We start from the raw sequence: 415,912 nt of genomic DNA, 5'->3' as shown, positions 1-415,912 counted from the left end.
TGGGACCCCCCCCCCCCCCCCCCGCCTCTGCGGGGGCCCCCCCCCCCGGGGGGCGGGGCCCCCCCCCCCCCCCCCGGGGGGGCCCCCCCCCGGGGGGGGGGGGCCCCCCGCTACTTGGTGGCTTTCAGTGCTGCACCCGACTTCGGGTTAGGCCGTCACCGGTGGGGTCGACCGAGCGTCTGGCGGCGCTGCACGTGGGGCAGGTTGACGGTCCGTCGCTGGTGGCGGAGTTGCGCGAGGCGTTGTTGCTGGCGCCGACCGGGAGCGGTGAGCTGCTGGCTGCGGATGCGGCCGGGGTGCGCTGGTTGTACGCGTTCACCGACGAGCCCGCGCTGGCGCGGTTCGCGTCCGCGCGCGGCCTGGATGGCGAGGTGGACTACCTGACGGTGTACGGCTCGCGGCTGCTGGGATGTGGCGGTGGTGGCCCGGTGACGTGGGTGTCAATGCGGGGCGGATTCGGGTCCTGGATCTGCGCGTGACCAAAGCACCCGCCGACGACGCACAGGCAACTCCGGCGCGCGTGCGCGAATTGCTCAGTTGGACCAGAACGGGTCGTCAGTGGTCGGCAGGATGTCCGGGTTGCCGTTGGCGAGGGTGGGCTGTGGGGGCTCGGGGCCGAAGGGGACGGGGGTGAGGGGGATGGGGGTGACGGCGGCGGTGATGGTGATGTTGCCGGGGTAGCCGACCCGAAGGTTGAGCGCGGCTCCGTCGGACGCCCTGGCGTAGATGGCAGGCATGCGCGCGTCCGCGTTCACGCTCTCGATCGTGTAGCCGCGCTCCTTCCAGTGGCGTTCCACCAGACCGAGCAGGGCGCCGTACTTCGCGGACGAGACCTTGGTCATGACGTAGCGATCGAGGGCTACGTTGGCCGTTCCGCTTGGCGCGTCGTTCTCAGTGGTGGTGGGCCAGCCCTCTCTGAACCGGAGAGGGGGAGCGACGGCGGCAAAGGTGTCATCAAGAAGTGCGTGCAGCCTGTTTCGGGCTTCGTCGGGGCTCATCATGGCGGTGGTCACCTTGGGGGAGGTCTGTCGGCAGGCCGTGACGGGCAGCACGGCCAGTACCGAGAGGAGCAGAGCGGCAGGCAGGCGGGACCTCATCGCGGAACCTGAGGCTGCGTTCGGTCCGGATGGCCGGAGATGATCTGCCCGATGTTGTACAACGAGTTCCCGCCGCTGGGGTCCAGGTAGTTCGAGTGGGCCCGGAAGCTCCCTGATGGTCCGTCAGCCACCTCGAATCGGTGAGCCCCGAACTCCGCGCTCGCCGGATCCCTGCCGAACCACCGCTGCTCGTGGTCGCCGACTGCCTCCTTCAGCGGATCGGGCAGGTAGGTCACCGGATCGTTGTCGGCCGCGCCGACCCAGACGTGACCGGCGCCAACGCCCAGCTGCGCCGCCTGCTGGGCACCGGTCCCCGGACTGCCGATCAGGATCATCTCGTCCGCGCCCGTGCCGCCGGAGCGTTGGCCGGCCAGACCGACGGTCAGTGAGCCGTAACTGTGGCCCAGCGCGGTCAAGTGGGCCGGCGGGCCTTCGTGACTGGCCCGCAGGCCGGCCATGAACCGGTCGTAGGTCTCGGCGCCGGCACTGGCACGAGACTTGCCCATGACCGCGAGGGTCTGCGGGTCGAACTTGTCGACCCCCGGAGGCGGGTCGTAGCCGAGCCAGACCATGGAGGCCGTGGTCCGCGTCGGATCCGCGGTGTGGGCGGCAGACCACACGTTGAACGCCCGGTCCCCGTCCTTCCCGCCCACGGACCGCAGCTCCGTCCCCAGCCCTGGGACGTACGCGCTCACGTTGCTCGCCGTGTCCGGGTTGCCGAAGGAGAGGATGCCGCGACCCTGGCCCTCGCCGGAGATGCCGTAGAGCAGCACGGGCGGGGTGGCCGGGCTGCGGTCGAGGCGGTCCTGGATGGCGCGGAAGCCGTCGAGCTTGAGTTGGTCGGTGACGGATCGCCAGCTGCGGGCGGCGAAGTCGGTGAGGTAGCGCTGGAGCAGCAGGCGGTTGGCCTGGTCGCGGGCGGTGGCGGGGAGGCCGTCGCGGTTGCCGATCAGGTCGGGGCGGGTGGTGATGAGGCGCTGCTGCTGGTCCGCAGGGAGGGAGCGCCACCAGGCGGCGACGGTGGCGGGGGAGGCGGACGGGGGTGGGACGGCGTTGCGTAGGAAGTCGGGGGCGGTGATCTGGGGGGAGAGTGGGGCAGGGGTGTACGGGTCGGGGGCGAAGCTGCGGTCGGTGAGGCCGGAGCCGTCGGTGGCGGCGCGGGTGAAGCCGGTGAGCTGGTCGGCCAGGGCCTGGTCGAGCGCGTCGGCCCGGTCGAGGACGGTACGGACGCGCTGGCTCAGTTCGCCGTGCCGGGCCCGGGCGTCGGGGTCGTGGCGTTCGGCGGTCGCCTCGGCGGGGTCCAGTGGGGCCGATCCGTCGGCGTCGACGGTCACTCCGGCGGCCCGGGCGTCGGCCAGCGCGGAGGTCAGCTCGGCCTGGGTGAGTTGCAGGGCGTCGGCGCCGGCCCGCAGGCAGGCGCCGATCCGCCGCAGTTCGGTGCGGGCGGCGATCAGGCGGTCGTCGGTCTGCTGGAGCGAGGCGCGGCAGGCATCGGCGGCGGTGCCGAGCCAGCCGGAGCGGGTGGTGCGGTCGTGGACGCCGGACTGCCATTCGTCGACGTGCTGTTGGAATGCGGCGGCCAACTGCTCGTAGGCCTCGGCGCAGTCCGGCAGCAGCAGCGGGTCGGCCTCCCGCAGGGCGGCGAGCTCCATCAGCGGCCGGCCGGGTGGGTGGCGAAGGGGGCGGCGGCGGCGTGCTGCGGGCCGGGCCGGCCGGGCAGGGGCGTCGGCGGTGCGCCGAGCGCGTCCACCGCGGTGACCTCGCCGTCGCGGTACTGCTGTGCGGTGGTGGCCAGGCGCTGCCCCTGGGCGTCCAACTCGCCCGCCAGGGAGGTCAGCAGGGCCCGCCAGGAGTCGCCGCAGGCCCGCAGCGCGGCGGCCGTGCGCCAGCCCACGAGCCGGGTGGCGGCCGCGGCGCCGGCGGGGGTGAGCTGCTCGCTCTGGCCGGGGATGCGCGTGGCGATCGCCTGCGCGCACTGGCCGGCGCCGGTCAACTCCTCGGGCCGGACCTGGAATCCACCCATGAGGCCTCCGAATCGGGAGCGATTCCCGCCGGTTTCCGGCGGGCACGGTGAGTGGTCGGAGCATAGCGTTCGGTGGCGGGTGGTGTACAAATCATCGCCGCGCACCACCCCGGGGCGTATACGAACGGCGTGCGCCCCCGTCACTCGACTGGCGGCTGCGCGGTGCCCGGTCCGCCCGGCATCGTCGACGTATGGCGATTGACATGGCGTCAGGTGCGTCGGATCAGGGCGCCCCGGACCTCGGCAGTGGCGAGGGCCTGGGGCGGGTGGCGGTTGCCGCCTTCGTCGGGACGGCGGTCGAGTTCTATGACTTCTTCTTGTACGGGATGGCGGCGGCCCTGGTCTTCGGGCGTGAGTTCTTCCCGGTGCTCACTCCGGTCAACGCGCTGCTCGCGGCCTTCTCGGTCTATGCGGTGGCGTTCGTGGCCAGGCCGGTCGGGGCGGTGGTGTTCGGTCACTTCGGGGATCGGGTGGGCCGCAAGGCCGTGCTGGTGGCGTCGCTGCTGATGATGGGGCTGTCGACGGCGGCGGTCGGGGTGCTGCCCGGGTACGGGCGGTTGGGCGTCTGGGCCCCGGTGATCCTGGTGCTGTTGAGGTTCTGCCAGGGGTTCGGGCTGGGGGGCGAGTGGGGCGGCGCGGCGCTGCTGCTCGCGGAGTACGCGCCGGTGCGCCGCCGTGGCCGGTACGCCGGATACCTGCAACTCGGGCCCTGTGCCGGCTCGGTGCTGGCGACCGCGGTCTTCCTGGTGCTCTCGGCCCGGCTCAGCGAAAGCCAGTTCGCGGGGTGGGGGTGGCGATTGCCGTTCCTCGGCTCGCTGCTGCTGGTCGGCGTCGGGCTCTTCGTCCGGCTGCGGATCGCGGAGACCCCGGTCTTCGCCGAGGTCGCGGCCGTGGCGACGGCCCGTGCCGCGGACTCCGCGGACTCCGCGGACGCCGCAGACTCCACGGGTGCCACGGATGCCACCGGAGGCGAGGGGGCCGACGGCGGGTCGGCGGCCCCGCACGCGGTGCCCGTGCTGGCGGTGCTGCGCGAGCACTGGCGGACCGTCCTGCTGGGTGGCGGCGCGCTCTCCTTCGGGTACGCGCTCTTCTATCTCACCAACACCTACGCCCTGGCCTACGCGACCGGTCAACTGGGTCTGGACCGGACGATGATGCTCACCCTGCAACTGCTCGCCGCCCCGGCCGGCGCGCTGGCGGTCTGGTTCAGCTCGGGCGGGTCCGACCGCTGGGGGCGGCGACGAACGGTCCTGGCGGCCACCACGGTGGCGGTCGCCTGGTCGCTGCTCTTCTTCCCGCTGCTGCAGAGCCTGCGGCCGGTCCTGGTGCTGTTCGCGCTGGTCGCCTCCGCCCTGCTGATCGGGTTGCTGCTCGGGCCGGTGGGGGCCTACCTGCCGGAGCTCTTCCCGACCCGGGTGCGCTACACCGGCGCCGCGCTCACCTACAACCTCGGTGGCGTGGTGGGCGGCGGGACGGCACCGCTGCTGGCGACCAGGCTCACGGCCACGTACGGGACGGCGACGCCGGTCGGCTGGTATCTGGCCGGGCTCGGGGTGGCCTCGGTGCTCTGCCTGCTGCTCCTGCCGGAGACCGGCGGACTCGACCTGACGGGTGATCAGCTCCCCGCCGGCCGCCGGGGCCGCCGGGCCGCCAGCCCGCTGAGCGGGGGCCCGGCCATGTGAGCGGAGGTCCTGCGAGGTGGGCCCGGGCGCGCCAGTAGGCCAGTCGACCGGGGTGGCCGGAGGCGCGGCAGCCCTCCGCAGCACAGGTCCGCCGCACAGGTCAGCAGCCCGGGTCCGCCGCCCGTGTCCGGCCGGCCGGCTCGGCGCGCCCCGCGCCGCAGGGCGCGTGAATCCGGGCAGGCACCGATTTCCCAATCCCGCCGATGACCATGTAATGTCTTCCTCGTTCGACCGGTTCGCCCCTATAGCTCAGTCGGTAGAGCGTCTCCATGGTAAGGAGAAGGTCTGCGGTTCGATTCCGCATGGGGGCTCCATCAGAGAAGGTCCTCGCCATCACGGCGGGGGCCTTTTTCGTTATCCTCCTGCCACTGCCTTGAGCGGTCATCATCCGACCCGCCGAGATCTGGCGAACAGGTCCGCGATGCGCTGTGATGGGGCGTCAACAGTGCTGTGGCGTACGGCCGGTACGCATCGCGCGGGTTCGGCTCCGCGCAGGGTACGGGGGAGGGCCCCTTTGGGCGTGCGGCTCGTCGTGGTCGACGATCACCGATTGCTGGCCGAGGCGCTGGCGGCGGCGCTGCAGGTGCGCGGTCACCGAGTGCTGGCGGTGGGCTGCCCGACGGCGGCCGGGCCCGAGCTGGCCGCCCAGCGCCGCCCGGAGGTCTGCCTGCTCGGTGTGGCCCGGCCGGGAGCCCCGGGGGCGTTCGCGCCGGTGCGCCGGCTGCGCCAGGAGCGGCCCGAGGTCGCGGTGGTGGTGCTCGGCCCGGTGGACGACCTGCGGGGGGTGGCCAACGCCTTCGCGGCGGGCGCGGCCGGCTACGTCCGCAGCGACGAGCGGATCGACGTGGTGGACCGCGCCATCATCCGGGCCAGGGCCGGCGAGGCGGCGGTCGCGGTGGAGGTGCTCCAGGCGGCCTTCGAGCGGTTGCTGCACCCGGTGCACGAGCCCGACGACGAGGCGCTGCGGCTGCTCGGCTCGCTGACCCGTCGGGAGGTCCAGGTGCTGGCCCGGATCGCCGAGGGCCAGGACACCCAGGAGATCGCGGCCGGCATGGGGATCGCCCCGAGCACGGCGCGCACGCATGTGCAGCGGGTGCTGATGAAGCTGGGCGCCCGCACCCGGCTGGAGGCGGCGGCCGTCGCGGACCGCACCGGACTGCTGGCCCGGTTGGGCGGCGAGTAGCCCCGCCCTGAGCGTCCGGCGCGTCCCCGGAGGGGTGCCCGACGGGGACCCGGGCGGGCTCGACACGGCCCCAGCGGTGTTCGGTGTGCCCCCGGCCGGTCCGCGAACAGCGCCCGCCCGCCGGGCCCTTCTCATCTTTCTTGGTCGCGCCGTGTCCTGGCACGCCGATCTGCGTCCCGATCTGTTGACTGCTGATGAGTAATGTTTGATTATGTGTGAAGCATTGAACGGCGAATAGCCACAGCGAGGGCGGAGACTGTGCGGAAGACCACGACCAAGCTGGCGGACGGCCGCGAGCTGATCTACTACGACCGGGACGAGTCGGCGCTGCGCGACGTCCGTGACCGGCGTCCGCTGGAGCCGACCGCGAGCCTCGCCGAGATCCGCCGCGACCCCGTGCTCGGCGACTGGGTCACCGTGGCCGCGCACCGCCAGGCCCGCACCTACCACCCGCCGGCCGACGAGTGCCCGCTCTGCCCCAGCCAGGGCGACCGCCTCAGCGAGATCCCCGCCGCCGACTACGACGTGGTGGTCTTCGAGAACCGCTTCCCCTCGCTCGCCGCCGACGCCGCCGCCTACGTCGAGGCGACGGGAGAGGCGGCGACCGGCCAGCCGCCGTCCGCCGACCCGTCCACCGTGCCGTCCGCCGACCCGTCCACCGAGTCGCCCGCCCTGCACCTGGCCCGACCCGGTGTCGGCCGCTGCGAGGTGGTCTGTTTCACCGCCGACCACCGCGCCTCGTTCGCGGGGCTCGACGAGGCCAAGGTCCGCCTGGTGCTGGACGCGTGGACCGACCGCACCGCCGAGCTGGGCTCGCTGCCCGACGTCGACCAGGTCTTCTGCTTCGAGAACCGCGGCGCCGAGATCGGGGTGACGCTGGCTCACCCGCACGGCCAGATCTACGCCTTCCCTTTCACCACCCCGCGCACCGTCAAGATGATCACCCAGGCGAACGAGCACCGCGCCCGCACCGGCCGCAACCTCTTCGAGGACCTGCTGGCGGCCGAGCTGGCCGACCCCGTCCGGGTGGTGCTGGCCGGCGAGCACTGGACGGCCTTCGTCCCGTTCGCCGCCCGCTGGCCGTACGAGGCGCACCTCTACCCGAACCGCCGGGTGCCCGCGCTGACCGCGCTGAACGAGGCCGAGCGGGCCGAGTTCCCGCGCCTCTACCTGGAGCTGCTGCGCCGCTTCGACCGGCTCTTCGGCACGGGCGCCGAGGCCCCGGACCAGCTGCCGCCCCCCACCCCCTACATCGCCGCCTGGCACCAGGCGCCCCGCAGGGGCGGTGCCGAGCTGGCACTGCATCTGGAGCTGTTCACGATCCGACGTACGGTAGGCAAGCTGAAGTTCCTCGCCGGCGTCGAATCCGGCATGGACGCGTTCGTCAACGATGTGTCGCCCGAGGCGGCGGCGCAGCGCCTGCGGGAGGTCGCAACATGAGCAAGTACCTGGTCACCGGCGGTGCCGGCTACGTCGGCAGCGTGGTCGCCGCACACCTGCTGGAGGCGGGACACCAGGTGACCGTGCTGGACGACCTGTCCACCGGCTTCCGCGAGGGTGTGCCGGCCGGCGCCGAGTTCGTCCAGGGCCGGGTCCAGGACGCCGCCGAGGTGCTGGACGGCGGCGCCTTCGAGGCCGTGCTGCACTTCGCCGCCTCCTCGCAGGTCGGCGAGTCGGTCGCGGACCCGGAGAAGTACTGGCGCAACAACGTGGCCGGCTCGCTGGAGCTGGTCAGCGCGATGCGCAAGACGGGCGTCCGCAAGCTGGTCTTCTCCTCCACCGCCGCCGTGTACGGCGAGCCGGAGGTCACCCCGATCGCCGAGACCGCCCGCACCTCGCCGACCAACTGCTACGGCGCCACCAAGCTCGCCGTCGACCACCTGATCACCAGTGAGGCGATCGCCCACGGCCTGGCCGCCGTCAGCCTGCGCTACTTCAACGTGGCCGGTGCCTACGGCGCCTACGGCGAGCGGCACGACCCCGAGTCGCACCTGATCCCGCTGGTCTTCCAGGCCGCGCTGGGCCAGCGCCCGCACATCTCGGTCTTCGGCGAGGACTACCCGACCCCGGACGGCACCTGCATCCGCGACTACATCCACGTCGCCGACCTGGCCGAGGCGCACCTGCTGGCGCTGACGGCCGCCAAGCCGGGCGAGCACCTGATCTGCAACCTGGGCAACGGCAGCGGCTTCTCGGTCCGCGAGGTGATCGAGTCGGTCAAGCGGGTCACCGGCCGGGAGATCCCGGTGGTCACCACCGAGCGCCGCCCCGGCGACCCGGCCGTCCTGGTCGCCTCCGCCGAGCGCGCCCACCAAGCCCTCGGTTGGACGCCCGAGCGCCCCGAGCTGGACGCCATCGTGGCCGACGCCTGGGCCTTCACGCTCGCCAAGTTCAACGCCAAGTAGCGGTAGCGACCCTGCGGGAGAGCAGAGAACGTGAGAGACGAGTTCGAGTCGATCTTCGGCGCCGCCCCCACCGGGGTGTGGGCGGCGCCCGGCCGGGTCAACCTGATCGGTGAACACACCGACTACAACGACGGGTTCGCCCTGCCGATCGCTCTCCCGCAGGCTGTGAAGGTGGCCGCCCGGCCGCGCTCCGACGGGCGGCTGCGGCTCTACAGCGCCCAGGGCGACGATGTGGTCACCGACCTGCCGGTGGCCGAGCTGGCGCCCGGCCTGGTGACCAGCTGGGTGAGCTACCCGGCCGGCGTGGTCTGGGCGTTGCGAGAGGCGGGGCACCGGATCGGCGGCGCCGACCTGTACTTCGACAGCGACGTGCCGACCGGTGCGGGCCTCTCCTCCTCCGCCGCGCTGGAGTGCGCCGTCGCGGTGGCCTACCGCGAGCTGTACGGACTCGGCCTCACCTCGGCCGAGTTGGCGCTGCTCGCGCAGAGCGCGGAGAACCGGTTCGCGGGGGTGCCGTGCGGGGTGATGGACCAGATGGCCTCCTGCTGCTGCACCGAGGGGTCCGCACTCTTCCTGGACAGTCGTGACCTGGCGCACCGTCAGGTCCCGTTCCGCCCAACCGAGCAGGGGCTGGAACTGCTGGTGATCGACACCCGGGTCAAGCACGACATCGGGGACGGCGGCTACGCCGCGCTGCGGGCCGGCTGCGAGCGGGCGGCCGAGCTGCTCGGGCTGGCGGCGCTGCGCGACCTGCCCGCCGAGCGGCTGTCCGGTGCGCTGGCCGCGCTGCCGGCCGAACTGGGCCCGCTGGTGCGCCATGTGGTGACCGAGAACGAACGAGTTCTGCGCGCGATCGCGCTGCTGGACCGAGGCGAGTTCGCCCGGCTCGGACCGATTCTGACCGAGGGCCATGCCTCGCTGCGGGACGACTTCCAGGTCTCCTGCCTGGAGACCGATCTGGCGGTCGACACGGCGCTGCTGGCAGGTGCGCTGGGCGCCCGGATGACCGGTGGCGGCTTCGGCGGTTCGGTGATCGCCCTGGCCCCGCAGCAGGCTGCGCAGGCGGTCGGAGCGGCCGTCACGGCGGCGTTCCTGGCGGCGGGGTACGCGGCTCCGCAGGTCTTCCCGGCGAGCGCGAGTGCGGGGGCCCGCCGACTGGTCTGATCCGCTGGTCCGACCTGCTGATCGAACCTGCTGTCGACTTCGCACAGGATGACCGGATCTGACGGAATTTCACCGAACCCCCACCGGCGCGCCCTGCACCCCGTACCCTGAGTCCGGTATCGGATGGGGGCCCGAGCCGAAGCAGGGGGAACAAGATGGGGCGGATCCGCGTCCTGGTGGTCGACGACCACCGGATCTTCGCCGAGGCGCTCGCCACCGCGCTCTCCGCCGAGCAGGAGATCGAGGTCGGCGCCGCGGGTAGCGCGGCCGCCGCCGAGCATGCCCTGGAACGGGCCGCTGCCGAGGGTCGGCCCTTCGACATCCTGCTGGTCGACGCCGACCTGGGCGCGACCGCCGCAGTGCTCGGCCCGCCGCGCCGCCCGCGGCCGGGGGCGGAGCCCGAGGGCGCGGGCCCGACGGCGTTGCGCCGCCCGACCGGCGTCGTGCCGGCCCCGCGCCGGGCCGGCAGCGCGCTGGTCCCGGCCCGGCTGGTCGGCCCGTCCGCCGTCCCGGTGGAGGCCCGCCCGTCCAGCACGGCGGCGCAGCGCCGCCCGGTGGACGGGATCACCCTGCTGGGCCGCTCCTGCCACACCTATCCGGGCCTGCGCGCGGTGGTGCTGGCCGCCGAGGAGGATCCGCGCCGGGCGGTGCGCGCGCTCTACGCGGGCGCGGCCGGCTGGGTGGCCAAGGAGAGCTCGCTGACCCGGCTGCTGACCGTGCTGCGCGGGGTGCTGCGCGGCGAGACCCATCTGCCGCCCTCCCTGCTCACCGGCGTGGTGCGGGAGTTGACCACGGCTCGGCGCGACCGCACGGAGAGCGAGCGGCTGGTCGAGTCGCTGACGCCCCGGGAGAAGCAGGTACTGCGCTGCATGGTGGCGGGCCTGGGCCGGCAGGCGGTGGCCGAGCGGCTCTACCTCTCCCCGCACACCGTGCGCACCCACATGCAGAACGTGCTGGGCAAGCTCGGGGTGCACTCCACCCTGGCCGCCGTCGCGCTGGCCCGCCGGGCCGGGGTCGGGCCGGCCGAGCCGGCGGGCGCGCCGACCTCCTGAGCCGGCCGCGCCCAGTGACTCCGGAGGCCCGTACCGGCTGAACTCGAAGGTCAGCCAGGGATGTTGTCGAACGGCGCGACCAGCTGCCGCAGCAGCGAGGCCAGTTCGGACTGCTGACCGCCCGACAGCTCGGCGAGCAGTTCGCGCTCGTGCGCGAGCAGCCCGGCCAGTGCCTGATCGGCCTTCTCCTGGCCGGTCTCGGTCAGCCGGACCAGCACTCCGCGCCGGTCGTCCGGGTCGGGCAGTCGCTGCACCAGGTCCTTGCCGGCCAGGCGGTCGATCCGGTTGGTCATGGTGCCGGAGGTCACCAGGGTCTGGGTGAGCAACTGCCCGGGGGAGAGCTGGTAGGGGCGCCCGGCCCGCCGAAGCGCCGTCAGCACGTCGAACTCCCAGGGCTCCAGGCCGTGCTCGGCGAAGGCCGTGCGCCGGGCCCGGTCCAGGTGGCGGGCGAGCCTGCTGACCCGGCTGAGCACCTGGAGCGGTTGCACGTCGAGGTCGGGGCGCTCTCGGCGCCATGCTGCGACCAGGCGGTCGACCTCGTCCTCCATGTGGATCAGTGTATCGGGGGTTCTGTCGATATGAAGCCTCTTGACATCGAGAAACCGTTCACCGCCCGTTGATCCGCCGGGAAACCACCCGTCGGCTTAGCGGGTCCGCCAGTTAGGGGGCCGGTCTCAGTTCTGCCGGTCGCCCACCAGCTTCGGGTGCCGCTCCATCCCCTCCAGGCCGTGCCAGGCCAGGTTCACCAGGTGCGCGGCGACCTCGGCCTTCTGCGGCTTGCGCACCTCCAGCCACCACTGCCCGGTCAGCGCGACCATGCCCACCAGCATCTGCGAGTACATCGGCGCGAGCCGGGCGTCGAAGCCGCGGGCCTTGAACTCCAGGCCGAGGATGTCCTCGACCTGGGTGGCGATGTCGCTGATCAGCGAGGCGAAGGTGCCGGTGGCCTGGGCGACCGGGGAGTCCCGGACCAGGATCTTGAAGCCGTCGGTGGAGGTGTCGATGTAGTCCATCAGCGCGAAGGCGGCCTGCTCCAGCAGCTCCCGCGAGTGACCCCCGGTCAGTGCCCCGGTGACCATGTCGAGCAGCAGCTGCATCTCACGGTCCACCACCACCGCGTAGAGCCCCTCCTTGCCCCCGAAGTGCTCGTAGACCACCGGCTTCGAGACGCCGGCCCGTTCGGCGATCTCCTCCACCGAGGTGCCGTCGTAGCCGCGCTCGGCGAAGACGGAGCGCCCGATGTCCAGCAGCTGCTCGCGCCGTTGCTTGCCCGTCATCCGAACCCGGCCCGCTCGCCCGCGGGCCGGGGCCGCCGAGGAGGAGGCCGGGCGATGGCCGTCTGCGCTGTCTCCGTTGCTCCCGTTCACCCCTCCATCATGCTGTAGCCGACGGGTCATGCGGTGCGCCGGGCGTCGATGCGCCCCGCGTCGGGCCAGCGGACGTCACGGGCCCAGCCGGCCTGCTCGAACCAGCGGATCAGCCGGGCGGAGGAGTCCACCTGGCCGCGCAGCACCCCGTGCCGGGCCGAGGTCGGGTCGGCGTGGTGCAGGTTGTGCCAGGACTCGCCGCACGAGAGCACCGCCAGCCACCAGACGTTGCCCGAGCGGTCGCGGGACTTGAACGGGCGCTCGCCGATCGCGTGGCAGATCGAGTTGATCGACCAGGTCACGTGGTGCAGCACCGCCACCCGGACCAGCGAACCCCAGAAGAAGGCGGTCAGCGCACCCTGCCAGGACCAGCTGAGCAGCCCGCCGGCCAGCGGCGGAAGCAGCATCGAGATGGTGGTCCAGAGCCAGAAGAGCCGGGAGACGGCCCGGATGTCGCGGTCCTTCACCAGGTCGGGCGCGTAGATGTGCTGCGGGGTCTGCTCGGAGTCGAAGAGCCACCCCATGTGCGCCCACCAGAGGCCCTTGAGCAGCGCCGGGACGCTCTCGCCGTAGCGCCAGGGCGAGTGCGGGTCGCCCTCCTTGTCGGAGAACTTGTGGTGCCTGCGGTGGTCGGCCACCCAGCGCACCAGCGGGCCCTCGACGGCGAGGCTGCCGGCCACCGCCATGGCGATCTTCAGGGCCCGGCCGGTCTTGAACGAGCGGTGGGTGAAGAAGCGGTGGTAGCCGACGGTGACGCCGTGGCAGGTGAGGAAGTACATGACCGTCGCGATCGCCAGGTCCCGCCAGCCCAGGCCCCAGCCCCAGGCCACCGGTGCGGCGGCCAGCAGGGCGAGGAACGGCACGGCGATGAAGAACCCGAGGGCCAGCCGTTCGGCCAGTCCCTGCTTCTCGCCGCCCAGGGTGGCGGAAACCTCGGAGGCGGGCCGGGCGGCTGGCGCCGGCGCTTGGTCGGCCTGGATCGTCATGGGCTGTCCCTTAGGGATAAGGAGCGGTGCCTACGGTTGCGTAACTTACGGCATCGTAAGTTGCCGGGCCCGCCAAGGGAAGCAGGGCGCGGCGGAGCGGGCCTCGGGTGTCACCCTGGGGATCGAAGGCGATACCCAGCCGGGGGAGGACTCCGGTATGGTCTGAGCAGCCATCCGCCGTGGGGTAATCGGCAGCCCGCAGGCCTTTGAAGCCTTGCAGTGTTGGTTCGAATCCAACCGGCGGAGCACTGCGCGTGGCCGGGGCGGTTCGCCCCGGCCACGCGTGCTGGTGTGCGAGTGTTATCACCTTGTGCGGTTATTCTCAGGACTGGTCATTCTCGGGCCCGGCCGACCGCGCGGTGCGCGGAGTCGCGTCGACGATCCCCGCCCGTCCTCCGGTCACCCCTCAAGGAGCCTCCCGCGTGAGTGCCAACCCCCTTGCCGCCGTCATCGTGCTCGCCGCCGGTGAGGGCTCCCGGATGAAGTCCAAGGCACTGCCCAAGGTGCTGCACCCGATCTGTGGCCGGAGCCTGCTGGGACACGTGGTGACCGCCGCCGAGGAGCTGGCGCCGGAGCACCTGGTGGTGGTGATCGGGCACATGAAGGAGCAGGTCGCGGCCCACCTGGCCGACGCCCATCCGCAGGTGCACTCGGTGGTGCAGGAGGAGCAGCGCGGCACCGGGCACGCCGCCCGGGTCGCCCTGGAGGCGCTGGCCGTCGACGGGATCACGCTGGACGGCACGGTGATCGTCACCTACGGGGACGCCCCGCTGCTGTCCGCCGCCACCCTGCGCGAGCTGGCCGGGCGGCACGCCGCCGAGGGCAACGGCGTCACCGTGCTGACCGCCGAGGTGCCCGACCCGCGCGGCTACGGGCGGATCCTGCGCGATCCGGCGGGCGGCGCGGTCACCGGCATCGTCGAGCACAAGGACGCCGACCCGGTCCAGCTCGCGATCACCGAGATCAACTCCGGTGTCTACGCCTTCGACGGCAAGCTGCTGGCCGAGGCGCTGACCCGGATCGGCACGGACAACACGCAGGGCGAGGAGTACCTGACCGACACCCTGGAGATCCTGCGCTCGGCCGGGCACCGGGTGGGCGCGCTGGTGGCCGCCGACCACCGCGAGATCGTCGGCATCAACGACCGGGTCCAGCTCGCCGAGGCCCGCCGGCTGCTCAACGACCGGCTGCTGGAGACGGCGATGCGGGCCGGGGTCACCGTGGTCGACCCGGCCAGCACCTGGATCGACGCGCAGGTGAGCTACGAGCCGGACGCCGTGGTGCTGCCCGGCACCCAGCTGCACGGCGCCACCCACCTCGGCGCGGGCTGCCAGGTGGGCCCGCACTGCACGCTGACCGACACCGTGGTCGGCGCCGGCGCGACGCTGACCAACGCGGTGGTCGAGCAGGCCGAGATCGGTGCCCGCGCCACCGTCGGCCCGTTCGCCTACCTGCGCGGCGGCGTGGTGCTCGGCGAGAAGGGCAAGGTCGGCACCTTCGTCGAGGTCAAGAAGTCGAGCATCGGGGCCGGCGCCAAGGTGCCGCACCTCTCCTACATGGGCGACGCCACCATCGGCGAGGGCGCCAACGTGGGCGCGGCCTGCGTGACCGCCAACTGGGACGGGGTGAACAAGAACCCCACCGTGATCGGTGCGCACGCCCGGGTCGGCACCGACAACATGCTCATCGCCCCGGTCACCATCGGTGACGGCGCGTACACCGGTGCCGGCTCGGTGATCACCAACGACGTGCCCCCGGGCGCGCTCGGCGTGAACCGCGCACAGCAGCGCAACATCGAGGGCTGGGTGGCGCGCAAGCGCCCCGGCACTGCTTCCGACGAGGCGGCGGCGGCCGCGCTGGCCAAGGCGGCGGCCGAGGCCCCGGAGGCCTGAGCCGCCTGGAGTGGCGAGCCGCACAGGTCCCGGGCCGGGTCCTTCGCGAGCGGGCGCGTAACCTGGTGTACATACGTGCGCCGTGGGGCTGTAGCCCGTGCCGAGGCGTACCCATTCCCTCGTCGACCACCGGCCCGGGCGGCTCCTGCCGTCCGGGTGCGGCGCGGCGACCATGCGGCAGCAACACGAGGAGACGGTGCAGTGAGCGGGATCACGACGTCGGGTGAGAAGAAACTGAAGCTCTTCTCCGGCCGTGCCCACCCTGAGCTGGCGAAGGAGGTGGCCGCGGCGCTGGGCACCGAGCTCGTCCCGACCAAGGCCTTCGAATTCGCCAATGGCGAGATCTACGTCCGCTTCCTGGACTCCGCCCGAGGGGCGGACTGCTTTGTGATGCAGAGCCACACGGCTCCCATCAACCAGTGGATCATGGAACAGCTGATCATGATCGACGCGCTGAAGCGGGCCTCGGCCAAGAGCATCACCGCGATCCTGCCGTTCTACGGCTACGCCCGCCAGGACAAGAAGCACCTGGGCCGCGAGCCGATCTCGGCCCGGCTGATCGCCGACCTGCTGGCGCAGGCCGGCGCCGACCGGATCATGGCGGTCGACCTGCACACCGCGCAGATCCAGGGCTTCTTCGACGGCCCGGTGGACCACCTGTTCGCGCTGCCGCTGCTGGCCGACTACGTGGGTCAGAAGGTCGCCAGCGACAAGCTCACCATCGTCTCGCCGGACGCCGGCCGGGTGAAGGTGGCCGACCAGTGGTGCGACCGGCTGGACGCCCCGCTGGCGATCATCCACAAGCGCCGCGACATGAGCCAGGCCAACACCATCCTCTCCGCCGAGGTGGTCGGTGACGTCAAGGGCCGGGTCTGCGTCCTGGTCGACGACATGATCGACACCGCCGGCACGATCTGCGCCGCCGCCGACGCGCTCTTCGACGCCGGCGCCGCCGACGTCATCGTGGCGGCCACCCACGGCGTGCTCTCCGGCCCGGCCGCCGACCGGCTGAAGAACTCGCGGGTCAGCGAGTTCGTCTTCACCAACACGCTGCCCTGCCCGGCCGAGCTCCAGCTGGACAAGGTCACCACCCTCTCGATCGCCCCGTCGATCGCCGCCGCGATCCGCGAGGTCTTCGAGCAGGGCTCGGTCACCTCGCTCTTCGAGGGCGTGCACTGAACCGTCGGGCGGTTCCCCGCTGACGCCGTGTCAAGTCCGAACGGCGCGGCCTGAACGGTACGGCCCGATCGGCCCCGTCGCTGCTGAGCGACGGGGCCGATTTCACGGTTGACGAGGGGTGCGGTTAGACTCGTGAGACTGCTCGGCGAGGGAAGCCGTGCGCCTTCGGGCGCTTGCTCCGTGATCGACGCGCTGGATCTATATCCGCCGAGCTGCCCCAATGTTCTTGAGGGTGTGGTCTCGGCGGTTTTTCGCTTTCTGCACCCGTTTCACTCCAGGAGTGCAGCATGTCCGAGATCCGCCTTGCCGCCGAGCCCCGCAACGAGTTCGGCAAGGGTGCCGCCCGTCGCGCCCGTCGCGCCGGCTTCGTCCCCGGTGTCGTCTACGGTCACGGCCTCACCCCGGTTCACCTGAACCTGCCGAGCCACGCGCTGATGATGGCCCTGAAGACCCCGAACGCCCTGCTCGTCGTCCCGATCGAGGGCAAGGACGAGTTCGTGCTGCCGAAGGCCGTCCAGCGCGAGGCCATCAAGCGCACCATCGAGCACGTCGACCTGCTGCTGGTCAAGCGCGGCGAGAAGGTCAACGTCGAGATCCCGGTGCTCGTCGAGGGCGAGCTGGCCCCCGGCGGCAACCTGGTCGAGCACGTGCTGAACTCGCTGCCGATCGAGGCCGAGGCCACCCACCTGCCCGAGTCGGTCACCGTCTCGGTCGAGGGCCTGGAGGCCGGCGCCTCCATCACCGCCGGCGACATCGCGCTGCCGAAGGGCACCACCCTGGCCGTCGAGGCCGACACCGTCGTGGTGCAGGTCATCGCCGCCCAGGCCGCTCCGGTCGAGGAGGAGGCCTCCGAGGAGGCCGCCGCCGAGGCCTGAGCCTTGCGGTAGTCCGTAGCTTCAGCGCTGCCCCGACTTCCCGTGTGGGAGTCGGGGCAGCGCTGCGTTCGCGCGATGATGTGGTCGTAACAGGAGGAGTGGGAGATGAGCGACGAGTACACCGGCCCCTGGCTGGTGGTGGGCCTGGGCAACCCCGGCGAGGGCTATGCCCGCAACCGGCACAACATCGGCTTCATGGTGGTCGACCTGCTGGCCCAGCGGATCGGCGCGAAGTTCAAGGCGCACAAGAGCCGGGCCCAGGTGGCCGAGGGGCGGCTGGTCGGGCAGCGGGTGGTGCTGGCCAAGCCGATGACCTTCATGAACCTCTCGGGCGGCCCGGTCACCGCGCTGCGCGACTTCTACAAGGCCCCCGCCTCGGCCGTGGTGGCGATCCACGACGAGCTGGACATCGACTACGCGACGCTGCGGCTCAAGCTCGGCGGCGGCGACAACGGCCACAACGGGCTCAAGTCGATCACCAAGTCGCTCGGCCCGGACTACTACCGGGTGCGCTGCGGGATCGGCCGCCCGCCGGGCCGGATGGAGGTCGCCGACTTCGTGCTCAAGGACTTCTCGTCCGCCGAACGCAAGGAGCTGGACTGGTTCGTGGACCGCTCGGCGGACGCGGTCGAGGCACTGCTGACGGAAGGTCTGGAGCGCGCCCAGGGCACCTACAACACCTGAGAGCCCGCTGGACGATTCCTGAGTGTCCGTCAATCACCGCTGCACGCATGACAGGCAGGGCAACAGTCGTACAACTCTTCCCCGCGGGCACCGTTCGGGGGCCGGAAGGCCGCAGCCGATCGGATACGGTTCACCGGAACTCGGGAAGATGGGGGCGCTGGTGGGCGCGGGCTTGGGTACGGCACGGGTGGCCGGTACGTGGATGGTGGCGGTTGCGGGGCTGCTGGGTGGCGCCGGGTTCGCCTTCGGCGCTGAGCCGAGCGGCTCGCCGGCCCCGTCGGTGAGCGCGTTCCCCTGGCCGATACCGGGCCCCGGCGCCGGCGCGTCGGCCTCGGCCCCCGGGGCACCGCAGACCGGCACGGCGACGCCCAGCGCGAGCCCCTCGCCCACCGCGACGTCCAGCCCCAGTCCCAGCTGCCCGCCGCTGCCGAGCGCGAGCGCCGACCCGTCGCCGAGCGCCACGGCCTCGCCGACGGCCACGCCGTCGCCGACCGTCGCCCCGCTGCCCAGCGGCTGCCCCACGCCGACGCCGACCCCCACGCCGACGGCCACCCGCACCAGGGTGTACTCCTACGGCGGTTCGCACGCCGGCGGCCGGGTCCGCCCGGCCCGGCCTGCCACCGACCCCACCGCGCTGGACGCCCAACTGGTCGACGTCCAGCCGCCGGCCCCCTCGCCCGTCCCGACCCCCATCGCGGTGCCGAACGCGCTCTCCGGGGCCTTCATCTCCACCCTCGGCAGCAACGCCGGCATACCGGCGGTGGCCGGCGGCGTGGCGGTCGCGGCCGGCGGCGGCGCCCTGTGGCTGCTCAAGCGCCGCCGGGGCGAGAAGCACTCCTGAGCGGTAGCCGAGCGGCGAGATACGGATACGGACGGGGCCCGCACGCCTGGACGGCGTGCGGGCCCCTTCCTCGTCCGGTCGTCAGCCGGTGTTGCGCAGGCCGGCGGCGATGCCGTTGACGGTCAGCAGCAGGGCCCGGGCCCGCAGCGGGTCCTCGGGGCGACCCGCGGAGACCTCCTCGCGCTGCCGGCGCAGCAGCGCGACCTGCAGGTAGGAGATCGGGTCGAGGTAGGCGTCGCGGACCGTGAAGGTCTGCTTGAGCACCGGGTTGTGCTCCAGCAGCTCGTTCTCGCCGGTCAGCCGCAGCACCTCGCGCAGGGTCAGGTCGTGCTCGGCGGTGATCTGGTCGAAGACGTGCTGCAGCTCGCCGGGGACCAGCTGCTCGACGTAGTGGCGGGCGATCCGCAGGTCGGTCTTGGCCAGCGTCATCGCGACGTTCGACAGGAAGTTGCGGAAGAAGTGCCACTTGCCGTACATCTCCGGCAGCACGTCGCCCAGGCCCGCCGCGCGGGCGGCGGCCAGGCCCGAGCCGACCCCGTACCAGCCGGGGACGATCTGCCGGGACTGGGTCCAGCCGAAGACCCACGGGATGGCCCGCAGACCGTCCAGGCCGGCCCCGGAGTCGGGGCGGCGGGACGGGCGCGAGCCCAGGTGCAGCGAGGCGAGCTGGTCGACCGGGGTGGCGGCGAAGAAGTACTTCGGCAGGTCCTCCTGCTCCACCAGGGTCCGGTAGGCGGTGTGCGCGGCCTCGGAGACGGTGTCCATCGCGGCGTCCCAGCGGGCCAGCTCCTCGGGGGCCTGGCGCGGGGAGGTGTGCATCGCCGAGGCGGCCAGCGTGGCGGAGAGGGTGAGCTCCAGGTTCTCCCGGGCCAGCGAGGGCAGCAGGTACTTGTCGGAGATCACCTCGCCCTGCTCGGTCACCTTGATCTCGCCCTCCAGGGTGCCCCAGGGCTGGGCCAGGATCGCCTCGTGCGAGGGGCCGCCGCCGCGGCCCACGGTGCCGCCGCGGCCGTGGAACAGGCGCAGCCGGATGCCGTAGCGGTGGGCCACGTCGCGCAGCCGGCGCTGGGCCCGGTGGATCTCCCACTGCGAGGTGGTGATGCCGCCGAACTTGGAGGAGTCGGAGTAGCCGAGCATGACCTCCTGGATGTCCCCGCGCAGCGAGACCAGCAGCCGGTAGGAGGGGTCGGAGAGCATCTCCTCCAGGATCCGGTCGGCCTGCTGCAGCTCGTCGGTGGTCTCCAGCAGCGGCACGATGCCGATCCTGGCCACCCCGGCGTGCAGGTCGATCAGGCCGGCCTCGCGAGCCAGCACGGCGGCGGCGAAGACGTCGTCGGCACCCTGGCACATCGAGATGATGTAGCTCTCGACGATCTCGTCGCCGAACCGCTCGAAGCCCTCGCGGATGGTGGTGAAGACGCCCAGCGTCTTGGTCCCCGCGGCGTCCAGCGGCGCCGGGGTGGGGGCCAGCGGGCGGCGCGAGCGCAGCTCCTTGGCGAGCAGCTTCTGGCGGTACTCGCGCGGCATGTCGTTGTAGCGCCAGGCCTCCTCACCGAGCCGGTCGAAGAGCTGGCCGAGCGCGTGGTGGTGCGCCTCGGCGTGCTCGCGCACGTCCATGGTGGCCAGCTGCAGGCCGAACGCCTCGACGGTGCGGATCGCCCGGGCCAGGCGCCCGTCGGCGATCAGCTCGCCGCGGTGCGAGCGCAGCGAGTCCTGGATCAGCTTGAGGTCGGTGATCAGCTCGCGGGTGCCGAGGTAGTCGCGGCCCGGCAGGTGCGGGGTGCCGGCGGCCAGCCGCTCGCGGGTGTTCTCCAGCTTGAGCCGCACGCAGGTGGCCTTGAGCCGGTAGGGCTCCTCGGCGTTCATCCGCTTGTAGCGCGGGCTCAGTTCGGGCAGCACCTTGAGGTCCGCCTCCAGCGAGGCGAGCAGGTCCTCCGAGGCGCCGGCCAGCCGGACCGAGGTGGAGAGCGTGTTGCGCAGGTCGTCGACGGTGTCCAGGGCGTCCTTGATGCCGTACTCGTGCTGCAGGTTGAGCACGTCCCAGGTGACCTGCGGGGTGACGTTCGGGTTGCCGTCCCGGTCGCCGCCGATCCAGGTGCCGAAGGTCAGCGGCCGCACCCCGTCGGGCAGCGCGACGCCGACCCTGGCCAGCTCCTCGTGCAGCTCCTCCAGCACCTCGGGGACGGCCTCGCGGTACAGCTCGTCCAGGTAGTAGACGGCGTTGCGGGCCTCGTCGGTGGGCTCGGGGCGGGCGATCCGCAGCTCGTCGGTCTGCCAGAGCAGGTCGATCACCTCGGCCAGGCGGCGGTCGGCCGAGCGCCTGGCCGAGGTCACCCGGGCCGAGTCGGTGGGCGAGATGCCGGCGGCCGCGTGCTCGCGGTGGATGCGCTCCAGCAGCTCGCCGATCCGGCGCAGCTTGTTCAGCACGCTGCGGCGGGCCGCCTCGGTGGGGTGCGCGGTGAAGACCGGCCGGACCGCCAGGTGGGCCAGGGTGTCGGCGAGGTGCTTGGGGTCGGCCTCGACCAGCTGGTCGGCGGTCTGCGCCAGCAGCGAGCCCTCGCGGGCCCGGCGGGCGGCGAACTCGCGGCCGCGGTGCACCTGTTCGGTGACGTTGGCCAGGTGGAAGTAGGTGGAGAAGGCCCGCACCAGCTTGGCCGCGGTCTCCAGGTCGATGTTGCCGAGCAGTTCCGCGGTGGCCTCGCCGTCGGTGCGGCTGAGCAGCCGGACCTGCTCGACCAGGCCGAGCACCTCCGCGCCCTCCTGGCGGACCAGGGTCTCGCCGAGCAGGTCGCCGAGGCGGCGGATGTCCGCGCGCAGGGCGGCGTTGTCGGCGGTCGGGTCGGGCGGCGGCAGTTCGTCGGCCGCACGATTGGTGGCCGCGCGATCAGTTGCTGTGGGATCGGTGGTGAGCGGGCTCGGCTGGTCGGCACTCGGGTGGTCGGCCGAGATGGGGACCGGAGCGGTCACGGCTGGCTCCCTGGGGTGGTGGGTGGGCGGCGGCGGACCGCGCTGTCCGACCGGATCAGCATATGTGTCGCCGCTCGCCGCTCGGTTGAGCCGGTCGCATGTCGGACAGCGCGGTGCGCGGCGGCGGTCGGCACGATGCGGAGGTGACCCGGGCGAACCCGTGACGAGAACTCGGTGGGGCGGCCGGGGGCACCTCGCTTAGGCTGTCGCCCATGAGCTTGTCGCCTGGGGCGGGCGCGCAGGACCGTGGCTTCTGGTGGTGGGAGCGGCGGCGCAGCGCGCTCTTGGACGCGCTGCTGGCCGCGCTGGCCGCGCTGGAGTGTGCGACGGGCGGCTACAGCCTGGTCCTGGACCGGATGCACCTGGGGACCGGGTTCGCGGTGGCGGCCGCGGTGATCGGCGCGCTCGCCGGGGCCAGCCTGCTGCTGCGGCGGCGGTGGCCGGCGCTGCCGGTGCTGGTCTCGATGGTCCTGGTGCCCGGGCTCTTCGGCATCGTGCTGCTGGTGGTCGCGCTCTACACGCTCAGCTCGACCTGGGCCTGGCCGGCGGGGCGGCGCCGGGTGATGGCGCTCTCCGCGGTGGTCTTCGTGGAGACGCTGGGCATGGTGCTGTTCGCGATGTTCACCACCAAACCGCAGCCGGGCGACCGGTTGCCGGCCAGCTGGGTCTTCGTGCTGCTCTCGGTGCTGGTGGCGGTCGGGCTGACCGTGCCGCCGGTGGTCACCGGCCTCTACATCGGCGCCAGGCGACGGCTGGTCGAGTCGCTCAAGGACCGCGCGCAGGGGCTGGAGGCCGAGCTGGACCTGCTGGCCGAGCGGGCCAGGGAGCGGGCCCGGCGGGCCCGGCTCGAGGAGCGCACCCGGATCGCCCGGGAGATGCACGACGTGGTCGCGCACCGGGTCAGCCTGATGGTGGTGCACGCCGGCGCGCTGGAGCGGATCGTGGCCAGGGACCCGCAGAAGGCGGCGCAGAGCGCCAAGCTGATGGCCGAGACCGGGCGGCAGGCGCTGAACGAGCTGCGCGAGATCCTCGGCGTGCTGCGGATGAACGAGGACACGGCGGCCGAGAACGTGTGCGGGCTCGCCGACCTGGAGCAGCTGGTGGGCCAGTCGAAGGCGGCCGGGATGCGGGTCACCCTCACGGTGAGCGGCGCCCGTCAGCCGTACCGGGGGGAGGCGGAGCAGACCGCCTACCGGGTGGTCCAGGAGGGGCTGACCAACGCGCACAAGCACGCCGGCGGTGCCCAGGTCTCGGTGCTGCTGGCCTACGTGCCCAACGGGGTGCGGGTGGCGGTGGTGAACGAGAGCCCGGTCGGCGGCGAGCAGGTCCGGCTGCCCAGCGGGGGCAACGGGCTGGTCGGCATGGAGGAGCGGGTCCGGGCGCTGGGCGGCAGCTTCCGGGCCGGTCCGGAGCAGGACGGCGGGTTCCGGGTCGAGGCGCTGCTGCCCTCCCGGCTGGCCGAGCGGGCCGACCGGCTGACCGGCTGAGCTGACGGTGGGTCAGTACTCGTCCGCGACCGTGCGCAGCCGTTCGGGGCGGATGCCGAGCAGCAGGGTGGTGACCGCGTGGTCCAGGTCGGCGCCGAGGAACCACTCACCGGTGTGGTCCAGGCTGTAGACCCGGCCGGCCTCGTCGATCGCCAGCACCGCCTGCCCGAAGCGCTCCTCGCCCAGCGGCGCCACCTGGCTGTCCAGCGCGCGCGAGAGGTCGGCCAGGGTGCGCGGCAGGTGCAGCCCGCAGAGCGGGTCGAGCAGGAACGGGGTGCGGGCCACCTCGCGGCCGGCGCCCGACAGGTCGAAGGAGAGCCCGCCGAACTCGGCCCAGGCCTCGATCGCGGCCGGGAAGACCACGTGCGGGACGCCGTCCGGGGCGGGCCGGCCGAGCAGCTGGTCGGCCCACTCCTCGGCGCGCCGGATCTCCCACCGGCCCGGGTGCCAGCCGGCCTGCTTGAGCGCGGCGGCGACCTCGGCGGGGAACCGGGGCTGGGAACGGACCGGGCTCGCGGTCGTTGAGCTGAGCGGGTTCAGGGGGTACTCCGGGCTCGGGGGACAGGGACCTGAGGCCGGGTCAGGCCTGGGCTCGGGGCCCGACCGCGACGCTCTGCACGGTGAAGTGCTCCAGCAGCGGTGCGCAGGAGCGGCACGGTGGCGCGTGGGTGCCGTGGGCCGGATCGTCGGGCTCGCGGATCCGCACCGTGGTCAGCTTGGCGCCCTTGAGCGCCTTGCGGGCCTCGTGCAGGCTGAGCGGCTTCTTCGCGGCGCGTTTGGAGCGGCCGCTCTCGACCGTGCCGAGGTAGTTGGAGAGCAGGACGGCCTCCGGGCAGCGCCCGGTGAAGCGCTCCCGGTGCTCCACCGGCAGGCGGGTCAGGAACTCGCCGACCAGCGGGTGCAACTCGGGCTCCTGGTCGGCCTTGCGCCCGGCCAGGGTGTGCACGTCGCCGCCGCGCAGCGAGAGGGCGGCGGCCACCGCGGGCAGCAGGCTGTCCCGGTGGTGGCGCAGCAGCGGCGCGGCCGGTGCGGTGTCGTCCACGGCTGCTCCTCTCCGGTCGACGGCGCGCCTGGTCCGGTCGACGGCGAGCCTGGGGCCAGCCTGCCAAACGTCTCGGACAGTGGATCACCCGGGGGGCGGGCAGGTGTCCTGATGGTCCATCAGGTTCACGGATCATTCACAAATCGCGCTGGAGGGTCCGGTTTTCCCGGGCGGCCGGGCCAGGGGACGGCCCGCAGCGTCGACCCCATACCCTGGTGCCTAGCTACATCGGCTTCAGCAGGGGGCACCCAGATGACGACAGGTCGGCCCGGCCTCGCTGCCGCGCCCAACGCGGCCTACGCGGGACAGGTGGTCCACTTTCCCGACCCGGTGCGAGCCGCCAGGTACCCCGAGGGGGTGCGGGTGGACGCCCAGGGCTACCCGGACTTCGGTCCGTACGCCAAGGCCGCCGCCGAGGTCGCCGACCCGCCCGCGGGTTTCGGCGTGGACGAGCTGCGGCTGACCGACTACGTCTCGGCCAACGCCGCGCTGTTCAGCCAGGGCCACGAGCTGTGGGCCGATCAGGAGGTCGCCGTGGCCACCCCGCCCGGCTGGACCTGGCACCACGCGGTGGGCCGCGCGGCGCCCGGCTGGCGGCGGATGGAGCTGGTGCCGGTCGAGGTCAAGGCACTGCTGCGGCACCACGGCGGCCTGGCCACCTCGGCTGCCGACCACTCCCGGCGCGGCACCCGGCCGCTGCAGGAGAGCAAGGCCGCGCACTTCTCGCTCTCCAAGGAGGGCGGCAGCCCGCTGAGCGTCGGCGAGGACCTGGTGCAGGCCGCCGAGGAGAAGCTCGGCTACCGGCTGCCCGGCCCGTACCGCGGCTTCCTCAAGCTGGCCGGCGGGCACGCCCCGGTCGGCGTGGCGCTGGACACCGAGCTCGGCCTGCTGCTCGACCAGCCCTTCCTGACCCTCGGTGAGGAGTACGGGATCGAGGACCTGGTCTATGCCAACAAGTGCCTGCGCGACCATCTGACCAAGGACTACCTGGGCATCGCTTACGCCCAGGGCGGCATCCTCGCGCTCAAGGTGCGCGGCGAGGAGCTCGGTTCGGTCTGGTTCTGCCTCTACGACGACGCCCGCGACAACGGCGCGCCGGAGGAGCCGACCGATCGGGTGCGACGGCTGCTGCTGCGCTGCGGCGACACCTTCGACGACTTCCTGCTCCGGCTGGCCGGCAGTCCGCCGGAGCTGGAGACGGTGGCGGAGCTGATGGTGGACGGCGGGTTCGCCCGCGCGGTGCCGGTGTCGTGAGGCATGCGGCGAGCGGTACCGGTATGGGTGTGACAGCGGTGGCGGACAGGGCGGAGGCGGTCCCGGCATGATGACGTACGCGCAGGCGCAGGACCTGGCGGCGGAGTGGATCAACGGCGGGGTGCCGCCCTTCCAGCAGCGCGAGGTGCGGGTGCGGGAGTTCGACCTCGGCTTCGTCTGCTGGGCGGAGGACCGGGACGGCGGGCCCTCCTCGGACGGCGGTGCGGTCAAGCTGGTGATCGCCCGGGACACCGGGGCGAGCACGCTCTGGCCCGCGCTGCCGGCCAACGAGGTGGTCCGGCGCTACGAGGAGGCCTACGGGCGCCCGGCCGGCGCGACCCCGTCCGGGCTGGCCAAGCCGATGCCCGGACCGGTCGAGGCGACCTCCTTCCTGCTCAGCCCGCCGCAGTGGGTGCTGGACGCCGGAGCGGCGGCGCTGGCGGCCGAGGCCGAGCAGCTGGGTGCGGCGCCGGTCGTTCCCGCGCCTGCCGCGCCTGTTGCGCCTGCCGCGCCGGCCGCGTCGCCGGTGACGCCCGAGCCCGCTCGGCTGACGGCTCCGCCGATCTCCGACCGCCCGGCCGGGGACGCGCCCAGCATGCTCGCCCCGCCGCCCAGTTGGGAGCTGGCGGAGCACGGCGAGGAGCAGGAGTCGGCCCCGCAGACCCCGCCGGACGCGCTGACCGTCCGGATGCCGCCGCCCGCGCGGCCCGTCGCCGACACACCGCAGGCGCCGGCCACGGCCACGCCGCCGCCGGCCCCCGCGCCGGTGGCGCCGCCCGCCCCCGCCGCGCCGGTGGGTGGGTACGCGCCGACCATGCTCGCCGCCGACGGCCCGCCCGGACTGATGGGTCTGCCCGGCGCGCCCGCTCCGGCTCCCGCCGCGCCGCCCGTCGCCCCGCCGCCGGCCACGCCGTCGCCCCAGAGCCAGGGGCAGGGCGTCGCGTACGCGCCGACCATGCTCTCCTCGGACGGCCCGCCCGGGTTGATGGGTCTGCCGGGCGCGCCCGGTGCCCCCGGCGGGCCGATGCCGCCGTCCGCCGGTGGTGGCCGTGGTGAGGGCAGCGCCCCGCCGCCGCCCGCGCCGCCCGGTCTGCGTGGCGGGCCCGCCCAGGGCGGTGCCCCCGTGCCGCCGCCCCCCGCGGCGGGTGGCCGTGGTGCGGGCAGTGCGCCGCCCCCGCCGCCGCCCGGCGGTCTGCTGCACCAGGGTGGCGGTGGCGAGCCGCACGCCGCACCGGCCGGCCGGGGCGCCGGCAGCGCGCCGCCGCCCCCGCCGCCGGTGGGTCTGCGCGGCGAGCCCGGCGCCGACGAGCTGGCCTCCGCCGCGACCAGCAAGGCGCCCGCGCCGCAGCGTGCGCCGCAGAGCGGCGGTGTCGCGCAGGCCGCGACCCAGCTGGCCTCTGCCCTCCCGGGCGCTCCGGGCGGTCCGGGGTTCCCCGCCGCGCCCGTGCCCGGTGCCGCCGCGCCGGTCCCGGGGCTGCCGCCGCAGGGCGCGCCGGTCCCGCCGGGCGTGCCCACCGTCGGGCCCGGCTACCTGGCCGTGCTCAGCTACCGCGCCCCCGACGGCTCCGAGCAGAAGGTGATGCAGCGCAGCGAGCCCGGCACGCCGCACCCGGAGTGGAAGATCCTGCAAGAGCTGCGCCGCCTGGGCGTGCCGGCCGAGCAGGTGCTGGAGCTGCACACCGAGCTGGAGTGCTGCGACCTGCCGGGCGGCTACTGCGCGCGGCTGGTCGCCTCCTCCTGGCCGAACGTCCGGATCACCCACACGGCCGGGTACGGTCGCGAGCACCAGGCCCGCCAGGCCGGCATGGCCCACCTGCTCAACCATCTGGACGAGCTGCACCAGCTGGCGGCGGGCCCGCGCCGCCCGCGCCCGGTCCGGGTGCCGCTGCCGGCACCCGGGAGCGTCCCGCCCCGGCCGCCGGTGCCGCCACAGCAGCTCGGCGCCGAGCTCGCGCAGTTCTTCGGCCAGGGCGTGTTCCGCTACGAGCAGCGGGCGGTCTCCCGTGCGGGCGTGCCCGAAGTGGTCGCGCAGACCCTGGTCTGGGCCGGTCTGCCGACCAGCTTCGGGCCGTTCTTCTGGGCGCACGCCCCCAAGGACCGGCCGATCCCGACCCTGGCCGAGCTGGCCGCCGAGCGCGGCCGGCCGGCCGCGGCCGACGCGGGCGGTTACCTGGTGCTCGGCAACGACTACGGACGCCAGCTCTGTGTGCAGTACGGCACAGCGGCCGTGGTCGCGGTGGACCTGGAAGGAACCGGAGAGGCCCCGCGCTTCGTCAACAGTGGTGTGCCGGAGTTCGTCCGGTCGCTCGCCCTGCTCGGTCGGATGTGGCCGTTGCGCTACGGCCTGACGCCGGATCAGGCCGGGCGCTGGACCGCCGACTTCCAGGCCGAGTTGGCCGCGCTCGACCCGGCGGCCCTCCAGGCGCCCGACACCTGGTGGGCGGTCCTCCTCGAGCAGTTCTGGGACGGCCTGCTCTAGCCGCTGTGCGGCTGGGGCCGGGGCAGCACGCGGGTGCCGCCCCGGCCGGCGGTGTCGCTTCCTTGGGCTTTACGAATGATCTGCGCAAAATAGGTCAAGAGGACCGCAGCTAGCGAGCACACGATCGAGCCCAGCCAGGCACCGCGCCCAGCCGGCCACTGAGGGGAAGACAGTAGATGAGCGACGCCATCCCGTCGTACGGCTTCACCGCTGCCCGGAAGGGATACGCGCCCGAGCAGGTCGACCGCTCGCTGGCGGCGCTGACCGCCCAGCGGGACCACGCCTGGCACCGGCTGAGCCGGCTCGGCGCCCAGATCCGCGAGCTGGAGGCCGCGCTGGCCGCCGCCCAGCAGGCCGCCGCCGAGGCGCCCGAGCCGGACTACGGCACGCTCAGCGAGCAGGCCGGCGACCTGATGGCGATCGCCGACAACGAGACCCGGCAGATCCGTGAGAAGGCCGAGCGGTTCGCCGTGCAGAGCCGTGACGCGGTCGCCGAGGCCGGCCGGACCCAGCACGCCGAGGCCACCGCCTACGCCACCGCCACCCGCGCCGAGGCCGACGAGGCCGCCCGTCGGACCGAGGTGAGCACCCGCGCCGAGGCCGAGAAGCAGCGCGCCGCCGCCGACCGGGACGCCCGCGCGATCCAGGACGCCGCCACCGCGGAGGCCGCCCGGATCCGGGTCGCCGCCGCCGAGGCGGGCGAGCAGGCCGAGGCCGAGCTGGCCGAGCGGCACCGCGCCGCCGACGAGCGGTTCGCCGCCGAGGAGGCCGCCGCGGCCGCCGCGGACGCCAAGATCTCGCTGGTCGCCGACAGCCGCCTCAAGGAGGCCGAGCAGCGCCGGGAGACCACGCTCGGCGTGATCAAGCAGATCGACACCGACGCCCAGGCCAAGGCCGACCAGCTGATCGAGGCGGCCCGCCGCGAGGCCGAGCAGATCAACGCGCGCACCGCGGCCGAGCGGGCCGAGTTCGAGAAGCGCCTGGAGACGGTGCAGACGCACCTGGACCACATCAAGGGCACGCTGGCCTCGCTCACCGGCAAGGCGGTCGGCATGATCGAGCCGGGCGAGGCGTCCGCCGCACCCGCGCCCGCCGCACCCGCGCCCGCTGCATTCGCGCCCGCCGGGCCCGCGCCCGCCGCACCCGCGCCGGACTCGGAGGCCGAGACCGGCGAGGTCCCGCTGCCGGCCGCCTCCGAGACGGTCCCCGCCGAGTCGGCCGGTGCCGACCAGCCGACCACCGTGCTGCGGATGCCGTCCGGGCCGCTCGAGGCGCCGGCCGCCGCGGCCCAGCCCCAGGCCGACCCGCGCACCGCCCTGCGCGCGGCGGGTGCCGCCCAGCCGCCGGTCCCGCCCCGCCCGGCCACCCCGCCCCCGGTGGCCGCCGCCACCGACCCGGCGGCGGAGACCACGCTGATGCCACGGATCGAGGACGCGCGGCCGACCGAGGGCGCACCGCGCGCCGAGGACGAGACCGCGATCATCCCGAAGATCGTCATCATCGACGACGAGGTCAGCCTGGACTCGCTGCCCAACACGGTGCGACGTCGGCGCACCTGAGGGCTTGGACCTGACGCGGCGTCAGGGTTCGGTGGCGTGCCCGTGGCGGGTGCCTGCGAAAGGGGCTCCGGGCGGCCCGAAGATCACCGGAAAGACCAGCCGGCCAGGACCCGTGGCGCCCTCCAGGAAAGGGCGCCACGACTCCCGACGGTCGGGCGGGTGCCCCCACCCAGGGTCACCCGGCCTCGCACCCCGACCCCCATCGGAGTGCGTGCGGCCCACCAGTCCATCCCCCACGGTTGGAGCGGCGGGCACGTGATCCATCCTGCGCGCTGTCCATGGACTTCCAGTGACAGGAGTATGTCCACTTCTTGACAATCGGCCACTGCGTCCGAACGCATGGTCATCGCCGCCCCTCCGACCGTCATGTGCATGGTCGTGGCTGGCCGCCGTCCGGTCGGCCGCTCGGCGTACTCTGGGAGCCTGACCCGGCCCCTGCGTACCCGCGTGCCGGGCCCATCAAGCTGCCCGGCGGCAGGAACAGGTTCCGCCACCGGGCGCTCCGCCTGGACGCAACGGGACGAAGAGACTCCATGAGCCTGATCGGTTTGCTCGATGTCGTGGTCCGCGACACCGCCCTCGCCGAGGCGATCGAGGCGGCGGCCGGCGGCCACCGCCCTCATCTCGACCTGGTCGGCCCGCCCGCCGCACGGCCGTTCGCCATCGCGGCGCTGGCCCGCTCGCTGGCCGCGGGGGCCGGCGAGCGGGGCCGGCCGGTGCTGGCGGTGACGGCGACCGGCCGGGAGGCCGAGGACCTGGCCGCCAGCCTGCGCTCGCTGCTGCCGCCGGACGCGGTGGCGGAGTTCCCGGCCTGGGAGACGCTGCCGCACGAGCGGCTCTCGCCGCGCTCGGACACGGTCGGCCGCCGGCTCGCGGTGCTGCGCCGGATCGTCCACCCGAGGGCGGACGATCCGGCCGCCGGTCCGGTGCAGGTGGTCGTGGCGCCGGTGCGTTCCGTGCTCCAGCCGCAGGTCAAGGGGCTGGCCGAGCTGGAGCCGGTGGCGCTGCGCGGCGGCGAGTCGGCGGACCTGGGCGAGATCGCGAAGCGGCTGTCCGCCGCCGCCTACGCCAGGGTCGAACTGGTCGAGAAGCGCGGCGAGTTCGCCGTGCGCGGCGGCATCCTGGACGTCTTCCCGCCGACCGAGGAACACCCGCTGCGGGTGGAGTTCTGGGGCGACGACGTCGAGGAGATCCGCTACTTCAAGGTGGCCGACCAGCGTTCGCTGGAGATCGCCGAGCACGGCCTGTGGGCGCCGCCCTGCCGGGAGTTGCTGTTGACCGATCAGGTGCGCGCCCGCGCCGCCGAGTTGGCCGTGGCGCACCCCGAGCTGGCCGAGATCCTGGACAAGATCGCCGAGGGGATCGCGGTCGAGGGCATGGAGTCGCTGGCCCCGGTGCTGGTGGACGACATGGAGCTGCTGCTGGACGTGCTGCCGTCCGGCTCGGTCGCGGTGGTCTGCGACCCGGAGCGGGTCCGCACCCGGGCCGCCGACCTGGTGGCGACCAGTCAGGAGTTCCTGCACGCCTCCTGGGCGGCCGCGGCCGCCGGTGGCGACCGGCCGATCGACGTCGAGCAGATCGACGTCTCGGCCGCCTCGCTGCGCTCGCTGGCCGAGGTGCGCGAGCACGCCGCCGAGATCGGACTGTCCTGGTGGTCGGTCAGCCCGTTCGCGACCAGTGACGCGGATGTCAGCTCCGTCCTGGAGTTCGACGTCAACACGCTGACCCTGGGCATGCACGCCGTCGAGGCCTACCGCGGTGACACCGCGCGGGCGATCGCCGACGCCAAGGAGCGGCTGGCCGCCGACTGGCGGGTCGTCATGGTGACCGAGGGCCAAGGGCCGGCCGCCCGGCTGGCCGAGGTGCTCGGCAACGAGGGCATCGCCGCCCGGCTGGTCCCCGACCTGACCGAGCCGCCCACCCGCGACGTCGTCTACGTCTGCTGCGGCTCGATCGAGCACGGTTTCGTGGACCAGGCGCTCAAGCTGACCGTGATCACCGAGACCGACCTGTCCGGCCAGCGCTCCTCCACCAAGGACATGCGCCGGATGCCGTCCCGGCGCCGCAACGCGATCGACCCGCTGGCGCTGGCCGCCGGCGACTACGTGGTGCACGAGGCGCACGGGGTGGGCCGCTACGTCGAGATGGTCCAGCGCACCGTGCAGGGCGCCACCCGGGAGTACCTGGTGCTGGAGTACGCGCCGGCCAAGCGCGGCCACCCCGGCGACCGGCTCTTCGTGCCGACCGACCAGCTCGACCAGGTGACCAAGTACGTCGGCGGCGAGGCCCCGACCCTGCACCGGCTCGGCGGCGCGGACTGGGCGAAGACCAAGCAGCGGGCCAAGAAGGCGGTGCGCGAGATCGCGGCCGACCTGATCAAGCTCTACTCGGCCCGGATGGCGGCCCCCGGCCACACCTTCGGCCCGGACACCCCGTGGCAGCGCGAGCTGGAGGACGCCTTCCCGTACGCGGAGACGCCCGACCAGCTGACCACCATCGCCGAGGTCAAGGCCGACATGGAGAAGTCGGTTCCGATGGACCGGCTGATCTGCGGCGACGTCGGATACGGGAAGACCGAGATCGCCGTGCGAGCCGCTTTCAAGGCGGTGCAGGACGGCAAGCAGGTGGCCGTGCTGGTGCCCACCACGTTGCTGGTGCAGCAGCACTTCTCCACCTTCGCCGAGCGGTACGCCAACTTCCCCGTGGTGGTCAAGGCGCTGTCGCGGTTCCAGAGCGACAGCGAGGCGAAGGCGGTCCTGGAGGGCCTGCGCGAGGGTTCGGTGGACGTGGTGATCGGCACCCACCGGCTCTTCTCCGCCGAGACGAGGTTCAAGGACCTCGGTCTGGTCATCGTGGACGAGGAGCAGCGGTTCGGCGTCGAGCACAAGGAGCAGTTGAAGAAGCTGCGGGCCAACGTCGACGTGCTGACCATGTCGGCGACCCCGATCCCGCGCACCCTGGAGATGGCGGTCACCGGCATCCGCGAGATGTCGACGATCACCACGCCGCCGGAGGAGCGCCACCCGGTGCTGACCTTCGTCGGACCGTACGACGAGAAGCAGATCTCGGCCGCGATCCGGCGTGAACTGCTGCGCGAGGGCCAGGTCTTCTACATCCACAACCGGGTCGAGTCGATCGACAAGGCGGCCGCCCGGCTGAAGGACCTGGTGCCCGAAGCCCGGATCGCCACCGCGCACGGGCAGATGGGGGAGACCCACCTGGAGAAGGTGGTGGTCGACTTCTGGGAGAAGGAGTTCGACGTGCTGGTCTCCACCACGATCGTGGAGTCGGGCATCGACATCTCCAACGCCAACACGCTGATCGTGGAGCGCGGCGACACCTTCGGCCTCTCCCAGCTCCACCAGCTGCGCGGGCGGGTCGGGCGTGGCCGGGAACGCGGGTACGCCTACATGCTCTACCCGCCGGAGAAGCCGCTCACCGAGACCGCGCACGAGCGACTGGCCACCATCGCCCAGCACACCGAGATGGGCGCGGGCATGTACGTCGCGATGAAGGACCTGGAGATCCGCGGCGCGGGCAACCTGCTCGGCGGCGAGCAGTCCGGGCACATCGCGGGCGTCGGCTTCGACCTCTACATGCGGATGGTCGGCGAGGCGGTGGCCGAGTTCCGCGAGTCGCTGGCGAGCGGCGGCGAGGTGGAGGAGGAGCCGCTGGAGGTGAAGATCGAGCTGCCGGTGGACGCCCACGTGCCGCACGACTACGCCCCCGGCGAGCGGCTGCGGCTGCAGGCCTACCGTTCGATCGCCGCGGTCAACGCGGAGGCCGACATCGACCAGGTGCGGGCCGAGTTGACGGACCGTTACGGCAAGCTGCCCGAGCCGGTGGAGAACCTGCTCCTGGTGGCGGCGCTGCGGCTGTACGCCCGGCGCTGCGGGGTCGCGGACATCACCCTGCAGGGCGCCAACGTGCGGTTCGGGCCGGTGGAGCTGCGCGAGTCGCAGACCTTGCGGCTGAACCGGCTCTACCCGCGCAGCCAGGTGAAGGCGGCCAGCTCGCAGGTGCTGGTGCCGCGGCCGACGACCGCGCGGATCGGTGGGAAGCCGGTGGTCGGGCGGGAGTTGCTGGCCTGGTGCGGGACCTTCCTGAGCACCATGTTCGAGGAGCTGGCGGCGGCGAAGAAGGCGTAGTTCCGGTAGCCCCGCTGGCTGCGGGGGGGGCGGGCGGCGGGTGGCTCGGTGCCATCCGCCGCTTCGTCGTTGCCGCCCCGGCGCACCGTGCCGGGAGGTCAGTTGAGCTTCCACTGGCCGGTCTGGTCCGCGAAGCCGCTGTCCAGGGTGAACTGGGCCTTGACGATCTTGGCGTCGGTGGGGACCTCGAAGGTGATGTAGCCGAGCGCGGTGTCGCCGGGGGCGATGTTCAGCGGGACGGGGAAGCTCTGGCCCGCGCCGGTGTCGGCGATCACCGAGTTGTAGGACTGGCCCTTGTCGTCCACCACGGTCGTGCCGTTCTCGGGGGAGTCGCTGTAGGCGGTGCTGCCGCTGTCCTTGATCTGGAACTGCACGGCGATCCAGCGCTTGCCGTCGGCGGGCTTGCTGATGCCGTCGGTGCTCTGCACGTTGTCGACCACCTTGACCACGCTCACGTCGTCCGAGGCGCCCTTGTCCATGCCCTTGAGCGCGATGGCGTCGCCGACCTTGGCGACCGTGGGGGTCTTGCCGGCCGCGGCGCTCGGGGCGCCCGGGGTGCCCACGCCGGTCGCGCCGGTCGCGGCCGTGGACCGCACGGGCTTGGTGGAGACCGAGGTGGTGGCGGTCGGCCCGCAGGCGGTGGTGGCGAGGGCGAGCAGGGCGCCACCGGCGAGCAGCGCGGTGGTGGTGGAGCGGCGGCGGGCGGTGGCGGAGCTGCGCATGGCGGATTCCCTTGCTTCGACTGGGTCTTGGGCGTGCTGGGTCTTGCTGGTTCTGGGTCTTGCTGTTCGCCCCGTTCGGCGATGGCTCCATCAGACCAGACTGCTGTGAACATCGTCAACAGGGAAATACGGAACTGATCTGTTCACGCGTGAACAGGGATCCCTGTCCCGTCTGGCTATGCTGAGTGGTCACAGCCGCCGTCCATGGAGGAGCCGCCCGATGCCGCCGACCCCCGAGGTGACCGCCGTCGAGATCGCCCGGCTGGCCGGGGTCGGGCGAGCGGCGGTGAGCAACTGGCGCAAGCGGCACGCCGACTTCCCGCAGCCCGTCGGCGGCAGCGAGAGCAGCCCCACCTTCGCGCTCCCCCAGATCGAGGAGTGGCTGCGCCGCCAGGGCAAGATCGCCGAGCTGCCGCTACTGGAGCGCTGCCGCCGGCAGTTGGACGCACTGCGCGACCCGGCCGGCCACCCGAACGCCCCGCTGCTGCCGGCCGGTGCCTTCCTGCTGCTGCTGCACCGGGCCCCCGAGACGTGGGTGGAGCTGGCCGCTGAATCCGACACCCGGCTGGCCCTCGCGCTGCCCCGGGCGGTGGCGCGACTGCTCGCCGAGACGCTCGACCCGGCGGCGGGCGCGCTGGCGGACCTGCCCACGCTCTACGGCAGCACGCAGCTCGAACTCTGCCGCCTGCTCGCCCGGCTGGCCGCCGAGCAGACGCCCGCCGCCGTGTTCGAGGCGCTGCTGGCCGGCGCCCGGCAGCCGGGTCAGCTGCCGCCCGAGGCGGCCGCCCTGCTGCTCGCGCTGGCGGGCGAGGCGGCCAGCGTCCTCGACCCCTGCTGCGGGCTCGGCTCGCTGTTGCTGGCCGCGCCCGCCGGCGCCGTCCGGCACGGCCAGGACCGCGACCCGGTGGCCGCCGGCATCGCCCTGCTCCGGCTGGCCCTGGCCGCGCCCGCCGCCGCGCCAGGACCGTTGCCGCTGCGGCTGCGCGCCGGTGACGCGCTACGGGCCGACGCCTGGCCCGAACTGCTCGCCGACGCCGTGCTCTGCCGCCCGCCCTACAACGAACGGGACTGGGGCTACGAGGAGTTGCGCTACGACCCGCGCTGGCTCTTCGACCAGGTGCCGCCCCGGGGCGAGTCCGAACTCGCCTGGCTGCTGCACTGCCTGGCGCACACCCGCCCCGGCGGCCTGACCGCCCTGCTGCTGCCGCCCACCGTCGCCTCCCGCCGTTCCGGGCGCCGGCTGCGCGCGGAACTCCTGCGCACCGGCGCGCTGCGCGCGGTCGTCGCGTTGCCGGCCGGCGCCGCGCCACCCTACGGAGTGCCGCTGCAGCTCTGGCTGCTGCGCCGCCCCGACCCCCAGGAGACCGCGCCCGCCCGCCGGTTGCTGCTGCTGGACGCCACCGCCACGCAGCCCGGGCAGTTCGACTGGCCGACCCTGCACCGCACCGTGCTGGAAGGATGGCAGGCCTTCGACGGCGGTGCCACCGTGGCGGATCGCCCAGGCGTCTACCGGGTGCTGGACTCGATCGAACTGCTCGACGACGACACCGATCTGGCCCCCGCCCGCCACCTGCCGCCGCCGGCCGCGGCAGGCGGCACCGACGCGCTCACCGGGCTGCGCGGCCGGCTCGGCGAACTCCTGTCCTCGCTGGCCGAGTTGGACCAGGCACTGCCCGCCGTCTCGGCGGCCGGCGAGCGTCCCGGCATGCCGGTGACCACGATCGGTGAACTCGCCCGCGGCGGCGCCCTGGAGGTCCTCTCCTCCGGCACCGGACCGGCCACCCGGCCCCTCGCCGAGGACCCGTCGGCCACCCCCGTGCTGACCGACCAGGACCTGGCGACCGGACGCGGCCCGAGCGCCGCGCTGGCCGACGCCACCGCGCTGTTCGCCCGCCCCGGCGACGTCCTGGTCCCGGCCCTCGGCAGTGGCGCCGCGCTGGTCGTGCACCCCGGCGACCCGGCCGACGGCGCCGCCCTCGGCGCCCGCCTGCACCTGCTGCGCCCCGACCCGGCCCTGCTCGACCCCGAGTTCCTGGCCGGCCGCCTGCGCTCCACCGCCGCCGCCCGCTCCGCCAGCACCCACGCCTCCACCACCTCCCGCCTCGACGTCCGGCGGGTCCAGGTGCCCAGGCTCCCGCTCGAAGCCCAGCGCGCGCTGGGCGAGGCCTTCGGGCGGACCGCCGCCTTCGCGGCCGGCCTGCGCCAGGCCGAGGAGCTGGGGCGGCAGTTGGCCCAGGGCCTGACGGACGGCCTGGCGGACGGCGGGCTGACGGTGGGCTGACCGGCGGGGTCGGGCTACTTGTCCTGCTGCAGCACCGAGAGGACGTTACCCGCCGGGTCGGTGAACCACGCGATGTGCGGGCCGCCGCCCCGGAAGATCCCCTTCTCGTCCGCCGCCAGCCCGGGATACCGCTCGAACCGCACGCCGCGCCCGGCCAACTCGTCGACGGCCTGCTCGACGTCCGCCACCGGGAAGTTGAGGACGGTGAACGACGCCGGGGTGTGGTCGTCCTTCGGGTAGACGAGCACCTCGCCGCCGCCGGACAGGTGCAGCCGCAGCAGCCGGTACTGCCGCTCCATGGTCAGGTCGGAGACCCGCAGTCCCAGGATCTCGCCGTAGAAGTGCTTGGCCTTGTCGAGGTCGTTCACGGAGAAGCTGCTGAAGGCCTTGCTGGTGTCGAACACGGCTGGTTCCTTGTCCTCGGTCGCCCGCCGGGACGGCGCGCGTCGCTGAGTCCGATGATCCGGAGGCGGCCGCCGTCCGACCCGCCAACACGCCGAGCGGCTCGGGAGGTGGGCCGGTGCTGGTCACGGAGCGGTCGCGGTTCCCGGTATGCCCGGCGGCGCGTGGGGCGTGGGCGGTACCGTTGGCGATGATCATCGAGGGCACTCATCGCGCGGGGACGGAGACGCATGGCTGGCCAGTTTCCCGGGCAGTTCGGGCCGGTGGTGCCGACAGCGGCGAAGGGGCCGTTCGGGGTGGGCGCGAAGGTGCTGCTCTGTCTGGTGGCGGTGCTGACGGCGGGGCTGCTCGGGTTCGTGCCCGCGGTGGCACTGGCGGCGCGGCGCAAGCGGCGGGTGGATGTGGTGGGAGCGGTGGTGTTCGCGGCGCTGTCGCTGCTGATGCTGGTGTGCGCGGTGATCGGGGGAGCGGACAAGCACGCGGCGGTGGTCAACGGGCTCGGTGAGGGCACCATGGCACTGCTGGTCTTCGCGGCGCCGACGCACTTCCTGCTGATGGACCGTCAGGTCCGAGTGTCGGTGGCGCCGCTCGTCGCCTGGCCGCTCGCGCCCCAGCCCCCGGCGTACCAGCCGCCGAGCGCCCAGGCCCCCGCCCCCGTTGACGAGTTGCGGCAACTCGGCGAACTGCTGCGCCGGCAGGCCGAGGACGGCGGGCGGTGAGTGCGCACAGCAGCCGGGTGATCGGCGGCCGCTACCGGTTGGCGGAGAAGATCGGGCACGGTGGCATGGGCCAGGTCTGGGCCGGCTACGACGAGCGGCTGGACCGCCGGGTGGCGGTGAAGCTGCTGCGCACCGAGGCGCTGCTCGCCGGGGACGGTCCCGAGGAGGTCGAGGAACGGCGGGCCGAGCTGCGACGGCGGTTCCTGCGGGAGTGCCGGATCACCGCTGGTCTCGACCACCCCGGACTGGTCACCGTCTTCGACGCGGGCGAGGACGCGGGCGAGCTCTACCTGGTGATGCAGCGGCTGCCCGGGGTCGGGCTGGGCGATCTGATCGCCGAGGAGGGCCGGTTCCCGATCGCCTGGGCGGTGGCGGTGGCCGCCCAGATCTGCGCGGCGCTCTCGGTGGTGCACGCCGTTCCGGTGGTGCACCGGGACCTGAAGCCGAGCAATGTGATGGTCCGTCCGGACGGCCGGGTGGTGGTCCTGGACCTGGGCATCGCCACCGCGCTGGACGGCGAGCACACCCGGCTCACCCTGACCGGCGTGCCGATCGGCAGCCCCTCCTACATGGCGCCCGAGCAGGCGCTCTCCGGGGCGGTGGACGCGCGCAGCGACCTGTACGCGCTCGGCTGCCTGCTGCACGAGATGCTCGCCGGCGAGGAGCCGTTCCGGGCGCCGACCGCGCTCGGGGTGCTGCGCCGCCAGGTGGACGACGCGCCGGTGCCACTGCGGCGGCTGCGGCCCGAAGTGCCTGCCGAGTTGGAGGCGCTGGTGCTGGAGCTGCTGGCCAAGCCGCCCGCCGCGCGGCCCGCCGACGCGCAGACGGTGTACCGGCGGCTGCGTCCACTGCTGCCGGCGCCGGAGGCGGGCGCCCACCCCGGGTACGGTCCGGCGCCCGACCCGACCGGGCCGTTCCGCTACCCGCACCAGCCGCTGCCCGGGGCCGCCACCACACTGCCCGCGCCGCCGCTGGTGTCCTCGTCGCCCCCGTCTCCCCCGGCCACGCAGCCGGCGCCCACCGACCTGGTCGCCGCCTGCGGCCAGGTCTCCGACCTGCTGGCCGCGCAGCGGTACGCCGAGGTGATCGACCTCGCCGCCCGGCTGCTCCCGCTGGCCCGGGCCGCGCACGGCGACGGGGCGCCGCTGGTCCGCACGTTGCGCACGATCTACGCCCGGACGCTGCTCCAGGAGGGGCAGTACCGCGCGGCGCTGCCCGAGTACCAGTTGCTGGCCGCCGCCGCGACGGCGCAGGACGGGCCACAGGCGGATCAGGCGCTGGAGCACCGCCGGAAGGCGGCTGCCTGCCTGGAGCAACTGGGCCGGGCGCCGGAGGCGTTGGCGGAGTACCGCGCACTGCTGGCGGACCACACCGCCAGACTGACCTCGGGTCAGGACGCCGACCCGGCCCGCTGCTTCGACCTGCGCGAGCGGATCGGCCTGCTGCTCGCGGGGTCGGGGGACACCGAGGGTGCCTGGGAGTGGCTGCTTGCGCTGCTCTTCGACCGCGAGCCGCGGCTCGGGCCGCACCACCCGGACGTCCAGCGGCTGCGCCAGCACCTGGACCAGCTGCAGCACCACCGCCGCACCGGCCCCCAGTCGGCGCTGCCCGCGGCTGCGGCGTCCCCGTCGTCGCTCCCGTCGCTCCTGCCGCTGGACCCGCGGACCGGTAGCTGGCCGACCCATCCGCCGGCGCCGCAGGCGTCGGCCTGGAACCCGTACCGCGCCTAAGAACTGATGATCCATCAGCTCGACCTGCCGACGCTCACTCATTCGGTGCAACATGTCCGCGCTGGCCGCCCCGGCTCTCTATTGTCGTGTCCCGTCAGGAGTCAGTCGCCACCGCAGCCCCGCCCGGGAGGCCCCGCGTGATCCGCAGCCACTGCCTTCGCCGTACCCCCGCCGCCCCCGCCCGCCCCGGGCCGCGCCGGGTGCTGCCCGCGGTCGGTGCGCTGCTCGCGGCCGCCCTGCTGACCGCCTGTGGGGGGCGGCCGCTGCAGGCCGGGGCGGCGGCGGTGGTCGGCCCCGACCGGATCACCGAGGCGGCGGTGCAGGCCCGGGTGGCCGAGTTCCGGGCGCAGGCGGCCAGGCTGCCGAGCGGGCAGTACCAGGAGCAGGCGGGGCTGGTGGGGGCGACCGTCTCCGGGATGATCTTCAGTGAGGTGGTCGCGCAGGCGCTGGCCGAGCACCGGCTGACCGTCAGCGACACCGAGGTCGCCCAGGCGCGGTCCGACCAGGCGCAGGCCTGGGGCGGCGAGGCGGGGCTGGAGCAGATGCTGCTGCTCAAGCACGCGGTGCCGGCCCGGGAGATCGACAACTTCCACCGCGAGCAGATCGGCCTGCAGAAGCTGGCCGCGCTGGGCGGGCGGCAGATCGGCACCACGGACGGCAACAAGACGGTGCACCAACTGCTGGCCGAGGCCGCCGCCCAGCTGAAGGTGACGGTCAACCCGCGTTACGGCAGCTGGGACGCGCAGCAGGCGGTGCTGGACAGCCCGAGCGAGGACTGGCTGCCGCAGTCGGGTGCCGCCGCCTGAGCGGTAGGTTCGAGGGGTGGAGACCAACACGGACACCCCGAACAGCGCCGACACCCCCAAGCTGACCCTGCTCACCACCACCCACCGGGTCGCCCCCGGCCTGCTCAGCTGGCCCGCCTGGGAGGCGCTGCGGGCAGCGCCCCTGGTGCTGGCCGCCGACCCGGCGCACCCCCAGCTGCCCGCGCTCGCCCAGGCGCGGGTGGCGGTCGAGCTGGTGGCCCGCGACAGTGCCCCGGCGCTGGCCCGCACCCTGGTCGAACGCGCCCCGGTGCTCTTCCTGGGCAGCCCGGACGGCGACCCCGGGCTGACCGACGCGCTGGCCCGGATCGCGGTCGAGGCGGCGGGCCGGGCGCCGGAGATCGAGCTGCTGCCCGGCTCCTACGACCTGCCCGGCGCCCGGCTGCTCGACCTGGTCGCGGTGATGGACCGGCTGCGCTCGCCCGGCGGCTGCCCGTGGGACGCCGAGCAGACCCACGCCAGCCTGGTGAAGTACCTGGTCGAGGAGGCCTACGAGCTGGTCGAGGCGATCGAGGAGGGCGACCGCGAGACGCTGCGCGAGGAGCTGGGCGACGTGCTGCTCCAGGTCTTCTTCCACTCCCGGATCGCCGAGGAGGACCCCGAGGACCCGTTCTCCATCGACGAGGTGGCCGGGGCGATCGTCGAGAAGCTGATGTACCGCCACCCGCACGTCTTCGGGGACTCCGACGCCGCCACCACCGACCAGGTGGAGGCCAACTGGGAGGAGCTGAAGGCCGCCGAGAAGCAGCACCGGGAGTCGGTGCTGGACGGCGTGCCGGCGGGGCTGCCGGCCCTGGCGTTGGCGGCGAAGCTGGTCTCCCGGGTCCGCCGGGCGGGCTTCACCGGCGTTCCCGACGCGCCGTACGCGCTGCCGGCCGAGCTGACCGAGGAGACGGCCGGCGCGCTGCTGCTCGCGGTGGTGCAGCGCGCGCACGACGCGAAGGTGGACCCGGACGCGGCGCTGCGGGCGGCCGCGCGCGGCTATCGGGCGGCGGTGCGGGCAGCCGAGGGGCTGGCCGCCGACTAGGAGCCGGGCCAGGGCGGGCCGTCAGGCGGGCTGCTGGTGGGCGTGCACCTGGCGCTGCGGCGGGACGACCGCGCCGATCGCCTCGCCCAGCGGGTCCAGCAGCTCGGCGAGGCGGTGCAGCTGGCCGGGCAGCTCGGCCATCGCGACGATCCGCTCGCCGTCGGGGCCGCTCACGCAGAACAGGTCGATCGGGCCCAGGTGCTTCTCGGTGGTGTCGACCAGGGCGGCGATGTCGCTGGGCTGGTGGATGTCGGAGCTGACCCCGATCACCGGGCAGCCGATCCGGTCCATGGCGGCGGCCAGGTCCTCGGCCACCCCGGTCCGCGGGTCGGCGATCAGCAGGCCGGCGGCGCCCGCCGCGGCGAAGCGGCGGGCCGGCCCGTCGCCGTCGCCGCCGCTGAGTACCGCGATGACCACCACTGCCCCGGCTACTCGCATGGCCTGCTCCTCCCTGGGGGCGCCGCCGCACTGCAACGCCCGCCAACCACGTATCGGAGGATCGTAGGCTTCTCCTGACCCTCCGCAACAGGGATTACCCGTCAGGTGACCAGGCTCACTCCTCCTGGGGACGGGATACCGTCAAGACATGCCGGACCAGCCCGATGCCATCCCGTTGCCGCCCGCACCACCCCTGTTCACCTGGGAGTTCGCCGCCGACCCGTACCCGGCGTACGCCTGGTTGCGGGAGCACGCCCCGGTGCATCGGACCACCCTGCCGAGCGGGGTTGACGCCTGGTTGGTGACCCGGTACGCGGACGCCCGGCAGGCACTGGCCGACGCCCGGCTCTCCAAGAACCCGGCCCACCACAGTGAGCAGGCACATCGCACCGGACGGGTCGGCATCCCGGGGGAGCGGCAGGCCGACCTGATGACCCACCTGCTGAACATCGACCCGCCCGACCACACCCGGCTGCGCCGCCTGGTCTCCAAGGCCTTCACCCCGCGCACTGTGGCCGAGTTCGAACCCCGGGTGCAGCAGCTGACGGACCGGTTGATCTCCGGCTTCGCGGCGCGCGGCTCGGCCGACCTGATCCACGAGTTCGCCTTCCCACTGCCGATCTACGCGATCTGCGACCTGCTCGGGGTGCCGGCCGAGGACCAGGACGACTTCCGCGACTGGGCCGGCATGATGATCCGACACGGCGGCGGCCCGCGCGGCGGGGTGGCCCGCGCGGTCAAGCGGATGCGGTCCTACCTGGCGGAGTTGATCCACCGCAAGCGGGCCGAGCCGGGCGAGGACCTGATCTCGGGGCTGATCAGGGCCAGCGACCACGGCGAGCACCTGAGCGAGAACGAGGCCGCCGCGATGGCCTTCATCCTGCTCTTCGCCGGCTTCGAGACCACCGTCAACCTCATCGGCAACGGCATGTACACGTTGATGAACCATCCCGAGCAGCGCGCCCGCCTGCAGGAGTCGCTGCGGCGCGGCGAGCGCGAGCTGCTGACCACCGCCGTCGAGGAACTGCTCCGCTACGACGGTCCGGTGGAGCTGGCGACCTGGCGGTTCGCCACCGCGCCGCTGAGCATCGGCGGGGTGGACATCCCGGTCGGCGATCCGGTGCTGGTGGTGCTGGCCGCGGCCGATCGCGACCCGGCCAGGTTCGGTCGACCCGACACCCTGGACCTGGCCCGCAAGGACAACCCGCACCTCGGCTTCGGGCACGGCATCCACTACTGCATCGGCGCTCCGCTGGCCCGGCTGGAGGGGCAGGCGGCGCTGGCCACCCTGCTGACCCGGCTGCCCGACATCGAGTTCGCCGGCGATCCGGCGGAACTGCGCTGGCGGGGCGGTCTGATCATGCGTGGGCTGCGCGAACTGCCGGTTTCTTTCACACCGGAATCCTCGGCCGGCAGCTCCTGACGGCGTGTCGGATGTCTGACGGCGTGTCGGAAGTGTTCCGGCAGGCACGATCTGAATACGCATCAATGCGGACAAACCTGATCGGTTAGTGGACGATCTGACGGCGTCGTAATTCTCGTGTGATGTATGCGATATGAGCTTGTGATTGGTCCGTCAATCTGCCTACCCTCCCAGGAGTTCGCAGCTGCGAACCCCGCGTGCGGTACGCCGAGTCCTGCCCACCGCGCCGTCGGGACGCCGACCTACCTCGGGGCAGGGGCGGGGGACCCAGGATTTTCTGCCGTCTCCCACGGCTAGGGGTGAAGCCGCGTCAGCGGCCGGGCCGACCTCACGGGCCCGAACCCGACAGCTCACCTCGCAGGCGTGCGGAGAGGGACAGTTCATGCTGCTCAAGGGCAATGGCCGTCATCGTCGTCGTACCCAGACCGAGCGGGCGATCGCCGTGGCCGGCGTGGCCGGTGCGGGTCTGGCGGTGCCGCTGCTCACCGCGACCGCCGCGCATGCCGCCCCGGTCACGGTCTGGGACAAGGTCGCCAACTGCGAGAGCACCAACAACTGGAGCATCAACACGGGCAACGGCTTCTACGGCGGTCTGCAGTTCACCTCCTCCACCTGGGCCGCGTACGGCGGCACCCAGTACGCGTCGCAGGCCAACCAGGCCACCAGGGCGCAGCAGATCTCGGTCGCCGAGAAGGTGCTGGCCGACCAGGGTCCCGGCGCCTGGCCGGTCTGTTCGGTCAAGGCGGGCCTGGCCCAGGGCGGCGCCGCAGCCGCGCTGGACGCCAGTGCGCCGGTCGCCCCGAGCCGGCAGCAGACGCGGCCTCAGACGCCGGCTCCGCAGGCCCAGCGGGCGCAGCCCCAGCAGGTGCCGCAGTCCACCGCCCCGGCCTTCCCCGGCAAGGCCGGCTGGGACGCGAAGGGTCAGGTCTACTGGTACCAGAGCGACGGCGGGTGGTACTGGACCAGCCACCAGAGCGTGTACGACCGGAACATGCCCGCCCCGGCGCCCGCTCAGGCCCCGGCCCAGGCACCGATCCAGGCCCCGATCCAGGTCCCGGCCCAGGCACCGGCCGCCGCGCCGAGCGGCTCCGGTCACGACTACACGGTGCGGGCCGGCGACACCCTCTCGATGATCGCCCAGGCCCAGCACCAGACCGGCGGCTGGCAGCAGCTCTACCAGGCCAACCAGCAGACGGTGGGCGGGAATCCGGACCTGATCATGCCCGGCCAGCTGCTGCACCTCGGCTGACCGGCCGACAGCCCGCGCGGGGCCGCGCCGATGCGGCCCCGCGCGAGCGGCTCGCGAAACGACCACCGACACGCATTCAGGTGAACTACCGGCAGGTAGCCGAGCCACACCGTGAGACGGGAGGCAGGTCCGGGTCGTCGCGGTGGCCGGTGCGGTTAGGCTCTGGTCGTAACGACTCCCTACCCACGTCCGCAGGACCGCTTCCGTCTAGGAGATGCCTCGTGCCGTCCATTGATGTCGTCGTAGCCCGTGAGATTCTCGACTCGCGCGGCAACCCCACGGTCGAGGTCGAGGTCGGCCTCGACGACGGCAGCACCGGTCGTGCCGCTGTCCCGTCCGGCGCCTCGACGGGTGCCTTCGAGGCGCTGGAGCTGCGTGACGGTGACAAGAACCGCTACTTCGGCAAGGGCGTCGAGAAGGCCGTCCTCGCCGTGATCGAGCAGATCGGCCCGGAGCTGGTCGGCTACGACGCCACCGAGCAGCGGCTGATCGACCAGGCGATGCTCGACCTGGACGCCACCCCGGACAAGTCCTCGCTCGGCGCCAACGCGATCCTCGGCGTCTCGCTGGCCGTCGCGCACGCCGCCTCCGAGGCCAGCGACCTGCCGCTGTTCCGCTACCTCGGCGGTCCGAACGCGCACGTGCTGCCGGTCCCGATGATGAACATCCTCAACGGTGGCTCGCACGCCGACTCCAACGTCGACATCCAGGAGTTCATGATCGCGCCGATCGGCGCGGAGTCCTTCTCCGAGGCCGTGCGCTGGGGCGTCGAGGTCTACCACACGCTCAAGGGCGTGCTGAAGGAGCGCGGCCTGTCCACCGGCCTGGGCGACGAGGGCGGCTTCGCGCCGAACCTGGACAGCAACCGCGAGGCGCTGGACCTGATCACCGAGGCGATCAAGAAGGCCGGCTACGTGCCCGGCAAGGACGTCGCGCTGGCCCTGGACGTGGCCGCCTCCGAGTTCTACAAGGACGGCGCCTACCAGTTCGAGGGCAAGGCGCTGACCGCCGCCGAGCTGATCGAGTACTACGCCGACCTGGTCGAGAACTACCCGCTGGTCTCCATCGAGGACCCGCTGGACGAGTCGGACTGGGACGGCTGGAAGGCCATGACGGACAAGCTGGGCGCCAAGGTCCAGCTGGTCGGTGACGACCTGTTCGTCACCAACCCGGAGCGCCTGGCCCGTGGCATCGAGACCGGCACCGCCAACGCGCTGCTGGTGAAGGTGAACCAGATCGGCTCGCTGACCGAGACCCTGGACGCCGTCGAGCTGGCCCAGCGCAACGGCTACCGCTGCATGATGTCGCACCGCTCCGGTGAGACCGAGGACGTCACCATCGCCGACCTGGCCGTCGCCACCAACTGCGGCCAGATCAAGACCGGTGCCCCGGCCCGCTCCGAGCGCGTCGCCAAGTACAACCAGCTGCTGCGCATCGAGGAGATCCTCGACGACGCCGCCGAGTACGCGGGCCGCGCCGCCTTCCCCCGGTTCCGCGTCGCGGACTGACCCCCGCGAGGGCCGACAGCCAGCCTGACCGATGCCCCGGTGTGCACCCCGTAGGGTGGATGCCGGGGTATCGGCGCGACTGGGAGGGGTCAGGAGATGGCAGGCTGGAAGATCCCGGGTCTGGGCGGCCGGCCGCGGTTCACCAGCCGGGCCACCGTGCTGGTCCTGGTGCTCTGCTCGCTGGTGGCGATCCTCGCCTATCCGACCCGGCAGTTCATCAACCAGCGCGACCAGATCAGCGCCCAGCGGGTCAAGGCCGAGCAGGCCCGCCGGCAGGTCGAGCAGTTGACCACCGAGCTGGCCCGCTGGCAGGACCCGGAGTTCGTGAAGGCCCAGGCCCGCGAGCGGTTGCACTACGCGATGCCCGGTGAGACCCCCTTCGTCTCGGTCGACCCCACCCCCTCGGCCGCCTCCTCCCAAGCCTCGGGCCGTGGCTCCGCGCAGGCCGCCGCGCAGGCGGCCAAGCCCTGGTACGCCACCGTCTGGGACTCGGTGGACGCGGCCGCCGCCACCCCCGCTCCCGCCCCCGCTCCGTGAGAAGCCCGCCCCGTGAAGAAGACCCGACATGACACTTGAGAACCAGCCGGTCGCCGACCGCGACCTGGCCGCCGTCGCGGCCCAGCTCGGCCGCGTCCCGCGCGGCACCCGGGCGGTGGCGCACCGCTGCCCGTGCGGCAACCCGGATGTGGTGGAGACCGCCCCGCGGTTGCCCGACGGCACCCCGTTCCCCACCCTGTACTACCTGACCTGCCCCAAGGCCGCCTCGCTGATCGGCACGCTGGAGGCGGACGGGGTGATGAAGGAGCAGACCGCCCGGCTCGCCGAGGACCCGGAGCTGGCCGCCGCGTACCAGAAGGCGCACGAGGACTACATCGCCCGCCGCGACGCCATCGAGGTGCTGGAAGGTTTCCCCTCGGCCGGCGGGATGCCGGACCGGGTGAAGTGCCTGCACGTGCTGGTCGGCCACTCGCTGGCGGCCGGGCCCGGCGTCAACCCGCTGGGTGACGAGGCGCTGGCGATGCTGCCCGAGTGGTGGCGCAAGGGCGCCTGCGTGAGCGAGCAGCAGGTCGCGGACGGGATCGAGGCGCTGGTCGCCCAGCGCGCCGAGGCCGAGGACCACGCGGCGGTGATCGCCGCCAAGGAGCGCAAGACCGCCGAGCGGGCGGCCAAGCGCCAGGCCGACCAGCAGGACGACCAGCACGAAGCGCAGCCGGACGAGCAGCGGGAAGAGGGCGCCAAGTGACCGCCACCCGGGTCGCCGCCGTCGACTGCGGCACCAACTCGATCCGCCTGCTGATCGCCGACCTCGACCCGACGACCGGCGAGATCAGCGACCTGGACCGCCGGATGCTGATCGTCCGGCTCGGCCAGGACGTGGACCGCACCGGGCGGCTGGCCCCCGAGGCGCTGGAGCGCACCTTCGCCGCCTGCCGCGAGTACGCCGCGGTGATCGCCTCGTACGGGGTGGGCCCCGAGCGGACCCGCTTCGTGGCCACCAGCGCCTCCCGGGATGCCGAGAACAGCGCGGAGTTCACCAAGGGCGTGCGGGAGATCCTGGGCGTCGAGCCCGAGGTGGTCAGCGGCGACGAGGAGGCCCAGCTCTCCTTCACCGGCGCCACCAAGGAGCTGACCGGCACCGCTGTGCCCGCCCCCTACCTGGTCTTCGACCTGGGCGGCGGCTCGACCGAGTTCGTGCTGGGCGGCGAGCGGGTGCAGGCGGCCCGCTCGGTGGACATCGGCTGCGTGCGGCTGACCGAGCGGCACTTCGCCGGCTCCGAGGTGCCGACGGCCGCGCAGATCGCGGCGGCCAGGGTGGACGTCGAGGCGGCGCTGGACCAGGCCGCCGAGGTGGTCCCGTTGTCCGAGGCGGCCTCGCTGGTCGGCCTGGCCGGCACGGTCACCACGGTGGCCGCCATCGCGCTCGGCCTGCCGGCGTACGACTCCACCGCCGTGCACCACTCCCGGCTCTCGCTGGCGCAGGTCCGCGAGGTGACCGAGCGGCTGCTCGCGGCCACCCACGCCGAACGGGCCGCGATCCCGGTGATGCACCCGGGCCGGGTCGACGTGATCGGGGCCGGCGCGCTGGTGCTGCTCGCGATCATGGAGCGGACCGGAGCCGGCGAGCTGGTGGTCAGCGAGCACGACATCCTGGACGGGATCGCCTGGAGCGTGGCGGTCTGAGGGTCCGTCGGCCGGCTCGCGGACGCCTCGCGTCCACCTGTCGGACCCCCTTGCGGACACCCGGCGGGCCGCCCGGAGCGGTGGCCGCGCCGGGTCCCGCGAGAAAGTTCGTGAATTTCTTCACATGGAGAATAGGACTTTCGGCTCGGTCCGCGGGGCACTTCGTCCGGATTGCGAGAGTGAAGGTCGCCGGTGGCGCCGGCCCGATGGATCCCAGGTGGAGCTCCGGGTCCGCCGGTGCAATCGAAACAGTGCTCGGGAACCTGGTGGGCAGCCGGATCGTTGCTGCTCAACCGGGCTTCCGGAGCCCAAACCTCCGCACGAGCCCGCCGGGCACCGCTTGACCGATCCTCAAGCCCCCAACTGTGGCCGGGCAGTGTAGCAGAGGCTGTCCAGACCCTTGTGACGGGCCTCACGCAGGGTGCTCCAAGGGGTGCTGGATACTTTCCGATATGAGCACCACGGAGCGTCCTCGCATCCTCATTGTCGGCGGTGGTTACGTCGGCCTGTATGCCGCGATGCGCATCCTCAAGAAGATGCGTTACGGGGAGGCGACCGTCACGGTCGTCGACCCGCGGTCGTACATGACGTACCTGCCCTTCCTTCCCGAGGCGGCCGGCGGCAACGTCGCGCCTCGCAACCTCGTCGCCCCGCTGCGCAGCGCCCTGAAGAAGGCTGAGGTGCTCACCGGTCACGTGACCGCTGTGGACCACGCCCGCAAGGTCGCCACCATCGCGCCGCTGGCCGGCGACAGCTACGAGCTGACCTTCGACTACCTGGTCGTGGCCACCGGCTCGGTCTCCCGCACCTTCCCGATCCCCGGCCTGGCCGAGCACGGCATCGGCATGAAGACGGTCGAGGAGGCGATCAGCCTCCGCAACCACGTCATGGCGCAGCTGGACAAGGCCGAGTCCACCACGGACCCGGAGATCCGCCGCAAGGCCCTCACCTTCGTGGTCATCGGCGGCGGCTTCGCCGGCGTCGAGACCATCGCCGAGGTCGAGGACATGGCCCGCGACGCGGCGAAGCTCTACAAGACCGTCAGCCGCGACGACATGCGCTTCATCCTGGTCGAGGCGGCCAACCGGATCCTCCCGGAGATGGGCCCGGACCTCGGTCTGTGGACCAAGGAGAAGCTCGAAGAGCGCGCCATCGAGATCTACATCGAGACCTCGATGGACTCCTGCGTCGACCAGCACGTGGTGCTGAAGAACGGCGTCGAGGCCGACGCCTCCACCATCGTGTGGACCGCGGGCGTCAAGCCCAACCCGGTGGTGGCCAACTTCGGCCTGCCGCTGGGCCCGCGCGGCCACGTCGACACCGCTCCCACGCTGCAGGTCCAGGGCTTCGACAACGTCTGGTCGGCCGGCGACAACTCGCAGGTGCCGGACCTGGCCGCCGGCGAGGGTGCCTGGTGCCCGCCGAACGCCCAGCACGCGGTGCGCCAGGCCGTGGCGCTCGGCGACAACGTGATCTCCGGCATGCGGGGCTTCCCGCAGAAGGAGTACAAGCACAAGAACCTCGGTGCGGTCGCCGGTCTGGGCCTGCACAAGGGTGTGGCGATCCTCTTCGGCAAGTACAAGCTGAAGGGCCGTCCGGCCTGGTGGTTCCACCGCCTGTACCACGGCAGCCGGGTGCCGACCATGAACCGCAAGGTCCGGGTCTTCACCGACTGGACCCTCGCGATGTTCCTCAAGCGCGAGACGGTCGGCCTCTCGGAGATGGAGAAGCCGTTCGGTGCCTTCCAGGAGGTCACCGTCGCCGTCCCCGCGCCGGCCGTGCCCGCCGAGGCCGAGAAGGCCGACAAGGCGCTCGCCAGCAAGTAGGCACAGCACGTAGGCGCGGTACGCAAGCGCAGCAGTAAGCGACTGACCCCGGCGGCAGGGAGCCGGGGTGTGAGTCGGAGGCCCTCCGCCCGGCAGTGTCGCCGGACCACGACCTCCGTGGTGCTCAGCCGGCCGTGCGACCGGGCGGGGTACGAAACGCAAGACGAGCAGGACAAGCAGGACCGCGAGAAGGCCCCGGCCGGTGGCGAGGACCACCGGCCGGGGCCTTCTTGCTGCCCGCCGCACTGACGGGCCGTCAGGCGGTCCCGCCGCCAAGCGGTCCTGCCTCCAGCCCCGGTCGTTCACGGCCGGGTCGGGATCACTTGGTGCGGCCCTTGGCGTCGAAACGACGCATCCGGTCCAGGACGGCGTCGGCGGTGGGGTCGGCCAGCTCGTCGACGATCCGGCCGTCGGCGAGGAAGACGACCCGCTCCGCGTAGGAGGCGGCCACCGGGTCGTGGGTCACCATCACCACGGTCTGGCCCAGTTCGCGCACCGAGTTGCGCAGGAAGGAGAGGATCTCCGCGCCGGAGCGGGAGTCGAGGTTGCCGGTGGGCTCGTCGGCGAAGACGATCTCCGGGCGGCTGGCCAGCGCGCGGGCGCAGGCCACCCGCTGCTGCTGGCCGCCGGAGAGCTGGGAGGGGCGGTGCGTCAGCCGGCCCGACAGGCCCACGGTCTCCACCACCGCGTCCAGCCAGGCCTCGTCGACCTTGCGGCCGGCGATGTCCATCGGCAGCGTGATGTTCTCCAGCGCGTTGAGCGTGGGGAGCAGGTTGAAGGCCTGGAAGATGAAGCCGATCTTGTCCCGGCGCAGCTGGGTCAACTGCTTGTCCCGCAGGCCGACCAGCTCGGTCTCGCCGATCGTGGCCGAGCCGGAGCTGACCGAGTCGAGCCCGGCCATGCAGTGCATCAGGGTGGACTTGCCGGAGCCCGAGGGGCCCATGATCGCGGTGAACTCGCCCTGCCGGAACTCGACATCGACCTCGTCCAGTGCCACCACGCGGGTTTCACCGGAGCCGTACACCTTGCTCAGTCGGACGGCTCGGGCGGCGGCCCGGCCGGTTCGCACGGCGGTCGTCGTGGTCACGGGTGCTCCTGGGGGTCGGCCGTCGGCCGGCTGGGGCACGGCGGTTCGGTGCGATATGTCCCTTCATGCTCGCCGGTGCCGGCGCCGGTTTCGTCGCCCCGGCGGACGGTTGACCGGGGGGCCCGCAGGCTTAGCCGGGGCGCTCCGCCTCCTCCTGCGGGATGACACGACCCCCGCTGGCCGGATCCTGTGGTTGCGCTGGCCGAATTGCGGACAGTTCGTCAGATGGCAAGGAAACATGACAACTTCCCCGCCAAGGAACATGCGCGAGGGGGATCGGGACGACTAGGCTCAGGGGTGGCTCGCACACGGGCTCAGCGGTCCCCCGCCCGGATGGTGGAACGCAGACACGGGCAGCTTAAAACTGCTTGGCCGCGAGGCCGTGCCGGTTCGAGTCCGGCTCCGGGCACCAGCATCAGCGCACGTCACAGCGCCCCACCTCTTCGGGAGGCGGGGCGCTGTCCGTTGTACGGGCCTCCCGCGTTTCCTTTACCAACGCATTACCATGGCCCCTGCGGGCGGCGCCGCGCCGCCCTGGGAGGAAGATCATGAGGAGCAGCAACCCGGTCTTCTCGCGGGAGGGGTCGTTCGGCCGCGACACCGGATACGCGGGGTTCGGCGGGCAGCAACAGCCCAGCACCGTCGAGGAACTGGAGCAGCTGTACCGGGCGCCGGCCGCCGGCCCGCGCAGCACCGGCCGGATGACCATGGACGACGTGGTCGCCCGCACCGCGCTGACCCTGCTCACGGTGGTGGCCGCCGGGGCGGTGGCCTGGTTCGCGCTGGGGACCGCGAGCTTCGCGATCGCCGGCCTGGCCGCGCTGGCGGCCTTCGTGGTGGGTCTGGTGGTCAGCTTCCGGCGGAGCGTCAATCCGGCGCTGGTGCTGCTCTACGCGGGCCTGGAGGGCTTCTTCCTGGGGGCGCTCACCAAGGCCTTCAACGCCATCTGGCCGGGCATCGCGATCCAGGCGGTGCTGGGCACGGCCGCCGTCTTCGCGGGCATGCTGATCGCCTACCGGAGCGGCTGGATCAAGGTCACCGCCCGGTACACCCGGGTCGGGCTGGCCATCGCGCTGGGCTTCGTGCTGCTGCTGGCGGTGAACCTGGTGGCCTCGCTCCTCGGCGCCTCGCTGGGGCTGGACTCCGGGCCGTTGGGCATCGTGGTCGGGCTGGTCGGGGTGGGCGTCGGTGCCTTCTTCCTGTCGCTGGACTTCGCGGCGGTGGAGCGGGCGATCGGCGCCGGTGCACCGCGCCGCGAGTCGTGGCGGGCGGCCTTCGGGCTGACCCTCTCGCTGGTCTGGATCTACCTGGAGCTGCTGCGGCTGATCGCGATCCTGCGGGGCGACGACTGACGACTGGCGGCAGGGGCCGGAGCGGGGCCGGGGGCCGGCGCCGGAGCGGCCGTCGGCGGGGCACTAGGCTCGCGGCATGGGTGAAGACGGGCTGCACGGGCCGGACGGCCTGGACGAGTTGGTGACGGTGCTGGACCAGCTGGCGGACCGTTTCCGCGCGATGCCGCAGAGCTACCTGCTCGGCAAGGTCGCGGGCCACCCCTCGCGGGCGACGGCGGGGCTGGCGCTGGCCCGGCAACTCGCGCACTGGGCGCAGCTGGTCGAGGAGGGCGAGGGCGCGGGCGCGCGGCCGCGCGAGATCCCGGACGCCGGGGTCTTCGCGGTCGGCGATCAGCTCTCGGTGGCCGGCCACGACCTGGTCACCGCGCTGGCACAGACGCCGACCGCCGCGCCCGGACTCCTGGCGGAGGCGGTCGCGGCGGTGCGGACGACGATGAAGGCGACGCTCTGACGGATGGTCAGCAGGCGGTCCATCCGGAGCCGGGCTGTCAGATGCTGGCCACCACGCGGTCGGCCAGGACGTAGACCGTCTCCTCGTCGGTCGAGAAGGTCAGCGAGTACGAGCCGGAGAAGCGCGAGCCGCCGAGCAGCCGGACGTCCTCGCCGGCCCGGACCGCGTCGATCAGGCGGTAGGCGGCCTCGCGGTCGCCGGGGGCCACGCAGAGCGTGGTGCCGTCGGCGAAGGCGTACACGTCCAGGGTGCCCAGCGGGCCCGGGCGCACGTCGGTGAGCCCGATCCGCTCCTCGGCGAGCGTGGTCAGCCGGGTGTCGGTCCACTCGCGGGACGGGGCCTGGCTGGGCACGAAGTCCGGGTGCGAGGGGTGCCGGCGCGGGTCGGGCGCGGGCGCCGGGGTGGCAGCGGCGGTCGGATCGGGGTCGAGCAGTCCGGCGTCGAGTCCGGTGGCCAGCAGGTCCGCCTCGCGGGCCGCCCGGGCCTCGTGGGCCTCGCCGCCCGGCGCACCACCGCCCACCGGGCCCGGCAGCGGGCCGCTGTCGCCGATCATGTCCTCCAGCGCCGAGCGCAGGGCCTCGCCGAACGAGGGGTCCATGGTGCCGGCGTTGTCCACGGCCTCCTCCGGGCCGGTCGGGCGGGGGAAGAAGACCGGCCAGCTCTCCACCGGGCCCAGACCGCCCAGCCCGGCCAGCGGCTCCCCGGCGGCGTCCCCGAACGGGGCGTCCAGCAGCGGGTCGTCCTCGGCCGCCCGGGCCTCCTGCTCGGCCCAGAATGCCCGGGCCTCGCTGATCTCCCGCTCGCGGTCGGCCGCCAGCGCCTCGGTGACGGCACGGCGTATCGCGTCCTCGTCCACCGCGCCCGACCCGGCGGGTCGGTCGGCGGCCAGCTTGCGCAGGGCGCGCACCTGGAGCAGCACGGCAGTGCAGACGGAGATCAGGACCAGCAGCAGGGCGACGTACACAGCGCTCACGGAACGTACTCCTCGCGCGGAGTGGAACAGGGGAACGGTTCCACACTGCCGTATGGGTGGGTGGTGCTGCAGTGGAAGATGTCCGAAATGTCAGTGACGTTCGTCATTGTCCAAAAATCTCTGGGGTGCCCTGGTGTACGCTGCGCGGTTGGGCGACTTCGCTGCGTTGAAATCGGGGGGCCTGGAGACGAGTTGAGGGCCGGATCGCACCTCGTGGTGTGATCCGGCCCTCAATTACCGTCAGTGACGCCAAACGGGTGGCGCCGCTTGGTACGGCCTCGGGTTAAGTCCTCGGCGCAGCCCAGGCCTCAGCTCAGTCGCTCGATCACCATCGCCATGCCCTGCCCCCCACCCACGCACATGGTCTCCAGGCCGAACTGCTTGTCGTGCCACTGCAGGGAGTTGATCAGCGTGGTGGTGATCCGGGCGCCGGTCATGCCGAAGGGGTGGCCGACCGCGATCGCGCCGCCGTTCACGTTCAGCTTGTCCAGGTCGATGCCCAAGTCCCGGTAGGAGGGGATCACCTGGGCCGCGAAGGCCTCGTTGATCTCCACCAGGTCGATGTCGTCGATGGTCAGCCCGGCCCGCTTCAGCGCCTGGCGGGAGGCCTCGACCGGGCCGTACCCCATGATCTCGGGGGAGAGCGCCGAGACGCCGGTGGAGACCACCCGGGCCAGCGGCGTGATGCCCAGCTCGCGCGCCTTGGTGTCGGACATGACGACCAGCGCGGCGGCGCCGTCGTTCAGCGGGCAGCAGTTGCCGGCCGTGACCGTGCCGTCGGGGCGGAAGACCGGCTTGAGGCCCTGCACGCCCTCCAGCGTGACGCCCGCGCGCGGGCCGTCGTCGGCCGAGACCACGGTGCCGTCCGGCGTGGTGACCGGGGTGATCTCGCGCTGCCAGAAGCCGGCCTTGATCGCGGCCTCGGCCAGGTTCTGCGAGCGCACGCCGAACTCGTCCTGGTCGGCGCGGGTGATGCCCTTGAGCGCGGCCAGGTTCTCGGCGGTCTGGCCCATCGCGATGTAGGCGTCCGGCAGCAGGCCGTCCTCGCGCGGGTCGTGCCACTGGCCGCCACCCTCCGCGGCGCGCTTGGCGGTGCGGGCGACGGCCTCGTCGAAGAGCGGGTTCTGGGTGTTCGGCATCCCGTCCGAGCTGCCGTTGATCGAGCGCGAGACGGTCTCCACGCCGGCCGAGATGAAGATGTCGCCCTCGCCCGCCTTGATCGCGTGCAGCGCCATCCGCGTGGTCTGCAGCGAGGAGGAGCAGTAGCGGGTGATGGTGGTGCCGGGCAGGTAGTCCATGCCCATCTGGACCGCGATGATCCGGGCCAGGTTGTGGCCCTGCTCGCCGCCGGGCAGACCGCAGCCGAGCATCAGGTCGTCGATCTGGCGCGGGTCCAGCTCGGGGACCTTGGCCAGCGCGGCGGCGATGATCTGGGCGGTGAGGTCGTCCGGCCGGACGTCCTTGAGCGAGCCCTTGAAGGCGCGGCCGATCGGCGAACGGGCGGCGCTGACGATGACGGCTTCGGGCATGACGGCTCCCTGGTGTGTGTCCGGCTGCTACGGAGAGGAAAGTTACTCTCAAGTAGCGCGTACGTCATCCGTGCCCGGCTGTGAGCTGGCCGACTCGCCGGACAGCGGCTGCGCGCCCTCCGGCAGGCCGAACCGCAGCCGGTGCTTGACCAGCGCCCAGCGCTTGCCGCCGGCGCCGGTCGCGGTGGCGGCCACCTCGGTGCCCGACTGCCCGGCCGCGGTCGCCGCGGCCACCGCCACCGGCAGCACCGCCTCGCGCCGGGCCGGCGGCTCCTGCTCGGCCGCCTCGGGCCACAGCCCCAGGGTGGCGCAGAGCGAGGGCAGCACGGCCATCGCGGCGGTGGCGTAACCCTGGGCGGAGGGGTGGAACCGGTCGGAGGCGAACATCTCGGGTCTGGCCGCGAACTCCGGCCCGAGCAGCGAGCCGAGCGAGACGGTCCGCCCACCGGCTTCCACCACCGCGATGGTCTGCGCCGCCGCCAGTTGCCGGCTGACCCGCCGGGCCAGCCAGCGCAGCGGCGGCCGCACCGGCTTGATGGTGCCCAGATCCGGGCAGGTGCCGACCACCACCTCGCAGCCGAGGGTGCGCAGATCCCGGACCGCCTCGCCGAGTTGTCGCACGGCCTGGGCGGCCGGGGTGTGCCGGGTGACGTCGTTGGCGCCGATGATGATCACCGCGACCTGCGGCCGGTGCACCAGTGCGAGCCGCACCTGGCGTGCCAGGTCGTCCGAACGCGCGCCCGAGGCCGCCACGTTGACCAGCCGCACCCGCTGCTCGGCGACCGCCGCCAGCCCGGTGGCGAGCAGCGCGCCCGGGGTCTCCCGGCTGCGCCGCACCCCCAGGCCCACCGCCGTGGAGTCGCCCAGGAAGGCCAGCACCAGCGGCTCCTGCCGCTCGGCGCTGTGGTCGGCCAGCCCCTCCCCGTAGACGCCGTCGGCCTTCGGCGGATCGCCCTCCAGCAGGCCGACCGCGCGCACCGCGAGCCGGCTCTCGGTGAACAGCACTCCGGCCAGTCCGGCCCCCAGCAGGCCGAGCCCGCCGCCGCCGTACGCCGCCGCGGTGGCGATCCGTCGGGCGACCCGCGCCCTCGAATGCTGCGCCCCAGGCATCCGGCTACCCCCTTCGCATCCGTCCGGTCACCCGCGGTACGCGGTGCCGGTCCTCTCTTAACGCGCGGCTCGCCGCTGGTGGGTACTTCACCCTTCTTACAGCGCGTGGACCCATCGCCTCCATACCCTTTGACACCTTCGCGCTATCGGGCGGCATCGGCCATCTGGAGCCATAGGCTTGAGGCACCGAAGAACTGCCAAGGCCAACGACCGGGAGGACCCCCGTGCGGTACCACAATTCGATCATCGAGCTGGTCGGAAACACCCCTCTGGTGAAGCTCACCAAGGTTACCGAGGGCATCTCCGCGACCGTGCTGGCGAAGGTCGAGTACTTCAATCCGGGTGGCTCGGTCAAGGACCGCATCGCGATGCGCATGATCGAGGCGGCGGAGGCCTCCGGCGCGCTCAAGCCCGGCGGCACCATCGTCGAGCCGACCAGCGGCAACACCGGGGTGGGCCTGGCGATCGTGGCCCAGCAGAAGGGCTACAAGTGCATCTTCGTCTGCCCGGACAAGGTGTCCACTGACAAGATCAACACGCTCCGGGCCTACGGCGCCGAGGTGGTGGTCTGCCCGACCGCGGTGGCCCCCGAGCACCCCGACTCGTACTACAACGTCTCCGACCGCCTGGTCCGCGAGACCCCCAACGCCTGGAAGCCGGACCAGTACTCCAACGCGGAGAACCCGGCCTCGCACTACCACTCCACCGGTCCCGAGCTGTGGGAGCAGACCGCCGGCAAGATCACCCACTTCGTCGCGGGCGTCGGCACCGGCGGCACCATCTCCGGCACCGGTCGCTACCTGAAGGACGCCTCGGGCGGCGCGGTCCAGGTGATCGGCGCCGACCCTGAGGGCTCGGTCTACTCCGGCGGCACCGGGCGCCCGTACCTGGTCGAGGGTGTCGGCGAGGACTTCTGGCCGACCGCCTACGACCGCACGGTGGCCGACGAGATCGTGGCGGTCTCCGACAAGGACTCCTTCCAGATGACCCGTCGCCTGGCCAAGGAGGAGGGCCTGCTGGTCGGCGGCTCCTGCGGGATGGCCGTGGTGGCCGCGCTGGAGGTCGCCAAGCGGCTGGGCCCGGACGACGTGGTCGTGGTGCTGCTGCCGGACGGCGGCCGCGGCTACCTGTCGAAGATCTTCAACGACGACTGGATGGCCGACTACGGCTTCCTGCCCACCGCCGAGGACGAGGCGCACATCGGCGAGGTGCTGGCCCGCAAGGACGCCATCGAGCACGAGGGCATCCCGCAGTTCGTCCACATGCACCCGGGCGAGACGGTCGGCGAGGCCGTGCAGGTGCTGCGCGACTTCGGCGTCTCGCAGATGCCGGTGGTCTCGCCGGGTGCTGGGCACCCGGACATCATGGCCGGCGAGGTGATCGGCTCGGTGGCCGAGCGCGACCTGCTGGCGGCGCTGTTCAGCGGTGGTGCGCAGCTGAGCGACCGGTTGGAGCAGCACATGTCGGCGCCGCTGCCGGTGGTCGGCTCGGGCGAGTCGGTGACCGGCCTGATGAGCGTGCTGGAGGCGAACGACGCGGCCGTGGTGCTGGTGGAGGGCAAGCCGCAGGGCATCGTGACCCGCCAGGACCTGCTCGCCTTCATGGCAGGGCGCTCCACGCACTGACGCACCGATGTATTGACGCACCGATGTATTGACGCACCGTCAGCCGAGCCGAGCCGAGGCGCGGTTTACCTGATGGTTCGTTGGCGATCGCGGTTGGTACACCCGCGACATCTGGACGCAGCAACCGGTTAACACCCGTGCGGCACTGTAGTGAGCACGGCAAGACGCCGAACGTGACGGCGGCGGCGACCGGGAGCGGCTCCCCGATCGCCGTGCCGTCGGACACACGGACCGGTCCTGACCCGGTGCACTGTGTCTCCCTCCCGACCCGTCCGCGGGTCGGAGGGGCTCCACGTGGGAGCCGTCGTCGTCCCGCCCCTGCTTCTGCCGCGTCTCGGTGGGGAGGCAGGGTGTGGCGGCTCCCACGGCACCTCGCGCCCTCGGTGGCGCGGCTCCGCGGCTCCCGGGTGGGGGAGCTGGGCGGGGCACCGGCAGGGCCGGTCCCGGGTTTCCCGGGGCCGGCCCTCGTCGTTCTTCCGCTGTCCGCGCCCTCATTGGGTTCCGGACCCGGTTCTCGCCTACGCTCGCCCCATGACCAGCACCGAAGGCACCAGCATCGAAGACACCGACGCCCCTCGCTACGTCCGGCTCAGCATCGAGCTGATCGCCGAGATCACCGACGAGGGCGCCCTCAAGGCCGCCGCGCTCGCCCAGGTCGAGGCCGACGAGTACCTCGACGACGAGGAGCGCGCCCAGTCCGTCGAGGCGATCGAGGTGGACCCGTCGGGTTCGCTCGCCCACTTCATCGACCCGGTCGCGCTGCTCGGCGACGTTCCCGGGATCGAACTGACCCAGGCCACCTGGGAGTCCGCGCAGACCGCGTTCGACCCGGAGGACGACAGCTACGAGTTCGAGGTCGAGTAGCCCACCGTCGCTTCCCGCATACCGCCCGCCGCTTGCCGGTTGGGCGGTATGTCCATTTTTGGCGCACTCTCGGGTCATCTCATACGATCTGATCCTCTTCGGGGGAACCGGTTCGCCCTGAAATGAGTCGTTAGATCCGAATTGGCCATCAGGGTAGGGAGACGGACGTGACGGCGAGCGACGGGACCTGGAGTCGACGCGGGGTGCTGGCCGGGCTGCTCGGGGCGCCGGTGATGCTGGTCGCGGCCTGCAACAGCAAGGGCAAGGTCGGGGGCACGGTGGGTGGGACCGGCGCGTCGGCCGGACCCACCGTGGGTGGCTCGGCGGCGCGGATCACCGTCTCGCCCGCCGACGGCACCGCCGACGCCCCGTTCACCGCCCCCGTCACCGTCACGGTCACCGACGGCACCCTCGGCCAGGTCACCGTCACCGACGCCGCGGGCGGGCGAATAGCCGGGCAGCTCGCGCCCGACGCGCGGAGCTGGACCAGCACCGCGCCGCTGAGCAGCGGCACCAAGTACAGCGTGGCGGCCGCCGCCACGGACGCGCGCAAGCTCGCGGCGGACAGCACCGCCTCGTTCAGCACCGCGAAGCCCGCCAGCACCTTCGCCGGCTCCTTCACCCCGGAGAACGGCGCCACCGTCGGCGTCGGCATGCCGATCTCGATCACCTTCAACAAGCCGGTGACCAACCGCAAGGCCGTCCAGCAGGCGATCACCGTGGCCGCCGACCCCGGCGTGCCGGTGGTCGGCCACTGGTACTCCAGCACCCGGCTCGACTTCCGCCCGCAGCAGTACTGGGCGAAGGGCACCAAGGTGACGCTCAAGCTGCGGCTCAAGGACGTCGAGGGCGCGAAGGGCGTGTTCGGCACCCAGTCCAAGGAGGTGGCCTTCACCGTCGGGCGGGCCCAGACCTCGGTCGTCGACCTCGCGGCCGGCACGCTCACGGTGACCACCGACGGCCGGGTCGGCGCCGTCTACCAGGTGATCGGCGGTGCTCCGGAACACCGCACCTGGGCCGGGAAGATGGTCATCTCGGAGCGTTTCGAGGCGACCAGGATGGACAGCGCCACGGTCGGCCTCGGCGACGAGTACGACATCCCCGACGTCCCGCACGCCCAGCGCCTGACCGCCTCCGGCACCTTCATCCACGGCAACTACTGGTCGCCCGCCTCGGCCTACGGCCACGCCAACCTCAGCCACGGCTGCATCGCGCTGCGCGACGTCAAGGGCGCCGGGAACCCGGGCACCGACGGCGCGAGGTTCTACGCCTCCTCGCTCGTCGGTGACGTGGTGGAGGTGGTCAACTCCGGTGACCGGACGGTGGATCCGGCCAACGGCCTGAGCGACTGGAACCTCTCCTGGGCCGACTGGACGGCCGGCAGCGCGGTGTGACGCCGCGATTAGTCTTGAGTCTCCAGTGACGGGAGACCCCAAGGTGGTGGCCATGGACGACGACACCCTGCGCACCATCGGTGAGCTGGCCCGGTTGACCGGTCTGCCGGTCAAGACCATCCGGTTCTGGTCCGATGTGGGCGTGGTGCCGCCGACCGACCGAACCCCCGCCGGCTACCGGCTCTACGGATCCGACGCGCTCGCGCGCCTGGACCTGGTGCGCACGCTGCGCGACCTCGGCGTCGACCTCACCACCATCCAGCGCCTGCTGGCCCGTGAGGTGACCGTCCCCGAGGTCGCCCACGCGCACGCCGAGGCGCTGGACGTGCAGATCCGCACGCTGCGGTTGCGCCGGTCCGTGCTGCGCGCGGTGGCCCGGCGGGGGGCCACACCGGAGGAGATGGAACTGATGCACAAGCTCGCCAAGCTCACCGATCAGGAGCGCCGCCGCCTGATCAACGACTTCATCGACGAGGCCTTCGAGGGGATCGAGGTGGGGCCCGAGTTCATGGCCAAGATGCGCGCCGCGATGCCCGAGCTGCCCGACGACCCGACGCCCGAGCAGACCGACGCCTGGATCGAGTTGGCCGAACTCGTCCAGGACCCGGGCTTCCGGGCCGGGGTCCGCAAGGCCGCCGAGTACCAGGCCAGGGACACGGCGACCGGGGCCGCCGACGACGTCGCGGCCAACCGGGCACTGGTGGACCTGGTGGTGGCCAGGGCCGGTGCCGCGCTGGACTCCGGGATCGCCCCCGGCGCCCCGATGGCCGTCCCGGTGCTCGCCGAACTGGCCGGCGCCTTCGCCGACTTCTTCGGACGCACCGATGACCCGGAGTTCCGGGCCTGGCTGCTGGACCGGATGGAGAACGGCAACGACCCGCGCTACGAGCGGTACTGGCAGCTGATCGCCACCATCAACGGCTGGCCGGTCAGCATCAGCCTGGGCCCGGCCTTCGGCTGGCTGACCGAGGCGTTGCGGGCCGAGATGCTGCGAGCCGACGTGCTGCGGGCCGGCTGACCCGCAGGCCGACCGCCGGCGCCGGCCCGCCCCGAGACGTCGGGGTGGGCCGTGGCCGCTGCGCGGGAGATCCCGCAGCAGCTCGTCCGTGCGTCGGCTCAGCCGTCGGTCCTGGCCACCCCGATCGGGCAGCTCGCCCCGGTGCCGCCCAGGCCGCAGTAGCCGCCCGGGTTCTTGGCGTCGGAGAGGTACTGCTGGTGGTAGGGCTCGGCGGGGTAGAACGGGCCGGCGGGGGCTATCTCGGTGGTGATCGGGCCCAGGCCGATCGCGGTGAGGGCGGGCTGGAAGGCGGTGGCGGAGGACTCGGCGATGGTCTGCTGGGTCGGGGAGTGGGTGTAGACGGCGGAGCGGTACTGGGTGCCGACGTCGTTGCCCTGGCGGTTGCCCTGGGTCGGGTCGTGCCCCTCCCAGAAGGTCTTCAGCAGCGTCTCGTAGGAGATCAGCGCCGGGTCGTAGACGACGCGGACGGCCTCGGTGTGCCCGGTCTGCCCGCTGCACACCTCCTCGTACGTCGGGTTGGGGGTGTGACCGCCCTGGTAGCCGACCAGGGTGGTCCAGACGCCGGGCAGGCGCCAGAACATCCGCTCGGCGCCCCAGAAGCAGCCGAGGCCGAAGTCCGCGACCTCAAGACCGGCCGGGTAGGGCCCGGTCAGTGGGTGGCCGAGCACGGTGTGCGGCTCGGCCAGGGTGAAGGCGGGCGCCGGGCGGCCTGGCAGGGCCTGATCGGCGGTGACGAGCGCGGTCTTGTGGCGGTTGAACAGCATGTCTGGTGAACGCGCGGCGGCCGCCGGGGATTCCTGGCTGGCACTACGCTCGGCTGCATGACCGATCATCAGCACCCTCAGGGCTTCGAGACCCTTGCCATCCACGCGGGTCAGGAAGCGGACCCCCGTACCGGGGCGGTCGTCCCTCCCATCTACCAGGTGTCCACCTACAAGCAGGACGGCGTGGGCGGCCTGCGCGGCGGCTACGAGTACAGCCGGTCGGCGAACCCGACCCGCACCGCGCTCGAGGAGTGCCTGGCGGCACTGGAGGGCGGGCAGCGCGGGCTGGCCTTCGCCTCCGGGCTGGCCGCCGAGGACACCCTGCTGCGCACGATCCTGGCGCCCGGTGACCACATCGTGATCCCCAACGACGCCTACGGCGGCACCTTCCGGCTCTTCCACAAGGTGCTGACCCGGTGGGGCGTGCAGTACGACGTCGCCGACACCCAGCACCCCGAGAAGGTCCGCGCGGCGCTCAAGCCGAACACCAAGGCGGTCTGGGTGGAGACGCCCAGCAACCCGATGCTCGGCATCACCGACATCGCCGCCGTCGCGCAGATCGCGCACCAGGCGGGCGCGCTGCTGGTGGTGGACAACACCTTCGCCAGCCCGTACCTGCAGCAGCCGCTGGCGCTCGGCGCGGACGTGGTGGTGCACTCCACCACCAAGTACATGGGCGGACACTCGGACGTGGTGGGCGGCTCGCTGGTCGCGGCGGACGCTGGTCTCGGCGACGAACTCGCCTACCACCAGAACGCGATGGGCGCGGTGGCCGGCCCGTTCGACTCCTGGCTGGTGCTGCGCGGGATCAAGACGCTGGGCGTGCGGATGGACCGGCACACCGCCAACGCCGAGCAGATCGTGGCGCTGCTGGCCCGGCACCCCAGGGTCACCCAGATCTACTACCCGGGCCTGGCCTCGCACCCCAACCACGAGGTGGCCGCCAAGCAGATGAAGGCCTTCGGCGGCATGGTCTCGTTCCGGGTCGAGGGCGGCGAGCAGGCGGCCGTCGAGGTCTGCAACCGGGCCAAGCTGTTCACGCTCGGTGAGTCGCTGGGCGGCGTGGAGTCGCTGATCGAGCACCCGGGCCGGATGACGCACGCCTCGGTGGCCGGTTCGCTGCTGGAGGTCCCGGCCGACCTGGTGCGGGTGTCGGTCGGCATCGAGTCCGCCGACGATCTGGTCGCCGACCTGGCCCAGGCACTGAACTGAGTCCAGCAGCTGGTCAATACCGCGTAGGGCGCCGGTCGGCGCCCTACGCTGGCCCCATGCAGAGCTGGCCGATCACCGTGGACGACGTGCGCGGTGCGCAGAAGATGCTCGCCGGGGTCGCCCGGGTCACCCCGATGGAGAGCAGTCGCCACCTCTCCGCGCTGATCGGCTCGCCGGTCCACCTCAAGTGCGAGAACCTGCAGCGCACCGGCTCGTTCAAGCTGCGCGGCGCCTACGTGCGGATCGCCGGCCTCTCCCCGGTGCAGCGGGCCGGCGGAGTGGTGGCGGCCAGCGCGGGCAACCACGCGCAGGGGGTGGCGCTGGCGGCCTCGCTGCTCGGCGTGCGCTCGACGGTCTTCATGCCGCGCGCCGCCCCGCTGCCCAAGGTGGCCGCGACCCGCGAGTACGGCGCCGAGGTACGGCTGCACGGCGCCACCGTGGACGAGGCGCTGGAGGCCGCGCAGCGCTACGCGGAGGCGAGCGGGGCGGTCTTCATCCACCCGTTCGACCACGTGGACATCGTCACCGGCCAGGCCACCGTGGGCCTGGAGATCCTGGAGCAGTGCCCGGAGGTGCGCACCATCCTGGTCGGAGTGGGCGGCGGCGGGCTGCTCGCCGGGATCGCGGTGGCGGTCAAGCCGCTGCGTCCGGACGTCCGGGTGATCGGCGTGCAGGCGGCCGGCGCGGCGGCCTACCCGCCCTCGCTGGCCGCCGGCCGCCCGGTGACGCTGCCCTCGTTCCACACCATGGCCGACGGGATCATGGTCGGCCGGCCCGGCGACATCCCGTTCGAGCTGGTCAGCACCCTGGCGGACGGGGTCCGCACGGTCAGCGAGGAGTCGCTGTCGCGGGCCCTGCTGCTCGGCCTGGAGCGGCTCAAGCTGGTGGTCGAGCCGGCCGGCGCCAGCCCGATCGCGGCCCTGATCGAACACCCCGAGGCCTTCGAGGGCCCGGTGGTCGCGGTGCTCTCCGGCGGCAACATCGACCCGCAGTTGATGCAGCGGGTGCTGCGGCACGGCCTGGCGGCGGCCGGGCGCTACCTGTCGCTGCGGGTGCGGCTGACCGACCGCCCGGGCGCGCTGGCCAACCTGCTGGGCGTGCTCTCCGAGGTGGACGCCAACGTGCTGGACGTCGCGCACGTGCGCACCGACCCGACGCTCGGGCTCTCGGAGGTCGAGGTGGACCTGCACCTGGAGACCAAGGGACCCGAGCACTGCCTGGCGGTGGTCGGGGAGTTGGGCGGCGCGGGGTACGTCGTCTCGCGCTGATGCGCCCGGTGTTCATGATATTCCGGTGGCCCGGCGGGGTCGGGCGCGGAAGAGTGGACCTGTACTGTGCCCGCGACCGTGAGGAGATGGGACAGGCCCATGCCGCCAGCCATCCAAGCCGAGAACCTGGTCAAGACCTTCGGCGACGTACGGGCCCTGGACGGGGTGAGCCTGGACGTGCCGGAGGGGACGGTGCTCGGGCTGCTCGGCCCCAACGGGGCGGGCAAGACCACCACCGTCAAGGTGCTGACCACGCTGCTGCGCCCCGACTCGGGCCGGGCCACGGTGGCCGGGGTGGACGTGCTCAAGCACCCCAACCAGGTGCGCAGTCTGATCGGCCTGTCCGGCCAGTACGCGGCGGTGGACGAGTACCTGACGGGCCGTGAGAATCTCCAGATGGTCGGCGAGCTCTACCAGATGAGCGCGCGGGACGCCAAGGCCCGGGCGCTGGAGCTGCTGGAGTGGTTCAGCCTCACCGAGGCCGCCGACCGCACCGCCAAGACCTACTCCGGCGGCATGCGCAGGCGCCTCGACCTGGCGGCCGCGCTGGTGGTCCGCCCGCCGGTGATGTTCCTGGACGAGCCGACCACCGGCCTCGACCCGCGCAACCGCCTCGCGCTCTGGGAGGTGATCGAGACCCTGGTCGAGCAGGGCACCACGCTCCTGCTCACCACCCAGTACCTGGAGGAGGCCGACCGCCTGGCGCACGACATCGCCGTGGTCGACCACGGCAAGGTGATCGCCCGCGGCACCGCCGACCAGCTCAAGGCGCAGATCGGCGGCGAGCGGGTGGCGGTGGTGGTGCACGAGGCCGAGCTGATCGCCACCGCCGTGGAAGCGCTGAAGAGTTACGCGGTGGGCGAGCCCAGCGTGGAGAAGAACACCCGCCGGATCACCATGCCGGTCAGCGGCGGTGCCAAGGTGCTCGCCGACGTGATCCGCGAGCTGGACTCGCGGGACATCGAGATCGACGACATCGGACTGCGCCGGCCCACCCTGGACGACGTCTTCCTGTCGCTCACCGGGCACGCCACCTTGGCCGAGAACGGCGAGTCGGGCGAGGAGGCCTGAGATGACCGTGAACACCGCCACCGAGCACGCGATCGGCGGAGCCGTCCCGCGTCAGCGGCGCGGCCTCGCCGCGATGATGCACGACTCCTGGGTGGTCGCCCGGCGCAACCTGCGCCGGATGTCCCGGATCCCCGAGATCGTGGTCTTCGGGCTGATGCAGCCGGTGATGTTCGTCCTGCTCTTCTCGTACGTGATGGGCGGGGCGATCAGGATCCCGGGCGCCGGGTCCAGCTCGTCGATCTACATCCAGTTCCTGATGGCCGGCATCTTCGCGCAGACCGTCACCTTCGCGGTGGCGGGCGCCTCGGCCGGCATCGCGGAGGACATGACCAAGGGCCTGGTCGACCGGTTCCGCTCGCTGCCGATGACCCGCTCGGCGGTGCTGGTCGGGCGCACCCTGGCCGACCTGTGCCAGACCGCCTTCACGCTGCTGGTGCTCGCGCTGGTGGCGTTCGCGGTCGGCTGGCGGATCCACAAGGGCGTCGCGGAGGCACTGGCCGCCTTCGCGTTGCTCCTGCTGCTCGGCTACGCGTTCTCCTGGATCGGCGCGCTGATCGGGCTCTCGGTGCGCAGCCCGGAGGCGGCCACCTCGGCGGGGCTGATCTGGCTCTTCCCGCTGACGTTCATCTCCAACGCTTTCGTGCCGGTCAGCAGCATGCCGGGCTGGCTGCAGCCGATCGCCTACTGGAACCCGTTCAGCGCGACCGTGCAGGCCTGCCGGGACCTGTTCGGCAACCAGATCGGGCCGGTGGCCGACGCCTGGCCGATGCAGCACGCGATCGGGGTGTCGATCGTCTCCTCGCTGCTGGTGATGGCGGTCTTCTCCTGGCTGTCGGTGCGCAAGTACCGCTCCGCGGTGGGATAGGCCCGCCCCCCGATCCGCCCGGATACGGCAGAGCGCCCCGGACCGCCTCACGGTCCGGGGCGCTCGCACGTTCGCGGCGCGGCTCGGGTCAGCCGACGTACGGCTTGACCTCGAGGATCTTCACGCCGGCCTTCTTGCCGTTGGGCAGCTCGTACTCGGCGCTGTCGCCGATCCGCTTGCCGTCGATGGCGCGGCCGAGCGGCGACTGCGGCGAGTAGACGTCCAGGTCGTCGCCGGCGACCTCGCGCGAGCCGAGCAGGAAGGCCATGGTGTCGTCCGGGTCGCCGTCGAAGGCCACGGTCACGACCATGCCGGGGGCGACCACGCCGGAGTCCTCGGGAGCCTCGCCCACCTTGGCCCGCTCCAGGAGCTGGGTGAGCTGGCGGATCCGCAGCTCCATCTTGCCCTGCTCCTCGCGGGCGGCGTGGTAACCGGCGTTCTCCTTGAGGTCACCCTCTTCGCGCGCGGCCTCGATCTTCTGCGTGATCTCGGCGCGCATGGGACCGGTCAGCTGGTGCAGCTCGTCCCTGAGCTTGTCGTAGCCGGACTGAGTGAGCCAGGTCACGTTCTCGCTGGTCTGGGTCACGGGTGCTCCTCGTCGGTGCTGGGAGGTGCTGAGGGTATTCGTCAGCAGTGGTACTGGTGCTCTCTACAAAGCAACGCCCACGTCCGAGCCGTGCGGCACGGAAGGGGCGAAACCACGAGCCTAACAATCTCCGGCCCCAGGTGGGAGTCCTGTAGTGGCGCGTTAACGGTCCGTTTGCGACCCCGGCGGCTCCGGACCGCCCGCCGGGCGGCCCGGCCAGGCCGCTGCGGGCTCCGCCGGACCTGCGGAAAGGCCCACCCGCACGGGTTACTTCGCGGGCGTACAGCCCATCAGCTCGGCGGTGGTGCCGCGCGCGGTGGTGCGGATGGTGACCGACTGCACGAAGGAGGTGCCCTGCTTGGGGACCGGCACGTCGAGCTGGCCGACCACCGAGCCGTCCGCGGCCTGCGAGCGGATCGTGCAGGTGCCGCCGGTGCCGGAGTCCTTGAGGACCGACAGCTCGGCCTGCACCTGGCTGTCGGAGACGATGTCGAAGGTCGGCACCGCTCCGTTGAGCTTGCTCGCGGTGACGATGTACGAGCTGCCGAGCCAGGCCACCAGGGCCACCAGCAGAACGGCCAGTGCGATGCCGATCACCTTGAGCGTGCGGTCCGCCTGCTGGTCGCTGCGCCGGCCGTAGCGTCCCTGGGGGAGCGGCCCTGGGGAGGTGCTGCTGGTGGCGGTCATGGCAGGTTCGGTCCCTTCGGTGGCGGCCGCTGGTGGGCGCATCGATTCGCGTACCGAGCGCGGGGAATGTGCCGGGCGTCCAGTCCGTCACTATAGGGGGACAAGCTGAGCCCGGACATTCCCGGAAGGAACCAGGCGTTGACTGAGCAGTTGCGGCTGATGGCGGTGCACGCGCACCCGGACGACGAGTCCAGCAAGGGTGCGGCCACCATGGCCATGTATGTCGCCCAGGGCGTTGAGGTGCTGGTGGCCACCTGCACCGGCGGGGAGCGCGGCTCTGTGCTCAACCCGAAGCTCCAGGGCGATCCGTACGTCGAGGAGAACATTCACGAGGTCCGGCGCAAGGAGATGGACGCGGCCCGGGAGATCCTGGGGGTCGAGCAGGCCTGGCTGGGCTTCGTCGACTCCGGGCTGCCCGAGGGCGACCCGCTCCCGCCGCTGCCCGAGGGCTGCTTCGCGCTGCAGGACGAGAAGGCGGCGGCCGAGCCGCTGGTGCGCCTGATCCGCGAGTTCAAGCCGCAGGTGATCACCACCTACGACGAGAACGGCGGCTACCCGCACCCCGACCACATCATGACCCACAAGATCACCATGCTGGCCTTCGACGCCGCCGGTGACCCGGACGCCTACCCCGAGGCCGGTGAGCCCTGGCAGCCGCTGAAGCTCTACTACAACCACGGTTTCCCGATGGGCCGGATCCGCGCCCTGCACGCCTACCTCACCGAGAACGGGCACGAGTCGCCCTACGGCGAGTGGATCGCCGGCTGGGAGAAGAGCGGCCGGGCGGAGCGCGAGATCACCACCCGGGTGCACTGCGCGGACTGGTTCGAGACCCGGGACCGGGCGCTGCTGGCGCACGCCACCCAGATCGATCCGGACGGCCCGTGGTTCCGGGTCCCGCTCTCGGTGCAGCGGGAGGTCTGGCCGACCGAGGACTACGAGCTGGCCCGCTCGCTGGTCGACACCGACCTGCCGGAGGACGACCTGTTCGCCGGTCTGCGCGCGGCCACCCTGGCCGGGGGCGCGGCGCAGTAGCCCGACACCGCTGGTGGGGCGGGTCGTTCGCGACACGCCCCACCCCGGTGGTCCGGGCGCCGGGCAGCCGGGTCACCATGGAGCCATGAGTACCTCCGTGAACCTCGCGCACGCCGCCACCGAGCTGGCCTACGACCCGAACTCGGTCACCCCCGGCCTGCTCGGTTTCGTCGTCTTCTGCGGCCTCGGCGTGGCCACCTGGTTCCTGCTGAAGTCGATGAATGGCCGGTTCAAGCGGATCGACTTCGTCGAGGACCCGGAGAGCCCCAAGGAGTAGCGGGCTTTCAGCCCCGCTGCTCGGCCAGCCACTGGTCGAAGGTCTGGGTACCGCGCGGCCCGGGGCCGGTGGGCAGCAGGCTGCCGCTCGCCATCGGCCGCCCGGCGGCGCCCGGCATCCGCAGCGGCAGGACCAGGCAGCGCCGCCCCCTGGCCCTGGCCAGTCGGCGGACCGCGTCGACCATCTGCTCCTCGCGCGGCCCGGCCAGCTCCGCCGCCATGCCCTGCGGCGGCCCGTCCACCAGCGCCGCCAGCGCCGCGGCCACCTCACGGACCGCGATCGGCTGGCTGAGCATCCGCGGTGCGACGGCCAGCGGTCCGGGCGCGGCCAGGAACCGTTCGGCGAACTCGTGGAACTGGGTGGTCCGCAGCACCGTCCACGGCACCTCGCCGGCCCGCACCAGCTCCTCCTGGCGCCGCTTGCCCGCGTAGTAGCCGAGGTCGACCCGGTCGATCCCGACGATCGACAGCGCCACGTGGTGCCGCACCCCCGCGCGCCGTTCCGCCGCCAGCAGGTGGCGCCCGGCGGATTCGAAGAAGGCCGTCGCGCCCGCCCGTCGCACGGTCTTGCGGTCGGTGACGTCGATCACGGTCTCGACGCCGTCCAGCGCCTGCTCGATCCCGGTGCCCGCGACCAGGTCGACCCCGCGCGAGCGGGCCAGCACCACCGGCTCGTGCCCGGCCGCCGCCAGCGCGGTGACCAGGTGTCGCCCCGTCAGACCCGTACCGCCCGCTACCGCTACTCGCATCGGTCCACCGCTTCCGTTCCCTGTGATCACTGCTTGCGGTGAAGGGACAAGGCGGCGGCCCGGGTTGTGACACGGCGCCGCCCGGCTGCCACGGGCGCCACCGCCCCTGCCGGTCGGCCGGCAGGAGTGGTCGCATAGCGTGTTCCTCCTCAGTTCGGCTTCAAAGGGTGGACAGCTATGCTGCGCGCCGGGGAACCGAGGCGCGACACGCCGACGTCCCGATAGTCACGACCAGGCACGAACGAAGGCGGCGGACGTGAGCGAGATGCAGGTGGACACCCCCGGTCCCGGGCCCCGTCGTCGTGCCCGCGGTGCCCAGCCCCCGGCTCCGGCGGCCGGCGGCCGGGCGGCGGCGCGCAAGAGCAAGAAGAAGCCCAAGCGCAGAGGCCTGCGGATCCTGGCCTACACCACGGCCGGTCTGGTGCTGGTGACCGCCGGGACCTTCGGCTACATATACGAGACGCTGAACGGCAACATCAAGCACTCGGCGCTCTTCGCCGGCACCTCGGGTGACGCGGGCCACGAGAAGCCCGACGCCTTCGGCCGCACGCCGATCAACATCATGGTGATCGGCTCCGACACCCGCGCCACCGCCGCCGACTGCGCGATCGGCGGCGACTGCGCGAACGGCGGGGCCGGTGCCAACGCCGACGTGGAGATGGTGCTGCACGTCTCGGCGGACCGCAGCAACGCGACCGTGATGAGCATCCCGCGCGACACCATGGCGCAGCTGCCCGGCTGCACGGACACCCAGAACCACACCTCGATGAAGCCGCACCGCGACATCATCAACAGCAGCCTGTCCTACGGCCCGGGTTGCACGGTGGCGGCAGTCCACCAGCTGACCGGTATACCCATCGACCACTTCATGATGGTCGACTTCTCCGGCGTGGTGCAGATGTCGGACGCGATCGGCGGCGTGCCGGTCTGCGTCGACAACAACGTCTACGACCCGTACTCACACCTGAAGTTGAAGAAGGGCAACCACACCCTGCAGGGGATGGCGGCCCTGCAGTTCGTCCGGACCCGGCACGGCTTCGGCGACGGCAGCGACCTGGGCCGCACGGTGGCCCAGCACATGTTCCTCAGCTCGATGGTCCGCCAGCTGAAGAGCGCGGGGACGCTGACCAACCCCGCCGCGGTGCTCTCGCTGGCCAACGCCGCCACCAAGGCGCTGACCGTCGACGACGGTCTGAGCGGCATCACCAACCTGGTGGGCCTGGCCGACGACCTGAACAAGGTGCCGGCGAACCGCATCACCATGACGACGATGCAGAACGACCCCGACACCGTCAAGGGCGAGGACGGTCGGGTGGTGGTCGACCCGGCGGCGAAGAACCTCTTCAGCGCGATCATCAACGACCAGTCGCTGACCGCCGGTGACGGCTCCAAGTCCTCGGCCGCCGCGCAGGCCACCTCGACGGTCGACCCCAACGCACCGTCCTCCTCCGCTCCGGCCGCTCCCGCCAGCCCGGCCGCCCCGGCCGCGGGCGCCGGCGCGCCGAAGAGCGAGATCGCGGTGCACGTGAAGAACGGCAGCGGGGTGACCGGGCGGGCCAGCGACCTGGCCGACGCCCTGAAGACGGCCGGCTACAGCTCGCTCACCGCCGGCACCACCCTGGTCGGCAACGCCGACACCAGCGAGGTCACCTACACCGCGGGCCGGGAGGCCGACGCCCAGGAGGTGGCGGCCTCGGTCGGGCTGCCCGCCACGGCGGTCAAGCCGGGCACGGGCCCCGGGATCACCCTGGTGATCGGCAAGGACTGGACCAGCGGCACCACCTTCGGTTCGGCCCCCGCCTCGGGCGCCGGCACCGCCGCGCAGGCGCCGCCGCCGGTCAACACGCAGGCGGCGCTGAGCAATGCCAACGGGCAGACCGCGGATGACTCCACCAAGTGCGGCCAGGTCAGCACCCAGGACACGGTGGCGATCAACGGCGTCGGGATGAACCCGACCAAGGCCTACGACAAGAGCCCCGGCGTGCCGGACTCCGCGCCCTGATCGGCGTGCCGGACTCCGCGCACCCTGATCGGCGTCCAGGCCTCGGCGCCCTGATCGAACGGCCCGTGTCACTCCGTGTCACGGGCCGTCGCGCACGGTAGAACCATGGCATGTCCAATCTCTCAATGGCCTCCCGCCGCCTGCCGGCCGCACTTGCCGTGCTGGCGCTGGTCGGTGGAACCGGGCCGGCCTGGTCGGCCCCGTCGACCACGCCCGGCGCCCGAGCTGCCCAGTCGCTGCAACGGCGGTTCGACGCAGCCGCACGGGAGTTCGGGGTGCCGCGAGGTCTGCTGCTGGCGCTGGCCTACCAGGAGAGCCGCTGGGAGTCCCACGGCGGGCAGCCGAGCACCACGGGGAACTACGGCGTTCTCGGCCTGACCGGCGTCGACGTCACCGCCGCGAACGCCGCTCGGCCCGCTCGGGCCGGTCGACCGAGCCCGGCAGCCGAGCCGGACGCTCGCGGCGACGGCGCGGTGGCCCGCTCCGCCCCTGCGGCCAGGCGGATCGTGGACTCCCCGGCGCTGCACACGCTCGACGCGGCCGCGGCGCTGATCCACCGTCCGGCGGCCCGGCTGCGCGCCGACACCGAGCAGAACATCCGCGGCGGTGCCGCGCTGCTCGCGCGCTACCAGCGGGAGGCCGGCGGGGCCGCCGTCACGGATCCGGCCCGGTGGTACGCGGCGGTGGCCAGGTTCGGCGGCGACGGCGTGGCGGTGGCCGGGGCGGGCGCGGGCCGGGCGTTCGCGGACCGGGTGCTGCGGACCGTGCGGACGGGAGCGGCCCGGACCACCTCCGAGGGCCAGCGGGTCGTCCTGCCGCCCGACCCCGACCTGCTGCGGCCCGAGCCGGGGGCCATGCCCCCACCGGCCGACCAGCCGGACGGGAGCGAGGAGCCGGCCGAGTGCCCGGCCGACCTCGGCTGCGACGTCACCCCCGCCGCGTACGCGCTGACCGACCCGAAGGACCCGACCTCGTACGGGAACTACAACCCGGCCAACCGCCCCGAGGACGGTCAGGCGATCCGCTACATCGTCATCCACGACACCGAGAGCGACTACGACGGGGCGATCGCCTCCTTCCAGAACCCGCGCGAGCAGGCCACCGCGCACTACCTGGTCCGCGGCTCCGACGGCCATGTCACCCAGCTGGTGCGCACCAAGGACATCGCCTGGCAGGCCGGCAACAAGACCATCAACATGCACAGCATCGGGATCGAGCACGAGGGCTTCGCCCTGCCCACCGACCGGCCGACCTGGTACTCCGAGCAGCTGTACCAGTCCTCCGCCGAGCTGGTGCGCTACCTCGCCGCCCGGTTCGGCGTGCCGCTGGACCGGCAGCACATCATCGGCCACGACGACGTGCCCGGGCCGACCCAGGACTCCGTCGCCGGGATGCACTGGGACCCGGGGACCTTCTGGGACTGGGCCCACTACCTGGAGTTGCTCGGCGCCCCGATCCGGCCCGGCACCGACGTCCCGCCACGGGTCGGCGACACAGTGACGATCGCCCCCGCCTTCGACGCCACCAACCAGCCCCCCGTCGCCGAAGTGGCGGCCCGCCCGGAGAACTTCGTCTATCTGCGGACCCGGCCGCAGGCCGGCGCACCGCTGATCAACAACGGCACCACCAGGGCCGACGACTGGAGCGACAAGGCGGTGACCGGCACCCGCTACGTCGTCGCCGACCGGCAGGGCGACTGGACGGCGATCTGGTACGACGGCCAGGAGTGCTGGTTCCTGGACCCGAACGGCCAGGCCGCCAGGACCGACCGGCGCGCCGAGCCGGTCGCGGTGACCCTGCTGACCCCGCGCCCGGGCCTCGCCACCATCCCGGTCTACGGCCGTGCCTATCCCGAAGCCGCCGCCTACGCCGGCTACCCCGCCATCCCGGTCCTCCCCGTGGAGCCGCTGAAGGCGACCATCCCGGCCGGCCAGCTGTACCTGGCCGCCGACGCCACGCCCCGGCCGGCCGACTACTTCTACGACAAGAACATCGACGGCGACGCCCCCGACGACCGGACCCTGGTGGTGGGCCAGGAGACGTACTACCCGATCCGCTACAACCACCGCCTGGCGTTCCTGAAGTCCTCCGACGTCCGAGCGGTCTCTGCTCCGGGGGACTGAGGTGCCCTGGCTCCGCAGGGAGTTGTCGCGGTTCAGCTGCTCCGGAGGTCGACGTCGACCTGGAAGGGTGCGGCGGCCCGCACGACGCCGGTGAACACCTCGCCGTCGCGGTAGCTCGCGCTCGCGGGGTCGAGGACGCAGGTGTACACGAGCGGAATGCCGTTCGCGGCCTGCTCGATCCGCCAGTAGAACGGGATCCCGGCCCTGGCGTACTGCTCGACCTTCACGATCCGGTCGGTGGTCTCCGACCCGGGCGACACCACCTCGACGACCAGCAGCACGTGTTCCGGCCGGGTGGGCGTGCTGTCGATGGTGTCGGCCCGGTAGACCACCACGTCAGGGCGGCGGTTGGTGAGCGGCACGTCGCGCAGTCGGACGTCGAAGTCCGTGTCGGCGTTCCAGTCGGGGCCCGAGGCGGCGTCCAGGGCGTTCGCCAGCAGCCGGGCCAGCCGGGCCAGCCGGTTGTGCCGCTTGGAGCCGCTCGGGCTCACCACGACCATCCCGTCCACGATCTCGATGCCCGCGCACTGCTCCTCGGACCAGGAGTCGTACTGCTCCGCGGTGATCTGGGAGTGCATCCACGCGGGAGCGACCATCTCGGTGGTCATGGCGAGCCTCCTCTGAGCGTGCTCGAGGGCTTGGTGCTGCTCGGCTCAGCGTACTGGCCCGGGCCTTCGGAATCCGGCGGTGTGCTGCCGTCGGCCATGGGGCGCCGCCGGCGGGGCTGTCGAGCGGATCAGCCCCGCCGGCGGCGCCGGGTGGGTCGAGGGTCAGCTGCCGAGGGTCATGGCGATGTCGTCGATGTAGCCGTCGTCGCCGCTGCCCGCCTGGCGGGTGAAGTTCACGGTGAACTTGACCGAGGCGGTGCCGGTGGGCACGGTGCCGGTGGCCGATTCGGCGAGCAGTTCGGTCTGGTTGCCGCGCTGGGCCGCGGTGACCGGGGCGAGGGTGGCGGTGCCGAGTGACGCGCCGGATGAGCTGAGGAACGTGGCGACGAGTCCGGCGTCGTCTCCCTGGCCGGCGTAGCCGCCGATCCAGGCGGACAGGGTGTAGGGGAGGTTTCCGGCGGCGATCTGGCCGGACTGGGCCGCGACGCTGTCGGTCTGGGTCATCGAGGCGGTGGCGGTGCTCCCGCCGTCGAAGAACGCGTTGCCCGGGGACGCCGGGGCGGTCGGTCCCTGGGCGGCGGTCGGGAAGCCGCCGGAGGCGCTATAGCAAACCTGCTGCGGCGAGTTGGTCAGCGTCCAGCCCTGGGCCGGGGTTCCGGTGCCGATGGAGGCCTGGCAACTCCCGCTCTCGGCACCCGGGTTGACGATCGGGACCGAGTACGCGGTGCCCGTGCCCCCGGAGTCGACGGTCCAGCTGACGGAGGCGCTGCCGGTCGCGCCGGTGGTGTCGGTGGCGGTGAGCGTCACGGTGGAGTTGCCCGCGGCGGTCGGGGTGCCGGTGATCTGGCCGGTGTTCGGGTCGATCGCGAGGCCGGCCGGCAGTCCGGTGGCGGCGTACGTCAGGGTCTGGCTGCCGTCCGTGTCCGAGGCCTGGATCTGCAGCGGGCTGATCGCGGTGCCGAGGGTGGAGGTCTGCGGGCCGGGGGCGGCGACGGTGACGCTGTTCCCGCCGGTGCCACCGGCGTTGGTGAACACCTCGTTGTACGGGGTGGCCCACTTGTCGTTGTCGGTCATCGTCGTGGTCAGCCCGAGCGCGCCCTCGATGACCCGGGCGGTGCTGTAGTGGTCGTACCGGTTCGGGTCCTGGTACCCGGCCTTGACGGTGCCCTGCGACCCGATCAGGACGGTGGCGACCTGGTTGGTCTGGCCGGGCCCGAAGCCGCCGGGGGAGTTGGCGCCGTCCTCGTCCCAGGTGAGGACGAGCAGCGACTTTTGCTGCGTCCACGCGGGGGAGTTGAAGAGCGTGGGAAGGGTCTGGCTCAGCCAGGTGTCGCCGGACGCGATGCCGCAGCCTTCCATGTCATTGCAGGAGTCCGCGTCGGCCCAGACGAACGCGGGGGTCGTCGTGGTGGACGCCAGGTCGTTGTTGAGCAGTTGGGGCAGCGGCTGCCAGTGCGCCTGGCAGTAGGCGTTGTCGCTCTGCATCTTGGGGTCGTAGTAGAACGGGACGTCGTCGTTCTCGTAGTTGCCGCTGCTGGTGGTCTGGCAGTTGCTGGTCTGGCTCTGCACGTACTGCTTCCAACTCCTGCCGGCCGCATCGAGGTTGTCGTTCAGCCCGGGGTTCGTCGCGGCGCAGGCCGGGTTGGTGATGCAGTCGGCTCCCGGAGTGCTCTTGCTGCTGCGGCCGAACGAGTTGCCGAACGCGATCGCCTCGTAGTTCGGGTCGGAACTGTGCGTGTTGGCGTGGTAGTTCGTCAGCAGCGAACCCATCGGGAGCAGGGTGTTGTTGACGTACGGGGCGGCGGAGTTGCCGATGATCCCGGCGCCGCCGTCGACGGTGTTCGAGCTCGCCGAGTAGTTGTTGTTCTCCATCATGACGACGAAGACGTGGTCGTACCCGGGCACCGTGGAGGCGGGGACGGTCAGGGCCGGGGCGGTGGCGGCGGTGTCCAGGGTCAGCGAGAGGTCGTCGGCCATGCCGTCGTTCTGCGTCCCGGTCATGGTGAAGTCGACCGCGGTCAGGATCGAGCGGGTGCCGACGGGAACCGCGGCGGTGGCGCTGCGCTGCAGGAACTCGGTGGTGTTCGAGCGATCGGCGGCCAGCACCGGGCCGATCGACGAGGTGCCCAGCGCGGCGCCGGACGCGTCGAGGTAGCTGATCTTCACCGCGGCGGCGTCGTTGTAGCTGCCGACACCGCCGAGCCAGCCGGAGACGGTGGAGTGCACGCCGCCGGCGTCGATCGCGGCGGCCGCCGAGGAGACGTCGGTGCTCTGCGTCATCTCCGAGGAGCCGCGCGAGCCGCCCTGGAAGTAGGCGGTGCCCTTGGTCGGCGAGCCGGGGGTGCTCGTGTTGGCGCCGTTCGTCGCGTTGTAGCAGTTGATCACCGGGTCGCCGGAGGTGAGCTGCCAGCCCGGCACGGTGGTCTCCTCCCAGCCGCCGGGGCTGCACCGCGAGGTCTCCGCACCGGAGTTGAGCAGCAGGTTCGCGCTGGTGGTCGCGGCGGCGGCCGGGGTGACGACCGGGCCGACGGCCGGGGCGGCGAGCGCCGCGCCCAGCAGCACGGCCGTCACCGCCCGGCTCGTCCATGGTTTGACTGGACTGGCTGTTCTGAGCTTGCCGTACATCGAGTTCCTCCGAGGGATACGGGATCCGAACCACAGGGCGTCCGTACGTACAATTGGGCTAGCCCAATCGCGATGAGGATCCCGGCGCCGGGCGGACGGCGCACGACCGGAAGCTGCCCGGCAGACGACGGCTCGGCGAACGGCGCGCCGCGCCACACCCCGGCTCGGCTACCGTTGACGAGGTGACCACACGCCGGGCCGAGGCCAGCGCCCCACCGTCCGCCGCGCTGCGGCCTGCCCGCGAGGGCCTGCCCGAGCGCGGCGAGGCTCCCAAGTACTTCCAGGTGAAGCACAAGATCTCAACCGTCCTGGACACCCTGAGCCAGGGCGCCGCGGTGCCCACCGAACGGGAGCTGGCCGAGCGCTTCGGCGTCTCGCGGATGACCGTGCGTCAAGCCATCAGGGAACTGCGCCTGGAGGGCAGGCTCCAGCGCCGCGGCCGCTCGACCGTCGTCGCGGGCCCCAAGTTCGTGCAGCCGCTCATCCTCGCCAGCTATGCCGAAGGCGTCCGCCGGCAGGGCCGACGCCCCGGGCGCCAGCTGCTCACCCTCGAACAGCTCCCCGCCGGAGCCGACCTCGCCGCACTCCTGCGGATCCCGGTCGCCGCCCCCGTGGTGCACCTCGAACGCCTGCTGCTCGCCGACGACGAGCGGATCGGCGTGGAGAGCACCTACCTCCCGGTCCAGCGATTCCCCACCCTCGCCACCGACTTCGACCCGGCCACCTCGCTCTACGCCTTCCTGCGCGCGGCCGGTGTGCAGTTCGCCGAAGCCGACGAACGCATCGAGACCGTCCTCGCCTCCCCCCGCGAGGTCCAACTGATCGGCACCAGCCCGGCCCTGCCCATGCTGCTGATCAACCGGGTCTCCCGCGACCGGGAGGGCCACCCCATCGAGTGCGTCCGCTCCCTCTACCGTGGCGACCGGTTCAGCTTCACGACCCGGCTGACGCCGGAACAGGCGTAGCGCCGCGCGCGGGCCTTCGCCGTTGCCGGCAACGGCGAAAGCGCTGGTGCGCGAGCAGGCAGAACGTCGAAGTCCTGCTGGAGTACTGGCGACTTCACGGCCTCACCGCTGGGCCAGTTCCCTGTCGTCCCACCACCAGGCGATGCCCGGAACCGCAGGTGCGGTCGGCCGGTCGTCCGTCGGCATCATGGCCCACAGCGATGACGGGGGCCGGCCGTCACCGTCGTGGTAGCGAGAAACGCGTCCGCTCCACTCCAGATTGCCCCGGATCAGATGGTCCAGCTGGTTCAGATGCCTGTGTACCCGATCACTCGCTGTCGGCCGAATTCTTTCGCACAGAACCAGGTAACGGCACATGATGCGGTCGTGCAGGGCTACCACCTGGTGCAGCGCCTCTTCTCGAGTGCAGGCGCGCTCGTGCTGCATGACACCGACGATGTTGGACTCCAGTACCTCCTGATCGCTCTCCCGGTTCAGGGAGAACAGATCGTTACCGATCGTCACCAGCATGTTCGCCGCCTGCGTCACTGCCCGAACCGGCGCCGACTCACGCTCGGCATCGGGCAGACAGGTACCCTCGGCGAGCTCGATGAGGGCACCGGTGAGCTTCATCGCCCGGTCTCTGGGGCCGAGGTTGACGTAGTCGGCGAGCGACGGCATCGCACCGGAGGTCCGGTACGCCGTCAGGCAGGCGACCGCGAAGAACCACTCCATGTTCCCCTCGACCCAGCGGCGCACCACTGCCGCAGGCGCACACTCACGGGCCCGGACGGACAGATCGCGCAGGCCTCTGGCGAACGGATCGTCGGGTACCGGTGCTTCGGGGTGGTCCAGGTGTGCCATCAACCGCATGGTCAGCGGAATCAGCACCTGCGGCTGCTGGGCCATGTCACCCGCGTCGAAGCGGCAGTCGTCGATGGCGAATCCCAGGTGCGTCCAGTCCGAGACGATCTGCAGATTGTGCCGGCTGCCGCGCGGCGCTATTCGGCAGGCCCACTCTGCCGCGCTCGTGCGAACCAGCGACTCGCGCAGGCCCGCCTGCGCGAAGAAGCCCAATCTCTCCAGCCATTCGAGGCTGTTCTCACCGATCTCCGCCGCATCCGGGTGGACGGCAGAAGGCAACGGGCAATACAGCGGAGGGACGATGACGCGAGAGCGCTGCTGTGTGGTCACTGGTCGCCGACCGCGGCGGAAGGGGCGTGCGGTGTCATGACGACCCGGTCTGGATGAATCGTGACCCTGGGCACCATACGCGGAACCACACCGGGATCGGCGGTCAGCGTCCAGTGTTTGGCCACCTCGGCCAGGATGATGATCATCTCGCTCCAAGCGAAGTTCTCGCCGATGCACTGCCTGGTGCCGCTGCCGAACGGCTGGTACGCGGTCCGGGGAATCGACCCGACCCGTTCCGGTGACCAGCGGTCCGGGTCGAACCGTCCGGGATGGGGATAGACGTTCGGATCGCGGTGAAGGATGTACGGGCTGAACACCGCTGTCGCGCCCTTCGGAATGGAGAAACCGCCGAGAACCGTCGCCTCGTTGACCGTTCGGGTGAGGAGCCAGGCCGGCCCGTACAGGCGCATGGTCTCCTGGACCACCTGCCGTGTGTAGACCAGCGACGGCAGGTCGGACCCACGTAGGGGCCGTCCCGGGGCGGCCTGCTCGACTTCGGCCCGCAGGCGCTCGTGGACGTCAGGTGACCGGCCGATCTCATGCAGGGCCCACAGGACCGTCGTGGTCGAGGCCTGACCGTTGGTGGTCACAAACGTGATCACCTCGTCCTCCAGCTGCGTTCGACTCATTCCGGCGCCGAGCAGTACGTCGAGGAGTCCGGCCGGTCCGTGGTCCCCGGCGGGACGGCGGCGCTCGTGCGCATCGACGAGATCGCTGATGGATGCGCGCAGTTCGACGAGGCCGCGTTGCTGACGCCGCTGAGTCGGGGTGGGGATTCTCCCCAGGTACGCGGGGAGAACGGTCTGTCGGATGGTGCCCGCCATCACGTCCGGGAGCACACGCTGGAAGCGGCGCCGCACTTCGGCCGGCGGCTCACTTCCCAGCAGCGCGGCCAGGAACACCGAAAGCGTCAACTCCTGCATGTCCTCGTCCAACTCGCGTGGCACGCCCTCGGCCCACGAAGCGACGGCAGCCCGTGCGACATCGAACATCACGTCACCGCGCGCGGCGATGAAGGGTCGGTTGAACATCGGCTGCATGAGCTTGCGCTGTGTCCGGTGCGCCTCGCCGTCGGGCACTGTGGCCAGGCCGTTTCCCGCGAAGCGGCTGAGCGCCTCGATGAGCCGACCGCCCTTGCCGAAACAGCGCGACTGCGATGTCAGCATCTCGTGGGTCAACTCGGCGTCGGTGACGACGTAGACGACCACGCGACCGAGGAGGACGCGCACGACCGGGCCCTGTCGGCGGAGGGAATCCATGAAGTCCAACGGACGGCGGAGCAAGGGAGCCACATGCCCGAGCAACAGACTCCCCCCGATCGCGCGGGGAGCGGTGATGGGGCCGACGGCGTTCAGCGTACGTGTCCGGAACGGTGACGACTGGCATCCGTAGCTGTGAGGATCATGCGATCTCCTCCTCGATTGCACGCGTAGTTCCGGACAGGGTGGCGCCAAGTAGCTGTTGTCGCACCGATCTTAGGGGTTGTCGGTCGAACAGGTGTCCCGATTGTGTGATTGCGGGTGCTTGAGCAACCTGCTCACCCTGATGTACGGCCTGCTCGCGATCGGCGCCGTCGCCGCGGCCGTCCCGGCCCGACGGGCCGCCGCCCTGAGCCCGCTGGAAGCCGCGGCGAGCGGACCGCGTCCGAGAGGGTGACAAGAGGATGACGACCCGTCAGGTCATGACGGTCCACCGTCAGCGCGCGCCCTAGCGTGACGGTATGGATACAGAATGTGCACCCTCCGTAGTCGGAGAACCGGGCAGACCGGGCAGGCCCGGCCACTCGCAGCGGACCGGGCTCTCCGCCGTACTGGTGATGGCCCTGGCCATGCTCACCTTCGCCGCCGTCATCTCGCCGGCCGCCGCCGCGCGGCGCGAGGGCGGCAGCGTGACGGTGAACTTCACCAACAGCAGCGACCGCGCCCTGACACTCGCGAGCTTCACCACGACCAGGGGCTGCCTGATCGGCAGTCAGCCGAGCGCGATCGCGGCGGGCGCCTCCGCCAGCTGGTCGTCCGGGCCCTGCCTCGGTTCGGACGGCAGCGCGGGCAACGCGTCCTTCCGGGTCGCCGGTGAGGAAACCGGCACGGTGCAGGTGAGCTGGAACAGCCCGACCACCGGCCCGAACACCTACACCCAGACGGCACCGGGCGGCTACGTGATCGGTCGCACCGGTGGCGAGGGCTCGAACCCGACCGTCCAGTTCACCTTCGACTGCAACTCCACCACCTGCGACGGGATCCCCGACGACTGGAAGCGCAACGGCGTGACCATCGATCCGGGCGACGGCAGCGGGCCGCAGTTCATCGACCTGCCCGCGATGGGCGCCACCGTGAACAAGCCGGACATCTTCGTCCAGCTCGACTGGATGGCCGACGCGACCCACAACCACGCGCTCGACCCGCAGGCCATCCGCCAAGTGGTCGAGGCGTTCAAGAACTCCCCGTACAGCAAGCACTCGCCGACCACTGGCATCAACCTGCACATCGACGCCGGCTCGGACAGCATCCTCAACTTCGACACCAACGCGACCTGGGGCACCCTCAGCAAGGCGCGGCAACTGCCCGAGCAGGCCAACCTCGGCACCCTGGACGACAACGGCGACTACCAGTGGGACGCCTTCAACACCCTCAAGACGGAGAAGGGCGGCTTCGTCAGCGCCGGCCGCGCCCCGATCTTCCACTACGCGATCTCGGCCGACCACCTGTGGCCCGACTCGACCACCCTCGGCATCGCCGCGCTCCCGGGCAGCGACTTCATCCTCAGCCTGGGCGCCCTCTCGGCCGACATCCCCCTGATCCCCGCACAGGCCGTCGACTTCATGCACGAACTGGGCCACAACCTGAGCCTGCGGCACGGCGGTGACGCGGACCTCCCGAACAACAAGCCGCAGTACTTCAGCGTCATGAACTACTCGTACTCGATCCGGGGCCTGACCGCCGGCACGACCACCGGCATCGCCGACTACTCCCGCGAGGCCCGCGGCCTGAACGAGGTGTTCCTGAACGAGGGCACCTACCCGTTCAGCAGCAAGAACTACGACGTCGTCCACTACTGCCAGAACGACCCGAAGGGCCCGTTCATCACCACCCCGCGGAGCAAGGGCTGGGTCGACTGGAACTGCAACGGCACCCAGCAGCAGGGCTTTGTCACCGCCGACGTCAACGGTGACGGGCAGAAGACCCGGCTCACCGGCCACGACGACTGGGCCGCCCTCCTGCTGCGCGCCGGCACCATCGGCCGAGTCGGCGCCCCCAACCTCCCCGACGCACCCACCCCGAACGACGAGCCGACCATGGAGCAGGAGGAAGGCGTCCTGCCGCTGGACACCACGCCGCCGGTCACCACCGCCGCCACCGACCCCGCCGGCCGGAAGGACCACGTCTTCACGACGGACGTGACCGTCACCCTCACTGCCACGGACGACATCTCGGGCGTGGACCGCACCGAGTACAACCTCGACGGCGCCGGCTGGACGGCCTACACCGGCCCGATCACGCTGACCACGGACGGCCGGCACGAGCTGCTGTACCGCTCGATCGACTTCGCGCAGAACCAGGAGGCCGACAACTCCCTGACCCTGCGCATCGACTGCGACCACGGCCACGACGACGGCCACGGCCACGGCCACGGCCACGGCCACCCGTCGGGCCAGACCTCGTGAGCGTGACGACGGCAGCCACCGGCTGAACCGCACCGCCCGGGTCCGTCCGGCCCCTCGACCAGCCCCCACTCCAGCCGCCCTCCCGCGGAACGGAGCGGATCGGGGCCCGGCGGGCCCGGGCGCCCGGGCACTGCGGTGTCCGGCACCGACTTGCCGGCGCCACCTCTCCGTACCTCTTGCAGCACGCCGACAACCCCGTGGACTGGTGGCCGTGGAGCCCCGAGTCGTTCGCGGAGGCGGCGCGGCGGGGTGTGCCGGTGCTGCTCTCGGTCGGGTATGCGGCGTGTCACTGGGAGGGGCAGGCAAGGGGCGATGTGTCACCCGAATCGGAGGATCAGCGGGCCTGCCGCGTTGTAGCGTGGTAGCGGCCTACACGCACGGAGCAGACGTGACCGCACAGCCGGAGCACCACGCCGAAGAGCTGATCCCGCGCCCGGAGCGGACCATCACCGCTCTCAAGGCTGCCCTTGCCGTTGTAGCCCCGGACCGCCTGCTGGAGATGCAGACCGAGCAGGCCGAAGCGATCACCAAGGCCATCGACTCCGACACCCTCGATCCTCTCCGAGGGTTCCTCCTGCGGTGGGCTGTCGTGGTCGAGATCGAACGGCATCCGGAAACAGCCGCCAAGCTCCGCCGAGCCGAGTACCTCGTGCAGGTGACGGAGGAGCCTGATGACTCTCGGCGTTATGCCCTCACCGCTGCCGAGATCATCCGGGCCGCCTACCGGGTGCTGGGCGCATGACGTGGTCCTGGGAGTACCTCCCCAGTGAGGAATACGTGATCAGCGAAGCACCGCCAGCCTTCGTCGCTGAAGTCGAGAAGAAGGCCGATGAGCTGGTCCGCGTTGCGGGAGGCCTCTATCTCGACGGGACCCGCGTATCGGGGTGAGAACCCCAAGAGCTCCTGCTTCGTGAGGAGGAGGTCGTGTCGTACGATCACCTTCGGGACGAGTAGGAGAGGTTTTCCGTCCGCTATGGGCAATCGCGTCGCGGAGGCATCCCAGTTCCGTCGCTTCGAGTCCCATGCCAGCCCGCAGTAGACATCGTCGACGAGCGGTATCCCGTACATTGCAGCCGTTGACTGCGTATAGGTGGTCAGCATTCCGCGAATCACGCAGGTCGTAATATCCGAGACTATGTCCTTCCCGATCTTGTCGATGAACTGGCAGTAGTTGCCCGATTTCCATTCACTTAACCGCGCCACTTTATCTACCCGCCGGTACGGGTCCATTACTGGCCATGATCGACGAGGTGCGGGCACCCTGCGGCGGAGAACAGCGGTTTATTCGGCCCGGACGCTCCGCGCGGCGAGGTAGATCACCGACCTGTGGACTTTCGTTCGAATAGTGAGGTCAGTTCCGCGGCGTGTTGGCGGGGCAGTCCGCGCAGCGGGCCAGTCGGCTGAGATACTCCGGCCATGGTGAACCGCCTGGCCGATGCCACCTCCCCGTACCTCCAGCAGCACGCCGACAACCCCGTCGACTGGTGGGAGTGGTCCCCCGAGGCGTTCGCGGAGGCGGAGCGGCGTGGGGTGCCGGTACTGCTCTCCGTCGGGTATGCGGCGTGCCACTGGTGTCACGTGATGGCGCACGAGTCGTTCGAGGACGAGGCGGTTGCGGCCTACCTGAACGAGCACTTCGTCGCGGTGAAGGTGGACCGCGAGGAGCGGCCGGACGTCGATGCCGTCTATATGGAGGCGGTGCAGGCGGCGACCGGGCAGGGTGGGTGGCCGATGACGGTGTTCCTCACTCCGGGCAAGGAGCCGTTCTACTTCGGGACGTACTTCCCGCCCGAGCCGCGGCATGGGATGCCGTCCTTCCGGCAGGTGTTGGAGGGCGTGGACGCGGCCTGGCGGGAGCGGCCGGACGAGGTGGCCGAGGTCGCGGGGCGGATCCGGGTGGAGTTGGCGCAGCGGGCTGGGGTGTACGGGGCGGGGGGTGGCAATCCGCCGGGGAAGGCGGAGTTGCACCAGGCGTTGACGGGGTTGAGCCGCAGCTTCGATCCGGTGCGGGGCGGGTTCGGTGGGGCGCCGAAGTTCCCGCCGTCGATGGTGTTGGAGTTCCTGTTGCGGCACCACGCGCGGACCGGGTCCGAGGTGGCGCTGGAGTTGGTGGAGCGGACGGCCGAGGCGATGGCGCGCGGCGGGATCTACGACCAGTTGGCCGGCGGGTTCGCGCGGTACTCGGTGGATGCGGGCTGGGTGGTGCCACACTTCGAGAAGATGCTGTATGACAACGCGCTGCTGATCCGGGTCTACCTGCACCTGTGGCGGGCCACCGGCCAGGAGCGGGCCCGGCGGGTGGCGCTGGAGACGGCGGACTTCCTGGTGCGTGAACTGGGCACGGCGCAGGGCGGGTTCGCCTCGGCGCTGGATGCCGACAGCGTGGACGCCCAGGGTGCGCACCGCGAGGGGGCGTACTACGTCTGGACGCCCGCCGAGCTGGCCGAGGCGCTGGGGGAGGCGGACGGGGCGCTGGCGGGCGAGCTGTTCGGCGTGACCGAGGCGGGCACCTTCGAAGAGGGTGCCTCGGTGCTGCAGTTGCTGCGGGATCCCGAGGACGCGGGCGCGCACCGCCGGGTGCGCGAGCGGCTGTTGGCGGCGCGGGCCGAGCGCCCGGCGCCGGCGCGGGACGACAAGGTGGTGGCCGCCTGGAACGGGCTGGCGATCGCCGCGCTCGCCGAGACCGGTGCGCTGCTGGACCGCCCGGACCTGGTGGCGGCCGCCGAGCGGGCCGCCGACCTGCTGCTGAGCGTCCATCTGACCGCACCGGGGCGGCTGTTGCGCACCTCGCGGGACGGGCACCCTGGGGCCAACGCGGGGGTCCTGGAGGACTACGCGGACGTGGCCGAGGGGTTCCTGGCGCTCTACGCGGTGACCGGGGAGGCCGAGTGGCTGGGGCTCGCGGGCGGGCTGCTCGACACGGTGCTCGAGCACTTCACCGACGATGCGTCAGGAAGCCTGTACGACACGGCGGATGACGCGGAGGAGCTGATCCGGCGCCCGCAGGACCCGACCGACAATGCCACCCCGTCCGGTTGGACCGCCGCCGCGCAGGCGCTGCTGAGCTACGCCGCGTACACCGGCTCCGAGCGCCACCGCACCGCCGCCGAGCGGGCGTTGGGCGTGGTCGGGGCCCTGGCGGGGCAGGCGCCGCGGTTCATCGGGTGGGGGCTGGCGGCGGCCGAGGCGCTGCTGGACGGACCGCGCGAGGTGGCGGTGGTCGGCCCGGCCGGCGATCCGCGGACCGTCGCGCTGCGCCGCACCGCGCTGCTGGCCACCGCGCCCGGCGCGGTGGTGGCCGTCGGCGAGGCGGGTGCGGGGGACGAGGTGCCGTTGCTGGCGGACCGGCCGCTGCTCGACGGCAGGCCGGCGGCGTACGTGTGCCGCCACTTCGCCTGCCAGGCGCCGACGGCGGACCCGGTGGTGCTGGGGGAGGAACTCGGCACGCGGGTCCGGTAATTCGGGTGCGTTCGGCGGGGGCATGGGCCAGCATCGGGAGATGACCTGGACCTTCACCGATTCGCTCGCCGAGTTCCGCGCAGCTGCCGGGGACTTCCTTCAGGCGCACCCGGCGCGGAACACCGTCCTGCTCACGCTGGTGAACCGGCTGGCGGCCGGCAGTGCGGTCGGCGGCGACCCGAACAAGCCCCCGCGCTTCGGCTGGTGGCGCCCGAGTGCCGAGTCGCCGGTGGCGGGGGCCTGGCTGCAGACCCCGCCGCAGCCGCTCCGGCTCGGTGAGATGCCGCCCGAGGCGGCCACCGAGCTTGCGGCCGCGCTGTTCGACGGGCCCGAGCTGACGGGTGTCTCGGGCGGCGTGCGCGAGGCACGGGCGTTCGCCGCGGCCTGGGCCGAGCGCTCGGGCGGCACGGTCACCGTGCAGGTGGAGGAGCGGCTGTACCGGCTGGGCGAGTTGACGGTGCCCACGGTCGCCGGCCGGTTCCGGCAGGCCGTCCCGGCGGACCACGCATTGCTGCTCGGCTGGTTCGAGGCCTTCTTCGTCGAGGTCAACATGACGTTCCACCAGCTGGAGGACCTGGTCGCCCGCCGCACCGCCAACGGTGAACTCCACCTCTGGGAGGTCGCGGGCCGCCCGGTCGCGCTGGCGGGGCTCTCCCCGGTGCTCGCGGGGATGACCCGGATCGGCCCGGTCTACACCCCGCCCGAGCTGCGCGGACACGGCTACGCCAGCGCGGCGACGGCCGCCGTCTCGGCGCTGGCGGGTGAGCGTGGGGCGGCGCAGGTGCTGCTCTACACCGACCTGGCCAACCCCACCAGCAACTCGATCTACCAGAAGCTCGGCTACCGGCCGGTGGAGGACTGCGTGGTCCTCGGCTTCACGCCCAGTCCCACCTGATCCCCAGCAGGCACGGCGCCAGCCCGGCGGCGACCAGGAGCACGCCGTGCTGGCCGTCCAGCGTGAGCTCCTCGCGCTCGTACGGCTCGGCTCCCGGCGTGCTGCTCGCGAAGCGGTGGCAGCGCACCGGGAGCGCGGCCGGGTGGAAGGTCACCTGTAGGACGTACTGCCCGGTGCCGGAGTTGAAGCCGCGCACGAACTCGCCGCTCGGGCCGGGCGCGGGGGCGTCGTCGAAGCCGTAGCCGAGCAGGTGCGTCTCGCCGGTGCGCAGCCGGCGGTCCAGCAGCAGCTCGGCGATCACGAGTCGGGAGGCCTGGTCGCGGCCGATCCGGCCCGGGCGGCAGTTCTCCTCGGCCCGCACCAGCACCCGGGAGACGTCGCAGCCCGGGTCGCCCTGGTAGATCGCCAGGTACCGGTCGATGCCGTCGCGGTGGGCGCGCACCGCGTGCTGCGAGTCGCGGCGCAGCAGTTGGCGGTCGGCGCCGACCCGGATCCGCTCGATGTGGGTGAGGGTGTGCAGGCCGGTGTCGCGCGGCCCGGGGAGTTCGGCGAGCAACTCGTCCACCGCGTCGCCGGGGGAGATCAGGTCGCGGTAGGGGCGGGTGGTCACGGTCGGCGGCGGCTCGGCCAAGGGTGCCCGGCGCGGGCCGAGCAGCCGGGTCAGCGAGTCCGCGGGCAGTCCCAGGACCTCCTCCAACGCCCGTACCGCACGCAGTGATTCGGCCCGCTCGGGGCGCCGCCGACCCTGCTGCCAGTAGCTGAGGCTGGTCACCCCGACGTGCACGCCGCGCTGCGCCAGGTGCTGCTGCACCCGGTGCAGGGCCAGCCCGCGCGCGGCCAGCGCGGTGCGCAGTGCGAGGTGGAAGGGGCCGGTGCGCAGCACCGTGGCCAGCTCGGGTTGGCCGCCGCGCGGTGCCGTGCGGGTTGATACGCGCCCCAAGGCGGCCTCCCAACTGCGGTGATGGTGGTGAATATTCACACGCCCGGCGCCCCTTGTCACCCCTGCGGAGAGCAGCGGCCGGTGGCGTTCACACTCGCGGGACGGCATTCACACCTGACGCGGTGGCGCCGGGAACGCCGTTGACCAGGGCCGGTCAACGGCCTGATGCTCTGTCACACCTCGCCGCCGCCCGCGAACGGCGTCGGGGTTCGCGTGTCCCCCACTTCCTTTCCCTGCTTGCCCGCAAGGAGGAAACGCCATGTCCGCTTCCAGACCATCCCGGGCCACCGGGCGCCTGCGCAAGGCGCTCGCCGTGGTCGCGCTGGCCGCGCTCGGCCCGGCGCTGACCGTGGCCGCCGGCTCCCCGGCCGGCGCCGCCGCCGAGCCCGCCACCGGGGCCGGCGCCACGGCGCAGCGCCCGCTCGCCCAGGCCCGCCCGGCCTTCGCCGCCGGCGCGCAGACGGCCGCCGACGGCAGCTCGAAGACCCTCAACATCGGTATGCAGCAACAGCAGAACTCCAACTGGTGCTGGGCGGCCAGCGGCGACACCATCGCCGCCTGGTACGGCTACAACTACAGCCAGAACCAGTTCTGCGACGCCGCGTTCGGCCGCTCCATCGACTCCTCCTGCCCCAACAGCCAGGCGGCGCTGGACGATGTGCAGAACGCGCTGAGCTGGATCGGCATCAACCCGGGCAGCTACGTGTCCGGGTCCCTCTACTACGGCACGGTGCAGAACGAGATCAACAACAACCGGCCGGTGGAGACCCGGATCCAGTGGTCCTCGGGCGGCGGCCACATGGAGGTGCTCTACGGCTACGACCTCAGCAACAACTGGGTCTACTGGGGCGACCCCTGGCCCTCGGACTACCGCTACAACTGGGCGGACTACAACTACTACGTGAGCAACGGCTCCTTCTCCTGGACCCACTCCCTGTACCAGATCGGCGCGTGAGGAGGCCATCATGACGAACCGTCAGAACATCCTGCGCGCGGTCACCGCGGCCGTGCTCGCCGCCGGTGCCGGGCTGCTCGCGACCCCCCTCGCGCAGGCCGACGCCCCGGGGACGGCCCCGGCCGCCGTGCCGCAGAGCGACCTGGCCGCTGCCCACGGCGCGGTCCAAGCCCCCGCCGTGCTCGACCAGTTGGGGCGCTTCTTCGCCCATGACACGGTGCCCCCGGCGCAGCGAGTGCAGCCGGCCCAGCACCTCGCCGCCGCCCCGGACGCGGCGGCGGCACCGCGGTTGGTCGGTGCCACCGTCCCGGTCTACACGCTGGACCCCGCTTTCGTGGCCGGTGCCAAGGGTGCGGCGGTGGCCAGGCCGGACTTCACCGCCACCAAAGTGGCCACGCCCGACGGCCGCACCGCCTCGGTCTGGACGGTGCGGCAGAACGGCGGCTGGCGGGTGGTGAACATCGCCTCCGGCAGCGACGAGACCGACTACGCGGCGCTCGGCGCGGCCGGCGGCGGTGGCACGGTCTTCCGCGAGCCGCAGGTCAACGCCTGGTACGTGCTGCGCGGCGGGCGGGTGCTGCCGCTGGACGCGGAGGCGCGCAGTTCCGTAGGCGCGGGCGGGGTGAGCCTGGCGGCGTACCAGAAGCTGGTGCACCAGCGGTACGGCGACAAGCTGCCCGGCTCGGCCTACGACAAGGCGGGTCTGGGCGGCGGGTTCTCGGCCACCGGTGCCACGGCCGCCGCCGGCGCCGGCAGTGCGACCGGCGCGGTCGACGTCCCCGCCGTCACCGCCGCCGCGGCCCTCGGGCTGACCGCGCTGACCGGGGTGGGCCTGGCCGTGCGCCGCCGCCGCGCGAGCGCGTAGGCGGCGGCACCCGGAACCGTGCGCGTCCCTGCGGACTCTCCCCCAGCCTTCGGCCGGGAGGCCCCAAGCCGCAGGGGCGCGCACGCCCCTGTTCACCTCCGACCGTCAAGATCTGCGCCAAGTGCCCGGTCGGGCGCGGCTCTTGGGCGCCCGTCGCGGCACCCGGAGTTGATGAAACATTGACGTGCTGTTCGCCCTACCTCGACTACTCCCTGTCACCGTCGGTAGATACGATGTACCACTGGGTCAGAGTGGGGAGAGGTGGCGAGGGCCGTGAAGGATGCGCGGGACCTGCAGTTCTGGGGCATGGTCGCCGTGGTCGGCGCCGCGCTGGCCGTCGTCGCGGCCTACCTGGCCGACGGGGCCGCACTGGTCTGGGTGGTCGCCTCGGTGGAGGCCCTGCTGGTGATGGTCCATGTCGCGCGCCGTTTCCGGCGCGCGGGGCATCCGCCGGTGCACGCCGAGCGCCATGAGGGGCGTGCGGACGCCGCGCACTGCGAGCGCTGCCGGCGGGCGCGCGAACTGGGCGCCGAAGCGGTGGCCCGCCGTGACCAGCAGGCCCGTCAGGCCGGCTGACCGGCGGGCGGGCCTACCTGGCCGTCGGGGCCGTGCACCCCGGTCCATGTGGACGATCTGGAGTGTCGAGTCGAGTCAGCCGGCCACGGTGTAGGCGATCAGCGAGACACCCACGTACTGCACGATGAACGCGCCGAGCGTGAAGGCGTGGAAGACCTCGTGGAACCCGAACCAGCGCGGTGACGGGTTCGGCCGCTTGAGCCCGTAGACCACGCCGCCGGCGCTGTAGAGCAGGCCGCCGATGATCAGCAGCACGACGACCGCGACGCCGCCGGTGCGCAGGAAGTCGGGTAGGAAGAACACCGCGGCCCAGCCGAGTGCGAGGTAGCAGGGCGTGTAGAGCCAGCGCGGCGCGCCGACCCAGAAGACCCGGAAGGCTATCCCCGCCAGCGCGCCGCCCCAGACCAGCCAGAGCAGCAGCTCACGCCGACCGCCGTGCAGCAGCAGGATGGTGAACGGCGTGTAGGACCCGGCGATGATCAGGAAGATGTTCGCGTGGTCGAGCCGGCGCAGGATCGCGTCGCCGCGCGGGCCCCAGGTGAACCGGTGGTAGACCGCGCTGATGCCGAAGAGCAGCCAGGCGCTCACCGAGTAGATCGCGCAGGCGAGCCGCGCCCGGGGCGAGTCGGCGAGGGAGATCAACACGATGCCCCCCGCGACGGCGGCCGGGAACATCCCGGCGTGCAGCCAACCGCGCCAGGCGGGCTTGGCGGGCAGCAGTGACGCCCCCGTGGTCTGGAGCGCGTCCGTGGCCCCGAGCGCACCCGCCTCCGTGGGCAGTGGCAGGCCCGCATCGGCAGCAGCAGCCGCCGAGTTCTGATCCGCAGTCATGCCGCTCATGCTACCTACGCACGCGTAGGTTACTTATAAGTAGGAAGTGGGCTCAGTCACTTTTGGACAATGTGGAGTAGTCGAGTGTGATCGAGGCGACTCCGGGCCCTGACGTAATCGCCCGCTGAACGCCCAGTTTTTGGCCAATGAGTAGCAAAAGTTGAGGCAAGGCTGCCACTGTGCCGTGTTGGGGCTTGAAGGGCGGAGCTACGGTGTAACCACCCTCAACCCCCCGGACGCCTGTCCATGATCGATCAGGCGTGAAACGGAGCGATCGTGTCGTACGAGAACTCTGCCGTCAGCGTCGCGGCACCCACCCGCCACCACCGCCTGCTGGCCTGGGTCAGCGAGATTGCTGAGCTCACCCAGCCCGAGCGCGTCGTGTGGTGCGACGGTTCGGAAGAGGAGTACCAGCGCCTCGCCGACCAGCTCGTCGAGCTCGGCACCTTCAAGAAGCTCAACCCCGAGAAGCGGCCCAACTCCTACTACGCCGCCTCCGACCCGAGCGACGTGGCCCGTGTCGAGGACCGCACCTTCATCTGCTCCGAGCAGGAGAAGGACGCCGGCCCGACCAACCACTGGAAGGCGCCCGCCGAGATGCGGGCCATCTTCTCGGGCGAGCAGGGCCTGTTCCGGGGCGCGATGAAGGGCCGCACGATGTACGTCGTGCCGTTCTCGATGGGCCCGGTCGGCTCCCCGCTGGCCGCGTACGGCGTCGAGATCACCGACTCCGCCTACGTCGCCGTCTCGATGCGCGTGATGACCCGGATGGGCCAGGCCGTGCTCGACCAGCTCGGCGAAGACGGGGACTTCGTCAAGGCCGTGCACACCGTCGGCGCCCCGCTGGCCGAGGGCGAAGCGGACGTGCCGTGGCCGTGCAACACCACGAAGTACATCTCGCACTTCCCGGAGACCAAGGAGATCTGGTCCTTCGGTTCGGGCTACGGCGGCAACGCCCTGCTCGGCAAGAAGTGCTACGCGCTGCGCATCGCCTCCACCATGGCCCGCGACGAGGGCTGGCTGGCCGAGCACATGCTCGTCCTGAAGCTCACCGCGCCCAATGGTGAGGTCAAGTACGTTACCGCCGCCTTCCCGAGCGCCTGCGGCAAGACCAACCTCGCCATGCTCCAGCCCACCATCCCGGGTTGGAAGGTCGAGACGATCGGCGACGACATCGCCTGGATGCGCTTCGGCGCCGACGGGCAGCTCTACGCGATCAACCCGGAGGCCGGCTTCTTCGGCGTCGCCCCCGGCACCGGCGTGGACACCAACGCGAACGCGATCGAGACCCTCTGGGGCAACACCGTCTTCACCAACGTCGCGCTGACCGACGACGGCGACGTCTGGTGGGAGGGCCTGACCGAGGAGCCGCCGGCCCACCTGACCGACTGGCGCGGCAACGACTGGACCCCGCAGAGCGGGACGCCGGCGGCCCACCCGAACGCGCGGTTCGCCGTCCCGGCCGCGCAGTGCCCGACCATCGCTCCCGAGTGGGAGGACCCGGCGGGTGTGCCGATCTCGGCCATCCTGTTCGGTGGCCGTCGCGCCACCGCCGTCCCGCTGGTCACCGAGTCCTTCGACTGGCAGCACGGCGTCTTCCTGGGCTCCAACATCGCCTCCGAGAAGACCGCCGCCGCCGAGGGCACCGTGGGCGAGCTGCGCCGCGACCCGTTCGCGATGCTGCCCTTCTGCGGCTACAACATGGGCGACTACTTCGCGCACTGGATCAAGCTCGGCGCCGCCGCCGACGCCAGCAAGCTGCCGAAGATCTACTACGTCAACTGGTTCCGCAAGAACGCCGCCGGCAAGTTCGTCTGGCCGGGCTACGGCGAGAACAGCCGCGTGCTGAAGTGGATCGTCGAGCGCCTGCAGGGCACCGGCGCGGGCGTCGAGACCCCGATCGGCGTGCTGCCGGCCAAGGACGCGCTCGACCTGGACGGCCTGGACCTGTCGGCCGAGGACCTGGAGCTGCTGCTCTCGGTCGACACCGACATCTGGCGCCAGGAGGCCGCGCTGATCCCGGCCCACCTGGAGCTGTTCGGCGAGCACACCCCCGCCGAGCTGTGGGACGAGTACCGGGCGCTGGTCAAGCGCCTCGGCTGAGCGACCGGCTGAGCCACCAAGACCAGGTCCGGCCGCCGCTGCCCAGTGGCGCGGCGGCCGGACCGCTGACCACCGCACCGGCAACGGTGCGCGAAACGGCCGCGGCCCCCGTGCAAGGGGGCCGCGGCCGTCGCCGTTCCGCGGCGTGCTACGGCTGCACGTACCCCGACAGGAAGTCGCCGATCCGGGTGACCGCGTCCTCGATCTCCTCCGGGCGGGGCAGCGTGACCAGCCGGAAGTGGTCCGGCTCGGGCCAGTTGAAGCCGCTGCCCTGGACGATCAGGATCCGCTGGGCGCGCAGCAGGTCGAGCACCATCTGCGCGTCGTCCTTGATCTTGTAGACCGACGGGTCGAGCCGCGGGAACGCGTACAGCGCGCCCTTCGGCTTCACGCAGCTGACCCCGGGGATGTCGTTGAGCAGCCGGTAGGCCGCGTCCCGGGACTCCAGCAGCCGCCCGCCCGGCAGGACCAGGTCCTTGATCGACTGCCGGCCGCCGAGCGCCGCCGCCACCGCGTGTTGTGCGGGCATGTTGGCGCACAGCCGCATGCTGGCCAGCACGGTCAGGCCCTCGATGTAGCTGCGGGCCCGGTGCCGGTCGCCGGAGAGCACCATCCAGCCGGACCGGAAGCCGGCCACCCGGTAGGCCTTGGACATCCCGTTGAAGGTGACGCAGAACAGGTCGGGGGCCAGCGTGGCCAGCGGCACGTGCACCGCGTCGTCGTAGAGGATCTTGTCGTAGATCTCGTCCGCGTAGACGACCAGCTTGTGCCGGCGGGCGATCTCGACGATCCCCTCCAGCACCTCCTGCGGATAGACCGCGCCGGTCGGGTTGTTGGGGTTGATCACCACGATCGCCCGGGTCCGGTCGGTGACCTTGGCCTCGATGTCCGCCAGGTCCGGGTACCACTCGGAGAGCTCGTCGCAGCGGTAGTGCACGGCCGTGCCGCCGGCCAGGCTGACCGAGGCCGTCCACAGCGGGTAGTCGGGGGCCGGGACCAGTACTTCGTCGCCGTCGTCCAGCAGCGCGGTCATCGCGAGCTGGATCAGCTCGGAGACGCCGTTGCCGAGGAAGACGTCATCCACGCTCAGCCCGTGCAGCCCGCGCTCCTCGTACTGCATGACCACCGCACGGCGCGCGGCGAGCAGGCCCTTGGAGTCGCCGTAGCCGTGCGCGGAGGCGAGGTTGCGCAGGATGTCCTGGAGGATCTCGGGCGGCGCCTCGAAACCGAACGCGGCCGGGTTGCCCGTGTTCAGCTTGAGGATGCGATGCCCCTGCTCCTCCAGTCGCATCGCCTCGTCGAGCACCGGGCCGCGGATGTCGTAACAGACATTGGCGAGCTTGCTGGACTGGATGACCTGCATGCGATCACTCTACGGCTCCGCCGCCGGGGCCCGGGGCGTGTTTTCGACCACGCGGGCGCTGCGGAGCTGTCGAGGGCGCGCGGCCGGCCCGCACACCGGCCGCCGCCCTCGACACCGAGCGGCCTCGTCACACCGGCGGCAGCGCGTAGATCGTCCCTCCGTAGGCGGCGAACAGGCGCTGGCCGTCGGTCGCCAGGTACCAGTCGGAGGTCGCGTTCTGGCCGTTGGTGAAGTTCCAGCGGATCTTGCCCTGCTTGGTGTCGACGGCGTAGATGCCGCCGCCGTCGTTGGACGGCACGAAGAGGGTCTGCTGCACCACCACCGGGGCCGAGACCCAGGAGGCCCGCTGCGGCAACGGGCAGGACCAGAGCTGGTTGCCGGTCTTGACGTCCCAGGCGCCCACCGTCAAGGTGCCGTCGCTGCCGTAGACCACCCCGTCCGCCACCGTGATCGGTTCGAACATCCGCTGCTCGCCCGCCGGGACCTTGATCTCCCACTGCTGGGTGCCGTCGGTCAACCGGACCGCCTGCAGGCCCCGGCCCTCGGCCAGGCAGTACGCCTGGGTCGCGTCGAAGGCGGCCGGGTAGGCGGCCTTGGCGCCGGTGGCGGCGAACCACATCTGGTGGCCGTCCTGGCCGCTGCGGGCGACCAGGTTCTCCTGGTCGTCGGTGTAGTAGAGGTTGCCGCCCCAGGCCTGGCTGTCGACCAGTGGGTCGGTGCCCTTCTTCCGCGGCTGGAACCAGAGCTGCTGCTTGGTCGCGATCGAGAAGGCGACCACGCCGTCGGTCCCGGTGGTGGTGATCTCGCCCTTCGGCAGGATCGCCGCGAACATGTAGACCGCTTTGTCGTCGGCGCCCAGCAGGTTGTCGGTGGAGATCAGGTTGCCGCTCGGGTCGGTGGTCGTGGACTGCCAGACCGGCTGCCCGCCGGCCGAGTCGTAGCCGGCCGCGCCGTTCCCGGCGCTGACGTAGACCTTGCCGCCGCTGGCCGCGGCGTTCGTGGCGTCCACGTCCGGACGGCTCCAGACCACCTTGCCGGTGGCGCCGTCCAGGCCGATCAGTGCCTCGCCCTGCGGGTGCACCATGCCGCCCGAGACCACCACGGGGGAGGAGGAGAGCCGGCCGGTGGCGTTGTAGGTCCACAGCGGCTGCGGCGGGACGCCGTCCGCGCGGCTCTGGGTGGCGGACGGCAACGGCTGGGCGCCGGCCGCGGAGTTGGCCGAGGAGTTGGCCGCGGCGCCGGTCGAGGAGGCCCCCGGCGAGCCGCCGGGGGCCGGCTTGGCCGGGCCGTCGGCGGTCTTCGAGCTGCCGCCGCTCTCGATCGCCCAGGCCGCGCCGCCCGCCGCCGCCAGCGCGAGCAGCCCGCCGCCGGCGAAGAGCAGCCGGCGCCGGGAGTTCGACGGAGCGTCAGACGTGGTGAGCGCTGCGGTGGTCGGCGCGGCGCCGAGCTTCATGGTGCCCTCGAACGGCACCGCCACCCCGTCGGTGCGGGTCGGGGAGTACGCGCTGCCGGTGCCGGCCGTGGCGCTCGGGCCCGCGGCGGTCCCGTGCGTCGGCGTCTCCAGGTCCATCACGGTGGCGGCGTGCCGCGCGATCGCGGAGGCGACCGGCACCGGCAGCCAGCCGTCGCGCAGGATCGCGTCCGCGCCCTCGGGCGCCAGCATCGCGCCGAGCTGCTCGGGGGTGGGGCGGCGGGCCGGGTCCTTGGCCAGGCAGGCGGCCACCGCCTGGCGCAGCCCGTCCGGCAGCGCGGCCAGCTCCGGCTGGTCGTGGATCACCCGGTAGAGCTGCGCGGCCGGGCCGGACTCGCTCTCGAACGGACCGTGCCCGGTGGCGGCGAAGAGCAGCACCGAGGCGAGCGAGAAGACGTCGCCGGCCGGGCCCATCGGCTGCCCGGCGGCCTGCTCGGGGCACATGTAGCCGGGCGAGCCGACCACGATGCCGGTGCGGGTCATCTGGTCGCCGTCCAGCGCACGCGCGATGCCGAAGTCGATCACCCGCGGGCCGTCGGCGGCCAACAGCACGTTGGACGGCTTGAGGTCGCGGTGCACCAGCCCGGCGGCGTGCACGGCGCGCAGCGCCTGCGCGAGCCCGGCGCCCAGCGCGCGGACCGACTGCTCGGGCAGCGGCCCGTGGTCGCGCACGGCGTCGGTGAGGCTCGGCCCCAGCACGTAGCTGGTCGCCAACCAGGGCAACGCCCCGTCAGGTTCGGCGTCCACCACGGGCGCCGTGTACGCGCCGTCGACGGCCCGGGCGGCGGCCACTTCGCGGGCGAAGCGCTCGCGGAACTCGCTGTCGCCGGCGAGTTCGGGGCGCACCACCTTGACGGCGACGGTGCGCCCGCCGGCCGAACGGGCCAGGTAGACCCGGCCCATCCCGCCCACGCCGAGCCGGGAGATCAGGCGGTAGGGACCGATCGCCTGTGGATCGGTGCTGTCCAACGGTTCCATGCTGAGCGTCCCCCTGCTTTGTACGGGCGTACGGGCTTGAGCGCCAAGAGCGTACGGGGGCATAGCCGCACCGCGCGAAGGGGAGGAGGACGAACGTGATCGGACTGATCTTCGGAGCGCTCGCCGGTGCCGCCGCCGCCCCCGTCCTGCGGGCCGCCGCCACCCGGTACGCGGTGCCGGCCGGTGCGCCGCTCGCCGTCTGCGCGCAGTGCGGGCGGGCCGCCTGGTGGCTGCCGCCGACCGGGCGTTGCCCGTCCTGCCGGGCGGGGCGGGGGCCGGCCCCGCTGCTGGTCGAACTGGCCGCCGTCGGCGCCGGGATGGCTGTCGGCGCGGCGGCGGCCTGGCCGGTCGGTCCTGCGCTCGGCTGGGTCGCGCTCTTCGCCGTGGTGCTCGCCTTCGTGGACGCCGCCGTGCACCGCCTGCCGGACGCGCTCACCCTGCCACTCGGCGTCGGCACGGCCCTGCTGCTCGCGCTCGGCGGCTTCGACCGCCCGGGCGTCCTGCTGCGCTGCCTGGCCGCCGGGGTGGTGCTGGGGCTGCTGTACGGCGTGCTGGCGGTGCTCGGCCCGATGGGGCTGGGGGATGCCAAACTCGCCCTGACGCTGGGCGCGTTGCTCGCCTGGTACGGCTGGCGCGCCGTCTTCGACGGCGCCTTCGCGGGCTTCCTGCTGGCGGCGCTGTGGGGCCTGCTGCTCCTGGTCACCGGGCGGGCGAAGGCGAAGGACCCGCTCCCGTTCGGGCCGTGCATGCTGCTGGGTGCGCTGGTGGCCGTGCTGGCGGTGCGTTAGCACGGCTGAACGAGCCCGTACCAGCCGCGAGTTGCCGACCCTCAGCCCTGGTGCTCGACGTCGGTCCGGACAGCGACCATGATCGGCCCGGCCACCTGGGCGGTGATGTCGACGGAGTGGAAGTTGATCTTGCCGTCCTGCTTGTTGTAGAAGGTGATCCCGCCGAAGGTCGTCCCGGTCATCCAGAAGCAACTGGTGTTCTCGGCCGCCATGGTGCCCTGGATCGACCGCGCCTCGTCCATCACCTCGTCGCAGGTGTCCGAGCCGCCGTGCGGACCGGGGTCGACGTTCTGGAAGTTGTTGGTGACCGCGTTGCCGTCGGTGTCCCTGGTCGCGGCCGGTGCGGTGGAGAGCGTGTTCACCCTTGAGGGGTCGAAGCCGCTGCCGCTGACGCCGGTGACGATCAGGTAGGCGTCCTCGGCCTGGTCGTCGTAGACGCCCACCTGCACCTGCCCGTTCGCGCCCACCTTGGCCCGGGTCTGGGCCCAGGAGTCGGTGATCTGCTTCAGCTGGGCCGCGCCGGGGGTGATCCTCGGGTGGCCGGCCACGGTGTCCGGCAGCGAGATCGTCCAGCGCGGGCCGTTCGCCGCGGTGGGGGCGGGCGGGCCGGGCGCGACCCCGCCGCCGGGGGCCGCGTGGCCGGGGCCGGGGCCGGTGGATTGGCAGCCGCCGAGGGCCAGGACGGCGGTGAGTGCCGCCGCGCAGGCGGTGACACGGTGCGGCAGGGACATGGGCCGGACTCCTCGGGGACAGCGGGAACGCGTACAGTCGACCACTGTGGCCCGGCGAGCCCCGCGTGCACAGTTAGCAGAACTGAAGGCCCTCGACAGCAGCGCTAACACGCCCGCCGCCTATATCGGTTGACGCGCGATCGGCGCCCCGCTTGCATCACCCCGTGAGCACCCGCAGACTGCACGCCGACGAGGCCGAGACCGACCCGACCCTGGTCCGGGCACTGCTGGCCGCCCAGTTCCCGCAGTGGGCCCGACTCCCGGTCAGGCCGGCCGACGCCACCGGCACCTCCAACACCATGTACCGGCTCGGCGAGGACCTGGTGGTACGCCTGCCCCGCACCCCGGGAGCGGCGCGCGACGTGCCGCTCGAGCACCGCTGGCTGCCCCGGCTCGCGCCGCTGCTCCCGGTCGCCGTCCCCGTCCCGCTCGGTCTCGGCGTCCCGGGCGAGGGCTACCCGTTCGCCTGGTCCGTCTACCGCTGGCTGCCGGGTGAACCGCCGGCCGTCGGCCGGACACCCGAACCAGCCCTTCTCGCGGCCGACTTGGCCGACTTCATCGCCGTGCTGCGCGGCCTCGACCCCACCGACGCACCGCCGTCCTGGCGCGCCGAGGCGCTGGCCTCCCGCGACGCCTCGACCCGTGCCGCCCTCGCCAAGGTGTCCGGCCTGATCGACACCGACGCGGCCACCGCCTGCTGGGACAGGGCGCTGCGGGCACCCGCCTGGGCCGAGCCACCGGTCTGGATCCACGCCGACCTGCAGCCCGGCAACGTCCTGCTGGCCGACGGCCGCCTCAGCGCCGTGATCGACTTCGGCTGCCTGGGTCTGGGCGACCCCGCCGTCGACCTGATCGCCGCCTGGTACCTGCTCCCCGCCGAGGCCCGCGCCCTCTTCCGGGCCGGGGCCGGGGCCGCCGCCGACGACGACGCGACCTGGGCCCGAGCCCAGGGCTGGACGCTGTCGATCGCGCTCAACGAGCTCTGGTACTACCTGGAGACCAGTCCGGCCAAGGCCGCCCTCGCCCGCCACGTGATCGGCGAACTCCTCGCCGAGGAGTGACCCGCCTCTGACGCACCGTCGACCACGGCGGCCCACCTGCCCGATCCGGGCGGTGGGCCGCCGTCGTTTCCTCATGCCCTTTCGCGCCCACGTCTTCGTCGCCGCCGGCGCGCTGGCCGTGGCCGCGATCCTGCTGCTGATCACCGGCAGCCGGCTGCGGCACTCCTACGACAGCACCCTGGCCGGCTGCCGGACCAGCGGCGGCGCCTGCGGCTCGGCGCTCTCCGCGCTGACCTCCCAGTACGACGTCCAGTACTACGTCGTCAGCGGCCTGGTGGTCGCCGTGCCCGGCCTGCTCGGCGCCTTCTGGGGCGCGCCGCTGATCGCCCGCGAGCTGGAGGCCGGCACCCACCGCCTGAGCTGGAACCAGAGCATCACCCGCACCCGCTGGCTCGCGGTCAAGCTCCTCTTCGTCGGCCTGGTCGCCGTCGCCACCAGCGGACTGCTCAGCCTGCTGGTCTCCTGGTGGGCCAGCCCGATCGGCGCACGGTGGATCGAGCTTCCCGGCATAGCCGGGGGTCCGTCTCTGTTACAGCCTGAGAAGCGAGTGCGACGGACGAGGGAGCACAGCATGCCGAAGGCAGTGCGGTTCAACGAGTACGGCGAGATCGACGTCCTGCAGGTGGTGGAGGTGCCCCGCCCGGTGCCGGGGGAGGGCGAGGTGCTGGTCCAGGTCAAGGCCGCGGGGATCAACCCCGGCGAGGCCATGATCCGCAGGGGAGCGCTGCACGACCGCTGGCCGGCCACCTTCCCCTCGGGCGAGGGCAGCGACCTGGCGGGCGTGGTGGCCGAGGTGGGCCCGGGGGCGGAGGGCTTCGCCGTCGGTGACGAGGTGATCGGCTTCACCTACCGGCGCGGCAGTCACGCGGAGTTCGCGATCGTCGAGGCGAAGGACCTGACCCCGCGGCCCGCGAACGTGCCCTGGGCGGTGGGCGGTTCGCTCTTCGTCGCCGGGTCGACGGCCTACGCCGCCGTCCGCGCCGTGGAGTTGAAGCCGGGCGACACCGTCGCCGTCTCCGGGGCGGCGGGCGGCGTCGGATCCCTGGTCGTGCAACTGGCCAAGCGCGCCGGGGTCGAGGTGATCGGCATCGCGGGGCCGGGCAACCACGACTGGCTGCGCGCGCACGGCATCACCCCGGTGGCGTACGGCGACGGCCTGGACGAGCGGCTGCGCGAGGCCGCAGGTGGCCGGATCGACGCGTTCGTCGACACCTACGGCGGCGGCTACGTGAAGCTCGCGGTCGAGCTGGGCGTCGACCCGACCCGGATCAACACGATCATCGACTTCGCCGCCGTCGAGGAGTACGGGGTGAAGGCGGACGGCAGCGCGATGGCCGACACCGTCGACGTGCTCGCGGAGCTGGTGGCGCTGATCGCCGACGGCGCCCTGGAGGTCCCGATCGCCGCCGAGTTCCCGCTGACCGAGGTGCGCGCCGCGTTCGAGGAACTGGAGCGGCGGCACACCCGGGGGAAGATCGTGCTGGTGCCCTGAAAGTCGGTGAAGGGGCTGGTCGGCCATTGGCACCGTGCTGATGGCCGACTGCCCCCGATCCATCGAACACATTTGCAAGTCTCGTTTCATTCACAGGCGTTGGTATCGGTGAAGGGGTGGTGAGAACCTTCGTCTTTCGCCAATCTGGTAACCCGGGGAAAGCATCTGGACTTATCGAGAAGAGGTCGCCGTGAACACCGAGGACCCTGAGGACCTCACCGCCTCCGACTCCTGCTGGCTGCCGCGCAGCAACCGGTCCCCGGGCAAGGCGCGCCGCTTCCTCACGCGGACGCTCAGTTCCGTCAAGGAGGGCGAACGTTTCCTCGACAAGGGCGAGTTGGTCCTGTCCGAGCTGGTCACCAACGCCCTCGTGCACGGCACCCGCACCGGCCAGCTGATCTGGATCGGCCTCAAGGTCGACGGCGAGCAGCTCTGGATCGCGGTCGAGGACCCGAGCAGCTCTGTCCCCGTGGTCTGCCAAGCCTCCGCTGCCGAGGGCGAATCGGGGCGCGGCATGCTCCTGGTGGAGAAACTCTCGCTCGCGTGGGGGTGCGGGCCGCGCGAGGGGATCGGGAAGCGGGTGTGGGTGCTTGTTGGACCTGATCAAAACTGAAAGAATGCAGGCAAACTGACTGACTATCAGTCACAATCGGGCGATCGGCCGAATCGCGATCAAGCCCGTGCTAGGTTTCTGACAATCTTTCAGAACATGCATGTGCCCCGGCGGTGCTCCAACACCCCGGGGCGCGGCACAAAGAGACTCAGGCCCTCTCCATGCACATCCATCGTAGCGCGCTCTCGCGCGCGTACGCTGCCCTTCCCAATCGCCTCCTCCAGGACCGCACGCTCAGCTACACTGCGCGCGGCCTGCTCGTCGACCTCCTCTCCCGCCCCGACGGCTGGCGCGAGGACGGTCGCCGGATGGCGGACTCCAGCCCCCAGGGCCGCGCGGCGATCCGCCGGGCGATCAAGGAGTTGATCGCTGCCGGCTACTACTGGGTGGTGACCACGCGGTTGTCCGACGGGACCATCCGGAGCGAGATCCACGTCTTCGACACTCCGCAGCTGGTGGCGCCGGGTGTCACCCGTTCGGGACCCGGTGCAGCGGGGCCCGGCCCCTGTGGCAGTGAAGAGAAAAAGGACCAGGTGGAAAAGCCCACCCTCCCCCTGCTCCCGGTCAACGCGGCCATCCGCGAAGCGGTGGCCACGCTCTACCGGGTGCTCCGCCCCGAGCCCCGACTGCGGCTGGGTGAGCGCGAGGCGCACGACCTCGCGCCGCTGGTGGCCCGGTGGTTGGAGCTGGGCAGCACCGCCGCAGACCTCGGCCGGGCGCTGCTGGGGTCGTTGCCCGCCAAGGTCATCGCCCCGGTCGAGTTGCTGCGCTACCGCCTTGAGCGGAAGATGCCGCCTGCTGCGGCGCAGGCGCCCACCCCGTTGCGCGAGTGCGACCGCTGCCACGACCCCGTCCCGCGCCCCGGCCGCTGCCGCGCCTGCGCCGCTGGCGGCGGCCGGGCCGACCCGAGTCGCACGCTCGCCATCGGCGGCGGGGCCGAGCACACGGCGGCGGGAGCGGCCCGGGCCCGCGCGGCGATGCGCGCGACAAGAGAACGCGTGCCCGCCCGCTTCTTGTAGCGACTTCTTGTGGCGACGAGAGCGGGGCCCGCCGCACCTGCTCGGTGCGGCGGACCCCGTCGGCTCGGGAATGCGCTACGGCATCGCGTGGACGTGGTTGCCCACGTTGGTGGAGAAGTCGTTGCCGTTCTTGGCGTCCCAGTTGGTCGACCAGGTCATCGCGCCGCGGATGGTGGGCCACTTGGCCGGCGGCACGAAGCTGCCGCAGTTGGTGCCGCTCGCCAGGCAGTCCAGCGCGTTGTCCACCACGGTCGAGTTGACGTAGCCGCCGCCCGCCGCCTGGCTGGAGGCGGGGACACCGATGCCGATCTGGGACGGGGCGAGGCCGCCCTGCACGTAGGTGCAGACCTGGCTGGTGATGAAGTCCTCGGTGCCCTGGTTGTAGACGGTGCCGTTGCAGCCGGGCATGCCACCGGAGTTGTAGAACTGGGTGTTGACGACGGTCAGGATGTCCTTGACGTTCAGCGAGAGCTGGAAGTAGGCGCTGCTGCTGGTGTACATGTCCAGCGTCTGCGGGGCCATGGTGAGGACGAAGCCGCTGCCGACCTTGCCCGCCAGGGTGTGCAGGCCTTGCGCCATGTAGGTCGGGTTGATCCCGTTCTCCAGGTCGATGTCGACCCCGTCGAACCCGTACTGCTGGACCAGCGAGTAGGCGCTGTTGGCGAAGTTGGCGGCGGAGGCGGCGTCGCCGACGGTGATCGCGCCGTTCTGGCCGCCGACCGAGAGGACGACCTTCTTGCCGGCCGCGTGCTTGGCCGCGATGTCCGCCTTGAACTGGGCGGCGGTGTAGCCGCCGAGGTTGGTGGCCAGCGTCGGGTCGATCGAGAAGGTGATGCCGCCAGGGGTGGACGGGTCGGCGTTGGCGAACGAGACCGCGATGATGTCGTAGTTGCTCTGGACGTCCGCGAGCTTCTGGTCCGTGGCGCCGTTGTCGAAGTCCTGCCAGTAGCCGGTGATGACGTGCTTGGGCAGCCCGCTCGACGGCGGCGTGGTGGTCGGCGTCGGCGTGGGGGTCGGCGTCGGAGTAGGTGTCGGCGTGGGAGTGGGCGTCGGCGTGGGAGTGGGCGTCGGGGTGGGAGTAGGCGTCGGGGTCGGCGTGGGAGTAGGCGTGGGCGTAGGCGTCCCACCCGCCCCCGTCAGCGTGATGTCGTCCGCCCCGTACGCGCTCTGCCCGTACCACCCGTGCACGTACACCGTCAGGCTCGTCGTGCTCGCACCCGTGGTGAACGTGCTGCTCAGCTGGTTCCAGCTGCTCTGGCTCGACCAGCTGCTCGGGTCCCCGCCCGAGGCACCCGTCCCGCTCGCACCCAGGTAGACGTACGGCCCCTGCACCCAATCGGCCAGCGTGTAGCTGGAGTTGGGCTGCACCGCGATGGTCTGGCTGCACTGCGCGGTGTCCGAGCCGCTGGGCGTTCCCAGCAGCGCCTGCGAACCGCTGTGCACGGGCGAGGAGACCGCGGCGGCGGTGCCGGTACAGGTCCAGCCGGCCAGGCCGGACTCGAAGCCGCTGTTGCTGACCAGGTTGCCGACCGCGGCGCTGGCGCCACCGGCGAAGACGGCCAGTCCGGCGCCGGCCAGGGCGAGCGCGGTGGTGCCGGCGGCCAGCGCGGGCAGCGTGCGGCGGCGTCGGCGGTGGGACGGGGGAACGGTACGGGACATGACGAACTCTCCTGTGGGGAGGAGGAGAGGGACCGCCGCGGTGGGGGCGCGGCGGCCCCGCGTGGGGGAGGGGGACCGCAGGAAGGAAGAAGAAGGGGAGAAGGAGGGGACGGCCGGCGGCTGAACCCGCAACTGCTTGCGAACAAGCTGGACTAGACCAATGGCATGCGTCAAGCATCTGGCCGTCGCCTTACGCATTCTTTAAGGAAGCGGGGCTCCGACCGTCTCCGTCACCGCGCCCGACCTGCGGCTTTCCTCCTCCTCACGGAGCCGGAGTACGCTGCTCCAGGACCCGTGGCAGCCAAGGCCACTCGGGACCACGGGGGTCAAGGGGTCAAGCTCAGAGGGGCAACGAATGGGTCTGCGCGATCTCGTCGACCGCACGCCGGGTCTGAGGACCGTTCTCGGCGGCATGTACCGCCTCTACGGACAGCGGGTCGAGGCCCACCTCGGCAGGACCCCGCACCACGTCGGCGTGATCATGGACGGCAACCGCCGCTGGGCCAAGGCGGCCGGCGGCACGGCGGCGTTCGGCCACCAGCGCGGTGCCGACAAGATCACCGAGTTCCTCGGCTGGTGCGACGAGACCAACATCGAGGTCGTCACCCTCTGGATGCTCTCGACCGACAACCTCAGCCGGCCGCCCGAGGAACTCGTCGCCCTGCTCGGCATCATCGAGGACGCGGTGACCGGGCTGGCCGAGGCCAAGCGGTACAAGGTCAACCCGATCGGCACCCTGGACCTGCTGCCGAGCCGGACCGCCGACATCCTGAAGACCGCGGCGGCCGACACCGCGCACCTCGAGGGCATCACGGTCAACGTGGCCGTCGGCTACGGCGGTCGGCACGAGATCGCCGACGCGGTCCGCTCGCTGCTCCAGGAGCACGCCGACCGGGGCACCTCGATCGAGGAGCTGGTCGAACTCCTGGACGTCGAGCACATCGCCGAGCGCCTCTACACCAAGGGCCAGCCGGACCCGGACCTGGTGATCCGGACCTCGGGCGAGCAGCGGCTGTCCGGCTTCCTGCTCTGGCAGAGCGCGCACAGCGAGTTCTACTTCTGCGAGGCGTACTGGCCGGCCTTCCGCAAGGTCGACTTCCTGCGGGCGCTGCGCGCGTACGAACAGCGGCACCGCCGCTACGGCGGCTGAAGAGTTCCTGACCGGCGGCTGAGAAGCTCGTCAAGACGGCCTGACCACCACTGAACGTTCATGAGAAGTGATCCAGGACTTCGCATGAGCAAGCATGCCCGACGCCTCGTCAGGGCATACACATGGCAGACCGGCACCCTGCCCATCGGGGTCGCGGGGGCCGGTGAGCCGCGGGCGACGCAGGGTCGCCCGCCCTGGAGGCCTAGTGGTCAGTACCAAAAGCCGCCGGACACCAGACCGGCGCACGTACGTCCTTGACACCAGCGTGCTTTTGGCCGACCCGCTCGCCATGACGCGGTTCGAGGAGCACGAGGTGGTGCTCCCGGTGGTCGTGGTCACGGAGCTGGAGGCCAAGCGGCACCACCCCGAACTGGGCTACTTCGCCCGCCAGGCCCTGCGCCTGCTCGACGACTTCCGAGTCCGCTACGGCCGACTCGACGAGCCCATCCCGGTCGGGGAGATCGGCGGTTCGATTCGCGTCGAGCTGAACCACTCGGACACCTCGGTGCTCCCGGCCGGCTACCGGCTCGGCGGCGGCGAGGCGGACACCCGGATCCTGGCGGTCGCCCGCAATCTGCAGGCCGAGGGGTACGACGTCACCGTCGTCTCCAAGGACCTCCCGATGCGGATCAAGGCCAGCGCGGTCGGCCTGCTCGCCGAGGAGTACCGGGCGGAGCTGGCGATCACGTCCGGTTGGACCGGAATGTCCGAACTGCCGGTCGCCGCCGACCAGGTGGACGACCTGTTCGGGGCCCCACACGACGCCGCGGTGGCGATCGATGGCGCCGAGGAGCTGCCGGTGCACACCGGGCTGGTGCTCACCTCCGAGCGCGGCCGGGCCCTCGGGCGGGTCACCCAGGACGGGCGGGTCAAGCTGGTGCGCGGCGACCGCGAGGCGTTCGGGCTGCGCGGGCGCAGCGCCGAGCAGCGGGTGGCGCTGGACGTGCTGCTCGACCCCGAGGTCGGCATCGTTTCGCTCGGCGGCCGTGCCGGCACCGGCAAGTCCGCGCTCGCCCTCTGCGCCGGCCTGGAGGCCGTGCTGGAGCGGCGCCAGCACCGCAAGGTGATGGTCTTCCGGCCGCTGTACGCGGTCGGCGGCCAGGAGTTGGGCTACCTGCCGGGCAGCGAGTCGGAGAAGATGAGCCCGTGGGCGCAGGCGGTCTTCGACACCCTGGGCGCGGTCACCACGCCCGCGGTGATCGAGGAGGTGATCTCCCGCGGGATGCTGGAGGTGCTGCCGCTCACCCACATCCGGGGGCGCTCGCTGCACGACGCGTTCGTGATCGTGGACGAGGCGCAGTCGCTGGAGCGCAACGTGCTGCTCACGGTGCTCTCCCGGATCGGCCAGGGCTCGCGGGTGGTGCTCACCCACGACGTGGCGCAGCGGGACAACCTCCGCGTGGGGCGCTACGACGGGGTCGTGGCGGTGGTGGAGAAGCTGAAGGGGCATCCGCTCTTTGCACACATCACCCTCACGCGCTCCGAGCGCTCCCCGATCGCCGCGCTGGTGACCGAGATGCTCGAGGACATCCAGCCCTGAGCGGCCGGTAGGTCTGCCGCATCGGCACACGAACGATCCGCCCGGTTCCCGGCGTTGGCCGCGAACCGGGCGGATCGTCTGCACATCGCACCGCACGGTGTCCGCCGAACGGCCAATTCCCGCTCCAGCGGATGATGTGAGCTTCGCCACGCAATCGGGAATTGCGCAGCCGTGTCCTCGTGCGGCATGGTGAGGTCTCTGTCAGGCCCCGCGTACGGCCCGCTGGTTGGGCGTCAACTGGATATGGATGGTCGTACGCCGCCCGAACTCCTTGCCCGCACCGGCTCGTCCGGCAACGGGCGCCGGGCCAGTGTCTCCCGTGACCAGTACCAGGTGGAGGCCAGCGACCAGGGGCATGTTGCGTTCCCACGGTCACGCGGGGGCGACGCTGGAAGGAAACCATGTGACTCGGATCTCGGTCCGGGGAGTTGCTGTGGCCTCCGCCACCGCAGTCACCGCAGTCGGTGCCGTCGTTGGTGTGGCCTCGGGCAGCGAAGCCGCGCCCGCCCAGTCGGTCGACGTCGCGGGGTCCACCCTGCTCGCGGACGTCCCGTCAGCCACCCAGGCACAGGCCATCAGTGACAACATCGCCAACCAGTCCGTCGCCCAGCAGCAGGCGGCCGACGCGGCGACGAAGAAGGCCGCCGAGGAGGCTGCCCGCCTGAAGGCGGCCGCCGACGCGCAGGCCAAGGCCGACGCGGACAAGGCGGCGGCGGACGCGGCGGCGAAGGCCGCGGCCCAGGCGAAGGCCCAGCAGCAGGCGCAGCAGGAGGCGGCCGCGCTCGCGAAGGCCAAGTCGCAGATGGCGGTCACCAACGCGGCGCCGCCCGTCTCGGTCAGTCCGGGCTCGGTGCAGGCGCTCGCGCAGGGGATCATAGGCGACAGCACCCAGTTCCAGTGCTTCAGCAACATCGTGACGCGCGAGAGCGGCTGGGACTACACCGCGACCAACGCGGGCTCCGGTGCCTACGGTCTGGTCCAGGCGCTGCCGGGCTCCAAGATGGCCTCGGTCGGCGCGGACTGGCGGACCAACCCGGAGACCCAGATCAAGTGGGGCCTGGGCTACATGAACGACCGCTACGGCAGCCCGTGCGGCGCCTGGTCGTTCTGGCAGGCCCACAGCTGGTACTAGATCCACCACAGCGTGCGACGCCCCTGGCCGTTCCGGCCGGGGGCGCGCGCGTTTTTCGAGCCCGGGCGCCGGAAGGCCGAACCGGGCGGGTAGCGTCGTACCGCACACCGTGGCAGCCGGCCCGCGGTGAACCGGAGGGCGGACCAGATGGCACGGGGTGGGCAGCGCGGCCGCACGACCGCCAAGGTCGTGGCCTGGAGCGCGTCGTTGGCGGGCCGACTGGCGGAGCGCCGTCGGGCCGCCGTCGAGGCGGAGCAGACCGGTTCGCTCGCCGTGCTGCCCGAAGCGGCGACCGAGCCGGCGGCGACGCCGCCGCCGGCCGCACCCGCGCCGCGGCCGGCCCCGACACCCCGCGAACTCCCGTACCGCGAGCAGCCGCGCCCGCGCGACCCGCACCCGGGCCGCCCGGCCAGCCCGGCCGAGGCGGTGCCCTGGGGGCTGCGGGTGGCCGCCGAGTCCACCTGGCGGCTGCTGCTGCTGGGCGCCGCGCTCTACGTCATCTTCTACGTGGTCGACATGCTGCGCCTGGTCGCCTTCGCGCTGCTGGCCGGTGTGCTGATCTCGGCGCTCCTCGAGCCCACCGTCTCCTGGCTCAAGCGGCACGGCGTGCCGCGCTCGCTGGCCGCGACCGGCACCTTCCTGACCGGGTTGGTCGGCATCGGTCTGGTCGGCTGGTTCGTCTTCTGGCAGGTCAGCACCAACATCGCCGAGGTCTCCAACCAGGCCAGCAACGGTGTGCAGACCCTGCACAACTGGCTGCTCAAGGGTCCGATGCACCTGACGGACAAGCAGCTGAACGACTTCACCACCCAGCTCAAGAACGCGATCGCCAGCAACACCAACCAGATCACCTCGCTCGGGTTCACCACCGTGGGCATCGTGATCGAGGTGGTGACCGGCGTGCTGCTGGGCGCCTTCACCACCTACTTCCTGCTCTACGACGGCGCCACGATCTGGAGTTGGCTGCTGCGCGGGCTGCCCCGCCAGTCCCGCTACGCGATGGCCGGCGCTGGGCCGAAGGCCTGGTCCACGCTGACCGCGTACGTGCGCGGCACCGTCTTCGTCGCCTTCATCGACGCGCTCTGCATCGGGATCGGGATCCAACTGCTCGGGGTGCCGCTGGCCATGCCGCTGGCCGTGATCATCTTCCTGGGCGCCTTCGTGCCGCTGGTCGGCGCGCTGGTCACCGGCACCCTGGCGGTGCTGATCGCGCTGGTCACCAAGGACGTCTACACGGCCGGCATGGTGCTGGCGGTGCTGGTGGCCGTCCAGCAGATCGAGGGTCACCTGCTGCAGCCGCTGATCCTGGGTCGCGCGGTGCGGGTCCATCCGCTGGGCGTGGTGCTCGGGGTGGCGTCCGGCTCGATCATCGGCGGGATCGGCGGCGCGATCGTCGCGGTGCCGCTGATCGCGGTCACCAACACGGTGGTCGGCCACCTGCGCCGCCGCAACGCCGCCGCCGACGAGGTCTTCATCGCGCTGGAGGCGGCCCAGGAGGCCGCCCACGAAGCCGCGCACGAGGCCGCGCACGAGGCCACTCAGGACGTGGCGGTGCAATCGGCCCCGAAGCTGTCCGACCTCTCCCCGGAGCAGCCCGTCACCTCCTAAAGTGGCGTCATGTATGTGACCAGGCTGGGCATCTCGGGCATTCGCGGGTTCACACCGGCTCGCGAGGTGCGGCAGCTGGAGCTTCCGCAGGCCGGTTGGACGGTGCTGGCCGGGCGCAACGGGGCCGGCAAGACCACGCTGCTGCGGGCGTTGGCGCTGGCCCTGGGCGGGCCCTCGGTGGCGCGCAGCCTGGTCAGTGACTTCTCCGGCTGGCTGACGGCCGGCGAGCGGGCCGGCTGGGTGCAGGCCTTCGTCCGCCCGGACTGGTCGGTGGACCGGCTGGCGGGCAGCGGCAAGGCGCCCAAGTACGACCTCAAGCTCGGCCTGCAGTGGACTCGCCCCGCCGGCGGCCCGCGTCCGGAGCTGGAGGCGTTCGGCTCGGCCAGCCCCGAGCGCGGCCCCTGGGCGGAGAACCCGCGCGGCTGGTTCTTCGCCGGCTACGGCCCGTTCCGCCGGCTGCTCGGCGGGGCCGGCGAGAGCCAGCGGCTGATGCTCTCGGCGGGCCCGGTCGGCCGGCTGGCCACCCTCTTCCACGAGGAGGCGTCGCTGGCCGAGGGCGTCTCCTGGCTGATCGACCAGCACGTGCGCCGTCTTGAGGGCCGCCCCGGTGCCCAGCAGGCCCTGGACGTGGTCAGCGCGCTGCTCTCGGACGGCCTGCTGCCGGACGGCTTCGCGGTCTCCCGGGTCGACTCCGACGGTCTCTGGGTGCACCGCACCGGGGACGGTGACCTGAACGTCGGCGGGCCCGACTTCCCGCTCCGGGAGCTCAGCGACGGCTACCGCACGGTGGCCGCCCTGGTGCTCGACCTGGTCCGCCAGTTCCAGAACTGCTACGGCAGCCTCCCGCAGGACGAGCACGGCGCGATCACCCTGCCGGGCATCGTGCTGATCGACGAGGTGGACGCCCACCTGCACGTCAGCTGGCAGCAGCGGATCGGGCCGTGGCTCAAGGCGCACTTCCCACGGGTGCAGTTCATCGTCTCCACGCACAGCCCGTACATCTGCCAGGCCGCCGACCCCGGCGGGCTGATCCGGATAGCGGGGCTGGACGAGGACGCCCCGCCGCAGCCGGTCAGCGAGGAGCTGTACCGCCGGATCGTCTACGGCAGCGGCGACGACGCGGTCCTCTCCGAACTGTTCGGCCTGGAGTCGCCCTACTCCGCGCGGGCCGAGGACGCCCGCCGACGGATCGGCGACCTGGAGGGCAAGGTGCTGGCCGGCGACTCCACCGACGAGGAACTGGCGGAGTACCAGGAGCTCACCGACCGGCTGATGAGCTCGCTGACCGCCCGGGTCGACGAGGTCGCCGCCCGGCTGGGACGCGCCAGATGATCCCGCTGCAGCGGCGGCCGTTACCCGAGGAGCTGGCCGACCGGATGGCGGCCCGCACCGAGCGGCTGCCGGAGTACCGGGGCGGCGCCCGGGAGTTGTGGCGCGACAGCCGCACCATCCGGCGCGATCTGAGCACCCAGCTGGTCGCGATGGCCGCCGGGCTCTCCCGCTGCATGTACTGCGGCGACAGCGAGGGCACCAGCATCGACCACTTCCAGCCGATCGCGATGGCCCCGCAGCGCGCCTTCGACTGGCTGAACCACCTGTGGGCCTGTGCCTTCTGCAACAGCAACCAGAAGCGCGACCTCTACCCGACCGACCGGCACGGCCGGGCACTGCTGATCGACCCCACCGCCGACGAGCCCGCCGACCACCTCGACCTGGTGCTCGCCACCGGCGCCTACCGCCCGCGCACCCCCAAGGGCCGCGAGACGATCCAGATCTTCGGCCTGGACCGCCCGGTGCTGGAGCGCGGCCGGGCCCAGGCCTACGTGCGCTGCCGCTCGATGCTGCGCGACCTGGCCCGGCTGGCGGATCACGACGAACGGGACGAAGCGGCGCTGGTCGCCCAGGCGCTCACCGTGCAGCCGTTCGCCGACGTGCTCTACGAGATGCTGCGGCTGCGCACCGCGCCCCGGGCCGCGCTGGTCTTCGGTCCGCAGACGGTGGCGGGCCTGAACACACTGGTGGGGCCCCACTTCGCGAAGTGGGGCCCCACCGGAAACTAGCGGCCTCAGGCCAGTTGCGCCTCGGCGTCCAGCACCGAGGCGACGGCCTGCACGACGGCGGCGATCCGGATCGCGACCTGGATCGTCTCGCGGTCCACGCCGGCCTTGCGCAGCACCTGCTCGTGCGAGTCCAGGCACTGGCCGCAGCCGTTGATCGCGGAGACCGCGAAGCACCAGAACTCGAAGTCGATCTTCTCGACGCCCGGGTTGCCGATGACGTTCATCCGCAGCCCGGTCCGCAGCTTCGCGTACTCCTCGTGGTCCGAGAGGAGGTGCGTGGTGCGGTAGTAGACGTTGTTCATCGCCATGATCGCGGCAGCGGCCTTGGCGGCGGTGTACGCCTGCTCGGAGAGCAACTCCTTGGCCTGCGGCTCCAGCTGGGCCAGCACCGGCTTGCTCGCCGTGGCCATGGCGCAGGAGAGCACGGTGCCCCAGAGCTGCTGCTGCGGGAGGTCCGAGTTGCCGATGACCGCGCTCAGGTTGAGCTTCAGGTCCTTGGCGTACTCGGGCAGTGCCGCCTTCAGTTCGTCGAGCGCCATGGGTCAGCCGGCCAGCAGGGTGGCGGCGTCCAGGGTGTCCTCGCCCTTGGTCCAGTTGCACGGGCACAGCTCGTCGGTCTGCAGGGCGTCCAGCACCCGCAGGACCTCCTTGGGGTTACGGCCGACCGAGCCGGCGGTCACCATGACGAACTGGATCTCGTTGTTGGGGTCCACGATGAAGACGGCGCGCTGGGCGGTGCCGTCCTCGCCCTCGACGCCACAGGCGCGCATCAGGTCGTGCTTGATGTCGGCCAGCATCGGGAACGGCAGGTCGCGCAGGTCCGCGTGGTCCTTGCGCCAGGCGTGGTGCACGAACTCCGAGTCGCCGGAGACGCCCAGGATCTGCGCGTCACGGTCGGCGAACTCCTCGTTCAGCTTGCCGAACGCGGCGATCTCGGTCGGGCAGACGAAGGTGAAGTCCATCGGCCAGAAGAAGACGATCTTCCACTTGCCCTCGTAGGTCTTGTGGTCGATATCGGCGAACGCGGTCGCGGCGTCCAGGTTGACGCAGGCCTTGAGGTCGAACTCGGGGAACTTGTCGCCGATCGTCAGCACGTTCGCTTCTCCTGGGTGTGGAAAATGAAGGGAGTGTGTCCGGATTGCCTATGATTCGACGGATCCCGACGTGATCCAACAGTGACACAGCCGTCAGTGATCAGTGAAATAGCTAGACTCGATCCATCTGATCGGAGTGAGTTATCAGTACCCAGCACGGATCGGGGTCGGCCCGCCCCAGGACGCCGACGCTCGCGCAGCTGCGCGCCTTCCTCGCCGTGGTCGAGCACCGGCACTTCCGGGACGCCGCCGCCGCCGTCGGCACCAGCCAGCCCGCGCTCTCCGGCGCGCTCGCCGCGCTGGAGGAGTCGCTCGGCGCCCAGCTGGTGGAGCGTACGACACGCAAGGTCATCATCACGCCCCTCGGTGAGCGGGTGGCCGTGCACGCGCGCCGGGTGCTGGCCGCCCTGCACGAGCTGACCCAGGAGGTCGAGGCGGCCCGCCGCCCGTTCACCGGGCCGCTGCACCTGGGCGTGATCCCCACCGTCGCGCCCTACCTGCTGCCGACCGTGCTGCGCCTGGTCCGCGACCAGTACCCCCACCTCGACCTGCACGTCCACGAGGAGCGCACCGCCGCGCTGCTCGACGGCCTGGCCGGCGGCCGGCTCGACCTGCTGCTGCTCGCGCTGCCCGCCGGCGGCAGCGCGCCGACCCGGGACATCCCGCTCTTCGACGAGGACTTCGTGCTGGTCACCGCGCCCGACCACCCGCTGGCCGGGCGCACCGACGTCCCCCGCGACGCGCTGCTCGACCTGGACGTGCTGCTGCTGGAGGAGGGCCACTGCCTGCGCGACCAGGCGCTCGACCTGTGCCGCGAGGTGGGCGCCGACCCGGCCGGGGGCTCCACCCGGGCCGCCGGGCTCTCCACCCTGGTCCAGCTGGTGGCCGGCGGACTCGGCGTCACCCTGCTGCCGGCCACCGCGCTGGCGGTGGAGTCCGGGCGCGCCGACCGGCTGGCCGCCGTCCACTTCGCAGACCCGGCACCAGGGCGCCGGATCGGCCTGGCCGCCCGCCCCGGCTCGGCCCGCGGCGCCGAGTACGACCGCTTCGCGGACTCGCTGCGCACCGTGCTGGCACAGCTGCCGGTGCGGATCGTCGGCCCGTAGGGATGCGCCCGACCGGGTGATGCCCGAGGACTCGGTCCACTGATCTGACGGCTCGTCACTTCACTTTCTCATGCCGCCCGGTGACGCCACGCCGGGTCCGCTGCCGGGGTGCGGCCCGGCGCCTGCGCCGCGTCGCCGGGCGGCCGGGGCCACGGTGAGCTGGAGCACGCCAGAGGAGTTCGCGGTCCGCCCCGCCGCACCGGGTTGCCCGCCCGCGACTGGGTGGTGCCGCCAGTGCAGGGAGAGAGTGGCGTGGCATCGTCGACCGAACCCGAAGCGGACCAGCAACCCCAGACCCAGCAATCCCCCACCCAGCAACCCCGGACCGTGGCCGAGGAAGGCGAGGCTCCCCGGGCCCCCGTCCCGCGCCGCCGCGGGTGGCTGCGCCGCCTGCTGCGCAAGCGCCCGGTGCAGGTGACGTTGGGCCTCTTCCTGGTCTTCCTGACCTGGCTCGGCTACTCCCTCGGCAGCGCGCTGCTCGCGCCCGGCAACGACGGCGCCGTCGCCCGGATCGCCGAGTGGGCGCGCGACCACCACCTCGGCCCGGTGGTGACCGGGCTGGAGACCGCCCAGTACAAGATGAACCCGCCCAAGGTCGGCGGCCGTCCCACCATCGCGCTCGCCCCCGGCGGCCTGTCCCCCACCACGCCGTCCGCCGTGGCGAGCGCCGAGAACAAGCACCCCGGCGCCCCGGCCATCGCGCCGATCAACCCGGCCCCGCTGGTCTCCCCGGCCGGCGACCCGATCGCCGGGGAGGGGGCCTGGCACGTGATCGGCAGCTCCCGGGGCGTCCCGTCGGTGCTCAGCGCGATGCTGCGCCCGGACAGCGAGCACACCTCCTACCTGGCCGCCGTGGTCTCGATGGACCAGCGCCTGACCCGCTTCCAGCTGCACCCCGGCACCGATGACCCGGGCCCCGACAACTGGGGCGTGCCGCCGAACATCCCGGCCGATGCCAGGGACGGCCTGCTGGCCAGCTTCAACGGCGGCTTCAAGGTGGCCGAGGCGCAGGGCGGCTTCTACCTCAACGGCGTCACCCACGGCACGCTGCGGGACGGCGCGGGCTCGCTGGTCTTCTACAAGGACGGCCACACCACCGTCGGCAGCTGGGGCGACGAGGTCTCGATGACCCCGGACGTGGTGGGCGTGCGGCAGAACCTGCGCCTGGTCGTCGACCACTCGACCGTGCCCGACGACGTGGACCGCAACGTGGAGAGCGGCTGGGGCCTGACCATCGGCGGCAAGTTCTTCGTCTGGCGCTCGGGCGTCGGCATCACCGAGGACGGCCGGCTGATCTACGTCTACGGGCCCGCGCTCTCCGTGCGCACCCTGGCCGACCTGCTGCACCAGGCCGGCTGCGTGCAGGCGATGCAGCTGGACATCAACCCGGCCTGGATGTCGTACAACTACTACCAGCCGGGCACCGACCCGGCGAACCCCACGTCGACCAAGCTGCTGCCCGACCAGGAGCGGCCCGCCGACCGGTACTTCGAGCCGACCAGCCGTGACTTCACGGCGGTGTACGCCCGATGACCGCGCAGCCGCCGGTGCTCCCGGCCCCCGAACTCCAACCCGCCCCCGACCCCGGGGCGGCCCGGATCGGCTTGCCGCGCGCGGTGCTGCGCACCTCGCGGCCCCGGCAGTGGCCGAAGAACCTGCTGGTCTTCGCGGCGCCGGTGGCCGCCGCCGACCGCGGCCGGATCGAGGGCCTGGGCGGCGCCCTGGTCGCCTTCGTGGTCTTCACCCTGGCCTCCTGCGCGGTGTACTTCGTCAACGACGTGGCCGACGCCGAGCGCGACCGGCACCACCCCGCCAAGTGCACCCGCCCGGTGGCCAGCGGCGACCTGGCCGAACGGCACGCCCTCGCGGTCGCGGTGGCCTGCGTGGCGCTGGCCGAGGCCGGCGCGCTGGTGATCTCCAGTGCGGGCCTGGCCGCCTGCCTGACCGGCTACCTGGCCATGTCCTTCCTGTACTCCGCCACCCTCAAGCACCTCCCGGTGCTCGAACTGACCATGCTGGCCTCCGGGTTCGTGCTGCGCGCGATAGGCGGCGCGGCCGCCGCGGCGGTCGCCCCGTCCGGTTGGTTCGTGCTGGTCTGCAGCCTCGGCGCGCTGCTGGTGGCGATCTCCAAGCGGTACACCGAGCTGGCGGCACTGGGCCCGGCGGCCGTCGGCCACCGGCCCTGCCTGCGCCGCTACACCCCGCGGGGGCTGCGCCTGGCGCAGCGGGCGGTGAGCATGGCGATGATCGGCGCCTACCTCGGCTGGGCCCTGCTCAACGGGTCCCGCTGGGCCGTGGACTGGCACCTGGTGACGGTGCTTCCGCTGGCCGCCGCGCTGCTGCGGTTCGACCGCTTGACCGGCCGGGCCACCATGGCGAAGGTCGAGGATCTGATCACCCGTGACGGACCGATGCTGGGATGCGAGTTGGTATGGCTGGTGCTCTTCGTGGCAGCGGGGACGACATGACGGAAGGTCAGGCGGATGTGCTGCTGCAGGGCTGGGGGCGCAGCACCGGAAGCCGCAGCGAGGTGCACGGCCCGCTGCCCACCGAGGCGCTGGGCGAGCTGATCGCGGGCTGCGCCGAGCGCGGACTGCTGGCCCGCGGGGCCGGCTGCAGCTACGGGGACGCCGCGCAGAACGCCGGGGGAGTGGTGCTCGCCCCGGCCACCGGCCGCACCGTCGAACTGGACGCGCTGGGCGGCACGGTGCGGGCGGCCGGCTCGGTCGGCTTCGGACAGCTACTGGCCCACACGGTCCCGGCGGGCTTGCTGCTCCCGGTGCTCCCGGGGACCAGCCGGCTGACCGTCGGCGGCGCCATCGCCGCCGACGTGCACGGGAAGAACCAGCGCAGCGACGGCAGCATCGGGCACTGGCTGGAGAGCATCGAGCTGCTGGACGGGACCGGGCGGCTGCGGGTGCTGACCCCGGATCAGGACGGCGAGGCCTTCGCGGCCACCATCGGCGGGATGGGCCTGACCGGCGTGATCCTGGCCGCCACCATCCGGCTGCTGCCGCTGGGCAGCGACCGGTTGCGGGTCACCTCGCGGCGGGTCGCCGACCTGGACGCGCTGCTCGACGAGCTGGACGCGGCCTCGCGCGGCAGCCGGTACGCGGTCGCCTGGATCGACACCACCGCGAGCGGGCGGGCGCTGGGGCGCGGGATCGTGGACCGCGGCGACCACCTGGCCTCGGGCGGTGAGCTGCGCTACACGCCGGGGCGTGCGCCGCGCGCGCCCCGGCTGCCGGTCGGTCCCTTCACCCCGTTGACCGCGCGGGCCTTCAACGAACTCTGGTACCGCCGGGCGCCGCGCGAGCGGCACAGCGTGCAGTGCCTGCCCGAGTTCTTCCACCGGCTGGACGCGGTCCGCGAGTGGAACCGGGCGCTGGGCCCGCGCGGCTTCCTGCAGTACCAGTTCGTGGTGCCGGAGCCGGCCGTCGGACTGCTCGGCGAGGCGCTGACCGCGCTGCGCCGGGCCGGGGCGGCGCCGTTCCTGGGCACCGTGAAGCGGTTCGGAACGGCGGGCGCCGGGCCGCTCTCCTTCCCGCTGCCCGGCTGGTCGCTGGCCGTCGACCTGCCGGTGGGCGGCACGCTGGCCCGGGGCCGGCTGCGGGCGACGCTGGACCGGCTGGACCGGCGCGTCGCCGAGGCGGGCGGGCGGGTCTACCTGGCGAAGGACGCCCGCCTCGGGCGCGCCGCCTTCGACGCGATGTACGGGTCGTTGGAGGATTGGCGCGCGGTGCGGGCCCGCCTCGACCCCGCCAACACCATGCGGTCCGACCTGGGACGGAGACTGGGACTGTGTCCTTGAACCACATGACGGATGCGAACCACCCGAGCGAAGCGGCCGAGCACCTGATGGCCGGGACCGGGATCGGCCCGGCGGGTGGTCACGGCCGCCCGCCGGGGCGGATCCTGCTGCTCGGCGGCGGCAGCGAGATCGGCCACGAGATCCTCAAGGCGCTGGACGCCCCGCCCGGCTCCGAGGTGATCCTGGCCGGGCGCGACGAGCAGCGGATGGCCGAGCTGGGTGCGCACCTGCCGTACGAGGTGCGCACCGTGCCGTACGACGCCACCGCGCTCGACAGCCACCAGCGGCTGGTGGACGACCTCTTCGCCACCGGCCCGATCGACCTGGTGGTCTCGGCCGCCGGGATCCTGACGCCGCAGCAGGTGCTGGACGGCGACCCGGTGGCCGCGGGGCGGCTGATCGAGACCAACCTCACCGGCCACGTCACCACGCTGCTCGCCGCCGTGCCGCACCTGCGCACCCAGGGCCGGGGCCTGATCGTGGTGCTCTCCTCGGTGGCGGCCGTGCGCCCGCGCAAGGCCAACTTCGTCTACGGCGCCGCCAAGGCGGGCCTGGACGCCTTCGCCCGCGGCCTCGCGGACTCCCTGCACGGCAGCGGCGTGCGGGTGTTGCTGGTCCGCCCCGGCTTCGTGATCGGCCGGATGACCGAGGGCATGCCGCCCGCCCCGGCCGCCACCACCGCCCCCGCGGTCGGCGCCGCCGTCGCGGCGGCCGTCGCGCGCGGCGCCGCCGTGGTCTGGATCCCCCGCAAGCTCGCGGTCCTCTCGCACGGCCTGCGCATCATCCCGCGCCCGCTCTGGCGCCGCCTGCGGCAGTGACCCGGCGGTTGTGATTCGGCGGGCCCGGCTACGTCGGCCTGCACATCAGGCATCGCCCGCTCTGCGGGCCCCGCGGCCGCCGAAGGCCCGGGGCGGCAGTTTCTGCTCGAACCAGACCATCTTGCCGCCGCCGAGCCGGGTCGAGCCCCAGTCGTCGGCGCATTTGGCGACCAGCTCCAGGCCCCGGCCGCGCTCCTCATCCAGGCCCGCCCTGCGGCGGCGCGGCAGCTGCGGGCTGTCGTCGCCGATCTCGCAGCGCAGCACCGAGGTGCGCACCAGACGGAGCGTCACCGGCTTCTTGGCGTGCTGCACGGCGTTGGTGACCAGCTCGCTCACCATCAGCTCGGTGTTCTCCACCAGCTCGTCCAACCCCCAGCGGCGCAGCGCGTGGCCGACCAGCCGGCGGGCGCGCCCGGGGGTCTCGTTGCGCGGTTGGAGGTACCAGTACGCGACGTCGTCGGCCGGGATCCCGTCGAAGGCGGCCGCCAGCAGGGCGATGTCGTCGCCGCGGTCGCCGGGCGGCAGGATCCGCAGGGCCTCGTGGCAGAGCTGCTCGGGGGAGTGCTGGTGCACGCCGGAGAGCCGTTCGCGCAGCCGCTCAAGGCCGCTGGCCAGCGGGCGGCGGCGGGTCTCCACCAGGCCGTCGGTGAAGAGCAGCAGCGCCGAGCCGGGCGGCGCGTCCAGCTCCTGGGAGGCGAAGTCGACGCCGCCGACGCCGATCGGCGCGCCCGCCGGCAGCTCCTCCAGCAGTTCGGCGCGGCCGTCCGGGTGGATCAGCGCCGGCGGCATGTGTCCGGCGTTGGCCACCACGATCCGGTTGGCGATCGGGTCGTAGACCGCGAAGACGCAGGTGGCCAGGTGCTGTTCGCGGCCGAGGCGCTGGGCCTGCTCGTCCAGGTGGTAGAGCACCTCGTGCGGCGGCAGGTCGAGCGCGGCCAGGGTCTGCGCGCTGGTCCGCAGTTGACCCATCACGGCCGCCGAGGTCAGCGAGTGGCCCATCACGTCGCCCACGATCAGCGCCACCCGGTTGCCGGGCAGCGGGATCGCGTCGTACCAGTCGCCGCCGACCTGGGAGTCGGCCTCACCGGGCAGGTAGCGGTGGGCCAGTCGTACCCCGTGCGGCTGGGGCAGGTCGTCCGGCAGCATGCTGCGCTGCAACTTGTTGGCGATCTCCGACTCGCGGGTGTAGCGCTGGGCGGTGTCGACCGCGAGGCCGGCCAGGGTGGCCAGGTGGGCGGCGGTCTGGGTGTCGGCCGGGTCGAAGCGGGCCGGCTCCTTGCTCTGATCGCTGTGCCGGGTGTGCGCGTGCAGTCGGTGGTAGTCGTCGTCCGGCTTGCCGGGGCGGCGGACCAGCACCAGCAGGCCGAGCACCGAGTCCGCCCGCCGCTGCCTGCCGTCGGCCTCCTTGCCGCGCTTCTCCCGACCGCGCAGCGGCAGTGCGAGCAGCGCCGTGCCCCGGGCCAGCCCGGCCAGCGCGCGAGCGCCGTACAGCTCGGCGAAGAGAGGCCGCAGCCGCTCGCCCTCGGCCGTGCCCAGCACCACCGGGCCGGCCGGCGCGGCCTCGCGCAGCGCCCGGTCCAGCGCGCCGCCGGGCTGCGCGGTGACGACCCGGCGGCCGTTGCCGAGCCGGGTGCCCTCCGCCCGGTGCAGCCGCAGCTCGACCGGTCCGCCGCGGTCCCGGCGCGGGCCGCCGCCCAGCACCGGCTCGCGCAGGTGGACCAGCGCCGCGTCGGCCAGCGCCGGGACCAGCACCTTGGCCAGGCTGCGGACGGTCGCGGCCGGATCGAGGCTGGTGTTGATCTGCCGGGTGGCGTCGTTGAGGTAGCCGAGCCGCTCGGTCACGGCCTGGCGGACCCTCAGGTTCAACGGCGTCGCGATGGCGGCGGCGGGCTGCCCGGGCGGCGGACGGCGCTGGGCCGGGACGGCGGGCGGCTGGCCGGCCTGAGGAGAGGGAAGGTCGCGCACGGCTGCCTGTTCTTACTGGTCGGATCTGGTCTAACTGGTTCTGCTGGTCCCGCTGGACGAGCCGGTCGGAGCTGGGTGCCACGGGTACTGCGGGTGCTGCGGGTACGTCAGGCGGTGCGGCGACAGTGCAGGAAGAGCTGCTCCTCCGGTGGCAGGGTGCTGCAAGCCGGGGCGTACGGACGGCCGTTCAGCTCCTCCACCGTGAAGCCGGCCTGACGGAGCAGCTCGGCCAGCTCCTCGCGCAGGAACCCGCTGATCCGGATCTCCTGGCCGAGGAAGCGCATCGGGTAGTCGTCCAGGTCGGCCTCGACCATGCCGAGCGCCAGCAGGCCGCCGGGCCGCAGCAGTGTCCGGATCCGCCACAGGGCCAGCTGGATCTCCCGTTGCGGCAGCAGGATCAGGGAGAAGAAGGCGGTGGCCGCCGCGAAGCCGCCGGCCCCGGCCGGACCGAGCGCGGGCAGCCCCCAGGCCGTCTCGGCGCGCACGGTGCCCAGGTCGTAGAGGTCCATCCGGTGGTAGTCGGCGGCGCCGGGCAGGGCCTGACGGGCGAGCGAGAGCATCCCGTCGGAGAGGTCGATGGCGGTGACCCGCAGGCCGGCCTCGGCGAGCTGGCGGGTCGTCGGATCACCGGTGCCGCAGCCGATCTCCAACACCGGCTCGCCCGGCCGGAGTTCGGTGAGGAGCCGGCGAGTGGCCGCCAGCTGGCCGGACTTGGCGGGGAACGCCTCGCTGTACCGGGCGCCGATCGCGTCGAAGGCCACCGCCTGCAGCGCGCGTTCCGCGCTGCGGTCCGCACGGTGGCAGGTCGGGGCAGCCCCGGCGGTCCCACCCCGGGCGGGGTCCGATATCTGTCCCGTCGTCACGATTGAGAGGCACCTTTCCCACCTGGCCACCCGCCGCCGCGCCGTGCGCCGGTCGTGGTGTCCCGCTCCGCGCTGCCTGTCGAGCCCTCAGCCCACTCCGCCCTGGTCCGTATCGACACGCCGGAAACCGCACGTGCCACCTGGCCTCTGAGAATATGCGCGATCACCGTGCTGTGGAGTCCCTTTCCGGCCAACTCATCCCGACGGGCGCCGATTCGCCGGTCGGCTGCCTGGTCGGGGGCGGGTCGATACCGGGGCGGCAGGCGGTCACCGGGGGGCATGACGGGGCGGATCGGGGTGGTGCGGGTCCCGCCGCACGCCCGCATGGCGCGAGGGGTGGTGCGCGACAGCCGGGCCGCTGAGCTGACAGTATGCCTGGTTGGGTCGACGTGCGGGGGCGGTTAGTCGTCGTTTATCGAACGTCAATCGCGGACTGTCAGAGTCTTCTCAGCGCCGGGGAAGCGCGTAGAGGTGCTCCCGCAGCCGGGGGGCTGCGGGGTCACCTCGTCCGGGGGGAGAGAGTGCTTCCCACACGGGGGAAATCGGGGGACACCGGGGTATCGGGGGAGCGGGGCACGGGGGCCCCGCTTGGGGGGACCCGGTGTTACGGCGCGCTGGTGGTGGATGAGGGCTCGGTGTGCTGTTCGTCGATGAGGCTCCGCACGGCGTGGGCCTCCGGCACACCGAGCCGCGTGAAGATCTCCTGGGCCTCGGCGAGGCAGGCGAGACCACGCACGGGGGTGCCCAGGCGGAGCAGTGCCTCACCGAGGGCGGCGTTGGCGAGGCCTTGGCAGTAGGCGGTGTCCATCTCCTGAGCGATGGTCAGCGCCTCCTCGGCGGCCTGGGCGGCCTCCGTCAGCTGGTCGTCCGCCAGCAGCGAGCCGGCCAGGCGGGCCAGCGACAAGCCTTCCCAGAGCCGCTGTTGCTGGTCCTGGTAGAGCTGGTGCGCCTCGCGCAGCTGGGTGGCGGCCTCCGCCGGTGAACCGGTGGTCCGCAGCACCACGCCGAGCTGGTAGAGGGTGTCGGCCAGGCAGCGCACGTTCCCGGAGGCGCGGGCGGTGGCGACCGCCGAACCGGCCGACTCGACGGCGGCGTCCCACTGCTCCAGCTTCAGGTGGACCCGGGCGATGTTGCCCTCGATTCGGGCGGCGCTGCCCATCGCGGCGAGGGTGGTCGACAGATCGCGGGCTTCCTCCAGGAACGGCAAGGCCTCGGCCGGGTGGCTGGCCGTGGTGAGGACGGTGCCGAGCAGACTGCTCGCTGCCGACCGGAGCCTCGGCGTCTGCGTGCCCAGCACGGCCAGGCAGTCCCGAAGCGCCCGCTCGGCTTCGGGATAGCTCCCGGTCAGGTAGGCGAAGAAGGCCAGCGTGTAGCGGACCCGGGCCAGCGCGTCGGTGTCGCCGTGTTCGGCCGAAGCTGTCTCGGCCACCGCGAGGGCACGCCGGATCCGCTGCGCGTGGTTCGCCTCCTCCGCCACCGTGTTCAGCGTCACCAGCAGGTCGATGGAGAGCCGGAGCTGTTCCGCCGGCCCGTTGATCGACTCGTCTATCGCGCCCAGGATCAGCGCCAGCTCGGAGCGGAGCCAGCCGCGCGCCGAGTCGGCGCCGTTCAGCTGTTCGCCGGGGTGGGTGACGACCTGCAGCGGTTCGCTCAGCTGCTCGTCCGGCTCCAGGATCTGCGCGGCGTTGCGGACGGTGGCGACCAACAGGGCGAGCAGCCGCAGCAGCGCGGCCTGGGTGTCCGCCAGGTCCGCCTCCTTCTCCCGCTGCTTCTGCGCGAAGAGCCGGAGCAGGTCGTGGTACCGGTACCGGCCGGGCGTGAAGCACTCCAGCATGTTGGCCTCGACCAGCGCCTCGGCCAGGTCCTCCGCCTCGTCCTCGCCGGTGCCGAGCAGCGCGGCCACCGCCGAGAGCGGCAGGTCCGGGCAGTCGACCAGGGCGAGCAGGCGAAACGCCCTGGCCTCTTCGGCCCGCAACTGCCCGTAGCCGAGGCCGAGCGTGGTCTCCACCGCCAGGTTCCCGAGCTGCAGTTCGTCGAGCCGGCGCCGCTGGTCCGCTAACCGCCGGGCCAGGTCCGCGACGGTCCAGCGCGGCCGGCTCGCCAGCCGGGCCGCGGCGATCCGGACCGCCAGCGGCAGGAACCCGCAGGAGGTCACCACGGCGAGCGCGGCGTCCGGCTCCGCCTCGACCCGGTGCCGGCCGGCGATCGCGCCGAACAGCTCCAGCGCCTCATCCGGCCGCAGCTCCTCGACATCGAAGAGGTGCCCGCCCGGGATGCCGGCCAGCCGCGAGCGGCTGGTGGCCAGCACCGCGCACCCGGCGACCCCCGGAATCAGCGGCGTGATCTGCTCCGCGTCGTGCGCGTTGTCGAGCATGATCAGCATCCGCCGGTCGGCCAGCATCGAGCGGTACATCGCCACCCGCTGCTCGAAGGACTCCGGCGCCTCGGTGACGCCGAGCGCGAAGAGGAAGTCGCCCAGCACCACGGCCGGGTCGGCGGGTGTGGCGCTGACTCCCCGCAGGTCGACGTAGAGCTGGCCGTCGGGGAACTCGGACCGCACGCCGTGCGCGACGTGCACGGCCAGCGTGGTCTTGCCGACCCCGCCGATCCCGGCCAGCGAGGTGACCACGACCGCCTGACCGGAGGCCCGCCGCAGCAGCTCGCGCAACTCGCCGACCAGCTTCTCGCGGCCACTGAAGTCCGAGACGTCGGCGGGCAACTGGGCGGGTGGCGCCAGGGCTACGCTCTCGGCGGCCGGAATCCGCAATTCCGGTGCGGAATTCATCAGGCTCGGGTCGGCGGAGAGGATCCGGGAGTGCATCGCCGCGAGCGCGGCACCGGGCTCGACACCGAGTTCCTCGATGAGCAGCTTTCGGGTCGCCGCGTACACGTTGAGGGCCTCGGCCTGCCGACCGCACCGATAAAGCGCGAGCATCAGCAGTTCGCGCAGCCCCTCGCGCAGCGGGTGCTCGGCGGTCAGGTTGCTCAATTCGCCGACGATTTCCGCGTGCAGGCCGATTTCGAGCGCGACCGTGCAGCGCTCTTCGCGGGCCGCGACCTGATGGTCCACCAACAGTTGACGCTGCGACTCCGCATAGGGGCCCGGAATCCCGGCCAGCGGCTGGCCGTTCCAGAGCGAGAGTGCCGAGGTCAGCAGGTGGTGTGCGGCTTCGGGCTGGCCGGCCTGCCGGGCGCCGGCGGCCTCGGCGGTTCGAGCGTTGAAGATCGCCAGGTCGAGCGATTCGTCCGGAATGCGCAACGCATATCCGTCCCGTACCGAAATCAGCAGTTCGGCGGGCTTTCGGACTTCGCGTCCGGGTTCGACCACGGAGCGGAGCCGGGAGATGTAGGTGCGCAGCGCGGCCACGGCCTGCGGCGGCGGGCGGTCTCCCCACAGCCCGTCCACCAGTTCCTGGGTGGTCACCGGCCGGCCGTGGTGCAGCAGGAGGGTGGTCAGCACGGCCTGTTGTTGCGGAGATCCCAGCGCGAGCGGCTGCTCGTCGCGCCAGGCCTGGACGGGTCCGAGCACCTGGAAGCGCGGCACGGCATCGTGCGGCGTCGCCTGAAGCTCCATGAGGGTCCCCCGAAGGCCTGGTACTTCGAATCTCGAAGCGGTGCCCTCCATGGTCCGGCCGCAATGCCCCGTCAGGAAGGGCAAAACGGGCGGATTGTTCAGCGGGAGGGCTGTTTATAAGACATTTAACGAACCCTACGATACTGTCCCCACGCCGCGGCCAGACCGACCGGGGCGGTCCAGTACTGACACCCGAGAGGTGGTCCGGCGATGGCCGATAACGACACTCCGATCGCGCTGCCCGAGCAGGCCGACGAGGCGGACAGCGTCCTGACGGGCGCGATCCAGGCGACGGAGCAGGCTGCCGACCAGCAGGTTGAGCCGGCCGAGGATGCTGGGTCGGCGGCCGCCGCGCCGGCTCGGCAGCGCGAGGCCGGCACCGTTCAGCCGGACGGCCTGATCGTCAACACGCACTGACGAACGGCCGTACAACCCGCCGACTTTGGCCTGATTGCATCGCGTACCTGTCCAGCGACACTACGCGCGGAGAGCCCCCGGTCACCCGGGGGCTCCGACGTCTGTGCGACCGCCGCTCAGGAGACCGGGATCTCCAGCGGCCGGCTGTTGTTCAGCGGGTTGGGGTCGTCCTCGCTGGTCACCATCACCAGGCCGCCGGTCAGCACCGTCCCGTGCTGCACGTTCCCCTCGATCCGGGTCGGGATCAGCGCGCTCGCCGTCCGCCCCGGCTTCAGCCCGGCCGGGAAGGTGCAGCGCACGCTGTGGCCGCCCATGCCCGGCAGGCAGCCCGCAGGGAAGAACGGTGCCACGGCGTAGCTGCCGAAGGGCAGCGTGACCGTCACCGTGAAGGAGTGGGCGGTGGTGTCCGGGCCGTCGTTGGCGACGAAGCCGGAGACGGTGGTGAGCCCGCCGGGGGGAGCCGCGTTCGGGGTGAGCTCGACGACTTCGAGGTCCGAACGGGACGGCGGAGCCGCGCTCGCCGCCGCCGCGGGCGCCAGGGCGAGGGTGAGGGCGGCACCGGCGACCAGCAGGCGGCGGGCGGGGTGAGGGAGCAAGCTGCGGGTCATGCGGCACCTGCCTTGCGATCACGTGGAACTGGCATCTACTCAGATGATCGACGCCTCCCGACCCGGACCTCGGCGACACCCGAGCAGGCCATCCCTACGAGTGAACGCCCGCTGCGCGCTCGCCGCGCCGCCGGGGCTGAGCCGGCGGAGGGACCGGCGCGGTGCTGCGCCGTCCGCCCGGCGCGGGCGTGTGTGAGAGTGCTGGCATCCCCCGGAGCGACCTGTTGAGGAGCCGTCAGATGACCATCGCCCCCGCCAAGCTCACCGACCCGACCGTCCGCTCGCTGGTGACGGCGATCAACGCCAACGACCGCGTGGCGTTCCTGGCGCTGCTCACCGACGACGCGACGATGTCCGACGACGGCTCGGACCGCGACCTGCACGACTGGATCGACCGGGAGATCTTCGCCACCCGCGGTCACATGGCGGTGCAGAGCGAGTCGGACGGCGGGCGGGCGCTGATCGCCGACTTCCGCAACGAGACGTGGGGCGAGATGCGCACCGCCTGGCGGTTCGAGGTCGTCGGCGGCAAGGTCAGCCGGTTCGAGACCGGGCAGGCATGACACCGCCCCGGCGCGGCGGGCGCGCCGGGGCGGGGACGCGAGTTACGAGCGGACCCGGATGCTGGTGATCAGCGGGCCGTCGGTGACCTCGGCGAAGAAGTCGTTGCCCTTGTCGTCCACCACGATGAAGGCCGGGAAGTCCTCGACCTCGATCCGCCAGACCGCCTCCATGCCGAGCTCCGCGTACTCCAGCACCTCGACCTTCTTGATGCAGTCCTGGGCGAGGCGGGCCGCGGGGCCGCCGATCGAGCCGAGGTAGAAGCCGCCGTGGCTGGCGCAGGCCTGGGTGACCTGCTTGGAGCGGTTGCCCTTGGCGAGCATCACCATCGAGCCGCCGGCCGCCTGGAACTGGTCGACGTAGGAGTCCATCCGGCCGGCCGTGGTGGGGCCGAAGGAGCCGGAGGCGAAGCCCTCGGGGGTCTTGGCCGGGCCGGCGTAGTAGACCGGGTGGTCCTTGAGGTACTGCGGCATGCCCTCGCCGGCGTCGAGGCGCTCCTTGATCTTGGCGTGCGCGATGTCGCGGGCCACCACCAGGGTGCCGGTCAGCGACAGGCGGGTCTTGACCGGGTGCTTGGACAGCTCGGCGCGGATCTCCGACATCGGCCGGTCCAGGTCGACCCGCACCACCGAGTCGTCGAGGTGGTCGTCCGTGGTCTCCGGCAGGTACTTCGCCGGGTCGGTCTCCAACTGCTCCAGGAAGACGCCCTCGGCGGTGATCTTGCCGAGCGCCTGTCGGTCGGCCGAGCAGGAGACGGCCATCGCGACCGGCAGCGAGGCACCGTGCCGGGGCAGTCGGATGACGCGCACGTCGTGGCAGAAGTACTTGCCGCCGAACTGGGCGCCGATGCCGATCTGCTGGGTCAGCTCGAGGACCTTGGCCTCCAGCTCCAGGTCCCGGAAGCCGTGCCCGGTGGCCGCGTCGCCGCTGGTCGGCAGCTGGTCCAGGTAGTGCGCGGAGGCGTACTTGGCGGTCTTCAGCGCGAATTCGGCGCTGGTGCCGCCGACCACGATGGCCAGGTGGTAGGGCGGGCAGGCGGCGGTGCCGAGCCCGCGGATCTTCTGCTCCAGGAAGGAGAGCATGCTCTTCTCGTTGAGAATCGCCTTGGTCTCCTGGTACAGGTACGACTTGTTGGCGCTGCCGCCGCCCTTGGCCATGAAGAGGAACTTGTACGCGTCGCCGTCGGTCGCGTAGAGCTCGATCTGGGCCGGCAGGTTGGAGCCGGTGTTCTTCTCGTCCCACATGGTCAGCGGGGCCATCTGCGAGTAGCGCAGGTTGAGCTTGGTGTACGCGTCGAAGACGCCGCGCGCGATGGCGGCCTCGTCGCCGCCCTGCGTCAGCACGTTCTGCCCGCGCTTGCCCATCACGATCGCGGTGCCGGTGTCCTGGCACATCGGCAGGATGCCGCCGGCCGAGATGTTGACGTTCTTCAGCAGGTCCAGCGCGACGAAACGGTCGTTGGGGCTGGCCTCCGGGTCGTCCAGGATCCGGCGCAGCTGGGCCAGGTGCGCCGGGCGCAGGTAGTGCGAGATGTCGTGCATCGCCTCGGCGGTGAGCAGCCGCAGGGCCTCGGGCTCGACCCGCAGGAAGCGCTGCCCGTCCGCCTCGAAGATGCTGACGCCCTCGGAGGTCAGCTTGCGGTACGGGGTGGGGTCGGCCCCGAGCGGGAGGAGGTCGGAGTAGGCGAAGTCTGGCGTGGGTGCCATGCGAGGTCCTTCACGGATTGAGGGTGCTGCGTCGGCGAAGCGCCTTCCAGGTTAGAGGCGGCGGCGCCGGACGCCGCGGGCGGGTGAGCGGGGGTGACCGGGGTCACGCCGACCCTGAGGCGGGCCGGGCCGACCCGGAGAGCACCCGGAGACGACCCTGAGACCCCTCGTTCCGTGCAGGGCCAGCCCCTAGGCTGGGCGCGTGGAGAACTCGCCGTCACCCGAGCCGTCCGACCAGTCCCCCGAGGCGCGGCCCGTCCCGCTGCGCAAGGCCGAACCCGCGCCGGTGGCGCCGCCGGAGACCCGGCCCGCCGAGGCCGAGCTGCGCGCCTCCGACGCCGACCGGGAGAAGATCGCCGAACTGCTGCGCGACGCCTACGCCGAGGGCCGGCTGACGGTGGACGAGCACGCCGAGCGGATCGAGGCGGCCTACAGCGCCAAGACGCTGGGCGAGCTGGCCCCGCTCACCCGGGACCTGCCGACCCACCAGCCGATCGCGCCCGGAGCCGAGCGGCCGCAGCCGGCCGCGGGCCGGCAGTTGCCGCCGGCCCGCGAGGAGCCGGCCAACCTGGTGGCGGTCTTCGGCGGTTCGGCCCGCAAGGGGCGCTGGCGGGTCGGTTCGCACATCCGGGCGACCGCGGTCTTCGGCGGGGTGGAGCTGGACCTGACGGACGCGGTCTTCGAGTCGCCCGAGGTGCTGATCGAGGTCTCGGCGGTCTTCGGCGGGGTGTCGATCCGGGTGCCGGAGAACGTCACCCTGGTCGGCAGCGGCGTCGGCATCTTCGGCGGCTTCGAGGTGCGGGAGCAGACCGCGCCGGACCCGTACGCCCCGGTGGTGCGGGTGAAGGGCGCGGCGGTCTTCGGCGGTTGCGACGCCAAGCCGCGCCGGGGCACGAAGGTCAAGGAGTGGGTGCGCAAGCAGCTCGACGGCTGAGCCGGACCGCCGCGCGGAACCTCACGTTCCGTCAACTCCTGGCCCGGCACCCGGGATTGACTCGAGTGCAGGCTGTGCCCGGGTGAACACGGTGTGCATGAACCAGGATCGCGCGGGGTAACTCCTGGGGCACATCGTTTTCTTGAACGGCTGCGGTCAGACGGCGTCGTACGGCACTCAGGGCGGCAGCCGGGCAGTGACGCGCGCCTTTCCCGAGCTGTGTCAGGAGTCGCCGTGCTGCACCCGATCGAGCCCAGCACCACCGACGTCGTCCGGGCCGCCACCGAGCGGCGCGGGCCGGAGCGTGCCCGACTGGGCGCTCCCGCGAGTGCGCGGCTCGACCACATGGAGGAGGAGAACCCCTGGCACACCGGCGCGGCCTGCCGCCGGGACGAGGCCGGGCTGTTCTTCGCCCCGTCCAAGGAGCCGACGGCCGCCCGGCTGGCCCGCGAGGAGCACGCCAAGCGGGTCTGTGCCCGCTGCCCGGTGCTGCTCTCCTGCCGCGAGCACGCGCTGGCGCAGCCGGAGCCGTACGGGGTGTGGGGCGGGCTGACGGCGGCCGAGCGGCGGGTGGTGCTGGCCCGGCGGCGACGCCGCGAGGTCGAGTTGCGGGCCGAGGCCCAACTGGTGGCCGGCCAGCGCGGGTCCGGACGGCGGGTGGTCGCCGAGCCGGGGCGGATAGCGGGGTGACAGCAGACGGCGGGCTGACGGGTCTGTCAGTTCGCCCGGTCGAAGTCGATCGCACTGTAGGCCCGCAGCTTGGACAGCTTGTGGGTGGAGTCGATCTGCCGGATCGTGCCGCTCTTCGACCGCATCACCAGCGAGCTGGTGGTGGCGGTCTCGTGGCGGTAGTGCACCCCGCGCAGCAGCTCGCCGTCGGTGATGCCAGTGGCCACGAAGAAGACGTTCTCGCCGCTCACCAGGTCGTTGGTGCTCAGCACCCGGTCCAGGTCGTGGCCCGCGTCCAGCGCCTTCTGCTTCTCGGCCTCGTCCTTGGGCCAGAGCCGGCCCTGGATCACACCGCCCATGCACTTCATCGCGCAGGCCGCGATGATGCCCTCGGGGGTGCCGCCGATGCCCATCAGCAGGTCGACGCCGGTGCCCTCGCGGGCGGTCATGATGGCGCCGGCCACGTCGCCGTCCGAGATGAACTTGATCCGGGCGCCCGCCTCCCGGATCTCGCGGACCAGGCCGTCGTGCCGCGGCCGGTCCAGGACCATCACCGTGACGTCCTCGACGGCGCTGCCCTTGGCCTTGGCGACGCGGCGGATGTTGACGGCCGCCGGGGCGGTGATGTCGACGAAGTCGGCGGCCTCGGGGCCGGTGATGAGCTTGTCCATGTAGAAGACGGCGCTCGGGTCGAACATGGTGCCGCGGTCGGCGACCGCCAGGACGGCGACGGCGTTGGCCATGCCCTTGGCGGTCAGCGTGGTGCCGTCCACCGGGTCGACGGCCACGTCGCACTCGGCGCCGGTGCCGTCGCCGATCCGCTCGCCGTTGTAGAGCATCGGCGCCTCGTCCTTCTCGCCTTCACCGATGACGACGATGCCGTTCATCGAGACGGTCGAGACGAGGGTGCGCATGGCCTTCACGGCCGCGCCGTCGGCGCCGTTCTTGTCGCCCCGGCCGACCCAGCGGCCGGCTGCCATGGCCGCCGCCTCGGTCACCCGGACGAGCTCCAGGGCCAGGTTGCGGTCCGGTGCTTCAGGGGCCACCTCCAGCGAATGCGGCAGGTGGGAGGGGTGCTGCGTGGTCATCGTCGTTACCTCTCTGTACGCGACGGCCAGTCAGCGCATCGACATACTGTCTGGTCGAGCGCTGCGATGAGGGTCCCCCGATCGTAGCTGTGGATGGGATGACTGTCTGTGGCGCGGGTCCCGCCGACCTGCGGTGCAGCCCGCCGGGCGGCCGGCTGAACCGCGCCGGTACGGGCGCATCGCGCCGCGACGGCGACCCCGGTGGTCGGGTAGCGCGGCACGATGGGTCACCATGTGGGGGTGGCAGCAGGCAACAACAGACGAGGCCGGCAGACCGTCCGGGACATGATCCTGTCGATGGTCGCCGTGATGGGCGTGGCCATGGTGGCGTACCTCACCATCCCGCACAGCAGCAACGGCGACGGTGTACGCGTGGTGGACTACAGCGCGGCGCTGGCTTCGGCCAAGCGCGCGGCGCCGTATCCGATCCTGGCGCCCGCGGGACTCTCCGACCAGTGGCGGGCGACCTCGGTGAGCTATGACGTGGACCCGGACGGCCACGCCGGCTGGCACCTGGGCTTCGTCACCCCCGACGGCAAGTACGCGGCGGTGGAGCAGAGCAACGAGCCCAAGCCCGACCTGCTCAAGAGCGTGGTCTCGGGCTACGCGCCGGACGGCAGCGCGAGCATCGCCGGCCAGGACTGGTCGCGCTACCAGGGCGACCACTACCGCGGCCTGACCGTGGCCACCGGCCCGGCCACCACGCTGGTCACCGGCAGCGCCTCGTACCAGGAGCTCGACCAGCTGGCGCAGGCTCTGAAGCCGTAGGTCCACCGAACGCAGCAGGGCCCGGATCCCCAAGGGGAATCCGGGCCCTGCGTGCTTAGACCGACCGGCCTAGGCGGGTCAGACGGTGGTGACGACCTCGTCGTAGGCCAGCCGCGGCGAGCGCGGGTACCAGGCGTCGGCGCCCGGCTTGCCGATGTTCACCACGGCCAGCACCGAGTGGTCACCGTCGGCGAAGAACTCCTTGTTGATGCCAGCGGCGTCGAAGCCGGTCATCGGGCCGGCCGCCAGGCCGGCGGCGCGCACGCCGATGATGAAGTAGCCGGCCTGCAGCGCGGCGTTGAAGCCCGCCGACTTCTCGCGCGCCGGGCGCTCGCTGAAGAAGAGGTCCTTGGCCTGCGGGAAGGCCGGGAACTGGGCCGGCAGCTCCTCGTGGAACTCGTTGTCGGCGGCCAGGATGGCGACCAGCGGCGCGGTCGAGGTCTTGGCCTTGTTGCCGTCCGCCATGTGCGCCACCAGGCGCTCGCGGGCCTCGGCGGAGCGGACCAGGACCACTCGCAGCGCCTGCTGGTTGAAGGCGGTCGGCGCGTACTTCACCAGGTCGTAGATCGCCTGCACCTGCTCCTCGGAGACCGGCTCCTCGGTGAAGGTGTTGGCGGTGCGGGCCTCGCGGAAGAGCAGGTCCTGGGCGGCGGCGTCGAGGACGAGTGCGTCGTTGGCGATGGTCATCGGGGCTACACCTCATGCGGGATCGGGAAGGGCGGCTGGGTGCCGTTCACCTGATTCAACATGAGTGAAGTTTCAACGATTCCTCGGGCGGCCGTGATCTGGCTCACATCCGGTGGGACTCACTCCGCCGAGGGCTGCTCCTGCTCCCGCTCGGCCGCCAGCGCGGCCTCCAGCCGGGCCCGGGCACCGTCCAGCCGGCGCTGGCAGACCTTGGCCAGCTCCTCGCCGCGCTCCCACAGGGCGAGCGACTCCTCCAGCGTGATGCCGCCGGTCTCCAGCCGCCGGACCACCTCCATCAGGGCGTCCCGGGCCTGCTCGTAACCCAGCTCGCCGGTCCTGGTGCTGCTCGTCGTGCTCTCCGCGTCGGCCATGGAGCCAGCCTAGAGCCAGGTCCCGACAGCGCCCCGCAGCCGAAACCTGGCTGCGTCCGGGGCGGCCGCTCGTTAGGGTCCAGCGCCATGAGCGAAGTACGACAGGCCCGGCCCGAGGACGCTTCGGAGCTGGTCCGGCTGCGGCTGCTGATGTTCGAGGCGATGCAGGGCCAGGCACGCCCAGGGCCCTGGCAACAGACCGCCGAGGAGGTGCTGCGCGAGCGGCTGGCCGATCCGGCGGCCACCACGATGCCCGCCTTCGTGGTCGACGATCCGCAGCGGGCGGGCCGGCTGGCCGCCTGCGCGGTCGGCACCCTGGAACAGCGGTTGCCCGCCCCCGGGCACCCCGAGGGACGCTTCGGCTTCATCTTCAACATCTGCACCGACCCGGCGCACCGCCGCCGCGGCTACGCCCGGGCCTGCACCGAGGCGCTGCTGGCCTGGTTCGACGAGCACCGGGTGACCCGGATCGACCTGCACGCCACCGAGGGCGGCGAGCAGCTCTACCGCGGCCTCGGGTTCGCCGAGCACTCGGTGCCGCTCTCCCGCAACCGGCTGGTCGCCGACCCGCCGCGCAGGGCCGCCCCGCCGCTCAGCGCTGACCCGGTGCCGGCGGTCGACTGACCGTCACCTCGAAGCCGCCGCCCGCCACCCGGGCGTGCAACTCCTGGCCCGCCGCGAGCAGCGCCGGGTCGGTCACCACCTGCCCGTCCGGGTGCTGCAGCACCGCGTAGCCGCGCTCCAGCGTCGCGGCGGGGGAGAGCGCCACCACCCGGGCCAGCGTGTGCCCGAGGTCCGACTCGGCCCCGTCGAGGCGGTGGCCCAGGCACCGCCGGGCGCGCTCGACCAGCGCCGTCAGCTCCTGCGAGCGCTCGGCCACCAGGCGGTGCGGCGCGGCCAGCGCCGGCCGCTCGCGCACCGAGGCCAGCCCGGTCTCCTCACGCCGCACCAGGTCGCCGATCAGCCGCCGGGCCCGGTCGCGCAGCTGCTGCACCTTGGCCTGCTCCTCGCCCACGTCGGGCACCACCCGCTTGGCGGCGTCGGTCGGGGTGGCGGCCCGCAGGTCGGCGACGAAGTCCAGCAGCGGCTGGTCCGGCTCGTGCCCGATCGCGCTCACCACCGGTGTGCGGGCCTGCGCCACCGTCCGGCACAGCTCCTCGTCGGAGAACGGCAGCAGGTCCTCGACGCTGCCGCCGCCGCGCGCCACGATGATCACGTCCACCTCGGGGTGGCCGTCCAGCTCGCGCACCGCCGCCACCACCTGGCCGGCCGCCTGCGGGCCCTGCACCAGCACGTTGCGCACCTCGAAGCGGACCGCCGGCCAGCGCCGCCTGGCCACCTCCAGCACGTCGCGCTCGGCGGCCGAGGCGCGGCCGGTCACCAGGCCGACGCAGTGCGGCAGGAACGGCAGCGGCCGCTTGCGCTCGGCGGCGAACAGCCCCTCGCCGGCCAGCTGCCGCTTGAGCCGCTCCAGCCGGGCCAGCAGCTCGCCGAGCCCGACCAGGCGGATCTCGGTGGCCCGCAGCGAGAGGGTGCCGCGGGCGGCGTACCACTCGGGTTTGGCGTGCACCAGCACCCGCGAGCCCTCGTGCAGGGTGTCGGCCAGCGGTTCGAGCACCGAGCGGAAGCAGGTGACGCCCAGCGAGACGTCCTGGTCGACATCACGCAGCGTCAGGAACTGCATCCCCGGGCGGCGGCTGAGCTGGGTGATCTGGCCTTCCACCCAGATCGCGCCCAGCCGGTCGATCCAGCCGCCGATCAGCTGGGAGACCTTGCCGACCGGGAGCGGGGCGTCGGGTGAGCTGCTGTTGGCCATGCGTCCGAGGCTAGCGCGGCTCGCCGACAGCACCGTCGCGTTGCAGCAGCACCACGAGCAGTCCCGCCGCCAGCCACACCAGGCCCACCAGCTGCGCGGTGTGCGCCGCCTTCACCACCACCGCGACGATCACCGCGATCCCCAGCAGCGGTAGCACCAGATGTCGCATCCGGTGCCGCGAGCCGTGCTTGACGGTGTACCAGCCGATCACCGAGGCGTGCAGCAGCGCGAAGGCGCACAGCGCGCCGATGTCCACCACCGAGGTGAGCTGGTCGAGCCCGTCGGACCGCCGGGCCGCCCAGCCCGCCGCCGCCAGCGTCAGCACCGCCGCGCTGAGCAGCGCGACCCGCGGCACGCCCGAGTCCCGGTCGACCGCCGCCAGGGCCCGCGGCAGCCGCCCCGCGCGTCCCATCGCGAAGAGCAGTCGCCCGGCCGCGGCCTGCCCGGCCAGCGCCGCGAAGGCCGCCCCGATCGCCTTGCTGACCGCGACCAGGGTGTGCAGCCAGTGCCCGACCGCGCTCTCCACCGTGTCGTAGAAGGCCGAGCCCTGGGCGGCCGGCTGCTCGGCCAGCTGCTCCGGGGTGAGCGGCTCCAGCAGCGCCGCGAGGTAGGTCTGCGCCACGAACAGCGCCCCGGCCAGCGCCAGGCAGAGCAGCACCGCCCGGGCCACCGCGCGCGAGGCTCCCACCGCCTCCTCCACGAACGAGGCGATGGCGTCGAAACCCAGGTAGGAGAGGACCGCCACGCTCACCGCGCCGAGCACCGCCGAGGTCGAGAAGCCGCCGACCCCGGTCAGCGGCGAGAGCGCCGGGCGCACCGTCCCGTCCCGGAGCAGCACCACCAGCGCCGCCACCACGAAGACCGCCAGCACCACGAGCTCCAGCGCCAGCACCGCGAAGCCCACCGCCGCCGCCGTGCGCACCCCGGCCAGGTTGAGCGCGGTGGTGACCAGCACCGCCAGCACGGTCCAGACGAACCGCGACACGCCCGGCACCAGCGCGTGCAGCGCGATGCCGGAGAAGAGGTAGGCGACCGCCGGGATCAGCAGGTAGTCGAGCATCGCCATCCAGCCCGCGATGAAACCGGCCCGCTCACCCAGGCCGGCCCTGGCATAGGCGAAGACCGAGCCGGTGCGCGGCACCGCGCGCACCATCTGCGCGTACGAGAGGGCGGTGAACCCCATCGCCACCGTGGCCACCAGGTAGACCGCCGCCACCGCCCCGTGGCTCTTGGCGTCCAGCACCCCGAAGACGCCCACCGGGGCCATCGGCGCGATGAAGAGCAGCCCGTAGACCACCAGGTCGCGCAGCCCCAGGCTGCGCCGCAGACCGCCGGAATCCACTGGATCGTTCATTCTTCAGATTTGAACATCCGACCGGCCGTCCGTCCCCGCACGCCACGGCCTTTCGGTACCGCGCACCGGCCGCCGTGGCCGCCCGTACGATAGGTGCCATGTCGACCACCGCTCAGCGCCGCGTCCTGCTCGCCGCCCCCCGGGGCTACTGCGCGGGCGTCGACCGCGCCGTCATCGCCGTGGAGAAGGCCCTGGAGCAGTACGGGGCGCCGATCTACGTCCGCAAGCAGATCGTTCACAACAAGTACGTCGTGCAGACCCTGGAGAAGCAGGGCGCGATCTTCGTCGACGAGACGGAGGAGGTGCCCGAGGGCGCGATCGTGGTCTTCTCCGCGCACGGCGTGGCGCCCTCGGTGCACGACGAGGCGAAGGCCGGCAAGCTCGCCACCATCGACGCCACCTGCCCCCTGGTGACCAAGGTGCACAAGGAGGCCGTCCGGTTCGCGGACGAGGACTACGACATCCTGCTGGTCGGCCACGAGGGCCACGAGGAGGTGGTCGGCACCATGGGCGAGGCCCCGGAGCGGATCCACCTGGTGGACGGCCCCGAGGACGTCGCGAACGTGCGGGTCCGCGACGAGAGCAAGGTCGTCTGGCTCTCCCAGACCACCCTGTCGGTGGACGAGACCATGGCCACCGTCGGCGAGCTGAAGAAGCGCTTCCCGCTGCTGGTCTCGCCGCCCAGCGACGACATCTGCTACGCCACCCAGAACCGTCAGGTGGTGGTCAAGCAGATCGCTCCCGAGACCGACCTGCTGATCGTGGTCGGCTCCAAGAACTCCTCCAACTCGGTCCGGCTGGTCGAGGTCGGCCTGGAGTACGGCGCCAAGGCCGCCCACCTGGTGGACTTCGCCGACGAACTGGACGAGGCCTGGCTGGCCGGCGTCACCACGATCGGCCTGACCAGCGGCGCCTCGGTGCCGGAGATCCTGGTGCAGGGCGTGCTGACCTGGCTGGCCGAGCGCGGCTTCGAGGACGTCCAGGTGGTTCGCACGGCCGAGGAGACGCTGACCTTCTCGCTGCCCAAGGAGCTGCGCCGCGACCTGCGCGCCGAGGCGGCCGGCAAGCTCTGAGCCCCGTCCGGCGGCTGACGCTGTGGCAGGTTCCGAGCTGCTTTCGTCGGCGCGCTCTCGTACGGTGAAGGTCGGCTGATCCGGGTGGGTCGGCCGATCCGGTCGAACGGCTGATTCCTCCAGGAGGCTCGACGTGGCGGCAACCGAAGTGTTCGGCGTGGACATCGGCGGCTCCGGCATCAAGGGCGCGCCGGTCGACCTGGAGCGCGGCGAGCTGTCCGCGCCCCGGCACAAGGTGCTCACCCCGCACCCGGCCTCGCCGGAGTCGGTGGTCGCCGCGGTCAAGGAGGTGGTCGAGCACTTCGACCACCGCGGGCCGGTCGGCCTGACCTTCCCCGGCGTGGTGATCGACGGCCACACCCGCAGCGCCGCCAACGTGGACCCGGGCTGGATCGGGCTGGACGCCGCAGGCCTGTTCCGCGAGGCGCTGGACCTGCCCGCCACCGTGCTCAACGACGCGGACGCGGCGGGCCTGGCCGAGGTCGCGCACGGCGCGGGCCGTGCCGCGCGCGGTGTGGTGCTGGTGCTGACCTTCGGCACCGGGATCGGCAGCGCGCTCTTCGTGGACGGCACGCTGGTGCCCAACACCGAGCTGGGCCACCTGGAGCTGCGCGGCAAGGACGCCGAGCGGCGGGCTTCGGCCGCGACCCGGGAGCGGCACGAGCTGAGCTGGTCCGAGTGGGCGGTCCGGGTGGACGAGTACCTGGATCTGGTGGAGCGGCTGTTCTCGCCGCAGCTGGTGATCATCGGCGGGGGCGTCAGCCGCAAGCACGAGAAGTTCCTGCCGCTGCTCACGAAGCGGGCGGCCACCGTGGTCCCGGCCGCACTGCGCAACGACGCCGGCATCGTCGGCGCCGCGATGGCCACGCTCAGGCCGGGGAACTGAGGCCCCGCCGGCTTTCGGGGGTCGGCGGCCCCGGTGTCAGCGGCCCCGGCGGATCCGGCGCTGGGCGACGAACCGGGCCGCCACGATCAACGCCGCCAGGCCCGTCCCGGCGAACAGCCAGGCGGCCCGCAGCGCCAGACCGGCGCAGAGCGACAGCACCTGCCCGACCACCCCGGGCACCGTCACCGGGTCGAGCAGCGCCACCGTCAGCGCGAAGGCGAGCGGACCGCTGACCGGCGCGGCCGGCAGGTCGGCCAGCCGGACCCGCACCGCGGTCTGGAAGCAGACCAGCAGGAAGCCGATCTCGAACAGCAGCCCCAGGCTGCCGAACAGCCAGTGGTCGAGCAGCCCGAAGGCGAGGGTGCCGAGCACCGACAGCACGCCGGCGCCGATCCCGGTCAGCCGGGCCGGTCGCCCCGGCGGTCGCCCGGTCGCCGCCCCGCCCCCGGCCATCCGCTGCCGCAGTCGGGCCAGCGGGGCGGCACTACCGGAGGCGGGCCGGAGTCTGGAGGGCCGCGCGGTGACGGCATCGCGGGGCGCGGCCGGCCCCGGAACGGCGGCCTCGCGGGACCCGCCGCCGGCTGGCGGTCGGGGCCGGGGCCCGGGCGGCTGGGTACGGATGCTCTGCTCCACACGCCCAACGTACGGTCCGATTTACATCACCTTGGGTAATGACGCCTCAAGACCTCGTGCGTGTCCTGCCCAACCGGCTGCGGCAGCGCAGTCACCGGCCCACCCCGGCTCCCCGGTCGGTCTCCCGACGGTGGGCCGTAGACTTGGCGGTCGGCCCGTACGGTGCCGCTCCACGCCCTCCAAGCCCACGGGATCGCGCTTCATGTCGCTCACGATCGGAATCGTCGGTCTGCCGAATGTCGGCAAGTCGACCCTGTTCAACGCCCTGACCAAGAACGACGTCCTGGCGGCCAACTATCCGTTCGCCACCATCGAGCCGAACGTCGGCGTGGTCGGCGTCCCGGACGCCCGGCTCGCCGTGCTCGCCAAGATCTTCGGCTCCGAGCGGATCCTGCCCGCCACGGTCGACTTCGTGGACATCGCGGGCATCGTCCGCGGCGCCTCCGAGGGCGAGGGCCTGGGCAACAAGTTCCTCGCCAACATCCGTGAGTCGGACGCGATCTGCCAGGTCATCCGGGCCTTCAACGACCCCGACGTGGTCCACGTGGACGGCAAGGTCTCGCCCAAGGACGACATCGAGACCATCAACACCGAGCTGATCCTGGCCGACCTGCAGTCGGTCGAGAAGGTGCTGCCGCGCCTGCAGAAGGAGGCCCGGCTGAAGAAGGAGTCGGCCGCCACGCTGGCCGCCGCCGAGGCCGCCCAGAAGGTGCTGGAGTCCGGCAAGACCCTCTTCGAGGTCGGCTTCGACTCCTCCTCGGTGCGCGAGCTGCACCTGCTCACCACCAAGCCCTTCCTCTACGTCTTCAACGTCGACGAGGAGGAGCTGACCGACGAGGAGTTCAAGGACGGCCTGCGCGGCCTGGTCGCCCCGGCCGAGGCGATCTTCCTGAACGCCAAGATCGAGTCCGAGCTGATCGGCATGGACGACGACGACGCCCTGGAGCTCCTCCAGTCGATGGGCCAGCAGGAGCCCGGCATGGCCACCCTGGGCCGGGTCGGCTTCGCCACCCTGGGCCTGCAGACCTACCTCACCGCCGGCCCCAAGGAGGTGCGCGCCTGGACCATCAAGAAGGGTGCCACCGCCCCCGAGGCCGCCGGCGTGATCCACACCGACTTCCAGAAGGGCTTCATCAAGGCCGAGATCGTCTCCTACGCCGACCTGGTCGACTGCGGCTCGATCCCGGAGGCCCGGGCCAAGGGCAAGTCCCGCATCGAGGGCAAGGACTACGTGATGCAGGACGGCGACGTGGTGGAGTTCCGCTTCAACGTGTGAGCGGATGACATAACACCACGTTGCTGACGTGGCAAACACGCAGGTCGCACGGGGTCCGGCTCTACCGAGTCGGGCTCTGCTGGTTTCCCGTGCTGGGATGGTGCTGGGAAATCTGGCTGCCCGTCAGCTGTTCACCCGCCGAGCGAACGTCGAGAGTGGTACGTTATTAGGTACCACTTGAGGGAGGGGTCAGGTCATGTCCATAACTGCGAGCGAAGCCCGCAAGGAACTCTTTCCGCTGATCAAGAAGGTCAACGAGAACCACGAGGCCATCGAGATCGTCTCCAAGCACGGCAATGCCGTACTTGTCTCGGCCGAGGACTACGCGGCGTTGAGTGAGGGCTCGTACCTGCTGCGCTCTCCGGCGAACGCTCGGCGGCTCCTCAAGGCGTATGAGAACGCCCTGGCCAACGTCAACCTGTCGGAGCGTGAGCTGATCGATCCCGAGTCGACGGACGCAGGTGCGGGTGCCGCGTGAGGCTTGTCTTCGAGGATCAGGGCTGGGAGGACTACACGTCCTGGCTCAAGAACGACCGCAAGATGCTCGCCCGGATCAACAAGCTCATCGAGGACGTCAGACGTGACCCCTTCACGGGCATCGGCAAGCCGGAGCCGCTGAAGTATCACCTGCCGGGGGCCTGGTCACGGCGGATCGATGACGAGCACCGCCTCGTCTATCTGGTGACGGACAAGGAGATCGTCATTCTCGCGGCCCGGTACCACTACTGAACTCTCATGCCGGCCGGGTAGTGCTGGGATGTGTTCCCGTGCTGGGGCAGTGCTGGGATGGCCCCCTCTAAAGAGACGTTTCCGCAGGTCGGAGCTCTGTGTTCGACATTCCGCTTCAACGTCTGACCCGCTTTCAACGTCTGACCCGCGCACCGCCGCGCCGGCGGCCCGCCTCTTCGGGGTGGGCCGCCGGCGTTTCACTGTCCGGCAGGTCAGCTCTCGTAGTGGTAGCGGCACTGGGCGATCAGGATCGAGTCGTCGGTGACCTTGTAGATCAAGCGGTGCTCGTCGTTGATCCGCCGTGACCAGTAGCCCTGGAACCCGTGCTTGAGCGGTTCCGGCTTGCCGATCCCCTCGTTGCCGTTGCGCGCGACATCGGCGATGAGTGTGTTGATCCGCTTGAGGATCTTGCGGTCCTGGAGCTGCCACCACAGGTAGTCCTCCCAGGCCCGGGAGGCGAAGGTGATCTTCACTCCGGGTCCGCCAACTCCCGTACGGTCCCGCCGCCGCTCTCCAGTTCCTCGATCGAGGCCAGCAGCCGGCGCGCGTTCGCGGGGCTGCGCAGCAGGTAGGCGGTCTCCTTCAGGGACTGGTAGTCCTCCAGCGAGACGATGACCACCGGCTCGTGTCCGGCGCGAGTGATCACTATCTCCTCGCGGTCGTCCGTGACCGCGTTGAGCACCTCGGCGTAGCGCGCGCGGGACTCCGAGTAGGTCATCGTCTTCATGGCTGCGCTCCTCCGGTAGGTACAAGAAACTGTACGCCCATGCCGATATGGCGACAAGGGAGCGAGCACCCGTCCGGCGGCCGTGGGCCCGGTGTGGGGTCAGGCGGTGACCTGGACCAGCACCGTGCCGTCCGGGCCTGCGGTGAGCCGAACCTGCTCCAGGGTGTCCACGTGCAGCGTCGGCCGGTGCGCCGCCGCGCGGGGGCCGACGCCCAGCACCCGCATCCCGGCGGCCCTGCCGGCGGCGATGCCGGCCTCGGAGTCCTCCAGGACCAGGCAGTGCTCCGGGGCGACGCCGAGTTCGGCGGCGGCCTTGAGGAAGCCCTCGGGGTCGGGCTTGCTGGCGCCGACCGACTCGGCGGTGATGGCCAACTCCGGCATCGGCAGGCCGGCCGCGGCCATCCGGGTCCGGGCCAGCGCCAGGTCGGCGGAGGTGACCAGGGCGTGCGGGAGGCCGGCCAGCGCGGCCAGGAAAGCGGCGGCGCCGGGCACCTCGACCACGCCCTCGGTGTCGGCGGTCTCCAGGGCGAGCATCTGCCGGTTCTCGGCCAGGTTCTGCTCCATCGGCCGGTCCGGCAGCAGGATCGCCATGCTCAGGTGGCCCTGGCGGCCGTGCACCACGGACATCGTGTGGTCGCCGTCCAAGCCGTGGTCGGCGGCCCAGCGGCGCCAGCAGCGCTCGACGACGGCGTCCGAGTTGACCAGGGTTCCGTCCATGTCCAGCAGCAGGGCGCGCACGGACAGTTCGGTGGCGACGGTCATGCCGGGGCTCCTCGCAAAGCGATGGTTATGTTTCCTCAGGATACAAAAGGTGCCGGTTGACCTCCCGGGCCGCCCCGGCCAGCTCCGGCAGCTCCACCACCTCGACCCCGGCGGCGGTCAGCCGGTCGACGCCCTCGCAGCCGGTGACGAAGAGGTCCGGCTCCCGCCAGGCGACCACCACCCGGGGGATCCCGGCGGCCAGCACCAGGTCGGCGCACGGGTGCGGGCGCGAGGCGCGGCGGCTGCACGGTTCCAGCGAGCTGTAGAGGGTGGCGGCACGCAGCCGCGGGTCGCCGGACGGCAGCTTGCCGAGCGCGGACTCCTCGGCGTGCACCACCGGATCGTCCTCGCGGCTGTGGCCCTCGGCCAGCACGGTGCCGTCCGCGCCGACGATCACCGCGCCCACCGAGAAGGCCGTCGCCGAGGGCGGGCAGTGGCGGGACAGCTCGATGGCGCGGGCCAGGAAGGACAGGTCACTCACGCGGACTCCTTGGGGGCGTACCGGAGCAGGACGACGTCGCCCACCGTCCGGGCGGCGAGCAGCCGCAGCCGACGGCCGCTGCCGCCGGGGAACTTGGCCGGGTTGACGAAGCGGGGCGCCGAGGCGTGCCCGACCAGCAGTGGCGCGACGGCCAGTTGGAGCTCGTCGGCCAGCCCCTCGGCGAGGAACTGGGTGTGCACCGAGCCGCCGCCCTCCACCATCAGCCGGCCCACCCCGCGCCGTCCGAGGTCGTCGAGCAGCGCGCCGAGCCCGACCCGCTCGCCGAGCCCGGTCACCTCGGCCAGCCCGGCCAGCCGCTCCCGCAGGCCGGCCGCCGCCTGGTCGGTGGTGTACACCAGGCGTTGCTCGCCGGTGTGCCAGAACCGCAACTCGGGCGAGAGGTCGCCGCGCGCGCTCAGGGTCACCTTGAGCGGGTGGGCGGAGCGCCCCGCGGCCACCCGGGCAGCCCGCCGGTCGGGGTCGTTGACCAGCAGCCGGGGGTTGTCGCGGCGCAGGGTGGTGGAGCCCACCAGGATCGCGTCGCAGTCGGCGCGCAGCTGGTCCACCCGGTCGAAGTCGGCCGGGTTGGAGAGCAGCAGGCGTTCGGGAGAGGCGTCGTCCAGGTAGCCGTCGATCGACATCGCGGCGCTGAGCAACACGTACGGGCGGGTGGGCATGGTCCCAACCGTACGATGCCCGGGCAGGCGGCCCGTTACGGGCGGGGTGGCAACGGCAGCGGCAAGCCCGGCAGGCCGTCCACGCTGACGCCGACGAAGTCCTTCTTCTCGCAGTACTCGGCGAACTCCGCCTCGCTCTTGCGGTCGAAGTAGTCGGCGTGCAGCGCGCGGTCCTCGCGGTACTCCAGGTACGGCACCGCGAATCCGCAGGAGTCGCTGATCCGCTCGGCACGCACCAGGACGACCGCGCGCAGCCCGCCGCCGTCCGCCGTCGGGGCGAAGTGGCCCAGCAGCTCGGCGAAGCGCGGATCGTCGCGGAACACCGGCTCGCCCCGGCCGTGCACCCGGACCACGGTGGGTGGGCCGGTGAAGGCGCACCACATCAGCGTGATCCGGCCGTTCTCGCGCAGGTGGGCGATGGTCTCGGCGTGGCTGCCGCCGAAGTCCAGGTAGGCCAGGGTCAGCTCGTCCAGGACGGCCAGGGTGCCGGCGCGGCCCTTGGGGGAGAGGTTCACATGGCCGTCCTCGGACAGCGGTGCGGTGGCGGTGAAGAAGATCGGCTGGGCTTCGATGAAGGAGCGCAGCCTGCCGTCGATCCGTTCGTAGCTCTTTCCCATGGCTCGATTATTCGCGCGACCGTCCGCGAGGTGAACCGCTTTCCATGGAGTCTCGCACTTCGGGACGGATATTCTTGATCCCTGAGACGATCGCTAGGCTCAGGATCCTGCCGGAAGTCCAGTGAGCCTTGGAGGAACGAGCCATGACGGAGCATCAGGCGATCTACACGCACGGCCATCAGGACGCGGTGCTGCGCTCGCACCGCAGCCGCACCGCGGCCAACTCGGCCGCCTACCTGCTGCCCGAACTGCGGGCCGGGCAGACGCTGCTGGACGTCGGCTGCGGCCCCGGCACGATCACCGCCGACCTGGCCGAGCTGGTCGGACCGACCGGGCGGGTGGTGGCGGTGGACAGCTCGCCCGAGGTGCTGGCGCAGGCCGCCGAGTACCTGGCCGGGCGAGGGCTGGACAACGTCGTCCTGGCGGTCGGTGACATCCACCGACTGCAGTACGCCGATGGTGAGTTCGACGTGGTCCACGCCCACCAGGTGCTGCAGCACGTGGCGGACCCGGTGGCGGCGCTGCGGGAGCTGCGCCGGGTGGTGGCGCCCGGCGGCGTGGTGGCCGTGCGGGACGCCGACTACCAGGCGATGACCTGGTATCCCGAACTGCCGGAGCTGACCGCCTGGCTGGACCTGTACCGGCGCACGGCGCGGGCCAACGGCGGCGAGCCGGACGCCGGGCGCCGGCTGCTGGCCTGGGCCCGGGCGGCCGGCTTCACCGAGGTGACGGCCGGCAGTTCCAGCTGGACCTACGCGACGGCCGGCGAGCGGCTCTGGTGGGGCGAGTCCTGGGCCGAGCGGGTGGTGAGCTCCGGGCTGGCCGCCACCGCGCGGGAACGCGGCTTCGCCGACGACGCCGAGCTGGCCGTGATCGCCGACGGCTGGCGGCGCTGGGCGGTGGATCCGGACGGCTGGTTCGCCGTGCTGAACGGGGAGGTGCTGGCCCGGGGTTGAGGCCCGCCCCGGCGCGGTGGGCCGGGTCGGCGGGCCCGGGTCGGTGGACTTCGTGCAGTACGGATCGGCCGAGTCGGCGCTGACCTGTGACCGGACTAGACCTTGCGCCACGGCGGGAGCCGGTCCACCCTTGCGATAGCCGTACGCGTGGCGTCCTTCGCTCACGCGTCGGCCGAACGGGGGCGAACGGGGGCAGTGTGCGCGTCAGTGGGCGGAAACCGATGCGGGTGACGCATCGGCCGAGCCGGTCGAATACGAACCGGGCGGTCAGGGGGAGCGGGCGACGCCCGCCCGACCGGACCCCGCGGCTTACCCGCCGTTAACCCGGCTGTCCGGGTGCGTGACGGCACCGAAACCTCGTCCGTACGTCCCGTTAGCGGGCCGTCCCTAACCTCGGGTCAGGGCCGGCCGACCCGCCCGGGCCCGACTCGACCCCCACCGAGCCGGGCCCGGCGCGCTGCCGCCACCAGCGAGGGAAGCCCTAAGCTCCCCGGCATGGAGAACCGGATCGTGGTCGGCGGCGCGCTGATCCACCAGGGCCGGGTGCTGGCCGCCCGGCGCAGCGCGCCGCCCGAGGTGGCGGGGCGCTGGGAGTTCCCCGGCGGCAAGGCCGAGCCGGGGGAGAGTCAGCAGCAGGCGTTGGAGCGCGAGCTCTTCGAGGAGTTGGGCGTGCGCGCCCGGGCGCTGCACCGGCTGGCGGGGGAGTGGCCGGTCCGGGCGGGACTGGTGCTGCGGATCTGGACGGCGGAGCTGCTGGAGGGCGAGCCGCAGCCGCTGGAGGACCATTCCGAGCTGCGCTGGCTGGGGCCTGACGAGTTGTCGGCGGTGGACTGGCTGGAGCACGACCGCGCGGTGCTGCCGGAGGTCGCCCGGCTGCTGGCCTCCGCTGACGCGTCGTGAGCCGAGCCCGGCTGACCGGGCGAGCCGCTCGGCCACTCCTGGGACCAATCGGAAAAGATGACCCGAACGCATGGATAGTGCGTGATCCCTTGGGGTATGTCACAGTTCGGCATGATCTGTGACGATTGGTGAGTCACGCGTACTCCGTCCGAGTCGGTACTTGGGAGGCCCCGCCGGTGACCAGCACGGGTAGCGGCGGGCGAGCGCGGCCCCGCCCCGCGCGGACGGGTGGCGCCGCCGCCCGCGCGCGCCTGCGGGTCAGCGCTCCGACCACCGCGTCCGGCGGCACCGGCGCCCCCGCCGCCGACCCCCGCCCGCCGCGCTCCACGGCACCCACCACCGCGCCCGCCGCCCGCCGCGGCGGCCCCGCCGCACCGTTCCCCACCGCCGGCCCCACCCCCGGCCCGCCGCCCGTCCCGGGCCACCCGCACGGCGAGCACACCCAGGGCAGCCTCTTCGACGTGGTCAAGGTCGCCATCGCGATGCTCGACACGGCGGGCCGGGTGGTGCTCTGGAGCCCGGCGGCCGAGGAACTGCTCGGCTGGCCCAGCGAGGTGCTGGTGGGCCGTCGGATCGAGGAACTGGTGGTGGACGAGCAGCAGGTCGCCGACCTCCGTGAGGTGTTTCGGGCGGCGCTGCGCACCGGCAGCTGGCAGGGCCTGACCCAGCTGCGGCACCGGGACGGCCCGAGCATCCCGGTGGAGGCCCGGATCTCGCTGCTGGTGGACGGCGACGGCACCCCGTTCCTGCTGGTCGCGCTGGCCGAGGCGCGCACCCTGCAGGCCGTGGAGCGCGATCTGGCGGTGCGTGACGCGCTCTTCGAGCAGTCCGCGCTCGGCATCGCGGTGCTGGACACCGACCTGCGCTACACCGCCGTCAACCAGACGCTGGCCGAGATGAACGGGGTGGCCGCCGAGGACCACGTCGGGCGGACCACCGGCGAGACGCTGCCCGAACGGGCCGCCGACGAGATCAGCGTGATCCAGCGTCAGGTGCTGGCCACCGGCGATCCGGTGATCGACGTCACGCTGGCCGGCCCGAGCACCGCGCGCTCCGGCTACCGGTCGATCTCCTACAGCCGGCTCACCGACCGCGGCGGTCGGGTGCTGGGCATCTCCGGCACCGTGATGGACGTGACCGAGCGCTACCGCGCGGTGGCCAAGGTCGAGCACGCCCGCCGCCGGCTCGCCCTGCTGAACGAGTTCGGCTCGCGGATCGGCGACCTGCTGGACGCCGCCCGGATCGCGCAGGAGCTGGCCAGCGCGGTGGTGCCGCGGCTGGCCGACTTCGCGGCGGCGATCCTGCTGCAGGCGGTGGCGCACGGCGACGACCTGCCCCGGCACGGGCACGACCGGCGAACCTCGCTGCTGCAACTCGGCGTGGCGGCCGCCCAGGACGGTGAGGAGGTGGAGGTGATGCTCCGCCGGGGCGCTCGGATCAGCTTCGCCGAGGAGTCCTGCTACGGCCGGGTGCTGCGCACCGGTGTTCCCGAACTGCTCTCCGGTGCCGAGGAGTTGGAGGACGCCACGTACCCCGGGGATCCCAAGGTGCGGGCCGCCCTGACGCTCGGCGCGCACTCCGTGCTGGTGGTCCCGCTGCGGGCCCGGGGCATCGTGATCGGCCTGCTGGTGCTCAGTCGGGCGGGGCGGCGCGAGGCCTTCGACCGGGACGACCTGGCCTTCTCGGTGGAGCTGGCCGACCGGGCCGGCAGCTCGCTGGACAACGCCCGGCTCTACGTGCGCGAGCGCACCGCCGCGCTCACCCTGCAGCGCACCCTGCTGCCGCAGCAGGTGCCGCAGCCCACCGGTGTCGAGGTGGCCTACCGCTACGTGCCGGGCAGCAGCGGCACCGAGGTCGGCGGTGACTGGTTCGACGTGATCCCGCTGCCCGGCGACCGCACCGCGCTGGTGGTCGGCGACGTGATGGGCCACGGCCTGCGGGCGGCCGCCACGATGGGCCGGCTGCGCACCGCCGTGCGGGTGCTCGCGGCCCTGGACCTGCCGCCCGACGTGCTGCTGCGGCACGTCCACGAGTTGGCCGACGATCTGGCCCAGGGGCCGGACGAGGCGCTGCTGGCCACCTGCGTCTACGCGGTCTACGACCCGGCCACGGCGCGCCTGACGGTGGCCAAGGCCGGCCACATCCCGCCGGTGCTGATCCACCCGCCGACCCCCGGCCCGGCCCGCACCGGCAGCCCGCTGCTCGGCGGCGAGGGCCGGGTGCTGGACCTGCCCTCGGGCGCTCCGCTCGGGGTCGGCGGGGTGCCCTTCGAGTCGGTCGAGCTGCTGATCCCCGAGGGCAGCGTGCTGGCGCTCTGCACGGACGGCCTGGTCGAGTCCAGGGACAAGGACCTGGACGTCGGCCTCGGGCGGCTGCAGGCGGTGCTGGAGAAGCCGTACGGCTCGATCCAGCACGCCTGCGAAGCGGTGCTCGACACCATGGAGCAGGGCCGTGAGCCGGACGACGTGGCCCTGCTGCTGGCCCGGCTCGGCCGTGGCGAGGAGGGGGCCCGCACCGTCGGCTGGACGCTGCCCGCCGAGCCCACCGCGGTCTCCCGGGCCCGCCGGCTGGTCCGCGGCGCGCTCCAGGAGTGGGACGCGGAGGAACTGACCGACACCGTCGAGCTCCTGGTCAGCGAGCTGGTGACGAACGCGGTGCGGTACGCGAGCGCGCCGATCGGGGTGCGGCTCACCTACGGCGAGACGCTGCTGGTGGAGATCTCCGACCCGCTGCCCGATCCGCCCAGGGAGCGGCACGCGGCGGCCGCCGACGAGGGCGGCCGAGGCCTCGAACTGGTCCGCAGGCTGGCCCTGCGCTGGGGGGCGCGTGCCGAGGGAATGGGCAAGGTGGTCTGGTTCGAACAGGAATTGTCGGGGAAGGAAACGATTCACGATTGAATCGGGCGATGGTCGCTCAAATTTTCGAATGCTCAGACCTGCTCATGACAGATATCCTTGGCCGGCGCACGGCGGTGGACCAGGGGCGCGCACGTGGCAGGCTGGTAGCGCGAGGCTGGGGGCAAAAACCTTCGCCCGATTTGATGTTGTGATGTTGAGGGCGTGTGCGCCCGCCCTCGGATGATGAATACTCGGTCATCTCAGGTCTTCTCGACATCCGAATGGGCGCGGGTTGGAGGGGTCGGTCCTTGAACAGCATGCCGGCGCGGGAAGCGCTGACTGGTAGCGGTCATGCCGCCGTGCCCGGGCAGGCGGGCGCACCGGTCACCACCGGCGTCCCCGACCCGGTCGCGCACCGCGCCGACCCCGCCGCACCCGCGCCCGGCCCCGCGCCGCGCTGGGGCGACACCGACCCCGGCTCGATCTACGAGTACATCCGGGTCGCCACCTTCGCGATCGGCCCCGACGGGCGGATCAGTCAGTGGAGCGAGCGGGCCGCCGACTTCTTCGCGCTGCCCGCCGCCGAGGCGCTCGGCGCCGACCCGGTGACCACCCTGGTGCCGCGCGAGCTGTGGCGCCGCGGCCGGTCCCGGCTGGAGCTCACGCTGGCCGGCGAGGAGTGGGTGGGCACCGTGCCCTACCGCGAGCCGGACGGCGGCGAGGGGTTGGCCGAGGTCTACCTGATGCCCGCCGTCGCCCAGCACGGCCCGGACGGCGAGGTCGCCGACGGCCCGGGCGGCGCGCTCTGTCTCGCCGTCGACCTGGGCAAGTTGCGCCGGATCGAGACCGACCTGGCCGCCTCCGAGGCGGTCTTCGGGCAGACCCCGAGCGGCTTCTTCCTGTTCGACCGGCAACTGCGCCTGCAGCGGGTCAACCAGGCCTTCGCCGGCGCGGTCGGCGTCGAGCCCGACGCGCTCTGCGGGCTGACCGCGCACGACCTGTTCTCCTCCTCCGAGGCCGAGCGACTGCAGGCCGCGCTGCGCCAGGTGCTGGAGAGCGGCGACCCGGTGGTCGACCTGCGGTTCAACGGCACCGTGCCGACCCGCGGCGGCGAGCGCCGCTGGGCGATCTCGCTCTACCGGCTGACCGGCCCCGGCGAGCGGCCGATGGGCGTGGCCGGCCAGGTCAACGACGTGACCGGCCGGCACGTGGCCGAGCGCGAGGCCGCCGGGGTGCGCCGCAACCTGGCCCTGGTCAACGAGGCCAGCGCGCACATCGGTTCCACCCTGGACCTGGAGACCACCGCCAAGGAACTGCTGGACGTGGTCGTCCCGCAGTTCTGCGACCTGGCCACGGTCGACCTGTACTCCGCGCTGCTCTCCGGCGAGAGCGGCCCCTCACTGGCCGGCAGCGCCCCGTACGACGGCAGCGGCGAGCTGCGCCGGGTCGCGGTCTCCAGCGTGGTCGGCGGCGCCTCCTCGATGGACTTCGGCTCGCTGCTCGGCGGCGACCAGGGCTTCCCGGAGTCCTACGGCGCCCGGCTGGCCGCCGCCGAGGCCGGCGGCACGCTCTGCTACCCGCCGCGCTCCCCGCACGCGCGGGCGCTGCGCACCGGCCGGAGCGCGATCCCGGACCCGGGCCCCGACCCGCTGCTGCGCAGCACCCTGGTGGTCCCGCTGGTGGCCCGGGACGTGGTGCTCGGCCTGGTGCAGCTCTCCCGGGCGATCGGCAGCGAGCCGTTCGACGCCCGGGACGTGGCGATCGCCGAGGAGATCGCCGCCCGGGCCGCGGTCTGCGTGGACAACGCCCGGCTCTACCGGCGCGAGCACGAGCGCGCGCTGATCCTGCAGCGCAGCCTGCTGCCCCCGGGCAACCCCGAGGCCAGCGGCCTGGAGATCGCCTGCCGCTACCGCCCCAGCAACAACAACACCGAGGTCGGCGGCGACTGGTTCGACGTCATCCCGCTGCCCGGCAACCGCACCGCGCTGGTGATCGGCGACGTGATGGGGCGCGGACTGCGCGCCGCCGTGGCGATGGGTCAGTTGCGCACCGCGGTAAGGACCTTGGCCATGCTCGACCTGGAGCCGGCCGAGGTGCTCGGCTCGCTGGACGAGATCGCCCGCGGCCTGGGCGACCCGGGCCCCGGCCCGCTGCCGGGTTACGGCGGCGCGGCCCGCCCGGGCGACGAGGACGCGGTCGAGGTCTACCTGGCCACCTGCGTCTACGCCGTCTACGACGCGGTCACCCACCGCTGCGTGTTCGCCAACGCCGGCCACCTGCCACCCGCGCTGCTCAGCCCGGGCGAGCCGGCCCGGATGCTCGACGTGCCGCCGGGCCTGCCGCTGGGCGTGGGCGGCGAGCCGTTCGAGGAGGTCACCCTGGTGCTGCCGGACGGCGCGCTGCTCGGCCTCTACACCGACGGCCTGGTGGAGTCGCGCAAGCACCAGCTGGACGAGGGCCTGCACGCCTTCCGCACCGCTCTGGAGAACGGCGCCCCGGCCCTGGAGACGCTCTGCGACCAGGTGCTCAACGAGCTCGATCCGCACCACGGCGAGGACGACATCGCCCTGCTGATGGCCCGGGTGCGGGCGCTGCCGGAGAACGCGGTGGGCGACTGGAAGCTGCCGCCCGAGCCCACCTCGGTGGCCAAGGCCCGCGAACGGGCCTGCGCCTGGTTGCTGGCCCGTGGTCTGGACGAACTGGTCGACACCACCGAGCTGCTGGTCAGCGAGCTGGTGACGAACGCGCTGCGGCACGGGCGCGGCGACATCCGGCTGCGCCTGCTGCGCGACACCGCGGTGGTCTGCGAGGTCTGGGACGACGGCTACGCCCAGCCCCGCCAGCGCCGGGCCCAGGAGACCGACGAGGGTGGGCGGGGCCTGCAACTGGTCAGCCTGCTGGCCGAGCGCTGGGGGAGCCGGCGCACCCCGCACGGCAAGATCGTCTGGTTCGAGCTGAGCATCTGAGCCCCGCGAGGGGGCCCAGACGCGGGCTCAGCTGTGGGCTCGGCCGCGGCCTCAGTCCCGGGGCCGCCGACCGATCTTCGACCCGAGCCAGACCAGCGGGTCGTACTTGCGGTCGGCCACCCGTTCCTTGAGCGGGATCAGGGCGTTGTCGGTGATCCTGATGTGCTCGGGGCAGACCTCAGTGCAGCACTTGGTGATGTTGCAGTAGCCCAGCCCGTGCACCTCCTGTGCGCTCGCCCGGCGGTCCAGGCCGTCGGCCGCGGCCGCGTCCAGCGGGTGCATGTCCAGCTCGGCCACCCGCATCAGGAAGCGCGGGCCGGCGAAGGCGCCCTTGTTCTCCTCGTGGTCGCGCACCGCGTGGCAGGTGTCCTGGCACAGGAAGCACTCGATGCACTTGCGGAACTCCTGCGAGCGCGCCACGTCCTCCTGCCGCATCCGGTACTCCCCGGGCGCCAGGCCGGCCGGCGGTACGAAGGCGGGCACCTCGCGGGCCTTGGCGTAGTTGAAGCCCACGTCGGTGACCAGGTCCCGCACGTGCGGGAAGGCGCGCAGCGGGGTGAGCACCACCGGCTGGTCCGGCGGCAGCGCCGACAGCCGGGTCATGCAGAGCAGCCGCGGCCGCCCGTTCACCTCGGCGCTGCACGAGCCGCACTTGCCCGCCTTGCAGTTCCACCGCACCGCCAGGTCCGGCGCCTGGGTGGCCTGCAGCCGGTGGACCAGGTCGAGCACCACCTCGCCTTCGTCGGCCGCCAACCGGTAGGAGACGAAGCCGCCCTCGCCGCCCTCCCCGCGCCACACCCGCAGCTCCCGCTCATCGCTCATCTGCCAGCTCCTCCGGGGTGAAGTACTTCGCCAGTTCGGCGCGGTCGAACAGCGCCAGCAGATCGGCGCGGAACGGCGGGTTGGCCTGCCGTTCCACGGTCAGCCGCTCCTCGTCCAGCGAGCAGAGCAGATTCACCCGCCGCCAGTCCCGGTCCATCCCGGGCCAGTCCTCCCGGGTGTGCCCGCCCCGGCTCTCCCGGCGCAGCAGCGCCGCCCGGGCCACGCACTCCGAGACCAGCAGCATGTTGCGCAGGTCCAGGGCCAGGTGCCAGCCCGGGTTGAACTGCCGGTGGCCCTCCACCGCCACCTGGTCGGCCCGCCGGCGCAGCCCGGCCAGCCGGTCCAGCGCCTGCTTCATCTCGCCCGCCCGGCGGATGATCCCGACCAGGTCGTTCATGGTCTGCTGGAGCTCCTGGTGCAGCGCGTACGGGTGCTCGACACCCTCGCCGAAGGGCGCCAGGGCCTCGGCGGCGGCCGCGTCCAGCTGGGTCCGGTCGAGCGTCGGACGCTGCGTCAGTTCGCTGACGTACCGCGCCGCGTGGAGTCCGGCCCGACGTCCGAAGACCAGCAGGTCGGAGAGCGAGTTGCCGCCCAGCCGGTTGGAGCCGTGCATGCCGCCCGCCACCTCGCCCGCCGCGTAGAGACCGGGCACGGCGGGGCTGGCCGCGGTGTCCGGGTCCACCTCGACCCCGCCCATCACGTAGTGGCAGGTCGGGCCGACCTCCATCGGCTCGCGGGTGATGTCGACATCGGCCAGTTCCTTGAACTGGTGGTGCATCGAAGGCAGTCGCCGGATGATCTCCTCGGCCGGCAGCCGGCTGGAGACGTCCAGGAAGACCCCGCCGTGCGGGGTGCCGCGGCCGGCCTTGACCTCGGAGTTGATCGCCCGGGCCACCTCGTCGCGGGGCAGCAGCTCGGGCGGTCGGCGGTGCTTGCCGGGGTCCGCGTACCAGCCGTCCGCCTCCGCCTCGGTCTCGGCGTACTGGCCGCGGAAGACCTCGGGCACGTACTCGAACATGAACCGCTTGCCCTCGCTGTTGCGCAGCACCCCGCCGTCGCCGCGCACCGACTCGGTGACCAGGATCCCCTTCACGGAGGGCGGCCAGACCATGCCGGTCGGGTGGAACTGGATGAACTCCATGTTCAGCAGCCGGGCGCCGGCCAGCAGCGCCAGGGCGTGGCCGTCGCCGGTGTACTCCCAGGAGTTGGAGGTCACCTTGAACGACTTGCCGATCCCGCCGGTGGCCAGCACCACGGCGGGCGCGGCGATGGTGAAGAACTGCCCGCTCTCCCGCCGGTAGCCGAAGACGCCGGCCACCTGATCGCCGTCCTTCAGGATCCTGGTGACGGTGTACTCCTGGAAGACCTTCAGGCCCGACTCGTAGTCGCCACTCTCGCGATGGTCGGCCTGCTGGAGTGCCACGATCTTCTGCTGCAGGGTGCGGATCAACTCCAACCCGGTCCGGTCGCCGACGTGCGCCAGCCGCGGGTACTCGTGCCCGCCGAAGTTGCGCTGCGAGATCCGCCCGTCCTTGGTCCGGTCGAAGAGCGCGCCCCAGGTCTCCAGCTCCCAGACCCGCTCCGGCGCCTCCTTGGCGTGCAGTTCGGCCATCCGCCAGTGGTTGAGGAACTTGCCGCCGCGCATGGTGTCGCGGAAGTGCACCTGCCAGTTGTCGCCGCTGTTCACGTTGCCCATCGAGGCGGCGATCCCGCCCTCGGCCATCACGGTGTGGGCCTTGCCGAAGAGCGACTTGCAGATCACCGCGACCCGCATGCCCTGCTCGCGGGCCTCGATCGCGGCCCGCAGCCCGGCCCCGCCGGCGCCGACCACCACCACGTCGTAGCTTTCGTAGTCGTCCACTGGGCTCCTCAGAAGAACTTCGGATCGGCGAAGGCGCCGGACGAGACCAGGTACACGTAGAGGTCGGCGAGCCCGACCGAGGCCAGCGAGGCCCAGGCCAGCTGCATGTGACGGGAGTTCAGCCGTCCCACCAGCTGCCAGGCCCGGTAGCGCACCGGGTGCTTGGAGAAGTGCCGCAGCCGACCGCCGACGATGTGCCGGCAGGAGTGGCAGGAGAGCGTGTACGCCCAGATCAGCGTCACGTTCACCAGCAGCACCAGGGTGCCGAGCCCGGCGTGCCCCCAGGCGCCGGCCGCGTCGCGGAAGCCGAGCACCGCGTCATAGCTCAGGATCGCGGCCACCGGGATCGCCAGGTAGAAGAAGTACCGGTGCAGGTTCTGCAGGATCAGCGGGAACCGGGTCTCGCCGCTGTACCGGGCGTGCGGCTCGGCCACCGCGCAGGCCGGCGGCGAGGACCAGAAGGCCCGGTAGTAGGCCTTGCGGTAGTAGTAACAGGTCAACCGGAAGCCGAGCGGGAATACCAGCACCAGCAGCGCGGGGGAGAGCCGCCACCAGTCGCCGATCACCGCCCAGTCGGCCCCGCCGCGCATCGGCACGCAGTTCGCGGCCAGGCAGGGGGAGTAGAACGGCGAGACGTACGGCGCCGCGTAGTAGTGCGCGCCTTCGAAGGCTCGCCAGGTCGAGTACCCGATGAAGACCAGCAGGCCCGCCGCCGTGCTCAGTTGGGGCAGCCACCAGCGGTCGGTGCGCAGGGTGCGTTCCGGGATCGCGGCACGCTTGGTCGTTATGGCCATCCTGTGAGTGTGACCTTGATCACAGCTGCTCGGAAGACCTTGGACAGGGATTCGCTGCGCCGATCGGAGGACAGCTTGTCGTGTCGTCAGTTCTTCGCCGGCGGGCTGGAGTTGAGTGGACGCCATGAAGAGCATCAGGGTGCTCGCCGCCGCCGCGCTGCTCAGTGCACTGGCGGGCTGCGACAGCGCGCCGGCCCCGGTCCCGCCGCCGTCCCAGTCCGCCTCGGACTTTACCCCGGCCACCCGCACGGTGGTGCGCCAGGGCGGCACGCTGCGCTGGGCGGTGGACCAGGTGCCCGCCTCGCTGGACGTCTACCAGAGCGACGCCACCGCCGACACCGCGCTGATCGCGCACGCGCTGCTGCCCAGCCTGTACCGGCTGGACGACCACGCGCGGCCGGTCCCCGACCCGGACTACCTGGTGAACGCCGAGCAGGCCGATCGGACGGTCACCTACCGGCTGAACCCGAAGGCCGTGTGGAGCGACGGAACGCCGGTGACGGCCGCCGACTTCACCGCGCAGTGGACGGCGCTGCGCGCCGACCACCCGGGCTACCGGGCGATCGAGTCGATCGCGCAGGGCGTCGATCAGCACCAGGTGAAGGTGGTCTTCCGGCAGTCGTACGCGGAGTGGAAGTCGCTGTTCAGCCCGCTGAACCCGGCGGCCGGCCTGCCGCTCAGCGCCGGGCCGCTGCTGCTCCAGTCGCTGGACGCCAAGGGCGGCAAGGCGGCGCTGGTCCGCAACCCCCGCTGGTGGGGTGACGCCGCCAAGGTCGACGAGCTCGACTTCCTGGCCACCCCGGACCGGCTCGACGCCCTCTCCCAGGGCCGGATCGACGTCGCCGCGCTGGAGGGCGCCGTCGACCACCCGCCGGCGGCCAAGTCCGCCGACGCGCTGGACTCCGCCACCCAGGCGCTGCGCCGGGCCAGGGCGCTGCCAGGGATCACCCTGCACCGGGCCGCGGCCCCCGCCTTCACCCAGCTCACCCTGAACGGCGGCCGCGGTCAGCTGGCCGAACCCGCGCTGCGCCGCGCGGTCGCCGCCTGCGTGGACCGCGGCAAGATCGCCGAGGCCGCGCTCGGCCCGCTCGGCCTGCCCGCCGCGCCGCTCGGCAACCACCTGCTGATGACCGACCAGCTGGGCTACCGCGACAACAGCGCCTCGCTCGCCGCCACCGCCAAGTCCATGCACCTGGAACTGAGCCTGCTCTACCCCGACGGCTCCGCCACCGCCCGCCGCACCGCCGACGCCCTGGTGGCCCAGCTCGCCCCGTACGGCATCACGGTGCACCCGCAGGCGGCGGCGCCCGACAGCTTCGTCCGCGACCACCTGGCCACCGGCGACTGGGACCTGGCGCTCTTCTCCTGGCCCGCCACCGCCTTCCCCGCCACCGACGAGCAGCCGCTCTACGCCAAGCCCCGGCCCGGTGCGGACGGCAAGGCGGTGATCGGCCTCAACTACGGCGGCGCCGGCACGGACGAGATCGACCAGCTCTTCGCCAAGGCCGAGGCCGAGTCGGACGCCGTCCGGCAGACCGCGCTGCTGCAGCAGGCCGACCAGCGGATCTGGCAGCTGGGCCACTCGGTCCCGCTCTACCAGCGTCCCGAGCTGGTCGCCGTGCGCACCGGGGTGGCCGGGGCGGGCGCGTACGGCTTCGGTTGGCCGCGCTACCAGGACCTGGGTTTCCTGCGCTAGCCGGTCCTCACTTCGCGGGTCGTCCCGGCGGCCACGTACGATAGGACAAGCCGTGGCATGGTAAGCCCGGCGGGTGGACCGGAACAGGCCGGGGCGCCACAACCCACGACTCCGGGAGAGTTCGCTCCGCATGCCCACGCGCAATGACATCCGCAACGTCGCCATCGTCGCCCACGTCGACCACGGGAAGACGACCCTGGTAGACGCGATGCTCAAGCAGGCCGGTGCTTTCGCGGCTCACCAGCACCTCGACGACCGCATGATGGACTCGAACGACCTGGAGCGCGAGAAGGGCATCACCATTCTCGCGAAGAACACCGCGGTCAAGTACCACCCCAAGGAGGGTGGCGCGCCGATCACCATCAACATCATCGACACCCCCGGCCACGCCGACTTCGGTGGCGAGGTCGAGCGCGGCCTGTCGATGGTCGACGCGGTCGTGCTGCTGGTCGACGCCTCCGAGGGCCCGCTGCCGCAGACCCGCTTCGTGCTCCGCAAGGCGCTCACCGCCAAGCTGCCGGTGATCCTCTGCATCAACAAGACCGACCGTCCGGACTCCCGGATCGACGAGGTCATCAACGAGACCTACGACCTCTTCCTGGACCTGGACGCCACCGAGGACCAGATCGAGTTCCCGATCGTCTACGCCTGCGCCCGTGACGGCGTCGCCTCGCTGACCAAGCCGGAGAACGGCACCGTCCCGGCCGACAGCGACAGCCTGGAGCCGTTCTTCTCCACCATCCTGGCGCACGTCCCGGCCCCGGAGTTCGACGCGGACGCCCCGCTGCAGGCGCACGTCACCAACCTGGACGCCGACAACTTCCTCGGCCGCATCGCGCTCTGCCGCGTCGAGCAGGGTGAGCTGCGCAAGGGCCAGCAGGTCGCGTGGATGAAGCGGGACGGCTCGATCCAGCAGGTGAAGATCACCGAGCTGCTGATGACCGAGGCGCTCACCCGCAAGCCGGCCGAGGTGGCCGGCCCCGGCGACATCTGCGCCGTCGCGGGTATCCCGGACATCATGATCGGCGAGACCCTCGCCGACCTGGAGAACCCGATCGCGCTGCCGCTGATCACGGTGGACGAGCCGGCCATCTCGATGGTCATCGGCACCAACACCTCGCCGCTGGTCGGCAAGGGCGGCAAGGGCCACAAGGTCACCGCCCGGATGGTGAAGGACCGCCTGGACCGCGAGCTGATCGGTAACGTCTCGCTGCGCGTGCTGCCGACCGAGCGCCCGGACGCCTGGGAGGTGCAGGGCCGTGGTGAGCTGGCGCTGGCCATCCTGGTCGAGACCATGCGCCGGGAGCTCTTCGAGCTGACCGTCGGCAAGCCGCAGGTGGTCACCAAGGTCGTCAACGGCAAGGTGCACGAGCCGGTCGAGCGGATGACGATCGACAGCCCCGAGGAGTACCTGGGCGCGATCACCCAGCTGATGGCCGTCCGCAAGGGCCGCATGGAGACCATGACGAACCACGGCTCCGGCTGGGTCCGGATGGAGTTCATCGTCCCGTCGCGTGGCCTGATCGGCTTCCGCACCCAGTTCCTGACCGACACCCGTGGCACGGGCATCGCGCACAGCATCTTCGAGGGCCACGAGCCGTGGTTCGGCGAGCTGCGGATGCGCAACAACGGTTCGCTGGTGGCCGACCGCGCCGGTGTGGTGACCCCGTTCGCCATGATGGGCATCCAGGAGCGCGGCACGCTCTTCGTCGAGCCCACCACCGAGGTGTACGAGGGCATGATCGTCGGCGAGAACTCGCGCCAGGACGACATGGACATCAACATCACCAAGGAGAAGAAGCTCACCAACATGCGTGCGGCTTCCTCCGACACCACCGAGAACCTGGTGCCGCCGCGCAAGCTGTCGCTGGAGCAGTCGCTCGAGTTCTGCCGCGAGGACGAGTGCATCGAGGTCACGCCGGAGACCGTGCGCATCCGCAAGGTCGTGCTGGACCAGAAGGAGCGCGGTCGCACCGCCTCCCGCGCCAAGAAGAACTGACGCCGACTCAGTCGGACCCAGTCGCAAGGCCGTCAGCCGGTTCCCCCTCGGGGGAGCCGGCTGACGGGCTTTCAGTCACCTGTTCGGCGGCACCAGCTGCCCGAGTGGCCCTGCTGCGGGTGCGTCGCCACCGCCCGGCCCTTCGAATGGGGTGTGATGCCTCACACACCCCCGAGGAGGTCCTTCATGCCTTCAGCCACCAGAGTGCGCTGGGCCGTGATCGCAGTGACGTCGGCGGCCCTGGTGGCCACCGGTTGCAGCAGTAGCAGCAGTAGCGGCTCCGGTTCGAGCGGCGGCGGCACCGTCCGCGCCTGGTGGGGCGACCCGCAGAACCCGCTGGAGCCGGCCAACACCAATGAGGTGAACGGCGGCGCGGTGATGAACATGATCTTCGCCGGCCTGATCCAGTACGACCCCAAGACCAGCGCGGCCAGCAACGCCAACGCCGACTCGATCACCTCATCCGACCAGCAGAACTGGACGGTGACCCTCAAGCCCGGCTGGAAGTTCAGCGACGGCACCCCGGTGACCGCCTCGTCCTACGTGAACGCCTGGAACTACGGCGCGCTGTCCACCAACAAGCAGGTCAACGCGAGCTTCTTCCAGTACATCCAGGGCTACAACGACGTCGCGCCGGCCAGCGGTTCGCCGACCGCGCAGACCATGTCGGGCCTCAAGGTGGTCAACGACAACACCTTCACGGTGGCGCTCACCCAGAAGTTCACCACCTGGCCGCAGACCCTGGGCTACAACGCGTACTACCCGCTGCCCGCGAGCTTCTTCAGCAACCACGCCGCCTACCTGAACAAGCCGGTCGGCGACGGGCCGTACATGATCCAGTCGTACACCCGCAGCCAGCAGATGCAGCTGGTGCCGAACCCGGACTACAGCGGCAGCAACAAGCCGAAGAACGGCGGCATCAACCTGGTCGTCTACACCGACCCGAACGCCGCCTACTCCGACCTCCAGTCCGGCGCCCTCGACGTGGACAACACGCTGTCCAACACGGCGATCAAGACCCTGGCGGGCGGGCCGAGCGGCGGCCGCTTCCTCAACACCCCGGCCGGCATCATCCAGACCATCTCCTTCCCGCTGTACCAGCCGCAGTGGAGCACCGCCAACGCGAAGCTGGTCCGCCAGGGCATCTCGATGGCGATCGACCGGGACACCATCGTGAAGAACATCTTCACCAACACCCGGACCTCGGCCACCGACTGGACCTCCCCGGTGCTCGGCGCCAACGGCTTCAAGGCCGGCCTCTGCGGTGACCTCTGCACCTACAACCCCACCATGGCCAAGCAGCTGATCCAGCAGGGCGGCGGCATCCCGGGCGGCCAGCTGACCATCAGCTACAACGCCGACGGCCCGCACAAGGACTGGGTCGACGCCACCTGCAACAGCATCAACACGGTGCTGGGCAACAACAACGCCTGCGTCGGCAACCCGATCGGCACCTTCGCGGACTTCCGCAACCAGATCACCAGCCAGAAGATGACCGGCCCGTTCCGGACCGGCTGGCAGATGGACTACCCGCTGATCCAGGACTTCATGCAGCCGGTCTACACCACCGGCGGGTCCTCCAACGACTCGCACTACAACAACCCGCAGTTCGACAGTCAGGTCAACACGGCGAACGCGGCACCTGACGCGGCGACCTCGGTCACCGACTTCCAGACCGCCGAGAAGATGCTCGTCACCGACGTGCCGGCCATCCCGCTCTGGTACCAGAACGGCACCGTGGCCTGGTCGAGCCACGTCAGCAACGTGATGCTCGACCCGTTCAGCGTCCCGGTCTACACCGAGATCACCGTCAGCTAGTCAGCAGCGGCGGCCGGCTCCCGAGCGGAGCCGGCCGCCGGTCTTCGCCAGCTCTGTGGAGGTTCGCATGGGACGCTACGTCCTGAGGCGCCTGCTCCAGATGATCCCGGTGTTCATCGGGACCACCTTCCTGATCTTCGTCATGGTGCACGCGCTCGGCGACCCGGTGAACGCGCTCTTCGGTGACCGGGCGCCCGACCCGGCTGTGGCCGCGCAGATCCGCGCCCAGTACAACCTGAACGATCCGCTCTGGCTCCAGTACGTCAAGTACATGGGCAAGCTCTTCCAGTGGGACTTCGGTACCACTTTCAGCGGTCAGACGGTGACCTCGCAGCTGGCGGCCGCCTACCCGGTCACCCTCAAGCTCACCGCGGTGGCCTTCACCATCGAGGTGGTCTTCGGCATCGGCCTCGGGCTGCTCAGCGGTCTGCGGCGGGGCAGGATCGCGGACAACTCGGTGCTGATCCTCACCCTGGTGGTCATCTCCATCCCGACCTTCGTCACCGGCTACGTGCTGCAGTACCTGGTCGGGGTGAAGTGGGGGATCCTGCCGGCCACGGTCGGCTTCGACGTGACCTTCCAGTCGCTGCTCCTGCCGGGCATCGTGCTGGCCTCGGTCTCGCTCGCCTACGTCGCGCGGCTGACCCGCACCACCGTCGCCGAGAACACCAAGGCGGACTACGTGCGCACCGCGGTGGCCAAGGGCCTGCCCAGACACCGGGTGGTGATCAACCACCTGCTGCGCAACTCGCTGATCCCCGTCGTCACCTTCCTCGGCACCGACCTGGGTGCGCTGATGGGCGGCGCGCTCGTGACGGAGCGCATCTTCAACATCCACGGCGTCGGCTACACCCTCTACCAGGGGATCGTCCGGCAGAGCACCAACACCGTGGTCGGCTTCGTGACCATCCTGGTCATCATCTTCCTGCTGGCCAACCTGCTCGTCGACCTGCTCTACGCGGTCCTGGACCCGAGGATCCGGTATGCCTGACCAGGAGAAGTACAACCGGTCCGACCCCATGGCGGGGGCCGGGGACGAAGACGAGGAGATGCAGAGCGCGGTCGAGAGCCGGACCCTCGACCTCGGCACCATGGAGGGCGAGACCCTCATCAAGGCCGAGCGGCTCGGCGACCACCCGGAGACCCCCGCCGCCGGCGAGGAGCGGGTGGCGCCGCGCAGCCTGTGGCAGGACGCCTGGCGCGACCTGCGGCGCAACCCGATCTTCATCATCTCGGGACTGCTGATCGTCTTCCTGGTCATCGTGGCGATCTGGCCAGGATTGTTCACCTCGACCAACCCGCTCAACTGCGACCTGACCAAGTCGCAGCAGGGCCCCACCTCGGGCCACCCGTTCGGGTACGACACCCAGGGCTGCGACGTCTACGCGAGGACGATCTACGGCGCGCGTGCCTCGATCACCGTCGGCGTCTGCGCCACCGCCGGGTCGGCGCTGGTGGGCACCCTGCTCGGCGGTCTGGCCGGCTTCTTCGGCGGCTGGTCGGACTCGGTGATCTCCCGGGTCGCCGACATCTTCTTCGGCATCCCGATCCTGCTCGGCGGTCTGGTCTTCCTCTCGGTGATCACCATCAGGTCGATCTGGATCGTGGTGGCGTTCATCGTGGTGCTCGGCTGGCCGCAGCTGGCCCGGATCGGCCGCGGCGCGGTCATCACGGCCAAGCAGCAGGACTACGTCACGGCGGCCAGGGCGCTGGGCGCGGGCAGCGGGCGGCTGATGCTGCGACACATCCTGCCGAACGCGGTGGCGCCGATCATCGTGGTGGCCACCATCGCGCTGGGCACCTACATCGCGCTGGAGGCCACGCTGAGCTACCTCGGCGTCGGCCTGAAGCCGCCGACGGTCTCCTGGGGCATCGACATCTCGGCCGCCTCGGACAGCTTCAGCATCGCGCCGCACATGCTGCTCTTCCCCGCCGCGGCGCTGAGCATCACCGTGCTCGCGTTCATCATGCTCGGCGACGCGGTCCGCGACGCCCTCGACCCCAAGCTGCGCTGAGAGAGGGTCCCACCACCGATGAGTAGCAGCAGCACCAGCGCCCAGCCGCGCGAGGCCACCGCGGACACCGTCGAGTCCCCGCTGTTGGAGGTCCGCGACCTGCACGTGGAGTTCCGCACCCGGGACGGGGTGGCCAAGGCCGTCAACGGGGTGAACTACTCGGTCAGGGCCGGTGAGACGCTGGCCATCCTGGGCGAGTCGGGCTCCGGCAAGTCGGTCACCGCCCAGGCCGTGATGGGCATCCTGGACAGTCCGCCCGGCTTCGTGACGGGCGGTCAGATCGTCTTCAAGGGCCGCGATCTGCTGACCCTCGGCAAGGAGGACCGGCGCAAGGTCCGCGGCTCGCAGATGGCGATGATCTTCCAGGACGCGCTCTCCTCGCTCAACCCCGTGCACAGCGTCGGGTCGCAGCTGGGCGAGATGTACCGGGTGCACAAGGGCAGCTCGCGCCAGGACGCCAAGGCCAAGGCGATCGAGCTGATGGACCGGGTCCGGATCCCGGCCGCCAAGGCCCGGGTCGGCGACTACCCGCACCAGTTCTCCGGCGGCATGCGCCAGCGCATCATGATCGCGATGGCACTGGCCCTGGAGCCGGACCTGATCATCGCGGACGAGCCGACCACCGCACTCGACGTCACCGTGCAGGCCCAGGTGATGGACCTGCTCGCGGAGTTGCAGGGCGAGTACCACATGGGTCTGATCCTGATCACCCACGACCTCGGGGTGGTCGCGGACGTGGCCGACAAGATCGCGGTGATGTACGCCGGGCGGATCGTGGAGACCGCCCCGGTGCACGAGCTGTACGCCAAGCCGGCCCACCCGTACACCCGCGGGCTGCTGGACTCCATCCCCCGGCTCGACCAGAAGGGGCAGGAGCTCTACGCGATCAAGGGCCTGCCGCCCAACCTGTTGCGGATCCCGCCGGGCTGCGCCTTCAACCCGCGATGCCCGCGGGCGCAGGAGATCTGCCGGACCACCGTGCCGCCGCTCTTCGAGGTGACGGACGAGGCGGGCACGCCGCGACCCGGCCGGGCCAGCGCCTGCCACTTCTGGAAGGAGACCCTCGATGACTGACGGTGCCACCGCGCTCAGCGCGCCCGTGCCGCAGGGGGCGGCCTTCACCAAGCCGGTCCCCGAGGGCGAACCGATCCTGCAGATCCGCGACCTGGTCAAGCACTTCCCGCTGACCCAGGGGGTGGTGGTGAAGAAGCAGATCGGCGCGGTCAAGGCGGTGGACGGGGTCTCCTTCGACCTGCGCAAGGGGGAGACCCTGGGCATCGTCGGCGAGTCCGGCTGCGGCAAGTCGACGCTGGCCAAGGTGCTGATGAACCTGGAGCCGGCCACCAGCGGCTCGGTCCGGTACAAGGGGGAGGAGATCTCCCGGCTCTCCGGCGCCGCGCTGAAGGCGGTGCGCCGCAACATCCAGATGGTCTTCCAGGACCCGTACACCTCGCTCAACCCGCGGATGACGGTCGGCGACATCATCGGCGAGCCGTACGAGATCCACCCCGAGGTGGCGCCCAAGGGCGAGCGGCGCAAGGCGGTGCAGGACCTGCTGGACGTCGTCGGGCTCAACCCGGAGTACATCAACCGCTACCCGCACCAGTTCTCCGGCGGTCAGCGCCAGCGGATCGGCATCGCGCGCGGCCTGGCGCTCAAGCCCGAGGTGATCATCTGCGACGAGCCGGTCTCCGCGCTGGACGTCTCGGTCCAGGCCCAGGTGATCAACCTCCTGGAGAAGCTGCAGAACGAGTTCGAGCTGTCGTACATCTTCATCGCGCACGACCTCTCGATCGTGCGGCACATCTCCGACCGGGTGGGCGTGATGTACCTGGGCAAGATGGTGGAGATCGGCAGCGATCTGGAGATCTACGACCACGCCACCCACCCCTACACCCAGGCGCTGCTCTCCGCCGTCCCGGTGCCCGACCCGGCCGCCCGGCAGGTCCGCGACCGGATCGTGCTCACCGGCGACGTCCCCTCGCCGGCCGACCCGCCCTCCGGCTGCCGCTTCCGCACCCGGTGCTGGAAGGCCCAGGAGAGGTGCGCGATCGAGGAGCCGCTGCTCGCCGTGCCGTCCTGGCTGGACGGGCTGGCGGCGCACGAGTCGGCCTGTCATTTCGCGGCGGAGCGCGAGATTGAGCAGAGCGCGGCGGAGCGCGAGATTGAGCAGAGCGCGGCGGAGCGTGGGGCCGAGGGCGGGACCGAGGCTGAGACCGAGCGGGCGGCCGGCCAGGAGGACGGGAGCGCGGACGGCGACGACGCGCGGTAGCGCGGACGCGACAGGGCCCCCTCCACGTGGAGGGGGCCCTGTGCTTGAGCGGCGCGGTCGATCAGTCCTTGGCCAGGCGCGCGGCCGGGATCGTGTCGGCCGGCTTGGCACCGGGGGCGACGCCGTCCTCGGGGAAGTGGCAGGCCGTCAGGTGGCCGTCGACGTTGCCGCCGAGCTGGATCAGCGGCGGCTCCTCCGTGGCGCACTTCTCCTGCGCCTTCCAGCAGCGGGTGCGGAACCGGCAGCCGGACGGCGGGTTGAGCGGGGAGGGGACGTCGCCGGTGAGCCGGATCCGCTCGTTGGCGGCGGTGTCCGGGTCGGCGTCCGGCGCGGCCGAGAGCAGCGCGTGGGTGTACGGGTGACGCGGCTTGTTGTAGAGCGAGTCGCGGTCGGCGATCTCGACCACCTTGCCGAGGTACATCACCGCGACGCGCTGCGAGAAGTGCCGCACGATCGACAGGTCGTGCGCGATGAAGACGAAGGCGATGCCCAGCTCGCGCTGCAGGCCCTGGAGCAGGTTGACCACCTGCGCCTGGATCGACACGTCGAGGGCGGAGACCGGCTCGTCGGCGATGATCAGCTTCGGGTTCAGCGCGAGCGCGCGGGCCACGCCGATGCGCTGGCGCTGGCCGCCGGAGAACTCGTGCGGGAAGCGGTTGTAGTGCTCCGGGTTGAGCCCGACGATCTCCAGCAGCTCCCGGACCCGGGCCTCGCGGCCACCGGGCGGGTTGATGTTGTTGATCTCCATCGGCCCGGAGATGATCGTGCCGACCGTGTGCCGCGGGTTCAGCGAGGAGTACGGGTCCTGGAAGATCATCTGGATCTCGGACCGGATCGGCGCCAGCTGCTTGCGGTTGGCGTGCGTGATGTCCTGGCCCCGGTACTTCACCGTCCCGCCGGTCGGCTCCAGCAGGCGGGTGAGCAGCCGACCGGTGGTCGACTTGCCACAGCCGGACTCACCGACCAGGCCCAGGCTCTCGCCCTCGCGGACGTCGAAGCTGACGCCGTCGACTGCCTGGACAGCGCCGACCTGGCGCTTGAAGGGGAAGCCACCCATCACGGGGAAGTGCTTCGTGAGGCCGTTGACCTCCAGCAGGACGTCGCCGGGGGCCGGCACCGCCGCGGACTGCTCGTCCAGAGTCTGCTCTGCGCTCATGGGATTTCCTTGGCTCCTTTACCGAGGCTCAGCTGCTCAGCCGGGGCAGGATCTGCTCGGTGAGGATGGACTGCTTCTGCGCGGGGGTGAGGTGGCAGGCCGAGAGGTGGCCGTTGGCCAGCTCCAGCGGCGGGCGCTCGGTCACGCACTTGTCGCCGACCACCAGCTCACGGTACGTGCAGCGGGGGTGGAAAGCACAGCCGGACGGCGGGTTCAACAGTGACGGCGGGGTGCCGGGGATCGGCATCAGCGGCACGTCGACCGAGGCGTTGATCCGCGGGATCGAGCTCAGCAGGCCCCAGCCGTAGGGGTGCTGAGAGCTCTTCAGCACCTCGCGCATGGTGCCGCGCTCGACCGCGCGACCCGCGTACATCACCAGCACGTCGTCGGCGATCTCGCGGATCACGCCGAGGTCGTGGGTGATGAAGATGATCGAGGTGCCGGACTCCTGCTGGAGGTCCTTGAGCAGGTCGATGATCTGCGCCTGCACGGTCACGTCGAGCGCGGTGGTCGGCTCGTCGGCGATCAGCATCTGCGGGTCGCAGACCAGGGCCATGGCGATCATGGCGCGCTGGCGCATACCGCCGGAGAACTGGTGCGGGAAGTCGTCGACCCGGGTCTGCGGCTGCGGGATGCCGACGCGGCGCAGCATCTCGATCGCGCGGTCGCGGCCCTCCTTCTTGCTCGCGCCGGTGTGCTTCATGAACGGCTCGGCGATCTGCCGGCCGATCGTGTAGTACGGCGAGAGCGCGGCGAGCGCGTCCTGGAAGATCATCGACATCTTGTTGCCGCGGAGCTTCTCCAGGTCCTTCTGCGAGGCCTTGAGCAGGTCCTGGCCGTCGAGGGTGATGGAGCCCTCGATGGTGGTGTTCTTCGGGTTGTGCAGGCCCATCACGGCCAGGTTGGACACCGACTTGCCGGAACCCGACTCACCCACGATGCCGAGGGTCTTGCCCTGCTCGAGATCGAAGCTGAGATTGTTGACGGCCTTGACGATGCCGTCCTCGGTACGGAAGCGGACCTGCAGGTCGCGCACCGAGAGGAAGGCGTGGCCGGCCTCGGGCGCGGGGATGGACTCGGACTTGGTGAGGGTGCTCACGGTCGGATCTCCTCGGGGGCGGGGTGGTGCGGTTCGGTCACGGGCGGGGCGGAGGTCATCCGATCCGCACCCGGGGGTCGAGGAGACCGTAGGCGGCGTCGACGATGATGTTGAAGAGCAGGATGGAGACCGAGCTGAAGATCAGCACGCCCAGCTCCAGGTAGAGGTCGGCCTGGTTCACCGCGATCACCGCGAGGTAGCCGAGGCCGTGCACACCGAAGGTGACCTCGGTGATGATCGCACCGGAGAAGACGGCGCCGAGGTCGAGGCCGAAGATGGTGATGATCGGTGCCATCGCGCCGCGCAGCGCGTAGCGCCACCAGACGTAGGTGTTCGACATGCCCTTGGCGCGGGCCGCCCGGATGTGGTCCTCGGAGAGCTGCTCCAGCATCAGGGAGCGCACCTGGCGGCTGTAGTTGGACCAGAAGATCACCGACATGACCGTCCACGGCAGGATCATGCCCGTGAAGCAGCCCCACGGGTCCTGGGTCCACGGGATGTACGCCGGCTGCGGCAGCCAGTGCAGGTTCACCACGAACAGGGCCATCGCGAGCGGGCCGAGGAAGTAGATCTGGGTCGACTGACCGACCAGCCCGATGGCGGTGGCGGCCTTGTCCGCGAGCTTGCCCTGCTTCCAGGCCGCGATCATGCCCAGACCCACACCGACGGTGAGGAAGATGGCGGCGCCACCGATGGCGAGCACGAAGGTCGCCGGGTAGTTGGCGACGATGCGGTCCCAGACGAAGCTCTGGGTGTTGTACGAGTAGCCGAAGCACGGGGCCGCGCAGTGCCCGGCGGTGCCGAAGTCCTGGCCGACGAAGAGGCCGCTGAAGTAGTTCCAGAACTGCTGGTAGATCGGCAGGTTCAGGTGCATGTTGGTGCGGATCTGCGCCAGCAGCTCCGGCGTGCAGCCCTTCGAGCAGGCCAGCCGCGCGGGGTCGGTGGGCAGCGAGAAGAACGCGAAGTATGTGAGCGCGATCAGCAGGACGATGATGACCAGCGCGCCGAGCGCCCGGCGGATGAGAAATCGGAGCATGGAATGAGCTCTTCCGAGAGAGGGCGCCCTAGGCGGCCACGTCGTGGAGAGTGCGATCCCCCGGATCACGGGTGATCGGCACGTGGCCCGGGCAGGACCACCTGCGGTGGTCCTGCCCGGGGAAGCGGGCCCGGAGGCCGGCTCCGGATCCGGTGCTTACTTCTTGACGAAGATGCTGTTCAGGTCGATGGTGCCGAGGACCTGGTTGTAGCCGACGCCGCCGAGACCGGCACCGTAGACGTTGAAGTACTTGTCGTAGTAGGTCGGGATCTGCGGGATGTCGGTGGCCAGGATCTTGTCCGCCAGCTGCATCCACTGCGCGTCCTGCGTGTTGATGTCCGTGATCTGGCCGATCCGGTCCATCTCGCTGTTCATCGCCGGGTTGTTGTAGTGCGAGTAGTTGTTACCGCCGTCGCTGATCAGGCGGCCGTCCAGGGTGGGCGGGATGACGGTCGAGGCCATCGGCCAGTCCGCGGCCCAGCCGGTGCGGTACAGGTCGAAGCCGTTGTCGGCCTTGCCCACCTGGGTGTAGTAGCTGGTGGTGTCCAGCGGCTTGGCCTGGACGTTGAAGCCGGCCTGGGTCAGCGCGTCGGAGACGGCGGTGGCGACCTGCTGGCCGGTCGGGGTGTTGGAGTACGCGTAGACGATCGTGGTGTTGAGCTTGCCGGCGGCCTGCAGGATCGCCTTGGCCTTGGCCGGGTCACCGGCCGGGTTGGCCTTGATGCCCAGCGGGTCGGTGTCCTTCCAGCCGGCCACGGTCGGGCTGACCAGGTTGCCGGCGATCTCGCCGGTCGCGTTGCCACCGTTGATCTTCTGGACGTTGGCGACCGGGAACGCGGTCGCCAACGCCTTGCGCACGTTCAGGTCGGTGACCCGGGTCATGTTGATGTCGTACGTGTCGACGAACGGCAGGAACTTGTTCATCGTGCGGCTCGCGTACTGCGGGTCGCTCTCGATGGTCTTGATGCTGGGGCCGTCGGCGTTGAGCGCCATGCTGACCGCGTACTTGTCGTCGCCCTGGCCGGCCATCAGGCGCTGGGTCATCAGCTGGTTGTCGATGCCCAGGTCGAAGACCCAGCTGTCGACGTACTGGTGGCGGATCGGGTCGGTCTTCGGGTCCCACATGGGGTTCTTGACCAGGGTCAGGGTCTTGCCGGCCTGGTAGTTCGAGATCATGTAGGGGCCGATGGACTGCGGGTGCGCGTTGTACTTCGCGCCGTCGTCCTTGGACTTCTCGATCGCCGTGATGTTCGACATGCTCGCGGCGTAGGAGGCGTCGGTGTGGGCCGCCTGGAAGTGGAACGTGACGGTCTTGTCATCGGGGGTGCTGATGACACTGTCCGGCAGGTCGGTGCCGCTGCTCGGGCCCTTGTAGGTGGTGCGGTAGTTCGCGCCGGACAGCCAGGTCTGGAAGTAGACCGGACCCTGGGTCTGGTAGTCCTCGTACAGCCGCTCGACGGCGTACTTGACGTCCTTCGAGGTGATCGGGGTGCCGTCCTGGAACTTCAGGCCGTCCTTGAGGTGCCAGGTCCAGGTCTTGCCGCCATCGCTGGTGGTGCCGATGTCGGTGGCCAGGTCGCCGACCAGGGTGACCTTGCCGGTGGCCGGGTCGGTCTTGTAGCCGGTCAGCGAGCGGCTGTACAGGCTGCCGACTTCCTGCTGGTTGTTGACGTACTGCTGGCTCGGGTCCAGGTAGTCGAAGCCCGAGTTCTCGATGTCGTGCGCGGTGCCGCCGGTGACGGCGCCGGGGATCGCCGGGGCCGGGCCGACCGAGTCGGCGGCGGTGCCGGGCAGGAAGTTCTGCACGCTCGCCGAGGCCTGCGCGCCGGTGGTGCCCGCCTTGCTGGTGCCGCCCCCACCACAGGCCGTCAGCGTGAGCGCGCTGACCGCCACGAGCGCCGGCATGAGTGCTGCCTTGCGAAGTCTCATTGTTCCTACCTGTCACTGGTCATGTCGGGTCTGGCCAGCGCGGACCGGCGGGGCGGTACTGCCCCGGGGTGGCCGGACTGGGTTACAGGGGTCCTGCGGGGGTGATGTGGAGCGGCACTGCGGGTGGAGCGGCTTAGCGGATCGTCTTCGGGTCGAGTGCGTCCCGGACGGCGTCCCCGAAGAGGCTGAAGGCGACGGTGAAGATCGTCAGCGACAGACCGGGGAAGAGCAGGTAGGTCAGGTCGTTCTGGTAGTTGTGCACCGCGTCCTGGAACATCAGGCCCCAGTCGGGGGTGGGCTCCACCATGCCGACGCCGAGGAAGGAGAGGCCGGCCTCGGCGGCGACCATCGCCGGCAGCAGCAGGGTGACCTGCACCAGCATCGTGGTCGCCAGGTTCGGCATGAGCTCCTTGGTGATGATGCGCCAGGAGGAGGCGCCGGCGATCTTGGCCGCCTCGATGTACTCGCGCTCCCGCAGGCTCAGCGACATGCCGCGCAGCAGACGCGAGGTGGCCATCCAGCCGAGGAAGGCCTGCACGATGACGATCGCCATCACCCGGATGTGGACGGGGGTGGCACGGTCGGCCGGCACGAACATGTTCAGCACGACCGGGGTGAAGGCGATGTAGAACAGCTGGCTCGGCAGGCCGAGCAGCAGGTCGCTGAAGCGGCCGACCAGGTAGTCGAAGCGCCCGCCGAGGTAGCCCTGGGCCACGCCGATGACGATGCCGAGGATGCTGGAGACGATCGTGATCAGCAGGCCGATGCCCAGCGAGGTGCGGATCCCGTAGACCAGCTTGGAGAAGATGTCGAACCCGGAGGTCGGCGTGATGCCGAACCAGTGGGTCGCGTTCATCCCGCCGTTGGCGCCGATCGGCACGCCGAAGTCGTCCAGCAGGTTGGGGTCCCGGAGGCCGTACGGGATGTAGGGCGACTGACCTTCGAGGCCGGCGATGACCGGCGCGAGGATCGCGATCAGGATGAACGCGATCACGATGAAGGCGCAGACCACACCAGTGCGGTTGCGCTTGAAGCGGCTCCAGGCAATCTGGCGCGGGGTGCGCCCCAGGAGCGCAGCCGGCTTGTCGCCGCCGTCCCCTGTAGCGGACGCGACGAGGACCGGATCGGTCTCTGTCGTGTCCTCAGTTGGCGTCGTCATGGTGCGAAAGCTCCCGCCGGTGTGGTCTGTGCAGCAGCAACGTGGAAGAAGTTGGTCGAACGGACTCTCGCAACTCGTTTATCGAACGTCAAGAGTTTCTCTGTAGCTGGACAGGCAGTTTTGGCTTCGTTCTGGAATGTCCACCAGGTTGTAGCTTTCAACCACTTGACAACCCCCTGGTGAGACCTGCTAAATCGGACATATGCTGACAAAGCTCGTTCATAAGTTCGTAACGAGCACTTAGCAACACCGGTATCTGGACGCACGACCCCTACCTTTAGGAGGTTGACGCGCATAGATAAGGCTGTCCGTTTTAGGCAGATTGAGTGGATTACCCGCCGGTTTTCAGCGTTCGATAATCGGACGGATTTGGCGGGAAGCCGCCGCTGGCGACTATTCGTCACCCTTTGAGCGCCCTTCCCGGAATCCATCGGGTGGTTTGCTGCCCATCCCCGGTGTCGGTTACACGCCACTGGCGAGATGTCGCCGGTAAACGCGGTGGAGCCCCGGAACGAGAACGTTCCGGGGCTCCATTCGAGGCATTTTTGACATGCTCACATATGGAACTTGAAAGTGCGCTCCGCGACGCTGTTCTTGTCGTAGACGGAGGCGATCCCATCGGCCACGTCCTGGGTCGTGATGGTCGCCAAAGTACCGTCGGACTTCCGGAACTTGACCTTGTCGAAGGTGCTGCCGACGGCGGCGCCCAACTGGTCCAGATCCCACTTGGGGCCGATGTTCCCGCTGGCGTCCGGGGCCAGTGTCAGCGCCTTGGCCGCGATCGCCTTGGTGAAGACGAACCGGCGGCTACCGGTGGGAGACTGCACCGTGACATTGCCGCTGATGATCGCCTTGCCCAGCCCGTCGGCGGCCTGCTGCAGGGCCGTGGTGGAGACCTTGGGCTGGGCGGCCGTCACGGCCAGCGTGATCGGGGCGTCCGTCTTGCCGTTGGCCCGGTCCTGGTAGCTCTGCACCACCTGGTTGACGGCCGCGTCGCCGTTCACCGCCTGGCCGGCCTGCCCGGGCACCACCGTGGGGTCTCCGCTGTCGCTGAACTGGACGTACCCCTCCTTGAGCCCCTGCGCGGTGGACGCGGCCAGGCTGTCCAGTGCGGACTTGAGCTTGGCCCGGTCGATGTTCACCACCGGCGGTACGGCCTTGGAGCCGCCGGCCAGCGAGCCGATCACCGTCTGGGGGTTGTAGCTGTGCTTGGTCAGCCCGTCGACGGTGGCGGTGGTGTCGAAGCTCAGGCCGGCGGTGGTCGGGTCCAGCGGCAGCGTCTGGTCGCCGATCTTCAGCTGGATCGGCTGTGCGCCGATCTTGCCGACGGTGCCGTCGAGTTGGTGGACCGCCTGGTCGCGGCTGTCCCCGCCGATGCCGGTGCCGAGCACGGTGGTGCCGCGCGGGACGTCGGCCTGGTTGAGCATCAGACCGGTGCCGTACGCGGCGGCACCCAGGAAGAGCACCCCGCCGAGCCCGGTGGCCAGCAGTTTCTGCGCCTTCGGGCGCGGCTTCGGCTTGGCGGCGGCGGGTGCCGGCGGCTTCGGCGCGGCAGGGGCCGGCTCGCTCTCGGGGGCGGCGGCCGGCGCCGGGGCTCCGAACGGGGCGCCGGCCGGCTCGGCGGCGGACGGGTTGAGCGTGCCGGGGGCGGGCGGGGGTCCGGCCGGGTACGCGGCGTTCGGCGCGCCGGCGGTGCCGCCCCACGCGTCGCCGGGCGCGGTGCCGTACCGGCCGGCCACCGGCAGCCCAGGTATGGCCTCCGCCGGCAGCTCGCCGGAGATCGGGTCGAAGCCGCCGATCTGGGTGTCCTCGGGCTCCTCGCCGTGCGGGCTGCGGCCGAACGAGCCCGGCGGGTTGACCGGCGGCTGCGGCTTGGCGAATCTGCCGGGTGCGCCCGGGGTGCCGGTGGGGCGGGGGTTGGCGGTGGTGCCGAACGGGTCGGCGGTGGCGCCGTGGTCCGCGGCGGGCAGCGGCTGCGCGTGGTCGGGGGTGTACGGGGCCTCGGGGGCGCCCTGGTACGGGTCGCCGGCGTACGGGCCGGCGTTGGCGTACGGGGCGCTGACCGGGTACGCGCCGCCACCCTGGTAGCCGCCCTGGTAGTGGCCGGCGTACGGGTCGCCGCCCGCCGCGTACGGGTCGGCCGGGTATCCCGCCTGACCGGGCGGGGCGAACGGCGAAGCCGGCGCGGCGGTCGGGTGGGGCAGCGGGGTCTGCAGGGTGCTCTCCGCCGAGAACACCGGCGCGGCCGGCGGTGCGGACTGCTGGTAGACCGATCCGGCGGGGGCGCCCTGGGCGCCCGGCGGTGCGGCGGACGTGGGGCCGCTGCTCGGCACGCCGGTGCGCGGTACGGCCGAACCCACCGACTCGGGCCGGGACTTCTGCCGCGGCCGGAACCACTCGCCGGTCGACTCCGCCTCCGAGCTCTCCGGCGCGCCCTGCGGCGTGCGCCACTCGGCCGGCAGGTCCGGGGGCGTGGCGCTGTGCCCGCCGGCCTCCATCACCCCGAGCACGGGCGAGGCGGGCGGCGCCGCGCGGTGCCGCGGACCACCGACCGCCGGCGGCTCGCCGCCCTGCTCCTCGGGCTTGACGGTGCTGCGCACCACCACCGGCGGGATCGGCCGGGAGCCGGGGATGTTGATCGAGATGCGGGTGGTCAGCGTGGTCTCGGTCTTGGGGACCTCGTCGTCGCCGGCCCCGGTGCTCCCGGTACCCGGCGCGCCCGGCTGCTGCACCCGCGCGGCGGGATCGGCGGCGAACGGGTCGAAGCCGTTGCCCAGCCCCGGGATGCCGTACGGCGGGGTGCCCGACGGATAGGCGTCGGCCCCCTCGCCGGTCCTGTGGCCGGGGGTCGCCCCCCGCCGAGAGGACGGGTAGGCGCTGTCAGATTCGCGGCTGCTCAATGCTGCTCTGCTCCGGGTTCGCGGCCGGACGGCTCGTCCGACGTTGCTGCGGCACCACCATACTGGGAACGCCAGGGTGGCGAACTGCTTCCCTTAGAACCCGATACGTCCGGTTCCAGAACCCGAAACGTCCGGTTCGGCAACGCCGAGCCTACGGGCCCCGCACGCTGACTGCCCGTCGGCCCACGGTCCCTCAGTCGCGCTGGCGCGGGATGCCGAAGGAGAACGGCGCGCGGGTCGGCAACAGCGCGCAGACGAGCCCCGGCACCCAGCCGAGCAGCACGAACGCGTAGGCGTCCGCGTAGGCGGCGAGCACGATGTCGCCCTCCGGGCGCGGTGGCAGCATCACCAGCACGACCAGGAACCAGCCGACCAACGGGACGCCCGAACCGAGCTTGGTGCCGGTCAGCCGCAGGCCCGCGTAACAGACGGCGCCGTTGGCCGCCAGGGCGAGCAGCAGGCCGAGCGGACTCCACAGAGCCTGCACAAAACAACCGCAGAGCGAGACCAGCGCGCCGAGCACCAGCAGCACCGCGTAGCACAGGATGCGGACCCGCTTGGGGGGCAGCGGCTCGGCCAGCCGCTGCGCGCGGGTGCCGAGCAGCGTGTGCAGCGGGTTGTTCATCGGGTCTCGGCTCCGGCTTCCTCGGTGCCGGGCAGCCCGGCGAACAGGTCGGTCAGCGGTCGGTCGGGGCCGGCCTCGCCCTGGGCCAGCTGGTAGTACTCGTCGACCACCAAGGGCTGCCAGCGGTCGTTGCTGAGCGCGAAGAAGCCGCCGTCCACGGTGATCTGGGTGACGTGCGCGCGCATCGCGGCGGCCTTGCGGTCGCCGTACGCCGCGCCGTCCAGCGCCGCGTCGACCAGCTCGTCGCCGACCACGCCCGGCACCTCGTCGGGATCGGCGGCCAGCGGGAAGCGCTCGGCGGCCGCCCGCAGCCCGGGCAGCAGCACCGAGCGGGGCATCCGGTTCCAGAAGGTCCTGACGATCCGCCAGGCCGCGCCGAGCTCGGGACGGAAGGCGGGGTCGGCGGCGAGTTCGGCGGCGCGGGTCGCCACCCGGTGCGCCTGGATGTGGTCCGGGTGCCCGTAGCCGCCGCGCTCGTCGTAGGTGACCAGCACCTGCGGGCGCACCTCGCGGATCACGGCGACCAGGTGGCCGGCCGCCTCGTCCAGCTCGGCCTGCCAGAAGCAGCCCGGGCGCTCGTTGTCGGGCTCGCCCATCATGCCGGAGTCCCGGTACCGGCCGGGTCCGCCCAGGAAGCGGAGGTCGGACACGCCGACCTCCCGCAGCGCGGCGGTCAGCTCGCCGATCCGATGCGCGCCCAGGGTGTCCTGCCGGTCCGCCGTCAGGTGGGCGAGCCCGGGCGGGATCACCTCGCCGCCCTCGCCGAGGGTGCACGTCACCAGGGTCACCTGGGCGCCCTCGGTGGCGTAGCGGGCCATGGTGGCGCCGTTGCCGATCGACTCGTCGTCGGGGTGGGCGTGCACCAGCAGCAGGCGGCGAGCGGCAGCGGCGGTCATGGGGAGCAGCCTAACCACCGCTGCCGGGTGGCCCGGCGCCGCCGTCAGAGCTTCAGGTCATTGAGCATTCCCGCCAGGTTGCTGGTCACCTGCTGGATCGAGGGGGCGATCGAGCTGGAGGCGAGGTAGAACCCCAGCAGCGCGCAGACGATCGCGTGGCCCAGCTTGAGGCTGGAGCGGCGGACCAACACCACCACGATGACCAGCATCAGCATGGCCGCGGAGATGGACAGAGCCATGACGGCTCACACCCCTTCCCGGGTGTGCCGCCCTGGGCGGGCGGCGGCTCGGACTGTGCGGGACAGTGGCGATCCGGACATCGACCATCCGGATCACTCCACTAGGAATACCCGATCAGTGAGCTCGGCATTACTGTCCGTGAGTCCGGGGTGTCCGGATCGCGGGGGCGTCCAGGGGGCGCAAGGCCCGGTCGGAGGGGGTGTGCGGGGCTGACCGGGGGACTTCCCGGGGCTGCGCCGAACGAGTGATCATCGGGGGGCGGACGCCGTAGGGTGCGGCCATGACCAATGACGTTCACGCTGCTACCACCGCCGCGGACACCTTCCCCCGGCAGTACGCGCGGACCCTGCGCTACACCGTCGGCCAGCCCCGTTCCTTCGCCGTGGCCCCCGACGGCGCCCGGGTCGTCTTCCTGCGTTCGGACACCTCCAGGGCGGGCGGCGGCGCCCGGGCCAACCTGCTCTGGACCCTCGACCCGGCCACCGGCGCGGAGGCCGTCGCCGCCGACCCGCTCGCGCTGCTCGGCGGCGGTGACGAGGACCTCTCGCCCGCCGAGCGGGCCCGCCGCGAGCGCAGCCGGGAGGGCTCGGCCGGCATCGTCGGCTACGCCCTGGACAGTGCGGCCGAGCTCGCCGCCTTCGCGCTCTCCGGACGGCTCTTCGTCGCGGACCTGGTCGGCGGCGGCGCCCGCGAGCTGCCCGCGGGCGGCCCGCTGCTCGACCCGCGCCCCTCGCCCGACGGCCGCTGGATCGCCTACCCGACCACGGGCGGCGCGCTGCGCCTGATCGCGGCCGACGGCAGCGGCGACCGTGCGCTGGCCGAGCCGGAGGCCGCCGGGGTGACCTGGGGCCAGGCCGAGTTCATCGCCCAGGAGGAGATGAACCGCGACCGCGGCTACTGGTGGTCGCCCGGCGGCGATGCGCTGCTGGTCGCCCGGGCCGACGACACGCCGGTCCAGCGCTGGTGGATCGCCGACCCGGCCAACCCGCAGGCGGTGCCCGCCGAGGTCGCCTACCCGGCCGCCGGCACCGCCAACGCCGAGGTCACGCTCTGGCTGCTCGGCCTGGACGGCTCGCGCACCGAGGTCGTCTGGGACCGGGCCGCCCACCCCTACCTCGGCCGGGTGCACTGGTCGGCCGGCGGCCCGCCGCTGCTCCTGGTGCAGGCCCGCGACCAGCGCTCGCAGCTGCTGCTCACGGTCGACCCGGTCACCGGCGCCACCAGCGAGCTGCTCACCGAGCGGGACGCGGCCTGGCTGGAGCTCTTCACCGGCGCGCCGGCCTGGACGCCGGACGGCCGGCTGCTGCGGATCAGCGACGAGCCCGGCCACCGTGCGCTCTTCGCGGGCGAGGCCAAGCTCACCGACGACACCCTGCACCTGCGCGCGGTGCTGGCGGTCGAGGCCGAGCAGGTGCTCTGCCTGGCCAGTGCCGGCGAGGGTGCCGAGGACCAGACCCCCGGCCTGCAGGGCCTCTACGCCGTGCCGCTGGACGGCTCGGGCCCGCGCCTGCTGCACCGTGGCGCGGCGCTGGACGCGGTGCGCGGGGGCGAGGTCACCGTGCTCTCCAGCGCGGCCCTGGACCGCCCGGGCCGCCGGGCCGAGGTGCTGCGCGGGGCGGAGCGGCTCGCGGTGATCGCCTCGCACGCCGAGACGCCGGTGCTGACCACCCGACCGCAGTTCCGGCTCGCCGGCGAGCGCCGGATCCCGGCCGCGGTGGTGCTGCCGACCGGCTACGACCGCGAGCGCGACGGCCTGCTGCCGGTCCTGATGGACCCGTACGGCGGGCCGGGCGCCGCGCTGGTGACGCAGGCTCACAACGCCTTCCTCACCTCGCAGTGGTTCGCCGACCAGGGCTTCGCGGTGGTGGTCGCCGACGGCCGCGGCACCCCGGGGCGCAGCCCCGCCTGGGAGAAGGCGATCGCCTTCGACTTCGCCGGGGTGACCCTGGACGACCAGGTCGAGGCGCTGCACGCGCTGGCCGAGGAGTTCCCGCTGGACCTGGCCCGGGTGGCGATCCGCGGCTGGTCCTACGGCGGCTACCTCTCCGCGCTCGCGGTGCTGCGCCGTCCCGACGTCTTCCACGCGGCGGTGGCCGGTGCCCCGGTGACCGACTGGCAGCTCTACGACACCCACTACACCGAGCGCTACCTGGGCCACCCCAGCGAGCGGCCCGAGGTCTACCAGGCCAACTCGCTGATCGCGGACGCGCCCAAGCTGGAGCGGCCGCTGATGATCGTGCACGGCCTGGCGGACGACAACGTGGTGGCCGCGCACACCCTGCGGCTCTCCTCCGCGCTGCTGGCCGCGGGGCGTCCGCACACCGTGCTGCCGCTCTCCGGCGTCACCCACATGACGCCGCAGGAGCAGGTGGCGGAGAACCTGTTGCTGCTCCAGGTCGACTTCTTGAGGTCCGCGCTGGGGCTGTGAGTGTGGGGGCGGCATGACATCCGTCATACGCAGGACGCGACGGTGCGCACTGCCGCCCCCACCCCGTCAGCGGGAATCCTGGTCGGGTCAGCACGGATCCGAAGCGGACGACGGGACGGGGAGGCGCCATGGCCGAGGAAGTGGCCGCGTTCAGGCAGGTCAGCAAGAGCTACGGGCGGGTCAGGGCGGTGAACGGCCTCGACCTGGCGCTGTATCCGGGTCAGACCGTGGCGCTGCTCGGTCCCAACGGGGCGGGCAAGTCCAGCAGCCTGGACCTGCTGCTCGGGCTGCGCGAGCCCGACCAGGGGCAGGTCACCCTGTTCGGCGCCGCGCCGCGGGCGGCGATCGAGGCCGGGCGGGTCGGCGCGATGCTGCAGAGCGGCGGGCTGATGACCGACGTCAAGGTCCGCGAGTTGGTCCAGCTGGCCTGCGACGTCCACCCGCGCGGCCACCGGGTCGCCGAGGTGCTGCGCGACGCCGGGATCGAGGAGATCGCGGAGCGCCGGGTGGACAAGCTCTCCGGTGGTCAGGAGCAGCGGGTCAGGTTCGCGCTGGCGGTCGCCGGCCAGAACGACCTGATCGTGCTGGACGAGCCGACCACCGGCATGGACGTGTCGGTCCGTCAGCAGTTCTGGTCGGCGATGCGCCGGCAGGCCGAGCAGGGCCGCACCGTCCTCTTCGCCACCCACTACTTGGAGGAGGCCGACTCGATCGCCGACCGGGTGCTGGTGCTGCACCGCGGGCGGTTGATCGCCGACGGCTCCTCGGCCGAGATCAAGGCCAAGGCCGGCGCCCGCCGGGTCAGCTTCGAACTGCACGACGCGGACGGCCTGATCGAGGAGGCCGCGTTGCGCGCGCTGCCCGGCCTGGTGGCGCTGGAGGTCAGCGGCCAGGGCACCGGGGTGCGCACCGTGCGGATCCGGTCCACCGACGCGGACGCCGTGGTGGCCGCGCTCTACCGGACGGGCTGCTACCCGCGCGGTCTCGAGGTCACCAGCCTCGGCCTGGAGCAGGCCTTCCTCACCATCACCGGAGAACAGGACGAGCAGGACTCGCAGACCGCGAGCCCCAGCGGGACGGAGAGCGTGCGATGACCACCCTGATCAAGCTGGAGATCCTGCGCACCCTGCGCAACCGGCGGTACCTGTTCTTCACCGTCCTCTACCCGGCGCTGATGTACTTCTTCTTCGTCAGCGCGTACGGCAACGGCATGCCCGGCGGGGTCAGCGCCAAGTCGTACTTCATGGTCTCGATGGCCACCTTCGGCGCGGTCGGCGCGGTGCTCACCGGCAGCGCGCAGCGGATCTCGCTGGAGCGCAAGAGCGGCTGGGTGCGCCAGTTGCGGCTGACCGCGCTGCCCGGGCGGGCTTACGCGGTGGCCAAGATCTGCTCCTGCGCGGCGACCACGCTGCCGGCCATCGTGGTGGTCTTCGCGCTCGGCGCGGCCGAGGGCGTGCGGCTGGAGGCCGGGCAGTGGCTGGGGCTGGTCGCGGCGATCTGGCTGGGCAGCTTCGTCTTCGCGGCGCTCGGAGTCGCGCTCGGCTACGCGGCGGAGCCCAGCGCGGTGCAGCCGATCGTGATGATCGTCTACATGCTGATGTCCGCCTTCGGCGGCACCTGGTTCCCGGTCTCCGGGACGCTGAAGAGCATCGCCCGGTTCAACCCGGTCTACCTCTACAACCAGCTGGCCGCCTTCATCCGGCCCGGCGTCGGGTTCGACACCACGGCCGCCGCCGGCACGCTCGGCTTCCTGGTGGTCTTCGTGGCCGCCGCCGGCGTCCTGTACCGCCGGGACACCAGGCAGGCATGATGTCCCGCATGCTCGCCGCGCCTTCGGACCACCGACCCGACCAGCTCGGGCAGGAGGGCCGGCGGCGCTCCCATCCGCCGTCCTATCCCGGCTCCACCCCGGAGACCCGCAGGCAGACGCTGGTGAAGCTCTGCTGGATGCTGCTGTGGATGGCCTACCTGTACTACCCGGTGCGGGACCTGCTGACCGGCGGCTACTGCGTGCCGGTGCAGGTGGTCGGCTGGGTGGCGCTGGCGATCTTCCTCGGCGGTTACCTGGTCCTGGTCTTCTTCCGCTCGATGCGAGGCGTCCTCTGGCCGGGGAGCTACCCGCTTCTGGCGCTGATGGCGTCGATCGCGGTCATCACCGGGTGCACCCTGAGCGGCAACTGGCTGGGCCTGTTCCCGTACCTGTCGGTCGCGGTCGGCGCGGTGCTGCCGCTGCGGATCGCGCTCACGGGAGTGGCCGTCACCACCGCGGTGGTGGCCGTGGAGGGGCTGGCGACCGGCGCCGGCAGCGGGTCGCTGGCCAGCCTGTTGGTCCCGACCTTCCTCAGCGGAGCGGCGATGACCGGCATGCAACGGCTGGTCGGCGCGATGCGCGAGCTGCGCGAGGCACGCGAGACCGCGGCCCAGCTGGCGGCGGCCGAGGAACGGCTGCGGATGGCCCGCGACCTGCACGATCTGCTCGGGCACTCGCTCTCGCTGATCACGCTGAAGAGCGAGCTGGCCGGGCGGTTCATGGACGCCGAGAAGGGCGAGGCCGCCCGGACCCAGGTGGCCGAGATCGAACAGGTGGCCCGGCAGTCGCTGATCGACGTGCGCAGTGCGGTGAGCGGCTACCGCAAGCCCACCCTGCCGGTCGAACTGGCCGCCGCGCGCAGCGCGCTGGCCGCCGCGGGGGTCGGCCTGGTGGCGCCGGCCCAGCTGGCCGAGGACCAGCCGGGGCTCGGCGCCGCCGAGGCCGAGACGCTGGCCTGGGTGCTGCGCGAGTCGGTGACCAACATCGTCCGGCACGCCGCCGGTGCCACCCTCTGCAGCCTGGCCCTGGACGAGACCTGGGACGGCGACGGCGCCCGGTTCGTGGTCCTGGAGATCACCGACAACGGCCGCGGGCCCGGCAAGTCGGCCCCCGGCAACGGCCTGTCCGGGCTGGACGAGCGCCTCGCGCTGGTCGGCGGCCGGCTGGAGGCCTCGCCCGGTCGCGGCGGCAAGGGCTTCCGGCTACGAGCACTGGTGCCGCTCGGTGTCAAGGTCACCACTTAGCCAACGTTAGGGTCGGCCGCATGACTGATGATCAGAGCGCGGGCGGTATCCGGGTACTGCTCGCCGAGGACCAGGGGATGGTCCGGGAGGCGCTGGCCGCGCTGCTCGGGCTGGAGGGTGACATCGACGTCGTCGCGCAGGTGGGGCGCGGGGACGAGGTGGTCGAGGCCGTCCTCGCGCACCGGGTGCAGGTGGCGGTGCTGGACATCGAGATGCCCGGGATGACCGGGATCGAGGCGGCGGCCGAACTGCGGCGGCGCAGCCCGGGCACCAGGGTGGTGATCGCCACCACCTTCGGGCGGCCCGGCTACCTGCGCAAGGCGATGGAGTCGGGGGCGGACGCGTTCCTGGTCAAGGACGCGCCGGCGGCCGAGCTGGCCGAGGCGGTGCGCAGGGTGCTGCGCGGCGAGCGGGTGATCGACCCGACGCTGGCGGCGGCCGCGCTGGCCGAGGGGGCCAACCCGCTGACCGGGCGCGAACTGGAGGTCCTGGCGGCGGCCGCGGACGGTGCGGTGAACGCCGAGATCGCCCGCCGGCTGCACCTGTCCGAGGGCACCGTACGCAACTACCTCTCGATGGCGATCCAGAAGACCGGGGCCCGCAACCGCGCCGAGGCGGTCCGGATCGCCGCGGCGAAGGGGTGGATGTGACGGCGGGTCAGGACGGGATCCGGGGGCGGGCTCAGTTCAGCCGGTGCCGGGCCGCCCTGGCGTCCCGGCGGACCCGGGCGGCGGACTCCGGGTCGAAGGCGTCCAGGATCCGCGCGTAGTCGTCCATTTCGGCCGCGCCGCCGAGGAAGTCGCCGGTGCGGACCAGCAGTTCAGCCCGCTCCAGGCGCAACTGGGCCGGGTGGCGCGGGAGCAGCAGGGACAGCTCGGTCGCCCAGAGCTGGACCCTGGCCTGCTCCGGCCGCTCGCCCGCCCAGGCCCGGATGTTGCCCAGTACCCGCAGCGTCACGTCCAGCGGCTGGGCCGGTGTCAGGAGTTCGGGCGTGAAGCGGTGCCCGGCGGCGATCACGATCGCGGCGGCATCCTCGGAGGAGAGCAGCCGGCCGCCGTGGAAGGGGTCGGCCAGCACGTACTCGTCGTCCGGTACCGGCCCGCCGACCGCGACGATGAAGTGGCCCGGCAGCGCGATCCCGTGCACGGTCAGCCCGGCCCGGGCGGCCACCGCCGACCAGACCAGGGACAGCATGATCGGCAGCCCGCGCCGGCGCCGCAGCACCTCGGGCAGCAACGAGGACTCCAGCCGCCGGTAGTCCGAGGGCTGCCCGTGGAAGCGGTCGCGCCCGCCGAGCACCGCCGCCAGCAGCGCGGCGGTCTCCTCGGGGGTGGCCGGACAGCGCTCGGCCACCGCGTGGCGCACCGCCGCCGCGTGCCGGTCCAGCGCCGCGTGGCAGGCGGCCAGCAGCGCCTCGAGGGTCGGCGGCGGCTGCGGGTCGTCGTCCGGGGGCCAGCCGGAGTCGGCCAGGGTGTGTTCGGCTGCGGCCAACAGGCAGAGCAGCACCGGATCGGGCTGCTCGGACCTGGCCTCGGCGCGGAAACGGGCTCTGCTCTGCTCGGTCACGGTGGCTGCGGCGGCTTTCGTGCGTGACGGCTCTCGGCGTACGGGGCTCACTGGTTCCCGGGCTGTGGTCAGCCCGTCTGGGCAACGGCGTCTGCGGGGAACCTACGCGGACGGGTACGCCTGCGGAAGACAGGCGTAGTGGTAAGTGTGACTGGTCGTGAAGCCGAGTCCGTCATAGAGCGTGAGCGCACCGCTGTTCTCGGCCTCCACCTGCAGGTAGGCGCCGCGCGCGCCCTCCTCGGCGGCGCGCGCCGCCAGCGCTGCCATCACGGCCGTCGCCAGGCCCTGCCGGCGTGCCTCGGGGCGCACCTCGACGGCCCCGAAACAGGCCCACGGACCGTCGATGACGCACCGTCCGATCGCGAGCGGCGCCGGGCCGTGCGGGTCGGGCACGGTCGCGAACCAGACCGAGGGGCCGCCGTGCAGCACCTGGCGGGCGGCCCGGTCCTGGGCCGGATCGCCGCTCGCCCGCCGGTAGACCGAGAGCCAGTCGGCGCCCGCCTCGCGGGACAGTCGCACCCGGTCGGCAGCGCCGCCGCGGCCCGCCTCGACCAGCGCGGCCGGCGACGCGGTGCGCACCTGGGTGGGGGAGTACCTGGCGCCGAGCAGGTCCAGCTGCTCGGTCAGTCCGGCCGGCGAGCCGGGCACGGTCACCTCGACCCAGGCGGGCAGCGCGCGCTCGGCGTACCAGGCCCGGACCCGGTCCAGGGCCTGCGGCAGCGGCAGGCCCGGGTCGCCGAGCGCCTGCACCGAGTTGGCCCGGCGGGTGAAGCCGGCCGAGGCCCGCAGCGTCCACTCGCCGAGCGGCTGCTGCTCGACGGCGGGCCAGCCGCGGGCGGCGATCCGCTGCAGTTCGACGGGGTCGACCGCGGGCAGCGGCACGGTCCTGGCGGGGAAGAGCGGGACCACCTTGCCGGCGACCAAGCGATTGACCGGAATCCGCGTTTCGGAGCGGTCCCTGGCGACTACGATCAGCTCATGATCGTTCCACGAAGTGAGCACACCGATCACATCGCGGAACGACGCCCGCCCGGTGGCCGGGTCGACGGCCGCCTCGATCCGCCGTACGGAGACGCGTCGTCCCACGTCAGAGGGGTCTATCCGGACCTCGGGTTTGGCGCCGACCGGAATCGGGGTGCCGCTCAAGCTGACCTCCGGTGCATTTGTGGTCTCTGACCCGCGATACTAGGGGCGGGCATCGACGACGCCGCGCTCACCCGCGCACGCAAGAAGATAGTTTGGGCACCGGCCCAACCGAGGAGGAACGACAGCGTGACCTACGTCATCGCGCAGCCTTGTGTCGACGTCAAGGACAAGGCGTGCATCGAAGAGTGCCCGGTTGACTGCATCTACGAGGGCGAGCGCTCGCTCTACATCCATCCGGATGAGTGTGTCGACTGTGGCGCCTGTGAGCCGGTCTGCCCCGTCGAGGCGATCTTCTACGAGGACGACACCCCGGAGGAGTGGAAGGACTACTACAAGGCGAACGTCGAGTTCTTCGACGACCTCGGTTCGCCCGGTGGTGCCTCCAAGCTCGGCCTGATCGAGCGGGACCACCCCTTCATCGCCGCCCTGCCGCCGCAGAACCAGGACGAGCACTGAGCCAGTGAGCACCAACGAACCGCGCGCGCCGTTTCCGGGTCACCCGGGGGCGGCGCGCCGCGTATCCGATCTGTTGCCGGTCTTCCCCTGGGACAAGCTGGAGCCCTACAAGGCGACGGCGCTGGCCCACCCGGACGGGCTGTGCGACTTCTCCGTGGGCACGCCGGTGGACCCGGTCCCGGAGCTGATCCAGAAGGCGCTGGCGGCCTCGACCGACACCCCCGGCTACCCGACCGTCTGGGGGCCGCTGGAGCTGCGCGCGGCGATCGCCGACTGGCTGCGGCGGCGCTGCGGCGCCGAGGTCGAGCCGACCGCGGTGCTGCCGACCATCGGCTCCAAGGAGCTGGTGGCCTGGCTGCCCGGGCAGCTCGGCCTGGGCCCCGGTGACCAGGTGGCCTACCCGCGGCTCGCCTACCCGACCTACGAGGTCGGCGCCCGGCTCTGCGGCGCCGAAGCGGTCGAGTACGAGGACGTCGCGGAGCTGGACCCCGCGCGGGTTCGGCTGCTCTGGCTGAACTCGCCGTCCAACCCGACCGGTCGGGTGCTGACGGCCGATCGGTTGCGGCGGACCGTGGCCTGGGCCCGGGAGCACCGGGTGCTGCTGGTCAGTGACGAGTGCTACCTGGAGCTGGGCTGGGAGGCGGAGCCGGTCTCGGTGCTGCGCGCCGATGTCTGCGGCGGCTCGCACGAGGGGCTGCTGGCCGTGCACTCGCTCTCCAAGCGTTCCAACCTGGCCGGTTACCGCGCCTCCTTCGTGGCGGGCGACCCGGTGGTGGTGCGGGAGTTGCTGGAGATCCGCAAGCACGGCGGCATGATCGTGCCGGCGCCCGTGCAGGCGGCCACCATCGCGGCGCTCGGCGACGACGCGCACGTGGCGGAGCAGCGGGCCCGGTACGCGGCGCGGCGTGCGGCGCTGCGTGCGGCGCTGGAGGGGCACGGCTTCCGGATCGAGCACTCCGAGGCCAGCCTCTACCTGTGGGCCACCCGGGACGAGCCGTGCTGGGAGACCGTGCGGCACCTGGCCGAGCTGGGCATCCTGGTGGCGCCCGGGGACTTCTACGGGCCGGCCGGCGAGCGGTTCGTCCGGGTCGCCTTCACGGCGACGGACGAGCGGGTCGCGGCGGCGGTGCGGCGGCTGGGGGGCTGACGGGCGTGGGCCGTCGGCAATGGGCCGGCGGTGTCGCGCTGACGTCAGCGGGATGACGTCATCCCGCAGCCGTCGTCCCACTAACGTCAGTGGGCTGGCAGAAACGCGAGAGCGGATGACGGCTGACAGATATCAGACTCTGTCAGCCGTCATCCGCTCTCTGCTTTCCAGCGAATGTCCCGGCGTACGCCCGGGGTCAGTTCACCGTGGGCAGGTGCTGCGTGGTGCCGCCCAGCCCGCCCAGCAGGTTGGTCACGGCGCCCAGGTCCGGGATCCCGCCCAGCCGGTGGGTGCTCTCGCCGGCCTGGCCGGTCAGCTCCTGCAAGTGCAGCGCGTCGGCGGCCTGGGTCGGGTGCATCAGGTCACCGCTGTTCGGCATCCCGTGGGTCAGGTGGTCGGCGCCCGGCAGCGTGCCCAACTGCTGGGCGACGGGCAGCTGGCCGCCCAGCTGGTCGACCAGCGGCACCGAGCCGAGGGTGTTGCCGGTCGCGGGCAGCGAGTCCGCCAGCCGGCCGGTGGCGGGCAGCGCGGAGGCCACCCGGTCCTCGCTCGGCAGCGAGCCGGCCAGGCTGCTGGTGGCCGGAATCTGCCCCGCCAGGTGACTGGCGGCGGCGATCGGGTTGTTCAGCGTGTCGGCGTTCACCACCTTGTCCACCCCGCTCACGGTGGGCGGGGCGGGCAGCGAGCCGACGCCGGAGAGCGGCGAGGAGGGCAGGCCGGGCATCGAGGACGTGGCCGGCATCGCGCGCGGCGCGCCACCCGGCAGCGCGCCGCCGGTCAGCGGCGCCAGGGTGGAGAGCTTGCCGGCCAGATCGGTCAGCGGGCCGTCGGCGGCCGTGGTGGCGCCGTCGTGGTGGCCCAGCGGGTCCAGCAGCCGGCCGCTGTCCGGCAGCTTGTCGCTGGCGGCCGTGGCCGCGGCGTCGGTGGCGGCTGGCAGCGCCGTCCCGCTCACCACCGCGCCGGTGGTGCCCAGCGCTTGGCCCAGCTGGTGTGCCTCGCCCTTCAGGTTCGAGTTCGCGGTGACGCCGTCCAGCCTGCTGATCCCCTTGCCGAGGTCGGTGCCGTGCGGCACCAGGTCGGCGGCGGACGCCGACCCGGCGGCGACCAGCGGGGTCGCTCCGGCCGCGACGAGCAGTGCGGCCTGGGCGATCCGGCGCGTGAGGGGGAGGGACATGGTGCTCCTAAGAAGTGACGACACGACAGGTCCGCCGGGCGGACGCCGTGATTACCGCTTGAGGAGCGAGAAGGTTTCGGCGGCGGAGCGTAAAGAGCGACTAAAGATCGCATGATCGCTTTTCTGCCGCCCTGCTCGCGACGACGCTGCCGGACCCGACCGAAGAAACGTCACTGCCCTTGCCTGACCAGCTCGGTGTGGCGCGTGACGATGGGCCCGGCGGCCGTCGTGGCGGGTGTCGCCACCTCCTTGGATGCGTCAAGGTGGCGTGACCAGATTCACCCGTCGGAGGGGCACTCGGCTGAGCATTCGTCAACTCTGGCTGACGAGCGCTTGACAGCTCACTTCTTGGCGGTGGGCATCCCGAGCGTGACCAGCACCTGGTTCGTCGAGCTCGCGGTGCTCTGGGCCTGCCAGCCGGAGGCCGAGCGGTCGATCCGCCAGCCCTTGCCGTCGTAGGCCACGCTGCCGATGCCCAGCTCCTGGGCGTGCGCCACCGCCCACTGCGCCACCGCCCAGCCGCTCTGCGTCTGCGCGGCCGGGCCGGAGTCGGTGTTGGCCGACTGGTTGGGAGTCAGGGCCAGCGCCGTACCGGGGGTGCCGTTCCCGGCGCTCGGAGCCGCGCTGACGGCCTGGCCGAACTCGCGGCGCACCCGGTCGGTCAGCTGCCGCGCCGCGTCGGAGGTCGACGACGTCGCGCCGGCCGTGGGGCCGGGCGAGGAGTCGCTGTTGTCGGCCGTCAGCGGCTGGGCGAACTCGTGCACCGTGCAGCTGAACGCGGCCGGCGCCCGGCCGGTCAGCGCCTCGGCCAGCGCGGTGGCGTCCGCCTCGTGCCTGGCGTAGGCGCCGGGGTAGCCGCTCTTCTGCACGTCCTGGGCCGCCTCGGTGAGCGGCAGCCGGGCGTAGCCGGGCACCTTCACCAGCGCGTCCAGGAACTTGTTGGTCGAGTACACCGGGTCGAGGATCTGCTGCTCGGTGCCCCAGCCCTGGGACGGCCGCTGCTGGAAGAGGCCGACCGAATCGCGGTCACCGCCCGCCAGGTTGCGCAGCTTGGACTCCTGCAGCCCGGTGGCCAGCGCGATGGTCAGCGCCCGCTCCGGCAGGCCGCGGGAGATCGTCACGGCGGCGATGGTCGCCGCGTTCGAGCCCTGGTCCAGGTCCATCGAGAGCGGCTGGCCGCCCGCCGGTGTGACCGTGCACTGTTCGGCCGCCAGCGCGTTGTGGTTCCGGTTCCACAGCACCAGGCCCGCGATCACCGCGCCCACCAGCAGCAGCGCCGTCAGCACCCAGCGCAGCGGTCGCCGCCGACGCCGACCGCCATGGGCCGTGTCCTCCTCGATGGCCACCGTGGCCCCTCTCGCCTCGCGTTGTCCTGGCACACCGTACTCAGTCACCACCAGTGCGGACGAATGTGCGGTCCGCAGCGGTTGCACCGTGCCACCGTCTCGACCCGCGGCGCGTGCCGCAGCAGCCCCCGCCACGCACGCCGCGGGGTGCGTGCCGCAGCAGCCCCCGCCACGCACCCCGCGGCGTCAGCCGGTGGTGTCGCAGCCGACAGGATCGACCGGACAGGATCTAGGCTTGCCGACCATGAGCAGCCTGTCCGAAACCAGTGTCCCGACCGCCCTCGACCTGACGCTGGACGGGGGTGCGCTCACCGCCCAACTGGTCGACTTCCCCTCGGTCAGCGGTGACGAGCGGGCGCTCGCCGACGCCGTCGAGGCCGCGCTGCGCACGCTGCCGCACCTGACCGTCGACCGGTACGGCAACAACGTGGTGGCCCGCACCCGGCTGGGCCGGGCCGAGCGGGTGGTGCTGGCCGGCCACCTGGACACCGTGCCGATCGCCGACAACGTGCCCTCGCGCCTGGACGGCGACCTGCTCTGGGGCTGCGGCACCGCGGACATGAAGTCCGGGGTGGCCGTCCAGCTCCGGCTGGCCGCCACGCTGCCCGAGCCCAACCGCGACCTCACCTTCGTCTTCTACGACTGCGAGGAGGTCGACGCGGTGCGCAACGGCCTGGGCCACCTGGTGACCCGGCATCCCGACTGGCTGGCCGCCGACTTCGCGGTGCTGATGGAGCCGAGCGGCGCGATGGTCGAGGGCGGCTGCCAGGGCAGCCTGCGGGTCAAGGTCATGCTGACCGGGGTCCGGGCCCACTCGGCCCGCAGCTGGAACGGCGAGAACGCCATCCACCACGCCGCCGAGGTGCTCGGCCGGCTCGCCGCCTACCAGGCGCGCCGGGTGGAGATCGACGGCCTGGAGTACCGCGAGGGCCTCAACGCGGTCGGCATCACCGGCGGCGTGGCCGGCAACGTGATCCCCGACGAGTGCGTGGTGACCGTCAACTTCCGGTTCGCGCCGGACCGCACCGTGGCCGAGGCCGAGGCACACCTGCGCGAGGTCTTCGCGGGCTTCGCGCTGGAGGTGGTGGACATCTCGCCCGCCGCGCTGCCCGGCCTCTCCCAGCCGGCCGCCCAGGCCTTCCTGGCCGCCACCGGGGGCGAGGCCCGGGCCAAGTTCGGCTGGACCGACGTGGCGCGGTTCAGCGCGCTCGGCGTGCCCGCCGTCAACTACGGCCCCGGTGATCCGAACCTGGCGCACAAGCGGGACGAGCACGTCTCGCTGGCGGCGATCGCCGACGTCGAGCGCAAGCTGCGCGCCTGGCTCACCGGCGGCGCGTGACGCGGTGGGCGGGCGCCGAACCGAGCGGGAGGTGAACAAGGCGTCGCCGTCCCGTCAGCTGCCCGCCTGCCAAAGGTTCCCCGTCAGGAACCCGGGCCGGGCGTAGAGTTTCGTCATGACAGGGACATCAGCGCAGGACGGCGCAGACGAACGGAGCTTCGGGCACGGCCCGGAGCTGGTGGAGCCGACCCCCGCGGGGGCGCAGCCGCCGAAGAGGACCTGGCCGGAGCGGCGCAAGGGCCCGGTGCTGCTGCGCCGGGACCAGGTCGAGCCGGGCACCACCGACCAGCGCCTGCTGGACACCACCGGACCGACCGACTGGCTGCACACCGACCCCTGGCGGGTCTGGCGGATCACCTCGGAGTTCGTCGAGGGCTTCGGCGCGCTCGCCGAACTCCCGGCGGCGGTCAGTGTCTTCGGCTCGGCCCGGACGCCGGTCGACTCGGCCGAGTACGCGTCCGGGGTGGCGATCGGGCGGGCGCTGGCCGAGGCCGGCTTCGCGGTGATCACCGGCGGCGGCCCCGGCGCGATGGAGGCCGCCAACCGCGGCGCCTCGGAGGCGGGCGGTCTCAGCGTCGGTCTCGGCATCGAGCTGCCGTTCGAGCAGGGGCTCAACGAGTACGTCGACCTCGGCCTGAACTTCCGCTACTTCTTCGTCCGCAAGACGATGTTCGTGAAGTACGCGCAGGGCTTCGTGGTGCTGCCCGGGGGCCTGGGCACGCTGGACGAGCTGTTCGAGGCGCTGACCCTGGTGCAGACGAAGAAGGTCACCCGGTTCCCGGTGATCCTCTTCGGCAGCGCCTACTGGAGCGGCCTGGTCGCCTGGCTGCGGGACACCCTGGTGGCGCAGGGCAAGGCCTCGGCGGCCGACCTGGACCTGTTCCACGTCACCGACGAGATCGACGAGGTGCTGAAGATCCTCGCCGAGTCCCGCCGGCCCAACGGGGAGATCTGAGCGGGCGTCGGGCCCGGCCGGTCGGGTGCGTCACATCAGCCCCCGGCGGGCCACCGCCGGGGGACGGGTGCCCTGGATCGAGGCGACCATGTCCAGCACCTGCCGGGTCTCGGCCACCTGGTGCACCCGGTAGATCCGGGCGCCCAGCCAGGCGGAGACGGCGGTGGTGGCCAGGGTGCCGAGCAGCCGCCGGTCGACCGGCTGGTCCAGGGTCTCGCCGACGAAGTCCTTGTTGGAGAGCGAGACCAGCACCGGGAACCCGGTGGCGGTCATCTCCGGCAGCCGCCGGGTCGCCTCCAGCGAGTGCCGGGTGTTCTTGCCGAAGTCGTGCCCGGGGTCGATGATCAGCGCGTCCCGTCGCACCCCGAGCGCGGCGGCCCGCTCGGCCAGCTGGACGGTGACCCGCAGGATGTCCGCCATCACGTCCTGGTAGCCGACCCGGTGCGGCCGAGTGCGCGGCTCGGCGCCGCCGGCGTGGGTGCAGACCAGGCCCACGTCGAAGCGGGCGGCCACTGCGGCGAGCTCGGGGTCGACCCCGCCCCAGGCGTCGTTCAGCAGGTCGGCGCCGGCCTCGCAGACCGCCTCGCCCACCTCGTGCCGCCAGGTGTCCACGCTGATCACGGCCTCGGGGTGGCGCTTGCGCAGCTCGGCGACGAACGGCACGGTGCGCCGCAGCTCCTCCTCGACCGTCACCTCCTCGCCGGGCCCGGCCTTGACCCCGCCGATGTCCAGGATCGCCGCGCCCTCGGCCATCGCCCGGTCGGCGGCGGCGAAGGCGGCCTCGTCGGCGAACGTGGCGCCGCGGTCGAAGAAGGAGTCCGGGGTGCGGTTGACGATGGCCATGATGACCAGTTCCTCCGCGCCGAACTCACGCGGTCCCAGGCGCAGTGCCACCCTCGCTCCTCCAGTCATCACAGGCGGGTATCGCGGGTCTCGCCGGTATCGATCCAGGGGGACCCTGGTGCGATGATGGGGCCCCGGCCTTCCCAGGGACCATGATCCCTCACTCGGCCGCATACTCACGTGTCGGGAGGACAGCTCGTGTTCTGGGTGATCGTGGTGGCGATGGCCGTGGTGGTCGGCGGTGCCGCGCTGGTGGCGCTGGGCGGCGGCGGTGCGCTGCCGGAGGCCGTGCACGACCGGATCGCCGGCAGGCTGCCGCAGGAGCGTCCGCTGAGCCGGCAGGACGTCGACGAGATCCGGCTGCCGATGGCGGTGCGCGGCTACCGGATGGACCAGGTGGACGACGTGCTGGACCGGCTCGGCGCCGAGCTCGCGTACCGCGACTCGCGGATCGCCGAGCTGGAGGCCGCGGTGGCGGTGCGGGAGGGCGCCGAGCCCGGCGCGGCGGCCGAGGGGGCCACGGTGGTCGAGCACGGCGCCGCCCACGCGCACGGCGCCGACCGCGCGGACACGCCCGGACGCGCGGAGCAGGAGTGACGATCCTCCAGCCCGGCCCGGACGGCCTGCTGCGCTGCCCCTGGGGCGAGTCGACCGACGACTACCGGGTCTACCACGACACCGAGTGGGGCAAGCCGGTGCACGGCGACGACGCCCTGTTCGAACGGGTCTGCCTGGAGGCGTTCCAGTCGGGCCTGTCCTGGATCACCATCCTGCGCCGCCGGGAGGGCTTCCGGGCCGCCTTCGCGGGCTTCCGGATCGCCGAGGTGGCGGCCTTCACCGAGGCGGACGAGGCCAGGCTGCTGGCGGACGCCGGGATCATCCGCAATCGGCTGAAGATCGCCGCGGCCGTCGCCAACGCCCGCGCCGCCCAGGACCTGGACGGCGGCCTGGACGCGCTGATCTGGCGGTTCGCCGGTGATCCGGCCCGGCCCGCGCCGCGGACCCTGGGCGAGGTGCCGGCGATCACGCCGGAGTCCACGGCGCTGGCCAAGGAGCTCAAGCGGCACGGCTTCCGGTTCGTCGGCCCGACCACCGCCTACGCGCTGATGCAGGCCTGCGGGCTGGTCAACGACCACCTGGCCGACTGCCACGCCCGCTGACCCACCGTCAGCCGGTCGAGCTGCCGGTCGGGCTAGCGGCCGACGTACTTCGGCGTCTCCTTGGCCAGGAAGGCGGCCACCGCGATCCGGTGGTCCTCGCTGGCCCCGGCCAGGGTCTGCAACTCGTCCTCCTTGTCCAGCGTCTCGCTCAGCGAGTGCGCGGCGCCGAAGTCCAGCGCGGCCTTGATCGCGCCGTACGCCACGGTCGGCCCGTTCGCCAGTCGCAGGGCGAACTCGCGCGCGGTGGCGGCGAGTTCGGCGGACGGGACGACCCGGGTGGCAAGGCCCAGGGTGAGCGCCTCGGCGGCCTTGACGGTGCGCGGGAACATCAGCAGCTCGGTGGCCCTGGCGTGGCCGACCAGCCGGGGCAGCGTCCACGACGCGCCCGAGTCGGTGGTCAGTGCCACGCCCGCGAAGGAGGTGTTGAACCCGGCCGTCTCGGCGACGATCCGGAAGTCGCAGGCGAAGGCGAGCGAGGCCCCGGCGCCGGCCGCCACCCCGCCGACCGCGGCCACCGTCGGCTTGCGCATCCCGGCCAGCGCCCGCACCAGCGGGTTGTAGTGCTCGGCGACCGTCTTCAGCGGCGGCTCGCCCGTCTCGTCGGCCCGCTTGAGCAGCCCGAGGTGCTCCTTGAGGTCCTGGCCGACGCAGAACGCCTTGTCGCCCGCGCCGGTCAGCAGCACCGCGCGCACCGCCGGGTCCGCCGCCGCCTCGGTCACGGTGTCGCGCAGCGCCACCTTGGTCGGGACGTCCAGCGCGTTCATCGCCTCCGGACGGTTGATGGTGATGACGGCCAGCGGGCCGTCGAGCTCGTACAGGACGGAGTCGGACATGTGTGGGGCTCCCAACCGATCGGTAACACCGCGGACCTGAGTCAGCATGCCGGAGCCCGCCGGTCGGCGGGAGTGTGAGGTAGCGCACCTTTACGGCCCCTTGCGTGCGTCCGGTCGCTCGACCGCCCGCAGGGCCCCGGTCGCCCGGATGGTAGCGGGCTCGGGCAGGCCTGGCCCGGCAACTGATGAGTCTTCGCCCGGTCGGGCGAGGGGGGATCTGAGGCGGAATCAGCCCCTCTGTGATGGTGTGCTCCCTGGTGCGTAAAGAGTGATGTTGGTCATCGGGGCGCCGAATGCGGGATAATGGCTTCCGATCAATGCGTTCGATACCGGCGGTGGACGGACTGCTGGTACGTAGCTGAGCGGTTGCAGGAAGGGGAACGAGCATGGCGGCCATGAAGCCGCGGACGGGTGACGGCCCGCTCGAGGTCACCAAAGAGGGGCGGGGCATCATCATGCGAGTTCCGCTCGAAGGCGGCGGTCGCCTGGTGGTGGAGCTCACTCCGGACGAGGCGAACGCCCTGGGTGAGGCCCTGAAGCAGGCCTGCGGCTGACTCTCGCGCTTTGCGCGCGCAGCGCGCCCCACGGGGCCCGGAGCCACTGGTGCGAACCAGCGGAACCGGGCCCCGCCGACGTGCCCGTGCGGACCGGCGGCCGGGCCTGCCGGCTGCCGAGCGGTCGCTTGCAGGACGGTCGGGTGCCGGGACGCCCAGCTGCCGGGACGCTCAGCGCTTGACCGCGCAGAGCAGCCCGTCGCTGACCGGCAGCAGCGCGGGCAGGAGCTGCTTGCTCTCCCGCACCGCCTGCACCAGTTCGCGCATCGCGCCGGTGGCCGGGTCGTCCAGCGCGGGATCGGTCAGCCGGCCCTGCTGGAACACCCCTTCGAAGCAGACCACCCCGCCGGGTCTCAGCAGGCGCAACGATTCTGCGAGATAGGCCCGCGACTCGGCCGGATCGCCGTCGCAGAACACCAGGTCGTACTGGCCGTCGGCGAGCCGCGGCAGCACCTCCAGTGCGCGGCCGGGTATGAACCGGGTCCGGCCGGCCGCGAAGCCCGCCGCCAGGTAGGCCTCGCGGGCGAACTCCTGGCGGATCGGCTCCGGGTCGACGGTGGTCAGGATGCCGTCCGGGCGCATCCCGCGCAGCAGGTAGACGCCGGACACCCCGGTGCCGGTGCCGATCTCGGCCACCGCCTTGGCGCCCAGCGCGGCCGCCAGCAGCCGTAGGCAGGCCCCGCCGCTCGGGCCGATCGCCCGGACCCCGGTGCGGGCCGCCTGGGCCCTGGCGTAGGTCAGCACGGCGTCCTCGCCGACGTACGTGTCGGCGAGGGTCGCAGCCGCGGGCCCGAAGTCGATGATCTGGTCCTGGGGAGTAGGGGCGCTGCAGGATGTCGATATTTCCTGCGACAGATTACTGGCCGGGTGGGAACCGCGTCCGGCGGCGGGCCGTTGGACCGGGCAGAGAGCGTCTCGGCCGCGTCGATGGGACTGCCTCGACGGGACTGCCCGCGGACCCGGTGTGGGTCCAGTGTGGGCCCAGCACGGCGCCGGTGACGAGGGGCGCGGCGGGCCGCACGCCATGCGGTCGGATGGATGAGCACACTTTTATCCAGAACTGACGGGTGAGGTGGATATGGTGGTGGCCCTGCTGGGCAGAAGAGCCAACCGAGGAGGTGTGGCCGAGGGCGACGTCCCTGTGCGGCGGCATCTCCGCGGCACCTCGTCGGCCCGTACGCCGAAGCCCGTGATGAACCAGTCTGCGCACACCCCCCTGGACCAGTCGTTCGACGGCACCACCGCCGAGTCCTCGGCCCCCGCCGCGCTCGCGACCTTCACCGACGGGGCCGACGCGCAGGGTTGGACCCCGCCCAGCTGGGAGGAGATCGTCGAGGCGCACAGCGCCCGGGTCTACCGGCTGGCCTACCGCCTGACGGGCAATCAGCACGACGCCGAGGACCTCACCCAGGAGGTCTTCGTCCGGGTCTTCCGCTCGCTCTCCACCTACACCCCCGGCACCTTCGAGGGCTGGCTGCACCGGATCACCACCAACCTGTTCCTGGACATGGTCCGCCGTCGGCAGCGGATCCGCTTCGACGCACTGGCCGAGGACGCCGCCGAGCGGCTGCCCAGCCGCGAGCCCAGCCCGGCCCAGGCCTTCAGCGACACCCACTTCGACGCCGACGTGCAGCAGGCGCTGGACACCCTGGCCCCGGAGTTCCGGGCCGCCGTGGTGCTCTGCGACATCGAGGGCCTCTCCTACGAGGAGATCGCCGCCACCCTGGGCGTCAAGCTCGGCACCGTGCGCAGCCGGATCCACCGCGGCCGCTCGCACCTGCGCGCCGCGCTCAAGCACCGGGCACCGGGCGCCGCGCCCGGTCGCGTCCGGCGCGGCGGCTCGGAGCAGCCGGAGCCGGCGATCGCCGTCGCGAGCGCCGCCGAGGCCGGTGCGGGCGGGAGCGGGCGGAGGCGATCGTGAGCGGCGCAGGCCGGTCCGGCGCCCGGCGCCCGGCGCCCGCCCGGCAGGATCAGATGCGGCAGGAGAGCACCCGTCAGGAGGTCCCCGTGCTGCGGCCGATCGCCGTGCGCCAGAGCGAGCCGTCCGCGGTGGAGGAGCACCACCTCGGCGAGCGGTTGACCGCCTACCTGGACGGCGAGCTCGGCCATGACGACCGCGAGCGGGTCCAGGCGCACCTGGCCACCTGCCCGCAGTGCCTGAGCGAGGCCGAGGAGGCCCGCTCGGTCAAGCACCGGCTCACCACCACCGAGCCGCCCGGGCCGTCGGGGCTGCTGATGGCCCGGCTGCTGGCGGTCGCGGCGCAGCCCGACGACCTCGACGGCGGGCCGGGCCGTCCCGGTGGCGGCGCGGGCCTGACCGGCCTGCCGGGCCTGCCGGGTTTGCCCACCCTGGGCGGCAGCCGGCTGACCGGTGGCACCTTCGGGCGCGGCGCGGGTGCCTCGTTCGGCGGCGGCGCGCTGGGCGCCGACACTCCGCTGCCGGGCCTCGACCCGCGGTCCGGCCACGGATCCGAGCCGCGGCCGTGGACCGGTCGACGCGGCTCGGCCCGGTCGGACGGCACCGCCGAGCGCCAGCGACCCGCGGTGTCGCTGCCCCGCTCGGGCCCCGGCGGCCAGCCGCGCGGTCGACGGCTGGTGGTCGCGGCGGCCGGCGCGTTCTCGGTGGCGGCGGTGGCGCTCGGCGGCTTCGGCAGCCTGGGCCTGGCCGCCGTCGCGGGCGACAGTCCGAACCCGGCCGACGACCAGCACGGCACGGCGGTCACCCCGCAGGTGCCCGGCGGGGTGCCGGCGGCTCCGCTGAGCGGTCCGCTGACGGTGGACCTGCCGCTCGGCGCGCCCGGCGGCCACTCCTTCGACCTGTTGACGCCCGGGCCGACGGCGCGGGCCGTCAACCCGGTGATCCACGGGCACGTCATGCTGCCGTGAACCAGGGCGGGCCTGCATGACAGGGCCACCAGCGGGTCTTTACCACGGATTCTTCGGTCCGTGGGCCGAGGACCCGCTGGTGGCCATTACGCTGTAGTGAGCCGGTGTCGCGGGCCGAACCGGGATCGTCCGCCAGCAGCTGGGAGTTCACGTGTTCTTCGACATAGGCCCACTCGAGCTGATCACCCTGGTCATCATGGCCATCGTGATCTTCGGGCCGGACAAGTTGCCGAAGCTCATCCAGGACGCGACCGGTTTCATCCGCAAGGTTCGGGCCTTCGCCGACAGCGCCAAGGCGGACATCCGCAGCGAACTGGGCCCGGAGTTCAAGGACTTCGAGTTCGAGGACCTCAACCCGAAGACCTTCGTGCGCAAGAACCTGATGGGTGGCGAGGACGACCCGCTGGGTCTGAAGGACCTGCGCGAGGGCCTGGACCTCAAGTCGGTGCTCGACGACAAGCCGGCCAGCACGGTCGCCACCAGCAAGACCGCCGCGGCCGCGGGCGGGATCAACATGCTGAAGACCGCCGACGCCGGTCCGCCGCTGGGCGCCGGCGAGCGCCCGCCGTACGACCTGGACGCCACCTGAGGCTCCGCCGACATGCCGGTACCGACCCCGCCGCCAGGGTCTGTCTGACAATTCCCGTCGGGCGCGCGACGCGAATTGTCAGACAGACCCTAGTCCGCCACGATGACGACACCCCGCCCCGCTCCTCGCCGGACGGGGTGTCGCCGTTCGGCGCCGCTATTGTGCTGAGTGCCCGACAGGTTGCCAAGGAGGCCCGGATTGGACGCTACGAGCAGTCGCGCGGTGGGAACGGCCACCGCCAAGGCGGCGGCGGAGGTACCGGGTCGGCGGACCGCCGAGCCCACCGACCCGCTGGCGCCGTACCAGGCCGCCGACTTCCCCTGGTACGGCCTGGACGAGGGCTGGACCGGGCGGCGCTGGCTGCTCCAGGCCGGTGCGGGCGGTCACCGCGCCGGCGTGCCGCGCAGCATCGACTACGGCTCGCTGGGCCACGGCGAGCAGCCGCCCAAGCAGCCCGAGGCCCCCGGCCCGCGCCGGTTCGCCGTGGTGGTCACGGTGGCCCGCCGCCCCGGCCGGCGCAGCGCGGACGGCACCGGCGTGCTGGAGGCCACCTCGGCCTCCTCGGCCGCCTGGCTGGCCGGCTCCGGCCTGCTCACCGTCACCTGGCCGGGCCAGCTGGCCCGCGGCCGCCGCCAGGAGTGGCTCGACCAGCAGACCGCGCTCGCCTGGGACCTGGCCGACGACCTCGGCGGCGCCGGCTGGTCCCCGCTCACGCTGCCCGTCAACGGCCTGCCGCAGCCCTTCCGCTACCGCGAGTCCGAGTACGGCTGGGTGCTGGCCGGCGAGGCACCGGGCGTGCTGCTGGGCGCCTACGGACGCGGGGTCAGCGCGTACGGGGTGGGGTTCAGCGCCGTTCAGGACCTGGCGTCCTACACCAGGCCCTGAACGAGCGGTTGCTGAGACCGGGTCAGAACTTGTTCTTCGGGGTCAGCCCGAGCGAGAGGCCCGACAGGCCGCGCTGGCGGCCGCCGAGCTTGTCGGCCACCGCGCGCAGCGCGGCGCCGGCGGGGGAGTCGGGGGCGGCCAGGACGACCGGGTTGCCGTCGTCGCCGCCCTCGCGCAGGCGGACGTCGATCGGGATGCTGCCGAGCACCGGGACGGTGGCGCCGGTGGCCCGGGTGAGCGCCTCGGCGACGATCTGGCCGCCGCCGGTGCCGAACACGTCGACGATCTCGTCGCAGTGCGGGCAGGGCATGCCGGACATGTTCTCGATCACGCCGACGATCTTCTGGTGGGTCTGCAGCGCGATCGTGCCGGCCCGCTCGGCCACCTCGGCGGCGGCCATCTGCGGGGTGGTGACGATCAGGATCTCGGCGTTCGGCACCAGCTGGGCCACCGAGATCGCGATGTCGCCGGTGCCCGGCGGCAGGTCGAGCAGCAGCACGTCCAGGTCGCCCCAGTAGACGTCGGCCAGGAACTGCTGCAGCGCGCGGTGCAGCATCGGGCCGCGCCAGACCACGGGGGCGTTGCCCGGGGTGAACATGCCGATCGAGATGACCTTCACGCCGTGCGCCGACGGCGGCATGATCATGTCCTGGACCTGGGTCGGGCGCCCCTCGACGCCCAGCATCCGCGGCACGCTGTGGCCGTAGATGTCGGCGTCCACCACGGCGACCTTCTGGCCCTGGGCGGCCAGCGCGGCGGCCAGGTTGACGGTGACCGAGGACTTGCCGACCCCGCCCTTGCCGGAGGCCACCGCGTAGACCCGGGTCAGCGTGCCGGGCTTGGCGAACGGGATCTCGCGCTCGGGGGCGCCGCCGCGCAGCAGCTGGGAGAGCTCCTTGCGCTGCTCCTCGCTCATCACGTCGAGCTCGACCTCGACCGTGTCGACCCCGGGGACCCGGCCGACCGCGGTCTTCACCCGGTCGGTGATCGTCTCGCGCATCGGGCAGCCGGAGACGGTCAGGTAGACCGCGACCCGCACCGTGCCGCCCGCGAGCTGCACCGATTTCACCATGCCGAGGTCGGTGATCGGGCGGTTGATCTCCGGGTCCTGCACGGTCGACAGCGCCTCGCGGACGGACTCCTCCGTCACGCCGGTCGCCACCTCTGTCTCATTGGCCATGCCTTGATGGTACGGCTCGGCCGCGGGCCCACTGACTGACCGGTAGCGTGCTGGTGATCACAGCCGGTCAGGCCACCTCGGAACCGCCCTGCCGCTCCTCCAGCTCCTTGAGCAGGCTCTGCAGTTCGGAGCGGATGAAGTCCCGGGTGGCCACCTCGCCCAGGCCCTGGCGCAGCGCGGCGACCTCGCGGGCCAGGTACTCGGTGTCGGCGATGTTGCGGTCGCTGCGGGCCCGGTCCTGTTCCATGTTGACCCGGTCCCGGTCGTCCTGGCGGTTCTGCGCGAGCAGGATCAGCGGCGCGGCGTAGGAGGCCTGCAGCGACAGCACCAGGGTCAGGAAGATGAACGGGTAGCTGTCGAACCGGGCCGACCCCGGCAGCAGCGTGTTCCAGAGCACCCAGATGATGATCACCACCGTCATCCAGACGATGAACCGCCCGGTGCCCAGGAAGCGCGCGATCCGTTCGGAGAGCTTGCCGAAGGCCTCCGGGTCGTAGGCGGGCAGGCTGAAGAAGCCCGGTCGTGCGGTGCGCGGCTGGTCGAGCCGGGAGCGCACCGAGGTGCCGTGCACGGTCTGGGTCCGGCTGCCCTCGCGGGCCCGCAGCTCGCGCAGCTGCCGCAGGTCGCGCAACTCGCCCTGGAGGCGCTGCTGTCGGGCGGGCTCGTCGCGAGCGCCCGAGCGCTGCTTGCGGTCACTGTCCACCGGGCGCCTCTCTTCCGTCCTCGTTGTCGTGGTGCTCCCCGCCGCCGTGCAGCGCGGCCTCGCGCCAGTCCTCGGGCAGCAGGTGGTCCAGGACGTCGTCGACCGTGACGGCGCCCAGCAGGTGGTCCGCCTCGTCCACCACCGGGGCCGCCACCAGGTTGTAGGCGGCCAGGAAGCTGGTGACCAGTGGCAGCGGGGTGTCCGGCGGCAGCGGGTCCAGGTCGCCGTCCACGATCGAGCCGACCAGCGTGTAGGGCGGCTCGCGCAGCAGGCGCTGGAAGTGCACCGTGCCCAGGTACTTGCCGGTCGGGGTCTCGTTCGGCGGCCGGCAGACGTAGACCTGGGCGGCCAGGGCCGGCTTGTGGTCCGAGATCCGCACCCGGGCCAGCGCCTCGGCCACCGTGGCGTCCGGCTCCAGGATGATCGGCTCGGTGGTCATCAGACCGCCGGCCGTGTCCTCCTGGTAGGTGAGCAGCCGGCGCAACGGGGCGGCCTCCTCCGGTTCCATCAGCTGGAGCAGCCGCTCGGCCTCGTCGCCGGGCAGCTCGGAGAGCAGGTCGGCGGCGTCGTCCGGATCCATCGCCTCCAGCACGTCGGCGGCCCGCTCGGCCTGGAGCTTGCCGAGGATCTCCACCTGGTCGTCCTCGGGCAGTTCCTCCAGCACGTCCGCGAGCCGCTCGTCGTCCAGCGCGGCGGCCACCTCGGCGCGGCGCTTGGCCGAGAGGTGGTGCAGCACGCCGGCCAGGTCGGCCGGGCGCAGCTGCTCGAAGGTGGCCAGCAGGTTGGCCGCGCCCTGGCCCTCCTCGGCCAGGGTGAAACCGGTGACGGCGGCCCAGTCCAGGGTCAGCGCCTCGCCGCGGTTCTTGCGCAGCCGGCTGCTGCGGCCGCGCTGCACGAAGACCTTGCTGATCTCCCACTCGCGCAGCCGGGTCTGCACCATCGCCACGTCCAGCACGGTCGCCTCGGCGCCGGAGGCGGTCTCGGTGACCCGGCGGTCGAGCAACTCGGCCAGCACCAGGGTCTCGGTCGGGCGCTGCTCGAACCGGCGCATGTTGATCACACCGGTGGTCAGCACCTGGCCCGACTCCAGGCTGGTCACGCGGGTCATCGGCAGGAAGATCCGCCGCCGCCCGACCACCTCGACCACCAGGCCCAGCACTCGCGGTGGGCGCCCGCCGATCCGCAGTGCGACGACCACGTCCCGGATCCGGCCGACCTGGTCGCCGTTCGGGTCGAACACCGCGACCCCGGCGAGGTGGGAGATGAAGACCCGGCTGCTCTGCCCTGCCATCGAGGTCCTCTCGCTCGTCTTTGGACGTCAGGGTATCCAAACGCCTTCTTAACCCGTCCAGCGCGTCCAGCACCGCTGACCACGGCGTGCGGCGCGCCCCGTACCCTGTGCGGCATGGACGGAACGACTGCGACCGCTGACGACTTCCTGGACCGTGCACTGCTGGAGGAGGCCGTGAAGAAGTCCGGCCTGCTCTGGGTGCGGGCCGAGGGTTCGGCCGAGCGTCGCCCGGTCTGGCACGCCTGGCACGACGGGGCCGTCGTCCTGGTCGGCGACGGGGGCGAGCAGCCGCTGCACGGCCTGACCGCCGGAGCCGGCGCCGAGGTGACCGTCCGCAGCAAGGACAAGGGGGGCCGACTGGTCTCCTTCGCGGTCCGGGTGGTCGTCACCGAGCCGCGCGGCCAGGCCTGGCAGGGTGCGGTCGACGAGCTCAAGGGCAAGCGGCTGAACGCGCCCGACACCGACACCATCGGCGAGCGCTGGGCCCGCGAATGCCGGGTGCTGCGGCTGGAGCCGAGCGGCCCGCTGACCGAGCGTCCCGGCGCCATGCCGCAGGACTCGCACGCCGCCGCCCCGCTGCCCAGCACGGTCACCACCCGGCAGCCGATCCCGGCCGGGCTGCCGAAGCTGGTGTTCGGGCGGCGCAAGCGCCGTGGCTGACCGACTGCTCGACCGGACCGCCTCCGCGCCGACGTCGGTGTCGTCCACCGCCGCGCCCCGGCTGCCGAGGGCGGACCTGCTGCTGCTCGCGGTCTCGATCGCGGGCATCTCGCTCTCCGCGCCGCTGATCAGCGCCACCGCCGCGCCGGCGCTCGCCATCGCCTGCTGGCGCAACCTCATGTCGGTGGGCGTGCTCGGCCCGTACGCCCTGCTGCGCCACCGCGCGGAGCTGCGCGCGATCGGCCGCCGCGCGCTGCTGCTGGCGATGGCCGCCGGGGTGCTGCTCGCGGCGCACTTCGCGCTCTGGATGCCCAGCCTGCGGATGACCTCGGTGGCCTCCTCCACGGCGCTGGTCACCACCACCCCGCTGTGGACCATCCTGCTGCTGCGGATCACCGGGATCCGGCCGCCCCGGCTGGTCTGGCTGGGCATGAGCGTGGCCTTCGGCGGCGTCCTGGTGCTCACCGGGGTCGACCTGTCGCTCTCCTCACGGGCGCTGCTGGGCGACGCGCTGGCGCTCGGCGCCGGGCTGGCGGCGGCGGGCTACCTGCTGCTGGGCGCCGAGGTCCGACGGACCGTCAGCACCACCGCCTACACCCTGGTCTGCTACACGACCACGGCCCTGGTGCTGCTGGTGGTCTGCCTGGTCGGCGGCGTCCGCCTGGGCGGTTGGCCGGCCGGCGCCTGGGGCCAGATCGCGCTGCTGATGGTCGCCGCCCAGCTGCTCGGCCACTCGCTCAGCAACCGGGTGGTGCGCACCCTGGGGCCCTCGGTCACCTCCACCGCGATCCTGCTGGAGACCCCGGGCGCGGCACTGATCGCCGCCGTCTGGCTCGGCCAGCGGCCGGCGGCGGCCGCCTACCCGGCGGTCCTGCTGATCCTGCTGGGGCTGGCCCTGGTGGTGCGCGGCGGGCGTCGCTGAGAGCGCGGCCACCGAGGCCGAGCCGACGCTACCGAGCGGTACGCTCGCGGGTATGGCCCATGACTTCCCGCTCTTCGGCGACCCGAGCCAGCCGCACGGCCCTGCGGGGCCGACCCGCGAGGAGGTGCTGGCCGCCGTCGAGGCACGACTGCTCACCACCTTCGGCGAGCCGAGCGGCCGGGCCGCGATCACCTTCCTGGGCGCCGAGCGGATCGAGCTGCTGCGGTTCGGCCCGGACGCCGAGGGACTGGTGCGTTACGCCACGCTCGGCATGGCGGCGGCGCCGATGGCCGACCCCACCGCGACGCTGACCGACCCGGTCCGCGGTCCCCGCGCCGAGCTGCTGCTGACCCTGCGCGGTCCGCGCGACGACGTGCTCCGCGCGCTCGCCACCTTCGCCGCGACGCCGCAGGTGGAGGGCCTGGTGGTGGCGCCAGGCAGCTCGCTCGACCTCGGCGAGCCGCTCTGGGAGGGCGCGCCGTTCACCTCGGTGCTGGCGGCCGAGAGCGGCGGCCTCGTCGCGGACCTCGAGCTGGACGAGCCGGCCGACCCGGTGCGCTTCCTGCCGCTGCTGCCGATGACGCCCAACGAGGCGGCCCACAAGCGGGTGCACGGCGCCACCGCGCTGCAGGAGCGCTGGCTGGAGCGCGGTACCGACCTGCGGGACCCGCTGCGGCGTGCGGTGGCGCTGGACTGACCGGCCGTCAGCCGACGATCGGCCGGGCGCCGGTGGCCTGGTCGAGCAGCGCCTGGTAGTCCTGCGGCGCGGTGGTGAACTCGCCGAGCCGCACCGTCTTGCGCGAGCCGTGGTAGTCGCTGGATCCGGTGGTGAACAGGCCGAGCTCGGCGGCCAGCGCGCGCAGCCGGGCCCGGGTCGGCTCGTCGTGGTCGATGTGGTCCACCTCCAGGCCGCCGAGCCCGGCTGCCGCGAGCTCGCCGATCACCTGGTCGGAGACGGTGCGGCCGCGCTTGACGGCGCCGGGGTGGGCGAAGACCGGCACCCCGCCGGCCGCCCGGACCAGCTTGACCGCCTCGAACGGGTCGGTCTCGTGCTTCGGCACGTCGGCCCGGCCGCGGTCGGCCAGCCAGTCGGAGCTGAAGGCGTCCGAGACGGTGGCCACCACGCCGGCCTCGACCAGCGCGCTGGCGATGTGCGGCCGGCCCACCGAGCCTGCCTGGGCGATCCGCTCGACCTGCTCCCAGGTGATCGGTGCGCCCAGCTCCTGGCAGCGCTCGACCACCAGCCGGGCGCGCCGGAACCGGTCGGTGCGGGTCAGCTCGCGCTCCTGGGCGAAGGCGGGCTCCTCGGGGTCGAACAGGTAGGCCAGCAGGTGCATGCTGATCCCGTCGACCCGGCAGGAGAGTTCGGCGCCCGGCACCAGGGTCAGCCGCCGGCCGGCGGGCAGCGCCTGGACGGCCGCGATCGCCGCCGGGTAGCCGGAGATGGTGTCGTGGTCGGTCAGCGCGACCACGTCGAGTCCGGCCGCGACGGCCGCGGCCACCAGCTCGGCCGGGGTGTCGGTCCCGTCGGAGGCGTTGCTGTGGGCGTGCAGGTCGATGCGCACGGGCGGACTCCAAGGTGCCGACGGACTGGAGCAGCCCAGAATAGCCAGCGTGACCGGTCGACCGGAACGGCTGATCGGACGGGCCGACCGGAGGGCCGGCCGCAGTGGCTGGGCGAGCCGCGGCTCAGCCCAGCAGCCTCGGCGAGAGGGCTCCGCAGGGCAGCAGGTCCAGCTCGGCGCCGGCGTCCCGCAGATCGGTGATGACCAGCTCGTCGTACATCAGCAGCGCGGACTGCTCGGGCCAGGCGATCGCCCAGAGCCAGAGGCCCAGCGCCTCGCCGACGTAGACCGCGCGGTTGTCGGGGACACCCTGGACGTGCCACATCGGGGTGGGGCGCCCGGCCGCCATCAGCTTGGTGTCGGCGGGTTTGTGCAGCGAGATGGCGTCGCCCGGATCGGGGCCGGGCAGCCCGGCATAGCGCGCGCCGAGGCCGACGCCCAGCTCCTCGGCCACCAGGACCAGCTCGCCGAAGCCGCCGAGCGGCGCGGGCCCCGAGCAGGCGACGGCGGTGGCGCGGGCGCCCGACACGTCGTCTCCGGCATGACCGATGCCGGTGTACAGCCAGTTGACCGGTAGCGGCCAGGGCAGCCAGACCGGCACCTGGGAGCGGGCCACCGCGACGCCCAGCGCCTCCACGCTCGGCGGCAGCACCGGTTGCATCGGATGGACTGCTCCGTGCGTGTCGCACTGCCAGGTGTCGGAGAAGAGCCCGGGGGCACGCACCCGACCGCCGCACCTCGGGCAACTCGGCTCGCCCCTCATGACAGCCAACGCTCCTCCCTCCGGTCCGCCGCGTCAAGGACGATCACCCGTACGGAGGGCGTCGGCTTGCACATCCGGGTGTCCTGGACGGGCGAGCCGGGGCGGCGGCCCCCGCTAGCGGATGTCCCGCGCCGCTCGACGGCAAACGTCGACCGGGGCGCGCCAGGGTGCGGCGAGCGCCGGGCAAGAGCGCCGACGCCCCGTCATCGAACGATCGATGACGGGGCGTCAGGAATCCGAACGGCCGGGGCGGGCGGCCGGTGCGGGGTCAGGTGCTCTGGCACGGGCGGATGTAGAGGCGCTCGCCGGTGCGGGCGGCGTCCTCCACCAGGCGGCGGACGGTCTCCGCGTCGGCGATCAGCCGATCGGTGGTGGAGCTCTGCGGGTCGTCCAGTCGGAGGATCTCGAAGCGCATGGGCGTCTCCTTTCCTGGCCTCGACGGCTGCCGAGACGGTGGTGGGGTGGTGCTCATCGGTCGCGGTACGGCGGTCGGTGTCATCGGGTCCCCCTCGCTGCCGGTCTCCCTGCCGGGTCGGCGGACGGGCGGTGAGCCCTGTCCGCCAGCGTGATGCCGGGTGTTTGCCCCGGGGTTGCCCGCTGATGAAGTCGTTGTTTCGCCTGGCATCCGTCGTGGATCAACCGCGCGGGCGGGGGCATTCATTCCCGGTCTGAATCAAATATTACCGTAACTAAGGATTTTTGACCCATGACTTCCGCTCGAGCGCCGTGGCGCCCGGGTCCGGGTGGTGTCCGGCGGGGGTGGGCTCAGCCGGTGGTGACGGAGGACCAGAAGGCGAGCAGCTCGGCTGCGGTGCGGTCCGGCTGCTCGGCGTTCGGGGAGTGCCCGGCGCCGGGCACCACGACGTGCCGGCTGCCCAGCCGCTCGGCGGTGCGCGCCTGCTCCTCGACGGGCCAGGCGTAGTCGGCCTCGCCGGAGACGTAGAGCTTGGGCAGCGGGACCGCGGCCAGCTCGTCGGTGCGGTCGGCCTGGCCGACCAGCCGCTCGCCCATGGCCAGCAGCGCCTGCGGGACGTTGGCCAGCCAGCGCCGGTGCAGGAACTCGGAGAGTTCGGGCGCCAGTTCCTCGGTGGAGTCGTCCTCGCCGGCCGCCATCTGCTGCTTGACCTGCCAGATGGTCTCCAGGTCCCACACGGGCAGGGCGTCCATCAGCATCCTGGTCCGGTCCGCCTCCGGCGGATCGAGCGGACCGGGCCCGGTGGAGAGCAGCACCAGCGAGGCCCACGGCAGCGGGGCCGGCGCGGCCAGCACGGCCTCGCGCGCCACCATGCCGCCGAAGGAGTGCCCGAGCAGGTGCGGCAGGCCGGCGCCCTCGGCGGTCAGCGACTCGGTGACCGCCAGCAGGTCGAGGGCCAGCTCGGGCAGCGCGTAGGCGTCCTGGTCGGCCGGCCCGCCGGTCTCGTACTGGCCGCGCTGGTCGTAGCCGACGGCTCGGAAGCCCGCGTCGGAGAAGGGTTCGAGCAGCCCGATGAAGTCCTCCTTGCTGCCGGTGAACCCGGGCACCAGCAGCACCGTGCCGCGCACCGGCCCGGCCGGCTCGGCCCGCAACACGGCGAACTCCCCACGCGTGGTGGCCAACCGCACGGCGGCGGCGCAGGCGGGCAGGTCGAGGAAGGGCGGCGTGCTCATCGCGAGGTCCTCCTGGGTCGGCCGGGCGGCGGAGCCGTCCCGAGCATAGGGCGTCGCCCGTCGGCCGGAAACGCGCGGGGCGGGCGGGCCAGCCGGCCCGCCCGCCCCGACACCGCGTCAGGTGGTGCCGCGTCAGTCGGTCGCCGGAGCGGCGGCCTTCCGGGTGCGACGGCGCGGGGCGGGGACCGCCTCGGCGGATTCCGCGACCTCCGCGACCTCGGCGGCCGGGGCCTTGGCGACGGCCTTCTTGGCCGCCGTCTTCCGGGTGGTCGCCTTCTTCACCGCGGCGGGGGCGTCCTCGGTGGGCGCGACCTCGGTGGCGACCGCTTCGGCGGTGGCCTTCTTGGTGGTGCGCTTGCGGGGCTTGGTCTCCTCGGCGGCCGGGGCCTCCTCGGTGGTGACCTTCTTGGTGGCGCGCTTGCGCGGCTTGGTCTCCTCGGCGGCCGGGGCCTCCTCGGTGGTGACCTTTTTGGTGGTGCGCTTGCGCGGCTTGGCGGCCGGGGCGTCCTCGGTGGGCGCGACCTCGGGGGCGACCGCTTCGGCGGTGGCCTTCTTGGTGGCGCGCTTGCGGGGCTTGACCTCCTCGGCGGCCGGGGCCTCCTCGGCGGGCGCGACCTCGGCGGCGACCGGCTCGGCCACGGTCTTCTTGGCCGCCGTCTTCCGGGTGGCCGTCTTCTTCGCGGCCGCCTTCTTGACCGGCTGCTCGACCTCGACCGAGACCGCGACCTCGACCGGGGCCGCAGCCGCGACCTCGGCCGCAGCCTCGGCGGCGACCGGCTCGGCGACGGCCTTCTTGGCCGCCGTCTTGCGGGTCCGGGTGGCCTTCTTCGCCACCGGAGCGGTGCTCTCCGCAGCCGGCGCGGCCGGCTGGCTCGGCAGCACCGCAGCGGCCACCGGCGCCTCGACGACCGCGGCCGGCGCCTCGGCAACCGGTGCCGCGGTCTCGACCGGAGCCTCGACCGCGGCCCGCACCGGTGCGGCCTCGCCCGAAGCGTTGCCGCGCGAGCGACGTCGACGACGCCGTGGCGCCGTGCTGTCGCCGTCCGCCGCGGGACCCGCGGGCGACGCCGGCCCCTGCGCCACGGCAGTGGTCTCGGCGGCTGACGTCAGCGGCGTGGCCGCCCCCTCGGCCGCACCGTTCAGCGTGGAACCGCCGCGGGTGCGCCGCCGGTTGCGCGGTGCGCGGGCCGGCCGCTCCTCGCTCGCCTGCTGCTGCTGCTCGCCCGCTCCGCCGCGCCGCCCGCCGGAGCGGTCCGTGCGGTCGTTGCGCTCGGTCCGCTCGGGGCGGTCCGAGCCGCCGCGCCCGCCGCGCGGGCGCTCGCCCCGGCCGCCGGTGCGCGAGCCGCGGCCGCCGGTCTCGCCGAGGTCCTCGACCTCCTCGGCGGCCAGTCCGGCCCGGGTCCGTTCGGCCCGCGGCAGCACGCCCTTGGTGCCCGGCGCGATGTTCAGCAGCTCGTACAGGTGCGGAGACGTCGAGTAGGTCTCCTCCGGCTCGCCGAAGCCCAGCTCCAGCGCCTTGTTGATGAGCTGCCAGCGCGGGATGTCGTCCCAGTCCACCAGCGTGACCGCGGTGCCCGAGGCACCGGCCCGGCCGGTGCGGCCGATCCGGTGCAGGTAGGTCTTCTCGTCTTCGGGGCACTGGTAGTTGACGACGTGCGTGACACCCTCGACGTCGATGCCGCGGGCCGCGACGTCGGTGCAGACGAGCACGTCGACCTTGCCGCTGCGGAACGCCCGCAGGGCCTGCTCGCGCGCGCCCTGGCCGAGGTCGCCGTGCACGGCGCCGGCCGCGAAGCCGCGCTGCGTCAGCTGGTCGGAGACGTCCGCCGCGGTCCGCTTGGTGCGGCAGAAGATCATCGCCAGGCCGCGGCCGTCGGCCTGCAGGATGCGCGAGACCAGCTCGACCTTGTCGAGCGAGTGCGCCCGGAAGATGTGCTGGGTGGTGTTGGCCACGGTGTGGCCGCTGTCGTCCGGCGCGGCGGCGCGGATGTGGGTCGGCTGGCTCATGTAGCGGCGGGCCAGGCTGATCACCTGTCCCGGCATGGTGGCCGAGAAGAGCAGGGTCTGCCGCTTGGCGGGCAGCATGGTGATGATCTTCTCGACGTCGGGCAGGAAGCCCAGGTCGAGCATCTCGTCGGCCTCGTCCAGCACCAGCGCGCGGACCTTGGAGAGGTCGAGCTTCTTCTGCCCGGCCAGGTCGAGCAGGCGGCCCGGGGTGCCGACCACGATGTCGACGCCCTTCTTCAGCGCCTCCACCTGCGGCTCGTAGGCCCGGCCACCGTAGATGGCCAGCACGCGGACGTTGCGGACCTTGCCGGCCGTCTGCAGGTCGTTGGTGACCTGGGTGCACAGCTCGCGGGTGGGGACCACGATCAGCGCCTGCGGGCTGTCGCAGAGCTGCGCCTCGGTGGCGCGGCCGGCGTCGACGTCGGCGCGCACGATGGCGCGCTCGATCAGCGGCAGGCCGAAGCCCAGGGTCTTCCCGGTGCCGGTCTTGGCCTGGCCGATGACGTCGTGCCCGGTCAGCGCGACCGGGAGGGTCATCTCCTGGATCGGGAACGGGTGGACGATGCCGACCGCTTCGAGCGCCTCGGCGGTCTCCGGGAGGATGCCGAGTTCGCGGAACGTGGTCTTCGTGGGTTCGGTCGTGGTGGACAGGGTGCTGCCTCTTCCGTGTGGCGGGCCGAGGGCGAGAGGACGGCGGGCAGCCGCGCGGCCGCGTCCCGGCCCGGTGGGCCTGGTCGCGAGCTCGCGAGGTCGTGCACGACCGCGCCGGTCCCTGCGGCGTCCGGGAGGCCGGCCCTGGCTGGGCCGCGGCGTCCCGTGGCGCGGGGAAAGGTCCCGTGAGGGGTCCGGCGCGGGACCAGCGCCCTGCGGCGCGGTCCGCGGCGGCCCTCGCTCGGCCACTGATGCGGTGCCTGGCTTGGGGTCCAAGCCAAGGTCGGAGCCGATCGGGTCTCCGACCGGGCATCCGCGTACGTGAGTCCCCGGGCGCCGCGTGCCGGAATCCTCCGGACGAGGCGAACCCGCGCGGCTTGCGCACCGTGCGGGTATACGGGTCTCTGCACCACTGTACCGTCAGCCGCCGACTCGAACACGTGACGCGTCTGACATGGCCGCTGACCAGCGCTCGGTGCGCCCCGCGCGGCGGTCTAGAGTTTGGGTCTATGGAGACTCAAGGCGAGGCCGGCCAGGTCGGCTCGATCGGTGACTGGACGACCTGCTCGGCGGACCCCGACTACCGCGCCGCGGTGCTCGACCTGCTGGGCGCACTGGCCTACGGCGAGCTGAGCGCGTTCGAGCGGCTCGCCGACGACGCCAAGCTCGCCCCCGGACTGGCCGACAAGGCCGCGCTGGCCCGGATGGCCTCGGCCGAGTTCGCGCACTACCAGCTGCTGCACGACCGGCTGGCCGAGATCGGCGCCGACCCGACCGAGTCGATGACCCCGTTCGTCGAGCCGCTGGAGAACTTCCACCGGGTCACCGCGCCCTCGGACTGGCTGGAAGGCCTGGTCAAGGCGTACGTCGGCGACTCGATCGCGACCGACTTCTACCGCGAGGTGGCGGTCCGGCTGGACGACGACACCCGGGACCTGGTGCTGGGGGTGATGAGCGACACGGGGCACGCGCAGTTCGCGGTGGACAAGGTGCGGCAGGCGATCGAGGAGAACCCGCGGGTCGGCGGCCGGCTCGCGCTCTGGGGCCGGCGGCTGATGGGCGAGGCGCTCAGCCAGGCGCAGCGGGTGGTGGCCGAGCGCGACGCACTCTCGAACCTGCTGGTCGGCGGCGCCGAGGTGCGCGGGTTCGACCTGGTCGAGGTCGGCAAGATGTTCAACCGGATCACCGAGGCGCACACCAAGCGGATGAGCGCGCTCGGGCTGGCCTCCTAGGGCCGCTCCGCAGGCCCTGGCCGCTCTCCGGAGCTACGCGGCGTGCCGCCGGCGCCGGTGGCTGCCGCGCCGGGCGGCCAGGTCGGGGCGGGCCAGCACCGAGGTGAGCAGCGCGGTGCAGATCACCGTCGCCGCCAGTGTCTCCGCCAGGTCCCCGGCCAGGGTGAAGCGCGAGACCAGACCGCTGAGGAGGGCGGAGACCAGTGCGGTGCCGATGGTCAGGCCGCGCGCCATCGGGAAGTACTCCGGGACCGCGAAGAGGGCCACAGCCCCGGCCAGCAGGCCGATCAGCGCGAAGACGACGGCTTCGACGGGCAGCGGCACGGCGGCCTCCGGGGGAAGGACTTGGGGCGGATCGCGGTGGGGGGACCGCAGTGGCCCACCCATACCCCCGGCTGCGCTGATCCAATCACACTGCCCGCCACTCCCCAAGGGAGTGGCGGGCAGTGTGGTGAAGCCCTCAGCTGTCCGCTGTGCCGGTCGCTCAGATGGTGCCGAAGCCGACCTTGCGCGCGGCCTGCTCGCCGATCTCGACGTACGCCAACCGCTCGGCCGGGACGATGATGCGGCGGCCGTGCTCGTCGGTCAGCGAGAAGAGCTTCGAAGTGCCGTCCAGCGCCTTGGCGACCGCGTTCTCCACCTCATCAGCGGTCTGCGGGCTCTCGATGACGATCTCTCGCGGCGCATTCTGCACGCCGATCTTGACCTCCACGGCTTCCGTCCCTCCGGGGTTCATGCCAGCCACGCACGATCGCCGGGTCGTCCGAACCGGAGTCCTCGGCTGCCGTGCCGTACGGCTTCACCTTAGAGCAACGGCACGGCTGCCAGGTGGATCAGTTGGCCGATCAGCCCGCGACCGGCGGCTGGCCGCCTTCGCCCGGGTGCATCGGGAACCCCTTGAGGCCGCGCCAGGCCAGGCTGGCGACCAGCCGCACGGCCTCCTCGCGCGGGATCTCGCGACCCTGCGAGAGCCAGTAGCGGGCGGTGATCTGGGCCAGTCCGCAGACGCCGGCGGCCAGCAGCTTGGCCTCCGCCTCGGGCAGGTCGGTGTCCTCCGCGATCACCTTGCTGACCAGGGTGGCGCTCACGTCGGCGGCCCGGTCGACCCGCTCGCGCACGGCCGGCTCGTTGGTCAGGTCGGACTCGAAGACCAGCCGGAACGAGCCGGACTCGCTGGCCACGTAGTCGAAGTAGGCCTGCATGGTGGCCGCGACCCGCTGCTTGTTGTCGGTGGTGGCGTCCAGCGCGTTGCGGGTGGACTCGACCAGCGCGTCGCAGTGCTTGTCGAGCAGCGCGAGGTAGAGCTCCAGCTTGCCGGGGAAGTGCTGGTAGAGCACCGGCTTGCTGACCCCGGCGCGCTCGGCGATGTCGTCCATCGCGGCGGCGTGGTAGCCCTGTGCGACGAACACCTCCTGCGCGGCTCCGAGCAACTGCTCGCGGCGGGCGCTACGCGGCAGCCGGGCGCCGCGTGGGCGGTCCTGGGCCTCCTGGATGGCCGTCACGGCGCTCCTCACTTCTGGCTGGCGGTGGTGCTCGGGCAATGGGGAGTGATTCTACTTTCGGGTAACCCGGTGCGCGCCTGCCTGTGCAGGGAAAACTGCTGCTCTCGGGTTGTCGAGAGCCCACAATACGGCGCGCGGCCCCGGTGGGCGCCAGAGTCTCACTACCATCTTCTCCCATGAGCACTGAGCAGCGGGAACGGGCCGGGGCACAGCGGTGGTCGGGCGGCGACGGCGGCGCGGATCCGCGGCCGGCCGACCGCTGGGCGACTCGGACCGTCGAGGTGCCGGGCGCGCTGCTCTCGGTGACCGGGCCGACCGCGGACGCCTCGGCCGGCCTGCCCGAGGCCCTCTTCGTGCACGGGCTCGGCGGCTCCTCGGACAACTGGACCGAGCTGATGGACGAGCTGGTCGGGGTGGTCCGTGGTGAGGCGCTGGACCTGCCGGGCTTCGGCTGGTCGCCGCCGCCGGTGGACGGCAACCTCTCGGTCTCCGGGCACATGCGGGCGGTGATCGGCTACCTGGAGGCGAGCAGGCGCGGCCCCGTGCACCTGTTCGGCAACTCGCTCGGCGGCGCGGTGGCGGTGCGGCTGGCCGCGCTCCGTCCCGACCTGGTGCTCAGCCTGACCCTGATCTCGCCCGCGCTGCCCGAACTGCCACCGCAGCACACCGCGCTGCCCACCGCCGCGCTGGCGGTGCCCGGCGTGCCCAGGCTGCTGCGGCGGATCCCGGCGGACGGGCGCAGCGTGGAGCAGGCCACCGACGGGCTGCTCGACCTGGTCTACGGCAACGCGCGGGAGATCCCGGTCGAGCGCCGCGAGTCGGCGGTGGCCGAGTACCGGCGGCGGCTGGGGCTGCCGTACGCGATGCAGGTGCTGGTCGGCTCGGCGCGCGGGATCGTCTCGGCCTACACCGAGCGCGGCGACCAGGCGCTGTGGCGGCAGGCCCGGCGGGTCGAGGCGCCGGTGCTGCTGGTGTACGGGCTGCGCGACAAGCTCGTCTCGTACCGCTCGGCGGCCCGGGCCTGCGCCGCCTTCCAGGACGCCCGGCTGCTGGTGCTGCCGGAGTCCGGGCACGTGGCGATGATGGAGCACCCGGCGCAGGTGGGGCGGGCGGTAAGGGAGTTGCTGCGTGAGGTGACGGGCTGACCGAACGTCAGGGGCCGAATGAGGTTACGGACGTTCACTCGTTCAGGTGGCAGGCGGGCCGCTGAGCGTCGTCCGGCGGGCAGTGCGCTCTACCTTCGTGGTGTCGGACCGAACAGATGTGGGGGGCGTGGCCGCCGGTGAGCCGGGGCGGGCGCCCGAGGGTGTGTTTGAAGTGAGCAGTGGGCGGGGGTTGCCCCGTCGGGGCCGGGTGATCGCCCGGTGGCGCGGCCGTGGGGGTTGGTCGTGCGGTGGGGGCGCGGGGGCGCCCCGAACGTGACTCAAGGGCGGGTGCTCCCGCCGTTCTGACCGGCCGTCAGGGTCGGGGTGTCCCTGGTGCCGCAACAGCGGGTCCGGCCGCGTCCACCGCGTTCACAGTTCTGCCATCGGAGGTCGTCATGCGCATTGCCCTGCTCACCGAGGGTGCCCGCCCGCCTGCCCAGCGTGCCGCCGGCTGGTGCGAGCGGCTCACCGCCGGGCTGCCGGAGCACGAGTTCGAGCGCTTTCTGCTGCTGCCCGAGGCCGAGGCCGAGGCCGAGGCCGACGCGGCCGAGCCGCAGCCCGGAGTGCGCACGCTGGTGCTCGGCGGCCCGCCGCGCGGGGGGCGCGGGCCGGGTGCGATCCGCCGCCGGCACTATGCCCGCGCCTACGAGGACCTGGTCAGAGCCCTGGTCCTGCCGCGCGAGCGGGCCGGCTTCGCGGCAGGCCTGCACGCGTTGGCCGAACTGGCCCAGCAGGACGGCGCGTTGCCCGCGTTCCTGGCCTCCGAGCACGCACACCAGGTGCTGGAGCGGGTCTGGACCGCACCCGGCGCCGACACCGCCGCCGGGCAGCCGCTGCTGCGTGATGTGTTGGTCGCCGGGGACCTGCTCGAGCAGTGCCTGCGCCCGCTCGCGGCCGACTGGTACGGCACCGGGCCCGGCGGCCTGGGCGGCGCCGACCTGTGCCATGTGGTCGGCGGTGGGCCCGCCGCGCTGCCCGCGCTGGTGGCCAAGCGGCTGCACGGGGTCCCCTTCGTGCTGACCGAGCACGGCCTGCACCTGCGCGAGCAGTACCTGGGCTACCGGCAGGCGCCCTACCGCTGGCCGGTGCGGGCGCTGCTGCTCTCCTTCTTCCGGCTGCTGACCGTGGAGACCTACCGGCAGGCCGCGCTGCTCACCCCCGGCAGCTCCTACGACCGCGACTGGCAGTTGCGCTGCGGGGCCTCCCAGGAGCGGATCCGGGTGGTCTACCGGGGTACGGCGGCGGTGGACCGCCCGGCGGCCGGTGCCGAGCCGACCCGGCCCACGCTGCTCTGGACCGGGCGGCTGGAGCCGGCCGGCGATCCGGAGCTGATGCTGCACGCCTTCGCCCAAGTGCGCGCCGAGTCGCCGCAGGCGCGGCTGCTGCTGCGCGGCCCCGAAGGGGTGGCCGGGTACCGCGAGCACTGCGCGGAGCTGGCCCGGCGGCTGCGGCTGGGGGACGCCGCGGTCTTCCAGGGTGCAGCAGGGGAGGCTGCCGGCGACTGGGCGGACGGGACGGTGGCGGTGTTCTCCGCACGGGCCCGGCGAGGTCCCGGGGCACTGGTCTCGGCGATGCTCAGCGGGCGGGCGCTGATCGCCACCGATGTCGGGGTGACCCGTGAGGTGGTCGGGCCGACCGGGCTGCTGGTGCCGCCGGGCGATCCGGCGGCGCTGGGCGTCGCCTGCCTGGCGCTGCTCGGCGACGGGGAGCGGCGGGCCCGGCTGGGGCTGGCCGGGCGGTTGCGGGCGCAGGAGCGTTTCGCGGTGGAGCCGGTGGTGGCCGCGTTCCGGGAGATCTACCTGGAGCTGGTCTCCCGCTGGCCGGCCTTCCCGGCCGCCGAGCGCCGCTTCGGCGCGCTGCCGCGGCCGTTCGCGCGGCCGGCCGAATTCTGGGTGGCCGGCACGGCGGCCGACACGATGGCGCGGGCGCACTGATGGGCGGGGGCGGGGCCGACCCGGTACGGGAACTGCTGGCGGAGCACCGGGAGTTGTGCGAGCGGGCCACCCACCCGTGGGAGATCGCCGCCGTGCTGGAGGAGGCCGGCCTGGGGTCCGCCGCGGCCCGGCGCTACCGACACGCGGACGTCTTCTCGCTCGCCGAGGAGCTCTACGCCCGGGTGCCGCGCAAGCCCGCGGACGACGAGCCGCCGCCCGGCACCCCGACCGTGGCCGGGCCGCTGGCGCCGCAGCGCGCCTCCGGGTGGCGCCACCGCTGCTGGGCCCGGGGCGCGCTGCTCGGAGCGCTGCTGCTGCCGCTGGTCACCGTGCTCGGCGCCGCGGCCGGGAGACCGGGCCCGGCGGCGGGGTCGGCCGGCTCGAGCGGCCCGTCGCAGGTCGGTACGGCGGCGGCGCTGGTGCTCGCGGCCTGGGCGGCCTGCGGTGCCGCCGACCGGGCGGCCCGCTGGGTGCGGCACGCGGGCCAGGTCCAGCTGCGCACGGTCGGCACGCTCGCGCAGTTCCGGGCCCGGATGCGTCCGGTGCTGCCGGTGGCCCTCGGGCTGCACCTGGCGGTGCTCGCGCTGACCAGCTTCACCGCGCTCGCGGTGCTCACCGCGATCGCCCCGCGCCCGGGCCCGGCCGCCGGCGGGCTGCTGCAGGCCGTGATCCACCGGGCCGGCCCCACCCAGTGGGTGGCCCAGGCCTCGCTCGGCCTGCTGATCGCGGTCGCCGCCGCGCTGCGCCGCTGCGGTCGGCAGAGCGTCGCGCTGGCCGGCTTACTCACCGCCGACGGGCTCGGCGCGGGCCTGTCGGCGGTGCGGTCCTGCGGCCTGCTGCCGGCCGGCTGGGCGGCGGCCCCGGGCGCGCTGACGACGCTGGCCACCGGCACGGCGGCCGTGGTGCTGCTGCCGTACGCGTGGGTGGCGCTCGGCCGCCCGCAGGCGCACCGGTGAGGCGGCGGTGCGGTGCGGCGGTGCGGGGCCGCCGGCTCGGGAACCACGTCAATCAATCGAAGGCAATGGTCAGGAGTCTGGGATGAGGGTGCTGCTGCTGGGTGCCGGCGGCTACATCGGCCGTCGGGTCGCCGATCGGCTGCTGGTGGATCGCGACCTGCAGGTCACGGTGCTCGGGCGGCGGGATTCGGCCGACATCAGGTTCGACCTGGCGGCCGGGAGCCCCGGAGCGCTGGCCCGGTTCCTGGACGCGGTGGCGCCACAGGTGGTGGTCAACTGCGCCGGTGCCACCTACGGGACCTCGCGGGCCCTGGTGCGAGCCAACGCGCTCGCCGTGGCGACCGTCTGCGAGGCGATCCGGCGCAGTCGGGAACCGGCCCGGCTGGTGCACATCGGCTCGGCCGCCGAGTACGGCTCGGTGCCCGTCGGCGCGCCGGTCGCGGAGAGCGCCGAGCCGCGGCCGGTCGGCCCGTACGGGGTGTCCAAGCTGGCCGGCACCGAGCTGGTGCTCTCCTCCGGGCTGGACGCGGCGGTGCTGCGGGTCTTCGACGTGGTCGGCCCCGGCACGCCGGCCGCCTCGCTCTTCGGCCGGCTCGCCGAAGGGCTGCGCCGGGCCCTGGAGCAACAGGAGAGCCAGGTCCGGATGCCGGACCTGTCCCCGTTCCGGGATTTCGTCGATGTCCGCGACGTGGCGCACGCGGTGCTGGCGGCGGCGGTCTCGGCCGCCACCGGGGTGATCAACATCGGCAGCGGGCACGCCGTCCGGGCTCGTGAGGCGGCGGAACTGCTGGTGCGGGCGGCGGGATTCGAGGGCGCGCTGAGCGAGGAGATCCGCACGGTGGCGCTGCCCGCGCAGGCCGCCGCGGAGCCACTGCTCTCCGGCGCCGCCGTGCTCGCGCCCCCCGAGCCGCGTCCGGTGGTCGAGCCGGTGCCCTGGCGGCAGGCCGATGTCCGCACCGCGCGCGAGCGGCTCGGCTGGCGGGCCCAGACCCCACTGGAGGAGTCGCTGGGCGATGTCTGGCTGGAGACCGCCTGCCGGGTGTAGCCGGGCCGGCCGGGCGCGCCGCGGGGCCGGTGCCCAGCATCCGGCGGTGGCTGTCTCACCTGCCGGACCTGCTGTCTCGGAATACCGCACCGGCATGACACTGTTGGTCGAAGGAAAGACCGTATAGACGACCATCGGAGTCCCCGTGTCGCTGCCACCCCTGGTCGAGCCGGCCGCCGAGCTCACCGTAGACGAGGTCCGCCGGTACTCCCGCCACCTGATCATCCCGGACGTCGGGATGGCCGGGCAGAAGCGGCTGAAGAACGCCAAGGTGCTCTGCGTGGGCGCCGGCGGCCTCGGCTCCCCGGCGCTGATGTACCTGGCCGCGGCCGGTGTGGGCACGCTCGGCATCGTCGAGTTCGACACCGTCGACGAGTCGAACCTGCAGCGGCAGATCATTCACGGTCAGTCCGACATCGGCCGCTCCAAGGGCGAGTCGGCGCGGGACTCGGTGCAGGAGATCAACCCGTACGTCAAGGTGATCCTGCACGACGAGCGCCTGGACAACGACAACGTGATGGAGATCTTCTCCGGCTACGACCTGATCGTCGACGGCACCGACAACTTCGCCACCCGGTACCTGGTGAACGACGCCGCGGTGCTGCTCGGCAAGCCGTACGTCTGGGGCTCGATCTACCGGTTCGACGGCCAGGCCAGCGTCTTCTGGGCCGAGCACGGCCCGTGCTACCGCTGCCTCTACCCGGAGGCGCCGCCGCCGGGCATGGTCCCGTCCTGCGCCGAGGGCGGCGTGCTCGGGGTGCTGTGCGCCTCGATCGGCTCGATCCAGGTCACCGAGGCGATCAAGCTGCTGACCGGAGTCGGCGAGCCACTGGTCGGCCGGCTGATGATCTACGACGCCCTGGAGATGAACTACCGCCAGGTCAAGGTCCGCAAGGACCCCGACTGCGCGCTCTGCGGCGAGAACCCGACGGTCACCGAGCTCATCGACTACGAGGCGTTCTGCGGGGCGATCTCGGAGGAGGCCCAGGAGGCCGCGCTCGGCTCGACCATCACGGCCAAGCAGCTCAAGGAGATGCAGGACAACCACGAGGACATCCTGCTGATCGACGTCCGCGAGCAGAACGAGTACGAGATCGTCAGCATCCCGGGCGCGGTGCTCATCCCCAAGAACGAGTTCCTGATGGGGAACGCGCTGGAGAAGCTGCCGCAGGACAGGAAGATCGTGCTGCACTGCAAGACCGGGGTCCGCTCGGCCGAGGTGCTGGCCGTGCTCAAGGCGGCGGGCTTCGCCAACTCCGTCCACCTGGGCGGCGGCGTGATCGGCTGGGTCAACCAGATCGAGCCCGAGAAGCCGGTCTACTGATTCGACGCACGGCCTGATCTGACGTACAGCCTGATCCGAAGCACAGCCGAAGAGGCCGGTCCCCCTCGTGGGGGCCGGCCTCTTCGGCTGTCCGCCGCCGCCGTCCTAGATCGCGCCCGTGCGTTGCAGATAGCTGTAGGCGATCCAGCCGGGCAGCACCGGCAGCCAGAAGGTGAGCGCCCGGAACAGGAAGACCGCCGAGGTGGCGGTGGCGGCCGGCAGCCCGAGGGTCACCAAGGCGACGATCAGGGCGCCTTCGATCGCGCCGATGCCGCCCGGGGTCGGCACGGCGGACCCGGCCGCGTTGGCGGTCAGGAAGATCACCGCGACGGTGGCGAAGCTCATCGAGCCGCCGAAGGCCTTGACCGAGGCGTCCAGGCAGGCGGTGAAGGCCAGGGTCAGCAGCAGGATGCCACCGAAGCCCGTCACCAGCTTGCTGGGGGTCTGCATCAGGTCGAGCATCCGCGGCACCACGCCGAAGAAGAGCGAGCGGACCCGGGTCACCACGAACCGGCGCAGCGGACCGACCGCCGCGATCACCAGTGCCAGCACCGCCGCGGTCAGCACGCCGATGATCACGGCGCGCTCGCTGCCGATGTCCCCGGCGCCCTGGCTGCCGGTGATCAGGCCGAAGCAGAACAGCAGCAGCAGGTGCCCGCCCAGGCCGGCCAGCTGCGAGGCGCCCACACTGGCCACCGCCTGCCCGGGCCGCACGCCCTGCTTCTGCAGGTAGCGGGTGTTGAGCGCGATGCCGCCGATCGCGGCCGGGGCCACCAGCTTCACGAAGGAGCCGGCCAGCTGCGCCGCCACCGTCCGCCTGAACGGCAGCCGCTCGGGCACGAAGCCGGTCAGGCTCATCGCCGCGGCGCCGTAGCTCGCCGTGGCGGCGGCCAGCGCGGCCGCGGCCCAGGCCCAGTTCATGTGGGAGAGCTTCAGCTGGCCCGGCTGGATGGTGGTGACCGCCAGGTAGCCGGCGAAGGCCAGCGCGATCACCGTTATCAGCGTCTTCGGCTTGAGCCGCTCCAGCTTGGCGGGAGCCAGCGGGGCCTCCGGGGCGATCTCCAGGATCTGGCCGCGGATCCGGCTCAGCAGATCCTCGCCGGCCGCGGCGATGTCCTCCTCGGCCGCCTCCCGGGTCTTCTCGCCGGCCGCCACCTGCTCGACCGCCAGCGCCTGCGCGGCGGCCTTGCGCTCCTTGGCCTGCTTGGCCAGGTCGGCACGGGTCTGCCGGCTCATCCCGACCGGCTGCAGCAGCGGCAGCGCGGCCGCCACCTTCTCGGCGCCCAGCACCCGGTTGGCGATCGCGACCGAGCGCTCGGGGCCGATCCGCAGCGCGAAGGTGGTCAGCAGCTGCGCGATGTCGATCCGCAGGGTCAGGTCGCCGGCCGCGATGTCGCCGCCGGAGAGGTTGACCAGCGTGCCCAGCTTCTCGTCCACCACCAGCAGCGACTCGCCGGTCAGCCGGCGGTGCGCGATCCGGCGCTGGTGCAGGGAGCCGACCGACTCCCAGAACGAGGCCATCACCTCGTCGGTGATCTGCTCGTCGGGCAGTTCGTCGAGGATGCGGCCCTCGACCTTCTCGTAGACCAGGACCGCGGCGTCCGGACCCAGCTCGGAGGTGGCCACCAGCTGCGGGGCGCGGGCGCCGGCCGCCGCCGCCGCGTAGGCGATCAGCGCCTCCTGTTCCAGCGCCTGGCGCAGCGACTGCGGGCTGCGCCGCACCGCCACCGAGCGCAGCCGGGCCCGGCGCCAGACCCGGTAGAAGAAGCCGGAGGCCTGCTGCTCGCGGTCGATGATGTGGACGTCCAGCGCCGGGGCGTCCTGCTGGTTGACGAAGTACCGCCGGGTACCGCCGGGGGCGTCCGGTGCGCGGTGCGCGTTGCGCGGCGTGAAGCCGAGCCGGCGCAGGCCGAGCATCAGGTGCTGCCCGGTCGGCCGGATGTTGGGCGAGCCGATCGCGTAGAGCGTGCCACAGGCCACCGACCAGCCGATCAGCACGGTCAGCAGCAGCGAGAGCGGGGTGGTGTCGCTGCCGATCAGCTCGGCGGCGCCGCTGAGCAGTACGACGGACCAGAGCGCGAGCCGCCAGCGCGGCCGGCTGACCATGCCGACCGCCGTCATGTAGGCGATCACCGGCGCCAGGTAGCCGTGCACCGGCTCGCTGATCGGGCCGCCGGCCACCGTCGGCAGCCGGGTCAGCGCCTTGCGGATGTTCTCCGAGGCGCCCTCGGCCACCCACCAGTCCACCGCCAGCGTCACGCCGTAGGCGAGCACCGAGGCGAGCACGCCGTCGGCCACCCGCAGGCCGTCCCGCTTGATCAGCCGCTCGACCGCGAAGGCCACGGGTACGGCCAGCACCGCCACGGTGGAGACCAGGCTCAGGACGGTGGTCAGCCAGGGCGCCACGTGCTTGACGTTGGCCTGGATGTCCGTCGAGATGCCGCTGGTGGTCGAGGTGGCGATGCCCGCGATGACGAAGACGGCGATGATGCCGAGCAGGCCGGCCACGAAGCGGATCAGGTCGGAGGGGCGGTGCGTGCGGGCGGCGAGCAGCGGCTCGTCCACCGCGAGGCGGTCGCCGTCGTCCTCGTCCTCGGCCGGCACCGGCAGCAGCGGGGCCGGCACTGCCACGGGCTCCGGCGCGGGCGTCGCCGCCGGATGCCGTCGCGCCGCCGGCTTCACCAGCGAGACCTTGGGCTCCTCGGTCGGCGGGATCGTGGAGCCGGATTCTCCGGCACTCTCGTCCACGTCCACGTCAACCGTCCCGGTCATCTGGTCTTGTCCTCGTATCACCACTCACCGCCCCGAAGATGGTGGCATGCTCCGTGACCGGTCGCCGGACAGGGGCCGGACCGGGCGCGGCGAATACCCCGCAGGTGCTCCGGGACTGGTCCGGATGGGCAAGAATGCCCGGGTGACGGACAACAGCGCGGGCCCTCGAGCCGCCGCCGACCTGCCCCCGTTCGCCGAGCTGGTGCTCGAACTGGTCGACCGTATCCCGCCGGGGCGGGTCATGACGTACGGGGATGTCGCCGAGTACCTGGAGCAGGGCGGGCCGCGCCAGGTCGGCACCGTGATGGCCCGCTACGGCGGCACCGTCGCCTGGTGGCGGGTGGTCAGGGCGGACGGCGCGCTGCTGCCGGGCCACGAGCAGCGGGCGCTGGCCGCCTACCGGCAGGAGGCGACGCCGCTGCGCAGCACCGCGGGCCGAGGACCCGCCCGCGGCTCGCAGGCGGCCGAGGACCTGCCGCGGGTCGACCTGCGGCAGGCCCGCTGGGACGGTCGGTAGCACGGGCACACCAGCATCCTGCCTCGCCGAACGCCCCGGCGGACCAGGGACGGGCGCACCCGTTCCCGCGCGCGCCGGTGGATCTCGTAGGCTCTAAGACCGACCGCCCACCATGTGCCGGTCGGTCTGAGGACTCCCTCTCTTCCAGGGGATCCCTTCGTCGCCGACCCGCAGGACTTCCGTGGCCTCTCCCTACCGCTTGGTGCGCAGCCCGCTCGCGACGCCCGAGCCGCCCGTGCTGGACGAGTACCAGCGCGCGGTGGCCGAGCACGCGGGCGGTCCGCTGCTGGTGCTCGCGGGGCCCGGCACCGGGAAGACCACCACCCTGGTCGAGGCGGTGGCCCGGCGGATCGAGCGGGGCACCGATCCCGAGCGGATCCTGGTGCTCACCTTCAGCCGCAAGGCGGCGATGGAGCTGCGCGACCGGATGGCGGTGCGGCTGGCGGCGGCGCCGCAGGCCACCACCTTCCACTCGTTCTGCTACGCGCTGCTGCGCGCCGAGCAGGAGCCCGAGCGGTTCGCCGAGCCGCTGCGGCTGCTCTCCGGCCCCGAGCAGGACGTGATGGTGCGCGAGCTGCTGGCCGGCGGCGCCGAGGACGCGGCGGCCGGCCGGTCCCGGATCGGCTGGCCGCTGGACCTGCGGGCCTGTCTGACCACCCGCGGTTTCGCCGACGAGGTGCGCGCGGTGCTGGCCCGCAGCCGGGAGCTGGGACTCGGCGAGGCGGAGCTGGCCCGGTTCGCCGAGGGCGTCCAGCGGCCCGACTGGGCGGCGGCCGCGCACTTCCTGGCCGACTACCTGGACGTGCTGGACCTGCGCGGGGTGCTGGACTACGCGGAGCTGGTGCACCGCGCGGTGCTGCTCGCCGAGCGGGCCGGCGGGGCGGCCGAGGACCTCGCCGCCCGCTACGACGTGGTCTTCGTGGACGAGTACCAGGACACCGACCCGGCCCAGGTGCGGCTGCTGCGGCAGCTGGCGGGCGGCGGGCGGGACCTGGTCGCGGTGGGGGATCCGGACCAGTCGATCTACGCGTTCCGCGGGGCCGACGTGAACGGGATCCTGGACTTCCCGCAGCAGTTCCGGCACCGCGACGGCCGGCCGGCCGAGGTCAAGGTGCTGCGGGTGTCGCGCCGCTCGGCGCCGACGCTGCTGGCGGCCTCGCGCGAGCTGGTCGAGCGGCTGCCGATGGGCCGGCTGCCGGCCCAGAAGCTGGCCCAGCACCGGGCGCTGCTGCCCGGGCGGGCGGGCCCCGCCGGGACGGTGGAGATCTACACCTATCCCACTCCGGGGACCGAGCTGGAGAGCATCGCCGACCTGCTGCGCCGCGCGCACCTGGAGGACGGCGTGCCGTGGGGCGAGATGGCGGTGCTGGTGCGGGCCGGCGCGCGGGCCATCCCCGGGGTGCGGCGGGCGCTGAGCGCGGCCGGTGTCCCGCTGGAGATCGACGGCGACGACCTGCCGCTGCGTGAGGAACCGGCCGTGGTGCCGCTGCTGCTCGCGCTGCGGGTCTGCGCGGAGGGGGCCGTGTGGCAGAAGTCGGACGGGTCGACGTCCGGCGACCCGACCGACCCGGCTGATGCGGCCGGGCCGCCGGATCCGCTCACGGTGGAGCTCGCGCACACCCTGCTGACCGGTCCGCTCGGCGGTCTGGACGGCTCCGACCTGCGCCGGCTGGGGCGGGCGCTGCGCGAGGAGGAGCGGGCAGCGGTCCTGGCGGCGGCGGAGGAGGAGGAGGCCGGCCAGGGCGGGCCGGCCGCCATGGTGCGCCCCTCGGACGAGCTGGTCCGTGAGGCGCTGGCCCACCCCGAGCAACTGGTCACCCTCGACCTGCCGCCCGCCCGGCGGGCCCGCGAGCTCGGCATGCTGCTGCGCAAGGTGCGCGACCTGCTGGTCGGCGGCGGCACCGCTGAGGAGGCGCTCTGGGAGCTCTGGGACGGCAGCCCCCGCTGGCGCGAGCGGCTGGAGCGGGCCGCGCTGCGCGGTGGCGCCGTCGGCCGCAACGCCGACCGCGACCTGGACGCGCTCTGCGCGCTCTTCGAGACCGCTGCCCGGGCCGAGGACCAGGTCACCGGGCACCGCGGCGCCCTCGACCTGCTCGCCGAGGTCGAGGCCCAGGACATCGCCGCCGACACCCTGACGGTGCGCACCGCCCGCTCCGAGGCGGTGCGGCTGATGACCGCGCACCGGTCCAAGGGCCTGGAGTGGCGGCTGGTCGTGGTGGCCGGCGTGCAGGAGGGGCTCTGGCCAGACCTGCGCCGGCGCGGCTCGCTCCTGGAGGCCGACCGGATCGGCCGCGACGGCCTGGCCGAGCCGCTCACCCCGGGCGCCCTGCTCGCCGAGGAGCGCCGGCTCTTCTACGTGGCCGCCACCCGGGCCAAGGAGCGCCTGATCGTGACCGCCGTCAAGGCGCCGGCCGAGGACGGCGACGAGCCCTCCCGGTTCCTGCGCGAGCTCTACCGCGAGCAACTCGACGCCCGCACCGGCAAGGTGCTGCGCCGCACCCCGGACGTCACCGTCGAGGACGTCACCCACCGCCCGCGCCGCCCGCTGTCGGTCGCCGCGCTGGTCGCCGAGCTGCGCGCGGTCACCGTCGATCCGGCCCGCTCGCCCGAGCTGCGCCGCACCGCCGCCGAGCGGCTCGCCGTCCTCGCCGCCGCGCGCGGCGAGGACGGCACCGTGCTGGTGCCGGCCGCCCACCCCGACCGCTGGTGGGGGATGGCCGAGGTGACCAGCAACCCGGTGCCGCTGCGCGAGCCCGACCGCCCGGTGCAGCTCTCCGGCAGCGGTCTGGAGCAGCTCGACGCCTGCTCGCTGCAGTGGTTCCTGACCAAGGAGGTCAACGCGCAGACCGCCACCTCCGGCGCCCAGGGCTTCGGCAACGTGCTGCACGCGCTGGCCGACGAGGTGGGCTCCGGGCGCTCGCCGGCCGACCTCGCGGTGCTGCTGGACCGGCTGGACACGGTCTGGGACGCGCTCGCCTTCGACGCCCCCTGGAAGTCGGCGCAGGAGAAGACGCAGGCCAGGGCCGCCCTGGAGCGGTTCCTGCACTGGCACGTGCTGGAGCGCGGGCGCACCACGCTGGCCACCGAGCACGGCTTCGACCTGACTCTGCCGGTGGGCGAGCTCGCGGTGCGGATCCGCGGCGTGATGGACCGGGTCGAGCAGGACGCGGTCGGCCGGGCGTACGTGGTCGACTTCAAGACGGGCAAGCGGGTCCCGAGCGACAAGTCGCTGCCGGAGCACAAGCAGCTGGCGGTCTACCAGCTGGCGGTCCGCGCGGGGGCGCTGGACGACCTGGTGAACGACCGGCCGCCGCTGGGCGGGGCCGAGCTGGTCCAGCTGCGCTTCGAGGACAAGAAGCTGCCGGACGCTCCCAAGGTCCAGCACCAGCCGCCCGCCGACGGCGAGCCGTGGATCGAGAACCTGCTCGCCGACGCGGCGGGCCGGGTCCTGGCCGAGCGCTTCGTCCCGACCACCGGGGACGCCTGCGGGAACTGCACCTTCAAGCGCAGTTGCTCGGCCCAGCGCGACGGCCGCCAGCTGATCGACTAGGCGCTGTGTCGGCGGGCCCGACTACCGTGTCCCCATGCTCAGCCACCCCGACCAGCTCAAGGAGCTGCTCGGCATCCCCTTCAACCGGGAGCAGATGCGCGCCATCGGCGCCCCGCTGGAGCCTGCCGTGATCGTCGCCGGGGCGGGCTCGGGGAAGACCACGGTGATGGCCGCCCGGGTGGTCTGGCTGGTCGGTTCGGGGGCGGTGCGCCCCGATCAGGTGCTCGGGCTGACCTTCACCAACAAGGCCGCCGCCGAGCTGGCCGAGCGGGTGCGCACCGCGCTGGCCCGGGCCGGCCTGCGGGAGGACGCGGCGGTCGTCGGCGAGCCGGAGATCTCCACCTACCACGCCTTCGCCGGCCGGCTGCTCAAGGAACACGGCCTGCGGATCGGCATCGAGCCCGATGTCCGGCTGCTCGCCGACGCCACCCGGTTCCAGCTGGCGGCCCGGGTGCTGCGCTCCGCCCGCGGCCCGTTCCCGCATCTCAAGGACCGCTTCTCGGCCCTGGTGAGCGAGCTGACCGCGCTCGACGCCGAGCTGGCCGAGCACCTGGTGGAGCCCGCCGTGCTGCGGGCCTTCGACGCCGAACTGCTGGCCGAGCTGGCCGGCGTCAAGCTGACCAACCAGGAGCTGCGGGACGTCCCCGAGGCCGCCCAGGGCCGCCAGGAGCTGCTCACCCTGGTCGAGGAGTACCGCCGCCGCAAGCGCGCGGCCGGCCTGCTGGACTTCGGCGACCAGATCGCGGCCTCGGCCCGCCTCGCCCAGCAGCGCCCGGAGGTCGGCCGGCTGCTGCGCGAGCAGTACCAGGTAGTGCTGCTGGACGAGTACCAGGACACCTCGGTCGCCCAGCGCCTGCTGCTGGCCGGCCTCTTCGGCGCCACCCCGGCGTACCCCGGCGGCCACCCGGTGACCGCCGTCGGCGACCCCTGCCAGGCGATCTACGGCTGGCGCGGCGCCTCGGTGGCCAACCTGGACGACTTCCCCGCCCACTTCCCGAAGGCCGACGGCGGCCCGGGCGCCCGCTACGCGCTCAGTGAGAACCGCCGCAGCGGCGGTCGCCTGCTGGCCTTCGCCAACGAGCTGGCCGCTCCGCTGCGGGCCCGCCACCAGGGCGTCGAGGCACTGCGACCGGCCCCCGGCGCGGAGCGGGACGGCCTGATCCGGGTCGCCCTGCTGCCCACCCACGCCGAGGAGATCGACTGGCTGGCCGACTCGATCGCCCACCTGGTCCGCACCGGCACCGCGCCCGGCTCGATCGCGGTGCTCTGCCGCGGCGGCGCGGCCTTCCCCGACATCCACGCCGCGCTGGTGGCCCGCGAGGTCCCGGTCGAGGTGGTGGGTCTGGGCGGCCTGCTCCAGCTGCCCGAGGTGGCCGACCTGGTCGCGGTCTGCGAGGTGCTGCAGGACCCCACCGCCAACGCCGCCCTGGTGCGGCTGCTGATCGGCCCGCGCTGGCGGATCGGCCCGCGCGACCTGGCCCTGCTCGGCCGGCGTGCCGCCGGGCTGGTCCGCACCGCCCGGGCGGGCGGCGCCGACGCGCTCTCCGCCGCCGTCGCGGAGACCGACCCGACCGAGGTGGTCTCGCTCTGCGACGCGCTGGAGACCTTCGTCAACGCCGGCGAGCAGCCGGACGAGCTGCCCTTCTCGGCCGAGGCCCGGACACGCTTCGCCTACCTCGCCAGGGAGATCCGCGACCTGCGCCGGGCGCTGGCCGACCCGCTGATGGACGTGCTGCACCGGGTGCTCGCCGCCACCGGCCTGGACGTCGAACTCTCCGCCTCCCCGCTCGCGCTGGCCGCCCGCCGCCGCGAGACCCTGCAGGCCTTCCTGGACGTCGCGGCCGGCTTCGCCGACCTGGACGGCGACCCGGGCCTGTCCGCCTTCCTGGCCTTCCTGCGCGCCGCCGAGGAGTACGACCGGGGGCTGGACAGCAGCCTGCCCGGCGGCGAGGACACCGTGAAGGTGCTCACCGCGCACAAGTCCAAGGGCCTGGAGTGGGACGTGGTGGCGCTGCCCGGACTGGTCAAGGGTGCCTTCCCGAGCAGCCGCGGCCGGGAGCGCTGGACCAGCCGCCGGGCGGTGCTGCCCTACCCGCTGCGCGGCGACGCGGCCACCCTGCCCGAAGTGGCGGACTGGACGGCCAAGGGCATGACCGCCTTCAAGGCCGCCCTCAAGGACCAGACCGGCACCGAGGAACTGCGGCTCGGTTACGTCGCCGTGACCCGTCCGCGCTCGCTGCTGCTGGCCGGCGGCCACTGGTGGGGCCCGACGCAGAGCACCCGGCGCGGTCCCTCCGAGTACCTGGAGGCGCTGCGCGCGCATGCCGAGCAGCCGGGCGCGGGCGAGGTCGAGCAGTGGGCCGAGCCACCGGTCGAGGACGCCGAGAACCCCGCGCTGCGCCCGGCCGGCGAGACGCCGTGGCCGCTGCCGCTGGACTCCGGCGCCCACCTGGCCCGCCGGCGGGTGGCCCAGGTGATCGGTGCCCGGCTGGCGGGCGCCCCGGCTCCCGCGCCGGAGCCGCTCGCGCCGGAGGAGCAGCGCCAGGTGGACTCCTGGGACCGCGACCTGAACGCGCTGCTCGGCGAGCTGGAGCGCGCCCGGCGCACCGAGCGCGCCGTGCCGCTGCCCCCTGCGCTCTCCGCCACCCAGCTGATGCGGCTGGCCGCCGACCCGGACGGCCTGGCCCACGAACTGGCCCGTCCGATGCCCCGCCCGCCGGCCGGCCCGGCCCGGCGCGGCACCCGCTTCCATGCCTGGATCCAGGCGCGGTACGCCCCGCTGCCGCTGCTCGAACCGGACGCGCTGCTGGGCCCCGAGGACGCGGCGGACGACGGGATCGAGGACGAGCGCGATCTGGAACGGCTCAAGGAGGCCTTCCTGCGCGGCCCCTACGCGCACCGGCGGCCCTACCGGGTCGAGGCGCCGGTTCAGGTGGTGCTCGCCGGGCGGGTGGTGCGCGGCCGGATCGACGCGGTGTATCGGGAGCGTGACGACGACACTGGGTCACGAGGTGGTTACCGTTACGAGGTGGTGGACTGGAAGACCGGCCACCAGGAGGACGCCGACCCGCTGCAGCTGGCCATCTACCGCCTCGCCTGGGCCGAGCAGCGCGACCTGCCGCTGGAGCAGGTCACCGCCGCCTTCTGCTACGTCCGCAGCGGGCGGATCGAAAGACCGACAGGACTTCCTGACCGGAATGCGTTGGAAACGCTTCTGGTCGGGAAGAGTGACTAATAGGTCACAGAGAGCATCCATCTCGTCACGGAGTCGCGCGAAACCGATGCGTCGTGCACGTTTCGCGCCTATGGTGGGGTCGGTAACCGGTCACCCGCGTCTGCTCGGCCGCCGGACAGGCCCCGCCCCTCACCCTCAGTCATTGCCGCAGGTGCTCAGCGAGCACCGGGCGCCTTCTGCTGGAGACACCTAAGTTGAGCGCCACTGGGAAGTCGAGCGCGACCGGTTGGTTCCGAGACCGGTTCGCCGGTCCGACCCGAGGCCCGGCGACCGTCCGCCCGACGGGCACCTGGCCCAGGACCGCACTGGCCCTGCCGTTCATCGGCATGGCGCTGGTGGTCTGCCTGGACTACTTCAGCACCATCGAGGTGACGGTCGAACCGGCCCTCACCGCCGTGCCCGCGCTGGCGGCGATCGTCAGCCGCCGGGTCTGGTACCCGATCCTGACCGGCCTGCTGGCCGAGTTCGCCGCCTTCGCCCTGGCCGGCTACAACCACGTGCTCGGCGAGTCGGTGCACAGCGCCACGGTCTTCGCGATCGCCCTGGTCACCGCGATCAGCTGGGTCAGTGCCACGCTGCGGGTCCGCCAGGAGCAGGCGCTGGCCGACGCCCAGCTGGTGGCCGAGATCGCCCGCCGGGTGCTGCTGCGCTCGGTGCCCGACCGGGTGGGCAGCGTGCGGGCCGCCGTGCACTACGCGGCCGCCGCAGCGCATGCCCGGATCGGCGGCGACCTCTACGAGGTGGTCAACACCCGGCACGGGGTGCGCGCGGTGGTCGGCGACGTGCGCGGCAAGGGCCTGAGCGCGGTGGAGACCGCCGCCGCCGTGCTCGGCGCCTTCCGCGAGGCCGCGCACCAGGAGCCGGCGCTGGACAAGGTGGCGGGCTGGCTGGCCGTCAGCCTGGACCGGGCGCTGCACGAGCACGAGCACCCCGGGGTGGAGGAGGAGTTCGTCACCCTGGTGCTGATCGGGGTGGCCCCGGACGGCAGCGCCGAGATCGTCAACTGCGGCCACCCCGCTCCGCTGCTGCTGCGCGCCGACGGCGTGGTGCGGGCGCTGGAGCTGGCGGAGACGGTGCCGCCGCTGGGCGTGCTCGACCCGGCCGACGTGGCGCCGCCGGTCCAGCGGGTGCCGTTCGAGCCCGGTGACCGGGTGCTGCTCTTCACCGACGGCGTGATCGAGGCCCGGGACCGGGCCGGCCGGTTCTACCCGCTGGCCGAGCGGCTGCCCGGCTGCGCGGCCGGCGGCCCGGTGGACGTGCTGGACCGGCTGCACGCGGACGTGGTGCGGCATGTCGGGCGGCAGCTCGGGGACGACGCGGCGATGCTGCTGCTCCAGTACGAGCCGGTGGTCAACGGCGGGCCGCAGCAACTGCCGCACCAGAACGGCCGGCTGGCCCGCCAGTAGCGCGGTCCGGCCGGCGGTCGAGGGGTCGCGGCCGCTCGACCGGCTGAGCTCGCGTCAGTTCGGCCTCTCGGCCGGGTCGGGACGACGGATCACAGCTCCACCTCCACCAGCAGCGGCCGGTGGTCCGAGACCCCGACCCGGGGCGCCGACACGGTGCCCACCGCCGTGCGCGGCACGCCCACCGCCAGCACGTGATCGAACTGCACCGCCGGGCGGTGCGAGGGGTAGGTGGGGGTGCGGGCCAGGTCGTGCCAGCCGCGCAGCTGCGGCGAGCCCTCGCGGCCCGGGCGGCGCCGCGCACCGGGCAGCGGGCGGGAGCGGCGCAGGGCGCGCGGCTCGCGCGGGCGCCGGCGGGTGCCGGGTGTGCGGTCCAGCGCGGTGGCCCCGCCGAGCACGGTGCGCGGGACCGGGCCGACCAGATTGAAGTCGCCGAGCACCAGGTAGGGGCGGGGCAGGTCGGCGATCCAGCGGCGGATGCCGGCCAGTTGGGCCATGTTCCAACCGGGCACGAAGGACAGGTGGGTGGCGACCACGGTGAACGGGCCGCGGTCGCCCTCCAGGACGGCCGCCAGCGCCGCCCGCGGCTCGTCGGGCACGGGCGTGAGCCCGCGCCGCCCGGCCACGCGCAGCGGCAGTCCGAACGGGGCGGGGGCGAACCGCCGGGCCCGCCAGTGCCGCACCGGCAGCCGGGTGAGCAGCGCGGTGCCGTAGGAGGGCAGCTCGGTGGCGGTCTCCACCTCCTGGGGCCCGTAGACCCGCAGGCCCGGCACCGCCGGTTCGCGCAGCCAGCCGGCCACCGGTGCCGGCCTGCCGTGCAGTGCGGCCGCGAACCGCCAGTCGGTGGCGCCCATCGCCTTGGCGGCCACCGCGCTCTGGTCGCTCAGGCCCGACCGCTGCTGGTACCGGTCCACCTCCTGGAGCGCCAGCACGTCGGCGTCCAGCGCGGCGATCGCCTCGAAGAGCGGGTCGGCCGCCTGGTCCGGGTAGGGCAGCGGGCTGCCGTCGGCGGCCAGCGGCTGGCCGTGCAGCAGATTGAAGGTGGCGATGCGAAGCGGGCTCACACCTGGTGACGGTACGCCAGGCAGGCCGGAAGCTTGAGACTGCGCTGCATACCGGGTATACATACGTGGTATGTCCATCAGACACGGTCTGCTCGCCCTGCTCGACCAGGGACCCCGTTACGGCTACCAGCTACGCACCGAGTTCGAGGCCAGAACCGGTGCCACCTGGCCGTTGAACGTCGGTCAGGTCTACACCACGCTCGGTCGCCTGGAGCGCGACGGCCTGGTGGTCCCCGACGGTGAGGACGAGGAGGGTCACCTCTTCTACGCCGTCACCGAGAAGGGACGCACGGAACTGCGCGCCTGGTTCGACACGCCGGTGCCGCGGACCAACCCGCCCCGGGACGAGCTGGCGATCAAGCTCGCGATGGCGGTGACCGTGCCCGGGGTGGACGTGCACGGGGTCGTCCAGGCCCAGCGCCGGCACAGCATCCAGGCGCTGCAGGACTACACCCGGCTCAAGGCCCGGGCGCTGGCGGGCGAGGCGGCCGCCGGCGGGGTCGAGGGGACCGAACTGGCCTGGCTGCTGGTGCTCGAGCAGCTGATCTTCCAGGCCGAGGCCGAGATCCGCTGGCTGGACCACTGCGAGACCCGGCTGGCCAACCACCGCGAGCGGCAGACCGCTGCCGCCCCCGCCGCCGAGGCGCCCAGGCGGCGCCGCACCAAGCAACAACTGGGGGAACGTTGATCGACACCGGCTTTCGGGACCGCACCGAACCCGTGCTCCACCTGGACCAGGTGAGCCGGGTGCACGGGCAGGGCGCCGCGGAGGTGCACGCGTTGCGCGAGGTGGACCTGCGGGTCTACCCAGGAGAGTTCGTCGCAGTGATGGGGCCGTCGGGGTCGGGCAAGTCGACCCTGCTGACCTTGGCGGGCGGCCTGGACAGCCCCAGCGGGGGGCGGGTGGTGGTGGAGGGGCGTTCGCTGGGTGAGCTGTCGCGGCGTCGGCTGGCGGAGGTCCGGCGGCGGGCGATCGGCTACGTGTTCCAGGACTACAACCTGATCCCGGCGTTGACGGCGGTGGAGAACATCATGCTCCCGCGGGAGTTGGACGGGGTCTCCACCCGGGCGGCGCGCCGGGAGGCGCAGGCGGCACTGGACGAGGTGGGGATCGGGGAGCTGGCGGATCGTTTCCCCGACGACATGTCGGGCGGCCAGCAGCAGCGGGTGGCGATCGCCCGGGCACTGATCGGGGAGCGCCGCCTGGTGCTGGCGGACGAGCCGACCGGGGCGCTGGACTCCACCACGGGTGAGGCGGTGCTGGCGGTCCTGCGGGCGCGCTGTGACGCGGGGGCGGCCGCCATGATGGTCACCCACGAACCGCGCCACGCCGCCTGGGCGGACCGCGTGGTCTTCCTGCGCGACGGCCGGCTGGTCGACGAGACCGGCCGGCGCAGCGCCGAATCGCTGCTGATCACGGCGGCCACCAACAGCCTCAACCGGCCGGAGGCGTCGTGAAGTTCACCTCCTGGCGAGTGGCGCTGCGGATCGCCCGCCGCGATGCCCTGCGAGCCAAGGGCCGCAGCCTGCTGGTCCTGGCCATGATCGCGCTGCCGGTGCTCGGCGTGACCGGCATCGACGTGGTCTACCACAGCGGCACCCTGACCGCCGCCGAGCGGGCCGATCGCGAACTGGGCCGCGCCGACCTGTTGCTGGAGTCGCACCTGCGCGGCGGCACCATCATGCAGGCACCGTTCGCCAGCGCCGGCGAGAACGACGAGCCGCCCGGCCCGCAGCCCACCGAGCAGCAGCAGCGCAGCCTGCACACCGACCCGGCCGTGCTGGCCGCCCAGCTGCTGCCGCCCGGTTCGGTGCTGACGCCGCTGGCCGACAGCCAGGACGTGCAGGCCGGCAGCGTGGCGGGGCAACTGCAGGCCACGGCGACCGAGGCCGACCTGACCGATCCCGTCTGGCACGGCCGGCTCAACCTGATCCGTGGTCAGGCCCCGGTGGACGGTCACCAGATCGCCGCCACCCAGCGCTTCCTGGACGACTCCGGGCTGAAGCTCGGCGACACCACCACGCTGCGGCCGCTGGGCGGCGCGCCGTTCACCATCACCGGTGTGGTCGAGAACCCGGACAACCTCGCCCTCACCGCCCTGATCGCCCGCCCGGGCGCGCTGAGCGGCGGGCAGCCGGCTGCGGCCGGTTCGGACACCGGTTCGGACGTCGGGTCGCCCGCGAGCTGGCTGGTCCGGCTGCCGGCCGGTGCCACCGTCGACTGGGCCAAGGTCCAGGAGCTGAACCGGTACGGCTTCGCGGCCACCTCGCGCAGCGTGGTGCTGCACCCGCCGGCCCGTGCCCAGGTGCCGTACTACGTCCAGCAGGACGCCTCGCCGAACGGCGGCTACTTCAACCAGACCGTCGTGGTGGTGCTGGTCACCGTCGCCGGCATGGCGCTGCTGGAGATCGTGCTGCTCGCGGGCCCCGCCTTCGCCGTCGGGGCCCGGCGCTCCCGGCGGCAACTCGGCCTGCTGGCCGCCGCCGGCGGTGACCGGGCGCAGGTGCGCGCGGTGGTGCTGGGCGGCGGGGTGGTGCTGGGCATCGCCGGGGCGGTGATCGGGGTGCTGCTGGCCGTGCTGCTGGTGGCGGTCACCCGGCCGTGGACCGAGCCGCTGGCCGGCCGGCGGTTCGGGTCGCTGCGGGTGGTGCCGCTCGACCTGCTCGGCATCGTCGCGATGGGCCTGGTCACCGGGCTGCTGGCGGCCGTCGTCCCGGCCGTCCAGGCCTCCCGGCAGGACGTGGTGGCCGCGCTCACCGGCCGCGGCGGGATCAAGCCGCCGTCGCGCCGGCTCACCCTGCTCGGACTGCTGATGCTGGTCGGCGGAGCGGCACTGGCGCTGCTCGGCGCGACCCGTGGCATGGGCACCCGCAGCACGGCCGTGCTCGGCGGCTCGATGCTCGCCGAGCTGGGCATGGTCGCGTGCACCCCGATGGTGGTCGGCCTCTTCGGCAAGCTGGGCCGCTGGCTGCCGCTGGGCCCCCGGCTGGCGCTGCGCGACGCGGTGCGCCACCGCGGCCGGACCGCACCGGCGGTGGCGGCCGTGATGGCGGCGGTCGCGGGAGCGGTCGCGGTCGGGATCTACACCACGAGCTCCGACGAGGCCAACCGGCAGGCCTACCACCCCTCGGGACCGAGCAAGTCGGTCACCCTCGCCTTCTACCGGGCCAAGGCCGGCTCGACGGTCTTCGCGGACCAGCGGGCCGCCATTGAGCGCTCCATCCCGGCCCTGGGGCCGCGGGCCGACATCGGGACCATCAGCTACCCGGCCGGCTGCGACCAGGCCGCCGACCACTGCGGCCAGTCGATGGCTGAGCCGGCCGTCGCCCAGCGGTGCCCGCTGGACGACGCCGGGAGCCACGGTCCGGACGACTACCGGCAGGCCGAGAGCGATCCGCGCTGCGCGGACGAACTGCCCTACGGCAGCGCCTTCGGCTCGGTCGTGGTGGGCGACGCCACCGTCCTGCACAACCTGTTCGACCTGCACGACAGTGCTGCCGAGCAGGCGGCGGCCGACGGCCGGGTGCTGGTCTTCCAACCGCGGATGCTGCAGGACGGCAAGGCCTTCCTCCGCCTCCAGGAGCCCTACCAGAACGGGGACTACTCGACGACGCCGCCGAGCCACGAGATCACGGTGGACGCGGCCTTGGCGCCGCTGCCCGACGCGCCCGCGCGGATGTTCATGACCCCGCAGACGGCCGCCCACCTCGGGCTGGCCACCACCGACGCCGGGTCGGTCTGGCTGCCGGCCGCGATGCCGAGCTCGGCCGCCGAGCAGCACGCCCGGGCCGAGGCCGGGGCGGTCGCGGGGAACGGCTGGAACCTCAGGGTCGAGCGCGGCTACCAGCCGCAGCACACGCTGATCGAGCTCGGCCTGACCGGCTTCGCGGTCCTGGTGGCGCTCGGCGCGGCGGGCATCGCCACCGGGCTGGCCTCCGCCGACTCGCAGCAGGACCTGACCACGCTGGCGGCGGTCGGCGCGGCGCCGCGGATCCGGCGCACGCTCTCCGGGTTCCAGTGCGGGGTGATCGCGGCGATGGGCGCGGTGCTCGGCACGGTCTGCGGGATGGTGCCGGCGGTGGCGCTGCGCCGGGTCGAGGGGATGGCGTCCTCGCCGCTGGACCACTCGCACACGGTGATCGCCTTCCCCTGGACGAGCATCGCGCTGACCCTGGTCGGCCTGCCGCTGCTGGCGGTGCTGCTGGCCGCCCTGCTGACCCGCTCGCGGATCACCCTGCTGCGGCGTGCGGCCTAGGGAGAGGGGTGACGGAGGTTACACGTCGCTGTGGTCCGCCTCGCGGACCACAGCGGCACGCGGCCGGTCGGGCGAACTAAAGTCGTCCGTATGACGAAAACCCCGGACAGCGCCGTCCGTTCCTTCATCGATCAGCACGAGGCCGCCTTCCTGGCGGACCTCACCGACTGGCTCCGCATCCCCTCGGTCGGGGCGGACCCGGAGCGGGCGGGCGATGTCCGCCGGTCCGCCGAGTGGCTGGCGGCGAAGCTGCGGGAGACCGGGTTCCCGGTGGCGGAGGTCTGGGAGAGCGACGGGCTGCCGGCGGTCTTCGCCGAGTGGCCCGCGGGCGAGGCCGACGCGCCGACCGTGCTGCTCTACGGTCACCACGACGTGCAGCCGGCCGCCAAGGCGGACGGCTGGGACACCGAGCCGTTCGAGCCGGTGGTGGTCGGCAACCGCCTGTACGCGCGGGGCGCGGCCGACGACAAGGGCCAGGTGTTCTTCCACACCCTGGGCCTGCGCGCCCACCTGGCCGCCACCGGGCGGACCGCGCCGGCCGTCAACCTCAAGCTGCTGATCGAGGGCGAGGAGGAGTCCGGCTCGCCGAACTTCGGCGCCCTGCTGCGCCGGGAGGCCGACCGGCTCGCCGCCGACCTGGTCTTCGTCTCGGACACCGGGATGTGGAGCGAGACCACCCCCACCGTCTGCACCGGGATGCGCGGCAAGGCCGACTGCCAGATCGACCTGTTCGGCCCGGACAGCGACATCCACTCCGGCTCGTTCGGCGGCGCCGTGCCCAACCCGGCGACCACCGCGGCCGAGCTGGCCGCCGCGCTGCACGACGGCGACCGCCGGGTCGCGGTGCCCGGCTTCTACGACGGTGTGATCGAGCTGACCGAACGGGAGCGCGAACTCTTCGCCAAGCTGCCGTTCGACGAGTCGGCCTGGCTGGCGACCGCCAAGTCGCACGGCACCCAGGGCGAGGCCGGCTACTCGACCCTGGAGCGGGTCTGGGCCCGGCCGACCGCCGAGGTCAACGGGATCTGGGGCGGCTACACCGGCCCCGGCAGCAAGACCATCGTGCCGGCCCAGGCGCACCTGAAGATCTCCTTCCGGCTGGTGGCCGGGCAGGACACCGAGAAGGTGGAGCGGTCCATCGCCGACTGGGTGGCCGGACAGCTGCCGGCCGGCATCCGGCACGAGATCACCTTCCGCGCGGCCACCCGCCCCTGCCTGACCCCGCTGGACCACCCCGCGCTGCGGTCCACCGTGCGGGCGATGGAGCGGGCCTTCGAACAGGAGATCCTCTTCACCCGCGAGGGTGGTTCCGGGCCCGCCGCCGACCTCCAGGACGTGCTCGGGGCGCCGGTGCTCTTCCTGGGCATCTCGGTGCCCTCCGACGGCTGGCACTCGGTGAACGAGAAGGTCGAGCTGGACCTGCTGCGCAAGGGCGTGGAGGCCGCCGCCTACCTCTGGGGCGACCTGGCCGAGAACTACCGGCCGGTGGCCGGGGACCACTGATGATCTGTGATCGGGGACGGACCGACCAATGAGCACCTTGCCTGACACCGAAACACCGCCCCGGCTCGCGCTCGCCCGGGCGGGGGTCGACCGGGCCGCGCAGCATCGGCTGGACGAGCCCTGGCTGGCCGCCGCCTGGAGCCACCCGAGCACCAAGGTGCTGCCGATCTCCGGTGGCGAGGCCTTCGTGGTGGACACCGACCACGGCTCCGAGCTGGTCCTGCTGCCCTCCTTCGAGGCGTCGCAGACCGGTGACCGGTACTTCCTCGGCACCGACGACGACGGCGTCTCGTACTTCGCGCTGGCCGGCGAGACGCTGCCCGGGCGGCTGGACGGCGACGCCCGGCCGGCCGGGCTGCGCGAGGTCGGCGGCAGCCTCTCGGACCGCGACGCGGGCCTGCTGGTGCACGCGGTGGCGCTGGAGCACTGGCACCGGCTGCACAGCTTCTGCTCGCGCTGCGGGCACCCGACCGAGAAGGCGGGCGCGGGCCACCTGCGCCGCTGCACCTCCTGCGCGGCCGAGCACTACCCGCGCACCGACCCGGCGGTGATCATGATGATCACCGACGAGCAGGACCGCTGCCTGCTGGGTCGTCAGGCGCTCTGGCCGGAGGGCCGCTGGTCCACCCTGGCCGGGTTCGTCGAGCCGGGCGAGTCGATCGAGCAGGCGGTGGCCCGCGAGGTCTTCGAGGAGGCCGGGGTGCGGGTCGGCGAGGTCGGCTACGTGGCCAGCCAGCCCTGGCCGTTCCCGGCCAGCCTGATGCTGGGCTTCGTCGGCCGGGCCGAGCCCGGTGGCACCGAGATCACCGTGGACGGGGAGGAACTGGCCGAGGCGCGCTGGTTCTCCCGCGAGGATCTGCGGGCCGGGATCGAGTCCGGGGAGATCCTGCCGCCGTCGGGGATCTCGATCGCCCGGCATCTGATCGAGCGCTGGTACGGCGGCCCGGTGCCGAGTACGGCGCGCTGGTAGCGGAAATAGCAAGGGGGGCGCGCGGAAATTAATCCACGCCCCCCTTTGCCAAGCTCTGCCATCAACTGCTCTGATCGGCCATCAGGTCCGACAAAATAGCAGGTCAGCGACCTTGTGTGGGCTCACGGACCAATTTCCGGCCGGGCAATCATGGCCCATTATGGTCGGTTTGGCTGAGACGGTCTGGGTGGAATCGCTACATTTCCAGAGTGACCATCTCCAGTGGAAGCGTTCCGTCCCCCAAGTACCAACGACTGGCCGCCGACCTGCGCCGCCGGATCGCCGCCGGAGAGTGGCCCGGCGACACCGCCCTGCCCGTGGAGTCCGAACTGGAGCAGCAGTACGGCGTGGCCCGCAACACCGTCCGGCTGGCGGTCGACGTGCTGGTCAACGAGGGGCGGCTGGTGCGCCTCCAGGGCAAGGGCACCTTCCTGCGCGAGCACCCGGTGCTGGACCACCGCGCCTTCGGCCCGCCGTTGGCCCGGTGCACCGGCGCCGCGGCCGGTGAACCGGTGCTGCCCGCCCAGCGGGACGGTCTGGCCGCGCCCAGCGAGGTCTACAACGCCGAGGCCGACGCGGCGGGTCGGGCGCTGACGGCCGAGTTCGAGATGCTGATCGTGCGGGCGCGGGTGGACGTGGCCGAGCGGCTCGGCCTGCGGCCCGGGGAGGCGGTGGTGGTCCGCCGGCAGCTGCGGCTGATGGACCGCGAGCCCTACTCGATCGAGGAGAGCCACTACCGGGCCGGGGTCGCGGCCGGTACCGCACTGATGGAGCCCGATCCGGTCCCGGGCGGGGACGAGGCGGTGCTGGCGGCGCTCGGGCGCCTCGAGATCGGCGCGGTGGACCAGGTGGTCGCCCGGATGCCGGGCCCAGAGGAGGCGCAGTGGTTCCAGGGCGGCCCCGGCATCCCGCTGCTGGTGCAGACCCGGGTCACCTACGACCGGCGCGGCCCGGTGCGGGTGATCGAGACCCGGTACTCGGCCGACCGCTGCCGGCTGGTCTACGGGCTCGGCGAGCTGACGGCACGTCAGCGTCCCTGATCCGGCAGGTATGACGCCCGCGTCATGATCTTGACGCATCGCACGGTGGAGAAGCGGCGGGCCCGGTGCGGCTGACCGCCACCGGACCCGCCTGGACCGAACGCGGGTCAGACGGCCAGCGCGGCCTGAACCTGACGCAGGCTCGGGTTGGTCATCACCGTGCGCTCGCCGCTGGCGGAGACGACCAGGACGGTCGGGACGGTCTGGTTGCCGTCGTTGACCGACTCGACGAACTGCGCGGACTGCGGGTCCTGCTCGATGTTGATCTCGTCGTAGCCGATGCCCTCACGGGTGAGCTGGCTCTTCAGCCGCTGGCAGTATCCGCACCAGGTCGTGCTGTACATCGTCACGCTGCCGGACATCGAAAGGGCTCCTTCGTCGCGGGTGGTTCGCCAAGGGTGGGTCTCGCGCTGCACAACGTACGCGAGGCCGGGTCCATTCCGGCGGGTGTGCGGGCTCCGCCGCAAGCGCGGGCCGATCGTCGTACCGGGCCTGTGGACAACTCGGGGCGGGTTGTCGGCGATTCCTGTCAGGATGTCCGGACCGGGCCGGTCGGCCCGCCGGGCTGAGAGGATGGAGCCCATGCAGGAAGAGCTGTCGATCGACTCCCAGGGCGGCCCCGGCGGCTACGGCGTCCGCCCGGCCGACCCGGACGCCGTGCTGGCCGGGCTCGACCCGGAGCAGCGTGCCGTCGCCACCGCGCTGCACGGACCTGTCTGCGTGCTCGCGGGCGCCGGGACCGGCAAGACCAGGGCGATCACCCACCGGATCGCCTACGGGGTGCGCAGCGGCGTCTTCCAGCCGCAGCAGGTGCTGGCCGTCACCTTCACCGCGCGGGCGGCCGGCGAGATGCGCGGCCGGCTGCGCCAGCTCGGTGCCGACGGCGTGCAGGCCCGCACCTTCCACTCCGCCGCGCTGCGCCAGCTGCAGTACTTCTGGCCCCGCGCCGTGGGAGGCGAGGTGCCGCGGCTGCTGGAGCGCAAGGTCCAGCTGGTCGCCGAGGCCGCCGGGCGCAGCGGCCTGCGGGTGCAGCGCACCGAGCTGCGCGACCTGACCGGCGAGATCGAGTGGGCCAAGGTGACCCAGATCGTGCCGGACGACTACCCGGTCGCGGTGGTCAAGGCGGGCCGGGACGCGCCCCGAGACCCGGCCGAGATCGCCCGGGTCTACGCGACCTACGAGCAGGCCAAGCGCGACCGCAACGTCATCGACTTCGAGGACGTGCTGCTGCTGACCGCCGCCATCCTGGAGGACCGCCCGGAGATCGCCGAGCGGGTTCGCGCCCAGTACCGGCACTTCACCGTGGACGAGTACCAGGACGTCTCGCCGCTCCAGCAGCGGCTGCTCGACCAGTGGACCGGCGGCGGTGCGGGCGCCAGTCTCTGCGTGGTCGGCGACGCCAGCCAGACCATCTACTCCTTCACCGGTGCCACCCCCGACTACCTGCTGAACTTCCGGGTCAAGCACCCCGACGCCACCATGGTGAAGCTGGTCCGCGACTACCGCTCCACCCCGCAGGTGGTGCACCTGGCCAACGGGCTGCTCGCGCAGGCCCGTGGCGCGGCCGCCCGGCACCGCCTGGAGCTCGTCTCGCAGCGCCCGGCCGGGCCCGAGCCGGTCTACACCGAGTACGCGGACGAGCCCACCGAGGCGGAGAGCACCGCGCACCGGATCAAGGAGCTGCTCGCCCAGGGGGTGCGGGCCAGCGAGATCGCGGTGCTGTTCCGGACCAACGGCCAGTCCGAGGTCTACGAGCAGGCACTGGCCGACCTCGGCCTGTCCTACCAGCTCAAGGGTGCCGAGCGGTTCTTCGAGCGGCCCGAGGTGCGCGAGGCGGGGCTGCTGCTGCGCGGCGCGGCCCGGGCCGGCAACGATCCGCTGACCGCCGACGCGCCCGACCTCGCCGCCCAGGTCCGCGCCGTGCTGGCCACCCGCGGCTTCACCGCCACCGCTCCGGCAGGCTCCGGCGCGGTGCGCGAGCGGTGGGAGTCGCTGGCCGCCCTGGTCCGCCTCGCCGAGGAGTTCGAGACGGCCCGGCTGGCCGCCGGCGAGCCGGCCGACCTGGCCGCCTACGTGGCCGAGCTGGACGCCCGGGCCGCCGCCCAGCACGCCCCCGCGGTGGAGGGGGTCACCCTCGCCTCGCTGCACGCCGCCAAGGGCCTGGAGTGGGACGCCGTCTTCCTGGTCGGCCTGACCGAGGGCACCCTGCCGATCATCTACGCCAAGACCGACGAGCAACTGGAGGAGGAACGCCGGCTGCTGTACGTCGGGGTGACCAGGGCGCGCGAGCACCTCTCGCTCTCCTGGGCGCTGTCGCGTTCGCCCGGCGGCCGGGCCAGCCGCAAACCGAGCCGGTTCCTGGACGGACTGCGCCCTGGCTCGGCCGCGGGCGCCGGGCGCTCACCCGGCGGTCGCGGTGGTGTGGAGGGCGGGGCGGAGCGCTCGGCGGGGCGCCGAGCGCCGCGCGGGCCGGTCAAGTGCCGGGTCTGCGGGCGCACCCTGACCGAGGCGGTGGAGCGCAAGCTCCGCCGCTGCGAGGGCTGCCCCTCCACGATGGACGAGGGCCTCTACGAGCGGCTGCGCGAGTGGCGCTCCAAGCGGGCCAAGGAGCAAGCGGTGCCGGCCTATGTGGTCTTCACCGACGCGACCCTGATGGCGATCGCCGAGGACGCCCCCACCAGCACCGGAGAGCTGAGCCTGATCTCCGGAGTCGGTGCCATGAAGCTGGACAAGTACGGGGCCGCTGTGCTCTCGTTGTGCGCGGGGGAAGACCCCGATGAGGAGCAGGCCGCCGAGGCGGACGACCTCTCGGGTGAAGCCGTCGGCGACCTCGCCGCGGATGACGCGGAGCAGGCTCGGCAGGAGCCGCCGGGGGAGCCGTCCGAAGGGCCCGGGGAGCAGTCCCGAAACTCGCCGGAAAAATAGTTTGCGCGCTGTGCATGAAGCGCAATAGCCTGCCGGAGCGGTCAAGGGGACGAGACCGCGAAGCCGATCGGGAGCTCTCCTGGACCGGCTTACCCCTGCGTACCACCGCATGACCTGCTTCACCCCTGCCTCGCGGCAGGGCAGCTTCGCCGCAGGACAGTAGGACCGACCGAATATCCGAACACCGGAGCCCGGGAGACTGGGCACCGCGAGACGCCGAGAGGAGGCGAAGACAGTGAAGATCCAGATGAGCGCCGAACTGACTGGCCAGGCCGCTGTTTCCGCTTGCTCGCGTCTCTCCGTCCCGGGTGCCCGCACCACCGGTGCCCCCGTCGACGGTGTCTCGCTGTCGGGTGTTCGCGGCGGTCTGGGTCTCGACTCCACCCGTGTCGTCGCGACCGGTACCACCGGTGCCCTGCGCACCAGTGTGCTCTCCGGTAGCACCACGGGGACGGCTGTCGAGAACGGTCTGTCCCTCGGCTGGGCCCAGGTCGCCTTCGACTCTTCGCCTGTGATGCGCGATGAGCGACCGACCGAGGCACCGAAGGCAGTGGAAGCGGCGGCCAAGCATGGCGCCTATCTGCTGGCCGTCGGTGCCGGAGCCGCCCAGAAGCAGGACGAGCAGCTGATCAACCAGGCCAAGGCCGCCTTTATCGGCGCCGAGGCCATCCGGATCCGGGCCTTCCGCGGGCCTGAACCCTGGAGAGAGCGAACCTGAGGAACCCTCAGGTCGGCACTCCAGGGCCGCGGAACCCGTATACCGGGATCCGCGGCCCTTCTGTTTTCTCCGGTACGACAGACCACCAGGCCCCTCGGGGCCTCCGGTCCAGCCCGACCAGTCGGCTGGACCGGAACCACAACCAAGACGAGGAAGACGCAAACAGTGTCCACGGTCATCACACCGCCCCTCCCGTCCGTACCGCTGACAACGCCGACCCAGGCCGCGCCCGCTCCATTCCCTCCTCCGGAAGGCTCTCTCATGCAGATCACCGCGCTCGACGACGCCGAGACTCTCGGCGCTCCCATCCCCTGCCGTTCGTTCGACCCCGAGGTCTTCTTCGCCGAGACGCCCGCTGACGTCGAGTACGCGAAGTCCCTCTGCGGCACCTGCCCGGTCAAGGAGGCCTGCCTGGCCGGCGCCCTCGACCGCCGCGAGCCGTGGGGTGTCTGGGGTGGCGAGCTGTTCGTCCAGGGTGTCGTGGTGGCCCGCAAGCGGCCGCGTGGCCGCCCGCGCAAGACCGAGGTCATGGCGTGAACCCGGCGCACCGAGCAGCGACAGTCCACCGGGAATGCCCCCCGGCGGACGGCGCACTGCGCCACTCCGTCCGCATCGCCCTTGCCCAGGCTGATGCCGCGGTACAGACCCCCTACCCGACCACGCACCACGAGCAGGACCACGACATGGCGATCACCGCAGGGCCCAGCGCCCGCGCCGACCAGACCACTGAACTCTCCATCCAGAACAGGACCCTTGAGATGCATCTCATGCACGAAAACCTGGCCCGTGCCCATATGCAAGAACGCCTCCAGGAGGCTGAGGACCAACGCTTGGTCCGCGCCTTCCGGCTGCGGCGCAAGGCCGAGCGCGCCTCGCTGCGGGCCCGCAAGGCCCTGGCCGCGGCGGTGCTCTGACCTGCGGTCAGCACCGGTACCGACGGCTCCTTGACACAACCGTGCCCGGCCCCCGCACAGCGGGGGCCGGGCACGGTCGTGCGCGGTTCGGCCGGCGGCTCAAATCTCGGCGAAGCCGGGGAGCCAGGCGAGCATCTCGTTGCGGAACGGGGCCTGGGCGCCCAACTGGCAGAGCACGCCGATGGTGCTCAGGGTGACCCGGTGGATCAGCAGGTAGTCCGGCGGCAGGTTGAGCTGCTTGCCCAGGTTGTACGCGGGGGAGCGGGGATCGGCGATCCGGGCCGCCTGGGAGCGCATCCAGGCCCGGGTGAAGTGGAAGTCGTCCACCGCGGCCGGCTCGATGATCGGGCGCAGGTAGTCCAGCACGGCGTCCGGGTCGAGCTCGATGTTCGGCTTCACGAAGCCCTCGGCCCGCAGCATGTCCAGCACCCCGACCGCGTCCCCGGCCAGCGCCATCCGCAACGAGTCGCCGATCGGCGCGGGCAGCCCGCCGGGCAGCCGGTCGACGGTGCCGAAGTCCATCACCCCGAGCCGCCAGCCGCTCGCCGGGCCGTCGTCCTTCAGCAGGCGGAAGTTGCCCGGGTGCGGGTCGGCGTGCAGCAGCCCGGTCCGGGCCGGGCCGGCGAACAGGAACCGGGCCAGCAGGTGCCCGGCCCGGTCGCGCTCGGCCTTGGTACCGCCGGTGATCACCTCGGCCAGCGGGGTGCCGTCCAGCCACTCGGTCACCAGCACCTGGTCGGCCTGGGCGACCACGGCCGGCACCGTGATGTCCGGATCCTCGGCGAACTCCTCGGCGTGCACCTGCTGGGCCTCGGCCTCCAGCGCGTAGTCGAGCTCCTCGGCGACCCGGCTGCGCAGCTCGGTGATCAGCGGCTTGATGTCCAGACCGGGGATCAGCGGCCCGAGCAGCCAGGCCACCCTGCTGAGTTGGGCGAGGTCGGAGAGCAGGGCGTCGCCGGCGCCGGGGTACTGGACCTTGACCGCGACCCGCCGCCCGTCCTGCCAGACGGCCCGGTGCACCTGGCCGATCGAGGCCGCGGCGGCCGGACGGTCGTCGAAAGTACGGAAGTTGGCCCGCCAGTCCCGCCCGAGCCGCTCGGCCAGCGCGGTGTGCACGCTGGCGGCCGGCATCGGCGGAGCCGCGTCCTGAAGCTTGGTCAGGGCGGCCCGGTAGGGCCCGGCCACCTCCTCCGGCAGGGCCGCCTCGAAGACCGAGAGGACCTGCCCGAACTTCATCGCGCCGCCCTTCAGCTCACCGAGGACCTTGAAGAGCTGGTCGGCGGTGGCCTGCTGGAGCTCGGCGGTGACGACCTCGGCCGACCGGCCGCCGATCCGCTTGCCCAGCCCCAGGGTGGCCCGGCCCGCTATCCCCAACGGCAGGGCGGCGAGCCTTGCCGTGCGGGTCACAGCCTTGCGCGGAAGATCGCTCACCGGGGCCTCCCAATCGAACGTGCGCCGACAGCTGCCGCGGCTGCGGCGGCTGAGGGACGGTGGTCACGGTGCCATTGTGCCCGTTCCTCCCCAAGACCCGGCCGGGGCCCGTGCCGTGGGTCTTCGGCGTCCCGGGGACGGGCGTCGACGGCTGCCGGTGGGCGCCGGCCGGTCAGCGCCAGAAACAGCCGCACTCGGTGTGCGGCGGCAGCCGGAGCCGGCGCACCATGCCGTCCAGGGCGGAGACCTCGCACCAGCCGTCCACGCTCGGCGGCCGCACCCCGTCGAGCAGCAGCAGCGCGTGCAGGCCGGCCAGACCCGCCACCGCCGCGGCCACCGCGCCGTCGCAAGCCACCTCGCGTGGCTGGGCCGGACCCGTGGCGGAGAGTTGGGCGAGCACCCGGGGCCAGGCCGCGTCCCGGTCGGTGCGGGCCAGCCCGAGGCAGCGACCGCAGGCCGAGGCACCGGGCAGCACCAGCGGCCCGACTACACCCAGGTGCTCGATCACCCCGAGATAGAGGTGCGGGGTGCCCGCCTGCATCAGGGTGTGTGCCTCGACGGCATCTCCCGCGTAGGCGCCGCTGCCGTCCCGTGGGGCGAGCACCACCAGATCGGGCGGGCGGCCGGCGGGCTCGGTCCGCGCGGACCGGGACGCCGCCGTGGCCTGGCCGGGGAGGCCGCCCGCGCGCCGCACCGCCTCGCGGGCCGCCGCCGCCCTGGTCCGCCCGACCTCCTGGGCCGGGATACCGCCGGGTGCGCAGTCCCCGGGCAGCACCCGTCCCTGGTCCACCACCCGCACCTCGCCCACCCCGCCGGCCGCCAGCACCGCCGCCACGGCCGTGCCGACCCGCCCGGCACCGCGCACCTCCACCCGCAGCCCGGTCCGCCTGGCCAGCACCTGGGCGCCGCCGCCGGGGCGGGGATGGAGCAACGAGAGCGAGGCGAGATCGGGGCCGAGCAGCTCCCGGCGGCTGGGCGGTAGTTCGGCCAGCGCCTGCTCCACCGCTGCCGCGTCGTCCAGCAGGCCCGTCTCGGTCAGCGAGCGCAGCGCCTGCGTGACGTACCCGGGGGCCAGCCCCAGGCCCTCGGCCGCCGCCGCCACGGCCGGGCCGTCCCGTTCGCCGTCGAGCAGGTCGAGAAAGGCGCAGAACCGCTCATCGGCCTGGTCCACCACGTGGGCCCGCTCGGGCTCGGTGCCGAACTGCAGGGTCTGCTTGTCCCGCCAGGTCCGGGACAACGCGGACTTGAGCATCGGACGCATGGCGACCTCCTCTCCCGGTGTCCGAGCGAAACCACTCGGTCGCTTCAGGTGATCAAAGCCTGCCCCAGCTGCGGGAATTCGCCAAGCCGGTTATCCACAGGCAGTGGAGAACAACTGATGAGTGTTCAAGACGTTCATCCTTCTCGTCAGCCCGGCGTCGACCAGCCGCCGTCCACACCCGACCGTTGTTGAAAACAATTCGGCCGGGGCAGCGGACTTCTGTCAGTGCCAGCGGGTAACGTCGTGTGCCATGGCAGCCGAACGGGACTCCCAGCCCTCGGCGTCGCCTCGGCGTGCCCGTGCAGCGGCCGGGTCGGGAGTCGCGACGCCTGGTACGCGCGGGCGGCCGGCAGGGCAGGGCGCGTCGGCAGGGCAGAGCCCGCCAGTACCAGGCCTAGCAGCACCAGGCCTAGCAGCACCGGCCCCATCGGCACCGGCATCAGCGCCGGGCCCGGGCGCACCGACCACCGGCGCCCACCCCCAGCACGGTCCGGTCGAGGTCCGCCGCAGTGCCCGCCGCAGCCGCACGGTCTCCGCCTATCGCGAGGGCGATCGCACGATCGTGCTGATCCCGGCCCGGATGTCGTCAGCCGAGGAGCAGCGCTGGGTGCGCCAGATGCTCGACAAGCTGGCCGCCCAGGAGAGCCGCCGCACGCTCGGCGACGACGCGCTGGCCGAGCGGGCCGCCCGCCTCTCCACCGCGTACCTCGACGGCCGGGCCCGCCCCGACCAGGTCCGCTGGGTCACCAACCAGAACTCCCGCTGGGGCTCCTGCACCCCCAGTGAACGCACCATCAGGCTCTCCCACCGCCTCCAGGGCATGCCCGAGTACGTGCTGGACTACGTGCTGCTGCACGAACTGGCGCATCTGCTCGTCCCGGACCACGGCTCCCGGTTCTGGGCGCTGCTGGAGGCCTACCCGCGCACCGAGCGCGCCCGCGGCTACCTGGAGGGCGTGGCCGGCGCCGCCCGGCTGCCGCACGTCCCGGGCGCACGGTCGGCCGGCGCGCCCGAGGCGCCGGCCGAACCGGGCGAGGTCTGCGGCTGAGGCGGCTGAGGCAGCGTCAGAACGCCCAGTGGATCGGACCGGTCGGTCTCAGCCGACCAGCTTGCGCCCCAGCTGCACCAGCCGCCGCAGCGAGGCGTCCGTCAACTCGGGCAGCGCGTCGAACCCGAACCAGCGAAGGTCGAGTGACTCCTCGCTGATCTCCTCCTGTGCGCCCGCCGGGGCCAGCGCCAGGAACTGCACGTCCAGGTGGGTGTTCTCCGGCTGGTCCTTGCCGGCGCAGCGCACCTGGTGGCTGTCCAGCAGCACCGGCGCCGGCTCCGCCGCCCCGCCGACCGCCAGCAGCCGCAGCCCCGCGATCCCCGACTCCTCGGTGGCCTCGCGCAGCGCCGCCGCCGCGAGCGTCTCGTCGCCGGGCTCGCAGTGGCCGCCCATCTGCAGCCAGAGCCCGACCTTGGGGTGCAGGGTGAGCAGCACCCGCCCGGCGGCCGGGTCCACCACCAGTGCGCTGGCCGTGATGTGCGCGGGCCGGCAGGAGCGCCACAGGCCGTCCGGGTGCTCGGCCAGGTGGGCCAGGTAGTCGTGGCGCAGCTGCTGCTGGCCGGCCTCCTCGGGCGTCCAGGCGTTCAGTACCCGGACGGCGTCGGCGTGGATCATGCCTCGGGCTCGTCCTTCTGCTCGTCCTTCTGCTCGGCCTGCCCGCCAGAGCCGTCCTGGGTGTCCGGCTTGCCCGGCGCGCCCTCTTCGTCCTGCGTCGCGCGCTTCCCGCCCCGATCGGCCGCGGCCTCGCCGAGCAGCTTGTCGATCGCGTCGAAGTCCAGACCGCCCTCGGCGATCTCGGTGCCGCCGGGGTGCACGAAGCCGTCCGGGTCGTCGAGGTCGCTCGCGGTGGGCAGCATGTCGGGGTGCTGCCAGAGCCCGTCGCGACCCTCGATGCCGCGCGCGTCGGCCAGCGAGGCCCACAGCCGGGAGGCGTCGCGCAGCCGGCGCGGCCGCAGCTCGAGGCCGACCAGGGTGGCGAAGGTCTGCTCGGCGGGGCCACCGGTGGCCCGGCGGCGGCGCAGCGTCTCGCGCAGCGCGGAGGACTGCGGCAGGTGCGGCTCGGCGGCGGCGTGCACCACCGCGTCGACCCAGCCCTCGACCAGCGCGAGCGCCGTCTCCAGGCGGGCCAGCGCGGCCTTCTGCTCGGGGGTGTCCTCGGGCTGCAGCAGGCCGCCGGCCAGCGCGTCCTGCATCGCCTCGGGGTTCTCCAGGTCGAGCCGGCCCATCAGCTCCTCCATCCGGGAGGTGTCGACCTTGATCCCCCGGGCGTAGGCCTCGACGGCGCCGAACAGGTGCGCCCGCAGCCACGGCACATGGGCGAAGAGCCGCTGGTGGGCGGCCTCGCGCAGGGCCAGGTAGAGCCGCACCTCCTCGGCCGGCACGTTCAGGCCCTCGCCGAACTCGGCGATGTTCTGCGGCAGCAGCGCGGCCTTGCCGGCCGGTGCGAGCGGCAGGCCGACGTCGGTGGAGCCGAGCACCTCGGCGGCCAGCGCGCCCAGCGCCTGCCCGATCTGGGTGCCGAACATGGCCCCGCCCATCGAGCGCACCACGCCCATCAGCGGCCCGGCCATCGCCTGCATCTCCTCGGGCAGCACGCCGCCCATGGCGTTGCCGACCCGCTCGGCGACCGGGTCGACCAGCTCCTGCCAGACCGGCAGGGTGGCCTCGATCCACTCGGCCCGGCTCCAGGCCACCGCGCGGGCGGAGGAGGACGGGAACTCGGTGGCCGAGTCCAGCCACAGCTCGGCCAGCCGGACCGCCTCCTCGACGGCCGAGCGCTCGGCGGCGCTCACCGACCGGTCCTTCTGCTTACCCTCGACCGGCTCGGCCACCACGGTCTGCCGGGCGATGTCCTTGGCCAGCTGCCAGTTCACGGGGCCGCCGTCGAAGGAGAGCATCTGGCCGAGCTGCTGGAAGGCGGCACCGAGGTCGTTCGGGTTGAGCCCGCCCATCATCGCGGCGAACGGGTTGTCACCCGCGCCGCCGGCCGGGCCGCCGGCCCCGCCCATGCCGAACAACGCGCCGAACGGGTTGCCGCCGAAGCCGAAGGGCTCCGGCTGCCCGGGCTGGTCACCGGACGCACCGGACTTCGCCTGGTCGTCCTTGTTGCCGTCGCCGCCCTGGTCCTTGCCCTCCTCGGGCTCCTCGGGCGGGACACCGAATCCGAAGGGGAGGTCGCTCACGGGGTCCTCGATCTGGTCGGCCGTCACGCGCTGGGTGGTGTGGCGGGAAAGCAAGTGGGAGTAGCGGGTTCGAGCAGGTGGTCGGACAACTCGCGGAGCGGACGGCGGGCTCGCCCGCGCCGGGTGCACCGCCAGGCCCTCTCCTCGGGCAGGATGGACCGTACGTGACACTCGTACGTACGCACATAAGCTAACCGTGGAGGATGGCCGGTGAGTTCCCCGCCTTCGGACGTTCGCTCTGGGCTGACCGGAGGCGAGCAGGCGCAGGTGGCGCCTGCGTCCGCGTCCCCAGCCTACGGCGGCCGACCGCTCACCGTGGCCGTCACCGGCGCCGCCGGCGTGCTGGGCGAGCGGGTCACCGCCCGCCTGACCGGCTCGCCCGGGGTGCGCAAGGTGCTCGCGATCGACGATCGGCGCGGTGAGGCGGCCGGGGTGCAGTGGCGGGTGCTGGACGTACGGGACCCGGCGGTGGCCGAGCGGCTGCGCGGGGTGGACGTGGTGGTGCACCTGGCGATGGACCTGAACATGGAGTCCGACCCGCGGGCCCGCAGCGCCTACAACGTTCGGGGCGCGCAGACCGTGCTGACCGCCGCCGCGGCCGCCGGTGTGCACCGGGTGGTGCTCTGCACCTCCGCGATGGTCTACGGCGCGCTGGCGGACAACGAGGTGCCGCTGGCCGAGGATTCCGAGCTGCGGGCCACCGAGGAGGCCAGCCTGGTCGGCGACCTGCTGGAGATCGAGCGCCTCGCCCACCGGGCGCCGCGGGCGCATCCCGGGCTGCAGGTCACCGTGCTGCGCCCGGCCGTGGTGGTCGGTCCCGGCGTGGACACCGTGCTGACCCGGCACTTCGAGGCGCCCCGGCTGCTGGTGGTGGCCGGCTCGCGGCCCTGCTGGCAGTTCTGCCATGTCGACGACCTGGCCGGCGCGCTGGAGTACGCGGCGCTCGGGCTGGTCGAGGGCGAGGTGACGGTCGGCTGCGACGGCTGGCTGGAGCAGGAGGAGGTCGAGGAGCTCTCCGGGATCCGCCGGATGGAACTGCCCGCCTCGCTGGCCCTGGGCACCGCCGCCCGCCTGCACCGGCTCGGCCTCACCCCGGCCCCGGCCGGGGACCTGGCCTACACGATGTACCCGTGGGTGGTCTCCGGCAGCCGGCTGCACGAGGCCGGCTGGCGGCCCAGGTACAGCAACGAGGAGGTGCTGGCCGAACTGCTGGCGCAGGTCGCCGGCAAGCACGCGGTGGCCGGCCGGCGCCTCGGCGGCAAGGAGGCCGCCACCAGCCTGGGCGCGGCGGGTGCGACGGTAGCCCTGGTGGGCACCGCGGCGCTGGTGCGCCGGGCCCGCAAGCGCCGCCGGATCTGAGCGGGTCCGCCAGTAGCGGGCCGGGCGAGGCCGCGACGGGGAGCCGGGCCGGCTTGGACGACCCGACAATTGCCGCCGCCCGCCGGGGATGACGGATCATGGGGAGCATGTCCGATAACCACGACCCCATCCGTCTGCTCGCGATCCGCGACACCCCGCTCTCGCTCGACGAGGTCTACGCGGCGGTCGGCGACGACGCGGCCGGCGGTACCGCGATCTTCGTCGGTACGGTCCGCGACCACGACGGCGGCAAGTCGGTGGCCGCCCTGGAGTACAGCTGCCACCCGAGCGCCGAGCAGGAGATGCGCCGGGTCGCCGAGAAGGTGGTGGCCGACTACCCGGTCCGGGCGCTGGCCGCCGTGCACCGGATCGGCCGGCTGGACATCACCGACGCCGCCGTCATCGTCGCGGTCTCCTGCCCGCACCGCGGCGAGGCGTTCGCCGCGGCGCGCAAGCTGATCGACGACCTCAAGCACGAGGTGCCGATCTGGAAGCACCAGGTCTTCACCGACGGCGAGGAGGAGTGGGTCGGCGCCGGTTCCTGCTAGTGCCGCGAGCCTGTCCGCCCGGGAACCCGTTCGGCGGTGGGGCGGTCCTACGAATACGTCCACGGGGTGGCGGTCTGCGCTTCGCCGTAACCCGGATGGCGCCACGGCCGTTCTCACGCCGGGCGGTTAATGTGCTGATAGGCACGACGGATTCGGAGGACCGGACATGGGAGCACTGGCCTGGTTGGGGATCCCCGTCGCGGCGGGCGTGATCGCCGTCCTCTGGGCGTCCTGGGCCGCACGACCGCGCAGGGCGGTCGGTGACGGCGCCTCACTCGCCGAGCACCAGCGGTTCCTGGCCGCGATGGAGCGCAGCACCGCCGGCCAGCGGGCCGATGGCGGTGGCACGGACAGCTCCCCTTCTTCCTAGCCCGGCGGGCGGCGGCAAGCGCTGGTCCCGTACTGTCGTGGCATGCCACGCCGCTCTGCGACGATGCTCGCCGCCACCCTGATGCTCATAGCGCTGCTCTGCGTCTCCGTGTTCCTGTCGGTGCCGTACTCCGAGCTGAGCCCCGGGCCGACGTACAACACGCTCGGCGCCCAGGACAAGGCCGGGACCCCGGTGATCAGCATCACCGGGCACCAGACGTACCCGACCAGCGGGCACCTGAACATGACGACCGTCCAGGTCACCAGTGCCGACTACCAGCCGAGCCTGGTCTCGGTGGTGGTCGGCTGGCTGCGTTCGGACGTCCTGGTGGTGCCGCACGACAACCTGTACCCCAAGGGCCAGACCGAGCAGCAGGCCGAGCAGCAGAACGCCGAGGAGTTCACCAACTCCCAGGACAGCGCCAAGGCGGCGGCGCTGACCGAGCTCGGCATCCCGGTCGGCTCCGAGGTGGTCGTCTCCTCGGTGGTGGCCGGCGCTCCGGCGGACGGCAAGCTGCACGCGGGCGACCGGATCGTCGCGGTGGACGGCACCGCGGTCACCGGTCAGGACCAGGTGGCCGGGCTGGTCACCAAGCACAAGCCAGGCGAGAGCGTGGTCTTCACGGTGGTGCCGCAGGCCAAGGACAGCGGGACGCCGACGCCGGCCGACGAGAACCAGGTCACCATCACCACGGCCACCTCGCCCAGCACCGGGAAGGCCTTCGTCGGCATCCAGCCGGAGGAGGACCACAGCTTCCCGTTCAAGATCGACATCGGGCTGCAGGACGTCGGCGGGCCTAGCGCCGGGCTGATGTTCTCGCTCGGCATCATCGACAAGCTGACCCCCACCGACCTGACCGGCGGCAAGTTCGTGGCCGGCACCGGGACGATCGACGACAAGGGCAACGTCGGTCCGATCGGCGGCATCTCGATGAAGGTGATCGCCGCGCGCAACGCCGGCGCCCAGTACTTCTTCACGCCGAGCGACAACTGTGCCGAGGCCGGCGCGAACACCCCGAAGGGGCTCCGGCTGATCAAGGTGGACACGCTGAACGACGCGCTCAAGGCGCTCGGTCAGATCCGGGCCGGGCAGGAATCGGCGCTCGCCTCCTGCCCGGCGAAGTGACCGGCGACTGAGACGGCCGGGGTCAGGAGAAGGTCGCCAGCAGCGCCTTGGTCAGCCCCGGCACCAGGTCGGGGCCGGTCAGCACCTCGCGTGCCAGGTCCTTCTCGCGCAGCCGCAGCGCGATCTCGCGCTTGCCGTCGCGCAGCACGGCGGCGGTGATCCGCACCTCCTGGCGGTTGGGGTGGTTGGCCACCCACTCGGCCAGCTGCGCCTCGGTGGCGCCGGCCGGGCGGCTCTTCTCGGCACCCGGCGGCAGCATCAGCCGCTCGACCACCAGCGCGCAGCCGGCCACCATGTCCGGCCAGGCGATGGTGCCGAGGAACTCGTCCAGCGCCGTGCCGGGCGGCAGCTCCTCCTGCTCGACCGGGGTCAGGTTGCCCGCCGTCTCGCCCTCCAGGCCGAGCTGCTTGGCCACGGCCGGGTCGCTGCGGCGCAGCTGGGCACTGTCGACCAGGGCGAACAGGCGGGCCGGCTTGTCCCAGCCGAGCCCCGCGACGTACTCGTCGATCTCCAGGGCGGCGCGGGTGAGCGGGGTCGCGGCCGGCGGCAGGCCGTCCGCCGAAGGGGTGGCCGGAGTGGGGGTGTTACGAGCATCGGACATGGCTCCATCCTCACATGTCGCCGCGCGGCCCCTGGCCGGACCCGCGCGGAACGCGCCCTGCGCCTGGGAACTCGGTGAGAGCCTGATTAAGTTGCACTCCGGGGCGGGCGGATTGGCGTTGCCTGTCCTTGAGGCCCGTTCCGATCCGGTCGAGTCCCCGTCCTGTCCGACAACCCGACTTCAACAGCAGAGGTGCCGTCTTGGTATTCCAGATGCCCGACCGCGGCGGGCAGGGTTTCCGGCCGAGGGTCGGTCCGCCATCCCGTCGCGCCAAGGTCCTGCTGCTCACCGTGGGCGTCCTGGTCCTGCTGTTCCTGGGGTTCGTCCTGTTCGCCGGTCTCTGGACCGACTGGCTCTGGTTCAAGTCGGTCCACTACTCGAGGGTCTTCAGCACCGAGCTGCGCACGAAGGTCGCGCTGTTCGCGGTCTTCGGGCTGGCGATGGCGGTGGCCACCGGGGTGAACATCTGGGTGGCGCACCGGCTGCGGCCGCCGCTGGCGGCGATGTCGGTCGAGCAACAGAGCCTGGACCGTTACCGGATGGGCGTGGCGCCGTTCCGCAAGTGGCTGCTGATCGGCATCTCGCTGCTGGTCGGCCTGATCGCGGGTTCAGCGGCGGCCGGCCAGTGGCGGCTGTGGCTGCTGTGGACCAACGCGACCGACTTCGGGGTGAAGGACAGCCAGTTCCACCTGGACGTCGCCTTCTACGCCTTCGACCTGCCGTGGTACGAGTTCCTGCTCGGCTTCGCGTTCAGCGCGGTGGTGGTCTCGCTGATCGCCGGAGCGCTGGTGCACTACCTCTACGGCGGCCTGCGGTTGCAGGGTCCCGGGCGCCGGGCCACGGCCGGGGCGCAGGGCCATCTCGCGGTGCTGCTCGGCCTCTTCGTGCTGCTCAAGGCGGTCGCGTACTGGCTGGACCGGTACGCGCTGGCGGTGAAGACCGCCTCGTACAAGGGCGTGCCGGGCTACACCGGGCTGCGCTACGTGGACGCCAACGCCTTCCTGCCGGCCAAGACCATCCTGTTCTGCGTGGCGATCATCTGCGCGCTGCTCTTCTTCCTGACGCCGATCCGGCGGACCTGGGCTCCGGCGCTGATCGGCTTCGGCCTGATGGCGCTCTCCGCGGTGCTGATCGGCGGGCTCTACCCGACGATCGTGCAGCAGTTCCAGGTGAAGCCGAACGAGCAGGCCAAGGAGACGCCGTACCTCAAGCAGAACATCGACGCGACCCGGCAGGCCTACGGCATCGCCGGTAGCCAGTCCCAGGTGTACTCGCCGAACGGGGCCGCGGCCGCCTCCGCCGTGCAGCAGGACAGCCAGACCATCTCGGACATCCGGCTGCTGGACCCCAACCTGGTCTCGCCGACCTTCCAGCAGATGGAGCAGCAGCGCTCGTACTACGGCTTCCCCGCCACCCTGGACGTCGACCGGTACAGCGGCGCGACCGCCGGTCCGAACGGCACACCGGGCGTGCAGGACACCGTGATCGGGGTGCGCGAGCTGAACCCGAACGGCGTGCAGCAGCACAACTGGATCAACGACCACTTCAAGTACACCCACGGCTTCGGCGTGGTGGCGGCCAAGGGCAACCAGGTCAACAGCAACGGCCAGCCGGTCTTCACCGAGTCGGGCCTGCCCACCACCGGTGACCTGGGCGACTACCAGCAGCGGATCTACTACGGCGAGAACACCAACACCTACTCGATCGTCGGCGGCTCCAACCACGAGATCGACAACACCGCCGACGGCGGCGCGCAGACCTACCAGTACACCGGTGACAGCGGGGTCTCGCTGAACAACCCGATCACCCGGGCCGCCTACGCGGTCAAGTTCGACGAGCCGCAGATCCTCTACTCGGGGGCGATCACCACCGGCGCCAAGGTGCTCTACGACCGCACGCCGCAGGAGCGGGTGGCGAAGGTCGCGCCCTGGCTGACGATCGACGGCGATCCCTACCCGGTCGTCCAGAACGGCCAGTTGACCTGGGTGCTGGACGGCTACACCACCTCGGACGGCTACCCCTTCGCCTCCAAGACCACGCTCGGCGACGCCACCAAGGACTCGCTCAGCAACCAGCGCGGCCAGGTGGTCGGCGACGCCGGCCAGGTCAACTACATCCGCAACTCGGTCAAGGCCACGGTGGACGCGTTCACCGGCAAGGTGACGCTGTACCAGTGGGACGCCGGTGACCCGGTGTTGAAGACCTGGATGAAGGCGTTCCCCGGCACGGTCCAGCCGACGAGCGCGATCCCGGCCGCCCTGCTGCCGCATCTGCGGTACCCGCAGGACCTGTTCAAGGTGCAGCGCGACCTGCTGGGCATGTACCACATGACCGACCCGACCGCCTTCTTCAACGGTACGGACATCTGGCAGGTGCCGGCCGACCCGACCAACAGCGGCAACCAGGCCCAGCCGCCGTACTACCTGACCCTGCGGATGCCGGACATGGCCGCCGCCACCTTCTCGTTGAACAGCACCTTCGTGCCCAGCGGCCGGCCCAACCTGGCGGCGCTGATGTCGGTGGACTCGGACCCCGGCCCCGACTACGGGAAGATCCGGATCCTCACGGTGCCCAGCGACAGCAACACCCCGGGGCCCAGCCAGGTGCAGGCGAAGTTCAACTCCGACTCGGTGGTGGCTTCGCAGATCACGCTGCTGAAGAACGGCAGCGACGCGAACCTGGACTACGGCAACCTGCTGACCCTGCCGGTGGGCGGCGGGTTCCTCAACGTCGAGCCGGTGTACGTCAAGGGCAGCGGCTCCAGCTACCCGGTGCTGCAGAAGGTGCTCGCGGTCTACGGCAACGACAACGTGGGCTTCGAGAACAACCTGGGGGCGGCGCTGACCGATGCGCTCGGTACGGCGCCCGGGGCGACCGGGGTGCTGCCGGCCGGCGGGGGGACCAGCACCGTCGGGAGCACGACGCCGCCGGCCACGGGCGGTGGTGGTGGCACCGCTGGTACCGGTGGTACCGGTACCGGCGGCGGCACGGTCGACCCGGCGCTGAAGCAGGCGCTGGCCGCGGCGCAGAAGGCCGAGACGGATTCGCAGAACGCGATGAAGGCGGGCGACTGGGCGGCCTACGGGACGGCGCAGAAGGCGCTGCAGGACGCGCTCAACGCGGCGGCGGCAGCGGCCCAGAAGGACACCGGCGGGCCCGCCGCCCCGCCGTTGCCGACCGCGCCGGCACCGACTGGTACGCCGAGCGCGAGCGCCTCGCCATAGCCGCTGAGCTGCGCCCCTGCGCCCATCGCCGGATCGGTGGTGTGCGCAGGGGCCGCCGCGAGCGTGCTATGGTTGAGACACAACGACGCGGGGTGGAGCAGCTCGGTAGCTCGCTGGGCTCATAACCCAGAGGTCGCAGGTTCAAATCCTGTCCCCGCTACTTAAGTCGAAGGCCCGGAGGTTCTCCTCCGGGCCTTCGGCCTTTCTGTCGTTCGGTGGCGTCGCCGTGTCGTGTCCGTGTCGTGTCCGCCGGGGCTCGATGTCGTTGCCGCGCACCGGCGTTGTCGCTCGCGCGACAAGTATTTCTCCCGGGCGTGTTGACGCCGCCTCTGGTCTAGTCCACCGTGGGTCCACCCCGCGGGCGGCTCCCACGGGTGAGGGGAGCGGAGGAATGGTCGCGCGGGCCGGGGTGGGTGAGCTGCTCCGCTACGAGCTGCTCGGGCCGTTGCTGGTCCGCCGGGCCGGGCAGGCCCGCGATCCGGGGCCCGCCATGCAGTGCGCGGTGCTGGCGGTGCTGCTGCTCAGCGCCAACGAGCCGGTGCCCAGGGAGCAGATCGTGCAGGCCGTCTGGGGCGTCCGCGCCACCGTCAACTCGCCCGGCCTGGTGGCCACCTACGTCTCGCGGCTGCGGCGGATCCTGGAGCCGCAGCGGCCGCCGCGGGCGGCGGGTGCGGTGCTCACCTCGTACGGCGCGGGCTACCGCCTCGCGGTCGGCGCCGGCGAGTTGGACCTGTACGAGTTCGAGGCGGCTCGGTCGCGGGCCCGGGCCGAGCGCGCGGCGGGCGAGACGGCCCGAGCGGCCGACACCTTGGACCGGGCGCTCGCGCTCTGGCGGGGCGGCGGACTGGACGGGCTGCCGGGGCCGTTCGCCGCGGTGCACCGCAGCCGGCTGGCCGAGCTGCGGCTGGCCACCCAGGAGGAGCGGTTCGAACTGGCGCTGCTGCTCGGGCGCCAGCACGAGGTGGTCGCCGAACTCGGCCTGCTGGCCGCCGCGCACCCGCAGCGGGAACGGCTGCGGGGGCTGCTGATGCTGGCGCTGTACCGGGCCGGCCGGCAGAGCGAGGCGCTGGCGGTCTTCGCGGAGACCCGCCAGCACCTGATCGACAGTCAAGGGCTTGAGCCCGGCGGCGACTTGGCGCAGCTGCAACGGCTGATCCTGCGAGGTGACCCGAGCCTGGAGCTGGACCGCGGCGCGACGGCGCCCGGGCCCCGGCTGCGGGTGGTCTGCCGTCCGGCCCAACTGCCCTCCGATCTGCCGGACTTCACCGGGCGGGTGGCCGAGGCGCGGTTGCTCATCCGGAGTCTCGCGGCGAGCCGGGGCCGCCGGGGCGGGGCGGTGCCGGTGGCGGTGATCAGCGGGCCGCCGGGGGTGGGCAAGACCGCGCTCGCCGTGCACGTGGCGCACCGGTTGCGCGAGCGGTTCCCGGACGGCCAGCTCTACGCCGGGCTGCACGAGGCCGACGGGCGGCCCGGCGAGGTGGGCGCGCTGCTGGGCGCGCTGCTCGGCGACCTCGGGGTGGCGGCCGAGGCGCTGCCCGCCGAACCGGCCCGGCGCGGCGCGTTGTTCCGTTCGGTCACTGCGGGGCGCCGGTTGCTGCTGGTGCTGGACGACGCGCGGGACGAGGCGCAGCTGGCGGCGCTGCTGCCGGGCTCACCCAGCTGCGCGGTGCTGGTCACCGCGCGGGGGCGGCTGGCCGGGCTGCCCGGGGGCCGGCCGGTGGCGCTGGACTGCCTCGGGGCCGGTGACGCGCGGCGGCTGTGGCGGCGGCTGGTCGGGGAGGCGGGGGAGGGCGAGGACGAGGGCGCGGTGCTGGCCGCGTGCGCCGGGCTGCCGCTGGCCCTGCGGGTGGCCGGGGGCCGGCTGCTGGCCCGCCCCGGACATGGACTCGGCGCGCTGGCGGCCAGGTTGGCGGACGAGGAGCAGCGGCTGGCGGAGCTCAGCCCAGGCGGTGCGGGAGTGCTGCGGGTGCTGGGCTCGGCCCGGGCCCGACTGCGCCGAGCGCCGGGCGGACCGGCCGCCGCCGCCGCGCTGCGGGCGCTGGCGCCACTGGGCTCCGGCGGCTTCGAGGTGGCGGCCGCCGCCGGGCTGCTCGGCCGTCCCGAACCCCGGGTCGAGCCGCTGCTGGACCTGCTCGCCGAGCACGGCCTGCTGCTTCCCACGGCGGACGGCCGCTACCGGATGCATCCGCTCACCGCGCTCTTCTGCCGGGACGTCGGACCCGGTTGCCCAGGGCGCCGCTGAGCGGGCGTCCGATGGACGGGGGATGGAATCCGGATGTCACCCGCCCCGTCCCGCAACCCGCCGCAGCACGGCTGACCGGCCCCGATGCGGTGTCAACCGGCATCGCCTCAGCTGCGCGCGCACTTGACGAGCGCTCTGCCGATCCCGGCCACGCGGCTCCCCTTGACCGGCTATTTGGTCTAGTCCACTCTGAGTCCCGTCCGCGAGGACAGCACTCCCCACCCGCCTGTGCCCTGCCGTCCGGGTGGGGCGTCCGGGCGCGGCCCGGTCCGGCCGCGCCGTCCTGCCGATCCGAGGAGCCGCACCGTGCAACGTGCGACCAGACAGACCCAGAGAAGACCCGGCGCGAGCGAGCGGCGGCCGGCGGCCACGCGCTCCGCGGTGGCCGGGGTGGCGGCCTTCGCCCTGGCGGCGAGCGGTGCGGTGCTGCTCGCCGCCGGTGGCAGTGCCAGCGCCGAGGTGGTGAACCTGCTGCAGAACCCGGGCTTCGAGCTCGGCAGCCTGGCGGGTTGGAGCTGTTCGGCGAACTCCGGCACCGTCGTCACCAGTCCCGTCCACAGCGGAACGTACGCGTTGCAGGCCACTCCGGCCGGCAGCGACGACGCCCAGTGCACCCAGCAGGTCTCGGTGCGGCCCAACTCCACCTACACGCTGAGCGGTTGGGTGCAGGGCAGCTATGTCTACCTGGGCGACAGCGGCACCGGGGGGACGGACACCTCCACCTGGAGCACCAACTCCGCCTGGAACCAGCTCAGCACCAGCTTCACCACCGGCGCCTCGACCAGCAGCGTGACCGTCTACCTGCACGGCTGGTACGGGACCGGCGCGTACGGTGCGGACGACCTGGTGCTCAGCGGTCCGGCCGGTCCGAGCCCCACCTCGACCACGACCGCGACCGCCACGCCCACCCCGACGCCCACTCCGACGCCGACTCCCACCCCGACGCCCACCTCCACGCCCACGGGACCTGGCGGCGGGAACAAGCACCTGCTGACCGGCTACTGGCAGGACTTCGACAACGGCGCGACCGACCAGAAGCTCAGCGACGTCAACCCGGCCTACGACATCATCGCGGTGGCCTTCGCCAACCAGGACCCAAGCAGTCCCGGCGGCATCACCTTCAGCCTGGACAGCACCCTGGCCGGCAAACTCGGCGGCTACACCGACGCGCAGTTCAAGGCCGACATCGCGGCCGAGCACGCGGCCGGCCGGAAGGTGGTCCTCTCGGTCGGCGGCCAGAACGGCACCATCTCGGTGAGCGACTCGACCTCCGCGACCAACTTCGCCAACAGCGCGTACGCGCTGGTCCAGAAGTACGGCTTCGACGGGGTCGACATCGACCTGGAGAACGGCGTCAACTCGACCTACATGGGTCAGGCGCTGCACTCGCTGGCGGCGAAGGTGGGCAGTGGCTTCGTGCTGACCATGGCGCCGCAGACCATCGACATGCAGTCCACCGGGACCGAGTACTTCAAGCTGGCGCTGGGCACCAAGGACATCCTCACCGTCGTCAACACCCAGTACTACAACTCCGGTTCGATGAACGGCTGCGACGGCAACGTCTACTCCGAGGGCAGCGTCGACTTCCTCACCGCGCTCGCCTGCATCCAGCTCCAGGGCGGCCTCGCACCGAGCCAGGTGGGCCTCGGGGTACCGGCCTCGACCAGCGCGGCGGGCAGCGGCTACGTCTCGCCGTCCACCGTGGACAACGCGCTCGACTGCCTGGCGAGCGGGCGCAACTGCGGCTCGTTCAAGCCCACCACCAGCTGGCCCGGCATCGGCGGCGCGATGACCTGGTCCACGAACTGGGATGCCAGCAACGGCAATTCCATCGCGACCACGGTCGGCGGCCACCTCCACAGCATGCCCTGACCGAATCTCTCGTCCCCCACAAAGAGAGAAGAGACCTCCGAATGCGCAGAACCAGAAGATCGGCCGGGGCAGTGACTGCGGCGGCCGCCGTGCTGCTCGGCGGCGCGCTGTCCATGCTGGGCATGTCCCACGCCCAGGCCACCCAGAGCCCTCCGGTGACCACCACCGCCCCCACCAACACCACCGGTGCGCCCGCCACGTCGGGCGGCATCAAGGTCGCCTACTACGACCAGTGGTCGGTCTACCAGAACGCGTTCTACCTGAAGAACGTGGACACCACGGGTGAGGCGAGCAAGCTCGACTACCTGATCTACGACTTCGAGAACATCGACCCGACCAACCTCACCTGCTTCGAGGCCAACTCGGCCGCCTCGCAGGACGAGAACAACCCCAACGCGGGTGACGGCGCCGGTGACTCGTTCGCCGACTACGGCAAGACCTTCGCCAACGGCAACTCGGTGGACAACTCCACCGACACCTGGAACCAGCCGATCGCCGGCAACTTCCACCAGCTCCAGGAGCTGAAGGCGAAGTACCCCAACCTCAAGGTGGTTCTCAGCCTGGGCGGTTGGACGTACTCCAAGTACTTCTCCGACGCCGCCGCCACCGACGCCTCGCGCAAGAAGTTCGTCTCCTCCTGCATCGACATGTTCATCAAGGGCAACCTGCCTTCGCAGGGCGGCTACGGTGGTGCGGGGACCGGCAAGGGGATCTTCGACGGCTTCGACATTGACTGGGAGTACCCGGGCGGCGGCGGTCACCTGGGTAACCACTCCTCCACGGCGGACAAGCAGAACTTCACCGCGCTGCTTGCCGAGTTCCGCACCGAGCTGAACGCCCAGGGCGCGGCCGACGGCAAGTCCTACTCGCTCTCCGCGGCCCTGCCGGCCGGCCAGGACAAGATCTCGAACGTCGAGACCGACAAGATCGGCCAGTCACTGACCTTCGGCGACCCGATGACCTATGACATGCACGGCGGTTGGGAGCCCACCGGGCCGGCCAACCACCAGTCGCCGATCTACCAGAACCCGGCCGACCCCTCCAACCCGATCGCGCCCGGGACCTCCAAGTACTCGATCGACGAGGCGATCAAGGCCTACACGGTCGGCGACCCGCAGTACGGCATCCCGGGCGGGTTCCCGGCGAACAAACTCACCATGGGCGTGCCGTTCTACTACCGCGGCTGGACCGGTGTGCCGGCCGGCGGCAACCACGGGCTCTTCCAGACGGCCACCGGACCGGCGCCGGGCGCCGCGGACTCCGGCAACGTGGCCGGCACCCGGATGTACAAGGAGCTCTCCGGGGTGGTGGACAACCCCTCGGACACCTTCTGGGACCCGGTCTCGCAGGCCGCGTACTTCTACGACGGGACCAACTTCTGGACCGGTGAGGACGCCCAGTCGATCCAGGCCAAGGCCGACTACCTGCACTGCAACGGCATGGGCGGGACGATGATGTTCTCGCTCTACGACCTGGACCCGGCGGCCACGCTCTTCAACGACGTGGTCAACGACACCAACGGCTCCGCGTCCACCTGCCCGGCGCCGACCCCGACTCCGACGCCGACCCCCACGCCCACGCCGACCCCCACGCCCACGCCGACACCCACGCCGACTCCGACGCCGACCCCGACACCCACGCCGACGCCGACGCCTACGCCGACACCCACGCCCACCGGTCCGGGCGGCGGCATCGTGGCCAACGGCGGCTTCGAGTCCGGCTCGCTCGCCCCGTGGACCTGCTCCGGCAACCTGGGCTCGGTGGTGAGGAGCCCCGCGCACTCCGGCTCGTACGCCCTCGCGGGCGCCGCGAGCAGCGGCGACGACGCCCAGTGCGCGCAGACGATCACGGTCAAGCCCAACACCGGCTACACGCTCTCCGGTTGGGTGCAGGGCAACTACACCTACCTCGGGGTGACCGGCTCCGGCGCGGACTCCTCGACCTGGACCAGCGGTTCCGGCTGGTCCCAGCTCTCGACCAAGTTCACCACCGGCGCCTCGGTCACCTCGGTGACCGTCTGGGTGCACGGCTGGTACGGCCAGGGCACCTACTACGCGGATGACATCAGCGTGAGCTGAGACTTCGTGAGGTGAGTGACTGTGAACTGACGGAGGCGGTGTCACCCGTAAGCGGTGGCACCGCCTCCGGTACTATGGGCGAACAAAACTCGGTACATTCCCCGGCGCCGTTGGGTTTGTGGGGTGCAACTGTCGGGAAATCGACAAAGCGCTGAAGCAATCTCGCCCGCTTCGGTTCGGCCCGGCAAAATCGCCCGCGCCGGTGTACGCGAGTCTTCGGGTGATGCGACGATGGACCACATGGGGGACGGGGCACGGCAGTTGACGAGCCGTGGGTGGGAGTCGGCATGAGGCGCAGCGAGCACCGGCAGCAGGACCTCGACGCCGTGACCAGGCCCGCCGTGCCCACCGAGCCCGCCGTGGCCACCGAGTCCGTGGTGGATCCGGCGTCCCTGACCGCGCCTGTCCCCGCGCAGCGTGGCAGCCGGCCCACCGAGGCCGGGCGGGCCTACGGCCCGCAGAGCCTGGTGCACGTCCCGGTCCCGCAGGTGGCCGGGCGCTACCCCGCGCCCACCGACCCGGCCCCGACCTCGGTGGACGAGCCCGGGAGCGACTTCGACACCGCCTCCTTCGAGACCGAGCTGGCCGCCCGCGAGTCCGCCGCGCTGGAGGCCAGGCACCGGTCCGCCGCCGATGCGGGCGACACCAGCGCGGCCAGCCAGCTGGGCGCGCTGCTGCTGCGCCAAGGCGATCTGGACGAGGCTGAACCGTATCTGCGCAAGGCCGCGGCGGCCGGCCTGCGGGCCGCCGCCAACAACCTCGGCGTTCTGCTGCACCAGCGCGGCCACCGGGCCGAGGCCGGCGGCTGGTGGCGGCAGGCCGCCGTGGCGGGCAGCGCGCCGGCCGCGCACGCGCTCGGCCTGCACCTGCGCGACCACGGCGACGAGGAGTCCGCCGAGTACTGGCTGCACTTCGCCGCCGAGCAGGGGCACGCGCTGGGCGCCTACGCGCTGGGCGATCTGATGGAGCACCGGCGCGACGTGCGCGCCGAGCGCTGGTTCAAGGCCGCCGCCGACGCGGGCCACCGCGAGGCTGCTTACCGGCTGGCCCGGATGCGCGAGGCGGCGGGGGACAAGGAGAGCGCCGAGACCTGGTACCGCACGGCGGCCGTCCGCAGCCACGCCCGGGCCTCGCTGCGTCTGGGCGTGCTGGTCGAGGAGCGCGGCGCGCGCGACGAGGCGGCCCGCTGGTACCGGCAGGCGGCGCAGAACGGCGAGCCCCGGGCGGCCTGCGCGCTGGGCTTCCTGCTGCGCGACTCCGGCGACCTGCCGTCGGCCGCCGAGTGGTGGCAGGAGGCCGCCGAGGCGGGCGACGGCAACGCCGCCAACGCGCTCGGCGCGCTGCACGCGGGCCGCGGCGAGGACGGTGCCGCCGAGCGCTGGTACCGCGCCGCGCTGGAGGCCGGTGACCACAACGGCGCCTTCAACCTCGGCCTGCTCTGCGCGAGCGCGGGCCGCCAGGCGCAGGCCGAGCAGTGGTACCGCCGAGCTGCCTACGCCGGGCACCGGGAGGCCTGCAACGCGCTGGCCGTGATGCTGCTGCAGCGTGGCGACGAGTCCGGGGCCGAGCCCTGGTTCTCCAAGGCCGCCGAGGCCGGCAGCGTGGACGGCGCCTTCAACCTCGGCATCCTGCACGCGAACCGGGGCGAGCAGCAGCAGGCCCAGGAGTGGTACGCCAGGGCCGCCGCCGAGGGCCACGGCGAGGCGGCGCTGCAGCTCGCGGTGGTCAAGGAGCAGCGCGGCGATCTGACGGCCGCGATGGAGCGCTACCGTCAGGCGGCCACCGGCGGCTCCGCCGAGGGCGCCTTCCGGCTGGCCTCGCTGCTGGACCGGCGCGGGGACGCCTCCGAGGAGGCCGAGCACTGGTACGCGGTGGCGGCCGACGCCGGCCACGGCCGGGCCCAGGTGCGGATGGGCGTGCGGGCCGCCGAGCGCGGCGCGTTGGAGATCGCCGAGAGCTGGTACCGCAGGGCCGCCGAGACCGGCAGCCGCAGCGCCGCCTTCAACCTCGGCCTGCTGCTGGCCCGCCAGGAGCGCGAGGCGGAGGCGATGCTCTGGTACACCAGGGCCGCTGATGCCGGGCACGGCCGGGCCGCGCTGCGCCTGGCGCTGCTGGCGCTGCGCCGCGGTGAGCCGGTGCAGGCGGAGAACTGGTGCCGGCGGGCGACCGACTACGGTCCGCCGGAGGTGGCCGAGCGCGCGGCCCGGCTGCTGGACGCGCTGCGCCCGGAGCTCAGCGCCTGACGGTGGGTCAGGTGGCGGCGCGGCAGTCCGGGCAGAGTCCGCGGTAGGTGATCTCGGCGCCCGAGACGGCGAAACCGAACCGCTCCGCGTCCGGCAGCGCGGCCAGCGGGTCGGCGCTCGGGTGGACGTCCCGGATGGTGCCGCAGACGGAGCAGATCAGGTGCTGGTGGGCATGGTGCGCGTTGGGGTCGTACCGCTTGGCCCGGCCGTCCGTGCTGACCTCCAGCACCTCGCCGAGCTGCACCAGCTCGCCGAGGGTGTTGTAGACCGTCGCGCGGCTGATCTCGGGCAGGCGGTCGACCGCGCGGGCGTGCACCTCGTCCGCGGTCAGGTGGACGTGCTCGCCGTCGAGGACCTCGGCCACCACGCGCCGCTGTGCGGTGAGGCGCCAGCCCTGCTCGCGCAGACGGGTCAGGAGATCGCTCATGACTGGAACGATAGCAAGTTCTGAACTCGGATCCAGTGTTGACTTAGACAAAGTCCAAGTTAGGATCGAGTCACACGACCGGATGACGCGGAGGTGCTCCATGACTGCTGCCCACGAAGAGCTGCGGCCGACCCTGACCACAGAGGCCGGCGCGCCCGTTGCCGACAACCAGAACACCGAGACCGCCGGCATAGGCGGCCCCTCGCTGATCCAGGACCAGCAGCTGTTCGAGAAGCTCGCGCACTTCAACCGCGAGCGGATCCCGGAGCGCGTGGTGCACGCCCGCGGTGCGGCGGCCTACGGCACCTTCACGGTGACCGCGGACCTCACGCCCTACACCCGGGCGAAGTTCCTCTCCGAGGTGGGCAAGCAGACCGAGACCTTCCTGCGGTTCTCCACCGTGGCGGGCAACCTCGGCTCGGCCGACGCGGTGCGCGACCCGCGCGGCTTCGCGCTGAAGTTCTACACCGAGGAGGGCAACTACGACCTCGTCGGCAACAACACGCCGGTCTTCTTCATCCAGGACGCCAGCAAGTTCCCCGACTTCATCCACACCCAGAAGCGCGACCCGTACACCGGCTCGCAGGAGGCGGACAACGTCTGGGACTTCTGGGGCCTGTCGCCCGAGTCGACCCACCAGGTGACCTGGCTCTTCGGCGACCGCGGCATCCCGGCCAGCTACCGCCACCTGAACGGCTACGGCTCGCACACCTACCAGTGGCAGAACGAGGCCGGCGAGTACTTCTGGGTGAAGTACCACTTCAAGACCGACCAGGGAATCAAGAACCTGACGGCCGAGGAGGCGGGCAAGCTCGCGGGTGAGGATCCGGACAGCCACCAGCGCGACCTGCGCGAGGCGATCGAGCGCGGCGAGTTCCCGAGCTGGACCGTGCAGGTGCAGATCATGCCGGCCGCCGACGCCGCGGACTACCGCTTCAACCCGTTCGACCTGACCAAGGTCTGGCCGCACGCGGACTACCCGCCGATCGAGATCGGCAAGCTGGAGCTCAACCGCAACCCCGACAACATCTTCGCCGAGGTCGAGCAGTCGATCTTCTCCCCGGCGCACTTCGTGCCGGGCATCGGGCCCTCCCCGGACAAGATGCTGCAGGGCCGCCTGTTCGCCTACGCGGACGCCCACCGCTACCGGGTCGGCATCAACGCCGACCACCTGCCGGTGAACCGCCCGCACGCCACCGAGGCGCGCACCAACAGCCGCGACGGCCACCTCTACGACGGCCGGCACGGCCGCCAGAAGAACTACGAGCCGAACAGCTTCGGCGGTCCGGTCGAGACCGGTCGTCCGCTCTGGGCGGCCACCGAGGTCAGCGGCCCGACCGGCACGCACGCGGCGCCCGCGCACCGCGAGGACAGCGACTTCGTCCAGGCCGGCAACCTCTACCGGCTCTTCGCCGAGGACGAGAAGCAGCGGCTGATCGCGAACCTGGCCGGCTTCATCGCCAAGGTCTCCGCCGACCGCGAGGACATCGTCGAGCGCGCGATCGACAACTTCCGCCAGGCCGACGCCGACTACGGTCAGCGCCTGGAGGCCGCGGTGCGCGAGCTGCGCAAGCAGCGGTAGCGCCCACCCCATGACAGCGGTCCCCGACGATCAGTTGACTGGTCGTCGGGGCCCGCACCCATGTCCGCTGCGCTGACGGTGCGCTGACGGTGCGCTACTGACGTCGCGTCAGACGCTCAGCCGCCGCAGCGCCTCGTCGTGCAGCAGCCCGTTGGAGGCCACCGCGTCCGCGCCGCCCGGGCCGTCGATGCCGTCCAGGCCGGTGAACCGGCCGCCCGCCTCCTGCACCACGATGCACGGGGCGGCCATGTCCCACAGGCTCAGCTCCGGCTCGGCAGCGATGTCAACCGCGCCCTCGGCGAGCATCATGTACGACCAGAAGTCCCCGTAGGCGCGGGTCCGCCAGCAGGCCCGGGTCAGGTCCAGGAACGGGTCGAGCCGGCCGCGCTCCTCCCAGCCGCTCAGCGAGGAGTAGGAGAGCGAGGCGTCCTCGAGCCGGGAGACGCCCGACACCTTGATCCGTCCGGCCTTGGCCAGGCTGCGCCCGGCGTAGGCGCCCAGCCCCTTCGCCGCCCACCAGCGCCGGTGCAGCGCGGGCGCCGAGACGATCCCCACCACCGGCTGCTGCTCGCCGTCCGGGCCCTCCTCCAGCAGCGCGATCAGGGTGGCCCAGACCGGCACGCCACGGATGTAGTTCTTGGTCCCGTCGATCGGGTCGATCACCCAGCGCCGCGGCCCGGACCCGGCCAGCCCGAACTCCTCACCCAGTACCGCGTCCCGCGGCCTGGCCCGCTGCAGCACCCCGCGCACGTGCTCCTCGGCGGCCTTGTCGGCGTCGCTGACCGGCGTCAGGTCGGGCTTGGTCTCGATCTTCAGGTCCAGCGCCCGGAAGCGCTCCAGAGTGATCGAGTCGGCCGAGTCGGCGAGCACATGGGCGAGGCGGAGATCATCGTGGTAGTCGGCCATGGGTCGAACAGTAGCGAGCCGTCCGGTGAATCGACAGTTCGGCTCGCGTGGCGGACGGCCAGGACGGCCGGCTACTCGTAGACGGGGAAGCCGCTGGTGTCGAGCGTGAAGCCGAAAGGCTCGGGCAGATGGATCCCGCGGCCGAAGTCGAGGGTGACCGCGTCGGTGTAAGCGCCGAGTTCCACGAAGCAGTGCAGGGTGCAGAGTCGCTTGAACGGGTCGACGATCAGGTAGTACGGGATACCGAAGCGGGCGTAGAGGTCGACCTTGTCGACCAGGTCGGTGCCCCTGGTGCTCTTCGACAGCACTTCGGCCACCAGGGAGATGTGCTGGGCGGGGTAACTGCCCTTCAGATCGACCGGGGTCTCGGAGGGAAGGGCGAAGAAGTCGGGCTGAGGTTCGTCGGAGTACTCGGGGTGCCTGATGGTCTGTTCGGCGGCGACCTCCCAGCCCGAGCGTAGGGAGAACTGCCGGAGCAGATCGAGCTGGATCTTCCAGTGCAGGGGCGTACCGGATGGCGACACGACGATGTTCCCGTTGATGAGTTCCACCCGGTAGCCCTCGGGGACCTCGATCGAATCGAGGATGCGATGGCCACGTTCGTCGATGACGCTCATCGAGACCTCCTGAGAGCCGTTGCTGGCTCCCATGCTGGCACATCGCACCGACAGCCCGGAGTCAATGCCCGGACCCGCTCAGTTGCAGGCCCACCACGCCCGCGATGACCAACGAGATCGACACCAGCTTGAGGGCGGAGGAGGTCTCGTCCATCCAGACGATGCCGTAGATCGCGGTGCCGGCCGCGCCGATGCCGGTCCAGACCGCGTAGGCGCTGCCGACCGGCAGGTGCCTCAACGAGAGGGTGAGGAGGCCGAAGCTGCTCAGGGCGAAGAGCGCGAAGGCGATGGTCGGGCCGAGCCGGGTGAAGCCGTGGCTGAGCTTCAGGTTGATCGCGAAGCCGGTCTCCAGCAGCCCGGCGAGGATCACCATGAGCCATGCCATCGGGTCCCTCCTCGGCGATCGGCGGACCTTCGTCGGCGGACCTTTCAATGATCGCCAATCACCGGGTCGTCGCCACCTCGGATCGCTCAGTCGCCCTCGTGGGCCTCCTTGCTGGACAGCAGCCGGCGCAGTGAGTAGAGCCGGGCCTGATCGGCGTGGCCGTCCGCGACCCAGGCGTCCAGCGCGCAGTCGGGCTCGTCGTGGCTGCAGGCGCGCGGGCAGTCGACGGTGCCCGGTTCCAGGTCGGGGAAGGCGTGGATGACGCGGGAGGGGTCGATGTGCGAGAGGCCGAAGGAGCGGAAGCCGGGGGTGTCGATCACCCAGCCCGGGTCCAGCGCCTTCTTCGAGCCGGGCTTGACCCCCGGGGGCGGGGGCAGCCGCAGCGCGAGGGCCGAGACGGTGGTGTGCCGACCGCGCCCGGTGACCGCGTTGACCTGGCCGGTGGTCCGCTGGTGCAGCGGCACCAGGGCGTTGACCAGGGTGGTCTTGCCGACGCCGGAGTGGCCGATGAAGACGGTGGAGAGCCCGCGCAGCCGCTCCCGGACCGCCTCCGCGCCGGTGGTCGCCAACTCCTCGCGGCTGGTCACCACGTACTCGATGCCGAGCGGGGCGTAGGACTCCAGCAGCGGGGCGGCCGAGGCCAGGTCGGCCTTGGTGAGCACCAGCAGCGGGGTCATGCCAGCGTCGAAGGCCGCCACCAGGCAGCGGTCGATCAGCCGCGGGCGCGGCTCGGGGTCGGCGAGTGCGGTGACGATGGCCAGCTGGTCGGCGTTGGCCACCACGATCCGCTCGTACGGGTCGTCGTCGTCCGCGGTGCGCCGCAGTACCGAGGTGCGCTCCTCGACCCGGACGATCCGGGCCAGCGCGTCCGGCTCGCCGGAGAGGTCGCCGATCACGCCGACGATGTCCCCGACCACCACGCCCTTGCGGCCGAGCTCGCGGGACTTCATCGCGACGATCTCGCGTTCCTGCTTGGTCCCGGCATCGACCAGGCAGGTCAGCCGGCCCCGGTCCACGGTGAGGATCATCGCCTCGTCGGCGTCCTCGTGCTTGGGCCGGATCCTGGTCCTGGGCCGGGAGCCCTTGCGGCCCGGGCGGTTGCGGATGTCGTCCTCGTCGGCGTCTTTGCCGTAGCGGCGCATGGTGCTGTACTCCCGCTCAGTCCCGCGCCGTCGCCGGATCGAGCAACTCGCTCCACATCGCCGGGAAGTCCGGCAGCGTCTTGGCGGTGGTCGCCACGTTCTCCACCTGGATGCCGGTCACGGCCAGGCCGAGCACGGCCGCGGCGGTGGCCAGCCGGTGGTCCTCGTAGGTGTGGAAGACGCCGCCGTGCAGCGTGCGCGGGCGGATCCGCAGGCCGTCCTCGGTCTCGCTGACGTCGCCGCCCAGCTCGTTGATCTCCTTGGCCAGCGCGGCCAGCCGGTCGGTCTCGTGCAGGCGCAGGTGGGCGATGCCGGACAGGTGCGACTCGGAGTCGGCCAGCGCGGCGAGGGCGGCGATCACAGGGGTGAGCTCACCGACGTCGTGCAGATCGGCGTCGATGCCGTGGATCACGCCGGTGCCGCTGAACTCCAGGCCCGCGTCGGTGAAGCGGCATGAGCCGCCCATCCGGGTGTAGATCTCGCGCAGCCGGTCGCCCGGCTGGGTGGTGTGCCTGGGCCAGTCGCGGACGGTGACCCGGCCGCCGGTGACCAGCGCGGCGGCGAAGAACGGCGCGGCGTTGGACAGGTCGGGCTCGACCACCAGGTCGCGGCCGCGCAGCGCCCCGGGGGTGACCCGCCAGACGTCCTTCTCGCCGCCGTCCTCCGGCGCGTCGACCTGGACGCCGGCCAGCCGGAGCATGTCGACCGTCATCCGGATGTGCGGCAGCGAGGGGACCGGCCCGCCGATGTTGCGGACCTCCACCCCCTGGTTGTAGCGGGCGCCGGAGAGCAGCAGCGCGCTGACGAACTGGGAGGAGGCCGAGGCGTCCAGCTCGACGGTGCCACCCTCCAGCGCGCCGGTGCCGTGCACGGTGAGGGGGAAGCCGCCGCGGCCGCCGTCCTCGATCCGGGCGCCGAGGGCGCGCAGCGACTCGATCACGCCGTGCTGCGGGCGCTGGTGGCTGCGCGGATCGCCGTCGAAGTGCACCGGGCCGTCGGCCAGGGCGGCCAGCGGCGGCAGGAAGCGCATGACCGTTCCTGCGTTGCCCACGTCCACCTGGGCCGGGCCGCTGAGCTGCCCGGCCGGGATGATCCGCCAGGCGTCGCCGCCGCCGGTGCCGCCCGAGGAGTTGTTGACCTGCTCCTCGATGCCGACGCCGAGGGCCCGCAGGCCGTCCGCCATCAGCTGGGAGTCGCGGCTGCGCAGCGGCCGCCGCACCCAGCCCGGCTCGGCCGCCAGCGCGGCCAGGACCAGCGCCCGGTTGGTGACGGACTTGGATCCGGGGATGGTGACGGTCGCGTCGACTGCGGTGGTCGCGACGGGGGCGGGCCACGGGGTCTCGGTCATGCGGTCAGTTTAAGGGCGGGCCGGAAAAGGGCTTCGCCACCGTTTCGTCCTGTGGACAACTCAGGTCCTGTGGACAACCGCCTCAGCCCAGCAACTGGCTGCCGCCCGCGAGCAGGCAGGCCAGCGCCACCACCAGGAAGAGCGTGACCCAGAGCAGCGCGCCCACCCCGGTCAGCCGGGCCAGCTGGTCGGCATCGGAGTCGCGGGCCCCGCCGAGCCGGCGCTTGCGCTGCAGCTCGATCACCGGCCGCACCCCGGCCAGCAGCAGGAACCAGACGCCCAGGTAGGCGAAGGTGGCCTGCAACTGGGCGCTGCCGTACCAGGAGACGGCGAAGAAGGCGCCGCCGGTGAGCACCACCGAGAGCAGCCCGAAGGCGTTCCTGATCATGATCAGCATGGCGGCGAGCAGCAGGATCGAGATCCAGAGCAGCGCGGTGATCCGCCCGGCGGCCAGCAGCGCGGCGCCGCCCAGGCCGAGCAGCGAGGGGGCCAGGTAGCCGGCGGCGGCGGTGAGGATCATGCCGGGCCCGGTCGGCCGCCCGGAGGAGACGGTCAGCCCCGAGGTGTCCGAGTGCAGCCGGATGCTGTCCAGCCGGCGCCCGGTCAGCAGCGCCACCAGGCCGTGACCGCCCTCGTGCGCGATGGTCACCACGTTGCGGCTGACCCGCCACAGCGGGTGCGGGAGTATCGCCAGCAGCGCGGCCGCGGCGCAGCCGAACACCAGCCAGTGCGGCGGGTCCGGCTGGGTGCCCAGGACCCGCTGCCAGACCTCGCTGATGCTGTGGTTCATGATCGTCCTTGCCGTGCCCGGGTGTTGAGGAAGCCAGCAGCCTCCCATGCGAGGACCACAAGGGGGTAGCCGCCGGTTCCGGGTCGGCGATGAGTCGGCGATGAGTCGGTGATCAGCAGGGGATGAGTCGGTGGTGCGCGGGCGGTGCGGCGGCGCCGCGCGGCGGCCCGGAACAGCGGCCGACGGGACGTGGGAGGCTAGCGATATGTGTGGTCGATTCGCGGCGAGCACCAAGCCGGAGGACATCGTCGAGCTCTTCGACGTCAGCGGGTGGGACCCGGCCGACACCGTGCCGCCCAGTTGGAACGTGGCCCCGACCGATCCGGTCCTCGCCGTCCTGGAGCGGGTGCCCAAGGGCGAGCGCGAGCCGGTGCGCCAGCTGCGGCAGCTGCGCTGGGGCCTGGTGCCGGCCTGGTCGAAATCGCCGGAGACCGCGGTCAAGATGATCAACGCGCGGGCCGACACCGTGCACGAGAAGCCCGCGTACCGGCAGGCCTTCGCCTCCCGCCGCTGCCTGCTGCCGGTGGACGGCTACTACGAGTGGCAGACGATACCGAGCGTCAGCGGCGGCAAGCCGCGCAAGCAGCCCTTCTTCGTCAGCCGGGTGGACGGCGCGCCGCTCGCGCTGGCCGGGCTGTACGAGTTCTGGCGGGATCGCTCCGTCCCGACCGACCATCCGCGAGGCTGGCTGGTCACCTGCACCATCGTGACCACCGAGGCCGAGCCGCTGCTGGCGCCGATCCACGAGCGGATGCCGCTCTTCCTGCAGCGCGAGACCTTCGACGACTGGCTGGATCCGGGGCTGGACGACGCCGAGCACGCCCGTTCGCTGCTGGTGGCGCCGGCGCCCGGGCTGCTCAAGGCGACCCCGGTCGGCTCGGCGGTCGGCAACATCCGCAACAACCACCCGGGGCTGACCGAGCCGGCCACCCCGGAGTCCGAAGGGGCGCTGTTCTGATGGCCGTCGAGCGGAGCGTCGAGCACGGCGCGGTCGAGCACAGCCTGGTCGAGCACGGCATGGTGGACACCCCGGCGGGCCCGGCGCGGATCAGCCGGTACCCGGCCCGCGGGCGGGCCCGGGCGGTGCTCGGCCTCGGGCACGGCGCGGGCGGCGGGATCGAGGCGCCGGACCTGGTGGCGCTGGCCGCCGCGCTGCCGGCGCACGGCATCACCGTCGCGCTGGTCGAGCAGCCCTGGCGGGTGGCGGGCAAGAAGCTGGCCCCCGCGCCGAAGACGCTGGACGCCGGCTGGCTGCCGGTCGCCGAGCGGCTGGCCGCCGAGGGCCTGCCGCTGGTGGTCGGCGGCCGCAGCGCGGGCGCCCGGGTGGCCTGCCGGACCGGCGCGGCGAGCGGGGCCGTGGCGGTGCTGGCGCTCGCCTTCCCGCTGCACCCGCCCGGCAGGCCGGAGCGCTCCCGGGTGGCCGAGCTGCTCGGCACCGGGCTGCCGACGCTGGTGGTGCAGGGCGAGCGGGACAGCTTCGGCACGCCGGCGGAGTTCCCGGCCGAGCGGCGCCCGGTGCCGATCCCGTACGCGAACCACGGCTTCGCGCTGCCCAAGTCGGCGCCGCTCGGGCAGCCGGCGGCGCTGGAACTGCTCTGCGCGGCCGTCGCCGACTGGCTGGCCGGACTGCCGCTGGACTGAACGCTCTACGGCTCGGCGGCCGGGCGGGCCGGCACCCGGCCCGCTGGCGCGTCCGGGGGATCCGTGCGCGCCGGGAATGCGCGGGCGAGCAGGTTGGTTGACGCCATCGTCAGTGGTGCCCAGGTGGAAAGGCGGCGCACATGGGTTCGATCGCGTGCCCGGAGCGGCCCGAGGAGCAGAGCGCACAGAGTGCCTTCCTCCCATGGTCGGAGTGGCTGGTCGCGGGCGAGAAGCCCGCGAGCCCGATATCCTCCGTTCCGGGTCGGCTCGCGGTGAGCCGTGCTCGATTCAGCGAGGAGGTGGGTCCGGTCGTCGCGACCGAGGACGAGCCGAACATGGACCTGGGCGGGGACGAACCGCAGACCGGGTCCGGGCAGTCGGCCGAGCCGCCCGCTGCCGAGTGGTCCGCCACGGAGCCGCCGAGCGGTGACGAGCTGGCAGAGGCGATCGGGGAGGACACCTTCCGGGTGTCCGCCGAGGAGACCGAGGAGGCGCGCCGAGCGCGCTTCGAACGGGACGCGCTGGGCTACCTGGACCCGATGTACTCGGCCGCGCTGCGGATGACCCGCAACCCGGCCGACGCCGAGGACCTGCTGCAGGAGGCCTTCGCCAAGGCGTACGCCTCCTTCCACCAGTTCCGGGAGGGCACCAATCTCAAGGCCTGGCTCTACCGGATTCTGACCAACACCTTCATCAACTCGTACCGCAAGAAGCAGCGGGAGCCCCAGCGCACCGCCGCCGAGGAGATCGAGGACTGGCAGCTGGCCCGGGCCGAGTCGCACATGTCGACCGGTCTGCGCTCGGCCGAGACCCAGGCGCTCGACCACCTGCCGGACAGTGACGTGAAGGACGCCCTCCAGGCGATTCCCGAGGAGTTCCGCATCGCGGTCTACCTCGCGGACGTCGAGGGCTTTGCATACAAGGAGATCGCCGACATCATGGGGACCCCCATCGGTACGGTGATGTCCCGGCTGCACCGAGGCCGCCGCCAACTGCGGGGCATGCTGGAGGACTACGCCCGCGAGCGCGGGTTGGTCCCGGCCGGCAGCGGGGCTGGGCGCGAGGCGAAAGGCACGGGCTCATGAGCTGCGGAGGTCCGCACGCCACGGACTGCGGCGAGGTGCTTGACCACCTCTACGAGTTCCTTGACAACGAGATGGCCGAGGGCGACTGCGCCAAGCTGCGCGAGCACTTCGACGAGTGCTCGCCCTGCCTGGAGAAGTACGGCCTCGAACAGGCCATCAAGGCCTTGATCAAGCGGTCCTGCGGGTGTGATGACGCCCCGTCGGATCTGCGCAGCAAGGTGCTGGCCCGGATCGACAGCATCCGGGCCGGGCAGCGCGGCGGCGAGCCGGTGGTCGAGTTGGACCCCGCCGCCCCCGTGCACGGGGACGCCGGAGTGCTGACGGCCTCGCAGACGGCGACGCCGGCCGAGTAGTCGAGCCGAGTAGTCGATCGAGAGGTTCGGCAGTCGAGTGGTTCTTCGCGTGGGGCCCGGGAGCGATCCCGGGCCCCACGGTTGTTGCCGCGCGGTGCCGCCACTCCCCGGTCGTGACAGGGCGTCAGTTCCCTTGTCTCACTCGATCGGGTGAGCGTGTCCCGCGCTCCGGCGGGTATCGAGCGCTGACGGGCCCAGCCGCCGCGGTGGAGCCCTATCCTCCTCAGACGAGCCTGTCGGCGAGTTGGGGAGGCTGAGATCGCTGTGGATCGCGGGGGCCGCGCGCTCCCTGAGCAGACACCGGCGCGGCTCCCCGCGGCGGCTTTCGGCTATGTCCTGCTGGTGCTCGGGGCGGCCGCGCTGGCGCCGCTGCCGCTGCTGCCCGGGCTGACGGCCCGGCTCGGGCTGCCCGGCTGGCTGGGCGGCCCGGTGGACTGGCCCAAGGTCGCGCTGCTCGCCTTCCTGCACGCCTGCTGGGAGTCGGTGGCCCAGGGCCTGCCGACCCCCTGCCTGCGGCTGGCCCGCGGGCTGCACCGACTGCTCGGCCGCGGCGGTGGGCCGCGGGCCGGGCTGGGGCCGGAGCCGGTCCGGCCGAGTGCCCACACCTTCCTGCCGGTGCTCTTCGCCGGGGTGCTGATGCTGCCGCCGGCCGCCGCCGCGCTGGTCGCCCTGCCCGCCGCGCTGACCGGTGCGACGGCCGCCCCCCGGGTGCTGCGCCGGGCCTGGAACGCCGCGCAGTTCGCGCTGGCGGCTTGGCCGGCCGCGGCCCTGTTCCATCTGCTGGGCGGTCCCCGGCTGCTGTTCGGCTCCCGCTACCCGGCGGCGCTGCTGCCGGCGTTGGCCGCCGTCCTGGTGTTCTGCCTGGTCAACGGGGTGCTGGTGGCCGGGATCCGGCTGCTGGCCGAGCGCTGCCCGCCGGCCGAGCTGCGCCGGGGCGCGCGCAGCGTGCTCAGCCCCGCCGCCTTCGTGCACGCGCTCGGCGGCCTGATGGTGGCGGTGCTCTGGCAGGGCCCGTACGGCGCCTTCGCGGCGCTGCTCGCGCTGCTGCCGCTCTCGGTCTCGGCCTGGGTCTTCGCCCAGGGGCACCGTGAGCGGGCCGCGCACCGGGCCACCGTGGAGGCGCTGGTGCAGGCGGTGGAGATCAAGGACGCGTACACCCGGGGCCACAGCGAACGGGTCGGCCGGGCCTCGGTGCTGATCGCCGGTCAGCTCGGCATGACCGGTGAGCGGCTGCGCACCCTGCATTTCGCGGGGACCCTGCACGATGTCGGCAAGCTCGGCGTGGCGACCGAACTGCTGCGCAGGAACGGTCCGCTGACCGACGCCGAGCGCCGGGCCGTGGAGGTGCACCCCGAGTACGGGCACGATCTGGTGCGCGGCATCGACTTCCTGGGGGAGGCGCACGCCGCGATCCTGCACCACCACGAGCGGATGGACGGCCGCGGCTATCCGCATGGGCTGGCCGGTGACCGGATCCCCGAGTTCGCCCGGATCATCGCGGTGGCCGACGCTTTCGACTCGATGACCTCCACCCGCTCCTACCGGCGCGGCCGTCCGGTGTCGGAGGCGGTGGCCGAGCTGCGCCGCTGCGCGGGCAGCCAGTTCGACCCGCTGATGGTGGAGGCGCTGGTCACGGCGGTGGACCGGTGCGGCTGGCAGCCGGTGCTGCCGCCGGCCCCGGTGGCCGATGAGGCCGTGCCGGACATCCCGCTCGGAGTCCCGGAGCCGGCGCCCCGGACGGCGGCGCGGTGAGCGCGGCCGGCGGGACGCGGCGGGTGCTCGCCGCCGCTCCCGACCGGGCGGTGAGCGGGGCCTCACTGGTCCGGGCGGCGGCGCTGCTCCTGCTGGCCGGCGCCCTCGCCGCCGTTCTCGCACACGGCCTGACGGACCCTCAAGTTGCCCTGGCCTTCGGTGTCCTGATCGCGATCGGCGAGGCGGCCCGGGTGGCCGACGCCGGCGGGGGTGGGAGTGGGGGCCAGGCGCCGCTGGGTGCCGCGGCCGGGCTGGCCTACGCGCTGCTCGGCCCGCTGCGTGGCCTGCCGACCGGGCACGGGGTGCTCCAGGTGGTCGCCGTGGCCGGAAGCGGGCTGGCCCTCGGGGCGCTGGTCCGGGCCCTGGTGCGCGGCGGCGGGCGGTTACGGCGCGCGGAGCGTGAGCGGGAGCGCGCGCTGGGCGCCGTGCCGCGCCCCCGGCGGACACCGGTCGGCGGGCCGCTTCGGGGCGCGGCGCGGGTGCCCGTCCGGGAGCCGGGTGGTGCGCCGGCGGAGCCCGTTCGTCCGCAGCCGCGGCACGCTCGGCCGCCTGCCCGTTCAGCGGGTCGATTCTCGGCCTGGGCGTCCGCCCGGCTGCCGGGCCGGGTGCCCGGCCACGGCCCGGTCACCCGCTACGACGGCGCCGCCCGGCGGCTGCTCACCGTGGCCTTCGCCGCCACCCTCTTCCAGCCGCTCTACAACAGCGGCGCGCTCGATCGGATCCCGCTGGCCGGCCCCGCCTACGGCGTCTTCCTGGTGCTGGTCGCCGCGCTCGCCGGCCTGGCCGACGTGGTGCTGGCCACCTGCCAGCGGCGCGGCGGCGGCCGGTTCGGCCCCGCCCTGGAGGCGGAGCTCCGGGCGCTGTCCGGGATCGGCTCGGCGATCGCCGCCACCGGGATGCTGGTCAGCCTGGCGGCCGGCGAGGTCGGCCTCTGGGCGTTGCCGGTGTTCTGCCTGCCGTTGCTGCTCGCCCAGGCCTCGTTCCGGCGGGCCGCCGCCGTCCGGGCCACCTACGGGCAGACCATCGCCACCCTGGCCAAGGCCACCGAGGTGGCCGGCTACACGGCGCCGGGGCACGCGCGCCGGGTCGCGGACACGGCGTGTGCGCTCGGCCGCGAGCTGGGCCTGAGCACCCATGATCTCGCCCTGCTGGAGTACGCCGCGCTGATGCACGACATCGGTCAGCTCTCGCTGGTCGAGCCGGTCCGGGGCGGCGCCACCGCCGTGCTGCCCGAGCCCGAGCAGCAGCGGATCGCCAGGCTGGGCAGCGAGGTGATCCGCTGCACCGGGGCGCCGGGACCGGTCGCCGAGCAGGTGGCCCGGCTGGCCGACCCGCTGCTCGGCCCGGACGGCCGACCGGACCGCAGCCTGCCGCTGGCCGCCCGGATCATCCGGGTGGCCAACGCCCACGAGGACCTCACCGGACCGGCGGAGCAGGGCGAGGCGGCGCTGCGCGTGCTGCGCGCGCAGAGCGGGCGGACCTATGACCCGGTGGTGGTCGCGGCGCTGGAGCGGGTGCGGGCCGCCGGTGGCGGGCCGTGCGCGGTGGCCCGGACCGAGAGCGGGTGACCCGGCAGTCGGTGACGCAGCGTGATGGATTGCGTGGGAAGCGCACCCTGCCGCCGCCGTGGTTGGATGCGGTCGTAGCGTGGAACACCCGAGCAGGGGCCACCCGCCCCCTCGGTCCCGACCACAGCAACGGGTAGCACACCGTGCGGAACGCGAGTCGGCCGTCCCCGGCAGGAAGTGCCGGGAGCGGTCAGGCTCTCAGAGGACTCAGCAGAACCGAGCGGACAGGCGGCAGGGCAACGTGAAGATCTTCCACCGGGCACGGCATCGGCCGTCCGCCACCTGGCGGCAGACGACCGACCGGGCCTTCACGCTGATCGGCGACGGGCGTTACGAGGACGCCGGCGCACTCCTGGTGATGGCCGCCGACCTGGAGCCGTGGCTCTCCGACTCCTGGTTCAACCTGGCCCTGCTGCACAAGTTCCGCCGGGACTGGGAGCAGGCCAGAGTGGCGGGCCTGCGCGCGGTGGCGCTGCTCGACCGCGACCAGGGCGCGCCGGACTGGTGGAACCTGGGGATCACCGCCACCGCGCTGCAGGACTGGCCGCTGGCCCGCCGGGCCTGGCAGGCCTACGGCCTGCGGGTGCCCGGCAGCGGTCCGGCGCCGGACGCCCCGGTCCAGCTGGACCTGGGCACCACGCCGGTGCGGCTCTCGCCGGAGGGCGAGTCCGAGGTGGTCTGGGGCCGCCGGCTCGACCCGGCCCGGGTGGAGGTGCTCTCCATCCCGCTGCCCTCCTCCGGCCGCCGCTGGGGCGAGGTGGTGCTGCACGACGGTGCGCCGCACGGCGAGCGGGTCGCGGCCGGCACCGCGTACCCCGTCTTCGACGAGATCGAACTGTGGGCACCCTCCCCGGTGCCCACCTACGTGGTGCTGTTGCAGGCCGCCACCGAGGCCGACCGGGACGCGCTGGAGCGGCTGGTGGCCGAGGCCGGCTACGCGGCCGAGGACTGGACCTCCTCGGTGCGACTGCTCTGCCGGGCCTGCTCGGAGAGCCGGATGGCCACCGACGACGGCCGCACCGCGCACCACGACCCGCACGACGACGGCGACGCCGCGCACCCGGGCCACCTGAGCCACCTCAGCCAGGGCAGCGGCGGCATGGCCTGGTTGACCGAGCGCGAGTGCGGGATCGCGGCGCCGGCCGGCCTGGTCCGGTTGTTGCTGGACCGCTGGGTGGCGGCAGCACCGCCCAGCCGTGCCTACCGGGACGTGGAAGAGGTCTGCTGACGCGGTCTAGGCTGGTGGGGTTCCTGAGCAGGCCCACAGAAGCGGAAGATCGATGGCGGAGCAGCACGAGCACACGCACGACCACGAGCACGGTCATGACCACGCGCAGGCCGAGCCGGCCGAGCAGGCTCCGGTCAAGGTGATCGGCGAGGAGCCCGATCTCACCAAGGGCACCGCGCGTCCGATCACCGTGGTCGGCAACCCGGTGCTGCACCGCGCGTGCAAGGTGGTCACCGAGTTCGACGGCGGGCTGTCCGCGCTGATCGACGACATGTTCCAGTCGATGTACGCGGCCGCGGGCGTCGGTCTGGCGGCCAATCAGATCGGCGTGGACGCCAAGGTGTTCGTCTACGACTGCCCGGACGACGACAACGTCCGGCACATCGGGCACGTGATCAACCCGGTGCTGGAGGACCTCCCGGTCGACCGCCGCACCCTGGACGACGGCAACGAGGGCTGCCTCTCGGTGCCCACCGCCTACGCCGAACTGGCCCGCCCCGACTACGCGGTGGTGACCGGTCAGGACAAGGACGGCAACCCGATCCGGGTCGAGGGCAACGGCTTCTTCGCCCGCTGCCTGCAGCACGAGACCGACCACCTGAACGGCTACCTCTACATCGACCGGCTCTCCAAGCGTGACCGCAAGGACGCGCTGCGGCAGATGGCCGAGGGCACCCCGACCTATGCGACGGTGCCCAACGACTGACGGCCCCTCGGCCGTTGAACGCGATCGCCCCGCCGGCAGCTGCCGGCGGGGCGATCGCGTCAGGCGCTGCGGCCCGGGTGGCTCAGAAGTCGTCGTCGAAGGCCACCGAGCCCTCGACGGCCACCTGGTAGGCGGAGACCCGGCGCTCGAAGAAGTTCGTCAGCTCCTGGACGTTCTGCAGCTCCATGAAGCCGAACGGGTTGGTCGAGCCGTAGCGGATCGGCATGCCCAGGCGGGCCAGCCGCTGGTCGGCGACGGCCTCCAGGTACTGGCGCATGGACTCGGTGTTCATGCCCGGCAGGCCCTCGCCGCACAGGTCGCGGGCGAACTGCAGCTCGGCCTCGACGGCCTCCTCCAGCATCGCGGTGACCTGCTCGGCCATCTCGTCGTCGAAGAGGTCGGGCTCCTCCGCGCGGACCGTGTCCACCACCGAGAAGGCGAAGTCCATGTGCATGGACTCGTCGCGGAAGACCCAGTTGGTGCCGGTGGCCAGGCCGTGCAGCAGGCCGCGGCTGCGGAACCAGTACACGTAGGCGAAGGCGCCGTAGAAGAAGAGGCCCTCGACGCAGGCGGCGAAGCAGATCAGGTTGAGCAGGAAGGCCCGGCGGTCCTCCTTGGTCTGCAACGAGTCCAGGTGGTCGACCGCGTTCATGTACTTGAAGCAGAACTGGGCCTTCTGGTGGATGGAGGGGATGTTCTCCACCGCGTCGAAGGCCGCCGCGCGGTCGTCCGGGTCGGGCAGGTAGGTGTCCAGCAGCGTCAGGTAGAACTGGACGTGCACGGCCTCCTCGAACAGCTGCCGGGACAGGTAGAGCCGGGCCTCGGGCGAGTTGATGTGCTTGTAGAGGCTCAGCACCACGTTGTTGGCGACGATCGAGTCCCCGGTGGCGAAGAAGGCGACCAGCCGGCCGATCAGGTGGCGCTCGCCCTCGCTCAGCTTGGCCAGGTCGGCGACGTCGGAGTGCAGGTCCACCTCCTCGACGGTCCAGGTGTTCTTGATCGCGTCGCGGTAGCGGTCGTAGAACGACGGGTAGCGCATCGGACGCAGGGTCAGCTCGAAGCCGGGGTCGAGCAGCATCTTCTCGCGAGCTGGGGTACTCACTGGCAGGCCTCGCAGGACTCGGGGTTCTCCAGGGAGCAGGCGATCGCGTCCTGCTCGGCCTGGCTCATGGTGGGAGCGGGCAGGGGCGCCGCGGTGCGCGCGGCGCCGGAGGCGGCCTGGGCGATCCGGGTGGCCGGGCGCGAACGCAGGTAGTAGGTGGTCTTCAGCCCCACCTTCCAGGCGTAGGCGTACATCGAGCTGAGCTTGCCGATGGTGGGGGCGGCCATGAAGAGGTTCAGCGACTGGCTCTGGTCCAGGTACGGCTGGCGGGCCGCGGCCAGGTCGATCAGTGCGCGCTGCGGCAGCTCCCAGGCGGTGCGGTAGCGCGAGCGCAGCTCGGCCGGCAGCCAGGAGAGCTCCTGCACCGAGCCGTTGGCCTCGCGCAGCGCGTCGCGGGTCTGCTGGTCCCAGACGCCCAGCTCCTTCAACTCGCGCACCAGGTACGGGTTGACCTGGAGGAACTCGCCGGAGAGGGTCTCGCGCTTGAAGAGGTTGGAGACCTGCGGCTCGATGCACTCGTAGACGCCGGCGATCGAGGCGATGGTCGCGGTCGGCGCGATCGCCAGCAGCAGCGAGTTGCGCAGGCCGGTGCGGGCGATGGTGGCGCGCAGCGCCGTCCAGCGCTCGGTCCACTGCGGGGCGGCGCCGGCGAAGTGGTCGATGTGCAGCTGGCCGCGGGCCGCGCGGGTCTCGGCGTAGGCCGGGTGCTGCCCGAACTGCTCGGCCAGCTCGCTGGAGCGCTCGTAGGCGGTCAGCATGATCCGCTCGGCGATCAGCGTGGAGAGCCGCTTGGCCTCGGCGGAGTCGAAGTCCAGGCCGAGCTGGAAGAAGACGTCCTGAAGGCCCATCACGCCCAGACCCACCGGGCGCCAGCGGGAGTTGGAGGTGGCCGCCTCGGTGGTCGGGTAGAAGTTGATGTCCACCACGCGGTCCAGGAAGGTCACGGCGGTGCGCACGGTGGCGTCCAGCCGCTCCCAGTCCATGGCGTCCACGAGGTCGGCCGCGGTGGCGCCGGCGGCCACGTGGGCACCGAGGTTGACCGAGCCCAGGTTGCAGACCGCGGTCTCCGAGTCGTCGGTGACCTCCAGGATCTCGGTGCACAGGTTGGAGGAGTGCACCGTGCGGCCGGGCAGCGCGGTCTGGTTGGCGGCGCGGTTGGCGGCGTCCTTGAAGGTCATCCAGCCGTTGCCGGTCTGCGCCAGGGTGCGCATCATGCGGGCGTACAGGGTCTGCGCGGGGATGGTGCGCACGGCCTTGCCGGCCAGCTCGGCCTTGCGGTACGCCTCGTCGAACTCCGCGCCCCACAGGTCGACCAGCTCGGGCACGTCGGCGGGGGAGAAGAGCGACCAGTCCTCGTTGGCGTTGACCCGGCGCATGAACTCGTCCGGGATCCAGTGCGCCAGGTTGAGGTTGTGGGTGCGGCGGGCCTCCTCGCCGGTGCTGTCCCGCAGTTCGAGGAACTCCTCGATGTCCGCGTGCCAGGTCTCCAGGTAGACGCAGGCCGCGCCCTTGCGGCGGCCGCCCTGGTTGACGGCGGCGACCGAGGAGTCCAGGGTGCGCAGGAACGGCACGATGCCGTTGGACTTGCCGTTGGTGCCGCGGATCAGGCTGCCGCGCGAGCGGATCCGGCTGTAGGACAGGCCGATGCCGCCGGCGTGCTTGGAGAGCCGGGCGATCTGCGCGTACCGGGAGTAGATCGAGTCCAGGTTGTCCAGCGGCGAGTCCAGCAGGTAGCAGCTGGACATCTGCGGGTGCCGGGTACCGGAGTTGAACAGGGTCGGCGAGCTGGTCAGGTACTCCAGACGGCTCATCAGCTTGTACAGCTCGGCCACCTCGGCCACCGACTGCTCGCTGTCGCCCACCGCCAGGCCGCAGGCGACCCGGAGCAGGAAGTGCTGCGGGCGCTCCACCACCTTGCGGGTGATCGGGTGGCGCAGCAGGTAGCGGGACTGCACGGTGCGCAGGCCGAAGTACTCGAAGCGGTCGTCGCCCCGCTCGTCGATCAGCGCGTCCAGCGCGGCGGCGTGCTTGGCCACGAAGGCGGCGGTGGTGTCGCCGATCAGGCCCTCGGCGTGGCCGACGGCGATCGAGGCGGTGAACGAGGTGGCGCCCTGGCCGTTCGCCTCGTCGGCGATCTCCTGGGCGAGCAGCCGGGCGGCCAGCTTCGAGTACTGGGGGTCCTCGGCGATCATCGAGGCGGCGGCGTCCACGGCCAGCCCGCGCAACTCGGCGAAGTCCGAGCCGGCATGACGGCCGCGCAGCGCGGCGGCGGCGACGTGGCCGGGGTCCACCTGGGGGAGGTCGGCGCTTCGGTCGGTGAGCAGCCGGAGCAGCGCGGTACCGGGGTCGGTCTGGGCGGCATCGGCGTTTCCCTGTGAGGGCAGGGCAACTGAGGCAGCGACGGTCAAGGCGCTCTCTCCTGGGGCGGCGGCGGACTGGGGGCGTCCGTGGCCTGCGCGCCGGGCAGGGGAGATGGGCACGCCGAATCGTTCCGGCGCGCGCGTCGTCACCCTGGCCTGCCCGCGAGGCCGGACGGTACAGCTGTGCGTGAAAGGCCTCTGCGGGGAGGCCGGGCGGCACACCGTCGGCAGGTACTCGGACTGGCGGACCACCCGGGGGCAGCCGCTCACCGCTGCGGGGCAGTCCCGGATTCGCACCGGGTTCCCCTGCGTCGACAGCGAGAGTGAGCATACATGTAGTGGTGCCCCCTTCGAGGCACCCCATATGTAGTGTCGTGCACAAGGTGGAGGTGAACACCGGGTGACGCCGAGGAGCTACCCGGCGTGCCCGCCGCGGCCGTTGGAGCGGGCGCGGTGCGGCCCGCCCCGGGAGGCTGCGGACTCATGCCGCCGGTCTAGGCTGTGCGGCATGGTGAAGCACACGGGGAGAAGGCAGCGCCTGCTGGCAGCGGTGGTGGCGTTCATCGTATCGGCGGTCGCGACTGTCCTGGCCGGCACCGCCACCCCGGCCTCACCCTCCGTCCGGGCCACCGCCAAGCCGGCGCCGGACGCCGCCGCCTCGGCGCCGCCGAGCCAGGCGGGGGACCCGGGCAAGCCGCTGCGGATCGGCATCTCCTACGGGGACACGCTCACCTGGAAGGACGACCCGGGCCTGGCCACCGGCCTGGGCGACGCGGTGGACACCGGGGCCAAGTGGGTCCGGGTCGACCTGTCCTGGGACGACATCCAGCCGGACAGCTCGAAGACCTACGAGTGGCAGCGGTTCGACCGGGTGCTCAGCGCCGCCAAGGCCCGCGGGCTGGAGGTGCTGCCCACCATCGGCTACACGCCGAAGTGGGCCCGCAAGGCGGGCTGTACGGACGACAACTCCTGCCCGCCGGCCAACCCGGCCGCGTTCGCCGCCTTCGCCACGGCGGCCGCCAAGCGGTACGCGCCGCAGGGCATCCACACCTGGGAGGTCTGGAACGAGCCGAACATCCCGTTCTGGGCCCCGGCCCCGGACCCGGCCGCGTACACCCAGTTGCTCGCCGACACCAGCAAGGCGCTGCGCGCGGCCGACCCCAAGGCCTACATCCTGCTCGGCGGGCTGGCGGCGGTGAGCACCGGTCAGGACACCGGCTACGTCTCGCAGGGCGACTTCCTCACCGCGGTCTGCAAGCTGGGCGCCAACAAGCTGGTCGACGCGATCAGCTACCACCCGTACACCTATCCCTACCTGCCGAGCGCCAAGACCTCCTTCGGCACCGCGATGGAGGACATCAGCAGCACCCCGGGCAACCTGGTGGCGATCCTGACCACGTACGGCACGCCGAACATGCCGATCTGGATCACCGAGACGGGCGCTGCGACCAACGGCCCCGGTACCGTCACCGACGGGACGAACATCACCCCGCAGACCACCCACGTGACCGAGCAGTACCAGGCCGCGATCGCTTCCGACACCATTCGCGCCGCCGCCGCCAACCCCCATGTGGCGGCCGTCTTCTGGTTCTCCGACCAGGACACCGGGCAGGCCTCCGACAAGCAGCACCGCTCGGAGTTCTACGGACTGCGCCGCTACGACGGCAGCCCCAAGCCGGCGCTGGGCGCCCTGAAGGACGCGATCGGCGCCTACGAGAAGGGGTCGTCGCAGGGCGGCTGAAGGACGGTGCGGAACAGCTCCAGGTAGCGGTCGGTCAGCTCGTCCCAGTCGTAGCGCTCCTTGGCGCGCCGCCGCCCGGCCGCACCGAGCCGGTCGGCGAGCGGGCCGTCGGTCAGCAGCTCGCTCAGTGCGGCGGCCAGTGCTGCCGGGTCGCCGGGCGGCACCAGCAGCCCGTTGTGACGGTCCGTCACCACGTGCGGGATGCCGCCGACCGCCGAACCGACCACCGGGGTGGCGCAGGCCATCGCCTCGACCAGGGCCGTCCCGAAGGACTCCGCCTCGGTCCGGGACGGCAGCGTGAGCACGGCGGCCTCGCGCATCGCCGTCACCAGCGCGGTGCCGCCCAGTTCGCCCTCGGCGACGACCCGGTCGGCGATGCCCAGCCGCTCGGCCAGCGCGAGCAGGTCGGGCAGCGCGTCGCCGCCGCCGACCAGCCGCAGCCGCGCCCCGGGGACGTCGGTGAGCTGGGCGAAGGCGTGCAGCAGGACGTCCACGCCCTTCCAGGCCGAGGAGCGGTCGAGCCGGCCCACGTAGAGCACCACCGGTGCCCTGGTCGAGGCGGCCGGCCCGGGGGTGAACCGGGTGGTGTCCACCCCGGGGGTGATCTGCGTCGCGTGCGGGTGCCCGGCCGCGAGCGAGACCGGGGAGACCGCGACCAGCCTGGTGGCACGCGCGAAGACCCGGGGCAGCAGCAGACGTTCGTACCAGCCGATCAGCCGGTCGGCCACGCCGCTGCCAGGCTCGCCCTTGTGCATCGAACCGGCGTGGTAGGTCAGCACGGTGGGTCGCCGCCCGGCCACCGCGACCGCGAGGTCGCCCAACCCCGGCACCGGCGCGTGGGCGTTGACCAGCTCGGCTCCGGTGCGGCGCAGCCAGCGGCGCAGCTGGAGCGGCCAGAGCGGGCTGAGCGGGGTGTTGGAGAGCCGCAGCCAGGCGGCCAGCCGCACCACCCGCACGCCGTCCTCGATCCGCACGGTGCTGCGCAGGCCGCCCTGGCGGCTGGTCAGCACCACGGGGCACAGGTCGGGGGAGTCGGCCAGGGCGCGGGCGATCCGGGCCGCGTAGTTCTCCACCCCGCCGACCTTCGGCGGGTAGTAGGGCGTCACGACGGCCACGGTCCGGCGGTCCATCACGCCAGCGCCTCCTGGGGTTGGGCCGGCGACCCGGCCGATACCGGGTCGGCGGGCGGCAGTTCGGCACGGAGCAGGTCGACGAAGTCGTCCGCCCGGGCCGCGTAGCGGGGTATCTCGGCGGCCAGGTAGCGCCGGTAGCCGGCGCCCTCGGCGAGCAGCCGGTCGAGCAGCGCGATCAGGGCGTCGGGGTCGGCCTCGGCCATCGGGAGCACCCAGTGCTCCAGACTCAGGTCGGCCATGATGCCGCGGGTCTTGTGGTCGTACTCGATCGCCGCGCACGGGACCTGGGCGATCAGCCCGAAGATCACCGAGTGGAAGCGGGTGCCCAGGATGAAGTCCGCGGCCTGGTAGAGCGCGAAGATCTCGTGGTGGTCCAACTCGCCGTCGTCCAGCACGCGCAACCGTGGGTCGGCCGCCAGTGCGGCGATCCGGGCGTTGACGATCCGGTCGTCGTCGTCCTGGTAGGCGCAGGTGACCTGCGGGGCCAGCACCACGGCGCAGCCCCGGTCGAGCAGGTGGGTGATCGCCGTCGCCATCGCCCGCTCGTACCCGTGCTGGGCCTCGCTGAGCAGGAACTGCCGCGCCGTCACCAGGACCAGCGGGGTGGCCGGTCCGATCGCCAGCGCGGTGCGCCAGTCGCGCCGCGAGCGGCCGCGGAACGCGAAGGCGCTGTCCACGCCGCGCACCACGTTGGTGCCGGGTACCCCGACCTCGGCGAGCCGGTGCACGCTGATCGACTCGCGGGCCACCACGCGGTGGCACGAGGCGAGAGCGTGCCGGACCATCAGCCGCTGTGCCCGGGTGGGGAACGGACCGAAGGACTGCGGTGCCAGGATCACCGGCACCCGGAACCGGCGGGCCAGCCAGAGCGGCAGCACCAGGAAGAAGATGCTCAGGTCGCTGGGCAGGTCGGCCCGCCCGTTGAAGTGGCCGCCGCCCACCCCGAGCACCAGGTCGGCCGCGCCCAGCGCGCGCACCTCGGCCCGGATCTCGGTCGGCAGGATCCCGGCCAGCGCGCGCAGCGCCCATCCGCTGCCGGGCAGGGCGGCGAGCCCGGCCAGTGCGCAGGCGAGCAGCTTGCGGCCGATCCGCCGGGCCCGGGGGACCTCCTCGTCACCCACGTACCGGCGGATCGAGCCCAGGTTGGGGACTCCGTCGAAGCTGGGCCACTGGCGCGGGGACTCGAAGCCGGCGATCTCGATCAGAGCACCGGGGTAGGCCTCGGCGAGCTGGCACAGCAGCACGCTGAGCAGGGCCGCATCGCCTCGGTTGTCGCGCCGGAAGGCATTGACGACCAGGATTCTCATGCGCTGCCTTCCCCTTGTCCTCTCGTCGCGGGCTCGCCCGTGTTGCCGCTGACCTCGTGGTAGTGCCGCTCCAGGGCATCGAGGAACTCCGCGACCCCGTACCGCCCGGCTCGGGCCGCCGAGCCCGCGCCCAGGCCGGCCAGCAGCTCGGGTCGGCCCAGCAGCTGGCCCAGGGCCGAGGCCAGTGCGCCGGGGTCGCCGGGCGGCACCAGCAGGCCGTTGTCCGGCCCGACCAGCTCGGGTAGACCACCGACCGCGCTGGCCACCAGCGGGCGCCCCAACTGCAGCGCCTCCAGTGCCACGGTGGGGAAGTTCTCCGGCCAGAGCGAGGGCAGCACCACCACGGCGGCGGTGCGGATCCGCTCGCGCACCCCGTCCGGTGGCAGCCAGCCGGTGAAGGCCACGCTGCCCTCGGCGACCAGGTCGGCGGCCGCGGCCTGCAGAGCCGCCCGCGCCGATCCGTCGCCCACGATGGTAAGGCGCGCGCCTGGGTGATTCCTGATCAGTTCCCGAAAGGCGTCGAGCAGCACCCGCACGCCCTTGACCGGCTCCAGCCGCCCGACGAAGACCAGCTGCTCGGGGTCGCCGAGCGGGGCCGGCGCCGGGCCGGGCTCGATCCCGTTGGGCAGCACGTGCACCGGTACCCGGCCCACATCGCGCCGCACCGCCTCGGCGAAGTGGCGGCTGGGCGCCAGGACCCGGTCCAGCCGGCGCAGTCGGGGCAGGTAGCCGGGCCGCTGGAGCAGTCGCAGGTAGAGGTAGCGGGCGGTGTCCGCCGGGCTCAGCCGACCGCCGGCGGCGGCGCTCGGCAGGTTCCAGCGCAGCAGCCGCAGGGTCCAGTCCTCGGGGCCGTGCACGGTGAGCAGCCGCGGCACGCCGCGGGTGGCGGAGAGCACCGAGGGACTGAACTCGCCGATGGTGTGCAGGTGTACGCAGTCGGGGCGGAACTCCTCGACGGTCCGCCGCACCTGCTGGTAGCCGCTCCGGTACCAGGCCTTGGCCAGCAGCCGGCGCACCGGGTGGCCGGCGATACCCGGGACCAGTTCGTCGGCGAAGAGCTGTTGGCCGTCGGCCAGCAGGTCGGTGGCGATCACCCGCACCTGGTGGCCGCGTCCGGTCAGGCCCTCGGTGATCAGCCGCACGCTCTTCTCGGCACCGCCCGCCTCGAAACCGAGGTTGACGATCTGCAGGATCCTCACAGCGCCACCGCCTGCGCCGCCGGCTGCGCGGCGCTCTGCCGGGCGCGCCGCCTGCCCAGCAGCGCGACCAGCGCGACCAGTCCGGAGACCAGGTTCCCGGCCGCCCAGGACCAGCCGAGCCAGGGTAGGCCGCGCGGGGCCCAGAGCACCGCGAGGCCGATCGCGACGACCGCGTAGACGGTGTTGCTCAGCACCAGGGCTCCCATCTGCCGGGTCAGCTTGAGCGCGAAGCTGGTCCAGGTGTTCAGTGCCACGGCGAGCGCGGCGAGGGCGAAGACGAGCAGCAACGGCCGGGCCCGGGCGGTGTACTCGCCGCCGAACAGGGCCAGCAGCAGCCCGCCGGCGCCGGCCACCGCCGCCGCGGCCGGCAGCTGGGCGCCCGCCATGATCACGGCGGAGCGGCGCAGCAGGACCTTGATCCGCGCGGGGTCGTTGGAGGCCTCGGCGAAGACCGCCTCGCCGACCGAGAAGGAGACCGCGTTGAGCAGGCTGGCGATCTGGAAGGCCACGTAGTAGTAGCCGGCCGCCGCCTCGCCCAGCCGCTGCAGCACGATCAGCGGGATCGCCAGCTGCGGGGCCAGGTTGAGCAGGCTGGACAGGTAGTTGGCGACCGAGAAGCCCAACTGTTCGCGCAGCCGGGTGCCGCGGGCCCGCAGGTCCAGGCGGAAGCCCAGCTTGCGCCGCATCAGCAGGATCGAGGCGGCCACCGCCACCAGGTAGCCGCCGCCGGTCGAGCCGAAGATGCCGAAGACCCCGAACCCGGTCAGCGCGATCGGCAGCGCGAGCTTGGCCAGCCCCTGCAGCAGGCCGTCCACCAGCACGTTGTACTGCGGCAGTCGGGCGCTGATGAAGACCGAGTCGGTCAGCAGGTTGATCGCGGAGCAGACGCAGAAGAGCACGAAGACCACGGCCTGGACCAGGTGTTCGCGCACGAAGAGCAGCTTCGGGCCGTACAGCGGCAGCCCCAGCAGGTAGCCGGTGCCGACGACGGCGGCGACCAGTGCGACCAGCGCGATCGACTGGCTGACCTGGGCGTTGCGGGCTTCGGGCGGGGCCGGGAACCGGATCAGCGTGCTGTTCAGGCCGAACAGGCTCAGGTACGAGATCAGCGAGGTCGCCGAGATCAGCGAGGTGGCCAGGCCCACCTGGGAGGGCGAGTAGAGGCGGGCCACCAGCACCCAGAAGACGAAGCCGAGCGCGGCGGTGGTGACCGTCGCGGAGAGCAGGAAGAACGAGCTGCGGTACACCTGGTCCGGCGGCCGGGCGTGCTTGCCCCGGTGTTTAGCCACGGCCGGCCTGGTCCTGGCTGCCCGGGTGCTGGTCGTCGGGGTGCTGGTCGTCGGGGTGCTGCTCGTCGGGGTGGGGGCCGTCCTGGTAGTGGGTCAGCAGCCGCTCGGCATGCTGAGGCCAGCCGAAGGCCGCGGCCGCGTGCTCGCGGGACCAGCGGCCCATCCGGGCGCGCAGCTGCTCGTCCGCGGCCAGCTCGGCGAGCGCGGCGCGCAGCGCGTCCCGCTGCCGGGGCAGCAGCCGCACCTGCGTGCGGTCCAGCTCGTACGGCGCGTAGCCGGGGTCGTCGGTGGTGAGGACCGGCAGCCCGGAGGCCATCGCCTCCTGCACGGTGAGCGGGAAGCCCTCGGCGGTGGACGGCAGCGCGAAGACGTCGCAGGCGCGGTAGGCCTCGGCCAGCGCCTCGGGTGCCAGGGTGCCCAGGTGGTGCACGCCGGCCCGGCCGCGCAGCGCGGCGGCGTCGCCGTCCCCCGCGAAGACCAATTGGTAGCCCGCCGCCGGGTCGTGCGCGTCGAGCAGCAGCTGGTACCCCTTCTTCGGGACCAGCCGCCCGGCGAAGAGCACCAGCACCCCCTCGGCGGGCAGGCCGAACCGGGCCCGGGCGGCGGCCTGTTCGGCGGCCGAGCCGACCGGGCGGAACAGCGCGGTGTCCACGCCGTTCGGCAGGTGCCCGACCCGTTCGGGCCGCGCGCCGTAGCCGCGGACGAAGTCTGCCACCGAGGCGTTCAGGGTCAGCACCCGCCGGGCCCGGCGCAGCAGTGCCCGCCCTGCCACCGCGTACACCACCCGCTGCACGCCGCGGACCAGCGGCGAGGGGTGCTCGACCAGGGCGACGTGCTGGGTCAGCAGGTGCGGCGTGCGGGTCAGCGCGGCGGCCGCTCCGGCGGCCCAGCTGGTCAGGTAGAGGCAGTCGTGCAGGTGGACGACGTCCGCCCAGCGGGCCCAGCGCAGCGCGGCGCTCAGCAAGGCGGGGGAGAGCACCGGGAAGGGCACCCCGGCCCGCTGCTCGATGCCGTTCCAGGCGGCCACCCGGACCACCCGCACGCCGTCCGCCGTGCCGACCTCGGCGCGCTCGCCGCTGGTCAGCACGGTGACCTCGACGCCCCGCGCGGCCAGGTGCAGCGCTTCCTGGCGGACCACGTTCTCGATCCCGCCCAGGTGCGGCGGGTAGTAGTGGCTGACCAGCAGAACCCGGTACGGCCTCATTTGTAGATCTCCGCCCCTTCGCTGCTGTAGATCTCGTTCTTGGTGGAGTCGAGCAGGCCCTTCGGGTAGCGGTAGGTGACCAGGTCGCCCTGGTAGGAGAAGGTCACCTCGCCGCTGCGGACCGTGGTGCTGCCCAACAGGACGTACGGATTGGTGCCCAGCTCGGTCGGGAAGACGTCGCCGATCGCCGGACCGGTGATCAGGGTCTGCAGCCGCCCGAAGGTGTAGGACTCGGCCTGGACCACCGGCACCGGCTTCTGGTCGGCGATGTCCTGCTCCAGCCGGTAGGCGGCCAGCCGCTCCTCGGTGGTCGGGTAGTAGATGTCGTAGTACTGGCCCGCGTTGTTGAGCTGCAGCTGCGCCGGATAGCCGCCGAGCAGCTGCGGCACCACGCCGGTCAGGTCCAGGAAGAGCCCGAGGACCAGGGCGCAGGCGATCGGTACCGCCCGCCGTCCGGCGAACCGGACCACCCAGAGCGTGCCGGCCGCGATGAACGGGGCGAAGAAGAACAGGCCCTGCTGGAAGGCGCGCAGCACGCTGTAGTCGACCGAGAGTTGCGGGACCACGGTGAGCAGGGCGATCACCCCGAGCGCGCCGGCCGTCAGGGTGACCTGGTCGCGCAGCGGCCGAAATCCCCGGCGCCGGGCCCGCAGCGTCACCACCACCCCGAGCAGCAGGAGGAGTTGGAGCAGCGTGGCGGCGCCCTGGCGCAGCATCCCGTTCAGGCCGACCACGTCGAGGCCGGTGGCCTTCAACGCCTGCCCTGCCCAGGTCAGCGGCAGGTTCGGCGGCGCGATGGCGGTGACCGGGTAGGCCTCGACGGTCTTCAGCGGCAGGTAGGCGCCGGCCGCCCGCTGCTGCGCGGTCTGCGTGATCGTCTGCTGCTGGTAGGCGGTCAGCCGCTGCTGCGGGCTGACCTGGTTGCCGCCGAAGAGGCTGTACCGGGTGTCCGATGAGCCGCTCTTGCCGCCGCCGCCCCCGAGGTGGGTGAGCTGCTGGTAGGCGGCGCTCAGGGTGTTGTGCAGCTGGCCGCTGGTGTGGGTCACCGGGCCGGCCCAGAGCAGCGCCGCCGCGGCGGGCAGCAGCACCATCCACCAGGTGATGAAGGACCTGGCGTGCGGCCCGCCCACGATCCGGGGCCGTCGGCGCCGCCCGCGCCGCTCGGCCAGCCGGCTGATCAGCCGCCAGAGCAGGTCGGTGCCGACCGCGATGCCGAGGACCGCGACCACCACGTAGGTGGTCGAGTAGTGCGACAGCACGATGCCGCCGAGCAGCACGCAGAAGGCGATCCGGCGGGCGCGCAGCGGGCGTCCGGCGTCGGTGAGCACCAGCAGCGCGCAGCCGAGCAGGACGAAGGCGACCTCCTGGCGGCCGAGGAAGGTCATGTCGGTGAAGAAGGTCGGGAACGCCATGAAGTACAGCGCCGACAGCAGGGCCACCAGCTGCGGCGCGACGTTGCGCACCGAGCGGAAGACCATCACCGGGGTCAGCGCGAAGAGCACCGGCAGCACGAACTTGAAGACGTAGATGTCCTGGATCGAGGTCAGGCGCACCACGCTGACCGGTAGCAGGGTGATGCTCAGACAGGCGTTGTAGGCGTCCGGGTAGGTGGAGACGTTCCACAGCGAGCCGCCCAGGGTGAGCCGGAAGTACTCGTACTCGCGCTGGATGTCGTGCCCGGTCAGGTACCAGCCGCGCAGCGAGTTCAGCAGCAGCAGGCCGGTTGCGGCGACGAACAGGCCGCTCTGCAGCACCGCCGGCGAATAGCGCCGGCGGCGGAGCAGCAGCAGGAGCAGCAGGGCCGCGATGGCGACCAGGGCGAGCACGCTGACGGTGCCGCGGTGGCCGTTGTTGAGCCGGATCGGCCCGGCGACGGAGAGCAGCAGGGTGAGCGCGCCCAGACCCGCCACCGGGAGCAGGCCGGGTGGCCGTCGTCCGATCGGCAACGCGGCCAGCCGCTCGACGAGTCGGCGTGGCGGCGCCTGGGCCCGTGGCTCCTCGGGCAGCACGGTGCCGAGCACGATCAGCACCAGCGTGGTGGCGCCGGTCAGCGCGGTGCGGGTGAGCGGGTGGGCGTCGCCGAACCGGGGGAGCAGCGTATTGACGCCGAGGGCGGTGACCAGGTCGGTGATGACCGCCAGGCCGACGGCGAGCAGCAGGTTCGCGTCGCGTCCGGAGACCGCCTTGGCTGCCGTTCCGCGCCAGAGCGTGGTCGGGGCGCCGAAGAGCAGCCACAACCCGGCCAGGGTGCGGAGCAGTCCGGGCGTGCCGGGCAGCTGCTCGAGCACGCAGGCGAGTCCGACGGAGAGCAGCAGGGCTTGGCGGCCGCGCAGCAGCTCGCTCGGCGGGCCGCCGAGCCGGCCGGTCAGCGGGCTCGGCAGCGCGCGGCGCCGGCTGCCGGAGCGGGTGGGCGTGCTCCGTCCGCTCGGGGTGCCCGTGGCGGGCGGCGCGGACTTCGCGGCGCGGGTGCCGAGGGCGCTCATCCGGCCGCCCCGGTCGGCGCTGTGCTGGTCGGTGTCGCGATGCCGAAGACCGCGTCGTAGATCTGCTCGACCCGCTCGGCCACCGCAGCCCAGGAGTACCGCCGCGCCGTCTCGGCGCTGCGCTCGGCCAACTGCGCCCGCAGCTCGGCATCGCCGGCCAGCCGGTCGATCGCGGCGGCCAGTGCGGCCGGCTCCGGGGCGGCCAGCAGGCCGACGCCGCGCACCAGTTCCGCGCTCCCGGGCACTTCGGTGGCCAGCACCGGCAGCGCCGCGGCCATCGCCTCCAGCACGGCCAGCGGCATGCCCTCCTTGTCGGAGGGCAGCACGAAGGCGTCCGCCCGGGCGTAGGCGTCCAGCAACTCGGCGCCGAGCAGCCCGCCGGCGAACTCCACCCGCTCGCCCAGCCCTAGCCGGGCCGCCTGCTCGACCAGCTGCCCGCGCAACTCGCCGTCCCCGACGACGCGCAGCCGCACTGGCTCGCGCACCAGGCTCAGCGCGGTCAGCAGCCGGGCGACGTTCTTCTGCGCGCCCAGCCGCCCGACGAAGAGCAGCCGCAGCGGCTCGCCGTGCTCCGCGCGGGAGGCCGGGCGGGAGGCCGGGCGGGGGGCCATGAAGTACTCCTCGCCCACCCCGTTGGGCACGACGAAGATCCGCTCGGCGGGGACCCGGTAGGTCGCGCGGACGAACTCGCCCTGGGCCTCGGTCAGTACCGCCACCGCGGCCGCGCCACGCAGCACCCGGCCGAAGAGGTGCTTCTTGTAGAGCGGCAGCAACCGGCCGAGCGGCCCCGAGGCATCGACGTCCAGGTGGAAGTGGAGCAGGTAGCGCTGCCCGCGCAGCCGGGCGGTCAGCGCGACCAGCTCCGGCAGCAAGGCGTGCGCGCAGTGCAGGTGCAGCACGGCTGAGCGGGGTGCGCGCAGCAGGGAACCGGGCAGGCCGGGGGCCAGCGGGGTGTGCGCCAGCTCGAGGGCGCGGTGCCGGCGGACCGTCACGCCGTCCGCCGTGGCGAGCCGCCCGGAGCCGCCCGCCCCGAGCGTGGTGGTGACCACCCGCACCCGGTGCCGCGGTGCCAGCTCGTGCGCCAGGTGCTGCACCACGCGCTCCAACCCGCCCAGGTGGGGCGGGTAGTAGGGGGTGACCTGCAGGATCGTGCGCATCAGGGAGGTTCCAGGGCTCAGGGGTTGGCGGTCGGCTGCTTCCCGAAGTGGAAGTGCAGGGTCTGCGGATGGCCCAGCAGGTCGACCCGCACCATGGCCGCAGCGTCATTCGTCTGCAGGCGCACGACGACTGGCACCGGGGTGCCGTCCTTCGGTACCAGGCTCACCGTGTCGGTGGCCGAAGCCGAACCGTTCGGGGATTCTAGCGTCACCTTCAGTTGATAGGACCGGGCACCCGTGCCGTGGTCGGTCACCGTGATCGGTACCACCACGGTGGCGCCCTGGATGGTGGGGTCCGTGGTGAAGTAGAGCTCGGTGAAGGAGCTGCCGCGCTCGGTGAAGGAGTCGAGCACCTGGGAGCGCAGGGTGGGGACCGACCAGAGCCAGCCGCCCAGACCGACCAGCGCGAGCACGGCCAGCAGCGCGGCGGCGACCTTGGTGCGCGGGCCCGCCCCCCGCCGCCGGCGTCCCCGGCGGGAGGCCGAACCCCGGGCGGGGCGGGGCGTGGGCGACTCGGGGGCCTGGTCCTCGGCCTGGTCCTCGTCGGGGGCCTCGGCCTGCTCCGGGTCCTGCTCCCGAGCCTGCGCGGTGGCGCCGTCGGGCTGATCGGGGTCGGCGTCGACGGACGCTCGCGCGGCTGGTCGCTCCCCCGCTGCCGCTTTGCCCGGTTCATCCCGTCCTCTGCTCATACCGACTCGAACTTACGCTGCGTCGGAAGCGCGACCTGCCCTTGATCCGGCCGGCCTGCGCCGGACTGCTCGGCGCCGGGCTGTTCCGGACCCGACTGCTCCACGCTCGGCTGCTCCGGATCCGACTGCTCCGCGTCCGGCCGCGCCACATCGCGCTGCTCCGCGCCGCGCTGCTCCGGAATCGGCTGCTCCGCACCAGGCTGCTCAGCACCAGGCTGGGTCGACCGGCGGAAGCGGTGCTCGAAGAGCTGGCGCAGGTTCGCCACGCCGTCCGGCAGCGCGTTCAGCTTCACCTCGCCACCGCGCTGGCGGTACTCGATCGGCACCTCCAGGAAGCGGTAGCCGGCACGGGTGGCGGCGTTCTTGATCTCCTGGGAGAAGGCCATTCCGGTGGAGCGGACGTCGAGTCCGTGCCAGACGTGCCGCCGGAAGATCCACATGCCGGACTGCGAGTCGCGCAGCCCGTTGCGGAAGAGCAGCCGGCTCAGCGCGCTGAGCGCGTGGTTCGCCATGGTGTGCGAGCGCTTCATCGCCTCGCGGTTCTCCCGGCCCAGTCGATCGGTGGTCAGGAACTCGACGTCCTGCTCGACCAGGGTCCGCAGCAACTGCGGTAGCGCGTCGAACGGGTAGGTGCAGTCGGCGTCCCCGGTGGCGATCACGTCGCCGCTGGCGGCCGTGAACCCGGCCAGGTAGGCGTTGCCGTAGCCGCGGGCGGGCTGCGAGACCACCCGGGCCCCGAGGGAGCGGGCCACCTCGGCGGTGTCGTCGGTGGAGGCGTTGTCGACCACCAGGATCTCGGTCTGCCAGCCGGCCTCGGCGAGCGCGTCGACCGGCACGGAAGCCATCACCGTGGCCAGGTTGGGGGCCTCGTTGAGCGCTGGTATGACGATCGACAGCGTGTTCACGAAAGGCCCCCGGTATGCGGCTGCTGCGGATGGGGCGGCAGCGCTGCTGCGCCCCGATGGTCTGCGGGTGGCCCTGGTGCGACTGCCGTCACGGCAGGTGATTGCGGCCCCCGCGGACCGTCACTTTAGCCCATGCTTATGTCCCGATCATCTGTCAACCCCATCCGCTGGCGGGATCGTCGGGCGATCAGCGGGCTGACCAGGCCTCAGACGCGGTGCGCCGTACGGCGACCGGCGGAAGCCGTTGATTTCCCGGGCGCTCGCCGACGCCTGCTCGACCGACCGCTGACGGCCGGGCAGCCGGGCGACCGCGGTCGCCCGGCTGCCCGAAGGCCGTGCGGCTCAGCCGACCAGCCAGGAGGCGATCGGCTTCGCGGACTGGCCGGTGCCGCCGTTCTTCAGGTCCGCCACCTGGGTCGGGCTCAGCGCCTGGTCCCAGACCAGGATGTGGCCGATCACACCGGCCCACATGCTGCCCCACTGGGCGTGCTCGCGGCTGCGCCCCAACTGCAGCGGACCGGGACCGGCCCAGACCGCGCCGGCGCCCGGGAGCGGAGTGGTCTGGGCGGGCTGCCCGTTGACGTAGAGCGTGATGCTGTGCAGGTTGGCGTCGTAGACGCCGGTCAGCAGCGACCACTGGCCGACCGCGGAGGCGCTCGCCGACGAAGCCTGCACCGCGCTGCTGTCGTTTCCGCCGTCGGCGGTCTGGACCCGGAAGACCCAGCTCTTCTGGCCGTTCGCCGCGTCGAGTCCGAGTTCGAAGGAGTACGACACCCCGTCACCCTGGCTGATCGCGATCCGCGGACCGTCGGCCGCCTCGTTCTCCACCCAGGCCGAGACGCTGAAGCTCCGGGTCACGTCCACCACCTGGTTGGCGGACTGCGCGAAGGAGTTGCTGTCGGCCTTGAACCGCACCGCGTAGCCGCCGGTGACCTGGTTCACCTGGGAGTCCGGACCGAGCGCCACGTTGGCCTGGCCGGAGTGGTCGGCGAGCAGGTTCGGCTGGCCGGGCACGGTCGGCGAGCTGGCCGGCAGCGTGGAGTTGGGGTGTGCCGACGGGGAAGCGGCACCGGTCGTGACGACCTTCGGCTTGCCACCGCCCTTGCCCAGACCGCTGATCACCAGAGTGCCGGCGCCGACGCCGAGCACGCAGGCGACCACCACGATGCCGATCGTCAGCATCCGTCGCTTGCGCCGGGCCTGGCTCTCGTTCCGGCTGGCCATCGCCTCCCAGTCCGGGGCCTGCCCGGCGGGCAGCAGGGAGTTCTGGGCCGGCGGCGGCCCGGGCTGCGGCTGCGCGGCGAACGCGGGCGCCGGGAACGGCGTGGGTGCCGGCTGCTGGGCGCCGGCGGGAGCCGCGGGGCCGGCCTGCGCGGGTTGCTGCTGCGCGTAGGGGTTGCCGGGCTGCGGGTAGCCGTAGGGCGGCTGGGCCTCCGGCAGGGTCGGGGGCTGCGGGTAGCCGTACGCACCGGGTGCGCCCGGTGCTGTCCCGGCCGCGTCCGTCCCCCGCTCCTGCGAGGGGAACGCGGGCTGCTGGGCGGGGGCGGCGGACTCTCCCCGGTGTTCCGTGCCGTCAGTCATAGACCGGATGCTAGAACATGATCCGCGCGGCCCCAATCGTTAGGGCCGAACTCTGTTCCGCACAGCTCCGCCGGGGCCGGCGGTGGCGGGTGTCAACGCAGCCCCGGGGCACGGTCCGTCGTCCGCACCGCCGGCGGCCGCCGGCTCGGCGGGAACGCGGACGGGGGGACCGACTCCGTCGTTCGACCGACGGTCAGAAGGACAGGCTGTACACCCACAGTTCGATCTCCGGCCGCGGGTACCAGTCCCGCTCCGGGGCGCGCCGGAAGCCGACCCGCTCGTAGATGCGGTGGGCGGCCTTCATGCCGGGGCGGGTGGAGAAGGCCATCCCGGTCAGGCCGAGGTCGAGGCTGCGCTGGACGCAGGTGCGGACCAGGGCCTCGCCGACGCCGCGGCCGCGGGCGGCGGGGGAGGCGGCCAGCATCCGTATCTCGCCCTCCTCGGGGGTGGCGATGTCGGCCCATTCGGTGCCGCCGACGGCGAAGGTGACGCAGCCGAGGACCCGTCCGGTGGGGCCGGCGGAGAGGTCGGCGGGGTCGACGGCGACCAGCAGTTCGGCTTCGGTGGCGCGGCGGTGGGCGTCGGCGAGCAGCGGGACGTACGGGGTGCCGGGCTGGGTGTGGCCATCGCCGACGAAGGCCTCGACGGTCAGCGCGCCCGCGGGGTCGAGATCTGCTGCGGTCGCGGTGCGGATGAGGATGTCCATCGAACCAGTGTGCCAAGATCCGGCTCGGAGCCGGCGGCACGGGTGCCGGGCGGCCGCCGCGCCGGGCCGGGGCGAGAGCGGTGTGCTCGCCGGTGGCCTGGCAGGCTGGGCGGCATGGCGGCTGCGGCGATTCGAGGGGCCCGGGAGCGGGCGCGGGCGGAACTCACCAGGGAGATCAAGCGCGAGGCGCGGCGCCAGCTGGCGCGGGACGGTGCCCAGCGGCTCTCGCTGCGGGCCGTCGCGCGGGAGCTCGGGATGGCCTCCTCGGCGCTCTACCGGTACTTCCCGAGCCGGGACGAGCTGCTGACCGCGCTGATCGCGGACGCCCGGAGCGAGCTGGCCGAGGCGGTCGAGCGCGCGGTGGCGGTGGTGGGTGGTGGGGTTCCCGGCGGTGACTCCCGGGTCCGCTGGCGGGCGTACTGCTCGGCGCTGCGCGACTGGGCCAGGGCGCGCCCGCACGAGTACGCGCTGCTCTACGGCAGCCCGGTGCCCGGCTACCAGGCGCCTGCGGAGGCCCTCGCGCCGGCCGCCCGGATCCCGCTCGCCGTGCTCGGCGTGCTCCGTGCCACCGCTCTGGGCCCGGCGCAGGCCGCCGGCGGCCCGCAGCCCCCGGCGCTCTCCGCGCCGCTGGCCCGGTTGGCCGCCCAGCAGGCACCGGAGCTGCCGCAGGGCGTGGCGGCCCGGGCGGTGACCGCCTGGACGCAGTTGTGCGGGCTGGTCGGGTTCGAGCTCTTCGGGCAGCTGGACGGCATGCTGGAGTCGAACGACGCGTTCTTCGCACAGGCGGTCGAGCAGCTGGCCGACTTCCTCGGCCTGCCACAACAGGCCTGACGCGCCGGGCACCGCTGCCACCCGCCCCGGGCGCGGGTGGCAGCGGTGCCCGGACGAACCGTCAGACCGGCAGGGACCAGGCCTGGTTCGCCTGGTGGTCGCCGCAGGTCCAGACGTCCAGTCGGGTGCTGTCCGCCGTGCCGCCGCCGTGGACGTCCAGGCAGAGCCCGGAACTCGCGGCCACCAGCGTGCCGTCCGGCTGCGCGGTCCACTGCTGGCCGCTCGCGCCGCAGCCGCTCAGCGTCACCCAGGAGCCGGCCGAACTGCCGGCGGCGGTCAGGCACTTGCCGAGCGTGGTGATACTCCCGTCAGTGTTCAGCGTCCAGCGCTGGTTCGGGTTGCCGGTGCAGCCGTAGAGGATCACCGGGTTGCCGTCCGTCGTCGAACTGCCCGAGTCGTCGGCGCACTTGGCGCCGTTGCCGGTCAACTGGCCGGTGGGCACGGGGGCCGCGCAGCCGTGCGGGGTGAGCCGCCAGATCGCGGTGCCGTGCGCGGGGACGGTGGCGGTGAGCGCCGAGGAGGTGGTCGAACTCGCGCCGGTCCACAGGTCCTTGGCGCTCACCGTGCAGCCGGGCAGGCCGACCGAGGCCAGCGTGGTGCTGACCGAACGGGCGCTGCCGGTGCGGTTGAGCACGGCCACCGCGCGGTCGCCGTTCGCCAGTGGCCGGGCCAGCACGTCGGTGTTGCCGTCCGTGGAGACCACGCCGGCCTGCTTGCCCGCGCTGTCCTGGTCGACGGCGACCAGGTCGGTGTTGCCGAGCGCGGCCAGTGCGGTGGGGGAGAGGTTGGCGACGTCCGAGGAGAGGATCATCGGCGCGGCCATCATCGACCAGAGCGCGACCTGGCTGCGGGATTCGTCGGCGGTCAGGCCGCCGTCCCCGGCGATCAGGAAGTCCGGGTCGTTCCAGTTGCCGGGCTTGGCGTAGCGGCCGATCCAGCGGTTGTAGCCGTAGTTGGAGAGCACCGAACTCCAGCGCGAGGCGCTCGGGTTGTTGGCGTCGAAGGTGGCGATGTCATAGCCCTCGCGCCAGAGCTGGCCGTCCTGGCCGACCCAGCCGAGCACCGAGAACCAGCTCGGGTTGCCCCACTCGCCGCTCTGGAAGTAGGCCGGCGCGGACTCCGAGAAGGTGATCGCCCGGCCGCTGGCGCCCAGCGCGGCCGCCTCGGCGTCGTAGGCCTGGCGGTAGGCCTGCTCCTGGGTCTGGCCCGGCGCCGTCCACACGTTGCAGCCGTCCAGCTTGAGGTAGTCCACACCCCAGGCGGCGAAGGTCGCGGCGTCCTGCGCGAAGTGGTCCGCGCCGCCGCCGTTCGGCTGTCCGCTGCCGGGGTAGCCGCCGCAGGTGTTCGAGCCGGCGTCCTCGTAGATGCCGAACTTCAGGCCCCGGCTGTGCAGATAGCTGCCCAGCCAGGCCATCCCGTGCGGGAACTTGACCGGGTCGGCGACCAGGGTCCCGTTGCCGTCGCGGCTGCTCGCCATCCAGCAGTCGTCCACGGTGACGGTGGTGTAGCCCTTGGCGGCCAGGCCGCTGCTCACCAGCGCGTCGGCGTTGCCGGTGATGGTCGATTCGTCGATCCCGCACTGGTAGTGCGCCCAGTCGTTCCAGCCCATCGGCGGGGTGGCGGCCAGAACGGGAGCGGCCGCAGCGGCCGGAGCGGTGGAAGCGGCCGAGGCGGGGGTGACGGCGCCGGCCAGCGGGAGGGCGAGCAGGGCGCAGGCGGTGACGAGCTGGCCGAGGGCACGACGTGCCGAGGGCATGGCGGCTCCTTCTGGGCGTGGGGGCAGGGGGAAGCGCGCAACCAGTGCATCCTTGACGCTCATTCATGTCAAGAGAGTCGCCAAAACGCGCAAGACTGCGCAGTTCCCTGTGCACTTCCCTGCTGGGCCGCCACCCTTTCGCGCACCGCTCCTGCGCGCTGCGGCGCCGGCCCCGCTACCCCGACGGCTCCGCCCCTACGCCAGGTGCCCCGTCGCGTTCCACAGCTCCGGCTGCAGCCGCCCGTTCGCCGGACGCCACACGCTGGCCGAGCAGTTGAGCACCGGCGCGAGCTCCGGCAGCCGCTGCTCGGTGAGCCGCTCCAGCACGTAGCGCAGCAGCAGCACCACGGTGTCGTGCGCCACCAGCAGCACCGGGCGCCCGGCCTCCTCCGCGCAGAGGTCACGCAGGCAGTCGCGCACCCGCAGCGCCACATCCGACCAGCTCTCGCCGCCCGGCGGCCGGTAGTACAGCTCGCCCATCTTGCGCCGCCGGGCCGCCTCTTCGGGATGCCGCTTCTCGATCGCCGCCGCCGTGAGCATCTCCAGGATGCCCAGCTCCCGGTCCCGCAGCCGCTCGTCCTGGCGCACCGCCAGCCCCACCGGCACCGCGCCGAGCCCGGCCGCCTGGGCGATCGCGATCCGCGCGGTCTCGGTGGTGCGCAGGTAGGGCGAGCACCACACCGTGCGCGGCCGGTCGGCGCTGGGCAGTTCGGCCCACCAGCGGCCGAACGCCTGGGCCTGGGACTGCCCGCGTATCGAGAGCGGGATGTCGGCGTCGCGGCAGGTGATCGGCACGTCCAGCGCGCCGGTGGCCTCGGCCAGCTGGAACTCCACGTTGGCGGTGCTCTCGCCGTGCCGGGTGGCGATCAGCAGGGAGGGCAGGGCGAGGGCGGCGGTGGACCCGGCGGCGGCCGCCGCGCCGGCCGTGGGGGTGTCCTGCCGCGGGCGGCCGTTGAGGATGGTGCTCAGCTCTGGCATGGCGTTGCTCCCCGTTGGTGTCTAGAGCCCGTCTGGGGCGGTGTCTCGGGCCTGCCTCGGGTCTGTCTGAGGCCGGTCTGGCGCACAGCAGGCGGCTACCACCGGTTGTCCATACCTATGATCGCGCCGCCACCTCCTCAGTGTTGAGCGAGGTGACGGCGCGATCACAGGGCGCGCGACGGGGCGCTTAATGCGCCGCGACCGGCTGGGGCGCGCCGGAAAGCTCGGGGTCGCCCTCCTCCGCGCTGTAGTCCGCCGCAGCGGTCTCGTCCACGCCCTCGGGCGTCTTGGTCGCCTTGAACACCAGGGTCAGCACCACCGAGACCAGGACGTTGAGCACGAAGGCGGTCAGCCCGATGTAGCCGATCTCGCCGATTCCCGGGATCGTCGCGCTGGACCCGCCGAAGTGCTTGGTCGCGGGCGAGGCGATGCCGTACGCCTTCCAGGTCCCGTAGACCATGCCGACCAGCCAGCCGGCCAGCAGCGCCCAGCGGTGGAACCAGCGGGTGAACAGCCCGGCGACCACCGAGACGAAGGTCTGCAGGATCCAGATCCCGCCGAGCAGCTGGAGGTTGATCGCGAGCTGCTTGTCCATCCCGAGCACGAAGACCAGCGCGCCGACCTTCACCAGCAGCGAGACCAGTTTGGCGACCTTGGTCTCCTGCTCGGGGGTGGCGGCGGGCCGCAGGAACTCCTTGTAGATGTTGCGGGTGAACAGGTTCGCCGCCGCGATCGACATGATCGCGGCCGGCACCAGCGCGCCGATCCCGATCGCCGCGAAGGCCACCCCGGTGAACCAGTCGGGGAACAGCCCGGCGAACAGCTGCGGCACCGCCAGCTGCGGGTTGTAGCCCTTGACGCCCTTGCCCACCCCGGCCGCGATGGCCAGGAAGCCGAGCAGCGCGAGCAGCCCGAGCATCAGCGAGTACGCGGGCAGGATCGCCATGTTGCGGCGCACGGTGGTGCGCGACTTGGCGGCCAGCACGCCGGTGACCGTGTGCGGGTACATGAAGAGCGCCAGCGCCGAGCCGAGTGCCAGCGTCGCGTACCCCCACTGCGCCTTCGGGCCGCTGACCATCGAGCCGACCGGCTGGTGGGTGACCGGATTGACGGTGCTCATCTTCTTCGCGGCCGCGTCGAAGATGTGCCCGTAGCCGCCCAGGCGCATCGGCAGGTAGATCACCGCGACGATGATCACGATGTAGACCAGGATGTCCTTGACGAAGGCGATCAGCGCGGGCGCCCGCAGCCCGGAGGAGTAGGTGTAGGCGGCCAGGACCGCGAAGGCCAGGAAGAGCGGCAGGTCCTTGACGAACCAGTTGGCGTTCGCCCCGCCGCCCACCCCGAGTGTGTCCAGCACCGCCTGGATGCCGACCAGTTGCAGCGCGATGTACGGCATGGTGGCCAGGATCCCGGTCACCGCCACGGCCAGCGACAGCGCCCGCGAGCCGTACCGGCCGCGCACGAAGTCGGCCGGGGTGACGTACCCGTGCACCCGGGCGACCGACCAGAGCCGGGGCAGGAAGAGGAAGACCAGCGGGTAGGCGATGATCGTGTACGGCACCGCGAAGAAGCCCGAGGCCCCCGCGCCGTAGATCGCCGCCGGTACCGCGATGAAGGTGTACGCGGTGTAGAGGTCGCCGCCGAGCAGGAACCAGGTGACCCAGGTCCCGAAGCTGCGGCCGCCCAGGCCCCATTCGTGCAGATGCAGCTCGTTGCCGGTGCGCCGCCAGCGCGAGGCCAGGAAGCCCATCACGGTGACCAGCAGGAAGAAGAAGACGAACACCACCAGGGCGACCGTGTTCACGCCGTGGTTCATCGCGCACCTCCTCGGGCGGCCTTGCGCTGCCGCGCGTCGTGGTTCAGCAGCAGGTAGGCGGAGCCCGTGAAGAGCGCCGAGACCGGGATCCAGAGGATCTGGTACCAGTAGAAGAACGGGATCCCGCCGAGCCTCGGCGTGAGCGAGGCGTACGACGAGACCCAGAGCAGCGCGACGACCGGGACGGCCAGGCTGATCCCGGCCAGCACGCGCGCGGGGGTGACGACCGGCAGCTGGCCCGAAGGCGCTGGCGGCGCGTCAGGTTCGGTGGACATGGGGCGACTCCGGCACAGGCAGGGATCCCAGCGGCGCCGCAACGCGCCGGCCGACGGCTGGCGCGCACGCCGAGCAACGCCCATGGTGATCGGCTTGACCCGGAATGTAGGGCACCTGACACCTCCGTGTCACTGGGAAAACGCGCGATCTCGGTCAGTGGACCGCCGCGGCCTCGGCCGGTGCCGGCGGCTGCTCGGCGCGGGCCGGCCAGCGGATCCGGGTGGCGCAGAGCGAGACCACGATCGCCGAGGCCGCCACCGCGCCCATCCCCCAGACCAGGCCGCTGCCGTTGGCGATGAACCCGATCACCGCCGGTCCGGCCAGCAGGCCCACCGTGCCCATCGCGGCGACCAGCGCCAGCGCGCCCGCGCCCTGCCGCGCGGCGGCCACGTACACGCAGGGCGTCACGGCCGCGATGCCGAGCCCGACGCAGGCGAACCCGAGCAGCGCCGGCACCAGCCCGCCGGCCAGCAGGGCGAGCGCCAGGCCGACCCCGGCCAGCGCGCTGCCGGCCCGCACGATCCGCCCGTCGCCCCAGCGTTCGCGCCAGCCGTCGGCGAACAGCCGCGCCAGCACCATCATCACCGAGACCACCGCGATGCCCATCGGCGCCAGCGCCGAGGCCGCGTCGGCGACATCCTTCAGGTAGAGCGCCGACCAGTCGTTCATCGCGCCCTCGGTCACCGTGCCGAACGCCATGGCGCAGCCCATCCAGAGCGTCAGCCTGGCGGGCAGGCTCCAGGCCCGGCGGGTCTTCTTCTCCTCAGCCGTGGCGGGCTGCTGATCCTCCGCCAGCAGTCCGGGTCGGGCGTAGCCGATCAGCAGGAGCAGCAGGACGGCGGCCGCGCCGAAGTGCGCCACCAGCGCCGAGGCGAAACCGGTCAGGCCCGAGGCGAGCAGCGCGGCGCACAGCGATCCGGCGCTGAAGGTCGCGTGCAGCTTGGCCATCGCGGTGCGCTGGTACCTGACCTCCAGTGCGGCACCCTGCGCGTTCATCGCCACGTTCAACGCCCCGACGGCCACGCCGTCGCAGCACATCACCAGCAGCGCGACCGGATAGTTCGGCAACTCGGCCATCGCGAGCAGGATCACGCCCAGGCAGAGCGCCGAGAGGACCGCCAGGCGCCGCGAGCCCAGCCGCTTCATCAGCAGCGTCACCAGCGGGAAGGAGGCCGCCGCGCCCACGCCGGTGGCCATCAGCAGCAGGCCCACTTGCGCCGCGCTCAGGCCCAGGTGGGCCTTGATGGTGGGCAGCCGCGACGCCCAGGTGCCGTACTGGAACCCGAGGAAGCAGAACAGCGCGGCAATCGCCAGCTGGGCCCGGCGGAACGGATCGCGGACGCGGAACACGTGCATCAGCCCTCTTCGTTGATCGGCTTCGAATTCGACCGCTCGGCCCGGTCGCCCGGAACCGCTGTCGACATGTAGACCGCGTCCGGTCCGTAACTCACCGGGAGTTGGACATCGGGGTGGGCGCTGAACCCGTTCGCCGACCAGAAGGTGTCGGCGCCGCCGACGGCGACCAGCGAGATCCGCTCGAACAGGTGCGACTCGGCGGTCGCGGCGAGCCGGTGCAGCAGCCGCCTGCCCAGCCCCCGACCGCGAAGGCGCTCGGCGATGACCAGATCGTGCAGGTGCAGGTTGCGGGACCGGACGGCGGTCCCCTCCAGCCCGGCCAACTCCAGCCCGCTCAACTCCGGGTACTGGAACGCCGGGTAGGGCAGCGCCAGCAGGTAGCCCGCCAGCCGCCCCGCGCAGTCCAGCGCGAAGCAGGTGGCCGGCGAGACGCGCCCCCGGGACTCCAGCGCCGCCCGGCCCTCCGACAGGCCGCTGTCACGGTAGGTCGCGGCCTCCAGCGCGGCGATCTCGTCCCAGTCGCCGTCCGATATCCGCCGGATCAGGATCGCGTCGTTCATCCGGCCGCGCCCTCGCCGTCGAGCCATGCGCCCTCGCCGTCGATCCAGCCGTACGGCAGCGGACTGAAGCCGTTGAACCCCTGGGTCATGTAACTGGTCGCGTAGGCGCCGCAGGAGAAGATCCAGACCGGATCACCGGAGGCCGCCGCCCTGGGCACCTGAACCGGGTCCCCGTCGGGAAAGTAGGCGTCGTCACTGTCGCAGGTCGGCCCCGCGACGACCGCCGGCACGTAGTCGGCGTCCGGGTGCGACGGGAATTCCAGCCGGTACCGCAACTGGTCCATCTCGAACAGCCCGTTGAACTTCCCGCAGCTCAGGTAGAGCCAGTACTGGCTCTCGCCGCCCCGGACAGGACCTGGCTGCCGGCGCACCGTGAGCCGGTAGACGTGCGCTCTGATCGCGCCGTGGTCGGCGACCAGGTAGCGCCCCGGCTCCATCAGGAAGTCCAGCGGGGCCGCCGACACCGCAGCGAGCTGCTGCATGCCCTCGCGGATCGCCGCGAAGATCTTGTCCATCGGCGGATCGAGCGGCACTCCGCGCCGGTCGAGGTAGCCGCTGGCGGGCAGCCCGCCGCCGAGGTTGACGTGGTCCGGCAGGATCCCGCGCCGGTTCAGCGCCACCAGCACGTCCGCGAGCAGCTCGAAGGTCTCCCGCCAGGCGTCGGCCGTCATCTGCTGCGAGCCGACGTGGACGGACAGGCCCGCCGGCGTCAGCCCGGCGGCCCGTGCGGCCTCCAGCACCTGGACGGCGTCGGCGGCCGTGGCGCCGAACTTCCGGCTCAGCCCCCAGAGCGCCCCGGTCCCGGTGGTGGCCAGCCGGCAGAACACCCGGGCGCCGGGCGCGTGTTCGGCGATCGCGGCCACGTCCGCCAGGCTGTCGGTGGCGAAGTCCCGGATCCCGAGGCGGTGGGCCTCGGCGATGTTCCGGTCGGACTTGACGGTGTTGCCGTAGTGGATCCGGTCGGCCGGCACGCCGGTGGCCAGGGCCTGGGCGATCTCGCCCGGACTGGCCGCGTCGAAGCCGGCCCCCGCGGCCGCCAGGCAGTCGAGCACCTCGTCCACCGGACAGGCCTTCATGGCGAACCGCACGGCGATGCCGGGCAGTTCGCGCAGCAGAGCGGCATAGCCCCGCTCGATCGCGGCGAGATCGAAGATCAGCTGGTCCTCGGTGGCGGCGGCCAGGGCGGCACGTAGCTGGGCGTTCTCAGCGGCGTTCTCATGGGCGATCTCAGGCATGAGCGTCGGTGGCCTTGCTCGCCCGCACCAGCGCTGCCCACGCGTCGATCAGCAGAGCGAAGTTCTCGATGTCCAGCCGCGCCTCGTCGAGCAGTTGCCCGCGCCGGGCGGCGATCAGGTCGGCGAACGCCGCGTACCGGCCCCCCAGGGTCCGGTAGCAGCGGTCCAGCCGCTCCAGCCGCTGGATGTTCTCCGCCCGGTCCAGGCCCGCGCTCTGCCGGACGATCTCGGCGACGGTGCCGGCCCGGACCTGCTGCTGCTCGTCCAGCAGCGACTCGCCGGCCGCCGCCATCCGGGCGTAGCAGGCGTTGAAGTAGAGCATCGACAGGAGGAACTTGGTGAACCGCAGCTGGTAGGCCAGGAAGCCGGCGTCGGTGCGCCGTTCCCCGGTGTAGAAGTTCACGATGTTGCGGTTGTGCAGCACGCCGGGCAGCCTCGCGTCCTGGACCAGGTGCAGCAGGAAGTAGTCGCTGCCGATCGTCTCGGTCGCCGGTGGCAGCGGCACCCGCTCGTGCACCTGCTGGAAGCTGACGTTGCACATGTCCACCCGCATCGGGTCCAGCACGGCCAGCGTCGCGTGGTCGCGGGTGAACGCTTCGGTGCCGGCGCCGGTGAAGGACTCCTCGACCAGCGCCCGCTTCTGCGCCGCGGACCAGTCGGCCGGGGCCCAGAGGCTGACCACGTCGTGGTAGACCTCGGGGTCCAGCTCGCGGATCTCACTGATGTCCACCGACAGTTCACCCACGAACGAACTGCCCACCAGCACCACCGGCTTGTCCGCGTGCGCCGGGGCGAGGGTGCTCTTGGTCACCTGGGCCGCGGCGTCGCCCGCCCGCTTGCCGAGCGAGCGCAGCTCGTGGTGGATCGGGAAGATCCGCTCGCCGTCCAGTACTTGGTAGTCGCTGTCCGAGTCGCGGCGGTGCACCGACGCGCAGCCCAGCGCGCTGCCGATCAGGAACGCCCGGTTGGTGCAGGCGCCGTAGGAGACGGCGGCCGGCAGCATCAGGTCCAGGATCAGCTCGGGCTCGGCGACCCCGGCCTCCTTGATCAACCGTTGCAGGAACGCGCGCTGCGCCGCCTCGTCCAGGTGGTGCACGAGCACGTTCGGCAGCGGTGCCGCCGCGGCGACCACCCTGGCGTGCTCGGCGAAGGTCCGCTCGTCGGAGGAGTCGAGGATCAGCAGGTGCACCTCGACGTCGAACTGCTCGGCGGCGTACCGCGCTTCCTCGTGGATCGCCGAAATCGTGGCCACGCAGGCCCGGTTGGTGGGCAGGGTCAGGCAGATTCGGCGCATGCCGGGTCTCCCTCGACGTTCTCGCCGTGCCAGGAGCGCAGCCCCAGCAGCTTCTCGCCCAGCTCGTTGAGCGTGGCGGCGCCGTACCGCAGCGACTCGTGCTTCGTCGCGTCGCCGACCAGTGTCCGGTTCCAGGTCGGCGTGCTGACCTCACGCCAGGACTCGATCCGGGAGCGGCGCAGCTCCTCGGCCTCCTCCAGCGCGGGCATCATGGCGAGGTACTGCACCGAACGCACCCCGCCCGCCGAGCTGTTGCGGGCCACGCCGTGCGCCAGCAGGCCGTTCCAGATCAGCAGGTCACCGGCCGTCAACTCCGGTCGTACCACCGGGAACTCGCTCCGGTCCACGTCCGGTCTGATCGGATCCCGGTCGGCCGGCTGGTGCAGCTTCCACTCCTCGAACCGCCGGAACAGCTCGGGGTCGCACTGGAAGCCGCCGTGGTCCGGGCGGGTGTCGTTCAGCGCGATGATCCCCTGCACCCGCTGCGGCAGCACGCCGAGCGTGGTGTCGACATCCCAGTGCAGCTCGATGTCGAAGCCCGTGTCCGTGGGGGCGATCAGCGCGCGGTCACGGTTCCCGACGTTCGGCGGGTTCAGGTTGAGCCGGTCCAGCGTCACCCACAGCTCCTCGCAGTCCCACACGTCCACGAACGCGTCGTAGACGCGCCGCGACTGGCGGCTGTCCCAGATCAGCTGGTGGTGGTACGCCTCGACGAACCCGTAGATGTGCAACTCCCGGTCCAGGTCGTCCCGGTACTCCCGCTCCTCGTACCAGGTCTCCGGTCGCTCGGGGTCGAGTCCCTGGAACTCCCAGGCGAAGTCGAGCAGGCGCCGTGCCGCGGCGGCGGGGATCGCCTCCTTGACGACGACGTAGCCGTAGGTCTGCCAGTGCGCGAAGTCCGCCTCGGACAGGACGCGCAGCGGCCGCGATTTCTTGAGGTCCCGCAGCGGGGTCTGCGCGAGGTACCCCTCGGTGTCCGCGCTGAAGTAGGGGGTCGAGGAGGCGGCGCGGTGCAGGTGGCGGGCGTCGGGCGTCGGCATGCGGTCACTCCTGAGCTCGAAACGTGTGCTGTGGCTGAGGGGGGGAGGGGCCGACCGGCCGACGGCCTGATCCAGGGCATGGCGTAGCTGCGGTCGGCCGTCGATCATCCGGGGGCGAAGCCGCGTTCCAGGCGTGCTGTCTGCAGAGGACCCTAACCGGGCGTCAGGTTGATGGTCCAGACCAATTTGGGTGATCGGGGGACTACACGGCGCAGGAACCGGCGGGTAGCCGCAGGCGGAGGTCACTCCGATCGCGCCCGGCCCTCGCCGTGGTGACCTGGGGATTGGGTTGAGACGCCGCAGCGGAGTACGGTGATCACGCAGTGTCAATTCCGATCCTGGGGGCACAGTGACAGGGTTAGAGATCGCGGTCGGGTATCTGTTCGGTTGGGCGGTGCGCAAGTCCAGGCGAGTGGCTGGCCGGGCGGACGCGGAGGTCGACCGGGGGCTGGACGCGGGGATGGACAGGCTCCACGAGCTGGTCAGCCACAAACTGGGGCAGGATTCGGCGCTGCACAGGCTGACCGAGGAAGCCGAAGCGGGCCAGGAACAGCCAAGTGACCGCACGCGGCAGCGTGTTCAGCTCGCGCTGGAAGACGCGGCAGAGCAGGACGCCGGCTTCGCCGAAGCCCTGGAGCGGGCAGTGGAGCAGCTGACGCAGCTCCAGGCCCAGGCTCCCACCGCCGGCGGGGTGTCGGCGGGAGACGGTGGTCAGGCGGTGGGCGGGAACGTGGCCATCGACGCCCGGCACGGCTCCGTCGCCGCGGTGAAGATCGCGGGCAACGTCACCCTCGGTGGCCCGGCGCAGCCAGAGGCGGCAAACCCTTCGCAGCCGGCTTCGCCCCAGGGCTGAGCGAATCCGGCACCGCCTCGCAGAGCCCCTCCGCCCCTGGTCGAAGCACCGGCATCACCGCCGACCGCGGCAGCTTCGCCGTCGGCGGTGATGCGCAGATCACCATCTACCCCCCGCCGGTGACCGGCGACCGGCGCGGGCAGCTGGTGAGCGTGCCGCTCGACGCGGTCACGGACGCGTACGCGGTCGAGCACCTCGGAGTTCGGCAGCGCGCCACCACAGCCGGCGACACCACCGGCGTGCTGCCGCCGTACGTCCGCCGCAACCACGACGAGGAACTGGCAAGCGCCGTACGGGAGGCGCGGACCCGCGGCGTCATGCGCGTGCTGGTCGGCGGCCCCGGCAGCGGAAAGACGCGCGCGCTCCTGATGTCGCTGGACTCCCTGCGATCGGAGCCGAAGTGGCGGCTCTGGCACCCGCTGTCCGCCGGGCAACTCCTCGACACGCTCAGGCAGGACCAGGTGGCGCCGTACACCGTGATCTGGCTGAACGAGTCCCAGCGCTACCTCCTCGCGGACCCGGACGAGCAGGTCGGCGAAGAACTGCGCCGCCTGCTGGCCAGGGCCCCCGGGCCGATGCTCGTCCTCGGGACGCTGCAGACCGAGGACCACCGCCGGCTGACCGCCCGTCCCACACCCGCGGCCGCCGACCAGTACGCCCAGGCCCGCGAACTCCTGGCAGGGCGCTGCGTCACCGTCCCGGACGAGTTCGGCGATGACGACCTGCGGGCAGCGGCAGACCTTGCCACTGATGACGGCAGGCTGGCCGAGGCGCTGCGTTACGGCGGGCGGCGGATCACCCAGTATCTGGCCGGTGGCGCCGCCGAAGCCCTGGCCGAGCCCACGCCGCAGCCACCGTCGGACAGCCCGCCCTGGCTGCGGGAAGCGGCCAACGTCCTTGCGGAGCAGGTGTATCGGCAGTGGAGCACCGAGTGGGAGCGGCGACGTCTGCACCTTCCGTCCGCCACGCTGGCCGTGCGCTTCCGGAACGCGAGCACCGGTCGCTTCGACAGCTGGGCCGCAATCCGCAACGCGCCGCCCGGGATGGATCCACCGCCCCTCGAACTGGCCGACCAGTTCGACGAGATCGTGGCGGTGTACAAGTCCGTCCCGTCCGGTCGGCTGGTGGTGCTCGGCGAGGCGGGGGCGGGCAAGACCGTACTGGCCCTGCGCTTCGTCCTCGGCCTGCTGCGACTGCCGGACGCCGATCGCGGCGACCGGGTACCAGTGATCTTCAGCTTCGGTTCGTGGGACCCGACCGCCACCTCGCTGGACGACTGGATGTGCGACCAGCTGGTGCGCGACCACCCCGGCCTGGCGGCTGCGGCCGAGGACGGCAGGAGCCTGGCTCGCGTCCTGGTCGCCGCGGACCGGATCCTGCCGGTACTCGACGGGCTTGACGAGATAGCCGCCAAACTGCGCGGCAAGGCGCTCGAAGTACTCAACGACACCAGCAGGCCGCTGCTGCTCACCAGCCGCCCCACGGAGTACGACGCGTCGGAGCAGGTGCTCAGCGCCGCCGCCGGCATCCAGCTGGACGCCCTCGCCTCGGCTGACTTCGCCGACTACCTGCGCCGCACCAGCCGACCGACGGCGGACGGTGCCCTGCACAGCACCGCGTGGGAACCAGTCCTGGCACGGCTGAGCGAACGGCCGCGCAGCCCGGGCGCGGAGAACCTCGCCCTGGCGCTGACCACCGCGCTGATGGTCACGCTGGCCCGCATCGTCTACAGCGGCGCGGCCGGACGCGACCCGCAGGCCCTGCTGGACACCGAGCGGTTTCCGACCCCGGACGACGTGCAGAGCCATCTGCTGGCCGCGTTCGTCCCGGCCGCCTACCGCCGCCCCCTGCCGGCCGGCCCCGGCCGGCGACGGCGGCGGCACTGGGACCCCGAACGGGCCGAACACTGGCTCCGCTACCTTGCCCGGCACCTCGCCCAGAGCAGGAAGCACGACCTGGCCTGGTGGGAACTGGGCACCACCATGAGCCTGTTGTCGCGCACGCTCCTCATCGGGTTCCTCGGGGCACTGGCCTTCGGGGTCACGACCGCGATCGGCAACCTGCCCGTGGACCTGGTCGCCACCTCGCACGGGCTCGGGTTCGCGCTCGTGCGAGGACTCGTGGTCGGGCTCCTGCACGGCCTGGCGGCCGGCACGATCTGCGGTCTCTCGTACTGGCTCGCGTCCAGACAGGAGGACCTCAAGCCGTCGCCGGTCCGCCTGCGGATCGGCGGCGGGACCGCCAAGGCCCCGGGCAGAGTGCTGCGCGGGTTCGCGATCGGTCTGGGGGCCGGGCTCACGGCGGCGCTCGGACTGGCCCTCATCGACCGGGTCCTGGTCGCCGCGCTCGGCCTCGACGACGGTCTGGGGGGCCCGCTCGCGCAACTGCTCGTGTTCCTGGCCGAGGTCGGTCTCGGGGCCGGTCTCGCGATCGGGCTCATCACCCTGCTGGAAGCTCCCATCGAGCCCGAGTCCACCGTCCGGCCCACCGACGTGCTGGACACCAACCGCAGGAACGTGGTGGCCCGGCTGCTCGTGTGGGCGGTCGTGTTCGGCCCCGCGCCCGGGCTCGTCTACGGGCTCACACACGGGCCGGTGCGCGGGATCGAGTTCGGGCTCGTGTTCGGGCTCGAGGGCGCGTTCGCCGGCGGGCTCGGGTACGGGCTCGTCCTGACCGCCTGGGGCCAGTGGGCGGCCCTGTGCCGCATCTGGTTGCCGCTGACCGGGCGGCTGCCGTGGGCACTGGTCGCCTTCCTGGACGACGCCCACGACTTGGGGGTGCTGCGCCAGGCCGGCGCGGTGTACCAGTTCCGCCACGCCCGGGTCGAGGAGCACCTGAGCCGCAGCGAGAAGCCGATGGAAGGTGGATCATGAGTTCCAGGCGCAGCACGGGAACGTTACGGGCCAGGATCGCCCTTGGGGTCGTGACGGTCGTCGGGGCCGCCGGCACGATCGTGGGAGGCCTCGGAGCCGGCAGCGCGGCCGCGCAGACGGTCTCCCTCACGCTGTCGTACACCTGCACGTTCCCGGTGATCGGCGGCCAGTCCATCGCGATGAGGATCGACTCGGACATCCCGAACTCGGTCGCGGCGGGCCAGTCCAACCCGAATTTCGCCTTCCAAGCGGTGGTGACGGCGGGCGACGGAGTCGCCCAGGGGCTCAGCGTCATCGGCGTGCGGATCGTCGAGGGCTCTGGGGACGCCGACGTCAGCGTGGCCGTGCCAGGCGGCCCGATGGCCGTCACCGTGTCCGCCCCCATCCCCAAGACCCCCATTCCGCCCGCCGGTTCCTTCGACATCAAGGCGGCCGGCACCGCGCCCGCACTCACGTTCAACCAGCCGGGCCACGGGACGATCACCATCGGCGGCATCCTCCTGCACCTCGTCCCGGAGGACGCCAACGGCAACCTGACCTTCCCGGGCAAGATCGACGTGCCGTGCGCGCTGGACGCCGGGCAGAACAACCTCGTGGCGACCTTCGACATCACGACCCCGCCCCCACCCCCCGGCCCGACCACCCCCGCGCGCCCTACTCCCACCCCCACCACGAGGACACCCGCCCCGCCCACCACCAGGCCGAGCACTCCGCCCAGCACGGTCACCTCGGGGTCGCCCGTCTCGGGCTCCCCGGACCCGACGAGCCCGACGAGCCCGACGAGCGCCGCGGCCTCGACCGCGTCCGACAGCCCGAGCCCGAGCCCGAGCGACTCGGGGAGCCCGCCCAGTTCGGCCGCCGCCGCACCGCCGGGTTCGACCAGCCTCACGAACAGCCCGACGGCCAAGGCCGGTGGCCCGAGCGCCATGGACCTCGGCCTGACCCTGCTGGCCGTTGGCGCTCTGGTCGCGAGCGCCGTCGCGTACCGCTACGGCTGGTCGCGGAGGAACCGCCGGCGCACGGGCGGCGGCTGAGGCGGGAGGCGACGCCGGGGGTCCGGTCAGCAATGCTGCCGGTGCCGGAGATTGGTCATGCTCTGCCGTCCAGCGCCATGGCGTACACCCCTTCGCACAGGTGGGTGAACCCGTGCCGTCCCCAGGCTTTCCGCAGCGCTGCCGTGGCTTCTTCGTCCGGCCGCCGCACCTCCGGGTCGTCGGATGTGAAGCTGCACGGCTCGTCCGGCCCATGCGTGTGGATCGGAGCCGGATAGCAGGCCGCGACGGTTCCCGGGACCGCCAGCCTGCGTAGTGCGGTGACCGCGAGGGCCATGCCGACGCCGGTGCCGCGCCACTTGTCGTTGACCTCCACGGACTCCAGCAGGAGCAGCATCGCCGGGGCCATCTGGCCTAGGGCGGGGGCCAGTTCACCTTCATCGGTGAAGAGGACGCGAGGGATGCGGTCGAGGAGACCGGGATCGGCCTCCAGTGCGAGACGGGGGTTGGGGGTGACACCAGGGAGGACGCGGGTGATCACGGCGGTGCCGATCTGCGACTCACCCGGCGTGTAGAACGTCGCCGTCCACCTGTCGGCGCGTCCGCTCCAGGTCTCATCGGCGAACTGGTGCATGGTGTAAGCGATGTGGAGCCGGTCCGGGTTCCCCATGGGCTCTCCTCCGGAATGAGGGTAGGCCCCTCGCAAACTACCCGAGAGGCCTACCGCAGGAAGTGCTACTTCGAGGGGGCCGACGGCGGGGACGGCGGCGTGGGCTGCTCCGGCGCCGGGTTGCCCCGGTGCTTCGGCGGCGACTTGTGGTCGCCCTTGTGCTTCATCTCGGTGGTCACGATGGTTCCTCCTAGTCGGTGGGCGAGGTCTCGGTGGTGCGCTTGCTTCCCGGCGGCGGCATGGGACCGGGCGGACGGTCGGTCGGAACGGTCATGCTGATGACCCCTCACTCGATGGCGGTGATGAAGCTCCATCAGCAGAACCGTAAGGAGCGCGCGAATTTCGCGGCTATGAAGTTCCACGAGATTTCACACGGGATGGCATGGCTCACCTGAGCTCCTGGAGAGCCGAGTTGATCAGTGCTCGCGCGGCCGCACCGTAGACGGCCAGACTCTGCAGCTCCTGGAACGCCTTCAAGTACTGGGCCAGCTCGGTTGGTGCGGTGATGTTGACGGCAGCGGTGAGCAACTCGACTGATGCCAGAGACTCGTCGTAGATGCTGAACGTCTCGATCATCCACATGCGCCGCAGCGAGCCTGACGGGATCACGCCGAGGGAGACGGACGGAAGCCTGGTGGCCTCGAGTAGGAACGCGAGCTGGCTCTTCATCGTCCGGGCATCGCCCACCAGGTGGCGAAGCGCTGCCTCCTCCATCACCAGCGCGAACGTGTGTCCACCCTCGTACAGGACACTGGACCGCTCGACCCGCGCTCTGGCGGCTTCGGGCACGTCGTTGGGGGTCCCGTGAAACTCGGAGATGGCCGACAGCAGTGCTGCGGCGTACTCGTATGTCTGGAGCATCCCCGGCACGACGTTGGAGCAGTAGGCGCGAAATCTGCGGGTGCGCGCGAAGAGCGGGACATACGACTCCTGGAGCCGGCGCATTCCGGCGCGCTGGACCCGTCGCCACTCGACGTACATGGAGTCAGCCGAGCGCGCGGCCGCGATCAGATCAGCGGCCTGATCATCTGCCCCGCAGATTCGACACCACGTCCGGATGTCGTCGTCGGACGGTGGCGTGACGGCATTGATCAGGCGAGACGACTTGGATGGAGCCCAGCCGGCCAGCTCGGCCAGCTGACGCCCGGTCAGCCCCGAGTCATGAAGCAGATCTCGAAGTCGCTCGGCGAGCATTTTTCGTGCGGCTTGTACGCTCGACGATGGAGACTGACCGGGCATGAGCTGATAGGTCCTGTATTCGCGCTGCCGTCACACCTCGAACCGGTCGTGCGGTACGGCACGATCCCAGACGGCCGCGAACGCCGCCGAGCACAGCGAGGCCAAGCCCGGGTCCTCGGACACCTCTTCGCCCGCCAAGGCCCCGTCTCCGGTGAAGAGGTTGAGCATCACCACCTGCTCGTCGAAGAGCCAGAAGTCGTTGCCGGGCAGGGCCAGGTCGGAGGCGTGGCGACGCGGCAGCCAACGGACCTGTTCACCGGCGGCAAGGTTCTGGAAGGTGCATGAGTGTTCGTAGCGAATGTAGTCGCTCACGGGTTCTGACACGATCCGGGCGCGCTTGAACTCGACGCCCCGGCCGACCGCGTCACTGACGAGCTGGTGGAAGTCGTTCCACCAGGATGCACGGTTCTCGCGATCGGGACGCCAGCCTGTCAGCCAGTCGGCAAACTCCGACGCCTCTTCAGCAACACCGTACGAGTCCCGCAGCTCAAGGTGCACCGCGCTCTTCTGGGCGCGAGCCACCAACTCAGTGAACGACCAAGCGCTCTGCGACATCACAAGCCTCCCTGATGGCCGCCACCATGCGGATCGGCAGCCTTACCACCGCTTCTCCGTCCGGGATCGGACCAGCGGCCAGACAGAGGGCTTCCAGTGCCTCGCTTGCCTTCCAGCCTTGAATGACGAACTCCCGCGCCTCGTCATCAACCCAGACCGTGGGGCAGTGCTGCCCGTTGGTCTCGGGGTCCTTGGCGATGAACCGTAGTGCCATGATGCCCTCCGCTGCCTACTCGGTTGGACGGACTTCCATGACGATTCCGTCCGGACGGCGGGGTAGTCAAGAGCGCAGAGCGGAACGGTATGCGCCCGGTTGGTTGCTCCTCGCGATCGCCACGGGGTGGCCAGGATCAGACGGCGTACTGCTCGTGCGGGACGCCCCGCTCCCACACCGCCGCGAAGGCCGATGCGCAGAGCTTCACCGCGCCGGGGTCCCCGGTGAAGCTGTGGCCGGCCCAGGCGCCGTCGCCGGTGAACCAGTGGAAGAGCACCAGACGGTTGTCGATCAGCCAGAAGTCGTTGCCCGGCAGGGCGATGGTCGACGCCTGGCGGCGCGGGAGCCAGCGGACCAGCGCGCCCGCCGCGAGGTGCGCCGGCGTACGGGTGTGCTCGCGCCGGACGCAGTCGGTCACCGGCTCGGAGACGATCCGCGCGCGGCGCAGCACCACGCCCCGGCCCACGGTCTCGCGGACCAGCGGGACATCGCACTCGCGGTCGTCGGTGGCGCTGTAGCTGTCACGCATCTCCAGATGCACAGCCGTGCTCCGCGCGCCCCTCAGCAGCGTGGTGAAGTCCGGTACGTTCCGTGCCATCGCCAGCCCCCTTTTCGATCACCGTCTCCCAGAGCGGGTGTGCCGGTCAAGGGGCGCGCGAGGGTCTCATGGTGACTCAGGCGGGGTGGATGGCACCGGACTTCAGGCTCGCGACGAAGGCGACGAAGGAGGTGGCGGGGAAGACGAGTGCGGGGCCGGACGGGTCCTTGGAGTCGCGGACGGGGACGACGCCGGTGAACTGACCGTCGGCCACTTCGACACAGGCGCCATGGTTATCGCTGTAACTCGACTTGCGCCAGCGGGCGAGGGTCAGCTCGTTGCTCATGAGTACATGTCCTGTCTGGCTTTGCGGATCAGGTCCAGGGACGCCTCCTGCGAGAGGGAAGCGATCTGCAGGAGAGCATACTGACGCTGCCAGAGGCTGACCTTCGCGTGATCACGCACCAGCGACCCCTCGTGCAGAGACTCGCTATATCCGACTACCGATCCGTCAGGAAGGTTCAGAAGATGGAGAGATTGCCACATCGGAGAACGCTCGCCCAATGACATCGGCGCTACCTGCAGCGCGACGTTCGGAAGCTCGGCAGTCACAAGCAGATGATCCAGCTGGTCGCGCATCACCTCTCGGCCACCGACCGGCCGCAGCAGCGCACTCTCGTCAATGACGAAGAACGCAAAGGTTGGGGCCTCCGAGGTGAGGATTCGCTGCCTGTCGAGGCGTACAGCGATTGTCTCCTCCGCCGTGTCCGGGGCGTCGTCGAGGAGGAGCGCCCCGGTGGAGAGCAGCGCGCGGGCATAGGCAGGAGTCTGGAGCAGCCCCGGGATGCATGAGGTCTCGAAGTTCCTCAACTCAACGGCTCTGGCCTCTTCGTCCACAAAGTCCATGAACCCCTCCCGAAACGCTGCGGCCAGCCGCTTCTTCACGTACGGCATCAGGAACGTCAACGCCCCGCCCGTATCAAGGATCTCGTCGCACCGCTCCGCGAGCCCACCCTTCGGCGCCCGGGTCCCGCTCTCGATCCGGCTCACCAGGCTGTCGTCGCACGGAATCCGCGCCGCCAGCTGAGGCTGCGACAGCCCCCTCAACTCCCGGTAGTGGCGCAGCATTCCACCGAACAGACTTCCGGGTGATTCGCTCGGATCCAGCTCATTCTTTCGACCCGCCACCGCGTTTCCCTTTCCTGCCAGGGGTGTTAGTCGCATCCGTCAACGGTTCGTCAGATCCGTCAGGATGTCGGCCCTGGCGAGAATATGCCCGCGTGCCGATCCTGGAATCACACAGTCACCGCACAGTCGCACTGCGCACTCCAGAACGGACCGACATCCCCATGTCCTCTCCCTCTCCCTCCCCACTCGCCCGTGAGCTCCGCGTCGCCCGCCAGGAGGCCGCCGACGCCCTGGACGACTTCCTCGCCACCCTCACGCTGGCCGGTGTGCTGCTGCCCAGTGTCGGGGTCAACTGGCGGATGGGGGAGGTGACCGGCTGCTTCCTGATCGACCTCGGCGCCGCCCGCCCGGACGTCGTCGTGAAGCTCACGAACGTGATGCGCAAGGGAATCGAGTCCGGCGGCTGATCGCGCCATTGATCAAGAGCAACGGCCCCCTGTGCGAAAGGAACCGAAGCACCCATGAGCAGGCGCAACAGCGGCAGCCGCATGACCCTGCACGTCTACCGCATCACCAGCACCGGCAAGCGCGTGACCATCGTCCCCAAGCGCACCGTCCGGGGCGAGCCCGGCTTCTTCCAGTCCCGCCTCTTCGACCAGTGGCCCGACTGCGCCTGCCCCCGCCACGCGCGCACCCAGCCGTCGTGACCCGCTCGGACCTACCTGTCAGACCTTCCTGATCTCGGCGAAGTCCTCGGCGAACGCCTTCATATCGTCGTCGGTCGTCACCAAGGTGACCGGCCGAGGGCAGCGGATCTTGGCGGTGGCCGCGATGATCGCGTCGATCGTGTACTTCGTGCCGTGTATCCCGGTGCTGTCCACCAGAGCTCGGGCCTCGCCGATGATCTCCGGGTCGGTGTCGATCACCTTGACGCCGGCGAGTTTCCAACGGGCCGTCGATGCCCTGCCGCCAGGGCGGTGCGCCTCCACCAGGACGACGCCGGCGGTGGCGACCAGTTGTCCGCGGGCCTGGGCTTGTGCGACGAGCAGTTGCACATCTCGGCCCTCCTGCCTGGTGGTGATGAGCAGGCTCAGTCCCTGGCTGTCGAGGAACAGCGTTCCGACTGATGAGGTGTCAAGCTGCGTGGCCTTTTTCGCGGCCATGGTCTGCGTCCCCTTCGAGCTGCGCTCGGTCAGGGGACGAGCCTACGCCGAGTTGAGCGGCGCGCTGGAACATCGCGTCGTACTCGCGCTCCTCTTCATCGGTCGGGGCACCGTACGCGGCCTTGTACTCCTCGGCGACCCTCGCCAGCGTCGCCTTCCGGATGGCGTCCGCCACCAACTCGGCGACGTACTGCGCGGTGTCCTGGTCCCCGGAGAGGTGGTCCAGCGTCTCCAGGACGTCTGGACCGACGATCAGCGCGATCTCCACCTGGTCGGTCCCGAGATCGTGGGTGGTCGTCGGAACGCCCTCGCCGGCGGTACGGATCTCAGCGAGCACGGGATGCTCCTCTGTGTGCGCTCGGTCCGGGGTGCTTCCCCGGCAGGCGGCCCGCACGGGGGCCGTGAACTCACAGTAGCGCCGAGCCTGCCGCTGCCGCCCGGGTCGGGCCGCAGCGGCTCCAATGGTCTCAGCTGTTCGGCCGCTGCAGCCGCGTGATGAACTTGTACCGGTCCCCCCGGTAGATCGACCGCACCCACTCCACCGGCGCCCCCTCGGCATCGAACGAGTGCCGCGAGAGCTGCAGCATCGGCAGCCCGAGGTCGGAGCCCAGCAGCCCGGCCTCGCGCGGGTTGGCCAGGGTGGTCTCGATGGTCTCCTCGGCCTCGGCCACGACCACGTCGTAGACCTCGCGCAGCGCCGCGTAGAGCGAGTTGTGCTTGACCAGGTTGCGGCGCAGCGCCGGGAAGCGCTTGGCGGAGAGGTGGGCGACCTCGATCGCCATCGGGTCGCCGTTGGCCAGCCGCAGGCGCTCGATCCGCAGCACGCGGCTGCCGGGCTTGATGTCGAGCAGCGGGGCGAGGTGCTCGTCGGCGGTGATGTAGCCGACCTCGATCAGCCGGGAGGTGGGCTCCAGGCCCTGGGCGCGCATGTCCTCGGTATAGGAGGTGAGCTGCAGCGCCTGGGCGACCTTGGGCTTGGCGACGAAGGTGCCCTTGCCCTGGATGCGCTCCAGCCGGCCTTCGACCACCAGCTCCTGAAGGGCCTGGCGGACGGTGGTGCGCGAGGTGTCGAACTGCGCGGCCAGCGCGCGCTCCGGGGGGACCGGGGTGCCGGCGGGCTGGGTCTCGGTGAGCTGGAGCAGGTGTCGCTTCAGTCCGTAGTACTTGGGCACGCGCGCGGCCGCGGGGTCGGCGCCCATCGGGCCTTGGGCGTCCGGCTCGCCGGCCTTGGGCTCGTCCGCCCGAAGCTGGGCCGTGGTGCCCCCGTCGCTGCTCATTGGCCGCTTCTCCAGTCCTCGCGAGGCCGCCTCGGCCCCACTACCTCGTTAACGGCACACATCGTTGCACGTATGCCTGGGCGACGGGGAGCGCATCACGCGATGAACGATGAGCGGTGTCGGCTTGATAACGGCTCGTCCCGATTGCTTGTCGGCCCGTTGACACCTCCATTGGTCTAGGCCAAGCTCCAGGCATCTGGTCTACACCACTGCAGGCCAACTCATGAATCCCCAGACCATCTCAGGGTTCGCGACATCACTTCCTCCCGTTCCGCGGGGGTATGCGGGGGTATGTCGCCGGCCACCGATGGGGGGCACCCGGGCATCCCTCAGGAGGATGGCGTGAAGCGTCAGCTCATCGCGGCGGTCGGCGTCGCGGCAATGGTCGTCGGTGTCGCGGCCTGCGGCTCGTCCGGCAAGTCGGGCGACAGCGCGGGCAAGCCGGCCAACTACAACGGCAAGACCGTCACCGCGTGGCTGATGGACGGTTCCGCTCCGCAGGCGTGGCAGGACGGCGTGAAGGCCGACTTCGCGACCCAGTTCCCGGGCGCCAAGCTCAACATCCAGATCCAGAAGTGGGACGGCGTCGGGGCGAAGATCACCACCGGCCTGTCCGACAACTCGGTCGACGTGCTGGAGGTCGGCAACACCCAGACCGCCGGCTACGCCTCGACCGGCGGCCTGATGGACCTCACCTCGGCCAAGGCCGACCTCGGCGGCAGCGACTGGGCCGCCAACCTGAACGCCTCCTCGGTGCTCGACGGCAAGCAGTACGCCGCCCCGTGGTACTTCAGCAACCGCGTCGTCATCTACAACAAGGCGCTGTGGACCAAGGCCGGCATCACCGGCACCCCGAAGACGCTGGACGAGTTCTACGCCGACCTCGACAAGCTGAAGGCCACCCAGGGCGTCAGCCAGCCGATCTACCTGCCCGGCCAGGAGTGGTACACCTACTTCGGCCTGATCGCCGGCGAGGGCGGCCAGATCGCCAAGCAGAACGGCTCGGCCTGGGCCGGCAACCTGGAGTCGGCGGAGGCCAAGGACGCCTTCGGCACCTACACGAAGCTGCAGAGCTACTCCACCGCGCCCAAGGACAAGGACGAGGCCACCCCGCCGCAGACCGACGTCTTCTCCAAGGGCGACGTGGGCGCGATGATCGGCCTCGGCTGGGAGGCGCCGGCCGCCAAGGACATGCCGGCCGACAACGTGGGCTACTTCCCGCTCCCCGGCAAGACCGCGGACAAGCCGTCCGGCGTCTTCCTCGGCGGTTCCAACCTGGCGGTCGCCCAGGACACCAAGAACCCCGACCTGGCCAAGGGCCTGCTGAAGATCATGCTGTCGGACAAGTACGAGAGCATGATGGCCTCTTCGGGCCTGATCCCGAACAAGACCTCGCTGAACTCGCTGGCCACCACCCCGTTCGCGCAGGCTGCCATCGCGGCCTCGGCCAACGGTGCCACCACGCCGAACCTGGCGAACTGGACGAGCGTCGAGAACCCGCCGTCTCCGATCAAGGAGTTCATGACCGCCGTCCTCCAGGGCGCGGACTACGACTCGACGGCCAAGAAGTACGACGACCAGATCACCACCCTGCTGGGCCAGAAGCAGTAGTACCGAGCGGCGTCGCTCACCGGCTCCCCTGACGGAGCCGGTGGGCGGCGCCGTACCCCTGTTTCACGGCCACCCAGTCCGGCCAGGCGTGAGGAAGAGAGAAATGGCTGTTCAGTCGGAACCGGTGCGGGTGAACTCCCCTGGGAGGAGCGGGGCGCAACAGCCCCCGAAGAGTCGTAGACCGGCCGCCGGTCCGAGCCTGCTGAGCCGCATCGCGCCCTACCTCCTGCTGCTGCCGGCCATCGTGGCCACCCTGGCGCTGCTCGGCTGGCCGCTGGTCAAGACCGTGCTGCTCTCCTTCCAGAACCTGAACCGCCGTCAGCTGGTGCAGCACACCACGGAGTGGAACGGGTTCGACAACTACAAGCAGCTGCTCACCAGCGCCGAGTTCTGGCACACCACCGGCCGCTCGATCGCCTTCACCGCGGTCAACGTGGTGCTGATCATGGTCGGCGGCACCCTGGTCGGGCTGCTGCTGAACCGGCTCGGCTCGAAGATGCGGCTCTTCCTGCAGATCGGCCTGGTGCTCGCCTGGGCGATGCCGATCGTGGCCCAGACCACCGTCTTCACCTGGCTCTTCGACTCGCGGTACGGCGTGGTCAACTGGTTCCTGAACCAGCTCGGTTGGCACAGCATGGCCACCTACAACTGGTACAGCAGCCAGCTCTCCACCTTCTTCGTGATCGTGCTGCTGATCGTCTGGGGTTCGATCCCGTTCGTCGCCTTCAACATGTACGCGGCGCTGACCACGATCCCCAACGAGCTCTACGAGGCGGCCCGGCTGGACGGCGCCGGCTCGGTCAAGATCTTCACCAAGGTGGTCTTCCCCAGCCTGAAGCCGTTCTTCCTCGGCACGACCTTCCTCGAGGTCATCTGGGTGTTCAAGTGCTTCACCCAGGTCCTGGCCATCAACAACGGCGGGCCGGAGCGGCTGACCGAGACGCTGCCCGTCTACGCCTACATCGAGGGCAGCGGGAACTCGCACTACGGCATGGGATCGGCGATCGCCGTGCTGACCATCCTGATGCTGGCCGTGCTGATGGCGTACTACTTCCGGATCATTCTGAAGCAGGAGGACGAGCTGTGAGGCGCTCGCTCATCGGACGCAGCTGGGCCAACATCGTCGCGGTCGTCCTCTTCGTCTTCTTCGCCTTCCCGGTCTACTGGATGGTGACCACGGCGTTCAAGCAGAACTCCGACATCATCAGCAAGACCCCGGTCTTCCTGCCGCTCGGCGGCACCCTGGAGCACTTCACCACGGCGAGCGGCGCCGCCCAGTTCTGGGAGATGGTCGGCAACAGCTTCATCGCCACGCTGGGCGCGGTGCTCGGCTCGCTGGTGATCGCCACGCTGGCCTCGTTCGCGATCTCGCGGATGAAGTTCCGCGGCCGCAAGGCCTTCGTGCTGGTGATCATGATGGCCCAGATGGCGCCCTGGGAGGTCATGACGATCTCGGTCTACATGATCGTCCGGGACCAGTCCATGCTGAACAGCCTGGTCCCGCTGGTGCTCTTCTACATGATGATGGTGCTGCCCTTCACGATCTGGACGCTGCGCGGCTTCATGGCCGCCGTGCCCAAGGAGTTGGAGGAGTCGGCCATGGTGGACGGCTGCACCCGCGCCCAGGCCTTCGTCAAGGTGGTCTTCCCGCTGCTGGCCCCGGGCCTGATGGCCACCTCGCTGTTCGGCTTCATCACCGCGTGGAACGAGCTCCCGCTGGTGCTGATCCTGAACAAGTCCACCGGTCCCGGCAGCGCGCAGACCCTGCCGCTCTGGTTGACCTCCTTCCAGAGCACCTTCGGCGACGACTGGGGCGCCACCATGGCCGCCTCCACCATGTTCGCCATCCCGGTACTGCTCATCTTCCTGATCCTCCAACGCAAGGCTGTCGGTGGTCTGACCGCCGGCGCAGTGAAGGGCTGACCGACCGCCGTGAGCATCCTGATTCCGAGCATTCCGGACAGCGACCAGCTGCACCGTGACGCACTGACCGTCCTGCAGCCCGGCTTCGAGGGCACCACCGCCCCGCCCGACTGGGTCCGCCGCCACCTGGCGGCCGGCCTGGGCTCGGTGGCGCTCTTCGGCCGCAACGTCACCGACCAGGCCCAGCTGGCGGCGCTGACCGCCCAGTTGCGCCAGGAGAACCCCGACCTGCTGATCGCGATCGACGAGGAGGGCGGGGACGTCACCCGCCTGGAGGTCGGCTCCGGCTCCTCGTGGCCGGGCAACCTGGCCCTGGGCGAGATCGACGACCCGGCGCTGACCCGGGACGTGGCCCGCGAGCTGGGCCGCGCGCTGGCCGAGTGCGGCATCAACTACAACTGGGCGCCCTCGGCGGACGTCAACTCCAACCCGGGCAATCCGATCATCGGAGTGCGCTCGTTCGGCGCGGACCCCGAGCTGTGCGCACGGCACACCGCGGCCTGGGTCCAGGGCCTGCAGTCGGCCGGCGTGGCGGCCTGCGCCAAGCACTTCCCCGGCCACGGCGACACGGCCATCGACTCGCACCACGGCCTGCCGATGATCGGCGTGGACGAGGACCTGCTGCGCTCGCGCGACCTGGTGCCGTTCCGGGCCGCGGTCGAGGCCGGGGCCAAGGCCCTGATGAGCGCCCACATCATGCTCCCGGCGGTGGACCCGGTCTACCCGGCCACGCTCAGCAAGGCCGTGCTGGGCGGCCTGCTGCGCGGCCGCCCGCAGGACGGCGGGCTCGGCTACACGGGCCTGATCGTCACCGACGCGATCGAGATGGGCGCGATCGCGAACACGTACGGCATCGAGGAGGGGACGGTGCTGGCGCTGGCCGCCGGCGCCGACGCGATCTGCGTCGGCGGCGGGCTGGCCGATGAGGAGACCGTGCTGGCCCTGCGGGACGCGATCGTGGGGGCGGTGCGCGCGGGCCGGCTGCCCGAGGAGCGGCTCGCCGACGCCGCCGCGCGGGTCCGCGAGCTGGGCAGCTGGGCTCGGATTTCAGCGCAGGGGGCGCCGACCGAGCCGGACCTGTCGATCGGCCTGCGGGCCGCGCGCCGGGCGCTGCTGGTGACGGCCGATCCGGCGCAGCCGTTCGTGCCGGTGACGGACCGTCCGTACGTCGCCTCCTTCTCGCCCGAGCCCAACATCGCGGTGGGCGACGTGACCCCGTGGGGCGTGGCCGGGATGCTGGCCGAGCGCTTCCCGGGCACCCGGGTGCGCAGCGTCTCGCCGGCCGACGTGGCCGCCGAGGGGCAGCTGGACGAGCTGGTCGCCGCGGTGCTGCGGGAGGCCGCGGACCGCCGGCTGGTGCTGGTGGTGCGCGACCTGCACCGCCACGCCTGGATGGCCGCCGCGGTGCACGGCGTGCTGGCGGCCCGTCCGGACGCCCTGGTGGTGGAGATGGGAGTGCCGCAGGCCGCCCCGGTCGGCGCGCTGCACATCGCCACCCACGGTGCGGCCCGGGTCTGCGGCCTGGCCGCCGTCGAGGTGCTCACCGGCCAGCCGACGGTGCGTGCGGCCGAGGTGCCCGAGTAGATCTTTCTGACGGCCGCTCAACAGCGAGGCCCCGTGGAGGAATTCTCCTTCACCGGGCCTCGCTGTGTTTTCTCCGGCAGGAGTTTTTCGGACTTCTCGGACTGATCGTCCATCAATTGTCATGCCTTAAGCAAGCATTAAGACACGAATGCGCAACGGCGTCCCGAAAGAACTCCGGAATGCGTTGACAGCCCCCATTGGTCTAGGCCAGGCTCCAGCAATCTGGTCTGAACCACTCGGAGGATCATGTGAAGCGCCGTCAGCTGCTGGCCGCGTCCGTCGTCACCGCGCTCGTCGTGGGCCTGGCCGCCTGCGGTGGGAACGGCGGGCCGCAGGCCAAGCGGTCCGCCGACCCCAAGGCGGTCAGCGGCACCCTCACCGTCTGGCTGATGAGCGACGCGCAGACCAGCTGGCCGGACCTGGTGCAGCAGGTCGACGACGAGTTCGGCGCCGCCTATCCGAACGTCACCCTCAAACTGAGTTACCAGAGTTGGTCGAACAAGGTGCAGAACCTGGACGCCGCACTCGGCCGGGGAAACGCGCCGGACGTGGTCGAACTGGGCAACACCGAGACCATGAAGTACATCCTGAACGGCTCGCTGGCGCAGGTGGACAAGTCCGACTTCGAGAACTCGGACAGCTGGATCCCGGGCCTGGAGAACACCTGCGGTTACAACGAGAAGCTCTACTGCGTGCCGTACTACGCGGGCGCCCGGGTCGGCATCTACAACACCGCGATGTTCCAGCAGGCCACCGGCAGCGCGACCTTCCCCACCACGGAGTCCGACCTCACCGCGGCCCTGGACAGGATCCAGGCGGCGCACAAGGACGACAAGTCCTTCTCCGCGCTCTACCTGCCGGGCCCGTACTGGTACGCCGCGATGTCCTACGTCGCCGCGTACGGCGGCACGATCGCCCGCTTCGACTCCGCCGGCAACTGGCACGGCACCCTGGAGGACCCCAGGGCGCAGCAGGGCATCCAGCACTTCGTCGACCTGGTGAAGCGCTACAACCACGGCGATCTGACGGCCAATGAGCTGCACCAGTCCGACGTGCTGGGCAAGCAGGAGGCCGGGGTGATCTACGGCAACGGCTGGGAGGCGACCAGCGCCGCCACCCCGCCGGCCGGCGATCCGGCGCTCAAGGACAGCCTCCAGCCCGCGATCTTCCCCGGCCCGAACGGCAAGCCGCTGCCCAGCTTCATCGGCGGCTCGGACCTCGCGATCACCGCCAAGTCGCAGGTCACCGACGCGGCCAAGGCCTGGATCAAGCTCTTCACCAGCGCCAAGTCCGAGGCCGTGCTGGCGAGCAAGAACATCCTGCCGAACAACCTCGACCAGCTGGACCCGCTGAAGTCCAACCCGCAGACCGCGGCCGCCGCCAACGCGGTGCCGGACGCCTGGTTCACCCCAGTGGCGCCGGGGTGGGCGGCGATCGAGAAGAAGAACATCCTGGTGGACATGCTGAACGCGATCCTGGCCGGGCAGTCGGTGGACCAGGCGACCAAGGCCGCCGACGCGCAGATCAACCAGTTGATCAACAACCAGTCCTAGGGCCTCTCATAGGATCGGGATTCGTAGGTGTCCGCGACCGTCGCACCAGCCAGGCACCGGAGGCTCTCCTGATGTCCGACCAGCAGTCGCACCTTCCCGGGAAGATCATGGCGGCCGAGATGGCCGAGCAGCCGGCGGTGCTGCAGCGCATCCTCGACGAGGGCGCCGCCCGGATCCAGGAGATCGCCGCCGAGATCGCCGCCCGCGAGCCGCGCTTCGTGCTGCTGACCGCGCGCGGCACCTCCGACAACGCGGCGCTCTACGCCAAGTACCTGATCGAGGTGCTGCTCGGCAAGCCGGCCGGGCTCACCTCGATGTCCACCACCACCGCCTACGGTGCCAAGCCGGACCTGCGCGACGTGCTGGTGATCACGGTCAGCCAGTCCGGCGGCTCGCCCGACCTGCTCGCCTCCACCAAGGCCGCCCGGGAGGCCGGCGCGATCACCCTGGCGGTGACCAACAACGCCGCCTCGCCGCTCGCCGAGGTCTCCGAGTTCCACATCGACGTGCTGGCCGGACCGGAGAAGGCGCTGCCGGCCACCAAGACGTACACCGCCGAGCTGCTCGCCCTCTACCTCCTCGTGCAGGGCCTGCGGGGCGACGACTTCGCCGCCGCCAAGGGACTGCCGCAGCTGGCGGCGGGGGTGCTGGCCCGCCACGCCGAGGTGAAGGCGCTGGCCGAGCGCTACCGGTTCGCCCAGCGGCTGGTGATCACCTCGCGCGGCTACGGCTACCCGACCGCGCGCGAGGCGGCGCTGAAGCTGATGGAGACCACCTACATCCCGGTCACCCCGTTCTCCGGCGCGGACCTGCTGCACGGGCCGCTGGCGATGGTGGACAACGTCTCGCCGGTGATCGCCATCGTGCCGGACGGCAAGGGCGGCGAGGCGCTGCAGCCCGTGCTGGACCGGCTGCGCGGCCGGGGCGCGGACCTGGTGGTGGTCGGCCAGCAGGACCAGGTGGACGCGGCCTCGGCCGGCTTCGCGCTGCCCGCCGGGGTGCCGGAGGAGGTCCAGCCGATCCTGGAGATCCTGCCGTTGCAACAGCTCGCCTACGAGATCACCATCGCCCGCGGCCAGGACCCGGACGCCCCGCGCGCGCTGGCCAAGGTCACCGAGACCCGCTGACCCGGCAGGGCGGCGGTCGCGCGCGGAAAGCACTACGGGCCACGGCGCCGACACAGGACCCTCAGCCTGTGCGGCACCGCAGCCCGGAGCTGTCGTCGGCCGCCTCGTGCGCTCCCGGAACTGTGCGGGGTCCCGGTAGTGCGGCGGCCGACCGGGGAGCGGCCGCGCGCGGTCAGGGCAGTGTGCGCGAGTGGCCTCTCCTTGGTGCCCTTCCATTGTGGACTAGACCAATCTGGAATGTCCAGGAGTCGCCGGGCATTGGTCTGGACAAGCCGTGGTCCCGGCCGTCCGGCGGGCTACCCTCGCCCTGTGCCCTCGTTGAACGAACTCGTCCGCCGCCACACCACCCTCACCGGTGCCGATGTGGAGTGGCTCCACCTGCTGGTCTCGGAGTGGCAGCTGCTCTCCGACCTCTCCTTCGCCGACCTGGTGCTGTGGATCCCCACCTGGGACGGCATCCGGTACGTCTCGGTGGCCCAGATGCGCCCCAACACCGGGCCCACCTCCTACCAGGACGACATGGTCGGCCACCTGGTCCCGCGTGGCCGTCGCCCGCTGCTGGACGCCGCCTTCGACGAGGGGCGGATCGTGCGTGAGGGCGACCCGGAGTGGCGCGAGGAGGTGCCGGTGCGGGTCGAGTCGATCCCGGTCCGGCGCGAGGGCCGGGTGCTCGGCGTGATCGCCCGCAACACCAACCTGCTCACCGTGCGCACGCCGAGCCGGCTGGAGCTCACCTACCTGCAGAGCGCCTCGGACCTGGCCCAGATGATCGCGGCCGGCACCTTCCCGTACGCCGGCGAGCAGGTCGACATGGACGCGGCTCCCCGGGTCGGCGACGGCCTGATCCGGCTGGACGCCGACGGCATCGTCACCTACGCCAGCCCCAACGCGCTCTCCGCCTACCACCGGCTGGGCCTGACCACCGACCTGGTCGGCGGTCACCTCGGCAGCACCACCGCCGAGTTGGCGCCACCATCGCGCGGCGCGGTGCACGAGGCGCTGGTCAAGCTGGCCAGCGGGTGGGCGCCCCGGCAGACCGAGGTGGAGGCCCAGGGCGGAGTGGTGACGCTGCGCGCGATCCCGCTCAAGCCCAAGGGCGTGCACACCGGTTCGCTGGTGCTGGCCCGGGACGTCACCGAACTGCGCCGCCGCGAGCGGGAGCTGATGACCAAGGACGCCACCATCCGGGAGATCCACCACCGGGTGAAGAACAACCTGCAGACGGTGGCCGCGCTGCTGCGGCTGCAGTCCCGCCGGATGGGCGACGACTCGGCCCGGGCCGCGCTGGACGAGGCGGTGCGCCGGGTCGGCTCGATCGCGATCGTGCACGAAACGCTCTCCCAGACGCTGGACGAGCAGGTGGCTTTCGACGAGATCGCCGACCGGGTGCTGGCGATGGTGATGGAGCTGTCCCAGGACGGCCAGGTGACCACCCGGCGCAGCGGCAGCTTCGGCATCCTCTCCGCCGAGGTGGCCACCCCACTGGCGATGGTCCTCACCGAACTGCTGCAGAACGCGCTGGAGCACGCGTTCGGTCCCAAGGCGGCCGGCAACCTCTCGGTCAGCGCGCTGCGCGGGCGGGCGCCGGCCACCGGGATGGGCTGGTCGGACAGTTGGAACGGGGGAGCGAAGCCGGAGGAGTACCTGCTGATCACCGTGCAGGACGACGGGCGCGGGATGCCCGAGGGCTTCGACCCGCAGGAGGGCGGCAACCTCGGGCTGCAGATCGTGCGCACCCTGGCCGGCGGCGAGTTGGGCGGCACCTTCGACATGGTGGCGGCGCCCGGCGGCGGCACCAAGGTGGTGCTGGAGATCCCGGTCCGCTGACCGGATGCGCCGGCCGGACCGCAGGCGGGGGAAACGAAACGAGGCCCTGTCGACCGGGGGGGAGGGTCGACAGGGCCTCTCAACCCGTTCCGGCCGTCGGGGGGAGTCGGCCGGAACGGGGGCTCTGTGGTGCGCGACACCTTGCGGTGTGCGTCGGTCACTGCCAGGTCGCCCGTCCCGTCAAACTGCGTACGGTGAGCGTCCCAGGTCCACGATATTGCTCTGCGTGAACAGTATCAAGTGTCCGGACCTAGCGGGGGCAAGGTGTCGGGGTCGCCACGCCGATCGGATTCCCGATGCGTGACGGCTCCTGCGGAAGGCTTCGACGGAGTGGCGGTCGAAGCCTGTGATCATGTGTTGATCGGCAATGCTTCTGTCCAGCAACGCTGTTGATCGGCAACGCTGTTGAACGGTCGTACTCTTGAACGGTCGTACTGTTGATCGGTCGTGCGTCAGCTGCCGTGCGTCGGCTGAGCGGTGCGCGAGGCGCTCGCTCAGGCAGTGCGGGCGCGGTTGCGGGCGGCGCGGCGCTTCATCGCACGACGCTCGTCCTCGCTCATGCCACCCCAGACGCCGGCGTCCTGGCCGGTCTCGAGGGCCCACTGCAGACACTGCTCCATGACGGGACAGCGGCGGCACACGGCCTTGGCTTCCTCGATCTGCAGCAGAGCAGGACCGGTGTTCCCGATCGGGAAGAACAGCTCCGGGTCCTCTTCGCGGCAGACAGCGCGGTGGCGCCAGTCCATGGTCGTCCAACTCCTCCTGCCGGCAGGCGGTGGCCCGGCCGACACTATCGATGGCTTGTGAATGTGAACGCTTTCACGAATCCCACAACGGCAAAAGGGACCTAAGGCCTTTGCGGCCCGGCAGTCTGTGCAGAAGGGGGGTTCGGGCGCATCCTGAGGTACTGCTCAGCAGGTACTACTCACCTCGAGGGCCCCCAGCAGCACGTAGGTGCCAGGAGATGCTCAAGGGGGCCGCCTCGCTTGTCTCGCTGCGACGCGTCCCGATCGCCATGTAGAGGTTCGCAAACCTCGGGCTCGGATACAACCCCCTTCGAGGAGGAATTTTTGATTCTTCGGTGTCGCCTACCTCACAGGCCGTACTTCTATGGGGTGAAGGGGGCTAGCGCGTTCGAGAAGAAGGGCGGGACCCCCTTCTGGTCACACAATCACACGCAGTGCCCGTCGTACGCCTGTGAAACTGACGCGACTCCTCTCTCCAAGGTGGTCCCCGTCGACCTGAAATGGGGCCGGTTCCTGTGAAACCAAGGTGAAGTGTCTGACGTCGTGATAGGAGACGAGGTGCTTCCCGGTCGGCCCGGCGTCGTTCTGGGATTGCTCCGAAGGAGTGTGCGGCCGCAGAATCTGACGGACCGTACGAGCGGTTCCGAACGCCGTCATTCGAGTGATCCCGAAGATGTCAAGGTCGGTTTCGAAGGAAGCCGACGGCGAGGGCAACACCGGGCGATTACCCAGGAAAGTCCACGGCGAGGTGTTCGACACTATGGTCATCACCAGTCCCGGCTGCGGTGCGCGGCCCGGGATTTCCAGGGTGACGGGGCCGCTCCTGCGATGGTGACGCTCGGTGACGTAGTGCCGGAGCGCTTCGCGGACGTAGAGCGCGTGCGTGGACTTGCGCCCCGACCGGCGCTGGTCCTCCACCCGGCCGACCACCCCCGCGTCGAAGCCGAGGCCGGCGGTGAAGGTGAACCAGCGGTCCGGCAGCCCCTCGGACATCGCCTTGCCGAGTGAGATGGCCCGCTCCCGGCGGTTCTCCAGGGCGTCCAGCAGCTGCCCGGTGGCCTCCACCGGATGGTTGGGCAGGCCCAGCGCGCGGGCGAACACATTGGTGCTGCCGCCGGGCACCACGGCCAGCCGGGGCACCCGTTCGCCGGGTCCGTGCGCGAGCAGTCCGTTGACCACCTCGTTGACGGTGCCGTCGCCGCCGAGCGCGACCACCAGGTCCACCGTGCCGTCCGCCGCCGCCTCGCGGGCCAGGTCGCGGGCGTGGCCGCGGTAGCCGGTGACCGCGACCTCCAGCTTGAGATCGCTGCGCAGCGCGTGGGTGAGCACATCCCTGGTCCGGCCACTGGTGGTGGTGGCTTTCGGGTTCACGACCAGGAGCGCGCGCATGAGGTTCAGCCTACGGCTCACCGCTCGCGGGGCGGCGGCTACCCTGCTGGAGTGACCGCAGAAACCTCCTCCGCCGCCCCCGCCGACAGCTCCGCGTCGGCCCGCCCGGGCGCCCTGCTCGCCGCCGTCGCGCTGACCGCCGCCGAGGGCGCCGCACTGACCGCCTGGGGGGGCTACATGATCGTGGCCGGGCTGGTGGAGACCACCAGGAACCAGGGCCTGGTCGAGTACGGCGGCTCGGTGATCCTGCTGCTCGGGCTGCTGCCGCTGTTCGCCTCCTGGGCGCTGCTCCGGCTGCGCCGCTGGGGTCGCAGCCCGGCGGTGCTGACCCACTCCACCTGCCTGCCGGTGGCGTACTACATGTTCCAGAGCGGCGGCATGATGCCGGCGGTGGGCGCGCTGGTCGGCCTGGCCGGCCTGGCGGGCCTGGTGACCACGCTCCACCCGCGGGTCACCGCGCTGCTCTACCAGCCCGAGAGCTGATCGCCCCGCAGGGGGAAGCGAGCGCGGCCCGCCGCCCGGTGCTGACCGGGCGGCGGGCCGCTTCGTACCTCTGGTCCTACTCCTCGACCAGCAGCTTGTCCCGCAGCTGGGCCAGGGTGCGGGCGAGCAGCCGCGAGACGTGCATCTGCGAGATGCCCACCTCGGCGGCGATCTGAGACTGCGTCATGTTGCGGAAGAACCGGAGCACCAGGATCTTCTGCTCGCGCTGCGGGAGTTGGGCCAGCAGCGGCTTCAGCGACTCGCGGTACTCCACCCCCTCCAGCGCCTCGTCGGTGGCGCCCAGCGTGTCCGCCACGGCCGGCGACTCGTCGTCGCTGTCCGGCACGTCCAGCGAGAGGGTGGAGTAGGCGTTGGCCGACTCCAGGCCCTCCAGCACGTCCTCCTCGGAGATCCCGAGGTGCTCGGCCAGCTCGTGCACCGTGGGGGAGCGGCCGTGCCGCTGGGAGAGCTCGCTGGTCGCGGTGGTCAGCGAGAGCCGCAGTTCCTGCAGCCGACGCGGCACCCGCACCGCCCAGCCCTTGTCCCGGAAGTGCCGCTTGATCTCGCCCACGATGGTCGGGGTGGCGTAGGTGGAGAACTCCACCCCGCGCTCGTGGTCGAACCGGTCCACCGACTTGATCAGGCCGATGGTGGCCACCTGGGTCAGGTCGTCCAGCGGCTCGCCGCGGTTGCGGAACCGCCGGGCCAGGTGTTCGACCAGCGGGATGTGCATCCGGACCAGCTGGTTGCGCAGCTCCACCCGCTCGGTGGAGCCTTCCGGGAGCGCGGCCAGGCGCACGAAGAGCGCGCGCGCCGCCTCCCGGTCCGGTGCGGCGCTGCGGTGACCGGTCCCCTGGACGGGTAGCGCGGCCCGCACCACCTCGGCGGCCAGCGCCTCCTCGGCCGCCTCTTCGCCCACGGGGCCGGTCTCGTCGGCCGGCGGGCGTGGCCCGGCCGTCGGCTCCGGCGTCGGGTCGGTCGGCTGGCTCATCCGTTGGGCGTCCTTCGGGTGCGCGTCGTAGGGAGAGGCGGGGGCGGGCACGGTGCGACGCACGGCCGGCCGGCCGGCCGTGGCCCGGCCGCCGGCGGACACCTCGTCCGCGGGTCGGCCGTCCACGGGCAGCGGCCCGACGGCAGAGTTGCGATCCAGATCACTCACGGCGATCCCCCGTTCCGTTCCGGGAGCGCCCGGGCCGCCGGCGCGGCCGGGCCATCACATTGGTTGTACCGCGATCGGGCCCCGGAGCGGGAACGCCCCCGCCCCCGGAGGGGTCGTGGCAGTGCCCCACCGGTGCCCTGCGCGGGTCAGGCCGGGTGGCCGGATCACGGCTGGAGGATCGTCCCGCCGCGCTTCTTGTGCAGGCTGATGCTGACCGTCCGGTCCTCGGCCACCGAGGACTCCACCTCGCCGGCCAGCGCGGAGAGCACCGTCCAGGCGAAGGTGTCGCGCTCGGGCGCCCGGCCGTCCGTGGTCGGCGCCGAGACGGTGACCCGCAGCGCGTCGCCGACCAGCCGGAACTCGCAGGTCAGCACCGAACCCGGCACCGCCTGCTGGAGCAGGATGGCGCAGGCCTCGTCGACTGCGATCCGTAGGTCCTCGATCTCGTCCAGGGTGAAGTCCAGCCGGGCCGCGAGGCCGGCCGTGGCCGTCCGCAGGACCGAGAGGTAAGCGCCCTGGGCGGGCAGTCGGACCTCCACGAAGTCCTTGGCGGCCGTTTCGTCCCGCGACTCGGCAGCGCCGTCGATCTGGGACACCCTCACCTCCTGGGTGACGCGCTGTGCTGGTGACCCGAGGGCCTCGGCACGTTCTGTTGCTTGGCTCAACTGCTTCGCCCCAACTGTCTTGAGGGGTGGTGCGGTACGTCCCAGTCCTACCCAGTCGGGCGGTGCCGGACGCGGGCCGTCCGCCGAGACGTTACCGCGATCGGCCGATGGATGTCGCGACCTGTGACCGGATTCGCCGCAGGTCGTCAGCGCTTTCCCAGCTCCGCCAGCGGCTCGCCGGTCAGCCGGAACACCGTCCACTCGTCCATCGGTTCGGCGTGGAGCGACTTGTAGAAGCCGATCGACGGCTCGTTCCAGTCCAGCACCGACCACTCGAGGCGCCCGTAGCCGCGCTCCACCGCGATCCGGGCCAGCTCGGTCAGCAGGGCCTTGCCGTGACCGCCGCCGCGCGCCTCGGGGCGCACGTAGAGGTCCTCCAGGTAGATCCCGTGACTGCCGGTCCAGGTGGAGAAGTTGCGGAACCAGAGCGCGAAGCCGACCGTCTCGGCCGTCCGGTCGTCCTCGGCGATCAGTGCGAAGACCGCCGGGTGCTCGCCGAACAGCGCCTCGCGCAGCTGCTCCTCGGTGGCTCTGGCCTGGTCCAGGGCCTTCTCGTAGTCCGCCAGTTCGCGGATCAGTTCGATGATGGTCGGGACGTCCTCGGCGACGGCGGCTCTGATCATGCCTCCGAGGGTACTTGGCTCCGGTCACGACCGATGCCCTTCGCTCGAAAGAGCGAAGGGCATCGGCGTCAGCTTGACCCGGGCCGGGTTCAGGCCTGCTTGGTCTCCCAGAAGATCTTGTCGATCTGGGCGATGTAGTCCAGCAGGGTCTGGCCGGTGGCCGGGTCGGTCGAGGCCTTGGCGGCCGAGGCGGCCTTCAGGGCGTCGTTGAAGAGCTTGTGCAGCTCCGGGTACTTCTCGAAGTGCGGGGCCTTGAAGTAGTCGCTCCACAGCACCGACAGGTGGTGCTTGACGGCCTCGGCGCGCTGCTCCTTGATGATGATGGCGCGCGCGCGGAAGTGGGCGTCCTCGTTGGCCTGGTACTTCTCCTGAGTACCCTTCACCGACTCGGCCTCGATGCGGGCCTGGGCGGGGTCGTAGACACCGCAGGGCAGGTCGCAGTGGGCGTGAGCGGTGACCCGCGGTGCAAACAGACGAGAGAACATGGGAGTCCTTCCTTAGATCGTCTTCCCGGGCCGAGACTACCCCGCGACCCCCCGGATCTCTCGGTCGGGACGGGGACCTAGGGCAAAAGGTTGAGTCGGAACCGGTCGATATCGGGCACACGTTGACGATGCGGGATGCTGGTCCCGAGGACGGGAGCCGGCGGGCGCGACAAGGAGGTACGGCGATGCGGCGACGGGGCACTGACGCGGGCCCAGAACCTGCGGAGCGTACGGGAGGCGGCTTGCTGCCGTTGGGGCTGATGGACGTGGCCGGGCCTTCGATGGTGCCCACCCTGTACCACGGCGACCGGCTGCTGGTGCGGTACGGCGCCCGGGTGCGGCCCGGCGCGGTGGTGCTGGTCCGTCACCCGCTGCGCCAGGACCTGCTGGTGGTGAAACGGGCCACCGAGCGGCGGGCCAAGGGCTGGTGGCTGCTCTCCGACAACCAGTTCGTGGAGAACGACAGCCGGGAGTACGGCGCGGTACCCGACGATCTGGTGCTCGGCCGGGTGCTGCTGCGGCTCTCCCCGAACCCGGTCTGGCTGGCTCCGGCCGGCTGGCTGGAGCGGCTGCTCTGCACCCGGCCGCTGGGCCGCTGGCCGGGCCTGGCGGCCCGGTTCGGGGTGTTCCGGCGGCTCAGCCCCGAGCTGTAGCGGTGGCCGCCTCGGCTGCGGCTGCGGCCTCCTGCCGCTTGCGCGCCCGGTAGGCCGCCACGTTGGCCCGGGTCGCGCAGCGGTCCGAGCAGTACCGGCGCGAGCGGTTGGTCGAGGTGTCCAGATAGGCGTTGCGGCACGGCGCGGCCTGGCAGATGCCGAGCCGGTCCGCGCCCAGCTCGGTGAGGTGGATCGCCAGGCCCATGCAGGCCACCGCGGTGAAGGCGGCGGTGGCGCTGGCCGCGTTGTCCGCCAGGTGCAGGTGCCAGCGCGGCCGGCCGCTCTCGTCCAGGTAGTCGTGCCCGGAGACCAGCGGGCTGACCGGGTACTCGATCATCAGTTCGTTCAGCAGATCGACCCCGCGCACCTCGTCGCCGGCCGCAGCGGCCTCGAAGACCGCGCGCAGCCGGCCGCGCACCGCCCGCAGCCGGGGCAGGTCGGCGGCCTCGGTCAGCCGCGCACCGCGTGAGGTCGGGCTGCCGAAGAGCGCGCGCACCGCGTCCACGCTGACCAGCGCGTCGGTGCCGCGCTCCGGCTCCTCGCTGTTGACCAGCCGGACCGCGTAGTCGGCGTACAGGGCGAGCTCCACCGGGAAATCCTCCGCAGCGCGTAATGGGTAGTCTGCTTGAAGCCTATTACCTTTTGCCGGGAACGCGTACGGGCCGACAGCCCAGGGCGCCGGCCCCGACCGGGACCGGCGCCCTGACCTGCCGCGACCACGGCTGGGGCCGGCCTCAGAGCACCTTGGACAGGAAGGCCTTGGTGCGCTCGTGCCGTGGATTGGCGAGCACCTCGCGCGGGCTGCCCGACTCGACCACCACCCCGTCGTCCATGAAGACCAGCGCGTCGCCCACCTCACGGGCGAAGCCCATCTCGTGGGTGACCACGATCATCGTCATGCCCTCCTCGGCCAGCCCGCGCATCACGTCCAGCACCTCGCCGACCAGCTCGGGGTCGAGCGCCGAGGTGGGCTCGTCGAAGAGCATCAGCTTGGGCTGCATCGCCAGTGCCCGGGCGATCGCCACCCGCTGCTGCTGGCCGCCGGAGAGCTGGGAGGGGTAGTTCCTGGCCTTGTCGGCCATCCCGACCCGCTCCAGCAGCGCCATCGCCTGGTCCCTGGCCTCGCCCTTGCTCCGCTTCTTGACCTGGACCGGCGCCTCCATCACGTTCTCCACGGCGGTCATGTGCGGGAACAGGTTGAAGCGCTGGAAGACCATGCCGATGTCGCGGCGTTTGACGGCCACCTCGCGGTCCCTGAGCTCGTAGAGCTTCTCGCCCTTCTGGCGGTAGCCCACCAGCTCGCCGTCCACCCAGAGCCGGCCCGCGTTGATCTTCTCCAGGTGGTTGATGCAGCGCAGGAAGGTCGACTTGCCCGAGCCGGACGGGCCGACCAGGCAGAACACCTCGCGCGGGCGGACCTGGAGGTCGATCCCCTTGAGCACCTCGACCAGGCCGTACGACTTGTGCACGCCCTCGGCCCGCACCATGGCATCGCCGGCCGGTGCGTCGCTCTGCTCGGTCATACGTGACCACCTCCCTCAAGTCCCGGTACCACGTCGGACTTGGTGCCCGGGGTGGGCTTTCCGGCGATCAGCCGCCGCAGTCGCTGGAGCGGGGTGGGCGGCAGCACCCGGTTGGCGCCGCGGGCGTAGTACCTCTCAACGTAGTACTGCCCGACGGTCAGCACGGAGGTCATGAACAGGTACCAGATGCTCACCGCGATCAGCACCGGGATGGTCTGGAACGTGCGCGAGTAGATGTCGTGGCCGGCCGTGAACAGCTCCTGCAAGGAGATGACCTGGACCAGTGAGGTGGTCTTCAGCATCGAGATGGTCTCGTTGCCGGTCGGCGGGATGATCACCCGCATCGCCTGGGGCAGCACGATCCGGCGCAGTGCGGTGGTCTGGCTCATGCCGAGCGCGTGGGCCGCCTCGGTCTGGCCCTCGTCCACCGACTGGATCCCGCCGCGGACGATCTCGGCCATGTAGGCCGCCTCGTTCAGGCCCAGGCCCAGCAGCGCGGCGGTGAAGACCGGGATCAGCGTGTTGGTGGTGCCGGACCAGAACTCCGGGCCGAACGGGATGCCGATCGACAGCTTGACCCAGATCGCGCCCAGGAAGTTCCAGAACACCAGCTGCACCAGCACCGGTGTGCCGCGGAAGACCCAGATGTAGATCCAGGCGACGGTGGAGAGCAGTGGATTGGGCGAGAGCCGCATCACCGCGAGCAGCACGCCGCCGACCACGCCCATCAGCATCGACAGCACGGTCAGCTCCAGGGTGACCCGGACACCGTGCAGGATCTGCGAGTTGAACAGGGTCTGGCCGACCACGTGCCACTCGAAGGCGGGGTTCTCGATCAGGGCGTGGATCAGCATCGCCGCGAGGACCGCGACGACGATGGCTCCGGCCCAACGTCCGGGGTGGCGGACCGGGACGGCCTTGATGGCCTCAGGCCGTCCTGGTTCCGCCGCCCCCTTCTCTGTTGCGTTCACAGCGTGGCCTCAGGGGATTGAGTCGGGGGAACCGGGTCAGCTGGTGGCACCGTTGATGACCGACTGGTTGACGGCGCCGGCCTGCACGCCCCACTTCTCGAGGATGGCCTTGTAGGTGCCGTTCGCCATCAGCTCGGTGACGGCGCCCTGGACGGCCAGGCCCAGCGGCGAGCCCTTGGCGACCACGATCCCGTAGGGGGCGGTGTCGGAGACCGAGCCGATCGTCTCCAGCTGGCCGTTGGTCTGCTTGACCGCGTAGTCGACCACCGGCGAGTCGGCGAGCATCACGTCGTCGCGGCCCGAGACCACCGCCTGGGTGACGTCGGTCTGCAGGTCGAACTGGTCGCCGTTGTTCGGGATGGTCGGCTTGCCGGCCTTGCTGCAGGCGGGGTTGAGGACGTTCTTGATCTCGTCGGCCTGGGTGGTGCCGGTCTGCACGGCGACCTTCTTGCCGCACAGGTCGTTGGGGTCCACCTTCTGCGGGTTGCCCGCCTTGACCGCCGTGCTGGTGCCGGCCGAGAAGTAGGTCACCATGTCGACGGTGCCCTCGCGCTCCTTGGTGTCGGTGAAGGAGCTCATGCCGAGGTTGTACTTGTTCGAGGTGATGCCCGGGATGATCGAGGTGAAGTCGGAGTTCTGCACGTTGGCGGTCAGACCCAGCGTCTGCGCGATGGCCTTGGCCAGGTCGACGTCCATCCCGACGATGTTGCCGTTGGCGTCCTTGAACTCGTTGGGCGCGTACGAGGCGTCCGCGGCGACCACGAGCTGGCCGCTGGACTTGATGCCGGCGGGGACCTGGGCGGCGAGCGAGGCGACGGCGCTGGGGGTGGGTATCGCCGAAGAACCGCTCGAGGTGCTCTTGCTGCTACTGCTGCAACCGGTGACGACCAGCGTGCCGGTGATGAGAAGCGCCCCGAGGGCAGCGGTGTTGGAGCGACGGGTGCGGGTGCGCATGGGGGGAGCCTCCTGGTGAGAGGTGATGCCGATGGGCCGCGGTACGGGTCTGCTCGGGTGGACCACCCTCCGCCGAGGTGGTGGGGGAATCCTGCCATCACCGAACTGTTGAGCGGAGCACTATTGAGATCAAAAATGCGTAACGTGATCGCTCCGCCGTGCTTTTCCTGCCAGGTTCTCATCGCGGGTCGGCTCCCGCCCGGTGATGCGCCCGGGCGGGAGCCGACCGCGGCACCCGGCCGGTGCCGACGGCGGCTCAGCGGGCGGCTCAGAAACCGCCGTTCTCGGTGGAACTGGGCACGGCGCCGTCCCGGGCGTTCCACTTGGTCAGGATCTGGTCGTAACCGCCGTTGCGGATCAGCTGGTCCAGGGCCTTGGCCAGCACGTCGCGCAGCGCGGTGTCCGACTTGTTGACGGTGATTCCGTAGAGGCTGGTCTGCATCATCGCGCCGACCACCTGGTACCGGCCGCCGCCGTGGTCGGGCTCGGTGTTGTAGGCGGCGACCGGGTAGTCGTTGAGGTCGGCCGCCGCCACGCCGGAGTCCACCTCGGCCAGGGCCTGCGCGTCGGTGGCGAACTGGTCGATCTTCAGCGACTTGCCGGCCTTCTGGCAGGCGGGCACCTGGCGGGCGGCGATCTCGGCCTGGATGGTGCCGCTCTGCAGGGCGATGGTGCGCCCGCAGAGGTTGTCCAGGGTGACGATGCCGAGCGGGTTGCCCGCCTTCACCAGGATCGAGGTGCCGGTGAGGAAGTAGTCGACGAAGTCGACGCCCGGATTGCTCCGCGCGCCGGTGTCGTCGGTACCCAGCTGGCGGTCCGGGGTGTCGATCACGGCGGACACCGCCAGGTCGAGCCTGTTGCTCTGGACATCGGGGATGAGCTGGGCGAACGGCTCGTCGACGAGCTGGATCCGCAGACCCAGGTAGTTGCCGAGTGCATCGATGAGGTCGATGTCGAGCCCGCTGGGCTGGTTGGTGCCGGGGTCCTTGAAGTCGACCGGGGCGTAGTTGAGGTTCGAACCGACCCGGAGCACGCCCGCGGTGCGCAGCTCCTTCGGCAGCTGGGCCAGCAGGCCGGGGCCGGTGACCACGGGGGCGGTGGGTATCGAGGCGCAGGCGGTGAGTAGCAGGACGCTCACAGCGAGTGCGGGTACGAGTGTGCGGTTGCGCATGGCTGGACTGGACTTCCTGAGGGAGGGAAGAGCGAGTGAGGTCCGCCACGGCGGGGCTGCTGGGGTGTGCAGCGCGACCTCGGTATGCCCAGGTGGCCGCAGGTGAAGGGGTGCGCGGCCGGTGTCCGTCGAGGTTGCCGATTGGGGGGCGGGGAGGGTGATCCTGCCATCCCCGTCTGCCGGACCGAGCGCCGGGTGTGTCAGAATCTGCTATCGGGTGATCCCCGGTACCGAACAGAGACCCGCCGGCCCGCGACAGGGCCGGGGTGCGCAGGACCGGAAGTCATGACGCCGACTCCGTAGCCGACGCACCAGCTCCCCTCCGGGCCCTCCTGTTCACCCCTGCGGATAGTGCGTGACGAATCACCATGGCTGGTGAACAGTGCGTGACGAGAGACGATGGCACAGGTGCGGTGCCGTCGCCCCGTCCTAGGCTCTGCCGGAAAGCACCAGCGCAGGCTCATCAAAACCCTCACTCGAGGCCGCCGTTCGACGTGCCCGTTCGACGCCGTCGCACCACGCGCCCTCGCTGATCAATGACGAAGAGGTCATCGTGGCAGCGGAGATCATCCACCCTCGTACCGAGGACACCGACGATCCGGTCGACGCCGTGTTCGCGCTTCACCGCGGCGGCAAGATGGAGGTGCGCGCCACGGTTCCGGTGCGCGACGCGGACGACCTGTCCCTGGCCTACACCCCCGGGGTCGCGCGGGTCTGCACCGCCATCGCCGAGCGGCCCGAACTGGTCAACGACTACACCTGGAAGGCCAACACGGTCGCGGTGGTCACCGACGGCACCGCCGTGCTCGGCCTCGGTGACATCGGCCCGCAGGCCTCGCTGCCCGTGATGGAGGGCAAGGCGATCCTCTTCAAGCAGTTCGGCGGCGTGGACGCGGTCCCGATCGCGCTGGACTGCACGGGCGTGGACGAGATCGTGGAGACCGTGGTCCGGCTCGCCCCGTCCTTCGGCGGCGTCAACCTGGAGGACATCTCCGCCCCCCGCTGCTTCGAGATCGAGCGCCGGCTGCAGGACGCGCTGGACATCCCGATCTTCCACGACGACCAGCACGGCACCGCGATCGTCACCACCGCCGCGCTGTGGAACGCCGCCAAGGTGACCGGTCGGGAGATCGGTTCGCTGCGCGCGGTCATCTCCGGCGCCGGTGCGGCGGGTATCGCGATCGCCAAGATGCTGGTGGCGGCCGGGATCGGCGACGTCTCGGTCTGCGACCGGCGTGGCGTGGTGTACCAGGGTCGCGGCGACCTGACCGACGTCAAGGCCGAGATCGCCGAGCTCACCAACAAGACCGGGCTCAAGGGCACCCTGGCCGAGGCGCTGGCCGGGGCGGACGTCTTCATCGGCGTCTCCGGCGGCACCGTGCCGGAGGAGGCGGTGGCCACCATGGCCGAGGACTGCTTCATCTTCGCGATGGCCAACCCGAACCCGGAGATCCACCCGGAGGTCGCGCACAAGTACGCGGCCGTGGTGGCCACCGGGCGCTCGGACTTCCCGAACCAGATCAACAACGTGCTGGCCTTCCCCGGCATCTTCGCCGGTGCGCTGCAGGTGCGGGCCTCGCGGATCACCGAGGGCATGAAGCTCGCCGCCGCGCAGGCGCTGGCCGCCGTGGTGGCCGACGAGCTGACGGCGCAGAAGGTGATCCCCTCGCCGTTCGACGCCCGGGTGGCGCCGGCGGTCACCAAGGCGGTCGCCGAGGCGGCCCGGCGCGAGGGCGTCGCGCGGATCTGATCCGCCGACAGCACGGACTGGTCGGACCGGTCGGCCCGGAACACGCGGTGGAGGTCACACCCTCGCGTGGTTCCGGGCCGCGGCCGTTCTTGGCTAGTGTCCGGTCCATGTTCGCCGCCTACGCAGCCCGCATCGATGCTGACGACCCGTTGAGTGCCCTGGAGCTGGGGGAGTTGCCCGAGCCCGAGGCCCGGCCCGGCTGGAGCGTGGTGACCGTCAAGGCCGCCACCCTCAACCACCACGACCTCTGGTCGCTGCGCGGGGTGGGCCTGCCCGCCGAGCGGCTGCCGATGATCCTGGGCTGCGACGCGGCCGGGATCGACGAGCAGGGCAACGAGGTGGTGATCCACTCGGTGATCGGCCAGAGCGGCCACGGGGTCGGGCCGGACGAGCCGCGCTCCATCCTGACCGAGCGCTACCAGGGCACCTTCGCCCAGCGGGTGGCGGTGCCGACCTGGAACCTGCTGCCCAAGCCGGCCGAACTCTCCTTCGCCGAGGCGGCCTGCCTGCCGACGGCCTGGCTGACCGCCTACCGGATGCTCTTCACCAACGCCGGGGTCAAGCCCGGTGACACCGTGCTGGTGCAGGGCGCGGGCGGCGGGGTGGCCACCGCGCTGATCGTGCTGGGCAAGGCCGCGGGGCTGCGGGTCTGGGTGACCGGGCGGGACGAGGCCAAGCGGGCCCGGGCCGTGGAACTCGGCGCGGACGCGGCCTTCGAGAGCGGCGCGCGGCTGCCCGAGCGGGTGGCCGCGGTCATGGAGACGGTCGGGGCGGCCACCTGGTCGCACTCGGTGAAGTCGCTGCGGCCCGGCGGGACCATCGTGATCTCCGGTGCCACCTCGGGCCCGAGCCCCAAGTCGGCGGAGCTGAACCGGATCTTCTTCCTGGAGCTCAAGGTGGTCGGCTCGACCATGGGGACCAAGGAGGAGCTCGCCGGCCTGCTCGCGCTCTGTGCGCACGCGGGCGTGCGCCCGGTGATCGACTCGGTCCTGCCGCTGACCGAGGCGCGCGACGGCTTCGCGCGCCTGGCCAAGGGCGAGGTCTTCGGGAAGGTCGTACTGGAGCCCTGAACGGCGCGTGGCCCGTTGCGCGCGCCGGGGCGCGGGCAACGGGCCACCAGTTGATGCCCGATCAGCGGATCAGCTGCTCAGCGGATCAGCCGAGCAGGCGGCGCAGGCGTTCGGCGGCGCCGGCCAGCACCGACTGGGCCTCGGCCAGCTGATCGGCCGTCAGTCGGCCGCTGTCTCGGGCCGCGTCCCTGGCGGCGTCGCGGACCTGGTCGCGGAACCGGTCCAGCAGCCGGTCCAGTTCACGGGCCGGGTCGGCGTCGGGCTCGGTGCGGGCCCAGTCGGGCAGGTCGCTCGGGGCGTCCTTGCCCAGGTCGACCTTGGCGGCCGAGCCGGCCGCCGCCGTGTCGCCCCAGCGGGACGGGTCGGCCAGGCCCGCCAGGCCCCGGGTCAGCTCGGAGAGGCCCTCGGCCAGGCCGGTCGGCCAGTCGCCCTTGCTGACGTGCTCGCGGACCTGCTGCTCGACCTTGCGCTTGATCCGCAGGGCCTCCTGCTGGGCCGCCTGCCGGACCGCCTGGGACTGTTCGCGGGCCTTGCGGGCCTCTTCCTTGGCCTTCTTGGCCTGCTCCTTGGCAGCCCGCTCCTGCTCCTTGGCCCGCTTGGCCTGGGCCTTGAACTCGGAGAACTCCTCCTTGGTGCGCTGCCAGCCCGAGTCGCCGCCCGCCGTCGCGCCGCGCCAGGCGGCAGCCGGGTCGGCCGCCTTGGGCGCGCTGCGAGCCGCGTCGCGCAGCTGCTCGCGCAGGTCCTTGGCGGAGTCCCGGACGTCCTCCCGGATCGCCCCGGCCAGCTGCGCGACCGAGTCGCTGATCTCCACCTCCAGCTCCGCCAGGTCGTCCTGACGATCCGTCAGTTCCTGGCGGCCCGCCTCGGTGATCCGGTAGACCTTGCGGCCGCCTTCGGTGCTGTGCTCCACGAGCCCCTCCTGCTCAAGCTTGGCCAGTCGCGGGTAGACGGTGCCGGCGGACGGCGCGTAGAGCCCGTGGAAGCGTTCCTCCAGCAGGCGGATCACCTCGTAGCCGTGCCGCGGCGACTCGTCGAGCAGCTTCAGCAGGTAGAGCCGCAGCCGGCCGTGCGCGAAGACGCTGCTCATGCCTGCTCACCCTTCGGTTCGTCGGTCGCATCGGTCGGGCCGGTCGTGGCCTGTTCGGCGGCCTCGTCGGCCTCGTCGGCCTCGTCAATGGGGGCGGTCAGCTCCTTGACCAGGTTGGGCCCCTCGTCCTCGGGCTCCGGGCGGCGCAGCACCGAGATCGCCCCGGAGACCGTGGTCACCTGGAGCCGGCCGGTGCCGGCGCCGAGCTTGCCGGTGAGCTTCTTCGCGCCCCAGCTGCCGCCGACCGTCAACTCCTCGAAGGCGGTGGCGAACTGGCCGTTGGTGCTGCCCGCCTCGACCGTGGTGTCGGCCGGCTGCGGCAGGCGGACCGCGACGTCCCCGTTGACCGTGTTGATCCGCACGTCGGCCGAGCCGGTGCCGGCCAGGTCCAGGGTGACGCCGCCGCCGACCGTGCTGGCGTGCAGCGAGGCGGGGGTGCCGGAGATGACGGTCAGTCCGCCGGAGACGGTCTTGACCAGCAGGTCGCCGGAGACCGACAGGGCGTCGATGTCGCCGGAGACCGACTTGGCCTCGATCCGCCCGGCCAGGCCCACCAGCGTGGTGCTGCCGGCCACCCCGCCCACCGAGGTGCCGCCGCGCACGCCGGAGACGGTGGCCTCGGCGGAGACGGTGCCGACCTTGACCTCGGCGTCGGCCGGCACGGTCAGCGAGACCACGGCCCGGGCCCGGCGCTTGCGGAAGAGCGAGTCCAGGATGCCCTTGACCGAGTCGACCGACTTGAACCGCTCCCGGTCGCCGAAGTCGCTCCAGCTCAGGTCGGGGTAGGTCACGGTCAGCACGCCGTCGGTCAGCGTGACCTGCAGCGGTTCGCCGTCCAGCTCGGTCACCTCGAGCCGGGCCGGACCCTCGGCGGCGACCACGTTGACCGCGCCGCCGATGATCCGCACCTCCAACGCCCGCACCGCCTCGTCGAGCGTGATCCGGTCGGGTTCGCTGACTGTCCACTGGCTCATCTGTTCGTCCTCCCGTCTGGCGGCCGCCGTCGTACCCTGGAGGGGCGACGATCCGGCGAGTCGCGATGTATCGCGTCTTCCAAGACACACGATATATCGCGTGGCGGCGAAGTCAAGTACTTCTCCGTGCCGAGAACGCAGCAGGGCCCGGCAGGCGGTTGCCTGCCGGGCCCTGCTGCGTGTCGCGCGGCCGGAGTGTCCGGTCTGCTCAGTCCTCGTCCTCATCGTCCAGCCGGGCCAGCCAGGTGGCCAGCCGCTCGACGGGAACCTCGAAGTCGGGGTTGAGGTCCACGAACTCGCGCAGGCGTTCGGCCAGCCACTCGAAGGTGACCTCCTCGTCGCCGCGCCGGCTCTCCAACTCCTCGATGCCGCGGTCGGTGAAGTACACGGTGCGCTCCGGTTTGAGATGGGTCGGGTGGTGCTCACGGGCCAGGATAGGCGGCCGGAAGGGCCCGGTCCGCGCGCGGACCGGGCCCTTCCGGGGGTGCTGCTGAGCCGACGTCAGAGGCTGAAGACCTCGTCGATCAGCCCCTGCTGCTCGGCGGCGTGCCGCTTGGCCGAGCCCACGGCCGGGGCCGAGGCGGACTGGCGGGCCACCCGGCGCAGTCGGCCGCCGCTGGCCTTGCGACCGATCACCACGTCCAGGTGGTCGACCAGGTTCATCGCGATGAACGGCCAGGCGCCCTGGTTGGCCGGCTCCTCCTGGGCCCAGATGAACTGGACGTCCTCGCCGTAGCGCGCCAGCTCCTCCTGGAGCTCGGCGATCGGCAGCGGGTAGAGGCGCTCGACCCGGACGATCGCGGTGTCGGTGACGCCGCGCTCGGTGCGGGCCGCGGCCACGTCGTAGTAGAACTTGCCCGCGGTGATGACCACCTTGCGCACGTTCTTCGGGTCGACCGTGGTGTCGCCGATCACCGGGCGGAACGAGCCGGTGGTGAACTCCTCCGCCGCACTGGCCGCGGCCTTCAGACGCAGCATCGACTTCGGGGTGAAGACGACCAGCGGCTTGTGGTGCGGGTTGTGCACCTGCCAGCGCAGCAGGTGGAAGTAGTTCGACGGCAGGGTCGGCATCGCGACCGTCATGTTGTTCTCGGCGCACAGCTGCAGGAAGCGCTCGGGACGCGCGGACGAGTGGTCCGGCCCCTGGCCCTCGTAGCCGTGCGGCAGCAGCAGGGTGACACCGGAGTGCTGGCCCCACTTCTGCTCGGCCGAGGCGATGTACTCGTCGACCACGGTCTGCGCGCCGTTGACGAAGTCGCCGAACTGCGCCTCCCACATGACCAGCGCGTTCGGGCGGGTCAGCGAGTAGCCGTACTCGAAGCCCATCGCCGCGTACTCCGACAGCAGGCTGTCGTAGACGGTGTAGCGGGCCTGGTCCTCGGTCAGGTACAGCAGCGGGGTGTAGTCCTCGCCGGTGACCCGGTCGATCAGCACCGCGTGGCGCTGGCCGAAGGTGCCACGGCGGCTGTCCTGGCCGGCCAGCCGGACCGGGTGACCCTCCATCAGCAGCGAGCCGATGGCGAGGGTCTCGCCGGTGGCCCAGTCGATGGTGCCGTCCTCGATCGAGGCGGCGCGGCGCTGCAGCTGCGGCAGCAGTCGCGGGTGGACGGTGAGCCAGTCCGGCAGGTTGACCTGCGAGGCGGCGATCCGCTTGACCATCTCCTGGGAGATGCCGGTCCGCACGTTCACCGGGAAGTCGGCCACCGGCTTGCCACCCGGCGCGCCGGCCTGCGCCGAGGCCGCGTCGCGGACCTCCGCGAAGACCTTCTCCAGCTGGCCCTGGAAGTCCTGGAGCGCGGACTCCGCCTCTTCCATCGTGATGTCGCCGCGACCGATCAGGCCCTCGGTGTAGAGCTTGCGCACCGAGCGCTTCTTGTCGATCAGGTCGTACATCAGCGGCTGGGTGAACGACGGGTTGTCGGCCTCGTTGTGACCGCGGCGGCGGTAGCAGATGAGGTCGATCACGACGTCCTTGTGGAACGTCTGGCGGAACTCGAAGGCCAGGCGCGCGACGCGGACCACGGCCTCCGGGTCGTCGCCGTTCACGTGGAAGATCGGGGCCTCGATCATCCGGGCAACGTCGGTGCAGTACATCGAGGAGCGGCTGGAGGCCGGGGCGGCGGTGAAGCCGACCTGGTTGTTCACCACGATGTGCACGGTGCCGCCGGTGCGGTAGCCGCGCAGCTGCGACATGTTCAGGGTCTCCGCGACCACGCCCTGGCCCGCGAAGGCCGCGTCGCCGTGGATCTGGATCGGCAGCACCGGGAAGGTGGTGCCGCCCTGGTCCAGGACGTCCTGCTTGGCGCGGGCGATGCCCTCGACGATCGGGTCGACCGTCTCCAGGTGGGAGGGGTTGGCGGCCAGCGAGACCTTGATCGTCTCGCCGTCCATGCCGGCGAAGGTGCCCTCGGAGCCCAGGTGGTACTTGACGTCGCCGGAGCCGTGCATCGACTTGGGGTCGAGGTTGCCCTCGAACTCGCCGAAGATCTTGCCGTACGGCTTGCCGACGATGTTGGCCAGCACGTTGAGGCGGCCGCGGTGGGCCATGCCGATCACGGCCTCGTCCAGGCGGTGCTCGGCGGCCGAGTCGATGGTCGCGTCGAGCAGCGGGATCAGCGACTCGCCGCCCTCCAGCGAGAAGCGCTTCTGGCCGACGTACTTGGTCTGCAGGAAGGTCTCGAAGGCCTCCGCCGAGTTCAGCCGGCGCAGGATGCGCAGCTGCTCCTCGCGCTCCGGCTTCGTGTACGGCTTCTCCAGGTGCTCCTGCAGCCACTTGCGCTGCTTGGGGTCCTGGATGTGCATGTACTCGATGCCGACGGTGCGGCAGTAGGTGTTGCGCAGCAGCCCGAGGACGTCGCGCAGCTTCATCATCTTCTGGCCGCCGAAGCCGCCGACGGCGAACTCGCGCTCCAGGTCCCAGAGGGTCAGGCCGTGCTCGACCACGTCCAGGTCGGGGTGCTTGCGCTGCTTGTACTCCAGCGGGTCGGTGTCGGCCATCAGGTGGCCGCGGACCCGGTAGGAGTGGATCAGCTCCATGACGCGGGCGGTCTTGTTGACGTCGTCCTCGTGCGTGGTGGCGACGTCGGTGGCCCAGCGGACCGGCTCGTACGGGATCCGCAGCGACTCGAAGACCTCGTCGTAGAAGCCGTGCTCGCCCAGCAGCAGCTGGTGGATCGAGCGCAGGAACTCGCCGGACGCCGCGCCCTGGATGACCCGGTGGTCATAGGTCGAGGTGAGCGTCATGATCTTGGAGACGCCGAGCCGGGCCAGGGTGCCCGGGTTGGAGCCCTGGAACTCTGCCGGGTACTCCATCGCACCGACACCGAGGATGGTGCCCTGACCCTGCATCAGGCGCGGCACCGAGTGCACGGTGCCGATGCCGCCCGGGTTGGTCAGCGAGACCGTCACACCGGTGAAGTCGTCCATCGTCAGCTTGTTGGCACGGGCCCGGCGGACGATGTCCTCGTAGGCCTGCCAGAAGCCGAAGAAGTCCAGCGTCTCGGCCTTCTTGATGGCCGCGACGACCAGCTGGCGGTCGCCGTTCGGCTTCACCAGGTCGATGGCCAGACCCAGGTTGATGTGGTCCGGCTTCACCAGGAAGGACTTGCCGTCCTTCACGGCGTAGCTGTGGTTCATGCCCGGGGTCGCCTTCAGGGCCTGCACCAGCGCGTAGCCGATCAGGTGGGTGAAGGAGACCTTGCCGCCTCGGGCGCGCTGCAGGTGGTTGTTGATGACGATGCGGTTGTCGATCAACAGCTTGGCCGGCACCGCGCGCACGCTGGTGGCGGTCGGCACCTCCAGCGAGGCGTCCATGTTGGTGGCCACGGCCTTGGCCGGGCCACGCAGCGGGACGAGCTCGGGCCCGGTGCGCTCGGCCGCGGGGGCCGAGGGCGCTGCGCTCGCTGCGGCGGCCTTGGGGGCCGGCGGCGCTGCTGGGGCGGCTGCCGGCGGCGCGGCGGCGGCAGGCGCGACCACAACGGGGGCCGGGGCTGCCGGGGCGGCGACGGGGGCAGGCGCAACCGCAGGAGCGGGAGCAGCATGGGCAGGGGCAGCAACGGTGGTCGGCGCGGGGCCGGCCTGGGTCGCGGCCTGGGTCACTGGGGTCACCTCGGTACCGGGCTTGTAGTCGGCGAAAAAGTCCCACCAGGCTCGGTCGACCGAGTTGGGGTCCTGGAGGTACTGCTGGTAGATCTCGTCGACGAGCCACTCATTGGGGCCGAAGCCAGTGGTGCTTGCCGAGCTGGGGGTTTCAGGGTGTGGCGACACGGCGGCAACCGCCCTCTTCCGCTTCCTTTTGGGATGTTTGGACAGCGGGGATTAAGGCTACGCCCCTGACCAGTCATCGCGCAGTCCCCTGGGGGTCGGCGTCGCCCAGATCACAGTGCCGTAGGCCACATTGGCTGGAAAAAGACGTTAGAAAGCCGCCAAAAGAGGGAAACGGGCGGCTTCGATCGCCCGTCGTAACGGCGCTAAATCGGGCAAAATGTCCCTAGATCGACCGATTGTGACCGATCTAGGGCTGTCGATTACCGGATTGTCCCAGTTCTGTGACAAAGCTGGCCGAGCTGGACAGGGTGTGGCGGTTCGGTGTGTGGCCCAGGTGCGGTGCCCGGGCCCGCTCGGTTCACAATCGGGGGTGCGGGACGACCGCGGCGCTGCCCGGCAGCGCGACCTGGATCAGGCAGCCGCCCGAGGCGTCGGCGACCTCGATCCGCCCGCCGTGCAGGTCCACCGCCCAGCGGGCGATGGCCAGCCCCAGGCCGGTGCCGCCGTCGCTGCCGGGGCCCTGGGCGGTCGGGGTGCCGGCGCGGCTGAACCGGTCGAACACCCGGGTGCGGTCCTGCGCCGGTATCCCGGGACCCTGGTCCTCCACCTCCAGCAGCAGCGCCAGCGGCGCGTCACCGGTCCGGGCCCGCACCGTCACGGTGCCGCCGGCCGGCGAGTGCTTGCAGGCGTTGTCCACCAGGTTGGCGACCACCTGGTGCAGCCGCTCCGGGTCGGCCAGCGCGGTCAGCGCCTGCGGCTGCACGTCGATCCGCAGCCGCACGTCGTCGCGCCGGCTCCAGGCGCCGCCGGCCGTGGCGCCGTCCACCGTCAGCCCGCGCAGCACGCCGGCCAGGAACGGGGCCACCTCGAACTCGCGGGCGTCCAGCGGGACCACGCCGTCGTCCAGCTTGGACAGGTCCAGCAGGTGCGAGACCAGCCGGCCGAGCCGCTCGGTCTGCTCCAGCGCGGCGCCCAGCGTGCCCTGCTCGGGCGGCACCACGCCGTCCACCATGTTCTCCAGCACCGCCTGCAGTGCGGCGATCGGCGTGCGCAGCTCGTGTGAGACGTTCGCCACCAGCTCGCGCCGGTGCCGGTCGGCGGCCTCCAGATCGGCGGCCATCTTGTTGAAGGTCACCGCCAGTTCGCCGATCTCGTCCCGCGACCCGGTGGTCACCCGGCGGCTGTAGTCGCCGCCGGCCATCGCCCGGGCCGCCACGGTCATCTCGCGCAGCGGGGCGGTCAGGGTGTGCGCCAGCAGCTGCATGAAGAGGAGCGAGGCGATCATCGAGAAGGCCATGATCACCCGGATCTGGGTCTCCGAGCGGATCGCGATCACCACCAGGCCGGTGGCGACCACCACCGACACGATGACCAGCAGGGCCAGCTTGCCCTTGATCGAGCGGACCGGGTCGAGCGGCCGGATGTCCAGCCAGATCCGCGCGGCCATCCGTCCGGGCCACCGTTGCGGGCGCGCCGGTGGATCGGGCTCGGTGCGAGCCCGTGGTGAGGTGTTCATCGGTACTTGATCCCCGTACTCCTGTGCCCCCGTGGCCCCCGCGGCTCCCCAGTCACCGGACTGGACGCGCATCACCCCACCGGCGCCTCGAGCGCGTAGCCCACGCCGTGCACGGTGCGGATCCAGGTCGCACCGATCTTCCGGCGCAGCGCCTTGACGTGGCTGTCCACCGTCCGGGTGCCGGAGGCGTCGGTCCAGTCCCAGACCTCGGCCAGCAGCTGCTCGCGGGTCAGCACGGCGCGCGGCTGGGCGGCCAGGCAGGCCAGCAGGTCGAACTCGGTGGGCGTCAGGTGGACGTCGCCGGAGGCGAGCCGGACCCGGCGCTGCACGTGGTCGATCTCCAGTTCGCCGAAGCGCAGGCTGCCCAGCGCCGGAGTTCTGGCGGCCTGCTGGGCCCGCTCGACCCGGCGCAGCAGCACGTTGACCCGGGCCGCCAGTTCGCGCATCGAGAAGGGCTTGGTCATGTAGTCGTCGGCGCCGACGCCCAGGCCGACCAGCAGGTCGGTCTCGTCGTCGCGGGCCGTCAGCATCAGCACCGGGACCGGGCGCTGCGCCTGGATCCGACGGCAGACCTCCAGTCCGTCGAAGCCGGGCAGCATGATGTCGAGCACCACTAGATCGGGCTGCCAGGTGTGGAATCCGTCCACCGCGCCGGGGCCGTCGTGCGCCACGGCGACCTTGAAGCCCTCCGCGCCCAGTCGGGCCGCGATGGACTCGGCGATGGTGGGTTCATCCTCCACCACGAGTACCCGTCGCTGGGCAATCACACCGCTGCTGCTGGTGTCCTGTTGAATCTCTGTCACGGTCACGCCACCGCCCCCAGGGCCTGCGGGCCGCCACCTGTGGGAGTGGCGGGCACCGCTCGTAGTCTTGTTCCGTCGTTAATTTCGCGTGCTGATTTGACGCCCCGGGCTCCGCCTAGCGCGGGTGGGCCGCGGCTTCCCGACCACCGGCCCGACATGCATACCTCGCAGCGTACGGACACCCGGCGAGCACCGGCAGGTGGACCGCAGATTTCCGGAGCACAGGCCGAAGCGCGCGCCCCGGGGACCAAGCACGGGCCGCTACCTTACCCGTCCATGTCGTCTCACGGTAACGGTGAGTATGCACGAATCCGCGCGCGGGTCCCGGTCCGACCCAGCCGACTTTTGGTCCAGACCAACTTCTGAACTGCCCTGACAGGGACCGTGACCCGGTACTCAGCGTCTTCTCAGGGATGCCGCATACCGTGGACGAAACGGACGGATGATGGCACGGTGTGCACGCGCAGCGAGCACGGACCGAGGGACGGAGGCGCCATGGCGGACGCGACGGCGAACGCGGCCCGGAGCGGTGCACGCCCCGCCGCGGTGACGCCCCTGACCGGCCTGCGGTTCGGCCTGCGCTCGGTGCCGCTGCGCTGGGTGCTGGACCGGCTGCCGACGCCCCGGCGCAACCCCTTCGCGTGCGGCTACCTGGTGGTGCTGGCCGGGACCACGGTCTTCGCCCAGTTCGCCAACCAGGACCTGGTGCACCAGTTGCAGACCATGTCCAGCACGGACGGCCACCACCTGCTGCACACCCCCCTGCGCTCGCTGCTGATGAGCGGGCTCTGGGTCGCCGGGCCGGTCTGGATGCCCTACCTGTGGGCCTTCGCGTTCACCGTCGCCCCGCTGGAACGGCGGGTCGGTCCGCTGCGGGCCGCCGGCGTCTTCGCGGCCGGGCACGTGGTGGGCACGCTGCTCTCCCAGGCCGTGGTGGCGATCGCGGTGGCCACCGGGAAGGTCGGGCCGAGCATCCTGGACGAGCTGGACATCGGCGTCAGCTACGGCGTGCTGGCCAGCCTGGGGGCGCTGGCCGGGCTGCTGTCGGTGCGCGGGCGGTACCTGACGCTGGGCGGCGCGGTGCTGCTGGTGGCGCACCAGATCATCACCGACCAGGACCTGATCACCGCGGTCGGCCATCCGACCGCGCTGCTCACCGGGGTGGCGCTGTGGGGCGTGCTGCGGCGACCACGGCGGCCCGGGCGCGGTTCGCCCGTGCGGGGCCTGCCGCGCCGACTGCCGCGCCGGGCCGCCGAGCCGGCCCTGGAGCGCGTGTAGCGCCGTCGTTTCCCATCTCCTCCGGTCCCATCTCCTCCGGTCCCTTCGCCGGCCGGTTCCGCCGTGTGCCCCCTCGGGTCCTCCCGAGGGGGCATTTCGTTGATCGCTCAGAGCGAACAGGGCCCCGGGAACATTCGGCTCCGAGGAAGCCTTAGTCATGTCGACTCAAGTTCACTGACTGGGGAGAGATCATGGCATCGACGTCCGCTTCGCTCACTCTGCCCGTGCTGCCCCTCGACGACGAGGTCGTGCTGCCCGGCATGGTGGTGCCGCTGGACCTCAAGGACACCGAGGTGCGCGCCGCCGTGGAGGCCGCCAGGGCCGCCGCGCGGGCGTCGGTGAGTGGTGTCGCGGGCAAGCCGCAGGTCCTGCTGGTGCCGCGGCTGGACGGCTCGTACGCCGCGGCCGGCACCCTCGCCACCGTCGAGCAGGTCGGCCGGCTGGCCGACGGCGAGCCGGCCGCGCTGGTCCGGGCCGTCCGCCGGGTGCGGATCGGCGCCGGCACCACCGGGCCGGGCGCCGCGCTCTGGGTGGAGACCACGCCGTTCAAGGAGTCCTCGATCGAGTTGCCGCCGGCCGGCCGCGCCGCCGAGCTGGTGAAGGAGTACAAGGCGCTCTCCACCGAGTGGCTGCGCAAGCGCGGCGCCTGGCAGATCGTCGACCGGGTGGCCGCGATCGAGGGCGTCGGCGAGCTGGCCGACAACATCGGGTACGCGCCCTTCGCCACCGCCGAGCAGAAGCTCAAGGTGCTGCTCGAGGCCGACCAGCTGGCCCGCCTCGAGTACGCCCTGCAGCTGCTGCGCGACCACCTCGCCGAGGAGGAGGTCAACGACAGCATCCGCAAGGACGTCGAGGAGGGCGTGGCCAAGCAGCAGAAGGAGTTCCTGCTCCGCCGGCAGCTGGAGGCGGTGCGCAAGGAGCTGGCCGAGCTGAACGGCGAGGCCGCCGACGAGGAGGGCGACTACCGGGCCCGGGTCGAGGCCGCCGACCTGCCCGAGAAGGTGCGCGAGGCCGCCCTCAAGGAGGTCGACAAGCTGGAGCGCAGTTCGGACCAGTCGCCCGAGGGCAGCTGGATCCGCACCTGGCTGGACACCGTGCTGGAGCTGCCCTGGAACAACCGCAGCGAGGACGGCTACGACATCGCCGGCGCCCGCGCCGTGCTGGACGCCGACCACGCGGGCCTGGCCGATGTGAAGGACCGGATCGTCGAGTACCTGGCGGTCCGCAAGCGCCGGGCCGACCAGGGCCTGAGCCTGGTCGGCGGCCGCCGCGGCGGCGCGGTGCTGGCGCTGGTCGGCCCGCCCGGCGTCGGCAAGACCTCGCTCGGCGAGTCGGTGGCCCGGGCGATGGGCCGCGACTTCGTCCGGGTCGCGCTCGGCGGCGTGCGTGACGAGGCCGAGATCCGCGGCCACCGGCGCACCTACGTCGGCGCGCTGCCCGGCCGGATCGTGCGGGCCATCAAGGAGGCCGGCTCGATGAACCCGGTGGTCCTGCTGGACGAGATCGACAAGGTCGGCTCGGACTACCGAGGAGACCCGGCCGCCGCCCTGCTGGAGGTGCTGGACCCGGCGCAGAACCACACCTTCCGGGACCACTACCTGGAGGTCGAGCTGGACCTGTCCGACATGGTCTTCCTGGCCACCGCCAACGTGCTGGAGGCCATCCCCGAGCCGCTGCTCGACCGGATGGAGCTGGTCCGCCTCGACGGCTACACCGAGGACGAGAAGGTGGTCATCGCCCGCGACCACCTGCTGCCGCGGCAGCTGCAGCGCGCGGGTCTGACCGCCGAGGAGGTCTCGGTGGACGAGTCGGCGCTGCGCAGGCTCGCGGGGGAGTACACCCGGGAGGCCGGGGTGCGGAACCTGGAGCGCGCGGTGGCCCGGATCCTGCGCAAGGTCGCCTCGCAGACCGAGCTGGGCGAGCGCGAGCTGCCCGCCGCGATCGGCGCCGAGGACCTGCGCGGGCTGATCGGCCGCCCGCACCACACGCCCGAGTCGGCCCAGGAGCCGGCCGAGCGGCGCACCGCGGTGCCCGGCGTGGCGACCGGCCTGGCCGTCACGGGCGCGGGTGGCGACGTCCTCTACATCGAGGCATCGCTGGCCGACGCCGAGACCGGCTCGACCGGCCTGACCCTGACCGGCCAGCTGGGCGACGTGATGAAGGAGTCGGCCCACATCGCCCTCTCCTACCTGCGCTCGCGCGGTGCGGAGCTGGAGCTGCCGGTCACCGGTCTGCGGGAGCGCGGCATCCACCTGCACGTGCCGGCGGGCGCCGTCCCCAAGGACGGACCGAGCGCGGGCATCACGATGACCACGGCGCTGGCCTCGCTGCTCTCCGGGCGCAAGGTCCGCACGGATGTCGCGATGACCGGCGAGGTCTCGCTGACCGGCCGGGTGCTGCCGATCGGCGGGGTGAAGCAGAAGCTGCTCGCCGCCGACCGGGCCGGGATCACCACGGTGATCATCCCCAAGCGCAACGAGCCCGACCTCGACGAGGTCCCGGCCGAGGTGCTGGAGCGGCTGACCGTGCACCCGGTGGCGGACGTCCGCGAGGTGCTGGCGCTGGCCCTGGAGTCGGCCGACGTGTTGGTGGCGGCCGCGTGACGCGGTGAACTGCCTTGGCGCCCGGCGGACCTGACGGTCCGTCGGGCGCTGCGGCGGGCTGCGACGGGGCTCGGGCGGGCCCCGGGTTCGTCCGTTCCGGGGAGTCGGGTGACGGGCTTGTGAGGACTCTCGTGCGACACTGCGCCAATGCCGTCGCGAACACAGAAAGCTCTGGCCAAGGTGCCGGGGCCGCTGCGCCCCTTCGTGGTGCAGCACCGCAGCCTGGTGAAGTTCCTCGTGGTGGGTGGCTCGTGCTTCCTGCTGACGCTGCTGATCAACTACGGGCTCAAGCTCACCGTCTGCCAGAACAAGCCGGTTGTCGCACTGACGATCGCAACGGGTGTCGCGACGGTGTTCTCGTACATCCTGAACCGCCAGTGGTCGTTCCGTTCGGAGGGCAGCCACAAGGAGGTGATCCCCTTCTTCGCGGTGAGTGCCGTGGCGGTCGGGGTCAACGACCTCCCGCTGCTGATCAGCCGCTATCTGTTCGACCTGCACACGCCGCACGTGAGCAAGTTCACCCAGGAGGTCTCCGACTTCCTGAGCGGGATGATCATCGGGACCCTGGTGGCGATGGGCTTCCGTTACTGGGCGATGAAGAAGTTCGTCTTCACCAACACCCGTGACGACTCGGCGGTATCGGACTCGGCCACCGAGCCGTCACGGGTGCACTGAGGGAAGCGTCAGCCCCGCTCCGGCGGGGCGACCATCGGCCGGCCGCCCCGGGCCCTGCTGTGCACCGCGAGCAGCGAGACGACCACTCCGACCACCGCCCAGACCGCGAGGACCAGCAGCGGCATGGTGAGCCTGGTGGCGCCCAGGTAGGCGATCGAGCGGGTGGCGCTGGTCCCCGCGCCGTTCGGCAGCCAGGCGCCGATCGCCCGCCAGAACGGCGGCAGCAGCGGCAGCGGGAAGACCCCGCCCGCGCTCGGGTTGCCGAGCACCACGAAGACCAGCACCGCGAGCCCGATGCCGACCACGTCGAAGAGGCACTCCAGCGCCATCGTGATGGTGCCGACCGCGAAGACCACCAGGCTGCCCACGCCCAGAGCGCGGCGACGCTGCCGGGCAGCGCGTTCAGGACCGGCCCGGCGATCAGCACGCCGCCGAGTCCGGCCGCGATCGAGTAGAGCGCCAGCACCGCGGTCGGAAGCGACTCTCGAAAGCTCGAAAGCTCGAAAGCGATGCAAATGGCAGATCACAGCATGACCGTTTCTTCCTGCCATTCGAGGCATTTGGGGTAGTCCCTCCCGCGCCGGGGCTGGTGGATACTGATCACGCGTCGGCGGGCGGCGCTCTGCGGCAGAGCGGCGGGTTGGTGTGGTCGAGGATCTGACGGGCAGTGAAGCGGTCTTCCGCGCGGTGGAGCGCGAGGTCGCGGTGATGTTCCGCCGCGGGCGGGCCAGGTCCGCCGAGATGTCGCGGATGGTGCATCCCAAGCTGGAGGGCCTGGCCTACAGCCTGCTCGCCCACCTCAGCGAAGCGGGGCAGGTCCGGGTGACCGATGTCGGGGCGCACTTCGGGGTCGGCAAGGCGACGATCAGCCGGCAGATCAAGGCGCTGGAGGAACTCGGCCTGGTGGCGCGCGAGTCCGATCCGCTGGACGGGCGGGTCTCGCTGGTCTCGCTCACCGAGGACGGCGCCCGGCGTTTCCTGCGGGCGCACGAGTACCGGATCGCCTCGTTCCGCGCCATGCTCGCCAGCTGGGATCCGGCCGAACTCGACCAGTTCGTCCACCTGCTGGCGCGGTTCAACGAGACGGTGGCCAGCGTGAGCCGGCGCGAGGACTGGGACGAGTAGCCGAGCGAGTGCCGACGTCCGGGTCAAGGTCCGGGCCGCAGTCCGCGTCAACGTCCACAGAGAAGGTTGCCTAGGTCAACTATCGAAGCTTATGGTTGCCTTAGGCAACGATTTCTAAGGACCTTCATGACCAGCAGCCAGCCGGCGCACCCGCAGCACCATCACCACGGTGCCGTCGCCCCCGACCGCCCGATGACGCACCGTGAGATCCTCGAAGCGCTCTCCGGGCTGCTGCTCGGCCTCTTCGTCGCGGTGCTCTCCTCGACCATCGTCTCCAACGCGCTGCCGACCATCCTCAACGACCTGCACGGCGGCGAGTCCGCCTACACCTGGGTGATCACCGCGGCGTTGCTCTCGCTCACCGCCTCCACCCCGATCTGGGGCAAGCTCTCCGACCTGGTGAGCAAGAAGCTGCTGGTCCAGCTGGCGCTGGTGATCTACATCGTCTCCTCCACCCTGGCCGGCCTCTCGCAGAACACCGCCGAGCTGATCGGCTGCCGGGTGCTGCAGGGCCTGGGCGCCGGCGGCGTGGTGGCACTCGGGCAGATCTGCCTGGCGGCGATGGTCCCGCCGCGCGAACGAGGCCGCTACAGCGGCTACTTCGGTGCCGTCTTCGCGCTGGCCACCATCGGCGGGCCGCTGATCGGCGGGGTCATCGTGGACACCCACTGGCTGGGCTGGCGCTGGTGCTTCTACGTCGGCATCCCGTTCTCGGTGATCGCCATCATCGTGCTGCAGCGCACCCTGCACCTGCCGGTGGTCAAGCGGAAGGCGAAGATCGACTATCTCGGCGCGATCCTGATCGCCGGCGCGGTCAGCCTGCTGATGGTCTGGGTCACGCTGGCCGGCAAGAACTACGCCTGGGGCTCCTGGCAGACCGCGCTGATGGTCGGCGGCGGGCTGCTGCTGGTGCTGCTCTTCGTCCTGACCGAGCGTCGGGCGGCGGAGCCGATCATGCCGCTGGGCCTGTTCCGCCACCGCACCGTGAGCCTGGCCGCGGTGGCCAGCACCTTCGTCGGCATCGGGATGTACGGCGCCACCACCTTCCTCAGCCAGTACTTCCAGCTGGCCAAGGGGAAGACGCCGACCATGGCGGGCATCCTGACGCTGCCGATGATCCTCGGCCTGGCGCTCGCCTCCGCCATCGCGGGCCGGCTGATCACCAAGCACGGCAAGTGGAAGCGCTACCTGGTGGCCGGCACCTTCCTGCTCGCCCTCGGCTTCTTCCTGCTCGGCACCGCCCGCGCCGACACGAACTACGGCGTGCTCTCGCTCTACATGGCCGCCACCGGCATCGGCCTCGGCCTGACCTCGCAGAACCTGGTGCTGGCGGTGCAGAACACGGTCCCCGCCAAGGAACTGGGCACCGCCAGCTCGACGGTGACCTTCTTCCGCACCATGGGCGGCGCGATGGGCGTCTCGGCCCTGGGCGCACTGCTCGGCACCCGGGTCACCCACTACCTGACCCAGAATCTGTTGGCCGCCCACATCCCGGCGGCCGGGGCGAGCGCGCTGGGCGGCGGCGACCTGCCGGACCTGCACGCGCTGCCCGCGCCGCTGGTCCCGCTGGTCACCGACGCCTTCGGGCACGGGGTGGGCACGGTCTTCCTGGTCGCCGCGCCGTTCGCGGCGGTGGCCTTCCTGGTGGTGCTGTTCATCCGCGAGGTACCGCTGCGCACCGCCCACGCCGCGCAGGCCGGCCACGGCGCCCACGCTTCCCACGGCGCTCACGCCGCCCACGCTGCCCACGCCACCGATGGCCTCCAGGCCGTCCAGCCGGAGCCGGTGGCCGACCCCTCGGTCGGCGAGTCGGTGTAGCGCGGGGCGCGCCCGGTTCGCCACGGGGGCGGGCAACGGCGAAGGCCGCGAGGTGGACATCCACCTCGCGGCCTTCGCCGTTCGCGCTGCCTGTCCAGGTCAGGCCGGTCTCAGCCCGCGATCAGGGTGAGTCCGTAGCCGACCGCCGCCGCGCAGGCGGCGAAGCAGACGCCGGCACCGGCCAGTGCGGCGGTGCCGCGGCCCGATCCGGCCTCGACAGCGGCCTCCCGCCGGCCCAGGGCCAGCACCCCGAGGGCGAAGGCCGCGACCACGGCGACGGTGACCACGAAGCTGACGCCGGCGGTGTCGGCGAGGGCGCTCCAGTTGATGTGCATGGCAGAGCCCCTCAGGCGGCGACGGTGGTGGTCGGGGTGGTGGCGGGCGAGGCGGCGCTGCCGGGAACGGGGACCGGCGTGACGTCGGTGAGTTCCGGGACCTCGTTGACGTTGCTCGCGGTCACCGGCTGGCGGCGGGAGAGCAGCCACATTGTGCCCGAGCCGGCCACCAGGGCGGCGCCGACCAGCACGACGCCCCAGGTGCCCTGGTCCGCCACGAAGGCGGCGGCGCCGGCCACCACGGCGGCGGCGGGCAGCGTCAGGCCCCAGGTGTAGACCATGCGGCGGGCCATGCTCCAGTGCACCTGGGCCTTCGGGCCGCCGAGGCCCGCGCCCATGATGCCGCCGGAGACCACCTGGGTGGTGGAGAGGCCGTAGCCCATGTGCGAGGAGGTCAGGATCACCGCGGTCGTTGCGGCCTCGGCGGCGAAGCCCTGCGGTGCCTGGACGTCCGTCAGACCCTTGCCCATGCTGCGGATGATCCGCCAGCCGCCCATGTAGGTGCCGAGCGCGATGGCCAGGCCGGCGCTGGCGATCACCCAGGTGGGGGGCAGCGCGTGCTTGGGCAGCGCGCCGACCGAGACCAGGGTCAGGGTGATGATGCCCATCGTCTTCTGGGCGTCGTTGGTGCCGTGGGCCAGCGAGACCAGCGAGGCGGAGAACATCTGGCCGATCTTGAAGCCCTTGGTGGTGGTCTTCGCGCCGCCGCGCCGGGTGATCAGGTAGGCGACCTTGGTGGCGCCCCAGGCGGCCAGGCCGGCCACGACCGGGGAGGCGACGGCCGGGATGAGGATCTTGGTGACCACGGTGCTGAAGTTGACGCCGTCGAGCCCGACGCCCACGACGGTGGCGCCGATCAGGCCGCCGTACAGCGCGTGCGAGGAACTGGAGGGCAGGCCGCGCAGCCAGGTCACCAGGTTCCAGAGGATGGCACCGGCCAGTGCCGCGAAGATCACCGACGGGTGGATGCCCGCCTTCTCATTGACGATCCCGCCCGAGATGGTGCTCGCGACCTTCACCGAGAGGAAGGCGCCCGCGAAGTTGAGGACCGCGGAGATGCCGACGGCGACCTTGGGTCGCAGCGCGCCGGTGGCGATGGAGGTGGCCATCGCGTTGGCGGTGTCGTGGAAGCCGTTGGTGAAGTCGAAGGCAAGAGCGGTGACGATCACCACCGCGACCAGGAACGTGATGTGTTCCATTACCAAACAATCGTCGTAGTAGTCGGACTGTTGTTTTCGTCAGCTGTGTTCAGCGCGACCGTAGGGAGGTCGAGTGAACGGGAGGTTAACTAGACCGGGATTTCCGGGTCCGTTCATGTCCTGCACTTGGCCTCCACGAGTCTCTCAGGTGTCTTGGCCTGGTCTTATGCGAACAACGTCCGGTTTGGGGTCGGATTCGTGAGATCTGTGTCACGACGGCCTGTCAGCTGAGAATTCATCAGATGCTTCGAGGCACCCTGCCGGATCCGGCCGTTCGCGTGGCAGGATCGGCAAGGGCCTGCCGGCGGCGGTGCCGGGGGAGTCATCGAACGAGGGGGAGGCGAGCCGATGCGGGCTGTGAGCCGTGAACGACTGGTCGGGACGCAGCCATGGCTGCGGGCCGCGCTGCGCTGCGGTGCGGTGCTGGCGGTGGCCGCGCTCGCGCTGCCGATGGCCGCCCAGACGGCCTTCGCCGCCCCCATGCCGTCGCCCTCGGCCACCGCGACGCCGACCGCCCCCGGCGCCGTACCGTCCGGCGCGGCCGCTGGCGGCGACCCGCTGGCCGCCGCCGAGGCCACCCTCGGCCCGCTGCTCGACAAGATCCACCTGCTCTACCAGAACGCCGAGGCGGCCACCGAGCAGTACAACGCCACCGCCCAGCAACTGGCCGCCCAGCAGAGCGGCGTGGCCGCGGTCAACGCCAAGATCGACGCCCAGCAGAAGCTGGTCGACCAGGGCGTCGACGTCGCCGCCGAACTGGCCTCCGAGCAGTACCGCAACGGCGACGTCTCCGGCCTCGGCGAGCTGCTGCTGACCAACGACCCGTACCAGGCCGCCCACCTCGCCGCGCTGCTCTCCGCCGCGAGCCGCTCGCAGGCCACCTTCGTCGCCCAGCTCAAGGGCGACCAGGCGGCGCTGGAGCAGCTGAGGAAGCAGTCCACCGACGCGGCCAACGGCACCAAGTCGCTGCTCACCCAGCAGGACCAGAACAAGGCCGAGATCGCCGGCCAGCTGGCCACCGTCGAGCAGCTGGTCTCCTCGCTCACCGGCGCCCAGCAGACCGAGCTGCAGCAGCTGGAGCAGAACCAGGTCGACCAGGCCCAACTGGCCTTCCTGGCCAGCGGTGCGCTCGGCCAGGGTGAGCGCACCCCCTCGGCGGCCGGCCGGCAGGCGGTCGCCTTCGCGCTCGCGCAGCTCGGCAAGCCGTACCTGTGGGGCGGCGTCGGACCCGCCTCCTTCGACTGCTCCGGCCTCACCTCGCAGGCCTGGCTGAGTGCGGGCGTCCAGATCCCGCGCACCAGCCAGGAGCAGTGGGCCCAACTGCAGCACGTCCCGCTGAACCAGCTGCGCCCCGGCGACCTGCTGATCTACTACAGCAGCGCCGAGCACGTGGCGATGTACATCGGCGGCGGGCTGGTCGTGCAGGCTCCGCACACCGGTGCGTTCGTCCGGGTCTCGCCGATCGGCATGGCGCCGATCCTGGGCGCGGTGCGGCCCGACCCGCAGAACGCCTCGGACGACAAGGGTGGCGCCTGGAAGGTGCCCGCCACGCTGCAGCAGGCGGAGACGGTGACGCCGCTCGCGGCGCCCTCGCAGGCTGCGGTGCCCGGGCTGCCGAGCGAACCGCCGCTGCCCTCGCTGCTGCCGGTGCTACCGATCGGCCCGCCCGCGCCGCCGGTGATCCCGCCCTCGGCGGTGCCCACCGGCCCGCCCTCGCCGTCCGCTTCGGGATCGGGCGGCGCCTCGGCGTCCGCCTCCGGTGCCGCCTCGGGTTCGCCGCTGCCGACGGCCAGTGCCTCGGGCAGCGCCTCGGTCCCGCCGAGCGGCTCGCCCTCGCCGTCCGCCCCGAACGGCTCGCCTTCGGGCACCTCGCCGTCGTCCTCGGGCAGCGCCTCGGTCCCGCCGAGCCCGTCCGGGTCCACCAGCACCACGCCGTGAGCCCGATCCGCCGGCGGCCCGAACTTCCAGGGGCCGCCGGCGGATCGGGACCGGGACTCGGGCCGGCCGCTCTCAGACGCCGGAATCCGGCTGGAAGCGGATCACCACGGCCTTGGAGGTCGGCGTGTTGCTGATCTCCGCCGTGGAGTCCAGCGGGATCAGCACGTTGGTCTCCGGGTAGTAGGCCGCCGCCCCGCCGCGCGCCACCGGGTAGTGCACCACCTTGAAGTGCGGCGCCCGCCGGGCCACCCCGTCCCGCCACTCGCTGACCAGGTCGACGTAGCCGCCCTCGGTCAGGCCCAGCTCGGCCGCGTCCAGCGGGTTGACCAGCACCACCCGGCGCCCGCCGGTGATGCCCCGGTAGCGGTCGTCCAGGCCGTAGATCGTGGTGTTGTACTGGTCGTGCGAGCGCAGCGTCTGCAACAGCAGCCGGCCGGCCGGCACCTCGGGGGCGGTCATCGTGTTGACGGTGAAGTTGGCCTTGCCGGTGGCGGTGGGGAAGGTCCGGCTGTCGCGCGGACCGTGCGGCAGCGCGAAGCCACCGGGCGCCCGGACCCTGGTGTTGAAGTCGGCGAAGCCCGGCACCACCCGGGCGATCCGGTCGCGGACGGTGTCGTAGGAGGTGGCGAACTCCTCCCACGGCGTCGGGTCGGCGGGGCCGAGCACCGCGCGGGCCAGCCGGCAGACGATCGCGACCTCGGAGAGGATGCCGGGCGCCGGCGGGCGCAGCCGGCCCTGCGAGGAGTGCACCATGCCCATCGAGTCCTCGACGGTGACGAACTGGCCGCCCGCCTCGGTGTGGTCCCGGTCGGTGCGGCCCAGGGTGGGCAGGATCAGCGCCCGGCGGCCGGTCACCAGGTGCGAGCGGTTCAGCTTGGTGGAGACCTGCACGGTCAGCCGGCACTGCCGCATCGCGGCCTCGGTGACCTCGGTGTCCGGGGTGGCCGCGACGAAGTTGCCGCCCATCGCGAAGAAGACCTTGACCCGCCCGTCGCGCATCGCCCGGATCGACTCGACCGCGTCGAAGCCGTGCTCGCGCGGCGGCTCGAAGCCGAACTCCCGCTCCAGCGCGTCCAGGAAGGCGGCGGCGGGCCGCTCGAAGATGCCCATGGTGCGGTCGCCCTGGACGTTGCTGTGCCCGCGCACCGGACAGACGCCGGCCCCGGGACGTCCCACATTGCCGCGCAGCAGCAGGAAGTTGACCACCTCGCGGATGGTCGGCACCGAGTGCCGGTGCTGGGTCAGGCCCATCGCCCAGCAGACGATGACCTTCTTCGACTTCAGCACGAGTTCGGCCAGCTGCTCGATCTGCTCCCAGGGCAACCCGGTTGCGGCGAGCACCTGCTGACGGTCCGTCGACGTGGCCTCGGCGGCGAACTCGTCGAAGCCGTGGCAGTGCTCGGCGACGAAGTCCCGGTCCACGCCGCCGTCGGCGGCCAGGATCAGCTGGTTGAGCGCGCGGAACAGCGCCAGGTCGCCACCGAGCCTGATCTGCAGGAACAGGTCGGTCAGCTTGGTGCCGCCGCCGACCAGGCCGCGCGCGTGCTGCGGGTTCTTGAACCGCTCCAGGCCAGCCTCGGGCAGCGGGTTGACGCTGACGATGGTGGCGCCGGCCCGCTTGGCCCGCTCCAGCGCGGAGAGCATCCGGGGGTGGTTGGTGCCCGGGTTCTGCCCGGCCACGATGATCAGGTCGGCCTGGTAGAGGTCCTTCAGGCTGACGCTGCCCTTGCCCACCCCGAGGGTCTCCACCAGCGCCGAGCCGGAGGACTCGTGGCACATGTTGGAGCAGTCCGGCAGGTTGTTGGTGCCCAGCTTGCGGGCGAACAGCTGGTAGCTGAAGGCGGCCTCGTTGCTGGTCCGGCCCGAGGTGTAGAAGGCAGCGCCGTCGGGGGTCGCCAGCGCCTCGAGCTCCTCGGCGATGATCGCGAAGGCTTCGTCCCAGCCGATCGGGGCGTAGTGGGTGGCGTCCTCGGCCAGCAGCATCGGCTCGGTGAGCCGGCCCTGCTGGCCCAGCCAGTAGCCGGAGCGCCCGGCCAGCTCGGCCACCGAGTGCTCGGCGAAGAAGGCGCGGGTGATCCGGCGCTCGGTGGCCTCCTCGGCGACCGCCTTGGCGCCGTTCTCGCAGAACTCGGCGGTGTGCGGCTTGTCCGGCTCGGGCCAGGCACAGCCGGGGCAGTCGAAGCCGCCCTGCTGGTTGACCTTGGCCAGGGTGGCCAGGGTGCGGGCCGGGCCCATCTGCTCATGGGCCAGCTTCAGGCTCTGCCGCACGGCGGTCAGTCCGGCGGCCGCGCGCTGCGGGGCGCCCACCTTGGGGGCGTCCTGCGCCGGGTCGCTCTGCGGGGCCTGCTTGGCCATCGTCGCCCACCTCCAACGGGGATCCGGGCCACGCCGTCGTCAGCCCGGCCACCATCCTCGCACCCTGGCCGGTGGAGGCAGGTGCGGTCGAGGTGGGGCCTTCCTCAGCCGGCTCGGTCGACTCAGGGTCAACCGGGTCAGCGGCCCGATAGGCTGATCCGCATGTCAGATCTCCAGCCGCCGCCGCTGGTCGACGGCCGCTACCAGTTGCTGCGCGAGCTGGGTCGGTCGGTCACCGGGTCGCGCTGGGAGGCGCTCGACCGATCGGACGGCCACCGGGTCGCCGTCCACCTGGTGCCGCCGCAGTCGCCCGCACCGCCGGCCGCCGTCGAGCGGTTCCTGGACGAGGCCGAGCGGGCCGGCCGGCTCGGCCACCCGCACCTGGTCGAGGTGGAGCACCGCGCCGACCGCGCGCTGGTCCTGGAGCTGCTCAGCGGCCGCACCCTGGACACCGTGATCGCGGCCGGGCCCGCCGACCTCGGGCACATCCTGATCTGGGCCCAACAGGCCTGCCTCGGCCTGAAGGCCGCGCACGCGGCCGGTGTGGTGCACTGGGGGCTCAAGCCGAGCCGGCTCTTCCTCACGGACCAGGGCCGGATCAAGCTGCTCGGCTTCGGCACCGCCCACCTGGCCCCGGCCACCGAGACCGGCAACGCCCCGTACCTGGCGCCCGAGCAGTGGCGCCAGGCCCCGGCCGACGGTCGGGCGGACCTCTACGCGCTGGGCTGCGCGCTGTTCGAACTCTGCGCCGGGCGCCCGCCCTATCTGGGCGCCTCGGTGCCGGAGTTGATGCACCGTCACCTGAACGACGCGGTCCCCCACCTGGGCCAGTTCCGCACCGACCTGCCGGGCGGCCTGGACGAGGTGGTGCTCAGCCTGCTGGCCAAGGACCCCGCCGCCCGCCCGGCGGACGCCGCCGAGGCCGGAGCCCGGCTGGGCGCGGTGGCGGCCGGCTACCAGGGCCCGGTCGGGCCCGGCCCCGAGGAGCTGATCCGGGCCCAGGTCGACCAGGCCTGGGCCTACGGCGAGGCGGGCCAGAGTGCCGAGGCGGTACGCCAGTTGACCGTACTGGTGTCCCACGCGGCCCGCACGCTCGGGCAGACCCGTCCGCAGACCCTGCAGGTCGCCTATGACCTTGCCATCTGGCGGGGGATGGCTGACGATATCGCTGGAGCGGTAGGCCTGTTGGGCGAGCTGGTGCCGCTGATGACCGCCACCTTGGGACCGGGGGACGAGGACGTGGCGAAGGCGACCCGAGACCTCTGGTCCTACAGCCGCGACCTGGAGCGCAGGCGCGGCATCGCCCGCCCCGGCGAGTTGGCGATGCTGCTCGGCCTCCCCGTCTACTGACAGCCGAAGTAGGGGGAGACATGAGAGCCGGCGATCTGCTGGGGGAGCGCTACCGACTGGTCGGCGAGCTGGGCCGGGGCGGCTTCGGGGTGGTCTGGGAGGCCTACGACCAGGTGGTCGGGCGGCAGGTGGCGGTCAAGACGCTGCGCCACGAGCCCGGCCAGTACGACCCGGAAGCCGCCACCGACCGGGCCAGGTTCGGCCGCGAGATGGCGGTGCTGGCCCGTCTTGTGCACCAGAACGTGGTGCTGATCTTCGACCAGGGCGAGGCCGCCGAGGGCGGCGAGAGCTACCGCTACCTGGTGATGGAGCTGCTCAACGGCCTGACCCTGAAGCAGGTGCTGGCCACCTCCCGTCCCGAGCTGCCGCAGGCGCTGGAGTGGGGCCGCCAGCTGTGCGCCGCGCTCGCCGCCGCCCACGCGGCCGACGTGATCCACCGCGACATCAAGCCGGAGAACATCATGTTCACCGGCCCCGACCGGCAGCTGCTCAAGGTGCTGGACTTCGGGATCGCGCAGATCGGCGACAACAAGGAGGGCGGCCTGACCACGGCCGGCGCGGTGATCGGCAGCGCGCCCTACCTGGCCCCCGAGCGCTGGCGCGGCGAGCCGGGCACGGTGCGCAGCGACCTCTACGCGCTGGGCTGCGTGCTCTACGAACTCTTCACCGGTGTCCGCCCGTTCAGCGCCTCCGGCACCTACGCGCTGATGGTCCAGCACGTGGACGAGCCGCCCCCGCGGCCGACCGCGCTGCCCCGGGACCTGGCCCGGCTGCTGCTCGAACTGCTGGCCAAGGACCCCGCCGAGCGGCCGACCGGCGCGGGGGAGGTGGGCCGCCGGCTGGCGGCGGCCGCCGAGGCCGTGCGGGACCTGCGCCGGCAGGCGGACGCCGCCTTCCAGGCCGCCGGCGAGGGCCGGGCCGCCGACGGGCTGAAGCGGCTGCGGCCGCTGATCGAGCAGTTCGCCCTCGCGTTCGGCCCGGACAACGGCCGTACGGTGCGCGGCTGCCACGACTTCGCCGTGCTGCTCGCCCGGGTCGGCGCACACGACCAGGCGTACTGCCTGCTGGACGAGCTGCTCCCGCACGCCACCGCCGCACTCGGCGAGGGCCACCCGGACGTCGAGGACATCCAGCGCCGGCTGGCCCGCACCCCCGTCCCCGAGCACCCCTGCCCGGCCGGACTGCTCGCGGCGCTGCTCACCGGTGTCAACCGTACGGGCAGCTGATTCGACCCCCCGGGCGTTTGGTGGAATTGATAGGAACTGGCCGACGACCGCCCCCTGGCTCCGTTCCACAAAATGTTGATATACCTCGGACGCATAGGCGAAGCGGGTGTGCGGCCCGCTGCGCGCAGATGCGACACCACAGGTGGTGATGGGCAGATGAAGCTCCTCCGTGTTGGCCCCCCGGGCGCCGAGCGCCCGGTCGTGCTCGGCCAGGACGGCACCGCGTACGACCTCTCGGGGCGTACCTCCGACCTCGACGGGGCGTTCCTGTCCGGACTGGACGTGACCGAGCTGGCCGCCGCGGTGGCGCAGGGTGAGCTGCCCGTGGTCGACATCGCGGGGCAGCGGATCGGCGCGCCGGTCGTCCGCCCGGGCAAGGTGGTCTGCGTAGGCCTGAACTACCGCGACCACGCCGCCGAGGCGGGTGCGGCGATCCCGGCCGAGCCGGTGCTCTTCCTCAAGGCCAGCAACACCGTGGTCGGCCCGGACGACGAGGTGCTGGTGCCGCGTGGCGCCACCAAGACCGACTACGAGGTCGAGCTGGCCGTGGTGATCGGGCGGACCGCCCGCTACCTGGAGACGGACGAGGAGGCGGCGGCGGTGATCGCCGGGTACACCATCTCCAACGACGTCACCGAGCGCGCCTTCCAGCTGGAGCGCGGCGGCCAGTGGGACAAGGGCAAGTGCTGCGAGACCTTCAACCCGCTGGGCCCCTACCTGGTCACCCCGGAGGAGGTCGGCGACCCGCAGGCGCTGGAGCTCCAGCTCTGGGTCAACGGCGAGCTGCGGCAGGACGGGCAGACCGCGCAGATGATCTTCCCGATCTACCCGGTGCTGCGGTACATCAGCCAGTTCATGGTGCTGGAGCCCGGTGACGTGGTCACCACCGGCACCCCGGCGGGCGTCACCATGGGGCACCCGGGCACCGCGTTCCTGCAGCCCGGTGACGTGATGGAGCTGGCGGTCACCGGGCTGGGGCGGCAGCGGCAGGTGCTCGGCAAGGCCTGACGGGTCGCCGCCGCGCAGTCGTCCTGACGGACCGTCAGCGACCGGTGCGCAGCGTGCCGAGACGGGCCAGCAGCGCGGCGGCGCGCCCGTCCGGCGCCTCCAGCGCCAGCAGCCCGGTCAGCACCTCGGCGCTCTGCGGGTCGTGCGCGGCGGTGGCCGCGGTCATCGCCACGAACTCGTCCACCAGCCAGTCGCGCAGCTGGGTGGGCGGGATCTGCCGGCCCTCGTCCAGCCAGCTGAGCGAGGAGGCCTCCACCACCGAGATCCAGGAGCGCACCAGCAGGGTGAGCCGGGGCCCGGGTTCGCCCACGCCCATGTAGCGCAGGGTGCGCCGGAGCGCGGCACGGCGCACCTTGTCCACGATCGCGCTGGTCCGCGCGGTCTCCACCACCGAGCCACCGCGCAGCAGCGCGCCGTAGCCGGCGTCGTGCTCGGCGACGAAGGAGAAGTAGCCGTCCAACACGGCGCCCAGCTGCTCGGTCGGGGTGCCGCGCGGCGGGACCGTGAAGCGGCTGATCAGCTCCTCGGCCGCGCTGCTCAGCGCCGCCTCGTAGAGCTGCTGCTTGCCGCCCGCGAAGTAGCGGTAGACCAGCGGCCGGGAGGCGCCGGAGGCCTCGGCCACGTCGTCCAGGCTCACCTCGTCCGGCGGGCGGGTGCTGAACAGCTCCAGTGCCACGGCGATCAGCTGCTCGCGGCGCTGCTGGACCGGCAGCCGCCGGTAGCCGGCCCGCCGGGGTCGCTCGGCGGGGCCGTCGGCCGCGACCCGGGCCGAACCAGGGGCGGGCGAAGGGCTGGGCGCGGCCGGCTCGGTGGCTTTCATGGCGGTCAGCGTAGTGCGCGACAGCGCCGGTGGAACCCCGCGCGGTGGGCCGGGATCGTGCGGGCCGGCTCCCGTCGTCGATCTCGCGACCCGGGTGCGGAAAGCCTGTTGCAAAGCGTCCGGGCTGCGAAAGGATGGCCGGATGGCTTCCGAACCGACTCTTGCCGCCGTCGACGTCCGCACGCCGCGCACCATCGCGGACGCGTACGTCCAGGCACTCGCCGACCTCGACCCGCTGACCGCGGTCTACCTCGGCCTCAACCCGGAGGACGACCGCCTCCCCGACCTCTCCCCGGCCGGCCACGCCGCCACCGCAGAGCTGGCCCGCCGCACGCTGGCCGAGCTCGACCTGGCGGAGGCCGCCGAGCTGCTCGCCACGGCCACCGACCCCGAGGCCGAGCGCCGCTGCGCCCGGCTGCTGCGCGAGCGGTTGACCGCCGAGCTGGCGGTGCACGAGGCCGGCGAGGACCTGCGCGCGCTGCGCAACCTCGGCTCGCCGCTGCACAACACCCGCGAGGTCTTCACCCTGCTGCCCACCGAGACCGAGGACGACTGGGCCCGGCTCGGGCGACGGCTGGCCCGCTTCCCGCTGGCCGTCCAGCAGTACCGGGCCGCCCTGGCCGAGGGCCTGGAGCGCGGCCTGACGGCCGGGCCGCAGCAGGTCGAGACGGTGATCGGCCAGCTCGCCGAGTGGCTGGCCGCCGACCCGGCGGCCGACGAGGCGAGCCAGGCGGCCGGCTGGTTCGGCGCCCTGGTCACCCCGGCCCCCGAGGGCCTGCGGGCCGAGCTGACCGGCCATGCGGTCGCCGCCTCCGCCGAGCTGGCCGTGCTGCGCGACTGGCTGGCCGAGGTCTACACCCCGGCCGCCGCCGGTACTCCGGACGCCGTCGGCCGCGAGCGCTACCTGCGCTTCGCGCGGCTGTGGAACGGCGCGGACCTGGACCTGGACGAGGCCTACCGGTGGGCCTGGACCGAGTTCCAGGACATCGCCGAGCAGATGCGGGTCGAGGCCGAGAAGGTGCTGCCCGGCGGCACGCCGATGGAGGCGATGCGCTGGCTGGAGACCGAAGGCCCCGCGATCGAGGGTGCCGAGGCGGCCCGCGAGTACCTTCAGGGCCTGATGGACCAGGCGATCCGCGATCTGCAGGGCGCCCACTTCGACCTGGCCGAGCCGATCACCCGGGTCGAGTCCAAGCTCGCCCCGGCTGGCACCGCCAGCGCCCCCTACTACTCGGCCCCCTCGCTGGACTTCAGCCGCCCCGGCCAGACCTGGCTGCCGGTGATGGGCCGCGACAGCTTCCCGATCTGGGACCTGGTCAGCACCTGGTACCACGAGGGCGTCCCCGGCCACCACCTGCAGCTCGCCCAGTGGAACTACGTGGCGGGCAGCCTCTCCACCTACCAGGTCAGCCTGGGCGGGGTGAGCGCCAACATGGAGGGCTGGGCGCTCTATGCCGAGCGGCTGATGGACGAGCTCGGCTACCTGACCGACCCCGGCCACCGGCTCGGCTACCTGAACGCCCAGATGCTGCGGGCGCTGCGGGTGATCCTGGACATCGGCATGCACGTCGGCCTGGAGTTCCCGGCCGACGCGCCGTTCCACCCCGGTGAGCTGATGACCCCGGAGCTGGGTCGCGAGTTCTTCGGCCGGTACTGCGGGCTGGGCGAGGAGATGCTGGACAGCGAGCTGGTCCGCTACCTCGGCATGCCGGGGCAGGCGATCGGCTACAAGCTCGGCGAGCGGGCCTGGCTGCGCGGCCGGGCGGCGGCGCGGGCGGCGCACGAGGCGCGCGGCGAGGAGTTCGACCTCAAGGCCTGGCACATGGCGGCGCTCTCCCAGGGCTCGCTCGGGCTGGACGACCTGGCGGCGGTGCTCGCCGAGCTGTGAGGTTGGCGGGGCCCCGCGTCCACCGCACCTGCGGGGCCCCGGCCGGCTGTTACAGCTTGCGCACTGTTAAAGCTTGCACAAAACATCCCTTTTTATCCGTCTTTACCCCCTTTTCTGCTTGCCCTGCCCCCGACCGCGAGCTTCGCTGGAGAGAAGTGCCGTCCGCGCACGCCGACGGCACCCCCGTCCGGAAGGCTCCTCCCGTGTCCGCGCAACCTGCCATGGCCGTTCCGGTGCCGGACCCCCGCCGCTGGCGGGCGCTGGCCGTGATAGCCGTCGCTCAGCTGATGATCGTGCTCGACATCACGATCGTGAACATCGCGCTGCCGACCGCCCAGCGCGACCTCGGTATCTCCAACGCCGACCGGCAGTGGGTGATCACCGCGTACACCCTGGCCTTCGGCGGACTGCTGCTGCTCGGCGGACGGATCGGGGACCTCTACGGCCGCAAGCGCACCTTCATCATCGGACTGCTCGGGTTCGCCGCCGCCTCCGCCCTGGGTGGCGCGGCGGCGTCGGGCACGATGCTCTTCGCCGCCCGCGCCCTCCAGGGAGCCTTCGGCGCGCTGCTCGCGCCCTCGGCACTCGGGCTGCTCTCCACCACCTTCACCGAGGCCAAGGAACGCGCCACCGCGTTCGGCATCTTCGGTGCGATCGCCGGTGGTGGCAGCGCGATCGGCTTCATCGCCGGCGGGCTGCTGACCGAGTACCTGAACTGGCGCTGGTGCCTGTTCGTCAACGTGCCGATCGCGCTGGCCACGGCCGTGGGCGCGTCGCGCCTGCTGCACCGCGACTTCATCGCCAAGGGCTCCCGGATCCCACTCGACCTGCCAGGCGCGTTCCTCGGCTGCGGCGGGTTGCTGGCCATCGTCTACGGCACCTCGGAGGCCGAGTCGCGCGGCTGGGGCGACTCGCTGGTCCTGGCCTGCCTGCTCGGCGGCGCCGCACTGCTCGCCGTCTTCGTTCTCGCGGAGCAGCGCACCGACCATCCGTTGCTGCCGATGCACATCGTCAAGGATCGCAACCGGGGTGGCGCCGCGCTCTCGGTCGGCCTGGCCGTGGTCGGACTCTTCGGCCTCTTCCTCTTCCTCACCTACTACCTGCAGGTGATCAAGGGCTACTCGCCGTTGAAGACCGGCGTCGCGTTCCTGCCGATGACCGCCGCGATCGTCACGAGCTCCGCCGGCTTCGCCGCCCGGCTGATGAACCGGGTGCCGTCACGCAACCTGGTCGTGCCCGGCCTGCTGCTGGCCGCGGGCGGGATGGCCTGGCTCACCCAGCTCAAGGTGGGCAGCGCGTTCGCGACCACGGTGCTGCCCGCCGAGATCCTGCTCGGCGTCGGCATGGGCCTGGTCTTCATGCCGTCGATGAGCCTGGCGACCCTGGGCGTGGCGCCACGCGAGACCGGTGCGGCCTCGGCCACCATCAACTCCGCCCAGCAGGTCGGCGGCTCGATCGGGACCGCGCTGCTCAACACCATCGCCGCCAGCGTCACCACCGCCTACCTGGTCGGCAAGGACGCCGGGAACAAACTGGTCCAGGCCACCGCCAGCGTGCACGGCTACACGGTGGCCACCACGGTCGCGTTCGGCATCCTGATCTTCGCCGCGGTACTGGCCTTCTTCATGATCAACCACCGGCCGGCCCCGGAGCCGGAGGCGGGCGAGGACACCGAGGCGGCGGTCCGGGCGGCGGCCTGACGATTTCCTCACGGGATCCGCTCCCAGCTGGGGCTTCTCTCGCCACGAACCGTCCGCCATGATGTTGCCTGGTCGTCGGACGTCCGCCGCCTGGTGGATTCTCAGACGCCTCTCAGCCGAGCATCATCGCGTTTCCAACCAGGCGGGAGATAGTCGTCAGGTAGTCGAGGCGCCCCACCGAGGGTGTCGACCAGCCGGCCCCCAGGCCGCCGATAGCGGGCAGGAGCACCGTCCTGATGACCAGTCAGCAGCGTGACCTCCGCAGGCAGCAGCACCGTCCCGTCAACCGTCCGATGCTCCTGGGCGTCTCGCTCGCCCTCGCCGTGCTGGTCGCCGTCGCGTGCGTCAGCCTGGTCACCGCGCGAGCGATCGCCTCACCGCGGGCCGCGACCACCGCCGGCAAGGTCAAGGACCTCAAGGGCACCAAGCCCGGCACGCCCACGCCCACGCCGGCACCGTCCGCCGCCGCCCCGGCGGGCCCGAAGTCCACCGCGACCGCGCCGCTGGCCCAGCTGCCGCCGCTGAACACGCCGACGCCGTCCCCGTCGCCCACTCCCACACCCACCCCGGTGCCGACCCCGACCCCGACGCCCACCCCCAGCCCGACCGCCTCGGACACCCCGTCCCCCGCCGACACCGCCACCGACCGTGCCACGCCCACCACGGCCACGGCCCCCGCCGGCCCCGAGACCGACCGGGTCGGCGCGCTGTTCAGCGGCAGCGCCACCGACGGCAACCACTTCTGCACGGCGAGCGTGGTGCAGAGCGCCACCCGCAACCTGCTGGTCACCGCCGCCCACTGCGTGGGCAACACCAACGGCCTGGTCTTCGCCCCCGCCTTCCGCAACGGCCAGACCCCCTACGGCGTCTGGCAGGTCACCCAGCTCTACACCACCAACGGCTGGAACCAGAGCCAGGACCCCGACCAGGACTTCGCCTTCCTCGAGGTCGCCCCCCTCAACGGCAAGCAGATCCAGGACGTGGTCGGCGGCAACCCGCTCGGCCTCAACGAGTCCTTCACCGCCACCGTCCGCCTCTACGGCTACCCCAACAGCAGCGACGCCCCCATCCTCTGCTCCAACGCCACCACCCAGCAGTCCACCTACCAACGCGAGATCGCCTGCCCCGCCTACCCCAGCGGCACCAGCGGCGGTCCCTGGATCAACACCGCCGACGGCAACCTGATCGGCATCATCGGCGGCTACCAGCAGGGCGGCAACTCGCCGGACATCTCGTACAGCGCGTACTTCGACTCGACGATCGGCAACCTGTACCAGCTGGCGGTCTCGTCCTCGGGGTGAGCGGTGCGTGCTGCCCGAAGGCCCGGGTCACCTGACCCGGGCCTTCGCGTCTACCAGGAGCGTGCGCGCCACCAGGGTGGACCTCACGCGTCGAAGTCGTACTCCAGCACATAGGACGCCGCGTCGAGCACCATTTCATTGACCTCGACCGCCCGTCCTCCTGAGGCATACGCGGTGCGGCAGACCAGGACCACAGGCGTGCCCGCACCCAACTCCAGCTGGGCGCTCTCCTCCTGGGTGGGCATCCGGGAGCGGATCTCCTCGCGGAAGTGCACCGGCTTCGCGCCGATCTCGGCGAGGCGGGCGTAGCTGCCGCCCGGGCCGGTGTCCGGCTGCGTGATCGCGGTACCCGTGACCAGCGAGGCGGGCAGGTACGAGGTGGAGAGCAGGACCGGCTTGCCGTCGAGCACGAAGCGCCGATGCCGGACACAGGTCGGCTCACCCGGCTCCAGGCCCAGCACGCCGGCGATCAGTTCCGGCGCCGCCTGCTCGGAGACCGCGACCTGGTCGACGACCAGCGTGCGGTTCTCGATGTCCGCCCACCAGATCGACCGGCCCGATCCCCGCTGGCCCTCGGTCAGGCGCTGGATGCTCCGACGCCGCAACGGCCGGAAGTCTCGGACGAACACCCCGTAGGGCTGAACCGGCCCGGCCCTTCATCGTACGGCTGACGAACCGTCAGGGCCGCTCTGCCGCACATCGATCAGCTCATGCCCGTCGTGGGCGCGGATGCAGGGAGCGACTGAACCGGAGGCTGCCAACGCGTCGAGCAGGCGAACGCCGTAGACCTCGTTCAGGTGCCTGTGCACCTCCTCGGCCGTGAACCACCGCACGGCCGTCGACTCCTCGGACGTCCTCGCCGTGCCACCCTCCGGGCGACAGCGGAAGACCAGCGCGACCACACCCCGGACCATGTTCTTGTAGACGCCGGTCAGGCGTTCGACGCTGACCTCGACGCCCGTCTCCTCGAACACCTCGCGACGTACGCCGTCCTCCACCGTCTCGCCGAGTTCGAGCACCCCGCCCGGTGGTTCCCACATTCCGTTGTCCGCCCGCCGGATCACCAGGACCCGGCCGTCCTCGCGGACGACGGCACCGGCCACCGAAACGGAGTGGAGGGGCGTTGACGGGGTCTGCGGAGGACTGCTGCTCATCTACAGGAGCCTAGGAGATGGCGCAGAGCTACGGCGATGCCCTTGGCTCAGCAGAGCTCCTACGTGGCTAGGGCTGTGCGTCCGCACGCTCAGCCAACGCGACAAGCTCCGGGGGAGCGGTTTGACCGGTGAGCAGGAGAAGTTCTCGAACCGTGGTCCGGGCAACCGTATGAGTGCGGATCAGCTCGGGGGCGATCTCCTCGGCCTTCAGCAGGCATGCGAGGGCCTCGCTGCTCTGACGCCGCTGCGCGTACGCGCGTCCGATGTCCAGGAACAGGCGGGCTCGACGCTCGACGGACAGATCACCGGGATCGATCCGCAGTCCGATTTCGATGGCCTCACCGGCATCACCGAGTTCCACCGCGAGGGCTACGGCCTGGATCTCGACGTTCGTCGGGCCGAACTCCGTGTTGAAGTCATTGCGGTCCTCCCCGATGCGTTGTGCCACCTGCCTGGCGAGCCCGAGTGCTTCGCGGGCCTTGCCGCGTTCCCCAGCGCGGGCATGGGTGAGGGCCAGGACCAGTTGCAGAGCGCCCAGCAAGGAGAGAGCTTCGGGTTCCGCGCTGTCACCCAACCGAAGTAGCGCACTGACCCCGGTGGTCGCCACACGCTCGGCTTGATCCAGGCGCCGCAGCCGTACGAAGGCCTGCGCCAGCCGGGAGACGCTTGCGAAAACCTGAAGTGGCTGGCCGGCTTGCTCGGCGGCCCGAATCGCGCGGTCGGCCGCGACCCAAGCAGCGTCGCCTTCGTCCTGACGGGCGAAAGCGGCCGACAGAGCCTGGTAGGTCCGGCTGAGCAGCAGCCAGAGCTCAGGCCGTTCCTCAGCAGGAGCAGTGCGGACTGCGTGCTCGATCTGGGGGAGCAGTGCCCCGACGGTGACGCTCAGCTCGGCGAAGCGGCTCTCGTGGGTCAGTTCCCAGACGCGGTGGACGGTGGCCCGCAGGTTCGACAGATCAGCCGGCATGGACATCGGATGATCGCCGAGCAGGATGTCCGGCGCTGGATGCCCGGAGATCAACAGCCGGGCCTGGTCCAGGTCGTTCGGCTCGGTCGGTTCGGGGAGTGCAGGGACCGGCGGGTCCGTGAGCGCGTCTGGGCGAAGGGCCTCCAGGGATACGCCGAGCCCGTCGGCCAGCAGACGGAGCACATCAAGGCGGTTGACGGGCTGAACTCCGCGTTCCACCTGGGACAGCCAACTGGCCGTCCGGCCGAGCGCGCCGGCCAACTCGTCCTGTGTCAGGCCACGTCGCTTCCGCAGTTCGGCTACCCGCTTGCCAAAGGCGCGCCGTTCCTCGGGGGTGCTCACGCGGGTACCGGCCCCTTGCCCGTCTCGGCCTGGAGGAAGGTCACCTGAACCGCGCTCAGGTACTGCTCCCGCTCGGCCAGGAAGGCCATGGTGTGCGGCTGTCGCTCGTGAGCGTCGAAGGCTGCTCGGTCGGCGTACAGCTCGTAGAAGACGCGGACGTGCGGCTCCTCTGGCACGGAATGTACGACGTACGCGAGTGTGCCTGCCTCATGTTCCTTGATGCCGGGGATCGTTCGTGCCACCAGCTCGTCGAACCCGGCCGCTGCCTCCTGGCCGCGCAGCTCGAAGCGGACAACCAGACCGAAACCGTTGCTCATTGAACCTCCCTAGTGGTCGTCGCCAGCATCCCAGAAACGCAGAGATTCTACTACTCACAGTTTCTCTGTTGACTCGCAGAATCTCTGTTAGTAGCTTGTGGTGAAGCTGCTACTGAGAGCTACGCCCGTCATAGCGGAGGACCCGATGGTCGAAGGCATCACGCGATCGAACGCCGTTCCCTACATCACCGCCTGGAGCGCCGAGCAGTACGCCCGCTACGAGGTGGTCGCCCACCCCGCGGGCGGCATCGCCTACCTCGACGAGGCGCCGCATGACCGCGACGCCGACGGCATCCTGTGGGCCCGCATGACGCTCGGTCCCGGGCGCGGGCGGCCGGACTTCGGGCGGGTGCACCTCGGGCGCCAGCGGCGGGCGATGCGGGCGCTGCTCTGCCAGGTCTGCGGCGAGCCGGCCGACCGCGCCGAGGACGGTGCCCTCTGGTTGCTCAAGGACGACCGCACCGACTGGCCCGGCTGGCCCGAGGGCATGGCCGCCACCCACCCGCCGGTCTGCCTCGGCTGTGCGGACATCGCGGCCCGGCGCTGCCCGCACCTGCGGGGCGGTTGCGTGGCCGTGCGAGCGCGGGAGTTCGGGACGTGCGGCGTGTACGGCAGCCTCTACCGTCCCGGCCGGCCCGCCCCTACGGCCGTTACCGACGTCATCACCACACCCCAGGAGCCGCGCGCCCGCTGGGTACTCGCCACCCAGCTGGTCCGAGTTCTGCGCGACTGCTCGTTCGTCGACCTCCGGTTGAGCAGAGCGGCCTGATCTCTCGTCAGCTGCGACTGAGACGTCGACCCGCCCGACTTCTCGAAGGCCCCGGACATGACGAAGGCCCAGGTCGCTTGACCTGGGCCTCGATCAGCACTTCTCGCGAAGTGCCCCCGGTAGGATTCGAACCTACGCACCCGCCTCCGGAGGGCGGTGCTCTATCCCCTGAGCTACGGGGGCCTGCTCTGTCCTGCTTGCGCCGCATCGCTGCGACGGGAAGAACATTACCAGCTCGGCGGCGTGCTCCGTGCAGGGGTTTCTCCCCGACCTCGGCAAAGCCCGGACGCGCGCCCCTCGGTCGTCTTACCCTCGAGAGGTGTCGGGAGGCGTGTCCGGGCGGGTCCTCGTGGTGGACGACAGCGAGGTGATCCGTCAGCTGATCAGGGTCAACCTGGAGCTGGAGGGCTTCGAGGTGGTGACCGCGGCCGACGGCGCCGAGTGCCTGGAAGTCGTCCGGCGGGTGCGGCCCGATGTGGTGACGCTGGATGTGATGATGCCGCGGCTGGACGGGCTGCGGACGGCGGCGCGGTTGCGAGCGGAGTCCTCCACCGCACGGCTGCCGATCGCGATCGTGAGTGCCTGCACGCCGGCGGATCTGGACCGGGGGGAGTCGGTCGGGGTGGACGGGTATCTCGGCAAGCCCTTCGATCCGGCGGATCTGGTGGCGCTGGTGCACCGGCTGATGGCCATCAAGGAGCACGGGCGCAACGGCGGGATGACCTTCGGCGGCGGGGATGTTCGCCTGTAGCGAACGGCCCGGGTGCGACCCGCGAGTCTCAACCGGTAAACCGAGTGGCGGTCCGGTGCCCCCTCTCGCCTAGGCTTGGGCGCGTGACACCCGCAGAGCTCTCCCACGCAGTCCAGGTCGCCGTGCGCGCCGCCGTCGAGGCGGGCGAACTGTCCGTCGACGTCCCCGAGACGGTGACGGTCGAGCGACCCAAGAACCGCGACCACGGCGACTACGCCACCAACGTGGCGCTCCAGCTCGCCAAGCCGGCCGGCAAGCCGCCGCGCGCGGTCGCCGAGCTGGTCGCCGCCCGCCTGCGAGAGCTGCCCGGCGTCGCCAAGGTGGACATCGCCGGTCCGGGCTTCCTCAACATCACGCTGGACGCCGCCACCCAGGGCGAGCTGGCCCGGAGCATCGTCGAGACCGGCCAGGCGTACGGGCGCAACGAGGCGCTCAAGGGCCTGAAGATCAACCTGGAGTTCGTCTCCGCCAACCCGACGGGGCCGATCCACATCGGCGGCGTCCGCTGGGCGGCCGTCGGCGACTCGCTGGCGCGCATCCTCAAGGCCACCGGCGCGGACGTCACCACCGAGTACTACCTGAACGACGCCGGCGTGCAGATCTCCAAGTTCGCCGCCTCGCTGCAGGCCGCCGCGAACGGCCGGCCGGTGCCGGCCGACGGTTACGTCGGCGAGTACATCGTGGACATCGCCAAGGCGATCACCGACGGCGTCCCGGGCATCCTCGAGCTGCCCGAGGACGAGCAGCTCCAGGCCTTCCGGGTGCACGGCCTGCAGTTGATGGTGGCCGAGATCAAGCGCTCGATGGACGAGTTCGGCACCCACTTCGACACCTGGTTCTCGGAGAAGTCGCTGCACGACTCCGGCGCCGTGGAGAAGGCGATCGAGCGGCTGCGCGAGCAGGGCCACGTCTTCGACCAGGACGGCGCGATCTGGCTGCGCACCACGGACTTCGGCGACGACAAGGACCGCGTCCTGATCAAGGCCGACGGCGAGACCACCTACTTCGCCGCCGACGCCGCCTACTACCTCTCCAAGCGCGACCGCGGTTCCGAGGTCAGCGTCTACATGCTGGGTGCCGATCACCACGGCTACGTCAACCGGCTCAAGGCCATCGCGGCCTGCGCGGGCGACGACATGAACCGCAACATCGAGGTCAAGATCGGCCAGTTCGTCAAGATGCTGCGCGATGGTGAGGAGGTCCGCATGTCCAAGCGGGCCGGCAACATCATCACCATCGACGACGTGGTCGACTGGATCGGCGTGGACGCGGCCCGCTACACGCTGAGCCGCTCCTCCACCGACTCCACCATCACGCTCGACATCAACGTGCTGACCAGCCAGACCAACGAGAACCCGGTGTACTACGTGCAGTACGCGCACACCCGGATGTGCGGGGTGGCGCGCAAGGCCGTGCAGCTGGGCGTCGACAAGGGCACGGCCGCCGAGTTCAAGCCCGAGCTGCTCGCCACCGAGTGGGAGAACGACATGCTCGGCGCGCTGGGCGAGTTCCCGCGCGTGGTCGCCAAGGCCGGCCAGCACCGCGAGCCCCACCACGTGGCCCGCTACCTGGAGGACCTGGCCGGCCGGTACCACCGGCTGTACGAGAACTGCCAGTTCCTGCCCAAGGGCGACGAGGAGCTGACCGACACCCACCGCGCCCGGCTCTGGCTGGTCGAGGCGACCAAGACCGTCCTGGCCAACGGCCTGGCCCTGCTCGGGGTCTCCGCGCCCGAGCGGATGTAGCAACCACCGCGCGGGTGCCGGTCGCCGGCACCCGCGCACCCCGACGAGAGAGAGCGCCGCACCATGAGCCGCTCCGCGCACCCCGCAGGTCCCCGGCACGGTGACGTGCTGCCCGAGGGCCACTACCTGGCGCCGCCGAGCGACCTGAACGCGCTGGACCCCAAGGTCTGGTCCCGCACGGTCGCCCGTGACGCGAGCGGGGTGGCCACCGTCGGCGGGATCACGGTCACGGCGCTCGCCGCCGAGTTCGGCACACCGGCCTACGTGGTGGACGAGGCCGACTTCCGGGCCCGGGCCCGGGCCTGGCACCGCGCGTTCGGCGCCGAGGGCGTGGCGGCGGACGTCTACTACGCGGGCAAGGCCTTCCTCTCCAAGGCCGTGGTCCGCTGGTTGCAGGAGGAGGGGCTGAGCCTCGACGTGTGCAGCCCGGGCGAGCTGGCGGTGGCGTTGGCCGGCGGGATGCCGCCGGAGCGGATCGCGCTGCACGGCAACAACAAGTCGGTCGCCGAGCTTGAGCAGGCCGTCAAGGCGGGGGTCGGCCACATCGTGGTCGACTCCACCGCGGAGATCGGGCGGCTGGCGGAGATCGCCGAGCGCCAGGGTGTGCGGCAGCCGGTGCTGATCCGGGTGACGGTGGGCGTCGAGGCGCACACCCACGAGTTCATCGCCACCGCGCACGAGGACCAGAAGTTCGGCTTCTCGCTCGCCCAGGGCTCGGCCGCGCGGGCGGTCCGGGACGTGCTGGCCCGGCCCGGCCTGGAGCTGCGCGGCCTGCACTCGCACATCGGCTCGCAGATCTTCGACACCGCCGCCTTCGAGGTCGCCGCCCACCGGGTGGTCGCGCTGCTGGCCGAGATCCGTGACGAGTACGGCGTCGAGCTGCCCGAGATCGACCTCGGCGGCGGCCTGGGCATCGCCTACACCAGCGAGGACGACCCGCGCGAGCCGGCGGAGATCGCCACCGCGCTGGCCGAGATCGTCCGGCGCGAGTGCGCGGCCAAGCGGCTCGCCACCCCGCGCCTGAGCGTGGAGCCGGGCCGGGCGATCGTCGGGCCGACCGCGTTCACGCTCTACCAGGTCGGCACCGTCAAGCCGCTGCCAGGGCTGCGCACGTATGTCAGCGTGGACGGTGGGATGTCCGACAACATCCGTACCGCGCTCTACGACGCCGACTACTCGGTGGCCCTGGTCTCCAGGACCAGCGAGGCCGAACCGATGCTGGTGCGGGTGGTCGGCAAGCACTGCGAGTCCGGCGACATCGTGGTCCGGGACGCCTTCCTGCCCGCCGATCTGACCCCCGGTGACCTGATCGCGGTGCCGGCCACCGGCGCCTACTGCCGTTCGATGGCGAGCAACTACAACCACGCGCTGCGGCCGCCGGTGCTGGCGGTCGCGCAGGGCACGGCCCGGGTGATCGTGCGGCGCGAGACGGAAGAGGATCTCCTGCGCCTCGATATCGGATGACGGAAATCTCGTCTCGAATCTTGAGACGCCAGTAGATCTTTCCGCATCGTCCCCGAGACTGGAACAAGCCGAAGTCCGGCGGCTCGTCTGAATGCCGCCGGAAACGAGATGGATGAGCGGAGTCGGATGATGCGTACGCGGCCGCTGAAGGTGGCGTTGCTGGGCTGTGGTGTGGTGGGCTCCGAGGTGGCGCGCATCATGACGACAGACGCCGCCGACCTCGCCGCGCGGATCGGCGCGCCGGTCGAGCTGGCCGGCATCGCGGTCCGCCGGGCGGGCCGTCCCCGTCCGGGCGTTCCCGAGCACCTGATCACCACCGACGCCGAGGCGCTGGTCGGGCGCGGCGACATCGACGTGGTGATCGAGGTGGTCGGCGGGATCGAGCCGTCCAAGCACCTCATCCTCGCCGCCTTCGAGCACGGCGCCTCGGTGGTCAGCGCCAACAAGGCGCTGCTCGCCAAGGACGGCGCCGAGCTGCACAGTGCCGCCGCCGAGGCCGGGGTGGACCTGTACTACGAGGCCGCGGTGGCCGGCGCGATCCCGCTGATCCGCCCGCTGCGCGAGTCGCTGGCCGGCGACCGGGTGAACCGGGTGCTCGGCATCGTCAACGGCACCACCAACTTCATCCTCGACAAGATGGACTCCACCGGCGCCGGGTACTCGGAGGCGCTGGAGGAGGCCACCGCGCTCGGCTACGCCGAGGCCGACCCGACCGCCGACGTGGAGGGTTTCGACGCCGCCGCCAAGGCCGCGATCCTGGCCGGCATCGCCTTCCACACCAAGGTCACCGCCGCCGACGTCTACCGCGAGGGCCTCACCGAGGTGACCGCCGCCGACATCGCCAGCGCCAAGGCGATGGGCTGCGTGGTCAAGCTGCTGGCGATCTGCGAGCGCGCGGTGGACGGCGAGTCGGTCACCGCCCGGGTGCACCCGGCGATGATCCCGCTCAGCCACCCGCTGGCCTCGGTCCGCGAGGCCTACAACGCGGTCTTCGTCGAGGCCGAGGCGGCCGGCCGGCTGATGTTCTACGGTCCGGGCGCGGGCGGCGCGCCGACCGCCTCCGCGGTGCTCGGCGACCTGGTCGCGGTCTGCCGCAACAAGCTCAACGGCGCGACCGGCCCGGGGCACTCGGTCTACACCCAGCTGCCCGCCAAGCCGATGGACCAGGTGATCACCCGCTACCACGTCAGCCTGGACGTGGACGACCGCGCGGGCGTGCTGGCCCAGGTGGCCTCGGTCTTCGCCGAGCACGGGGTGTCCATCGACACGGTGCGCCAGCAGGGCCGCGACGGCGACGCCTCGCTGGTCGTGGTGACCCACCGGGCCACCGACGCCGCCCTGTCGGCGACCGTGGACAAGCTCCGCGCGCTGGACAGCGTGCGGGATGTGGCCAGCATCATGCGGGTTGAAGGGGAATGAAACAGCCATGAACGCTGTGATCGACAAGGTCGGTGGCCGGACCCACCAGTGGCGCGGAATCATCGAGGAGTACCGCGACCGCCTGCCGGTGAACGCGAGCACGCCGGTGGTCACCCTGCTGGAGGGCGGCACCCCCCTGGTCCCCGCCCAGGTGCTCTCCGAGCGGACCGGCTGCGACGTCTACCTCAAGGTCGAGGGCGCCAATCCGACCGGCTCCTTCAAGGACCGGGGCATGACGATGGCGATCTCCAAGGCGAAGGCCGACGGAGCCCAGGCCGTGATCTGCGCCTCCACCGGCAACACCTCGGCCTCGGCGGCCGCCTACGCGGTGCGGGCCGGCATGGTCTGCGCGGTGCTGGTGCCGCAGGGCAAGATCGCGCTCGGCAAGATGGGCCAGGCGCTGGTGCACGGCTCGAAGATCCTCCAGGTGGACGGAAACTTCGACGACTGCCTCACCCTCGCGCGTGAACTGTCCGAGAACTACCCTGTCGCGCTGGTGAACTCGGTCAACCCGGTGCGCATCGAGGGCCAGAAGACGGCCGCCTTCGAGATCGTCGACATGCTCGGCGACGCCCCCGACATCCACGTCCTGCCGGTCGGCAACGCGGGCAACATCACCGCCTACTGGAAGGGCTACCGCGAGTACGCGGCGGACGGCCTGGCCACCCGCAAGCCCCGGATGTGGGGCTTCCAGGCCTCCGGCTCGGCCCCGATCGTGGACGGCGCCCCGGTGCTCAAGCCGCAGACCATCGCCACCGCGATCCGGATCGGCAACCCGGCCTCCTGGGCCTTCGCGGAGGCCGCCCGGGACGAGTCGGGCGGGCTGATCGACAAGGTGACCGATCGTCAGATCCTGGCCGCCTACCGGATGTTGGCGGCGCGTGAGGGTGTCTTCGTGGAGCCCTCGTCGGCCGCCAGCGTGGCCGGCCTGCTGGCCAAGGCGGAGGCCGGACTGGTCGACCCGGGCCAGCGGATCGTCTGCACGGTGACCGGCAACGGCCTCAAGGACCCCGACTGGGCGGTGGCCGGCGCGCCGCAGCCGCACGTGGTCCCGGTCAGCGCCGAGGCGGCCGCCGCGCGGCTGGGGCTGCTGGACTGACGCCCCGTCGGGCGAGTGCACCGGATGGGCCGGTCCCACGGGACCGGCCCATCCGACGCGTCGGGCGGATGCCCCGAAAGGGGTGTACGACCGACTGTCCCGAAGCGGGTGAGTAACTGCCCCACTGTCGCTTTCGTTGTTGTTTGCGTTGTCCTTCTACTGCAAGTGTGACGCACCTGCGATGTCCGTTTGTGACGCCGATTCGGGCCGGATTCCGGCCATAACCTGCAACACGGTAGATCGAGAGGGAGCGGGGTGTACCGCTGTGGAACCTCTCTTCGATACGCTGAACCCTGGCGGTGTGGCACATGCCAATGGCTCGGCCGTTGCCCCGCGGGGCGGGCCTGAGCCGCACGCAGCGCACTGACACCCCCCACCGCCGTACCACCGCAGGGCCCCATGACGGGCCTGCCTCACTCCTCAGGAGAGTCCACCGCATGGCCCCTCCCGCGTTCCGTGCCGCCGCCGTCCGGGTGCGGGTCCCCGCGACCAGCGCCAACCTGGGCCCGGGCTTCGACGCCTTCGGACTCGCTCTGGGCCTCTACGACGACATCGTGGTCCGGGTCGCCGACTCGGGGCTGACCGTGGACATCGCGGGGGAGGGCGCCGAGACGCTCGCCCGCGACGAGCGTCACCTGGTGGTCCGCGCGATGCGTGCGGCCTTCGACCGGCTCGGCGGGCAGCCGCGCGGCCTCGAGGTGGTCTGCGCCAACCGGATACCGCACGGGCGTGGCCTGGGTTCCTCCTCGGCCGCCATCTGCGCGGGCATCGTCGCCGCCCGCGCCGTCACCATCGGTGGCCCCGCCGCCCTCGACGACGCCGCGATGCTGGCTCTCGCCTCCGAGTTGGAGGGCCACCCGGACAATGTCGCCGCCTGCCTGGCGGGCGGGTTCACCATCGCCTGGACCGACGAGGACAGCGCCAGGGCGGTCCGCCTGGACCCGGCCGCCGAGGTGGTCCCGGTGGTCTTCATCCCGAGCACCGAGGTGCTCACCGAGACCGCCCGCGGCCTGCTGCCGAAGACCGTCCCGCTGGCCGACGCGGCCGCCAACGCCGGCCGCTCCGCACTGCTCGTGGAGGCGCTGACCAGGCGCCCGGGGCTGCTGCTGGCCGCCACCGAGGACCGGCTGCACCAGGACTACCGCGCCGCCGCGATGCCGGACAGCGCCGCCCTGGTGGCCGCGCTGCGCTCGGAGGGCGTGCCGGCGGTGATCTCCGGTGCGGGTCCGACCGTGCTCGCGCTGAGCGACGAGGCCGGCGCGGACAAGCTGCTGCAGTTCGCAGGCGAGTCGTTCGCAGCCCACCGGCTTCGGCTCGACCGTGACGGAGCGGGCGTCCTGCCGTTGGACGGATGACCGTTGCCGCAGGCCAGGCCGTGCGCTACCGGCACGGTCGGCGACCGCACGGCCGTGCGCCCAATTGGGCGGGCGTCCGGCCGGCGGGAGGGACACGATTGGCAAGCACCAGGCTGGGGAATGTGTGAGGGGGTCGGTAGTGTTAACCTCAATGCTGCATCAGGCGCCCCGTGGGGCCCGGTGCACCGCGTCCCCCTCCTCTGAGCCCGCTGCCGCGGGATCACGGCGTTGTCGGGGACCACGATTCTCCGGGAGCCCGCCACAGCGCGTACGCAGCCTGCCTGCGCGATTGCGGCCGCATCCCGAAGCCGTGTCGGATCCCTGACCCCCACCCGCCTGGGCCGGCCTCCAGCTGAGGCCCGAACGGGCGGAGCGCGGGAGACCGTCACGCGACGGGGGCCCGGGTTTCGCAGGCAGCGCGGTCGGCATGCGGTGCTGTTCCAACTGGCCGCCCGCCGTGCCTTTCGCACCACCGTGCCTCGTGCACCGCACTTCGCACCTCTCCCCCCAGCCGGCCCCGCCGTGGTGGAGGGACCACCGCATCGGACCTGTGCACAGCAGAGCGCAGGTCAGACAGCACAACCGGTCGCCGAGCCAGACAGGCCGACGTCCGCTCCAGGGAAGGACCCTTAGTGAGCGACACCACCGATCTGATGGGCGCGCGCCCGGACGCCGACGCGACGGACACGCCCGCCGCCCCCGCGGCGCCGGTCAAGCGCCGCCGCACCGCTGCCGCAGGCCTTGACGGTCTGGTCCTGGCCGAGCTTCAGAAGCTCGCCTCGACGCTCGGCATCAGCGGCACCGGGCGGATGCGCAAGAGCCAGCTCATCGAGGCCATCAAGGAGAAGAGCGGCGGCGACCCGCTGCTCGCCTCCGCCGGCGCTCCGGCGCCGGCCAAGGCGGCCGCCAAGGAGAGCACCCCCGCCGCCGAGCCGGCCGAGAAGCCGGCCCGCCGGACCCGGGCCACCGCTGCCGCGGCCGTCGCCGAGGCGCCTGCCCAGATCGAGATCCCGGGTCAGGCCGCCCCCGACACCACCGCTCCGGCGCGGGCCGAGCGCGGCCGCCGCCGGGCCACCGCCGCGGCCGGTGCCCCCACCGCCCCCACCGCCGTCGAGGCCCCCGTCTCCACCGCGGTGGGTGCGGAGACCGCCGCCGAGCCGGCCGAGGCGCGCACCGAGACCCGCACCGAGCAGACCCGCGGCTCCGAGAGCCGCGACGAGCAGCGCGATGGCCGCCGCGACCGCCGTGAGCGCCGCGACCGCGGCGAGCAGCGCACCGAGACCCGCACGGACCGCACGGACCGCGCCGATCGTGCTGATCGCACCGAGAGCGCTGAGGGCGAGAGCGCCGACGGTCGCGAGTCGCGCCGTGACCGGCGCAGCCGCCGGGACCGCGCCGACCGCCGGGACGGTGGCCAGCAGGGTGCCCAGCAGCCGGCCGCCCAGCAGCCCGCCGCCGCCCAGCAGCAGCCCGCCGCCCAGCAAGGCGGCTACGACGACGACGAGTTCGGCGACGGTCGCCGCGGCCGCCGTGGCCGCTACCGCGACCGCAACCGCCGTGGCGGGCGCCGCGACGGCTTCGAGGGCGCCGTGGCCGAGCCGCAGGTGGGCGACGACGATGTGCTGATCCCCGTCGCGGGCATCCTGGACATCCTGGACAACTACGCCTTCGTGCGCACCTCCGGCTACCTGCCGGGCTCGAACGACGTCTACGTCTCGCTCGCCCAGGTCCGCAAGAACGGCCTGCGCAAGGGTGACGCGATCACCGGCGCGGTGCGCCAGCCGCGTGACGGCGAGCGCCGCGAGAAGTTCAACGCCATGGTGCGGCTGGACTCGGTGAACGGCATGGACCCGGAGAGCGGCCGCAACCGCCCCGAGTTCGGCAAGCTCACCCCGCTCTACCCGCAGGAGCGGCTGCGCCTGGAGACCGACCCGGGCGTGCTGACCACCCGGATCATCGACCTGGTGTCGCCGATCGGCAAGGGCCAGCGTGGTCTGATCGTCGCCCCGCCGAAGACCGGCAAGACGATGATCATGCAGGCGATCGCCAACGCGATCACCCGCAACAACCCCGAGTGCCACCTGATGGTCGTCCTGGTCGACGAGCGTCCGGAAGAGGTCACCGACATGCAGCGCTCGGTCAAGGGCGAGGTCATCTCCTCGACCTTCGACCGTCCGGCCGAGGACCACACCGTGGTCGCCGAGCTGGCCATCGAGCGCGCCAAGCGCCTGGTGGAGCTGGGCCACGACGTGGTGATCCTGCTCGACTCGATCACCCGTCTGGGCCGTGCCTACAACCTGGCCGCCCCCGCTTCCGGCCGCATCCTGTCCGGTGGTGTCGACTCGACCGCGCTCTACCCGCCGAAGAAGTTCTTCGGCGCCGCGCGCAACATCGAGAACGGCGGCTCGCTGACCATCCTGGCCACCGCCCTGGTGGAGACCGGCTCGCGGGCCGACGAGGTGGTCTTCGAGGAGTTCAAGGGCACCGGCAACATGGAGCTGCGGCTGGACCGCAAGCTCGCCGACAAGCGGATCTTCCCGGCGGTGGACGTGGACGCGTCCAGCACCCGCAAGGAGGAGATCCTGCTCGGCAGCGAGGAGCTGGCGATCACCTGGAAGCTGCGTCGGGTGCTGCACGCGCTCGACTCGCAGCAGGCGATCGAGCTGCTGCTGGACAAGATGAAGCAGACCAAGTCCAACGCCGAGTTCCTGATGCAGATCGCCAAGACCACGCCGGGGTCGGGTGACTGACGGTCCCTCGGATCAGCGCCGCGGGCGGCCACTGGGTTCCAGTGGCCGCCCGCGGCGTTCGTGCGTGCGGTGGGACCGGAAGGGCCTGTGACAGGAAAGGGACATAAGGCCCTAATGCCTCATCTATCCTCAAAAGGTCAGCCAGTGCGGCCGACCGACGTGAGGACCTGGACCGATGGCCGAGGCAGAGCAGAACCCCACCCCGGGCAGGCGCCGCAAGGTGCGCACCCGCAGGGCCAGAGTGCTGCGGGCGACGGGCTTCACCGCCCTGGCCCTGGTGCTGGCCGGCGCCGGCACGGCCGGCTACGTGTACTGGAGGTGGAACTCGAACATCAAGAGCGTCGACATCGACTCCCAGCTCGGCAGCAATCGCCCCTCGGCCCCCACCAACGGCTCGTTCAACGTGCTGGTGCTCGGCTCCGACTCGCGGTCGGGGGCGAACGGCTCGCTGGCCGGCGGTGCGACCGACGGCACCGCCCGCTCGGACACCGCGATGGTGGTGCACGTCAACCAGAGCCACTCCGCCGCCACCGTGGTCTCGATCCCGCGTGACACCCTGGTGAACCGGCCCGCCTGCACCGCCGCCAACGGCAGCCCGGTGCCCGCCGTCACCGGTGCGATGTACAACAGCGCCTTCGAGGTCGGCGGCGCGGCCTGCGCGGTGAAGACCACCGAGCAGCTCACCGGGCTGCGGATGAACCACTTCGTCGAGATCGACTTCGCCGGCTTCGCGAACTTCATCAACGCGATCGGCGGCGTCACCGTGACCACCTCGGTGGACATCCACGACCAGGACAGCGGCCTGGACCTCAAGGCGGGCACCACCCACCTGGGCGGCGACCAGGCACTGGCCTTCGTGCGCACCCGGCACGGCGTGGGGGACGGCAGCGACCTGGGCCGGATCGAGCTGCAGAAGGAGATGGTGAAGTCGATCATCAGGCAGATCGGCTCGATCGGGATGTTCGGCAACCCGGCCAAGCTCTTCACCATCGGCGACAGCCTGACCAAGTCCATCACCACCGACTCCCAGCTGGCCTCGGTGAGCGCGCTGACCGGCCTGGGCGAGGAGCTCAAGGGGATCGGCACCAACCAGCTGACCATGGTCACCATGCCGGTGGTCACCGCGCCCAGTGACCCGAACCGGGTGGTGGCCCAGCAGCCGCAGGCCGGGCAGGTGTGGACCGCGCTGCGGGTCGACCAGGGCGTGCCGCAGGCGATCGTCAGCAGCCAGCCGGTCAACCCCGCCGATCCCAGGAGCTCGGCCGCCGCCGGCGCCGCGGGGCCGTCCGCGGCCCACTCCTGAGGCGGCGGAATATCCCCGGGGCCCCACCGGTTTGGGAAGAAGCGGTCAGTGCTGGCAGACTGGTCCGTCGGTCCCGGTTCACGTGCGGCAACACGCCGCCGACCCGGTGCCCTCCCGATACCTAGGAGCATCCCTTGAAGCCCGACGTTCACCCCACGTACGTGGTCACCAACGTGACCTGCACCTGTGGCAACGAGTTCACCACCCGTTCCACCGAGACCTCCGGCGTGATCCGCGCCGAGGTGTGCTCGGCCTGCCACCCGTTCTACACCGGCAAGCAGAAGATCCTCGACACCGGTGGCCGCGTGGCCCGCTTCGAGGCCCGCTTCGGCAAGGGCCTCAGCGGCAACCGGTCCTAGCGCTCACGCGGCGCCGGTCTCTGGCGTCCCCGCTTCACGCGGGGGCGTCCGGGCCGGCGCCGTTGGCGTCTCCGGCGGTTCCCCGCCGTGCGAGCAGGTCCAGCAGGCCCAGCAGTCTCCAGCAGGTTCCCCACCCCCCACACCGGTACCCACGGGAAGTAGGCCAACCCCCATGTTCGAGGCAGTCGAAGAGCTCCTCATCGAGCACGCCGCCCTCGAAGAGCGGCTGGCCGACCCGTCGGTGCACGCGGACCAGGCCAACGCGCGCAAGCTGTCCAAGCGGTACGCCGAGCTGACCCCGATCACCCGCACCTACCGGGCCTGGCGGCAGGCCGGCGAGGACATCGTCGCGGCCCGCGAGTTCGCCGCCGAGGACCCCGACTTCCTGGCCGAGGCGAAGGCCGCCGAGAAGCGGCAGGGCGAGCTGACCGAGGAACTGCGGCTGCTGCTGGTGCCGCGTGACCCCAACGACGAGAAGGACGTCATCCTGGAGGTCAAGGCGGGCGAGGGCGGCGAGGAGTCCGCGCTGTTCGCCGGCGACCTGCTGCGGATGTACCTGCGGTTCGCCGAGCGGGTGGGCTGGAAGACCGAGATCATCGACGCCAACGAGTCCGACCTCGGCGGCTACAAGGACGTCTCGGTCGCCGTGAAGACCAGAGGCATGACCGAGCCCGGCCAGGGCGTCTGGGCCCGCCTCAAGTACGAGGGCGGCGTGCACCGGGTGCAGCGGGTCCCCGCCACCGAGTCGCAGGGCCGGATCCACACCTCCGCCGCCGGCGTGCTGGTCACCCCGGAGGCCGAGGAGGTCGAGGTCGAGATCCACCAGAACGACCTGCGGATCGACGTCTACCGCTCCTCGGGCCCCGGCGGCCAGTCGGTCAACACCACCGACTCCGCGGTCCGGATCACCCACGTGCCGACCGGTATCGTGGCCTCCTGCCAGAACGAGAAGAGCCAGCTGCAGAACAAGGAGTCGGCGATGCGCATCCTGCGGTCGCGACTGCTGGCCGCAGCGGTGGAGGCCGCCGAGCAGGAGGCCTCCGACGCCCGGCGCAGCCAGGTCCGCACGGTCGACCGCTCCGAGCGGATCCGGACGTACAACTTCCCCGAGAACCGCATCTCGGACCACCGCACCGGCTTCAAGGCGTACAACCTGGACCAGGTCCTCGACGGCGACCTGAACGCGCTGATCCAGTCCGCCGTGGACGCCGACGCCGCCGCGAAGCTCGCCGCGGCGCAAGAGCAGTAACCACCGCAGAGGGGTACGTACGGATGAACCTGCTGCTCGCCGAGGTGGCCCAGGCCACCCAGCGGTTGGCCGCGGCCGGCGTGCCGTCGCCGCGCTTCGACGCGGAGGAGCTCGCCGCACACATCCACCACGTCAAGCGCAGCCAGCTGCACACCGTGCCGGACGCCGACTTCGACGCCCGCTACTGGGAGGCGATCTCGCGCCGCGAGGCCCGCGAGCCGCTGCAGCACATCACCGGGCGGGCCTTCTTCCGCTACCTGGAGCTCGAAGTGGGCCCCGGTGTCTTCGTGCCGCGCCCGGAGACCGAGACGGTCGTGGAGTGGGCGATAGAGGCCGTCCGCGAGATGGACGTGGCCGAGCCGCTGGTGGTCGACCTGTGCTCCGGCTCCGGCGCGATCGCCCTCGCCCTGGCCCAGGAACTGCCCCGCTCCACGGTGCACGCCTTCGAGCTGGACGAGGGCGCGCTGCGCTACACCCGCCGCAACATCGAGGCCAGCCCCGACCGCGACCGGATCACCCTGCACGCCGGTGACGCCACCGAGGCCTTCGCCGACGACCGCTCCTGGGACGGCCGCTTCGACCTGGTGATCAGCAACCCGCCGTACATCCCGCTGACCGAGTGGGAGTATGTGGCGCCCGAGGCCCGCGACCACGACCCGCAGATGTCGCTCTTCTCCGGTGAGGACGGCCTGGTCGTGATCCGCGGCATCGAGCGGGTGGCGGCCCGGCTGCTGCGCCCCGGTGGCGCGGTGGTGATCGAGCACGCGGACACCCAGGGCGGGCAGGTGCCGTGGATCTTCAACGAGGAGGGCGGCTGGACGGACACGGCCGACCACCGGGATCTCAACGGCCGGCCGCGTTTCACGACAGCCCGAAGGGCGAGGTCGTGAACCATAAGCGCAGTACGACAGCCCGCAAGACCTCGCTGTGACTTCAGACTTCGCCGTGACTTCAGACTCCACCGTGACTCCGAAGAGGGGACTGCTCCGATGAGCCGCCGTTACGACTGTGCAGACGCAGGCGACCGTGCAACCGGGCTGCGCGAGGCCGCCTCGGCGATCCGCCGGGGCGAGCTGGTCGTGCTGCCGACCGACACCGTCTACGGGCTCGGTGCGGACGCCTTCAACCCGGAGGCCGTCGCCGGTCTGCTGGCCGCCAAGGGCCGGGGCCGCAGCATGCCCTCGCCGGTGCTGGTCGGCTCGCCCACCACGCTGCACGGTCTGGTCACCGACTTCTCGGAGCAGGCCTGGGAGCTGGTCGACGCCTTCTGGCCGGGCGGCCTGACCCTGGTGGCCAAGCACCAGCCCTCGCTGCGCTGGGACCTGGGGGAGACCCGCGGCACCGTCGCGGTCCGGATGCCGCTGCACCCGGTCGCCATCGAACTGCTCAACACCACCGGCCCGCTGGCCGTCTCCAGTGCCAACAAGTCGGGCCAGCCGGCCCCGGCCCACTGCGAGGACGCCGAGTCCCAGCTGGGCGACTCGGTGGCGATCTACCTGGACGGCGGCACGGCCGAGCACGGCCTGGCCTCCAGCATCGTCGACGTCACCGGCAAGGTGCCGGTCCTGCTGCGCGCGGGTGCCGTGAGCATCGAGCAGCTGAGGGAGGTCGTCCCCGACCTGGAGGCCGGCAGTTGACGGCCTCGCTCCACGACCGGCTGCCCTCCTACGTCGCCGTCTCCCCGCGCCCCTCCGACTACTTCCGGATCCTCTTCGTCTGCACCGGCAACGTCTGCCGCTCGCCGATCGCCGAGCGGCTGACCCGTCATGAGTTGGACACCCGGCTCAGCGAGCGGGCGGCCGGGCGGATCGTGGTGGAGAGCGCCGGGACCTGGGGGCACGAGGGCGCGCCGATGGAGGCGCACGCGGCCACCGTGCTCGGTGAGTACGGCGTGGACAGCCGAAACTTCGCCGGACGCGAGCTGCTCGACGAGCACGTGGTGGAGGCCGACCTGGTGCTCACCGCGACCCTGGACCACCGCGCCCAGGTGATCTCGATGGGGCACGCGGCGGGCCTGCGCACCTTCACGCTCAAGGAGTTCACCCGGCTGGTCCGGTCGATAGACCCGGCCACCCTGCCCGAGGTGGGCTCGGGGGCCGAGGTCACCGAGCGGGCCCGCGCCCTGGTCCGGGCGGCCGCCGCGCTGCGCGGCTGGTTGCTGGCCTCCTCGCCGGAGGCGGACGAGGTGGGCGACCCGTACGGTGCGCCGATCGGCATGTTCCGCAACTGCGGCGAGGAGATATTCCACGCGCTCGACCCGGTGGTGACCGCCCTGACGGGCGTACCGGCTCCGCGTCATCAGGCCCAGCGGCCCTGGCGGTCCTAGGCTGGACTCCACCGCCCGAACGGCCCCGGAGCGCCGCCATGACCCTCACCGATGCCGCGCACGGTCTCGAAGCACGCCACGTCTGGGAGCCCCCGACGGCGCTGCGCGCGGCCGATCCCGAACTGGCCGACCTGCTCTCGGCGGAGGCCGAGCGGCGGGCCAACAGCCTGCAGCTGCTGGCGGGGGAGAACCTCGCCACCGAGGCCGTCCGCGCCGCACTGGCCGGCCCGCTGATCGACAAGTACGCCGAGGGCTATCCCGGCCACCGGCACCACACGGGCTGCGCCGTGGCGGATGCCACCGAGCTGCTGGCGATCTCCCGGGCCCGCGCGCTGTTCGCCGCCGATCACGCCAACGTCCAGCCCAGGTCCGGGACTTCGGCGATGCTGGCGGCCTTCGCGGCGCTGCTGCGGCCGGGCGACACGGTGCTCGCGATGTCGCTGGAGCACGGCGGGCACCTGTCCTGCGGTTCGCGGTCCAACTTCTCCGGCCGCTGGTTCGACGTGATCGGCTACGGGGTGCGCGAGGCGGACGGGCTGGTCGACCTCGACCAGGTCCGCGAGCTGGCCAGGACGCACCGGCCGAAGGCGATCATCGCCGGCTCGATCTCCTACCCCCGGCAGCTGGACTGGGCGGCCTTCCGGGAGATCGCCGACGAGGCGGACGCCTACCTGGTCGCCACGGCCGCGCAGATCACCGGTCTGGTCGCCGCGGGCGTGGTGCCCTCCCCGGTGCCGTACGCGGACGTGGTGGTGGCCGCCACCCACAAGCTGCTGCGCGGCCCGCGCGGCGGGCTGCTGCTCTGCACCGCGGAACTGGCCGATCGGGTGGACCGGGCGGTCTTCCCGTTCACCCAGGGCGGCGCGGCGATGAACGAGGTGGCGGCCAAGGCGGTCGCGTTCGCGCAGGCGGGCACGCCGGAGTTCGGCGCGTACATCCGGCGCGCGGTGGACGGCGCACGCGGCCTGGCGGCCGCCCTCGAGCGGGCCGGTGCCCGCCCGCTGACCGGTGGCACCGACACCCATCTGGTGACCGCCGACGTGGCCCCGCTGGGGCTCACCGGGGCGCAGGCCGAGCGGCGCTGCGCGGCGGCGGGCCTGCTGCTCGGCAAGTGCGCGGTGCCATTCGACCCGGCGCCGGCCGCGGAGACGTCGGGAATCCGACTCGGCACCGGCGCGGCGGCCGCCCTCGGACTCGGCGCCGGCGAGCTCGCGGAGGTCGGCGAACTGATCGGAGCCCTGCTCAGCGGGGGTGCGCCGGCCCCGGCGGCGGCCCGGGTGCGGGAGCTGGTCGGCGAGTTCGGGGCAACCGGCGACCGTTAGACCGAACCGCGATGCACGCCACGCTCGTCCGACTCAATAAGGTGGGTGCCGTGGCGACGCACCTCGAACCCCTCAGCCGTGCGGAAGTACCTTCCGTACGTACCCGGCTGCGCGCGCGGAAGGAGGCCGGCGGTGCGTGAGTACCTGCTCGTGGTCTTCTGCACGGCTGCCGTCACCTACCTGCTGGTCGGCCCCGTCCGCAAGTTCGCGATCATCGCCGGCGCGATGCCGCCGGTCCGGGCGCGCGACGTGCACCGCGAGCCGACCCCGCGGCTGGGCGGCATCGCCATGTTCGGCGGTCTCTGCGCCGGGCTGCTGGTGGCCTTCCAGCTGAACAACCTCGGCAAGGTGTTCCACCAGGACTCCTCCGACATCAAGGCACTGCTCTCCGGCGTCGGCATCATGTGGGTGCTCGGCGTGCTGGACGACAAGTGGGGCGTGGACGCGCTGGTGAAGCTGGGAGGCCAGATGATCGCCGCCGGCGTGATGGTCTATCAGGGCATCACGGTCATCTCGATCCCGGTCCCCGGGGTCGGCCCGGTCGCGCTCAGCCCGACCCTGGGCATGGTGATCTCGGTCGCCCTGGTGGTCGTCATGGTCAACGCGGTGAACTTCATCGACGGACTGGACGGGCTGGCCGGCGGCATGGTGTGCATCGCCGCGCTGGCCTTCTTCCTCTACTCCTACCGGCTCTGGTACGTCTACTCGATCAGCGAGGCGGCGCCCGCCGTGCTGTTCAGCGCCCTGCTGATCGGCATGTGCCTGGGTTTCCTGCCGCACAACCTGCACCCGGCCCGGATCTTCATGGGCGACTCCGGCTCGATGATGCTGGGCCTGATGCTGGCCGTCTCGGCGATCTCGGTGACCGGCCGCGTCGACCCCGACCTGATCACCGCCCAGGCCGGCGGTTCGCAGACGGTCACCACCCACATCCTGGTGCCGATCTACATCCCGCTGCTGCTGCCGCTGGCGGTGATCGCGCTGCCACTGGCCGACCTGCTGCTCGCGGTGGTGCGCCGCACCTGGGCCGGGCGCTCGCCGTTCGCCGCCGACAAGCAGCACCTGCACCACCGGCTGCTGGAGATCGGCCACTCGCACAGCCGCGCGGTGCTGATCATGTACTTCTGGGCCGCGCTGATCGCCTTCGGCACGGTGGCCTTCTCGTTCACCGACACCGGCCGCACCGTGGTGCTGACCTGTGCCGGGTTCTGCCTGGTCGGCATCGTGGTGCTGCTGCTGCCGTGGTTCCGCCCCAAGGCGCCGGCCGCCGTGCAGTCCTTCGTGCCGCCGCGCTACCGCAAGGGCGCCCGGGCCGCGGCCGCGCGGGTGGCCGAGCCGCAGCAGGCGCCGAGCGCCCCGAGCGCGGCGCCGGTCGGCCCGCTGTACGAGGAGCTGCCCGCGATGGCCGAGCTCTCGATGAACGACCAGGAGCTGCTCGGCCGGCTGGGCACCGGCGCGAGCGCGGTCGGCGAGCACCCGCAGCGCTGACCGCGGCGCCGGCGGCGCCGGTGCTGTCACCGAGCTGACGTAGCCTCAACTTCCTTGCTCCATCTGCTTCACCCGTTCGGCGGCACTGCTGGGCCATCGGTGTGACAGGGGCCACACGAACATGGTAAAGCTCTCATCAAATAGTTTGTGATACCGTTCACGAGTACCGAGAACACGCCGAAAGACCCAGTGGTGAAGGACTTCCGTCCCCAGTGGGTCTGCGTCGACCAGCCCCGGCCGCTCGCCGGCCGGTCTCGCGGCCGTCTCACTCGGTCCGGTGTCCCCGCACCGGTGCGCCATCCTTGTTCTCGTCTTTCTGCTGAGCAGTCCCCCGTCCTCGACATGCCGCCGGAGTTGCCGACATGCCGTCCCACGACGCCCGGATCATCCGCGGCGCCGCAATCCCCACTGCGGTCGCCGGTGTGCTCGCTGTCGCGATCTCCGCCGCCGTGGTGGGGAGCAAGGGGCTGATCGGCGCCCTGGTCGCGACCCTGTTGGTGATGGGGTTCTTCAGCTTCGGTCAGTGGGCGTTGGACCGGCTGACCAGGAACAACCCGCAGATGATGATGGCCGCCGCGCTCCTGGTGTACATGACCCAGATCATCGCGGTGGGCATCGTTCTCGCGGTGTTCAAGGACACGACACTCTTCGACACCAAGGTCTTCGGCTTCACGCTGCTCGGCTGCGCGCTGATCTGGACCGCCGGTTCGGTGCGCGCCTCGCTCAAGGCCAAGATCTTCTACGTCGAGAACGATTCCGCCCAGCGGAAGTCTGACGATCCGTCGAAGTCGGAGCGTCAACAGTGATCAGTGGTTGCTGTCCCCCTCGCGAGGGGGGCGGTGTTTATGCGGTCCTGACAGGCTGCTATCGTCCGTCGCAACAACGGAGTACGGGAAGCGGCCAGGTCCCGCCGAGCGGTGCGTGCACACCGACCGGACGGATCGCCCCCCGGACTCGCGCAGTCTTGAAAGATCCCGCGCCGACATCTTGTGCCGGCGCGCCGGGTCCCCGAGAAACCCATCAAGTTCCAGTGCCGCTCCGTGGCCGCAGGCCGCGCCGACACACCGAGGTTGCCGTAACCATGCGTCACGACGAAGGAGTCCGTGGTGAGTGCTGACCAGCTCACGCAGCCGCTTGCCTCTGGGGGCTGCCACCTGTTCTCCGGCTGCGGCTTCCCGGCCCCCGGCCTGAACGAGTTCCAGTTCCACCCGATCTTCACGGTCGCGGGCTTCGGCTTCAACAAGCCGATGCTGCTGTCGATGATCTGCGCCCTGCTGGTGATCGGCTTCTTCTGGGCCGCGTTCGCCAAGCCCAAGGTGCTGCCGGGCAAGCTCCAGCTGGTCGGTGAGATCGGCTACGACTTCGTCAAGCGCGCGATCGTGTTCGAGAACATCGGTAAAAAGGGCGAGAAGTACGTCCCGATGATGGTCTCGATCTTCTTCTTCGTGTGGATCATGAACATCATGTCCGTGATCCCGTTCGCCCAGTTCCCGGTCACCGCGGTGATCGCCTGGCCGGCCGGTCTTGCCCTGGTCTGCTGGCTCACCTACATGAGCCTGACCTTCAAGAAGCACGGCTTCGTCGGCGGCCTGAAGAACCTCTGCTGGCCGTCGGGCGTCCCGGGCTGGGTCATGTTCATCCTGGTCCCGATCGAGTTCTTCTCGAACATCTTCGTGCGGCCGTTCACGCTCGCAGTCCGTGCGTTCGCCAACATGTTCGCCGGCCACCTGCTGATCGTGGTCTTCTCCGTCGCGACCTGGTACCTGCTGAGCCCGAGCCTGGGCGCGCTGTACGGGACCACCTCGTTCGTGGTGACCCTGGGCCTGACCGCGTTCGAGTTGCTGGTCCAGTTCCTGCAGGCCTACATCTTCGTGACGCTGGCCAGCAGCTACATCGCCGGTGCGCTGGAAGAAGCGCACTGAGCCGGTTGCGGCCCTCGGCCACACCTCCCCTCTGAATCGTCCGGTGGCCAACCACCACCGGCTCACCACCCTGCAAAGGACACAAGAGATGGCACTCGTCGAGCACCTCGCTTCGGTCAACGGCTCCATCGCGTCGGTCGGCTACGGTCTCGCCGCGATCGGCCCCGGCATCGGTGTCGGTCTGATCTTCGGCAACGGTGTGCAGGCCATGGCCCGCCAGCCCGAGGCTGCCAACCTGATCCGCTCGAACATGTTCATCGGGTTCGCGCTGACCGAGGCGCTCGCCCTGATCGGCATCGTCATGCCGTTCGTCTACGGCACCAAGTAATCCTGCCGTTACCCCACCGGACGGAAGGTCCAGATATGTCGCTCACGATGTTGGCGGCTGAGGATTTCAACCCCCTCATCCCCAAGACGCCTGAGCTCATCATCGGCCTGATCTGCTTCTTCGTGGTCTTCGGTCTGCTCGGCAAGAAGCTCCTCCCCAGCATCGAGAAGGTGCTGGCGGAGCGCCGGGACCAGATCGAGGGCGGCATGGAGCGCGCCGAGGCCGCACAGGCCGAGGCTCAGGCCCTGCTTGAGCAGTACCGCGCCGAGCTCGCCGAGGCGCGTCACGAGGCCGCTCGGATCACCGAGCACGCTCGCGAGCAGGGCGCTGCCCTGATCGGCGAGATGCGCGAGGAGGGCCAGCGCCAGCGCGAGGCCATCGTCGCGGCCGGCCACGCGCAGATCGAGGCCGACAAGAAGCAGGCGACTGCCGCCCTGCGCCAGGACGTGGGGTCGCTCGCTTCGCAGCTGGCCTCCCGCATCGTGGGTGAGTCCCTGGAGGACCACGCCCGGCAGAGCGGCGTGATCGACCGCTTCCTCGGTGACCTGGAGGCCAAGGCCGACGCGAGCGCGGCGGTCGCCAAGTGATCGGCGCCAGCCGCGAAGCACTCGCCGCGGGTCGCGAGAACCTCGACAGCCTGACCGACAACACCTCGGTGGACGCGGCCAAGCTCGCCGAGGAGCTCGGCTCCGTCACGGTGCTGCTGGACCGCGAGGTCTCGCTGCGCCGGGTCCTGACCGACCCCTCGCGGTCCGGTCAGGACAAGGCCGGGCTGGTCACCTCGCTGCTCGGTGGCCAGGTGTCGGGCGAGACCGTCGACCTGGTCGCCGGCCTGGCCCGGTCCCGCTGGTCCGGTTCGCGCGACCTGGTCGACTCGGTCGAGCAGCTGGCCGCCTACGCCGAGGTCATCGCCGCGGAGCAGGCGGGCAAGCTGGACGACCTGGAGGACGAGCTCTTCCGGTTCGGCCGGATCGTGGCCGGCTCGCACGAGCTGCGCGCCGCGCTGACCGAGCCGAAGGCCACCGCCGCCGCCAAGGCGGGGCTGGTCAAGAAGCTGCTCGGCGACCGGGCCCTGCCGGGCACCGTCCGTCTGGTCACTTCTCTGGTCACCCACCCGCGTGGTCGTAGCCTGGAGCAGGGCCTGGAGTCCTACTCCAAGCTCGCCGCCGACCGCCGTGACCGCGTGGTGGCCCTGGTCACCACCGCGGTCCCGTTGAGCGACGGCCAGAAGCAGCGCCTCGCCGGCGCGCTGGCCAAGCTGTACGGCCGGGCGGTGCTCCTGAACATCGACGTCGACCCCGAGGTCGTCGGCGGTGTCCGGGTGCAGATCGGTGACGAGATCATCGACGGCACCGTGTCGAGCCGCCTCGAAGGCGCTCGCCAGGCCCTCGAAGGCTGAGCCACCCGCACAGCACATCCGACCCTCGGTCGGGCGCCGGTCCCATCCCACGGGACAGCCGGCACATACGAACGGCCGGTCCAACAGCACCGGCCGAGGATCGAATACTTGCGGCCCTCCTTGGGCGGGCCGAGGATCGCAACCTAGGAGAGCAGGGAAGCCTGATGGCGGAGCTTACGATCCGGCCGGAGGAGATCCGGTCCGCACTGGCCGACTTCGTCCAGTCGTACCAGCCGGACGCCGCCTCGCGTGAAGAGGTCGGCACGGTCACTGGCGCGGCGGACGGTATCGCCCATGTCGAGGGTCTGCCCTCGGTCATGGCCAACGAGCTGCTGAAGTTCGAGGACGGCACCCTCGGCCTCGCGCTGAACCTCGACACCCGCGAGATCGGTGTCGTCATCCTCGGTGAGTTCAGCGGGATCGAGGAGGGTCAGACGGTGCACCGCACCGGCGAGATCCTCTCGGTGCCGGTCGGCGACGGCTACCTCGGCCGTGTCGTGGACCCGCTGGGCGCCCCGATCGACGGCCTGGGCGAGATCACCGCCACCGGCCGCCGCGCCCTGGAGCTGCAGGCCCCCGGTGTCATGGTCCGCAAGTCGGTGCACGAGCCGATGCAGACCGGCATCAAGGCGATCGACGCGATGACCCCGATCGGCCGCGGCCAGCGCCAGCTGATCATCGGCGACCGCCAGACCGGCAAGACCGCGGTGGCGATCGACACGATCATCAACCAGAAGGACAACTGGCGCTCCGGCGACCCGAAGAAGCAGGTCCGCTGCATCTACGTCGCCGTCGGCCAGAAGGGCTCCACCATCGCCGCCGTCCGCGGCGCCCTGGAGGAGGCCGGCGCGCTGGAGTACACCACCATCGTGGCCGCTCCCGCCTCCGACCCGGCCGGCTTCAAGTACCTGGCCCCGTACACCGGTTCGGCCATCGGCCAGGAGTGGATGTACGACGGCAAGCACGTCCTGATCATCTTCGACGACCTGTCGAAGCAGGCCGAGGCCTACCGCTCCGTCTCCCTGCTGCTGCGCCGTCCGCCGGGCCGCGAGGCCTACCCGGGTGACGTCTTCTACCTGCACTCCCGCCTGCTGGAGCGCTGCGCCAAGCTCTCCGACGAGCTGGGTGCCGGCTCGATGACCGGCCTGCCGATCATCGAGACCAAGGCCAACGACGTCTCGGCGTACATCCCGACCAACGTCATCTCGATCACCGACGGCCAGTGCTTCCTGGAGTCCGACCTGTTCAACGCCGGCATCCGCCCGGCCGTGAACGTCGGCATCTCGGTCTCCCGCGTCGGTGGCTCCGCCCAGATCAAGGCCATGAAGTCGGTGGCCGGCCGGCTGCGCCTGGACCTCGCCCAGTACCGCGAGCTGGAGGCGTTCGCCGCCTTCGGTTCCGACCTGGACGCGGCCTCCAAGTCCCAGCTGGAGCGCGGCGCCCGCATGGTCGAGCTGCTGAAGCAGGGTCAGTACCAGCCGTTCCCGGTCGAGGAGCAGGTCGTCTCCATCTGGGCCGGCACCACCGGCAAGCTGGACGACGTCCCGGTCGCCGACATCCGCCGCTTCGAGCGCGAGTTCCTCGACTTCCTGCGGATCGAGCACAAGCCGGTCCTCAGCGGCATCGTGGAGACCTCGAAGCTGGAGGACGGCACGGTCGACGCGCTGACCGAGGCGATCACGGCCTTCAAGCTGGGCTTCACGACGGCTGATGGCAAGCTGCTCTCCGAGCAGGCCTGAGTCCGGTAGCGAGGGAAAGGACGTAACGACCCATGGGAGCACAGCTTCGGGTCTACAAGCGCCGGATCCGCTCTGTCACCGCGACGAAGAAGATCACCAAGGCGATGGAGATGATCTCCGCGTCGCGCATCGTCAAGGCGCAGCGCGCGGTGGCCGCCTCCACTCCGTACGCCGATGAGCTGACCCGGGCGGTGACGGCGGTGGCCACCCGGTCCAACGCCAAGCACCCGCTCACCCACGAGAAGCCGAACGCGAGCCGGGCCGCGGTCCTGCTGCTGACGGCCGACCGCGGTCTGGCCGGCGGCTACTCCACCAACGCCATCAAGCAGGCGGTCGCGCTGACCGCCCGGCTGAAGGCTGAGGGCAAGGAGGTGGTCACCTACATCGCGGGTCGCAAGGGTGTCCAGTACTACGGCTTCCGCAACCTGCCGGTCGCGCAGTCGTGGACGGGCTTCTCGGACAAGCCGACCTACGGCGACGCCAAGACGGTGGCCGCCACGCTGATCGAGGCCTTCACGGCCGAGACCGGCGGGGTGGACGAGCTGCACCTGGTCTCGACGAAGTTCCTGTCGATGCTGACGCAGACCGCCGTCGACGCCCGGCTGCTGCCGCTGAAGCTGGACGAGGTCCAGCTCAGCGACGACAAGCCGGCCAAGACGGAGATCTTCCCGCTCTACGACTTCGAGCCGTCGGCGGAGGGCGTCCTGGACGCCCTGCTGCCGCGGTACGTGGAGAGCCGGATCTACAACGCGCTGCTGCAGTCGGCCGCTTCCGAGCACGCCGCCCGCCGGCGTGCCATGAAGAGCGCGACCGACAATGCCGGCGAGCTCATCAAGTCGCTGACGCGGCTTGCCAACTCGGCCCGTCAGGCCGAGATCACCCAGGAAATCAGCGAGATCGTCGGTGGCGCCAACGCGCTGGCCGACGCTAGCGCGGGGAGCGAATGAGTATGACCACCACTGTTGAGCCGACGGGCGCCGGACTGGCCACGGGCCGCGTCGCCCGGGTCATCGGCCCGGTCGTCGACGTGGAGTTCCCCGTCGACGCCATTCCGGACATGTTCAACGCCCTGCACGTCGAGGTGGACAACCCCGACGGCTCGGGCAAGAAGACGCTGACCCTCGAGGTCGCCCAGCACCTGGGCGACGGCCTGGTCAAGGCCATCTCGATGCAGCCGACCGACGGCCTGGTCCGCGGTGCCGCGGTCTCCGACACCGGCTCCCCGATCTCCGTCCCGGTCGGCGAGATCACCAAGGGCAAGGTCTTCAACGCCCTCGGTGACGTGCTCAACGCGGACCCGGCGGAGTTCAACGCCCAGGTCACCACGCGCTGGCCGATCCACCGCAAGGCGCCGAACTTCGCGGACCTCGAGTCGAAGACCGAGATGTTCGAGACCGGCATCAAGGTCATCGACCTGCTCACCCCGTACGTGCGTGGTGGCAAGATCGGCCTGTTCGGTGGTGCCGGTGTCGGCAAGACCGTGCTGATCCAGGAGATGATCTACCGCGTCGCCGCCAACTTCGGTGGCGTCTCGGTCTTCGCCGGCGTCGGGGAGCGTACCCGTGAGGGCAACGACCTGATCCAGGAGATGATCGACTCCAACGTTCTGGACAAGACCGCGCTGGTCTTCGGCCAGATGGACGAGCCGCCGGGCACCCGCCTGCGGGTCGCCCTGTCCGCGCTGACCATGGCGGAGTACTTCCGCGATGTGATGAGCCAGGACGTGCTGCTCTTCATCGACAACATCTTCCGGTTCACCCAGGCCGGTTCCGAGGTGTCGACCCTGCTCGGCCGGATGCCCTCCGCGGTGGGTTACCAGCCGAACCTGGCCGACGAGATGGGCCTCCTGCAGGAGCGCATCACCTCGACCCGCGGTCACTCGATCACCTCGATGCAGGCGATCTACGTCCCCGCGGACGACCTGACCGACCCGGCCCCGGCCACCACCTTCGCCCACCTGGACGCGACCACCGTGCTGTCGCGCCCGATCTCGGAGAAGGGCATCTACCCGGCCGTCGACCCGCTGGACTCCACGTCCCGCATCCTGGACCCGCGCTACATCGCGCAGGACCACTACGACACGGCGATGCGCATCAAGGGCATCCTGCAGAAGTACAAGGACCTGCAGGACATCATCGCGATCCTCGGCATCGACGAGCTGTCCGAAGAGGACAAGATCACGGTGCAGCGGGCCCGCCGGATCGAGCGCTTCCTCTCGCAGAACACCTACGTGGCGAAGCAGTTCACCGGTGTCGAGGGTTCGACCGTGCCGCTGTCGGAGACCATCGAGGCCTTCAACCGCATCGCGGACGGCAAGTACGACTCCGCTCCGGAGCAGGCCTTCTTCATGTGCGGTGGCATCGAGGACCTCGAGAAGAACATCGCCGAGCTGGCCAAGAAGTAACCGGCCGCTCAGCCGTGAGTGACCATGAGGGGTGGTTCCCGCATCCTGGGGACCACCCCTCATGGCACGAGGGCTGTGATTCCGGTCATCTCCGCGCTCCTCGTTTCATGCCAGGGGTGCGAGCCCGTTATTCTTACCGAAACTCCCGAGAAATCGGGCGTTGCAAGAGCCTAGGAGCCCACGTTGGCTGAGCTGCACGTCGAGCTGGTCGCAGCCGACCGCAAGGTGTGGTCCGGTGCGGCCACCATCGTTGTCGCCCGCACGGCTTCCGGTGACACCGGCATCATGCCGGGTCACACCCCGGTGCTGAGCGTGCTGGAGTCCGGCCCGGTCACCATCCGCACGACCGATGGCGGCACCGTCATCGCCGCCGTGCACGGTGGCTTCATCTCGTTCGCCGACAACAAGCTGTCTCTGCTCGCGGAGATCGCCGAGCTGGCCGACGAGATCGATGTGAACCGCGCGGAGCGTGCGCTGGAGCTCGCCAAGAGCGAGAGCGACGCGCACGCCGAGCGGCGCGCCGAGGTTCGCCTCGTCGCGGCCGGCCGCAAGGCCGCCTGAGGTTTCGCACAGCGGTTCGCACAATGGTTTGACCGACGGTCCCGGGGACGCGTGAGCGTGACCCCGGGACTGTCGTATCGGTTGGTAGGGACAGTGCCGTTGTTTCGTTGATACGACCGGCAAAACGGGGATGCGGGTAGCGAGGAGGTCGGTGAGCATGGTCCTCGCCCTTGTGGTGTGCGCGGCGGTCGTGGCCCTGGGGGTGGTCGGCCTGGTGGCGTTCGCGGTACGCCGCCGCCTCATCCAGCGGGTCGGCGGCACCTTCGACTGCAGTTACCGCCTGAAAATGCCGGCCGACGCCTCGACCCTCCCCGATCTCGACGAGAACGGACAGCCCACCTCAGCCCCGGTCCCCGCGACCGACGGCAAGGGGTGGGTTTTCGGTATCGGGCGCTACAGCGGCGACCACATCGAGTGGTTCCGGGTCTTCTCCTACGCCCCCCGCCCCCGCAAGGTGCTGCCCCGCCGCGAGATCGAGGTGCTCGGCCGCCGCTACCCCGAGGGCCAGGAGGAACTCGCCCTGCTCTCCAACTCCGTCGTGCTGCGCTGCCTGCACAACGGCGTCCCGCTGGAGCTGGCGATGAGCGACGACGCGCTCACCGGCTTCCTCGCCTGGCTGGAGGCGGCCCCGCCCGGGCAGCGGGTCAACGTCGCGTAGTCGGCCGGAGAGGCCTGAGTAGGCTTCGTCCCATGGTCAACCTCACGCGCATCTACACCCGCACCGGCGATGACGGCACCACCGCGCTCGGTGACATGAGCCGCACGACCAAGACCGATCCGCGACTGCTCGCCTACGCGGACGCCAACGAGGCCAACGCCGCGCTCGGGGTGGCGATCGCCGCCGGGGCGCTGGCCGAGGACCTGGTCGCGGTGCTGACCCGGATCCAGAACGACCTCTTCGACGTCGGGGCCGACCTGTCCACCCCGGTGGTGGCGGACCCCAAGTACCCGCCGCTGCGGGTCGAGCAGGGCTACATCGACCGGCTGGAAGCCGACTGCGACCGCTACAACGCCGAGTTGGAGAAGCTGCGCAGCTTCATCCTGCCGGGCGGCACCCCCGGGGCGGCCTACCTGCACCTGGCCTGCACCGTGGTGCGGCGGGCGGAGCGGGCCACCTGGGCGGCGATCGAGGAGCACGGGGAGAGCGTCAACCCGCTGACCGCCAAGTACCTCAACCGGCTCTCCGATCTGCTCTTCATCCTGGCCAGGACGGCCAACAAGGAGCGCGGGGACGTGCTCTGGGTGCCGGGGGAGAACCGCTAGTCGGTCCCTCGTCGCAAGGGTGGAGCGCAGGCTGCAACCTTCGATGTACAGCCAACGGACGCGGCGAAGTGGTGGGATGGGGCCGTGCTACCGCTCCGCCTCACCCCGCTCCACCTCACGCCGCGCCAGGTCGACCTGGCGATCGCCGCGTCCGGCCTCTGCGGCGGGCTGCTGATGCTCGCCGGCCACGCGTACAACGAGGGCGAGCACGTCTCGCCCTGGCTGCGGCTGGCCTCCCTGCTGGCGATGGCGGTGCTGGAACTGTTCCGGCGCCGCCGGCCGATCCTGACGGTCACGCTCGGCGGCCTGATCTTCCTGGCCGGGACGTTCGGCGGGATCCTGACGGCCACCGTGATCATGTACACCGACCTGCTCTACGCCGGCACCCTCTACGGCCCGCGCCGCACGCCGCTGGTCCTGCAGCTGACCGGGGCGGGCATGACCCTGGCGATCGCCGGTGTCATCGCGAGCCACACCACGATCGGCAACGCGCTGGGGGCGGTGGTCTGGGCGGCGCTGATCTTCCTCGCCCCGGTCTGGACCGCCGTGCTGGTCCGCAGACACCGCGACCAGGCCGAGACCGAGCGGCTGCGGGCCGAGCAGACCACGCTGCTGGCCGAGCTGGACCGGCGCGGCGCGGTGGCCGCCGAGCGGGCCCGGATGGCCCGCGAGCTGCACGACGTGGTGGCCAACCACCTCTCGGCGATCGCCATCCACGCCACCGGCGCGCAGTCGCTGGCCCGCCGCCAGCAGCGTCCGCAGGAGGATCCGCTGGTGGCCGCGCTCGCGGTGATCCGGGAGAACAGCGTGCAGGGGTTGGCCGAGATGCGTCGCATGATCGGCCTGTTGCGGGCCGACCAGGAGCTCCCCGCCGACCATCGGGCGCCCCGGCTGGAGGCGTTGGACAGCCTGCTGGCCCAGGCCCGGGCCGCCGGGCCGGCCGCCGGGCTGGACTTCGAGACCTCGCTGGACGGCGACCACGGCGAACTGCCCGCGCCGGTCGACCTGGCCGCCTACCGCATCGTCCAGGAGTCGCTCACCAACGCGCTCAAGCACGCCGGGCGCGGCACCGTGCGGCTGCGGCTGTCCAGTTGCCCGGAGCGGGTGGAGATCGCGGTGGACAGCCCGTACCGGCCCGACGCGGGCCGCACGCTGCCCGGCGCCAGGGCGGGTCTGGTCGGCATGGGGGAGCGGGCCCAGCTGCTCGGCGGTAGCTTCGAGGCCGGCCCGGTGGGCGAGTTGTGGCGGGTACGCGCGGTGCTGCCGGTGGGGCCGGCCGCGGTGGACGAGGGGGAGCGCAGATGACGATCCGGATCCTGGTGGCGGAGGATCAGGCGGCGGTCCGGGCCGCCCTGGTGATGATCCTGCGGGCCGAACCGGACTTCTCGGTGGTCGGCGAGGCGGCCGACGGCGAACAGGCCGTCAGCCTGGCGCTGGAGCTGCGCCCTGACGTGGTGCTGATGGACGTTCAGATGCCCCGGCTGGACGGTGTCGCGGCGACCCGGCGGATCACCGCCGCCGGCGCCGCCCAGGTGCTGGTGCTGACCACCTTCGACCTCGACGAGTACGTGCACGGCGCGCTGCGGGCCGGCGCGGCCGGCTTCCTGCTCAAGGACCTGGAGGCGGAGACCCTGATCGAGGGCATCCGCACGGTGGCGCGCGGCGACGGCATGCTCGCGCCGTCCGTCACCCGACGGCTGATCAGCACCTTCGCCCGGCCCGAGCGCGGCGATCCGGCGGGGCTGGCCACCCTGACCCAGCGCGAGCGCGAGGTGTTCGCGGCGATCGGCGCGGGGCTGAGCAACGGGCAGATCGCCCGCCGGCTGGCCATGGCGGAGGCCACCACCAAGACCCACGTGAGCCGGATCCTGGCCAAGCTGGAGCTGCGCAGCCGGGTCCAGGCGGCGATCCTGGCCCAGGACTTGGGTGTGGTGCTGCCCGCCGTCCCGGAGCGCCCTGGGGCCTGACACAGATCACACCCGCCAATCACCCCACGGCCCGGCCCGGGGCACTACAGTCCGAGCGGTGAGCGGCGCGGCTCCCGGCATCGGGCGTACCTCCCGGCCGAAGGTCGGGGGAGAACCCTGCCCCGGAGCACGCCTGGACGGGACTTCGGGAGAAGCAGCCATGAGCAACGTACCCACGCAGCGTCAGCAGATCGCCGTGATCGGCGCCGGACTCATGGGCGCGGGCATCGCGCAGGTGTCCGCGCAGGCCGGTCACCCGGTGGTGCTGCGGGACGTCACCGAGCAGGCGCTGCGGCGCGGCCTGGACGCCATCGAGGCCTCGTACGAGAAGTTCGTCAGCAAGGGCAAGCTCACCGCCGACGAGGCCACCGCCGCGCTCGGCCGGATCACCACCACCACCGACCTGGCCGCGATCGGCGAGGCGGACATCGTGATCGAGGCCGTCTTCGAGCAGTTGGAGGTCAAGGAGGCCGTCTTCCGCGAGCTGGACAAGCTGGCCAAGGACGGCGCGGTGCTGGGCAGCAACACCTCGGCCATCCCGATCACCCGGATCGCCGCCGTCACCGAGCGCCCGGAGTCCGTGGTCGGCGTGCACTTCTTCTCGCCGGTGCCGCTGATGCGCCTGGTCGAGCTGGTCCGCGGCTACAAGACCAGCGACGCCGCGCTGGCCACCGCGCGCGCCTTCGCCGAGGGGGTGGGCAAGGAGGTGGTCGTGGTCAACCGTGACGTGGCCGGCTTCATCACCACCCGCCTGATCACCGCGCTGGTGGTGGAGGCCGCCAAGCTCTACGAGTCCGGGGTGGCCACCGCCGAGGACATCGACACCGCCTGCCGCCTGGGCTTCGGCCACCCGATGGGCCCGCTGCAGACCGCCGACCTGACCGGCGTGGACATCCTGCTGCACGCCGCGCGGAACATCTACGAGGAGACCCAGGACGAGAAGTTCGCCGCTCCCGAGATCATGGCCCGGATGGTCACGGCGGGGGACCTGGGCCGCAAGAGCGGCCAGGGCTTCTACAACCACAAGGCCTGAGGGCGGCCCACCCCGCTCCCTGTACGGGGGCGCGGGTGAGCTTGCTCACGGCATGTGCCGCAGATGGGTGATTTGCGCGGTAATCGAGCGTGCGCCCCAGGTGCGGCTGCGTATATTCCCTCGGACGAGTGAAGTTGCTTCAGATCGGCCCGGGGAGCAGCAACCTGGACCGCTGGTCCGGCGTCAGATGGTGGGGCTCTCAGACCTGAAGGAGGACAGCGTGCGCATCGTGGCGTACCCCGGGTTCGGCGGGCACACTGTCCTGGCCCTGGAAGGCCGGCTGGACGTGCGAGGCGCGGCCGACGCGCGGGCCCGGCTGCACCAGGCGGTCGACGACGGCAGCACCGGAGACCTGGTGCTCGACCTACGGGCGCTGGACTCCTGGGACGCCACCGGGCTGGGCGTCATCATGGGCACCCATCGGCGGGCCGGCCGGCTCGGCCGCCGCCTGGTGCTGCGGGAGGTGCCGCCGCAGCTGCAGCGGCTGCTGGTGGCCACCCGGCTGCACCGGATCCTCGCGGTGGAGGGTGCGGTGGCCGACCCGTGCGGGGCCACCCTGCCGGGCGGCGCGCCGGGCCAGCCGGCGCTGCCCTCGGTGATCGCGCCACTGCACTGAGTCCCGGCCGGGTAACGGACCGGGGTCGGCTCTGCACGGCGGGGCCCGGATGTGCGAGAGTCTGCGCTCGACAGGACCGTTCGATTCGCCGCCGGCCCCGCCGGAGCGATGCCGCCGCGAGCGGTGCGACGGTCCGTCGGCCGTCGAACGCGCACTGACTGCGCTGCGGCGGTCCGGTCCCTCAAGGCGGCCGGCGGCCGGTGGCCGCCCGGCGGAGCACAGGCGGAGCACATCGTGGCACAGCCATCCGGTGATGTCGGGCAGGAGAATCTGCGCGGGCGATCGGGCGACCTCGTCGCCGGGCGCTACCTGGTGACCGTCGGCGGCCCGGACGGCGCCGACATCCAGCCCTGCCCGCCCGAGTACCGTCCTGCGCCGCGTCGCCGGCCGACCGGCGGGCAGCGCCAGGTCGGCCGCGCCGCCGCCGGCCCGGGGCCGACCCCGGCGGTCGGTCCGCTGGCCCTCGGCTCGGGCCCCGGCGACCTGCCGCTGCTGGACCGCGAGGCCGAGGTCGCCCAGCTGCTCGGCAAGCTGGCCGAGGGCCGCTCGATCCGGCTGCTCGGCGAGCCGGGGTCCGGGCGCAGCGCGCTGCTGGCCGCGGTGGTCGCGGGCGCGGGCGAGCTGGCCCCGCACGGCGTGATCCAGCTCTGCGGCCACCGGCGGGACGCCGACGACCTACTGCAGGACCTCTTCGCGGCCGCCTACCAGGCGCCCGGCTTCCGGCCCGACCGCGCCCAACTGCCCGAGCTGCTGGCCGGGGTGGGCGCGATCGTGGTGATCGACGAGATCGCCCAGCGCGGCCCCGAGCTGGAGGAGCTGCTGGCCCGCGCCCCCGAGTGCGCCTTCGTGGTGGCGCCGGCGGCCGGTGCGGCCGGCGTGCTGCCGCCCGACTCACGGCTGGAGGACCACACGATCGGCGGGCTGACCAGGCCCGCCTGCCTGGCGCTCACCGCACGGCTGGCCGGGCGGCTGCTGGACGAGGCCGAGCGGGCCTGGGCGGTCGACCTCTGGTTCGAGTCCCAGGGCCTGCCGCTGCGCTTCGTCCAGGCCGCCGCGCTGCTGCGCCGGCGCGACCTGGTGGTGGACACCCTGCTGGCGGCCGAGGAGGACCGGCAGCGGCTGTTCGGCGGCGCCCCGGACGGCGCCCCGGCGGACCAGGACCCGGCGGTGCGCGAGGCCGAGCTGCGCGCCTCGGTGCCGCTGCCCACGGTGGCCGAGGCCGCCGCGCCCACGCTGCTGCTGATCGAGGGCCTCAGCGGGGCGGCCGAGGCCGTGCTGCGGCTGGCCGTGGCGCTGGGCGGCGAGTGCCCGACCGCGCCGCACCTGCCCGCGCTGATCGATGTCGACCACGGCGAGAGCGCGCTGCGCGAGCTGGCGGAGTGCGGGCTCGCCGAGTCGATCGGCGGCCACCACCGGCTCACCGCGGGCGTGCTGAAGGCGCTCGCGGCGCACTGGGGCCCCGACGAGCGGAGCACCCAGGGTGCGGCGCAGCACTTCTCCTGGTGGGTCGGCCACGGCTCGGTGAGCACCGCGCAGATCGCCGCCGAGGCGGAGGTGGTGCTGGGCGCGCTGCAAGCCGACCGGACCGCGGGTCGCACCGACGCGGTGCTGCACCTGGCCCGTGCGGCGGCCCCCGCGCTCGCCCTGACGCTGCGCTGGGGCGCCTGGCGGCAGGTGCTGGAGCTCGGGCTCGGGGTGGCCCGGCAGAGCGGGCACTCGCGTGAGGAGGCCTGGTTCCAGCACGAGCTGGGGGCGTACCGGCTCTGTCTGGCGGACGGCGACCCGGCGGCCCAGGCGGCGGCCAGGAGCGCGCTGGAGGCGGCCTGCGGGCTGCGCGGGGCGGCCGGGGACAGCCGGCAACTGGCGGCCTCGCGTCGGCTGCTGACGCTGCTTCAGGAGGCCGAGCGGGAGCCGGTGGAGCCGGAGGCCGAGACCCAGGCGATCCGTCGCCCGGTGATCCGGGTGCTGGCCCAGCGCTCCTGGCCGCCGGCCGGACTGCTGCGCGGCTGGTCGCGGCGGAACGCGCTGCTGGCCGTCGGCGGGTTCGTCGCGCTGAGCGCGGTGGGCACGGCGGTGGCGCTCGGCGTCTCCGGGGGCGGTGCCGCTCCGACGGGCGGCGGCACGGGTGTGAGCGGGAACATGCTGAACGTGGGGGGCTCGGGTGGCGCCGTGCCGACCGCGTCGGCCGGCGGCAGCGGGTCGGCCCCGGGGACGGCGTCCGCGTCCGGCAGCGCGTCCGGATCCGCGTCGCCCGCCGCCTCCGCCTCGGTGTCGGTCAGCCCGAGCGCCAGCGCCTCGAAGGGGCGCACGGCGACGCCGACGGCCCGCCCGAGCGACAGCGGCTCGACGACGGGTGTGCCTACCAAGCCGACCCCGGGGCAGCCGGGGCCGACCACCCCATGGGCGCCGCCGCCGGTGCCGACCACCCCGGCGCCCAGTTCGCCGCCGCCGACCACCAAGGCGCCCACCCCGACGCCGACGCCCACTCCCACACCGACGCCGACCCCGACGCCTACGCCGACCACCACGTCGCCGTCCCCGACGACCACTTGACCTGACGGAGGATCAGAACAGCTTCAGCTTGTCGTCGTCGATCCCGCGCAGCGCGTCGTAGTCCAGCACCACGCAGTCGATCCCCCGGTCCGTGGCCAGGACCCGGGCCTGGGGCTTGATCTCCTGCGCGGCGAAGATGCCCTTGACCGGGGCGAGCAGCGGGTCGCGGTTGAGCAGTTCCAGGTAGCGCGTCAGTTGCTCGACGCCGTCGATCTCGCCGCGGCGCTTGATCTCCACCGCGACGCTGGCGCCCGCCGCGTCCCGGCACAGGATGTCGACCGGGCCGATGGCGGTCGGGTACTCCCGGCGGACCAGCGACCAGCCGGCGCCGAGCACCTCCATCCGGTCGGCCAGCAACTCCTGCAGGTGTGCCTCGACCCCGTCCTTGATCAGGCCGGGGTCGACGCCCAGCTCGTGGGAGGAGTCGTGCAGGACCTCCTCCAGGGTGATGATCAGCTTCTCGCCCGCCTTGTTCACCACCGTCCACGAGCCGTCACCCTCCTTGAGGCTGCACGGCGGAGACATCCAGTTCAGCGGCTTGTAGGCGCGGTCGTCGGCGTGGATGCTCACGCTTCCGTCGGCCTTGACCAGGATCAGCCGGGTCGCGGAGGGCAGGTGGGCGGAGAGTCGACCGGCGTAGTCGACGGAGCAACGGGCGATGACAAGACGCATGGGGGCAAGCCTAGGCGCTCCCGAGCGGCCCTCGAGCGCGATCACGTGAGGTGACCGTAGAACAACGCTCGGTGCGTCAATGTTCCCGGCGGGTGTTCAACTGCGGACGGGATTCCCGGCACTCCAGGGCGCTTCGGCGAGACGCGCGGTCGAACGATCGGGGCAGGCGGAGCCAATTGAAGCGAGTCGATCCGAGAGGCGTGCCGGGGAGTAGAAGCGGGCGAACCATGGGAACCCGGGAGTCTGTGGCTCCCGAAGTCTGGCGT

At 72.2% G+C, this 415,912-nt stretch carries 364 protein-coding genes, 5 tRNA genes, 4 pseudogenes and 2 riboswitches; of the genes and pseudogenes, 217 read left to right on the top strand and 156 right to left on the bottom strand.

Going from position 1 to position 415,912, the window contains the following annotated elements; translation table 11 throughout:
• Positions 1 to 161: 161 nt before the first annotated feature.
• Positions 162 to 479: a hypothetical protein gene (locus tag P3T41_RS04990; protein WP_280687979.1), complete on the top strand. Its 318-nt coding sequence runs from the start codon at positions 162 to 164 to the stop codon at positions 477 to 479.
• A gap of 54 nt (positions 480 to 533) precedes the next feature.
• Here P3T41_RS04990 and P3T41_RS04985 read toward each other — a convergent pair whose 3' ends face one another.
• From P3T41_RS04985 to P3T41_RS04975, 3 genes are all read right to left on the bottom strand, one after another.
• Complete coding sequence (locus P3T41_RS04985; protein WP_280687977.1) at positions 534 to 842, bottom strand: hypothetical protein; 309 nt, start codon at positions 840 to 842, stop codon at positions 534 to 536.
• A gap of 251 nt (positions 843 to 1,093) precedes the next feature.
• Positions 1,094 to 2,749: an alpha/beta hydrolase gene (locus P3T41_RS04980; protein WP_280687975.1), complete on the bottom strand. Its 1,656-nt coding sequence runs from the start codon at positions 2,747 to 2,749 to the stop codon at positions 1,094 to 1,096.
• Positions 2,749 to 3,120: a PE domain-containing protein gene (locus tag P3T41_RS04975; protein WP_280687973.1), complete on the bottom strand. Its 372-nt coding sequence runs from the start codon at positions 3,118 to 3,120 to the stop codon at positions 2,749 to 2,751. The genes P3T41_RS04980 and P3T41_RS04975 overlap by 1 nt, the downstream gene beginning before the upstream one ends.
• Positions 3,121 to 3,311: 191 nt before the next feature.
• Between P3T41_RS04975 and P3T41_RS04970 the strand changes: the two genes are divergently transcribed.
• The 7 genes from P3T41_RS04970 (at position 3,312) to P3T41_RS04940 (ending at position 10,606) form a co-directional block, all read left to right on the top strand.
• The gene (locus P3T41_RS04970; protein WP_280687971.1) at positions 3,312 to 4,802 is read left to right on the top strand and encodes an MFS transporter; all 1,491 of its coding nucleotides are present in this window, start codon (positions 3,312 to 3,314) and stop codon (positions 4,800 to 4,802) included.
• A 238-nt stretch (positions 4,803 to 5,040) separates the two neighbouring features.
• Positions 5,041 to 5,116: transfer RNA gene (locus tag P3T41_RS04965), tRNA-Thr, on the top strand.
• A 206-nt stretch (positions 5,117 to 5,322) separates the two neighbouring features.
• Positions 5,323 to 5,985, top strand: a complete 663-nt coding sequence (locus P3T41_RS04960; protein WP_280687969.1) for a response regulator transcription factor — start codon at positions 5,323 to 5,325, stop codon at positions 5,983 to 5,985.
• A gap of 258 nt (positions 5,986 to 6,243) precedes the next feature.
• On the top strand, positions 6,244 to 7,425 hold the full coding sequence (gene galT / locus P3T41_RS04955; protein ID WP_280687967.1) for a galactose-1-phosphate uridylyltransferase: 1,182 nt from the start codon (positions 6,244 to 6,246) through the stop codon (positions 7,423 to 7,425).
• The gene (galE, locus tag P3T41_RS04950) at positions 7,422 to 8,390 is read left to right on the top strand and encodes a UDP-glucose 4-epimerase GalE (protein WP_280687965.1); all 969 of its coding nucleotides are present in this window, start codon (positions 7,422 to 7,424) and stop codon (positions 8,388 to 8,390) included. The genes galT and galE overlap by 4 nt, the downstream gene beginning before the upstream one ends.
• A gap of 30 nt (positions 8,391 to 8,420) precedes the next feature.
• Positions 8,421 to 9,554, top strand: a complete 1,134-nt coding sequence (gene galK, locus P3T41_RS04945; RefSeq protein WP_280687963.1) for a galactokinase — start codon at positions 8,421 to 8,423, stop codon at positions 9,552 to 9,554.
• A 155-nt stretch (positions 9,555 to 9,709) separates the two neighbouring features.
• The gene (locus tag P3T41_RS04940; RefSeq protein WP_280687961.1) at positions 9,710 to 10,606 is read left to right on the top strand and encodes a response regulator transcription factor; all 897 of its coding nucleotides are present in this window, start codon (positions 9,710 to 9,712) and stop codon (positions 10,604 to 10,606) included.
• A gap of 50 nt (positions 10,607 to 10,656) precedes the next feature.
• Here P3T41_RS04940 and P3T41_RS04935 read toward each other — a convergent pair whose 3' ends face one another.
• From P3T41_RS04935 to P3T41_RS04925, 3 genes are all read right to left on the bottom strand, one after another.
• Positions 10,657 to 11,154: a MarR family transcriptional regulator gene (locus P3T41_RS04935; RefSeq protein WP_280687959.1), complete on the bottom strand. Its 498-nt coding sequence runs from the start codon at positions 11,152 to 11,154 to the stop codon at positions 10,657 to 10,659.
• A gap of 126 nt (positions 11,155 to 11,280) precedes the next feature.
• Positions 11,281 to 11,973 (bottom strand): TetR/AcrR family transcriptional regulator, encoded by a 693-nt coding sequence (locus P3T41_RS04930; RefSeq protein WP_280687957.1) that lies wholly within the window; start codon positions 11,971 to 11,973, stop codon positions 11,281 to 11,283.
• Positions 11,974 to 11,999: 26 nt separating this feature from the next.
• A complete protein-coding gene (locus tag P3T41_RS04925; protein ID WP_280687955.1) occupies positions 12,000 to 12,959 on the bottom strand; it encodes an acyl-CoA desaturase in 960 nt (319 codons plus the stop codon).
• 173 nt (positions 12,960 to 13,132) lie between these two features.
• Here P3T41_RS04925 and P3T41_RS04920 point away from each other — a divergent pair.
• From P3T41_RS04920 to pth, 5 genes are all read left to right on the top strand, one after another.
• Positions 13,133 to 13,205 (top strand) — tRNA-Gln (locus P3T41_RS04920).
• A 176-nt stretch (positions 13,206 to 13,381) separates the two neighbouring features.
• Complete coding sequence (gene glmU / locus P3T41_RS04915; protein WP_280687953.1) at positions 13,382 to 14,851, top strand: bifunctional UDP-N-acetylglucosamine diphosphorylase/glucosamine-1-phosphate N-acetyltransferase GlmU; 1,470 nt, start codon at positions 13,382 to 13,384, stop codon at positions 14,849 to 14,851.
• A 201-nt stretch (positions 14,852 to 15,052) separates the two neighbouring features.
• Positions 15,053 to 16,030 (top strand): ribose-phosphate diphosphokinase, encoded by a 978-nt coding sequence (locus tag P3T41_RS04910; RefSeq protein ID WP_280687952.1) that lies wholly within the window; start codon positions 15,053 to 15,055, stop codon positions 16,028 to 16,030.
• Positions 16,031 to 16,317: 287 nt separating this feature from the next.
• Positions 16,318 to 16,905 carry a 50S ribosomal protein L25/general stress protein Ctc gene (locus tag P3T41_RS04905; protein ID WP_280687950.1) on the top strand — a complete coding sequence of 196 codons (588 nt, stop codon included), beginning with the start codon at positions 16,318 to 16,320 and terminating at the stop codon, positions 16,903 to 16,905.
• 105 nt (positions 16,906 to 17,010) lie between these two features.
• Positions 17,011 to 17,589 (top strand): aminoacyl-tRNA hydrolase, encoded by a 579-nt coding sequence (pth, locus tag P3T41_RS04900; protein ID WP_280687948.1) that lies wholly within the window; start codon positions 17,011 to 17,013, stop codon positions 17,587 to 17,589.
• 33 nt (positions 17,590 to 17,622) lie between these two features.
• On the opposite strand, the gene P3T41_RS04895 is transcribed toward pth, so the two are convergent.
• Complete coding sequence (locus tag P3T41_RS04895) at positions 17,623 to 18,141, bottom strand: hypothetical protein (RefSeq protein WP_280687946.1); 519 nt, start codon at positions 18,139 to 18,141, stop codon at positions 17,623 to 17,625.
• A gap of 10 nt (positions 18,142 to 18,151) precedes the next feature.
• Between P3T41_RS04895 and P3T41_RS04890 the strand changes: the two genes are divergently transcribed.
• Entirely contained in the window at positions 18,152 to 18,430 is a 279-nt protein-coding gene (locus P3T41_RS04890; protein ID WP_280687944.1) for a hypothetical protein, read from the top strand.
• A gap of 81 nt (positions 18,431 to 18,511) precedes the next feature.
• On the opposite strand, the gene ppc is transcribed toward P3T41_RS04890, so the two are convergent.
• On the bottom strand, positions 18,512 to 21,283 hold the full coding sequence (gene ppc, locus P3T41_RS04885; protein ID WP_280688054.1) for a phosphoenolpyruvate carboxylase: 2,772 nt from the start codon (positions 21,281 to 21,283) through the stop codon (positions 18,512 to 18,514).
• Between the two features lie 326 nt (positions 21,284 to 21,609).
• Between ppc and P3T41_RS04880 the strand changes: the two genes are divergently transcribed.
• Positions 21,610 to 22,884, top strand: a complete 1,275-nt coding sequence (locus P3T41_RS04880) for a histidine kinase (RefSeq protein WP_280687943.1) — start codon at positions 21,610 to 21,612, stop codon at positions 22,882 to 22,884.
• Between the two features lie 12 nt (positions 22,885 to 22,896).
• Here P3T41_RS04880 and P3T41_RS04875 read toward each other — a convergent pair whose 3' ends face one another.
• Together P3T41_RS04875 and P3T41_RS04870 are read right to left on the bottom strand one after the other, a co-directional pair.
• Complete coding sequence (locus P3T41_RS04875) at positions 22,897 to 23,424, bottom strand: SUKH-3 domain-containing protein (protein ID WP_280688053.1); 528 nt, start codon at positions 23,422 to 23,424, stop codon at positions 22,897 to 22,899.
• A 40-nt stretch (positions 23,425 to 23,464) separates the two neighbouring features.
• Entirely contained in the window at positions 23,465 to 23,926 is a 462-nt protein-coding gene (locus tag P3T41_RS04870) for a YwqJ-related putative deaminase (RefSeq protein ID WP_280687941.1), read from the bottom strand.
• A gap of 252 nt (positions 23,927 to 24,178) precedes the next feature.
• On the opposite strand from P3T41_RS04870, the gene P3T41_RS04865 reads away from it, so the two are divergent.
• The 4 genes from P3T41_RS04865 (at position 24,179) to mfd (ending at position 33,366) form a co-directional block, all read left to right on the top strand.
• Positions 24,179 to 25,180, top strand: a complete 1,002-nt coding sequence (locus P3T41_RS04865) for an HNH endonuclease (RefSeq protein ID WP_280687939.1) — start codon at positions 24,179 to 24,181, stop codon at positions 25,178 to 25,180.
• Positions 25,181 to 25,247: 67 nt separating this feature from the next.
• On the top strand, positions 25,248 to 27,659 hold the full coding sequence (locus P3T41_RS04860; RefSeq protein WP_280687937.1) for an SUKH-4 family immunity protein: 2,412 nt from the start codon (positions 25,248 to 25,250) through the stop codon (positions 27,657 to 27,659).
• A 176-nt stretch (positions 27,660 to 27,835) separates the two neighbouring features.
• Positions 27,836 to 29,218, top strand: a complete 1,383-nt coding sequence (locus P3T41_RS04855; protein ID WP_280687935.1) for a hypothetical protein — start codon at positions 27,836 to 27,838, stop codon at positions 29,216 to 29,218.
• A 533-nt stretch (positions 29,219 to 29,751) separates the two neighbouring features.
• Positions 29,752 to 33,366 (top strand): transcription-repair coupling factor, encoded by a 3,615-nt coding sequence (mfd, locus tag P3T41_RS04850; RefSeq protein WP_280687933.1) that lies wholly within the window; start codon positions 29,752 to 29,754, stop codon positions 33,364 to 33,366.
• Between the two features lie 98 nt (positions 33,367 to 33,464).
• Here the strand turns inward: mfd and P3T41_RS04845 are convergent, their stop codons facing one another.
• A complete protein-coding gene (locus tag P3T41_RS04845) occupies positions 33,465 to 34,088 on the bottom strand; it encodes a DUF4352 domain-containing protein (RefSeq protein ID WP_280687932.1) in 624 nt (207 codons plus the stop codon).
• Positions 34,089 to 34,308: 220 nt separating this feature from the next.
• Here P3T41_RS04845 and P3T41_RS04840 point away from each other — a divergent pair, with 220 nt between their 5' ends.
• Positions 34,309 to 36,369 (top strand): N-6 DNA methylase, encoded by a 2,061-nt coding sequence (locus tag P3T41_RS04840; RefSeq protein ID WP_280687930.1) that lies wholly within the window; start codon positions 34,309 to 34,311, stop codon positions 36,367 to 36,369.
• 14 nt (positions 36,370 to 36,383) lie between these two features.
• Here the strand turns inward: P3T41_RS04840 and P3T41_RS04835 are convergent, their stop codons facing one another.
• On the bottom strand, positions 36,384 to 36,773 hold the full coding sequence (locus tag P3T41_RS04835) for a VOC family protein (RefSeq protein WP_280687928.1): 390 nt from the start codon (positions 36,771 to 36,773) through the stop codon (positions 36,384 to 36,386).
• A gap of 228 nt (positions 36,774 to 37,001) precedes the next feature.
• Here P3T41_RS04835 and P3T41_RS04830 point away from each other — a divergent pair, with 228 nt between their 5' ends.
• From P3T41_RS04830 to P3T41_RS04815, 4 genes are all read left to right on the top strand, one after another.
• A complete protein-coding gene (locus tag P3T41_RS04830; protein WP_280687926.1) occupies positions 37,002 to 37,490 on the top strand; it encodes a hypothetical protein in 489 nt (162 codons plus the stop codon).
• Positions 37,487 to 39,220 (top strand): serine/threonine-protein kinase, encoded by a 1,734-nt coding sequence (locus P3T41_RS04825; protein ID WP_280687924.1) that lies wholly within the window; start codon positions 37,487 to 37,489, stop codon positions 39,218 to 39,220. The genes P3T41_RS04830 and P3T41_RS04825 overlap by 4 nt, the downstream gene beginning before the upstream one ends.
• 137 nt (positions 39,221 to 39,357) lie before the next feature.
• Positions 39,358 to 40,026, top strand: a complete 669-nt coding sequence (locus P3T41_RS04820) for a SurA N-terminal domain-containing protein (RefSeq protein WP_280687922.1) — start codon at positions 39,358 to 39,360, stop codon at positions 40,024 to 40,026.
• Between the two features lie 16 nt (positions 40,027 to 40,042).
• The gene (locus P3T41_RS04815) at positions 40,043 to 41,071 is read left to right on the top strand and encodes a MazG family protein (protein WP_280687920.1); all 1,029 of its coding nucleotides are present in this window, start codon (positions 40,043 to 40,045) and stop codon (positions 41,069 to 41,071) included.
• Positions 41,072 to 41,092: 21 nt separating this feature from the next.
• Here the strand turns inward: P3T41_RS04815 and P3T41_RS04810 are convergent, their stop codons facing one another.
• The gene (locus tag P3T41_RS04810; RefSeq protein ID WP_280687918.1) at positions 41,093 to 41,509 is read right to left on the bottom strand and encodes a hypothetical protein; all 417 of its coding nucleotides are present in this window, start codon (positions 41,507 to 41,509) and stop codon (positions 41,093 to 41,095) included.
• Between the two features lie 148 nt (positions 41,510 to 41,657).
• Between P3T41_RS04810 and P3T41_RS04805 the strand changes: the two genes are divergently transcribed.
• From P3T41_RS04805 to P3T41_RS04775, 7 genes are all read left to right on the top strand, one after another.
• Entirely contained in the window at positions 41,658 to 42,932 is a 1,275-nt protein-coding gene (locus tag P3T41_RS04805; RefSeq protein WP_280687917.1) for a cytochrome P450, read from the top strand.
• 229 nt (positions 42,933 to 43,161) lie between these two features.
• A riboswitch (cyclic di-AMP (ydaO/yuaA leader) is annotated at positions 43,162 to 43,310 on the top strand.
• 4 nt (positions 43,311 to 43,314) lie between these two features.
• Positions 43,315 to 44,181, top strand: coding sequence for a transglycosylase family protein (locus P3T41_RS04800; RefSeq protein WP_280687915.1), 867 nt, complete (start codon positions 43,315 to 43,317; stop codon positions 44,179 to 44,181).
• A 221-nt stretch (positions 44,182 to 44,402) separates the two neighbouring features.
• Positions 44,403 to 45,689, top strand: a complete 1,287-nt coding sequence (eno, locus tag P3T41_RS04795; protein WP_280687914.1) for a phosphopyruvate hydratase — start codon at positions 44,403 to 44,405, stop codon at positions 45,687 to 45,689.
• A 96-nt stretch (positions 45,690 to 45,785) separates the two neighbouring features.
• Positions 45,786 to 46,226: a septum formation initiator family protein gene (locus tag P3T41_RS04790; RefSeq protein ID WP_280687912.1), complete on the top strand. Its 441-nt coding sequence runs from the start codon at positions 45,786 to 45,788 to the stop codon at positions 46,224 to 46,226.
• 28 nt (positions 46,227 to 46,254) lie between these two features.
• Positions 46,255 to 46,932, top strand: coding sequence for a DUF501 domain-containing protein (locus P3T41_RS04785; RefSeq protein WP_280687910.1), 678 nt, complete (start codon positions 46,255 to 46,257; stop codon positions 46,930 to 46,932).
• Positions 46,929 to 47,870, top strand: a complete 942-nt coding sequence (locus tag P3T41_RS04780) for a Ppx/GppA phosphatase family protein (protein WP_280687909.1) — start codon at positions 46,929 to 46,931, stop codon at positions 47,868 to 47,870. Before P3T41_RS04785 ends, P3T41_RS04780 begins: the two co-directional genes overlap by 4 nt.
• 452 nt (positions 47,871 to 48,322) lie before the next feature.
• Entirely contained in the window at positions 48,323 to 49,696 is a 1,374-nt protein-coding gene (locus P3T41_RS04775; protein ID WP_280687907.1) for an NAD(P)/FAD-dependent oxidoreductase, read from the top strand.
• 319 nt (positions 49,697 to 50,015) lie between these two features.
• Here the strand turns inward: P3T41_RS04775 and P3T41_RS04770 are convergent, their stop codons facing one another.
• Positions 50,016 to 50,783 carry an ABC transporter ATP-binding protein gene (locus tag P3T41_RS04770; protein ID WP_280687905.1) on the bottom strand — a complete coding sequence of 256 codons (768 nt, stop codon included), beginning with the start codon at positions 50,781 to 50,783 and terminating at the stop codon, positions 50,016 to 50,018.
• Positions 50,784 to 51,110: 327 nt separating this feature from the next.
• Here P3T41_RS04770 and P3T41_RS04765 point away from each other — a divergent pair.
• From P3T41_RS04765 to P3T41_RS04755, 3 genes are all read left to right on the top strand, one after another.
• Positions 51,111 to 51,195 (top strand) — tRNA-Leu (locus tag P3T41_RS04765).
• A 136-nt stretch (positions 51,196 to 51,331) separates the two neighbouring features.
• Positions 51,332 to 52,135, top strand: a complete 804-nt coding sequence (locus P3T41_RS04760) for a Bax inhibitor-1/YccA family protein (protein ID WP_280687903.1) — start codon at positions 51,332 to 51,334, stop codon at positions 52,133 to 52,135.
• A 76-nt stretch (positions 52,136 to 52,211) separates the two neighbouring features.
• Positions 52,212 to 52,586, top strand: coding sequence for a hypothetical protein (locus P3T41_RS04755; RefSeq protein ID WP_280687901.1), 375 nt, complete (start codon positions 52,212 to 52,214; stop codon positions 52,584 to 52,586).
• Positions 52,587 to 52,623: 37 nt separating this feature from the next.
• Here the strand turns inward: P3T41_RS04755 and P3T41_RS04750 are convergent, their stop codons facing one another.
• The 3 genes from P3T41_RS04750 to P3T41_RS04740 all read right to left on the bottom strand — a co-directional run bounded on the left by P3T41_RS04750 (position 52,624) and on the right by P3T41_RS04740 (position 56,198).
• Positions 52,624 to 53,559 carry a hypothetical protein gene (locus P3T41_RS04750; protein WP_280687899.1) on the bottom strand — a complete coding sequence of 312 codons (936 nt, stop codon included), beginning with the start codon at positions 53,557 to 53,559 and terminating at the stop codon, positions 52,624 to 52,626.
• 308 nt (positions 53,560 to 53,867) lie between these two features.
• A complete protein-coding gene (locus P3T41_RS04745) occupies positions 53,868 to 55,088 on the bottom strand; it encodes an acetyl-CoA C-acetyltransferase (RefSeq protein ID WP_280687897.1) in 1,221 nt (406 codons plus the stop codon).
• Between the two features lie 48 nt (positions 55,089 to 55,136).
• Entirely contained in the window at positions 55,137 to 56,198 is a 1,062-nt protein-coding gene (locus P3T41_RS04740) for an SGNH/GDSL hydrolase family protein (protein ID WP_280687896.1), read from the bottom strand.
• A gap of 224 nt (positions 56,199 to 56,422) precedes the next feature.
• On the opposite strand from P3T41_RS04740, the gene P3T41_RS04735 reads away from it, so the two are divergent.
• The 4 genes from P3T41_RS04735 to P3T41_RS04720 all read left to right on the top strand — a co-directional run bounded on the left by P3T41_RS04735 (position 56,423) and on the right by P3T41_RS04720 (position 61,099).
• The gene (locus tag P3T41_RS04735; RefSeq protein ID WP_280687894.1) at positions 56,423 to 57,823 is read left to right on the top strand and encodes a cystathionine beta-synthase; all 1,401 of its coding nucleotides are present in this window, start codon (positions 56,423 to 56,425) and stop codon (positions 57,821 to 57,823) included.
• Between the two features lie 531 nt (positions 57,824 to 58,354).
• Entirely contained in the window at positions 58,355 to 58,687 is a 333-nt protein-coding gene (locus P3T41_RS04730) for a hypothetical protein (RefSeq protein WP_280687893.1), read from the top strand.
• Positions 58,688 to 58,854: 167 nt separating this feature from the next.
• Entirely contained in the window at positions 58,855 to 60,081 is a 1,227-nt protein-coding gene (locus P3T41_RS04725; protein WP_280687891.1) for an Ig-like domain-containing protein, read from the top strand.
• Positions 60,082 to 60,133: 52 nt separating this feature from the next.
• On the top strand, positions 60,134 to 61,099 hold the full coding sequence (locus P3T41_RS04720) for a MerR family transcriptional regulator (protein ID WP_280687889.1): 966 nt from the start codon (positions 60,134 to 60,136) through the stop codon (positions 61,097 to 61,099).
• Positions 61,100 to 61,197: 98 nt separating this feature from the next.
• Here the strand turns inward: P3T41_RS04720 and msrA are convergent, their stop codons facing one another.
• A complete protein-coding gene (msrA, locus tag P3T41_RS04715; RefSeq protein ID WP_280687887.1) occupies positions 61,198 to 61,863 on the bottom strand; it encodes a peptide-methionine (S)-S-oxide reductase MsrA in 666 nt (221 codons plus the stop codon).
• Between the two features lie 57 nt (positions 61,864 to 61,920).
• On the opposite strand from msrA, the gene P3T41_RS04710 reads away from it, so the two are divergent.
• The 4 genes from P3T41_RS04710 (at position 61,921) to P3T41_RS04695 (ending at position 66,279) form a co-directional block, all read left to right on the top strand.
• Positions 61,921 to 63,075 carry a cystathionine gamma-synthase gene (locus P3T41_RS04710; protein ID WP_280687885.1) on the top strand — a complete coding sequence of 385 codons (1,155 nt, stop codon included), beginning with the start codon at positions 61,921 to 61,923 and terminating at the stop codon, positions 63,073 to 63,075.
• Between the two features lie 56 nt (positions 63,076 to 63,131).
• The gene (gene ilvA, locus P3T41_RS04705; RefSeq protein ID WP_280687883.1) at positions 63,132 to 64,343 is read left to right on the top strand and encodes a threonine ammonia-lyase; all 1,212 of its coding nucleotides are present in this window, start codon (positions 63,132 to 63,134) and stop codon (positions 64,341 to 64,343) included.
• A gap of 99 nt (positions 64,344 to 64,442) precedes the next feature.
• Entirely contained in the window at positions 64,443 to 65,414 is a 972-nt protein-coding gene (locus P3T41_RS04700) for an ATP-binding cassette domain-containing protein (protein WP_280687881.1), read from the top strand.
• A gap of 1 nt (position 65,415) precedes the next feature.
• On the top strand, positions 65,416 to 66,279 hold the full coding sequence (locus tag P3T41_RS04695; RefSeq protein ID WP_280687880.1) for an ABC transporter permease: 864 nt from the start codon (positions 65,416 to 65,418) through the stop codon (positions 66,277 to 66,279).
• An 88-nt stretch (positions 66,280 to 66,367) separates the two neighbouring features.
• On the opposite strand, the gene greA is transcribed toward P3T41_RS04695, so the two are convergent.
• Positions 66,368 to 66,865: a transcription elongation factor GreA gene (gene greA / locus P3T41_RS04690; protein ID WP_280687879.1), complete on the bottom strand. Its 498-nt coding sequence runs from the start codon at positions 66,863 to 66,865 to the stop codon at positions 66,368 to 66,370.
• Positions 66,866 to 67,132: 267 nt separating this feature from the next.
• Positions 67,133 to 67,552, bottom strand: coding sequence for a DUF4307 domain-containing protein (locus P3T41_RS04685; protein ID WP_280687878.1), 420 nt, complete (start codon positions 67,550 to 67,552; stop codon positions 67,133 to 67,135).
• Between the two features lie 138 nt (positions 67,553 to 67,690).
• On the opposite strand from P3T41_RS04685, the gene mca reads away from it, so the two are divergent.
• Together mca and P3T41_RS04675 are read left to right on the top strand one after the other, a co-directional pair.
• A complete protein-coding gene (mca, locus tag P3T41_RS04680) occupies positions 67,691 to 68,587 on the top strand; it encodes a mycothiol conjugate amidase Mca (RefSeq protein WP_280687877.1) in 897 nt (298 codons plus the stop codon).
• 85 nt (positions 68,588 to 68,672) lie between these two features.
• Positions 68,673 to 68,864, top strand: a complete 192-nt coding sequence (locus tag P3T41_RS04675) for a hypothetical protein (RefSeq protein WP_280687876.1) — start codon at positions 68,673 to 68,675, stop codon at positions 68,862 to 68,864.
• 7 nt (positions 68,865 to 68,871) lie between these two features.
• On the opposite strand, the gene P3T41_RS04670 is transcribed toward P3T41_RS04675, so the two are convergent.
• A complete protein-coding gene (locus P3T41_RS04670; RefSeq protein ID WP_280687875.1) occupies positions 68,872 to 69,612 on the bottom strand; it encodes an NAD(P)H-binding protein in 741 nt (246 codons plus the stop codon).
• 265 nt (positions 69,613 to 69,877) lie between these two features.
• Between P3T41_RS04670 and P3T41_RS04665 the strand changes: the two genes are divergently transcribed.
• Together P3T41_RS04665 and P3T41_RS04660 are read left to right on the top strand one after the other, a co-directional pair.
• Positions 69,878 to 71,614, top strand: a complete 1,737-nt coding sequence (locus P3T41_RS04665; RefSeq protein ID WP_280688052.1) for an LCP family protein — start codon at positions 69,878 to 69,880, stop codon at positions 71,612 to 71,614.
• A 110-nt stretch (positions 71,615 to 71,724) separates the two neighbouring features.
• Positions 71,725 to 73,737, top strand: a complete 2,013-nt coding sequence (locus tag P3T41_RS04660) for an N-acetylmuramoyl-L-alanine amidase (protein ID WP_280687873.1) — start codon at positions 71,725 to 71,727, stop codon at positions 73,735 to 73,737.
• A 32-nt stretch (positions 73,738 to 73,769) separates the two neighbouring features.
• On the opposite strand, the gene P3T41_RS04655 is transcribed toward P3T41_RS04660, so the two are convergent.
• Positions 73,770 to 74,345, bottom strand: coding sequence for a Uma2 family endonuclease (locus P3T41_RS04655; protein ID WP_280687871.1), 576 nt, complete (start codon positions 74,343 to 74,345; stop codon positions 73,770 to 73,772).
• 162 nt (positions 74,346 to 74,507) lie between these two features.
• Entirely contained in the window at positions 74,508 to 76,916 is a 2,409-nt protein-coding gene (locus tag P3T41_RS04650; protein WP_280687870.1) for a putative Ig domain-containing protein, read from the bottom strand.
• Between the two features lie 236 nt (positions 76,917 to 77,152).
• On the opposite strand from P3T41_RS04650, the gene P3T41_RS04645 reads away from it, so the two are divergent.
• Positions 77,153 to 77,935, top strand: coding sequence for a GntR family transcriptional regulator (locus tag P3T41_RS04645; protein ID WP_280687869.1), 783 nt, complete (start codon positions 77,153 to 77,155; stop codon positions 77,933 to 77,935).
• 102 nt (positions 77,936 to 78,037) lie between these two features.
• Here the strand turns inward: P3T41_RS04645 and P3T41_RS04640 are convergent, their stop codons facing one another.
• Both P3T41_RS04640 and P3T41_RS04635 read right to left on the bottom strand, forming a co-directional pair.
• The gene (locus tag P3T41_RS04640) at positions 78,038 to 79,108 is read right to left on the bottom strand and encodes a terpene synthase family protein (protein WP_280687867.1); all 1,071 of its coding nucleotides are present in this window, start codon (positions 79,106 to 79,108) and stop codon (positions 78,038 to 78,040) included.
• A complete protein-coding gene (locus P3T41_RS04635; RefSeq protein ID WP_280688050.1) occupies positions 79,105 to 80,400 on the bottom strand; it encodes a cytochrome P450 in 1,296 nt (431 codons plus the stop codon). The genes P3T41_RS04640 and P3T41_RS04635 overlap by 4 nt, the downstream gene beginning before the upstream one ends.
• 232 nt (positions 80,401 to 80,632) lie before the next feature.
• Here P3T41_RS04635 and P3T41_RS04630 point away from each other — a divergent pair, with 232 nt between their 5' ends.
• From P3T41_RS04630 to P3T41_RS04615, 4 genes and pseudogenes are all read left to right on the top strand, one after another.
• Complete coding sequence (locus P3T41_RS04630) at positions 80,633 to 80,764, top strand: hypothetical protein (RefSeq protein WP_280687866.1); 132 nt, start codon at positions 80,633 to 80,635, stop codon at positions 80,762 to 80,764.
• Between the two features lie 160 nt (positions 80,765 to 80,924).
• Positions 80,925 to 82,772 carry a hypothetical protein gene (locus P3T41_RS04625; RefSeq protein ID WP_280687864.1) on the top strand — a complete coding sequence of 616 codons (1,848 nt, stop codon included), beginning with the start codon at positions 80,925 to 80,927 and terminating at the stop codon, positions 82,770 to 82,772.
• A 98-nt stretch (positions 82,773 to 82,870) separates the two neighbouring features.
• Positions 82,871 to 83,065, top strand: a pseudogene (locus P3T41_RS04620) (DUF255 domain-containing protein); the annotation flags it as partial.
• A 95-nt stretch (positions 83,066 to 83,160) separates the two neighbouring features.
• Positions 83,161 to 83,514 (top strand): hypothetical protein, encoded by a 354-nt coding sequence (locus P3T41_RS04615; protein WP_280687862.1) that lies wholly within the window; start codon positions 83,161 to 83,163, stop codon positions 83,512 to 83,514.
• Here the strand turns inward: P3T41_RS04615 and P3T41_RS04610 are convergent.
• Positions 83,493 to 84,002: a hypothetical protein gene (locus P3T41_RS04610; RefSeq protein WP_280687860.1), complete on the bottom strand. Its 510-nt coding sequence runs from the start codon at positions 84,000 to 84,002 to the stop codon at positions 83,493 to 83,495. The genes P3T41_RS04615 and P3T41_RS04610 overlap by 22 nt on opposite strands.
• 186 nt (positions 84,003 to 84,188) lie before the next feature.
• On the opposite strand from P3T41_RS04610, the gene P3T41_RS04605 reads away from it, so the two are divergent.
• Both P3T41_RS04605 and P3T41_RS04600 read left to right on the top strand, forming a co-directional pair.
• Positions 84,189 to 86,231 (top strand): thioredoxin domain-containing protein, encoded by a 2,043-nt coding sequence (locus P3T41_RS04605; protein WP_280687858.1) that lies wholly within the window; start codon positions 84,189 to 84,191, stop codon positions 86,229 to 86,231.
• Between the two features lie 40 nt (positions 86,232 to 86,271).
• Positions 86,272 to 87,126: a GNAT family N-acetyltransferase gene (locus tag P3T41_RS04600; RefSeq protein WP_280687856.1), complete on the top strand. Its 855-nt coding sequence runs from the start codon at positions 86,272 to 86,274 to the stop codon at positions 87,124 to 87,126.
• Here the strand turns inward: P3T41_RS04600 and P3T41_RS04595 are convergent.
• The gene (locus tag P3T41_RS04595; RefSeq protein ID WP_280687854.1) at positions 87,107 to 88,066 is read right to left on the bottom strand and encodes a helix-turn-helix transcriptional regulator; all 960 of its coding nucleotides are present in this window, start codon (positions 88,064 to 88,066) and stop codon (positions 87,107 to 87,109) included. The genes P3T41_RS04600 and P3T41_RS04595 overlap by 20 nt on opposite strands.
• A 259-nt stretch (positions 88,067 to 88,325) precedes the next feature.
• Here P3T41_RS04595 and P3T41_RS04590 point away from each other — a divergent pair, with 259 nt between their 5' ends.
• The 3 genes from P3T41_RS04590 to P3T41_RS04580 all read left to right on the top strand — a co-directional run bounded on the left by P3T41_RS04590 (position 88,326) and on the right by P3T41_RS04580 (position 90,462).
• The gene (locus P3T41_RS04590; protein ID WP_280687852.1) at positions 88,326 to 89,021 is read left to right on the top strand and encodes a papain-like cysteine protease family protein; all 696 of its coding nucleotides are present in this window, start codon (positions 88,326 to 88,328) and stop codon (positions 89,019 to 89,021) included.
• Between the two features lie 10 nt (positions 89,022 to 89,031).
• Complete coding sequence (locus P3T41_RS04585; RefSeq protein WP_280687850.1) at positions 89,032 to 89,886, top strand: hypothetical protein; 855 nt, start codon at positions 89,032 to 89,034, stop codon at positions 89,884 to 89,886.
• 273 nt (positions 89,887 to 90,159) lie between these two features.
• Positions 90,160 to 90,462, top strand: a complete 303-nt coding sequence (locus P3T41_RS04580; RefSeq protein ID WP_280687848.1) for a hypothetical protein — start codon at positions 90,160 to 90,162, stop codon at positions 90,460 to 90,462.
• A gap of 75 nt (positions 90,463 to 90,537) precedes the next feature.
• On the opposite strand, the gene P3T41_RS04575 is transcribed toward P3T41_RS04580, so the two are convergent.
• Positions 90,538 to 91,293 carry a hemolysin III family protein gene (locus tag P3T41_RS04575; RefSeq protein ID WP_280687846.1) on the bottom strand — a complete coding sequence of 252 codons (756 nt, stop codon included), beginning with the start codon at positions 91,291 to 91,293 and terminating at the stop codon, positions 90,538 to 90,540.
• Positions 91,294 to 91,569: 276 nt separating this feature from the next.
• Between P3T41_RS04575 and P3T41_RS04570 the strand changes: the two genes are divergently transcribed.
• A complete protein-coding gene (locus P3T41_RS04570) occupies positions 91,570 to 93,396 on the top strand; it encodes a phosphoenolpyruvate carboxykinase (GTP) (RefSeq protein WP_280687844.1) in 1,827 nt (608 codons plus the stop codon).
• 148 nt (positions 93,397 to 93,544) lie between these two features.
• Here P3T41_RS04570 and P3T41_RS04565 read toward each other — a convergent pair whose 3' ends face one another.
• Positions 93,545 to 94,759, bottom strand: a complete 1,215-nt coding sequence (locus P3T41_RS04565; protein WP_280687842.1) for a pyridoxal phosphate-dependent aminotransferase — start codon at positions 94,757 to 94,759, stop codon at positions 93,545 to 93,547.
• A 127-nt stretch (positions 94,760 to 94,886) separates the two neighbouring features.
• A complete protein-coding gene (locus P3T41_RS04560; protein ID WP_280687840.1) occupies positions 94,887 to 97,199 on the bottom strand; it encodes a serine/threonine-protein kinase in 2,313 nt (770 codons plus the stop codon).
• Between the two features lie 104 nt (positions 97,200 to 97,303).
• On the opposite strand from P3T41_RS04560, the gene P3T41_RS04555 reads away from it, so the two are divergent.
• Positions 97,304 to 97,996, top strand: coding sequence for a prepilin peptidase (locus tag P3T41_RS04555; protein ID WP_280687838.1), 693 nt, complete (start codon positions 97,304 to 97,306; stop codon positions 97,994 to 97,996).
• Positions 97,997 to 98,037: 41 nt separating this feature from the next.
• Here P3T41_RS04555 and P3T41_RS04550 read toward each other — a convergent pair whose 3' ends face one another.
• A complete protein-coding gene (locus P3T41_RS04550; RefSeq protein ID WP_280687837.1) occupies positions 98,038 to 98,727 on the bottom strand; it encodes a hypothetical protein in 690 nt (229 codons plus the stop codon).
• 164 nt (positions 98,728 to 98,891) lie between these two features.
• Between P3T41_RS04550 and P3T41_RS04545 the strand changes: the two genes are divergently transcribed.
• The 4 genes from P3T41_RS04545 to P3T41_RS04530 all read left to right on the top strand — a co-directional run bounded on the left by P3T41_RS04545 (position 98,892) and on the right by P3T41_RS04530 (position 102,912).
• Positions 98,892 to 99,788: an aminoglycoside phosphotransferase family protein gene (locus P3T41_RS04545; RefSeq protein ID WP_280687835.1), complete on the top strand. Its 897-nt coding sequence runs from the start codon at positions 98,892 to 98,894 to the stop codon at positions 99,786 to 99,788.
• Positions 99,789 to 99,861: 73 nt separating this feature from the next.
• Positions 99,862 to 101,280, top strand: coding sequence for an NADP-dependent oxidoreductase (locus P3T41_RS36905; protein ID WP_348533626.1), 1,419 nt, complete (start codon positions 99,862 to 99,864; stop codon positions 101,278 to 101,280).
• Positions 101,281 to 101,470: 190 nt separating this feature from the next.
• Positions 101,471 to 101,893, top strand: a complete 423-nt coding sequence (locus P3T41_RS04535; protein WP_280687833.1) for an ATP-binding protein — start codon at positions 101,471 to 101,473, stop codon at positions 101,891 to 101,893.
• Between the two features lie 161 nt (positions 101,894 to 102,054).
• Entirely contained in the window at positions 102,055 to 102,912 is an 858-nt protein-coding gene (locus tag P3T41_RS04530) for a hypothetical protein (protein ID WP_280687831.1), read from the top strand.
• A 75-nt stretch (positions 102,913 to 102,987) separates the two neighbouring features.
• On the opposite strand, the gene P3T41_RS04525 is transcribed toward P3T41_RS04530, so the two are convergent.
• A complete protein-coding gene (locus tag P3T41_RS04525; protein ID WP_280687829.1) occupies positions 102,988 to 104,571 on the bottom strand; it encodes a glycosyl hydrolase family 18 protein in 1,584 nt (527 codons plus the stop codon).
• 355 nt (positions 104,572 to 104,926) lie between these two features.
• Between P3T41_RS04525 and P3T41_RS04520 the strand changes: the two genes are divergently transcribed.
• The 6 genes from P3T41_RS04520 to P3T41_RS04495 all read left to right on the top strand — a co-directional run bounded on the left by P3T41_RS04520 (position 104,927) and on the right by P3T41_RS04495 (position 112,061).
• The gene (locus P3T41_RS04520; RefSeq protein WP_280687827.1) at positions 104,927 to 105,721 is read left to right on the top strand and encodes an isoprenyl transferase; all 795 of its coding nucleotides are present in this window, start codon (positions 104,927 to 104,929) and stop codon (positions 105,719 to 105,721) included.
• Positions 105,722 to 105,926: 205 nt separating this feature from the next.
• The gene (locus P3T41_RS04515) at positions 105,927 to 107,261 is read left to right on the top strand and encodes a PhoH family protein (protein ID WP_280687826.1); all 1,335 of its coding nucleotides are present in this window, start codon (positions 105,927 to 105,929) and stop codon (positions 107,259 to 107,261) included.
• Between the two features lie 403 nt (positions 107,262 to 107,664).
• A complete protein-coding gene (locus tag P3T41_RS04510) occupies positions 107,665 to 108,393 on the top strand; it encodes a transglycosylase SLT domain-containing protein (protein WP_280687824.1) in 729 nt (242 codons plus the stop codon).
• Between the two features lie 147 nt (positions 108,394 to 108,540).
• Positions 108,541 to 110,001, top strand: a complete 1,461-nt coding sequence (locus P3T41_RS04505; RefSeq protein WP_280687822.1) for an AI-2E family transporter — start codon at positions 108,541 to 108,543, stop codon at positions 109,999 to 110,001.
• 9 nt (positions 110,002 to 110,010) lie between these two features.
• Positions 110,011 to 111,333 carry an ATP-binding protein gene (locus P3T41_RS04500; protein WP_280687820.1) on the top strand — a complete coding sequence of 441 codons (1,323 nt, stop codon included), beginning with the start codon at positions 110,011 to 110,013 and terminating at the stop codon, positions 111,331 to 111,333.
• Positions 111,330 to 112,061: a hypothetical protein gene (locus P3T41_RS04495; protein WP_280687818.1), complete on the top strand. Its 732-nt coding sequence runs from the start codon at positions 111,330 to 111,332 to the stop codon at positions 112,059 to 112,061. The genes P3T41_RS04500 and P3T41_RS04495 overlap by 4 nt, the downstream gene beginning before the upstream one ends.
• Before the next feature lie 5 nt (positions 112,062 to 112,066).
• On the opposite strand, the gene P3T41_RS04490 is transcribed toward P3T41_RS04495, so the two are convergent.
• Both P3T41_RS04490 and P3T41_RS04485 read right to left on the bottom strand, forming a co-directional pair.
• Positions 112,067 to 112,600 carry a carboxymuconolactone decarboxylase family protein gene (locus P3T41_RS04490; RefSeq protein ID WP_280687816.1) on the bottom strand — a complete coding sequence of 178 codons (534 nt, stop codon included), beginning with the start codon at positions 112,598 to 112,600 and terminating at the stop codon, positions 112,067 to 112,069.
• 3 nt (positions 112,601 to 112,603) lie between these two features.
• Positions 112,604 to 113,155, bottom strand: coding sequence for a peroxiredoxin (locus P3T41_RS04485; protein WP_280687815.1), 552 nt, complete (start codon positions 113,153 to 113,155; stop codon positions 112,604 to 112,606).
• Between the two features lie 143 nt (positions 113,156 to 113,298).
• Here P3T41_RS04485 and P3T41_RS04480 point away from each other — a divergent pair, with 143 nt between their 5' ends.
• The 5 genes from P3T41_RS04480 (at position 113,299) to P3T41_RS04460 (ending at position 118,890) form a co-directional block, all read left to right on the top strand.
• On the top strand, positions 113,299 to 114,261 hold the full coding sequence (locus P3T41_RS04480) for a LysR substrate-binding domain-containing protein (protein ID WP_280688047.1): 963 nt from the start codon (positions 113,299 to 113,301) through the stop codon (positions 114,259 to 114,261).
• A 252-nt stretch (positions 114,262 to 114,513) separates the two neighbouring features.
• Positions 114,514 to 115,794 (top strand): phosphodiester glycosidase family protein, encoded by a 1,281-nt coding sequence (locus tag P3T41_RS04475; RefSeq protein WP_280687813.1) that lies wholly within the window; start codon positions 114,514 to 114,516, stop codon positions 115,792 to 115,794.
• The gene (locus tag P3T41_RS04470; protein WP_280687811.1) at positions 115,791 to 116,729 is read left to right on the top strand and encodes a decaprenyl-phosphate phosphoribosyltransferase; all 939 of its coding nucleotides are present in this window, start codon (positions 115,791 to 115,793) and stop codon (positions 116,727 to 116,729) included. Before P3T41_RS04475 ends, P3T41_RS04470 begins: the two co-directional genes overlap by 4 nt.
• Complete coding sequence (locus P3T41_RS04465; RefSeq protein WP_280687809.1) at positions 116,726 to 118,072, top strand: FAD-binding oxidoreductase; 1,347 nt, start codon at positions 116,726 to 116,728, stop codon at positions 118,070 to 118,072. Before P3T41_RS04470 ends, P3T41_RS04465 begins: the two co-directional genes overlap by 4 nt.
• 5 nt (positions 118,073 to 118,077) lie before the next feature.
• Entirely contained in the window at positions 118,078 to 118,890 is an 813-nt protein-coding gene (locus P3T41_RS04460; protein WP_280687808.1) for an SDR family NAD(P)-dependent oxidoreductase, read from the top strand.
• Between the two features lie 45 nt (positions 118,891 to 118,935).
• Here P3T41_RS04460 and P3T41_RS04455 read toward each other — a convergent pair whose 3' ends face one another.
• The 3 genes from P3T41_RS04455 to P3T41_RS04445 form a co-directional block, all read right to left on the bottom strand.
• Entirely contained in the window at positions 118,936 to 120,855 is a 1,920-nt protein-coding gene (locus tag P3T41_RS04455) for a serine/threonine-protein phosphatase (protein WP_280687807.1), read from the bottom strand.
• Between the two features lie 107 nt (positions 120,856 to 120,962).
• Positions 120,963 to 121,718, bottom strand: a complete 756-nt coding sequence (locus tag P3T41_RS04450) for a methyltransferase domain-containing protein (protein WP_348533625.1) — start codon at positions 121,716 to 121,718, stop codon at positions 120,963 to 120,965.
• Positions 121,719 to 122,322: 604 nt separating this feature from the next.
• The gene (locus P3T41_RS04445; RefSeq protein ID WP_280687805.1) at positions 122,323 to 125,292 is read right to left on the bottom strand and encodes an AfsR/SARP family transcriptional regulator; all 2,970 of its coding nucleotides are present in this window, start codon (positions 125,290 to 125,292) and stop codon (positions 122,323 to 122,325) included.
• A gap of 210 nt (positions 125,293 to 125,502) precedes the next feature.
• Here P3T41_RS04445 and P3T41_RS04440 point away from each other — a divergent pair, with 210 nt between their 5' ends.
• The gene (locus P3T41_RS04440) at positions 125,503 to 125,709 is read left to right on the top strand and encodes a hypothetical protein (RefSeq protein ID WP_280687803.1); all 207 of its coding nucleotides are present in this window, start codon (positions 125,503 to 125,505) and stop codon (positions 125,707 to 125,709) included.
• Positions 125,710 to 125,825: 116 nt separating this feature from the next.
• Here P3T41_RS04440 and P3T41_RS04435 read toward each other — a convergent pair whose 3' ends face one another.
• Complete coding sequence (locus P3T41_RS04435) at positions 125,826 to 126,317, bottom strand: hypothetical protein (protein ID WP_280687801.1); 492 nt, start codon at positions 126,315 to 126,317, stop codon at positions 125,826 to 125,828.
• 239 nt (positions 126,318 to 126,556) lie between these two features.
• On the opposite strand from P3T41_RS04435, the gene P3T41_RS04430 reads away from it, so the two are divergent.
• Positions 126,557 to 126,880, top strand: coding sequence for a nuclear transport factor 2 family protein (locus P3T41_RS04430; RefSeq protein WP_280687800.1), 324 nt, complete (start codon positions 126,557 to 126,559; stop codon positions 126,878 to 126,880).
• Positions 126,881 to 126,922: 42 nt separating this feature from the next.
• Here P3T41_RS04430 and P3T41_RS04425 read toward each other — a convergent pair whose 3' ends face one another.
• Complete coding sequence (locus P3T41_RS04425; RefSeq protein ID WP_280687798.1) at positions 126,923 to 128,584, bottom strand: fumarate hydratase; 1,662 nt, start codon at positions 128,582 to 128,584, stop codon at positions 126,923 to 126,925.
• Between the two features lie 262 nt (positions 128,585 to 128,846).
• On the opposite strand from P3T41_RS04425, the gene P3T41_RS04420 reads away from it, so the two are divergent.
• Together P3T41_RS04420 and P3T41_RS04415 are read left to right on the top strand one after the other, a co-directional pair.
• A complete protein-coding gene (locus tag P3T41_RS04420; RefSeq protein ID WP_280688043.1) occupies positions 128,847 to 129,518 on the top strand; it encodes a DUF1707 domain-containing protein in 672 nt (223 codons plus the stop codon).
• A 345-nt stretch (positions 129,519 to 129,863) separates the two neighbouring features.
• Complete coding sequence (locus tag P3T41_RS04415; RefSeq protein WP_280688042.1) at positions 129,864 to 130,208, top strand: WhiB family transcriptional regulator; 345 nt, start codon at positions 129,864 to 129,866, stop codon at positions 130,206 to 130,208.
• Between the two features lie 26 nt (positions 130,209 to 130,234).
• On the opposite strand, the gene glpX is transcribed toward P3T41_RS04415, so the two are convergent.
• Positions 130,235 to 131,275: a class II fructose-bisphosphatase gene (gene glpX / locus P3T41_RS04410; RefSeq protein ID WP_280687796.1), complete on the bottom strand. Its 1,041-nt coding sequence runs from the start codon at positions 131,273 to 131,275 to the stop codon at positions 130,235 to 130,237.
• A gap of 222 nt (positions 131,276 to 131,497) precedes the next feature.
• Here glpX and P3T41_RS04405 point away from each other — a divergent pair, with 222 nt between their 5' ends.
• Positions 131,498 to 132,043 carry a DUF4245 domain-containing protein gene (locus tag P3T41_RS04405; RefSeq protein WP_280687795.1) on the top strand — a complete coding sequence of 182 codons (546 nt, stop codon included), beginning with the start codon at positions 131,498 to 131,500 and terminating at the stop codon, positions 132,041 to 132,043.
• 78 nt (positions 132,044 to 132,121) lie between these two features.
• On the opposite strand, the gene P3T41_RS04400 is transcribed toward P3T41_RS04405, so the two are convergent.
• Positions 132,122 to 132,730, bottom strand: a complete 609-nt coding sequence (locus tag P3T41_RS04400; protein WP_280687794.1) for a malonic semialdehyde reductase — start codon at positions 132,728 to 132,730, stop codon at positions 132,122 to 132,124.
• 119 nt (positions 132,731 to 132,849) lie between these two features.
• A complete protein-coding gene (locus tag P3T41_RS04395; protein WP_280687793.1) occupies positions 132,850 to 133,101 on the bottom strand; it encodes an exodeoxyribonuclease VII small subunit in 252 nt (83 codons plus the stop codon).
• An 87-nt stretch (positions 133,102 to 133,188) separates the two neighbouring features.
• Here P3T41_RS04395 and P3T41_RS04390 point away from each other — a divergent pair, with 87 nt between their 5' ends.
• Positions 133,189 to 133,725, top strand: coding sequence for a GNAT family N-acetyltransferase (locus P3T41_RS04390; protein WP_280687792.1), 537 nt, complete (start codon positions 133,189 to 133,191; stop codon positions 133,723 to 133,725).
• Here the strand turns inward: P3T41_RS04390 and xseA are convergent.
• Together xseA and P3T41_RS04380 are read right to left on the bottom strand one after the other, a co-directional pair.
• Positions 133,694 to 134,917, bottom strand: coding sequence for an exodeoxyribonuclease VII large subunit (gene xseA, locus P3T41_RS04385; RefSeq protein ID WP_280687791.1), 1,224 nt, complete (start codon positions 134,915 to 134,917; stop codon positions 133,694 to 133,696). The genes P3T41_RS04390 and xseA overlap by 32 nt on opposite strands.
• A 10-nt stretch (positions 134,918 to 134,927) precedes the next feature.
• Positions 134,928 to 136,271 carry an APC family permease gene (locus P3T41_RS04380; RefSeq protein WP_280687790.1) on the bottom strand — a complete coding sequence of 448 codons (1,344 nt, stop codon included), beginning with the start codon at positions 136,269 to 136,271 and terminating at the stop codon, positions 134,928 to 134,930.
• Between the two features lie 98 nt (positions 136,272 to 136,369).
• Between P3T41_RS04380 and P3T41_RS04375 the strand changes: the two genes are divergently transcribed.
• Together P3T41_RS04375 and ppgK are read left to right on the top strand one after the other, a co-directional pair.
• The gene (locus P3T41_RS04375) at positions 136,370 to 137,344 is read left to right on the top strand and encodes a 4-hydroxy-3-methylbut-2-enyl diphosphate reductase (RefSeq protein ID WP_280687789.1); all 975 of its coding nucleotides are present in this window, start codon (positions 136,370 to 136,372) and stop codon (positions 137,342 to 137,344) included.
• A 133-nt stretch (positions 137,345 to 137,477) separates the two neighbouring features.
• A complete protein-coding gene (ppgK, locus tag P3T41_RS04370; RefSeq protein ID WP_280687788.1) occupies positions 137,478 to 138,230 on the top strand; it encodes a polyphosphate--glucose phosphotransferase in 753 nt (250 codons plus the stop codon).
• Between the two features lie 36 nt (positions 138,231 to 138,266).
• On the opposite strand, the gene P3T41_RS04365 is transcribed toward ppgK, so the two are convergent.
• Complete coding sequence (locus P3T41_RS04365; RefSeq protein WP_280687786.1) at positions 138,267 to 138,863, bottom strand: DUF6542 domain-containing protein; 597 nt, start codon at positions 138,861 to 138,863, stop codon at positions 138,267 to 138,269.
• Positions 138,864 to 139,065: 202 nt separating this feature from the next.
• On the opposite strand from P3T41_RS04365, the gene ychF reads away from it, so the two are divergent.
• From ychF to P3T41_RS04350, 3 genes are all read left to right on the top strand, one after another.
• A complete protein-coding gene (gene ychF, locus P3T41_RS04360; protein ID WP_280687785.1) occupies positions 139,066 to 140,139 on the top strand; it encodes a redox-regulated ATPase YchF in 1,074 nt (357 codons plus the stop codon).
• Positions 140,140 to 140,335: 196 nt separating this feature from the next.
• Complete coding sequence (locus tag P3T41_RS04355; RefSeq protein ID WP_280687784.1) at positions 140,336 to 140,617, top strand: type II toxin-antitoxin system prevent-host-death family antitoxin; 282 nt, start codon at positions 140,336 to 140,338, stop codon at positions 140,615 to 140,617.
• Positions 140,614 to 140,868, top strand: coding sequence for a Txe/YoeB family addiction module toxin (locus tag P3T41_RS04350; RefSeq protein WP_073443650.1), 255 nt, complete (start codon positions 140,614 to 140,616; stop codon positions 140,866 to 140,868). The genes P3T41_RS04355 and P3T41_RS04350 overlap by 4 nt, the downstream gene beginning before the upstream one ends.
• A gap of 212 nt (positions 140,869 to 141,080) precedes the next feature.
• On the opposite strand, the gene P3T41_RS04345 is transcribed toward P3T41_RS04350, so the two are convergent.
• The 6 genes from P3T41_RS04345 to P3T41_RS04325 all read right to left on the bottom strand — a co-directional run bounded on the left by P3T41_RS04345 (position 141,081) and on the right by P3T41_RS04325 (position 144,132).
• Entirely contained in the window at positions 141,081 to 141,341 is a 261-nt protein-coding gene (locus P3T41_RS04345) for a Txe/YoeB family addiction module toxin (RefSeq protein ID WP_280687780.1), read from the bottom strand.
• Positions 141,338 to 141,595, bottom strand: a complete 258-nt coding sequence (locus P3T41_RS04340) for a type II toxin-antitoxin system prevent-host-death family antitoxin (protein ID WP_280687778.1) — start codon at positions 141,593 to 141,595, stop codon at positions 141,338 to 141,340. Before P3T41_RS04340 ends, P3T41_RS04345 begins: the two co-directional genes overlap by 4 nt.
• A gap of 99 nt (positions 141,596 to 141,694) precedes the next feature.
• Positions 141,695 to 142,357, bottom strand: a complete 663-nt coding sequence (locus P3T41_RS04335; RefSeq protein WP_280687776.1) for an HAD-IA family hydrolase — start codon at positions 142,355 to 142,357, stop codon at positions 141,695 to 141,697.
• A gap of 25 nt (positions 142,358 to 142,382) precedes the next feature.
• Entirely contained in the window at positions 142,383 to 142,838 is a 456-nt protein-coding gene (locus tag P3T41_RS36900; protein ID WP_348533624.1) for a deaminase, read from the bottom strand.
• On the bottom strand, positions 142,835 to 143,515 hold the full coding sequence (locus tag P3T41_RS36895) for a dihydrofolate reductase family protein (protein WP_348533623.1): 681 nt from the start codon (positions 143,513 to 143,515) through the stop codon (positions 142,835 to 142,837). The genes P3T41_RS36900 and P3T41_RS36895 overlap by 4 nt, the downstream gene beginning before the upstream one ends.
• A 35-nt stretch (positions 143,516 to 143,550) precedes the next feature.
• Complete coding sequence (locus P3T41_RS04325) at positions 143,551 to 144,132, bottom strand: pyridoxamine 5'-phosphate oxidase family protein (RefSeq protein ID WP_280687774.1); 582 nt, start codon at positions 144,130 to 144,132, stop codon at positions 143,551 to 143,553.
• Between the two features lie 143 nt (positions 144,133 to 144,275).
• On the opposite strand from P3T41_RS04325, the gene P3T41_RS04320 reads away from it, so the two are divergent.
• The 4 genes from P3T41_RS04320 (at position 144,276) to P3T41_RS04305 (ending at position 151,791) form a co-directional block, all read left to right on the top strand.
• The gene (locus P3T41_RS04320; RefSeq protein WP_280687773.1) at positions 144,276 to 145,088 is read left to right on the top strand and encodes a methyltransferase domain-containing protein; all 813 of its coding nucleotides are present in this window, start codon (positions 144,276 to 144,278) and stop codon (positions 145,086 to 145,088) included.
• A 495-nt stretch (positions 145,089 to 145,583) separates the two neighbouring features.
• On the top strand, positions 145,584 to 145,988 hold the full coding sequence (locus P3T41_RS04315; protein WP_280687771.1) for a (deoxy)nucleoside triphosphate pyrophosphohydrolase: 405 nt from the start codon (positions 145,584 to 145,586) through the stop codon (positions 145,986 to 145,988).
• A 176-nt stretch (positions 145,989 to 146,164) separates the two neighbouring features.
• Positions 146,165 to 148,885, top strand: a complete 2,721-nt coding sequence (locus P3T41_RS04310) for a SpoIIE family protein phosphatase (protein WP_280687769.1) — start codon at positions 146,165 to 146,167, stop codon at positions 148,883 to 148,885.
• A gap of 257 nt (positions 148,886 to 149,142) precedes the next feature.
• Positions 149,143 to 151,791, top strand: a complete 2,649-nt coding sequence (locus P3T41_RS04305; RefSeq protein ID WP_280688040.1) for a SpoIIE family protein phosphatase — start codon at positions 149,143 to 149,145, stop codon at positions 151,789 to 151,791.
• 51 nt (positions 151,792 to 151,842) lie between these two features.
• On the opposite strand, the gene P3T41_RS04300 is transcribed toward P3T41_RS04305, so the two are convergent.
• Genes P3T41_RS04300 through P3T41_RS04290 form a run of 3 tightly spaced genes read right to left on the bottom strand, consistent with a single transcriptional unit; the run spans position 151,843 to position 155,268 of the window.
• On the bottom strand, positions 151,843 to 152,613 hold the full coding sequence (locus tag P3T41_RS04300; protein WP_280687768.1) for a succinate dehydrogenase/fumarate reductase iron-sulfur subunit: 771 nt from the start codon (positions 152,611 to 152,613) through the stop codon (positions 151,843 to 151,845).
• Positions 152,603 to 154,474, bottom strand: coding sequence for a fumarate reductase/succinate dehydrogenase flavoprotein subunit (locus tag P3T41_RS04295; RefSeq protein ID WP_280687766.1), 1,872 nt, complete (start codon positions 154,472 to 154,474; stop codon positions 152,603 to 152,605). Before P3T41_RS04295 ends, P3T41_RS04300 begins: the two co-directional genes overlap by 11 nt.
• 8 nt (positions 154,475 to 154,482) lie before the next feature.
• The gene (locus tag P3T41_RS04290; protein WP_280687764.1) at positions 154,483 to 155,268 is read right to left on the bottom strand and encodes a hypothetical protein; all 786 of its coding nucleotides are present in this window, start codon (positions 155,266 to 155,268) and stop codon (positions 154,483 to 154,485) included.
• A gap of 124 nt (positions 155,269 to 155,392) precedes the next feature.
• Here P3T41_RS04290 and P3T41_RS04285 point away from each other — a divergent pair, with 124 nt between their 5' ends.
• From P3T41_RS04285 to P3T41_RS04255, 7 genes are all read left to right on the top strand, one after another.
• Complete coding sequence (locus P3T41_RS04285) at positions 155,393 to 156,964, top strand: ABC transporter family substrate-binding protein (protein WP_280687763.1); 1,572 nt, start codon at positions 155,393 to 155,395, stop codon at positions 156,962 to 156,964.
• A 130-nt stretch (positions 156,965 to 157,094) separates the two neighbouring features.
• The gene (gene typA / locus P3T41_RS04280; RefSeq protein ID WP_280687761.1) at positions 157,095 to 158,963 is read left to right on the top strand and encodes a translational GTPase TypA; all 1,869 of its coding nucleotides are present in this window, start codon (positions 157,095 to 157,097) and stop codon (positions 158,961 to 158,963) included.
• Positions 158,964 to 159,149: 186 nt separating this feature from the next.
• Positions 159,150 to 160,781, top strand: coding sequence for an ABC transporter substrate-binding protein (locus P3T41_RS04275; protein ID WP_280687759.1), 1,632 nt, complete (start codon positions 159,150 to 159,152; stop codon positions 160,779 to 160,781).
• A gap of 67 nt (positions 160,782 to 160,848) precedes the next feature.
• On the top strand, positions 160,849 to 161,772 hold the full coding sequence (locus P3T41_RS04270; protein WP_280687757.1) for an ABC transporter permease: 924 nt from the start codon (positions 160,849 to 160,851) through the stop codon (positions 161,770 to 161,772).
• A 28-nt stretch (positions 161,773 to 161,800) separates the two neighbouring features.
• A complete protein-coding gene (locus P3T41_RS04265; protein WP_280688038.1) occupies positions 161,801 to 162,796 on the top strand; it encodes an ABC transporter permease in 996 nt (331 codons plus the stop codon).
• A gap of 18 nt (positions 162,797 to 162,814) precedes the next feature.
• On the top strand, positions 162,815 to 163,870 hold the full coding sequence (locus tag P3T41_RS04260) for an ABC transporter ATP-binding protein (protein ID WP_280687755.1): 1,056 nt from the start codon (positions 162,815 to 162,817) through the stop codon (positions 163,868 to 163,870).
• Positions 163,863 to 165,068 (top strand): dipeptide ABC transporter ATP-binding protein, encoded by a 1,206-nt coding sequence (locus P3T41_RS04255; protein ID WP_280687753.1) that lies wholly within the window; start codon positions 163,863 to 163,865, stop codon positions 165,066 to 165,068. The genes P3T41_RS04260 and P3T41_RS04255 overlap by 8 nt, the downstream gene beginning before the upstream one ends.
• A 61-nt stretch (positions 165,069 to 165,129) precedes the next feature.
• Here P3T41_RS04255 and P3T41_RS04250 read toward each other — a convergent pair whose 3' ends face one another.
• The 9 genes from P3T41_RS04250 to P3T41_RS04210 all read right to left on the bottom strand — a co-directional run bounded on the left by P3T41_RS04250 (position 165,130) and on the right by P3T41_RS04210 (position 176,107).
• A complete protein-coding gene (locus P3T41_RS04250) occupies positions 165,130 to 166,224 on the bottom strand; it encodes a dipeptide ABC transporter ATP-binding protein (RefSeq protein ID WP_280687751.1) in 1,095 nt (364 codons plus the stop codon).
• Positions 166,225 to 166,252: 28 nt separating this feature from the next.
• The gene (locus tag P3T41_RS04245; RefSeq protein WP_280687749.1) at positions 166,253 to 167,323 is read right to left on the bottom strand and encodes an ABC transporter ATP-binding protein; all 1,071 of its coding nucleotides are present in this window, start codon (positions 167,321 to 167,323) and stop codon (positions 166,253 to 166,255) included.
• Positions 167,324 to 167,378: 55 nt separating this feature from the next.
• Complete coding sequence (locus P3T41_RS04240) at positions 167,379 to 168,359, bottom strand: ABC transporter permease (RefSeq protein ID WP_280687747.1); 981 nt, start codon at positions 168,357 to 168,359, stop codon at positions 167,379 to 167,381.
• 156 nt (positions 168,360 to 168,515) lie between these two features.
• Positions 168,516 to 170,264, bottom strand: a complete 1,749-nt coding sequence (locus P3T41_RS04235) for an ABC transporter substrate-binding protein (RefSeq protein ID WP_280687745.1) — start codon at positions 170,262 to 170,264, stop codon at positions 168,516 to 168,518.
• Between the two features lie 157 nt (positions 170,265 to 170,421).
• Positions 170,422 to 171,447 carry an ABC transporter permease gene (locus P3T41_RS04230; protein WP_280687744.1) on the bottom strand — a complete coding sequence of 342 codons (1,026 nt, stop codon included), beginning with the start codon at positions 171,445 to 171,447 and terminating at the stop codon, positions 170,422 to 170,424.
• 554 nt (positions 171,448 to 172,001) lie between these two features.
• Entirely contained in the window at positions 172,002 to 174,347 is a 2,346-nt protein-coding gene (locus tag P3T41_RS04225; protein ID WP_280687742.1) for a peptidoglycan binding domain-containing protein, read from the bottom strand.
• 193 nt (positions 174,348 to 174,540) lie between these two features.
• Entirely contained in the window at positions 174,541 to 174,972 is a 432-nt protein-coding gene (locus tag P3T41_RS04220; protein WP_280687740.1) for a DUF6113 family protein, read from the bottom strand.
• Positions 174,969 to 175,868 carry an N-acetyl-1-D-myo-inositol-2-amino-2-deoxy-alpha-D-glucopyranoside deacetylase gene (mshB, locus tag P3T41_RS04215; protein WP_280687738.1) on the bottom strand — a complete coding sequence of 300 codons (900 nt, stop codon included), beginning with the start codon at positions 175,866 to 175,868 and terminating at the stop codon, positions 174,969 to 174,971. The genes P3T41_RS04220 and mshB overlap by 4 nt, the downstream gene beginning before the upstream one ends.
• Positions 175,869 to 175,912: 44 nt before the next feature.
• Positions 175,913 to 176,107 carry a DUF2304 domain-containing protein gene (locus P3T41_RS04210; protein WP_280687736.1) on the bottom strand — a complete coding sequence of 65 codons (195 nt, stop codon included), beginning with the start codon at positions 176,105 to 176,107 and terminating at the stop codon, positions 175,913 to 175,915.
• A gap of 281 nt (positions 176,108 to 176,388) precedes the next feature.
• Here P3T41_RS04210 and P3T41_RS04205 point away from each other — a divergent pair, with 281 nt between their 5' ends.
• The 5 genes from P3T41_RS04205 (at position 176,389) to P3T41_RS04185 (ending at position 182,240) form a co-directional block, all read left to right on the top strand.
• On the top strand, positions 176,389 to 178,536 hold the full coding sequence (locus P3T41_RS04205) for a prolyl oligopeptidase family serine peptidase (RefSeq protein WP_280687734.1): 2,148 nt from the start codon (positions 176,389 to 176,391) through the stop codon (positions 178,534 to 178,536).
• A 128-nt stretch (positions 178,537 to 178,664) separates the two neighbouring features.
• On the top strand, positions 178,665 to 179,630 hold the full coding sequence (locus tag P3T41_RS04200; RefSeq protein ID WP_280687733.1) for an ABC transporter ATP-binding protein: 966 nt from the start codon (positions 178,665 to 178,667) through the stop codon (positions 179,628 to 179,630).
• Complete coding sequence (locus tag P3T41_RS04195) at positions 179,627 to 180,346, top strand: ABC transporter permease (RefSeq protein WP_280687731.1); 720 nt, start codon at positions 179,627 to 179,629, stop codon at positions 180,344 to 180,346. Before P3T41_RS04200 ends, P3T41_RS04195 begins: the two co-directional genes overlap by 4 nt.
• A gap of 8 nt (positions 180,347 to 180,354) precedes the next feature.
• A complete protein-coding gene (locus P3T41_RS04190; protein WP_280687729.1) occupies positions 180,355 to 181,590 on the top strand; it encodes a sensor histidine kinase in 1,236 nt (411 codons plus the stop codon).
• A 20-nt stretch (positions 181,591 to 181,610) separates the two neighbouring features.
• The gene (locus P3T41_RS04185) at positions 181,611 to 182,240 is read left to right on the top strand and encodes a response regulator transcription factor (protein ID WP_280687727.1); all 630 of its coding nucleotides are present in this window, start codon (positions 181,611 to 181,613) and stop codon (positions 182,238 to 182,240) included.
• Between the two features lie 31 nt (positions 182,241 to 182,271).
• On the opposite strand, the gene P3T41_RS04180 is transcribed toward P3T41_RS04185, so the two are convergent.
• Positions 182,272 to 183,156 (bottom strand): transglutaminase-like domain-containing protein, encoded by an 885-nt coding sequence (locus P3T41_RS04180; protein WP_280687726.1) that lies wholly within the window; start codon positions 183,154 to 183,156, stop codon positions 182,272 to 182,274.
• A gap of 102 nt (positions 183,157 to 183,258) precedes the next feature.
• Positions 183,259 to 184,242: a GNAT family N-acetyltransferase gene (locus P3T41_RS04175; RefSeq protein ID WP_280687724.1), complete on the bottom strand. Its 984-nt coding sequence runs from the start codon at positions 184,240 to 184,242 to the stop codon at positions 183,259 to 183,261.
• Positions 184,243 to 184,428: 186 nt separating this feature from the next.
• Here P3T41_RS04175 and fdxA point away from each other — a divergent pair, with 186 nt between their 5' ends.
• Together fdxA and dapC are read left to right on the top strand one after the other, a co-directional pair.
• The gene (gene fdxA / locus P3T41_RS04170; RefSeq protein WP_266294097.1) at positions 184,429 to 184,758 is read left to right on the top strand and encodes a ferredoxin; all 330 of its coding nucleotides are present in this window, start codon (positions 184,429 to 184,431) and stop codon (positions 184,756 to 184,758) included.
• A 4-nt stretch (positions 184,759 to 184,762) separates the two neighbouring features.
• Entirely contained in the window at positions 184,763 to 185,905 is a 1,143-nt protein-coding gene (dapC, locus tag P3T41_RS04165; RefSeq protein WP_280687720.1) for a succinyldiaminopimelate transaminase, read from the top strand.
• A gap of 196 nt (positions 185,906 to 186,101) precedes the next feature.
• On the opposite strand, the gene P3T41_RS04160 is transcribed toward dapC, so the two are convergent.
• Together P3T41_RS04160 and P3T41_RS04155 are read right to left on the bottom strand one after the other, a co-directional pair.
• Complete coding sequence (locus P3T41_RS04160) at positions 186,102 to 187,079, bottom strand: hypothetical protein (RefSeq protein WP_280687718.1); 978 nt, start codon at positions 187,077 to 187,079, stop codon at positions 186,102 to 186,104.
• 341 nt (positions 187,080 to 187,420) lie between these two features.
• Positions 187,421 to 188,425, bottom strand: coding sequence for a hypothetical protein (locus P3T41_RS04155; RefSeq protein WP_280687716.1), 1,005 nt, complete (start codon positions 188,423 to 188,425; stop codon positions 187,421 to 187,423).
• Positions 188,426 to 188,669: 244 nt separating this feature from the next.
• Between P3T41_RS04155 and dapE the strand changes: the two genes are divergently transcribed.
• Both dapE and P3T41_RS04145 read left to right on the top strand, forming a co-directional pair.
• On the top strand, positions 188,670 to 189,764 hold the full coding sequence (gene dapE / locus P3T41_RS04150; protein ID WP_280687714.1) for a succinyl-diaminopimelate desuccinylase: 1,095 nt from the start codon (positions 188,670 to 188,672) through the stop codon (positions 189,762 to 189,764).
• Positions 189,765 to 189,879: 115 nt separating this feature from the next.
• Positions 189,880 to 190,719: a TIGR00730 family Rossman fold protein gene (locus P3T41_RS04145; RefSeq protein ID WP_280687712.1), complete on the top strand. Its 840-nt coding sequence runs from the start codon at positions 189,880 to 189,882 to the stop codon at positions 190,717 to 190,719.
• A 30-nt stretch (positions 190,720 to 190,749) separates the two neighbouring features.
• On the opposite strand, the gene folP is transcribed toward P3T41_RS04145, so the two are convergent.
• A complete protein-coding gene (folP, locus tag P3T41_RS04140; RefSeq protein ID WP_280687710.1) occupies positions 190,750 to 191,631 on the bottom strand; it encodes a dihydropteroate synthase in 882 nt (293 codons plus the stop codon).
• A 129-nt stretch (positions 191,632 to 191,760) separates the two neighbouring features.
• Here folP and P3T41_RS04135 point away from each other — a divergent pair, with 129 nt between their 5' ends.
• Positions 191,761 to 192,159, top strand: a complete 399-nt coding sequence (locus P3T41_RS04135) for a DivIVA domain-containing protein (RefSeq protein WP_280687709.1) — start codon at positions 191,761 to 191,763, stop codon at positions 192,157 to 192,159.
• Positions 192,156 to 192,722, top strand: coding sequence for a DNA-3-methyladenine glycosylase I (locus P3T41_RS04130; protein ID WP_280687707.1), 567 nt, complete (start codon positions 192,156 to 192,158; stop codon positions 192,720 to 192,722). Before P3T41_RS04135 ends, P3T41_RS04130 begins: the two co-directional genes overlap by 4 nt.
• A gap of 32 nt (positions 192,723 to 192,754) precedes the next feature.
• Here the strand turns inward: P3T41_RS04130 and P3T41_RS04125 are convergent, their stop codons facing one another.
• A complete protein-coding gene (locus P3T41_RS04125) occupies positions 192,755 to 193,555 on the bottom strand; it encodes an enoyl-CoA hydratase-related protein (RefSeq protein ID WP_280687705.1) in 801 nt (266 codons plus the stop codon).
• A gap of 386 nt (positions 193,556 to 193,941) precedes the next feature.
• On the opposite strand from P3T41_RS04125, the gene P3T41_RS04120 reads away from it, so the two are divergent.
• Positions 193,942 to 194,109 carry a DUF3117 domain-containing protein gene (locus P3T41_RS04120; RefSeq protein ID WP_145793043.1) on the top strand — a complete coding sequence of 56 codons (168 nt, stop codon included), beginning with the start codon at positions 193,942 to 193,944 and terminating at the stop codon, positions 194,107 to 194,109.
• A gap of 171 nt (positions 194,110 to 194,280) precedes the next feature.
• On the opposite strand, the gene P3T41_RS04115 is transcribed toward P3T41_RS04120, so the two are convergent.
• Positions 194,281 to 194,913 (bottom strand): class I SAM-dependent methyltransferase, encoded by a 633-nt coding sequence (locus tag P3T41_RS04115; protein ID WP_280688036.1) that lies wholly within the window; start codon positions 194,911 to 194,913, stop codon positions 194,281 to 194,283.
• A gap of 388 nt (positions 194,914 to 195,301) precedes the next feature.
• Between P3T41_RS04115 and sigE the strand changes: the two genes are divergently transcribed.
• The 4 genes from sigE (at position 195,302) to P3T41_RS04095 (ending at position 198,469) form a co-directional block, all read left to right on the top strand.
• Positions 195,302 to 196,030 (top strand): RNA polymerase sigma factor SigE, encoded by a 729-nt coding sequence (gene sigE / locus P3T41_RS04110; protein ID WP_280688034.1) that lies wholly within the window; start codon positions 195,302 to 195,304, stop codon positions 196,028 to 196,030.
• Positions 196,027 to 196,995 (top strand): anti-sigma factor, encoded by a 969-nt coding sequence (locus P3T41_RS04105; protein ID WP_280687701.1) that lies wholly within the window; start codon positions 196,027 to 196,029, stop codon positions 196,993 to 196,995. Before sigE ends, P3T41_RS04105 begins: the two co-directional genes overlap by 4 nt.
• A 151-nt stretch (positions 196,996 to 197,146) precedes the next feature.
• Complete coding sequence (locus P3T41_RS04100; RefSeq protein WP_280687699.1) at positions 197,147 to 197,584, top strand: sec-independent translocase; 438 nt, start codon at positions 197,147 to 197,149, stop codon at positions 197,582 to 197,584.
• A 291-nt stretch (positions 197,585 to 197,875) separates the two neighbouring features.
• Entirely contained in the window at positions 197,876 to 198,469 is a 594-nt protein-coding gene (locus P3T41_RS04095) for a hypothetical protein (RefSeq protein WP_280688032.1), read from the top strand.
• Between the two features lie 22 nt (positions 198,470 to 198,491).
• On the opposite strand, the gene P3T41_RS04090 is transcribed toward P3T41_RS04095, so the two are convergent.
• The 3 genes from P3T41_RS04090 to P3T41_RS04080 all read right to left on the bottom strand — a co-directional run bounded on the left by P3T41_RS04090 (position 198,492) and on the right by P3T41_RS04080 (position 201,643).
• Positions 198,492 to 199,649 carry an Mrp/NBP35 family ATP-binding protein gene (locus tag P3T41_RS04090; protein WP_280687698.1) on the bottom strand — a complete coding sequence of 386 codons (1,158 nt, stop codon included), beginning with the start codon at positions 199,647 to 199,649 and terminating at the stop codon, positions 198,492 to 198,494.
• Positions 199,650 to 199,716: 67 nt separating this feature from the next.
• The gene (locus tag P3T41_RS04085; protein WP_280688031.1) at positions 199,717 to 200,253 is read right to left on the bottom strand and encodes a DUF1003 domain-containing protein; all 537 of its coding nucleotides are present in this window, start codon (positions 200,251 to 200,253) and stop codon (positions 199,717 to 199,719) included.
• Between the two features lie 88 nt (positions 200,254 to 200,341).
• On the bottom strand, positions 200,342 to 201,643 hold the full coding sequence (locus tag P3T41_RS04080; RefSeq protein WP_280687696.1) for a CBS domain-containing protein: 1,302 nt from the start codon (positions 201,641 to 201,643) through the stop codon (positions 200,342 to 200,344).
• A 114-nt stretch (positions 201,644 to 201,757) separates the two neighbouring features.
• Here P3T41_RS04080 and P3T41_RS04075 point away from each other — a divergent pair, with 114 nt between their 5' ends.
• Genes P3T41_RS04075 through P3T41_RS04065 form a run of 3 tightly spaced genes read left to right on the top strand, consistent with a single transcriptional unit; the run spans position 201,758 to position 203,922 of the window.
• On the top strand, positions 201,758 to 202,303 hold the full coding sequence (locus P3T41_RS04075; RefSeq protein WP_280687694.1) for a hypothetical protein: 546 nt from the start codon (positions 201,758 to 201,760) through the stop codon (positions 202,301 to 202,303).
• A 37-nt stretch (positions 202,304 to 202,340) separates the two neighbouring features.
• The gene (locus P3T41_RS04070; RefSeq protein WP_280688028.1) at positions 202,341 to 203,225 is read left to right on the top strand and encodes a DMT family transporter; all 885 of its coding nucleotides are present in this window, start codon (positions 202,341 to 202,343) and stop codon (positions 203,223 to 203,225) included.
• Between the two features lie 52 nt (positions 203,226 to 203,277).
• Positions 203,278 to 203,922 carry a suppressor of fused domain protein gene (locus P3T41_RS04065; protein ID WP_280687692.1) on the top strand — a complete coding sequence of 215 codons (645 nt, stop codon included), beginning with the start codon at positions 203,278 to 203,280 and terminating at the stop codon, positions 203,920 to 203,922.
• Positions 203,923 to 203,929: 7 nt separating this feature from the next.
• Here the strand turns inward: P3T41_RS04065 and P3T41_RS04060 are convergent, their stop codons facing one another.
• From P3T41_RS04060 to P3T41_RS04040, 5 genes are all read right to left on the bottom strand, one after another.
• Positions 203,930 to 204,790 (bottom strand): PHP domain-containing protein, encoded by an 861-nt coding sequence (locus tag P3T41_RS04060; RefSeq protein ID WP_280687690.1) that lies wholly within the window; start codon positions 204,788 to 204,790, stop codon positions 203,930 to 203,932.
• A 124-nt stretch (positions 204,791 to 204,914) separates the two neighbouring features.
• A complete protein-coding gene (locus tag P3T41_RS04055) occupies positions 204,915 to 205,553 on the bottom strand; it encodes a DUF6758 family protein (RefSeq protein ID WP_280687689.1) in 639 nt (212 codons plus the stop codon).
• A gap of 268 nt (positions 205,554 to 205,821) precedes the next feature.
• A complete protein-coding gene (locus P3T41_RS04050) occupies positions 205,822 to 205,968 on the bottom strand; it encodes a hypothetical protein (protein WP_280687687.1) in 147 nt (48 codons plus the stop codon).
• A gap of 350 nt (positions 205,969 to 206,318) precedes the next feature.
• Positions 206,319 to 207,200 (bottom strand): alpha/beta hydrolase, encoded by an 882-nt coding sequence (locus tag P3T41_RS04045; RefSeq protein ID WP_280687685.1) that lies wholly within the window; start codon positions 207,198 to 207,200, stop codon positions 206,319 to 206,321.
• Between the two features lie 132 nt (positions 207,201 to 207,332).
• Entirely contained in the window at positions 207,333 to 209,744 is a 2,412-nt protein-coding gene (locus tag P3T41_RS04040) for a DEAD/DEAH box helicase (protein ID WP_280687683.1), read from the bottom strand.
• A 623-nt stretch (positions 209,745 to 210,367) separates the two neighbouring features.
• On the opposite strand from P3T41_RS04040, the gene P3T41_RS04035 reads away from it, so the two are divergent.
• Positions 210,368 to 211,090 (top strand): ferritin-like fold-containing protein, encoded by a 723-nt coding sequence (locus tag P3T41_RS04035; protein ID WP_280687681.1) that lies wholly within the window; start codon positions 210,368 to 210,370, stop codon positions 211,088 to 211,090.
• Positions 211,091 to 211,123: 33 nt separating this feature from the next.
• Here the strand turns inward: P3T41_RS04035 and P3T41_RS04030 are convergent, their stop codons facing one another.
• The 3 genes from P3T41_RS04030 to P3T41_RS04020 all read right to left on the bottom strand — a co-directional run bounded on the left by P3T41_RS04030 (position 211,124) and on the right by P3T41_RS04020 (position 212,592).
• Positions 211,124 to 211,414, bottom strand: a complete 291-nt coding sequence (locus tag P3T41_RS04030; protein ID WP_280687679.1) for a hypothetical protein — start codon at positions 211,412 to 211,414, stop codon at positions 211,124 to 211,126.
• Positions 211,415 to 211,574: 160 nt separating this feature from the next.
• The gene (locus P3T41_RS04025) at positions 211,575 to 211,802 is read right to left on the bottom strand and encodes a DUF3107 domain-containing protein (protein ID WP_280687678.1); all 228 of its coding nucleotides are present in this window, start codon (positions 211,800 to 211,802) and stop codon (positions 211,575 to 211,577) included.
• A gap of 133 nt (positions 211,803 to 211,935) precedes the next feature.
• The gene (locus P3T41_RS04020) at positions 211,936 to 212,592 is read right to left on the bottom strand and encodes a TetR/AcrR family transcriptional regulator (RefSeq protein ID WP_280687677.1); all 657 of its coding nucleotides are present in this window, start codon (positions 212,590 to 212,592) and stop codon (positions 211,936 to 211,938) included.
• A 176-nt stretch (positions 212,593 to 212,768) separates the two neighbouring features.
• Between P3T41_RS04020 and P3T41_RS04015 the strand changes: the two genes are divergently transcribed.
• From P3T41_RS04015 to moeZ, 5 genes are all read left to right on the top strand, one after another.
• Positions 212,769 to 213,737: an alpha/beta hydrolase gene (locus P3T41_RS04015; RefSeq protein ID WP_280687675.1), complete on the top strand. Its 969-nt coding sequence runs from the start codon at positions 212,769 to 212,771 to the stop codon at positions 213,735 to 213,737.
• Between the two features lie 395 nt (positions 213,738 to 214,132).
• Positions 214,133 to 215,671: a DUF3492 domain-containing protein gene (locus tag P3T41_RS04010; RefSeq protein ID WP_280687673.1), complete on the top strand. Its 1,539-nt coding sequence runs from the start codon at positions 214,133 to 214,135 to the stop codon at positions 215,669 to 215,671.
• Complete coding sequence (locus tag P3T41_RS04005) at positions 215,671 to 216,627, top strand: hypothetical protein (RefSeq protein WP_280687671.1); 957 nt, start codon at positions 215,671 to 215,673, stop codon at positions 216,625 to 216,627. Before P3T41_RS04010 ends, P3T41_RS04005 begins: the two co-directional genes overlap by 1 nt.
• A gap of 82 nt (positions 216,628 to 216,709) precedes the next feature.
• Positions 216,710 to 217,672, top strand: a complete 963-nt coding sequence (locus tag P3T41_RS04000; RefSeq protein ID WP_280687669.1) for an NAD(P)-dependent oxidoreductase — start codon at positions 216,710 to 216,712, stop codon at positions 217,670 to 217,672.
• Positions 217,673 to 217,817: 145 nt separating this feature from the next.
• On the top strand, positions 217,818 to 218,996 hold the full coding sequence (gene moeZ, locus P3T41_RS03995; protein ID WP_280687667.1) for an adenylyltransferase/sulfurtransferase MoeZ: 1,179 nt from the start codon (positions 217,818 to 217,820) through the stop codon (positions 218,994 to 218,996).
• A gap of 105 nt (positions 218,997 to 219,101) precedes the next feature.
• Here the strand turns inward: moeZ and P3T41_RS03990 are convergent, their stop codons facing one another.
• Complete coding sequence (locus P3T41_RS03990; protein ID WP_280687666.1) at positions 219,102 to 221,768, bottom strand: flippase-like domain-containing protein; 2,667 nt, start codon at positions 221,766 to 221,768, stop codon at positions 219,102 to 219,104.
• A 124-nt stretch (positions 221,769 to 221,892) separates the two neighbouring features.
• Between P3T41_RS03990 and P3T41_RS03985 the strand changes: the two genes are divergently transcribed.
• From P3T41_RS03985 to P3T41_RS03970, 4 genes are all read left to right on the top strand, one after another.
• Positions 221,893 to 222,285 carry an MGMT family protein gene (locus tag P3T41_RS03985; RefSeq protein ID WP_280687665.1) on the top strand — a complete coding sequence of 131 codons (393 nt, stop codon included), beginning with the start codon at positions 221,893 to 221,895 and terminating at the stop codon, positions 222,283 to 222,285.
• 181 nt (positions 222,286 to 222,466) lie between these two features.
• Entirely contained in the window at positions 222,467 to 225,835 is a 3,369-nt protein-coding gene (locus tag P3T41_RS03980; RefSeq protein ID WP_280687663.1) for an ATP-dependent DNA helicase, read from the top strand.
• Between the two features lie 34 nt (positions 225,836 to 225,869).
• On the top strand, positions 225,870 to 229,070 hold the full coding sequence (locus tag P3T41_RS03975; RefSeq protein WP_280687661.1) for an ATP-dependent DNA helicase: 3,201 nt from the start codon (positions 225,870 to 225,872) through the stop codon (positions 229,068 to 229,070).
• Positions 229,071 to 229,264: 194 nt separating this feature from the next.
• A complete protein-coding gene (locus tag P3T41_RS03970) occupies positions 229,265 to 230,476 on the top strand; it encodes a PP2C family protein-serine/threonine phosphatase (RefSeq protein WP_280687660.1) in 1,212 nt (403 codons plus the stop codon).
• A gap of 89 nt (positions 230,477 to 230,565) precedes the next feature.
• Here P3T41_RS03970 and P3T41_RS03965 read toward each other — a convergent pair whose 3' ends face one another.
• Positions 230,566 to 231,537, bottom strand: a complete 972-nt coding sequence (locus tag P3T41_RS03965; RefSeq protein ID WP_280687658.1) for an endonuclease/exonuclease/phosphatase family protein — start codon at positions 231,535 to 231,537, stop codon at positions 230,566 to 230,568.
• Between the two features lie 70 nt (positions 231,538 to 231,607).
• Between P3T41_RS03965 and P3T41_RS03960 the strand changes: the two genes are divergently transcribed.
• The 6 genes from P3T41_RS03960 (at position 231,608) to P3T41_RS03935 (ending at position 239,306) form a co-directional block, all read left to right on the top strand.
• Entirely contained in the window at positions 231,608 to 232,225 is a 618-nt protein-coding gene (locus P3T41_RS03960; protein WP_280687656.1) for a PadR family transcriptional regulator, read from the top strand.
• Complete coding sequence (locus P3T41_RS03955) at positions 232,222 to 232,995, top strand: ABC transporter ATP-binding protein (RefSeq protein ID WP_280687654.1); 774 nt, start codon at positions 232,222 to 232,224, stop codon at positions 232,993 to 232,995. Before P3T41_RS03960 ends, P3T41_RS03955 begins: the two co-directional genes overlap by 4 nt.
• Complete coding sequence (locus tag P3T41_RS03950; RefSeq protein ID WP_280687652.1) at positions 232,992 to 235,793, top strand: FtsX-like permease family protein; 2,802 nt, start codon at positions 232,992 to 232,994, stop codon at positions 235,791 to 235,793. Before P3T41_RS03955 ends, P3T41_RS03950 begins: the two co-directional genes overlap by 4 nt.
• A 90-nt stretch (positions 235,794 to 235,883) precedes the next feature.
• The gene (locus P3T41_RS03945; RefSeq protein ID WP_280687618.1) at positions 235,884 to 237,296 is read left to right on the top strand and encodes a dipeptidase; all 1,413 of its coding nucleotides are present in this window, start codon (positions 235,884 to 235,886) and stop codon (positions 237,294 to 237,296) included.
• Between the two features lie 28 nt (positions 237,297 to 237,324).
• The gene (gene nudC / locus P3T41_RS03940) at positions 237,325 to 238,266 is read left to right on the top strand and encodes an NAD(+) diphosphatase (protein ID WP_280687616.1); all 942 of its coding nucleotides are present in this window, start codon (positions 237,325 to 237,327) and stop codon (positions 238,264 to 238,266) included.
• 209 nt (positions 238,267 to 238,475) lie between these two features.
• Entirely contained in the window at positions 238,476 to 239,306 is an 831-nt protein-coding gene (locus tag P3T41_RS03935) for a GntR family transcriptional regulator (RefSeq protein ID WP_280687614.1), read from the top strand.
• 107 nt (positions 239,307 to 239,413) lie between these two features.
• Here the strand turns inward: P3T41_RS03935 and P3T41_RS03930 are convergent, their stop codons facing one another.
• Positions 239,414 to 239,668, bottom strand: a complete 255-nt coding sequence (locus P3T41_RS03930; RefSeq protein WP_280687612.1) for a mycoredoxin — start codon at positions 239,666 to 239,668, stop codon at positions 239,414 to 239,416.
• A 295-nt stretch (positions 239,669 to 239,963) separates the two neighbouring features.
• Between P3T41_RS03930 and P3T41_RS03925 the strand changes: the two genes are divergently transcribed.
• The 4 genes from P3T41_RS03925 to P3T41_RS03910 all read left to right on the top strand — a co-directional run bounded on the left by P3T41_RS03925 (position 239,964) and on the right by P3T41_RS03910 (position 243,863).
• Positions 239,964 to 242,231: an ATP-dependent DNA helicase UvrD2 gene (locus P3T41_RS03925; RefSeq protein WP_280688027.1), complete on the top strand. Its 2,268-nt coding sequence runs from the start codon at positions 239,964 to 239,966 to the stop codon at positions 242,229 to 242,231.
• 235 nt (positions 242,232 to 242,466) lie between these two features.
• Positions 242,467 to 242,949 (top strand): hypothetical protein, encoded by a 483-nt coding sequence (locus P3T41_RS03920; protein WP_280687610.1) that lies wholly within the window; start codon positions 242,467 to 242,469, stop codon positions 242,947 to 242,949.
• A gap of 204 nt (positions 242,950 to 243,153) precedes the next feature.
• Positions 243,154 to 243,486 carry a WhiB family transcriptional regulator gene (locus P3T41_RS03915; protein WP_280688026.1) on the top strand — a complete coding sequence of 111 codons (333 nt, stop codon included), beginning with the start codon at positions 243,154 to 243,156 and terminating at the stop codon, positions 243,484 to 243,486.
• A 56-nt stretch (positions 243,487 to 243,542) separates the two neighbouring features.
• Positions 243,543 to 243,863: a hypothetical protein gene (locus P3T41_RS03910; RefSeq protein ID WP_280688024.1), complete on the top strand. Its 321-nt coding sequence runs from the start codon at positions 243,543 to 243,545 to the stop codon at positions 243,861 to 243,863.
• Between the two features lie 99 nt (positions 243,864 to 243,962).
• Here P3T41_RS03910 and P3T41_RS03905 read toward each other — a convergent pair whose 3' ends face one another.
• Both P3T41_RS03905 and P3T41_RS03900 read right to left on the bottom strand, forming a co-directional pair.
• The gene (locus P3T41_RS03905; protein ID WP_280687609.1) at positions 243,963 to 245,294 is read right to left on the bottom strand and encodes an AarF/ABC1/UbiB kinase family protein; all 1,332 of its coding nucleotides are present in this window, start codon (positions 245,292 to 245,294) and stop codon (positions 243,963 to 243,965) included.
• 172 nt (positions 245,295 to 245,466) lie between these two features.
• Positions 245,467 to 246,555: a ThiF family adenylyltransferase gene (locus tag P3T41_RS03900; protein ID WP_280687608.1), complete on the bottom strand. Its 1,089-nt coding sequence runs from the start codon at positions 246,553 to 246,555 to the stop codon at positions 245,467 to 245,469.
• 493 nt (positions 246,556 to 247,048) lie between these two features.
• On the opposite strand from P3T41_RS03900, the pseudogene P3T41_RS03895 reads away from it, so the two are divergent.
• Positions 247,049 to 247,603 (top strand): annotated as a pseudogene (locus tag P3T41_RS03895) (M48 family metallopeptidase); the annotation flags it as partial.
• 48 nt (positions 247,604 to 247,651) lie between these two features.
• Here the strand turns inward: P3T41_RS03895 and P3T41_RS03890 are convergent.
• A complete protein-coding gene (locus P3T41_RS03890; RefSeq protein WP_280687606.1) occupies positions 247,652 to 248,218 on the bottom strand; it encodes an NUDIX hydrolase in 567 nt (188 codons plus the stop codon).
• Positions 248,215 to 249,786, bottom strand: coding sequence for a zinc-dependent metalloprotease (locus P3T41_RS03885; protein WP_280688022.1), 1,572 nt, complete (start codon positions 249,784 to 249,786; stop codon positions 248,215 to 248,217). The genes P3T41_RS03890 and P3T41_RS03885 overlap by 4 nt, the downstream gene beginning before the upstream one ends.
• A gap of 267 nt (positions 249,787 to 250,053) precedes the next feature.
• Here P3T41_RS03885 and P3T41_RS03880 point away from each other — a divergent pair, with 267 nt between their 5' ends.
• From P3T41_RS03880 to P3T41_RS03865, 4 genes are all read left to right on the top strand, one after another.
• The gene (locus P3T41_RS03880) at positions 250,054 to 251,145 is read left to right on the top strand and encodes an NAD-dependent epimerase/dehydratase family protein (protein WP_280687605.1); all 1,092 of its coding nucleotides are present in this window, start codon (positions 250,054 to 250,056) and stop codon (positions 251,143 to 251,145) included.
• Between the two features lie 98 nt (positions 251,146 to 251,243).
• Positions 251,244 to 251,693, top strand: coding sequence for a molybdenum cofactor biosynthesis protein MoaE (locus tag P3T41_RS03875; RefSeq protein ID WP_280687602.1), 450 nt, complete (start codon positions 251,244 to 251,246; stop codon positions 251,691 to 251,693).
• A gap of 166 nt (positions 251,694 to 251,859) precedes the next feature.
• Entirely contained in the window at positions 251,860 to 252,063 is a 204-nt protein-coding gene (locus P3T41_RS03870; RefSeq protein WP_280687600.1) for a hypothetical protein, read from the top strand.
• A gap of 42 nt (positions 252,064 to 252,105) precedes the next feature.
• A complete protein-coding gene (locus tag P3T41_RS03865) occupies positions 252,106 to 253,188 on the top strand; it encodes a PDZ domain-containing protein (protein ID WP_280687598.1) in 1,083 nt (360 codons plus the stop codon).
• A 22-nt stretch (positions 253,189 to 253,210) separates the two neighbouring features.
• Here the strand turns inward: P3T41_RS03865 and P3T41_RS03860 are convergent, their stop codons facing one another.
• Positions 253,211 to 253,789 (bottom strand): PPA1309 family protein, encoded by a 579-nt coding sequence (locus P3T41_RS03860; RefSeq protein ID WP_280687596.1) that lies wholly within the window; start codon positions 253,787 to 253,789, stop codon positions 253,211 to 253,213.
• 212 nt (positions 253,790 to 254,001) lie between these two features.
• Here P3T41_RS03860 and P3T41_RS03855 point away from each other — a divergent pair, with 212 nt between their 5' ends.
• The 6 genes from P3T41_RS03855 (at position 254,002) to P3T41_RS03830 (ending at position 265,448) form a co-directional block, all read left to right on the top strand.
• A complete protein-coding gene (locus P3T41_RS03855) occupies positions 254,002 to 257,013 on the top strand; it encodes a UPF0182 family protein (RefSeq protein WP_280688021.1) in 3,012 nt (1,003 codons plus the stop codon).
• Between the two features lie 86 nt (positions 257,014 to 257,099).
• Positions 257,100 to 257,173: transfer RNA gene (locus tag P3T41_RS03850), tRNA-Met, on the top strand.
• A 231-nt stretch (positions 257,174 to 257,404) separates the two neighbouring features.
• Complete coding sequence (locus P3T41_RS03845; RefSeq protein WP_280687594.1) at positions 257,405 to 259,255, top strand: AfsR/SARP family transcriptional regulator; 1,851 nt, start codon at positions 257,405 to 257,407, stop codon at positions 259,253 to 259,255.
• A gap of 390 nt (positions 259,256 to 259,645) precedes the next feature.
• Positions 259,646 to 261,127, top strand: a complete 1,482-nt coding sequence (locus P3T41_RS03840) for a glycosyl hydrolase family 18 protein (RefSeq protein WP_280688020.1) — start codon at positions 259,646 to 259,648, stop codon at positions 261,125 to 261,127.
• Between the two features lie 41 nt (positions 261,128 to 261,168).
• Positions 261,169 to 263,205, top strand: a complete 2,037-nt coding sequence (locus P3T41_RS03835) for a glycosyl hydrolase family 18 protein (RefSeq protein ID WP_280687592.1) — start codon at positions 261,169 to 261,171, stop codon at positions 263,203 to 263,205.
• Between the two features lie 287 nt (positions 263,206 to 263,492).
• Positions 263,493 to 265,448, top strand: a complete 1,956-nt coding sequence (locus P3T41_RS03830; protein WP_280687590.1) for a tetratricopeptide repeat protein — start codon at positions 263,493 to 263,495, stop codon at positions 265,446 to 265,448.
• A 7-nt stretch (positions 265,449 to 265,455) separates the two neighbouring features.
• On the opposite strand, the gene P3T41_RS03825 is transcribed toward P3T41_RS03830, so the two are convergent.
• Complete coding sequence (locus tag P3T41_RS03825; protein WP_280687588.1) at positions 265,456 to 265,875, bottom strand: Fur family transcriptional regulator; 420 nt, start codon at positions 265,873 to 265,875, stop codon at positions 265,456 to 265,458.
• A gap of 100 nt (positions 265,876 to 265,975) precedes the next feature.
• Here P3T41_RS03825 and P3T41_RS03820 point away from each other — a divergent pair, with 100 nt between their 5' ends.
• Complete coding sequence (locus P3T41_RS03820; protein WP_280687586.1) at positions 265,976 to 267,457, top strand: catalase; 1,482 nt, start codon at positions 265,976 to 265,978, stop codon at positions 267,455 to 267,457.
• 108 nt (positions 267,458 to 267,565) lie between these two features.
• On the opposite strand, the gene hisN is transcribed toward P3T41_RS03820, so the two are convergent.
• The 6 genes from hisN to P3T41_RS03790 form a co-directional block, all read right to left on the bottom strand.
• Positions 267,566 to 268,363 (bottom strand): histidinol-phosphatase, encoded by a 798-nt coding sequence (gene hisN, locus P3T41_RS03815; protein ID WP_280687584.1) that lies wholly within the window; start codon positions 268,361 to 268,363, stop codon positions 267,566 to 267,568.
• Between the two features lie 71 nt (positions 268,364 to 268,434).
• A complete protein-coding gene (locus P3T41_RS03810) occupies positions 268,435 to 268,980 on the bottom strand; it encodes a Uma2 family endonuclease (RefSeq protein WP_280687582.1) in 546 nt (181 codons plus the stop codon).
• A 61-nt stretch (positions 268,981 to 269,041) separates the two neighbouring features.
• Positions 269,042 to 269,365, bottom strand: coding sequence for a multidrug efflux SMR transporter (locus P3T41_RS03805; RefSeq protein WP_280687579.1), 324 nt, complete (start codon positions 269,363 to 269,365; stop codon positions 269,042 to 269,044).
• Between the two features lie 86 nt (positions 269,366 to 269,451).
• Positions 269,452 to 270,507: a ribosome small subunit-dependent GTPase A gene (gene rsgA, locus P3T41_RS03800; RefSeq protein ID WP_280687577.1), complete on the bottom strand. Its 1,056-nt coding sequence runs from the start codon at positions 270,505 to 270,507 to the stop codon at positions 269,452 to 269,454.
• Positions 270,508 to 270,523: 16 nt separating this feature from the next.
• A complete protein-coding gene (gene aroA / locus P3T41_RS03795) occupies positions 270,524 to 271,855 on the bottom strand; it encodes a 3-phosphoshikimate 1-carboxyvinyltransferase (RefSeq protein ID WP_280687575.1) in 1,332 nt (443 codons plus the stop codon).
• Between the two features lie 82 nt (positions 271,856 to 271,937).
• Positions 271,938 to 272,645, bottom strand: a complete 708-nt coding sequence (locus P3T41_RS03790) for a M50 family metallopeptidase (RefSeq protein WP_280687574.1) — start codon at positions 272,643 to 272,645, stop codon at positions 271,938 to 271,940.
• A gap of 205 nt (positions 272,646 to 272,850) precedes the next feature.
• Between P3T41_RS03790 and P3T41_RS03785 the strand changes: the two genes are divergently transcribed.
• The 8 genes from P3T41_RS03785 (at position 272,851) to def (ending at position 280,978) form a co-directional block, all read left to right on the top strand.
• Positions 272,851 to 273,603: an SOS response-associated peptidase gene (locus P3T41_RS03785; RefSeq protein ID WP_280687572.1), complete on the top strand. Its 753-nt coding sequence runs from the start codon at positions 272,851 to 272,853 to the stop codon at positions 273,601 to 273,603.
• A gap of 59 nt (positions 273,604 to 273,662) precedes the next feature.
• Complete coding sequence (locus tag P3T41_RS03780) at positions 273,663 to 274,286, top strand: alpha/beta family hydrolase (protein ID WP_280688018.1); 624 nt, start codon at positions 273,663 to 273,665, stop codon at positions 274,284 to 274,286.
• A 446-nt stretch (positions 274,287 to 274,732) separates the two neighbouring features.
• A complete protein-coding gene (locus P3T41_RS03775) occupies positions 274,733 to 275,371 on the top strand; it encodes a sigma-70 family RNA polymerase sigma factor (RefSeq protein ID WP_280688016.1) in 639 nt (212 codons plus the stop codon).
• Complete coding sequence (rsrA, locus tag P3T41_RS03770) at positions 275,368 to 275,724, top strand: mycothiol system anti-sigma-R factor (protein ID WP_280687571.1); 357 nt, start codon at positions 275,368 to 275,370, stop codon at positions 275,722 to 275,724. The genes P3T41_RS03775 and rsrA overlap by 4 nt, the downstream gene beginning before the upstream one ends.
• A 264-nt stretch (positions 275,725 to 275,988) precedes the next feature.
• Positions 275,989 to 277,476: an HD-GYP domain-containing protein gene (locus tag P3T41_RS03765; protein WP_280687570.1), complete on the top strand. Its 1,488-nt coding sequence runs from the start codon at positions 275,989 to 275,991 to the stop codon at positions 277,474 to 277,476.
• Positions 277,473 to 279,044 (top strand): HD domain-containing phosphohydrolase, encoded by a 1,572-nt coding sequence (locus P3T41_RS03760; protein WP_280687568.1) that lies wholly within the window; start codon positions 277,473 to 277,475, stop codon positions 279,042 to 279,044. The genes P3T41_RS03765 and P3T41_RS03760 overlap by 4 nt, the downstream gene beginning before the upstream one ends.
• 241 nt (positions 279,045 to 279,285) lie before the next feature.
• The gene (locus tag P3T41_RS03755) at positions 279,286 to 280,272 is read left to right on the top strand and encodes a hypothetical protein (RefSeq protein WP_280687567.1); all 987 of its coding nucleotides are present in this window, start codon (positions 279,286 to 279,288) and stop codon (positions 280,270 to 280,272) included.
• Between the two features lie 52 nt (positions 280,273 to 280,324).
• Positions 280,325 to 280,978: a peptide deformylase gene (def, locus tag P3T41_RS03750; RefSeq protein ID WP_280687566.1), complete on the top strand. Its 654-nt coding sequence runs from the start codon at positions 280,325 to 280,327 to the stop codon at positions 280,976 to 280,978.
• Between the two features lie 82 nt (positions 280,979 to 281,060).
• Here the strand turns inward: def and P3T41_RS03745 are convergent, their stop codons facing one another.
• Together P3T41_RS03745 and P3T41_RS03740 are read right to left on the bottom strand one after the other, a co-directional pair.
• Positions 281,061 to 282,080, bottom strand: a complete 1,020-nt coding sequence (locus P3T41_RS03745; protein ID WP_280687564.1) for a ribonucleotide-diphosphate reductase subunit beta — start codon at positions 282,078 to 282,080, stop codon at positions 281,061 to 281,063.
• Complete coding sequence (locus P3T41_RS03740) at positions 282,077 to 284,464, bottom strand: ribonucleoside-diphosphate reductase subunit alpha (protein ID WP_280688014.1); 2,388 nt, start codon at positions 284,462 to 284,464, stop codon at positions 282,077 to 282,079. The genes P3T41_RS03745 and P3T41_RS03740 overlap by 4 nt, the downstream gene beginning before the upstream one ends.
• A 206-nt stretch (positions 284,465 to 284,670) precedes the next feature.
• A riboswitch (cobalamin riboswitch) is annotated at positions 284,671 to 284,746 on the bottom strand.
• Between the two features lie 202 nt (positions 284,747 to 284,948).
• Here P3T41_RS03740 and P3T41_RS03735 point away from each other — a divergent pair.
• The gene (locus P3T41_RS03735) at positions 284,949 to 286,181 is read left to right on the top strand and encodes a cellulase family glycosylhydrolase (protein ID WP_280687562.1); all 1,233 of its coding nucleotides are present in this window, start codon (positions 284,949 to 284,951) and stop codon (positions 286,179 to 286,181) included.
• Here P3T41_RS03735 and P3T41_RS03730 read toward each other — a convergent pair.
• The 11 genes from P3T41_RS03730 to P3T41_RS03680 form a co-directional block, all read right to left on the bottom strand.
• Positions 286,151 to 287,311 (bottom strand): glycosyltransferase family 4 protein, encoded by a 1,161-nt coding sequence (locus P3T41_RS03730; RefSeq protein WP_280687560.1) that lies wholly within the window; start codon positions 287,309 to 287,311, stop codon positions 286,151 to 286,153. The two genes, P3T41_RS03735 and P3T41_RS03730, sit on opposite strands and share 31 nt — an antisense overlap.
• Positions 287,311 to 288,621, bottom strand: coding sequence for a polysaccharide pyruvyl transferase family protein (locus P3T41_RS03725; RefSeq protein WP_280687558.1), 1,311 nt, complete (start codon positions 288,619 to 288,621; stop codon positions 287,311 to 287,313). The genes P3T41_RS03730 and P3T41_RS03725 overlap by 1 nt, the downstream gene beginning before the upstream one ends.
• Positions 288,618 to 289,820: a glycosyltransferase family 4 protein gene (locus tag P3T41_RS03720; RefSeq protein ID WP_280687556.1), complete on the bottom strand. Its 1,203-nt coding sequence runs from the start codon at positions 289,818 to 289,820 to the stop codon at positions 288,618 to 288,620. The genes P3T41_RS03725 and P3T41_RS03720 overlap by 4 nt, the downstream gene beginning before the upstream one ends.
• A complete protein-coding gene (locus P3T41_RS03715) occupies positions 289,817 to 291,109 on the bottom strand; it encodes an oligosaccharide flippase family protein (protein WP_280687554.1) in 1,293 nt (430 codons plus the stop codon). The genes P3T41_RS03720 and P3T41_RS03715 overlap by 4 nt, the downstream gene beginning before the upstream one ends.
• Positions 291,102 to 292,313: a glycosyltransferase family 4 protein gene (locus P3T41_RS03710; RefSeq protein ID WP_280687553.1), complete on the bottom strand. Its 1,212-nt coding sequence runs from the start codon at positions 292,311 to 292,313 to the stop codon at positions 291,102 to 291,104. Before P3T41_RS03710 ends, P3T41_RS03715 begins: the two co-directional genes overlap by 8 nt.
• Positions 292,310 to 294,796, bottom strand: a complete 2,487-nt coding sequence (locus P3T41_RS03705) for a hypothetical protein (RefSeq protein WP_280687551.1) — start codon at positions 294,794 to 294,796, stop codon at positions 292,310 to 292,312. The genes P3T41_RS03710 and P3T41_RS03705 overlap by 4 nt, the downstream gene beginning before the upstream one ends.
• A complete protein-coding gene (locus P3T41_RS03700) occupies positions 294,793 to 295,953 on the bottom strand; it encodes a glycosyltransferase family 4 protein (protein WP_280687550.1) in 1,161 nt (386 codons plus the stop codon). Before P3T41_RS03700 ends, P3T41_RS03705 begins: the two co-directional genes overlap by 4 nt.
• 17 nt (positions 295,954 to 295,970) lie before the next feature.
• Positions 295,971 to 296,642, bottom strand: coding sequence for a hypothetical protein (locus P3T41_RS03695; RefSeq protein ID WP_280687548.1), 672 nt, complete (start codon positions 296,640 to 296,642; stop codon positions 295,971 to 295,973).
• Complete coding sequence (locus P3T41_RS03690) at positions 296,639 to 297,547, bottom strand: glycosyltransferase family 2 protein (RefSeq protein WP_280687546.1); 909 nt, start codon at positions 297,545 to 297,547, stop codon at positions 296,639 to 296,641. Before P3T41_RS03690 ends, P3T41_RS03695 begins: the two co-directional genes overlap by 4 nt.
• Before the next feature lie 342 nt (positions 297,548 to 297,889).
• A complete protein-coding gene (locus P3T41_RS03685; RefSeq protein ID WP_280687544.1) occupies positions 297,890 to 299,128 on the bottom strand; it encodes a LamG domain-containing protein in 1,239 nt (412 codons plus the stop codon).
• A gap of 193 nt (positions 299,129 to 299,321) precedes the next feature.
• A complete protein-coding gene (locus tag P3T41_RS03680) occupies positions 299,322 to 299,834 on the bottom strand; it encodes an N-acetyltransferase (protein ID WP_280687543.1) in 513 nt (170 codons plus the stop codon).
• Positions 299,835 to 299,948: 114 nt separating this feature from the next.
• Here P3T41_RS03680 and P3T41_RS03675 point away from each other — a divergent pair, with 114 nt between their 5' ends.
• Positions 299,949 to 300,665, top strand: a complete 717-nt coding sequence (locus P3T41_RS03675; RefSeq protein WP_280687541.1) for a TetR/AcrR family transcriptional regulator — start codon at positions 299,949 to 299,951, stop codon at positions 300,663 to 300,665.
• 61 nt (positions 300,666 to 300,726) lie between these two features.
• Here the strand turns inward: P3T41_RS03675 and P3T41_RS03670 are convergent, their stop codons facing one another.
• The 9 genes from P3T41_RS03670 to P3T41_RS03630 form a co-directional block, all read right to left on the bottom strand.
• Positions 300,727 to 302,421, bottom strand: a complete 1,695-nt coding sequence (locus tag P3T41_RS03670; RefSeq protein ID WP_280687539.1) for a ricin-type beta-trefoil lectin domain protein — start codon at positions 302,419 to 302,421, stop codon at positions 300,727 to 300,729.
• Positions 302,422 to 302,616: 195 nt separating this feature from the next.
• Positions 302,617 to 303,399: a histidine phosphatase family protein gene (locus tag P3T41_RS03665; protein WP_280687537.1), complete on the bottom strand. Its 783-nt coding sequence runs from the start codon at positions 303,397 to 303,399 to the stop codon at positions 302,617 to 302,619.
• Between the two features lie 187 nt (positions 303,400 to 303,586).
• Positions 303,587 to 305,218, bottom strand: coding sequence for a sodium:solute symporter (locus P3T41_RS03660; protein WP_280687535.1), 1,632 nt, complete (start codon positions 305,216 to 305,218; stop codon positions 303,587 to 303,589).
• On the bottom strand, positions 305,215 to 305,493 hold the full coding sequence (locus P3T41_RS03655) for a DUF3311 domain-containing protein (RefSeq protein ID WP_280687534.1): 279 nt from the start codon (positions 305,491 to 305,493) through the stop codon (positions 305,215 to 305,217). The genes P3T41_RS03660 and P3T41_RS03655 overlap by 4 nt, the downstream gene beginning before the upstream one ends.
• A gap of 154 nt (positions 305,494 to 305,647) precedes the next feature.
• Positions 305,648 to 306,844 (bottom strand): MFS transporter, encoded by a 1,197-nt coding sequence (locus P3T41_RS03650; protein WP_280688012.1) that lies wholly within the window; start codon positions 306,842 to 306,844, stop codon positions 305,648 to 305,650.
• Between the two features lie 5 nt (positions 306,845 to 306,849).
• Entirely contained in the window at positions 306,850 to 307,410 is a 561-nt protein-coding gene (locus P3T41_RS03645; RefSeq protein WP_280687532.1) for a GNAT family N-acetyltransferase, read from the bottom strand.
• A complete protein-coding gene (locus P3T41_RS03640) occupies positions 307,407 to 308,645 on the bottom strand; it encodes a type III PLP-dependent enzyme (protein ID WP_280687530.1) in 1,239 nt (412 codons plus the stop codon). Before P3T41_RS03640 ends, P3T41_RS03645 begins: the two co-directional genes overlap by 4 nt.
• A complete protein-coding gene (locus tag P3T41_RS03635; protein ID WP_280687528.1) occupies positions 308,638 to 309,939 on the bottom strand; it encodes a DUF6271 family protein in 1,302 nt (433 codons plus the stop codon). Before P3T41_RS03635 ends, P3T41_RS03640 begins: the two co-directional genes overlap by 8 nt.
• Positions 309,921 to 310,979 carry a phytanoyl-CoA dioxygenase family protein gene (locus P3T41_RS03630; protein WP_280687526.1) on the bottom strand — a complete coding sequence of 353 codons (1,059 nt, stop codon included), beginning with the start codon at positions 310,977 to 310,979 and terminating at the stop codon, positions 309,921 to 309,923. The genes P3T41_RS03635 and P3T41_RS03630 overlap by 19 nt, the downstream gene beginning before the upstream one ends.
• Positions 310,980 to 311,439: 460 nt before the next feature.
• On the opposite strand from P3T41_RS03630, the gene P3T41_RS03625 reads away from it, so the two are divergent.
• From P3T41_RS03625 to P3T41_RS03615, 3 genes are all read left to right on the top strand, one after another.
• Positions 311,440 to 311,832 (top strand): hypothetical protein, encoded by a 393-nt coding sequence (locus tag P3T41_RS03625; RefSeq protein WP_280687524.1) that lies wholly within the window; start codon positions 311,440 to 311,442, stop codon positions 311,830 to 311,832.
• Positions 311,833 to 311,951: 119 nt separating this feature from the next.
• Entirely contained in the window at positions 311,952 to 314,705 is a 2,754-nt protein-coding gene (locus P3T41_RS03620) for an NACHT domain-containing protein (RefSeq protein WP_280687523.1), read from the top strand.
• A 50-nt stretch (positions 314,706 to 314,755) separates the two neighbouring features.
• The gene (locus tag P3T41_RS03615) at positions 314,756 to 315,739 is read left to right on the top strand and encodes a DUF6801 domain-containing protein (protein WP_280687522.1); all 984 of its coding nucleotides are present in this window, start codon (positions 314,756 to 314,758) and stop codon (positions 315,737 to 315,739) included.
• Positions 315,740 to 315,794: 55 nt separating this feature from the next.
• Here P3T41_RS03615 and P3T41_RS03610 read toward each other — a convergent pair whose 3' ends face one another.
• A complete protein-coding gene (locus tag P3T41_RS03610; protein ID WP_280687521.1) occupies positions 315,795 to 316,331 on the bottom strand; it encodes a hypothetical protein in 537 nt (178 codons plus the stop codon).
• A gap of 233 nt (positions 316,332 to 316,564) precedes the next feature.
• Between P3T41_RS03610 and P3T41_RS03605 the strand changes: the two genes are divergently transcribed.
• The gene (locus P3T41_RS03605; RefSeq protein ID WP_280687519.1) at positions 316,565 to 316,762 is read left to right on the top strand and encodes a hypothetical protein; all 198 of its coding nucleotides are present in this window, start codon (positions 316,565 to 316,567) and stop codon (positions 316,760 to 316,762) included.
• Here P3T41_RS03605 and P3T41_RS03600 read toward each other — a convergent pair.
• From P3T41_RS03600 to P3T41_RS03575, 6 genes are all read right to left on the bottom strand, one after another.
• Entirely contained in the window at positions 316,755 to 317,606 is an 852-nt protein-coding gene (locus P3T41_RS03600; protein WP_280687517.1) for a helix-turn-helix transcriptional regulator, read from the bottom strand. The genes P3T41_RS03605 and P3T41_RS03600 overlap by 8 nt on opposite strands.
• Positions 317,607 to 317,636: 30 nt before the next feature.
• Positions 317,637 to 318,161: a DUF6879 family protein gene (locus P3T41_RS03595; RefSeq protein ID WP_280687515.1), complete on the bottom strand. Its 525-nt coding sequence runs from the start codon at positions 318,159 to 318,161 to the stop codon at positions 317,637 to 317,639.
• On the bottom strand, positions 318,133 to 318,375 hold the full coding sequence (locus P3T41_RS03590; protein WP_280687513.1) for a hypothetical protein: 243 nt from the start codon (positions 318,373 to 318,375) through the stop codon (positions 318,133 to 318,135). The genes P3T41_RS03595 and P3T41_RS03590 overlap by 29 nt, the downstream gene beginning before the upstream one ends.
• 136 nt (positions 318,376 to 318,511) lie before the next feature.
• Positions 318,512 to 318,973, bottom strand: coding sequence for a DUF6879 family protein (locus tag P3T41_RS03585; RefSeq protein ID WP_280687512.1), 462 nt, complete (start codon positions 318,971 to 318,973; stop codon positions 318,512 to 318,514).
• A 76-nt stretch (positions 318,974 to 319,049) separates the two neighbouring features.
• A complete protein-coding gene (locus tag P3T41_RS03580) occupies positions 319,050 to 319,259 on the bottom strand; it encodes a DUF397 domain-containing protein (RefSeq protein ID WP_280687510.1) in 210 nt (69 codons plus the stop codon).
• Complete coding sequence (locus P3T41_RS03575) at positions 319,256 to 320,041, bottom strand: helix-turn-helix transcriptional regulator (RefSeq protein WP_280687508.1); 786 nt, start codon at positions 320,039 to 320,041, stop codon at positions 319,256 to 319,258. Before P3T41_RS03575 ends, P3T41_RS03580 begins: the two co-directional genes overlap by 4 nt.
• A 221-nt stretch (positions 320,042 to 320,262) precedes the next feature.
• Between P3T41_RS03575 and P3T41_RS03570 the strand changes: the two genes are divergently transcribed.
• Positions 320,263 to 320,508, top strand: coding sequence for a hypothetical protein (locus tag P3T41_RS03570; RefSeq protein ID WP_280687506.1), 246 nt, complete (start codon positions 320,263 to 320,265; stop codon positions 320,506 to 320,508).
• A 54-nt stretch (positions 320,509 to 320,562) separates the two neighbouring features.
• Entirely contained in the window at positions 320,563 to 320,748 is a 186-nt protein-coding gene (locus tag P3T41_RS03565) for a hypothetical protein (RefSeq protein WP_280687505.1), read from the top strand.
• 18 nt (positions 320,749 to 320,766) lie between these two features.
• On the opposite strand, the gene P3T41_RS03560 is transcribed toward P3T41_RS03565, so the two are convergent.
• The 3 genes from P3T41_RS03560 to P3T41_RS03550 all read right to left on the bottom strand — a co-directional run bounded on the left by P3T41_RS03560 (position 320,767) and on the right by P3T41_RS03550 (position 322,403).
• Positions 320,767 to 321,204: a DNA-binding protein gene (locus P3T41_RS03560; protein WP_280687503.1), complete on the bottom strand. Its 438-nt coding sequence runs from the start codon at positions 321,202 to 321,204 to the stop codon at positions 320,767 to 320,769.
• A complete protein-coding gene (locus P3T41_RS03555) occupies positions 321,176 to 321,541 on the bottom strand; it encodes a hypothetical protein (RefSeq protein WP_280687501.1) in 366 nt (121 codons plus the stop codon). The genes P3T41_RS03560 and P3T41_RS03555 overlap by 29 nt, the downstream gene beginning before the upstream one ends.
• Before the next feature lie 130 nt (positions 321,542 to 321,671).
• Positions 321,672 to 322,403 (bottom strand): GntR family transcriptional regulator, encoded by a 732-nt coding sequence (locus tag P3T41_RS03550; protein WP_280688010.1) that lies wholly within the window; start codon positions 322,401 to 322,403, stop codon positions 321,672 to 321,674.
• 420 nt (positions 322,404 to 322,823) lie between these two features.
• On the opposite strand from P3T41_RS03550, the gene P3T41_RS03545 reads away from it, so the two are divergent.
• The 7 genes from P3T41_RS03545 to P3T41_RS03515 all read left to right on the top strand — a co-directional run bounded on the left by P3T41_RS03545 (position 322,824) and on the right by P3T41_RS03515 (position 332,106).
• Positions 322,824 to 324,092, top strand: a complete 1,269-nt coding sequence (locus P3T41_RS03545; RefSeq protein WP_280687499.1) for an extracellular solute-binding protein — start codon at positions 322,824 to 322,826, stop codon at positions 324,090 to 324,092.
• A 103-nt stretch (positions 324,093 to 324,195) separates the two neighbouring features.
• Positions 324,196 to 325,179: a sugar ABC transporter permease gene (locus P3T41_RS03540; protein WP_280687497.1), complete on the top strand. Its 984-nt coding sequence runs from the start codon at positions 324,196 to 324,198 to the stop codon at positions 325,177 to 325,179.
• A complete protein-coding gene (locus P3T41_RS03535) occupies positions 325,176 to 326,015 on the top strand; it encodes a carbohydrate ABC transporter permease (protein WP_280687495.1) in 840 nt (279 codons plus the stop codon). Before P3T41_RS03540 ends, P3T41_RS03535 begins: the two co-directional genes overlap by 4 nt.
• Positions 326,016 to 326,024: 9 nt before the next feature.
• On the top strand, positions 326,025 to 327,599 hold the full coding sequence (locus P3T41_RS03530) for a glycoside hydrolase family 3 N-terminal domain-containing protein (RefSeq protein WP_280687493.1): 1,575 nt from the start codon (positions 326,025 to 326,027) through the stop codon (positions 327,597 to 327,599).
• A 248-nt stretch (positions 327,600 to 327,847) separates the two neighbouring features.
• Positions 327,848 to 329,152 carry an extracellular solute-binding protein gene (locus P3T41_RS03525; RefSeq protein WP_280687491.1) on the top strand — a complete coding sequence of 435 codons (1,305 nt, stop codon included), beginning with the start codon at positions 327,848 to 327,850 and terminating at the stop codon, positions 329,150 to 329,152.
• 71 nt (positions 329,153 to 329,223) lie between these two features.
• Positions 329,224 to 330,279: an SIS domain-containing protein gene (locus P3T41_RS03520; RefSeq protein ID WP_280687485.1), complete on the top strand. Its 1,056-nt coding sequence runs from the start codon at positions 329,224 to 329,226 to the stop codon at positions 330,277 to 330,279.
• A 309-nt stretch (positions 330,280 to 330,588) separates the two neighbouring features.
• Complete coding sequence (locus P3T41_RS03515) at positions 330,589 to 332,106, top strand: PAS domain-containing sensor histidine kinase (protein WP_280687483.1); 1,518 nt, start codon at positions 330,589 to 330,591, stop codon at positions 332,104 to 332,106.
• A 494-nt stretch (positions 332,107 to 332,600) separates the two neighbouring features.
• Here the strand turns inward: P3T41_RS03515 and P3T41_RS03510 are convergent, their stop codons facing one another.
• The gene (locus P3T41_RS03510) at positions 332,601 to 332,852 is read right to left on the bottom strand and encodes a WhiB family transcriptional regulator (RefSeq protein WP_014138019.1); all 252 of its coding nucleotides are present in this window, start codon (positions 332,850 to 332,852) and stop codon (positions 332,601 to 332,603) included.
• Between the two features lie 417 nt (positions 332,853 to 333,269).
• Complete coding sequence (locus P3T41_RS03505) at positions 333,270 to 334,241, bottom strand: diacylglycerol kinase family protein (RefSeq protein ID WP_280687482.1); 972 nt, start codon at positions 334,239 to 334,241, stop codon at positions 333,270 to 333,272.
• Between the two features lie 51 nt (positions 334,242 to 334,292).
• Between P3T41_RS03505 and P3T41_RS03500 the strand changes: the two genes are divergently transcribed.
• A complete protein-coding gene (locus tag P3T41_RS03500) occupies positions 334,293 to 334,724 on the top strand; it encodes a hypothetical protein (RefSeq protein WP_280687481.1) in 432 nt (143 codons plus the stop codon).
• Between the two features lie 76 nt (positions 334,725 to 334,800).
• On the opposite strand, the gene P3T41_RS03495 is transcribed toward P3T41_RS03500, so the two are convergent.
• The 4 genes from P3T41_RS03495 to sodN all read right to left on the bottom strand — a co-directional run bounded on the left by P3T41_RS03495 (position 334,801) and on the right by sodN (position 337,656).
• Positions 334,801 to 335,778, bottom strand: a complete 978-nt coding sequence (locus P3T41_RS03495) for an RNA polymerase sigma factor SigF (protein ID WP_280688008.1) — start codon at positions 335,776 to 335,778, stop codon at positions 334,801 to 334,803.
• 269 nt (positions 335,779 to 336,047) lie between these two features.
• Entirely contained in the window at positions 336,048 to 336,470 is a 423-nt protein-coding gene (locus P3T41_RS03490; RefSeq protein ID WP_280688006.1) for an anti-sigma regulatory factor, read from the bottom strand.
• Positions 336,471 to 336,694: 224 nt separating this feature from the next.
• Positions 336,695 to 337,171 (bottom strand): GNAT family N-acetyltransferase, encoded by a 477-nt coding sequence (locus P3T41_RS03485; RefSeq protein ID WP_280687479.1) that lies wholly within the window; start codon positions 337,169 to 337,171, stop codon positions 336,695 to 336,697.
• Positions 337,172 to 337,260: 89 nt separating this feature from the next.
• Positions 337,261 to 337,656 (bottom strand): superoxide dismutase, Ni, encoded by a 396-nt coding sequence (sodN, locus tag P3T41_RS03480; RefSeq protein WP_280687477.1) that lies wholly within the window; start codon positions 337,654 to 337,656, stop codon positions 337,261 to 337,263.
• A gap of 260 nt (positions 337,657 to 337,916) precedes the next feature.
• Between sodN and sodX the strand changes: the two genes are divergently transcribed.
• On the top strand, positions 337,917 to 338,309 hold the full coding sequence (gene sodX, locus P3T41_RS03475) for a nickel-type superoxide dismutase maturation protease (protein ID WP_280688003.1): 393 nt from the start codon (positions 337,917 to 337,919) through the stop codon (positions 338,307 to 338,309).
• Here the strand turns inward: sodX and P3T41_RS03470 are convergent.
• The 5 genes from P3T41_RS03470 to P3T41_RS03450 all read right to left on the bottom strand — a co-directional run bounded on the left by P3T41_RS03470 (position 338,293) and on the right by P3T41_RS03450 (position 342,928).
• Positions 338,293 to 338,898, bottom strand: a complete 606-nt coding sequence (locus P3T41_RS03470) for a CGNR zinc finger domain-containing protein (protein ID WP_280687474.1) — start codon at positions 338,896 to 338,898, stop codon at positions 338,293 to 338,295. The genes sodX and P3T41_RS03470 overlap by 17 nt on opposite strands.
• Before the next feature lie 145 nt (positions 338,899 to 339,043).
• Positions 339,044 to 339,796: an amino acid ABC transporter ATP-binding protein gene (locus P3T41_RS03465; RefSeq protein WP_280688002.1), complete on the bottom strand. Its 753-nt coding sequence runs from the start codon at positions 339,794 to 339,796 to the stop codon at positions 339,044 to 339,046.
• Positions 339,797 to 339,828: 32 nt separating this feature from the next.
• Positions 339,829 to 340,803, bottom strand: a complete 975-nt coding sequence (locus P3T41_RS03460) for an amino acid ABC transporter permease (protein WP_280687472.1) — start codon at positions 340,801 to 340,803, stop codon at positions 339,829 to 339,831.
• A 36-nt stretch (positions 340,804 to 340,839) separates the two neighbouring features.
• Positions 340,840 to 341,757, bottom strand: a complete 918-nt coding sequence (locus tag P3T41_RS03455) for an ABC transporter substrate-binding protein (RefSeq protein ID WP_280687470.1) — start codon at positions 341,755 to 341,757, stop codon at positions 340,840 to 340,842.
• Between the two features lie 268 nt (positions 341,758 to 342,025).
• Entirely contained in the window at positions 342,026 to 342,928 is a 903-nt protein-coding gene (locus P3T41_RS03450) for an ABC transporter substrate-binding protein (RefSeq protein ID WP_280687468.1), read from the bottom strand.
• Positions 342,929 to 343,481: 553 nt separating this feature from the next.
• On the opposite strand from P3T41_RS03450, the gene P3T41_RS03445 reads away from it, so the two are divergent.
• Positions 343,482 to 344,678 (top strand): NADP-dependent malic enzyme, encoded by a 1,197-nt coding sequence (locus P3T41_RS03445; RefSeq protein ID WP_280687467.1) that lies wholly within the window; start codon positions 343,482 to 343,484, stop codon positions 344,676 to 344,678.
• Positions 344,679 to 344,785: 107 nt separating this feature from the next.
• A complete protein-coding gene (locus P3T41_RS03440) occupies positions 344,786 to 345,748 on the top strand; it encodes a zinc-binding dehydrogenase (protein WP_280687466.1) in 963 nt (320 codons plus the stop codon).
• 85 nt (positions 345,749 to 345,833) lie between these two features.
• On the opposite strand, the gene P3T41_RS03435 is transcribed toward P3T41_RS03440, so the two are convergent.
• The 6 genes from P3T41_RS03435 to P3T41_RS03410 all read right to left on the bottom strand — a co-directional run bounded on the left by P3T41_RS03435 (position 345,834) and on the right by P3T41_RS03410 (position 354,394).
• The gene (locus P3T41_RS03435) at positions 345,834 to 346,835 is read right to left on the bottom strand and encodes a PadR family transcriptional regulator (protein ID WP_280687464.1); all 1,002 of its coding nucleotides are present in this window, start codon (positions 346,833 to 346,835) and stop codon (positions 345,834 to 345,836) included.
• The gene (locus tag P3T41_RS03430; protein WP_280687461.1) at positions 346,832 to 347,809 is read right to left on the bottom strand and encodes a DUF4097 family beta strand repeat-containing protein; all 978 of its coding nucleotides are present in this window, start codon (positions 347,807 to 347,809) and stop codon (positions 346,832 to 346,834) included. The genes P3T41_RS03435 and P3T41_RS03430 overlap by 4 nt, the downstream gene beginning before the upstream one ends.
• 208 nt (positions 347,810 to 348,017) lie before the next feature.
• Positions 348,018 to 348,197, bottom strand: a complete 180-nt coding sequence (locus P3T41_RS03425; protein ID WP_280687460.1) for a DUF6104 family protein — start codon at positions 348,195 to 348,197, stop codon at positions 348,018 to 348,020.
• 113 nt (positions 348,198 to 348,310) lie between these two features.
• Entirely contained in the window at positions 348,311 to 352,075 is a 3,765-nt protein-coding gene (locus tag P3T41_RS03420) for a multifunctional oxoglutarate decarboxylase/oxoglutarate dehydrogenase thiamine pyrophosphate-binding subunit/dihydrolipoyllysine-residue succinyltransferase subunit (protein WP_280687459.1), read from the bottom strand.
• Positions 352,076 to 352,433: 358 nt separating this feature from the next.
• Entirely contained in the window at positions 352,434 to 353,522 is a 1,089-nt protein-coding gene (locus P3T41_RS03415) for a HAMP domain-containing sensor histidine kinase (protein WP_280687458.1), read from the bottom strand.
• 140 nt (positions 353,523 to 353,662) lie between these two features.
• Positions 353,663 to 354,394 (bottom strand): response regulator transcription factor, encoded by a 732-nt coding sequence (locus tag P3T41_RS03410; protein WP_280687456.1) that lies wholly within the window; start codon positions 354,392 to 354,394, stop codon positions 353,663 to 353,665.
• A 495-nt stretch (positions 354,395 to 354,889) separates the two neighbouring features.
• Here P3T41_RS03410 and P3T41_RS03405 point away from each other — a divergent pair, with 495 nt between their 5' ends.
• From P3T41_RS03405 to P3T41_RS03395, 3 genes are all read left to right on the top strand, one after another.
• Positions 354,890 to 355,672 (top strand): rhomboid-like protein, encoded by a 783-nt coding sequence (locus tag P3T41_RS03405; protein WP_280687454.1) that lies wholly within the window; start codon positions 354,890 to 354,892, stop codon positions 355,670 to 355,672.
• A gap of 191 nt (positions 355,673 to 355,863) precedes the next feature.
• Positions 355,864 to 358,275: an endopeptidase La gene (lon, locus tag P3T41_RS03400; RefSeq protein ID WP_280687453.1), complete on the top strand. Its 2,412-nt coding sequence runs from the start codon at positions 355,864 to 355,866 to the stop codon at positions 358,273 to 358,275.
• 147 nt (positions 358,276 to 358,422) lie between these two features.
• Positions 358,423 to 358,950 (top strand): GtrA family protein, encoded by a 528-nt coding sequence (locus P3T41_RS03395; RefSeq protein ID WP_280687452.1) that lies wholly within the window; start codon positions 358,423 to 358,425, stop codon positions 358,948 to 358,950.
• An 8-nt stretch (positions 358,951 to 358,958) separates the two neighbouring features.
• On the opposite strand, the pseudogene P3T41_RS03390 reads toward P3T41_RS03395, so the two are convergent.
• Positions 358,959 to 359,413, bottom strand: a pseudogene (locus P3T41_RS03390) (DUF3533 domain-containing protein); the annotation flags it as partial.
• A gap of 182 nt (positions 359,414 to 359,595) precedes the next feature.
• Between P3T41_RS03390 and P3T41_RS03385 the strand changes: the two are divergent.
• Both P3T41_RS03385 and P3T41_RS03380 read left to right on the top strand, forming a co-directional pair.
• The gene (locus P3T41_RS03385) at positions 359,596 to 360,075 is read left to right on the top strand and encodes a MarR family transcriptional regulator (protein WP_280687451.1); all 480 of its coding nucleotides are present in this window, start codon (positions 359,596 to 359,598) and stop codon (positions 360,073 to 360,075) included.
• 192 nt (positions 360,076 to 360,267) lie between these two features.
• Complete coding sequence (locus P3T41_RS03380) at positions 360,268 to 361,893, top strand: MDR family MFS transporter (RefSeq protein ID WP_348533627.1); 1,626 nt, start codon at positions 360,268 to 360,270, stop codon at positions 361,891 to 361,893.
• A 110-nt stretch (positions 361,894 to 362,003) separates the two neighbouring features.
• Here the strand turns inward: P3T41_RS03380 and P3T41_RS03375 are convergent, their stop codons facing one another.
• Both P3T41_RS03375 and P3T41_RS03370 read right to left on the bottom strand, forming a co-directional pair.
• Positions 362,004 to 362,228 (bottom strand): hypothetical protein, encoded by a 225-nt coding sequence (locus P3T41_RS03375; protein WP_280687449.1) that lies wholly within the window; start codon positions 362,226 to 362,228, stop codon positions 362,004 to 362,006.
• A gap of 11 nt (positions 362,229 to 362,239) precedes the next feature.
• Complete coding sequence (locus P3T41_RS03370) at positions 362,240 to 363,427, bottom strand: inorganic phosphate transporter (protein ID WP_280687448.1); 1,188 nt, start codon at positions 363,425 to 363,427, stop codon at positions 362,240 to 362,242.
• 348 nt (positions 363,428 to 363,775) lie between these two features.
• Between P3T41_RS03370 and P3T41_RS03365 the strand changes: the two genes are divergently transcribed.
• Positions 363,776 to 365,365 carry a C40 family peptidase gene (locus P3T41_RS03365; RefSeq protein ID WP_280687447.1) on the top strand — a complete coding sequence of 530 codons (1,590 nt, stop codon included), beginning with the start codon at positions 363,776 to 363,778 and terminating at the stop codon, positions 365,363 to 365,365.
• A gap of 72 nt (positions 365,366 to 365,437) precedes the next feature.
• Here P3T41_RS03365 and P3T41_RS03360 read toward each other — a convergent pair whose 3' ends face one another.
• On the bottom strand, positions 365,438 to 367,720 hold the full coding sequence (locus P3T41_RS03360) for an FdhF/YdeP family oxidoreductase (RefSeq protein WP_280687446.1): 2,283 nt from the start codon (positions 367,718 to 367,720) through the stop codon (positions 365,438 to 365,440).
• A gap of 162 nt (positions 367,721 to 367,882) precedes the next feature.
• Between P3T41_RS03360 and P3T41_RS03355 the strand changes: the two genes are divergently transcribed.
• The 3 genes from P3T41_RS03355 (at position 367,883) to P3T41_RS03345 (ending at position 371,304) form a co-directional block, all read left to right on the top strand.
• Positions 367,883 to 369,070 (top strand): serine/threonine-protein kinase, encoded by a 1,188-nt coding sequence (locus P3T41_RS03355; RefSeq protein WP_280687445.1) that lies wholly within the window; start codon positions 367,883 to 367,885, stop codon positions 369,068 to 369,070.
• Between the two features lie 20 nt (positions 369,071 to 369,090).
• Entirely contained in the window at positions 369,091 to 370,296 is a 1,206-nt protein-coding gene (locus tag P3T41_RS03350) for a serine/threonine-protein kinase (protein WP_280687444.1), read from the top strand.
• Between the two features lie 156 nt (positions 370,297 to 370,452).
• Entirely contained in the window at positions 370,453 to 371,304 is an 852-nt protein-coding gene (locus P3T41_RS03345; protein ID WP_280687443.1) for a fumarylacetoacetate hydrolase family protein, read from the top strand.
• A 34-nt stretch (positions 371,305 to 371,338) separates the two neighbouring features.
• On the opposite strand, the gene P3T41_RS03340 is transcribed toward P3T41_RS03345, so the two are convergent.
• Positions 371,339 to 372,124, bottom strand: coding sequence for a TetR/AcrR family transcriptional regulator (locus P3T41_RS03340; RefSeq protein WP_280687442.1), 786 nt, complete (start codon positions 372,122 to 372,124; stop codon positions 371,339 to 371,341).
• A gap of 142 nt (positions 372,125 to 372,266) precedes the next feature.
• Between P3T41_RS03340 and P3T41_RS03335 the strand changes: the two genes are divergently transcribed.
• The 3 genes from P3T41_RS03335 (at position 372,267) to P3T41_RS03325 (ending at position 377,013) form a co-directional block, all read left to right on the top strand.
• Positions 372,267 to 374,012, top strand: a complete 1,746-nt coding sequence (locus P3T41_RS03335) for a DUF885 domain-containing protein (RefSeq protein ID WP_280687441.1) — start codon at positions 372,267 to 372,269, stop codon at positions 374,010 to 374,012.
• 221 nt (positions 374,013 to 374,233) lie between these two features.
• Positions 374,234 to 375,712 carry an MFS transporter gene (locus P3T41_RS03330; protein ID WP_280688000.1) on the top strand — a complete coding sequence of 493 codons (1,479 nt, stop codon included), beginning with the start codon at positions 374,234 to 374,236 and terminating at the stop codon, positions 375,710 to 375,712.
• Positions 375,713 to 375,948: 236 nt separating this feature from the next.
• Complete coding sequence (locus P3T41_RS03325; RefSeq protein WP_280687440.1) at positions 375,949 to 377,013, top strand: trypsin-like peptidase domain-containing protein; 1,065 nt, start codon at positions 375,949 to 375,951, stop codon at positions 377,011 to 377,013.
• An 83-nt stretch (positions 377,014 to 377,096) separates the two neighbouring features.
• Here the strand turns inward: P3T41_RS03325 and P3T41_RS03320 are convergent.
• The 4 genes and pseudogenes from P3T41_RS03320 to P3T41_RS03305 all read right to left on the bottom strand — a co-directional run.
• A pseudogene (locus tag P3T41_RS03320) lies at positions 377,097 to 377,645 on the bottom strand (UTRA domain-containing protein); the annotation flags it as partial.
• A gap of 24 nt (positions 377,646 to 377,669) precedes the next feature.
• Positions 377,670 to 378,167: an NUDIX domain-containing protein gene (locus tag P3T41_RS03315; RefSeq protein WP_280687439.1), complete on the bottom strand. Its 498-nt coding sequence runs from the start codon at positions 378,165 to 378,167 to the stop codon at positions 377,670 to 377,672.
• 67 nt (positions 378,168 to 378,234) lie between these two features.
• Positions 378,235 to 379,473: a helix-turn-helix transcriptional regulator gene (locus tag P3T41_RS03310; protein ID WP_280687438.1), complete on the bottom strand. Its 1,239-nt coding sequence runs from the start codon at positions 379,471 to 379,473 to the stop codon at positions 378,235 to 378,237.
• Positions 379,470 to 379,790, bottom strand: coding sequence for an antibiotic biosynthesis monooxygenase (locus tag P3T41_RS03305; protein ID WP_280687437.1), 321 nt, complete (start codon positions 379,788 to 379,790; stop codon positions 379,470 to 379,472). The genes P3T41_RS03310 and P3T41_RS03305 overlap by 4 nt, the downstream gene beginning before the upstream one ends.
• Positions 379,791 to 379,935: 145 nt before the next feature.
• On the opposite strand from P3T41_RS03305, the gene P3T41_RS03300 reads away from it, so the two are divergent.
• Positions 379,936 to 380,559 (top strand): hypothetical protein, encoded by a 624-nt coding sequence (locus P3T41_RS03300; protein ID WP_280687436.1) that lies wholly within the window; start codon positions 379,936 to 379,938, stop codon positions 380,557 to 380,559.
• A 111-nt stretch (positions 380,560 to 380,670) separates the two neighbouring features.
• Here the strand turns inward: P3T41_RS03300 and P3T41_RS03295 are convergent.
• Positions 380,671 to 380,742 (bottom strand) — tRNA-Arg (locus tag P3T41_RS03295).
• 136 nt (positions 380,743 to 380,878) lie between these two features.
• Between P3T41_RS03295 and P3T41_RS03290 the strand changes: the two genes are divergently transcribed.
• The 31 genes from P3T41_RS03290 to P3T41_RS03140 all read left to right on the top strand — a co-directional run bounded on the left by P3T41_RS03290 (position 380,879) and on the right by P3T41_RS03140 (position 414,974).
• The gene (locus P3T41_RS03290; RefSeq protein ID WP_280687435.1) at positions 380,879 to 381,310 is read left to right on the top strand and encodes a response regulator; all 432 of its coding nucleotides are present in this window, start codon (positions 380,879 to 380,881) and stop codon (positions 381,308 to 381,310) included.
• 83 nt (positions 381,311 to 381,393) lie between these two features.
• Entirely contained in the window at positions 381,394 to 383,055 is a 1,662-nt protein-coding gene (argS, locus tag P3T41_RS03285) for an arginine--tRNA ligase (RefSeq protein ID WP_280687434.1), read from the top strand.
• A gap of 63 nt (positions 383,056 to 383,118) precedes the next feature.
• On the top strand, positions 383,119 to 384,519 hold the full coding sequence (gene lysA / locus P3T41_RS03280) for a diaminopimelate decarboxylase (protein ID WP_280687433.1): 1,401 nt from the start codon (positions 383,119 to 383,121) through the stop codon (positions 384,517 to 384,519).
• Positions 384,520 to 384,645: 126 nt separating this feature from the next.
• Entirely contained in the window at positions 384,646 to 385,938 is a 1,293-nt protein-coding gene (locus tag P3T41_RS03275) for a homoserine dehydrogenase (protein ID WP_280687432.1), read from the top strand.
• Positions 385,939 to 385,945: 7 nt separating this feature from the next.
• Complete coding sequence (gene thrC / locus P3T41_RS03270; RefSeq protein WP_280687431.1) at positions 385,946 to 387,037, top strand: threonine synthase; 1,092 nt, start codon at positions 385,946 to 385,948, stop codon at positions 387,035 to 387,037.
• Positions 387,038 to 387,474: 437 nt separating this feature from the next.
• The gene (gene thrB, locus P3T41_RS03265) at positions 387,475 to 388,392 is read left to right on the top strand and encodes a homoserine kinase (RefSeq protein ID WP_280687430.1); all 918 of its coding nucleotides are present in this window, start codon (positions 387,475 to 387,477) and stop codon (positions 388,390 to 388,392) included.
• A 632-nt stretch (positions 388,393 to 389,024) separates the two neighbouring features.
• Complete coding sequence (rho, locus tag P3T41_RS03260; RefSeq protein WP_280687429.1) at positions 389,025 to 391,142, top strand: transcription termination factor Rho; 2,118 nt, start codon at positions 389,025 to 389,027, stop codon at positions 391,140 to 391,142.
• A 175-nt stretch (positions 391,143 to 391,317) separates the two neighbouring features.
• The gene (locus tag P3T41_RS03255) at positions 391,318 to 392,445 is read left to right on the top strand and encodes an LCP family protein (RefSeq protein ID WP_280687428.1); all 1,128 of its coding nucleotides are present in this window, start codon (positions 391,318 to 391,320) and stop codon (positions 392,443 to 392,445) included.
• 134 nt (positions 392,446 to 392,579) lie between these two features.
• Positions 392,580 to 392,804, top strand: a complete 225-nt coding sequence (gene rpmE / locus P3T41_RS03250) for a 50S ribosomal protein L31 (RefSeq protein WP_280687427.1) — start codon at positions 392,580 to 392,582, stop codon at positions 392,802 to 392,804.
• Positions 392,805 to 392,976: 172 nt separating this feature from the next.
• Positions 392,977 to 394,053 carry a peptide chain release factor 1 gene (prfA, locus tag P3T41_RS03245; protein ID WP_280687426.1) on the top strand — a complete coding sequence of 359 codons (1,077 nt, stop codon included), beginning with the start codon at positions 392,977 to 392,979 and terminating at the stop codon, positions 394,051 to 394,053.
• A gap of 23 nt (positions 394,054 to 394,076) precedes the next feature.
• Complete coding sequence (prmC, locus tag P3T41_RS03240) at positions 394,077 to 394,943, top strand: peptide chain release factor N(5)-glutamine methyltransferase (RefSeq protein WP_280687425.1); 867 nt, start codon at positions 394,077 to 394,079, stop codon at positions 394,941 to 394,943.
• A gap of 99 nt (positions 394,944 to 395,042) precedes the next feature.
• Complete coding sequence (locus P3T41_RS03235) at positions 395,043 to 395,690, top strand: L-threonylcarbamoyladenylate synthase (RefSeq protein ID WP_280687424.1); 648 nt, start codon at positions 395,043 to 395,045, stop codon at positions 395,688 to 395,690.
• Between the two features lie 20 nt (positions 395,691 to 395,710).
• Positions 395,711 to 396,379, top strand: a complete 669-nt coding sequence (locus tag P3T41_RS03230; RefSeq protein WP_280687998.1) for a protein-tyrosine-phosphatase — start codon at positions 395,711 to 395,713, stop codon at positions 396,377 to 396,379.
• Between the two features lie 38 nt (positions 396,380 to 396,417).
• A complete protein-coding gene (locus P3T41_RS03225) occupies positions 396,418 to 397,701 on the top strand; it encodes a serine hydroxymethyltransferase (RefSeq protein ID WP_280687423.1) in 1,284 nt (427 codons plus the stop codon).
• A gap of 132 nt (positions 397,702 to 397,833) precedes the next feature.
• Positions 397,834 to 399,189: an MraY family glycosyltransferase gene (locus tag P3T41_RS03220; RefSeq protein ID WP_280687422.1), complete on the top strand. Its 1,356-nt coding sequence runs from the start codon at positions 397,834 to 397,836 to the stop codon at positions 399,187 to 399,189.
• Positions 399,190 to 399,551: 362 nt separating this feature from the next.
• Positions 399,552 to 399,995 carry a hypothetical protein gene (locus tag P3T41_RS03215; RefSeq protein WP_280687421.1) on the top strand — a complete coding sequence of 148 codons (444 nt, stop codon included), beginning with the start codon at positions 399,552 to 399,554 and terminating at the stop codon, positions 399,993 to 399,995.
• A gap of 300 nt (positions 399,996 to 400,295) precedes the next feature.
• Complete coding sequence (gene atpB / locus P3T41_RS03210; RefSeq protein WP_280687420.1) at positions 400,296 to 401,111, top strand: F0F1 ATP synthase subunit A; 816 nt, start codon at positions 400,296 to 400,298, stop codon at positions 401,109 to 401,111.
• A gap of 88 nt (positions 401,112 to 401,199) precedes the next feature.
• Positions 401,200 to 401,439 carry an ATP synthase F0 subunit C gene (atpE, locus tag P3T41_RS03205; protein ID WP_280687419.1) on the top strand — a complete coding sequence of 80 codons (240 nt, stop codon included), beginning with the start codon at positions 401,200 to 401,202 and terminating at the stop codon, positions 401,437 to 401,439.
• A 35-nt stretch (positions 401,440 to 401,474) separates the two neighbouring features.
• Positions 401,475 to 402,026 (top strand): F0F1 ATP synthase subunit B, encoded by a 552-nt coding sequence (locus P3T41_RS03200; RefSeq protein WP_280687418.1) that lies wholly within the window; start codon positions 401,475 to 401,477, stop codon positions 402,024 to 402,026.
• Positions 402,023 to 402,838, top strand: coding sequence for a F0F1 ATP synthase subunit delta (locus tag P3T41_RS03195; protein WP_280687417.1), 816 nt, complete (start codon positions 402,023 to 402,025; stop codon positions 402,836 to 402,838). The genes P3T41_RS03200 and P3T41_RS03195 overlap by 4 nt, the downstream gene beginning before the upstream one ends.
• Before the next feature lie 164 nt (positions 402,839 to 403,002).
• Positions 403,003 to 404,577 (top strand): F0F1 ATP synthase subunit alpha, encoded by a 1,575-nt coding sequence (atpA, locus tag P3T41_RS03190; RefSeq protein WP_280687416.1) that lies wholly within the window; start codon positions 403,003 to 403,005, stop codon positions 404,575 to 404,577.
• 32 nt (positions 404,578 to 404,609) lie between these two features.
• The gene (locus P3T41_RS03185) at positions 404,610 to 405,524 is read left to right on the top strand and encodes a F0F1 ATP synthase subunit gamma (protein WP_280687415.1); all 915 of its coding nucleotides are present in this window, start codon (positions 404,610 to 404,612) and stop codon (positions 405,522 to 405,524) included.
• Between the two features lie 2 nt (positions 405,525 to 405,526).
• Complete coding sequence (gene atpD, locus P3T41_RS03180; protein ID WP_280687414.1) at positions 405,527 to 406,981, top strand: F0F1 ATP synthase subunit beta; 1,455 nt, start codon at positions 405,527 to 405,529, stop codon at positions 406,979 to 406,981.
• Between the two features lie 183 nt (positions 406,982 to 407,164).
• Entirely contained in the window at positions 407,165 to 407,542 is a 378-nt protein-coding gene (locus P3T41_RS03175; RefSeq protein ID WP_280687413.1) for a F0F1 ATP synthase subunit epsilon, read from the top strand.
• Positions 407,543 to 407,699: 157 nt separating this feature from the next.
• Complete coding sequence (locus tag P3T41_RS03170) at positions 407,700 to 408,200, top strand: DUF2550 domain-containing protein (protein WP_280687412.1); 501 nt, start codon at positions 407,700 to 407,702, stop codon at positions 408,198 to 408,200.
• 32 nt (positions 408,201 to 408,232) lie between these two features.
• Positions 408,233 to 408,805: a cob(I)yrinic acid a,c-diamide adenosyltransferase gene (locus P3T41_RS03165; protein ID WP_280687411.1), complete on the top strand. Its 573-nt coding sequence runs from the start codon at positions 408,233 to 408,235 to the stop codon at positions 408,803 to 408,805.
• 84 nt (positions 408,806 to 408,889) lie between these two features.
• Complete coding sequence (locus P3T41_RS03160) at positions 408,890 to 410,110, top strand: histidine kinase (protein ID WP_280687410.1); 1,221 nt, start codon at positions 408,890 to 408,892, stop codon at positions 410,108 to 410,110.
• Positions 410,107 to 410,772 (top strand): response regulator transcription factor, encoded by a 666-nt coding sequence (locus P3T41_RS03155; RefSeq protein ID WP_280687409.1) that lies wholly within the window; start codon positions 410,107 to 410,109, stop codon positions 410,770 to 410,772. Before P3T41_RS03160 ends, P3T41_RS03155 begins: the two co-directional genes overlap by 4 nt.
• Positions 410,773 to 410,932: 160 nt before the next feature.
• A complete protein-coding gene (locus tag P3T41_RS03150) occupies positions 410,933 to 411,805 on the top strand; it encodes a 3-hydroxyacyl-CoA dehydrogenase family protein (RefSeq protein ID WP_280687408.1) in 873 nt (290 codons plus the stop codon).
• A 229-nt stretch (positions 411,806 to 412,034) separates the two neighbouring features.
• Positions 412,035 to 412,421 (top strand): STAS domain-containing protein, encoded by a 387-nt coding sequence (locus P3T41_RS03145; protein ID WP_280687997.1) that lies wholly within the window; start codon positions 412,035 to 412,037, stop codon positions 412,419 to 412,421.
• 234 nt (positions 412,422 to 412,655) lie between these two features.
• Positions 412,656 to 414,974 carry an ATP-binding protein gene (locus tag P3T41_RS03140; RefSeq protein WP_280687407.1) on the top strand — a complete coding sequence of 773 codons (2,319 nt, stop codon included), beginning with the start codon at positions 412,656 to 412,658 and terminating at the stop codon, positions 414,972 to 414,974.
• Between the two features lie 12 nt (positions 414,975 to 414,986).
• On the opposite strand, the gene nucS is transcribed toward P3T41_RS03140, so the two are convergent.
• Positions 414,987 to 415,646: an endonuclease NucS gene (gene nucS / locus P3T41_RS03135; protein ID WP_280687406.1), complete on the bottom strand. Its 660-nt coding sequence runs from the start codon at positions 415,644 to 415,646 to the stop codon at positions 414,987 to 414,989.
• Positions 415,647 to 415,912 lie beyond the last annotated feature (266 nt).

The organism is Kitasatospora sp. GAS204B (assembly GCF_029892155.1).
Lineage (GTDB): Bacteria > Actinomycetota > Actinomycetes > Streptomycetales > Streptomycetaceae > Kitasatospora.
This window is presented reverse-complemented; position numbering and strand designations above follow the sequence as displayed.

What these genes read in the sequence shown, in the direction of transcription:
- P3T41_RS03590 (WP_280687513.1), bottom strand. Translation starts at nt 318,375, where the DNA reads ATGGCACTACGGTTCATCGCCAAGGACCCCGAGACCAACGGGCAGCAC.
- P3T41_RS04745 (WP_280687897.1), bottom strand. Translation starts at nt 55,088, where the DNA reads ATGCCCGAAGCCGTCATCGTCAGCGCCGCCCGTTCGCCGATCGGCCGC.
- P3T41_RS03570 (WP_280687506.1), top strand. Translation starts at nt 320,263, where the DNA reads ATGTCCTCTCCCTCTCCCTCCCCACTCGCCCGTGAGCTCCGCGTCGCC.
- P3T41_RS04550 (WP_280687837.1), bottom strand. Translation starts at nt 98,727, where the DNA reads ATGTCCCTGCCGCACCGTGTCACCGCCTGCGCGGCGGCACTCACCGCC.
- P3T41_RS04375 (WP_280687789.1), top strand. Translation starts at nt 136,370, where the DNA reads ATGTCGACCACCGCTCAGCGCCGCGTCCTGCTCGCCGCCCCCCGGGGC.
- P3T41_RS03785 (WP_280687572.1), top strand. Translation starts at nt 272,851, where the DNA reads ATGTGTGGTCGATTCGCGGCGAGCACCAAGCCGGAGGACATCGTCGAG.
- P3T41_RS04050 (WP_280687687.1), bottom strand. Translation starts at nt 205,968, where the DNA reads ATGCGCTTCGAGATCCTCCGACTGGACGACCCGCAGAGCTCCACCACC.
- P3T41_RS03350 (WP_280687444.1), top strand. Translation starts at nt 369,091, where the DNA reads ATGAGAGCCGGCGATCTGCTGGGGGAGCGCTACCGACTGGTCGGCGAG.
- P3T41_RS03510 (WP_014138019.1), bottom strand. Translation starts at nt 332,852, where the DNA reads ATGGACTGGCGCCACCGCGCTGTCTGCCGCGAAGAGGACCCGGAGCTG.
- P3T41_RS04840 (WP_280687930.1), top strand. Translation starts at nt 34,309, where the DNA reads ATGCCGCCGACCCCCGAGGTGACCGCCGTCGAGATCGCCCGGCTGGCC.
- P3T41_RS04675 (WP_280687876.1), top strand. Translation starts at nt 68,673, where the DNA reads ATGAGTACCTCCGTGAACCTCGCGCACGCCGCCACCGAGCTGGCCTAC.
- P3T41_RS04335 (WP_280687776.1), bottom strand. Translation starts at nt 142,357, where the DNA reads ATGACCGTCGCCACCGAACTGTCCGTGCGCGCCCTGCTGCTGGACATG.
- P3T41_RS03335 (WP_280687441.1), top strand. Translation starts at nt 372,267, where the DNA reads ATGGCTTCCGAACCGACTCTTGCCGCCGTCGACGTCCGCACGCCGCGC.
- P3T41_RS03900 (WP_280687608.1), bottom strand. Translation starts at nt 246,555, where the DNA reads ATGCGTCCGATGCTCAAGTCCGCGTTGTCCCGGACCTGGCGGGACAAG.
- P3T41_RS04190 (WP_280687729.1), top strand. Translation starts at nt 180,355, where the DNA reads ATGCTCGCCGCGCCTTCGGACCACCGACCCGACCAGCTCGGGCAGGAG.
- P3T41_RS04300 (WP_280687768.1), bottom strand. Translation starts at nt 152,613, where the DNA reads ATGAGCGATGAGCGGGAGCTGCGGGTGTGGCGCGGGGAGGGCGGCGAG.
- P3T41_RS04975 (WP_280687973.1), bottom strand. Translation starts at nt 3,120, where the DNA reads ATGGGTGGATTCCAGGTCCGGCCCGAGGAGTTGACCGGCGCCGGCCAG.
- def (WP_280687566.1), top strand. Translation starts at nt 280,325, where the DNA reads ATGGCGGAGCAGCACGAGCACACGCACGACCACGAGCACGGTCATGAC.
- dapE (WP_280687714.1), top strand. Translation starts at nt 188,670, where the DNA reads ATGAGCAGCCTGTCCGAAACCAGTGTCCCGACCGCCCTCGACCTGACG.
- hisN (WP_280687584.1), bottom strand. Translation starts at nt 268,363, where the DNA reads ATGGCCGACTACCACGATGATCTCCGCCTCGCCCATGTGCTCGCCGAC.
- P3T41_RS04440 (WP_280687803.1), top strand. Translation starts at nt 125,503, where the DNA reads ATGGCCGATAACGACACTCCGATCGCGCTGCCCGAGCAGGCCGACGAG.
- P3T41_RS03845 (WP_280687594.1), top strand. Translation starts at nt 257,405, where the DNA reads ATGGTCGCGCGGGCCGGGGTGGGTGAGCTGCTCCGCTACGAGCTGCTC.
- P3T41_RS03365 (WP_280687447.1), top strand. Translation starts at nt 363,776, where the DNA reads ATGCGGGCTGTGAGCCGTGAACGACTGGTCGGGACGCAGCCATGGCTG.
- P3T41_RS04035 (WP_280687681.1), top strand. Translation starts at nt 210,368, where the DNA reads ATGGAGACTCAAGGCGAGGCCGGCCAGGTCGGCTCGATCGGTGACTGG.
- sodN (WP_280687477.1), bottom strand. Translation starts at nt 337,656, where the DNA reads ATGTTCTCTCGTCTGTTTGCACCGCGGGTCACCGCTCACGCCCACTGC.
- xseA (WP_280687791.1), bottom strand. Translation starts at nt 134,917, where the DNA reads ATGGCCAACAGCAGCTCACCCGACGCCCCGCTCCCGGTCGGCAAGGTC.
- P3T41_RS03540 (WP_280687497.1), top strand. Translation starts at nt 324,196, where the DNA reads ATGGCTGTTCAGTCGGAACCGGTGCGGGTGAACTCCCCTGGGAGGAGC.
- P3T41_RS04755 (WP_280687901.1), top strand. Translation starts at nt 52,212, where the DNA reads ATGGGTGAAGACGGGCTGCACGGGCCGGACGGCCTGGACGAGTTGGTG.
- P3T41_RS04210 (WP_280687736.1), bottom strand. Translation starts at nt 176,107, where the DNA reads ATGGCTCTGTCCATCTCCGCGGCCATGCTGATGCTGGTCATCGTGGTG.
- P3T41_RS04810 (WP_280687918.1), bottom strand. Translation starts at nt 41,509, where the DNA reads ATGCGAGTAGCCGGGGCAGTGGTGGTCATCGCGGTACTCAGCGGCGGC.
- P3T41_RS04610 (WP_280687860.1), bottom strand. Translation starts at nt 84,002, where the DNA reads ATGGACCCGTACCGGCGGGTAGATAAAGTGGCGCGGTTAAGTGAATGG.
- P3T41_RS04655 (WP_280687871.1), bottom strand. Translation starts at nt 74,345, where the DNA reads ATGACCACCGAGATGGTCGCTCCCGCGTGGATGCACTCCCAGATCACC.
- rsrA (WP_280687571.1), top strand. Translation starts at nt 275,368, where the DNA reads ATGAGCTGCGGAGGTCCGCACGCCACGGACTGCGGCGAGGTGCTTGAC.
- P3T41_RS03380 (WP_348533627.1), top strand. Translation starts at nt 360,268, where the DNA reads ATGACGCACCGTGAGATCCTCGAAGCGCTCTCCGGGCTGCTGCTCGGC.
- sodX (WP_280688003.1), top strand. Translation starts at nt 337,917, where the DNA reads ATGGACGTGGCCGGGCCTTCGATGGTGCCCACCCTGTACCACGGCGAC.
- P3T41_RS04400 (WP_280687794.1), bottom strand. Translation starts at nt 132,730, where the DNA reads ATGACCATCGCCAACGACGCACTCGTCCTCGACGCCGCCGCCCAGGAC.
- P3T41_RS04970 (WP_280687971.1), top strand. Translation starts at nt 3,312, where the DNA reads ATGGCGATTGACATGGCGTCAGGTGCGTCGGATCAGGGCGCCCCGGAC.
- P3T41_RS03625 (WP_280687524.1), top strand. Translation starts at nt 311,440, where the DNA reads ATGGACAGGCTCCACGAGCTGGTCAGCCACAAACTGGGGCAGGATTCG.
- P3T41_RS03735 (WP_280687562.1), top strand. Translation starts at nt 284,949, where the DNA reads ATGGTGAAGCACACGGGGAGAAGGCAGCGCCTGCTGGCAGCGGTGGTG.
- P3T41_RS04830 (WP_280687926.1), top strand. Translation starts at nt 37,002, where the DNA reads ATGGCTGGCCAGTTTCCCGGGCAGTTCGGGCCGGTGGTGCCGACAGCG.
- P3T41_RS03405 (WP_280687454.1), top strand. Translation starts at nt 354,890, where the DNA reads ATGGCGGACGCGACGGCGAACGCGGCCCGGAGCGGTGCACGCCCCGCC.
- P3T41_RS04010 (WP_280687673.1), top strand. Translation starts at nt 214,133, where the DNA reads ATGCGCATTGCCCTGCTCACCGAGGGTGCCCGCCCGCCTGCCCAGCGT.
- P3T41_RS03465 (WP_280688002.1), bottom strand. Translation starts at nt 339,796, where the DNA reads ATGGTGCGGGCCGAGGGCGTGCACAAGTCGTACGGCCTGGTCGAGGTG.
- atpA (WP_280687416.1), top strand. Translation starts at nt 403,003, where the DNA reads ATGGCGGAGCTTACGATCCGGCCGGAGGAGATCCGGTCCGCACTGGCC.
- P3T41_RS04065 (WP_280687692.1), top strand. Translation starts at nt 203,278, where the DNA reads ATGGCCCATGACTTCCCGCTCTTCGGCGACCCGAGCCAGCCGCACGGC.
- P3T41_RS04160 (WP_280687718.1), bottom strand. Translation starts at nt 187,079, where the DNA reads ATGTCCCTCCCCCTCACGCGCCGGATCGCCCAGGCCGCACTGCTCGTC.
- P3T41_RS04465 (WP_280687809.1), top strand. Translation starts at nt 116,726, where the DNA reads ATGACGGAAGGTCAGGCGGATGTGCTGCTGCAGGGCTGGGGGCGCAGC.
- P3T41_RS04505 (WP_280687822.1), top strand. Translation starts at nt 108,541, where the DNA reads ATGGCACGGGGTGGGCAGCGCGGCCGCACGACCGCCAAGGTCGTGGCC.
- P3T41_RS03170 (WP_280687412.1), top strand. Translation starts at nt 407,700, where the DNA reads ATGGTCCTCGCCCTTGTGGTGTGCGCGGCGGTCGTGGCCCTGGGGGTG.
- P3T41_RS03945 (WP_280687618.1), top strand. Translation starts at nt 235,884, where the DNA reads ATGACGAAAACCCCGGACAGCGCCGTCCGTTCCTTCATCGATCAGCAC.
- P3T41_RS04425 (WP_280687798.1), bottom strand. Translation starts at nt 128,584, where the DNA reads ATGGCACCCACGCCAGACTTCGCCTACTCCGACCTCCTCCCGCTCGGG.
- P3T41_RS04045 (WP_280687685.1), bottom strand. Translation starts at nt 207,200, where the DNA reads ATGAGCACGCCGCCCTTCCTCGACCTGCCCGCCTGCGCCGCCGCCGTG.
- P3T41_RS04605 (WP_280687858.1), top strand. Translation starts at nt 84,189, where the DNA reads ATGGTGAACCGCCTGGCCGATGCCACCTCCCCGTACCTCCAGCAGCAC.
- P3T41_RS04525 (WP_280687829.1), bottom strand. Translation starts at nt 104,571, where the DNA reads ATGTCCCGTACCGTTCCCCCGTCCCACCGCCGACGCCGCCGCACGCTG.
- P3T41_RS03565 (WP_280687505.1), top strand. Translation starts at nt 320,563, where the DNA reads ATGAGCAGGCGCAACAGCGGCAGCCGCATGACCCTGCACGTCTACCGC.
- P3T41_RS03640 (WP_280687530.1), bottom strand. Translation starts at nt 308,645, where the DNA reads ATGCCTGAGATCGCCCATGAGAACGCCGCTGAGAACGCCCAGCTACGT.
- P3T41_RS04265 (WP_280688038.1), top strand. Translation starts at nt 161,801, where the DNA reads ATGGCGGGGGCCGGGGACGAAGACGAGGAGATGCAGAGCGCGGTCGAG.
- P3T41_RS03875 (WP_280687602.1), top strand. Translation starts at nt 251,244, where the DNA reads ATGGGGAGCATGTCCGATAACCACGACCCCATCCGTCTGCTCGCGATC.
- P3T41_RS04740 (WP_280687896.1), bottom strand. Translation starts at nt 56,198, where the DNA reads ATGCCTGGGGCGCAGCATTCGAGGGCGCGGGTCGCCCGACGGATCGCC.
- P3T41_RS04055 (WP_280687689.1), bottom strand. Translation starts at nt 205,553, where the DNA reads ATGAGGGGCGAGCCGAGTTGCCCGAGGTGCGGCGGTCGGGTGCGTGCC.
- P3T41_RS03790 (WP_280687574.1), bottom strand. Translation starts at nt 272,645, where the DNA reads ATGAACCACAGCATCAGCGAGGTCTGGCAGCGGGTCCTGGGCACCCAG.
- P3T41_RS04670 (WP_280687875.1), bottom strand. Translation starts at nt 69,612, where the DNA reads ATGCGAGTAGCGGTAGCGGGCGGTACGGGTCTGACGGGGCGACACCTG.
- P3T41_RS04405 (WP_280687795.1), top strand. Translation starts at nt 131,498, where the DNA reads ATGGGTCACCATGTGGGGGTGGCAGCAGGCAACAACAGACGAGGCCGG.
- P3T41_RS03730 (WP_280687560.1), bottom strand. Translation starts at nt 287,311, where the DNA reads ATGGACCGCCGGACCGTGGCCGTCGTGACGCCCTACTACCCGCCGAAG.
- P3T41_RS03345 (WP_280687443.1), top strand. Translation starts at nt 370,453, where the DNA reads ATGAAGCTCCTCCGTGTTGGCCCCCCGGGCGCCGAGCGCCCGGTCGTG.
- P3T41_RS04090 (WP_280687698.1), bottom strand. Translation starts at nt 199,649, where the DNA reads ATGGCCAATGAGACAGAGGTGGCGACCGGCGTGACGGAGGAGTCCGTC.
- P3T41_RS04250 (WP_280687751.1), bottom strand. Translation starts at nt 166,224, where the DNA reads ATGAGCGCAGAGCAGACTCTGGACGAGCAGTCCGCGGCGGTGCCGGCC.
- P3T41_RS03805 (WP_280687579.1), bottom strand. Translation starts at nt 269,365, where the DNA reads ATGGCATGGCTCATGGTGATCCTCGCCGGGCTGCTGGAGACCGGCTTC.
- P3T41_RS04075 (WP_280687694.1), top strand. Translation starts at nt 201,758, where the DNA reads ATGGACGGAACGACTGCGACCGCTGACGACTTCCTGGACCGTGCACTG.
- P3T41_RS04270 (WP_280687757.1), top strand. Translation starts at nt 160,849, where the DNA reads ATGGGACGCTACGTCCTGAGGCGCCTGCTCCAGATGATCCCGGTGTTC.
- P3T41_RS03660 (WP_280687535.1), bottom strand. Translation starts at nt 305,218, where the DNA reads ATGAACCACGGCGTGAACACGGTCGCCCTGGTGGTGTTCGTCTTCTTC.
- P3T41_RS03435 (WP_280687464.1), bottom strand. Translation starts at nt 346,835, where the DNA reads ATGAGCAGCGTCTTCGCGCACGGCCGGCTGCGGCTCTACCTGCTGAAG.
- P3T41_RS03215 (WP_280687421.1), top strand. Translation starts at nt 399,552, where the DNA reads ATGCCGTCCCACGACGCCCGGATCATCCGCGGCGCCGCAATCCCCACT.
- P3T41_RS04985 (WP_280687977.1), bottom strand. Translation starts at nt 842, where the DNA reads ATGACCAAGGTCTCGTCCGCGAAGTACGGCGCCCTGCTCGGTCTGGTG.
- P3T41_RS03375 (WP_280687449.1), bottom strand. Translation starts at nt 362,228, where the DNA reads ATGCACATCAACTGGAGCGCCCTCGCCGACACCGCCGGCGTCAGCTTC.
- P3T41_RS04145 (WP_280687712.1), top strand. Translation starts at nt 189,880, where the DNA reads ATGACAGGGACATCAGCGCAGGACGGCGCAGACGAACGGAGCTTCGGG.
- P3T41_RS03710 (WP_280687553.1), bottom strand. Translation starts at nt 292,313, where the DNA reads ATGAGGCCGTACCGGGTTCTGCTGGTCAGCCACTACTACCCGCCGCAC.
- P3T41_RS04000 (WP_280687669.1), top strand. Translation starts at nt 216,710, where the DNA reads ATGAGGGTGCTGCTGCTGGGTGCCGGCGGCTACATCGGCCGTCGGGTC.
- typA (WP_280687761.1), top strand. Translation starts at nt 157,095, where the DNA reads ATGCCCACGCGCAATGACATCCGCAACGTCGCCATCGTCGCCCACGTC.
- P3T41_RS03670 (WP_280687539.1), bottom strand. Translation starts at nt 302,421, where the DNA reads ATGCCCTCGGCACGTCGTGCCCTCGGCCAGCTCGTCACCGCCTGCGCC.
- lon (WP_280687453.1), top strand. Translation starts at nt 355,864, where the DNA reads ATGGCATCGACGTCCGCTTCGCTCACTCTGCCCGTGCTGCCCCTCGAC.
- P3T41_RS03680 (WP_280687543.1), bottom strand. Translation starts at nt 299,834, where the DNA reads ATGGACATCCTCATCCGCACCGCGACCGCAGCAGATCTCGACCCCGCG.
- P3T41_RS04590 (WP_280687852.1), top strand. Translation starts at nt 88,326, where the DNA reads ATGTCCGCTTCCAGACCATCCCGGGCCACCGGGCGCCTGCGCAAGGCG.
- P3T41_RS04445 (WP_280687805.1), bottom strand. Translation starts at nt 125,292, where the DNA reads ATGGAGCTTCAGGCGACGCCGCACGATGCCGTGCCGCGCTTCCAGGTG.
- prmC (WP_280687425.1), top strand. Translation starts at nt 394,077, where the DNA reads ATGAACCTGCTGCTCGCCGAGGTGGCCCAGGCCACCCAGCGGTTGGCC.
- P3T41_RS03155 (WP_280687409.1), top strand. Translation starts at nt 410,107, where the DNA reads ATGACGATCCGGATCCTGGTGGCGGAGGATCAGGCGGCGGTCCGGGCC.
- P3T41_RS04205 (WP_280687734.1), top strand. Translation starts at nt 176,389, where the DNA reads ATGACCAATGACGTTCACGCTGCTACCACCGCCGCGGACACCTTCCCC.
- P3T41_RS04575 (WP_280687846.1), bottom strand. Translation starts at nt 91,293, where the DNA reads ATGACTGCGGATCAGAACTCGGCGGCTGCTGCTGCCGATGCGGGCCTG.
- P3T41_RS04790 (WP_280687912.1), top strand. Translation starts at nt 45,786, where the DNA reads ATGGCAGGCTGGAAGATCCCGGGTCTGGGCGGCCGGCCGCGGTTCACC.
- P3T41_RS03315 (WP_280687439.1), bottom strand. Translation starts at nt 378,167, where the DNA reads ATGAGCAGCAGTCCTCCGCAGACCCCGTCAACGCCCCTCCACTCCGTT.
- P3T41_RS04565 (WP_280687842.1), bottom strand. Translation starts at nt 94,759, where the DNA reads ATGCAGGTCATCCAGTCCAGCAAGCTCGCCAATGTCTGTTACGACATC.
- P3T41_RS03255 (WP_280687428.1), top strand. Translation starts at nt 391,318, where the DNA reads ATGGCCGAGGCAGAGCAGAACCCCACCCCGGGCAGGCGCCGCAAGGTG.
- P3T41_RS03960 (WP_280687656.1), top strand. Translation starts at nt 231,608, where the DNA reads ATGTCCATCAGACACGGTCTGCTCGCCCTGCTCGACCAGGGACCCCGT.
- sigE (WP_280688034.1), top strand. Translation starts at nt 195,302, where the DNA reads ATGAACCAGTCTGCGCACACCCCCCTGGACCAGTCGTTCGACGGCACC.
- P3T41_RS04290 (WP_280687764.1), bottom strand. Translation starts at nt 155,268, where the DNA reads ATGGCCATAACGACCAAGCGTGCCGCGATCCCGGAACGCACCCTGCGC.
- P3T41_RS04470 (WP_280687811.1), top strand. Translation starts at nt 115,791, where the DNA reads ATGACCGCGCAGCCGCCGGTGCTCCCGGCCCCCGAACTCCAACCCGCC.
- P3T41_RS04005 (WP_280687671.1), top strand. Translation starts at nt 215,671, where the DNA reads ATGGGCGGGGGCGGGGCCGACCCGGTACGGGAACTGCTGGCGGAGCAC.
- P3T41_RS04855 (WP_280687935.1), top strand. Translation starts at nt 27,836, where the DNA reads ATGAGCGACGCCATCCCGTCGTACGGCTTCACCGCTGCCCGGAAGGGA.
- P3T41_RS03560 (WP_280687503.1), bottom strand. Translation starts at nt 321,204, where the DNA reads ATGGCCGCGAAAAAGGCCACGCAGCTTGACACCTCATCAGTCGGAACG.
- P3T41_RS03665 (WP_280687537.1), bottom strand. Translation starts at nt 303,399, where the DNA reads ATGCCAGAGCTGAGCACCATCCTCAACGGCCGCCCGCGGCAGGACACC.
- P3T41_RS04015 (WP_280687675.1), top strand. Translation starts at nt 212,769, where the DNA reads ATGAGCACTGAGCAGCGGGAACGGGCCGGGGCACAGCGGTGGTCGGGC.
- folP (WP_280687710.1), bottom strand. Translation starts at nt 191,631, where the DNA reads ATGACTGGAGGAGCGAGGGTGGCACTGCGCCTGGGACCGCGTGAGTTC.
- P3T41_RS04240 (WP_280687747.1), bottom strand. Translation starts at nt 168,359, where the DNA reads ATGCTCCGATTTCTCATCCGCCGGGCGCTCGGCGCGCTGGTCATCATC.
- P3T41_RS03200 (WP_280687418.1), top strand. Translation starts at nt 401,475, where the DNA reads ATGTCGCTCACGATGTTGGCGGCTGAGGATTTCAACCCCCTCATCCCC.
- P3T41_RS04495 (WP_280687818.1), top strand. Translation starts at nt 111,330, where the DNA reads ATGATCCCGCTGCAGCGGCGGCCGTTACCCGAGGAGCTGGCCGACCGG.
- P3T41_RS03575 (WP_280687508.1), bottom strand. Translation starts at nt 320,041, where the DNA reads ATGCTGCGCCACTACCGGGAGTTGAGGGGGCTGTCGCAGCCTCAGCTG.
- P3T41_RS03700 (WP_280687550.1), bottom strand. Translation starts at nt 295,953, where the DNA reads ATGCGCACGATCCTGCAGGTCACCCCCTACTACCCGCCCCACCTGGGC.
- P3T41_RS04080 (WP_280687696.1), bottom strand. Translation starts at nt 201,643, where the DNA reads ATGGCAGGGCAGAGCAGCCGGGTCTTCATCTCCCACCTCGCCGGGGTC.
- mshB (WP_280687738.1), bottom strand. Translation starts at nt 175,868, where the DNA reads ATGACCGCCGCTGCCGCTCGCCGCCTGCTGCTGGTGCACGCCCACCCC.
- P3T41_RS03985 (WP_280687665.1), top strand. Translation starts at nt 221,893, where the DNA reads ATGGGCAAGAATGCCCGGGTGACGGACAACAGCGCGGGCCCTCGAGCC.
- P3T41_RS04220 (WP_280687740.1), bottom strand. Translation starts at nt 174,972, where the DNA reads ATGAACAACCCGCTGCACACGCTGCTCGGCACCCGCGCGCAGCGGCTG.
- P3T41_RS03150 (WP_280687408.1), top strand. Translation starts at nt 410,933, where the DNA reads ATGAGCAACGTACCCACGCAGCGTCAGCAGATCGCCGTGATCGGCGCC.
- P3T41_RS03870 (WP_280687600.1), top strand. Translation starts at nt 251,860, where the DNA reads ATGGGAGCACTGGCCTGGTTGGGGATCCCCGTCGCGGCGGGCGTGATC.
- P3T41_RS03600 (WP_280687517.1), bottom strand. Translation starts at nt 317,606, where the DNA reads ATGCCCGGTCAGTCTCCATCGTCGAGCGTACAAGCCGCACGAAAAATG.
- P3T41_RS03975 (WP_280687661.1), top strand. Translation starts at nt 225,870, where the DNA reads ATGCTCAGCCACCCCGACCAGCTCAAGGAGCTGCTCGGCATCCCCTTC.
- P3T41_RS04845 (WP_280687932.1), bottom strand. Translation starts at nt 34,088, where the DNA reads ATGCGCAGCTCCGCCACCGCCCGCCGCCGCTCCACCACCACCGCGCTG.
- P3T41_RS04660 (WP_280687873.1), top strand. Translation starts at nt 71,725, where the DNA reads ATGTCCAATCTCTCAATGGCCTCCCGCCGCCTGCCGGCCGCACTTGCC.
- P3T41_RS04695 (WP_280687880.1), top strand. Translation starts at nt 65,416, where the DNA reads ATGACCGTGAACACCGCCACCGAGCACGCGATCGGCGGAGCCGTCCCG.
- P3T41_RS03395 (WP_280687452.1), top strand. Translation starts at nt 358,423, where the DNA reads ATGCCGTCGCGAACACAGAAAGCTCTGGCCAAGGTGCCGGGGCCGCTG.
- nucS (WP_280687406.1), bottom strand. Translation starts at nt 415,646, where the DNA reads ATGCGTCTTGTCATCGCCCGTTGCTCCGTCGACTACGCCGGTCGACTC.
- P3T41_RS03695 (WP_280687548.1), bottom strand. Translation starts at nt 296,642, where the DNA reads ATGAGCAGAGGACGGGATGAACCGGGCAAAGCGGCAGCGGGGGAGCGA.
- P3T41_RS03355 (WP_280687445.1), top strand. Translation starts at nt 367,883, where the DNA reads ATGTCAGATCTCCAGCCGCCGCCGCTGGTCGACGGCCGCTACCAGTTG.
- P3T41_RS03685 (WP_280687544.1), bottom strand. Translation starts at nt 299,128, where the DNA reads ATGACTGACGGCACGGAACACCGGGGAGAGTCCGCCGCCCCCGCCCAG.
- thrC (WP_280687431.1), top strand. Translation starts at nt 385,946, where the DNA reads ATGAACGCTGTGATCGACAAGGTCGGTGGCCGGACCCACCAGTGGCGC.
- P3T41_RS04040 (WP_280687683.1), bottom strand. Translation starts at nt 209,744, where the DNA reads ATGACCCTCCCGGTCGCGCTGACCGGGCACGACGTCATCGGCCAGGCC.
- P3T41_RS03520 (WP_280687485.1), top strand. Translation starts at nt 329,224, where the DNA reads ATGTCCGACCAGCAGTCGCACCTTCCCGGGAAGATCATGGCGGCCGAG.
- P3T41_RS04585 (WP_280687850.1), top strand. Translation starts at nt 89,032, where the DNA reads ATGACGAACCGTCAGAACATCCTGCGCGCGGTCACCGCGGCCGTGCTC.
- P3T41_RS04315 (WP_280687771.1), top strand. Translation starts at nt 145,584, where the DNA reads ATGGAGAACCGGATCGTGGTCGGCGGCGCGCTGATCCACCAGGGCCGG.
- P3T41_RS03340 (WP_280687442.1), bottom strand. Translation starts at nt 372,124, where the DNA reads ATGAAAGCCACCGAGCCGGCCGCGCCCAGCCCTTCGCCCGCCCCTGGT.
- P3T41_RS04665 (WP_280688052.1), top strand. Translation starts at nt 69,878, where the DNA reads ATGCAGGTGGACACCCCCGGTCCCGGGCCCCGTCGTCGTGCCCGCGGT.
- rsgA (WP_280687577.1), bottom strand. Translation starts at nt 270,507, where the DNA reads ATGCGCCGCTACGGCAAAGACGCCGACGAGGACGACATCCGCAACCGC.
- atpD (WP_280687414.1), top strand. Translation starts at nt 405,527, where the DNA reads ATGACCACCACTGTTGAGCCGACGGGCGCCGGACTGGCCACGGGCCGC.
- P3T41_RS03830 (WP_280687590.1), top strand. Translation starts at nt 263,493, where the DNA reads ATGAGGCGCAGCGAGCACCGGCAGCAGGACCTCGACGCCGTGACCAGG.
- P3T41_RS03780 (WP_280688018.1), top strand. Translation starts at nt 273,663, where the DNA reads ATGGTGGACACCCCGGCGGGCCCGGCGCGGATCAGCCGGTACCCGGCC.
- msrA (WP_280687887.1), bottom strand. Translation starts at nt 61,863, where the DNA reads ATGCTGTTCAACCGCCACAAGACCGCGCTCGTCACCGCCGATCAGGCC.
- P3T41_RS03930 (WP_280687612.1), bottom strand. Translation starts at nt 239,668, where the DNA reads ATGTCCGGCAGCGTGACGATGTACAGCACGACCTGGTGCGGATACTGC.
- P3T41_RS04390 (WP_280687792.1), top strand. Translation starts at nt 133,189, where the DNA reads ATGAGCGAAGTACGACAGGCCCGGCCCGAGGACGCTTCGGAGCTGGTC.
- P3T41_RS03275 (WP_280687432.1), top strand. Translation starts at nt 384,646, where the DNA reads ATGATGCGTACGCGGCCGCTGAAGGTGGCGTTGCTGGGCTGTGGTGTG.
- P3T41_RS03360 (WP_280687446.1), bottom strand. Translation starts at nt 367,720, where the DNA reads ATGGCCAAGCAGGCCCCGCAGAGCGACCCGGCGCAGGACGCCCCCAAG.
- P3T41_RS04935 (WP_280687959.1), bottom strand. Translation starts at nt 11,154, where the DNA reads ATGGAGGACGAGGTCGACCGCCTGGTCGCAGCATGGCGCCGAGAGCGC.
- P3T41_RS03330 (WP_280688000.1), top strand. Translation starts at nt 374,234, where the DNA reads ATGGCCGTTCCGGTGCCGGACCCCCGCCGCTGGCGGGCGCTGGCCGTG.
- P3T41_RS03675 (WP_280687541.1), top strand. Translation starts at nt 299,949, where the DNA reads ATGGCGGCTGCGGCGATTCGAGGGGCCCGGGAGCGGGCGCGGGCGGAA.
- P3T41_RS03165 (WP_280687411.1), top strand. Translation starts at nt 408,233, where the DNA reads ATGGTCAACCTCACGCGCATCTACACCCGCACCGGCGATGACGGCACC.
- P3T41_RS04520 (WP_280687827.1), top strand. Translation starts at nt 104,927, where the DNA reads ATGGGTCTGCGCGATCTCGTCGACCGCACGCCGGGTCTGAGGACCGTT.
- P3T41_RS04980 (WP_280687975.1), bottom strand. Translation starts at nt 2,749, where the DNA reads ATGGAGCTCGCCGCCCTGCGGGAGGCCGACCCGCTGCTGCTGCCGGAC.
- P3T41_RS03185 (WP_280687415.1), top strand. Translation starts at nt 404,610, where the DNA reads ATGGGAGCACAGCTTCGGGTCTACAAGCGCCGGATCCGCTCTGTCACC.
- P3T41_RS04785 (WP_280687910.1), top strand. Translation starts at nt 46,255, where the DNA reads ATGACACTTGAGAACCAGCCGGTCGCCGACCGCGACCTGGCCGCCGTC.
- P3T41_RS04905 (WP_280687950.1), top strand. Translation starts at nt 16,318, where the DNA reads ATGTCCGAGATCCGCCTTGCCGCCGAGCCCCGCAACGAGTTCGGCAAG.
- P3T41_RS36905 (WP_348533626.1), top strand. Translation starts at nt 99,862, where the DNA reads ATGCCCTTTCGCGCCCACGTCTTCGTCGCCGCCGGCGCGCTGGCCGTG.
- P3T41_RS04255 (WP_280687753.1), top strand. Translation starts at nt 163,863, where the DNA reads ATGACTGACGGTGCCACCGCGCTCAGCGCGCCCGTGCCGCAGGGGGCG.
- lysA (WP_280687433.1), top strand. Translation starts at nt 383,119, where the DNA reads ATGAGCCGCTCCGCGCACCCCGCAGGTCCCCGGCACGGTGACGTGCTG.
- P3T41_RS03485 (WP_280687479.1), bottom strand. Translation starts at nt 337,171, where the DNA reads ATGATCAGAGCCGCCGTCGCCGAGGACGTCCCGACCATCATCGAACTG.
- P3T41_RS03580 (WP_280687510.1), bottom strand. Translation starts at nt 319,259, where the DNA reads ATGAGCAACGAGCTGACCCTCGCCCGCTGGCGCAAGTCGAGTTACAGC.
- P3T41_RS04435 (WP_280687801.1), bottom strand. Translation starts at nt 126,317, where the DNA reads ATGACCCGCAGCTTGCTCCCTCACCCCGCCCGCCGCCTGCTGGTCGCC.
- P3T41_RS04125 (WP_280687705.1), bottom strand. Translation starts at nt 193,555, where the DNA reads ATGTCCGACTCCGTCCTGTACGAGCTCGACGGCCCGCTGGCCGTCATC.
- P3T41_RS04865 (WP_280687939.1), top strand. Translation starts at nt 24,179, where the DNA reads ATGACGACAGGTCGGCCCGGCCTCGCTGCCGCGCCCAACGCGGCCTAC.
- P3T41_RS03585 (WP_280687512.1), bottom strand. Translation starts at nt 318,973, where the DNA reads ATGGCACGGAACGTACCGGACTTCACCACGCTGCTGAGGGGCGCGCGG.
- P3T41_RS03835 (WP_280687592.1), top strand. Translation starts at nt 261,169, where the DNA reads ATGCGCAGAACCAGAAGATCGGCCGGGGCAGTGACTGCGGCGGCCGCC.
- nudC (WP_280687616.1), top strand. Translation starts at nt 237,325, where the DNA reads ATGAGCACCTTGCCTGACACCGAAACACCGCCCCGGCTCGCGCTCGCC.
- P3T41_RS03440 (WP_280687466.1), top strand. Translation starts at nt 344,786, where the DNA reads ATGTTCGCCGCCTACGCAGCCCGCATCGATGCTGACGACCCGTTGAGT.
- P3T41_RS03430 (WP_280687461.1), bottom strand. Translation starts at nt 347,809, where the DNA reads ATGAGCCAGTGGACAGTCAGCGAACCCGACCGGATCACGCTCGACGAG.
- ychF (WP_280687785.1), top strand. Translation starts at nt 139,066, where the DNA reads ATGTCGCTCACGATCGGAATCGTCGGTCTGCCGAATGTCGGCAAGTCG.
- P3T41_RS04200 (WP_280687733.1), top strand. Translation starts at nt 178,665, where the DNA reads ATGGCCGAGGAAGTGGCCGCGTTCAGGCAGGTCAGCAAGAGCTACGGG.
- P3T41_RS04685 (WP_280687878.1), bottom strand. Translation starts at nt 67,552, where the DNA reads ATGACCGCCACCAGCAGCACCTCCCCAGGGCCGCTCCCCCAGGGACGC.
- P3T41_RS04625 (WP_280687864.1), top strand. Translation starts at nt 80,925, where the DNA reads ATGGCCCTGGCCATGCTCACCTTCGCCGCCGTCATCTCGCCGGCCGCC.
- prfA (WP_280687426.1), top strand. Translation starts at nt 392,977, where the DNA reads ATGTTCGAGGCAGTCGAAGAGCTCCTCATCGAGCACGCCGCCCTCGAA.
- P3T41_RS04185 (WP_280687727.1), top strand. Translation starts at nt 181,611, where the DNA reads ATGACTGATGATCAGAGCGCGGGCGGTATCCGGGTACTGCTCGCCGAG.
- P3T41_RS03450 (WP_280687468.1), bottom strand. Translation starts at nt 342,928, where the DNA reads ATGCGCAACCGCACACTCGTACCCGCACTCGCTGTGAGCGTCCTGCTA.
- P3T41_RS04380 (WP_280687790.1), bottom strand. Translation starts at nt 136,271, where the DNA reads ATGAACGATCCAGTGGATTCCGGCGGTCTGCGGCGCAGCCTGGGGCTG.
- P3T41_RS03890 (WP_280687606.1), bottom strand. Translation starts at nt 248,218, where the DNA reads ATGATCCACGCCGACGCCGTCCGGGTACTGAACGCCTGGACGCCCGAG.
- P3T41_RS04500 (WP_280687820.1), top strand. Translation starts at nt 110,011, where the DNA reads ATGTATGTGACCAGGCTGGGCATCTCGGGCATTCGCGGGTTCACACCG.
- P3T41_RS03725 (WP_280687558.1), bottom strand. Translation starts at nt 288,621, where the DNA reads ATGAGAATCCTGGTCGTCAATGCCTTCCGGCGCGACAACCGAGGCGAT.
- P3T41_RS03865 (WP_280687598.1), top strand. Translation starts at nt 252,106, where the DNA reads ATGCCACGCCGCTCTGCGACGATGCTCGCCGCCACCCTGATGCTCATA.
- P3T41_RS03235 (WP_280687424.1), top strand. Translation starts at nt 395,043, where the DNA reads ATGAGCCGCCGTTACGACTGTGCAGACGCAGGCGACCGTGCAACCGGG.
- P3T41_RS04120 (WP_145793043.1), top strand. Translation starts at nt 193,942, where the DNA reads ATGGCGGCCATGAAGCCGCGGACGGGTGACGGCCCGCTCGAGGTCACC.
- P3T41_RS04235 (WP_280687745.1), bottom strand. Translation starts at nt 170,264, where the DNA reads ATGCCGGCGCTCGTGGCGGTCAGCGCGCTCACGCTGACGGCCTGTGGT.
- P3T41_RS04320 (WP_280687773.1), top strand. Translation starts at nt 144,276, where the DNA reads ATGACGGAGCATCAGGCGATCTACACGCACGGCCATCAGGACGCGGTG.
- atpE (WP_280687419.1), top strand. Translation starts at nt 401,200, where the DNA reads ATGGCACTCGTCGAGCACCTCGCTTCGGTCAACGGCTCCATCGCGTCG.
- P3T41_RS03550 (WP_280688010.1), bottom strand. Translation starts at nt 322,403, where the DNA reads ATGGGCGCCGACCCCGCGGCCGCGCGCGTGCCCAAGTACTACGGACTG.
- P3T41_RS03990 (WP_280687666.1), bottom strand. Translation starts at nt 221,768, where the DNA reads ATGACCGGGACGGTTGACGTGGACGTGGACGAGAGTGCCGGAGAATCC.
- P3T41_RS04800 (WP_280687915.1), top strand. Translation starts at nt 43,315, where the DNA reads ATGCTGCTCAAGGGCAATGGCCGTCATCGTCGTCGTACCCAGACCGAG.
- P3T41_RS04700 (WP_280687881.1), top strand. Translation starts at nt 64,443, where the DNA reads ATGCCGCCAGCCATCCAAGCCGAGAACCTGGTCAAGACCTTCGGCGAC.
- P3T41_RS03630 (WP_280687526.1), bottom strand. Translation starts at nt 310,979, where the DNA reads ATGCCGACGCCCGACGCCCGCCACCTGCACCGCGCCGCCTCCTCGACC.
- P3T41_RS03415 (WP_280687458.1), bottom strand. Translation starts at nt 353,522, where the DNA reads ATGGCCGCGCGGATCTGGCTGGACATCCGGCCGCTCGACCCGGTCCGC.
- P3T41_RS04415 (WP_280688042.1), top strand. Translation starts at nt 129,864, where the DNA reads ATGGAGGAGGAGAACCCCTGGCACACCGGCGCGGCCTGCCGCCGGGAC.
- P3T41_RS04775 (WP_280687907.1), top strand. Translation starts at nt 48,323, where the DNA reads ATGAGCACCACGGAGCGTCCTCGCATCCTCATTGTCGGCGGTGGTTAC.
- P3T41_RS04430 (WP_280687800.1), top strand. Translation starts at nt 126,557, where the DNA reads ATGACCATCGCCCCCGCCAAGCTCACCGACCCGACCGTCCGCTCGCTG.
- P3T41_RS04600 (WP_280687856.1), top strand. Translation starts at nt 86,272, where the DNA reads ATGACCTGGACCTTCACCGATTCGCTCGCCGAGTTCCGCGCAGCTGCC.
- P3T41_RS03455 (WP_280687470.1), bottom strand. Translation starts at nt 341,757, where the DNA reads ATGCGCACCCGCACCCGTCGCTCCAACACCGCTGCCCTCGGGGCGCTT.
- P3T41_RS03610 (WP_280687521.1), bottom strand. Translation starts at nt 316,331, where the DNA reads ATGCACCAGTTCGCCGATGAGACCTGGAGCGGACGCGCCGACAGGTGG.
- P3T41_RS03645 (WP_280687532.1), bottom strand. Translation starts at nt 307,410, where the DNA reads ATGAACGACGCGATCCTGATCCGGCGGATATCGGACGGCGACTGGGAC.
- P3T41_RS03820 (WP_280687586.1), top strand. Translation starts at nt 265,976, where the DNA reads ATGACTGCTGCCCACGAAGAGCTGCGGCCGACCCTGACCACAGAGGCC.
- P3T41_RS04395 (WP_280687793.1), bottom strand. Translation starts at nt 133,101, where the DNA reads ATGGCCGACGCGGAGAGCACGACGAGCAGCACCAGGACCGGCGAGCTG.
- P3T41_RS04880 (WP_280687943.1), top strand. Translation starts at nt 21,610, where the DNA reads ATGAGCTTGTCGCCTGGGGCGGGCGCGCAGGACCGTGGCTTCTGGTGG.
- P3T41_RS04860 (WP_280687937.1), top strand. Translation starts at nt 25,248, where the DNA reads ATGATGACGTACGCGCAGGCGCAGGACCTGGCGGCGGAGTGGATCAAC.
- P3T41_RS04940 (WP_280687961.1), top strand. Translation starts at nt 9,710, where the DNA reads ATGGGGCGGATCCGCGTCCTGGTGGTCGACGACCACCGGATCTTCGCC.
- P3T41_RS03855 (WP_280688021.1), top strand. Translation starts at nt 254,002, where the DNA reads ATGCCCGACCGCGGCGGGCAGGGTTTCCGGCCGAGGGTCGGTCCGCCA.
- P3T41_RS03370 (WP_280687448.1), bottom strand. Translation starts at nt 363,427, where the DNA reads ATGGAACACATCACGTTCCTGGTCGCGGTGGTGATCGTCACCGCTCTT.
- P3T41_RS03810 (WP_280687582.1), bottom strand. Translation starts at nt 268,980, where the DNA reads ATGAGCGTCATCGACGAACGTGGCCATCGCATCCTCGATTCGATCGAG.
- ilvA (WP_280687883.1), top strand. Translation starts at nt 63,132, where the DNA reads ATGCAGAGCTGGCCGATCACCGTGGACGACGTGCGCGGTGCGCAGAAG.
- P3T41_RS04460 (WP_280687808.1), top strand. Translation starts at nt 118,078, where the DNA reads ATGACGGATGCGAACCACCCGAGCGAAGCGGCCGAGCACCTGATGGCC.
- P3T41_RS04925 (WP_280687955.1), bottom strand. Translation starts at nt 12,959, where the DNA reads ATGACGATCCAGGCCGACCAAGCGCCGGCGCCAGCCGCCCGGCCCGCC.
- aroA (WP_280687575.1), bottom strand. Translation starts at nt 271,855, where the DNA reads ATGACCGAGACCCCGTGGCCCGCCCCCGTCGCGACCACCGCAGTCGAC.
- P3T41_RS04230 (WP_280687744.1), bottom strand. Translation starts at nt 171,447, where the DNA reads ATGACGACGCCAACTGAGGACACGACAGAGACCGATCCGGTCCTCGTC.
- P3T41_RS03300 (WP_280687436.1), top strand. Translation starts at nt 379,936, where the DNA reads ATGGTCGAAGGCATCACGCGATCGAACGCCGTTCCCTACATCACCGCC.
- P3T41_RS04305 (WP_280688040.1), top strand. Translation starts at nt 149,143, where the DNA reads ATGCCGGCGCGGGAAGCGCTGACTGGTAGCGGTCATGCCGCCGTGCCC.
- P3T41_RS04275 (WP_280687759.1), top strand. Translation starts at nt 159,150, where the DNA reads ATGCCTTCAGCCACCAGAGTGCGCTGGGCCGTGATCGCAGTGACGTCG.
- P3T41_RS04760 (WP_280687903.1), top strand. Translation starts at nt 51,332, where the DNA reads ATGAGGAGCAGCAACCCGGTCTTCTCGCGGGAGGGGTCGTTCGGCCGC.
- P3T41_RS03305 (WP_280687437.1), bottom strand. Translation starts at nt 379,790, where the DNA reads ATGAGCAACGGTTTCGGTCTGGTTGTCCGCTTCGAGCTGCGCGGCCAG.
- P3T41_RS03655 (WP_280687534.1), bottom strand. Translation starts at nt 305,493, where the DNA reads ATGTCCACCGAACCTGACGCGCCGCCAGCGCCTTCGGGCCAGCTGCCG.
- P3T41_RS03860 (WP_280687596.1), bottom strand. Translation starts at nt 253,789, where the DNA reads ATGTCCGATGCTCGTAACACCCCCACTCCGGCCACCCCTTCGGCGGAC.
- P3T41_RS03635 (WP_280687528.1), bottom strand. Translation starts at nt 309,939, where the DNA reads ATGCGCCGAATCTGCCTGACCCTGCCCACCAACCGGGCCTGCGTGGCC.
- P3T41_RS04720 (WP_280687889.1), top strand. Translation starts at nt 60,134, where the DNA reads ATGGACGACGACACCCTGCGCACCATCGGTGAGCTGGCCCGGTTGACC.
- galE (WP_280687965.1), top strand. Translation starts at nt 7,422, where the DNA reads ATGAGCAAGTACCTGGTCACCGGCGGTGCCGGCTACGTCGGCAGCGTG.
- mfd (WP_280687933.1), top strand. Translation starts at nt 29,752, where the DNA reads ATGAGCCTGATCGGTTTGCTCGATGTCGTGGTCCGCGACACCGCCCTC.
- P3T41_RS04355 (WP_280687784.1), top strand. Translation starts at nt 140,336, where the DNA reads ATGTCCATAACTGCGAGCGAAGCCCGCAAGGAACTCTTTCCGCTGATC.
- pth (WP_280687948.1), top strand. Translation starts at nt 17,011, where the DNA reads ATGAGCGACGAGTACACCGGCCCCTGGCTGGTGGTGGGCCTGGGCAAC.
- P3T41_RS04710 (WP_280687885.1), top strand. Translation starts at nt 61,921, where the DNA reads ATGACCGATCATCAGCACCCTCAGGGCTTCGAGACCCTTGCCATCCAC.
- P3T41_RS04325 (WP_280687774.1), bottom strand. Translation starts at nt 144,132, where the DNA reads ATGGGAAAGAGCTACGAACGGATCGACGGCAGGCTGCGCTCCTTCATC.
- P3T41_RS03825 (WP_280687588.1), bottom strand. Translation starts at nt 265,875, where the DNA reads ATGAGCGATCTCCTGACCCGTCTGCGCGAGCAGGGCTGGCGCCTCACC.
- thrB (WP_280687430.1), top strand. Translation starts at nt 387,475, where the DNA reads ATGGCCCCTCCCGCGTTCCGTGCCGCCGCCGTCCGGGTGCGGGTCCCC.
- P3T41_RS04195 (WP_280687731.1), top strand. Translation starts at nt 179,627, where the DNA reads ATGACCACCCTGATCAAGCTGGAGATCCTGCGCACCCTGCGCAACCGG.
- P3T41_RS03705 (WP_280687551.1), bottom strand. Translation starts at nt 294,796, where the DNA reads ATGAGCGCCCTCGGCACCCGCGCCGCGAAGTCCGCGCCGCCCGCCACG.
- P3T41_RS04260 (WP_280687755.1), top strand. Translation starts at nt 162,815, where the DNA reads ATGAGTAGCAGCAGCACCAGCGCCCAGCCGCGCGAGGCCACCGCGGAC.
- P3T41_RS04340 (WP_280687778.1), bottom strand. Translation starts at nt 141,595, where the DNA reads ATGAAGACGATGACCTACTCGGAGTCCCGCGCGCGCTACGCCGAGGTG.
- P3T41_RS03225 (WP_280687423.1), top strand. Translation starts at nt 396,418, where the DNA reads ATGACCCTCACCGATGCCGCGCACGGTCTCGAAGCACGCCACGTCTGG.
- P3T41_RS04805 (WP_280687917.1), top strand. Translation starts at nt 41,658, where the DNA reads ATGCCGGACCAGCCCGATGCCATCCCGTTGCCGCCCGCACCACCCCTG.
- P3T41_RS04730 (WP_280687893.1), top strand. Translation starts at nt 58,355, where the DNA reads ATGACCAGCACCGAAGGCACCAGCATCGAAGACACCGACGCCCCTCGC.
- P3T41_RS03325 (WP_280687440.1), top strand. Translation starts at nt 375,949, where the DNA reads ATGACCAGTCAGCAGCGTGACCTCCGCAGGCAGCAGCACCGTCCCGTC.
- P3T41_RS04530 (WP_280687831.1), top strand. Translation starts at nt 102,055, where the DNA reads ATGCACATCCATCGTAGCGCGCTCTCGCGCGCGTACGCTGCCCTTCCC.
- P3T41_RS04490 (WP_280687816.1), bottom strand. Translation starts at nt 112,600, where the DNA reads ATGGCGCTCGACGAACTGAAGGCGGCACTGCCCGAGTACGCCAAGGAC.
- P3T41_RS36895 (WP_348533623.1), bottom strand. Translation starts at nt 143,515, where the DNA reads ATGCCCACCCGCCCGTACGTGTTGCTCAGCGCCGCGATGTCGATCGAC.
- P3T41_RS03595 (WP_280687515.1), bottom strand. Translation starts at nt 318,161, where the DNA reads ATGTCGCAGAGCGCTTGGTCGTTCACTGAGTTGGTGGCTCGCGCCCAG.
- P3T41_RS04285 (WP_280687763.1), top strand. Translation starts at nt 155,393, where the DNA reads ATGAAGAGCATCAGGGTGCTCGCCGCCGCCGCGCTGCTCAGTGCACTG.
- glpX (WP_280687796.1), bottom strand. Translation starts at nt 131,275, where the DNA reads ATGACCACGCAGCACCCCTCCCACCTGCCGCATTCGCTGGAGGTGGCC.
- P3T41_RS03505 (WP_280687482.1), bottom strand. Translation starts at nt 334,241, where the DNA reads ATGCGCGCGCTCCTGGTCGTGAACCCGAAAGCCACCACCACCAGTGGC.